Genomic DNA, 461,373 nt, shown 5'->3' on the forward strand with positions numbered 1-461,373 from the left:
TAAAGACAGTGCAAACAGGGAAGAGAGAGTCAGTGTTATTGTTCTGATTGATTTCATACGCACTTCCTTTCAATGATGTTTCATTCATTAATAGCAAAGTGCTGAAAATAAAGCGTGATTGGGCTCTCAGCCTCTATTGCTGTTTGATGAAGCTTTTGTGAAATGTGCATGATGCCGCAAAAATCTCCCGTCCAGAGCTCTGCTCAGGGCTTATAGATCTTCTCAAAGGATTTTTGGGGCGCGGCAAAGGCGTACTGATTGACATGATCGATCACGCTGATTTTATGATCAGCATGTTGCTTTTGGCTGAATGTCAGTAAACGCGAGATCGCGTTGTGGCGCTTTGAGCCCGGTTTTTGCTGCTCAAGATACTGATTCAGAAAATCAATCTGGACTGCGCTGTCATTAAAATAACCGAGAGAATCCTGCAGCGCTTTCAACTGCTTGATGTGCTCTTTCATGATTTTACGTGGAAATAACGGCGCAAAGTACTCCAGAAGATAGCGGAGCTTTTTGCAGGCAATTCTGAGCTCGTGAATGTGTTCGTCCGGATTCGCATAACCGATGGACTGACAGACACGCTGTGTTTTGTTGAAGTGTTTCCAGATACTTTTTTTGGCCAGGTGCAGGCAGGGTTTTTTACCTGCATCCGTCGGCTCAGTCTGCAGTTCATCAAGCAGACCAATAATCTGCGCACACTGCTGCTGATAATCGGCAGACTTCAGCCAGTCTTTGATTTGCTTCAGCTGGGCTATCCGCCTGTCCTGTAAGTCGTTAAAGAACAGGATCAGGCCCTGATGGTACTGATGATCCAGGGCATCGAAATAAGGTTCCATGTGACCTAAATACACATCCAGATCCCGCAGTTCATTGGTTTTCTGCATGAAGGTTTTCAGGGTGTTTTGGAGCATCTGCTTTTGCTGTGGCAGGAAAATGGCACTGAGCAAGCTGAGCAGGGCACGACAGCGCCGGAGTGACACGCGGTACTGGTGCAGGAACTCTGTGTCGTCGTCGCGGATCAGGCCTGTCTCGTGGCGTCGGGCATGCTGAAACTCGCTTTTGAGAAAGTGATAAGTGGGCAAGTAAATTGCGCTGTCTTTTTTCAGGGCCACGGACGCTTTTTTCCGCTGCGGTAAACGCAGTTTATCCCTTTTATTGACGCTCATTCCGATGACCTCCTCCATAACCATAGTCAGGGGCTGAATATCTTTCGATCTTGCCAGAGTCACACGAGCGCCGGTTTTGATTGTCCGGGCAGAGCGTGTGTTTCTTCTGCTGCCTGCTTCTGAGCAGTACTCCAGCGCATACGCCTATGTAAAGCTTTCTACACTATTTTTCAATTTTATGAAATGGCTTGATTTCATGGTGTCTCAGGTTCTTACGCTGTTCTCATTGCCTGTCATGAATTCGTCTCTCAGCCTGCATGAATGGCTGGCAAGCAGGCTTTACAAACTATTTTTACATCACGTTAACCTTAGTTTTACAACTGGCTTCTCAACCCCTCGCTGTGGTGCTAATTCTATAGGTAAGAAATCGCTGAACAGGCGTCAGCTAAGTAACCAATATGTGAGGATATACGGATGAGTGAAATGATGAAAAATCCTATGGGCACGGACGGCTTCGAGTTTGTTGAGTATACCGCGCCGACGCCAGAGGGGATTGCCAATCTGAAAAACCTGTTCCGGCTGATGGGCTTTGCTGAAATTGCCAAGCATAAACATAAATCAGTCTGGCTGTACCGTCAGGGTGACATCAACTTTATCGTGAACGGCGAACAACACTCTCAGGCAGCTGGTTTTGCCGGTGTGCACGGAGCAAGCGTGAACGCGATGGCGTTTCGTGTGAAAGATTCGACCCATGCGCTGGAACATGCAGTGAAAAACGGCGCGACAGCCTGTCCTGCTCAGGCCGGCCCGATGGAGCTGAACATTCCGGCTGTATACGGGATTGGTGAATCGCTGATCTACCTGGTTGATCGCTATGGCGAGCACGATATCTATGAGATCGATTTCGACTATTACCCGGATTATCAGGAGCGCCTGGCCAGTCAGGATGCTGGTTTACATACCCTGGATCACCTGACGCACAACGTGAAGCAAGGGAACATGGATCTGTGGGCGGGCTTTTATGAGCGCATTGCCAATTTCCGCGAAATTCGCCACTTTGACATCAAAGGGAAAGTGACCGGTCTGCTGTCTCGCGCCATGACCGCGCCATGCGGCAAAATCCGTATTCCAATCAATGAATCCAGTGACGACAAGTCACAGATTGCAGAATATCTGGATCAATACAATGGTGAAGGCATTCAGCATATCGCGTTGAGCACGGACAATATTTTCGAGACAGTGTCACGTCTGAAGAAGAACGGTCTGGCCTTCATGGATACCCCGGATACTTATTATGAAGGGGTAAACAAGCGTATTCCGGGTCATCAGGAAGATCTGGCGAAGCTTCAGGATCTGAAAATCCTGATTGATGGGGATGAAACCGGCATTTTGCTGCAGATCTTTACTGATACTGTCATTGGTCCTGTGTTCTTTGAAATTATTCAGCGTAAAGGTAATGAAGGCTTTGGTGAAGGTAACTTCCAGGCGCTGTTTGAGTCGATTGAACTGGATCAGATTCGCCGTGGTGTGATTCAGGTGCCGGATAACGCTTAACCGTCTCCGTTTACTGACTAAATTAAGAATATGAGTAAGCCCGCACGGCCAGGTGCGGGCTTTTTTGTTTGTCTGAAAACAGGTACCGGCATCCAACTTGGCGTTTCTCTGCTTCACTTACAGGAGTCGGATTCAGTTTTTTATCATCACCGGGAGCATCAGGAGAAGGGGATATGATGCGTTTGCTGACTCTGTTGCCTTTCCTGCTGGTGGCAGCCTGTACATCCTTGCCCGAGCCAATCCCGGACGCCATTCCGGCCCAGCAGCAAATCTACACCCAATCGCAGGCCGGTTGTGTGGATCTGCTCACCGACTTTAAGCGCACGGTGCAGCAACAGGGCGTGCAGGATGCGCAATTGGCATGGGATCCGAGATTTCCCCACCTGGCTTTCGACCGCTTCAGTCTGTCCTGGTTATTTGAGCTGACGGGCCGCGACAGCAAGCGCCAATGGCTGGACTATGTGTCACACCAGGCCGCTGTACAGCGGCAGGCGGAATATCAGAACCTGCCGGATAACTCAGCTTATGCGTTCAACCAGCTCGAACAGTGCGCGGCGCAATTGGTTAGTCAAAGTCTGTATCAGCCTGCGCTTTGGTCTGTTTTAATCGCGGAGCCGCCTCAGCCAGTGTCTGGTTATTCGAGCTGGCAACGGGTACTGGGTTTGTATCCGCTCACACAGCACCTTGCCAGACCTTCAGTCGACAAAGAAAAACGGCGCTTGATCAGCCATTTTATTCAGCCGGTCGAGGGGGATGCGATCCGGTACGCACCTGATGACAAGTCATCCCTGAATCGTTCACAGATACAGGCCTGGTTTCGCCAGGCAAGGGCGCGTTCAGCACTGTCATGGCCTCAGCTAAGCGCAGGGCAACAGCAGCGTCTGCTGAACCATTATGCGCCGGTGATTCAGGTCGAAACCCGCTCGCGGGATGACTTTCCCGGTCAGGTGAAATATGTCACGGCCAGTCAGCCTGCGGTCGTTTCCCGGAAACCGACTCTGTATACCCATGTCAGCTATACCCGCTTTTATGGTCAGACCCTGATGCAACTGAACTACAGCCTGTGGTTTGCTAACCGGACTGCGCGCTCCGGATTCGACCCTTATGCAGGCCGGTTTGATGGCGTACTGATCCGGCTGACACTGGATGCTGACGGCCAGCCATATATTCTGGACAGTATTCACCATTGTGGCTGTTATCACATGGTGTTCGCCCTGTCACCGACACTGCGATTTGCAGCAACGGACAACAAGGAGGAGTGGCCGGTTACCCTGCAAGTCTATGCCGGGCAACAGACAGATAAGCTGGGGGTCACCTTATCCGCTGGCGAGCATATGGTGAAAGACGTGCAATGGCTGCGGCATGATGTTCGCACGCGTTCACTGACTGTACTGCCTTACGAGCAGTTACGCAGCCTGCCTGCCGCCCCAAGTCAGAATAAAAGCCTGTTCAACCCACAGGGCATGTTACCGGCCAGTGTGCGGGCAGAGCGGTTTTATCTCTGGCCGCTCGGGGTGAAATCGCCGGGGACACAACGCCAGCTGGGCCATCATGCGACTGCGTTCATTGGCAAGCGTCACTTTGATGAAGCTTTTCTCTTTGAAACCTTTTTTAAGCGACCTGAGGAGAGGGCAGGAAGGCAGCAGAGGGATGGTCTGTGATCAACTCACAGCAAGCGAGCGCCTGGGCGCCCGCTGTGTCAATTGATTCTTTGTGGATAGCCTTCGGAGTATCGGCTTGTCAGGCTGTTTGGGATAATTAGCCCTGCAGTTCCCCAGCAGTGTCCGCCTGAGTCTGCAACCCGTGCCACTGGAAATGGTGGTTCGGTTTCTTACTGACCAGGCCTTCACCCATCATCCGGTGGAACACGGCATCGACTTCATCCGCTGAGAGTTTCAGCGCCCGAATAATGGCCCGCTTTGAGCAACTGACCGAATCAGAGGCCAGGGCTTGAACCACACGATCGTAGGGCGACAGAGGCGCCGCTTCTTCGGCACCAGCAGACTGAGATTCACGGGCAGCGTCAATGGCCAGTGTGGCGATGCTGGCGGTGTCCGTATCGTCGCTTTCCGGGTTATTTTCAGGTTTTGGCGGGTTGGAACCTGCGGCAGATTTCCTGACGGTCGTGTCGGAGACGTAAATCGCATGGCGCTGGTTAAATTGCTGACGAAAACGCAGCTCTTCACCAATCAGTCCGACAAAAAAAGCGGCAAAGAAATCCAGCAGAACCGAGAGGAAAATCACCAGCCCAAGTTGCGCGGCCTCGTTACTGACATTCAGGGTCTTGGCCAGACCGTCAATCAAACCCAGCACTGAGCCCTGGCTGACCACAGGCAGGTTGTCCCGCTCCATCGCCAGTGCTTGCTGCTGCTCACGCAGCTTGCTGTTCTCTCGCTGAATCCGGGTGACGCCGGTGGCGATACGCTCCATTTTGATGTACTTCTGCGCCGCTTCGTTATTCAGTTCGATCTGCTTTTCAATCGCGTCAATCTGCATGTTATAGGCGTTGATTTTGCTTTGCTGTACAGTGACATGGCTCTGGGCCTGATTGGTCGCACTTTGAATCCCGCCAACCGAACCGCCGATGGAGATCGCCGCCAGCACCGAGTAAAACGCAAACGCGCAGGCAGCGCCTGTGTAGCTGCGTCTGGCACGGCGTTCGCCAAATTCATACCAGGCGAAAAATTTACCCAGCTCGAAAATAACCGCCAGGCCGCCGAAGAGGATCTGCATCACCGGATTATCGTCGATAGACAAAAACAGCAGCAGTGAAAAAATGATGGAAGCCAGAATGGAAGCACTGGTAAAGCTGTATACCGTCCACATGGCGAACCGGCCTTTTGGAAAGCGAACAGTGCCTGGTCCGGGTAAAGCGTTGTCTGAAACCATAATCGTGTTTTATTGCCGGCAGGGCGTACAGCCCAGAAATAGAGTGATGAATGAGCGCGCTAGGATACCGGAAAATCCGGGGCACGCGGCATGAAAAAGGGCGCGATGCGTGTCTTGAGCCGGAAATTTGCACAGCGTTGTCATAACTGGTGAAAGCTTGTCCATCTCTGCGCTCAGGGCTTCACTGCCGCGTTGTTTAAAAAGTGATCGTGCTTCGGAAATGGCGCTGCGCAAGGCCTGAACCTCACTTTGTCGCTAAATGTTCACCTGATCTTGCCGCATAAGATTGATGCCAGAGTGGCGCTTCACTTTGGTGTGTATGACAAGAATGGCTATCAAGCCATCGGTTAAGACAAAGGAATACAAATAGTGACTCTTCCGAAATTCACCTATCACCCTGATCCGCTGGCGACTGGTGCTGTAGTGAAAAGCATGAAAGTGTGCGATTGCTGTGGCGAGGCGCGTGGTTATCTGTATAGCGGTAGTATTTATTCCCAGCGCGATGTCGAATGGCTGTGCCCCTGGTGCATCGCCGATGGCTCGGCAGCCAGAGAATTCAAAGCCTCTTATTCTGATGATTTTCCGCTGGACGGCGCTGGTCTGAAGCGGGAAGTCATTGCTGAGGTTTGCCAGCGTACGCCTGGCTATCAGTCCTGGCGTCAGGAAGTCTGGCTTGATCATTGTGGCGATGCCTGCGAATTCCATGGTTTTGCCGAACATGATGAGTTGAAAGCCTTAAGCGGACAGGCGTTACAGGCATTTCTGAGCCGTCATATGCTCAAAGCGAATTTATGGCAGGACATCCTGGATAACTACGAAAAAGGCGGCAACCCGGCAGTGTATAAATTCAGATGCCGGCATTGCGGTGACATTCTCTACGGCATGGATTTTCTTTGATTGTGAACACGGTGTTCTGATCAGCCCCGTAAAACTTTCTTGTTCTCCTTTGTATGGGGGAGGGGATTGTAGTGCTTCAGCAAACTCAGCACGATTCCTCCCCCTTTTCAAGGGGGAGGCCAGGAGGGGGTTACCGGGGGCACAATCTCCAAGCCTGTGCACGCTGCACGAACCCCACCCTGACCCTCCCCTTGACAAGGGGAGGGAACAGATCAGTCGCGGTAACCGGTGTGATCAGAGAAGCGTCATTGTCTACTTCTCATTTCTGTGGTTCGATGTTGTTGTTATGTTGCAAAACGGTTAGATTAAATGCTCTAACACAACATACTTGCCTTTGGGAGCCAACATGGACGCAATTCTTCAACACTACCCTGTCGTCACAGAAATTCCGGTGGCCTGGGGGGAGATGGACGCCCTGAATCACGTGAACAATGTGGTTTATTTTCGTTACTTCGAAACCGCCCGTCTGGATTACTTCAAAGAAGCAGCGCTGATGGACGATATCAAAGATACCGGCATCGGCCCGGTACTGAGCGAGACCAGCGCCCGTTACCGTCTGCCTGTCACGTATCCTGATACTTTGCTGGTCGGTTCCCGCGTCACCAAAATGGAAGATGATCGTTTCACCATGGAATACGAAATTTTCAGTCAGAAAATGGGCGCCATCACAACCCGTGGCACCGCTCAGGTTGTGATGTTTGATTTCAAAAACAACAGCAAAGCTAAAATTTCTCCTCAGCTCCGCGAAACCATCGAAGCGATAGAAGCACGCAAGGAATTACCCGCTAACGCTTGATTTGAGTAATGACATTGAATGAAAAAGAAAGACGCCTGATTCCGCTTCTATAATCAGAAGAAGGGCGAATAAGGAGTCTTTCATGTTTATTGCCACAGAGCACAAGATCACGGATCTGGACACGTTTTCGCAAAAAGCCGGCCCGGCGCTGGGGCAACCCCCTGCGGGCATGCGTTTACAAACAGCACTACTGGATAAAGACGAGCATTGCTGTCGCTGTATCTGGGAGGCGGATTCGGTAGAAAGTGTACAGAATTATCTTGAACCTGAGCTCGGCTCGGCATGCGTGACTGCGTATTACCTGCTCGATCCATATTCGGCCATCGGCTGAAAAGCCTGTCCGCCGCCGCAACTCAATAAGCTGCAAGCAGGAAAGTCCCCGAATCACCTTCTGAACACCGTGTTTGTCTCTGCGATTTGTTGATTCTCTTGCTACACCTTACTCCCCTGACCACGATATAGATCACCTTTTTGGTGCCTCTTACTGATAGTTCTGACGATCCCAATCACAGTTCATCTTTTCGCCTGCTGCAAAGAAATGAAACTTGATTAGAATTCGTCGAAACGTTTCGATGGCTTTTCCCAATTATAAAAAAGCCGGGAAACCGAAATGCCTCACTGCCTGTGTTGCGACAGATAAACCGATATTTTAACGACGTTAGAAGATTTTCCTGGCTCTTTCATGACGTGAAGCCAGTGATTGCCAAGTCAAGGTGTTGAAGAATGAAAAAAAGTACCCTACTGCACGCCGAGTTGTCCTATCTGGTTGCGACTTTGGGACATACCGATGAAGTGACCATCTGTGACGCAGGGCTTCCGCTGCCGCAACCGGTTCAGCGGATCGATCTGGCACTGACCCATGGTGTGCCTGGTTTTATCGAAACCGTTCGTACCTTCTTGTCTGAGTCGCAAATTGAAGGTGTGGTGATGGCGGAAGAATTCCGACAGGTCAGTCCTGCACTGCATCAGGCCATGATTGAAACGCTGCATGAAGAGCAAATGCGCAGTGGCCGTGAAATCACCGTGTCTTATCTGTCGCACGAGGCCTTTAAGGCACGCACGCATCAAAGCCGGGCCGTGGTCCGGACCGGGGAATGTACTCCGTATGCGAACGTGATTTTTCAGGCCGGTGTGGTGTTCTGACCACTGCAATCATTGAGGACGGCGTATGACGCAAGCCATTTTACAGCTCAGTGACATTGAAAAAGCCTTTCCGGGCGTGAAGGCACTGGATAAAGCCAGCCTGAATGTCTATCCGGGACGGGTGATGGCACTGATGGGAGAAAACGGTGCCGGAAAATCGACCCTGATGAAAGTCCTGACCGGGATCTACAGCAAAGACGCGGGTAGCATTCACTATCAGGGGCAGACTGCGGCGTTCAAAGGGCCGCGGGATTCCCAGCAGGCGGGGATCAGTATTATCCATCAGGAACTGAATCTGATCCCTGAACTGACGATTGCCGAGAATATCTTTCTCGGTCGTGAATTCACCGGTCCGCTGGGCCGCATTCAGTGGGGCCGGATGTACGCTGAGGCCGATCGGCTGCTGGCCCGGCTGAATGTGAAACACAGCTCGAAAACCTTACTGGGTGATCTGAGTCTGGGCGAGCAACAAATGGTCGAAATCGCTAAGGCGCTGTCGTTCGAGTCGAAAGTCATCATTATGGATGAGCCGACCGACGCGTTGACGGATACCGAAACCGCCTCGCTGTTCACGGTGATCCATGAACTGCGCGCGCAAGGCTGCGGCATTGTGTATATCTCGCACCGCCTGAAAGAAATCTTCGAAATCTGTGACGACATTACCGTCCTGCGGGACGGCAAATTCATTGGGGAATGCCGGGTGGCCGACACCAATGAAGACGGCCTGATTGAAATGATGGTCGGTCGAAAACTGGAAGAGCAGTATCCGCGCATTGCGGTCCAGCATGGCGAAACCTGCCTTGAGGTCATGGGCCTGACCGGCTCCGGCGTTCACGAGGTGAGTTTTACCCTCAAACGCGGGGAGATTCTGGGCATTTCTGGTCTGATGGGCGCAGGCCGGACAGAACTGATGAAGGTGATTTATGGTGCCTTGCCAAGCGAGCGGGGCGTGATCAACCTGAACGGCAAAACCATCAATCCGGTCAGCCCACAGGACGGACTGGCCAATGGTATCGCGTATATTTCGGAAGATCGCAAAGGCGATGGCCTGGTGCTGGGCTTGTCGGTGAAAGAAAACATGTCCCTGTGCGCGCTGGCACAACTGAGCAAAGGCGTTCAGATCCAGCATGGCGATGAAGCCATCGCTGTGGAGGATTTTATCCGCCTGTTCAACATTAAAACGCCGGGTCGGGATCAGATCATCGGCAATCTGTCGGGCGGGAATCAACAGAAAGTGGCGATTGCCAAAGGTCTGATGACCCGGCCAAAAGTCCTGATTCTGGATGAGCCGACACGAGGCGTCGATGTTGGCGCTAAAAAAGAAATCTATCAGCTGATCAATCAATTCAAAGCCGAAGGCATGAGCATCATTCTGGTGTCTTCCGAAATGCCGGAAGTTCTTGGCATGAGTGACCGGATTCTGGTGATGCATGAAGGCCGGATCAGCGGCGAATTTGATGCAAAAGATGCCGATCAGGAAAAACTGCTGGCCTGTGCTGTCGGCAAAATGATTAACGGGGAAGCCGCATGAGTACCAAAACCTTGAGTCAACCGACCGAAACCCGCGAGAAAAAGTGGTTCAGTAAAGCCTGGCTGATTGAGCAGAAATCGCTGATTGCTCTGCTGTTACTGATTGCTGTGGTGTCCTTTCTGAATCCGAACTTTTTCACCGCAGATAATATTCTCAATATTCTGCGCCAGACCTCGGTGAACGCCATTATCGCGGTGGGCATGACGCTGGTCATTCTGACGGCGGGGATCGACCTGAGCGTCGGCTCGGTCCTGGCGTTATGCGGCGCGTTTGCCGCCAGCCTGATTGCGATGGAAGTACCGGTATTGATTGCCGTGCCGACAGCGTTGCTCGCCGGGGCTGCATTGGGTGCTGTCAGCGGGATCATCATTGCCAAGGGCAAAGTGCAGGCGTTTATTGCCACTCTGGTCACCATGACGCTGCTGCGTGGTGTCACCATGGTGTACACCGACGGTCGTCCGATTTCGACTGGCTTCACCGATACCGCGGATGCTTTTGCCTGGTTTGGCACCGGCTATGCACTGGGAATTCCGGTGCCGGTCTGGCTGATGGTGGTGGTGTTTGCAGCGGCCTGGTATCTGCTCAATCACACCCGTTTTGGCCGCTATGTGTATGCGCTCGGCGGGAATGAGTCGGCGACCCGTTTGTCCGGTATCAATGTGGATCGGGTGAAGATCGGTGTGTACGCGATCTGTGGTCTGCTGGCCGCACTGGCGGGCATCATTGTCACCTCGCGTCTGTCTTCGGCACAGCCGACGGCGGGCATGGGCTACGAACTGGACGCCATTGCCGCTGTGGTGCTGGGCGGCACCAGCCTGATGGGCGGGAAGGGCCGGATTATGGGTACTCTGATTGGTGCGTTGATCATCGGCTTTTTGAATAACGCCCTGAACCTGCTCGATGTGTCTTCTTACTACCAGATGATTGCCAAAGCAGTTGTGATTTTGCTGGCTGTGCTGGTGGACAATAAAAACAAGTAAATCCAGAGGATTTACGAACAACAAGAGAGCCGGGTGACGTGTACCGGTTCCCCCTACACAAAGGATCATGATGATGAAAAAACTGGCAACGTTAATCTCTGCTGCACTGCTGACCTCCACCGTTTCTGTGTCTGCACAGGCGCAGGACACACTGGCGATTGTGGTCTCCACGCTGAACAATCCTTTCTTCGTGACCATGAAAGACGGTGCGGAATCCAAAGCAAAAGAGCTGGGTTACGACCTGATCGTACTGGATTCGCAAAATGACCCGAGTAAAGAGCTGTCGAATGTGGAAGATCTGACAGTTCGCGGTGTGAAGGCGATTCTGATCAACCCGACGGATTCGGATGCCGTATCAAATGCGATTCGCATGGCAAATCGCTCTGATATTCCGGTTCTGACCTTGGACCGGGGTGCCAGCCGGGGTGAGGTGATCAGTCATATTGCGTCTGATAACGTTGCCGGTGGTGAAATGGCAGGCAAGTACATCATGGAAAAAGTCGGTGAGCAGGCCAAAGTCATTCAGCTGGAAGGCATTGCCGGCACTTCGGCGGCCCGCGAGCGGGGCGAAGGCTTTATGAAAGCGGTGAAGGGCAGTCAGATGGATCTGCTGGCCAGCCAGCCTGCTGATTTCGACCGCACCAAAGGTCTGAACGTGATGGAAAATCTGCTGGCGGCAAACCCGGATGTACAGGCTGTGTTTGCGCAGAATGATGAAATGGCTCTGGGTGCGCTGCGCGCCGTTCAGGCGTCTGGCAAGCAAGTCATGATTGTCGGATTTGACGGCACAGACGACGGCATTGCTGCGGTGAACCGCGGTAAGCTGGCGGCGACGATTGCACAGCAGCCGGATCAAATCGGTGCGCTGGGCGTGGAAACCGCGGTGAAAGTGCTGAAAGGTGAGTCGGTGGAAAAATACATACCTGTACCGCTGAAAGTGGTTGCGAAGCAGTAAACATTAGGAATATACCCTCCCCTTGGCAAGGGGAGGGTTAGGGTGGGGTTCGTGAAATGTGCACAGATTTGGATTGTGTGCCCGAGTAACCCCCTCCTAGCCTCCCCCTTGAAAAGGGGGAGGGACAGTACAGCGTTTGCTGCACGCACTGAATATTCCCTCCTCTTGGTAAGGGGAGGGGCGGTACAAGAGTTTTAGTGGATTAATGTTCGGCCAGGATAATGCTATGAATAAATTAGTGGTTTTAGGCAGTGTGAATGCGGACCATGTTCTTCGCGTACCTGCTTTTCCCCGTCCGGGTGAAACGCTGCATGGTCGCGATTATCAGGTGATTCCCGGTGGAAAAGGCGCCAATCAGGCGGTTGCGGCAGCGCGGCTGAACGCAGATATCGGCTTTATTGCTTGTGTGGGCGATGATGCATTCGGTATTCATATCCGGGAAAGCTTTAAGCACGATGGGATCAATACCTCTGGCGTCAAGATGCAGCCGAATTGCCCGACCGGTATTGCGATGATTCAGGTGGCAGACAGTGGTGAAAATACGATCTGTCTGTCACCGGAAGCCAATGCGCAGCTGACAGCAGAGCGCATAGAACCTGATTTGGAAAATATTCGTCAGGCGCGTTTTCTGCTGATGCAACTGGAAACACCGCTTGAGGGCATTGAACGGGCAGCGAGTGAAGCAAAAGCCCATCAAACCAATGTCATTTTAAATCCCGCTCCTGCCCGGGAAATACCCGACAGCCTGCTGGCATGTGTAGATGTGATCACCCCGAATGAGACAGAAGCAGAAGTGCTGACCGGAGTGACGGTAACGGATAATTCGTCTGCTCAGCTTGCGGCGGACGAATTGCACCGCAAGGGCATCGAAATCGTGCTGATTACGCTGGGTGCAAAAGGTGTCTGGCTGAGCCAGAATGGACGGGGTCAGCTCATTCCCGGGTACAGAGTCGATGCCGTGGATACCACGGCGGCAGGTGATACCTTTAACGGCGCGCTGGTGACTGGTTTACTGGAAGAAATGTCTTTAGAATCAGCCATTCGGTTTGCACATGCCGCTGCTGCTATCTCCGTCACCCGCTTTGGTGCCCAGACGTCTATTCCAACGCGTGCTGAAGTGGATGCGTTTCTGGCGGAGCGTTTCGCCATCATTGATTAATCACACAGGAAAAATACATGGCCACGATGAAAGATATTGCAAGACTGGCAGGCGTGTCGACTTCAACTGTGAGCCATGTAATCAACAAATCGCGTTTTGTCAGCGACGAAATCGCAGAGCGCGTTAACCGGGCAGCGAAAGAACTGAACTATGCGCCTTCTGCGCTGGCCCGCAGTCTCAAAGTCAATCGCACCCAGACCATCGGCATGCTGGTCACAACCTCTACCAACCCATTTTTCGGTGAAGTGGTCAAAGGGGTGGAACGCAGCTGTTATCAGAAAGGGTATAACCTGATTCTGTGTAACACCGAAGGGGACAGTGAGCGCATGAAAGCATCCATTGATACACTGCTGCAAAAGCGCGTTGATGGGCTCCTGTTGATGTGTTCGACACTGGAAGGTGAGCAGATAGACGTTTTCGAACGCTATCCAGATATTCCTGTGGTGGTGATGGACTGGGGCCCAATGTCCTTTGCCAGTGATAAAATTCAGGACAATTCTTACCAGGGCGGTTATCTGGCCGCCCGATATCTGATTGATTGCGGTCACCATGAGATTGGCTGTATTACCGGCCCTTTGATGAAACATCAGGCGCAGATCCGTTATGAAGGCTTTAAGCGAGCACTGAATGAAGCCGGACTGGCGTTTCATCGTGATTGGATTGTGGAGTCTGATTTTGAATCTGAAGGCGGTTACCAGGCTTTCAACAAAATTTTTGCCAGCGGCTCGTTACCCAGTGCCATTTTTGCGTGTAACGATATGATGGCGATGGGGATCATTAATGCCGCGCATGAAAAAGGGATTCGGATCCCGGAGGATCTCTCCCTCATCGGGTACGATGATATCCATATCGCAAAATTTATGACCCCATCACTGACCACCATTCATCAGCCGAAATACCGCTTAGGGCAGGCGGCTGTCGAGACTTTGCTCAAACGCATCAATAAAGAGATCACCGAGCCACAAGTAGTACAGCTGGAACCGACACTGGTGGTACGAAAAAGTGTACGGCGCGTCGGAAACTGACGGCATCTGCAATATGCTCAGGATGAATCAGGCTGAATGATAATATCAGCCCGATGATATTTACGATTTTGCTGCTGTGTGTTTCTGTGCCTGATAGTGGCGCGGCAGTGACAAAATCTCTTGGATAAAGATCAGATAAAACACTGGCATCATCAGGAGCATGACAAAGATATAGCTGCACTGAAAGCGAAATGGCATCGGTCGTTTTTTTCCCTGATCGAAGAGGGTTAAACCGGACACAAAAAAGAAACCGATGGCATACAGTGTTGCCGCCATGCCAAGGACCAGATAAGCCGAAAAGAACAGAGAGAGCAAGCTTTCCATTTATCACCCCATTTCAGTGGATTATTTTGATTAAATTTCAATTAACCAGAGCGTTATTGGAAACTTTATAAAAAATAAAGAACAATGAACGAGAAACACTGAGAACAATGAATGATATGCAACTTGATTTCTATTTGGTTTAGATATTTTTGCGGCTCACTTCAAAAATTCCTCTGTTGTTCCCGTCTATTGAGCGAAAAACAGAGGCCAGAAACGAAATCCGACAGGCAAACAGCGTCTATCCTTTTGCTTTTTGAGAATTTTTAATTGGAAATGCGGTGAACGGCTTCATCTCTTTCAGTACAAACATACTCTGCATTTCTTTAATGCCTGGTAAACGCCGTATGGTTGACATCGCGAAGTCGGCATAGGAATCGAGATCGCGGGAAACAACCTGAATCAGAAAGTCGGCATCACCGCCTATGCTGTAACAGGCAACAACATCTTCCAGTGCGGTCACTTCTTCCTCAAACTTTCTGGCTTCCGATTCGCTGTGACTGTCAATGGCCACCCGAACGAATACCATCACGCCTAAGCCAATCTTCCTCCGGTCCAGAACAGCCCTGTACCCCTGAATGATGTCATCCTCTTCCAGCTTACGGACTTTACGCCAGCAGGGAGAAGACGACAGGCCGATTTTATCTGCCAGTGCCTGATTGGTGATACGTGCATCATCTTGCAAAAGGCTCAGGATCTTAATATCTGTCTGATTCAGCATTGATTTGGTCAATTTTTTTCTCTCAAGGTGCCTATTAAGCAAGACTCTACCTTTTTTAGCTTGAATGTGAAGCGATATAGGTAACACATTTCTGATTATAAAATGCATACTATTTCACACTGTGTGATTGATCGACCTGACAGAGAGGCGGTTTACTGGCGTCGTGAGTCACACAGTTTTCTGCAGGCATCTGCTGATCTTTGAAACGGTATCAATAGAAAGATAATTGATTGAAAGGAATATTTTCATGTTAGAGACAACGCAAATCCTGGCATATATGTCAGCACTGATGCTGGCGGCAGCGATCCCTGGCCCCGGCATGACAGCCTTGGTTGCGCACAGTGTACGTGGCGGTGCGGTGACCGGATTTACCATGCTCAGCGGGTTAATTCTGGGGGATTTAATTTATCTGTCTTTTGCCGTGTTTGGCCTTGCTGTTGTTGCCCATAGTTACGGCGGCTTGTTCACTGCAGTCAGTTGGTGTGCCTCTCTGTATCTGGCGTGGTTATCCTGGCAATTCTGGAATCATAATCCGGAAGCCATCAACATCGATCAACAGACGAATAAGCGTGAATTGACGGCAGCCTGGCTATCCGGTTTAACGATTACTCTGGGGAATCCGAAAACCATCGCTTTTTATCTGGCCATTCTGCCGCTCGTGATCACCCTGGATGCTGTGTCTTTCCAAACCTGGGGACTGCTTTTAGTGCCGCTGACTGTATTGGTTCTCGTCTTTGTCGGCGCGGTATTTATTGTTGGTGCGCTGAAAATCCGGCGTTTTCTCGCCAGCGCTCAGGCACAGACCTGGCTGTTTAAGGGGGCGGGAGTCATTATGTTTTTGGCCGCTGTCAGTATGACGGCACGCATGGTCTGAAGCACAGCCCTGCTATATGTCAGGTAAACTCTGGGTCAGGTAAAACTGGGCCAGGTAAGCACTGGCTTTGAGAAAAGCAGGAAAACGGGTCACGCATAAAAAAAGACCTCATCAATTTGATGAGGTCTTTTTGATCAGGCTAAGGTTTCAGCCAGTCTGATTATTTACCCGCAATACTCAATCCGCTGAAACGAATTTTGGGTGCGAAGAAATCACGCTCGTAGTCATTTTCAAGCTGATTACCGACCGCATCAATCGCTTTGATCATCTGGTAAAAGTTACCGGCGACTGTGATGCCACGGACTGGCTGGATGCGCTTGCCGTCACGACACAGAAAGCCACTGGCGCCGAAAGAAAAGTCGCCGCTGATGGCATCTGCGCCTGAGTGTACACCTTGCAATTCAACCAGTTCCAGATATTCACCTGCAGTGACTTCGGCGTCATTGCTCCGGCCTTCGGCAATCACCAAGTGGCGTGAAGAAACACCCAGTCCCCCTTTGGCTGAACGGGCAGCATTGGCGGTATTGGCGATATTGAAGTAGCTGGCGGTATGGCTGTTATGCAGCAGGCTCTGCAACTGACCTTCACCGATCAGTATGGTGTCCTGCGTGGCAAAACCTTCGCTGTCGAAGGCTTTGATGGCAGAGCCGCCTTTGACATAGGCCAGATCACTGACCGTCAGCAGCGAACTGGCGACTTGCTGATGCAAAGCGTCGCGCCACGGGTTAATGCCTTTCATGGCTGACTGACCGGACAGGCACATGCCAAAGGCGCCAAACAGGCTGCTCAGTTCACTCAGATTGAAGATAACTGCATACTTGCCAGTCGCGACAGGGCCGCCGTCCAGCAGTGCCAGCGCCGTGTCGACGCCGTGATTGATGCAATAGTTCGGGTCAAGCTCGGCAAAGCGGCGTCCGGATGACATGCCACCATGCATGGCTTGTTTGCCATCCTTATCAATCAGTGCATAGGTGTAACAGTAAGTGGAACGTTCCTGATGCTGGCAGAATGCACCATGTGTATTGGCCAGCATGCTCAGGCTGTCGGATTCACCAAAGCCATTGTAAGGCGCACTTTTAGCCCCTTTTTCAATCACGCCTTTTTCCAGCGCCAGCGACAGTGCGATCTTCTGCTCGATATCGACATCGTCTTGCTGATAAATCTCAGGTGAATCCGTGGTTAAGCGGCTGTTTTTGGCCTGGATACGCTGATGGGCATCTGCTTTGGTGAACTGCGCGCTTTGCAGTGCCTGCTCAACCATGAGCTTCAGGCTGTCAGGATGCAGGGATTCCGAGTAGCTGGTAGCGACTTTGTCATCTTTGACAACGCGGACGCCAATCACCTGACCGGACGTGACTTTGTATTCATCCAGTTCGCCGTTGTTGGCTTTCAGTGACAGGTTATGGCTGCTGCTGGCAAGGACATCGGCTTGGGCACCGGCTGAGGTTGCCAGTTCCAGGACCTGTTCCATGGCGTGTTGCAGGGTATGTTGATCCGCCATTAGTTACCTCCCACCAGAATATTGTCTACTTTTAATGCCGGCTGGCCGACTGTCGTTGGAACTGAGCCGCTGACTGAGCCGCACATTCCGGCTGCCAGTTCGAAATCCTGTCCGACCATACTGATTTCTTTCAGTACCTTCGGCCCGGTACTGATCAGGGTGGCGGATTTCAGCGGACGGGTAATTTTGCCGTTTTCGATCAAATAGGCTTCCTGCACCGCGAAGTTGAACTCGCCCGTACCTGGCTGCACAGAGCCGCCGCCCATTTTCTTGGCGAAAATGCCTTTTTCGACGCTGGCGATCATCGCATCCAGGCTGCTGTCACCCGGTTCGATGAAGGTGTTGCGCATGCGGGAGGTCGGCGCGAACTTGTAGGATTCACGGCGTCCGGAGCCAGTCGGTGCAAAACCGGTTTTCTTTGCACCCATCTGATCGACCATAAAGCTGGTGAGTCTGCCGTCTTTGATCAACTGGGTACGTTGGGTTGGCATGCCTTCATCGTCAATATTGATAGAACCCCATTCATTTGCCATGGTGCCGTCATCTACGGCGCTGACTGCAGGGTTGGCAATCATTTCGCCCATCTGGTCATGGAAGACTGAGGCTTTTTTGGCTACCGAAGTCGTTTCAAGGAGGTGTCCGCAAGCTTCGTGGAAAATTACGCCGCCAAAGCCGTTCCCGATGATCACTGGCATTTCGCCTGACGGGCAGTTATCGGCCGTCAGCTTGATCATTGCCTGTTTCGCCACTTGCTGGCCCAGCGATGTGGGATCGATGCGGGTGTTAAATTCCCAGCCGGTCAGTGCCCCCGGTGCTTCAAAGCCGGTCGATTGCTCGCTGCCGTCTTGCGCGACAGCAGTCGCAGCAATGCGGGTGTAATGTCGGGTGTCACCGGTGTGCAGGCCATTGGAGTTAAAAATTTCCACCTGCTGCTGACGTTGCAGAATACGGCCAATGAACTGGGCGATTTTATCGTTTTCGGCGCGGGCCGCTTTGTCGGTGGCACGCAGGAAGGCGATTTTAGCTTCCAGATTGGCGTCTTGCGACAGAGGCTGACGAACAGGGTGTCTGTCGGTCAGCTGGCTGAAATTCAGTGCGGATGCCTGCACGATTTGATCGCGGTTATCTTTGGCAGCCAGCAGACTGGTCACACGTTTCAGTTCTTCTTCTTCTGTGCTGTTGGTGTAACCGTACAGCACTTTGTGGCCGAAGAAGAGACGGATGCCGATGCCAAAATCGATCCCGCCGTTGATTTTATCGACATCACCGGCATTGAACTCGACAGAGCCTGACTGATGGTGCTCGACGAACAGCTCGGCAAAATCGGCGCCGAGAAACAGTGCATGGTCGATGACGGCTTTCGCCGTTGAGGGGTTTAGCATAATTGCTCCTTGCGTAAATTCAGGTGGCAAGTTGATCCCAAAGCATTGATAAATAATAGTCGGTATCAGGCTTTTTTTGTTAAAGAGACCAGAATCTCTTCTAACTCATCCCAAGGCAGTATGTCTTTATCAATGACTTCAATGCGGGACTCAAACCCTTCCAGAGTGAGTTCATTCACTGAGACTACCCGATTGACCACATTAAACGCAAAACATCCGCGCTCGGTGTTGACCACGGCTTTCACCCGCTGGGCATTGAGGTTCGTAAACAGAGTAAACAGCTGGGAAAAATCAAACTGCAGATCGGTTGCAAAGAACCAGCCGCAACTGTGGTAGCCCTGGCCATGGTTTTCTTTGCGGATAAATGTTTCACCGGGAGCCAGCTCTAATCCCGGCAATGGTGCGGCCTCGTCGTCATGATGATGGTGATGACTGTGCGCGGCTTGACGTGCAATGCGAGGCTGTTCCAGCAGCGACAAGTCAAGCTGCCCTTGTTCCACCTGAGTGATCATTTGTTTGGCAGGCTCGCACTCGCTGGCGTATTGCTCAAACATCAGTAAATCGTAATCGCTACAGGCATCAATTTTATTGGCAACCAGCACATCGGCCAGCGCGATCTGATCCTGAAAATTCTGGTTGTCGGTATACAGGCTGTCTGAAAACTGACGCGGATCGACCAGGGTGATCGTCGCTTTCAGATCGATGTATTTGGCATAGCTGTCAGAGGTCAGTTTATTGATGATCTCCTTCGGGTGACCCAGACCTGTGGGCTCCAGCAGCAGGCGATCCGGCTTTTGGGCCAGCAGGGCATTGATACCCACCGACATCGGCAGTCCGGCAACACAGCACATACAGCCGCCCGGCACTTCTTTGACGATGGCGCCTTGCTGGTCGAGCATGGCGCCGTCGACACCTACGTTACCAAACTCATTGATCAGGATGGCCCACTTCTCATCGGCGGGTTTGCGCGCCAGCAGCGACAGTATCGCGGTTGTTTTACCGGCACCCAGAAAGCCGGTGATGATATTGGTCGGGATAGGTTTGCTGATAGTCATTGAGAATCCGTTTTACCGCATCACTAAGTTAGGGGTCATCATACTGTATGGCAGGCCGTGAATTGAAGGAAACTGTGTGGGTTTCTTCGGCCTTGGGTCAATCCTGTCTGCTGAGTGAAGCAAAAATGGCCGGTCTGTCAGTGTGTTTGTGTGCCGGTCATCCCGGGTGAAATCCTTTTGCTACCTTTGGAATTTGCGGCATATGCTTAATCAATAATGATGATAGAACAGCCGGTGGCAAATTCAGTTGCCCCGGCTGCGGTATTCAGTCGCACCCGTGTCAGGAGTGGCCCATGAATGGCGAGCTGTTTGAATCCCTGCCGATTACTCTGATCTTTGTCGGCATTGCTTTGCTGATGTTGCTGTTCTGCGAAATTGGCTTTCAGTTTGGCCGTCATGCTTTTGCCCGAAAAGATAGAGACGTTCCCGGTCCGCTTGGATCCATGGTGGGCGGGTTGCTGGGGATGCTGGCGTTCGTGCTCGCGTTTACGTTTTCCATTGCCTCTTCTCAGCACGAAGTTCGACGAGGTAATGTGCTTGAGGAAGCCAATGTGATCGGCACCGCTTATCTGCGGGCGGATCTGTTGGATAAATCCTCTGAACGTATCGTGAAAGAATTACTCAAATCTTATGTCGATATCCGACTCGACGCGGCCAACGGCGGTGATATCAATGAAGCATTGAGAGAATCACTCGTCATCCATCGCCTGCTTTGGGATGCAGTTTCAACGGCTGCCATTGCCCATCCAAGTCCACTGACATCGCTGATGGTTCAGGCGACCAATGACCTGATCGATATGCATGAAAAAAGGGTGACAGGAGCATTACGGAGCCGGATTCCTGCCAGCATCTGGGTAGCCCTGGCAGCCATTACAGCACTCGCCATGATTGCGCTGGGCACGCAAGTGGGTTACTCCGGTAAGCGACGGCTGATTGCAGTGATCCCGCTCCTGCTTGCGTTTGCGGTGCTGGTGACGCTGGTGGTTGATCTCAACCGGCCGCAAAGCGGGTTAATTAAGGTAAGTCAGCAGTCGATGGTTGATCTGCGCAACGGCATGGATGGGGACAAGCCCGGCAATTAATGTCTGGTTCTGTCCTCGAAAGGTGGCTGGAGTGGTGATTGTTTTTGCTCTTGGTGGCTGAGCGTGCAGATATGAAATCGCGTTGGTATGTCGCGCTTTTTTTGGCGAAAGTCTCACCATTTTCGGATGCGCGCCAGATACCCTTTGCTGGCACAAATGTATGGTCCGGGCCGATTTTAGACGCTACCGGCACCGACAACCTGAAAATTCGTCCTGAATTTTTCCCTGGTTTGGGGGATTACTGAAATTAAAAATTCAATATCTGGTATGAACGAGACAGAGATTGTCTGTTTCAGTGAAACCACTCACTGAATATATTCTATTTTATGCATATGATGTGCGACATGAGCAGTCAGACAGCGGCGTGAAACGTATAATCCTTGTCTCTGATGCAAAGCCGCGTGTGCTGGCTGTGTGATACAAAGAAAAGAATAGGGAGTTGTTCGTATGGAAAGGGACGTAGTTCAGGAAATTTTTGCTGTTGAGGAAAAACTGAAGGCTTCAATGCTCAGCTCAGATACTGGTGCATTAACTGATTTGCTCTCCGATAGTCTGGTATTTATTAATCATTTTGGCCAACGGGTATCAAAACAAGATGATATTGCCTTGCACCGTTCTGGTCTGTTAACCATTGATTCTATCGAACTGTGTGATCTGCAGGTGGTGCCGCAAGGAAATATCGCTTTGGTTCATGTAAACGCAGACATTCAAGGGAAATATGATGGCGCTGTAGCCAATGGTGTTTTTGCTTTCTCTCGCGTTTGGCTGAAGCAAAACAACCAGTGGCAGCTCATTTCAGCGCAATCGACTATTATCTCGTAACAGATAAAGATTAGAGTCGTGTAGTTGGCACTTTATCTGGTGTTGAACAAGTCCGAAGCAGTATTGGTTAAATGGTAAGAGGGAAGAGATATGGAGATTTCTCTTATAAAGCAGGAGCATGCAGAAAGTTTTCATCGTTGCTTAGATATTGTTGCCAAAGAAAAGCGATACCTTGCTCAGACTGAAGCTTTATCATTAGAAACAATTCAAGGGTTTGTGAAACAAAGTGTTGAGTCAGATGCAATTCAATTTGTGGCACTTGATGGTGATAAGGTCATTGGTTGGTCTGATATATTTTCGCATTGGGCGCCGACATTAAGGCATCGCGGTAATTTAGGGATGGGCGTTCATCCTGATTTTCGGGGGCAAGGTGTGGGAGAGAAATTATTAATTACTTGTATTGAAAAAGCGAAGTTGAAAGGAATAACTCGCATAGAGCTAGAAACCAGAGCCGACAATTTAGCTTCACTTGGCTTGTATAAAAAACATGGATTTGTTCAAGAAGCAATCAAGAAAAATGCAATGAAATTCGATGAACAGTATTTCGACTCCATTCAAATGGCATTAATACTGACTTAGACCCACATCATATCGACCTTAGGGTACTACATCTGATGTGCTAGAGATGCGATGGGTGTTCATCGAAATACGGTGAATAATTTGATTAACAGTTGTGCTGTGACAGTATCAGTGGTAATTCAGCTAGGAGCGACGTTGGTGCATTTACCAGATTTTTGCTTAATATTCAGCAGGCTTAACGAGTGTGTGACAACGCCTGATGAGGTGAAGGCCATGTCATTCGTTAGCCGTTAATCGAAATATATGAAAAGGAAGTCGAAAATGAAAATTGCTTTAGTAACGGGAGGAACAAAGGGAATTGGACTTCAGACCGTTAGGCGTCTGGTAAAGTCAGAGTATAAGGTGATCACATGTTCTCGCTCACAAGACACCTGGGCAACTGTACTCGAGATATTTCCTGAACTGAGCGTTGTGGATTATCAACAATCAGATATATCCGTTGAATCCGATCTTGAAAATTTGTTCTGTCATATCAGTGCTAAGTACGGTTCACTGGATGTTGCAGTGAATAATGCATCACCCGCTCTTTCCTCAAGAGGAAATTTCCATGAAGTTGATACCTCATTGTTAAGAGAAACGCTGACGGTGGATTTCTGGTCGCAGGCTTTGTGTTTAAAGCACGAAATCAGTCTGATGAATACGGGCGCTTCTATTGTCAATATCAGCTCAGTAAATGGCTTGAGGCCAACGCCGAATGCTTCAATGTTCAGTGCAGCCAAACATGCCCTAGAAGGACTGACACGGTCATTGGCCTTGGAAAATGTAAGCTCAGGCATTCGTATTAATGCCGTTGCTCCCGGTGTGACTTGGACGCCTCGTTGGGAGGAGCGGCAGATTGATGTCCCCAATATCCGAGCAGATGTGTCCAACGTTGTGCCGATTCAGCGTTTTGCCAATACTGACGAAATCGTCAATGCTATTGAATTTTTATTATCTGAGAAAGCCAGCTACATTGTGGGGCATACGCTGGTCGTAGATGGTGGGCTATCGTTGGTATAGGTGGATAACAGATAATGATAAGTGTCGCGCGGACGATTGTTTTTATCCGGCTTTACGAGAGTTGGCAAAGCAGATGAGATGGTGTTGTCATTCTTTAGGCGAAATGGTGATGAATGCGTAATCTTCAGTATGTGTCTCTTGATGAAATAGAATCAGACAAGTTCATTCCCATACTCAATAAAGCGAGTACCAGAAAGCACCTCATGACTCATGATGCGTTTGATTCTGATCTTGCAGAAAAGTGGATTCGCGACAAGCTCGACATTGATGCTCTTGAAGGGTGTATCGTGAGAGCCATCACCGTCGATGACGAATTAGTCGGTTGGTGTGGAATACAATTATCAGAGCTTGGGTATGAGATAGCCATAGTCGTTGATGACCGCAGTTGGGGCATTGGGAAAAGGGTTTTTAGATCGCTAATCTCATGGGCTCATGATTTTGGCCATGAAGTCGTTTATATCCACTTACTGCACACACGCCCTGAATATGAGTTCTTACGTAAATTATCTCAAAGCGTGTTCCCAACGGAGATGTTAGGCGATAGGTTCACAACTTATGAGCTCAACGTCGCTGATTGTCTGGGCAGGTAAGGATGTAGTGGCCAAATTTAATGGACCACTACACAAACAAGGCCAAAGTGGTTAAGTTTCAATCAATACGCCAAGCGTGCGCGCTTGGTCCAACGTTATCTGATTAGAAATCAAATTGTGCAGTGCGGCTTCGGAAATTTGCAGGACTTTTGCACTATCGGCCGGTGGGGGCACATGAACTTCAATTGAATGATTTGTCTCATGAATGCGTGACCACAACTGGCGATCTACCACGTATACATAAGAGCCGGACGGTAGTTCCGGGTATGTTTTCACCATCAGATTCAACCACCAACTGGCTCTTCTTAGCCCAGCTTGCCCATCAATGGTTTCCAGAGGTTTCATCGACTGAGAGCGAATGGCTAACTGAGTCGCAATGGATACATCTAACGCTCCGGGATAGCTTTCGCTAAATGGGTTGGTAAACAACCCATCATAAGAGCAAGCCCAACTTGTTGGGCTTGCGAACGCGATAACACCAGAAGCAATGCAGGTAATGACATGCTTCAACATAGTTGCTCCCTAAGGTGTTACGATATTGAACCAGAAGTTGAAGTTATCCAGCATAGCAACAAAGTCCTTCAACACATTCGGATCACCATCTAACTTGATCGTTCCGTCAGCTATCGCCTTCTCTAAGGTGATATTACCGAGTTGTACATCGTCTAACACGGCTTTGGTCAGCTCCAAAGACACATCAGGTTTTTCGGCGAGCTTTTTCGTATGATTGAGCACAGAGTTTTCAACATACAATGTGTATTTCTCGTCGAGATCGGTGAAGTTAAGGTTCATGGCAAATGCTTTGCCGGCTGCTTTTTCCGGTAGAATTCGAACCGCCAGGTAGTCAAATAGCATCTCTGGTGGCATGTTTTTAATAATGTCAGGAGAAGCGGTAGTTGTACCACCGGCACTCGGGGTTCCGTTTCTTAACTCATAAGCACCTTGCAGATAGACAGAGCGCCAGGGGCCAGATTCTGCCTGATAACCCATTTGTTCGTAAGCATCGGCGAGCAGTGCTTTACCGCTTTCGCTTTCCGGGTTCGCGAATACAACATGTTTCAGCACTTCTGCAACCCAGCGGTAGTTCCCTTTATCAAAATCAGCTTGCGCTTTCTTGATAGCCTCTTGTTCGCCACCCATATACTCGACGTATTTCACTGCTGCGTCAGCTGGCGGCAGGTTGTTCAGGTCTGACGGATTACCATTGTACCAACCCATATAACGCTGATAGACCGCTCGGCTGTTGTGGCGCAACGTGCCGTAATAGCCTCTGGAACTCCAGCTTTTCCCAATCTCATCCGGGAACTCAATCATCTCTGAAATTTCTGAGCCTATGTAGCCCTGGTTCATCAGGCGGACAGTTTGGTCGTGGGTGTATTTATACATGTCACGCTGTTTTTTAAAGTACTGAACGATGTCTTTTTGACCCCACATGGGCCAGTGGTGACTTTGGAATTTCACTTCGACATCATCGCCCCACATATCAATGGTTTCTTGCAAGTAGCTTGACCATTTCAGTGCATCGCGAACCTGTGCGCCGCGAAGGGTGAGAATGTTGTGCATTGTGTTGGTGGTATTTTCGGCCATCCAAAGTGCTTTCTTATCCGGGAACCAGATATTCATTTCAGTTGGGGCCTCTGTACCTGGCGTGTACTGGAAAACCATTTTCACGCCATCAATCGTACGTTCTTCCCCGGTTTCCTTAATGATGTCTGTCGGTTTGATCATGGTTGCAACGCCTGTTGAAGTCGTTTGCCCCAAGCCGCCGTTTACACCACCTTTCTCATTTCTTGGAAGAAGTGCGCCATACATATACACCGCTCTTCGTCCCATTGCGTTCCCTGCAATGACGTTTTCAGACACAGCATGTTCGGTGAACCCAAGCGAAGCAACAATCGGAACTTTGCCCGAGGTTACGTCTTTCTCATCAACAATCCCTCGTACACCACCGAAATGGTCAATGTGGCTGTGGCTGTAGAAAACGCCGGTGACAGGTCTCTCGCCGAGTTCTTTGTTAATGAAATCAAGCGCCGCTTTCGCTGTTTCTTGAGAGATAAGCGGGTCAAATACGATCCAGCCCGTATCCCCTTTAATAAAGGTGATATTTGATAAGTCGTATCCGCGGACCTGATAAATACCATCGGTCACTTCAAACAGCCCGTTAATCATATTGAGTTGTGCGTTACGCCATAAACTTGGATTTACAGTATCAGGAGATGGTTTGTCTAAGCCGATATATTTTTTATAGGCCTCGAGATCCCAAACCACATCGCCCTTCTCATTTTTGATGGTGACGACATCTTGTTTGGCAATAAATCCTTTTTGGGCATTTTCAAAATCTTTTTTGTCGCTAAATGGCAAGTCTTCTTTGACCTGGTTGTTCATATCTATTGTTGCTTTGGTTGCATCTTTGGGATCTGCTGCGTTAGCACTCAGTGCAACCAGCATAGCCAACCCCAACACTCCGAACTGTCTCATACAATTTCTCCTGAAATGAAATCTGTTTAAGATTAGGTCAAAAACTTCAGAGTGTAAATATGATTAAAAAATGAATAAGTTACATCTGATGAGCTGAATAAGATGTGATTGTCAATGTGTTCTTTGTGGGGCTGCTCACTGTCATCGAAAACATAAAGTGAAGATTATTGATAACAAAAGATAGCTTGCAGACGATGAATTTTTAGTGAGATCTTACTTTCAACCATAAAACAAGTGGGGTTAATCGATGACAGCTGACGAAAAATATTTGCGTAAAAGCGAGGGCATGAAATCAGCGCATGTTATTAACGCTTCATTTAGTGCTTAAACCAATACATTTTATCCAAACTATTTGAAAATAGAATGTCAGCTTTGCTGATTTGATATATGACGAATCATTAAATTTTTATTAATTTTGCAGCGCCAGTCAGGTGTAAATCATCCACATATTAATTAATGGACCTGAATGAACATGAATCCTATCGCTGTTTATCAGGCAATCTGTTCTTTAAACGGTGCTGTGTTCAATTGTATGACGCCGCCTAAGCAGTTTCAGCGTTGTGAAAGGTTGTTTTCACTTAAACCCACCGCCAAGCTTTCCACTAAGAACTCCACCAGCAGGCGCACTTTCGGAGACAGCCGGACGCTGGATGGAAATAACGCCCAGATGCCTTCTTTGTCATCGCGGTATTGGGCCAGCACTTCAATCAGCTCGCCGGATTCCAGATCCTGCTGAATGTAATAATCGGGCAGTTGGATGAGGCCCAGTCCCCGTTTGGCGGCATCACGCAGGGCAAAACCACTGTTGCATTTGAGCCGGCCTGAGATACGAATCGATCTGTTTTGCTGATTGTCTTTGAACCGCCAGACATCCACGGAGCCGACCAGGCATTGATGTTTACTCAGTTCAGACAAAGTGTGCGGCTCGCCGTATTGCGCCAGATAGGCCCGGCTGGCACAGACATATGATTGCCGGGTCGACAGCCTGCGGGCCAGCAGGGTGGAATCTTCCAGCCGGCCTAAGCGTATGGCCAGATCAATGCCGGATTCAATGAGGTCGAGTTTTTGGTTGGTCAGCATCAACTCGATGTCGACGTGCGGGTAGTGTTCTAAAAACTGATTGATCAGAGGGGCAAGGTGCATCTCGCCGTAGGTGACGGGGGCGGTAACGCGCACCAATCCTTTTGGGGTGGTTTGCATCTGCGTGACGGCGAGTTCCGCCTGTTCCAGTCCGTCGACCAGATGTTTGCATTGCTGGAAATACAGCATGCCGGCTTCCGTCAGCGTGACTTTCCGTGTGGTGCGGTTGAGTAGTTTGACGGCGAGCCTGTCTTCCAGCGCTGCGACGCGGCGGCTGACCTGAGCCACCGAGGTGGACAGTTTTTTCGCCGCCAGCGTGAAGCTGCTCGATTCTGCTACGGCGACGAATTCACTGACGCCTTCCCAGTTTGCCATGGTGTGTTCCGTGTTTGATTCCGAAGTGCTGATTATTACACAGTCGTAAAAATGATTTGCCGGAATCGGTAATTATTTCTGAGATGTTCAGGGATATACTGAATGAAAGCTGTGTATCTCATTCAACAATAAGGAAGATTTCATGACGCTGGCACTGAAACCCGGTCAAACCTCAATCAAATCGAAAGCGGCTGTCGCCTGGGCTGCGGGTGAACCGCTGAAAATGGAAGAAGTCGATGTTCAGCTGCCGAAAGCCGGTGAAGTGCTGGTTCGCATTGTGGCGACGGGGGTTTGTCACACGGATGCCTTTACGTTATCAGGCGATGATCCGGAAGGGATTTTCCCAGCGATTTTGGGCCACGAAGGCGGTGGCATTGTTGAAATGGTGGGTGAAGGCGTGACCAGCGTGGCCGTGGGGGATCATGTGATCCCGCTTTACACTGCTGAGTGCGGTGAGTGTAAATTCTGTACCTCGGGCAAAACCAACCTGTGTCAGGCCGTGCGTGAAACGCAGGGCAAAGGCCTGATGCCGGACGGCACAACGCGTTTCTCGATCAATGGGGAGCCGATTTATCACTATATGGGCTGCTCCACGTTCTCGGAGTACACAGTGCTGCCAGAAATTTCTCTGGCGAAAGTGAACAAAGCGGCACCGCTGGAAGAAGTCTGCCTGCTGGGTTGTGGCGTCACAACAGGCATGGGGGCTGTGCTGAATACCGCGAAAGTGAAAGCCGGTGATACGGTCGCGATTTTTGGTCTGGGCGGCATTGGCTTATCGGCCATTATCGGTGCGCGCATGGCAGGTGCCAGTCGTATCATTGGCATTGATATCAACGAAAGCAAGTTTGCACTGGCACAACAACTGGGTGCGACGGATGTCATCAACCCGCAGCATTTCGACAAGCCGATTCAGGAAGTGATTGTCGAAATGACCGACGGCGGTGTGGATTTCTCGTTCGAGTGTATCGGCAATGTGAATGTGATGCGTTCGGCGCTGGAATGTTGCCATAAGGGCTGGGGTGAGTCGGTGATCATTGGTGTGGCCGGTGCCGGTCAGGAAATTACTACGCGTCCGTTCCAGTTGGTGACTGGCCGGGTCTGGCGTGGTTCTGCCTTTGGTGGTGTGAAAGGCCGTTCTCAGTTGCCGGGCATTGTTGAGCAGTATCTGGCGGGTGAATTTGGTCTGCAGGAGTTTATCACCCATACCATGGGTCTGGATGAAATCAACGAAGCGTTTGCGCTGATGCATGAAGGCAAGAGCATTCGCAGTGTTGTCCATATGGATAAGTAAGCTAACCCCAAACCAATCAAGCATGAACCATACAGCCACAGGCTGTGTGGTTCGATTTCAAAGGATGAAGTGATGACTTCTGAATCCCAAAATCTGCAGCATGTCAGCCAGAACAAAACCTTTGGTGGCTGGCTGAAACAATATACGCATGCGTCAGAAACGCTGAACTGCACCATGCGATTTTCCATTTTCCTGCCTTCCGTGGCCACAGCGGAGCATCCGGTGCCTGCGGTGTACTGGCTGTCGGGTCTGACCTGTACGGATGAAAATTTCTCGCAAAAAGCCGGTGCTTTTCGTGTGGCTGAGTCGCTGGGGATCGCCCTGATCATGCCGGACACCAGCCCGCGTGGCGATGATGTAGCTGATGACGACAATTACGATCTGGGGCAGGGCGCAGGCTTTTATCTGAACGCGACCAAGCCGCCCTGGAACACGCATTACCGGATGTATGATTACGTGGTTCAGGAACTGCCGGGCCTGATTGAATCCCATTTCCCGGTGTCTGATGTGAAGTCGATTGCCGGACACAGTATGGGCGGACATGGCGCTCTGACGATTGGGCTGAAGCATCCGGAGCAGTATCGTTCCATTTCTGCGTTCAGTCCGATTACGCATCCGATGATGTGCCCGTGGGGACAAAAAGCCTTCTCGGCCTATCTGGGGAATGACAAAGAAACGTGGCGTCAGTACGATGCCTGCGAATTGCTGAAGCAGGGCAAAGCCGCATTGCCAATGCTGGTGGATCAGGGTGACGCCGATAACTTCCTGAATGAGCAACTTAAACCTGAGCTGCTCAAGGCCGCTGCCGAGCAGCATGATTCGCCGCTCGAACTGCGCATGCAGTCCGGTTACGACCACAGCTATTACTTTATCGCCAGTTTCATTGACGATCACCTGCACTTCCATGCCGGGTATTTGCTGACAGATCGGCACTGAATTCTCACAAGATCTGATAACGCGAGCCACTGCAGGGTACGTTTTGTCTACCCTGCCGTGGCGGTTTGCTATGCCTCGACTTGCTGACAAGGTAGTATTGCCCAAACGCTGTTGATACAGGCAGCGAACTTTCATAAATCAGGATGTAACTGAATGGAAAAAGTGGCCATATTTGTGGATGTGCAAAACGTGTATTACACATCCAGGCAGCAGTATCAGCGAAACTTTGACTACAACGCCTTCTGGGCCAAAGTGACCAAAGACAGAGAAGTGGTGGCTGCCTTTGCCTATGCGATTGACCGTGGTGATCGTAAGCAGCAGGAATTTCAGAACATCCTGCGCGCCATTGGTTTTGAGGTGAAACTGAAGCCTTTTATTCAGCGTGCAGATGGCTCAGCAAAGGGCGATTGGGACGTTGGCATCACGATTGATGCGCTGGAACACTCAGTTGAAGCCGATGTGGTGGTGCTGGTTTCCGGCGATGGTGATTTTGATTTGCTGCTGAACAAGTTGCGAGTCGATAAAGGCAAACAGGTGGAACTGTATGGTGTGCCTGACCTGACCGCAGCATCGCTGGTGAACGAAGCCAGCACTTATTTTCCTATCAACAACGATTTGCTGTTGTAACTCAGTGCCTGGGAAGGGCAGTCAGGTCATTTTCGAAAGATTCGACATCAACCTGATGTTGTTGCTACATCAATTGGATGTATACTGAGTGTGTCATGCGTTTTACAGGAGTTCAGGATGTCACACTCATTCATCACTGATGTGGGTCTGCAAAATAACATTTTTGATGATCAGTATCTGTTGCTTGAAACCATCACTGCGGGTGTGGCTGGCAAAGTCGTGGAGTCTGTCGTGAAAACCTTGCCGACGCAACGCGCAATCATCTGCAGTGCATTAGGGACGACCAGCGGTAATCTTCATCGTTTGTATAAACGCAAAGCGCTGGACAAGCATCAGTCTGAAGAAATGCTGGATATTCTGAGTGTTTTCAATGCAGCATTTTCGTTGTACGAAGACAGGGAATTGGCACAGGAACTGTTAAATACCCCTTTGCCAGCGCTGAACAATAAAAAGCCCTCTGAATTGCTGGATACCTTCACCGGGCGCAGGATGGTGAAAGAAACCCTGAATAAAATGGCCTGGGGCGAGTTTTCCTAAATGCTGCTTTACCGCATTACGCCAGAGCAGTACCTTGAAAATTATCAGGGGTTGGGGGCCAGTTATCAGGATGGGGCAAGATGGAACCATAAAGGCCTTCCTGTGCTGTATTTTTCACTGTCGCCTTCAGTTGCCATGCTGGAAATGGCGAATTATTTTCCGCTGCCCAAGTTAATCCCCAAAGATTACGTGTTGGGCATTTACGAGCTGCCTGATGAGCTGGCAGAGCGACTCGATACCGCATTACTGCCGTCAGACTGGAATGTTTATCCTCATCCTGCTTCAACACGCCATATTGGTTCGCAATGGCTGGCAGATAAAACCCATACCGGGTTGATTGTCCCCAGCGCGGCAACACCGAATGGACTGGAGTCGATCATCGTGCTGAATCCGCTTCATGATGGCATTGTCCATCTCAGGCTGGTGGATAAAACCGCTCAGCTATTTAATGCGCGAGCGTTTCCGGGCAACTGATCTTGTGTGCCAGAACTATCCCGTTAAAAACACACACGCCCCTGAACGGGGCGTGTGTCGTATTGGCCGTCAGATCGGGCTCAGGAGAGCAACTCCGGACGATTTTTGTACTGTTCCAGCGCCTCCGGGTTGGCCAGTGCGCCGACGTTTTTCACCGGCTGCTGGTGCACCACATTCCGCACCGCCAGCTCAACCAGTTTGCCGGATTTGGTGCGCGGAATATCGGTGACAGACAGAATCACCGCAGGAACATGGCGCGGCGAGCAATGTTCTTTGATACGCTGGCGAATCCGGGCCTGCAGCGTGTCGTCGAGTTGCTGCCCCTCGGCAAGCTGAACAAAGAGCACCACGCGCACGTCATTCAGCCAGTTTTGACCGATCACAATCGAATCGATGATCTCGCCCATCGGATTGACCTGACGATAGATCTCCGCTGTCCCGATGCGTACGCCGCCCGGGTTGAGCACGGCATCGGAGCGGCCAAAGAAGACTAATCCGCCGTGACGGGTCAGCTGAACAAAATCACCGTGATGCCAGGTGTTGGGATACACCTCCCAGTATGCACTGTGATAGCGCTTACCACCTTCATCGTTCCAGAATCCAACGGGTTGGTGCGGAAAGCTGTTACAGCAAACCAGCTCGCCCTGAGCGTCAATCACAGGTTTACCATTGTCATCATAAACCTGCACATCCATGCCTAACGCGCGCCCCTGGCATTCGCCACGGTACACAGGGCTGAGGGGGTTACCGATGGCAAAGCAGCCACAAATGTCGGTGCCGCCGGAGATCGATGCCAGTTGCACATCAGATTTCACAGACTGATACACATAGTCGAACTGTTCCGGTGCCAGCACAGAGCCGGTAGAACACAGGGTTCGCAGGCTGGCTAAGCGATGAGTCTGGTTGGGCTGATAGCCTTTTTTCTCAAGCGCCTCAAGATACTTGGCTGACGTGCCAAATAAAGTCACGTTTTCCTGCGCGGCCATATCCCACAACACATTCCCGTCCGGATAGAATGGCGAGCCTTCGTAAAGAATCAGCGTCGCACCTGCCGCCAGCCCGCTGGCCATCCAGTTCCACATCATCCAGCCGCAGGTGGTGAAGTAGAACAGGCGATCCCCTTTGTTGACGTTGCTGTGCAGCATGTGTTCTTTCAGATGATTGAGCAACATGCCGCCGACACTGTGAACAATACACTTGGGTTTCCCTGTGGTGCCGGAAGAATAGAGAATGTAGAGCGGATGATTGAACTCAACGGGCTCAAATTGAATGACTGATGGCTGATACGCGGACAACGCATCATCCCAATACTGGCAGCGCTCAGACAACGGTCCAGCAGTGGGTGGTGTCATACCGGCAAATGGGATCAGCACGACTTTTTCGACGCTGTGCAGTTCTGTCAGCATGGCATTAACTTTCTCAATGCAGCTGTGACTTTTGCCGTTATAGAAATACCCATCGGCCGCGAACAGGAGTTTCGGGCACGTCTGGCCAAAGCGTTCTACCACACTGTCTACGCCAAAGTCCGGCGAGGTCGACGTCCAGATCGCGCCAATTGTGCTGGTGGCGAGCATGGCAATGATCGTCTGAGGCAAATTCGGCAGATAGCCGGCGACAACATCCCCTTGTGAGATGCCTTGCTGACGCAGATACTGGCTGAGTTGAGAAACCTGATCGTATAAGTTCTGCCAGCTCAGTTGCTGGCGTCGCTCTGCCTGTCCTTCGCAATGAAACACAATGGCCGCTGCTTCCGGTGCCTGTTTGGCGTAGGCCAGTAAATTTTCAGCAAAGTTCAGACGGGCATCCGGGAACCAGCGGGTGTCTTTGGCCGGCTCCGCACTGCCGGGAGGGCAGTCTGTCACTCTGCTGCCTTTATCGCCGATCACGCCGCAGAAATCCCACAGTCGGTCCCAGAACTGTTCACTGTGCGTGACAGACCAATGGTGAAGCTGCTGATAGTCGTGAAACAGGGTGTCTTCCTGCTCGCTCAGATCCACCATGAACTGGTACAGCAAGCTGTCATGAATACTGTCTTTGGTCGGCTGCCAGAGAATGGGGGCTTGATCTTCTTCCAGAGGATGGTCTTGCATGCTCATCGTTATCGTCCTTATCGTGATGGCTTACGTCTGGCGTCTTCACTTTCGCCTTTCTACTTTTATTGTGGCGTATTATCCGGGTGAGCCTGTGCGAAAGACGCCAGTTTCTGGCAGGCTGCATCAATTTTGACCAGTGTCGGGTAGGGGGACAAATCAAGCTCAAACCGGCGCGCATTATAAAGCTGAGGCACCAGACAAATATCGGCCAGCGAGGGCGTGTCGCCGCAGCAGAAGGTGCTTGGCTGATTCGCCTGCCTTGCCGCCACTCTGGCTTCCAGTGCAGCCAAGCCCTGCTGCAGCCAATGATGATACCAGGTGAGCTTATCTTCCTGGCTCACTCCCAGCTCTTGCGTTAAATAGTTGAGAATACGCAAGTTGTTCACCGGGTGAATATCACATGCAATGCTCAGAGCCAGTTCGCGGCATTGTGCTTTTTGCCAGGGGTCAGAAGGCAGCAATGCGGTTTCGGGATAGCAGTCATCCAGATATTCGATGATGGCGAGTGACTGGCTCAGATATCCCTGCTCGGTTTCCAGGGTCGGAACCAGCTGTGATGGATTGATGGCCTGATAAGCCGGTGATTGTTGCGCTTTATCCACCAGAGATACCGGGTGACTGGTATAGCTCAACCCTTTCAGGTTGAGCGCAATACGCACCCGGTAGGCGGCGGATGAGCGGAAATAGTCATAGAGCGTCATCCGGCCTCCTTGTTAGTCTGGCTTGTGGTGGTTCAGATCGGCAGGATCGTACTGGTGCTGGTATTTCACCACTGTCTGTTCAATCGCGCCAAAGATGGAGTCGCCATTGTCGTCAAACATTTCAATTCTGACTTTGTCGCCAAACTTCATGAAAGGCGTGACGGCTTGACCCTGATCGATGATTTCCAGCATGCGGCGTTCAGCCAGACAGCAGGAGCCGCTGGAACGATCTACGTTTGAGACCGTGCCGGATCCGATAATGGTGCCCGCGCAGATATGACGGGATTTCGCCACATGCTGGACCAGTTCGGCGAAGTTGAACGTCATATCGACACCGGCATTGGGCTCACCGAACAACTTATCATTGAGATGTACAGTCAGGCGCTGATGGACTTTGTAATCATGCCAGCTGTCGCCCAGCTCGTCCGGAGTGACGGCCACAGGTGAAAACGCAGAAGCCGGCTTGGACTGAAAGAAACCAAAGCCTTTGCTCAGTTCGGCGGGGATCAGATTGCGCAGCGAGACATCATTGACCAGCATCAGCAATTTGATATGGCCGTGGACTTCTTCGGTGCGTGTGCCCATTGGGACATCATTGGTGATCACCGCAATTTCACCTTCAAAATCGATTCCCCAGCTTTCATCGGCCATTTCAATGTCCTGGCGCGGGCCGAGAAAACCATCGGACATGCCCTGATACATCAGGGGATCAGTCCAGAAGCTTTCCGGCATTTCAGCACCGCGTGCCTTGCGAACCAGTTCGACATGGTTGACGTAGGCACTGCCGTCTGCCCATTGAAAAGCCCGCGGCAGCGGAGAGGCGCAGTGTGCCGGGTTAAACGGGAACACATCTTGCGCAATACCGTCGTTGAGGTTGCGATACAGGTGTTGCAGATCCGCCTCGACCTGATCCCAGTTATCCAAAGCAAACTGCAGTGTCGGTGCGATGTCGTGTGCATGTACGGCTTGAGTGAGATCACGTGAAACGATAATCAGTTGTCCGTCACGGCCTTGGTCTAAAGAAGCTAATTTCACGTTTTACTCCTTACTTTACAATGTAAATCTAATGCTTGTTTTTTCGCCGGTGGATCACTTACGATTGATCCAGGAATATACATAGTCTTTGTTTTCAACGCCTTCCGGCAGATCCGCGACTTCCAGCGGATATCGGGTGTCGATCATCACCGCGACTTCATCGGTTTCTTTCTTCGGCTGCGACTGGCTGGCCGCCAGCGCTTTCGGGTGCGGACCATGTGAGAAGCCGCAAGGGTGGTGCGTGATCATGCCGGCTTCAATATTGTCACGGCTGAAGAAGTTGCCTTTGTGGTAGAACAGCACTTCATCGTAGTCATCGTTGTTGTGATAAAACGGCACTTTGAGCGCGCCCGGATCAGACTCGATCGGGCGAGGGACGAAAGTACAGATGACGAAACCATGTGCAACGAATGTGGTATGGGCTGACGGCGGCAAGTGATAGCGATGGCTCATCAGCGGGCGAATATCACGCCAGTTCAGTTTGAAGACGGTCAGGTTCCCTTTCCAGCCCTGCGCATCAAGCGGGTTGTACGGGTAGGTGATGGTATTCATCTGATCGCGGGCTTTCAGTTTGACCTGCCAGCGCTGATCATTATTTTGCTGAGCCAGAAAGGCGTCGTCGATACGGGCGTATTCCAGCACTGCCGGGTCATACACAGCATGCTGGCCTGCCAGACCGCGATCCGGCATCTGATAACCACTGTTGGTGGCTTCAATCAGTAACATCGACACCGGCTCTTCGACCTCAATGCGCCAGCTGGTCGCACGGGGAATGGTGATGTAGTCGCCTTCGGTGAAGGCCAGGTGGCCATAATCACAATACAGCTGACCGCTGCCCTGATGAATGAAAAGTACTTCATCGCCATCACCATTGCGAACCAGATGGTTCATGCTTTGAGTGGTATTCCAGACTCTGAGTTTCAGCTGGTTGTTGTACAGCACTAATGATGCATCCCAGGGCGATTCACCAGGCTGCTCAAGACGGGTGGTATCGATGGCGCGGGGGCGCAAGGGGCCGTCCCATTCCACCCAGCCCGTCGGCGGATTGCTGTGATACATGTGGCTTGCAGGGCCAAAGAAGCCTTCTTTACCGCATTCGCGTTCATACGTACCTTCCGGCAAGTCACAGTGGGCCTGACGTGAGGCTTTACCTTCGATAATCGGAAATTGAAACCAGTGACGCATCTTTGGGTCCTCATTGACGATGACAGCCTGCGTTTGTCAGCAGCGACAAACCCACTGTCTCTATCCTTGTGTGCCAGACGCCCGGTTCACTCTGATGGTTGTGTCCCGGCTGATCTGGCTTAACATCGTGTTAACCTTCTGCTTTAACTCTGGTTGAGAGCGAGTTAACAAGCAACCCCTTTACCAATATTCACTTTTGCAAAGTGTGCGGTTTTTTTTACATAACTGTATGTTCTTATTGATGGTCTAAGTCAGTGCTCTGCTTCGTTTTTTCAATCTGGTCTGACAGATGCTCAGCAATGCGGGGTATGTAAAATTATTGTTACACCGAAGCCATTGTGCGATTCCACTCAGATGGTTCCATTGCGATCCCTAAAACGCCTACCCTTAAACGAGAAGGGACAGCTCCAGACTTATCTGTTGTTTATTCGCAGCTCAGCCATGCATGAGCCGGAGAAACAGACCGTTGAGCTGATGATTGCCAAGGTAAGGCAGAGAGACATAGAAGGTTGTTTTATGGGCAAAGCGACAAAGTATGTATCGAAACAGCCGGATGAAAACGGCTTTATTCACTGGTCTGACGATGAGCACCAGATCTGGCATGATCTGGTGACAAGACAGCTTGGCTGCATTCAAGGCCGGGCCTGTGATGAATATATTCAAGGGCTGGAACTGTTGAATCTGCCTGTCGATCGCGTACCGCAACTGGCTGAAGTGAATCAGGTGCTGATGAAAAGTACAGGCTGGCAGTGTGTTGAAGTGCCGGCGCTGATTAATTTCGACCGTTTCTTTAAACTGCTGGCCAATAAACAGTTTCCGGTGGCGACATTCCTGCGCAGCCGGGAAGAATTCGATTACCTGCAGGAACCTGATTTTTTCCATGAAGTGTTTGGCCACTGTGCCATGCTGACCCATCCGGCTTTTGCAGAATTTACCCATACCTATGGCCGTTTAGGCTTCGCTGCGTCCAAGGAGGAGCGGGTTTATCTTGCGCGTTTGTACTGGTTTACCGTTGAGTTTGGCCTGATTCGCCAGCACGGTGAGCGCCGGATTTACGGTGGCGGTATTCTGTCTTCTCCGGGTGAAACTGAATATGCCATGACCAGCGACAAACCGGTTTACAAAGCATTTGATCCGGTTGATGTGTTACGCACCCCTTATCGGATTGACATCATGCAGCCGATTTATTTTGAGATTGATGGTATACAGCAACTGTTTGAGCTGGCCCATCAAGACATCATGAGTATGGTGCATCAGGCCCAGTCTTTGGGTCTGCATGCACCTTTGTACCCACCGAAGAACAAGGAGCAAGTTGGGGAATATGTCTGATTTAACTGAATTGAAGTGTGAAGCCTGTCAAATTGACGCCCCTATGGTCACAGACCATGAAATGGTTGAGCTGACAAAAGCCATCCCAGAGTGGGAGGTGCTCAATGTTGAGGGAATCAAGCAGCTGGAAAGGGCGTATAAGTTTAAGAATTTTAAGCTGGCCTGGGCATTTGCCAATCAGGTGGCAGAGATGGCTGAAGAAGAATTTCATCATCCGACCATTACGCTTGAGTGGGGTAAAGTGACAGTCAACTGGTGGAGCCATTCAATTAAAGGGCTTCATAAAAACGACTTTATCTGTGCCGCCAAAACAGATCGCCTGTTTGAAAATTAAACACATTGATTGATTCTAAAAAACACGTCTGTTGGCAAAGAACACATATTAAGCGCTGGTTTACCGGCGCTTTTTTTGTTCACTGTTCCTGAAGAGACGGTTTTACTGTGTCAGCATTATTGACACTGACGTGGTGCTCAATCTTTGTCTGAGGCAGTCAGTGTCGCCATTTCTCTTGATCCCCTGATCGGGAGATTCATGGTGGCAGCCTTGCTGTCTCTCTCATCTTCTTTTCCGGTCAGCGTTTTGCATTTCGCCTTGCAAAATGCGATGCAAGTCACAAAAGTTTACACCACCTAGGCTGCACTGCCGTGTCCTCACGCAGTAGTGACCCGGCACTCTATTTGCATGACAAAGATCACATTCTTGTCGTGATTTTGAGGTTTGACAGGAAGTGGACGACCTGCAAAGCAATGTGGCGTATCACGGATCGGGTTGATCCGGACAATAACGAAATGGGGGCGGCGCTATGTATGACGCAGAGATGAAGCTGAACCATCAGATTGTACAGTTTCTGGAGTATAAGCTTCAGACACTTCATGAAAATATCCGCGAAAATATTACTGAACCGCCGGAACTGTATACGGCGATGCTAGCGGTGCTCACGCAATATATGGCGGGACTGAAATCGATCACCTGCTTGCTCAATCATGGTTTTGTGCCGCAAACGCGGGGAATTTTTCAAACCCTGGGTGAAGACTATGAAGATATCATCTTTCTCAGTCTGCCGGCCCTGCATGGCACCATGACCCATCTGCATCATGCCTATCTCAAACGTGTGGCTGGCGAAGAAGACTACGGCTATTACAGTCCGGTGTCGCGATGCGAGATCAGAAACCAGATCCGGGAAGCCAATGGCATCAACCATAATGTTTTTCAGCTTTACCCGAAACGCCAGGCCCTTCAGGTTCTGCGTCCGTTAGGTGACAAACCTTGCTCAGCTAATCTGGCTATCGCGTTACATCGTCACTTTGCTTATAAAGCGGTGTTACTGACAGTATTAACCGCGAAAGTGGCAGATGAACAAGAGGTGATGCGTGAGTGCCTGAATTACCGGGCTCATCTCGAGATGGTGGATCCAGAGGCCGTGGTGATGCCACAACCTAAATCTCAGCCGCGTCCGCAGACTGCGCCAGCGCCTATCGCGAATGATATATCTTATGCAGCAATAAGATAACTGTCACAGTCGCTGTGCTGTACCCAAACATAAGGTAAGTGTGATAACGTCATGTGATGTAAGAAGCCATTGCGAATGCAATGGCTTTATCAGTTAGATGGACGAATGACAGGCATTGGGAACAGCATGGCAGATAAAAAAGCATTAGATACCAAAATCATCACCGCCGGCCGCTCGAAAAAGTGGACTCAGCAACTCGTGAACCCCCCGGTCAGCCGCGCCTCCACCATAGTGTTTGATTCCGTCGAAGAGATGAAACACGCGACCGCCAACAGGGCAAACAAAGCGCTTTTTTATGGCCGCCGCGGCACCAATACGCACTTTGCTTTTCAGGATGCCATGGTTGAGCTGGAAGGCGGGGTGGGTTGCGCGTTATACCCTTGCGGCACAGCTGCGATTTCTAATGCCATTCTGTCATTTGTCAAAACCGGCGATCATATTCTGATGGTGGACGGCGCTTATGAGCCAACCCGGGATTTTTGCGACAAGGTACTCGCAAAAATGGGGGTCGAAACAACTTATTATGACCCTATGATTGGTGAAGAAATCCGGGACTTAATCCGCCCGAATACCACGGTCTTGTTTTTGGAATCGCCTTGCTCTATCACCATGGAAGTGCAGGACGTTCCCACGCTGGCACGCATTGCACATGAAAGCGATATTGTTGTCATGCTGGATAATACCTGGGCTTCTCCGATCAATTTTCAGCCGTTTGAACATGGGGTTGATATTTCTATTCAGGCCGCGACCAAGTATATCGTCGGGCACTCGGATGTCATGTTAGGCACGGCAACGGCCAATGAACGTTGCTGGGATCAGTTACGCGAACACAGCTATCTGATGGGACAGTGTACGTCCCCTGATGACGTGTATCTGGCGATGCGGGGGCTGCGTACTTTAGGCGTGCGTCTGCGCCAGCATCAGGAGAACAGTCTGAAAGTGGCCCGCTGGCTGGCTGAGCGACCCGAAGTGGATCATGTCCGCCATCCGGCACTGCCGAGCTGCGAAGGGCACGAGTTTTATCTCCGGGATTTTAAAGGCTGCAACGGCTTGTTCTCCGTGGTCCTGAACCGGGGCAACACGGAAGCACTGACAGCGTTGCTTGATGGCATGGAACATTTCAGCATGGGGTATTCCTGGGGAGGCTTCGAAAGCCTGATTCTGGCCAGTGAAGATGTGAATAAACTACGTACTGCGAAGAAGAAACACTTTGCGGGTCCAATTTTACGGCTTCATATCGGGTTAGAAGATTGTGACGATCTGATTCGGGATCTGGAAAAAGGATTCGAAAGGCTGAATGCCGTACTGACGGCGGAGTAAGCTGACCGGTTTTCATGATGACAGGCCACTTGAAGTGGCCTTTTCTGTTTCTGGCTATTGATAAATACGAACACATTTTTAGGTAAGTTTCTGAAATAGGCTAGAATTTAGTCATATGACCTGTTTGGGTCACTTGTGGCTGAACGACAAGGAGAAAGGCCATGAAAAAATTATCTCTACTATTGTTAGGGGCATGGGTATTGGCGGGTTGCACCAGCATGGATTCAGAATACGGCGTAGGTGAGTACACACTCTTTCCTAAGGCTTATGTGAATGACGAACCTTACGACAGCATTTATCATTTTGGATATAACCAGGGCTGTGAAAGTGCCTTAAGCCTCAAAGGTGTTGTTGATACTGAATATATGAAAGATATTGCGCTGAATAATTCAGATACCCGTTTTAATGAAGGCTGGGATGACGGTAAAACGGCTTGTGATAGTGGACAGCGTCGACTCATGCAAAGCAGCCAGATCCTGGCAGGTGAACCGAAAGTCACGACAGAAAATAGCTACTAATTTATGGGGTGGGGAAATAACTGAAATCGTTCAGTGTTTCCAATCTCAGGCAGTAAAACAATGAATTATATTCATTGTTTTTGTTGTTAATTGTTAGTAATAAACTTATTACCTAAGTTTTTTGTCTGAGTAAAATATATATCTTACTGTTTGGTTAGATATGTGATAAAAAAACAGACCTTTCGGTCTGTTTTAGAACGCATCGGGAATGTGGATAAGAAATAAACCTAGCCCAAGTTCTTCTTTTTGTTTTTCCACAATCCTGGTGCGTTTATGCCGCTAAGGATTTACCCATTGAATGGACTTGTCCTTGGTGGAACAGCACCGGTACAACGATGTGTACTTCAGTCAGAATTAAGTAACTGCTGTGTTCTGCTGGTGTCTGCAGTTCTACAACCACTTGTAAATTCTGATCGATTGCTTTCTGAAGTGCTTTCGTTGTCGATGTTTTTCCTTTATCGGCAAATGGACTAAATTTTCCATTCCGGGCATACACCCAAATGGTGAAAGAGTGTTCGTCTCTTTCAAGTTGCTCGATGAAATCAACGATGTGTTTCATTTCCAGTCCTTATTGTCGAGCCAATATATGAATATTGACGCGACTATTATGAAATACCCACAATGAAATTCAAATTCTTTGATGGGATTTCTTTGATATTGTGACTTAAGCGATATTTTTGTGAAATTTTAGTGCGTTATTTTGGCATGGGTATAGAAACCAATATGTACAGTGTTTCTTATTAAGTGTTTTTTAAACATATCTTGCTAAGAAATATCGTTTTTTTTGATTCAGTAATCAAACCATAACATTGATTAAAGCGTGCGATGTTTGGATGAAAAATGGTTATATTTTAAGTGTTGTTTTGAACACATGTTTATTTATATTTCTAAAAGGTATATTTGATGGCCGAAGAACCGAAAGTATGTGCATGGGCGATGCATCAGCCTCTGGAACGTGAATACCATGATACTGAGTGGGGGCAAGTCGTCACCGATGATACTGTCTTGTTTGAATTTATCACGCTGGAAGGTGCACAGGCCGGATTAAGCTGGTACACCATACTGAAACGTCGTGAGGCATATCGGCAAGCCTTTGCTGGTTATGATTTGAAGCAACTGGCAGAGTGGGGTGATCAAGAAGCGGAAACGATCCTGACCGGGTTTGACATTATCAGGCACAGAGGCAAGGTCAATTCCGTTTTTTCTAACGCGAGAGCTGCGTTGGCGTTACAGCAAGAGTTTGGCAGTTTGTCGGCTGCATTGTGGCAGTTTGTGGGCGGTGTACCGATCAATCATCGCTGGGAGAGTATGGATCAGGTGCCTGCGAGTAGCGAGGCGTCAAAAGCTATGAGCAAGTTTCTCAAAAAGCGAGGCTTTAAGTTTGTCGGTGAAACCATTTGTTATGCCTTAATGCAGGCAGTCGGCATGGTGAATGATCATCTGGTCGACTGCTATTGTTATGAACGCGCCGTCATGAGCCAGGGGGCTGTAAAGGGCGGAACTGACAATGAAAAATCAATTGAAGGATAAGAGAGTGAGCAGCAGAAATGAGTATGCCTGAAGCATCAGACCAAGACAGCGTGAAGGGAAAAACCATTCGCACCGTGACCCTGGTCGGTGCAATTCTGAATGTTTTTCTGGCGGTTGTGAAAATCGGAGTCGGTAAGGTTGCGGGCAGTCAGGCATTAGTGGCGGACGGTGTTCACAGCTTTTCAGATTTGATCACAGATGCCGTCATTTTGTTCGGCTCCCGTTACTGGATGGCGCCTGCGGACAGTAATCATCCTTATGGTCATGGCAAATTTGAAACGCTGGCAAATGTTTTCATCGGCTTGATGCTGGCTCTGGTTGGGATAGGGATGGGCTGGGATTCGATAGAAACGCTCAGCGACACTGCGCCGCCGGCCCCGGGAATGCTGGCATTTTATGCTGCTGTTGCTGCGATTGTGATGAAAGAACTCCTGTACCGCTGGACAATGCAAAAAGCAAAACACATTCAAAGCGGGGCGTTAAGAGCCAATGCCTGGCACCATCGCAGTGATGCGCTCAGCTCTGTTCCTGTTGCCGTTGCTGTGATCGCCAATGCCATTTTTCCTTCCCTGAAATATCTGGACCAAATTGCGGCATTACTGGTGACCGGGATGATCCTGAAGGCCGCCTTTGAGATTATCTGGCCTGCTTTGAAAGAGCTGACTGATGCCCGGGGCAGTGAGGAGGTCGAAAAGCGCTTGGTTCAACTGGCAGAAGAAGACGGAGATATACGGGAAATTCATGCCATCCGCAGCCGCCAGACAGGGGGGAGCTTATTACTGGATTGCCATATTCTGGTGGATCCGGAGATGACGATTGAGCATGCCCATGGGATCAGTGAGCGCTTCAAGACGACGATTATCACACAGATGGATAATGTGATTGATGTGGTGATCCATATCGAGCCTTATACTTGTGAGGAAAGACTCGTGAATCCGTGCTCACTGGAGGAACGGCTTCACCAGCAAAAGAATAAGCCAAACCGCTAAGGACGCAGCTTGTTCAGCAGTTTGGTACTTTTTTATCTTTCCGTCTCATTTGTGATTCTCTTTTATTGAGGTGATCTCACTAGGCTTAAAAAGAAAACACCGAATCTATGTGTCATCTAACCGACTGTATATTTGGCTTTTTTTGAACCTTCACGGCTGGCCGGTTTCCGACTGGCTCATGAGAAACCGGGGGATATATGCCGCTGATTCGTATCAAATCTTTACCCTTCGCAGGTGATGTTGAAGTCAATGTTGCTTTAAGTATTTTATCCCAGGCCATTGCAGACGCCACTCAGATTCCCCAGCAACACATCATGATTGTGTGGGAATACATACCCGCCGGCCATTTCGTGCACGGCGGGCAACTGGCAAACCAGCAGCCATCAAACTCACACCCCGTTCTTGTTGATATGGTTGCGCCTAATTTCAACACTGAAGCACAAATTGCAGCCATGCTGGAGCTGATAGCAACCAGTCTGTCACGAACTTTACCTGTCGCGCAGAACAACATTTTTATCAACTACACGCCGGCTTACAGTGACGGTGTGTATGACGATGGCCATGTGGTGGAATGGGAAAGTTAGCGACACCTGTGTCGTCACTGAGCGGTCAGTACCTGTCTGGCAAAAGATTTTTTTGTAAGACCGTGGAACGCAGGTAATTCATGTGTAGAATGGGCCGATTTTTATGAAAGCGAGTCGATCATGCTACATGTGATTTCTGCGTTGCCGCCTATGCTGGCCTTATTTATGGCGATCGTCTGTGAGGTGATCGCGACTTCTATGCTGCCTAAAACGCAGCAATTTACTCAGCTTGTGCCGACCCTGATTGTATTAACCGGGTATGGTGCTGCATTCTTTTTGCTTTCCGTGACGGTAAAAGTTGTGCCAATTGGCGTCGCCTATGCCATTTGGTGCGGGGCAGGGATCGTTCTGGTCGCCCTGATCAGTTGGTTGTGGTACGGCCAAAAGCTGGATCTGTTTGCTCTGCTGGGGATTGCAATGATCCTGGCCGGCACGCTCATTATCAATGTCTTTTCCAAATCCTTAGCACACTGACCGGCCGCTCTGGCGTAGCATTTGCACCTTGGATAGCCGCCACCTTGGTGATGATTCGGGCGGATAAACCTGATCGGCCACACAAAATCAAAAGAAAGAATAAGAAAAATATCGCACTTTTCACCAGTGAAAAGTGCGTAATTATGTATTCAGTATGCAGTCATCTGAGCGGGTTTATTCTGGCTTCATCTGGATGAATTGCAGTTGAAGCTTGTTCTGCTTCAGACAGTCTATGCTTTTAAAATAATGAACGGCAGCCCGTGTGTTTTTGTATCAGCGTGGCGTATCGCGTGCGTGAAAACGGCTGTCGCCTGAGGGGAACAGGTCAGAGAAGGGAGGTTGAAACAGGCGAAAGACTGTACACCCGATTTTGTCTGAATGTGTTTCCTTTCCGCCAGATAACAAGCAACCAGAGATTCGTTTGCGGGTTCGCCGCAAAGCGGCTATCAGCGGGAGTCAGTGCAACGTGAAATCGCACCAGGGTGCGATGAATAGCCATGCTGCAAATTGGTGATAATATCTAATTTATAACATTTGGTTAGACATTTATCTGGATCTTGTTGCTAATGTAAAAGCTTTGTTATCTTTAGCCCGAGATAAACTGAGATGGAAAGTCTATGAAAGCACGTGAAGCGAATTTTGACGGATTGGTAGGGCCTACGCACAACTACAGTGGTCTGTCGTATGGTAATGTTGCGTCTGCTAAGAATCAGGCGGCACCATCTAATCCGAAACAAGCAGCCAAGCAAGGCCTGGACAAAATGAAGGCCCTGGCCGACATGGGAATGTTGCAGGGTGTGCTGGCACCGCAAGAGCGTCCAGACGTCCACACTCTGCGCCGTCTGGGTTTCACAGGCAGCGACAAATCTATTATTGAACAGGCTGCGAAACAAGCACCGAAAGTGCTGGCCGCATGTTGTTCTGCCTCCAGTATGTGGACCGCGAATGCCGCGACTGTGTCGCCCTCGGCTGATACTGCTGACGGCAAGATCCATTTTACACCGGCAAACCTGACCAACAAATTTCACCGTTCTATTGAACATGAAGTGACTGGCCGTATTTTGCGCAGCACCTTTGCCGATCCTGAATACTTTTCTCACCACTCTGCACTGCCAGCGGTAGAGCACTTTGGCGATGAAGGTGCGGCGAACCACACCCGTTTCTGCAACGAGTACGGCGAGCAAGGTGTTGAATTTTTTGTCTTCGGTCGCTATGCCTTTGATACTCGCCACCCGGCACCGAAAGTGTTCCCGGCCCGCCATACGTTTGAAGCGTGCGAAGCGGTTGCCCGTTTGCATCAGCTGGATCCGGCAAAAGTCGTGATAGCGCAGCAAAATCCGGATGTGATTGATCAGGGCGTTTTCCACAACGATGTCATCGCGGTGGGTAATAAAAATATCCTGTTCTGCCACCAGCAGGCGTTTTTGGATCAGCAGGGCACTTACCGTTCTCTGAAAGAGAAAATGGGCGAAGGCTTCAACATTATTGAAGTTCCTACCAGTGCTGTGTCTGTTGACGACGCTGTCACCAGCTACCTGTTTAACTCACAGCTGATCGAAACCCCGAACGGTGAAACGCTGTTGGTTCTGCCAGAAGAATGTCGCAAAAACGAGAATGTGTGGCGTTACGTTGAACAACTGATGGCTGACAAGCGCGGTATTGATCAGGTGAAAGTGTTTGACCTGAAACAAAGCATGGCCAACGGCGGTGGTCCGGCGTGTTTGCGTTTGCGTGTCGTGCTGAATGAACAAGAAGTGCGTGCCGTGAACCCTTCAACCTTGATGAATGATGGCTTATATGGCCGCCTGAATCAGTGGGTTGATAAGCACTATCGTGATCAGATGGTTGAAGCCGATCTGGCAGATCCTCAGTTACTGGATGAATCCCGTGCTGCCCTGGATGAACTGACTCAGATTCTGGCTCTGGGGTCGGTATACCCGTTCCAGCGCTAAGCGCCAGCAAAAGCGATTTCTCCAAGCAAAGCGGTATGCCATCAAGGCTGCCGCTTTTTTCTTTTTTATCATTCATTTGAATCTGCCCCCATCCGCTGTGTATCCCTCTATACTTGTCAGACAGAGTGAAACCATTCCGACGATCAGCCTGGTCATTTTTCGCTATAACGATGTGCCTTTTGATGTCGGGACGGTATGAAATTCGCGCAATCACGCACAGGATGAGCACTTAAAATGCGAATAACTATCATTTGTGATATTTTGTTTTCAGACCCTGCTATTTAGGAAGACAGAGAATGAAAGAGTTGATAACACGCTGGTTAGAAAGAGATCCCGATCCTGCCACCCGGGATGAGCTACAGAACCTGATTGATGCCGGTAATGAGCAGGAACTGACCGAGCGATTCTCTGGTCGCCTCGCGTTTGGTACCGCGGGTTTAAGGGGCATCGTGGGGGCAGGCCCTAACCGGATGAACAGGCTGGTAATTCAGGAAACCGCGACCGGTCTGGGACAGTATTTACAGCAAACCGTGCCGCAGGCGAAATCACAAGGCGTCGTGATTGGGTATGATGGCCGGCCAGATTCAAAAACCTTTGCCCATGATGCTGCTTCTGTTTTAACAGCGCAGGGCATCAAGGTTTACCTGACAGTGACGGTCGCGCCCACCCCGTTGGTGGCTTATGGTGTCACAGCCTTAAAGGCCGCTGCGGGTATTGTGGTTACAGCCAGCCACAACCCACCGGCCTATAACGGGTTTAAAGTGTACTGGAGCAATGGGGCACAGATCATTCCCCCTCATGATAAAGGGATTGCTGCAGCCATTGACCAAGCGGCGATTGAACCGCTTGAACTGATGGATCTCAATGAAGCCGGGAACCAGGGGTTACTGGTTTGGCTGGATGATGAGTTTTATAACGATTACAGAGAATCCATTAGACAAAGTGCCTTACTGCAAAATTATGCCAAACCCGATCCGATCAGCATTGCTTACACTGCGATGCATGGTGTGGGTGCACAAATGGCAGAGACTCTTCTGGCCGACGCCGGATTTACCAAAGTGTACAGTGTCGCCGCGCAGCGAGAACCGGACGGAACCTTCCCCACGGTGAATTTTCCGAACCCTGAAGAGCCGGGCGCCATGGATCTGGTGATTGCGGAAGCGGAGAAACACCAGGCGATCCTGGCATGCGCGAACGACCCGGATGCCGACCGTTTTGCGGTGGCGGTTCGCACCCCTGAAGGGCAGTATAAAATGCTGACCGGCGATCAGGTCGGTGTCTTGCTGGGGCATTATTTGCTGACCAGAGCGAACCCTGGAACCAGCCTTGTCGGTACCACGATTGTCTCTTCCAGCCTGTTGCAAAAAGTAGCGTCGCGCGTCGGTGCGGATTACTACCAGACACTGACCGGTTTTAAATGGCTGACGAATATCGCGATGGAGAAACAGCGTGAAGACAGTTGTTTCCTGTTTGCGTATGAAGAAGCGCTCGGTTATACCGTGGGCAACATGGTATGGGATAAAGATGGTTTATCGGCCATGCTGGCGTTTGCGCAAATGACGGCTGAGCTGGCTTCGCAAGGTCGTACTGTGTGGGATCAGCTGGAAGCGATTTATCGCGAGCACGGTCTGTATCTTAATTCACAGGTCAGTATTGCTCTGTCACCAAACTCGCCGCCAATTGGTGACGCTCTGCGTCAACAACCGCCGGAAGAAATTGCCGGGCGTAATGTTGTGCGGATTGATGATCTGAAATCTTCGACACGCTACAAGGCGGATGGCTCCGTTGAGACGATCGATTTGCCGGCCAGTGATGTGCTGATTTATTTCCTGGAAGACGATTCCCGGGTGGTCGTGCGCCCTTCAGGCACAGAGCCTAAGCTGAAATGCTACTACGAGGTGGTTGAGGTCATTGATCAGGTCGACACCCTGGAACATGCCTATCAGCGTGCGCAGAGCAGCATGGATGAACTGGTACAGCGTCATCAGAACAGTCTGACAGGTCTGACCGACAGGTCATAACTGGTGGTTGCCTGAACAGAAGAACGCCAGCTTTGCCGCTGGCGTTTGTTTATTGATATCTGCGGGCACGGTCAGGTGCAACGTTGCTTGCTGCTGACGCCAAGGGTTGGCCTGGCAGGTTATGAATCTGACGCGTGACCGCTCAGGCTGGCATAACGGTGCAGCAGCTCCGTCAGCGACGTAATCCAGCCGAAGGTATCTGACGGCGCGTTCTTCAGCAGTTTTTCAACTTCCTGACAATGCTGTTCAAGCGTGACAACTTCTTCCATCTGGAAAGCCATGGCATAAAAATGCCAGAGCAGTAGCCGTGTCATTCTTTCGGTATTTTGTTTCGCCTGCTCCGAGCCGGAAAAGGCGGAAGAGACTTCTCCTAAGGCTATTGCCGACATTCTGAGCATGGCATCAAATTGCGCAGCACGCAGGCGATCAGCCGTCTGGGTTTCCTCTGGCTCAAAGGTAAACAATTCTTCCATGACGTCTTCAGGCACCATACGGCTGAGGATACGCTGGCTGAACTCTTCCAATTCGTGGCGGGGCATAGTGAGCAGACAGTTAAATGTGTAATCCCGTTGCATTGCTCTCTTTCTCCGGTAAGGCTGCAATTTCGAATGGCCCGTATTTTGCGTGATGATGTGAAGAAATACTACCGCTGTCATTCGGTTACAGCGCTGAAACCCTTTACAGACGCGGTCTGGCGCCATTTAGTTGACACAGGATTGACAAAAAATGAGCAAAATTTAGCTATCTTGCATGCCACAAAGTAATCTAATTATGCTGAATGTGCATATTCAGCTGCGAACGAAGATGAAGGTCATGACAGAGTCTGAACAACAATCTGCCCATACTTCAGCCCGATATCTACCGGGTAAGAATTCTGATGGGGGCGAGCCGCCACGTCGTAGTAAGTGGAAAATTCTGCTTGTCCTTATTGTATTCAGTGGTCTGGCGGCCCTGGGGGGACTGGGCTGGACGCTGAATAATCAGATAGCGGAAAAATTTGCCGGCCAGCTCTGGCAGTTACCCTCTGTGGTCTATGCCCGGGAACTGGTGCTGGAACCTGGAGCACAGGTGCGCTACGAGGATTTGGTGAAGGAACTGAAAGCCCTGAACTACCGTAAGGTCAGCAAACCGACGCGGGTGGGGGAATACAGTACCAGTCGTTTGAAAGTGGAATTTATTCGTCGCCCTTTCCAGTCACGCAGTGGTCCGCAGCAAGCACGTCATGTGATTGCGGAATTTAATTACGGTTCGGTGAAGCGTGTTGTCGATGCGAATACGCACCGGGAATACGGTATTTTTTCTGTTGAGCCGCAAATGCTCGGTATGCTGGAAACGGACTCCAATGAGTTGCGTCTGTACAAGCCGAAGTCAGAGCTGCCTTCAACCCTGATTGATGCACTGCTCGCAACAGAAGACCGTGATTTTTATACCCATGACGGTGTGTCTGTGATTGCCATCGGACGCGCGTTTCTGGCAAACATGAAAGCGGGACGGACGGTTCAGGGCGGCAGTACCCTGACACAGCAGTTGGCGAAAAACCTGTTTTTATCCAGTGAGCGCAGCCTGTGGCGGAAGTTTAAAGAAGCTTACATGGCGTTGATCATTGATTACCGCTATAACAAAGACGAAATTCTTGATGCGTACTTAAATCAGGTTTATCTGGCGCAAAGTGGCTCGGATGCGGTGCACGGATTTGCGCTTGGATCGCGTTTCTATTTCGGTCTGCCATTGTCTGAGCTGCGTATTGATCAACAGGCGCTCCTGGTCGGTATGGTGAAAGGGCCGTCTTACTATAACCCCTGGCGTTATCCGGAGCGTGCGAAAGAACGCCGGGATCTGGTGCTCAGCCTGCTGCGTGACACTCAGAAGATTGATGATGAGACGTACAAGAAAGCCATCAAACAAGATTTGGATTTACAGCCTAAAGGCCATGTCGCAAGCCGACAGCCTGCTTTCTTCAGTTTGTTGAAGCAAGAGCTGAACAAACGCGTCAGCCAGGGTTATCAGCCTGGTCTGGGTTTGCGTGTTTATACCACGCTGGATCCGATTTCTCAGGCCAGTGCCGAGAGCGTGGTACGCGAAAAAATGGTGGCGCTCAAAAAGCAGCACGGCAAACAGCTTGAAACCGCAGTGGTGGTTGCCGATCGCCAGACCGGTGAAATCCGCGCCATGGTCGGTGGCAGCCGTCCGGAGTTTGATGGATTCAACCGCGCGCTTGATGCCCGACGTCAGATAGGCTCTGTCGTGAAACCAGCGGTTTATTTGTCGGCACTGGCACGGCCGGAGCGCTTCAGCCTGGCCAGCAATCTGGATGACAAACCGCTGACGCTGACTGATGAAAAAGGAAAAACCTGGTCGCCACGCAATTATGATCGCCAGTTTCGCGGTGAAGTGCCTTTGGTTCAGGCCCTGGCACGTTCATACAACATCCCGACAGTGAATCTGGGGATGTCAGTCGGCTTGGATAATGTGGTAGATACCTTAGTGGATCTCGGCGTTGATCGTGGTCAGATCCCTCAGGTGCCGGCCATTTTGCTGGGTGCTTTTACGCTGTCGCCGTATGAAGTGACGCAAATGTACCAGACCATTGCCAATGAAGGTCGCCGCAGCGAACTCACGGCTTTGAGTGCGGTGACCGATCGCGATGGTGAGATGATTTATCAGGCACTGCCGACGGCGAAACAAGTGGTCTCTAAACAGTCGGCCTGGCTGACCATGTATGCCATGCAGAAAGTGGTCTCTGAAGGCACAGCCCGTTATCTGGACTCTATCCTGCCGTCATTGAAGCTGGCCGGAAAAACCGGTACGTCTGATGAAGGCCGCGATTCCTGGTATGTCGGCGTTGATGGTCGTGAAGTTGTGACTGTGTGGATGGGCCGGGATGACAATAAAAATGTCAAGCTGACCGGATCGTCAGGTCCGCTGCGTCTGTATGCGGATTATATACAGCGTCGCGATCCTGAACCGGTCAAGTTGCAGGAACCTGAGAAGATTACGGATGTGGCCTACCAGGTGAACCAGCAAGGTGGCCTGACGCAGGCTTGTATCGGCCAGGTGCAATTGCCTGTCTGGGATAAAGACGGCCGTCAGTCTCAGGGCTGTGAAAATAAAGTCTCTACCATTATTCGTTCGATCTTTAATTGGTAGCAGTAACTGAAAATTGTCAGCGGGTCGGTTACAATGCCGACCCGTTTTTTTATCTCAAGAGTAACGTTTTATGCGGCTTCTTAAGCGTACGGTTCACCCTGATATCTCTGACTTCAGTGGTTCGGTGTTTTACCGCGAAGCAGCCAGGGCAATTATTCTCGATGGCGACAAGATTCTGATGCTGTACACCGCAAGGTATCACGACTACACCTTACCCGGTGGCGGTATTGATGAAGGGGAAGAGATTGAAGCCGGGCTGATCCGTGAGCTTCAGGAGGAAACCGGCGCCCGTCATATCCGTGACATTGTCCCTTTTGGCCTTTATGAAGAGTATCGGCCCTGGTACAAACCGGACTTTGATATCATGCATATGAAATCATTCTGCTTCACCTGCCGTATCGACAGTCAGTTAGGCGACACGCAACTGGAAAGCTATGAAATCCAAAATGGTATGAAGCCGGTCTGGATCAATATCCATGAGGCGATTGCGCACAACCAGGAAACGATCGCTAAAAGTGAGAAAAAAGGGCTGTCTGTTGAGCGCGAGCTGTTTTTACTTCAATGTATCCGTGATGAGCTGCTGACGGTAACTAAGGCAGTGTGACTTCGGTGTTGTACTACAAGCAACTCATTGATTCGATTTAACAACACAGAAAGTGAATTCGCTCGATAAATGGCAACTTCACAGTTATTTTACACGCCAAACAGACAGAAACTGCCTATGATTATATCCATGTCATCGTATTTCTGGAGATAGTTATGGCTTTATCAGTTCGCAACATGGTTTTTGTCGCTCTGGCGGTGTTTCCTCTCTGCGCATCAGCAGCCTGGAAACTGGATAACAGCCAATCGCAACTGCGATTTTTATCCGTAAAAAATAACAGTGTGATTGAGCAGCATTCATTTAAAGAATTTGAAGGCTCTATCACGGATCAGGGTAAGGTGCAGGTGATGCTGGATTTATCCAGTGTGGACACACAAATCCCAATTCGTGATGAACGTATGAAATCGATGCTGTTCAACGTGGCTGATTTTCCTAAAGCGATGCTGGAAGGCGAGGTCGATGTAACCGGGCTGTCGGATCTGAAACCGGGAGAAACACTGACGCAGCAAGTCTCCCTGAAGCTCAACCTTCATGGGGCGATTAATCCGGTTAATGCGGACTTACGGATTACACGCCTGGTTGACGACACACTGATGGTCAGCAGCCAGAGCCCGATTGTCATTGATGCGAAAGCTTTCGGCTTAGAAAAGGGAATTACCGCGCTGCAGGAAGTCGCGAATTTGAATGGCATACTGCCAAGTGTTCCTGTCTTTGTGAATCTGGCATTCGTACCTGAGTCATAATAACCCGCTGAATTTTTTGACCTTGACGGTCACGCTCATTATGCTCTTGCCATATTCACAGTGAATACAGGGAGTGGTTATGAAGAGCGTGACAGTCAATGGCAAACCAGTTCAGCCGGGTAAAGTGATTTGTATCGGCCGAAATTATGTCGCCCATATTGAAGAGTTAGGGAATGAAATACCCGAGGAAATGGTTATTTTCATGAAACCTAACACGGCGATTGGGACTGAATTACACGCCACCCACGGTGGTGAAGTGCTGCATTATGAAGCCGAAATCGCGTATCTCTATCATGGTGGCCGGTTCAGCGCGGCAGCGCTGGGATTGGATCTCACCAAGCGTGATCTGCAGTCTAAACTGAAAGACAAAGGTTTACCGTGGGAACGCAGTAAGGTGTTCGAAGGCGCCGCCCTGTTCAGTGAATTCGTTGCGTTGCCTGATTCTGACGCCCCGCTTGGCTTGTCGCTACACATTGATGGCACCCTGATTCAGAAAGGGGATACGAGCCTTATGCTTTACTCACCGGCAGTTATCCTGGCTGAAGTGCAGAAAGTCATACCGCTTGAAGATGGCGATGTGGTGATGACCGGGACGCCCAAAGGGGTGGGTCAGGTTCAAGCCGGGCAAGAATTTATGGGGGCATTAAGCTGTCGTGAGCAAGCGTTGGTCAGCGTATGCTGGAAAGCAGCAGACTGACACCGGGTTCAGCAAGATAAGTGAGTACGAAGCGGTACATATCCATGTTTGATAAACGTGATTTGGTCAGGCTGGCCAATATGAAAATGCCTTTCGGCAAATACAGTGGTCGGGTACTCATTGATTTACCAGAACCCTATTTGCTGTGGTTTGCGAAGCAGGGTTTTCCGGACGGGGAACTTGGCCGGTTGCTGGCACTAACACTTGAGATGAAAATTGAAGGGTTAGAAGAGGTGATCAGGCCATTAAAAGGGTTCAGCCTCGATGCTCAGGCCTGAGCAACATCAGAAATGAACAGGGAGCCAGACGGCTCCCTGTTGTTTTACTTACTTAAAAAGGCATAACCGGCTACAAACGCATTTTCCTGAAACTGGCGCAGTCCTGTGCCGCGGAAATCCACAGACAGCGGGTTTCTTTTCAGTTTCTCTTTGATGTCGGCGTTGCTGATAAAAGTGACATCCAGATCGGCAATCAACTGGATAGCCGTTTCCATCTTGAAGCTTTCAGCACTTCCCGCGTGCTTTCCGCGTGTTTCACGCGTTTTGATGACAACGTGCTCCACCTGGTAATCCTCGATCAGCTTTTGAAAGCTTTTCTGGAATTGGCGCATCTGTTGGTTGTCGAAGGCATCGCTCAGCACCAGTTTCTGCGATCGGCAGTCAGGAATTGAAAACATCCCTTGTTTCAGTGACAGCAGACAAAGGTTCGCTTCTTTCCCTTTCAGCTCAACGGCAAAAATTTTCATGGTATATCCCGAATAGTGACGATGGCGGCTATTGTAAGCCAAGATAAGACTGACTGTCAGTGATAATCACTGCCGGGTGGCGTTTTTTGCAGGGCTATTCTGCGTCGTTCCAGGGGGCTATGTGAGACAGGTGAAGAGGTTTAACATTTTTTAAACAATCTTTTCTGCTTCAGTCTAAATGTGCTTATACTTTTCATATCAAGCTGTTGACTGTGATTCAGGGATTTAAGATGAGATTCAGACTTACCCCCCCTTTGGTGTTTTTAATGACCCTGGCTGCAATGTACTTGCTGGCTCAGTATCTTCCGTTATGGCAGTTTAGTTTTCCTGGCCAGATTGTATTTGAGTGGGTGTTCAGTTTATTGGCTGTGGGTTTTGGGTTGGCCGGTATCATGGCATTTGCCCGCGCGAAAACAGCAATCAATCCACGCAAGACAACGCGGCTGGTCACTTCTGGAGTGTACCGGATATCAAGAAATCCCATTTATCTGGGGTTGTTGCTATTACTGGTGGCGGTTTTTCTGAACCTGTCAGCCATTTCCAGTCTGATCATGATTCCGGTATTTGCGATTTACATGAATTATGTACAGATTGCGGCAGAGGAAAGAGTTCTGAAGCACGCATTTGGCCAGCAATATCAAGAGTATTGTCAGCACGTCAGGCGATGGTGCTGAAAGACATCCGGAGACAAAACAGGGAGCCATGTGCTCCCTGTTTTGGTTTGGATCATGAACAATCGGCCACGGAATGCTTCGGCTTGAGCGGCTGTCCGGCAAAGCGGATGCCGCGCCAGCCATATTTCATGAATGTGCGGATGTTCATATGATCGGTGCCATCAGGATGATTCAGCACAGCATCAAAATAGTGATGCCCAAAACAGGCAAGGGTTTCCTGTTCAGAGAGTTTGTGCTGCTGGGCAAAGGCGAAGATACGGCATGAGCCTTCATTGCTGCCTGCTTCGTTGGCCAGTGTTTCATTGCCCAGACCATTGCTGAACGCCGTCGGCCTGTAATCGTAGTGCTGGTCAATGACACTCAGGACGTTGTCGAAAACAACGCTGGTGGGTGATTCCTTAATGGTTTTGAGCAGCGTATCCATGCTGTTCTCCTGCTTCAGTGATATTGGGGAAAACGAGGGAAGCCCCCGTAGCAGCTTTGCATATCCGGCATCATGCGCCGGAGATGCGAAAGCGATGAGTGAATTCAGGCTTAGTGCTGTCTTACTTAACGCTTACCTGATTTTTTAGATTGCTGTCTTAGCGCATCGTCCAGCTCGTCCGGGTACAGGATGATGCCTTCCTGATCCAGGTTCGGAAATACGACAATCGCCAGTTCGTCGTCTTCCAGTCCGGGTGTCCAGCGGCTGTGCCATTTATTGATTGAAATTGATTCAGGCTTGCATTCCGCCCAGTCTCCGGTTGCCCAGGCTTGGGCGAATTCCTGATTTGGCCAGATTGGCACACAGTCTTCATCCTCGCTGTTTAACATGACACAGCCGTGTTCATCAGTCAGAATCCAGATCTGCCCCTGACTGGTCACTTCTTTCAGCAGGTATTGACATCTTTTTTCCGCATCGTACTGCAAAATTGTGTCAATTTGTTCGGTGGATAAAGGGGTGGTGGACATAGTTGGATCCTGTTTTCGGATGTTGATGATGATGATTTGTTGACTTGGCGGCGCTATTGGCAGCATTGGGAAAAACGGCACGATAGCTCGTCCGGAATCAACTGCTCTAAGCATAGTGGAAAGCGGGATGGGAAGAAAGGGGGGAAGGCCAGGCGAAAAAAATGCCAGCAGTGGCTGGCATTTGTGGTGAAAAGCCTGAGTTATTTCAGGGTATAAGGGATGCGGACGGTCAATTGGAAGTCAGGGGCATCAGCCGTTAACCCTGCTGCCGCCCCCACGTTGATGGTGGTTTCTCTGTTCACGGCATAGTTGGCACCGAAAGAGATGGTATCCAGTTGCAGTAATTTCGCATCGTCAGGATATCCGCCGTTCACTTTCGATTTCAGGATGGTCTTGTGGTTCAGGCCGATGCTGAAAGAAAATTTGGGGTTCACCGCAAAGCCCATGCCTGCGCCCAGTGAAATGGTATCCCCCAAATCGATGGTGTTTATTTGTGTACTTGGAGCCTGGTCAGTCGCAGGAATCTGTATGCTGACATCATCTTTAATGTTCCAGATGTAGCTGGCATTCAGAAACAGCACGGCGGGGTCCAGCGGCATGATCATGGTCACGCCCGGCTCTATGCTTGGAAAGCCTGAGCCTGTCGGCAACTCTTTAAAATCATTGGTGCTATCAATCGGTACCTCATAAGGTGAGCTCCCTGTGGTACTTTTGAAGCGCAGGCTGCCTATCCAGTAAGGGGCTTCGAGCATATTGAACTGGTATTTAAATGCGGCTTCGATATCACCCAGGTCGTTCCCTTCGACTGTCTTGGTGGTGGGGCTGTTAGACGGGCCATTGATATCCCGCTCGGAGATGGAATCGTTCCGGTAAACCCAGGGAATCCTGGCTTCGACTTCTAACCGGTTGGTGATCCCGTAACGTCCGGTAAGACCAAAGGTCATGGTGGTTCTGTCAATATCACTGGCCCGGATCAGGCCAACAATGAGGGATGGCAGTACGGTATAACCGACCACCGAAACGGTATTGGACGAGTTCTGGGTATAGGTTAAGGAAGAATCCAGCACGAAAGACCCTTTCGGTGTCAATACCCCTGGTCTTTCCAGAATGTCGGTCACTGTCTGAACCTGACGCGACTTTTGTTGGGTTGTTGTAGATTCCTCTGCAGCAACCGTGGTTGAAAAGATCGCTATCAGCGCTAAAAGGCTGTGTGTGTTAAACTTTCTCACGATATCCTCACTTTGTTTGCAAAGGTCACCCCAAAAAATGGCAGTCAGTTGCACTGACTTGTCATAAGAATAGTCAAGCATTTGATAAAAAGTGATCAATAAAAGGTTATTTTTGTCTTACTTCTGCATCCTGATAAAAACAGTATTAATCTCAATACAATTATTAGTAATGAGAATGCTGAATCCATTCTTAGAAATAAGGACGTTCAGCCAAGGTAAATAAAGGAATACGTGTGGTTTTTATTGCCATCGTTTTTATTAAAAATAATACAAACTAAAAAGTGGCGAAAACTAGTATTAAGTTATCTCTCGTGGCAGCACGGGGGAGCAATAAAATAAAAACTCAACATATTTGGAGTCTTAATCATGCGTAAATCTAATCTCGCGCTGTTAGTAGCAGTAGTAGTTGCATCTCCTCTGGCCTTGGCCTACCCACAAGCACCAAGCTACGGCGGTGGTGGTTACGGTGGTCATAATGGTGGTTATGATAATGATTCATCCATTGTTGATTCATATAATGATGATGCAACATTGGAAGCTACGCTGACTTATGACAGCGATAAAACCATTACCGACAGCTTTAATGAAGATAATGATCATCTGATCATGAAAGACATCAACAACGATAAAAGCTTTAAGTACACAGATAACAGTGACAATAGTAAGAAGTTCCACTTCGAAAGTAACTATAAGCACACTGAAACCTGGAAAATCGATGTTGATGAAAACTTCTACATGGCGAAATCTGACCTGAAAGGTGAAGTCATTGCGAATGACGTCACATACGGCGGTGCTTGCTGTGATGATAAAGACTGGGGTCATGGTGGTGGCTACGGTAGCCGTGGTTATGGCAATGGTGGCAACAATGGTGGCGGCGATGCCGGTTCACTGACTGTGACCCACATCAATGACATGACAGGTGCCTTTGCCGGTGCATCAGGTATCAGCCTGGCAGGTCAAAACGCAGGTAACAACTCGCTGGTTCAACAAAGTGCTAGCACTAACGCTGTACTTCTGGGCCAATAACACATTAGCTGAGAGGTGTCAGAGGCAACTCTCAGGAGGACGTCATGAGATATTTAACGCTGACCGTAGCTGTACTGTTGTCTTGGGGTGCAGTTGCTGATGAGTTGGATATTCTAACAACTTCCGATACGTTGAGTGATAGTTCAATGTATGAGACTCGGGGTGGGCAGTACGAGCTCAACATTGACTACATGCAAGCCGATTCGGATATGTACGGTGATGTCGTAGGTAATGGCGCGTATGGCAATACAACTGGTAATAACGTGATTGATGGCGGAGCCTTCAGCGGATCATCAGGGGTATTCAACGTTGTCCAAAACACCGGTAATAATGTGTTAATTCAAAATGCGACCGTGGTTAACCTGACATTGAAGTAACACTGTTAGTGTATCTAAGCCGGATGATTTCATCCGGGAATAAAACTAAATGTTAAATTACTAGTAATTGATATTTGGTTTCGCAGGGCTAACATCATTGCTTCAACATCTATAACATTTACCCAGCATGAGATTTATTTAAATCTCATGCGTTATGGGGAACATAATTGGAGTAACATCATGCGTAAATCAAACGTGTTGTTATTAGCAGCGATTATTGCATCGCCCATGGCGTTTGCAAATGGCTATCCAGATGCAGATAATATCGAAGGCAGCTTCAATGATACTGTGGATAAAACATTGACTGTTGATGTCAGCAAATCAAAAGAAATCGATTATTCATTTAATGAAGATAACGATTTTCTTTACATGAAGGACATCGGTAACGATAAATCCAAAACCATTAAAGATAACAGCGATAATTCCTGGGTTGTGAAGAAAGTGTCTGATGTGGAAATCGACAAAACTTTCAAAAAGTCATACAGCATGGATAAAGTACTCGCTGATTCTGAAATCGATGGTGAAGTGATTAAAAACGAAGTGACCTATGGTGGCGCTTGCTGCGACGGTAAAGCCGGAACTGTTGAAGTGGAACACTTTAACACCATGGCCAACTCGTTTGGCGATGCGTCTGGTATCAGCATTGCTGGTCAGAACGTGGGTAATAACTCTATGATTCAGCAATCTACCAGCACCAATGCGACTCTGTCTGGTTCTGCCGGCGGATTCTAATCAATGTGGGCCGTCGAAAGGCGGCCCTTTCATTGTTTTTATCTATGGTGCCTTTTCATACTCAGAGGCTCCCCGATAGATAAAAATGATTTCCTGCCTGACGACATTAAGAACAGCGTCGGGTTAAAAACTGAAAAAGGGTGTGGTGATGAAAATAAAACTGGCAACCCTGGCACTGGCAGGATTCATGGTCAGCACAACCGTCAGTGCGCTGGATTATTTCCCAAGCCGAGGCGCATACAACGTCAAAGTGCAAAGTTACCAGGAGAAACTCTTTGGTGATGTGATGCGCCAGCAGTACGACTTTAGTTGTGGTTCTGCGGCGGTGGCTTCACTGATGACGTATCATTACGGCATTGAGACCAGTGAAAATACGGTATTCAAATCGATGTTTGAGAAGGGAGATCCTGAAAAAATTGAGAAACAGGGATTTTCCATGTTCGATATGAAGAACTATATGCAGTCTGTTGGCCTGGATGCGAATGGCTACCGTCTGCCCCTGGAGAAGTTTAAAACCCTTGGGGTTCCCGCCATTACCATTGTTAATTTCGATGGCTACATGCACTTTGTCGTCATTAAGGGGATCAACAGCGAACAAATTATATTGGGCGATCCGTCACGTGGCACCATGGTGATGAAGCTCAGTGAATTTAAACCTTATTATCGCGGCTCGGTATTGCTGGTCAAAAACAAAGTCAAAGAAGGGCGCGAAAGTTTTATCACTCAGGAAAACTACAGTGTGTACAATCCTTCACCAGTGTCTGATGCTGTTGCAAGGGACTCGCTGTCAACGTTCAGTATTACATTGCCGGGTACAAACGATTACTAAAAGGCAGAGGCTAGTATGAACAAGCTATCTTACTATGTTGTTGCAGCCACCCTGAGCGGTGCTGCAGTCATGGCCAATACTTCCGCAAGTGCTTTCACCAAGCCCTCGAGTTTGCTGACACTCAATGACTCGGGCATGATTGCCATGACACAGTCGGAGATGTCTGCTATCCGAGGGGGCTTCTCGGCGGAAGGTTCGCTGATCAGTATCGGGCTGAGCATTATCACCGCCCTCAATGGCGAAGAGATTCTGCGCTCACACATTGCCAACTTCACGATTAGTAATGGGGTGCTCTCAACCACGGCAGGATCAGCCTATTCAAGCGGTGAGATGCTTACGTTGAAACAGGTGGGGGATAACAACTCGTTCGAGCGGCCCAGTTTATTACCCAACAGCATTATGCAGGTGGTACAAAACAGCCTGGATGGCAGCTCAATTCGTATTGAGAGAAACATAGACATTGATGCTGATATTAATGGCTATATCCAGCAGAGTGTCCTGAAAAGCCGACTCGAGAATGCGATTTTGCATACAGGATATTGATAGCATTTCCTTGTTATTTATCGTATCAGTATCAAGGTACAGCAGGCTGCTGTACCTTTTTTGTATGCAGCTTTGTCCAGCCAGGGATACGATCGTAAAAAGTTCCAGAAATACTTCGATTCTTAAACTGCTGAAAACTGACTGATTATGTTGTGAACACTTGCTTCTTGAGACAATTCTTACTATTGATACCACACGGATCAGAGCTTTCTTGCCTATATTTTCAAATGAACATCAATAATAAATGTGCATTGAAATTGAAGGTGACTTCTGATGGTAGCTCAATGTCAAAATAAAGCACTAAATGGCAGACTAGTGGCAATAGGATGTAACTACGAGCCTTGGATAGCGCTTCTCGAACAGTCAGGTTGGAAAACCCAGTGCTGTTATGACTTAAGAACGGTTGATTCAATCCTGGAAGAATTCAGCCCATGTATCTGTATTGTTGATTTAAGCAATAATGATTTTAGCTTAAACAGCATCTCTTTGAGGGCAAATAAAACCAAACAAGTGAGATGGATTGCACTGATCAAAAAAGAGCAATTGAAAACAGATGCCATATGTCAGTTTATCAATAACTTTTGTGTCGACTATTTTACTGTCCCTGTACCGGGCAGCCACCTGCTGGATACTGTTGGTCATCAGTTAGGCATGCTGGATATTGAATCCAGTTCCTGGCATGAGATCACCACTCAGCATGAAATGGGTTTGTTTGGTGAGTCAAAAACAATCAAACAATTACGTGACATGGTTCGTCGTGTGGCGTTAACGGAAGTGAACGTGTTTCTTACCGGGGAGAATGGCACGGGTAAAGAGCTGATAGCCAAATCGATTCATAATCTGTCCAAACGTAAACATGCCCCCTTTGTAACAATTAACTGCGGGGCGCTCAGCAAAGATGATGAAAAGCTGAACTTCCTGAGGCATGTATCCAGGTTGGATGAGGAAGGGGCAGGTTTTAACGGCACCATCATGCTGGACAATGTGGAAGAGTTGACTAAAGAATTTCAGGAATTGCTCCTGTCCTTTATTCAGGCACCCGGCAGTGATTCACTGGACGGCGATTCAGCATGCGATGTTCGTATTATTGCGGCAACCAGCGCTGATCTGGACGCTTTGGTGGCGAAAGGGGAATTCAGCAAAGAATTGTTCTATCGTCTGAATGTTTTCCACATCAAAGTCCCCACTTTGCGTGAGCGTGGTTCTGATATTTTCTTGTTAGCAGAAACTTTTCTGCAGAAGTTCGCCAAGGAATACAGCACGATGGCATCGAGTTTCTCGGAAGACTCCAAGCAACTCTTGCTGCGCTACAGTTGGCCAGGCAATGTCCGGGAGCTGATTAATCAGGTCAAACGGGCAGCATTGCTGGCGGAGGGGAACGAGGTAAGGGCTGAGCATTTTGATTTGCCCAGCAAGGCAAATTTCAAGCAAAGCCTGCGAAATATTAAGGATGAAGCAGAAAAAGACGTGTTGGTGGCGGTACTGGAAACGCATCGGGGTCAGGTTGCTTCGGCGGCCAAAGATCTGGGTGTGTCCCGTGCCACCATGTACCGGCTGCTGAACAAGCACAATATTGTGCCTGATGTACGCCACTACAACTCGCCGTTTATGCGTGAGTAATCCTTAAGCTGGACGTACAACACCCCGCACCCAGGTGCGGGGTGTTTGTTTTTACAGACTTGAATCGGATGAGATTGTTTAGTGAGACAACAGAATGATTTCGTTGTGCTCATCTGAATCTGTATTGGTGTAGACACACTCAGGCTGGTCAACCATAAGCTCATCCATGGTTGGCACAACGAGTGTTGCCAGGTTGATACTGTCCATTTGTGTTCCTTACTGCTTATCGTTTACTACTAAACATGGTTTCTGCCGCTGTCTGCCAGAAACACTAGGTGTTTGAGATGACATTACCATGACAACGGCGCGATGTGCAGAGTCGTTTGTTTATCATTGACACCTGTTCACAAATAAGCCGCTCTTGTTTACCCCGCTTCAGGACCGCCCTTCGGCTGCAACTGTATTTTCAGTATCAGCGGGCAGTGATCCGACAGCGTCAGGCGACGGACATCTTCGCGGGAAAACGGGTACTGGGAAACGTTTCCCTGTCTGAGGGTATTGGCAATATCAGCAGACGCCACGAAGTGGTCGATCAGGGCGGTATATCGCCGGTATTCTGGCTGAGCTCCTGAGCGGTTCAGGCGAACATAGCATGAGGCGTTCACGTCTTTTGTCAGCAGATGGACAGAATGGCGATCTGAAGAAGAAGCGCTCAGGGAGCGATACAGCCAGTCACCGCTGTCGGCCATGCGGTGATTAAAATCGCCGCTGATCAAAAACGATTCATTCGCCGCCAGACGTTGTTCGATCCATTTTTTCAGGACGCCAGCCTGATAGCTCAGGACACGGCAGGAGGCAGATTGCCTGCTGATTTTACTGGTATAGCAGCCGGACTTTAAATGCACACTGAGCAGGTGGATTGGCGGGCCTGAGGGAGGATGAACAATCACATAGGCGCCGTAGCGAAGGCGACCTTTTCTGGCTTGCTCGCCTGACTTGGGTGCGGTGCGGATATTGAGACTGGCGATATCCTGCGGGTCGCTGACGGTGAGGGAGTTCCGGATAGCAAAACCAGTGTACTGATTACCGTCTCTGAAACTTTCGCCGGTTTTGGTGTGGCGATCGGAAAGATACAGCGAATACTGATCTTTGGGCAAAATATGCCGGACGGCTTCCTGACTGTCTGCTTCCTGAAAGGCAATAATGTCCGGCGATACCCGGTGAATCACGTCAGCAAAGTAGGCATAGTCGGCATCGGTACGCTTCACCCGCGTCGTGCCAAACCATTCCAGATTCCAGCTCATGATGGTGAGCGATGACTGCTGTGGCTGTTCGCGGGTAAGAAAGGACAGGGTATCTGATGCCTGACTGAAAAAACTGCAACAGAGGATCAGGAAAAGCATCATCCTGAACCTTGTTATCACTCTGTGTACCCCTGCCGCCATCCGACGCGCTCCTGCACTGAAATGAAACACTTCTCAAAGTGTAACCGACAATCCAGCATTCCTGATTCAGATCAAAGCAAAGCTGCGGCATCTGTCGCTTAATGCACCACATATAGTGTTTTTCGATAATAAAAAATCGCTTATTTTGTGTTTGTGGGGTGTGTGGTGACAGTGAACAAGGACAGCGACAACAGGCTGGAAGCGATGTTGCAGGATATTCGCGGACTGATGGGGCAAACCCATGCCGAACTGCTGAATGAAAACGCGAACAAAGACAGCAGAGTGATTCCCACCCAGCGGGATTTATTAGCCGGAATCGTGGCCAGGCATTATGCCCGCCAATTTCTGCTGCCTCAGGATATTGCCGAGGCGCACGACAGCGGCGATCTGCACTTTCATGATCTGGATTATGCGCCATTTTTTCCGATGTTTAACTGCATGCTGATCGATCTGGAGACCATGCTGAGCCAGGGCTTCAAAATGGGGAATGCCGATATTGCCACGCCCCGGTCAATTTCAACGGCGACAGCGGTGACAGCCCAGATTATTGCTCAGGTTGCCAGCCATATTTATGGCGGTACCACGGTCAATCGTATTGATGAAGTGCTGGCACCTTATGTCACCAGCAGTTATCAAAAACATCTGGCGGTGGCACGGGAATGGGAGATCCCCGATGCCAGAGCGTATGCCAGACAGAGAACTGAAAAAGAATGCTTTGATGCTTTTCAGTCACTGGAATATGAAGTGAATACCCTGCATACCGCCAATGGGCAGACGCCTTTTGTTACGTTTGGTTTTGGTCTTGGCACGTCCTGGGAATCGCGCCTGATCCAGGAATCGATCCTGAAAAACCGCATTGCCGGCCTGGGAAAAAACAGAAAAACTGCTGTGTTTCCCAAACTGGTGTTTGCCATTCAAGCAGGCATCAATCATCAACCGTCTGACAGTAATTATGATATCAAGCAGCTTGCGCTGCTGTGCGCGTCAAAACGTATGTATCCCGATATTCTGAATGTCGAACAGGTTGAAGCGGTGACGGGCTCGTTCAAAACGCCCATGGGTTGCCGCAGTTTTCTGGACCGCTTTGAAACCGATGGCAAGCTGGTACATGAAGGGCGCTGTAATCTGGGGGTGGTCAGTCTGAATCTGCCGCGTATTGCGCTGGAAGCTGGGGGGCAGGAAGCGGTTTTCTATCAGTTACTGGCAGCACGTTTACAGCTCGCCAGAGCAGCACTGGCGTACCGGATATCATCGTTAAACGGCGTGAAAGCCAAAGTGGCCCCCATTTTGTACATGGAAGGGGCCTGCGGCGTCCGGCTTGGCCCTGAAGACGAAGTCAGCGATTTGTTCCGCCACGGCCGGGCATCGGTTTCCCTGGGCTATATTGGCTTACATGAAACCATCAATGCCCTGTATGGCAGTGATGTGCATATTTTTGACTGCCAGAAACGGCAGGAAAAAGCACTGGCCATCGTTCGTTTTCTGCGACAAGCCGTGGACAGCTGGAAGCAGGAAACCGGTTACGGATACAGTCTCTATTCCACGCCCAGTGAAAACCTGTGCAGCCGTTTTTGCGCGCTGGACAGAAAGCAGTTTGGTGAGGTGAAAGGGGTGACGGATAAAGGGTATTACACCAACAGTTTTCATCTGGATGTCGAAAAGAAAGTCACCCCATACGACAAAATCGATTTTGAAATGGCGTACCCCGCAGTGTCCAGCGGGGGATTCATCTGCTACGGCGAATACCCGAATCTGCAGCATAATCTGGAAGCACTTGAGAACGTGTGGGATTACAGCTATGCCCGGGTGCCGTACTACGGGACAAATACCCCGATTGATGAATGCTACGATTGTGGCTTCACCGGGGAATTTCGATGTACCAGCAAGGGGTTTACCTGCCCGGCATGCGGGAACGGAGAGCCTGCCAGAGTGTCTGTGACTCGACGAGTTTGCGGCTATCTTGGCAGCCCGGATGCCCGGCCTTTCAATGCCGGCAAGCAGGAAGAAGTCCGTCGTCGTGTCAAACATCTGTAACAGGCGGGAGCGGGTGTGAACTATCATCAATACTATCACTGCGATGTGGTCAACGGGCCTGGGACGCGCTGTACTTTGTTTGTCTCAGGCTGTGAGCATCAGTGCCGGGGCTGCTATAACCAATCGACCTGGCCGGTCACAAGTGGCAAGCCTTTTGATCAGCTCATGGAAGATACCATCATTGCTGATTTGCAGGACACGCGTATCCCGCGCCGGGGGTTGTCCCTGTCCGGGGGCGATCCGCTCCATCCGGCCAATCTGGACAGCATTCGTCAATTAGTCAGACGGGTCAGACACGAATGCCCGGATAAGGATATCTGGCTGTGGACCGGGTATCGGTTGGAGACATTGACCGCGGCTCAAAAACGGGTGACGGCTGATATCGATGTGATGATTGATGGCCCCTTTGTTCAGTCGCTCCATCAGGCGTCACTGCGCTGGCGGGGCAGCAGTAACCAGCGGATACTGTGCCAAAGTGAGCCGTCAGGTACATGGATCGAAATGAACAATGATCAACAGTGATGAGATTAACCCATTCAATTTTCATGGGTTTTATTGATAATTGCTAAAGTTATCCACTGTTTCTGTGCATAACTGTGGGAAAACGCGGTGCATGAATGGCAAGCAGGTGGATAAATGTCTGCTGAAAACACTGGCCCGTGCTGGGCTTGGCGGGGAATTTTCGCTACACTTCGCCCCCCGATTCAAACCAAGAACAATCTGAGTCCTGCTATGTCACGAACCATTATTTACACTTATCAAGATCAGGAAAAGCACATCAGTTTTTCCTACAGCCAGTTTCGCTCCATTCATGAGGCGGTTGCCGCTGCAGAAGGAATTGATTTAACGGCATACCTGAAAATGGAACAGCAGGTCGAAGCTGTGTCCAGCGGCGAGAAGGCGGTGAGAGACTTTCGTGACAGCCACTTTCGTAAGCTGGGGTTTGGCAAAATAACGCTGGCACCCAAACAGCATCGTGGCATTGGTGAAAAATAATTTATCTTTTTGCTGTACGCAGTTGCAGTAAGCGATAAATCCACCAAGCGGCCAGAGCGGCCAGCAGATGCTTGATGCTGTGGCCGCTGATCCACTCTCCAGTCAGCAGATAGATGTGTGTATCCTGCAGTTCGGCCAATTTGGCAAACCCATAGGTCACCAGCGCGGCCAGATAGTATCGGCCTCCCGGACGCCTTTCTTTGCAAAGCATCAGAATCAGCGGCAAATGCACAATGGGCAGCAACTGAACCAGCACATAGGCGCTCAAATCAGCCGGGCCTTCCTGATAGGTCGTCATCAGATACCAGTACATCACAGCCAGCAGCCCGAACACATTCAAGGGAAAGAGTAATTTCTGTCCTAACCTTGGCGAAAGATACTCGCTTAACACAATGCAGTACAAGTTGATGAAAGCCAGGCTGATGGGGATGCGATCGAGCATCAATCCAAATGGATCGGGTGAGAGATGATAAAACGCAGAGCCAAGGCTGGTGGCGAGCAGCGCCTGAAAAAACAGAAAATACGCGCTGGATATTTCAGGTTCAATCACCTGAGTGGCCTGTTTGGCCGGAATCTGACTGAGGAGCCTGATGCCCAGAAACCCGACCAGGGCAAAAGGCAGATTGGTGATAACGTTGATAAAGTTATTGACCCCGAAGTACGGGCGGGTATCGGCATAATCGTAAAAATTGGCGGGCTGGATGATTGGAGACCAGTACAGGACGACAAGAATGAGCAAGAGGGCCGACCCGATCAGTAACCCCGCTTTTCGTTGTTCCGGCCCGGTTATCACAGTCAAAGGCGGCTACTTTTTCATCGCGATCAGCGTATGAATGTGCCACTGGCGTTTTTCGCCGGTCAGCCGCGAAGAAACTTCATGGCGTTGCTGCCAGGACACCACGTAGAACTGGCTGAACAGCCTTTCCAGTTCTGGCTTGCTGTGGGTCATGACCTTGTCCGAGAAATCAGAGTCGTCATCATTCATGCCGAGAAAATGACCACAGAAGATCCCTCCCGGATTGAGACACTGCACGATTTTTTGCCACACACCGTAAAAATCGGTCCGCGGGCAGAAGAACAAAGACGCACTGGCATTCACCAGATGGGCTTTGGGAAAACGGTATTCGCTGAAGGAGCAGTGCTGCAAATCCAGCAGCGGGTTTGAGGCTGCCAGCGGATGAGTGGATAACTGCCTCAGGCTTTCGAGATTACTGTCAAAGGCATATACACGATAATGCTGCTCTAACAGATAGAAAGTATCTCTGCCATGGCCGCACCCACAGTCAACCGCCACTTTCCCTCGGAGTCGCTCACCCAGCAACTGATGCGCCTCAACCAGGTGTGTACGGGGCGCTTGCAGTGCCGATGGAAAAAGATAGGTTTGCCAGTCTATGGTGGCCATGTATACCTCGATAATGCTCACTTCGTGGTCATTTCAAGTATAAGCCGGGCGTGCTGGCGCTCACGTTCATTTGTTAGACACAGCAGCAATCTTTGTGAATTGGTTTCTGGTGGCGTTCAAACCAGGTTTGCCATGATCCCGTCAGGCGGACAGCGGTAAAACCCGTTTCGCCATATCAGGAATTTGATCTTACAATGCGCACAAACTTTGCTACTATTTGCGCCATCAAGCCCGCGAATCAGCGCGCCCCCAATCAAGAGAGAAATCAACATGACGAAATTAACTGCAGACGTACAGGCGAATGCTGACTTGTTCTTCACTGAGTCGAAAGAGACCCATGTGGTGTACGGCCTGTGTAATGAAGAAGGGGATTGGCTGTCGGTTGACTCAAGTGAGTTTGAAGAGTCGGAAGTCATGCCGTTCTGGTCCACTGAAGCGGATGCCAAATTTCACTGTGTAGAAGAATGGGCTGAATTTCAGCCAGCGCAATTGCCGTTAGATGTGTTTGTGCAGGACTGGATGATTACGCTTTCTGAAGAAGGGGTACTGGTTGGCCTGAACTGGAACCAGGAGCTGGAAGGGGCTGAGATGGAGCCGCAGGAAGTGGCGAAACAGTATCTGTAATAGCTTTCGAAGAATCAGTAAAAACCGCCTGCTGGCGGTTTTTTTACGCTTCATTTTTATCAAAGCAGGCAATGATGAAGACAGAACACTATCAGGCCGGGTTGGCCCGGCTCAATGAACTGGACCCGAATGCAGCGCAGCATCTGAAAGAAACCTTTCAGGCCATTTGCCCCGAGCTGGCCGATTTGATTATCAGCTTTCCCTTTGGTGAGGTGCTTTCCCGGGAGGGGCTGGATTTTCAGACCCGCGAGCTGGCGACCATTTCAGCGTTAACCGCCATGGGCAACTGTCAGCCACAGCTGGCCAGCCATATCAAAGGCGCACTCCATATTGGCTGCCAGCCTCAGCAGATTGTCGAAGTGATCCTGCAGATGGCCGTTTATGCCGGCTTTCCGGCTGCAATCAATGGTATGACCATCGCAAAGCGTGTGTTTCAGGAGTCGGGAATCATAGACACAGATTCGGATGACTGAACCGGCCTGTTCGCGCTCTCTGCCAGAGGCCACCCGGTAAGACGCTGTTTTTAAAGATAATGAAACCGAAGCGTCATGTGTATTGCCCCCAGTTGTAACATTGTGCGTTCAGTATGTGTGCCCGTTCATGCATAAAACTGATAATACACATAATTGGGGAAGTCTGATGAGCAAGGCAACATTCGATCCAACATGTTACAACAAGAGTGGCAATGAAACGTTTCAACAGGTGCTGGATAAGCACCTTTCCCGCCGTACTGCACTGAAAAGCACTCTCGGCCTGGGCGCACTGACTGCATTGAGCACCTTTGGTCTGGCCGGGTGTGGCAGCGACAGTGACTCTGGCAAAGCCAATGGCGGTTCGGGGACAAATCCGGAAGTGGCAAACCGGAGCACAGCCGTACTGAATTTTGAGTCCATTCCCGGCTCCTTACTCGATGCCGTCGCTGTCCCGGCAGGCTACTCTGCCCAGGTGCTTGTCCCCTGGGGGACGCCGCTGAATGCGAAAGCCAGTGCCTGGGATAACGCGGGCAATAACTCGGCGGAAGATCAGGCCAATGCAATGGGGATGAACCATGACGGCATGCATTTTTTCCCGCTCAATGACGCCGCAGACGATGGCTTACTGTGCATTAATCATGAGTATATCGAGCCGGATGCGCTTCATCCAAGCGGCCCGACAACAGACGCTGGTACCAATCTGCGTACCAGTGCCGAGGAAATCCGCAAAGAGATCAACGCCCACGGCGTCAGCGTGGTGCGTGTAAAACTCACCGGTAATCAGTGGGCGATTGTCGATAATGATCCGCTGAACCGACGCTTTACGGCAGCCACTGTGATGGATATGGCCGGCCCGCTGGCATACACCTCTTATCTTGAAACCCGCTTTTCTCCCGATGGCAGCCAGACCCGCGGCACACTGAACAACTGTGGTAACGGCTACACGCCCTGGGGCACCTATCTGACCTGCGAAGAAAACTGGCCGGGTTATTTTGTCAATAAAGGCACCAAGACCGAAGAGCAAAACCGTATTGGTGTCTCAGGCTCGGGCACGCGATACGGCTGGGATGATCTGGCCGGTGATGCGGATGAACGGCTGGATGAATTTACCCGGTTTGATGTGACACCAACCGCCGCAAGTGCCGCAGCCGATTATCGCAACGAAGCCAATGGCTTTGGCTATATCGTTGAAATTGATCCGTACAATGCCAATGCGCGTGCGGTCAAACGTACTGCTCTGGGGCGTTTTCGTCATGAAGGCTGTGCGTTCGGCAAGCTGGAAGCAGGCAAGCCAATTGTTTTCTATTCGGGTCATGATTCTAAATTCGAATACATCTATAAATTCGTGTCCGACGCGGTATGGGACCCGGCAGATGCCAATCCGTCAAACCGCCGCGCTGTCGGCGATAAGTATATGGATCATGGCACCTTGTATGTGGCAAAGTTTTCAGAAGACGGCGCCGGGACCTGGTTACCCCTGACCATGAACAGCCCAACCACAGGTGGAGGTGTGCTGGGTGATACCTTTGATTCATTAGCCGCTATTTTGCTCAATACCGCCGGAGCGGCTGATCTCGTGGGTGCGACGCCCATGGACAGACCCGAATGGACCACAGTCGACCCGTTTACAGGCACTGTGTATCTGACGCTGACCAACAATTCGAGCCGCACTGAGGCCAATGTCGCGAACCCGCGTCTGAAAAACTACTTTGGCCATATTATCCGCTGGGATGAAGGCAGTGATGCGACTTCGTTCAGCTGGGATATTTTCCTGTTTGGTTCGCCAGCCAGTGCAGATGCCGACACCAATCTTTCTGGTCTGACTGAGCTGAATATGTTTGCCAGCCCGGATGGCCTGGCATTTGATGAACGCGGAATCTTGTGGGTACAGACAGACAATGGTGCGGCGGATGTCACCAGCTATACCAATGATCAGATGCTGGCGATTGTGCCTTCAGCCATGGTGGACGAGCAGGGGCAGCAGCAAGCGGTGAACGGCGCGAATCAAACCCAGCTGAAGCGCTTCTTTGTCGGCCCTAACGGCTGTGAAGTGACGGGCTTTGCGATCAGCCCTGATTATAAGTCTGTCTTTATTAACATTCAGCATCCGGAAAACTGGCCGTACTCCGACAATGCGGCAGAGCAGACACCCGCTGGTCAGACGGTTCGCCCGCGTGCCGCCACCGTGGTGATTCGCCGTCATGATGGCGGAGAGATTGGCGTTTGATGTCAGTGGTCTCTTAACCCTTGGTCAACCCGCAGTCAGGCTGCGGGTTTTTCGTTATAAGTACCTTTGTTCTCAGCCCTTCTATGTCATTTCTTCGCGACTTTCCCTGACGAACATTCCATTAAAACTCACCCTGATGCATAATCGATCGATGATTTTTAACGGATGTTTTGAAGCATCGTTCAGATTGGCCGGTTTGACCGTCAGGATTGATCGCGAATGAGAAATGCAAGTGTGCAGGTTTTCCTGCTGGCTGTTCTGTGTGCGGCATCTGTTGCTGTTCAGGCTGCGCCAGCACAGTCACCGGGATGTGTCATTCTGTTGCATGGTCTTGCCAGAACAGCAAATGCCATGGATAGCATGGCAACGGCACTAGCCCAGGCAGGGTATCGGACGGTGAATATGGATTACCCGTCAACAACGGCGAGTATTGAATCCCTTGCCGCATCCGTCATTCCGCAAGCGCTGTCTCAGTGCCAGCACATTGAACCGGTTCATTTTGTAACACACTCAATGGGCGGCATCTTAGTCCGGCAGTATCTGTCGGCAAATCACATTGCAGGTCTCGGCAGGGTCGTAATGCTCGCGCCGCCCAACAAAGGCAGTGAGATCGTGGATGCGATGCATGATTTTTTTCTGTTTGAGTGGATTTACGGTCCGGCAGGACAACAGCTGGGCACGGATAAGGCCAGTGTGCCCAACAGGCTCGGGCCGGTCCAGTTTGAGCTGGGCGTCATTGCCGGCAATTACAGTATTAATGTGTTGACCTCCTGGCTGCTGCCTTTGCCACATGACGGGAAAGTGTCAGTGGCCAGTACTCAGGTCGAGGGCATGCAATCGCACCTTGTGTTGCCGGTCAGCCATACCTTTATCATGAACAATGACGAGGTGATCGCGCAGACAATGAGGTTTTTACGTCAGGGCCACTTTAACAGTCATGATTAGCAGATTCAGGGATCGTCCTATGTTTGTACTTCCTACCCCACGGCTCACCTTAACGGATTTCCAGCTGGCAGATACAGACGCTTATCTGGCGATGGCGCAAGATGAAAAGTACCAGCGTTTTTACAGTGAACAAGATAGTTCTGAGCAGACCATGCGCGATCTGGTCACGCTGTTTGTTGAACAGTCCAGAGAACTTCCCCGAACGAAGTATCAGTTAGCGATCCGTCTGGCGCCAAGGGCGGACCCCGTGTCTCCGTTGATCGGTACTGCGGGATTACGCATCGATGACAAGGGTGATGCATCGGTTGGTTGTGGTTTACTGCGTGCCTGTCATGGGCAGGGCATTGCTGAAGAAGCAATGATAGGGCTCGTTAACTTTGGTTTTGAAGAGTTAGGCATTCACCGGGTTTACGCTGAAACACTGGCAGCCAATAAAGCGGCGATCGCACTTTGCCGTCGCCTTGGTATGATCGAAGCCCAGCGGCTGCATGCCCACCGTTACTTTAAAGGGCGTTGGTGGGATGCTGTCACCATGGAGATGGATCTCAGTCGCTGGAAAAGAACGGGATTGTCTTTTGCGGCCCCCGGATGTGGAATGAACCTCACCTGAGCGGATTATGTCTGGTGAGTCAGTATGTTCAGGCTGATGTTCAGTGTGCCTGAGAGAGGTTGTCATGAAAAAATTGATGCAAGTTGCAGTCGCACTGGTCATCCTGCTGGCTGTTTTTTGGGCGGGTATGCAATTTGAACGTTTTCGCTATGAAGACGTGTGTCTGGACATGGGCGGCGGCAGAAACCCGGGAGACTTCCCGATCTGCGTGATACAGATCCCATGATGAAGCTTGAATGCATACAGGGTGTAACAAGGTTAAATAGTATTTAGGAGTTAACATGGATGTGATTGAAATTCAGGATGTGTCACCCATGAAAGCGGCACTCACTCAGTTGTTGCAGAACTGTGTCGATGATGGTGCTTCAATCGGTTTTTTACCCCCGTTAAGTAATGCCGATGCCGAGGCATACTGGCTTGGGGTCGCGAATGACTTAGGCGACGGGCGTAAATTGTTTGTGGCCTGTGAGGGCGACTCTGTGATTGGCACCGTGCAGCTTGCCTTAACGTCCAAAGCGAATGGATGCCACAGAGCGGAAGTGGAGAAGTTGATGGTCAACACGGCTGCCCGTGGCAAAGGGGTCGGTAAGGCATTGATGGCAAAGGCTGAAGCAAGCTGTCGGCAGTTGAAGCGCAGCCTGATTGTACTGGATACCCGGGAAGGGGATGTTGCATCGTCTCTTTACCGTCAGTTGGGCTATATCGAGGCTGGACGGATCCCTGACTTTGCCCTGAGCGCTTCAGGCCGGTTTGATGCAACGATATTCTTTTATAAGCAGTTAACCTTCTGACATCTGGTGCGCTGCCAGGCCGCACAGAGCCACAGGCGACCCGATTCAGAAATCTGCTTTCCCACGGACACAGGGGTGACTGATGAAGCGCCTGAAGATATCCACACCCCAGATCAGCGCGATGAAACGAGTAGCAAATGGCATTCAGCTAAGACAAGATGATATATTTTGAATCATGAATGAGAAGTTGTTAAATCGCAGGAACGGTCACTATGCTAGCACCAGAGAAACCCAGAAACGAAGTTGAGCGTTTGCAATGCTTGCGTTCCTTATCTTTGCTGGATACAGATCGGGAAGAGAGATTCGACCGGATAACGCGTCTCGCCAGGCGATTGTTCAATGTGCCAGTCGCCACCGTCACGCTGGTTGATGATGACAGGCAGTGGTTTAAATCCTGTTGCGGCGCCGACCTGACGGAAACCAGCCGGGAAGTGTCATTTTGCGGGCACGCAATTCTTGATGATGGCCCTTTCATTGTCTCTGATGCCTCCCAGGACAAACGTTTTCATGATAATCCTTTGGTCTGCGGGCCTCCTCATATCCGCTTTTATGCGGGTGTGCCTTTGGTTTACGACAATAAATACAAGCTGGGTACCTTGTGTATCTTCGATCATCAGCCCCATTCGATGGACAATGACGAAGTGAGGGATCTGGTGGATCTGGCCAAAATGGCCGAGCAGGAGTTGTCTGCCCTGCACGATGCAACCATTGATGAATTGACTCAGATCTCTAACCGTCGTGGTTTCATCAAACTCGCGACCAAGAGTCTGGAGAACAGCCATCTCCATGGCACCCCTTTCTCACTGGCATTTTTCGACCTGAATAAGTTCAAAGAAATCAATGACAAACTCGGTCATCAGGCTGGTGATGATGCGCTGAAGGACTTTGCTTTTCTGATCAGTCAGAGCTTTCGCTACTCTGATTTATTTGCCCGAGTCGGCGGGGATGAGTTTGTCGTCTTGTATTCAGGGGTCACGGAGCAAGAAGCTCAGACCATGATTCAACGTTTTCAGAAAACGGTGGATGAATTCAACGTGCAGCAAAAGCGCCCGTATCAGTTATCTTTCAGTGCTGGTGTCTACACTTTGCCCGCAGGGAAAATGATGAACCTGGACGAAATTCTGGCAAAAGCCGATTCCAGAATGTATCTCAGTAAGATGCAATCCTGAATATAAAAACAAACCCCGGCTTTTCAGGCCGGGGTTTGATGTTTCTGACACAATTATTTTTTCAATGTTTTCGGTGCAGCACTGCGATTACGAATCGCTTTTTGTAACCGCATCCGGCGCTCTGCCGCAGATTGATCCGGGTTGTTCGTCCGGCCTTTACGATCGCGATAAGAAGCTTTGGTGTTCAGCTTCTCAATGAGTGCATCACGTTTCGCGGGTTCATAACCTTCCAGAATCACCCGGCGAATGCGCTGTTTGATGAGTTTTTCCACTTGCAGCAAAGTCAGTTCTTCTTCACGGCTGACAAAAGAAATTGCGTGACCTTGCTGTCCGGCACGACCGGTACGGCCAATGCGGTGGACATAGTCTTCGGCAAGGAACGGCATGTCATAGTTCACCACATGCGGTAAACCTTGAATATCCAGTCCGCGAGCTGCCACTTCCGTGGCCACCATGACGCGAGCTTTGCCTGTCGTAAATTCTTCCAGCGCACGGCGGCGTGCACTTTGTGCTTTATCACCATGGCAAAGTACGGCTTTGATTCCGTCGAGTTTCAGCTCAGTGACCAGCGTATTGGCCGTTTCTTTGTAATTGACAAACACCAGTACCTGCTGCCAGTTCTTTTTGCCGATCAGCTCAGAAAGCAGTTCACGTTTGCGTTCCTCGTCAACCGGATAAACCACATGCGCCACGGTTTCTGCCGTCGAGTTTTCAGGCGTGACTGAAATACGCTTGGGTTTGTTTGTAATGTCGCCAGCCAGTTTGTTCATCATGCTGGAGAAGGTCGCAGAAAACAGCATGGTTTGCGGATGGCCCTGAATACCGCTCATAATCGTGCGGATATCCCCAATGAAACCCATATCTAACATACGGTCTGCTTCATCAAACACCAGAAATTCCAGGTTTGCTAACGACAGGTTGCCGAGGTCCAGATGCTCAATTAAACGGCCCGGCGTGGCAACCAGAATGTCAACGCCACTTTCCAGTTGTTTTTCCTGGCTCGACATTTTCTTGCCGCCAAAAACAGCCGCCACACGTAATTCCAGATACTGGCTGTAATCTGAAATATTGCGTGCGATTTGCTCTGCCAGTTCACGTGTCGGCGCAAGGATCAGTGCGCGAGTGGTAAAACTTTTTCTGGCTTTCGGGGTATCTGCAATTTTCTGGATAATCGGCAGTGAAAATGCAGCTGTTTTGCCCGTACCTGTCTGGGCATTTGCCACAATGTCCTCACCACGACGGGCAGCAGGGATCGCTTTTTGCTGAATAGGGGTCATCTTTTCATAACCACATTCGTCCAAAGCGCGAACAATTTCCGGAGCAAAATTTTGTGAAGCAAATGACATGTTACATTCCTACAGACGGTATACCGAACGAAACGCTAAGCTGAGGATTCCGTTTGGTATGACTGACCAAAACCACGGATTATAGAGCAATAATCATAGCCTGTGGCAGATGATTTGAGCTTTAGCCGAAAAATTACGCAATAAAGACGAATATCCGGCCAGAAACAACCCGGGCTGAGCCCGGCTTGTGTCAGGAAAGAGAGGAGAGCAGCAGTGGCGGGTTGTCCGTAATCATGATATCGACGCCCCACTGGTAAAATCGGGTCACCAATTCCGGTTTATTCATGGTCCAGATATGAAGATCCAACCCGGCCTGCTTAATACGACCTGCCAGTGTTTCGTCCAGTAACCGATAGTCCATGTGGACACTGAAGAGTTCAAGTTGCTTTGATAATGCCATCAGATCGTCCGGTACGCTGTCGCAGATCAAGCCCCGGCGGATATGCGGCATCATCTTCTGGCAACAGGTGACAGCGTTCACGGAAAAACTGGACAATATCAGCGATTCCGCAGGGAAACCATTGGCCGCAATGGTGTCGGCAACCTTGCTGACCAGTAACCCGGTTTCTGACTCATCGTGAACTTTGATTTCCAGATTCAGGTTGAGTTGATATGTCCGGCAGGCTGTCAGGGCTTCGTCCAGCGTCAGGATGCGCTCGTTGGCAAAGTTGGCGCTGAACCAGCTGCCGGCATCAAGCGCTTTTAATTCAGCCAGATTCAGTTCACGGACATAACCACGGCCGTTGGTGCAACGATTCACTTTTTTGTCATGAAACATGACGGGGATAAAATCAGCACAAAGTTGAGTGTCCATTTCAACCCACTGAATCTGATGTTTTGCGGCTTCCTGTAAGCCTGCCAGGGTATTTTCAGGAGCCAGGGCAGCGGCTCCGCGATGTCCGGAAATCATAGGTAATCAGTACCATCAAGAAAAAAGAGACAGGTAAAGGCTGTATCTGTGAGTATGTCTCAGGATTATAACAGTTCAATGACGGTAATCGTCCAGGCGTTAATCAGCGCTCCGCGGTGGCCGCCCCGACATAACTACCGAGCTTGATGAAATAATGTTTATTGCAATGGCTGCACTGGAATTTATGGCTATTTCTGTGCAGTATTTTATCGAACATGGTTCGACGAATACGCTGAGGAACACTCTTATTTTTGCAATGCGGACACATAATCGTTCTTGTTCTATGAAATTATGGGCGTATTGTATGCGACAAAGTGATGAGTTCAGTGATTCAGATCACAAATCACTATTGCATATGCGGCAGGGTGTTATGCGTAAGTTGAATACTGGCGGCGTGTCATTCTGATCGGTGTAGCCACGCTGTGCTGGCGCAATAAACATGTGTCTGGTGAAGAACATGAAAGCTGGATATGAGTGTGTTACCATTCGCCGACTTTTAACCGTGTCGCTGGCGGTGCTTCCTTGATTGACAGGGGATGCAGCGACTTTCCGCTTCGCACGATGACGATAGATTGATGAGGAATTGAGTATGAAACTGACTGTGCTGGATCAGGCATTGTTTGACCACTTGTATCGTGACATTAGAGAGTTTCGTACGACGTTTGATCTGGACATTGACAATCCATCAACACTCAATGAGCAAATGGATCAGTTACATACCTCGCTGGCCGTAGAAGAACTGACAGAGCTGGCGGAAGCCGATTCGCTGGTTGAGCAGGCCGATGCTATTGTCGATACTGTCTATGTTCTGATGGGGCGCCTGGTACATTTAGGTCACAGTCAGGTCCAGGACAACCTGGGGATCAGCTATATGATTGACCTGTTGCTGCAAATTGCCGAACGACTGAATATCGATTTTGTACCCTGCTGGGATGAAGTACATGCCAGTAATATGAGCAAGGTGTGTCGTAATGAGCAGGAATTCTCGGAAACACAGGCGTTTTATGCCAAGCAGGGCGTAGAGATTACAGGGAACCAGAAAGGCGATTACATCATCGCTAAATGTGCCAAAGATGTAGCGTTGGAAGATAAAGTCATACGCAAAGGAAAAGTCCTGAAATCTGTGTATTATCGTCCTGCCGATCTGGTGACACTGGTAACTAACTAATTTCTGAGTTTCATCAGCGTTTGATCCCTGCCCCATAGGCAGGGATTTTTCCGACTATTTTCATTCATTGTCTACGAACTGACGTACCACCCCTTTACACTTTTCTTTTTTCTTGACGAATTGCTGATTATGCCGCGAACTCATGCCACTGAATCCCCCCATACAGGTTCGCTGTCGCGACAGCTGTTTACGATGACCTGGCCGATGATGTTTGGTGTCCTGTCGTTGATGAGCTTTCAACTGGTCGACAGTGCCTTCATCGGACAGTTAGGTGTGTTGCCACTGGCTGCACAAGGTTTCACGCTACCGATACAAATGATCATCATTGGCCTTCAGGTTGGGCTGGGAATTGCCACAACAGCGGTGATCTCTCGGGTGCTGGGCAGTGGCGATGGTCAGCGAGCCAAGCAGTTAGGTGGTCTGGTTGTGCTGACCGGGGCGCTGATTGTCTTCGCCGTCGGAATTGTCATCTGGCTATTACGGGGACCAATTCTCTCCGTGCTGAGCGCTCCGGACAATGTCCGGCCACTCATTGATGCTTACTGGCCTTACTGGTTGTGCAGCGCCTGGCTGGGTGCCATGGTTTATTTTGCCTACAGCTTGTGCCGAGCTAACGGCAATACTGTGCTGCCCGGTATCATGATGGTGGTGACCAGCGTCCTGAATATGGTGCTGGACCCGCTCTTTATTTTCACGTTGGACCTGGGGCTCGTCGGCGCTGCAATGGCGACCATCGTTGCATTTGCAATCGGTATGCTGGTGATGTTTCCGGTTGTGATTAAACGTCACTGGATGTCGCTGAACTGGCAAGGTTTGCAGGTCATGACATCCATTAAAGAACTCCTGAACATCATGGCGCCTGCCATGCTCAGCCAGCTGATGCCGCCGCTGGCTTCCATGCTGGCAACAAAACTGGTTGCAGGCTTCGGCGCTGCTGCCGTCGCTGCCTGGGCGTTAGGATCCAGGCTGGAATTTTTCTCTATTGTGGTGGTACTGGCGCTCACGATGTCTATGCCGCCCATGGTGGGCCGCTGTCTGGGCCGTAAGGACATGGTATCCATCACCGCACTGATACGGTTGGCCGTGAAATTTATCATGGTCTGGCAGTTTGCGATCGCCGCGATTTTGCTGGTGTTGTCGGTCTGGCTGCCGTCCGTACTCAGTAGCGACTCATCCGTCAGCCAGCTGCTTTCTGTACATCTTCGCTGGGTGCCTGTCAGTCTTGGCCCGCTTGGGGTGTGCATGCTGATGGTCTCGGTGAGTAACGCCCTGGGGATGCCGATGCGGGCTTTGGTGATTTCCTGTTTAAGGCTGTTCGCCTGCTTCCTGCCATTGATCTGGCTGGGCGCGCATTTGGGCGGAATAAAGGGCCTGTTTATCGGGGCGATGTTTGGTAATCTTGCCGCCGGACTGATGGCCTGGCTGTGTTTCCAGCAGGGCATGCAGAAAGTGGTCGCGAAATTCACACCTGCGACTATGGCAGAGCAGAATTAACTTGGAGCAACAATGAACGGTATTTCCCCGCAGGAACGGCATCGATTTAAGAGCATCAGTTATCAGGATATCGGGCAGGGACCGGTGATCCTTCTGGGTCATGCTTACCTGTGGGACAGCACAATGTGGCAGCATCAGATTGCTGTGCTCAGTCAGCATTTTCGTTGTATCGTGCCAGATTTCTGGGGACACGGGGAATCTGAAGCCGCGCCGTCCGCCAGCGCGACGCTGGCTGACTATGCCAGTTTGATCAATGAATTACTTGAGCACCTTGGTATCGAGCAAATGGGTGTTGCAGGTCACTCACTGGGCGGAAGCTGGGCGATCGAACTGGGGGTGCTTGCCCCGGCCAAAGTGAAGTCGCTGGCGCTGCTGGACAGTTTTGCCGGCCTGGAGCCTGAAGTGGTGAACCTGAAATATCAGGCGCTGTTACGGGAGGCAGAATCCGCTCAGTGTTTCAGCCAGACTTTTATTGATTTCTTTACGCCGTTACAGTTCGGTCTGAATACAGCGCAGCGCCGGCCTGAACTGGTCGCGCAGTTTCGTGCCTGCTTAGCGCAATATCAGGGCGATGCGGTCAGTGCGCTGGCTCAGGCCGGGCGTATGTGGTTTGGTCGCCGTGATAGTTTTGAGGATGCCGAAAACTTTGCACTCCCTTGTCTGCTGCTTGTCGGCGCGCAAGACAGAATTCGCTCTGTGCTGGAATCGCACCTGATGCTGGATGGTGTCACCGGAAGCCGCCTTGAGCTGATTGCAGAAGCAGGCCATTTAACCCCCCTGGAACAACCGGAAGAGGTCACAGGCCATTTACTGCCATTTTTCCGGCACACCATGGAATGACGTGAGAGTAATTGAGGGAATAAGATGCTAGGGATAGTGATCAGACTTTTTCCGCTGTGGGCTGTGCTGCTCTCAGCTTATGCTTATGTTCAGCCGGATTTTTTTGTGGCGTTGAAAACCGCGATTGTGCCGTTGCTGACCTTTGTGATGTTAACCATGGGACTGACATTGAAAACGACGGATTTTCTGGCAGTCGTCCAGAACAAACGTGCGGTGAGTGTTGGTGTCCTGCTGCAGTTTACCGTCATGCCGCTGGTGGCTATTGTGCTGAGCCTGGCATTGGGGTTTAACCCTGAGCAAACCGTCGGTATGGTGCTGGTGGGCAGCGTCGCCGGTGGGACTGCATCCAATGTGATTTGCTATCTCGCCAAAGGGGATGTTGCGCTGTCTATTACTATGACGGCCATGTCGACCTTGCTGGGTGTGTTTCTGACCCCACTGCTCACCGGCTCTCTGGCGGGACTGAGCGTCGAAGTTCCGATGATGGCGATGCTCGCCAGTCTGGTAAAAATCGTGCTGTTACCTGTGCTGGGCGGGGTGGTGATCAATCATTTTGCAGCGGGTTTCACGCGCCGGCTGGTTCCCGTCCTGCCTTTGTTGTCTGTGGTTGCCATTGTCATGATTATTGCGATTGTGGTGGCGCTCAACGCTGAAAGCCTGACGCAAATCGGGCCTGTGATTGCGCTGGCGGTGATTCTTCATAATGGGATTGGTCTGGCCGCCGGATATTATTCCTGCCGTCTGTTGGGATTCAACGAGACGGTCTGCCGTACGATTGCCATTGAGGTTGGTTTACAAAATTCCGGTCTGGCAACGGCGCTGGCGATGAAATTCTTCTCCCCGGTGGCGGCGATACCCGGCACGCTGTTTTCAATCTGGCATAACATTTCAGGCTCAATGCTGGCGGCGTACTGGTCTAAAAAAGCCCCGGCTCAACGTGTGGATCCGCTCGCAAGCTGAGCCACAGGGAATCGTAAAAAGCAGTCAGTGGGTATCACTGGCTGCTTTTTTCATGACACCACCTTTCTGACTCAATCTGATACAACGCCATACGATGAGTGACGGTGTCACTGATATTCAATGAGAGTAAAGACATGCAACCAACTGTTCGTGCCCTGATGGTTCAGGGAACCACCTCCGATGCAGGGAAAAGCGTATTGGTCGCCGGATTGTGCCGGGTACTGGCCAGAAAAGGTATTCTGGTCGCGCCATTCAAACCGCAAAACATGGCCCTGAACAGTGCTGTCACTGCTGATGGCGGTGAGATTGGCCGTGCTCAGGCCGTTCAGGCCTTCGCTTGCGGCATTGAGCCAACGGTAGATATGAATCCGGTGCTGCTGAAACCGAACACGGACACGGCCGCCCAGGTAATTGTGCAGGGTAAGGCTGTTGAGGACATGGATGCGATTGGCTTTCAGGGTTACAAACAATTTGTGTTGCCCTCGATTTTGCAATCTTTCGCCCGCCTGCAGGAACGCTATGACACCGTGGTGATTGAAGGGGCAGGCAGTCCGGCTGAAGTAAACCTGCGCGAGAACGATGTTGCCAATATGGGCTTTGCTGAACCTGCTGATGTGCCTGTCATTATTGTGGCCGACATCGATCGCGGCGGCGTGTTTGCGCATCTGTACGGCACGCTTGCGCTCTTGTCTGAGTCAGAGCAGGCCAGAGTCAAAGGTTTTGTGATTAACCGCTTTCGCGGCGATATCACCTTGTTGCAATCCGGGCTTGACTGGCTGGAGCAGAAAACAGGCAAGCCTGTGCTGGGTGTATTGCCTTATCTGCATGGCCTGATGCTGGAAGCCGAAGATGCGATTTCTGTTCAGCAGGTGGCAAAAGTGGAAAAGCCCTTGCAGGTTGTGGTGCCTGTGTTCACGCGAATCAGTAATCACACCGATTTTGATGCCCTGCGGATGCACCCGCAGGTGAATGTTCACTTGATTGGTAAAGGGGAACCATTGCCGGCCGCGGATCTGATCATTTTGCCCGGCAGTAAAAGTGTGCGCAGTGATTTAGCCTATCTGCGTGAGCAGGGCTGGGATCAGCAGATTGCCCGCCATTTACGCCTTGGTGGCAAGGTCATGGGAATTTGCGGCGGTTACCAGATGCTGGGTGAGTGGGTGTCGGACCCGCACGGCCTGGAAGGAGAACCGGGTCAGAGCCGCGGCTTAGGTTACTTGCCTGTTTCAACCATGCTGGCGCCCGAAAAGCAGCTGAAACGCTCTCAGGGCACATTACGTTTGCCTGGGATGCCCTCGGTTGAGGTCAGCGGTTATGAAATTCACGCCGGGGTGACATCGGGCGTGTCGCCGGACTCAGCACCGGTTCATTTGCACACAGACAGCGGAAATCTTGCCGACGGTGCAATTGGTGTCGATGATCAGGTGTTCGGCACTTACTTACACGGTGTGTTTGATAAACCTTCAGCCTGCAGCGCAATTCTGAACTGGGCCGGGTTGGCGGACTGTCAGACACCAGATATGGATCAAATCAAAGCGGACAACATCGAACGTCTGGCGGATGAAATTGAACAGCATCTCAATTTGGCTGCGCTTTGGCCTGAATGGAAGCATTTGTTTCAAAAGGTATAATTTTTCTTTTGAAATGCAATCTGCTGCATGACAACGGAAAGACAGAGTATTTGCAGGGGATTCAGGAAAAATGCCCGAAAATATCGTCTCACAGGTCTGTGCGGGCGAATAGCATGAAAATCAGGCTGAAAGTGTCAGAATACCGTTTGTCATTCATTTTCAATTAGCGTTTGCACATGCAGGATGAAGGCGATAAGTTAAATGCCTGTTGGAGTAGATGATCGGCCTGATACTGACCATATCAGGCCATGATATGTAATTGGAAGTAAGCAGTATGCATAAAACAGACGACGTAAGAATTAAAGAAATTAAAGAATTATTGCCACCAGTTGCCGTGCTGGAGAAGTTTCCGGCCACTGAAAACGCATCGGAAACTGTGTATGAAGCGCGTAAAGCCATTCATAACATTTTAAATGATGAAGACGATCGCTTGCTGGTCGTGGTTGGTCCTTGTTCCATTCATGATCCCAAAGCGGCAATTGAGTACGGCGCACGCCTGAAAACATTGCGTGACGAACTGAAAGATCGTCTGGAAATTGTGATGCGTGTTTATTTTGAAAAACCGCGTACCACAGTGGGCTGGAAAGGTTTGATCAACGACCCGTATATGGATGACAGCTTCCAGCTCAATGACGGTTTGCGCATGGGTCGTAAACTGCTGCTGGATCTGACCGATATGGGCATGCCGACAGCTGGTGAATTCCTGGATATGATCACGCCGCAGTACATGGGCGATCTCATCAGTTGGGGTGCAATCGGTGCACGTACGACTGAATCTCAGGTTCACCGTGAGCTGGCCTCAGGTTTGTCTTGTCCGGTTGGATTTAAAAACGGTACCGACGGCAATATCAAAATTGCGACCGATGCGATCGGTTCCGCCAGTGCGCCACACCATTTCCTTTCGGTGACCAAGTTCGGCCACTCAGCGATAGTATCGACAGCGGGCAATGAAGACTGCCATATCATTCTGCGTGGCGGTAAAGAGCCAAATTACAGCGCTGAACATGTAAATGTTGTGGTTGAACAACTGGCAAATGCCGGTCATCGCCAGAAAGTGATGATCGACTTCAGCCACGCCAACAGCCTGAAGCAATACAAGCGCCAGATTCTGGTTGCTGAAGATGTGGGTCAGCAAATTGCCAGCGGGAACAAAGCGATCTTCGGGGTGATGATTGAAAGTCACCTGGTTGAAGGTCGTCAGGATATTGTTGATGGCAAAGTGGCCACGTACGGCCAGAGCATCACGGATGCCTGTATTGGCTGGGAAGACACTGAAAGCGTGTTGCGTGAGCTGGCAGAGAAAGTCGAGCAGCGTCGTCAGAAGTCATGATCTAATATCGGCGCTGGCACTCAGTGCCAGTCATCATTGAAAAAGCGAGAGTCTGACCGGGCTCTCGCTTTTTTTGTATTCAGGGATGGCGTTTGAGGTGAGATCAGCCGCCCTGACCGGGCGGGTATTGTGTAAACATTTCACTGACCTGTTCCTGGATAAAACTGTCTCTGGCCGTCGGGGTCATATTTTCTGTCAACTGACGACGGGACACAGAACGCCAGATGACTTTATTGGTTTTGTTATCAATGAGTTCAACGATCAGCTTGCCATAAGTGTATTCACGGAATCTGACCGGGGCTGAATAGGCAATACTGCTGTAACCGTATCCCACACCGAATCCGACTGAGGTACCGTAGGAATCAAAGTCTGTCATTTCACGGATATACGGGTTTACTGTGATATCAGCCTTTGAGTCTGTTTCTTGTACCGGCTGTAAGCCTTTGTATCTTAATTCCCGTTTGATGGTGTCTTCCAGCCGCGCTTTATCAAGACTGACAATTGACGATTTTCCGGGTTCAGCAAACTGGAAGGTTTTGTACTGGCCAAAGTCGACGCTGGCATTGTAGTCAGTGGCTACTTTGGCGCTGCACCCGCTCAGCAGAATCACAACACTGGGGATTAGTATCAGTAAAGCTCTCATGCCATTTACCCTCGCTAGCGGATTGGATCCCGGTTGCTTTGAGTATAGCGTTTTGCCGGCTTCTATAATCTATACATCTGAGCGTGACATTTTTCATCCGGGAATAAGAATGAAAGTCGCAGGTGGTTGTTTTGCTGTGCTAATTATCTTCGTTGCTGCGGGTAGTCGTCTGTTAGCGGAAAATCCTGCGACAGAGGGCATTGAGACAGACATGATCAGTCTGACGGTTCATTTTATCGACCAGAGCAGAACAAGCCAGGCCAAATCAGATCAGGCAGAGCGTTCTGATAAGACAGAGATACCCGGTCTTCTTTTTCATCCGGCTGACGGTTATCTGGCGTATGAGCGACTCTGGTGCTTGTCCGAAGATTTTTCAGTTGAAGACTACCAAAGGCGCATTGAGGCGTTTTGTCATCGCCAGAAGGGCCGGATGGCAGGGGAATGGTGCCAAGCGGTCGATGGGAACGAGCCACTCTTCAGTGCTTCGATGGCCCTGACAGGACAAAGCTGCTCATCGGCTGGTGAAATGGCAGCTGTCCATGTTTATCAGCCGCTGACCAGCCCGGATGCTGCCGGCTGGCAGCGATTTGCTGAAGTGATGGGCTATCAGGTGATAAATAAATAGCGCCTGTGTGGCATCGGGCAGAGTTTCATCATTTGCCAGCTGATTTTATCCATCAGTCAGGTACACTGATCTGGACTGACCAGATAATAAACAAGGATGTCACATGTCAAACTGGCAACGGCTTTTGGTAACAGAAGAAGCGGGGATCGTTACCGTCTCGTTAAACCGGCCCGATAAACTGAATGCGCTGGATATCCAATTATTTAAAGAGCTGGATAGCGTCAGCCAGTCTTTGCGTAAGCGAAAAGATATTCGCGCCATCATTCTGACCGGTGAGGGCAGTAACTTCAGCAGCGGCCTGGATGTGAAAAGTGTGGCGACCTCACCGGGCAAGGTCTTGGGCGTGCTGAAGAAATGGATGCCGGGCAATGCCAATCTCGCCCAGCGGGTATCGCGCAACTGGCGCCGAATTCCCGTGCCAGTGATTGCAGCGATAGAAGGGCGTTGTTATGGCGGTGGCATGCAGATCGTGCTGGGTGCCGATTTTCGTTTTGCCACCCCGGAATCTGAATTGTCAATCATGGAAATCCGCTGGGGTCTGGTGCCAGATATGGCGGGCTTACTGTCATTACGCGAGTTGGTGGCAAAAGATGTGGCGATGAAGCTCACGATGACCGGCGAAATCATATCCGGCTCTCGTGCGCAGCAACTGGGCCTGGTCACGGAAATTCATGATCATCCGCGCCAGGCCGCGCAAGTGCTGGCTCAGCAGCTTTGTCAGGCGTCGCCGGATGCGATTGCTGCCATCAAATCCACCACAACCCGAAGCTGGTCACGCAGCGAACGCTATTTGCTGGCCAGAGAAACCATCAGCCAGCTGAGATTGATTCTGGGAAAGAATTTTCACATCGCCGGATACAGACAGCGCAATAAAGCGGATAAACCCTATCGGCAACGCCAGTCATTTTGGTAATAAATCCATGGGTTTATCGGTTCATCAGGCTTATACTTCCTAAAGACCCTTCTGAAGGAGAGCCTGTTGGACCAAAGTGACAAAGACGCTATCTATTTTATTGGTGCTGTCGTGGTGGTGTGTTTTGCCGTACAGCTTGTCAATGTCGTGTTGAATGGCTATCTGTTGGATTATGGCTTACTACCCAGGCACCTGAACCATGCGATAGGCCTGTTCGCCTATCCGTTTATCCATGGCTCGTGGGCACACCTATTCAGTAATATGGTGTCATTCTCTGCCCTAGCTTATCTGGTGTCCCGTTCAGGTGTGGCCAGACTGATTTCTGTTTTTATGATCAGTTGGGCGGTCAGCGGGGTCGGTGTGTGGTTATTTGGCCGCATGCATTACCATATTGGTTTGAGCGGAATTGTCTACGGGCTCTGGGCGTACCTGCTGGTGTATGCGGTGCTCAGACGTAGTTTGAAGTCGATGGCTATCGCTTTGATTGTGATGTTTTTTTACGGCCCGATGCTGACGGGGATCATTCCCGCGCATAGTTGGATCAGTTACGAGAGCCACTTATCCGGTGCGCTGGCCGGCGTGATGGCTGGCTATGTGTTTGCACGACGGGATAAAGCCAAAGCCGTAGCGAATGTTGAACAATAAGAGGACGACGCATGTTAATTACCTTTCACTCCCAAGCCAGTGCCAATATCACCATGTTTGGTGATGTGGCAAAACAACTGATTCATATGATGGGATATTGCGAAAATATTCCCGGTATTATTGATGTCGATGACGTGCCGCAAGCTTTGCTGAATCTGCAAACTCAGCTGGCGGAAGCGGAGAAACGAGATGTTGCTCAGCAAGCTGAAGCAGAGGCAGAAGAGGATCCCTGGGAAGAGAAAGAACCACAGATCAGCATGACGACAAGAGCCCGGCCACTGATCGAGATGCTGGAATCTGCCATCGCGGATGAAGTTGTGGTGATGTGGGAATCAGACAGCTGATTCACTCGACCAGATGAAGTGGTGCGAAAGGATCGTCGTCCGGATCGTTGCGCCAGAGATACTCTGCGTCAATGGCAACCTTACGTGCCGCTTCTTCTCCCATCAAAAAGGCGATAAGACCAAGCGTCATATCCAACCCTGCGGCCGTGCCGGATGAGGTGAAGGTATTACCATCCTGAACCCATCTGGCGACAGGCTGCCATTTCACCTTGGGATTGAGTTCACTGACCCAGTGATATTGGTGTTTGCTAGTGGTTGCGGCTTTGTGATCCAGCAGTCCGGCCTGAGCCAGCAGCGCCGATCCGGTACAGACGGCACAGCGAATTCTGGCTTTTCGGCCCTGGCGACTGATCCATTGCATCAGCTGAGGGTGAGTTAAACTGGTTTTGACCCCTTTGCCGCCCGGCACCAGTAACAGATCGCAGAACAGATCGTCCTCAAAGTCGGCCTCGGTCATTAGGCTAACACCCTGCTCACTGAGCACGGCTGAGGTGTTATCCGATACCAGCGTGACTGTGATGTCTTCTTCAAGTGCGTTCAGCAGGGTCAGCGGGCCGCTGACATCCAGCAGGCAAAATTCCGGAAACAGGGGGATCACAATACTGATGCCACGATGTTTGTCTGGGGCGAGGGCTTCTGTCATGCTGTCACACTTTAATTATTCCACCTAACGTAAAGCATAGTTGTTTCACTGATTATCCAAAGAAATCCTGCCACGCCGGATGTAAGATTTTTTTACGGTTAGGCATCGCAGAAGCAAAGGCACAATGCAAATGACGGTCAGACTCTCCATTCGAAGCTACTCCCTGGTCATGCGTGCACATCATCATGTCTATCACCAGTTAGTCATTCCCCTACATGGCAGCATCACCCTGACATTACCGGACTTTTCCGGAAAGGTCGGGCCTGGGCAATGTGTGGTGATTGGCGCTGAGAGGATGCATGAATTTAAAGCGGATGAGAAATGCCGATTTCTGGTCGCTGACCTGGATCATTTGCCGGAGAGTATGCGATTGCTCGCCCAGCCGGTGTTTGCAACTTCGCCTGAACTGGTTGCCTATTGCCACTTTCTTGAGCTTCAACTGACACAGTCGACCCGGCCGGATTTGATCGCGTCAATGTCAGCGCTGTTTTATCAGTTATTGCAAAGTCAGATCGTGCCTGTGTGTCGTGATGGCCGAATCAGAGAAGCCGTACGTTTTCTGAACGAAGACATTAGCCGAACACCGTCCCTTCGCGAACTGGCGGCCTTGTCCTGTCTCAGCCTCAGTCAGTTTAAGCTGCTGTTCAAGCAGCATATGGGGATGACAGCGGGGCAGTACTTGCTCACCCAGCGCATGATAAAAGCCAAGGCCCTGCTGGCGCATTCAGATCTGCCCGTCTCTTTGATTGCCGAGCGTGTCGGTTTTACAGATGTGTCAGCATTCAGCCGTCGTTTTTCTTCTTATTGGGAGGAGACTCCCCGACAGATCCGCCGGCGATGAGCGTCCGGCTTCTGGCAATAGTAAACCGGCTTTTGAGCAAAAATGTCTGAACTTTTCTGCGGTACATTCAATTCTCTCTTTTATCGGCGAAACAGGAAAAAGAATGGATATTTGCTGGCAGGATTTTGAAAAAGTGGATCTCCGGGTCGGGCAAATCATTGCCGTCGAAGCTTTTCCGGAAGCAAGGCGACCGGCCTTTAAGCTCTGGCTGGATTTTGGTGAGGAGATAGGTCAGCGCAAAAGCAGTGCACAAATTACCGACTTGTATGATGCCACAACACTGGTGGGTAAAAAGGTGATGGCAGTGGTCAACTTTCCGGCCAAGCAGATCGGTCCCTTTATGTCGGAATGTCTGGTGACCGGATTCTACCGGGAGGATGGTTCTGTCGTGCTGGCGGTACCGGATCAGGATATTCCTGTGGGTGCCCGGCTGGGTTAGGCAGGCCATACCACGACTGTATGTCCTGCCACATGGCTCAGGTTGACTGTGGGTGGATTTTCCCCAGATAGAGGTAAGTGTCGTAGTCGAAGGTCAGCTGTCCGTCGACCTGATGTGTCTTGAACAATTCGGTCAGCGCCTCTGTGAGCGCATGGTAAGCAGCCGTGCCTTGTGGCGGACAATAAGAGGCTGAGCGTACCCGGCCGATGAGGCCGTCTAAGTCGAAATATTGCCGGTAGGTAAAGTGCAGCTTTTGCATTTGGCCATCGGCAAAGAAATGGCTGAGATCGCCGTCGGTCAGATTCATGTGATTGACTCGGGTATAGTCCGTGCCGTATTGGGTCAGCAGATCATCATACGGTTGCTGAATCGGACTGGAGCGTTTGCGCTGATTCCAGATTAATGCGAGATGGGCGTCGGGTCTGGCTATGCGCTGAAACTCGGCACGGGTTTGCGGATTGCAAAACCAATGGAAAGACTGGGCGGCGGTGATCAAATCAACCGACGCATCAGCTAAACCTGTGCGTTCCGCAGGTGCCGCAAAGCTGGTATAGCCAGAGTAACCGATGAGTTGGTGATCAGCGGCTTGCCGCATGGCGTCATTGGGTTCAATGGCATTCACCTGTAACCCTTTCTCGAGCAGCAATTTTGTCAGAATGCCGGTCCCTGCTCCGATGTCGGCAATTTGTGACTGGCGATTGAGCTGGGTTTGAGACACTAACGTGTCGATCAGAGCCTGCGGGTAGCCGGGGCGATATTTCAGATAGTCATCGACCCGGTCTGAAAAGCGTTCTGTATTTCCTGTCATAGCAGATGTTTCCTTACACTGAATTGAACGATGAACCCGTTATTGAATCAGGTGCAGCCAGTGTGCCGGCGTTTCGAACAGATACGTGGGATGCTCAGTTTCCAGCTCCTCTCTTGAGCCATAGCCCCAAAGTACACCGGCAGACAGCAGGCCATTTTGGTGGGCTGCTGTCAGATCAACCGCTCGGTCGCCAATCATGAGTGAATGCGGGCTGATCATGAGCCGCTGCCGCAAGTCCTGCAGCTGTTGCCATTTTTCAATCCCGACATCGCCACCATTGATAAATTCGAACAGGCCGTCCAGACCAAACAGCGTCAGAATTTGTTCGGCGAAGTGAGCCGGTTTTGATGTGCAGATGCCCATCCGTATTTTCTGGTTGTGCAGGGCAAGCAGAGTGTCTTTCACGCCGTCATAAAGCCTGTTTTCAGCATATCCGATGTCGGCGTATCGCTCACGGTAGCGGGCCACCAGATCGGCGATGAACTGTGGGTCATCATTGCCGGTAAGCGCAATAAAGGTTTTGTCCAGTGGCGGACCAATGTATCGGGTGATCTCTTCCTCGGGTAATTCAGGTAGTCCGAAATGGGCGAGGGCGTGATTGAATGATCGAACAATCCCTTCTTTGGGATCACTGAGGGTGCCGTCCAGGTCAAAAATCAAAATGTCATGTTTCATGCGAGTCCCTTCCTTTGCAAAAGCTGTTTTACGGTGTGGGCATTCCCAAAAAGACAGTCAGACTGAACAGTATCCAGTCATTGATGATATGGGCACCGGTCGATACCCAGATACTTTTGGTCTTGAGGTAAGCTAGGGAAAGCACAAGCCGGGCCGTTCCGATCACCAGCAGGCATTGTAAGAGGTTCCAGCCATAGGTGGGTAAATGCGCCAGACCAAACATCACAGCGGTAATCACCCATGCCAGAATCATCGAGCGTGTTCTTGATAAATGGTAGTGGGAATAGAAAATATACATCAGCGCCAGAAAAGGCAGGATAGTGAACACTTCTTCGCCAAATAGCTGCGGCAAGGTTTTTAGATAAAACAGCACTCTTTCAGCGTTCGTCATCTCAGACAATTGTGCCATGGCCTGATTCGGATTGGCGCCAAAAAGTTTGATGACCAGTACGCCGATCAAGACGCTGACTACCACATTCAACAGACCAATACCGAGCATCCATTTGAGGTGATTGAGTGTTATCGGGCGAAAGATTTCACGCCATCGGTTGGGCGCTATCCGGGCAAGGTACAACAGGGGAATGGCAAAAAACAGGATGGCAGGAATGAATTGTCCTGCTGGTGTAGCAAACAGCGGGAGCGGCGTAATCAAAACCGCAAATCCGGCAAAGAACAATATGATAAGGAGCAGCCATTGGCGAGGGCTGAAGGCAACGGGTTTGTCGTTATAAAAAGGAAAATCGTCAACGTGTGAGTCATTTTTATCTGGATTCATTGTTGTATTCACCCAATTTTTGCATCTGATTGTATATGATCAATGCGTGCTGGTCAGCATTCATGAACTTGCGTAACATGGACAACAGAACAGATGGATAAGGAATTTATCATGCCCCAATTAGACTGTGTTGAAGTCAACCCTAAGGTCAAACCCACAGCTTCCGTCATCTGGCTGCACGGGCTGGGATCCAATGGCCATGATTTCGAAGCCATTCTCCCTGAATTAAAGTTACCTGCTAACTTTCCCGTCCGCTTCATTTTTCCTCATTCGCCATCGATGCCAGTGACCATCAATGGGGGGATGGTCATGCCAGCCTGGTACGATATTCTTGAAATGGGGATTGGCAGAAAACTGGATAAAGAGCAGTTGCTGGAATCGGCTGAGAAAGTTGCCGATCTGATTGACCGGGAACGGGGTCGGGGCATTGCGAGTGATCGGATCATTCTGGCCGGCTTCTCTCAGGGCGGCGCGGTAGCTTATCAGGCCGCGTTAACTTATCCCCACCGATTGGCCGGTTTACTGGCGCTGTCTACTTATTTTCCGACCTCGAAAAGCATTGATGTCGCGTCTGCGAATCGCGAACTGCCGATTGAAGTGATGCATGGCAGTTATGACCCTGTGGTGCTGCCAGCCATGGGGAAAGCCGCTGTCGAGGATTTACAGGAACTGGGCTTTCACCCTCAGTGGCGGGTTTATCCCATGGAACACCAGGTGTGCATGCAGCAAGTGAAAGATATTGCCGACTGGCTGAAGCACACCTTACATAGTGATCGCTAACCCTGCGCACTTGTCCGGCTTGTGATTGCTCTGACGGAGCCGGGATTATTTCCCGGCAATTTTACGGGCAAGCAGCCCTTGTAGTTGGTAGATATTGGTTTTGCTGCCAAATTCCATCCCGATAGGATCGTGCTGACCTGAAATCCAGATTTTTAACTCTGCGTCTAAGTCAAAATTACCCGTCGATTCCACCAAAAACATGGTCATCGATTTATAAGGGATTGAACGATATTCCACTTTTCGTCCCGTCATTCCTTGCTTGTCTATCAGTAATAAACGGCAATCAGTCAGAATCAGCATATCTCGTATCAGTTTGTAGGCCAGCTCAATCTTTTCATCAGGCCCAAGAATGATCTGAAGCTCTTCCGTTGCTTCTGAAATTGTCATTTCCCCGGCATTACCCAGTAATTTATCCAATAGGCCCATGGTGTTTTCCTTTTTATCAATAACTTAGTTAATATTCTGCTTTGTGTGACGCTGATTAAACCATACGCATCAAAGCAGAAATATACCAGCTCGGCACATTGACAGAACAGAGGTGACTTGTATATTTATACAGTGTTTTGCTTGGTTATGGATTGGAGAGTGGGAATGCAAAAGGAAAATTTGTCTGGCCACTGGCTGGCTTATGTCGAAGTGAAGGGACCATACGGTGAAAATTATGATCCGGCATTAGGGACTTTGTTTGGCTGGGCGGCACAGCAAGGGCTACAGGGCGGGCAGTGTATTTTCGTCTACCTTGATGATGTGGAAAGCACGCCACCGCAAGAATGCCGTACCCGTGTCGGTCTCACCGTGCCGGAAAGTACTCAGGTGGAAGGGGCTGTCGCACTGACCCATTTACCGGGGGGTGAGTACGCCACGTTACGGAAACAGGTCACGGATAAGGCGCAATATGGGATGTACTGGCAACAATTGCATCAAGAGATAGCCGCAGATAATCAGATGCAGTTTGACTGTGAACGGCCGTGTTTCGAGCTCTATCACAGTGTGGATCAAGACAACGACATTTGTGATACCAGCTTCTGCATTCCGGTGAAGTAGTCATTTACCCTGATATTGCAGCCACCAACCCCGGTGAAATGCCGGGGCTGATCGCCGGATATTGATTGCCAGAGTCAGTGTTTGTTGACATCCATGTATTCCAGAATCTCAGATAATTGCCGGTTGCGTTCAGCCGTGAGTATGCCCAGCCAGTCCTGAACGGTCAGGTTAGGATTCAGCGATGCCAGCATCATTGCGGTTTGATCTCTGTACACCAGCCAGGCTCTTTGTACGCTTTCAACATCCTGCGCCGTGACTTCCAGGCTGAAGTCTTCAATTGGGCCGATTTTCAGGCGCTGAATCAGGTTGTCATACGTCTGACTCAATGTAGAGTCGGCTTCATCTAATGCTGGAATATCTTCCGGCTGGCTGCCTGCCAGTGCATCCAGAATTTGCGACAGGTATCTGTCATTTTGATTCGCCACAGATTCAATACGAAAGGCCGTACTGCTGCTGCCACCGTGAAGCTCTTCGTGCATCGCTCTGTGCTCAAAGAAGTCTTCTGCCATTCTGACCGCATTTTTGACGACTTGCTGCTGTGACACTGAAAGCTGCTGGATCGCTGAATCTTGTCGCTGCTTTCTCTCTATTTGTTGCTCACCGGCAAAGCGATTGGCACAGAATGCTGAGCCAACGCCACTTGTGATGTACTGGCACAGGTCAAATGTAAATGGCTGCTGATTCTGCCAATGATCGAACGCATCCTGCACGGCATACTTCTCTTCTGCAGGTGCGAAGCCACCTTCGCAGATGAGCTGCAGTGTCAGCTGATTTTTTTCTGTCAGAGGATAAGTGGAACCAGCCGATACGGTTTCTGCAATTTCCCACACTTGATAGAGGGTGTTATCCGCCTGAGCCAGCAAATACGCCTCTCTGTCTTCCGGTGTTAAGCTGGCTGGCTGAAGATGACCCACTTGTGAGCACATTTGCTCAGTACTGAGTTCTGGGTGACTGCCAGCCAAGGCAGAAAAAGGGTAAATAACGGAAAGCGTCATGAGAGACAGGGCTGAAGCCTGAATGAAAGGGATGCCTTTGATGGTGTGTCCTGACATGGTTAAGGTGCGATGGAACGTAAGAATGGCGATAAGATCGCAGGTTGTTCGTGAAAGAACAAGGGGGGAAATCAAAAATAAGCAGGAAAATTGCACCGTCCTGGCCTGATGCGATTCGGGTCAAAGAAAAAAGTCGCAGCAGGCCAGAAACAAGCCGGATTGCTATCTGGTTTGCGTCAGTAATTGTTCGATACTTTGCGTCAGCTTCGGATCGTCTGGCTTAGTGGTACTGGCAAATACGGTGAAGACCTTGCCATTGCGATCGACCAGATATTTGTAGAAGTTCCATTTGGGCGTGATGCCTGAATCTTCGGTCAACTGCCGAAATACAGGGTTGGCGTCACTGCCACGCACAGCGCTGCGATTCATCATGGGAAATGTCACGCCGTAATCCAGATAGCAGACTTTTGCCGTATTTTCTTCATTGCCTCTGTCCTGGAAGAAGTCATTGGACGGGAAACCGATCACGGCAAACCCTTGGTCTTTGTATGTCTGGTACAAAGTTTCAAGCCCTTCGTACTGCGGGGTGAAACCGCACTGACTTGCGGTATTCACGACCAGCAGCACCTGACCTTGAAATTGCTGACATAGATCCACCGAATCAGTACTGTTCAGTTTCGTGAACTGGTGATTTAACAGCGGCGGACATTGCGTTTCAGCGGCTTGCACAGTGGTGAGTGTTGCTGATGCAGAGGCAATAACCGCGGCTAAAATCAGGTGTTTCGTCATTGAGCGGAGCATAAGTGAATCCTGTCGAGAGAATCAGCAACAGCCGAGAGGCCATTGAACGCTGTATGTTGATAAATTCTAACGTCTTATCGCAGCATTGCGAGACATTCATCAGGTTTATTTGGCATCTGTGGAGAATTAACGCATCTAGCCTTGCAATCCGCCAGACAAGCGTTAACGTGTGGCTGTTATTGATAGATACCTTATTTGTGGAAGGGCATATGACAATTCAAAGAAACAACCTGTGGCATCGTTTGGTGGCTGCTTTTCAGTCCGTGATGGACTTTCAGCAGAGAATCTGGGTTGTTCATGTGCGCGAAAGCCGTTTTCAGGATGAATCATTCATTGTCAGTGAAGATAGCTTTACAACGCCGCTGCAGTGGATGAGCAAGAAAGGTTACAGTGAAGAGATGCTGAGTAAGGTAGAGCTGATGAAGCGCTCTCAGGTGCTTGAATTTACAGTCGGCGATTGCCAGCATCGTTTAATGCGAGTGAAATGATTCGTTCCCTCTGTCTTCTGGTGCAGACAAGAACAAACACCGTTTCAATCAGTCCGTCTTCTTTAACCCCCTGAGAAATAAGTCAAACCTATCCTTTATCAAACATTTCCACTTTCGGAAGTGCGCATTTTTATGCGTTTTTTGTCTGTTTTGTTATAAAAAAGTTATGATTTGGATCAAATTTATTACATCAAGATGATAAAAAAATGCTCGTAGTCGCAAATACTAGATGCTGTGCAACTGAACTAGCGGTTGTGCTGAATGTAAGTATTCTATTGATAAAGAAGAAGAATGACTATGAAGACACTTTCGACCTACCTCACCTTTGCATCACTCCTTGCGGCCGGTTCTGCTCAGGCGACGATGAGCGATTACAAACTCGTCCTGGTTCATGGTTTCCAGCCAGGCCAGCTGCAATCGAAACCCGACAGTGAGCAGGTGAATCTGGACGGGGCCTCGTACTGGCAAGACTATTGGCAATCCCGTGCTGATGCCCGGATTGACTGGCCCTCTCAGGAACGGATTACCGGCAAAATCGCGACAGATTATGTCTGGCCAAAACTGAAAGCATTTTCTGAGCAAGGCCTCTGTCAGCCGGGCTGTGTATTTGTGACTCATTCCACTGGCGATCTGGTCACACGGTATCTGATTGATAATCAGGCGAACTGGCTGGAAAATGCCGGTCTGGAACCGCTCAATATTGTGGCGACTTTTGACTTTGCGGGCGCCGGAGGCGGGTCTGAACTCGGTGACATCGCGGTGAATGTGGCTGAGGGGGGCGGTACCTGGAACAGCATGCTCAAATATGCAGTCTCTTTGTGGCTGGGAGAAACCCCCAGCAGCAATAATACCGGGGTACTGAATGATCTTCGCGTTGCCAATGCACGTCAACTGGCTGCCTTGCCGGACAGCCGCGTCCCCCGAATTCGCTTTACCGGCGACAGCAGTGACTATCTGGGGGTCACGTCAGGTTATCTGCCCGGCAATGATGACGGGGTCGTGGCCAGCCATTCCTCTTGCGGTGCCAGTCAAGCCGGGGACTTTAGCAGTTGTTCTGTGAATGTGGCTTACAACGGTAAGCTGGCATCCCAGTCCCGGGGTGTCAGCCAGTTTATGCCTTATCACTACCCCTTATTGATGGGGGAAGGGTATAGCCACAGCGGTCTGATCAACAATCAGCATGAAGGGCAAGTCACAACGGCTGCGGAGCAGGTCAGTCTGCTGGATGGAAAAGTCGTCCGTGTACAGTCTACCGATGAGTGGTACTGGCTGAATGGCGCCTATTACCGTTATGTCGATGGATCAGACACCCTGACGATGTCTGAAATTGTGCACTCTTTCTTATGATTGCGTTATGGCTTTGGCTCAGGCCAAAGCCATGTTCAGCAGGTTCGCTATGAAAAAGAAAAAGATGATCACGGCTGTGTTGTTCGGCACAGCGGTCGTGCTGCTTGCCATCTATCATGTTTGGCCAACGCAGCACCCGCATACAGCATCTGACCCGGTTGCCGCCAGACAGGCGCCCGCAGTCAAGACTCAGGTCGTTCCGATGACGACCCAGCCAGAATTCGTGAAACCCGATCCACTGACTCAGAACATCAATGAAGCAGTCGCTGAGCAGAAAGAGATCTCGCTGCCTGTCGATCTGGCAGAGCAGTTTAGCTTGATTTCAAGGGCATACGCCGCTGAGCTGGCTTATCCGTCTTACGCCAGGCCGCTGTCGGCTCAGGATACCCAGTGGCTGGAGCCGAACCGCTATGTGGCGGTGCAGGCGCCCGTCATGGATGGTCATCATACGGCATCGTTATCTCTTGATTCCTTCCGGCATTTTTATCCGGATCCCGTGAGCCTGACAGTGCAGAGCCGTTTGCCGGTCGAGTCAATCTCTGTAGCGCTGATTGATGTCAATACCCATCAAACGCTGGCTGCTGAGCAATCGCCGGGCAATCAGATTGTCTTTGCGCCTGGTGAGAGCTGGCCGTCAGAGATACGTGCCAAAGCAACCATTCACTTCGCAACCGGCTCGGACATACTCACCGCCGATTTTCGCTATTACGTACCGGTCGCTGAAGTTGTTTCAGTCGCAAAACCGGTGCCTGAAGGTGCTGATATGAACATTCCGGTCACTTTGTCGGTCAAGCGGGAGGGGATATACCGTGTCAGAGCCAACCTGTATACACAAAGCGGCAAGCCTGTCGCTGTACTGACGGCCAGACAAAAGCTTTCCGCAGGTGAGCAGACGGTGACACTGAAAGCGCACCACAGTGTCCTGTCCGGTCGGGATGACTATGAACTGAGAACTTTTCAGATCGAAAAAATGTCGGGCTTTCCCGGTGAAGAAACGGAATATGGCATCAGCCCAAAACCGTTCTGGCCCTTAGGCACCTTAGAGGTATCACTGTTAAGTGATGAGCCATATATCCCCACGGCAGAGGAGCAGCAACGCATGCAGTTTTTGCGGTCCGCCGCCTCAGACTGAGGCGGGTGGAATGTCAGAGAGAATCCAGTCAAACAACAAGGACAGGGAAGTATTCGGGGTCACGTTCGGACGCACCAGATAGTAGCGCTTCCCCGAAGGGACACTGTGAGGACTGGGCATGATTAACCGGCCTGTATCCAAGTCCTGCCGGGCCAGTTCCACATCGCCAACCGCAATGCCGAACCCCTGAATCGCGGCACTCACCGTCAGATCCAGAGTCGCGAACCGCTGGTTCTGGATCGCGTGCTGGCCGGCATAGCCCATGTGCGTCAGCCACAGCCGCCAATCGGTATGCTGTGGGGTGGCATGGAGCCAGGTGTACTGGCTGAGCTGCTCCGGCGACACAGGCAACTGGTCTTGCTGAAAGAGCGCAGGCGAGCACATGGGGGATAAGTATTCATCAAACAGGCGAAAAGCTTTCACTTCTTTATGAGGCGGCTGATCGTCATAACAAATGGCGGCATCGAAAGGCTCAGTCGTGAAGTTCACACTGTGCATGATGGCTGAAGTGAGCTCCACATCAATGTCAGGGTGGGCCTGCTGAAATGACATCAGTTTCGGCAGCAACCAGGAAGTAATACAGCTGGGCGCTTTGAGCTTGATTTGCTGTTTTTCATTCGAGACCTGATCAACGGCTTTTTGCAGTTGGGTCATGACATGCTGCACCATAGGTAAAAATGCATGCCCTTTACTGGTCAGCGTCAGTCCGCGGGCATGGCGCTGAAACAGTCTGACTTTCAATTGTTCTTCCAATGCCAGAATCTGCCGGCTGACGGCCCCCTGAGTGACATTCAGGTGCTTGGCGGCCGTCGTAAAGTTTAAGTACTCAGCAGTGATCAGAAAAGCCTGGAGTTCTCGGGTCGATGGTAGGCGCATCAGTCAATCAAACCTCTTAAGCTATGCGTTTTACTCATGGCTAGTATGCCGACTTTTCGATTCTTATTTCAAATTTATTTGTTTAATTTATGTAAATGGAAAATATAAAAACTCTCAGGTTGAATGTTTAATCGTAAATCTGGGCTTAATTCTGTTATTCATGCATTGCGAAGAGGTGTGTTGTGACGTCGCTAGCTACGAAATTAGTTCCAGAGGTAGTAAAAAACCTCATACCCTATCAGTCTGCTCGCCGCATCGGCGGGAAAGGACATATCTGGCTGAACGCCAACGAGCTGGAACAAAGTGAGCGTTACGGCGAATCAGAGAGTTACAATCGTTATCCTGATTTTCTTCCGCACGTGATTGAAAAAGCCTATCTGGAATACAGCAAAGATGCCGTGGGTGGCGAAGCGCTGCAATGCGAATCGCTGGCGGTACGGGGTGCCGATGAGGGCATTGATTTATTGATTCGGACGTTTTGCCAGCCAGGTCATGATCAAATCATTGTCTGCCCGCCGACCTATGCGATGTATGAGTTCTGTGCCGATTCAATTGCAGTGAACACGGTGAAAGTGCCATTGGCAGAAGATTTCAGTCTGAATGTGGCAGCGATCACCCCCCATCTGAAAGACAGCAAAGTTCTGTTTTTGTGTTCACCGAACAACCCGACAGGTAACGTGATCCCTCATGAGCAAATCGTCGCTTTGCTTGAGGCAAGTAAAGATTCCACCCTGGTGGTGGTTGATGAAGCCTATATTGAGTTTGCCCCGCACACCAGTGTGGTTAATCTGATTGCTGAATATCCGCATCTGATTGTGATTCGCACCCTGTCCAAAGCCTTTGGTCTTGCTTCCATTCGGGTCGGATTTTTACTGGCTGACAAGAGCGTGATGGATTATGTTGCACGTTTGATTCCGCCTTACCCGATCGCGGATCCGAGTGCGCTGGTCGCTAAAAAAGCGCTCCAGCAAGAAGGGCTGGCCGCCATGCGACGCCAGACAGATGAGCTGGTGTCGATTCGTAACTGGTTTGCTGAGGAAGTAGCCGGGCTGACTTTTGTCGAGAAAGTCTATCCGTCTTCCACCAATTTTGTGCTGGTGAAGTTCGGCACCGACGATTGTCTCTACCAGTATCTGCTGCAAAAAGGCATCGTCACCCGGAATCAGGCTCATGATCCGCGCTTGGCCCGCTGTGTCCGTATTTCTATCGGAACCCGAGCCAGCATGCAAGAAACACTGGATGCGCTTAAAGCCTATCCATTCAATTAAAGAATAAACACGACAGTGTAAGAGGGGACAACCATGAAAAAGCAACTCGGCCTGGGCCTGATCCTGGCAACAGCAATGATGGCGAATGTACAGGCAGCGGACAAACCGGTACGTTTAGCTTCCGATTTCACTTACCCGCCATTTAACTACAAAGATGCAGATGGCACCCCGAAAGGGTTTGATATTGAAATCGCCGATGCACTGTGTCAGGAAGCCAAACTGGACTGCGTGTGGGTCACGCAGAGCTGGGACGGCCTGATCCCCTCGCTGTTAGCCCGTAAATCGGATGCCATCATGGCTTCCATGCGTATCACAGAAGAACGCAAGCAACGGGTGTTGTTTACCGACAAGTACTATCAGACTCCGGCCCGTTTTGTGGCCCGTAACGATGCAGAAATCAGCATCGATAAATCCGGCCTTGAAGGGAAAAAAATCGGTGTTCAGCTAGGCACGATTCATGACCGTTATGTCACCGACATGTATGGCGATGTGGCAAAAATTCAGCGCTATACCGGTCAGGATGAAGTATATCTGGATCTGTCCACCGGCCGTCTTGACGCCGCATTTGGTAACTCTGATCAGCTCGCGCTGGCTTTCCTGGACAAAGAGCAGGGCAAGGATTTCGAGTTTGTTGGTGAAGCGGTTACAGACAAAGCCTACATTGGTGAAGGCACTGCGCTGGCCCTGCGTAAAACAGATAAAGCACTGGCCGAGAAATTCAACAAGGCGATTCAGACCATCCGTGAAAATGGCACGTATGACCGGATTGCCGGGAAGTACTTTAAGTTTGATATTTACGGTGAGTAAGGGGTTCCGTTTACTCTCTGAAAAATCCGAAGCGGTTGCTTCGGATTTTTTTTGCGCTGGGGTTGGGTTGGGTTGGGTGAGTTTGTCGCGCTTTAAATCAGTGGCAACAATGAGCCTTGAGCTCCGCGCGCCAGGTACTCTTTGTTAGCCCAAAGCGTACCCAGAAATGCTTTTTTATTCTTTGGTGTGGTCCGGGCCGGTTGTAGGCGCTCCCGGCGCCGACAACCTAAAAATTCGTCCTGAATTTTTCCCTGATTTTGTACCATCACTGTACATTACCAAGTCGTCATTACCGCGTCAGGTGGGAATCCATGCGGCGAGTGCGTTTTTGGTTGCTGGGTGGGTTTGTCGCGCATTGGGTTTTGTGACTTATTTGACATTGTCTGATGCGCGCCAGGTACTCTTTGTCAGCCCAAAGAGTACCCAGAAATGCTTTTTTATTCTTTGGTGTGGTCCGGGCCGGTTGTAGGCGCTCCCGGCGCCAACAACCTAAAAATTCGTCCTGAATTTTTCCCTGATTTTGTACCATCACTATACGTTACCAAGTCGTCGTTACCGTGACAGGCGGGAATCCATGCGGCGAGTGCGATTCTATGGCTTCTTTGTGCTGGGTAAGTGACGGATTTCACTTTTCTTACAAGCTTATGCGTCACTGATTTTTTCGGTAAGTCATGACATAGGAGAAAATCAAATAATATCAATTGGGTCGTATCAGATGATTGCGTAAGATATACGACAGGGTTATGTGACAAGTTGTCATATATAAAATGTTATGTGGTTCACCAATAGTGATACAACTCAGAATACAATAATAAAAATAAGTATATGCTTATTTTTTTCAACAGGGACAGGTAGTTGGCGTATGGGAAATGTTATTTCGACACTTTTTAGTTGGGCATTTATGAGTTTGTGGCTTCTATTGCCACTGGGTTGGGTCTACTGGCTTTGGGTAGCAGTAAAAATTGGCGGTTTTGCGATGTTTGCATTGGCGTTGTTTCCGGTTACTTCACCAATAGCAGCGATTCTGGGCGGTTGGTCATTTTTATTCGGGTTGCCTGATTGGGTTGTTAGTGTCTTCATATCGTAGTATCAGACAGCATCACATAACAAGCAACTATGGCGTCTATCATTAAAATCATGTTGATTTTGCATCCCATAAGACGCCATCGCGCAACATAGAATTTAGGATGATAACCATCTTTCTGACGTATGTAATGATGGCTACTTTTTTCGGTTTTCCTTCAGCCAGAAGTCGTTGATAGGCTCCTCTAAAAACAGGGTTACACAGCATGGCGGAGATCCTAGCCATAAACAAACGGTCCTGACCTGAGCTCGGCCGATTTGATCCGGACGAAGCGCGTTGATGGACGGGTGGCAGCTGTACAAATAGCGACGGCATCATTGAGATCGTTTTGGCCCCATCATGAAAGGTGCCACAGGCTTCCATCCCGATAATGGCTGGCGGCATATTGGCAAATATCGAGAGAACTTTTGAGCGTGATATTGTTTTGTGAATCAATATCTTGCCTTTGTGATCTTCACCGCAGATACTGAAGCTATGTTTGGCTAAATCAATACCATAGACAAATTGTGACATGGTGGCCTCCGGTAATTTCGTAGACTGACTTACCAAGTGTGGCAACCCCTGATGATGAGGGGGAGTCCATGTCATTCGTATAGCTCTGGTCAGATCCGCACTCCCAAAGGTTAATCACTACGTTAATCACGTATAGTTTGCTATCCATACGTTAATTGCGTACACTTTGTTTATGAAAAGTGTATTTGTTGAATCAACCATATTTGAAAAGTACCGAAGTGACTATCTCAGCGACGAGGAGTTTCGACTGTTCCAAGCTGAACTTATGTCGAACCCGAAGCAAGGGGATGTCATTCAAGGCACAGGTGGTTTGCGGAAAATTCGAGTTGCAAGTAAAGGTAAGGGAAAGGGAAAGCGTGGTGGCTCACGTGTTATCTATTACTTCCTCGACGAAAAGCGACGTTTCTACTTGCTGACTATTTACGGCAAAAATGAGATGTCAGACTTAACCGTAGATCAAAAGAAACAGTTAAAGGCTTTTATGGAGGCGTGGCGCAATGAGCAATCGTGACCTATTTGCAGAATTAAGTTCAGCTCTTGTTGAAGCGAAAGAGCATTCAGAGGGTAAAGTGACTCTGAAAACTCACCAATTTAATGACATCAGCGAGTTAAATATCTCGCCTGAAGAAATTGTCAGTATTCGTGAGCAGTTTAATATGTCTCGCGGTGTGTTTGCTCGTTTGCTACATACATCATCACGAACATTAGAGAACTGGGAGCAGGGGCGTAGCACGCCAAATGGGCAAGCTGTTACGCTTCTAAAGTTGGTACAACGTCACCCAGAAACTCTGTCGCACATAGCAGAGCTATAACAAGAGACTATGGCGTCAATAACTAATTCTTGGCGCTGTTTTCATCCCACATGAGAGCGTCAGATTATGCAAGGTTTGGGACTGTTGCTCTACATTCAGTCAGTTTATTGGCATGGATGCCATGACCCTGATGACCCGACGTGGTTGCGGTCCCTCGTTGATTAGAAGGCATCGAAAGTGCCCACCGCATTATCAGGTTTTCACACAAAAGGTCTGAACCTTAAATCATCATTGGCGTATGACCGATCTTAGCTAGTTCTCGGGCCCGGTAATGGGAGGCACCACAGGCTTCCATCCCGATAATGGCTGGTGGGATATTCGTAAATGTCTAGAGAACTTTTGAACGCGTTATTGTTTTGTGGATCAATACCTTGCCTTGGTGATCCTTGCCTTGGATACTGAAGCTATATTTGGCTAAATCAATGCCATAAATAGAATGTGACTTGGTGGCCTCCGGTAGTTACAAGATAAGACGTACAAAGTGTGGCAAAACCTGATGAGGGGGAGTCCATGTCATTCGTTATGTATATATGGAGATTATGGTGCAAGATTTTGAATATCCAAGAGTTACTGAATTAGATCTCTTGGTGGCAGAGCTAATGTTCCCTATTTTGGTCGAGGTCGCTCCAACAGGTGATACTTTGGGTTATAAGCAGTTATCCGACTTGATAAAAGCACGTAATCCTAATGTGGACGCTATCAATACCCTACATCATCGTCATATTGGACGCAGGCTCGGTACTATTTGGTCATTTACAAAAGGACAAGGCTGTCCCCATATTGGTTCTATCGTAGTGAGTCAGTCAGACGGTGAATGCGGGCGAGGAATAGCATCTATCGTAACTGACTTAGAGCTTGAGAGAGATAAAGTTAAGCAGTTTGACTGGTCAACAGTTGAGTTTGGTTTTAATTCTTATATTGCCAAAGCTAAGGTTCATAAAAAGGAACTAGAAACTTCTCGAAAAAAACTTAGCTACGATGAAGCTAAAACTCGATTTTTTGAGTATTGGAAGTCGATAAAAGATGAAGTACCTCTAACTTCCACTCAAGCTCAGAGTATAAGAAATGCAATGATCCAGCATGTCTGTAATGGTTTTTTTCCTGAAGAAGCTTTATCAATTGAACTTCGTCAATTATCTGGTGATAACCTTCCTGAAAGTTCCTTTGTGTATCTTGGTGAATACATTAATTCTGTCACAAGACAATCAATTTTCGACCAAATAAAAATAGGCTATACAACGAATGTTGAGAAGAGGGCATTCGCTTTGGGTGGTGGGGTAAACGGCCCACTAGAATTCTCTATTATAAAGTTTTGGGAATTTTCTGGCGTATCAGCATATGCGATTGAACAAGAACTTCATCTTTACCTCAAAGATATGAGGATGAAAGGTGAATTCTTTCACAATGAAGGAAATTTAGCATTTGAATTAGTCGAAGAATATGTCGCTAAAAACCATTCAGCATCATTGAAAAATGGTTTAGTTGATCAATGTAAAATATGAAAACAACAAACAACTATGGCGTTAATCATTAAATTAGGGCCGTTTTTTCTTCCTATTGAATGCCATCTCGAATCATCGCATTGAGGATGACAGTCATCTTTCTTACGCCAACTATATGGCTGGCATCATGGTCATATACAAAACTGTCCCTACCTGAGCTCGGCCGCTTTGTATTTACCAGGGACTTTTATAACGTCCACTTTCCCGATTTATAGGTGCTACATCGACTAACGCGGCGGCTTATTTTATTCACAACCCCAGGGAAAAATTCAGGACGAATTTTTAGGCTGTCGGCGCCGGGAGCGCCTACAACCGGCCCGGCCCACAGCAAAGAACAAAAAGGGGCTTTCTGGTTACTCTTTGCACCCACAAAGAGTAACTGGCGCGCATCAGCCAATGTTAAGTGAACCACCAAACTCAAGCGCGACATACTTACTCAGCCTTAGAAATCGTACTAGCGTATGGATTCCCGCTTGTCGCGGAAGTGAAGTGTAACCCTCCCCGAAAAACATGTCGCTAGTAATTAGAGCTTTTCCGTTTACACTGAAATAAACGGAGAACGCATGATGAAAAAATCACGCTACACAGAAACACAGATCGTGAAGATCCTGAAGGAAGTGGAGGCTGGCCGTAAGGTCAACGAAGTCTGTCGTGAATACGGTATCTCTGACGCTACCTATTACAACTGGAAATCGAAATATGGTGGTATGGAAGCGTCCGATGTGAAGCGGCTGAAAGAGCTTGAAGATGAAAATCGCCGACTCAAGCAGATGTTCGCTGACCTCAGCCTTGAGCATCGTATTGTGAAAGATATTCTGGAAAAAAAGCTGTAAAGCCAGCGGTTAAACGCGAACTCGTGGAGTATGTTCGTCAGCAATTTCGGGTCAGTCTCAGAATGGCCTGCCGCGCAGTTGGCATCAGTGATTCTGTCTATCGATATCAACCAGACCCTCATCGAGATGATGAGGTCATCGCCAAGTTGCAAGAAGCCGTAGAGCGATATCCTGCTTATGGTTTTGGCAAGTTATTTAAAGTTCTCAGACGCTGGGGATATCCATGGAACCACAAGCGCGTTTACCGTGTTTACTGCTCACTCAAGCTCAATATGAGGCGCAAAGGAAAAAAGCGGTTACCGAAACGGGAGCCAGTCCCGCTGGCACGTCCTGACGGGGTGAACTGCTGTTGGTCGATTGATTTTATGAGTGACGCTCTGGCTTGCGGCAGACGTTTTCGTACGTTTAATGTTGTCGATGATTTTAACCGCGAAGTGTTAGCCATCGAAGTGGACTTAAATTTACCAGCCCCAAGAGTCATCCGGGTTTTGGAGCGTATCACAGCGTGGCGCGGGATGCCCGGCAAACTCAGGATGGATAATGGTCCAGAATTTATCTCCACAGCGTTAGCCGAATGGGCCGAAGAAAATCGAGTTGAACTTGAATTTATTCGACCAGGAAAACCCACTGAGAACTCATATATTGAGCGCTTTAATCGAACCTATCGCACAGAACTTCTCGATATGTACGTTTTTAAAACGCTGAGTGAAGTTCGAGAGTTAACCGAACAATGGATGAAGGAATATAACGATGAACGCCCTCATGATGCCCTGGATGATCTGACCCCGTGGGAATACTTAGCAAGGTACGAAAGCAGGAAAAACTCTAATTTAGGCTGCCATTAAAGTAGGGAGGGTTACAGAAGGATAAATTTTCCCAGTTCCCCAAAGCCAAAACCTTTCCCCCAACCGTCTATGCTTATAACTTAAGGACAAGAAAACAGACAGCTTTTTTCAGAGTGTGTAGACTGGCATGCATGGGACGTCTGACTGTCAGGAGGAGAGATGAAGGTCTTAGTTGCGGGGGGAAATTCGGTGCTCGGGCGTCATGTGGTCCGGCACCTGATCGATCACGGTTATCAGGTATTTGCGCTCAGTCAGCACCCTGAGCAGGATAACCCGCTGGCCATCCCGCTTGCGCTGCAGGATGAATACATGGCCGGAAAGTTTGATGCCGTGATTTGCTGTGCCAGACCTGTCATGGCACCTTATGCGCAGGAAAAGCAGCCACCGGATTTCTCTGAACTGATGGAGAGCCTTGAACGTTTTGCAAAACCGGATGCGACAAAGCTGTATACATCGGGTATCGAAGTGTTTGGGTGCGCCGATGAATGTTCACCTGTTGAACTCAAGTTTGAGCCCCTGTCGGCGGCTGAAAAAGATGTGCCTGTGCTGCAAGAAGCCATCAAACTGGGCTGGACGCCGGTGTTTGTGCCGACGCTGGTATACGGTGGACAGGAGTGTCCGATCCATACCTCACTGAACCGTCGTGAAAGCCTTCGCATTCCTGTTTTGATCCCGTCTTCCGGTCTGTATTATGCCGCCCATCTGGATGATCTGGCCGCTTTCCACGTGACCTTAATAGAGCAGGATACACTGGCGCCGTTTTATTTTCTGGCTGAGGAAAAACGCTACAGCCCTGAAGTTCTGGCGGACATGCTGGTGAAATACGGTTGGGCAGAGGGCGTAAAATGCCTGTCGTTACCGAGTTTTCTCAAACAATACGGCGAAGAGGTGCTGGAGGTAGAAACCATGACTGTGAATGTGCCGATCAGCCCGGATTTCGAGCCGGTCAACCGCCTGTCAACCTACCTGTCACAGACGCGGATCACGCCTGCTCATGACCACCCGTAATGTTTGTTTGACCGGCACACTGAGCGATGCCAATGAGAGGTGAACACATAGACTTTTAGTGGTCTGAGATCAGTGCAACCTGAGGTACGTGCTATTGTTCCATTTGTTACTTATTGAATTGACTTGATTTATTTTTCTGCTGTCGTAGTGTGTGGGCTTTATCTGTCGCGGTTAAGAGAGGCCCCATGCGTTATCCTTCCCCACTGGTTCCCGGTTGTACGATCGCTGTCACAGCATTATCGGCAGGTGTCCCTGATACGTTTCATGCACGCCTCGATTTAGTGATTCAGGGCTTGCGTGACAGAGGGTTTAAAGTGCTGGAAGGGCATTGCTTGCGGGAAAGTGCCGACCATGTCAGCGCGCCTGCGGCTGTACGTGCCAAAGAGCTGATGGCGTTTTTGCTCGATGATCGCGTTGATGCCATTTTGCCGCCCTGGGGAGGTGAACTGGCGATGGAACTGCTGCCATTGCTCGATCTGGACATCCTGCGCCACGCCAAACCGAAATGGCTGGTTGGCTTTTCCGATATCAGTACTATCTCGTCTGTCTTAACGGCTCGCTGCGGTTGGGCCAGCCTGCATTGTGCTAATCTGATGCAGCTGCACCCTGATGTAACGGATCCGCTCAATCGTGCGATTTTTTCTTTGCTCAGCCTGCCTGCCAGTGAATCTCTGACGCTCCAGCAATCGTCTTGCTATGAGGTAGCATCGGCTAATTATGCCAAAGAACCTGAAGCATCTTTCACTTTCACTCAGCCTACACAATGGACGGTACTACCGGTCAATGATGCGGCAAAGTCGGTCGCTTTCTCTGGCCGCCTGATCGGTGGCTGCCTGGATACGATTGGTTTGCTATCGGGTACCGAATACCTGAATCTGCCGCAGATGAAAGCGCAGTATGCTCAGGATGGCCTGATTCTGTTTCTGGAAAACGCCGAGCTCTCGCCAACTGCGATGGCCCGCATGTTGATGACCATGAAGTTCAATGGGGTGTTTGATGCTGTAAACGGAGTGATATTCGGCCGGGATGGTTCGCCGCTGAGTCACGGCAAATCACTGTCACATGCACAGGTCATTGAGCAAGTACTGGGCGATCTTTCAGTACCTGTCATCCTGAACGCTGACATCGGACATCTGGCACCGAATATGCCAATCATGAATGGCGCTGTTGCAGACGTGCAAATGACGAATGGCAAGGCTTGGGTGCAGCAGACATTGAGATAAGACACAAGAGCGGCAAGTGCCTGATACTTCGCGGCTAGCCATAGCGTCTATACTCTCAGGAACGAAATGACAGCTAACAGGTAAGCCTTGATGCTATGAGAGAAGACAACATGGCCGTGCTGTATCACCATGTCCGCACGGCTTTATCCGACGAACAGTGCCGTGCCCGGTATCTTGAAGAAAAAGCGGCCCGTCTGCTTGGATTGCATTCTGCTGTCATCGCAGGGTTTACCGTTCTGGTGTTGATTGCTTCGTCTTTGTTTGTCCCGCCTCAGCATGCTATCGCCTGGCTGGCATTGATTGCTGTGACTTTGACCTATCTGGGTTTGATGTCTGCCTGGAGTTTTCTGTTTCGCCTGCTCAGGCCAGCCGATGTCTATGGTGTGCATTTACCCAACAACTGGCTGGAAGATATGAAGCAAAAAGGCGCAAATGACAACCTTCACCTGGCCGTGGTGCGCTGTTACGAAACCTGGCAACTGTTACAACAGAGTAATCAGCATAAAAACGCGCTGCTGACGAAGGCCTATCATGAAATTGTGTTCTCAGCCTGGTTAATTGCGATCTCTTTACTGCTTTTACTGGCGGCCAATTATCTGGTTGCTGATGTTTAAGCCATGGTTTTTGCCTGCAACCGGGTTGTTTTGCTGAAATTTTCGCTTAACGCAGAAAAAGTTAGTGGTAAAGTATCTGCCTGACTGAAGGCAATGATTGCCGAGTATTGTGAGCATCAGGAGGGATGATGCAGTTTGTTCATTGTACCTATGAAAAACATGGCGAAGCCATTCTGGCGATTTTCAACGATGCCATTCTGAATACCACCGCACTTTACGAATACCAGCCCCGTACGATGGACATCATGCAAACCTGGTTTGCCACCAAAACGGCCAATCAGTTTCCTGTGATTGGGATTGAAAATGATGCCGGCGAGCTGATGGGGTTTGCCAGTTACGGCACGTTTCGCGCCTGGGCTGCGTTTAAATATTCTGTCGAACACTCTGTGTACATTCATCCGCAGCATCAGGGGAAAGGCCTGGGGCGCAAGCTGATGGAGGCGCTGATTGAGGCGGCCCGTGAGCAGAATTACCATGTGCTGGTGGGGGGCATCGATTCAACAAACACCGGCAGTATTGCCTTGCATAAAAAGCTGGGATTTGAATATTCCGGCACGATCAAGCAGGCGGCCTATAAATTTGAACGCTGGTTGGATCTGGATTTCTACCAGCTGATACTGGATACGCCAGCACAGCCTGTGTCTGGCTAATCGAAGACAAAAGGACATTGGATGTTATTTAATAGCCCGCTCAGCCTCGAAAAAGCACATCGCCTGATCGAGATACTGAATCTTCATACGGACAGTCATGTGATTGATATTGGCTGTGGGGAGGGGGAGTTTTTACTTCGTCTTGCCAGCGCGACAGGCGCACATTGTCTGGGACTGGATATTTCTGAGGACTGCATTGCTGCAGCCAATGCGAAAGCAGAGGCGATGGGATTGGCTGACAGGGTGACATTTGAAGTCGCTGACGCCAACGTGTACCCGATAGCGACTCAATATGATGTGGCGATCTGTATGGGATCGACCCATGCGTTTGGTGAAGGCGATGCGGGGTATCCGGCAGCATTGACTCAAATGCAGCAATGGCTGAAACCTCAGGGGCAGCTGCTGATCGGTGAAGGCTATTGGAAGCAGCCACCGGCTCAGGCATATCTGGACTTTATCGGCGAGCCGATTGGTATCTATTACGATCACCAGGGCAACATGTCGGTCGCCGAGTCTCACGGCCTGGCCACTGTGTATGCGGCCACCAGTAATCAGGATGAGTGGGATCATTTTGAAGGTTGCTTTCGCCTGAAAGCAGAGCGGGCAGTATTAGCGAATCCTGAGGATGACAAAGCGCGTCAAAAGCGGGATGCGGTTCGTGAGTGGAACAGTTTCTATCACCAGTATGGCCGCGACACTATGGGGTTTGGTTTCTATTTGTTCATCAAGGACAAGGGTTCATCCGGATCGGCAGCTTAACTTGCCATGATGGTCAAGTGCTGATTCAGGTCAGAAACAAAGGAGAGAGGGATGACAGCGGCAGGATCACATGCTCTGGTGGTTGAAGGTGGCGCGATGCGCGGTATTTTTGCCGCCGGGGTGCTGGATGGCTTCCTTGAGCAAGACTACCGGCCATTTGATTTCTGCATCGGTGTCTCGGCCGGTTCCACCAATCTTGCGGCCTGGCTGGCAAATCAGCATGGCCGGAATTATAAAGTGATCACGGATTATTCCTGCCGCCCTGAATTTATCAGTTTGCGTAAATTCGTGCGTGGCGGGCACTGGCTGGATCTCGACTGGTTGTGGCAGATCACCATCAATGAAATCCGTTTGGATCTGGATGCTTTCGCCGCACAACCCATGCCTTTGTACGTGGTCACGACCCGAGTCTCTAGCGGAGAGGCGGTTTATACTCAAGCCACAGCAGGTAATCTGGAACAATTGCTGAAAGCCTCTTGCTCTGTGCCGGTTGCCTACCGGGATTATCCGCTGCTCAATGGCGATGCCATGACGGACGGCGGGGTAGCCGATTCCATTCCTGTCATCAAGGCCTATGACATGGGAGCCCGGGAAATCACGGTGATTTTGTCACGTCCTCTGGGCTACCGGAAAAAAACCAGCAAAGCGAGTTGGTTCCTCCGCCGCATGCTGGCAGATACCCCTGAATTGGCGCGGGTGATGATGCAGCGCGCCGACAATTACAATCAAGCCATTGCGTTTATCGAGAACCCGCCGCAAGACTGCCGTATTCATGTGATCGCACCGCCGGCAGAATTTGATGTCGGCCGCATGACCACAGACAAAAAACGGTTAGATACCGGCTATCAGATGGGCCTGGCGGCGGCACTCGCCGGGCGATAAGCCTGTTCAGATCAAACACTCAATCACGACAGGGACAGTATGATTTTTCACAATTTTGCACCGGCAACATTAGCGCAACAGTTTCAGCTTTCTCCCCAGGCGGCAGACTGCCTGTCGGCTTATTTGGTGACGTTACCAGAAGCTGAAATACCGAGCATTTCTGGTGTCAGCGCAGATTATTTCTGTGCTGACAAAGAAAACGCAGACATTTGCGCCGAACTGGTACGAAAAGGGGAAAAGCAAGCCAGCTGTAGTATGAAGTACTGGTATCAGACTGGTGGCAAGGAAGGACCAGAGCCGATGCCGCAGGTCGGCCATTTACAGGTGGTCACGGATTGGGCGGGCGTCCCGGTTGCGATCACGCAAATGACCCGGGTGACAGAAGCCCGGTTCAGCGATGTGACAGCTGAGTTTGCGGCCGCTGAAGGCGAGGGTGATAAATCGCTGCGCTGGTGGCGTAATGCCCACTGGCAGTTTTTCAGTGCTGAGTGCGAAGAGCTGGGTATTGAGATGAGCGAGGACACTGTGCTGGTCCTGGAACATTTTCGAACTGTATGGGCGAAACCTGCCTGATTTCTGTAATGAACTGCCGTAAGTTGCGCTGACATCAAGCCTGATATCAGGGGTTTACTTTTTTGCTCTGCTATCTTTATCACAGCGGCCGGCATCAGTGGCCGCCCTTATCGTCGGCCAATCTCAAAGGGTGTTTCTGATACGCGAATGAGATTGTCTGGCAAGTCAGGTGATTTGACTTCACGGCAGGGCATGCATGAAAACACACTGGTTAAATCGTTGGGAAGCGGTCAGGAGCAGTTTCTGGTTCGTCCCTGCCATGATGGTGATCATCGCCATCGGTCTGGCCCGGATTGTCGTGACCCTGGATCATCAGCTGGTGCATTTTTCTCTGACGTTGCCTGATGTCGGTTTCACGGGAGGCGCAGAGGGAGCACGCAGCGTGCTGTCGACGATTGCGGGCTCTATGGTAACGGTAGCCGGGGTGGCTTTTTCAATCACCATCGTGGCATTGACGCTGGCTTCGTCTCAGTTTGGCCCCCGCTTGCTGCGAAATTTTATGCGCGATCCCGGCAATCAGTATGTGCTTGGCACCTTCATAGCGACGTTTATCTATTGCCTGCTTGTCTTAAGCAGTGTGACCCATGCCAATGGCAATGAGTTCGTTCCCCGCATTGCGGTCAATCTGGCCTTGTTACTGGCCATGTTGAATGTCGCAGTTCTGATTTATTTCATTCACCATGTGGCTACCTCGATTCAGGCGGATAATGTCGTAAATAGCGTGTATGAGGAGCTGAATCAGTACATTGAACAATTTTTTCCAGATGAGCTTGGTGAATCTGAACCAGAACCCTTTCAGACTGATCGCAATCTAACCAGGATGTTTCATCATGTGGTCACGGCAGACAGTGAAGGTTACCTGCAAGCCCTAGACAGACAATGTTTATGTCAGCTCGCGCAGCAGTTTGATTGCCGGATTGAGCTGGGTTACCGGGCCGGGGAGTTTATCGTCAAAGATGGTTCAATCGCGGTTGTGCACTCTGATACTGAGCCGGAAGAAGATCTGGATACGCAGCTTCGCGATTGTATGATTGTGGGTAAATTGCGCACTCCGGAACAAGACCCCGAATTTGCAGTTTATCAATTGGTTGAAGTAGCCGTCAGAGCATTGTCGCCGGGTATCAATGACCCCTTTACAGCCATGACCTGCGTCGACAGACTCAGTGCAATACTTTGCTCACTGACAGGCCGGTCATTTCATTCTGCACGCTGGTTTGACGATGAGGGACAGTTGCGGCTGGAAGAACCGCCTCTGACGTTTACCGGGATACTCAATGCCGCCTTTGATCAGATTCGTCAACATGGCAAATCGGATACGGCGGTGACTATCCGGCTGCTTGAAAGCCTTAGCCGGATTGCCAGTCATTGCAGAACGAGTGAGCAGCAGCATGCTGTTCGTCGCCAGGCTGATATGATCCTGCGATCCAGTCATGATAGTCTGAATGAAGCACAGGATCTGGCTGATGTTGAACAGCGGTATCAGGCGATTCTTGATGAAATACGACAGTGCTGACTGATGTTATTTCAATGCCGATTCATTCGCCAACAGCCATTTTCGCAGTAAACCTGCCAGCTGTGCCTGTTCGTCTTTATCCAATGCCGTCAGCATCTGATGTTCATTTGCGACATGGGCCGTGACGGCTTTATCAACCAGTGCTTGCCCTTCATCTGTTAGCCATACCTTACAGCTGCGCCTGTCATCGTCACTCGGCTGACGATAGATCAATCCTCTGTCGGTCAGCTTATCCAGTCTGGCTGTCATCGCACCAGAAGACAGCATCACGGTGTGATAAAGCTGGGTGGGTGTAAGGGGTTCGCCGGCTCTGCGCAGCGAGGCCAGGATATCAAACTCGACCTGGCTCAGTCCGTAGCTTTTGAAAACAACATTGATGCTGTCTGTCATGATTCGTTGGGCACGATACATGCGGCCAATGATCCCCATCGGGGAGCAATCCAAATCTGGCCGGTGTTCCTGCCATTGAATCAATAGTTTATCGACATGATCTTGCATAGGGTCCAGCCTGTCCGTTCTTCATGAAGCCAATATAAGGCGATTAACTTTTTAAAAAAGATACTTGATTAAAAGACAAATAGCCACTAATTTATCTTTAACAAAAGATATTTTGATTGAAGATTCTTAAAGGGAAGTGAAATGAATTACCTGCTCGCGTTAATCGTCCCCATGCTGTGGGGCAGTACTTATGCTGCCGTCAGCTTGTTTCTGCAAGATATGTCACCTTACTGGGTGGCTGTGTGGCGGGCTTTACCTGCCGGACTGGTATTGCTTCTGATACGACCTAAGCTGCCACCGCTGAGCTGGAGCCGCATGACCTTGCTGAGCTTTTGCAATATTGCCGCTTTCTTTGTCTTGCTTTTTATCGCGGCTTATCGCCTGCCTGGCTCTGTCGCCGGCACTCTGGGGGCGACTATGCCGTTGCAGATGATGCTGCTACAGTGGCTGGGGGAAGGTAAAAAACCGGATCCGCGTTCTGTGGTGCTCGCCGTCCTGGGCTTAATCGGGGTGGGTTTACTGCTGAACCCGTCTGCAGATTTGGATCCGATTGGTACTCTGGCTGCTCTGGCTGGCACAGCACTGGTCTCTCAGTCTGCTCTCTGGATGAAACGCTGGCCGGTGAACGATGCACTGAGTTTTGCGGCCTGGCAACTCGTGCTGGGCGGCATCATGCTGATCCCCTTCGCATGGTTTGTCGCTGGTGCTCCGGTCGCCTTGTCTGTGGATGCTATACCCGGCCTGCTGTGGTTGGTATTGCTCAATACCGCATTTGGTTACTGGGCCTGGGTTCGCTCGGTGAAAAAACTGGGGCCGAATATGATGTCGATGTTTTCTTTCGTGAATCCTGTGACGGCGGTCTTACTGGGGATCGGACTGGTTGGCGAAAGTCTGGGGATGTTGCAGTGGGCAGGGATTGGCTTAATTTTGGTGGCCTTACTCTTCATGAGGAAACCCTCAAAGCCAGATCAGGCTGAGGCGACAACCGCCCATTGTCAGCAAGGCGATTCAGGCCCACAGTCTCTTTCCGCCCGAGAGGCACAACGCTGAGCGAATCAGTAACGTTAGAAATCGATTGGTGAAGCAGCGGCAGAGGTCGCTGCTTTCAGTTCAGCCCCAGCCGTTTGCGGTATTCTGCTTCAGTGGCGTAATCGTGCGAGTCAGCCCGATCCAGAAATACGATACCGTTTAAGTGGTCTAATTCATGCTGAAAGATCCGCGCGATGAAGCCAGATAACTCACAGCGGATTTTTTGTCCGTCAAACTGCTCGTAACCGACGCTGATTTTGGTGGATCTTGGTACCAGCGCACGTATGCCCGGGATACTCAGACAGCCTTCCCAGTCTTTTTCTTTCTCTTCGCTCATCCAGTAAATCTCAGGGTTGAGCATCAGCGTTGGCGCCATGGCCGGCGCGTGCGGATAACGGGCGTTTGGAGAAGAAGCGACAATAAAAGCACGCAGCGACTCACTGACCTGTGGTGCAGCAATTCCCACACCCTGGTGGTTGAGCATCAGAGATTCTAAGTCGGCAAAAAAGGTCGCGTATTCTTTCCATTGTTCGGTCGACAGCGCTTTGGCCTGCTGACGTAAGATTGGATTGCCTAACTGCGCGATGATCATCCTTGTTCTCCCTGAGTCGTCTATGGATGGGTTATATACCTCAACAACTTGATGATGCAGCCAGCACTGCTGCAACTTCAAGCAGGACAGGTATAGCGTTATCGGGTGTTTACTGCAAGCGTTCACTTTTTGATATTCCGGAATGACACTTTCAGACCGTGGCTAAGCAACTATGCTTATATCTGCAACCCATTTATTCACCATTTATGGGCACACCTGTAATTCACACACTTTAAGGGAGTATGAGATGGACAGAAAAGCATTTGTAGAAAAGCTCAGCGCACAGATGAAAGAGATCAATGCCGAAATCGACAAGCTGGAAGCAAAAGCACAGCACTCCAGTGCTGAGCTGAAAGAAAAATATCGCTATGAAATCCAGCAACTGAAAACCAGAAAAGCGGAGGCGGATAAAAAACTGGAGGAAGTGAAGCATGCCAGTGAAGCTGCGTGGGGGGAATTGCGCCAGGGCGCGGAAGAAGCGTTTGATTCAATGAAAAAAGCCTTCAGGGCAGCCAGAGATAAATATAAATAATTTGCCCGACTGGCATCGGGCAAATACGTTTACCGACTGACTTTTTTCAGCGCAACGGCATTCATGCAGTATCTTAGTCCGCTGGGTGCCGGGCCATCAGGAAAGACATGACCCAGATGGGCATCGCAGACAGCACAAACCGTTTCTATCCGCTGCATACCGTGCGAGGTGTCCATCAGGTAATTGATCGCATTGATCTCGACCGGTTGTGTGAAGGATGGCCAGCCTGAACCTGAGTCAAACTTTTCCCCGGCGTCAAACAGCATGTTGCCGCAACAGACGCAGGCGTACTCTCCCGGCTCGAACAATTCGCACATTTCAGACATAAACGGTCTTTCGGTGCCTTTCTGGCGCGTAATGTAATATTCATCGTCAGTCAGTTGCTGGCGCCATTCTTCTTCGCTCTTTTCAACTCGGCGGGGTGGCTTGATATCGCCTTTGGCCGCGTGTTCAATGACTTTTTCCCAGGTGAGCATGTCGTTCTCCAACGAATCAAGTATGGTGTTATAGATAGGGGCACAGGCCAAAAATTTCAAGAAAAGCGGCCATCAAAGGGAGCGCCCCGGAAAAACACAGTAATTAACCCCATTCTAAATGTGTGTTTTATATCTCCAGACTTGGCTATAATGCCGCGCTGATTCACTTTTGTATGCTGCCCACAGGTGCAATCGTAGTAAAAACCGTGAATGACGGAATTTTTAGCCAACCGGTATCTGCCTGTGAACTGGCTCGCTGGATATACTGCGCGAACACGGAGCAGAACCGGCAGAGGCTACCCGTTTGATGTATAAAAACAATGCTCTGGATTTACGATCCAGTCCGCACTGAGGAAAAACGATGACCCAATATGTAGTTTGTGCACTGTACAAGTTTGTTGCACTGGAAGATTTTGAAGCCCTTCGTGAGCCATTACAGAACCTGATGGAAGAAAATCAGGTACGCGGTACGTTACTGCTTGCGAAAGAAGGCATTAACGGCACAGTCGCCGGCAAGCGCGACAGTATTGACGCGTTGCTGGCCTGGTTTAAAGCCGATTCCCGCTTAACAGACATCGTGTACAAAGAGTCATTCGACGATCATCAGCCGTTCAACCGCTCTAAGGTGAAGCTGAAGAAAGAAATTGTGACTATGGGAGTCGAAGGGATTGATCCTCGCCATGTCGTCGGCACCTATGTGAAGCCAAAAGACTGGAACCAGCTGATTGCTGATCCTGAGGTTTTCGTCGTTGATACCCGCAATGATTATGAAATTGAAGTGGGTACTTTCAAGCACGCCGTGAATCCGAAAACAGAGACTTTCCGCGAGTTTCCGGATTATGTCAAAGAGAACCTGGACCCGGCGAAACACAAGAAAGTGGCGATGTTCTGTACCGGCGGTATCCGCTGCGAAAAATCTACTGCTTACCTGAAAGAGCAGGGCTTTGATGAGGTGTATCACCTCGAAGGCGGCATTCTGAAATATCTGGAAGAAGTGCCTGCCGAAGAGAGCCTGTGGGAAGGTGAGTGCTATGTCTTCGACGGCCGTGTGACTGTGAATCACCAGCTGGAAAAAGGCTCTTATGACATGTGTAACGCTTGCCGTTTGCCGATTACCGAGCAGGACATGCAGAGCGTACAGTTTGAAAAAGGTGTCAGCTGTCCGAAATGTTTTGATAAACATACGGACGAGCAGAAAGCCCGTTTCCGCGAGCGTGAGAAGCAGGTTCAACTGGCTGCACAACGCGGTGAACAGCACGTTGGTGGTGACGCTAAAAGTATTATCGAAGCCCGTCGGCAAGAAAAGCTGACCCGCAAGAAACAGCAACGCGAACAAGGTTAATCCCGTTCACAAGCATCAGATCCCCGGGCAGCCTTGTCCGGGGAAAGCTGGCTCGATTCAAACCCACAAAGCTTTCTTTCGACGCTATCTCAGTTACGACAATATCCCCCCCGAAAATTGGCCGCTATCTTCTGCGTGTGCAACATTTGATTACATAAATTGAGCCGGTAAATCGGCCTGAAACCGCCGCCGGTGAAACCATTTCCTGCCGGAAGGAGTCCAATAACCAAAGTCGAATGGATCAAGCAGGAGGCACTGGATGGAAACTGTCGGTCTGGGCGGAAGCTGCCATTGGTGTACTGAAGCTGTATTTCGGTCATTAAAAGGCGTTGTCGAGGTTGATCAGGGCTGGCTTTCAGCTCAGGAACACCAAGCCTTGTCTGAAGGGATTTTACTGCGGTTTGATCCCGCCAGGATTGATCTCTTCACCCTGATTCAAATCCACCTTTATACCCACAGTTGTACATCAAACCATGCTTTGCGGCACAGATATCGCTCGGCTGTCTATGCGTTCAGTCCTGACCAGCAACGTGCTGCGCAGGTTTGTCTCAAAGCCCTTCAACCTGAATTCGAACAGCCTATTTTAACGCAGGCTTTGCGTTTTGATGCGTTTGAGCCATCACGGCATGAAATTCAGGATTATTTTTACAGCAACCCGCACAAACCCTTTTGTCAGATGCGTATCAGCCCGAAGCTCAGCATTTTACTGAATCAGTTCAGTGATCAGCTTGATGATCACAAACGGCATGTGCTGGAGCAGTTGCCCGTAGAGAGCAAAGGTCGCGATATCCAGTGACAGCATAAACGGAGCAACACACGCAAAGAGCCGATGTAGTTTTTTGAGCTGCACGGCATGAAGAGGTTTTTTCATCTCATTATTGATGAAATTAATGCTTGACCTCAAGTTAACCTGAGGTTTTATCGTGGCGTTATCTCATTGAATGTTACGGAGTCATCTCATGAAAAATCTCATCGATCAGTATTTGCAGAGTCTGGGAGTGAACGAATCGAAAATCAGCCTGGCCTGGCTGCAATCGCTGTTAACAGCCCATCTGGCACGTTATCCGTTTTCCAGTGCGAATGTCATTCTGAAGCACGATTTAAGTCTGGAACCTGAAGCTTTATTAAAGCGCCTGGTCGAGCAACGCCGTGGCGGTTATTGTTTTGAGCACAACAAGGTCGTCTTTCTGGTGTTGAAACAGCTCGGTTTTGATGTCCGCCCTCTGATTGGCCGTGTGATGCTGAACGGTAACCCGGACAATGGCCGTTCGCACCGTTTAACCTTACTCACTTTGCAGGATAAGCAGTACCTGATTGATGCCGGATTCGGCGTTATGAATCCAAGACAGATCATTGCTCTGGATACCAACCAGCCTCAACCTGATGTCAGATACCAGTACAGTGTGGAGTCAGACAACCGGGGCGGTATGATGGTGATGGCAACAAACCGTGATGAGGCAGTGACTTTGTATCGGTTTGATTTTGCTGAATATGTGGAATCGGACTGTAACATCGGTCATTTTTATAGCCATCAGGCACCGGAGGCGGCCTTTGTGAATCATCTGGTGGTCTCCCGGATTCTTGACAATCGGCGTTACCTGGTACGGAACCTGACCTACTTTGAATATGATGATCAGGCAGGTCAGGAAAGAGCTGTCGACATCAGCGACGCCACCATGTTGTATCAACTTCTGACCACGCAATTCAATTTACAATTAACTGAACAGGATGCTGCAACTTTGTTTTCACATCAGAAGGCGAAACTAAGTCAGCAGCAGAAGTAACGGCAGTTGCAAGTCGCAGGGGAGGCAGGACATCACATAACGCTGGCACATCGCTATCATATGTTTAGAATGGTCAGTTAGATATTCTATGTACGGCCTCAGTCAGGAGAAAAGTGTGGGCGCTATTTTGTATTACGTTCATGATCCCATGTGTAGCTGGTGCTGGGGTTATCGTCCCGCTTTTGAGCGACTTCAATCCCGGTTACCGGCTGATGTGGAAATTCGCTGTGTATTGGGCGGTCTGGCGCCCGACAGCGATCAGCCCATGCCCGAAGAGATGCAGCAGATGTTACAGCTGACCTGGCGACGGATCGCCAGCCAGTTAGGCACAGCATTTAATCATGATTTCTGGGCGCAGTGCCAGCCACGGCGGTCGACCTATCCTGCCTGCCGGGCGGTCATTGCAGCCAGGATACAGGGGCAGGAAAATGAAATGACAGAGGCGATTCAGCAGGCGTACTATCTGCGGGCCATGAATCCTTCTGATGTTGAGACGCACGTAAAGCTGGCCGCCGAACTGGGTTTGGACGTTACACGGTTTATGCAGGATATCACCAGTGCAGAGGTTGACGCATTACTTCAGGAAGACATAGCGCACACGTCAGCACTGGGTGTGTCTGGTTTTCCTTCACTGGTTCTGGAAGTGGAAGGTCAGCGCTGGCCGATTGCCGTTGCTTACCAGAATGAACTGACCACGCTCAATGATATCCACGATAAGCTCAAATGGGCTAAAGCCAAGTCGGTGATGAAAGGGTGGTTTGTGAAAAAAAGCGGATAGGATGATCAATCCTACGATGGCAGCGCAGGCTGCCGTCGCGGGTCATTGTATTAAAACGAATAGGCCAGGCCGATGCTGTACAGGCTCTGCGTTTCTTCATAAAAATCAATATTTGACGTCTGGTTATCAAACCCGGCCCGGGCAACAGCACTGGCATTTCTCCAGTTAAACGGTGCCAGATAGATCAAGGTTGCGGAAAACCCGTATTGGTTGTCTTCTCGGGTCCGGTTAAAAATGGGATGTGTGTCTTCATAGTCAATCCATGCCGTACTGGCACCCAGCATGACAACGTAGCGATTGATCTGCTGGCGGGCTGTCAGTTCAACACCATAGCGATTGTTCGCTGTTGCACTACCTTCAGCGTTGTCATCAAGATAGTGAATTTTCCACTCAATACCAAAGTGGCGGTTTAACCCCAGTTTTTGACTGAGTTCGGCATAGAGAAGATCACCTTCACGCACAAGGGCATTCTGTGCTGTTGCGCTATAGGTAGAGCCGCTGCGCTCATCGTCGATTTTGCGTTTACCTGCGGCCAGTTCCAGCGACACATTGGTTCCGGCGATGCGGTGATAGTCCAGCACGGCACCCCGGATAGAACGTTTGGTTTCTTGTCTTTGTGTACCCGTCAGAAAGGGATCGTCCCAGACTTCGTTGTCAAAAAAGCCGGGAATCACACCAATGCCCAGGCTGGATCCATCGCTCAAATACTGAGTCAGCCCGGCCTGCATATAAAAACTGCTTGCCATGCCACCCAGTGCCGATTTGAAATACAGCGCAGTATTTGGGGTCACACCCAGCTGCAAATCCCACATGGGCACGGGCAAAGTTTTTTCTTCGTCCGTGCCGGGTTCGTCCAGCGAACTGAGTACGGATGATTGCTCGGTACTCAGGTGAGAGTCGTTCTTAAACCAGCCCAGGTTAATACTGACATTACCTGACAGGCCGGGCTTGACAGCACTCTGAGCTGAAACGGAAAATGCAGACAGTGTCCCCAAAATGAGCACTGTCTGTCGAAACGTTCGTAGCATGGCCACTTCCTGTGAAAAGCATGGGTTAATGTTTCTTTTTGTTACGTTTTTTGGTCTTCATTTTATAAAGATCCAAACGTCGATGCTTTAGGTTAGTGACAGAGCCTTCGTTGTGCAATAGTTTTAGTTTCGATAAGTCGACATCAGCGAAAATAATCATTTCGGTATTGGCATTGGCTTCCGTAATGATGGCATCATGCGGAAAATACACGTCAGACGGGGAAAACACCGCAGACTGGGCATATTGGATATCGACATTATCGACCCGGGGCAAGTTACCCACGCTGCCACCCAGCGCCACATAACATTCGTTTTCAATGGCTCGCGCCTGGCCGCATATCCGTACCCGCAGATAGCCGTTTTTGGTATCCGTCCAGAAAGGAACGAACAGAATCTGCACACCCTGATCAGCTAACAGCCGGCCCAGTTCAGGAAACTCCACATCGTAGCAAATCAGAATACCAATCCGACCGGCATCCGTTTCAAAGACTTTGACTTTATCACCACCGTCTATCACCCAGTCTCTGACTTCGTGCGGGGTAATGTGAATTTTATACTGTTCGTCAATATCGCCGTCTCTGTGCAGCAGGTATGACACGTTATACAGCTTGTCACCTTTCAGGTAGGGCATACTGCCGGCAATGATGTTGATGTTATACGTGACAGCCAGCTGAGAGAAACGGTGGCGGATTTCCTCCGTAAACTGGCTGAGATAGCGAATGGCCTCAACCGAATCTTTGTCTCTGGCTAACCCCATCAGCGGCGCATTGAAAAATTCTGGGAACAATGCAAAGTCGGACTGATATTTGGAGAGCGAAGACACAAAAAACTCGGCCTGGTTCATCAGGTCGTCGACCGACACGACCCGACGCATGTGCCACTGCACAATACCCAGCCTGATCAGTGTCTTTTCGGTTTGATGGATGGAGATATCTTCTTCGTAGAAAATATTGTCCCATTCAAGCAGCGTGGCATAGCCTTTGGATTTGGCATCTTCCGGCAGGTAGCGGTTCATCAGACGCTTGACGTCGAAGTCATTCGACAGTTGAAATGAAAGGATCGGATCGTGAATTTCGCGGCGTTTAACTTTGGCAATATACTCAGACACGTGCATTTCATCCGCGTATTTGTGGTAGCCCGGAATTCGTCCGCCGGCAAGAATGGCTTTCAGGTTATTGGCCCGGCAAAGTTCTTTACGGGCTTCGTATAGGCGGCGCCCTAAGCGAAGCCCGCGATAATCCGGGTGGACGAACACATCCAGTCCGTACAGTGCATCCCCATCCGGGTTGTGGCAGGCCACATTGTTGGCATCGACGATATCCAGATAGGTGTGGTTCAGCGAATAGCGGTTGTAGCTGACTTTAATGGTCAGCGCCGCAGCGATGATTTTTCCCTTGTCTTCTATACAGATTTGTCCGTCGGGAAAATGTTTGACCAAACCCTGAATCGTGGACTTTGGCCAGGCACCCCCCACATCAGGAAAGACCAGATCTTCCAATGCAGCAAGTTGCTTAAAGTCGGAAGGCTCAATGGTGCGCAGATTTAATAAAGTGCTGTTGTTCTCATCCATAACTTATTGTTTTTCATTGTTGAAACCAGTGCTATAAAGTATGGAACATCCGTTAGGATTCGCCAGTGAACCGTATCCTGACAGTGAGTGAACACAATTTTATTCCGGTTAGGCCATACTTTAGGTCTGATTCTTCATTCATATCACTGCGCTTGGAGGAAATATGAAAGTGAATGTTTTACGTCGCTATGTTTCAGTGTGTGCCCTTGTGGTGTCCATCGGCCTGCTGCCTGGCATGGTCAGTGCGGCCCATCATGAAAAAGAAGACGCTGCCACATCGGCTGAACAGGTGAATCAAGAAACGCAGGATTTGCTGGAGTCACTGAAAAACTACTCCGTGGAGCAAAAAGACGAAGCCATGAAGGCAACGAAAGAAGGCATCGACAGCCTGGATAAACATATTGAACAATTGCAAACCCAGATCGAAAAGGACTGGGACAATATGGATCAGGCTGCCCGCGAGAAATCCAGAGAAAGCCTCAAATCGATGCAGGAACAGCGAGTGAAACTGGCTGAATGGTACGGCAGCATGAAAAGCAGCTCAGCTGATGCCTGGGATCATGTCAAAGAAGGCTTTTCCGGTGCTTATGACAGCCTGAGTGATGCATGGCAAAAAGCCAGCGAAGAATTTTCGAAAGAAGAACCAGATACCAAAGAATAAAGACGAGCGCTGCGCCTCTTTTCAGAGGCGCACTTGTTTCTGCCATCGACAGCACGTTTTCTGCAGTGATCAGCCATGGACATGGCCAGTCTGGGTTGAAAGCTTGTGATTGATATGAGAAAGTGTGTCCGTTGTGGTCATCGGCGAGTTTTCACCGATTGAACCCGCTTCGTATAACCCCACTGATAGGGTGTGGGGGTCTCTACCAGAATCCGTAAAATTCTGATTACGAAGAGTGAAGCCGATTAATCGCTTTTCTCTTTGTGATGGTCTGAATTACCCGTTCTCCTTTGCTGCAGAAAAGCTGTTAATCATCCCAGTCAACGTATTGAGAATCTGATTAAGAGCACCTGATGACATCCTTTATTACTGGTTTACCCAAGGTCGAATTACACCTGCATATTGAAGGCTCGCTGGAACCTGAGCTGATGTTTGCCCTGGCTGAAAGAAACAAGATCGCGATTCCGTTTCATTCCCCTGATGAAGTGCGAGCTGCCTATCAATTCCATAACCTGCAATCATTTCTGGATATTTATTATCAGGGCGCGAACGTACTGATTCACGAGCAGGACTTTTACGATTTAACCTGGGCCTACCTGTTGCGCTGTAAAGCTGATCATGTGGTACACACAGAGATCTTCTTTGATCCGCAAACTCACACCGAGCGTGGGATTGCCTTTGAGACTGTGGTGAATGGAATACATCGCGCACTGAAGCAGGGCAGGGAAACGCTGGGGATTTCCAGCCAGCTGATCATGTGTTTTCTGCGCCATCTCGATCAGGAGTCGGCGTTTGTCACGCTCAATCAGGCGCTGGCGCATAAAGATAAAATCGTAGGTGTGGGGCTGGATTCCTCGGAGCTGGGCAATCCGCCGGAAAAATTCAAAGCCGTCTTTCAGCAAGCGCTGGCGGAAGGTTTTCTGACCGTGGCCCACGCTGGCGAGGAAGGGCCGTCGGAAAATATCACTCATACTCTGGATCTGCTGGGGGCGATGCGGGTGGATCACGGCGTCCGTTGTGTTGAAGATCCTGCGCTGGTTGAGCGTTTAGTGCAGGCACAGGTGCCTTTAACTGTGTGCCCGCTGTCGAATTTAAAGCTCAAAGTGTTTGAGGAGATGAAAGACCACAATATTGTCGAGCTGTTACGTAAAGGTCTGTGTGTCACCATCAATTCTGACGATCCGGCGTATTTCGGTGGCTATATGACTGCGAATTTCCAGGCGGTGGCCGATGCACATCCCATGACGCAGGAAGAGATCGCCCAGTTTACCCTCAATGCAATTCAGGCCAGTTTCATCAGTGTTGAAGAAAAGCAACGTCTGACGAGAATGACACAGGATTACCTGGCAAGCGCAAAGCTAACGGACAGTAACAATAGGTAATACAAGGGTTGCCAAGCAGCTCCCTGCACTGTGAATACAGCGGGAGGGAGCCGCTTTTCAATCAGCGGACTAACTCGCCGGATAACCAGTCTAATATTGCTCGCAGTTTCTCATCACTCAGGTTGAGCAGGTTGTCGCCAACATACCATTCCAGGAACGACTGATCTGCCAGTGCCGCTTGTTGCGGATTGCCCAGCCAGATCTGCTGCTCTGTTGCCAGCTTGTCGCGAATGGCAATGGCCTGTTCGGCGCTGACTGGCAGATACAGGTGCAGCATATTGGCTTGCGGTGCGGCCGGGTTTGGCGTGAACAGCGGGTAGTCTTCTAAGATGCGGTAGAGCTGCTGAGTGCGTTCAAACAAGGCCGGCATCAGTGCCAGTCGCTGGTCGAACTGCATCGCCGCGGAAACTGCATACGGTGTGCGATGATAGACATTGCCACCCTGGCGTTGCATCCAGAGGCGAGCCTTTTCAATGAATGCGCTATCGCCCAGCAGCATCGAGCCGCCCAATCCGCCAATGCCTTTGTATAAAGAGACATAAGCTGTATCGAACCCGTTTGCAATTTCGCTGTACTCGCGGCCATACCAGGCTTTGGCTTCCCACAATCGGGCGCCGTCCATGTGCAGATGAATCCCCTGCTCACGACAATGGGCTTTGATTGCGTTTAAGTCTTCCCATTCAGGCAACTGCCCGCCAATTTCGCGCATCGGCAATTCATAGAGTACGGCAGCAATCTCATCCGGCCATGCTTGCAGATCGGCCATAGACCAGGTTTGATACGGGTTACCGACAGGCAGAACGGTAAAGCGTTGCTGCAGCAGATAGCCCTGTGCTTCATGCAGATAAATATGACTGGAAGGATGCATGGCCACAACAGGGTTTTTGCGTGCCATACAGGCCAGTTGCAGCGCAGTCGGTTGGGTCATCGTCCCGGAGATCACGAACAGGCCTGCTTCGTAGCCCAGCAGATCGGCGACTTTGGCTTCAAACTCCTGCAGATCATTGCCCTGACCGTAAATATCATGGTTGATCTGATTGTCCTGACACCAGTCTGCCATTTGCCGGAAGATGTCGGCCGGCGACATTTCACGGTTGCCGGGGACAGACAAAGTGCATTGAGAGCGTAATTCCGTGCTCATAAAAATCCTTGAATTAAGTCACTTCATTTTAATTTGTCATCAGGAGTTTATGTTGGTCAATTTCAGTGCGCAACCAATTTCAGCGCGAGTTACGATAGTGCTCCGGTCTGGAGGGCTTGTTTGCCTGTTTAGTATTCAAAACGGGAAAACTCGGTTTCAATTGATGCATACAGCTCTGATATCCAAGCCGGGGATGTCTCCGGTACCGGGCGGATCGGGTTTTTGCGCGGATCATGGGGGGCAATCACCACTTCGACATTGTTTTTGCCGATCTTACCGACCAGCGTAAATAATTCTTCGACTGCGCTGTCGCCGATAGCCAGGCAACCAATGGAGTCGGCTTTACCATGAATGAAAATATTGGATCCCGGTGATTGCCGGCCTTCAAGCGCGGCGTATTTCAGATCGAAGTCGTTGGGATAATTCAGTTTCATCGACAAATGGAAACGACTGTTCGGATTAAGACCGATAATTTTGTAGATGCCCTCCGGTACCTGGCGGTCGCCTTCTTTGAGTTTTGGTCCCGCTTTACCGCTCGCAGCCGTGACAGGGTAACTGTATACAAAATGCCGCTCACCTTTTTGATTAAATGCCCACAGCTCGAGCGCTTTTTCTTCTTTCAGGCCAAGCAGGGCAATTTTTGCCGGCGGATAGCTGACATTTGCCTGGCGAAATCTGTATTTCAGACGCATTTCAGACAACTGGCCATAAGTGGCCAGCACGTCATCAACAGTGCGCTTCCCCAGTGTAGAGGGGGCGACGGTTGTAGAAATGGACTGTCCATGAGCATGATTGAACATCAGCAAAGATCCAACAGCAAAGATGGCTGAAACAGTGAAAGTGCGCATAAATCCCCAACGTCATCATGAGTCCATAAACGAAAAATCTTGATTAGGTTATCAGCAGGTGGCTGCCAATGTGTCAGGTCACAACGGCTGGAAAGTAAAATCCTCAATCACGCCATTGATGTCTGCATTCAACTCATAATCAAGATGCATATTCCCTTTTTGCTCATAGAAGCTGATTCGGTAACCCTTGTCGTCGTGACTATTCGCCACACGGTAATTACTGGTGACTCGGGTATTGATTGCATCGCCCCGGACAATGCCATTCACGGCCGGGGACGTCGCAACAATGTAAGTCAGCTGGTTTTCTTCTAAGCTATTGAATTTTATATATGAATAGGTTTTCTTTTTGACCAGTTGCCCATTTTCCAGAATATTGCCGTTGCGCTCTGAAAAATAATAGCCGTTCAGGTTAACTGTAGACTCAAACCCGATCTCGGGATCCGGCTGGCCTATAGATGCACAGCCTGATAACGATGAGAGAAGAATGATTGATAGTGCCTTTTTCATACTCACCTTGATTCTTATAATGATGAAAAGGGGTTAGCAACCCCAACCAATGACAGTATCTAATGGCGTCAGAACACTGGGCGTCATTAACTGGTGATTGCAAAATGACAGCAAAGCAGAAGCTATAAACGGCGTATTGGTATCAGGACAAAGACACGACGGACAAGAGACAGTGAAATAGCGGGCAAATGGCCGTCAGCAGCAGGGTTGGATTACTTTTCACAGCACAGGGAGTTGCCCTCAGATTCTTTGTGAGTATTGAGATTAAAGCAGCGTATCTTTCGCACAATAAATACTGCTCATGCCCGGCGCACTGTAGCAACTCAGTTCATCTTGCAATATGGCTGCAGGAAGAGCGAATCCGGTTTGGCCATTGACTTTAACCGTGCTTTGATTGGCGTTGATATGATGGGAGATCTCGGAGCCGTTACTGAGTGTCCAATAGGTATCAAAATCACTGGTATTGGCACAGACCGAGATGGAGCAACTGACCGGCGTTGTCTCACCTTGCTCAAACACAATGCATTGCGCCTGCATTTCACCACAACCAGCGTTCGCTGATGCCGAAACGATGAGGCAACACAGCAGAGTGAGGGATAAATGGGTTAAGCTTTTCATTGTTCACCTTACGTCTCTTACGATATGAGTCTGTTATTGTGCGAGCTACTAAGGCGACCAAAATGATGCAGCGATGCAGGATTTTTTGACGGATACGAAATGCAGGCGACCCGGGGGCTGAAGACAGGTGCGGTAGACATCTGTCTTCAGCATACAAGTTTACAGAATGCGGGCGCAACCGCGAAAAATCACGGTTGGCAATTGCGATGTGCCACATCGCAGCGAATGACAGATTGCTCCTGGATTAAACCGGCTAAGTGCTTTCGGCTTTCCAGATAATGCGGTGTCAGTTTGTGCGCCGCCAGTGCTTCTTCGCCGGTGTAGATTTCATAGAGGTAAAAACTGTGGTCATCTTCCTGAGCTGACAATACGTCGAACACCAGACAGCCTTCTTCATTTGCAACCGACGCTCTGGCATTTTCCTTCATGATGGCGAGGTACTGATCCCTAAACCCTGGTTTCACTGAATTTTTCACAATAATACAAAACATAAAGTGCACATCCTGTTTGTCGGTTTGGATAACAATTGGTTCTTCATTTGAACTTTCATCCGTACATTGTATACAATGATGTAAATAATTGCACACGGAGTGGCTGAATATGATTGAGAGACCAGCACTATTGAACGGATTGCGACATTTAGCGTTAGCTGTCTATCCCTTTGAAGAGTGTATCCGTTTTTATACAGAGATACTGGGGATGGAAGTGCTCAGAAAAGCGAGCGATAACCTGATTTACCTGAGCTGCGGTAACGACAATTTGTCGCTGAGCCGGGCATATGAACCCCAGGAGAATCACAATCAGTCGCTTGACCATTTTGGTTTTATTGTCGACAGCAAAGACGATCTGGAAGCCTGGTTCGAGTTCCTTCAAGCCAAAGGTGTACCGCTATTAGATACGCCGCATGATCACAGTGATGGTGCACGCAGCTTTCATTGCACGGATCCGGCCGGCAATGTGGTTCAGCCGATTTATCACCCTGCGGTTTCAGGCCAGCGATTGCGCTAGAAACGGAATAAACCCAACGTAACCGGTGAGGCGACGTTGGGTACAGTTTTATTTCTGACTCAGTAAATAATCCAGAATTTCAACGACTTGAATCGGGGTTGTGGCCCATGCCTTTGCGCTGGCATCTACTTCTTTGAGCGGGTGGACAATCTCTTCGCTGTGCAGCGTGATGTAGGGTTTGTCGAGTGCGGCACAGTATCCGGCATCAAAGGCGGCATTCCACTGCTTGTATTGATCACCAAAACGGATAACAGCCATGTCGCATTGCTTGATCAGTTTCTGTATGCGGATGGCATTGACCTTGGCTGATTTATGATCACGCCAGAAATGGTTTGATTCCGCTCCTAAGCCATCTCCGGCGGCGTCGCTGCTGTCATGATCTGTGACAGCGGAAGTAAACACGATATTGAGATCTTTCGCCTCACAGCCTTTAATGATTTGTTCCCGCCAGTCGGTGTGAATTTCACCAGAAAGATAGACATTCCAGGTCATTGCTTACTCCTTTGTGCCTGTCTCAGCCACTGAGGTATACGCAGGACAGAGACAAAAAATGAATGGTTTTCCATGACATTGTACACAAAGTTAATCTTTATTGCACACCGATAGGGCGATGGGTATCAGAAGTAGCTTGGAGAGGTGCACAGAGTGATGTCTGTCGACCGGTTGATGAACATGCAATGGCTTTCGCGGCTGACTCGCTCAAAACCGAGTTGTTCATAAAATGCGGTGTCGATATCGCTATGAAGAAACACTGTTGTTGTCGCTGTGGTGGAAAAAAGATGACGGAGCATGCCAAGAATCAGCCGACTGGCACAGCCTTGACGGCGATAAGCAGGGGACGTTGCTATCGATCCTATACCAGCTTGTCCGTCTTCAAGGCCAAACTGATGACGATACAGGATGAGTGACGCAACGGGCATGCCTTTGTCTTCCAGCACATACCATTCTCCTTTGGCGTATTTCCGGCTGCTTTGACAAGCAGCAAGATACTCCGCCTGGGGCATTTTACCGCCCCAGGCATCAAAGCCCATCATATACAGTGCGTCCATTTCGGACTCAGTGGCTTGTCTGAATTGCATTCGTTGTTGTTCTGTTCAGTGGTGATGTGGCATATCTGAGATCAGCGAAAGCAAAACTCAGCCCAACGACTCAGGCCTGCAGTGACCGAACCAAAATAGTCTCCCGCCACGATCGGCACACCCGGCAGGCGTTGTTCAATTAACTGGCGCAGCATGGGGGAGCGGGCACTGCCACCTGTCATAAAGATAACGTCCGGCGCGCATTCAGCCTGAGACAAGGCTTCATTGATCAGAGCGCTGATTTTCTCTGCGCTGCTGCTGACCGCTGCAGCCAGTTCCTGATTTGTACAGCTGACTGGCAGTGTTTCCTGCCCGATGCGGATCTCAGTGCTGGCGCTGGCTGCATCAGATAACGCAATTTTCAGCAGCTCTGCTTCACGCACCAGCTGATGGCCTAAGGTATGGTGATAGACCTGCAGCAGTCTTTGCAACAAAGCAGGCTCTGCGGAATCCCGCACGAGTTGCTGCAGCACGGCTAAGTTCGCGCTGGCGTAAAAATCACTTTGCGCGGCCACATTGTTGATCGCCACCGGGTTCCAGAACTGGCTGATTGGCGCTGCCAACCCACGCTGGTTGGTGCTGTGTTTGCCAAACAGGGGCATGATACGTTCGAAGGCGAGGGCGATATCCAGATCGTTTCCGCCAACCCGGCTGCCGCTGTGGGCCAGTAATCCTTCCGTTCTGTCTGCTTTATTGAGCCAGCCAGGTCCCATTTGCAGAACAGAGCAGTCGGTGGTACCACCACCAATATCGACCACCAGAACGGTTTTGTCTTCTTGCAGCTGACTTTCGTATTCCAGCCCGGCAGCCACAGGTTCAAACTGAAATTCGATTGCTTTGAAGCCCGCGCGCATTGCCGCCCGGCGCAGAATCGTTTCGGCCTGCTGGTTCGCTTTCGTTCCGCCTGTACCCTGAAAGTTGACAGGGCGCCCGATCACAGCATGGGTGATGGCCTCACCGCACTGGCTTTCACTCCGGTGTTTAATGTTTGCCATCATGGCACAGACCAGATCTTCAAACAGGCTCAGCTGGATGTCCTGTAGACCGGAAGCACCCAGAAAAGATTTGGGTGATTTGACGTAATACACTTCATCGGGATCATTGAGGTAGGTTTCCAGTGCCTGCTGACCAAACTGTAGGGCGTGCGCATCAACAATGATGTCATCGTCTTTGTTGGCGGAGATTGAGCGGCGGAGTAACTGCTCACCAATTTTATCAGCGGGTTTGATGTCGTAGTGACGAAACAGCGCCTCGCTGACGGCCTCGCGGGTCGGTGCCGCAAGGGCTGACGGGATGAAAAAGCTGTCGCCTTCAAGGGGAAGCAACTTTGGTTGACCATTCTCCATCATCGCCACTGCGCAGTTGGCTGTGCCGTAGTCGAAACCTATGTACATACTTCCTCCTGACCACTAAAAAGCCGACCAGTGTACGAAAATTTCGGCCTAAGACAAGAAAAGGAAGCGCCGATCGCAAGAATGCCTGCTGCGTTTCGCAAAATGGCTTCTAGCGATAAAGTTTGCGGAAGAATTTTGATGTGAGTGTGTAGTCGTAGCGAAGCTGAATTAACGAATAAATTAATGTAGAACCGGCCACAGTTCCCCAGGGATAGAAGAAAAAGAGGATGCAGCCAAACAGCATCGTGGCTTTTTCAGCCCAGGGATGACGGATGAGCAGCCCGTATCCGGCTGTGAGGTGAAGCACGATCATCAGTACAGCCAGCAGCACCATAGAGAAATTGTTGGTTTCGATGTTCATGATGCCGTCGATGGCGGCCTGGAATCCTGAAACGATCCCCCAGATCAGCCAGATAATCGCGTAAAGGGCATGAAAACCAATCGCCAGTCTGAATTTGAGTGAGTATTTTGAATGCAGAGAATCCTGAGGCTGTGCCTGATCACCCTCAGTACATTTTTTACACATTTCTACCGGAGTACCGTCAGGTTTATCCAGCGTTCGAACACCGCATTGTACGCAGTACATTATTGACGCACCACTTGCCTGTTTATCACTTCGCATTTTAATGCGATAGCCATAGTTACTAATTTACAGATGTAAAGCTTCATGAGTTCACGACATTTCCAGTAAATATAATTTCATATAATGCCGTGTTCTTTAACATTTGAATGTCAGTTTTTCGCTTTGTATGTGAATGAAATGATGAAAATGCTGTGGGAGTCTCATTTTGATGAATTAAATGCACTGTTACATAAGGTTATGAAATTTAAGGCTTATGTAAATTAGTGTTGTCTAATAAAATTGCATGCAAGCAACAGCAGTACAATGCTCGCGCTGTTTTATGTCAAAAAAAGTATGGCAATGCATTGCCGTTATTTTCGTGCACAAAATATCGTCAGCGCAGTCTTGTTACTTTGCGGGAACACTGTTTATTCAGGCCACTTGTTTTTCAAATCAATTAATGCTGACTGACAACGATGAAAGGCATCAACAAGTGCCGGATCGAAGTGAGTGCCACTTTGTTCACGAATATAGTCAGCAGCATCTTCAACGCTCCAGGCCGGCTTGTAAGGGCGCTGGCTTGTCAGCGCATCAAAGACATCGGCAATGGCGGTGATACGTGCCTCGATGGGAATTTCCTCTGCCTGCAAACCGTAGGGATAACCTGTCCCATCCCACTTTTCATGGTGATAGACGGCGATATTTTTGGCCATCTGCATGAGTTCTGAACTGTCATTCCCAAGAATTTCAGCTCCGATCAAAGTATGGCGCTGCATCACTTGCCACTCTTCACTCGACAACGCGCCTTTCTTTTGCAGAATCTGGTCCGGGATACCAATTTTGCCGATATCATGCATGGGCGCTGCATGAAGCAGGGTTTCCGACCATGCCGGGCTGAAGCCTGCGGCTAATGCTATCGCGTGCGCATAATGACTCATGCGAATCACGTGATGACCTGTTTCGTTATCTTTGTACTCAGTTGCTCGGCTCAGTTTCTGAACGACGGAAAGCCGGGTGGATTTCAGCTCATCGATTTTGACCAGCGACAGGTGATTCTTCACCCGGGCCCGAACGACTGACGGGCTGACGGGCTTAGTGATGAAATCGACGGCACCTAATTCAAAGCCTTGTGCTTCATCTTTGGTGTCGGACAGCGCGGTTACAAAGATCACCGGAATGTGTTTGGTGTCTGCTGCCGCAGAAAGCTGCTCAATCACCTCATAGCCGGACAGGCCGGGCATCATGATATCCAGCAGGATCAGGTCGGGTTTTTCTGTGCTGGCAAGGGCAAGGGCTCGGCTGCCATCTCTGGCAAAAAGCAGCCGGTAATCCGAGGCCAGAATGTTTTTCAGCACCTGCAAATTGGCAGGTTCATCATCCACAACCAGAAGGGTTTTACGTTCATCCATGTTATGCCTCTACGGTTTGCTGGCTGACGAGAAAGTGATTCAGCAGCGTGGCTGCACGATCCAACTCAAAGTCGCTCATGGCAGATTCCACTTCCATAGCCAGTTCTGCGGGAAGCTGGGGTTTTACGGCCGAAAAAGCACAATCCGGCATCTCTCCCTGTTCCAGTTGCTGAATAATTTTGTTGATATCGTCATGGTTGAGCGCGGTTGCTGTGTGCTGTTCCGGCGCTGCAGAAAAATCCTCGACCGAAGTGAGCAACAGCGTTATGGCATTAAACATTTCACGGTATTGGGTAAACAGCGGCACGGTATTCTCATCACGTTGTAGTGCTTGTTCCAGTTTTTTCATGCAATGGTGAATAGCGGGCATACACAGGTTGCCCGTGACCCCTTTCAGACGGTGTACATGTGAGAGCGCTTTGGTCTGGCTGCCACTGAGCAAACGAGCCATAAAATCCGGGTGATGCTGAGGCTGGCTGATGAATTTCTGTATGGCGAGGAGCTGAGATTGTTCATCGCCCCAGAGCAGGCGTCCTTTCTCCAAGTCTATCAGCGTATCCTGATTGTCATTCTGTTTCTCAGAATGTAGCGGGGCCTGAGTAATAATGCCTTTCAGATAAGCAATTTCAGCTTTCAGCGCAAAAATATCAATCGGTTTGACGGCAAATCCATTCATGCCTGCGGCCAGTGCGTTACGCCTGTCTTTTTCCAGGACACTTGCCGTTAAAGCGATAATCGGCACTTCTTTTAATTGATGTTCTTTTTCGTATGCCCGGATGACTTTACTGGCTTCAAGGCCATTCAGTTCCGGCATCTGAACATCCATAAGAACGATATCTATATGCCTGGATTTGAATTTTTCTACGGCTTCAGTTCCGGTTCTGGCCGTGATTAACTGATGGTTATCCCTTTTTAATAAGCCTGTCATCAGCTCCAGATTCTGCTCGACATCGTCTGCCACCAGTATCGTCATCGGTGGTATATGGACATTTTCTGTTGTGCTTTCATCAATCTGAGCAGCTTGGCCTGCCAGAAGCGGCAGATCAACACGGAAGGTTGAGCCCTTGCCCAACTGGCTGTAGACCGTAATTTTTCCGTCCATCAGTTCAACCAGCTGTTTAGCGATCGTCGTCCCCAGTCCTGTGCCGCCAAAACGGCGGGACATGGTGCTGTCTGCCTGGGAGAAAGGCGCAAAAATGCTGTCCAGTCTGTCGGGTGCGATGCCAATCCCTGTGTCTTCTACCAGAATGGTGATCCCTTTGGTGCGGCTGGAACTGATGTCCAGTCTGACATACCCACGTTCGGTAAATTTTACCGCGTTGCTCAGTAAGTTCAGGATGATTTGCTGTACGCGAAGCGGATCACCCTGGAAAGTTTCACTGAGCTGCGGGTCGTAGCGCATTGTCAGTTCTATGCCTTTCTTGTTGGCCAGCAGCGATTGCGTGGCGATCAATTGTTCGCAGATTTGCCGAAGCGAGAAGTGGCGTGATTCAAGTTGCGTGGTGCCACTTTCCAGCTTGGCAGAGTCCAGTACATCATTGAGCAGATTCAGCAGGGTTTTCGCCGAGTTGCGAATAATGCCGAGATGCCGCTGCTGCTCCGTGCTCATTTTGCCGTCCAGCATGAGTTCTGAAAACCCGATAATGGCGTTCATCGGCGTTCGTAATTCATGGCTCATATTGGCCAGAAAAGTACTTTTGGCCTGGGCCGCAATTTCCGCTTCTTCTTTAGAACGGCGTAAATCCGCTTCCATTTGTTTTTGCTGGCTGATGTCTGTGATCACACCGACAAAGGTGCTGACGCCATTGAGTTTGGACTCGCCAATCGACAAACGAATGGGTTTCATCAGGCCATTTTTGTGTAACGCAGTCACTTCGCGGCCAATGCCAATGATGCGTGCCGTTCCGGTTTTGCGGTAATTTTCCAGATAGGAATCGTGCGCACTTTGATAGGGTTCAGGCATCAGCATACTGATGTTTCTGCCAATCACTTCACTTTCGTGATAGCCCAAAATGCGTTCAGCGGAGGCATTAAATGACAGGATAATGCCGCGGTGAGATATTTTGATAATGCCGTCAACGGCGGTATCAATCGTCGCTTTGAGCTCAGATGCGGTTTCTTCACTGCGCAGGAGTAATGAGCGGTAGCGGGTCAGGGCGTTAATCGCAGCAATGATCAGGCTCAGAGAGACGGTCACAATGGAAATTGTAATGGCCAGTAAGTAATGGCGCTGGCTGCCGGGAATAAATGCCGGATCAGGCTGGCCGACAAAACGGGTGGCTTCCATGGCGGTATAGTGCATGCCTGCAATGGCCAGGCCCATGACAACACTGGCAATCAGCTGGATCTGATAACCGGGCATTGACCTGTGCTTACGCAGGCCAAAACTGATCCATAAGGCCAGTGTGGCTAACGAGGCTGCAACTAGAATGGAAAGGCAAAATAGGACGGGATCATATTTGAGCGCCGGACCCAGTACCATTGCCGCCATGCCGATGTAGTGCATTGAGCCAATGCCCAGTCCGACGGTCACGCCACACAGCACCAGTCGCGCATGACTGATGGTTTGTTTGGTCAGTAAATGGAGTGTCACCCACGAAGCCAGAAAACTCGGTATGGCGGAAAGCAGGGTTATGCTGATGTCGTAATCCACTGTGGTACACAGTTCGAATGCCAGCATACCGATGAAATGCATGGCCCAGACACCTACGCCCAATGAGGCGGCACCTGTCAGGATATGAAGACGTCGCAATACGCGGCTATGGCTCAGTTTAGCCGACTCGGCTAAAGACAGCGCCAGTAAAGAAGCACCCACAGAGATAATTAAAGAAATGGCAATCAGTGAAAAGTCGTATTCACCAGAAACCAGAAGGCTTGGGTCTGTGCTGTCGGAGATAAAAAAACGCGAAAAGAGATCTGCAATCATGATTCATCAAAGACCAGTTATTCGCCATCAGAGACGAGTTAACCAGTTCGGGTAAATGTGTGTTGTATTTTTATGTCTTGGGCGCTCACATTATCCTGTCGGTCAGGAAGAGTAAACCATTCGTGGGTTAGTAAGTGCTAATAATCAACACAATATCAATAAATAGTCATTGCAATATGAGTTTGAGTTCTTATTTAAATCAGACAAATTTGTACAAGATTGAGATAGAGTTTTGGCGTAAAGTAACGGCTTTCATCGTTTGGATAGTAGTAAGGCAATGAAAGAAAAAGAAATATCAAAAGAAGCATCTGTTGTTTTACTGACTGGCAAGGAGAAAAGACAGCAGTTTAAACAAGGTGCAATTGCTGTGATGCCTTTATGTGTGGCCGTGATTCCCTGGGGGTTACTTGCAGGTTCCTTTGCGATTGATGCCGGGCTGGACGTGTTTCAGAGTGTGGCGATGTCAGCGATTGTATTCGCCGGGGCGGCGCAACTGGTCGCAACCGGGCTACTGAAAGCCGGGGTCGGTCTTGTGACTATCTTGCTGACCACCTTTTTCATTACCTCAAGACACTTGTTGTACAGCATCACGATGCGAAACGTGATCAGCCCGCTTCCGCTTCGCTGGCGGCTGGGGTTGGGCTTTCTTCTGACCGATGAGCTGTTTGCCTTGTGTGGCAACCAGTCTCCCCAGCGTTTTCAACCCTGGTATGCACTGGGCGCAGGACTCTGGTTTTACATCAGCTGGAACATCGCCACATTAGCTGGGATTTTCGCGGGAAAATTTATCCCGAACCTGGACAGTCTGGGCCTGGATTTTGCCATTGCCGCCACTTTTATCGCGATTGTGATGCCCGGTATTCAGCGCTGGCCCGTGTTAATCGCCGTTGTGATTGCAATGGTGATGTCGGTTTTTATGGCCGCTCTGGAAATCGAAGGCGGGCTAATGATTGCCAGTTTAGCTGCAATGGCTGGGGGATATATATCTGAACGATTGATTGGAAATAAAACAATTTATTGTCATGAAAATGTAAGAAATGGTGGTAAATAAGATGATTTGGCTCACTATAATTGCAATGACCTTAATTATTTTCGCAAGCCGATATCTATTTTTAGAACCCCGTTTGCCTATAAAACTGAACGCTCAAACTCAGCGTTTTTTAAGTTATTCAAGCCCGGCTGTATTAACAGCTATTTGGGCGCCTATAGTTTTTTTGCCTGAGAAAAATACTATAAGTATCACGTTTAGCAACCCTTATTTAATTGGGGCTGTTATAGCAATATTAATCGCTTTGAAAACAAAGAATGTTTTATTAACGGCTGTGATCAGCATGTTGGTGTTTTTTTGCGTATCATTTTTTATAAAATGAGAATTTGTTGTTTATATTATTGATTTGAATGGTTTTCTCTTTTTTGAGAAATGTGGCTTTATAAACTTAAGTTATAGTTGGTTAATCAAGCTTTATTGCTCTCAGAGCTGCCTTATTTTATTGGGTGGCTGACTTGTGCGTGGAAAAAAAAGAAGAGGTTAACCATGGCCATGCAAATACAAAAAGGCAGACAAGCTGCTCATGTCTGTGCATCTCTAAAACCGGTGAAAATAATCGGAACATCTGTTCTGGTTATCTCGGTGTTGCTTTCATTTAACTCGCAAGCGAAGAATAAAAATGAGAATGACTACGATTTACAACCCGTAGAAGAATTAGGAAAACGATTATTCTTTGAAAATATTTCCGATCCCAACCGAATGTCCTGTGCGACTTGTCACGCGCCAAACACGGGCGGTACGTACAATGTCTCTGGTGTGAATTTACATCAGGTGGCAGTGACTGGTGCCAGACCACATTTAAGGCCGCAAGACTTAGCTGATGGGCAGGAAAAAACGACGGTTAAAAATGCCGGCGGTCTGAAGCCGCCGACGAATCAATATGTTAGCTTTCTACATGACGGAGAAGCAAAAGGTCTGAAAAAACTCCAGCTGTCAGGTCAGGGGCCGTGTGTTTTTTTCCCCTGCGGAGGCGCATTCTGGAATGGTCGTGCGAATGGAGACATTGTCGAAAATACCAATTTAGTTTTTGATGCTGGCGATGCCAGCTGGCATAAAAAAGCACTTTATTCTAAGTATCTTGGTCCTCTTGCCGATCAGGCCTTTGCCAGCCCATTTTTGAACCCTGTCGAGCAAAACCATAAGAGCAAAGAAGATGTGTGCCTCCAGGTAGAGTCGACTAAATGGGGTAAAGAATTGTATTACCAGTCATGGGGTGTGAGTTTATCTTGTCAGTCTGAAGATGAATCGGCCACGGCTTTTGCACGCTTTGCTGTTGCTTTGGCGGCATGGCAAATGTCTGAAGACAATAACCGGTTTAATTCAAAACGTGATAGCGCAATAGCTGAAGATGCGAAGCATGAAGATCCGGTGGAATTTCCGTTAGCAGGTTTCACCGACCTCGAAAATGAAGGGCATGACCTGTTTTACGGTCAGGCTGGGTGTTTCATTTGCCATAACAGCAATGGTGCCAATGGAACGCACCCACTGGAGCGGTATACTGATGACAGCTATCACGCGATTGGCGTACCAAGAAACTATGAATTACCGGGTTCTCCATTACCGGATATCGGATTACATCCAACGCTGATCAATTTGGGTTTAAATCCAAATGCCAGTTTACCATTCCCCCCTTTCAATATTCAGAATGCCTTTATTGGTGCCCACAAAACACCAACACTGCGCAATGTGGATCTACGTCCGGGTAAAGGGTTTACCAAAGCGTATGCTCACAATGGCTGGTTCAAGAGTCTGGAAAGTATTGTGCACTTTTACAATACCTCAGATGTTGATGGTCAGACTGCGGCAGATTTTGGTGTGATACGTTGCCCTGCGGGTATCGTGACTGAAAAAGATGCACTGGCCAATAATTGCTGGCCTGCACCTGAAGTGCCCGATGCGCCGCTATTGACCATTGGCGGCGTAACAGGTGATCTGGGATTAAATGCTCATGAAGAAGCGGCGCTCGTTGCATATCTGAAAACACTCACTGACACCACGACAGTGGAAGCACCTAAACCCTACAAAAGTTCCAGCAACGCATCGAAAAATGGCAAGTAATTAATCGACCGATAAAAAGAAAAGCGAGATGATTATCTCGCTTTTTTTCTTCTTTATTTTGCCTTATTTTCTGGGCCCAACCGGCACCATGATGTGTTCATAAGGGGTGCCTTTCCACATCACATATGGCCCACCATTGTTGGGGTCGGTCGGAAGCGAGTCGAGTAAGGTTTTATCTGGTGTGATAATCATTAAATGTGGTCCTTCAACCACCCATTGATTATCTGCAGTTTCACCTTCCGCATAGGGGTCAGTATTACTGGCGCCGCCATCGCCAGCCAACATGTAAGATATCCCTATGGTCTTCGTCTCAACGGGTTCTTTCTTCATCCAGGCCTGTGCCCATGCCATCCACGGACCATCCATGCACATCGGGGCGGTCCCTTCGAGTTGAGGCGGGGTTGGAAAGCAGGTGTAAGCACTGGAGCCTTCTTGTAAGACATTGTTATCCCAGTCCATTACAGTAACTTTATCTCTGAGTGTAGGAGGAGCGGCACTCAAAGCATCCTCCAGCATGGCTTGTTTGTCATCGGCACTGACGATAGCAGGAATCCCTGCTGTCACAAGCAATGCCAGCGACAGATATCTGGCAAGTTTCATACCGTTATCCTTAGTCGAATGACGGTGCTGAGCAGGTTACGAGTAAAGTATAGTCGCGCTGAAACAGGATAATCATTGTGTATTCGATTGCGGTACAGATCATGCTGATGGCTGAGATTACGGTGTAAGTGCTATCCCGGCGATGCCAGTCAAGGCCACACGAACGGTTTGGCCCTGACTGGTGTGATTGCTCTGGATTGCCGTAACGTTACAGCGGTCCTCCCTGATTGAACAAATCGCCTGAGTTTGCCCAGCATTGACTGAAGGGTAAACCGGACGCTCCGACAGCCGGCAGGGTAATCAGAATGTCATCGGCGCGATTATCATTGTTGCTGTCCTGATCGAGATGGCCATTGGAAACCGTTAAGCTCGGGTGGTCGAATGGTGCTTGTGCACAGCGTACCCGCTCATCGGTTAAGGTTTTCAGGAAAGCCACTAAATCGGCTTGTTCCTGAGAGCTTAAACCCAGCGGCCCGATGTCCGGATCCAGATTGGAGCCATTACCGCCAAAACCAGAGTTATTGTCTGACTCAGTGCCTCTGCGGTTTCCTCCCCGGTTGTAGAATTCGACAACCTGCTCCAGCGTCGCGGCACCGCCACTGTGGAAATACGGTGCTGTTAACGCAATGTTCCGCAACCCGGGCGTTTTAAAGGCACCGTCGACAGCATCACGTTCCAGACCGGCGATGACCCGATCTCTTAGCGCATTGGTTTGCTGCGCGGAGTCGCAAGGGAGATCAGGAAGTACAGGAACCTCAAAGGTGCAGGGATCAACGTCAAAGGGATCGGGCGCATTATTACCGAGTAAAATATCAAAATACTGGCGGGTAAAAGACAGCGGGTTACCCCAGGGGTCAACAGCACCGACACCCAGATCCTCTTTGGTTGGCCTCACGCCAATGTTGTAGAAGCCGTTATCGTAGAGTGCAACCTGGTTGTCGCCCATGATCATTCGCTCGACAAGACCTTCTTCCTGATTCTCCGCTTGCAGGTGAATAGCGGCAGAAGTGAACTCTGGGCCTTTGTGACAGTTGACGCATTTCCCTTTATCAATGAATACCATCAGCCCTTGTTTTTCCTGTTCAGACAGCGCATTTTCATCTGGTTCAATGGCCGGTGAGCAAGAAGGTTCATGGCATCCTCTGAAACGGTCAAACGCTGTATCATCGGAAATGAGCTCCGCTTCGTAGAGCATGATGGCAATGCCCCAGAACAGAGAAAAGTTGATCTCGGTTTGGGTATAGCCCTGACTGTCACTCACCAGTACCGGTTCGCTGCCGCTGTTATCAATGACAAAGTTGCCCCGGGCTGCCCAGTATTGCGGCTCGAAAGCCATTCGAATCAACTGAGCGTAGCTGGCTCGCAAACCTTTGCCGCTGGGATGAACCAGATCAGACAGGTGGCTGTCATTGCTAGCGACATCCTGCTGTGCCAGTGGTTTCAGGCTCACAAGGCGTCGACCAAGATCGGCAAACTGTCTGCCAGCACAAGACATTTCAAAGTCGCTTAATGCAGGCCCGACAGCCTGAGATGCCAGACTGGCGTTGTTGAGATCGATCCGGACAAGTTCAGGGGTACGACCGTTCAGGACCATCACCCTCGCTTGCTCATTACGACGTCCGAACGGGTCAGTGCCGTTAAAGATATTATTGGCGCGACCATCCCAAAAGTTTCTGAAGTTAAAGACAGCATTGATGACCGTTGGGGTGTTCCTCGGCTCGACTTTTCGCGTCGCCAGGTTGGACTGAGTATGGAAAATGTTGCCTTCCGGGTCACCGCAATACTCATTCAGATCCCTGGGAATCACAGTGCCGAATGAACCATCAAAGGTGCCTGGTGATGTGGCGGAGTCATTGGTGGAGTACACAATGGCTGAATTGCGATCATCCTTATCAACCAGTTGGTGAAATGGAAAATCATCCGGGGTGAGCGTAATATTGGCCCGGGCGACTTGGTTACTTGCAGTGAAGCCCTCAGTCCCTGCCGGACCGGGGGGGACGCTGCCACCAAACTCAGTATCAGGGGCGGGATTGCGGTTGGCATCGACTCGCAGCAGGCCAGGAGTAAGAATATTGGTGATCCTGCCATCAGCCCCCGCCTTGAAGTGGCAACTGGCACAGGCTTGTCCGTCACTGCCGACCTGTTGATCCCAAAATAAGGCTTTGCCAAGTTTTATGGCAATGTTTTTGTCTCTGACAATGCCGGTTAAATCAGGTAGAGGTGCCTGAAGATTCGTGAGTGCTTCAGGAATCAAACTTTCTATTGGTTCTGGTTCTTCGGCCGGTATTTCAGATTGTGCAAAAAATACAGCCCCTAAGCTAAAACATGCAATAGTGCAACCGATCGCACCAAAGCGCATTGCTTTATTATTTTGTCCCATTATTATTCCCTCGCATTAATAAACGACAATCAATGCTTACTTCAGAGATTTTATTATTGGTTAATGTTAAATAAACCTATGAATTAATTTTAAGACGTCTTCTTAGCGACACACCTGCTCCAAATAAAAGAGTCGTGAACAGAAGCAGAGAGCCGGGTTCCGGAACTTGATACGTACCATCAAAATATAAGTCGGTGTAATAATGATCGGTTAAATGCAGTCCAGGACCATTGTCTTTCAGGGTATAGGTAAAGGATAGAATAGAACCATGTGAGAACTCGCTGATGTTGAATCCTAACGCGAGTCCATGTGAAAAGAACGCTTGAGTCACAGAGTTATTGAGGGCTAGGCCATAGTAGAAAAAATTTCCGGCAAGATCATAGCTGTCATTGATTTCCCAACTGTCGGCACTGTTTCCGGCATTATAGGCATAATCGTCATCGCCGTAAAAATCAATGACTGCATCGAGTACACCAACAATCTGTATATCGGTGAAGCTACTGCCTGTGTTATTTTTGATGTTCCACTGTAATGTGCCGTAATTATCACCATCAAGCGCTGATGTGAAAGAGGTAACAAAGTTATAGGGAACGTCACTATAGCCAATGCCGTAATTGTCAAGCGGTGTGTCTACATAAACATCTGTATTGTTGGGTGAAAAAAAGCTGGAAAACGCAAAGATGTCGACCAGACCTGCCTGTGAGGCTGATGATAACAAGAGCCCAGAGACATATAAGCCAGTGCGAACAGTTCGAAACTTAGATGACATTTTCATGATATACCCCTGCTTGATTAGTATTTAATTATCTCCCGTCCAATTAATGCTAAATTCATGCCGCTTATGTTTCGTGGGTTAAGATATTGATTATGTTCTTATTTTATTAGTTATCTTGATGGTTTTTCTTGTGGTGTAATTTTTTCTGACAGTTATTCAGAAGCAGTATCTGCAACTTTGTTATAGCAAGTTATTACTGTGTTTTCTTAATTCTTACCATGAATATCAATGGATTGGTGGGTTTGTGTGGGGTTTTTATACGGAGTGATGAATGAAAAGCCAGGGAGCATTGGTACGGCCTGGATCTTTTATATTTTTGGGTTGATGTAATTTATATTGACTGTATCTATGGCTGATGTTTTCAATGTTATTTTTTGATTGTTATAAAAACGCCGTTGATAATAATTGCCATTATTATTCTTGTTGCGCTGCTTATTCTGTGAATATTTGACTGGCAGTTGAATATTATGATTCTGGATGTTTTGAATTTCATGTCATCGGTGTACTGTTTATGATTCATTGCTGCATGGCTCGTTTGTCAGCAGCACGGACAAGAGCAGCTAATTCCGCTGTAACAAGCCATGTCAGAGGCCGATAATCAGTTGTTCAGTGACAAAAAGACTCTGAAAACGAATGCTTATCGCGACTGGACTCACTATATTGAGTGAAGTATCCGCATATTCAAGACGTATTCTGAACGATAACTGCACAAGGCATGGCGATGACAGACAGACAAAACCGGTTTCTTGAAGGCCCCATTAACAAAGTACTTATCTCGTTAGCGGTTCCCATTATTCTGACCAATATTCTTCAGTCGGCCTATCAGCTGACAGATGCTTTTTGGGTGGGACGCTTGGGCGCATCTGAAGTAGCTGCGGTGTCTGTCAGCATGCCCGTGACTTTTCTGGTGATTGCGTTAGGTTCGGGTTTAGCTATGGCGGGCGCAACGCTATCGGCACAATACATGGGGGCAGGACGCCGGGACAAAGTGAACCATGTCGCGGCCCAAACCATGCTGATGGTCGCGGTCACCTCGGCTGTGCTGGGGTTCACCGGTTATCTGCTGTCACCCTATTTCCTGACTTTACTGGGTGTGAGCGAGAAGGTGTATGACGATGCACTCAAGTTCATGCACGTGTCGTTTATCGGGGTGATTTTCGTTTTTTTATTTGCCATGTTTCAGTCTCTGATGCGGGGGATCGGGCAGATCAAGATCCCACTGATGATTGTCTTCGGCACTGTGATCCTCAACTTTTTTCTCGACCCTTTGTTTATTTTCGGCCTTGGCAGTTTTGAAGGACTGGGGGTCATGGGCGCAGCACTGGCGACACTGGTCACCCAATCCATCGCTGCAATACTGGGCCTGACGGTGTTCATGCGGGGCAGACATGGCATTCAGCTCGAATGGCACAACTTCAAACCCGATTTTGCCTATATCAAAAGGGCGTTTTTTCTGGGGGTGCCTGGCTCGGTAGAGCTGTCTGCCCGGGCTTTGGGAATGATCATTCTGTCGTTTCTGGTCGCGAGTTTCGGGACAGTGACCATTGCCTCTTATGGCGTGGGTTCCAACCTGCTGCAGTTTGTCATGATTCCGGCCATGGGACTGTCGATGGCGGTATCGACCTTGGTGGGGCAAAACATAGGCGCGAACCAGATTGAGCGGGCTGAAAAAATCACCTTGCTGGGAACGCTGTGGGGCTTTCTCGGTCTGACGGTGATCGGCATCGTTTTCTATGTGTTCGCGCCTCATCTGATCGCTGTGTTTATCCCGGATGATCCTGAGGTGATCCAAGAAGGTGCCCACTTTTTACGGACGATGTGCCTGACGTGGGGCGGTATTGGGGTCCAGCTTTGCGTCGTCTCCGCGTTTCGGGCGTCGGGCAATATGCAGAATGCCATGATGGTGGCACTGGTGTCACAATGGATGGTGCAATTTCCGCTGGCGTATGTGTTGTCAAAACACACGGCGTTGCAGGACAACGGGATCTGGTGGTCTTTTGCCGTGACCAATGTGGTGGTCGCCATTTTTGCGTTTTGCTGGTTTAAGCGCGGGACCTGGAAAAAGACCCGCCTGACTGAAGAAGAGCAACAAATTGTGCATATCACGGATGAAGCCTTGATCGAAAAAGGCAATCAGTAGCCCAGCAGCGTGCTGTTACTCGCGTACTGTTACTCGATAGAACGTTGCTGTTTAAACTGCTGCGGGGTCAGTTTGAAGGCCAGCCGAAATGCTTCAATGAAAGCCGAAACAGACTGGTAACCGACTTCATGGGCTGCATCCTGCACCGGTAAACCCTGCTCAAGCAGCGTCATTGCCGTCATAAGCCGCAGGCGCTGCCGCCATTGCGGAAAGGTCAGCTGTATTTCTTTCTGAAACACCCGGGACAATGTCCGTTCAGTTGCACCGGTCTGCCGGGCCCATTGCGCCAGTGTTTTTGTGCTGCCGGGATCACTCAGCAGCGCATCGACGATAGGCGCAAGCCGGCGGTCTTGCGGCATGGGCAACTCCAGTGAACTGTCTTTTTCGGCGTTTAACTCATCTTCCAGCACAGCCAGCAAGCGTAAGATGCCGGGTGGCTGCACTTGATCGCGCAAAACGGATTGCCTGAGTTTCAGGATCAGTTCGCGGAAAAACGGCGTCACTTCAATCGGCTGGCTGGAAGTCGGTAAGCGGATTAGGAACTCAGGGTTCAGGTATACGGCGATAAAGGTGGTGTCCTGCAACGCCCTGGACTCGTGCCGGGTGTGTGCCGGGATAAACAATGCTCTGTGGTGCGGGATATAGAACTGATGGGTACCCGTACTGCACCTCAATAATCCTCTGGATGGAAAGATTATCTGATGCCACGGGTGTTGATGCGCTTCGTCGTGAAAGCCTTTAGGCATCATCAGGGTATTGATCAGAAGGGGTTGCCAGGCATAACTCGCAATCAGCGCATTGCCGTCAGGTGTTGCATATGTCTTTTTATCGATATTTTTTGTCATACTATCGCTACCTGACTAGAACGTTTGGCGCATAGTATGGGTTGTGTCATCGAAACTCAAATACAAAAATGCGAAGGAAAAGCCATGAAAGTACATTTTGTGATGCATGAAGCGTTTGAAGGACCAGGTGCTTTATTACAGTGGATCGATCAGCGTAACTACTCGACATCCTATTCGCGTGTTTATCTGGGCGAGGTATTGCCAGAGCGCGGCGATGATATGGATCTGCTGATTGTACTGGGTGGCCCGCAAAGTCCGGCAACTACCAGGGAAGCGTGTCCGCACTTTGATGCCGCAGCGGAAATAGCACTGATCAAAAAAGCGGTTGCGAGTAGAACACCCGTGGTTGGATTTTGCCTGGGAGCACAGCTTCTTGGCGAAGCGTTAGGTGCGCCATTCAGTCAGAGTCTGGAACCGGAAGTGGGTTGTTTTCCTATCGTTCTCAATAAGCATGCAAGGCTGGATCGCAAGTTTGAAGGGTTTCCACCTGAGCTGATTGTCGGTCACTGGCACAATGACATGCCAGGCCTGACGCCCGACTGCCAGGTGCTGGCAACCAGCCTGGGCTGTCCGCGTCAGATTGTGCGTTACACCCCATTTGCTTATGGTTTCCAGTGCCATCCCGAGTTTACCCGCGACTCGGTGGAAGGCCTCATCAGGCATTCTGGCGACGATCTCAACAATCACGAGAATAAGCCATTTATCCAGACAGCGGATCAACTTCGCCAAGCCGATTACAGTGAAATGAACCGCGCCTTATTCAGTTTCCTGGATGCGCTGGTGGCTGAATCTCAGTACAGATGAACTTGATTCCGTTTCAGTGAGCATCTGCCTGAGCCAGACGACAAACTGCTGAACTGCGGCAGTTTGTCTGTGCCGGTCAGGGATGACAGCGTAGTATTCAAGTCCTGATTGTTGTAATGATGCCAGGGCAGGGTGCGGGATCAGCCACTTTTCTCTCAGGGGCTGCTGAATCAGTAATGTGCTGACAAATGCGGCGCCCTGACTTGCTAATGCAGCCTGTACCGTATGGGTTTCCTGGTCAAAATATCTGAGCTTTACAGACGCAGCTGCAGGAGAGGGTAAACTGTTGAGTAACGGCTCAACACTGGGTAAATCGGTATTTTGCCATCGGGTAGTGTAGATAATGGCGTTTTCTGCTGATTGGGTTTGCTCACAGTAAGACGCAGAAGCGACACAGCATAATGTTTCCCTGTACAGCAAAACAGATTGCGGATCTGAGGCCGGGCAATGGCCATAACGGATCGCCACATCAAATCGTCTGTCGTGTTCGATGTTTTCTTTACTTTCACTGGTTTTCAGAACGACATCCAGAGCAGGATGCTGTTGCCGAAAGTCTTCCAGCCTGGGCACCAGCCACAAACTGGCAAAGGCAGACGTTGTGCTGACGGTAATCGTGCTGGCCTGTCGACGAATGCTGTCCACCCCGGATTGCAGTTGTTTTAATGCCTGATGGGTGACAGCCAGTAAAGCTTCTCCTTCCTGAGTTAATGCCACTGAGCGGGTTTTTCGCTCAAACAGCAAGGTTCCCATCTGTGCTTCCAGTTGCCGAATCTGATGAGAGATGGCGGTTGGCGTCACATAAAGCTCTGCTGCTGCCGCTTTAAAGCTTCTCAGACGAGCGGCAGCCTCGAATGCGCGAAAGCTATTGAGTGAAGGTAAACGGGCGAACATTGAACATTTCCACAGATGAGTTATTTTCAGCTATTGGCAAGTATATCCCTTTTGTCAGCACTGTCACTTCGACCGACAATATCTTCTGACCACATACGACTTTAGACCAGAAGGATACGCCGGATGACCATTTTACATCTCGATGCCAGTGTACGCAGAACAGACAACCTTGTTCCGAGCCATAATTCAATTTCAAAACAAATCGCAGCTTCTTTTATGGATGTATGGCTGACAAATGCACCACAAGCCACTGTCATCCATAGGGATATTGGTATTAACCCACCTGGGTTTATTAGCCAGGACTGGATTGCCGCGGCTTTTACGCCGGAGCCGAATCGGACCGCCGCTCAAAGGGAAACGCTCGCATTGTCAGATGAATTAATTAAGGAAGTGATAGCAGCAGATACCATACTGATCTCGACGCCCATGTACAATTATGGCCTGCCTGCTGCGCTGAAAGCCTGGTTTGACCAAGTGATACGCATCAATAAAACTTTTTCATTTGATCTGGAACGGGGCGATTTTCCTCTGTCGCCGACTTTAGCCGGGAAAACACTGGTGCTCATTACCTCAACCGGTGAATTTGGTTTTGAAGCCGGCGGCGTCCGCGAAGCGATGAACCACCTCGGCCCGCATATCCGTGTGATGAGTCGCTATTTGGGGGTGGAGCAGACGCATGAAATCAGTGCCGGCTATCAGGAATTTGGTGATAGCCGCCATCAGGCATCGCTGAAAGCGGCCTATGCCGAGGCTGCAAAACTGGCGCGGTCACTGGCACAGCGGGAGCCAGAGCATTCGCTGAGCATGGCGACAGATATCTGAACACTCAATCGGTGATATTTTGCTGATGCGATAATCAGGTGGCTTAGAAAATCAGACTTTGTGATCAGTTACTTTTCTTACACGCTCCGCAAAGAGGCAAAGTGCATTATTGCTGTCTCAGAATGTACTCCAGTGCGCCGATAATGGCGGCCACCTGGGCGTTGTTGCATTCGCTTGGCGTGACGAGCGGGCTGTCCGGGTACACTTCCGTGGTGGAGCTGTACTGACAGTCTGACAGACCGGCACACAGGCCGAGTTTTTTCAGTGGATAATCGATCACGCCTTCCTGAGATACCGGAGAGCCGATGATCTTGCCTTCGTCATCGGGCGGTGCGATATGGGTGACCTTACGCACTTCATCGATGATGGCTTTCTGGAAAGCATCATGCGGGTTGTCGGTGTCGCCCACCACATAGAAACCGTCAGGAATACTGCCGGGTTTGTACTCAACACCATCCCGCGCTGCTAGCGCCGGGCGGAATTCGGTTTCGTCAGTGTCGGTGGTTTCATGCAGATCGATGTGCGCCAGAATGTCTACATCCTGATCTTTAACCATCTTCATCAGTGCTGCTGATTCTTCGGCCGGGCTGTTGTCGTAAAAAGAACGGTTTGGATCAATCGCATTCGGGTTCCAGCGGTTAATCGTCTCGTAACCCCAGGGGCTGACACAAGGGGCCACCAGAATATTGAAATACTGGCTGTAGTGCTGTGCTTTTTCATCGACAAACTGCAGGGCACCATGAACACCGCTGGTTTCATAGCCGTGCACGCCACCTGTGACCAGAATGGTCGGCTTTTGCGCATTCCAGGGGCGGGATTTGATGACGAACAGCGGGTACTTTTCTGTGTCATACGACAGAGCACCATACTGAGAGACATCAAAGCGATCTTTCAGTGCGTCGATTTTCGTGACCACTTCGTCCAGATAGGAGCGCTTGATGGTGAGCTGAGCCAACCATTCTGCTTTTTCTTTCATGGTCCATTTCTGACCCGGAGTGCCAATCGGGTAGGTACGCTTACTGCTCATAGCTGTCCTTAATTTATTTTTTATGTTCAGGCGTCAGAAGCTTACTCCTCCTGAAGCGCGCGTTCAATCATCTGGCTGCGGAAGATATTTTTCATTGAGAACAACAGCTAAACCATTCCTCCGGTACTTTGCAGCAGTCAGTATTGACATAAATATAGCTGGAACCCCAGTGCATTGCCGTACCGGAGAGAAGAGTCATCGCAGGAAAGTGAACAGGGTGGGCTGGCGTGAAAAAAAGCCCCTGCAAGTCAGGGGCAAACGTACACATGCATTTCCCAAAAAACATGGAGGACTCCACTTTAGCCTGAACGGCAAAAGGCGGCTTGATGCAGATCAATCGAAGTCGCTTATCTGCATTTTGTGCCATTTTGGTTCAGATCATTCTCGTTGAACCGTGTCAGAGTATTCATTGATCAGGGCGACCCATTTTCTGAAGGAGACATGGTGACAGACGCAAATATGGTTTAGTCTGGGCGATGTTTGCAGTTCAAGTGTTTAATAAACATACTGTTAAGTTCAATCAGACCCATGAGGCAACAGCGTTATGATCACATTGCATCACCTGAATAAATCACGATCCAAGCGGATTATCTGGTTGCTGGAAGAGCTGGGAGTGGACTATCAGATTGTCCCTTACCAACGCGACAGCGCAACATTTCTTGCGCCGCCAGAGCTGAAAGCGGTGCATCCACTGGGTAAGTCTCCGGTGATTGAGGATGATGGATTGATCGTCACTGAATCCGGGGCGATTACCGAGTACCTGATTGACAAATATGGCGAGGGGAAACTGGCACCTGAGCGTGGCACTTCAGATTATGTGGCTTATCTGCAATGGATTCATTTTGCCGAAAGCTCGGCCATTCTTCCTTTGTTATTGAAGATGTTTGTTGATAAAGACGGCTGTGAAACCAACTTCCTTGCCGGTTATGCCGAAGGGGAAATTGCCAAAGTCATGGCGTATGTCGATCAGTCGCTGGCCGGCAAGCGGTATCTGGTGGGGGACTCACTGACAGGGGCAGATATCATGATGTCGTTCATTGTCGAAATTCTGCATACCAGCGGCGCACTCGCGCATTTTCCTCACATTGCAGCCTATGCGCAGCAGTTAGTGACCCATCAGGCGTATCTGAAATCGAACGAGATCGAAGCCGCCCATGGCTAGCGCCGGCTGACAAACTTCGCTCCCCTGAATCAATACAGGGGAGCGCAGTGTTGTTCAATCAGTCGAAGTGTTTTTCTGATCCATATTTGCTGCCCGGCGAACGGCGGCCACGCCCAGCCCGATGAGCAGAAAGGGGATAGCCGCTGCGGTTGCTTCTGCCCAGGCAGAATAAGCGACATCTTTCATCAAAACAAAATGACCTAACACGACCAGGAAGATGCAGAGAATGGCGATGTATATGAATTTGACTTCGTCTTTAACCTTCGTCGTTCTTTCCATGTGGTGACCCTTTCACTAGCGAGAGTCACTATTTCACCACAGTCCTGGTTTTTCCTGTTGATACAGTTGATGCACTATTTTACCGAACAGTCATTTTGCTGATTACTGCTGTCACTCAGGCATGCTTTTGCCAGTTGACCAAGGGTGGATAGCGCAATCAGGTTTTCCTCATTCATCTCGTACGAATAGTTGAGCCTGATATGCCTGAGATCGTCTTGCCGGCTGTTGAATAGCGTCCCGGGAGCCACTGCAATGCGCTTCTCCAGGGCTTGCTCATAAAAGGCGTGACTATCGAATGGAGCCGGAAACGTCAGCCACAGGAAGTAGCCACCCGCGGGATCGGTTACCGTCGTACTGTCCGGAAAATAGCGCCGTATGGCGTGTATCATCGCGCTTTTTCTGTCTTGCAACGTACTGCGCAATTTTCGTAAATGGTTGTCATACCCGCCATGCAGCAGGTAATGGCTGATCCCGAGCTGGACAGGCACACTGCTGGATATAGTCGATAAAAATTGCTGCTTTTGAATGGCTTTACTGTGTTTGCCTGCCACAACCCAACCAATTCGGAATCCGGGTGACAGACATTTGGAGAATGAACCGCACAGCAACACCTGATCCTGCTGATCATAAACTTTGGCTGGCACTGGTTTTTTCGCTGAAAAATACAGCTCTGCGTACACATCATCTTCCACCAGAAACACCTGATGCTGGCGCAGCATGTCTAGCAGCGCCTGTTTGCGCGCTTGGCTGAGTGTGTAACCAAGCGGGTGCTGGACATTGGTCATCAGCCAGCAGGCTTTGATCGGATAAGTCGATAATTTTTCAGCAAGGTCGTTCAGATCCAGTCCGCCGTCAGCACTGGCTTTGATTTCTACCGGGATCAACTTCAAACGCTCTATGGCCTGAAGCGCCCCGTAAAATGTGGTCGATTCAACCGCAACATAATCCCCGGGCTGAGTGGCAAACTGTAAGCTGAGATTCAGTGCATCCAGGCCGCCTGAGGTGATTACGATGTCATCCGGTCCAACGTGCAGTCCTTGCTGGACGTATCTTTGCGCAATGATCCGGCGCAAATCATGGTTGCCGGGCGGCAAGTGCGTTAATGCGCTTCTGTTGTCCATCTTACGCGAGGCACTGGACAGGCTGCGGACCAGTTCTTGCTGCGGAAACAGGCTTGAGTCGGGAAACGCCGAGCTGAACGGCACGATGTCGCTGTCTTTGGTACGCTGAAAAACATCAAACAGTAAATCATTGATCCTGACCGGCGCCTGAGTGGATTGCGGCGGTACAGTCGTCAGCGCCTGAATGTTAGGGGCGACAAAATACCCGGACTGCGGCTTAGCAATCAGCCATCCTTCACTTTCCAGCAACTGATACGCCTGTAACACAGTCGCCGTGCCATAGCCGGTTTGCTGACTGCTTGCCCGTACCGACGGGATTTTTTCTCCGGATCGCCAAATCTGCTGGCGGATTTGTTGCCTGAGATTATGAGCAAGTGATTGATATTTATTCATTTGGTTCGCTGCGCCGAGTCGAAGTTCAGAACATATCATGCCAAAACGGCAAAGCAAGCCAGTTTGTCGCTTCCTGAGCTCAGACATATTGCTCAGTGTGAGGCCGGCAACAAAAAATCCGGACAATGAAGCTGGCGACATGACAAAGGCTAAGATCAATATTTCATTGTCAACAAACTGATAGATAAGTGTCATCCATATTCAGGCTCTCTGTCATACAGAGCAATTAGCATTTTTAATCGAACACTGGACTAGTCCAGAAAATGCCATGGAATAGAGAAAAATAAGGATGAAACATGTCGATAAAAAGCAGGAACATGGCCGGTATTATGGCTGTTTTGCTGACAAGCACTTTGTTAGCGGGCTGTAATGAAGGCACCGAAACGGTTCAGGATGATAAAAGCAGTGATGGTGGTGTAGGCCAGATCGGCAAGGAAGTGGTGATTCCGCCGCCGGCCGCATTGGCACAGGTCTCGTTTTCGATCTTCCCGTATCTGCAGCAACCTGCCGCAAACAGTATGGCTGTGTTGTTTGAAACGGAAGACACGGCGCCAACGGTTTGGGTCAGGCCGGCAGAGACACAAGGTGAATTTACTTTGGTTGAGCCTGTTGCCGTGGACAATACGCATTTATATAGCGCGGCAATTGACGGGCTAAGTGCAGATACGCGCTATGAGTATTACGTGGTGAGTAGCGATGACAGCCCGTCGGGCGTGTCGGCTGTTTCTGAGCGTTATGTGTTCAAAACCTATCCATCGGCCGGGACAGCACCAGCCCCGTTTAATGTCGTAGCCATTAGTGACACACAAAATAACAGTACGCTGGGCGCACTGAACGACCTCATTACCAAAGGCATTATTCCAACGGTATGTCACAGCCAGCCGGAGCAATGTGCATCAGAGATTGCTGCGATTACGATTTCCGGCGACATCGTCAACAGCGGCGACAGCATGTTGCAGTGGCGGCGTGACTTTTTTGATCAGATGAAAACCATCACCCCTTATGTTCCGCTGGTGGCGGTTCCCGGAAATCATGATTTTTATGGTAATCCTGAGCTGACCAATTATCGCCATTTCTTCCAGCAACCTGAAAATGGCTCGGCGGGGTATGAAGAACAGTGGTACTCGCTGGATTACGGTAATCTACGTTTGGTCGGGTTGAACAGCTATCCGATCTCCAAAAACCACGGTAAGTTTAACGCGGAGATTCTTGGCATACAGCGTCAGTGGCTGCGTGAGTTGTTGATCAACACCCAAGCAGACAATAACGTCGACTATGTCCTGAGTATGTTTCATCACCCGTGTCTGTCTGAACTCTGGCTCTCGGGCGAGAGTATCGGTAGTTGCGAGATGGTCGCGGAAATGGAAGATTTTTCCCGATCAAGCGGCAAGATAACAGGCCATTTGTTTGGCCATACCCATGCTTATTCTCGCGGACAATCTATGGATGCCCGGCACCTTTGGCTCAATGCCGCAACTGCAGCGGGCTATCGTGAAAAAATCAACGATGATAACTACTACCAGAACGATACCCGCGATTATGACACCTTCGCCATCAGTCAAAGTGAGTTCGGGTTCAACCTGCTGACGTTCAATCAGCAGAGTTCACCTTCTATGCAACTGACTCGATACACTGCCACGGTGGCTTCTAAAGGCGGCGGTTTTGCCAGTCTGGAAGATACCTTCACTGTGTCCGATCCCCTGACCATGAAGGCCACTTCGGCAGCACCAGAGGCGCCACAAGTTCTGGCCGGTAACGGCAGTCATGCCTTCAATCAACTGAATCTGGCGATCAGCCATCCCGACCCTGGCTCGATTTATGAAGTGCAGTGGCAACTGAGCAAAGCTAGTCAGTTTGATTCTGAGGTGTTTGATATCTGGGGCAATCAAACCCGGGCGCACAACATCTGGCCGATGCAGGATGGCAGCATTCAGGGGATGCCGACAGATACGCAGGCGGGCGTTGATCTGACAACAATCAATCTGGCTGATTTCTCCGGCCAGCTCAAAATGGGCAATGATGAAACCTATAAATGGCAAAAACGATCGTCAGAACACTCCCATGATTCGTATCGTGACCCGTTCAACGGCAGCTCGGCGCCAGTCCTGACGTTATTCCCGGGAGAGACCTGGTACTGGCGTGCAAGAGTGCGTAATGACAATCTGGGCTGGTCTGACTGGAGTGACACGGCGACATTATCCATCGATGCCGGAACGACAACCGCGTTAGCGCTAAATAATGGCGGTGCCGAAGCGCAGGATCTTTCAGGCTGGACTGTCGAGCAGGGTTACTGGCGAGTGTTGCAGGACATCGACAACATAACGGCGGCAGAAGGGGATTATTATTTCAGCGCCCGCCCGAATGATTCCGCTGCGGGCAACGCGCCCTATGATGATTTGAGTCAGACGTTGGATGTGAGTGCGTTCAGCAGTGTGATTGATCAGTCGTCAGCATTTGTTCGGCTCAGTTTCAACAGCAATGGCTGGGGCGACGGCGATCATGCCGTCATGACGCTACAACCATTGGATAATCACGGAAATGCCCTGGGTCAGCCGACTGTGGTGAAAACAGAAAGTAAAAAGCAACAGTGGCTGAGCAATACATCGACGCTGTTATTACCCGTGGCAACCCGGGAGATGAAACTGACACTGCGCGCAGTGAAAAAAGCAGGCAGCATGGCTGATGTGCATATTGATCATGTGCAGCTTTCACTGACGACGCCTTAACGTATTTCGGAAACTCGGATAACACAAAACGGTATCTTATTGATGCCGTTTTGATTCATAGCTGCGCAGATATTGTCACTTGGCAGCCATTAGCTGATAAATGTTGATTTCATTTTCTGTTTGAACAGGATATGTTGAAAAGCCATTGTTTCAGTATGACGTTGGCGGTCTATCATTCCCCAAACATACTTTTTGAGCTTTTTACATCGTCGGGTTTTATTTATTCAGGTGAAAATAAAATGATTGAAGTGATCTCAATATTCATAGCTTCGTGCCTGCTGCTGGTTTGTCTGATCCATGTGTACTGGGCTTTTGGCGGTAGAAAAGGCATTGGGAATGCCATTCCGATCGAGCACGGCCAACACGCTTTTACACCGGGCGCCGGTATTACTTTGCTCGTGGCGTTCGGGTTGTTTTTATTATCATTCTTGTCATTAATTCTGGCGGAGATTGTTTATTTTCCCGGCTGGTTAGACAGTTATGCTTATATTATCGGCTTTGTTGTCTCGGCTATTTTCTTTTTACGCGCACTTGGCGATTTCAGATTGGTTGGATTTAGTAAGAAAGTAAAAGGCAGCACATTTGCGACATGGGATAGCTGGGTATATTCGCCCTTGTGTTTGTTGCTGGGCGCAGGATATCTCTATTTGTCCCTGATGCAGTAATCTCATGCTGAATCATGTATCTCATTTCAATCTTCAGTTGCTTGGTGAGGCCATTTATTGATTCGCTGACGTTGACATCAGTAACCTGGCTCCCAATAAACCCATCAGAGTGCCAGCGACACGGCAAAATCCTTTTCTGGCTTTGAGATACAAGTGTTGGGCGCGTGTCGTGGAAAGCAGCAAGGCAACTGTGGCATACCAGCCAAAGTTTGTCATGAAAACACCCAGGCTTAAAAAGATTGGTGTGAGTGAGGGCACCTCGACGGGCAGTAAAGCTGCAAATACACTGCTGAAAACCATGGCCGTTTTAGGATTACTGAGCTGAGTGGTTAAACCAAAGAAAAAGGATGAATACACACTTTTCGTTTTAACCGCCATTATGGATTGAACGCTTGATTGATCCCCTTGCTTCCAGATACGCAGCGCCAACACGCACAGATATAAACCACCCAGTAGTTTAAAGGTCAGATACAGCTCAGGCACTGTTTTGAATAGTGCCACTAAGCCAAATGACGCAAGTAAGGCAAAAATAAGAGCGCCAGTTCCCATTCCCAGTGCGACAAAAAACGCCTGTCTTCTGGAATCAGACATAGCCGTTTGAGCTACGAGCAGAAATGAGGGACCAGGCACCATGGCACCCAGTGTCAGCAAGCCCAGCATGGGCAAAAGGAAATCATACGATTGCATTTTCTCTCCCGGTTATCGGTATAAACTGAATTTTCCGGTGAAGGACTTCAGGGTCTCTATGTCACCGAACAGGCAGATCCCCAGATATTCTAATTCACGCTCCGGGGTTTCCTTTGTCCATACTTGCTGGGCAATCGATCCGCCTTCAGTCATGGTGTGCGTGAAATCGGTAAAGGCAATCTTGTGCTTGATAGCTTCTTCCCTGACTTTGCGAATTTTGTTCGAGTTATCTGCTTTCAGTACAATAAACGGATAGTGAGACAAACTCGGATGGCAGTTGCCATCAGCATCATAATAATCAATGTATTCAGTCCCTTGCTGATCCACCAGATGAGAGAGTCCGGCACTCAGGTGGCCCAGTACATTTAGTGTTCGGCCTGTATCCATTTTTTTACTTAATACTGCAATAAAGCGCTTTTGATCTTCGTCTGGCAAGCTCATTGATGTGTTTCCTTATTCTTTCAATATTTCTCAGAAACGTAACGTTTAGGCTGTTTTTCTGTTTCACATAGGCAAAACAATATGCATCTCTGCTGATGAAGCGTCAATCCAATCACAAACAATTGTTGTAAGCGCAGGAAAATGCTGTGCAGTCTCAGGAAGATGCAGAACTTAATCTCTCTGCAGGATTTATTTTTTTGCACGTGATATTGAAGCCGCAGATATGTAATTGCAGGGCACGCATCAAGTGCCCTGTTTTACTTGTGTGGCGCTAGTGGTCATGTTGTCTGTGCTGGGTATCTTCACCGGCTGTGATAAACAGCATACGTGCCGAGTGTTCTATTTTTGCCGTGTGCCATACGCCTTTGGGGACAAACACGTATGAGCCAGGGGACTCCAACCTGACTTCCTGTATCCCTTCCGGCATTACCAGTTGAAATGTCGCTGATCCGGAGAGCAGGATGACAATTTCATCGCCTTTGGGATGTACTTCGCTGCTTGGCCAGTCAGACGTAAAATCGTGCAGGCTGACCAGAAATTCATGATGAAAATCACCAAGCTCGCCTGCCATTAAGCGAGGCCAGAACGTGTCATTCATCTCAAGAAGCTCAATACTCGCGTCGTTTCTCAGCCGAATTGCGCTGCCGGCGAGGTGTTGCGGCTGCTTTCGCGTCATGTTGAATCCTTTCTCGTTGCATGGGTATCAAAACGGTGGGAACACATGCAAAAAGATAGCAGATATCAACGATTAGTCCTGAGATGCGTCCTGAAAGTCATCAGGCTTCAAGCTGATACGCCAGCGCATCTTCAGGTGTGAAATTGCTTTTAAACGTGAAAGCAAACGGACTGTCTCCCTGACGCCTCAGGTACTCAAGACGCGCTTTGGCTTCCGCGATGGTCGGGATATGATCATCTTCCACCCACCACAGCACATATGTATCTTCTGCCGGACGATGAAACCACTCCGCTTTACGACGCATGATGTCGCGGTGATGGGTCCGGAACATAAAGTTTTTCAGCGAATCCACCGACTCCCAGACAGACATGTTGACAATGATATTCGGGTCATCGAAAGCCTGGATGCTGGTTGCGTCGCCGGATTCATCCTGAAGCCGCCATATAAAACCTTCGCTGCTTTCTGCAATGGCATTTACTGATGCCAGATTATCGACAAAATCTTTGATCTCAGGTGCATCCATGGGGTATTTCGCAAGGGCAATGTTCAGTTGTGCGAGTTTCATGTTTCTTCCTTGATGTTGTCAGCCAAGACAGGGCTTGTTTTAGTGTTGTTCGTCATTGAATCACATCAACAGTGTGTTGAATCGTGATGGGCCAGGTATTCTCAGACAATACCGGGGTAAAAACGGTTCCAGCCGAGCAGCAGACAAGCTGCAAAACCGACCCATATCAGAGTTGCTAAACTCAGAGTCCAGAATAGCGTAAACCGATAGCTAAAGTAGTACACGGCTATCAGATAAGCGGCATAGGGAATTAAAGAGTACAGACTGAACAGAGCGGTTACTCTCAAATCCGACATGGTTCGCTCTGTGCCAATAATATAGTGGGCAATTAAGGCAAAAGTTGGAAATAAGGGCACTAAACCTGCAATGAAAAAGCTTTTACTCTTGGACAGTATCGCAATCAGCAGTACAGCTAGCGCCCCCAGCAGACACTTAAGAAACAGAGATACCATTGAAATCAATCCATCAAAAAAATGAGATTATAAGCTTTAGCAATAAAAATACTGTGAACAGTATTTTGTATTCATCACTTGAGTAAAAAAGCTCTCACTGAGACTTGAAGCTGATCAACCAGACTATATAGATATTTTTATTACATTATTAACTATGCTTTTTAATCGATATAAAGTGATGTCTCGTTACTCATCGTCATGGAAGGACAAAGACTTTATTGTTATTGACCACCTGTTACTGAAAGTAGATTGCATATTTGATATCGATTACATTGTTTAATTTTCATACATCACGTTGTTTTTACTGTGTTTTTTATTTCAGTTTAATGGGTTGCTGTACCTCCTAATATAGCGATTTACTGATATGTTATTTGTCTTTTTTTATACGGGATATTTAATTGAATAAATAAAGAGAGGTATAAAAACAAGTCATTGACTTTTTATTAAATGCATTGATATAACGGCGTTGCATATGAGTGAGGTATTTATTCGCTACATATGATTTTGCATTGATGCAAACCAGCATATCTCTAAGAAGGTCTCAATGAAAAAACAAATAACGCCTTTATTAATATTATTACCTTTTGGTCATATAGCGTCCGCTGCTGCACTGGAAACCAGTGCATTTTATCCGGAGGAAGTTGAAATTCATTACAATCTCGGTCCTGAAATCTGTAAAGCCGATTTCCGGCCAGTGACGCGTTCAGAAGCATTGCGCTTCCGAGATGCGATCATGAACAAAATCGGAAAGTGGTCTTATGTGACTTTAGCCGATGGCTGGGTCATTATGGGGCCTGGTTACATGGGTGAAATTAAACAGGGAACCGCCAGCCATACCGCTTGTTATCCTCTGAACGCAGACACAAACATTTTATCTTTCCCTGCTATTTCTATTGATGAAGGCTCTAAAGAGCGAGTTGAATGGACATTGCTCAATGATCAGGACGGTTTTATAAAACCTGCCGCGTATCTGGCTCACCATATGGGTTATGCCTGGGTGGGTGGCCCGAAAGGAAGCCAGGTTGGCGATGACATGAAGGTCTGGTGGGACAGCCATGAAAGCGCCTGGAAGATTCGGGGGAATGACGGTCCGTGTGACGGATACCGCTGCCAGGATATGACAACCATCTCGGCGAAAAACTTTGCATACACCATGGATCCGGCTTCATTTAAAATCGACGGATCGATTGTGAATTCAAATAGTCAGCTGGTGAATACGATCACCTCGACGGCGATTAATAAAACCAGCATTCAGCAGCAATACGTGATTGATATCAGTTACAACACGTCCACCAGCTGGTCGCAAAGTAATGATTACAGCTTCAGTGAAAGTATTGCGGTTTCCAGTACGTTCAAAAGCCCTGAAGTGACAGGCGGCGTTGAGAAATCAATCTCTGTGACTTTTGGTGCCACTCAGGCATGGGGAAGCACCAGCGGCGGTGAAGAAAGTAACCGAGTGACGATTCAGGCAAGACCGGTTGTGCCGGCCAATAGCGCACTGAAAGTACTGTTGAACGTGTACCGGGCTGATATCTCTTATCCTTACGTCTTTGACGCGGATGTATCCTATGAGCTGGGTTTTGATGGTTTCATGCGCTGGTCGGGCAACGGCTTGCTGTGGCACCCGGAAGACAGACCCGATTTTACGACCAGTTTTGCGATTGGCCGTTTCGCCGACAATGAAAAGAGTCTGGAATTTCAGTGGGATCACCGTGATATTACGGGCATGAACAAAACCTGGGACTGGAACTGGATCGCACAGACAGCGGGCTCTTATGACACCCGCTATTGGTTAGGCAAAGTGCTGGCGCCAAAGAAAGCACGTGTTAAAGGCCAGTTTTACGCAGAAGATCAGTTTACTGGCGAGCTGTATTTTGAAGAGATTGCTCTTCCTCAGGGTGACTCAAATACCGCCACAATGGAAAAGAGCATTCAGGATCAACTTGAAGATGCTGGCCTGAAGGATGTTCAGGTCTCGGTCCGGAAAACCAATGCCGGGGTGTAACGCTTTGTAACGACCAGAAAAAAACCGGAAATCCAGACGGGGTTTCCGGTTTTTTCGGATCGCAAGTCTCTGTCATTCAGATTAAAACAGGCTGGCAGTCAGGCCAAATCGTTAGTAGATTGAGCCAATCTGTTTCACGGCAAAATAGGGCTGGTTCTCTATCACAGTGACCTGGATTTGGGTGATGCTGCCATTGCGAATCGTTAAATTTGAATACCATTGCGGGTTTTCCCAGTCGAGGCCAAGCACATCCGCAACAATGGCGCGGATCACGCCGCCGTGCGTCACGATTAATACATCGTTTCGCAGTTCGTTGACGATCCTGCTCCAACAGCCGGTTACCCGCTTGCAGAAGCTTTCCAGCGATTCGGCATCAGGTAAACCTGAGCTGGCCGGGTTGTGCCAGAATTGCTCAAGTAACTGCCACACTTGACTCCCGCTGGTGATTGTCTCAAACGGTGTGCCATCTAACTGACCAAAGTGCATTTCTTGTAATGCCGGCTCGCACACCAGAGGGTGTTCACCTGCCAGTAATTCAGCCAGTGATAAGCAGCGACGCAAAGGCGAACTGATCACGGTTTGATAGCCGATATCAGCGTGGGTCAGAGAATCACTGATAGCCTGATTGGTTGCGGGACACACGCCGATATCCGTTGAGCCGTACAAAGCGGGTGCGCCATTCACTTTCCCGTGGCGGATGAATGTGACGGTAAAGGTTTTCACCGGGCGCTCCCTTTTAACTGGAGCGGTAAGCCGGCTGCAACCAGCGTGACTTCATCGGCAATGGCGGCGAACTGCTGATTCATGCGGCCGGCGTTGTCGACAAAATAGCGGCTCACTTCACCGAGCGGTACCACCCCCATGCCGACTTCGTTCGAGACAAAGATCAACCGGGCCTGACTGTTTTTTGCCGCCTGCACCAGCTCGGTAATGTGTGCTTCCAGCGCCTCATTGCTGCATGCCTCGCCCAGTGAAAAAATCACGTTATTCAGCCAGAGGGTTAAACACTCGATCAACACCACATCGTTCGCGGTAAACTGAGTGAGCAGGCTGGCCAGCTCCAACGCACATTCATGCTCAGACCAGTCAGCCCCACGTTGTTGCTGATGGTGTTTGATCCGCAGACGCATTTCATCATCAAAAGGCGTGGCTGTGGCGACATAATGCAGTCTTTTGCCCTGTGTTGCTTTCCCTTTGGCTTGCTGCTCGGCAAAACGTGATTTGCCGGATCGTGCACCGCCGAGTATCAGGCTCATTGTCGCTTGAATCGTCATTTTATCCCCATTGGTTGTAAACTGAGGCGATAAGGATCAGGTAAATCAACAGTTCCATGAGCTGTTGCGCGGCGCCCAGACAGTCACCGGTAAACCCGCCAAGCCGTGCATTCAGCCAGGCCTTGAAACCTGTGCGAAACACAACCGCCGCCACGATCAGCAACAGTGTCAGTTCAGGTGTTAGTGTCAGACAGACGAGAACACCGGTCGCCACTAAAAAGAGTAACTCAGGCAAAGTCTGGGCACTGGCCAGAGGTTTGCTTTTGCTCGTATTTGTGTCGCTGACATAGTGCATGTCGAAAATCAGTGAGGCTGCCACGGTTCGGCTGAGTGTGTAGGCGACAATCAGGACAGCGGTCAGTTCAGTGTGCATTGCCAGATAGCTGAGCATGATAAATTTACCCAGCAAGGCCATGATCAGGGTGGCGGCACCGTAAGTGCCGATCCGACTGTCTTTCATAATAACCAGACGGCGCTCTGTCGTCATGCCCCCGCCAATGCCGTCGGCCATGTCGGTCAGACCATCCTCATGAAAAGCCCCCGTCAGCAGCAGGCTGAACACCATAGTGATAAAGACGGCTAACTGTGGTGGTAACCAGGCTGCTGACAGACTGTAAACCATAGCGCACAAGGCCCCCAGTACCAGCCCAACCAGTGCAAAGTATCGCCCGGCCCGATTCATCCGTTCGTCGGAATAGGGCGTAGATGCCGGAATGGGCAGGCGACTGAAAAACGACACCGCCAGACAGAATAACTGGTACTGATAACGAAGGTTGAACATTTACACCGTGACTCCGGCATCGGCGAAGCTGGCCATGTGATTGTAAAATTCTGCGCTGGCGCGAAGCAGGGGATAGGCCAGTGCGGCACCTGTGCCTTCACCCAGCCGCAAGCCTAAATCCAGCATCGGTTGGGCTTCGAGCAGAGCTAACACTTTTTGGTGTCCCTGTTCTTCAGAACGGTGCGCAAAAATCATCACATCCCGTGCTTCCGGCTTGAGCAATGTCGCAATATAAGCGGCGATCGAAACGATAAAGCCATCCACCAGAATCGGCACGCGTTGGTCACTGGCGGCCAGAAAGGCGCCGACCATCTGAACGATTTCAAAACCACCCAGCTCAGCGAGTGCCCGGAGTGGACCCGGTTCACCGCTTTCATTGTATCTGGCGACACCCTGACGAATCAGACTGATTTTGTTACCCAGTTGAGCATCGCTGATCCCTGTACCTTTACCCACGCAGTAGGCTGCATCCGTGGTACTAAGTGCTGATAGCAAAGCAGAAGAACTGCTGGTATTGGCAATGCCCATTTCACCAAACATCAGTACATTACAGCCTGCGGCGATGGTTTGCTTGGCAATTGAACCGCCCAGTTCCAGTCCCTCAGCAACTTGCTGCTGGCTCATGGCGGCTTTGTGGGCAAGATTGTGGGTCCCGGCGCCCAGACGCTGGACGATGTAATCAGGATGATCGGTTTCAACCGGCTTCAGTATGCCGCAATCAATCACTTTGAGATTGATGTTGTTCATGCGGCAAAACTGATTAATCGCCGCACCGCCGGCAAGAAAATTAAGCACCATTTGCTGGGTTACTTCGCTGGGGGCAATACTGACCCCTTCTTTGGCTATGCCATGATCACCGGCAAACAGCAGCATGGTGGGCTGAGTCAAGGCAATGTGGGTAACGGCTTCTTTCTGTCCCTGACTTTGTATTAAAGCAAGCTGGTGGGCTGTGGTTTCGAGTTGTCCCAACGCGCCCAGAGGCTTGGTTTTGTTATCGATACGTTCCTGAATGACTGCTGAGTGGCGAGTGTCTAACATGATTTTTAACGCTCCGGTTCAGTGTTTTCCATAATCAATGTATTGCAGTTTACTCGCCAGTGGGTTCACTATCCAGTGAAAGCAAAGTGTTTGATATTGTGGCTTCAAAATGACAGGAACAGGGCGTGGAATCTGCAGGAGGGCTCAAACTTTTTTTCGGGCCGGGCTTCGCCTGAAAGAAGATATGGCGGTTTTACCAGTGATGAAATTCACAGGCCAGAGAATACCCGGCCTGTGATTGATTCCCTTACGCCTCCAGTTGGGCCTTCAGCTTCGCCAGCATGAGCTGGGCGGTCTGCAGTGCGCCTTCTACCCAGCCCTGACTGTGGGAGTATGCTTCGCCACAGATATAGAGGTGCGTATTTGCTAATGGCTGGACGATGTTCTGTGCCACATCATCACTTTGTACACCAATATTCCAGCTGTTCCAGCCGCCGCCATAAGGATCATCACCCCAGTCGCGAAATGCCGCCTGAAGCGGCAGTGTTTGAGCCGCATCGGCGCCAGACACATCATGCATCAGGTTCACCTGACGGGTGACTTCAGCCATCATCGCCGCAGGAGCCTGATGCGCTTCCCATTGCGGATCAACCTGTTGCTGTTTCAACAGGCGTCCGGTAAACGCCTTATGGTCAGGTAAAGGCAAGACTTCCAGCTGTTGTTTCCATGCCAGGCCACGTTTTTGTCTGTAGCCATCCCAGAACCCCACATTGACACCGTCATCATAGCTAGCCATCAGGATTGCCGGGCCTTGTAACGCAGGCTGTCCGTCGTCGGTTGGCCAGTAATAAGTTTGCCGGACGGGCATGTCAGTCACGCTGCGTCCTGCTTCAATGCCGGATTGTTCAACCCACCAGGGAGACGCATAAGTGGTAAATAATTTAAACAGCGGCCTTGGCGTGACACTGCCGGTTAAGGTTTTCACTTCCGGTTGCTGTAATACAGGACAATTCTGTTCCAGCAAGTCGATGGAACGTCTGGGCATCGCAAGTACAACATGCGTGGCGGTACACTGGATATCATTGTACGCCGTGATCGCTAATTCACTGGTGAAATGAAGGTTAAATACACCGTTCACCTGTTCAAAGCCATTCAGTTTGTGGCCGAGCAACAATTCGCCACCAATCGCCTGAAGTTCTCTGGCCAGCGTTAATGGCACAGACTGAAAGCCTTGTTTAAACCCGAGGTATTCGACACCATCACCGAAGTCGGTCAGAAACCAGGGGATGGCATCGGCGGCATTCCAGTTCGACAAGGTCGAATTATAGCCACCGCCATCACGGCAGTAGCTGTAGTCTTCGCTGCTCATGACCACTTGCAGCACATTCCAAAAGCCCTGTTCGTAAAGCATTTTGCCATTGAATTCCGCATTCATTGCCATTTCACGGCGCTGTTGTTCAGTGAGATCAATGGCGGTAATGCCGGGAACGATTTTTTCAAAGGCTTCAATCACTAAAGCACCGGGTGTTTTGCCGAAAGCATCTGGGCTGTAGTTGTAGGGCACAGCGTGTGGATTATCCTGATAATCACTGAGACGGAGCCGTACATCGCGTAAATAGGCGATATTGGCTGGCGTATCGACCGGAAATGGGTAGGTTTCTATCGGATCTGGCAGTGAAGTAAACTGATTGATCTCATCCAGTAATGCGTGGATGAGCGGTTGTCGTTTGGCATCCAGAATACGCATGCCGCCCAGTTCTGTAACCATATTACTGACATCCGGCGCTTTCACTGACAATAAACGGCCGCCGACGCGATCGCTGCCTTCAAAAACAGCAATGCGCTTACCGGGGAACGTCTTTTTTAACTGCCAGGCGCTGTAAACGCCCGAGACACCAGCGCCAATAATGGCAACATCATAATGTTCACTCATATTACTTTTCCTTGTCGACAGAATAGGGCGATCAAGCCAATGTGTTGACATGATCCGGGTTGATTTCATCCAGAAGATCCCTGTGGAAATAATTCAGAGGCGGACGTCGATATCTGGGGGACGTTTTGAGCGCACCGCCGGTTTGTTGCACTGCGGCTGGATCACGTTCAGTCCGGATGTCCAGCACATAGGGTTTGTTTTCATTCAGCACGTAGTGAATCGCTTGCTGTAAAGCGGCATTCAGCTCAGTGGATTTTTCTATCACCTGCCCCTGAATGTCTGCACCCATTGCATTGGCAATCTGGTGGAAATTGAGCTGAGGATGTTGCAACGACAGATAATCAACGTCGTAATTATGGTAACTGGTTGGATCGGCAGGATCCGGTTCAACCTGTTTTCTCTTTGGTTCCCAGCCATAAGAGCCAATCACCTCTTCGAGGCCATTTTGCAAGGTATGGTATTCCCGGTTGTTGGTGATGATATACAACACGGCGAGCTGATATTTGGCGGCACTCCACCATACTTGCGGGTAAAACAGGGACGAACCATCGCCAACCGCATTAATGACCAGCCTGGGCGTGACACCCTGAATTGCGGTAGGCTGGATTTTAATTCCCAGCGAAGCGGGCATTGACCAGCCGAGTGAACCGCCGGAAACACAGTAGTAGCTTACGGGTTTGCTCATTTCCTGATTGAGCGGCATCAGATACTGAAAGCTTGGGCTGTCAGATACGGCTTCATGGACATAGACAAACTCGTTTGCCAGTCCTTGTTGCGTAATGGCCTGAGATAAATAGTGCGGGATCAGTGCCGGATTAATGGTGCCTGAAGTGTCTTGCTGAGCCTGATGTAAATAGGCATCCCAGTCCTGACGGCGCTGTTCACTGAGCTTGCTGAGTAACAGGTTGCGGGCGTCCCTTTCACGCTGCATGTCACCGGAAACAGGCAATTCAGCCATGACTTGGTTCAGTTTTTCCAGGCTTGCCCTAATCCCACCCAGCACGGCATGGCTGCCATAGTAGTTTTTACCGATGTCCCAGGTGTTATTCGAGAGATATAAAATGTCTACGGATGCCGGAATGAGTGGCCCATCGGCGTAGTTAAAGACAGTGACCTGAGCCTGATTGCTGTAGCCCACCAGAAAGGCCACATCATGTTGCTGATAGATGGCTTGCAGCATGGCCTGGTTACCGGGTAACTCTCCTTGCCAGTGATCATCATCGTTCGGAAAGTTTGCCAGACTACTGAAGGTTTGCAGCGCCACAGGGGCACCGACAGTTTGCGCTAATACTTGCAACTGTTCTGTCGCATTGTCGTACCCGACACCATCACCGGCAATGATGATCGGGTTTTTGGCCTGTGAAAATCGTTCAGCTAAGCGTCTGATTTCATCCGGGTCACCGGCAAAATTGGTGGGAATACGAGTGATCCCCGGCAGCTTTTCAGGCAGGCTCGGCAAGGGTTTTGCCATCATGAATTCCCAGGGAATAGAAATAAACACAGGGCCACAAGCCGGGGCTTTGGCTTCTTTGAAAGCTCTTTGTAGCACCAGCGGGAATTCGTAAGGAGTGCGCAGTTCGTGCGACCACTTACAATACTGACTAGCTAACTCTTTGATATTGGAAGAAAGCAGTGGCTCTTGAGTGACCAGTTCGTTTTGTTGCTGGCAGCAAAGAATGACCAGCGGCGTATGAGAGCGATAAGCGTTGAACAGGTTGCCGATACCGTGTGCGATACCCGGGGTGATGTGAACCACCAGAACACCGGGTTCTCCTGTCATGCGTGCAGCACCCATTGCAGCACCCATCGCAATGTTTTCGTGTAAACATTCGACATACTCGACATTATTTTCGGCATAAGAGGTGCCGTCGATAATGGGAATTTCATTGGTACCCGGAACGCCAAAAATTTGGCGGATTTTGAGTTGGTTGAGCGCGTCATATAAATAATCGCGCATGACGCGAGGAGGCATGTCAGACATGATTTATCCTTGTTGATAGAGGGTACAACACTCTCCCTGTTGATATGGTGTAAACAAAAAGTTAATTTTTTGTATTTCGACATTAGTTCAGCGGATATTGATGTTCAAATTTATTTATTGAGAGTTAGAACAAGCGCTGAAAAAAATTATGGGATACGTTGATTTTTAATTTATTATCTTACTTATCAATATATGTAATTGATTTAAACTGGTTAAATTAAAATGGAGCTTAGTAATAAATTTGATATTCATGAATTTTGAGGCTGTCCGGTGCGCTACGGGTATTTAGATGGTGTTGTATTTAAGCGATGTAATGTGAGTAAGTTGATGTTTTTATTGTTTTAAGTGGTTTGTGAGCTGATATGGAGAATGACATTGTCCATCAATTCGTCAGAGAAATGCTCTGTTTGTTCCCTTTCTGAGCCGCTTTGATAACGAGTAGTGATAAGGCGGGAGAATGTATTTCGACTTTTTTAAGTGGTGATTTTTCTGTTTGGTGATGTGCTTATTTCTCTCTGAGGTGAATCGGTTATCAAGCAATACGATATTTACCGATTATTGAATTTAAGTGAATAATGGTTGCAAGGTGATGACTATTTTTTAGTTCTGTATCTGTTGTTTTTCTCGTGTAGGTGATTGAGGATTCATGATATTTTTATTCATAACTTTATAGGGAACAGATAAATTGAAGTGAGATAGTCATGGTCGCATCAATTCTGCTGGCAGGAATGATTCAGAGTATTGTCCTCGGCGTTTATTTAGCCATGAAAAGCAAAGTGCAGCCTGTGTTTTGGTTGCTGGCGGGTATCCATGTTTGCTTTGCGCTGGATCTTTCGCTCACCCTTGCCTGGTATCAGAACTGGCTGTCATCCCGTTTGAATATGATGTGGCCGCTGCTCTATCCGGTGTTGTTTTTCCTGTTTATTCGTCTGTGTTTAACCCAAAAACCGCTCTCGCGCCGGGATACGGTTCATTTGCTACCGCTGACTGCACTGAGCGTGTTATGTGTGGACTTGCTTGTCGCGCCAGGTGAGACAGGGATCACGGCGAGGCACCAGCTGTCTGGCATGCTGCTGATTGTGTTCTACCTGGGCTATTGCCTGGCCAGTATCCGGCTTGTGTGGCGCTATCAGTCACGGCAACCACTGTTTCAGGCGCAGTTATCCAACGCAAATTTGCTGGTGTTGTGGGGGATATGCGCCAGTCTGATCTTGGCCATGGTCATGGTGATACCACAGGCTATTTTGGATACACATTTCCCTTTGCCGTATCTGACGGTGTCTTTGCTTTTGTTTGTCATGACCTGTTGTCTGCTGATCCAACCGACGCTGATGAATTTTGAAGTGATGGCTGAATTGCCTGATGAGGCAGCGGATAACCAACCGGATGATGTGATGGCGGCCCTGAGTCAAACGGTTCTGAAGCTGATGGATGACAAGCAATACTATCTGAAGCCGGAGATAAACTTGTCGACACTGGCCGGGGAAATGGGTGTAAAACCCTATTTGCTGACACAGGTGTTGAATCAGACATTGGGAATCAAGTTTTATGATCTGGTCAACCAGCGACGAATCACACATGTTTGTGCACTGATGGAAAAACGCCCTTCAAGTGCAGTCCTGGAACTGGCATTTGAATCTGGCTTTAACTCAAAATCCACATTTAACGCGGCATTTAAAAAATACCAGCAGTGTACGCCATCGCAGTACAGGGCTCGGCTGAAAGGTGCGAATTAGCCAATTCGGACGTCTGATTCCCGTATCCGGACGCTTTATTCTCCGATCTTCTTATTCTGGAGGTCCAGAAAAAGGAGAAAACCATGATGTTCAAACAACTTTGCAACATAGCCTTGATCACGATGTTAGCAGGGCTGACCGGCTGTGATTCAGACGACAATGACAGTAAAAAAACGGTGTATACCCATGTTTACCCATCGCCAAGTGGTCCTTATCGGGTCGGGGTGACCAGCTTTGATATCTTGGATGCCGGACCAGACAGCATGAGCCCAATCCCAAATCAAACGCGTCGCCTGCCTGTGAAAGTGTATTACCCAACGAAACAAAAAAACGGCACCTATCAACCTTACTTCGATCAATGGGGTCATCAGGTCGGCTACCTAGAGCGTGTCCGGCCAAAAAACGTGCCTGTTCACCCCAATCAATTTGATCTGGACAAGCTCACATCCTGGTCGCAAGCGCATGTAGCGATTGCAAAGGCAACCTCAGGAAGGGGCTGGCCGATACTTTTCTATTCTCATGGCGCGCATTTATTCGAGGTTGATAACACAGAGCTTTTGGAAGATTTAGCCAGTCGCGGTTATGTTGTGGTGTCTATCAATCATCCCTACATTTCGGGCGTCGCCAGTTTTCAGGATGGCAGTTCGGTGGGCACTTATTTGCCCTCTGATGCGAAAGACGTGGGAACGGATAAAGGTTTTGCGTATTTTAATCAGGTTGTCGCACCGCAAATCACACATGACGTCACCGCTGTTTATCAGTGGTTGTCCGGACATTCGGAACGGTTTGATGATCAGCTGGATGAAAGCCGTATCGGAACTTTGGGTTACAGTCTGGGCGGATCGGCGGCCATGAATAGCTGCGCCGAAATGCCGGACTGTGTGGCCAGTATCAACATGGATGGTTTGCTGTTGGGCAATGTTCGTACGCAGCCACTCAACAAACCCTTATTATTGTTGCAAACACCCAAGCAAGTGCTTGCTCAGGCGTTTGAAGACAATGGTCATGAGACATACCTGCTGACTGTTGCCAATACGAATCACCGGGATTTTATGGATCAGAACCGTTGGGTGGTTGGCTATCGATCTGGAATTGAAGGCGATCGGATACACGCGATTGTGAAACAAAGTGTGGGAACTTTCTTTGACCACTATCTGAATAACACTCAGATCGAATGGCCGGAGTCTGATGCCGTCACGATTCAAGTGAAATAAGCACGAAAGTCAGTGCGCTATAAAAATACCTCAGAAACCGCTCATGTTGGCGGTTTCTGAGGGAATTCACTTCCGGTCGTGCGCTTGAAAAGCCATCAAAGAGCATCTATTCAGTGCAGACAGAACTGGCATTGAGCGAAATTTTACATGTGTTGTGCTGAGGTTGATGCCAGTAACGATTGTCAAAAGCAGCGTTGCAGCCGGCATCTTCCATCAATGCCACATCACCGTCGCACAATAACATTACGGCATGATCACCCTGAATGTCTAAAATCATCTGATATTCGCTGAGTTTAGCCAGCTTGTCAGGCGCGGAAGACATGGCGTTTGCGATGATTTGTTCATCCGCCAGATTGTTTATCTCGCCAAACTTAATCTCACCGTCTACGGCTTGTGCGACATCTTTTAAAATTGACGCCAGGTCGTACATGGTTTCATCAGAATACTCGGCCTGAGCGGAGCATGACGTTAAAAGAATGAATAACGAGAGTTTGATTAACAGTTTCATCGTGTTTCCCATGCGGTTAATACACCGTCTTCACAAAAGCCAGTATCAAGATTCCAGTTCTTAAAGAAGTCTGTGGCACCATTTTCAAAAACTGCCTCAGCAGTTTTCTCCCAAAATATCTGGATGGTTGATACGGCCCGGTCAAAGATCTCGTCATAGTGTTGAATGCCATGCGGCGTTTGCAATCCTTCGACGAACTCACTGTTTACTTCCTCAGGCAGCGGGTAAGTCAGACCCTGAGCAGAGGCAACGTGTCGCGCCCAGGCGAACAGTTTGTGAGATTCTTCAGCGTGATTTACCACGGTTTGAAATCCGTGATGCCAGCGGTTAATGTCTGGTGGACATTCCTCGGCATAGTGGGGATAAACCGCAACCAGCGCTGTCTGCCAGACATCATAAATGATGAGATCGATGGAATCGTCATTGTGCTCATCCACACAGCTGCCAATATTTTCTTTGACCCGGTCAGCGAGACCGATATTTCCTAAATTCATAACCTTATGCCAAATATAGGTATCCTGATGCATTTCGCAGATCCGGTGATCTTTGGCGTTTTCAGTGTAGGGGCCGACTTTCAGCTCAACAACCGGATGGATGGTGATATCTGCAGCGACATGTGCCACAAAACCACACAGCCACGCGAATGCTTTTTTCTGGTTGTGGTCATCCAGTTGTTTGATGAGATCGATCAGGGTCGCAATCAATTTACCCACTTCGTTGTAGTGCATCTCATCCGCCCATTTATTTTGAGCATGATTCCCGATCGCTAGGTAGGGGTAATCTGGGCTGACGCAACCAAATTCTAAAAACGCTTGGTATTGAGACAGCGTTTTCTTCACGTGTTGCGGGACGTTCAGTTTTGCGAGCGCAGTATTCGCAGACGCTTTATTCACTGCTGATATATGAGCAAATGCACCAGGCATAGTCTTCTCCATTCATATGGCTGAACAGATTGTAGACGGAGTGAATGAATAATTATGCGATCTATTTCATACAATGACAGTATGATTGTGACGCGAACAACGTCAGTCAATGCATTTGCTTAATACCACATCGATGACACCGCGAATTCAGACTTTTAAATGAACACTGCTGCTTATTTTGTTTTTGTCTATCACCAGGTTTACGTATATTGTGCGTCAACTAACCCGTTTGCTGCTTTTATCAGTGATGTGAGACGTTTTTCAATTGCAACAGTGATTTGCCGTGATCAAGCAAGGTGACTGAAGTGAGTTTCTCAGGCGTAAAACAAGGAGAGAAGAGAAAGTGTTGGGCATTGAAAATTTATGGCTGTTTGTTGTCTCCGGCTTGTTACTGAATATGATTCCCGGCCCTGACTCGTTGCTGATTGCAGGGCGAGCCGCAACGAAGGGATTTAAAGCAGGCTCAGCGGCCGCGCTTGGGATAGGGACGGGAACTATGATTCACATTGTCGCCGCGGCATTGGGTTTATCCGCCGTGCTGGCTTCTTCTGCGACTGCATTTACTGTGATCAAAATACTGGGTGGGGCCTACCTCATTTACATGGCAATCAGTATGCTCAGAAGCAGCAGTGCTGACGGTAACACTGAGCTAATGCGAAAACCAAAGGCATCGTTAAAGCGGATATACTATCAGGGTTTCATCACCAACTTGTTTAACCCTAAAATCGCGGTTTTCTTTCTGGCATTTATGCCGCAGTTCATCTCTGCATCCAGCGAAAATAAGGCATTGGCATTTATTGTGCTGGGACTGATTTTTAACGTGAACGGCATGTTGTGGTGCCATTTGATCGCTTGGATGTCGGCGTCGCTCAGCCATAGATTGTCCGTGGGTATAGCGACCAAGAAATGGTTATCCCGGCTTACGGCGAGCCTGTTTGGGATGTTCGGGATCCGGTTGTTGCTCACTTCACAAAGCTAACCGGTAGGAAGCAGAGCAGCATGAATCATTGCTGTGTGGGGAATCAACAAAAAAGCGAGGCTCATGGCCTCGCTTTGTTTTACGCCGCTATCAGGGCTAATTAATCCTCGATATAGTTCTCAATCCCCGGGCAAGAACAGACCAGGTTGCGGTCACCGAAGACGTTATCGACACGGTTGACAGTTGGCCAGTACTTGGCGCCTTTGCTGTGCGCGGATGGGTAGCAAGCCAGCTCGCGGCTGTAAGCATGCGTCCATTCGGCATCCATCAGGTCAACCTGAGTATGTGGTGCATTGACCAATGGGTTGTCTTCCAGCGTCCACTCGCCAGACTGAACGCGGGCGATTTCCTGACGGATGGCAATCATGGCATCGCAGAAACGATCCAGCTCAGTCAGATCTTCCGACTCGGTCGGTTCAATCATCAGGGTGCCGGCGACCGGGAACGACATGGTCGGCGCGTGGAAACCATAGTCCATCAAGCGCTTGGCGACGTCTTCTTCCGAGATACCAGAGGCTTCTTTCAGCGGACGGATGTCGATAATACACTCGTGCGCAATACGGCCGTGAGTGCCGCGGTACAGCACAGGGTAGTGGTCACGCAGACGTTCCATCACATAGTTGGCATTCAGAATCGCCAGTTTTGTGGCTTGTGTCAGTCCTTCCGATCCCATCATCGCGATGTAAGCGTAAGAAATCGGCAGAATTGAGGCTGAACCCAGCTCAGCTGCAGAGACAGCATACTGTGAGCCTTCGGTTGCATTGACAGACTCAACGTGGCCAGGCAGGAAAGGTGCCAGATGCGATTTCACGCCGATTGGCCCCATACCCGGACCGCCGCCACCGTGTGGAATACAGAAGGTCTTGTGCAGGTTCAGGTGTGACACGTCTGAACCGATGAAGCCAGGGTTGGTCAGGCCAACCTGTGCGTTCATGTTTGCACCATCCAGGTAAACCTGACCGCCAGCAGCGTGAACTAAATCGCACACTTCACGCACCGCTTCTTCGTAAACGCCGTGCGTCGACGGGTAGGTGATCATGATGCACGACAGGTTATCACGGTGCTTTTCAATCTTCGCTTTCAGATCTTCAACATCGATGTTGCCGTTGGCATCACAGCCAACCACCACAACTTTCATCGACACCATGGCAGCAGAAGCCGGGTTTGTGCCGTGGGCAGAGCTTGGGATCAGACACACGTTGCGGTGGCTGTCACCATTGGCTGCGTGGTAGCGCTGAATCGCAATCAGACCGGCGTATTCACCCTGTGCGCCAGAGTTAGGCTGCAGTGAGAAAGCATCATAGCCGGTGATTTCACACAGCATTTCAGACAGCTTGCTTGCCAGTTCCTGATAACCCTGAGTTTGATCGGCTGGTGCAAACGGATGCAAGCCGCCGAATTCAGGCCAGGTTACCGGGATCATTTCTGCTGCGGCATTCAGCTTCATGGTGCAGCTGCCCAGCGGAATCATACCGTGGGTCAGGGAATAATCTTTGTTTTCCAGTTTCTTCATGTAACGCATCATTTGCGTTTCACTGTGGTACTGGTTGAACACAGGGTGAGTCAGAAACTCACTGGTGCGGCGACAGCTTTGCGGAATCGCGGCAAATTCGTCAGCGGCAATATCGTCTGTGAAAGCCGTGGCTTTCAGCGCCTGACCGGTGAAGATCTCCAGCAGTTCTTCGACGTCAGCCACTTTGGTGGTTTCATCCAGGCTCACACCCAGTTTGTCGCTGTATTTGCGCAGGTTGATACCGGCAGCCAGGGCTTTCTTGTAAATCGCGTCGGTTTGCTTGCCTGTGTTGATGGTCACAGTATCGAAGAAGGTATCATTCACCAGTTCCAGACCCGCGTTACGCAGACCTGCAGCCAGAATGGCGGTCAGGTGGTGAACGCGACGACCGATTTTACGCAGGCCTTCCGGACCGTGGTACAGCGCATAGAAGGCCGCCATATTGGCCAGCAGTGCCTGAGCGGTACAGATGTTGGAGGTCGCTTTTTCGCGGCGGATATGCTGCTCACGCGTTTGCATCGCCATACGCAGCGCCTGGTTGCCTTTGGCGTCTTTTGATACACCAATCACACGGCCTGGCATGGTCCGTTTGTGTGCATCTTTGGTTGCCATGAAGCCGGCATGCGGGCCACCAAATCCCATTGGGACACCGAAGCGTTGTGCACTGCCGATGACCACGTCCGCACCCATTTCGCCCGGCGCTTTCAGAATCGTTAGTGCCAGCAGATCAGAAGCAACCGCAACCAGTGTTTTCTTGGCGTGTGCTTTTTCAATGATGTCAGTCAGGTTGGCAATCGCACCTGTTGTGCCCGGGTATTGAACCAGCGCACCGAATACCTCGTGGTTGTCCAGCTCTTCAGCTTTGCCACGGATGATCTCAATGCCAATGTATTCTGCACGGGTCACGACCACGTCGATGGTTTGCGGGTGCAGGTCGGTTGAGATGAAGAAGGCTTTGCTTTTGCTCTTGCTGGCGCGCTGACACAGGGTCATGGCTTCTGCGGCTGCAGTGGCTTCATCCAGCAGGGAGGCATTCGCCAGTTCCATACCGGTCAGATCCATGATCATCTGCTGGTAGTTCAGCAGCGATTCCAGACGGCCCTGAGAGATTTCTGGCTGATACGGTGTATAAGCCGTGTACCAGCCCGGATTTTCCAGCACGTTACGCAGAATCACGTTCGGCGTTAAGGTGTTGTAGTAACCCTGACCGATGAAACTGCGGTTGATGACGTTCTTACGGGCAACCGTCTTCAGTGCAGACAGCATGTCTGCTTCGCTTTGTGGCTGGTCCAGCTTCATCGCTTCTTTCAGTCGGATGGAAGCTGGTACAGTTTCTTCAATCAACTTGTCAATGCTGTCGGCGCCAATGGTCTGCAGCATTTTCGCCTGCTGTGCGTCATTTGGGCCGTTGTGACGGGCAGCAAAAGCTTTGTCGTCACTGAGTGCATGTAAAAGGTTCATGTCGGTCATGGTTCTTTCCTGAACAGTTACTACACATTGCCAGTCAATGTCTGGGCAATGGCGAGAATTCTCTTGGGTGGAAAAACGGCTTTCAAGTTGAAAGCCGCGATGTACCATTACTCTTCGATGGTCGCCTGATATTGGTCAGCATCGATCAGTTTGCTCAGTTCTTCAACGTCAGCAATCTTGATTTTAGCAATCCAGCCGCCTTCGAACGGTGCTTCGTTGATCAGTTCCGGGCTGTCGCTCAGTTCTTCGTTGATTTCAACGATTTCACCGGTGACAGGGGCATAGATATCAGAGGCTGCTTTTACAGATTCAACCAGAGAGAAAGACTCACCGGCTTCTGTGCTGTCGCCAACTTCTGGCAGGTCTACGAAAACCACGTCGCCCAGCAGGCCCTGAGCGTGATCCGTGATACCCATAGTGATCGTACCGTCGCCGTTATCGCGGACCCACTCGTGGCTTTCAGTAAACTTTAAGTTGCTCATGTAAATCTCCTCGCGCAATGTTTCTGCATCTTTGTTATTTATGAGGGCAGGCGAGTATTGAAAGCTGCCTGCCGACCATTTTCTGTCACATTAAAATGAATTTACTGGTACAGCGGGAAGCGGCTGCACAGTTTCTGTACCTGCTGCTTCACGCGTTGTTCTGTTTCGCTGTTGTCGTCCGGATTGGCAACAAGGCCATCGAGCACATCGCCGATCCACTCACCAATCTGTTTGAATTCGGCTTCGCCAAAGCCACGGCTGGTACCCGCCGGTGTACCCAGACGAATACCTGATGTCACCATCGGTTTTTCAGGATCAAACGGGATGCCGTTTTTATTACAGGTGATACCGGCACGTTCCAGCGCTTCTTCCACCTGATTGCCTTTCAGGCCTTTCGGACGCAGGTCGACCAGCATCAGATGGGTGTCTGTACCACCGGTGACAATGTCACAACCGCGTGCCTGTAGTGTTTCTGCCAGCACCTTGGCGTTATTGATCACATTTTTGATGTACAGCTTGAATTCGGGTTCTAGAGCTTCACCCAGGGCAACGGCTTTACCGGCAATAACATGCATCAGTGGGCCGCCTTGCAGGCCTGGGAACACGGCAGAATTGATCTTTTTATTGATGTCTTCATGATTGGTCAGAATCATACCGCCGCGAGGACCACGCAGGGTTTTGTGCGTTGTTGTGGTGACAACATGCGCGTGCGGCAGCGGTGACGGATGCTCACCGGCTGCAATCAACCCTGCAATATGCGCCATATCGACCATCAGATAGGCACCGACTTCATCAGCAATCGCACGGAATTTCTCGAAGTCCACCTGACGCGGAATCGCAGAACCACCGGCAATGATCATTTTGGGTTTGTGCTCAAGTGCCAGCTCGCGAACCTGATCATAATCAATGTCGCAGCTGCCCTGACGTACACCGTACTGAACGGCGTTGAACCATTTGCCCGACAGGGCAGGGCGTGCACCGTGCGTCAGGTGGCCGCCGGCATCCAAAGACATGCCCAGAATCGTATCGCCCGGTTGCAGCAGTGCCAGCATCACGGCGCCGTTCGCCTGTGCGCCAGAATGCGGTTGAACGTTGACGTATTCACACTGGAAAAGCTGTCTGGCGCGCGCAATGGCAATACGCTCAACTTCATCAACATGCTCACAGCCACCGTAGTAACGACGTCCTGCGTAACCTTCGGCGTATTTGTTGGTCAGACAGGTGCCCTGCGCTTGCATGACGGCTTTGGAGACGATGTTCTCAGAGGCAATCAGCTCAATTTGCTGATTCTGGCGGTTCAGCTCTGCGGCAATACCGGCATTCACTGCGCCATCAACCTCGGCAAGGTTGGTTGAGAAGAACATTTCCAAGTCGTGGTTTTGGTATGAAGCTTTCATTTCACGTTATCCTCAATTCGCGCTCTGAACCGGTTCGTGCTGTACGCTATAACGGTACGCAGAGCGGTATATGTCGTTATGTCTCGTTGTTATCGCTTCCCTGGCTTAAGCGAAGCACAGAAGTGCATTTGCCTAACAAGTGCGTTACATACGTTTCTATTGATAACGGATCAAACCAGAATTTCCAATAGTGGATTATCGTTCACTTTAGTGGCCGCAATCTTACGCAAACGTTTGCTTCTTGTCATGTAAATTTCTATGATAGGGACCAAATTTTCGGTAATTATGTGGCGGAAATGTGTGTTGGCTCTAATTCTTATTAGTCGCTGATACCAGTGATAGCGCACTTTTGTGGCCGATTGTGCTGCTTTTTGCGCTGTAACCCTGACATTCGCAACCGTGTAAAACAGGGTTGTCTTGCCCTGTAAAAATCGTCAGGATTCAGAGCGTGTTTCCTATTGGAAACTTTATTTCAAATATGTTGTGTGGGTCATGGTTTTGCCTTTACCTGGCTTTCCACTTGTTAACAGCTTGTGTAAGAATGATTGAAAGACGTGCCTCGGAGGGCAAAATGAGTAGTGATGAACAACAGGTGGATCCGTACCCATCACTGACTGTCGCCAGGGAACGGGAGTCAGAGAATATTGAGCCGTTGCAGTTAGGCAAGCGGCTGAAAGAAATACGTATGGCTCATGGCCTGACACTGGAAGAGGCCAGCAAGCGTACCGGATTGGCGCGCTCAACCCTATCTAAAATCGAGAATGAACAAATATCGCCGACTTTCCAGGCGATGCAGAAACTGGCCACCGGATTACAGATCGATATTCCGCAACTGTTTGCGCCGCCCAAGCAGTTGGTTGCTACCGGCCGCAGAGATATTACGCGACAAGGTGAAGGTAAGCCGCATCCTACGACGACCTATGAGCATGAATTGCTGGCGACCCAGCTGCGCAACAAGAAGATGATGCCCTTTAAGTCGCGGGTTCGTGCCCGTCATTTTGACGATTATTCAGACTGGATACGACATGACGGCGAAGAGTTTTTACTTGTGCTGTCCGGGAAAATTACCTTTTTTTCGGAGTTCTATGAACCGGTACGCCTGAGTGAAGGCGATTCAGTGTATTACGATGCCACCATGGGACACATGCTGGTGTCAGTCAGCGATGAAGACGCGCTGATTCTTTGGGTGACGGCGTCATAACTGCCGCGCTAGCACGGTACCAGCACGGAAACAGACACAGATGACAGAGGGGGAAACACTGCCTCTGTCGCACTTTGAGAACGGCTAGGTTGAGGGATGGGAAACTTTATCTACTATTGGAAACAAGAGATACAGTTTATCTACCTGCTAGCAACATCTACACAGTGACAGGTTCAGTCAATCTGCCACAGAAATTGATGCAACAGCCGCTGTGCGGTGAATGGAGTAAATATCAATGTCTCAGGATCTTCTTGTTACACCTTTGCATGCCCTTCACATTGAGATGGGTGCCAAAATGGTTCCGTTCGCGGGTTACGATATGCCAGTGCAATATGCGCTGGGTGTGCGTAAAGAGCATATCCATTGCCGTGAATCTGCCGGTTTGTTCGATGTTTCCCACATGGGCCAACTGCGTCTGCACGGTGAAAACGCCGCGAAAACCCTGGAGGCACTGGTTCCTGTCGACATCATCGATCTGCCGGAAGGCAAGCAGCGCTATGCGTTCTTTACCAACGAAAACGGTGGCATTTTAGACGACCTGATGGTGACAAACTTTGGTGATCACTTGTTTGTTGTGGTCAATGCGGCGTGTAAAGAGCAAGACATTGCGCACATCCAGGCGCACCTTCCTGCTGATGTGACACTGGAAATTATCGACGACCGTGCATTGCTTGCCCTGCAAGGCCCGAAAGCCGCTGAGGTGCTGGCACGCCTGAATCCTGCCGTCAGCGATATGCTGTTTATGGACGCCACGAAGCTGGATCTGCTGGGCGCGGAATGTTATGTCAGCCGCTCGGGTTATACCGGTGAAGACGGCTACGAAATTTCCGTACCGTCAAGTCAAGCAGAAGAACTGGCGCGTACCTTGCTGGCCTACGGCGAAGTGGAGTGGATTGGTCTGGGTGCACGGGATTCGCTGCGCCTTGAGTGTGGTCTGTGTCTGTATGGTCATGACATTGATACTACGACTACGCCGGTAGAAGCCAGCCTGCTATGGGGTATCAGTAAGTCCCGTCGCGCGGATGGTGAACGTGCGGGTGGCTTCCCGGGCGCCGAGCTGATTCTGAATCAGATTGAGACCAAAGATGTTGCACGTAAACGTGTGGGTCTGATTGGTCAGTCAAAAGCGCCGGTTCGTGAAGGCAGCAAGCTGTTTGATGCGGATGATAACGAAATCGGTATCGTGACCAGCGGCACCTTTGGCCCAACCAAAGAAGCCCCGGTCGCTATGGCGTATGTCAAAACTGAATTTGCCACGATTGGTACTGAGATTTTCGCCGAAGTTCGCGGCAAGAAACTGCCAATGACAGTCGAGAAAATGCCGTTCGTACCACAGCGTTATTACCGTGGTTAATGGCTGTTGTCAGCAGTGAAGTCTGTTGATAAACATGAAAAAGGAGCGCATTGCGCTCCTTTTTCATTTCGTAAACACCTGCAGGGGGAACTGAGGATGTTTCGTGTTCACTTTTAGCAGTCAGTCATTTTGTAGGCTGAGGCAAACAATAGGCTGAAACCTTCCTGCGAAATTTCTTGTGGTGTCAGCTCAGCTGCTTCTAAACGACGATAACATTCATTCAGGGCAGCGATCACACGTTCCTGCTCTTGCTTGTTCAATATTTCAGCGTTCATTCTTTTCTCTCTTTCTTTTTTTTGTTTTGAGTGATGTCCCGCTGGTTGTATTGGGTCAGCGGGACACGGGCCGAAAACGCTGTGGGTGTACTTTGTTACTGGATGGGGTACAAAGTTCGTGACAGCTTTTCTGGATAATCAGACCTTTCAACTGCGTCTCTATTTTCAGAATAATCAACCTGCAGCGTGATATTGTCAGGAAAAGGTAAAACCTAAAGCCGGTGGGGCGACTTTAGGTAACACATTAATAACGTGTATTTAAATCGTGCAACTTATTCAAAAATGCCTGAATCTGAGTTTCGTTGTTGTGGTGAAAATCTGCGGTTGTCTGGTTAATGACGGTGTCTGGATCTTCATTCAGGGTATGGAAGTGGTAAGTGTTGTGAAAGTTAACATCAACACTGACAACACCGTCTGACAGACTGACGCTATACCCGTCGTAACTCTCTGTACAGGTAATGTCGTCGAGCTGTTTGCCGTTTTCGACCGGTGTTCCCAGAGTTTTGATTTTTTCATAGGCTGTGAGTAAGGCACGAACATCAACGCTGTTTTTCATGATGGCCTCCCGTTGGATATACCCCCATGGTTTAAATTTAGGTGCTGAGTCAACCCTTGCAAGCTTTATTGGTGTTTGATTAATCCAGATCAATTCAGGTTGTAACAATTTCATTACATAGTGCTGTTCATCTGGATAAACACTGGTGTGACTATTTCTGAGCTGGGGTAGTGACCTTGGATAAGGTGCATGATAATTTGAGGAAAGTCGCAATAACAAAACGGAATTTCACAGATGTTCAAGCAGCTTACTGAAGCACAACCCGACCCGATTTTATCCCTGACACAAATGTTCCGCGATGATACCCGTTCTGAGAAGATGGATTTGGGTATTGGTGTTTACCGCAACAGCCATGGCGAAACGCCAATCATGCAGGCGGTATTTCAGGCTGAGCAGCGTCTGCTGGAAACGCAAAAAACCAAAGCCTATGTGGGGTTAGCGGGTGATGAAGTCTTCAATCAGGCCATGATGGATTTACTCATTAAGGACACATCAGCGTATGGCCGTGCCGCTGCGGTACAAACCCCGGGCGCCAGTGGTGCGCTGCGTATGCTGGCCGACCTGATGTACCTGGCACAGCCAGACACGACCGTGTGGATTTCGAATCCCAGCTATGTCAATCACAAGCCTGTCATGGAAGCGGCTGGCCTGAAAGTGAAGTTCTATCCTTATTTCGATACCGCCACCAAACAGGTGAACAGTGAAGCGATGCTTGCAGAGCTGGCGAAAGCCGGCCCGAAAGATGTGGTACTGCTGCATGGTTGCTGCCATAACCCGACAGGCGCGGACATCTCATTCGATGACTGGAAAGCCATCACTGCGCTGGCGAATAAAAATGGTTTCCTGCCATTTGTTGATATCGCTTATCAGGGATTTGGTGACGGCCTGGAGCAAGATGCTGCCGGTTTACGTCATCTGGCTGACAATGTGGAAGAAATGATTGTTGCCACCTCTTGCTCCAAGAATTTTGGTTTGTATCGCGAGCGGACGGGCGCTGCGATTGTTATCAGCGATTCCCTGAAAGAAGCACAGAAATCAAAAGGCAGAATCCTTCAGTTGGCACGTGCGTCTTATACGATGCCGCCGGATCACGGTGCGGCGCTGGTGGCGACTGTCCTCAATGATGCGTCTCTGACCGCCACCTGGAAAAGCGAACTGACGGAAATGAACCAGCGTTTGCGACGCCTGCGCGCCGGTTTAACTCAGGCAGTGCGTGACAATGGCTCCGACGCGTTTGATTTCATTGAAAAGCACAAAGGGATGTTTTCCGTCACAGGTCTGAGCCAGGAGCAAATCATTCAGTTACGGAATGAGTTCGGCATTTATGCGGTGGGTGACGGCCGGATTAACATTGCAGGTTTGCAGGAGCAGAAGCTGGATTATCTGGCCAAAGCCTTGCTGAGTGTCAGTCGCTGATCGGCGAGTCACACTTCACCCAGACAGAAGGAGCACTCAGGTGCTCCTTTTTCTTGGCGTTTTCATCGATTTTTTATTGGTCCGGGAACACAAACTCAGCCTGCACAGGGTAATGATCAGACAGATCGTTGTAATAGCCATTATGCCAATACTCGCCTTCTGGTAATGGCCATTTGCCTTTCAGGTAATGCCAGTACCATTGCTCATCGGCTTGCAGTTTCACTACTTTCATCGCTGCTGGTACTGAGGGTTGCAGGTAGTCCTGGTGCCAGAGCACATAATCCAGGGTATCGTTGTAGTTGAGTGAATAACCGTCTCTGTACGCACCTGATTTGGTGATCCAGTTGTATTTGGCCGAGAAGCTGCCGATGCTTGGATCGGGGAAGAACAGCTGGCTTTGTGTCGTTGCCAGCATGTCTGCAACCTGATCCTGGCGGCTCCACTCCACATTCAGATCGCCTGCAATAATCACGGGCTCTGAGGCCGGTATCGCTTGCGCTGTTATGAAGTTTTGCATTTCAGTCAGTTGCGCCATGCGCACCGGGTGCTCTTTGTCCGGGTTGTCAGTACTGGATTGCAGGTGTGTCCCAAGCAGGTGAAAGTGCTGGCCATTTTTGTCAATTTCGACGTAGGCAAAACCTTTGTTGGCATAATAATCCCAGGTGCTACTGTCGCTGGCGTAATAAACATGCGCTTTCTGGCTCACAATGGGGTAGCGGGACAAAATAGAGACCCCGCCACGCACAACCACAACAGAGTTGGAACAATCACCGGTGAATGCATCCCATCCCCGGCCGCTGCAATCTAAACCCACAACCGGGGTTTGATATGGATACAGAGACGCCAGTTCACTTAGCATGACTTCGGAGTCTGGATTGAAGGCTTCATTGATGATCAGTACATCGGGTATGTGTTCCAGAGCAGAAATTGCAGCGGGTATCCGCTGGGCGCGATTGGCCTGATCCCAATCGCCGAAAGAGAGTAACAGCGTGTTGTACGCCATGACGTTTAATGTTTCTGCCTGAGTGAAGGATGACAACAATAACAAAGTTGTCCCTATCGTTTTTTTCATTGAATGTGTCCTTGTTGATTAATGAAAGAGCATCGTGCTCGCGATGAAATGATAGGTTTGCTTATGTTAAGAAGTTGTTTCTTTCAGATGAAAATTACAGCTAACTAGCAGAAAAATAAGAATAATTGAGGAATAACTCGAAGAAATGAAATTTATCTAGCAGAAATTACCGGGTTGAGTTCGGGCTGGGAGCAGGTGTCGGGGCAGAAAAATAGTCAAGGCGCGGTGGATCAGTCTGTACCGGCAGAAAAAGTACAGACTGATGGACTCAGCCTAACCACAACTTTTCAGATTTCTCAGACGCTTGCTGAATGAGCCAGTTTGTCATTGCAGCAACAAGCTCATCATGATTTGGCAGCGCAAGCGCACCAATATCGCTGACTAAGGTCTCGTTCGGATTGTCCGGATCGGTAAACAGCATGCCGCAGGCAGCAGGCTTTCCTTGATAGAAACCCACAAACAGTTGGGCCGGGCAGTCGGTCTCCAGCATGATCTGTGTCAGAAACTCGATGACAGCTTCAGATTCTTCACCTTGCCATTGGCTGGCATGAACCAGAGAAAACCGAATCGTGAGCGGGTGGCAATCGACAGGGTAGACACTTAACAAATCTGAAGGTGAATCGAAATCAGAAGCCTGAACCGGATTGACAGCCCGTTCATTCTGCGTGGCATGATAGAGGGCGAGGCCTTGTTTACTGAGTGCTGTGGGAAATTCAGCATCGGTAATATGGCTGGCCATCCAGGCATTTTTTTGTGCGGGCAACTGTGTGATTTGAGAATGCATATCTTCGATTTCTGCTGAATTCAGCCTCAACGATACATGAAATGGGCAAAAGAAGGTATGTTAAATTTTTACTCCTCTGTTGCTGCTCAGTGATTCAGGGATCAGTGTTTGTCAAAGTAGTCCTTATTTCTGATGTATTTGTGCATATAGTGGTAGGTGATAGGGCGCAATACCCAACTCACCAGTGATTTGTACAGCCTGACCGGTGTCGAGATGTTGTCGTAGATTTTCTCGTTGTGCAGCCAGAGCATTTTGCCGACATGCCAGTGCATCAAAGGGATGGCTGGCAGAAAGGTGACAATGTCCAGATCGCAGCAGATCCGGTAGGTGCAGTGATGGTAACTGTAGGCTTGTCTGAAACTCCAGAAACCGGCCGCCGGCTGACCGAAAGTGACCACCCGTTTGATAGCGTCTGGAAACTCGTTACCCAGCCTTTCCACGGTCAGCACTGCCATGGCACCCCCCGAGGAATGGCCGGTAAAAGAAATGCGTTTACCGTTTTGAATTAAGGGTAACAGGGTTGAGCGAATCTGCTGATAGAGCGACTCATCCTGGAAATGCTGTGCATCAGCGGCCTGCAGATAATCAATTTCTTGTGAAGCAGACATGGAGGGGAACGCCTCTGCGTAGCGATTCGAGCCTAATTTACTCTTCTGCTCCAGAAGAAAGTGATAACCCCAGTGGACTCGATAAGGCTTCTGTCTTCCCGGCAGTTTTTGGGGGAAACATGCAAAATTAAGCAGCCAGTCCCACAGATTCTGAGAGCCTTTGAACACCACGATGGCTTCATTCTGCTCTCCCCAGAGTACCCGGATAATGGTTCGTCCCCATCGGTCGGTAATATCCCGCCGGCCAGTCGGAGCAAAGCCATACTGGGTATGGTCGAAGTCTGCCGGATAAGCTTGCCGGCATAAAATAGCGTAGCGTTCGTACTGATAACGTTTCAGTTTTTTCATACAGTCGCAAATGGGCGCTTTTGAGTGTGATGTGACCTCTGAGGCTAGCGGGTGAACATCGCAAATTCATGACAAAATGCCAGCGATCGTTTGATGTGGCACTTCTCTCAAGTTTCTCTGAACACGCATTTATTCCATGTTCAAAGCATAGTGCTGCTTGTTTTTTGTTCTTTATGCTGTCATTTTGAGTGGGTAAACTATGCGCATCTGGCATTGTGCGCACAGTGTGCCATGTTGTTTAGGGCATATCCCGAAAGGGAATCACAAGGACAATTGCTAAATTGAAGCCAACTTTAGGAGAATGACTCATGGAAAATGGTTTACATAAGGCTTTGCAACAACAATGGTCTTCACCGGTGTTTGACCCTAGCCTGTACTTTTCTCACGTTGAAACCTGGATGCAGGTTCATCGGGCCTGGGAAACCATTGCAGCGAAGCAGTTCACCCGCGCAACACACGATAGTTATGGCAATACCCTCAAGCAGATTGAACAAGCCGATAAGGTATTGAACGAAAAAGTGCAGCAAACCAAAGAGCAAGGACTGGTGTTTCCGTTCGATATGATGCAGTTAGCCAGTGAGAATATGCTCTCAGGCTGGCTGGCGATGACGGGTCAGGAAAGCGCCGCTGCAGACAATTCACAACAAGTGGCTGAGCTGGAAGAAGCATTAGCACAGATGACAGCCGAGTGTGATAAAGCTCAGAAAGCCAAGCAAACGGCGCAGCGTAACCAGCGTAAAGTGAAAACGGATCTTGACGCCAGCACGGCGAAGGTGGCATCGCTGAATGAAGCACTGCGCGCGGCAAAAGCTGAGTTGGCAGAAGCAAACAAGCTGGCTAAAAAGGAGCAGGCAGCGTTGCTGGCAGATCAAAAAACACTGCAGAGTGAGAATGATGCGCTGAAAAAGCAGCTGAAAGCATTGCAATCTCAGCAGGTATCGTCTGCCAAAACATTACAAACTAAAGCATCAGACGCGTCCTGATAAACAGGTTAACCGAATGCCGTGTACATCAAGCGCCGAAAGGCGCTTTTTTGATCATGCGGGAAAAGGCAACCGGACAAACACTCAGGCACTGAAGATCGGGGGAGGTCTTCTTTTGCCCGGTTGCCATAAAATGAAACCGGTATGCTTGCCAGCCAAGTGATTCATTCTTTGTAAGAATCACGAGCAGGCGCTGAACGCTGCGGTTTCATGAAACAACAATGTAGATTAAAATAGGGAAACAAAAAATTGAAAATCCTATTTTTAAAGGTTCCCCTTTTCTATGAGTGGCCAGCGTCTGAAAACGCAATTCCAGCGTCTTTATCACCATTTTTCCGGTCAGGACAGCGATACCAATTTGCAGGACATTTCTGATGTCCTGTTCTGCACGCGTCGCAATGTGCGCATGGTCATCAATAAGATGGTCGAGAAAGGATGGATCGACTGGGAGCCGGCGATCGGACGCGGTAAACAATCGCGGCTAGTCTTTCACAGTACGGATACCGAACTGCAGTACAATCACGCCCGCAAGCTGGTTGCTGATGGCAAGCTGGAACCCGCTCTGGAAGCGCTGGGTCACGACGCCAATAAGCTTGCTCAGCTCATACAGGAACAGTTGGGACTAACCACGCAAAAAGGACGTCAGATCGTCCGCGTCCCGTATTACCGAGCGTTTACTAATCTCAACCCGCTTCGTCCGCTCCGGCGTTCTGAGCAACATCTGGTACGGCAGATTTTTAACGGGCTGGCACGGGTTAATGAGGAAAAAGAGGAAGTCGAAGGGGATCTGGCCCATCACTGGGAAGCCTTTTCAGCCCGCCACTGGCGGTTTTATCTTCGCCCGGCCGTGCGGTTTCACGACGGCAGTCTGCTGGACAGCCAGGATGTCGTAAAAAGTCTTGAGCGCCTGCAAGGCCACCAGTTATTCAGCCATCTCAGCCATATTTCGTCACCTTTTCCGAATACTATTGATATCCGTCTGAGTCAGGATGACTACCGTTTGCCTGATTTGCTGGCCAACATCATGGCGATGATTCAGCCTGCTGAGCTGGACAGCGACAGGGAAGCGGATTTGTTTCCTGTGGGCACCGGGCCTTATAAAGTGACGCAAAATGACAGGCAGCGATTGACGCTGGAAGCGTTTGATCACTATTTTGGCTTTCGTGCACTGATCGATGTCGTTGAGATCTGGATATTAACCGGTGTCACTGCCTGCTATCTGCAACCGGGCACTGATAAGGTTGTTGAAAAGATTAAGGATGTGAATGATCAACTGACATTGGATGAAGGCTGCAGTTATCTGCTGTTAAACCGGGTGAATGGCCTTGCCAGCGATCCCGAGTGGCTGGCTTATTTTCAGAGCCGGTTTGGGCCAATGCAGTTGCTTTCAAGAATGGATCCGGCCGAAATAGGCGATATCCGTTTGATCAATGCCTATGGACTGTTACCTGGCTGGACCGATCTCAATCCGCAACCGGTAAAAGCGGCCGCACCGGCTAAGCGGATGGTGACGCTAGCGTTTCCGCAACATCACCCGGTTTACCATGAACTGGCCCGGGCAATCGACAGTGTACTTGCTGAGGATGGTCTGAGGCTGAAAGTGATGGAGTTGAGTAACACAGATGTGTTGATGGGCAAGCACGCGGATAAAATTGATATTTGGCTCAATGGCATGAGTCTGAGTAATCACAGGGATGATGCATTTCTGGCCTGGCTTTACAGTTTCGAGCATATTTCACGGGCCATGCCATCCAATGAGTTTGACGCGCTGAATCACAGTGTTGCGGTATGGCGTTCTGACCGTGGCCGGACCTGCCCCAGCCATGAAATAGGGGCGAGTCTGGTGAAATCAGGACAAGTGATCCCTTTATTCCATGCCTGGTTGGGTGTGTACAGTGCTGGTCCGGTACAAGGCATGGCGCCGAACTCTATGGGATGGTTTGATTTTAAATCCGTCTGGCTCAAACCGGGTCTGGAATAGACCCGGTCGCTTTGTTGTTTATTGCGTGGTTTCGGTGATGGCTTTGTCGGTTCTCGGATCCCAGTCCTGATCACTGAACCAGCGCCCAATCGGCCGCCAGACGGTATCGATCATCGACTTGTACCAGGGAGCCTTACCGGATGCTTCCGCTGCAACAATAGGCTGAACGGTCAGTAATTGCTGGTCGAGGTACCACTCGACTTTCCCAACCTGCTGGCCTTTGGCGACCGGGGCTTCCAGATTGGTGTCATAAAAGACTTTATGCTCGAGATTTTTTCGCTGACGACGCGGTACGGTGATCACGCCACCATCGGACACCTCAACCTGAACGTTTGACGGCGAGCCATACCAGACTTTGGCCTTTTTCAGTGTTTTGCTGTCAAAGTCGGGTTTAAAATCCTGATAAAACCGAAAGCCCCAGGTGAGTAACTTTTTACTTTCGTTCCTGCGGGCATTGACGTTTTCTGTTCCCAAAACCACGGCGATCAGCCGGAAATCATCCTGGGATGCCGAAGAGACCAGACTGTAGCCAGCATCTTTGGTATATCCGGTTTTCACACCATCCGCATTGAGACTGGTGTCCCAGAGAAGCGGGTTACGGTTGCCTTGTTTAATCTTGTTGAAAGTAAAGGATTTGATTTTGAACAGCTCATACATTTCAGGTAAATCCTGAATAAAAGCCCGTGTCAGCAGCGCCATGTCATAAGCGGTTGTCGCTTGCTGATCGCTATCCAGGCCATGCGGATTCGTAAAATAGGTATTATTCATGCCTATTTTTTCAGCCTGGCGGTTCATCATTTCGATAAATGCGGAAGTATGGCCGGCCACATGCTCGGCCAGCGCGACGGTGGCATCGTTGCCGGAAGAAATGATCACACCATGATTGAGATCGTCCACTGTGACTTCATCACCTACGTTGATAAACATCACGGATGAGCCCGGAAATTTTTGACTCCAGGCATTTTCGCTGATCACCACTTTGTCATCATTGTGAATATGGCCGGCTTTCAGCTCAGTTCCGACCACGTAACTTGTCATAATTTTAACCAGGCTGGCGGGGGCATGTGTTTTGTGCTCGTTGCTGCCTGCAATCACTTGCCCAGACTGATAACTCATTAAAACCCATGCATCAGCGGCGACTTCCGGCGGGCTGGGCATGAGTGCATCTTCTGCCAAAACGGGGGAAACCAATGTAAGGTACAGCCCGGTTGTACAGCATAACAACGCGGGTCTAAACAGTGTTTTTGTCATAGTCCAGTGCCCCTATTCAGATGACGCCGAGAGATACCTTTCAAAATACAGAGCCGCTTGTTCTGTGCTCTGATAACACGTGACTGTGCTGGGTCATTTGTATCCATCGTCACGAGTGATGGTAATGTCTGCCTTTCCAGTGATTGCTCGTCCTTAAAGAAAATCTGACCATCATTAGATTCTGATGAGTTCTCCTTCCAGCTTAGTAAAAACTTTGTTTCTGAGGATATTTTTTACCGGATGTCTCAGTGGTTTGGCTTGTTGTACAGTCAACGAGTTCCTTTCATGTTTATTTCATCTTCTGTTGTTATTTTGACTTAGTTATCAAAAAAGTGGCAAGGCATTCATAAATTTGTTCTAAAACCGAGATTTGTGTGCAACTTTATTTTATTAACAGATCATTAACAAAGACAACGGGATGACAAATGAAACGAGCACTAACGCTGCTGGGACTTTTAACATTCGGGGTACAGGGCGAGGCTGTCGCTCAGCTTAGTAACGGCGATTTTGAAAGCTGGAATAGTGGCAGTCCGGTGCACTGGACAATCCTTGATTCAGGGATCAGTGTCAGTGAAACCATCAGTCCGGTTTATTCGGGAAGCAGTGCGGCGGCAATCATGGTCAATACTGACACGCAAAGTTCAACAGATTTTCGTCAGATTGTCAGTGTGACCCGTGGTGAAACATATGACTTCAGTGTCTGGATTTACCACACAGAGGGAAATGTGGCTGCGCGCTTGTATGTTGATGGTTATCTGGATTATTCCATCCCGGCAAATACCGGTCAGTGGCAGCAACTCAGGTATAGCTATACAGCCGGGAGTACCACCAATATTGAAGTCGGACTACGTTTCTATGACCAACCGGGGTTTGATGGTTCAGAAGTGGTTTATGTGGATCGGTTTGAACCTGGCGAGGACGGCACTTCAGGCGGAGCTGGTGAAGGAGGCGGGCTGAGCGATCTGTCGAGTTACTATCAGACGGCTGAAGGCTTGACCGGATATACACTGAAAACAGCACTGTACAATATCATCAAGGATCATAGCGCCCAGAGCTATAGCGATCTGTGGACGTTTTACAACGCGCATGAACGGGATGAAAGCTATGAAGATGACGGTTCTATTCTGGACATTTATTCAGAGAACCCATCGGGAACCGATAGTTATACCTTCACGCCTGGAAATGATCAGTGTGGTTCCTATAGTGGTGAGGGGGATTGTTACAACCGTGAGCATTCTTTCCCCCGTAGCTGGTTTGGCGGGGCGGTTGCACCGATGAATACCGATGTACACCATGTGTTCCCGACCGATGGTTATGTGAATGGCAGACGAAGCAGCTACCCATACGGTGAAGTTGGCAGCGCGACTTATACTTCCGAGAATGGTTCAAAGCTGGGTTCAGCAGCGTCCGGACTGAGTTATTCTGGTATTGTGTTTGAACCGGTCGATGCCTTTAAAGGCGATATTGCCCGGGCGTATTTCTATATGGCGACCCGCTACCAAAACGGGATTTCAGGCTGGGAGTCGAATGATACACACGGCGACGCAGTGTTGAACGGAACCAGTGATCAGGTGTTTGAGGATTGGTTCCTGACCATGTTGCTGCAATGGCACCAGGAGGATCCGGTCAGTCAGAAAGAGCAGGATCGCAACGAAGACGCCTACAACTTCCAGGGCAATCGTAACCCGTTTGTTGATTATCCGGAATTTGTGACAGAAATATGGGGTCAATAAGCATCCGACACTCAGGGACCCGTTTGGGTCCCTTTCTTTTTCTCATTGGATGAGTGTCTCAGCGAAAAGTGAAGCACTACAAATTTTTGTAGTCATTTCATCGCATTATTGCAGTCCTGAACCACAATATAAAAAATGCAACAGTGTATTGTTTGTTGAGTGTGTTGTCTCATGGAGTAGAGAATGCGTAAAAAAGTGTCTTACTTTGTCCTTCTTCTGATCTTGCTCGGATGTCCCTTTTTAGCCTTTGCCAGTACGGAAAGCATGGGTTTGGATCTGACCCGGACGACCATTGGCTATATCGCCATTCTGATCTTTGTGGTGGCTTATGGTTTGGTGATGGCAGAAGAGTATCTGCAGCTTCGCAAGTCAAAACCTATGCTGCTGGCAGCAGGTATCATCTGGATCATGATTGGTTTTGCTTACAAAGAGCAGGGCGCGATCGAGACAGCACATATGGCGCTGGAGCATAACTTACTGGAATACGCCGAGCTGATGCTGTTCCTGCTGGTGGCAATGACGTACATCAGCGCCATGGAAGAGCGGCGATTGTTTGATGCGCTTCAAGGCTGGATGGTCAGTAAAGGATTTAACTTCCGATCGCTGTTCTGGCTGACGGGGTTTCTGGCCTTTTTTATCTCCCCGGTGGCCGACAACCTGACCACAGCGTTACTCATGTGTGCTGTCGTGATGAAAGTGGGCGGGGAGAATACCCGTTTTATCAATCTTGCCTGTATCAATATCGTAGTCGCTGCCAATGCGGGCGGTGCGTTCAGTCCGTTTGGTGATATCACAACACTGATGGTCTGGCAGGCCGGATTGGTCCGGTTCACCCAGTTTTTTGAGCTCTTTGTTCCCGCCCTGGTGAATTATCTGGTGCCTGCGTTGATCATGTCTTTCTTTGTTCCCCGCACTAAACCTGAAACGATCAGCGAGTATGTGGAATTGAAACGGGGCGCGCGGCGTATTGTGCTCCTGTTTTTGCTGACCATACTGACAGCGGTGGCCTTCCATGCGTATCTGCACTTCCCGCCGGTGATGGGGATGATGATGGGGCTGGCTTATCTCTCTTTATTTGGTTTCTTTCTGCAAAAAACCTTGCCGCGTTCACTGGAGAAAAAACGAGCAATTGCCATGGCCAATAATGACAGCGCGGCGCTGGAGCGTCTTGGCTCTGTGGTGCCCTTTGATGTGTTCAGACGAATATCGATGGCGGAGTGGGATACCTTGTTGTTTTTCTATGGCGTGGTGATGTGTGTCGGCGGGTTAAGCTTGCTGGGCTATCTGAGTGTGGCCTCAAATCTGATGTACACACAATGGGATCCTATGTGGGCCAATATCACCGTCGGTGTTCTTTCTGCAGTCATTGATAATATTCCTGTTATGTTTGCTGTGCTGACGATGAACCCGGATATGTCGATTGGTAACTGGTTGCTGGTGACATTAACCGCCGGAGTTGGCGGCAGTTTGCTGTCGATTGGCTCTGCTGCCGGAGTCGCTCTGATGGGGGCGGCTCATGGCAAATATACTTTTTTCGGTCACCTCAAGTGGGCACCGGTTATTGCACTGGGGTATGCATTAAGTATTGCGGTACATCTGGTATTAAATACGGCTGAGTTTGGTTAGATCAAACAGGGCACTGACCGATACGGCGACGATCTGATTAAGAAGATTTGCCTGCCACCAGTAACACTTTGGTGGCAGGCTGAGGTTTACAGTGCGGATTTCAGCTCTGCAATTAAGCGATCAATATCATCACGGCTGACATCTAAATGGGTAACCAAACGCATTGGGTTTCCCTGACTCAGGAGAATCCCTTTCTCTTTCAGCGTTGAAAGCAATTGCGCCTGATTAATTCCATTGTCCACTTTAGCGAACAAAATATTGGTTTGTACCAATTCGGGCTTAGTGCTGAATCCCGGTACAGTGGTCAGTTGCTCGGCTAAATAACGGGCATTATCATGGTCTACTTTCAGCCGGGCTGTATTTTCCTGCAGTGCGATTTTACCCGCTGCGGCCAGAATACCGGCCTGGCGCATGCCGCCACCCAGCACTTTGCGCCAGCGTCTGGCTTTTTTAATGAACGCTTGATTGCCAAGTAACAGCGAGCCCACAGGTGCGCCCAGCCCTTTCGACAGGCAAATCGTGAACGAATCGAAGTATTTGACGATTTCGGTGATATCCACATCCAGCGCTGCCATCGCGTTGTAAACCCGGGCACCATCTAAGTGCAGCGAGAGGCCGTGTTGATCCACAAAAGTTCTGGCTTCTGCCAGATAAGACAGCGGAAGCACCTTGCCGTTAATCGTATTTTCCAGACTGAGCAACCTGGTACGTGCGAAGTGACTGTCGTCCGGCTTAATGGCAGCCGCCAGCTTATCAAAAGGCAGTGTGCCGTCAGGCAGATTCTCAATTGGCTGCGGCTGAATTGAGCCCAGCACAGCCGCGCCGCCACCTTCAAACTTGTAGTTGTGCGCCTGCTGTCCGCACAGGTATTCATCACCACGTTCGCAGTGTGCCATCAGCCCGAGCAAGTTGGCCTGTGTGCCGGAACTACAAAAAAGCGCGGCTTCAAAGCCATGTCGTTCTGCAGCCCATTGTTCCAGCTCATTGACTGTGGGGTCGTCGCCGTAAACATCGTCCCCAACGGCCGCATTCGCCATGGCCTGACGCATGGCAGGAGAAGGCTGAGTGACGGTATCAGAGCGAAAATCAATATAACGGACACTAGAGGGGGGAGCGTATTGGCTTTCTGTCATAGTAGAAATTCCATGTATTAGATGAAGATGGCTGTCGCCGCCGTGACGAAGAGATTCAATATAGCATGAAAAGTCGATGGGTCAGTGGGTAGCCGACATCAATGAGCCTATCTCTACCATTCGAGTTGCCTTATGTTCTGAATCAGGCGTCAAAAACGTTTATCAATGATTTAAGGTGCAACATGAAATGCTGCATTCGTCGCCTGGGAAACGATTACCAGGGATATGGCCGTTGAGTCACGAATTTTCGCATGGATTGTGGGGGAGTACATTCAGGCTCTGCTGATGACGGTTCAAACAGCATCCAATGACGTCGGTGGGCCAGCCCCATATCTTTTCCTTTGCTCATCACAAAACAACTGACTTTTGCAGAATCCGGGATTAGCACATACCGATCCGGCGCTTCATGTAACCAGGCCCAGGCTCGTCGCTCCTGTTCGGCTATCGGAGCAAGATAGCTGAAGTGAGTCACGGTTTGTGATGAAAACAGGATATGCTGCTCTTTGAAATTGACCAAGCCTAGCTCAGAATCATGACCGACACTGTGGGCAATCTCCGCCATGATCGCCTTTGGCGTGCGGTTTGGGTCCAGTAAATGATATCCCCAACTGGCAAAAATAAGCCAGGTGATTGCGAGTAACCCTCCCATGGTCAGATAAGCGTTGTGAGTTCGCCGGTACCAGAGTGTCGCCAGCCATATTCCACCTGTGATGCAAAGCATGACACCGGCTTGTAAAGTCTGTTCTTCAAGCTCGCGAACGGCTTTTTCCAGCCCAGCGATACCTGCAATACCGCCAAAAAACAATACAACGCCAATCAGAGTAAGCACTGTCATGATTAGCCAATGGAGCCATCGTTTGTTGTCCAGAAGGTCAACCGCCGGGCTCAGTGCGAGCGCCAGCATAGGTAATGCCGGCAGGACGTAGACACCGCGTTTTCCTGGGCTAATGCTAAAGAATACAACCACCAGAACGACCCAGCTCAGGAGCACCCAAACAACGGGGTATCGTTTCCAGGAATCGCGTAAGGGCTTCCAGAATGCAATAACCATAAAGGGGAGTGGAAACCAGAATACCGGGATCACCGACGAAATAAAATAATGCCAGGGTTGCAGATGCCCAAGCGAATTGGCATAGCGCTCTGCTGTCTGCCTGAACAAAATATTATCCCGGTAAGCCTGAAATTGCGGGTCATCATTGACACCGGTCAGGATAAGGAGAGGGATTAACCAGGCTGCAATGACGGCTAGCATGACTAAGGGCCCAAACCAGGCTCGCTTAGAAAAAGCCTTTGGAAGGGCGTGACGCTGCGGGAAAAAATAGACGGCCATCGGAATAAACATGAGTATGGGTAAAAAACCGACCCCCTTTGTAATAACACCCAGCCCCATCATTGCCCAGGCCAGATGATACAAGCGCCAGTTCGGTGATAGGAAAAAGTGACGAATCAGGCAATAGCAGGAAACGGTAATCCAGCAGGCCACCATGGCGTCGATTTGGGCATTTTTTGCCTGGATCAAAAACTGCGGTGCCAATAACAGCAGGAAAAGAGCGGTTCTTGCGGTTTTGATATCCCACAGCCTGCGAGCTAAATCCCAAACCAGCACCAGAGTCAACAGGCCACAAAAAGCGTTTGGCAGCAGAAAAGAGATTTTCAGATTGCCTGTCATCCAGTAAAAAAAAGCGATACTCCAAAAGAAGACGGGTGGTTTGTCCGGGTATAGCTCGCCGCCTCGCATTGGAAAGAACCACTGTCCGGTCGCGACCATTTCCCGGGCAACTTCGGCAAAACGTGGCTCATCGGCTGGCCAGGGCGCCCGCCAGCCAATTCCCCAGAAGAGCAGGATAATAGCGATTGAAAATAGCAGGATGCTCAGTTTATCCCATGGATATCTTGATTCACTGATCGTATGGGTTTGAACCTGGCTTGATGGCATGTGTCGCGTCCCTGGTCGATTTTTCCCGGTTGAAGTACAGATAGATCCCTAAAGCACTGGATAGTGTAAAAAGTAAAATACTGATGGTCATCTGATGATGGTCTGACAGACGAACGCCTGAGCCTGCCATCGCAAATACAGCGGTTTGAGGCAAAAAGCCTAGAAGAGAACCGATGACGAAAGCGCTTGTTTTCAGCTTGCAAGCCCCGGAAAACAAGTTGGTGAAAAGGTTGCTGCCGACAGGGAGCAAACGAATAATGAGAATTTTCTTGGCTGGGTCATGAAGCAAGGATTTCTCGAACAGACGCAGATACTTTGTAAAGCGCTGCTCAAGTAATAGGCCGATGATATGCCTTGCCAGCAGGAAGCAGCCCATAGATCCAGCCAGCGTCACCAGTAAAGCGATCACGATGCCAAGTGGTCCACCAAATAAAAAACCAAACAAGAATGCAATGGCCTGACGCGGCCCGCCAGCACCAATGAAAACAATTGCCGATACATAAAGCGACAGCCACTTCAACGGACCCGCATGGTCCAGCCAGTGGGCGATGAGATGATGATCGGTAAATGATGGCATCCAGTCATTGCGAATCAGCAGATAAAGAGCCAATAGGCAGGTTAAGATGATTGTCGCTTTGACATACAGCTTATTCATGTGTTGCCCGTTGGCTGATGTTTTCTATTTGTGGGTTTTTACAGCGGCGACTGAGCCATAACACGCCACACATATCAATGAAGCCGACCCAGGCACGGTTAAGCGCATTGTATTTTGATACACCTCCCCAGCGGCCTCTGTGATTGACTGGCACCACATCAATCTGTCCATCTAAGCGGCGGATCAGAGCAGGTAAAAAACGGTGCATATGGTCGAAATATGGCAAAGCAAGGTAAGTGCGACGAGGAATGAGTTTCAGGCCGCAGCCCGTATCTTTGACGCCATCTTTGAGTACAGCCTGGCGAATGGCGTTTGCAAATCTGGACTGAAATCGCTTCCATTCAGTGTCTTGTCGGTTTTTCCGGTAGCCTGCAATACAGAAATGCGGATTGTCCTGCTTGGCCGCTGCGTCCATTAACGCCGGAATATCGGCTGGGTCATTTTGCCCGTCGCCGTCCAGCGTGACTATCCACTCTCCTTTGGCCTGATGGACCGCGGTCAATAAAGCCGTACTTTGTCCAACAGCATGCTGGTGACGAACCACGGTTAGCGCCACATCGGGGTGGTTTTGTCCCCATTCATCGCATACAGCATAGGTATGATCAGTGCTGCCATCATCAACAACGATAATCTCGAACTGGCAGTGATCGCTCAGCACTGATTGAATTTCACTCAGCAACATTGGAAGATTCATTGATTCATCTTTGGCGGGGATTACTGCAGAAACAAGCGGGTAGGTCACCACACACATCACTCCATGAAATTTAACAATTTCAGCTCTCCGACCCGGTATGTTGCGAGCCAGCAGAGATGCACCTAAAGCAGAACGTCACTCATAATATCAGTCTGATTTGACCGTTTTATTATCCCTTTTACGCATTGAGTATCATTTGATATAGCATATAAATCAAATGGATGGGAAAAATGTATTTCGATGATTTGTGTTTCATCGCAATTTAGAATCATTGATAAAACTACAAATAAGAATGGTTTGCTTTTGGAGGTGTCAGGGATTCATTCGAGCATCAAACTTCACGATTATATTTTGAATATAAGGTGATAGTCTCAAAAATGTATCAACCATCGGCGAAAGCAACGACTTCACTCATATGAAGAAACGATGACAGTCGATCATCGAAATGTGTACAGCAACAAGATGGCGGATGTACCGCTGAGCATTATTTTGAATAAGTAACTGATGCCTGATAACAAAGTATTGAGTGAGCAGAGAATGACTTAAAATAAGAAGCATATTCAGCCAATTATTGTGATTGATACAATTTGTTCAAATTTGGGCTGTATAAGAAAAAAACATTACTTTTCCTGAAGTTAGGGTGGTGCTTGCTCGGGGAAAATTTACTCGCGTAGCAGAATCTTTGACTACACTTTTAGTTGCGAGTCAACTGAGTGGAGGAAAGGAGGATGTTAGCTGAACACCGGCAGTACCTGTTACCAGGCGGTAAAGGATACCATTTGGATGTGAAAGTTATACCGACTGGTTTTCTTGAAGTTGAAATCATGGAAGAACACGATAAGTTTTTGGCCGAGTTTGAAGAACTTTCGTTTCAGTCAAATGGCAAAAAAACTGAGTTAGTTTGTCGAGATCATGTCGGTGGTGAATGTGTACGCTGGCAAGTGGATTTAGCGAACGATGATGCCCGGGAGCTCGCTAAACTGATCGAACTTGCTGAGGATGAGTTTGAGTTGCTAATGCGTGATCTATGACGAATTATCAGCATCGAATTCTGCGAAATAAACCCTGCTTCGGCAGGGTTTTTCGTCTGTTTGCTCTGGTCAACGCAATCGGTTGGGCAATCGTTTCGTTTCATCAACACTCTGTTTCTGTCAGGCTTTGGCTTGCGGGTTGTTCCGGCGGTATTGAAGGTCTAAAATCCTTGCCACAAGATGCGATTAACGCATCAATCTACGCCCTACCGTATAAAGAAGAACATCATGAAATTAGAAGCGATTGACTTTACTGCTGATGACGCACAAGCGCGTTTCGTTGAATCACTGCGCGAAACCGGCTTTGGCGTCCTGAAAAACCATCCTTTGCAGCAGGAGCTGGTCAGCTCCATCTATGATAACTGGCAAGCATTTTTTGATTCCGAAGAAAAATACGCTTTTCGTTTCAATACCAACATGCAAGATGGCTTTTTCCCGCCAGACGTTTCTGAAACGGCGAAAGGCCATAATCAGAAAGATATCAAAGAGTTTTTTCACTATTACCCATGGGGTCAGTGCCCTGACGCGCTGAAAGATCAATTGCAGGATTATTATGCCCAGGCTAATGCGCTGGCATCGACCTTGCTGTCCTGGGTAGAAAAGCACTCACCGGCCGAGGTATCAGCCCTGTATTCGCAGTCTTTATCGAGCATGATTGAAAACAGTGACAAAACCTTGCTCCGCGTTTTGCATTATCCGCCTCTGAAGGGTGAGGAAGGGCTGGGCGCTATCCGCGCCGGTGCGCATGAAGATATTAATCTGCTGACAGTACTGCCAGCTGCCAATGAGCCAGGATTGCAGGTAAAAGCCAAAACAGGTGAGTGGCTGGATGTACCGTGTGAGTTCGGAAACCTGATCATAAACATTGGCGACATGCTGCAGGAAGCGTCTGGCGGTTACTTCCCGTCAACGACTCACCGTGTGATTAACCCTGAAGGGGCAGATAAAACGAAATCGCGTATTTCTCTGCCACTTTTCTTGCACCCGAAGCCAGAGGTTGTTCTGTCAGAGCGTCATACCGCTGACAGCTACCTGATGGAGCGCCTGAAAGAGCTGGGCCTGATTTAATCATTCGATCATCCTAATCAAGAAACGCCAGCTCAGTGAGCTGGCGTTTTTGTCTGGCATATCAAGGCTGAATCGAATCTTTGATCAGCCAGCTTTCATTACATGGATGTAGGGGCATGGATGTTGGAGTAGTAGGCGGTCATCACCGCGTAGCGATGCAAAGTTGTATTTGTGTGTAGTCGTTTGAGTGGATGGTGAAGTTGAGTAACACCCTGGCTGAGTTCGAACTGAGTCTGCAGTTGCCCGCTCAGAGATAATTCACTGGGCAGTAATTTGATGCCGTCCTGCAGGTAACCCTGAATATTTTCCGGCATCTGGCCAAGCCACCAGGAAGGAAGTTGTTTACTGGCTTTGCTCCGGTCAAACCAATGGTCAGACAATAGCAGTAAGTGGTGATCCCCGCTGGGATTCAGTTGCTTTAAGGTCAGGCCGATAGCCTGAAAAAGAGAAGAGCGACGCGCCAGATTAGCGCTTTGAAGGCGGTGCGCAATCACCCACAGGGTTGCTTCACTGGTCCGTATCCGAAATACAGGCGGCATCATCACATCATCGCATTCCACCTGTTCAAGTGTGGCGGCTATCCCTTCCTTTTCCAGCGTCGCCAAAACTCTCCGACACATGAGTCTGCCTAAATGACGATCGCGCATCCCCCGGTTATGCACCGTAGGATAATGTTGTGTACACAGCTGTAAACAGTCAGCCTGAAATTGTTCGATGCTGACAGCAACTAACTCACTGATCAAAATCAGCTTAACCTCACGTGATCGGACGAGACATTGATAATGGATATACCGCTCTATGATATTGCCAGAGCGCAGAGCAGAAAAGGGTTATGTGCCTGAATAATCTGAACCTGTATCAAACTTATGCGTTTAGTTTGAAATGAACTCTGTTTTTAGTCAATGCATGGCTTGAAGGATGGCGATGTGAGGGAAAGCGATTGATCCCTGTGTCGAATCAGCCCGGGATGTTTTGATAATAGACCGAGCTAAGACGACAGAACCGGTTGCCATGTAACGGCCAGAATCAAATTATCAGGAGATGAAGCCCTGTGTTATCTCTCTTCAGAGGGAGTCTGCTGATGAAATTTGGGTATCCAACGCTTGAAGGTCTTCTTCCGGAAACTCAGTAACATTATGGCGCCGGCGATATAAAGCAGCGGCTCAACAACACCGGATTTTACCGACCAAAAGTAATGCACTGGCGCCAGTAGCACGGCCAGATACACCCAATAGTGAAGTTGTTGCCAGCGCTTGCCTAACCGGCGCTGCATGCTTTGCGTTGAGGTCATGGCAAGTGCCAACAGAATTAACCAGCAGACAGCACCCACGGTCAGGTAAGGCCGTTCGGCAATTTCGCTTGCCAGCAATGCCCAGTCCAGATTCAGATCAAGCAGGACATACACCAGCAGGTGCAGAACCGCCCAGAAGAAACTGTAAAGTCCCAGTAACCGTCGGACTTTGACCAGACTCCCTTGTTTCCACCATTGGGCCAGCGGAGAGATCAGCAGTGTGATGAACAAGGTATTCAAGGCGGCTTTGCCGGTGAAGTGGCTGAGTCCCTGAACCGGATCGGCCCCGAGCTGGCCTTTGAACGTCTGGAAGATCAGTAACACAAAGAAAAACAAAGACACCAGATGGATCACCACTTTCAGGGCGGTGATCTGACGCGGGCTGATACGGTATTTTTTCTGGCGTGCTGTTGAAACTGATGTCATCAATAAAACTTCCTCAAATCCATTCCTTGATAAAGCCCCGCGACTTCAGAGGCATAACCATTGAAAGGCAGAGTTGGCTGACGACGGCTGCTGAACAAATTGCCTTCGCCGATAAAGCGCTCACTGGCCTGGCTCCATCTTGGGTGATCCACTTGCGGATTTACGTTGGCGTAAAAACCGTATTCTTGAGGCGCAAGCAGATTCCAGGTGGTGGGTGGTTGTTTATCCGTCAGTGTAATTTTGACGATAGATTTGATGCTTTTGAAACCGTATTTCCAGGGGACAACCAATCGGAGCGGCGCACCGTTTTGCGGTGCCAGCGTTTTCCCGTATAAGCCGACAGCAATCAGAGTTAAAGGATGCATCGCTTCGTCCAGGCGCAGGCCTTCGACATACGGGTAATCAATCCCGCCGCCCAGCCGGCGTGAGGCTTGTCCCGGCATCTGTTTCGGGTCATACAATGTCTCGAAAGCGACATATTTTGCGTGACTGGTTGGCTGTGCATACCTCAGCAGTGAGGCTAGCGGGAAGCCGATCCAAGGCACGTTCATCGACCAGGCTTCAACACAACGCAGCCGGTAAATGCGCTCTTCAATTGGAAAGCGTTTAAATATGTCGTCATAATCGAGCGTGAAAGGGCGGGTAATCATGCCGCTGACATCCACTTTCCATGGATCGGTCACAAAATTCGCTGCCCGGCGAGCAGGATCAGACTTGTCGGTCCCAAATTCATAAAAATTATTATATTTCAGAATTTTGTCTTCAGGTGTCAAAGACAGGTCCGGGTGAAAACGTGTGGAATCTGGGGCTTTGAGTGCCCGTCGGCGATCCGGTATTTTTTCTTCATCACTAAAAACGTCAAAGATATTGGCCTGGGCTTGCGTGGCGAGTGGCAGTGTTGCCAGGGTAATCCCGAGCTTTTTGAGAATGTCGCGGCGTTGGTGATAAACCGACTCCGGCGTGACATCACTTTCCTTCAGTTGCCAGGACGGGGTTGATCGAATACGCATGTGCATCCCTATGTGCGGTATAAATTCACTGATGCTACAAAAGACCTGTATCAATCAGAAAAATTTCATTCGCACGGATGTTCATCGTCAGAAAGCCTGATGACGCGGCTTGCGATAACCGCCGTCTGTTATTGCGTGATATGGCCAGTTTTGACTAAAAGCAGACAGCCATCTCGGGTTGCAGGCTGGTGAGCGCTGCCCGGTGGCGTGCGAAGCCAGAAACCTTCGCTATATTCTCCCCATTCATCATAAAAGCTGCCGGCAAGGATATAAATTTCAAGGCCGCCTGCGTAACTTTGTGGCGGCAGCGTCGAACCCGCGTGCCACTGCATGATGACTGTGCGATCTGAGCCGTAACCATGTAGCGGGAGCACTGATTGTCCGGGGTAATGACCGGGCTGCCATCTGGCGTTATGGGTATCAATCCTGAGCGGTTCTCTGTCGCCTTCCGGAAACATGTTCAGTTTGACATATAGTGTGCAGCCGCTGTCGCTGGCAGGCGCATGACGGGTGTTTGCCGGGTTCCGGATATAGGTGCCGGCCGGGTAGTGGCCAAACTCATCCTGAAAGATGCCGCTGACGACAAAGATTTCTTCGCCGTTTGGATGGTAATGGGTTGAAAAGTGCGTGTTGGGTTCATAGCGGACAATGCTGGTGACTTCCCCCGTCTCTTTTGCCTCCCGCTCCAGTGGAATACGCCATACGCCGGTTGCCGGGGATGCCTGCCAGTGTTGTGCCTGGGTGTTGATCACCACACGTTGCTCTCTGTTCATGTTAATCGGCTCAAAGGGAGCCTCAGCGGTGGAACTCATGGCTTTGTCTCCATGCGTAAGCTTTCAGCTGCTTCCTAAAGTGTAGTTAATCCACTGCTGCCGGAAAGTCTGCAGCGTGTATCTTGTATCGTGACGTGACAGCTGATGGTGGCTGGTATCTCTTCTGGATGCATATTTCTGCCTCCAAGATGTCAAGCTGTGATGTAAAGCAGTAAATCTCTGACTTTTACGATTGACCTGAGCTGGATGCTTGCTATTCTAGCGAACACTTGTACGCCGAAAGACAGAGAATGACATGTCACATCCCAAGCCGCCAATCATCTGGCTCAATTTGATGATCTTTACCCTTACTTTTTCCATCGCTGCGATTGGTGCACCTCTTTATGCTTACTTTGTCGGGTTCGACTGGCAGCAAGGGCTGATGCTGCTGGCAGCTTTCAGCTACTGTGGGTTGTCGATTACCGCGGGCTATCACCGTCTTTGGTCGCATAAAGCGTATGAAGCAAATGCTGCCGTGCGTTTTATCTATGCGATTGGTGGTGCATTCGCGCTGCAAAACAGCGTTTTGCACTGGTCCTCTGATCACCGGATTCACCACCGCCATGTGGATAATAACGATGTTGATCCGTATTCCGCCAAGCGTGGTTTCTTCTATAGTCACATCGGCTGGATGCTGCGTGAATATCAGGCACACCGCTATACGGATTACTCAAACTGCCGCGATTTACAAAAAGATAAGATTGTCATGTGGCAGCACAAGTATTACGTCCCCCTGGCTGTGGCGACAAATTTTGGCATTCCGCTGTTGTTTGGCCTGATACACGGAGATGTCTGGGGAGCCTTGCTGTTATTCGGAGTTGTTCGTCTGGTGCTCAGTCACCACACGACCTTCTTTATCAACTCTCTGGCCCATATCTGGGGTTCGCAACCTTATACGGATAAAAATACGGCACGGGATAATGGGTTTCTGGCTTTCCTGACTTTTGGTGAGGGCTATCATAATTACCATCACATCTTTGAAAATGACTACCGGAACGGCATTCGCTGGTGGCAGTTTGATCCAACAAAGTGGCTAATCAAATGTCTGTCCTGGTTCGGTCTTGCCAGTAACCTGCGTACTTGCCCGGAAGATAAAATTGAAAAGGCGAGGGCGACCATGATGCTGAAACGTATTCAGACGCGTCTGAGTGCCGGACCGGATAGCCGGGTTGTGTTGCAAAAAGTGGAAGCCGAGTATGACGTGCTGATTCAGAAAATTTCAGAATACTACGCGACCCGAAAACAGTTACTTGAGGTGAAAAGACAGGCGCTTCGCGACCAGTATGACAACCTGGATATTGTGAAGCAATATCAGGAAATCAAAGCCCGGCTGGAACAACAGCGCCGCGACTGGAAACTCCTGACAGCTCAATATGCCTGAGCCTGGAAAGCGTAAACAGAAAAGCGGGCAATGCCCGCTTTTTTTGCACATATAATTCTACACAAGTCCCATCGTTTACAGCCTATCGCCACTTTATTGACGTAAACCTGACCTGCTATTCGCTGGAGCTCGGTACACTGACTGTCAAATTCAGAAAGTGATCCATGCTACGTTTTGTGTCATATATAAGAAAATCGCAGTCACTTACTGAGTAAAGATCAAACTTTGCCATAATAATTAAGGTTCTGTTGCCCATTTTTTTGGGTGGAATATCAACTGACTCTCAGTTGTTTATGTCAACAGACTTCATCGATCTGGAGGCTCTCGTGTATCGCTCATTACTTTGTACTCTGATTGGCCTGGCTTCAATGGGTGCGAATGCTATTGAATATCAACTTCCTACCAACGGCAGTAAGCTCGTTGGCAATGTGGAGTATTATCAGGTTCCTGAGAATGAAAAAGAGAGTATCGCTGACATAGCGAACCACTTTGACGTGGGCTTTTTAGCTGTGATGGAAGCAAATAAAGGGGTTGATCCTTTCTTGCCTGAACCGGGAACTATGCTGACTATCCCAACCAGACTCATTCTGCCTGATGTTCCGCATGAAGGGATTGTGATCAACCTGGCTGAGTTGCGTTTGTACTATTTCCCGCCAGATAAGGATTCTGTGTATGTGTTTCCTATCGGCATTGGCCGGATCGGCCGCGAAACACCTGTGATGACCACGTCAATCAGCCAGAAAATCGTGGGTCCAACCTGGACGCCAACGGCGAACATCCGCAAAGAGTACCGTGAAGAACGCGGTATTGAACTGCCTGCAGTCATTCCGGCAGGTCCGGATAACCCCTTGGGTGAGTATGCGATGCGACTTGCTCACAGCCGGGGTGAATACCTGATCCACGGTACAAACAAAGACTTCGGAATTGGGATGCGTGTCAGCTCGGGTTGTATCCGCATGAACCCTTGGGATATTGAGTGGTTGTTCCCCCAGATACCGAAAGGCACCAAAGTGCGGGTGATCAATCAACCGTTAAAAGAAACACGTGAGCCGGATGGCAGTTTGTATGTTGAAGTGCATCAGCCATTGTCAAAATCAGAGGCCGAAGCGGGCCAGGCGAAAGCTGTGAAGCCAAGTCGTGCGCTTGTGAATGCGGTTGAAAGTGATAAACAAGCGATTACGCGCTTGTCTCAGGCTTTACAATCGCAAGAAGGCGTACCAATCGCGATTGATTAATAACAGATGTCACACGGGCTGTTAGGGCAGCCTGTGTGATATCTGTCTTCATGATCCTGTTTTCCTGAAGTCAGAATTCAGACATAAAAAAAGAGTGGAGCTGATAGCTCCACTCTTTTTGTCGTTTTTATTACTTACGATACGAACTAGCCATGTTGTCAATACGCTGGTTAGCACGCATTGCTTCCTGGTAAGCAGCATCTGCAGAAGCACGAGCGTCGTTAACGGCGCCGGCCATCTGATCTTGCTGACTTTGCAGTGCACCTACTTGGTCAGAAAGCATGTCTACTTTATTGGTTAGTTGTTGCATCTGATCTACTTCATCTGAGCTTGAACAGCCAATCAAAGTTGCACTCAGAATGATACCAGTAAGGATAGATAATGAACGGTTCATTTTTCTTTCTTCTCCTTTGTTTTTGCCACTACAGACCGAGTGTAAAAATTTATCAGTCGGCAGAATTAGTATGGCATATGTTATTCAAATTGCTCATCCAAGAAGCTTTTTTCCCAAAAAAAATTCTCTCAAAGACGAGAAAAAGCCCGTGAACGACAGCAAGAATGCGGCCTTTCGCCGTTTGAGTCAATGCACGCTATGTGAATGATATGTCAAATCTTCTTACTTAATTCTCAATCAAGAGACGTTCATTCCTGTCAATAGCGTCTACCAGGATATTGGGATTCAGCGTGTGAGGCACTTTTTCCAGCAAGGTGCCGTCGGGTTTTAGCAGATAAAAATACGAGCTGTGATCGACGGAATATTCTAATGCTGAATCTTCCTGTTTGGTTTTCATAAAGAGGACGCCATACTTCTTCGCCAGTAATTGGGTTTGCTCCATCGTCCCCGTCATACCCGTAATATTCTGATGGAAGTATTGCGCGTATTGCGCACTTTTTTCAGGGGTGTCCCTTTCTGGATCTAAAGTAATAAACACAGGCCAAACTTTATTTAACGTATCCGGCGTGATGGCTTTCAAAGCAGCACCCAAAATAGCCAGAGACGTTGGGCAGACATCCGGACAATGCGTGAAACCGAAGTAGACAACACGCAGTCGGTTATCACTGGTATTGAACAAGTCGACTGACGCTTTACCGCTCTCAAGCTGACCGCTTGATTGCTCAGCTTCTGCAACACTGACGTCATGACGGTCTACAAAGTAACGGGTAGCGAGGCCAGCGATCAAGGCTACGGCCAGAATTATCCATTGAATTTTCACTGTGTCATCCTTAAGGAAACGTAGAGAGGTGTGTGGGAATCGGAATCTGAGGTGACTTTGCCTTGCCAGGTCATGGCATCCTGTGTACAGAAAGGCAGCATGAGATCACCAGAAAAGCTGTCATCCGGTTGCCGGATTAATTGTAGCTGGTATTGCCCCATCATCATTTCATGGCCTTCCAGGGTGAGCAGAAGGGTATCTGTCTCTTGCGGCATTTGAGGCCAGCGAATTGTTATGGTTGTTGGTTGCAACGGATGGACAACATTGTCACTCAGCATGATGCTGGCATTGTTCTGGTTACAGCTTGTCCGGCTGAGTTCGCAGGCTTGCGCGCTGTCATAAATCGTTTCTGAATGAAAGAATGCTGGCAGCCACTCTACGGCCGCAAAGCCCAGACTGAACATCAGGATGAGCTTTATCGGCATTGTCCAATACGTGGAGAGAAGCTTGTCGGACATAGATTTCTCGTGTAGGTACTCTGGGTATTCAATTAATTGCGATATGCTACCACGCTTTTTGTGGTGATAGCAGCTGATGCAAAAAAAGGCCGCCAGTGGCAGCCTTATCAGGGAGTTAACGGTCAGTCCGCTGCAAATTTTTCCAGTCCCCATACGAGGACGATGCCCAGAAGCATGGCAATCACGGCATAGCTAAGAAGCGCTGGCTGGCCGGTAACCTGTTCAAAGCTGAATGGTGACAGGTTTTGTTCCAACAAAGGAACCTGTTCACCGCTGGAGTTGGTGCGCCAACTGATGGTTTCTTTCCAGGGCCATACTTTATTCAGGGTGCCGAGCATCAGGCCTGTCAGAAAGGTCAGCGTCAGATCACGATAATGTCTGAGCAGCCACGACAGAATATGAGAAAAGCACAGCAGGCCGATCACACAACCCGTTGCAAACAGCCCCAGTGTTCCCAGTTGCAGCGATTTAGCCGCTGCCAGAATCGGGCCATACATGCCCAGCAGCAGTAAAATAAAGCTGCCGGAGATCCCGGGCAAAATCATCGCACAAATCGCAATGGAGCCTGCAAGCACAATGTTGATACTGGTTGGTGCCATGTCAATCGGGTGAAGAACCGTAATACCGTACGCAAACGCTGCACCGGCAAGAATGCACAGAACCCGTGATACCCCCCAGTGCTGAACCTGTTTAAACATATGAATGGCAGAAATCAGGATCAAGCCAAAAAAGAAAGACCAGAGCGGAATCGGGTGCGTATGCAGCATCCAGGTGATCACCCGAGCCAGTGTCAGAATACTGGTCAGGATACCGGTGAGGAGGACAATCAGGAAACCTGCGTTAATGTGGGTGAGCACTGCGCGGATCCCCTGTTGGCGCCACAGAGTGATCAGACTGGGGTTAATGCGTCTGATGCTTTCCAGTAATGTATCGTAAATACCGGTGATAAAAGCGATTGTGCCACCGGAAACGCCGGGAACGACATCTGCCGCGCCCATCGCCAATCCCTTAAGAAATGTAAAAACGTTGCTCATTTGATTCAGGCATAGTTGTTATGAAAGTGAAGGCATTATACCGACTTAGTGTCAAAACGGTATGAGCACTTTGTTGAGTTCAGCCGGAAAATGTAACGGCAGATGAGCCTGCTGTAAGCCTGTCGCTGTCAGCAATTGGTTAATTGTCTCAAAATTCGATCATAAGCTGCTGCTAATTTGCTTAACTCTAAAGTATGGGCCTGTGCGGTTCATGCTTGAATAAAGGTGGGCAAGATGAAATGGAACAGTGTGATGTTATCAGCGCTGGTGGTTTCTGGAGTATTCGTCGCAAGTGTTCAGTCGGAAGGATTACTGATGTCTTATGACGAATATATGGAGCGGTGCACCGAAACATATGGCACCGACAGGACAACCATCAGTGTCTGCGAGAACCAGTATCTGACGATGTATGCCAAAGACGAAGAGGTGACAGCCCAGGCTGAGACACAGTTGCCGGGTACCGAGCCCTCTTCAGATTCTTCAGAGCCTCAATCCTCTGTACCTGAGACTGATACCGAGCAACCGGAATAAACTCAGGTATTTGTTGCCGTTCTCAGTGGCAGAGTTACGGCGACAGTGACACCCAGACAATCATGGCGGTTTCTGATTGCGATCTGCCCTGCGTGATAATCCACGATCAACCGCGAAATATACAGGCCAAGCCCGAGATGGGGTTTGTCCTGATGTGCCTGGCTGCGAACAGACACCATGGAATGCAACAGCTGGTCTGCCATATCATCCGGTAAAAGTGGCCCCTGATTGCTGACAGTCAGCGTCGCATGTTTGTCAGTTTGTGACAGTGTGACTTCTATCTGGCTGTTCGGGTGGCTGAATTCAACGGCGTTAGCGATCAGTTTGTCCAGTAACTGAGCCAGAAAGTCGGGGGCACCGGTAATTCTGACCGGGCTTTTTGGCACCTGCACCTGAAAGTGCTGGTCTGTGAAGGCGAACTGATAACCTTGCATACAGCCGCTGATCAATTCATTGAGCGTAAATTCTTCCATGTCTGCCCCTTGCAGACTTTGTTCAATTCGGGTGGCTTCTGTCATGCTGGATAAAATGGTGCTCAGCCGACGAATACCTTCCTGTGCCCGCTCGATATAACGCTGTTCCTCAGGATTGAGGGTGGACATAGAAAGGTTATCCAGTGAAGAGCGCACGACAGCAACGGGTGTACGCAGTTCATGTGACAGGCGCGAAGACAGGTTTTCCAGGTAATGATTATATTGTCCGAGCCTGCTGACCATGTTTGCCAGGCTGCGGGATAAATCACCGACTTCATCTTTTGACGTAGACGCAGTGATCGCTTCTCGAATTCGCCCCTGTGCATCAATGGACTGCTCTGCCTGATCACGTAACCGGCGGATACGGCCTGAGAGGCTTGAGGCAAAGAGGAAAAGAATAATGGCAGCGATGATGATAATCGCCAGTAGCACGTTAAAGAGTTGTTCCAGAGCCCGGTTCTTCAGGGTTTGAACGCCCTGGGTGGATTCTTCAGCGACCACGGCCCCCATCACTTTGTCGTTGAGCCAGATGGGGTAGGCGGCAGACAAAATCATAGCTTTACCATCGGTGGAGGCTCGCCAGTGAGCGTAACCGCGTCCCTGCAAGGCTTGATCGACATTCACGCCTGTAATGAGGGCGGGATTGGCGGGTTTGTCTTGAAACGGAACAGGCTCAGACAAGAGAAAGGTGGAGTACAACGGGCGCAGCAGATGTTGATCCAGCCATGAACCTAATCCATGGTCTTCTTCATCATAGCGAACAGAGGTTGCCCAAACCCCGTCAGAATGCTGAATATCGCCGGATTGCGCTAAAACCCGCTGATGACGATCCAATACCCAGATGCGTGAACTGCTGTGTCCCATGCCTTTGACGATACGCTCGATCTCAGGCGAGGGGAGCAGTACGGTGCCCAAATCAGAGGCTGTATTGGCGTTGGCTGTGCCGATGATGGTTTCGACATCGCGGTGGGTATCATGGTTGACATCATAAACAGAAACGGACAAGCGCTGACCCAGCAGGGATACAGGCATGCTGATTTCCAGCGAGTAGCCATCCTGCCTGGGTTGCCATTGCGCTGTCATCAGGTTGGTGGGGGAAAACAGGTTTGGCTCGTCCAGTTCATCCGTGATGATCCAGGCTGATGTCTGGCCACCTTCTTCCAGTGCAATCAGGTAGCGCTGGAACTCACCCTGCGGTGTTGTTAATGCCAGTATCAGGTGGTCGTTCCGGTCGACCTGGTGGCTGTTTGAGCGGCGCAAAACCGTATGCTGGTCCTTCACTTTCATGGCGGCATAAAATTGTTGCTGGTGTCGCCCGGTAATCAGATAGAAATCGGTTTGTCCTTGCTGGTAAGGGCGCTGGCTGAATCTGACATACTGACGCCCGTAGTAATGCATCTTGGCATCAAGATCCTCCGGCCAGTCGGTGAGGTGGCCGTCAATGGTGATTGAGCCAGGCAAGTCGTAGACGTACAGATCGCGGCCGTGCTGAACGCTGGGCAGAAAACTGGCTTGCTGGCTGAACAGCGCCGGCCGCTCGTTCAGCGCGGTGGCGATGGCTCTGGCTGTGCCAATCAAGGTTTGCTCTTGTCCCTGACGAAGCAGTTTTTCAATCTCGAGGACAAATCGATATCCGAACCAGGGCAGGGTGAGCAGCAGGCTGGCGATGATCACAATCTTCACGCGAAGGCCTGCATTGAGTCGTGCGATCAGGCGCCCCATCGGTACCCCATTCCGTAGACGGTGTGAATATGATCAAAGCCGGCATCATGCTGGGCAAATTTTTTGCGTATCCGTTTGATATGGGAAGTAATGGTACTGTCATCGACAACGACATGGGCATCTTCCATCAAATCCTGACGACTTCTGACATGGCCAGGACGTTTTGCCAGCGCGTATACCATCCAGAATTCAGTCACCGTTAAATCAATGTGCTGATCTTGCCAGAAGATTTGCATTTTGTTCTGGTCAATGGTCAAAGCGCCCCTGTGCAGCAGGGTCTCTTCGGTGGCGGGGGCCGACATCAGTTCGCTGCGCCGGAATAACGCAGCAATCCTGGCCATTAAATGGGGCAGGCTGATGTCTTTGGTGAGATAGTCATCCGCCCCCATGCGCAACCCGCAAACCGTATCAAAGTCGCTGTCACGGGCAGTCAGAAAAATAATGGGAACAGTGGGAGACAGTGCGCGTAAAGACTGACAAAGTGCGAATCCGCCATCGATCTCATGACCTAAACCGATATCTATGATGGCCAGATCGGGCAGTTTGATATCGAATGCCTGCTGCGCCTGCTGGCGGTCAGCATAGCCCTGCACTTTGTAACCGTGCTTTTTCAGCACATCCATGTAGTTTTCACGAATCGCCGCTTCGTCTTCAACAATGGCTATCTGTTTCATTGATTGCTTCATCATTCACTCTGGAGATGACTGACTATACCTGAACTGGCAGGCTAAAAAAGTGCAAATCAGCCTTCAACGTCAATTGCCATAATCTTGCCACATTTGATCAGCACATTGCCTTTTTCTCTCCCTCTTATTGCCTGAACACTTTGTTTTAATTCTCTCATCGGCAAACGAGAGCCGCATTCACGGCCTCAGATGCTCTTTCGGATCACACAGAAATGATGAGGAAAATCAGATGAACGACATGATGAAAAAACAAGCGCTTTCCCTTTTGGTCGCCACAGCCATTCTGGGCGCCAGCACTCAGGTCCATGCAGGTCAGCAGAGCACTGCAAACGCTGAGCCAGTTGCTCAGCAAGAGCAATGGATTGGTATGGGGTCCGGTGCCGCGGTTGGTGGCCTGGTGGGGGGGCCGATTGGCGCCGTGATTGGTGCTATGGTCGGCGGGATTGTGGGCACGGCTGTCGGTCAGGAAGACTATATCGCCACTCAGACAGCACGTTTGAGTGAGCAGCAACAAACCATTATCGCCCTGAACGAACGTAACGCTGAACTGGAGCCGGTACTGGACAGCTACCAGAGTATGCAACAGGAAATGGCCAGTCTGCGCGACACACAGCAAAAGCATGATATGGCGCTGGCGATGAATGTGCACTTCCGAACAGGTTCTGCGGTGATTGAACCCCATTTTCAGGCACAGCTGGATGAAATAGCAGAGCTGATGAAGCAATCGCCGGAAATTAACTGGGAATTATCAGGCTATGCGGATCGTCGTGGCGGGGCGGAACGTAACCAGGCGCTTTCTGAAGAGCGTGCTACTGCCGTCAGGGATTATCTGGAATCACGGGGAGCCAACCCATTGCAAATTGTCACCATTGCTTATGGTGAAGAAGAGCCGCTCAAAATGGATGAGAGCTGGGAATATGACTTTTTTGACCGTCGCGTCACCCTGCGCAGCCAGCAGGGACCGGTACAGACAGCACAGTCGCACTAAGGGGGAAATATGGAATCTACGGCCCAGTTTACGCTCAGCAGCTGTTTAATACCGATAGCGGTTCTGGTGATGTTTACGATGCAGTTAGCGATGAAAAGTGACGAGAGCACATTTTCAGTCAGTCATCAGATTGAGGCGAAGGGATTCAATGATGGTATCTGGCAAGATATGGGTAGTGTTGCACCGAATCAGTAATCTGGCTGAGGATCAGGGGAGCCGGTTTGGACTGGCCCCTGATACCTGGCCCGGGGCACTGCTGAAGCTGACATTACTGCATCTGAGTTTAGTGTACTGCTGAACAGACAACGCGTTTTTTTCATTGTTGTCTGCCCAACATTCTTGTTGTCGCCAAACCTTGTGAGTAAGCCCGTGACCAATTACACGGGCTGCTTTAAGGTTTCTCTCAGCCTGTCCTGAACCACTTCAACCAAGAGATCCGGCTGGAATTTAGATATGAAACGGTTACAACCGACTTTATCGACCATCGCCTGGTTAAAGCTCCCGCTGAGTGAGGTGTTCAGGGCGATGAAGAGATCTTTCATCCGTGGATCATTGCGAATTTCGTGAGTCAGGCGATAACCATCCATTTCCGGCATTTCAGCATCGGTGAACATCATCAGGATCTCCTGATTCACGTCTTTTCCTTCATCACACCAGCCTTTGAGGATATCCAGTGCTTTTTGCCCATTGATGGCTTCAATGATCTCCAGGCCCAGTTGAGCCAGTGTATCTCTGATTTGTGCTCTCGCGGTTGAAGAGTCGTCAACAATCAGAATCTTTCGGCCATGAAACTGGCTGACTAAATGCTGATCGAGGATGTCGTCTGAGATGTCCGTGTTGTATGACACAATCTGAGCCAGTACTTTTTCGACATCGACGATGCTGACCAGTCGCTCAACTCCGTCTTTTTCGATTCTTGTTATCGCGGTGAGATAGTTATTTTTTCCGACCTGACTGGGCGGCGGCTGAATGTCCTGCCAGGTCATATTGGCAATGTTCATGACTTGTCCGACGAGAAAACCCTGAACACTTCGATTGTATTCTGTAATGATGAGGTTGGTTTCGCTGTGTTCTTCAGTGGCTCTGACCCCAATTGCTTTGCGTAAATCAATGATTGGAATCGATTGTCCACGAATGTTGGCAACACCACAGACACTGGCATGACTACCGGGCAGCGAATGCAGGTGAGGCTGTTTGACGATTTCACGCACCTTGAACACGTTAATCGCAAATAACTGAGCAGAATGAAGCCGGAATATCAGCAATTCAAGGCGGTTCTCTCCAACAAGCTGTGTACGAAGATCAACTGCATCAAGAATAGTTGTCATAAAATGCCCGTAAATGTGGTTTTTGTCCTGAATTTCAGCAAATTATAGAGAGAGCAAGCCAATATTCCTAACGAAGCTTACAAAGGTAAGAGCAACATCCCAGTTTGATCGTGAATCTGTCGAAATGCGTAGAATGAGATCAGGAGTCCTGTGGGTTGTCCTGTTCGTCACGAAGCCGTTCAAAGACTTGTCACACTTTCCACTTTGTTGGCCTTTAAAGTGGAAATTCAGGATTAGATGCTGTTCTCAATGAGAGATGCAGCGTTAGCGTATTGATCTTTCATGATATCAGCACTCAAATCCTGCATTTTATTTTTCAATTATGCACTTTGCAGTGATATCCTGCTGCAGACATATTTTTTAACTATTTTGTAACCTTTCGCCGGAAAGTGTTTTCTGTTAAGTATTTATAATGTTTCAGAATGTAAATGGCTGAAATTGAAACATTTTAATAACAATGCTGAGAAGCATGATCACTATTAAAGCGCTTTAAAACCTGAAACAATATCTGCAAAAGGGCGATCCGGTTCCATGATTGGCGTCCGCTGTCGTTCACGTCTGTTTTTGGGTGAGGTTCTTATGAAGTTCTTGATCATTCTCGCTGTATCGGTTGCTGCCGGTGTTTTCTCAGGGGAACATCTTCATTCATTTATGGCCGGTTTTGGCATTGCCTCACTGGCGGTAGGGACCGCCTACTGGCTGGCATTTCGGGCGACACGTTACCCTCAATTGGCATTCATGCTGCTGCTGACCGGGTTAATGGCTAAAATGGGTGTCACTGTCGCAGGGGTGATGTGGGGTCTGGAAAACCAGGTGATTAACTCACCTCTGGTGTTTGCTCTGTCGTACCTCTTCTTCTCTATTGTGGCCACTTATGGCTACTTCAAGCTGCGTGAATTTCAAATGACCCGGCTTGAAACGGCCAAATTCGCCAACGCGTAATGCTGAAAGGGCCATAGACAAGTGGCCCTTTGTCGTTTTCTGCACAGCTAGATTAAACACAGCCACATTAAATGTGATGCCGTAGTCCCATCTGTACCGCACCTTGAACTTGCAAATCTGCAGTCAGTAATGCCAGATTCGCTTTATACCCGGCTCGGACCCTGCCATAAGACGCATCCAGTCCCAGAGCCTTGGCCGGATACAGGCTTGCCATCCGGAGCGCTTCTTCTTTACTGACACCCACATGTTCAATCAGGTTATGGACACCCTGAATCATGGTGATGGCGGCGCCGGCAATCGTACCATCTGCATAATGGCATTTACCGTCAGTGACATAGGCCTTGGTGCCTGCCATATCGTATTCTTTGAGATCAGTACCGGCAGGCGTAACAGCGTCCGTAACCATAAACAGTTTCTCCCCCAGAAGCTGATGGGCGATTCTGATGGAGGCGTAATTCACATGTATTCCGTCAACGATAATGCCAGCGTAGGGTTTATGGTCAAAAATATAGCCGACAGCACCTGGTTCACGAGAATCGAGCGGGCTCATCGCATTAAACAAATGTGTGGCCATACGGATGCCTTGTTTGGCTGTATAGTCGCGATAGCGGCCATTGGTGTGACCCATAGAGACGATGATGTTCGCGTCTGTCAGCTTGTTCATCACTGACTGATCACAAAACTCAGGTGCCAGGGTGATGACTTTGATGCAAGCGGCGTGGCTGATGAGATAGTCAGCCGTTTCGTCATCAAGACCCCGGATGCAATTTTCCTGATGGGCCCCTTTCTTCTGAGGGTTGATGAAAGGGCCCTCTAAATGCAGTCCCAGCACTCCTTCCGATTCCGGGCTATCAATGCTTTCAATTAACTCAATAACTTTGTTGAGTGGTTCGGCTTCGCTGGTGATAAAAGTGGGCAGGTATTGGGTGGTACCATGGCGAAGGTTGGTGGCGTTCATGGTATCGAGCGTGGATTTGGCAATGTCTGTGTTGAGCAACACGCCACCACAACCGTTCAACTGAATGTCGATAAAACCCGCGGTAGCCAGTAACCCAGTCCCGTCCAGACATTCAGTCGGGAGCAATTGCCCGGACTGAGCCTGCGACATAGGCATGACAGCAGCGATCGTATCTCTGTCGATGAAAATGGCTTGATCTTCAACAATCGTGCTGCCATCAAACACGCTGATATGGGTTATGGCGTACATGGGCCGGACTCCGGTAATGCTGAGGAGGAGAATAACCTATGGCTATCTTATTTTTTTTATGAAAATAAGATAGCCTGCATTGAATCCGGGATCAATTTATCAGTGACATTAATGTTAACTTTGTAACTGAATTATTTGATGAGGTTTAATATTTGCCTGAAGCTTTCGCCTTCAGCAACGCCTTGTAATTCAAAAAGTACCATTTCTGTGCACGAGACAGAGGCGCCCGCCTGTTGCATGCGATTCAGGGCGACTGTTTTGTTCGCGGCATTGCGGGAAGAGACAGCATCAGAAATGACTTCGACATGGTAGCCTTTCCGCAGTAAATCCATAGCGGTTTGATAGACACAGATGTGCGCTTCTATGCCAACCAGCAGCACGTTCTTGCAACCTGTGGAAACTAAAGCATCCATAAATGCGATTGACTGGCAGCCGCTGAAACAATTTTTGGCGATGGGGGCCTGATTGGTCAGGTGATCCGCAATCTGAGGAATCGTGGGCCCAAGCTTATCAGGTAGCTGCTCTAACCAGATGATAGGTAATTCAAGAGCTTTTGCTCCTTGCGTCATGACTGACAGGTTCTGATAGAGAGTCTCGCTGTCTGACATCAGGCTGGCGAGTTTTCCCTGAACATCAACGATCACCAGCGCGGTTTTATTGCGATCCAGCATAGGAATATCCTTATCTTAAATTCACCGGTATGTGCTTTTATATGAAAAGTTTAGCGGTGATTGCCCTGTGTTTGTAGGACAGAACATGGTTTTATCTGACCATAAAGTCAAGCCAGTTTGGCATTTTACGTGCCTCATCAGCTAAAATTGTTGGGTAAAACGGGCTGAAGCGAAAAGCCTTGTAACTTGTTTCATCTTTACATTATGGGTAAATGACGGAACAATGACCCGATATTGAAACGTACCTGAAAAACCATGACTGAAAAAAAATCGAATCCACTTACTGATCTCATTTTCAATGTCATCGTGCCGTCTGTGGTACTGATGAAGTTGAGCGGCCAGGAGCAACTGGGCCCGGTCAACGCATTAATCGTGGCACTTGCTTTCCCGGTTGTGCTGGGTGGCTATGAGCTGATCAAACACAAAAAATTCAACTTTATATCTTTACTGGGCTTTGTCAGTGTACTGCTGACCGGTGGAATAGGTTTACTTGAGCTTGATAATCAATGGCTTGCAATTAAAGAAGCCTTGATACCAGGTTTGATCGGGCTGGTTGTTTTCGTCTCGACTTTCACTAAGTATCCTGTTGTCACCAAAATGATTTTCAACGATGCCGTACTGAATCTCTCACTGATTAAAGAAAAACTGACCCAAAACGGCAAACAAACCGAATTTAACAGATGTCTGGCGCAGTCTAATTATCTGTTTGCCAGTACGTTTGTGTTTTCCTCAATTATGAATTACGTACTTGCGACGACCATAGTGACCAGCCCGGCAGGCACAGAAGCCTTCAATGAAGAGCTGGGTGAAATGACGTTGTTGAGTTACCCGATGATTGCGATTCCGTCCATGCTGATGATGTTCGGTATCTTTTATTATGTCTGGCGTTCTATCCGGCGTATGACCAATCTTGAAGCGAACCAGATTTTCAAGATGCAGTAATACACAAAAGGGCTGACCACTGGGTAAGCCCTTTTTAGATCTGCGTATTACAATGTGGATGACGCTCTTGGACGAAGATACCGGGCAAAGCGGGGGATCTGGTTATGGGTCAACCCGTTATAGCGAATGGTGATGATACTGCCGATTTCAGGCGGGATGGCGCGTTCTGCATCTGAAAAACCCGTCCCGATTTTAAAGGGTGGCACCCCATCCATTTTGACCCAAAGCGCCCCCATGACCCCCTGATATTTCCCTTTTCCGGGTTCATAGCCCACAACAACAGCTTCCGCATCTTCGAAGCGTTTTATTTTCACCAGGCTGTCGGACCGGCCTGCGACATAGGGCTGCGAAGCAAGGTGCAACATGATCCCTTCGCCGCCATCGGCTTCTATCTCTGACAGCCAGGTTTTGACCATCGCGATTGATGACAGTTTACGCTGCGCGATGATCTGAATGTAGGGGTGGTTTAGTTGATTGATCAGTGTTGTCATATGGTGCCGGCGCTCATCAAAGGTGCCGGGATGTGCGGGGGCATCAAAGATCATGAACCGGATTTTTTGCCATTGCTCAGAATTCGGCGATGAATCCAGCACTGTTCGCGAGACCAGATGAAATGCGTCTCTTCCAGCCCATAACTCGCCCTCTAAGGCTTCATCAGGCCAATTTTCCGTGAACCACGCTGGCGCATTGATTTTGTGCCCGGTTCGGGTTTGCAGTTGTTGACCATTCCAATGGGCACGAATGCCGTCCAACTTCTCGCTGATCCAGTAATCGGTGATTGTTGTGCCCATAGGGAGCAGAAAGGAATCATCTTGCCAGGCCGCTGAAGTGGCTCTCATGGTAACCGTTTCTTTGGCATAACTGATTGGGCTCAGCATTAAGGTGATGATCATCGCCAGCTCAGATTGCTTCATGTCTATTTTCCTCCGGGGTGACAAGAGTGAATGTCACCGGACACTGTCATATCCGGATATAATTCCGAGGGGGAAAGTAGGAGAGTGCGGCAGGAATGTGATTCGGATTCGCTAATTTTCTATCAGTATCATAGACTTTGCGAATGAAACCACACTGAGGCTTGATATAGCTCTGACATCGATCCGCTATCGGTGTGGTAGTTTATCTCTGTGTATCCTGAAGTGTTTGGTTATTGAGACATTATTTCGGAGATACTGAATCGTTTATTGGTACTTAATCAGGTTTGAAACTGGGTTGTTTGTTAGGTAGGAGAAAGGGATGGAGTTGATGTCGAACTGGAAAGTGACTCTGGTTGCCGGTGTGATCGCAGGAATGCTACTGGCATCGGCAATAGGGCACATTCAGCATCAGCCTACGGTTGCGGAAATGGACACGTTGCGTGAGACAAACACTGAGCAGGCAGAGCAGATTAAAAGCCTGAGCTCGCGTTTAGAAACGATGGCATCCATGGAAACCCAAAAAGCAATTGAATTTAAAGAGTTACAGCAACAACTTGAGCAGAAAACGCTGGAGTTATCTTCAGTACGTGAAGAGCATGCCAAGCAAATGGCGGCACTGAAGCAACAGAAAAAGCAGCTGGTTGTGACCAAAAAACAGCTAGACACCAAGGTTGAGACGCTGACTGAAGCAACCCAAAAACAACAAACGGTACTGTCTAACTCTAAAGTTTTATATCAGCAGCAGCTGGGGTTACAAAAACAACTCAGCCAGGTCGAGGCCGATATCAAACAAGCGCGGCGTGTGGCCGAAGAGTTCAAAAAACCATGCGACGAGTTTAAATCCGGCAAAAGCTGGAACTGGGTTTCCCAGGCTGATTGTGATCGCTATGAGGCAAAATTAGCAAAAGTAGCGGAAGCTGAAGTGGAGCGAACGGCGCTTCAGAATGAACTTGATGAACTGAATGAGAAAATCAATGTTGCATTACCAAAAGATGAGTGATGCTGATGACAGACCACAAGGGTAAATCAGGTCCACCGGACATGCTGGATCTGTATTCAGACATACCGAATCACCTGCCGGAAGAGTTGTTTCAAACGCTCATTCATACGCCGGATGTGCGTATTGAGCGAATTATTTCCCGCGGCCATCAGACACCGCCTGGCGAGTGGTACGATCAAGATGAAGATGAATGGGTGATGGTTGTTCAGGGTGCCGGTGAACTGACCTTTGATGATGGTCGCTCGCCGGTTCGTTTACATGCAGGCCAAAGCATCTATCTTCCTGCACATTGTCGCCACCGGGTCAGCTGGACTGAGCCCGATAGGAATACGATTTGGCTGGCTGTATTTTTTCCGCCTGCCAGTCATGACTGATTCATTCTGCCGGTGGCAATGCTGAACCGGTATCAAGAAGATACCGGTCTAACGCTTCAGTTTGTGGCTGACTTTCAGCGCTAAGTCACATTCTGCTTAGCCCACAGGCAAAGCTAAAGCCACAGGAAACTGACGTGCTTTTGCCAGTGACTCGGCTTTACGGGTGATAGTTCCTGAATCAAGTTGCTGCGTTACGGGAAAGCGTGCTTCCAGAGGCAGTGTCAGGCCACCTTGTTCAGCGGAGATCAATCCGTCGTCTACCAGCTTTTGAATGATGAGATCTGCAGCGGTCAGTGCCGAGGATGCTTTGACGATTTCAGTGCGGGCATAGTGATAGCCGTCGAAAGACACATCAGCAGTGCGAAGGGATGGATTTTCGCCTGGGATCTGTTGCGCGCCAAAAAGTGGCGGACCGCCGACACGAGCTGTTTTATATGCCGGCAGATGCTTGGCGATGTGTGCGATGGCTCTTTTTGTCCGTTGTTCAATATCACTGGGCTGCCAGCCGTTTCTCAACATGTTTTTGTAGACCGGGTGTAAATCCGGCTGAGCACTTTGTTCATTGCTGCTGACCAGACCACCCTTGAAGAGGGTAATGTCTTCTGTCATACCGTGTAGCTGAAAGTAGCCGTCTGGGTAGGGGGTCAACTGAGCCATTCCCTGCGGCGTGCCTCGCTGTCCGTGAAAAATAATTTCAGGCCACTCGGCTTTGCTGTCATCCCATCGGGTGACGTAGGCGGCTTTGAATTCGACCATACGTTTTCGCTTGTAGTGCGCCATATCATCGACAGTGCCGGTTCGGTAACCACAGGCATTGATCAGATAGTCCACGTCCACTGTTTGACTGCCCATGTCACCATTGTCACTCTCTGAACAACGGTAAGTAATTTGCCATTTACGGGTCTGACTGTCCTGCTCAATATGGGTGACTTTAGTGTGTGTTCTGACCTGGCTGTTGGGAAGCGCATCCAGACCCAGCGTAACAGTGGCTGCCAGGCGAAATACGCTAACACCGTATTCCTGAACAAGGACGATGGGGAATTTGAAATGATCAAGATCGAGGTGTTTGGCAACCGGCACCATCCAGTCATCCGGTGCTGTTGCCTGATCAGGCATCTCGCGTTGGGCCAGTCTTTCCATATCGTCGCGATAGTAGAGACGGAAATATTCATCCGGATTGCCTAGTACCGCATTTGCTGGATCAGCCTGAACTAATTCTTTGTAGTGTTGCTCCAGCAGAGCCAGTCGGGGAAGCAGTAAATCAGGATGACCGGGATCTTGCTGCGGAACAGCAATCACAGTAGGGCGAATATTCGCGCTGTGTTTATAGACTCTCAGCGTATCAACAGACTGTTTCAGCAGCTTAAGGCATTGCTCATCTGAAATGTCACGATACAAATTGCCACCAGCGTGTAAATGGCAGATAGGAGGACCGTTGACCAGGCCTGGCCCCTCTTCAAAAAGATTGACAGAAAAACCTTGCTCCGCCAGTCGCAGTGCAATAGTAGAACCTGCCATACCCCCGCCAATAACCCCAATTTTCAGATGGTTAAAGGGTCTGTTTGTACCATTTTCAGTCGTCATCAGCGGTTCGTTCAACATTTTTGTAATCAGTTCTCATGGCTGACATTTTACTTGCCTGGCGCCTCGTTTGAAACACTGAACATGCACAAACATATTGATTGTTCAATTTTCTGTCAGCTTGAATTTACAATGTAAAGATTCTGCGCCTGAATGCAGAGTCCGGGCTTGTTGATGCTGCGTAACATGGGCATAAGCCGCGATTGAAGCCTTGCTGCTCTGCCTGCAGCGAGTGGTATTTTTTTGACTTGGATGCCTGAGAAAAGCTCATTGTTTAACGCTGTGCATAGTTTGCGCTTGAGTGTGAAGGCAATTGGATGTCTTAATAAAGATATCGCCGCGCTATAACCTGCTTATTACCTTGCTAAAATTACCATTTCTGTCTAAACCCTTAGAGGTAGTGGTGAACTCATAACAAGGAAAATTTTATGATTCGAATAATCAAAATTGTACCGTTGGCGATTTTTTTGTCTGGTTCGGTTATCGCCGCAACAGAGAATCCGTGGTATTTCGGTGCCCGGGTGGGTGGCACTCATTTCAATAATTTTGATGGTGCGATTGATGGCCAGAAAAGTGACTACGGGCAAGATGACTGGGGTGGGGGTGTTTTTCTGGGTTACCAGTTCTCTCCGATGGTTGGTTTAGAAGGTGGTTACACTTACCTTGGCGAAGCAGATTATGATTTAGGAAGTGGTGGCTTTGAGGCCTATGGTTTGGATTTAGTTGCCAAACTGACATGGCCCGTCACAGATGTTGTTGACCTGTATGCCAAAGCGGGCGGCTTTTTCTTTAACGTTGATAATACTGTAAACGGTAAAGATGATAGTGGTACCTCCGGCACTGCAGGGGTTGGGGCTGAGTTTTACATGAACCCTAATGTATCAACGCGACTTGAGTATCAGTATTACAATCAGGTCGGTCGAAGTGAGCCAGGTAAAACTGACATTCATTTTTATGGGTTGAGCCTGGTATATCACTGGGGAGCACCAGCGGCCGCGGCTGTTGTTGAAGAGGCAGAGCCGTTACCAGAGCCAGCACCGCTACCCGCTTCGATGATCCAGCCCATTCGCGTGGCATTACCCTTCAATTTTGACAGTAGTAAGTTAACGCAAGTTGATTTTGACCGGTTGAAACCCATTGCGGATCGCCTGGTGAATTATCCTGACAGTAAACTTCAGGTAATTGGACACACAGATGCGTCGGGGTCGCCGGCTTATAATCAGAAACTGTCTGAAGAGCGTGCAGCAGCAGTGGCTGGTTATCTGGCGGGTTACTTCAGTATTGGTATGGACAGAATTGAGATCAAAGGCTTTGGTGAGCGTGATCCAATTGCAACCAATAATACGGAAGAAGGACGCGCTAAAAACCGTCGCGTAGAAGCTTATATGCCGGGAATGACGACTAACAGTCAGTAGTTTCAGCACTTTTACCTTTTACTCAGCAAAGCCTCCTTGATTGGAGGCTTTTTCTGCTAATAACATCAATAATGGCATGTCGAGATTATCAGCCGGGCGTTTTACAGTTGGGGGATGTTGCGGTTGAAACGGGCAAACGGCCGATTTCACGGCGTAAATCATCAATGCGCGATGCATGGGAAGGGTGGGTCGACAGAATTTCAGGGGGTTGCCCGCCGCCGCTGGCTTTGTTCATGTTTTGCCAAAGCGCCACACTCTGATTCGGATCGAAACCGGCTTGTGACATCATTCGCAGCCCAATGATATCGGACTCCGATTCCTGCGCACGACCATAAGGCATCAGAATGCCGTACTGTACACCAAGCCCGAGTCCGGCCATGGCCATTTCCTGATACTCAGTGCCACCGAGAGCGACGCTGGAGATTTGTAAACCCAGGTTGGCTAACTGAGTACGGGACAAGCGCTCGTTGCTGTGTTTGGCCAGCACATGACCAATTTCATGGCCGATAACCGTGGCCAGCTGATCCTGATTCTGTGCAACTTTCAGCAGGCCGGTATAGACACCGATTTTTCCGCCGGGCAGCGCGAAGGCATTGACCTGATCACTGTCGAAGACAACCACTTCCCAGCTTGGCGCTTCTGGCTGACGTCCAAGCGATGCAGTTAAAGCACGCGTGACACACTGAACATAGGCGTTAACCTGAGGATCAGTATTGATCTTTTCCTTTGTTTTCATCTCTTCAAAGGACTGAGCGCCCAGTTGCGACATATCCTGTTCAGAGAACAGCAGTACCTGCTGCCGGCCAGTGGGTGAATTACTGCAAGCAGCCAGCAGTAATGCACTTGCCAGCAAACTGGTAACGGGTAAATGGCGAAATGCTATCATAGTTCTCACTCCTTGCTTTTTAGTATATGCCATGTTGTACATCGCTTATCAGCCATTTATAGAGATGGTATGCTGGCGCTTCATAGCTTGTTATAAGGAATCGCAATGTCGATCTGGCGAAAGAAATTTGATCTGAACGACTTAAATCAAACCTCCGTGAACACCCTGGTTCAACACCTCGGTATTGAATACAGTGCCTTTGATGACAATAGTTTGACGGCAATAATGCCAGTAGATTCAAGAACTCACCAGCCTTTTGGTATGTTGCATGGTGGCGCATCGGTCGTTCTGGCTGAAACGCTGGGATCAATTGCTGCCAATATGTGTGTCAGTGCGGATAAGTATTGTGTGGGTCTTGATATCAATGCAAACCATATACGCGTTGTGCGTACTGGTTTTGTGAAAGGGACAGCCAGCCCTGTGCATATCGGAGCCACGACGCAAGTCTGGCAAATTTCTGTCACCGATGAGCGGGACAATCTTGTATGTACAAGCCGGTTAACAATGGCAGTACTGAAACATAAAAAGAAGGACGAAGCATGATTCTGACATTTAGCCAGGGTAGGATTGTCGCGAATCAGCATGAGTTGGTTATTCGTCTTGACGGAGCGGGGAAAGTGAATTTGCAGGCAAGGGCGGATGATATTCGCTTGTTAAGACAGCCAAATATGATTACTGCCACCGGGAGTGGTGTGCAATGGTCAATCCATTTGGATGATGACGCACAACTTGAAGCGATGTCGGACTGTATGGGCATTGCAATTGATTCTCATCATAATTAGAGGATCTTTCCTGACAGAATAGAAAATACACTGACCGTTTTTGAGGGATATATCGCGAACTTGAGCGGAATGGCTTTTATATCCGATCATTTTTCTACAGAATTGAATCGAAACTTTTGTTTTTTGATTGATTTAAAAGCTTGCAGATTAGCTATTTATTGATGTAGCTATAAGAAAGGATATCTATGCAAGAGCCTCAACTTAACAGAATTGCGGTGAACGCATTTCGTACTCTGTTTAGCGGTTGTCCTGATTTTTGTAATCTACAATCCACTTTTTATGGCTGGGTTGCATTTCTTGCTTCAGAGAAGCGGCGAGTTGTGATTAAGTTTTGTCGCCAGCCGGGCCGGCTAAGTCAGGAAATTAATTCTGTTAATCGATTAAGATCAATGATCGACTGTAAAGTGCCTGAAATATTATTTTTTGGTTGTGAAGAAGGGCATGAATTCATCGTGATGGAATGGATTGATGGTGTTCCTGCGCATGAATTACCCAATGAACCTTATGCCCTGGAAGTATTTTCTGAGCACTTTACAGAACTACTCATTAATATGCACAATCAGCCCCATCATAATGGGTTTGAAATTTCAGAGAATAAGTACGATTCTCAAATTACAACAGCCTTTGAAACATGGATGAATCCTGTTTTACGATTTGTGCTGGACAAAAAATCTCCATTCTCAACAGCGGTGAAAAATCATTTCGAAAATCTTTGGGATGAGCGTCAGTTAGTATTGGCCCCCCTGAATGAAACAGCCTCTTTTGTTCATGATGACTGTCATTTAGCGAATGTGCTTTTTGATGCCAAAACGTTTAAAGTGGCGGCGATTCTTGATCCAGCTGATGCGGGTATAAAACACAGAGAGTTTGATATTTTTCATTTAAATGATATTCGCCCTGAGCTGGATCTTATTGCGCGTTATGTCGCAAAATTTCCTCTGGCCGAAGGGTATGAAATACGTCGCTGGTATTTAAGCCTTTGGGATGATGCAAAGCATGCGTCAAACATTGGCTGGTATGATGAACAAAGCTTTATCTATAAACTTGAGAAATATCATCACGCATCAAAAAGGTCTGGCAGGATGTTTTGAGAGATGCCGCTAAATTGTTTACAATATGCGCGTATTTTCGACCTTGAATGGCAGCCGTATGAAAAAAACGCTCTTTTTGTTTGTGATAACACTTTTGTCGGGTTGTGTTTCTTCTCCTTCGACTCAGTCTCCAGCTCAGAATGCGGACAGGGGTCAAGCTGAGACCCCCCAGGTGTCAGTACCTGAGACTGAGGGACCATCAGAATCAGCCCGGGTAGCTCCCTCGTCCCCGACTGTTGCCACGCCCACGGAAACTAAACCCAAGCTTGCCAAAGTGCCTGCGGTTAAGCCTCAGCCCAAGAAAGTAAAAACCCGAGATGGAAAGTTGATTCTTGGTCAGCACGAATGGGTATGGTTCAGTCCGGCAAAACAATATGTCAAAGTACAGATTAACCAGGCACAAAAATCATCGACGCTGGGTGTGACAGCACTGGTTCCGTTTGAGCGTGATGGTAATGAATGGGTGAAATTTAAGGCGCGGGGTATGGATTTCGAACTCCCTGTGATCCGATGGGCAGGTAAAGAGGACACTAAGTCCGCCGTTGTTCAGGTAAGAACGGTTCTGGGCGATCTGAACGCCTTAACCGACTTTGCTCTGGTGAAAGGTGATGCGGTTGTATTGGGTGAAAATTTCACGAAAGATGTCGCGATTGTCGATTCAACCCGAGAGTTTGTGCAGCCTAAAAGAAGTAATTGATAGACGACCATCGCAAAATGTCATCCTGATGTACTGAGCCAGGCAGGGAAAACTGCCTGGCTTGTTCTTCTTGTGCTTAAGCGGGACGGGTCTCTACCGAGACTTCGTAGCTGGTGAATTTTCGCACATTGATCACACCCGTGTCGAAGATCAGGTATTGGCCTTTCATGCCAAGCAGTATCCCTTCAACAACAGATTCTTTGTCGAAATTATGGGATTGTATTTTCTTTGGATACGCACTCACAGGGTAGGTAATCTCGACCAGGTCTGATTCAAGACGTTCAATGGAATCCGCACCAAAATGCAGCAACAAATCCTGTAACTTTTCCTCAATCGCTGGCAGCAGCTTTTCTGCTTCTTTGGCTAAATCGATCGACTCTGCATCTCCCTTCAACATTGCCCGCCAGTTGGTTTTATCGGCAATAAATTCAGCTAACGCAACCTCAACGAGCCCGGAAAGATGACGGTTCTTTACTTTGAGTATCGGTAAAGCCTGTGTGGCACCCTGATCAATCCAGCGTGTCGGAATTTGGGTATGGCGGGTGATTCCGACTTTAAGGCCGGACGTGTTGGACAGGTACACATAGTGAGGCACCATACAGTGTGTGTCACCCCATTCAGGCTCCCGGCATGTGCCTTGTGCATAGTGACAGGTTTCCGGTTTCATGACACACATGTCACAACGGGCCAGTTTTTTCATACACGGAAAGCAATGCCCTTGTGAATAGCTCTTTTTTGTTTTTCTTCCGCAGGCATCGCAGAAAATATTGCCACTGAAAGTGAGCTGCAGGTGATGGCCAATCAGCGGGTTCAGATCAAGCGTTTGCTCTCCAACCAGCAGTTGATAACTGACGACATCGCCAAGTGATGAACGCATTTTACTTAATGTACCTTGCATGATAGTTCTCTGCTTACATTGCTTAAGATGGGATCTTTGCCCCTGTCGTACGAGTGTACCACTTCAGTCTTCAACAAGAAAAAACGGCCCGTGTGAATTGGGCCGGTTGCGTTTTTTATCAACAATTCGGCACTTCACATGGGCCGGTTCAGTAACTGTATGGAATTAGCGGTTTTCCAGGCGGTTGTAGTCCAGCAAGCCGCTTTCAATCGGCCTGTTCTGGCGATAGATTTGATTTAACTTATCGCTGAATGGCCAGAAATCAGGATTGGTTCGCCGAACGGCAACGTGATCCAGCAGTGCCCGGTAGTCCTCCTCACTGTAAATTCGCTTGGCTTGCGAAACAACATCCTGCAAGTCGGCTTCTCTGATATGCCAGAAAGCGCTTGGGTAACTGCCCAGCAAACCGTTGACCAGTGTCAGATTATCGTTAGACGGTAATCGATTTTTCTCTTCATCAAACAGGCTGGAGATGTTCTTATGAGCGCTGTTACGGACCAGAGTAAGTAACTGTGGTGGTACATTTGTGTCTGTTGGCTCAATCATGATAAAGGTCAATTCAGGAAACAGCGTGGCCTGACGGCCTTGTATCCGGGCTAAAGCATGTAACTGACTGATGCTCTCTTTATTGAGTTGCACATTGTCCAGTGCGTAACGGGTGTGATTCTGGTCAACACCTTTGAGCTTGGACTGCAGCATGCCCAGTAGTTCGGCTTTGGGGTTTGACGTTTTATACTCAATGCCGGACGGTTGTGAGAAGTCGTTGATATCCCCTTCAAGGTAATGCAACAGGCTTTGGTTTGCATCCTGATACCAGTTGGCCAGTTCACTACGGCGTGTCGCTGGAGGCAGGAGCGACAGGAAGTTTGACTCACCTTCCATCCGCAGAAAGTCCATATACATCCGCGTGAGTAACTGGTGACCAAAGTTGCCGTACACATCGAAACCCGCAACCAGCAGGTAGTGGATACGTTCAATTAATGAATAGTCCAGCACCCAGGCGGTTTTGGGTTGCTCACCGACCAAACCTTTTACGACGGTTGCACTGTCAAAATGGCGGAAAATTGTGAGAGCGGCGTTGTCGTTGGTGCCATCGCCATCCCAGATTAAGTCGGTCGTCAGATGCTGGCCGTTTTTGAAAGCATCATTGAGGTAGGCATTTTTTGCTCTCAGGAAGCGTCCCTGTTGCTTGGAATAGGTCACCCAGTTATGTAGTGGCAGAGTGGTGCTGTTTTTTTCTGCCGGCAAGCGAAGATTATCGGCCTGAGTGGCGTAAAAAGCCGCCACTTGCGGGGAATCTGCGATATCCGGATCGACGAAGACAACCCAGAATCTGTCATTGATGACATTCAATGCCAGTTGCCCCCGGCAGACAGGCCCTTTGATGAACCCCATAATCGTGTGCTGGGCGTTATCAATCATATAACGGTAACGGGCACCCACCGGAAGTTGCTCAAAGGCGAGCAAAGGATTAGCTGCAAGTTCTGGGGTATAGCCGGGCAGTGCACTGACTGTATAGCCAGGCTCAATGAAGTGGGCTTTCAGTCGAGCCATGCGTTCGCCGGTCAGGGCAAAGGGCATATGGGTTTTATCGACAATGGTTTCCCGAACCGGCAGGATCCGGTAGTAAACCCGTTGAACGCCCGGATCATCAAAGGGGCGACGGGTGGCAATGATATCTACCGGTTTGCCTGGTGCTGTACGCGAACGGACAATCCTGAAGAATGCGGTCTGATCTGATGCTGGCTCAGCATCGGGAAAATAAAGGTGCGATACAAACCAGTGTTCAAACAGATAACGAGCGGTCAGCTGATGTTTGAAGTCGTCTCCATTGAGAAAACGTTCCCATTCTGCTATCTGAGGTTTAACGGCTTGAGGGATCTCAGATTGCGATGTCATCGGTGCACCGGCGGCAACCCAGTCCATCAAAATCTGATTTTCATGATCTGGCAGCTGCGGTAAGCCATACGGCATGCCCCACAAAGGGTAACTTTGTTCATAAGCTGACATTTCCTCAATGGTCGGACATTGCTCATTTCTGTCGAGGGAGAAATCCCAGTTGCCAGACAGTACCTTCTCATCAGGCAGAGGATGATTTTGTTTCAGCATGAGCATTCTTGAGATCACACTGAGCTGGGTATTGGCTTCTGAACTTTGGACTCTTTCGTTGAGTACCGGGGAGAATCCTTTTTTGCGCCACTCTTCAGTGCTGTGGGCATCCACAAACATGCGTGTGGTATTGGCGGCGACCAGCCGCGTGCCCTGATAGACTTTTTCTTTGTTTGACCCTCGGTCGATGCCTTCCGCAGAGGACATTTTTAACTGGCAGGGCGCATCGTAACAGGCATGACAAACAACACAGCGATTCTCAACCAAAGGTTTGACTTCGTTCAGGTAGCGTTGAGCCAGACTTGTCTCCGCAGGCAGGATTCTTGTCTGAGGGGCAGGTTTGCCGTACATCTGGTCGAGATTAAACCCCGCGTATGTTGCACAACCGGAGACAATCAAGACCAGGAAAAGTAACACCGGACGTCGGGTCAGTTTGGGAAAATGAACAGTCATATGAGATAGATATCTGCCATAAAAGCAATAAGTATAAGCAATGAGGCGGTTATCTCAAGAAATCATAAACATTGTTCGATTGCGAAGCGCGTTGAGGGGGAGTCAGCTTTGCACTTTTGGCGGGAAGAAGAAATAAGGCAGGGAGCAAGACGCTCCCCGGATATTACTGACTGAAGATAGCCTGGAACTCTTTCTTCATTGGCGGATGACGACGCGCCTGCTTCAATTGCTTGCACAGGTCTTTCACACAATTGCGCAGCACTTTATCAAGCAGCACGGCTTTGTACTCGCTTTGCTCTTCATCACTCATGTGATCAGGCAACTGTGTCTCTTGCATTTCGGTCAAAAAGTCAACACCGGCATAGCTTTGGCTTAATGCAACAAGTGCATGAAATTGTTCAAAGTTGTCCAGAACATTTTGCGCGCTGCCTGGCAGCTCATCCCACGCTTCACGTGATGTCGTCTCTGAAACTTTATACACATTGATCAGCATGTTGAGCAGCTCGTCAGGTACTTTCTCGAATTCAACAACCTGACGCAGTTCGGGCGAACAATCATCCAGTGTGTATTCTGCGTTTTCAACCTGATCCAGGTCTTGTTTTTCAATCTCAGACATACAAATTCCTAAGCATGTAAAAAGTAAAGGAAGCGAATCCTAATGACATGGCACCAAAAGTCAATATAGATGACTTTTTCCTGTTGGATACAGAGATACTGATTGAGGTATTGACAATGTGATATTTAGACCAAAACCGGCAAGTTGAGAGGCGGAGATAAATTGAGATGTTGTGACCGGTATTAAGGAATGAACAATCACCGAACAAACTCTGTGTGCTATAAATGGATTAAGTCAATGCTAAATAAATTCAATAGGATAACTTGATGGATGCCATGCGGATATTGCTGGTGGATGATGTTCAGGTCGAGCGCCTGCAATTAGCAATGCGATTGCAGCGGCTTGGGCATAGTGTTGAAGCTGTTGGCTCGGGGGCTGAAGCGATTTCGCGTTATCCTGCGTTTGAACCTGATCTGGTTTTGATGGATATCAGCATGCCGGATATGGATGGTGTCGAGGTGGTCAGACAACTTCGCGTCCAGCATTCGGAATGGGTGCCGATCATTTTTCTGAGTGGTCATGAAGAACCTGAAATGATTGCCAAAGCCATTGATATGGGGGGAGACGATTATCTGGTGAAGCCCGTCGATAAAACAGTTCTGGTCTCGAAACTTAAAGCGATGCAACGGATTGCGAATATGCGCCATCAGTTGAAAACGGCTTCTGAGCAACTCCGGCAGGCAAATGAAAAACTGTCTGAACAAGTGAATGAAGACGGGCTGACGAAGATCGCGAACCGCCGGTATCTGGATCAGAAACTGGCAGAGTTTATTGCGCTGAATGGCAGGAATAATCAAGCACTGACTATGATTATGATCGATGTCGATCACTTTAAATCCTATAACGATCATTACGGCCATTTAGAAGGCGACCGCTGTCTGCAGCTTGTTGCGAAAGAGCTGAAAGATAACTTTAGCCGGGCAGGAGAACTGGTTGCGCGCTATGGCGGTGAAGAATTTGTTGTTTTATTGAGTCATTGTGGACAGGCACGGGCCGTGCGGGAATGTGAACGGCTGAAAAAATGCATTGAAAGCCTGGAAATCCCCCATCAGCATTCCGCAACCGCAAAGATAATCACTGTTAGTCAGGGGATGGTTTGCTGGACGCCAACCGGGTTGGAGTCGCCTGAAAACATGTATCAAATCGTTGATAAGGTGCTTTATCAGGCAAAAGAGCAGGGCCGTAACTGTTACATTGCCGCTGAGTTTACCTGATGACCGAGTGGCAAACGAACTAGCGCGGGTCATCATCTGACCTGATGCGACTTTTCCGCTTGTCGGAATCTTTGACCATGCTAATCTCTCTTCACATCATGCCTGTTGGCATCGTTGCCAGATATTGATAAGAAGAAAGGATAACAAAGTATGGATATGTCTCTTACCCACATTGAAGCTCGAGTGATTGGCTGTCTGCTGGAAAAAGAAGTCACGACTCCGGATCAGTATCCATTAACCCTGAATGCGCTGACGACTGCCTGTAACCAAAAAAGTAACCGTGATCCTGTGATGTCGCTTGATGAGGCAACTGTCATGGATACGCTTGAGAGCCTGAAAGCAAAGCGCCTTATTCAGGAAATTACCGGCTTTGGCAGCCGGGTGGCGAAATATCAGCACCGCTTTTGTAACACTGAATTCAGCACACTGCAGTTCTCTGAACAGGAGAAAGGGATACTTTGTGTGCTGCTGTTAAGAGGCCCGCAAACGGCAGGAGAAATTCGTACCCGCACGAATCGCCTGTGTCATTTTGCAGATGTCAAAGAAGCGGAAAATGTACTCACTGCAATGGCTGAAGGCGGTAAAGGGCCATTTGTCGTCAGGTTACCCCGTGAAGCTGGGAAACGTGATAGCCGATACATGCACCTGTTTAGTGGTGATGATTTTGCGGGGGTCTATTCTGATGGAGCAGACAGCGTTAATCATGTGTCAGACAGTTCATACAGTGATGCCGTGGAAGACCGGCTGGCGTTACTGGAAAGTGAAGTTGTTGCGTTGAGAGACGAAGTCACAGCACTGAAAGATAAAATCAGAGAGTTATGTGAATAAGCGTGATCCTGCACCAATCTGGTCTGTCTATTTAATACGTACACGCTGTAATCGCCTATATTGTGGGGTAACGACGGATGTATTCCGTCGTTTATCTGAACACCAATCCGGTAAGAAAGGGGCGCGCTTCCTGAAAGGAAAAGGCCCTCTGGCACTTGCCTGGAGCACACAGGTTGGGGATAAACGCAATGCGATGCAGCTTGAATATAAAATAAAGCAACTGCCTAAATCGACGAAAGAGGCGCTGGCTGCCGAACATATCGCCATTGCTGAGTTATTCCCCGACTACTTTGTTGGTTCGCTCTGATTGAAGGGGCGCTCCGAGATTATTGTACTTGTGTAGAAGTAGGGGATTCTCGTGAAATCATCATGGATGTGTCATCGGTTGCTGGGCATCAGCCTGATAGCAGCAAGCATTGCCGTACCTGCCCAGGCGGCAGGTATCACCGCTCATCCTGTGCCTGGTCAGCCATTGAGTGAAAATGCACAGCGTTTGATTAATTTATACACGACTTATCTGTTAAAAGACGCTGTGTTGCAGGCATGCACACGAAGTGTTGAACCCACTCGAATACAAGTAAATCATCAGTACATCGAATATTCCCGTCTCGCCTTAGAATATATCCAGGCCGGGCGACAAGTGGTGAAGCAGCAACTCCCTAAAGTCGATTTGATTGCCTGGCAGTCGAAACTGGCAAATTCGCAAGAATATTATGTAAATGGGTTTAGTGAATTCTCGGATGAACGTGTAACATTGGAATGTCAACAGGTTGCAAATGCTCTGGAAGCGATGAATCAACGTTTTGCCGCTTTGCGATACTGAATATTCCGTTTTATTTTTTACTGAGAAATCCATCTATGGCTCTGAAAGCCACCATTTACAAAGCACATATCAATGTCGCCGATCTTGACCGAGGTCGTTATCTGGACGGTTCACATACGCTGGCCTGTCATCCTTCAGAAACCTTGCAACGTTTAATGCTGCGCTTACTGGCATGGGGGTTACATGCTGATGAGGCGTTGGTTTTTACCAAAGGCTTATGTGACACCGATGAACCCGATCTCTGGATAAAAAACCTGCATGGTGGCATTGAGTGCTGGCTGGAGCTCGGCTTACCTGATGAAAAAAGACTTCGCCGTGCCTCGCAGAAAGCTGAGCAGGTTGTGATTTATGCGTATGGCGATCATGCTGCTCCGGTCTGGTGGCAGTCGATGAAATCCAAAGCGGCCCAATTAAAGAATGTGTCCGTGGTTTTTATTGAAGATGCTGTGCTCGAATGCCTTGAAGGGATGGTAGAGCGAAGCATGCAGCTCCAGTTGACCATTGAAGGGGAGCACTGCTGGCTGTCGAGCGAAAAAGCCAATTGCACAATCGTGCCGCAATGGTGGCAGCGCGGGGAATGACCTGTTGATGGATAATAATGAGTGGCAATCAGCCACTCATTCTTTGGCATGTGATCAAAGACGATCTTATTCTTCAGGATCATGCTTCTCAGGCAAGTCAGCACGCGCGACTACTCTGTATGACAAGAACACAAAGGCCAATGTGCATAAGAGTAATTACGGACGCACAGAAGGTCGCTGGTTGACCGTTTCAAACCAAGCTTGTAGATGCGGCAAACCAGTATCCAGGTGTATATCTAAATTTTTCATGAAGTTACACATCACATACGCGCTAATATCAGCCACGGTAAACCGCTCACCGGCAACAAATGTCGATTCAAATAGCCGCTTATCCAGTGTCGGCAGAAATTCGATTAACCGCTGACGAGAAACCTCTCCCCAAGATTCCACACAGGTTTCTCTGTCTTTATAGACACCGGTCAAATTTCTGAAAGCTTGCATAGCAACGAATAAACCTTTGAATTCAATAATTCTTTGCCACATTTCTATTTGCGCTTTTTCTAACGGTGTTTGTCCGAATAAGGAATGTTCACTGGGATAACTCTCATCAAAATACCGGCAAATGGCGATCGATTCGCAAATCGTCGTGCCGTCATTGAGTTCAAGAACAGGTATCAGGCTATTTTGACTCTTTGCCTGAAAGGCGTCTGATAAGTTTTCACCCCCGCGAATATCCACTGAGACCCGTTCAACGTCAATTCCCATTTCTGCAAGGAAAATACTGACACGGCGAGCACTTGGAGATTGAGCTAGTTCATAGATTTTCATGGTTTTCTCTTTAACGGAATGTTCAGTTAGAATAAAATCTAAGTGATTGAAGTGCATTACGTCAAGCGTGGCGGTACAAAAAGAGCACCCCGAGAGATAAGAATATGGCTAGGACCAAAAATTTTGATAGAGAAGAAAAGCTGATCCAGGCGATGGAGCTTTTCTGGCAGAAAGGGTATGCCGATACTTCCGTCTCAGATCTGGTTGAGTGTCTGGGAATTAACCGGTTCAGTCTGTATAACACTTATACAGATAAAGCCACGTTATTCAGCGAAGCTTTAGAATATTACCTGAAGAAAGTGTCGTTTCCTCCGTTGCATAATTTGCTCCATGACAAAGCAGGTTATGAGGACATTGTGGCTTATCTGAAGCGCTTTGCGTCACTGCAGCGCGAGCAGACATGTGGTTGCTTTATGCAAAACGCCTTATTGGAACGTGCACACTGTGATGAGGCTGTACTGGCGACAGGCGGCGTTTTGTTCAACGCACTTGCTGAACGGTTTCAGACCGCCATTCAAAATGCTCAGGAGCAGGGTGAATGGAACATGAGCACAGATGCGGAGCATTTCAGTCACTTTCTGGTTATGCAAATGCAGGGTATCCGGGTACTGGGTAAAGCCCGCCAGTATGAACTGGTTGATAACGGTGTTGGGGTACTGCTGAGTCTCTTGGCAATGCAGAATCAGGCGGGCGCTAAATATCACTAGCCTGCATAGACGTTATCTTCCGGGTATTTCAGTTGGGTTGTTGTCGGTCTTGCAAGCAGATATGCCAGCGTAAGCGGACCGATACGGCCTGTAATCATCACAACCACCATGATGACTTTTCCTGGCTCAGACAGGGATGCGCTCAGTCCTGCACTGAGTCCTGCGGTGGAAAAAGCTGACAGGGTTTCAAACATCACCCGATCAAACGAAGCTTTTTCAGTCAGCATTAACAAAAACATGGCAAGCATCAGAATTAAGCCACTGACAACAATAATCGCCAGGCATTTGAGCACTGTACTCCAGGCAATTGTTCGTTTAAACAGCACAACATTGTTCTGCTGACGTAAAAAGGTGATTGTCGCCAGTACAGCCACGACGAAAGTAGAGACTTTGATCCCCCCGCCGGTTGATGTCGAACCAGCACCTATCAACATCAACGCCATCATGACCAAAAGAGCAGGTTGTGAAAACTGTGAGATGTCCACTGAGTTAAACCCGGCCGTTCTGGCCGTTGCTGACTGAAAGAATGCATTTATCCACTGCAAGCCGGTTGGTAACTGGCCAAGTGTGGCGGCATTGTTTCTTTCGAGCAGCCAGAACAGTAAGGTACCGGACAGAAGCAGCGTTGGCGTGGCAACCAGCATCAATTTAGAATGTAAACGCAGTCTGTGGTGCCGTGTTTTTGACCATTTAAATAAGTCGGCCACCACAGTGAAACCCAGACCGCCGCAGATAAACAACAGCGAGATAGTCATCAGAAGCAGGGGATCGTCCTGATACCTTGTCAAGCTGTCAGAAAACAGTGAAAACCCCGCATTATTAAAAGCAGAAATGGCATGAAATACGGCAGTAAACAGCCCCTCGGTCACACCAAATTCAGGCACCCAACGGATAGCCAGGATCATAGTTCCGATTGTTTCTACAATGAACGTAAACAGTATGATGAGAATGACCAGACGACGAATGTTAATTGAGTTCTCTTGCCCTAAAGCGCCTTTCGTGACAGCTTGCTGTTTCAGGCTGAGTCGAGCCCCGAACATGTAAAGCAACACTGCCGACAAGGTCATCTGTCCCAGTCCGCCAATCTGCATCAGAATCATCAGCAGTACTTTTCCGCTATGTGTGAAATGGGTACCGGTATCGACAACGCCTAACCCGGTGACACTGATTGCTGAAGTTGCGGTAAATAACGCATCAATAAAACTTAACCCTGTCAGAGAAAACAGGGGTAATGTCAGCAATACCGAGGCGGGCAACAGGATGGAAAGAAAGCTGACAATGATGATTTTAGGCTCAGACCATTGCGATTGTTTATGCGGTGTTTTGAGATGAAAGATACCGCCTTTACCGATAAAACCTTTCATATGCGTTTTAACAATACGCTGAGTTCTGATTCCGGCCCAGCGATGATCAGAATATCGCCGATTTCCATGCGGGTGTCTTTATCAGGATGTGGTCTGAGTTCAGGTCCTCGTTTTAAGGCTAAAAGGTGAGTGTGCTGGCCCTGACAGCAAGGATGAGCAGAAAGTGGGTTGCCCATCATCGTTGTCAACACCACAACTTCGGCAATCGCCAGGCCACTACCCAGTTCGAGATAATGAAAAATACGTGTATCCAGCATGATACGGGCAATGCGCTGCCCCATCTCTGTTTCCGGCATCACAACACGATCGGCACCAATTTTGTGCAGAATTTTAGCGTGGTATCTGTCTTTGGCCTTCACCCAAACCTGTTTTACTCCTGATTCTTTTAAAATCAGTGTGGTCAGAATACTGGCGTTGACGTTATCGCCGATAGCCACCATCGCGATATCGTAATCATCCAGTTTGAGTTCTGAAACCGTATCTTCCACGGAGCAATCGGCGACTATGGCTTGCGTGACATGATCTGCGGCTTTACGTACCAGATCTTCATTTATGTCGATAGCCAGAACTTCGGCGCCATGCTGATTCAGTTCATGACAAAGTGCCATTCCAAACCGTCCCAAGCCAATGACGGCGACTTGCTTACTTTCAGCTGCCATGCTGTTGTCCTGTAAATAATGTGTTCACTGACACAAAGCATGCATAAAAGATAGGCCAGAAATGTCTATCTGGCCGTCTTATAAGCTGAATTTAAAAGAAAAATTGTCCAGAAACTGAATATTCTTCACATGAACCGATGAAAGAGGGAATGAACCTCGTCCCCTCCGAAGAACGCATTAAGCGGCGTCCAGACCTTGCTGCCAGAACGCAATTTCCATGCGGGTGGCCGTTCGGAAAATGTTGATGAGCTGCTGGCCCCGTGGACTTACCAGTGACACAGGCTCTAGCAATTCGTCCAGATGTTGGATACTGGTTTGCACATCGTGCTGGAAGCTGTCGCCGCCATAGAGCTGAATCCAGCTGGCGTAAGGGTTGCCTTGAATACGGGTGTCAGGCGCTTTTATCAGCCTTTCGCCAATCATGGCATAGCCGATCGCGCATGGCGCCAGCGCAGTAAATAAGTCTGTCAGATCGCCCGCCATGCCCGTGTCTAAAACATAACGGGTATAGGCGACGGTTCCGACATCTTCTGCCTCTGCTTCCATGTCCGATTCTGTCAGCCCCCATTGTTGGCAATAGGTGACATGGTGGTGCATTTCACTGCCAATCAGTGCCTGTAGGCTGGGCAGCGGACGTCGCATTTCTTCCAGTGTCGTTGCTTTATAAATGGCCAGTGCATAGGCACGGGCATAATGTTTCAGAAACAGGAAATCCTGTTTCAAGTAATGAAGATAGGCAGTTGAAGGTAATGATCCTTGTGCCAGTTGTGCGACGAAGTGATGGTGTGTATACGCTTGCCAGTCGTCCTGGCAGGCATCAATTAAATCTTGATGTTTCATGGGTTATTTCATCCCGGTTAAAGTGGCATTCATGCAGCAATTAAAAGGCAGGCACAAAGTCTTTTGCTTCAGGCGCATTATCGATAATTTTGTGCTGATACATAAACTTAGAGAACTGATTGTAGCGTTCCTGATCCACGGCAGCAGGGCGGAGAGCAAAACGAGGTAAAGTATCGCGCCAGGCCAGTTTGTTTAACTCGTTATTCAATGTATCGGGAGAATAAGAGACAAAGGTTTGCCAGGCTTTATCCGGGTGGTTCACGAGATACTGTGTGGCTTTCTCAATGGCGAGGTTGAATTTTTTCAGATCGTCAGCGTTGTACTGGTTTTTATTGGCGACAACGACCAGCTCGTCGTAAGGAGGCACGCCATGTTCTTCCGGGAAGAAAGATTTTGCTTTATACCCTTCCAGCGCCAGTTGGTTCGATTCGAAATTGCGTAATCCACCCCAGATGGCGTCAACTTTCCCGGAGGCGAGTGACGAGGAGAGCGCCCATCCGACATTGACAATCTTAACGTCTGTGAAGTCGACACCTGCTGTTTTGAGCATGGTGCCGACGGTTGCCTCTTCATTGCCGGCAATTGCGATACCAATCGTTTTTCCTTTTAAATCTGCCATGGTCTTGATCTTGTTATTATCCAGTACCATCAAGGTATTGAGCGGTGTTGCAATGAGCGTCGACGCCCTGATGAGCGGCAGCCCTGCTGCCACATCAATGGTCAGACTGGTTTGGTAAGAGATCGCCAGATCCACTTTTCCCGCTGCAACCAGTTTGGCTGGCATGGAAGGGTCGGCAGGCTCCTGAATCTTGATGTTTAAGCCCTGCTCTTCGAACAATCCGTTTTTCTGCGCAATAATGATCGGGCCGTGATTCGGGTTAACAAACCAGTCCAGCATTAAGGTCATGTCTTTGGCCTGAGCCTGACTGGCCACACTTGTAATGGCAAGGGCGATGGCACTTCGGGCCGGTAAGTAAGTCATCTGTTATTTTCCTTATGTATGATGAATTTTATTGGGACTGGCCATTCTCTGGCAGCCAGGGGATAGCACGTTTAAGCAGGTAATCTGTCGCAAAATACAGCGAGACAGAGAGTCCTGCTAAAATCAGCAAAGCGGCAAACATTTCATCGATCATCATGCGGGCGTTGGCCTGCAGCATCAGGTAGCCGAGTCCTTCGCTGGCGCCAACCCATTCTCCGACAACAGCGCCAATCGGTGCGACGACCACGGCAACCCGTATTCCTGAGGCCAGGGCGGGCAGGGCCGCCGGCAGCCGGATATGCCACAACATTTGCCATGTGGTGGCATTCATTGTTTTCGCGAGATCTAAATAGCCCTGCGGGGTGTGTCGCAAACCGTCATAGCAGCAGGTTGTCACCGGAAAGAAGATGATAATGGCCGCCATGACGACTTTTGATGCAATGCCATAGCCCAGCCAGAGCATCAGAATCGGGGCAATGGCAAAAACAGGAATAGCCTGGCTGGCGATGAGCAAAGGGAGCAACCAGCGTTTCACCGGATTAAAAAGCAACATCATCAGCGCGCAGACCAGACCAATGCCAAGCCCGAAGGCCAACCCCAGGACAATTTCGCTGATAGTGACAGCCGCATGGCTGAGTAAGACATCATGGCGCTGAATTAATTTGCGGAATACGGCGAGCGGCGCCGGCAGAATAAAGCCGGGAAGCTGAAACAGGCTGACAATACCCTGCCAGAAACCGATCAGAACCGCCGAACTGAGCGCAAGTCGACTCAGAGAATGATGAAAAAGTGGCCGAAAATTCATCGGTGTCAACACACGTTTGTCTGCCAGTGCTTTAAACATTGCGCTCACCCTGGCTGGAAAGTTGCTCGATAATGGCTTGTTGTTTGACGGCCAGTTCAGCGTTGATGGCTCTCGGCGGTGCACCTTCGGGAATGGGCAAATGCTTTAATCGTCCTGGTCTCCCTTGCATTAAAAACAGGTGGTGACCCAGCCTTAATGCTTCCTGAGGATCATGGGTGATCAGCAGAACGGTGCGCTGAGCCAGCAACTCAGTGGCGAGATCCTGGAGCTTATATCTTGTCACGGCGTCCAGAGCGGAAAACGGTTCATCCATTAACACCAGCGGTTTGTCCTGAATTAAGGTGCGAACAAGCGCAACGCGCTGTCGCATTCCCCCTGATAATTGCGATGGACGGGCGTGCAATTTTTCACCTAATCCAACTCGATGGAGGAGCTGGATTGCACGCTCCTGCACGGCTGCACTGGCCTTACCCTGTTTCAGTCTGAAGCTGAAGCAGACGTTGTCCAGAACATTTAACCAGGGTAGCAGCAGATCTTGCTGCGCCATATAGGCGACACGGCCACTGATACTTTGGTTATCAGAAGCAGACAGTTCGCCGCTCCATGCCACATCTTTGGGTAACAGATCGGCGAGCAGGCGCAGCAAAGTGGTTTTACCGCAGCCACTCTGACCCAGAATGCAATGCCATTGCCCGGGCTGGAGCGTTAAATCCAACTGGCTGAATAAAGGGATCTTTTGACCTGAAAAGGCCAAGCTCAGCTGCTTTATATGAATACCGGGTTTGTTCAATTCAGTTTCAGGCGGCAATAATGGATAACTTACCGGGGGAGTGAATGTGCTCATCCCTGATCCCTCAACGAGTGAAGTGCATAGAAGTGATGAACGGGTCCGTGTCCCTGACCAATGCTGAGCAGATCTGCATGGCACAGGGCTTCGGTCAGATATGTTTTGCCTTGATTGACAGCGTCGGCGAGGCTAAAGCCTTGTGCCAGGTAGGAGGCAATAGCAGCGGATAAAGTGCACCCTGTACCGTGAGTATTACGAGTTACTACACGCTCGGCTGAAATGGTGACGGTGTCACTTTTTGTAATCAGGTAATCCGTGCTGAATGCGTCATGTTCCCAATGACCGCCTTTGAGCAACACAGCATTGTTGCTGATGGCTCTGAGTTGCTCAATCAGCATTTCTTGATCAAGACACTTGAGGGCTGGTGGATCGATATGCCGGCCGGCGGAGCCTGTGAGTGTCACGGCCTCGGGAAGGTTCGGGGTTATCAGGTTGGCTAAAGGAATGAGTTCATTTTTCAGCGTACTGATAGCGTCTTCTTCGAGTAAAAGATCCCCGCTGGTGGCCACCATCACAGGGTCCAGCACGATAAATTCAGGCTGGTACTGGCGAAGCTTTTTTGCGACGGCCTGGATGATACCGGCATCACTCAGCATCCCGATTTTGACGGCCCGGATGTCGAGATCACTGAAAACGGCATCCAATTGCTGTTCAACAAACGCAGGGCTGACAGGAAAGATGCCGGAGACACCCAGTGTATTTTGCGCCGTCAGTGCAGTGATGACGGAACAGGCATAGCCACCTGTTGCTGAAATCGCTTTAATGTCTGCCTGAATGCCCGCACCGCCGCCGCTGTCTGAACCGGCAATGGTCAGCGTAATCGGAGTACGTGCAGGATTATTTAACGGAGAAGGTTTGGCTATTGTGGGCGTGTTCATCGGCATCCCTTGCTATCAAAATCATCGTTTGATTACGCAGGGGTGACGAACAGTCGCCGGGTTACACTTCGTGAGCATCCTGGTCAGGATGAGAAGGTGACGGGCAATGCTGCTAGTTCCCTACGCCAGTATTAACTGGATCAGGTTCAACGGGTCCCACTCTGTGGTCTCAGCCTTACGGCTCCCCGACTAACGTATTTCTTCATCTGATGCGATGTGCTGAAACTAACATTTAAGCACTTTTTCGCGCCGGTCATTCTAACCTTGTTGTTTCTCAGAAAGCAAAAGAATTACACCAAATTGGTGACAGGTGAGTTTAATGAGGTAAAACCAGCTAAGCTTTCGTTGTCGATCATGTCTTTTGAAATCAGCCATTAAGGAGCCGCCACAGTGAAAAAGCACCATCAAATAAATTATGTTGAATTTCCCGCAGCCCAACTATCTAAGACAAAGGCGTTTTTTGAGCGCGTTTTTGGCTGGTCATTCATCGATTATGGTGATGAATACACTGCATTTTCAGAGCAGGGGCTGGATGGCGGATTTTATGCTGCGCCATTGTTTTCTCAGGTTGAAAAAGGGTCTGCACTGATTGTGATTTACAGTGACAATCTGGAAGCCACTGAACAGGCCGTGATCGCGGCAGGTGGGGTGATTGTGAAGCCGATTTTTTCTTTTCCTGGCGGCAGACGCTTTCACTTCACTGAGCCAAGTGGTAATGAACTGGCAGTATGGTCTGAATAAGCTCAGGGTCAGAACATCAGGGTTGAAATGAAACAGAGCTCCCGAAGGAGCTCTGTGAGTCGGTGATATCACTTAGTTAACTGTTGCTACCCGGCTGGCTCGCAGACCGGAAACAGTTCTCAGCTGAACACCTGCCGCAACCGCGGGTGGGTTGAGATGGTCGTACGACTGCCAGCTCGCGCCTTGATCGGTTGAGTACTCAATCGTCAGACCCGGGAACGTCGAATTGGCTTGAAGGACACCATTCTCAATCACACCGCCGGGAACTGGCAGGTTAAACGCGATACCCGCTTGCTCCAGTTTCGGCAGTACTTTCTGACCCAGCAGGTTGGCGAACTGGTTGTAATCTGTGTTACGTCCGGTTTCATCCAAAGCAATGCCAGCGTTGTCATTGGCTTCCCAAGTAGCCGTGTGCCAGGCACGTTCAGCCAGGCCTAACACGCGAGGGAAGACCATCCCTTCAAACTGGTCTTCGGTACGGACAGTTTCGGCCCAGAGCGATCCCTGAAGACCCAGAACATTCTCAGGCTTGAGCAGCTTTTTCACACCTGCTGAAGCAACCACTTCGGCTTTGGTGATCGGTGCACCGGCGCGAGTGAAGTCAGCATTGGCGAAGACATCATCTGGCATGAAACCAAAGGTTTTACGGGTGTCGGTAAAGCGTGGTGCCCAGTAGTAGCCACGCTCGTTTGGATCGGGCTCATATGGGTGGTCAAAGTACAGGTGGGTCGCATGGTTATAGACGACTTTATAGTCGTTATTGGCCAGATTGTAGGCACGATCTGCGACACCCCATTCCCAGATATTCTGCCATGCGTTCCCCCAGAGCTGGCTGTTTGCCATTTGTGAGCGAGGGTAAACCTGACCATCGTGCATCAGTCCGTCTTCCCAGCCTGCCATATCCAGACCATAGTTGGCTGTGATCACAGAAATACGTTCAACAAAGTAACGGCTCAGATCCGAGACGCTGTTCACACCATCAGTATTGTTGGCAATGAAATCCTGACAGGCAGGCGAGTTAATCCACGCACCAGCAATTTCGTCACCCCCGAAGTGGAAGGTTTTGAGGGGCTGAACGCCCTGATGCAGGCTGACAAGGCCGCTCACGACGGCATCAACAAAGTTATAGGTTGATTCCATACACACGTTGATGGCGTTGTCTGTGAACATCTGAACCGACAGATACTGAGTGGTATCGTTAAAATCGGTCAGCAGATATTTGTTCGCTTCTGCCATGTTTCCTTGTGCCGCGTAATGGTCATAGCGAGCTTCCATCGCTTTGATCGCCGCGTGTGCATGTCCTGGGATATCGATCTCTGGCACGACTTCGATGTTCAGTGCAGCGGCATGGCTCAGAATTTCCTGATAGTCTGCCGCTGTGTAATAACCATTGGATTCAGGTGAACCCTCAGGGCCAGCCCCCAGGAAAGGTAACAGACAGGTTTTTTCTTCAGGATCATGACAGCGTGTTGCACCAACATCTGTCAGCTCAGGCAAACCGGCAATTTCTATACGCCAGCCTTCATCATCAGCCAGGCGCAAGTGCAGTTTGTTCAGTTTAAATGCGGCCATTTGGTCGAGTAGCTGAAGAATCGAATCTTTGGTACGGAAGTTACGGACTGCATCGACGGAGAAGCCACGGTATGCAAAACGAGGGGCATCAGCAATCTGTACTGCGGGAACTTTATTGCCGTCAATTAATTGCAACAATGACTGGGAGGCATAAAGTGCACCTGCAGGATCTGCAGCACCGATGGTGATGACCTCACTGGCGGCGTCAACGTTTAGGTTATATGCCTCTTCCCATTTTTGGACGCCATTGATGTTGACCTGGCCCCAGCCCATATTGATACGTTTTTGTGTCGTGGGTGACCAGGGCGCAGCGGTGATACCCAGTTGGTTGGCCAGGAACATGGCCTGATCTTCATAACCGTTGCCGTAAACGATGACCCAGGTTGAATCCAGCGTGACATCACCAGTACCAAGCGTCATTTCGGCTGGCGTAGGAATCACGCCATTGGCATTGCTGATGACATTGAGATCAGCATTACGCTGGTATCTGTCTTGCGCGGTAAAAGGATCGTAAAAATCGGTTATGGCAGCACTTCCATAACGTTTCCATTGTTGTGGCGTTGAAAAATCCGCTACGAAAGGAAGTTCTTCTGATGGCTTGGTCGGGACCAGGCCATTCACGCGGTTACTGGTACTGGTGATCAGCGATGTGATGGTCTGGCCCTGATCTTCAGACACGAAATACCAGTTTGGCATTACGTCAGTTTTTGCGACCTGCCAGTTTGCTGCGTCAAACTCAATGGCAAGCGATTGTCCCGGAGCCAGAGGTACAAAGTTTGCGGTAGGCTCGAGTTTAAACATATCCCCGTTAACATGGCTGATTTTCACCTGGTCGGTTAAGACACTTTCAACCATGCGAATATGGCTGAAGTAAATTGACCAACCTGTCGCGGGTAATGTTTTACTGCTTTGGTTTGTGAAATCAATCTTCGCGCGGAAAGTGACCCAGTCATCCTGAGTGTTATCCAAAACGGTGTAAGTCACATCCAACCCCTGACCTAGCTGGTCCAGGTCTGCAGCAGGAATAGCCATCGCAGGTGCAGCAAATACAGCTGACAATGCAAGTGCTAATACTGACGTTTTTATCATCTTAGGTTCCTTTTTTTGATGAGCGAAATAAACATTTCTAGCCTAACTACAAGAGCTGATTGATGAAAATAGCAACAGCAAAAAATTCAAAAAAAGATAGTAAAACTGGCAGCTGTGCCTAATAAAGCATACTTGCTGTACATAAAATCAACAGATGTTCGTGATGGAGATTTAATTTTAAGCGGGGTGGGAGATGATGCCTGGTTTCGCAGGGCATTTCTGGCAACTGTGGTGTCAGCGTGAATCGTGCTTACTACGCGTTATAAAATATTGAGCACTGATAACCAGGTGCTGAAGGACTGCTTCAGCAGATGAATTATTCTGAGGTAGAACGTGTATTGAAATTCGGGGAAATCATACTGATTCTTGCTGATGAACGGTGATTTTAACGCAAAGTGTCATGAACAGCACACAGATTTCAACAAAGACGGCCACCATGTTGGGTATAAAAGCGGCGACTTACACATAAAATGTAAATCCATTCAGTAAACAAATCAGTTGCTTTGCAAAAATGGCAGCCAGCTATCAGTTTCACGATTAGAAGTGGATTTCCGCTCACTGGTAGAAGATACTCACCCGGCAATAACCTGATACGACAAAGGATAATAATATGACAAGAGCAGCAGTAATTTTATGCTCATTACTGGCCCTGGCTGGCTGTGATGAAGAGACGCTTGAAAATTTGATTGATCACAAGGTCGAAGTTTTTTCTATTGATGGAGCCCAAATTGAAGGGGCAGCACCTGCATTAGAGAATGGGTACTATAGCTGGGATGTACTTAAATCAAACCTTAATATACCGGTGAACGCACCAGATGGTGATCTCATTGATCTCAGTAACTATGGTGGAGAGGAAACTGGTTGCGCCAAGATTGAAGTTCCTGCATCAGGTCTGTGTTTTAAGGAGGGGGACGCCGACAGTTGTGTGCCGGAGCAAGTTAAGATGATAGGGTTGAAGACCTATACAATTGATTTAGATTATGTGTCAGATGCTATAGATGTAGGTTTCTATCCTGTTGAGGTGGAAACTCTATCAAAGTTCGGATTCAGTACGGCGTTTACGATTGAAGACACTGATTGCACAAATTTACAATAAGTAATATCGAAGTGGAATGATTTGGCCAGGAATTTTCCTGGCTTTTTAATTCAATTTTTTAGCAGTAAATTGTGGTTGAATGAGTAAAGCGAGGGATAACCATGTCGTTATCCACAAAAGCTGTGTATAACTCTGTGGGAAATGGCCGAACCCCAGAAGCCGTATCGTCTTGGCCAATGTCAAGCATTCAATGTTGGATTTTTGTGGTATTTTTTTGTCCTGAACATGAGCAATGTTACACAAATAAACCCTTGTATTTAAAGGGAATAGTCATTTTTAGCGGAAGACGGTTGTAAGTAAGGGTCAGCTTTCTGGCCCGGATGGCGACTGCAATTTTAATAGCTGAGAATGGCTGGCGTTAAAGGTGACTGTATTGAATTGCTTTCCGGAAAACTCAGGGTGCAGCTCGTAGAAAAAGTTGCGATCCCTTTCTAGCGCATAACTGTGTGTCAGATAACCTTTCCCATTGGGATAATCTGTGTTCCACAGTGAACTTCGGGAAACTTTACTACTGGCAATAAACTCGCCCAGATAAGTAATTTCTCCTGGCTTGACAGAAAAACTTAAATCCAGCTGTTTATCGGTTTGTGTATGGACAGTTTTTCGACCGTCCGTACCTGTAAACGTGATCGTATGAAGCAGATAGTTCCCCGATGGCAGTGGCACAGTAAATAAAGAACTTACAGCGGTGGTGCTGCGGAAGTCAGTGGAGTCGTTCGTATTTGAAATTGTGAAATTTTGCTCTGACTCAGCTCGACTGAAATACAGTGTTGTTTTTAAGTTTTCACCGGTAGACGGCCAAATCGTTGATGCGCCAATGCTACCGACTAAAAAACCGGTATCCGGCAATTCAGCCGATTGTAAGCTTTCAGGAATAGAGACAAGAACGCCCTTGCTACATCCGGCCAGAGACAAACCGATCAGACTGTAAACCAAAGGTTTCATGCTTAATTCCTTCCAATGAATCGTTAACATTTGATAACTATACGAAAAACAGTTTATTGCGCAGATGCAGACACACTAAGCAATAAAGCACATTTATGCCACACAACGCACAAAATCTCATGGGTTAACGTTAAAATCTTGGGGATATCATAAAACTTTGAGCATTAGCTCAAAGTTTTACTGAATATTCTCTGAAGAGACAAAGGTGGCACGGTGCAGTAACCGACTCACCTGCTACGCTATTTGACAGCAATCACATTTTTGAACTTGCTTGCTTTCGTAAACAGGTAGTCAAGATCTGGTGGAAAGTCCTTATTCGCCTTTGCATGGTGCATCATATCGAAAACGGTAAATTCTGTGAGTATCGCAAACTGATAGGATGTGAAATCGCCATTCGCCTGTAATGTCGGATCGTAATACTGATCACCTGAGCGAATGATCGCATGATCAACGATCGGATCTTCGCAGCGAAACCCTAACACGTACCGCTCTCCCTTGCGGTAAATGACATTCATGTAAGAGTTATAGAAACATTCATTTTCCTGAGTCGTGCAAGTTTCTAATAACTCTGGAGTCATCGCTGAAACCGTCACAATTCTGATCCCTTCCGGGCGGAAGCCTAAGTCAGACAGCTGTTGTTGAATCGATTCAATGGAGAGATTGGACACTTTACTTTCCGAGTAACTGATAATCCTGCGCATTATATCGTTCCAGTTTCTTCAGGTCACTGTCTACCATCCGGATTGTTCTGAATGCGTGATTTGGCCTGATCTGCGCCGTGCTGTTGTGGCAGAGGCGGAAGCAAAATTTCCGGATTTTATAGTTTAAATGAGATTTGTTTTCAACTAAGATGTGTGACCAGTCACTCAGCTTAATGAGTCATTGAATAGTGATGGGAAGTTGGCTCAATAGCTTGCTTTTGAACAGGATGCTTAAGGTAACGGCTCCAAGATGAACATGATGAAATCCAGTCTGACCGTGATTGCACTCGGTCTGAGCATAAATGCAGGCGCCAATACACTTGAAGTGGCCCGCAATATTGAGAGCAAAATCAATCAGTCTGCCCAACAAAGCCAGAACAAGATTGATAAAAGTGCAGATGCAACGCTTTCAATGAAGGCTGACATTGAAGCTCTGCAGGAAGAAGTGAAAAACCTGATCGTCTATCGGGATCATCTGGCTCGTCTGGTTGAGAGCCAGGAATCAGAAAAAAGCAGTCTGAGCGAGCAGATTTCAGGCATCAAAGAAACCCGCCAGGGTGTGGTGCCATTGATGTACAAAATGATCGATGGTCTGAAATCTGTGGTAGAAGATGACAAACCGATCAAACGAGAGCAAAGGTTAGCGCGGATTGCAAAGCTGGAGTTCATGATGGCTCAGGCCGATATCAGCGACGCTGAGAAGTATCGTCGTATTCTCGAGGCTTACCAGATTGAAATGGACTACGGTACTAAGCTGGGTGTCTATCAGGGCAAATTGGCCCTGAGTGACGCGGAAAATATTGAAGCCGATCTGCTGTATCTCGGCCGTGTGGCCTTCGTGGCACGTAGCCTTGATGGCCAGCGCTACTGGGCATGGAATGACGGCACACATCAATGGCAATCATTGGAATCTCAGGCTGGGACTGAGCTGGATAAAGCATTTGCTATGGCATCGAAACAAATCGCCCCGGGTCTGATCTCTCTTCCTGTTTCTGTAAATCTGGAGGCGAACTGAGATGAAACTGAAAACGTTAGCACTCGCACTGACGCTTGTCTCGGTGTCGACTTCTGTACTGGCTGTTGATGGCCTGGTAGAAAAGACCCGGCAGGCACAAAAATCAGAACAAGTTCACAATCAAGCCCGTGAAGCCGGGTTTAAGCAGACAGAAGCAGAGATACGTGCTCAAAAAGATGCGCTGCTGGCTCAGCGTGAATCACTGAATACTGAGATTGATCAACTAAGCAGCTCTTTCAGCGAAAACGAACAATCACTGGCTCAACTGGAAGAAGAGCTAAGACTTGAATCCGGAAGTCTGGGTGAGCTGTTTGGCGTGGTACGCCAGACGGCAAAAGACTTGCAGGCGGAGCTGGAAACATCGGTCACCGGTGCTGATCGTCATCAGTATGCTGCTGTTGTAGACAATATCGTTGATGCGAAGGCATTGCCTTCACTGAAACAGCTGAATGGGTTGTGGCAAGGTATGCTTGAGCAGATCACGGCCAGCTCGGAAGTGCGTAAAGTGTCTGTCTCTTATATCAACGGAGAAGGGTATCAATCCACTGTGGATGCGTACCGCCTTGGCAGTATTGGCTTGATTGGTGAGCAGGGCTATCTGGCCTGGAATGGGATTCGCCAGGTGGCGACGCCGTATTTGAAGCAACCAGAGAACGGCCCGGTAGCCAGCCAGATTGCCTCGTTGAAACAAGCAGGTTTGCAAATGGCTGTCGTTGACCCATCTCGCGGTAAAATGCTGGAGCAGTTGGCGCATACACCCTCTTTGGCAGAACGCCTGTCCCAAGGCGGTGTCGTAGGTAAAATTATTCTTGGATTGCTGGCGATTGGCGGCATCATTGCTTTGTATCGCGGTTGTAAGTTGCTCTGGATTCGCCAGCAAATCAATGCCCAACTGAAGCAACCAGAAAAACCAGGCAACAACCCGCTGGGCCGTGTTCTGAATGTGTACGACACCGATCAAAAGCGTTCTGTTGAAGCCTTGGAACTCCGGTTGCTGGAAACCATTGTTGATGAACAGCAGGGGCTGGAACGTGGTTTATCTATGTTGAAACTGCTGGCCGCGCTGGCACCAATGCTGGGCCTGCTGGGAACTGTAACCGGCATGATTGAAACCTTCCAGGTCATTACTCAGTTTGGTAATGGTGATCCGAAAGTAATGGCGGGCGGGATCTCCATGGCATTGGTGACAACCGTATTGGGTTTGATATCAGCAATGCCTTTGCTGCTTGCACATAATCTGTTGAGTGCGCAGGCAGATGCGATCCGCAGTATTCTTGAGAAGCAGGGGATCAGCTTGGTCGCTGCTGAAGCAGAAAAGACAGGAAGCACGGCGTAATGGATCTGGCACTGTTCAGTAACGATTTTGCCGCAACCTGGTGGATCTCCCTGCAGCAGTTCATGCAACAGGGAGGACAAATACTCTGGTGGCTGGCCGGTGTTGTGTTGGTCTCCTGGTTGCTGGTTACAGAGCGTTTGTTGTATCTGGCGTTTACCTATCCCAAGCAAAAACAGCAGTGGCTGGCTCTGTGGTATGCCAGAGACGATCAGACCTCCTGGTATGCGCATGCCATACGCGCCGGTTGGCTCAGTGAAGCCCATCTTGCTTTATCTCAGAATCTTAATGTGATTAAAGTCCTGGTAGCGATATGCCCAATGTTAGGACTGCTGGGAACCGTGACCGGGATGATCTCCGTCTTTGATGTCATGGCCAATCAAGGCAGCAGCCAGCCGAAACTGATGGCTTCGGGGATCTCACTTGCGACCTTGCCAACGATGGCGGGGATGGTTGCTGCACTGGCTGGCATGTTTATTCATGCCCGTCTTGCAAAAGCATGCAAGATGCGTGAGCAAAAATTAGAAAAATTGATGAGGAGTCAACGATGAGGTTAAGTCGCCCTTCTGTCGCTCGGGAAGAAGCTCAGATTGACCTGACTTCGATGCTGGATATCGTGTTTATCATGTTGATTTTTTTCATCGTGACCAGCTCTTTTGTTCGTGAGTCCGGTGTTGAAGTGAATCGTCCGCAAGCCAGTAATGTGGTCAGCCAGAAAGATGCGGGTATTTTTGTTGCGATCACTTCGGCAAATGACGTGTATATCGATAAGCGTGTTGTTGATGTTGAACGCGTACAGGCAACACTGGAAACCTTGTTGCTAGACCAGCCAGATGCGTCTTTGGTGATTCAGGCTGACGAGCACGCATACAGTGGTACTGTGGTCAAAGTGATGGATGCGGCAAAAGGCGCCGGAGTCAAAAATATCGCCTTGGCGGCGGAGAAACGCTGATGTTCAGGCTTCTATTGGCCGCACCGTTAGCGCTTCTGATTACGGGTGGCTTGTTTACATTTATGGCCTGGATGGTTGATGACGGAAATCGCCAACTGCCGGAAGCAAAAGAATCGCTGGCGTTTAATATGGTGATGGTTGAGCAGGAACGTGAAGCCCAGCGCAGACAACGGACAGTGCCGGAAAAACCGGAAACACCTGAGCCGCCACCACAGGCTATGCCGAAAAGCGCTCAGGCAAGTGCTGTGACACCTTTGGTATCGCCAACCATGCCTTCCATCGCCATGGATGCTTCAGTGAAAGGTCTGGCTATCAGTTTACCGACCGTTTCAGATGTCGGAAGGGATCAGCAGGCCATGCCGCTGTATCGCGTCGAGCCTAAATACCCAGCCCGGGCCCTCAAAAGAAACATTGAAGGTTATGTGGTGTTGTCATTTACGATTGATCCGCAGGGCAGGCCAACCGATATCAAGATAGTTGAGGCAGAGCCAAATCGTGTCTTTGACCGTGAAGCCATCCGCGCTTTAAAGAATTGGAAATACCAACCAAAGATAGAAGGCGGTCAAGCGCTATCCCAGTATGGTCAGCAAGTAAAAGTGGAATTTAATCTGAGTAAGTGATGAAAAAATTAGCTTTTATCATAGCGTTCTTATTTGCGCCTGTTGTGCTGTCAGCCCAACTGTCTCAGTACACAGCGGGCAAAGTCCAGCAGGCACAGAAACTGCAACTGGAAGATAAGGTGAGCGCTGCCATTGTTTTGCTCAGGGAGATGGATATTTCCCGTGCGTACGATCAAGCGTTTGTTAACCGTATGCTGGGTGTGTATTACTGGCAGGACGGCAAACCGGCTTTATCGATTCAGCGGTTAACGCAATCGATTGAGAGTGGTTTGCTTGATGACGAGTATCTGAGATCCACACAACGTATGCTGGCTGATATATTGCTATCTCAGGCGCAATATCAAAAAGCTCTTCACTATTACTATCCACTCAGTCAATCGATTCCTGCGACTGAAAAAGCTGATGAGCTCTGGCTGAGAATTGCCCAGGCCAATTATCAGCTTGAAGAGTGGCGATCGGTACTGTCAGCGATTCAGCAGTATGAGCGTGTTCATCAACAAAAAGAAGTGCAGCCTTTATCATTAAAGCTGGGGGCTCAGCTACAGCTGCAGCAGTATCAGTCAGCGCTTCCAACCTTAAGCAGTCTTATTACGCTGGAACCGCAGAAAGTCGTTTGGTGGCGGCAGCTGGCAGGCATTGAAATGCGGCTGGAGAGAAGAAAACAGGCGATTGAAACGTTAGCGCTGGCAAAGCGTCAGGGTGTTGCCTTATCTCAGCAGGATCTGAAAACGCTTGGGCAGCTATACGCCCAAGAGGGAATGCCAGAGAAAGCCGCTCGGATTTTTGCATCACTGGACAACAGCGACAGTCATCTTGACTTATTGATCTCCCGGGCGACTTACTGGCAAATGGCAAAAGAGTGGGATAAAGCCATAGAAACGTGGCGAAAAGCCGTTCAATTAGATACTCAGTATCGCTGGCAGCTTTCGACGCTTCTACTTCAGGAAGGACATTATCAGCTTGCGCTGAATGAACTGGATAAACTTCAGATAAAAGGTAAGCAAGCGGAAATTGAGCTGGCCAAAGTGCGTGCCTATTACAAATTAGAAAATCTTGAACTGGCCATTGTACATGCCAAGAAAGCGGATAATTTAGAATCGACAAAGGCTTCACAAAGTTGGATTAAGTATCTGAATCAATTGCGTGATATGGAAAGTTAAGTTCAAGATATGAAAGCAGAGATAAAAACGGCGCATGGCGTCGTTTTTTGCTAATATGCACCTGCAATTCAATCCAGCTCAAATGAATCCACTTGCCTGTTTATATAAAGGCGATAAAGTGGTTCCGCAATCATTAATCTGTCTCTAATGTATTTTAACTGAACAGGAAGATGCTGAATTTTCTGAAATATGTATTGTTGAGTAATCTGCTGGCAGCAGGGGCTGTCTGGGTCGGGCATAAATACGTTGAACAGCCGTTTAGTATCAGCGGTGATGTTCTGTTTTATATGTTTGCATTGCAATGGCTACTTGCTGGTATGGTCTGGAATGGCGGTAAAGAGAGCCAGTCATTTGATGATGATAGGCCTGAGATAAAAGCGGTATCTATGTTGTCGGATCATGAGATAGAAGCAGACAGGCAGAACGAAATGAAAGCCAACTACCGTTTTGGTTTCATTTTCTTTTTATCGGGCTTATTTCCTTTATTTGCCTGTGTTTTATAATCGGTATTTCATTGAGAAGCTACCCGCTTCACGGCGGGCAGCTATAGCACTGGCGGATAATTTATGCGGAATAGGGTAAATAACCGGTAAAGCCACAGATTTTCCAGCCTGCATCCGTGTGTTTCAGGTAGTAAAGCGACTGCCATAACAGTTCATCGGCCCCGCCATCTGCACGTTGGATGCTGCCACAGAATTGTTTACGGGCAATTGCACGTCCGTTCTCAATGCTAATGTCATTCAAGGTCGTGGCAGCATGAACCGCCGGCTCTAACGGTTCGCTGTACACGGTTTCTTGCGCGACCTTTGCCTGACGCAGCCACTCTTCTTGGTAGTCTGCCAGGGAGGAAAAAGCAAAAGTCCATGCTGCCGGGTTATCTGACTTGTTTGCATTGATGGCATAAAATTCGTCTACCACAAAGTCCTCAGCGACCTGTGACCAGTCTGCCTCGCAGTAAGCTTTAATATCACGCGCGACAAGCATATCCCAGATTGCTGCACGATCATTATCCGTTCCGGTAAATGGGTTGGTTTTTATCATATTGGCTCTCCCTGAATATCAATCCCAATCGGGTATACCACTCAGATCTGAATGGTGAATGAAACGACGGACATCAAACTTGAAATGAACCCTAAATTAAACTGGCACAGTTTAAGGTTGGGATCTTGAACAATAAAAAGCGCCTGATACTCAGGGAATATACGAAAAAGGCATGGGGATGAAAGAAACAGGTATCTTTCGCAGGTCGATTATGTCACAGCTGAGTGGCTGCATGGAAAACGACAATGATGCGCTAAACCGCTCAAACAGAGTGAAAGTCTGAGCGGTAGGGCACTGAGATATCGGTCAGAAATACAGCCGAACGACTGATTCTGCGACACAACCAGGACGACGGCATCCTTCAATTTCTACGGAAATTTCCTGTACAATTTCCAGGCCACGTTTTATTGGCGTGACAGACTGAATCTTAGTGCGGGCTCGCACACGGCTGCCTTCTTTAACCGGATACGGGAAACGAACCTGATTTAAACCGTAATTCACCGTCATTTTTGCAGTCGGGAATTTCTGGTTGTCAGGATCGACGCTATCGGTCAGCACAGAAAGTAGCGAGAGCGTCAGAAATCCGTGTGCAATTGTTGTCTTAAAGGGGGATTCAAGCTCAGCACGTTCTGGATCTGTGTGAATCCACTGATGATCATCAGTGACATCAGCAAATCGATTAATGCGCTCTTGATCGACAGTCAGCCAACTGCCAACGTGAATCTCTTCTCCCAGCGATGCGAGTAGCTCTTCCATCAGCTTAGCGGCTTCTGGATGAATCTCGATTGCTGCTGTTTTTGGTACAGATTCGCCGTTTGAGGCAATATTTTCTGCTTTCACCCAACCTGTAACATGGGCTTTGTTCAGAAATTCAATCCAATAGTCGCGAATTGACGGCGACAGCCAGTCTTTCAGCTCAAATGGGTGCTTGGCCAAAATTTCACTTTTCTGTTTGAGAAAGTCGACCACTTTCATGCTTACCAACCTTTATCGTTTTTTCTTCGTATGATTGAGGCGGCATATTGAATCTCGGCTTCGCAGCAGCAGGATTAAAATGTGCCCTTGATCTCAAATAACTCATCGGATGAGTTCTCATTATTATAAATCAAATTGATGTCGTCACTGTAAAGTGTGCGTCAAATCATACTTTTGCCTTGTAATGTGATCTTGATCACTATGTTTAGCGTGAGGATTCGCCACTGGCTATTGCTGGCTTCAGGTCGTTGGTTCGGATTCATAGGCTTGTGAGGCTCAATGTGACTGACAACAAACATCTGTTTTTCATCTATGTGATTATAGATTGTCGCAGGAAAAAGAAGTGAATAGTGTGCGATTGATACCTGTTTTGACTTTCTTAGATTATACCTACCCTATGACCTGCTTGTGCAGGGGACAGGGTGTCAGGTGGGGTTGTGTGCTGTCGGACCTGGTTGTGGTGTTGTGTGTTCATTTTAAGCATTCGGGGCGCATTAGCAGCCCCGGGTGATGAAATTGTTTTTGCGCTGGATAAATTTGTGAATCAGGCTGTGACGAGCTCAATCCCTGGCGCATCATTAGCTGTGTTAGTGAATGGTGAGATTCGTTTATTACGCGGTTACGGTGTCACTAAGGTGGGTGGTGATCAAAAGATCGATTCTGCCACCGTGTTTCCTCTGGCATCGATTTCTAAAACTTTTGCTTCAGCGGCAACAGCTCTGCTCGTTGATCGCGGCCTGATTGAATGGGATACGCACGTTGTGCCGTACCTTGAAAATGTTAAATTCAGTGATCCGGATTTAGGTAAAGTTGTTACATTGCGAAATGTCTTGTCGCATACGACTGGCCTGGTACCTCAGGCCTATTCCGACTTACTTGAAAATGATGTGAGCTATCAGCGAATTCTTTCAATCCTCAACAGAGTCAAATTTGTTTGTGAGCCCGGTGAATGCTACGGGTATCAGAATATTGTCTATAACCTGAGCGCTGACATGATTTCACTGGCATCGGGTATGGAATACAGCCAGTTTGTGACAGAGCATATTTTTATTCCGCTTCATATGCACAATGCAACGTTTGGCTTAAAGCGTTTTCTGGAGGCTGAAGACAGAGTTGTTCCCCATGTCAGAACCAAGTCAGGCTATGCAGCTGTTAAACCTGCGCCTTACTATTATGGTGTGCCAGCCGCGGCTGGCGTTAATGCCAGCGCACAGGATCTTGCACAGTGGATGCTGGCTCAGTTTGGTCAATATCCAGAGGTACTGAGCGCTGATAACCTCACACTTCTGCATAAGCCGTTCATTCGGGCGAATCAGTATCGATATCGGGCAAAGCTGAATAATGTGTATTACGGGCTTGGGTGGCGAACATTTGATTATCAAGGCGTGCCTGGATTTGTTCATCACGGTGGCTGGGTGAAGGGGATAAGAACAGAGATGGTTTTTAATCCGGCGACTCAGACTGGGATGGTTTTCCTGACCAATTGCGAAACCGATGTGGCGAGAGAAATCGTATTAGAATTTCTGGATTTGTATAAACGCTATATTGACCCTGGTATTTCCGGATCTGAAGTAGCAACATCAAGAAATTAAAGCGCTTTTTTTGAAATCTGAAGTCTAAAATTTATCTTGGTAATCTCTTGTATTTTTAAATGTCAGGCGTACACTTCGTTTGAAATTTGCCGGTAATCACTGACGAACTAAGGAGCATAACATGGCAAAGAAAAAGTGCTGTCAGCACACAGAGCAGGCCACATCGACTGGCTTTGAAACCGATCATGGTCGCGGAACAATCATGGACAATGCGCTGAAAGCCGTCGTCACCAGTAAAGTTTTCCGTAGCCGAGTTGAAAAAGCCCGAAAAGGCAAAGGCAGTTTTCAGCGTAAAGCAAAACACGGAGGACGAGAGTCCTGGCCAATCGCTGCTTAATGTAAGCATGATTGCCCAGGACTCTTTTTCAGGTGGAATATTTTTTGACTTCATGGTCAGGAAATGATTGTCAGGCATAGTTATCCGATTTACTCTGTCTGTCTTGTTCATTAGAAGGGAATCTGGGAATGAAAAAGCTTTGGTTTGGTTTATTTGCTCTGTGCCTGCTGAATATGTCGCAGGCTGTTGCACAGGAAAAGGTGTTGGTTTTTGCTGCGTCTTCGCTCACCAATGCGCTGAGTGAATTGGCAGAAAGTTATGAAGATGCCAGTGGCGATGATATTGTGCTTTCGTTTGCATCTTCTTCAACCCTTGCCCGCCAGTTGGCTCAGGGCGCACCCGCGGATTTGTACCTGTCAGCAAATACCAAGTGGATGGATTATGCAGCAGAGCAGCAAGTAATCAATTCTGAGTCACGCAAAGATTTACTGCACAATCGGTTAGTTCTGGTGACACATCAGTCTGAATCGGTGGATTCAGTCGCGCTAGATAGCTCGTGGAATATCAGCAAAGCATTAATGGGTAGCCGACTCGCCGTTGGCGACCCGAATCATGTACCGGCTGGCATTTATGCACAAGAGGCCCTGACATCATTGGGACTTTGGCAACAAGCCGAACCTTTACTGGCGAGAGCGAACAATGTTCGAGCGGCGCTCTTACTGGTGGAAAGGCAGGAAGCAAAGTTTGGTATTGTTTATCAGACAGATGCTCAGGTGGCGAAAAACGTCAAAGTTGTTGCCCACTTTCCAGAGCAAAGCCATCAGCCAATTACCTATCCGGTTGCATTAACCCAGCAGACACCATCGAAATCGGCGCAGGGATTTTATGACTACCTACAGACGTCTGATGCGGCTGAGGTGTTTCAGCGTTACGGTTTTTCAGTCAATGAACCAAGGGGAAGTGTGTCATTCTGAGTCATCCCATGGATACCTTTACCTTAACCGACTATGAAGTCACTGCACTACAACTGAGTTTGAAAGTTGCATTCACTGCAGTGATTGTCAGTCTGCCGGCAGGCATTGGTTGTGCCTGGCTATTGGCGAGAGGGCAATTTTGGGGAAAATCCCTGTTGGATGGTTTGGTGCATTTGCCTTTAGTACTTCCTCCGGTTGTGATCGGTTACCTGCTGCTCGTCATGATGGGACGACAGGGTGTGATTGGCGCTTATCTGTACGATTGGTTTGGCATCACGTTTGGGTTTAGCTGGCGTGGCGCCGTTCTGGCTGTCGCTGTGGTTGCTTTTCCATTAATGGTAAGAGCAATACGGCTTGCACTGGAAAATGTCGATCCCAAATTAGAGCAGGCGGCACGCACGCTCGGGGCTAGCCCTGTCAAAGTCTTTCTGACCATCACTCTGCCATTGATGTTGCCGGGCATACTGACCGGCACTGTCCTTGCCTTTGCGCGGGCACTGGGTGAATTTGGTGCCACCATCACTTTTGTCTCGAATATACCCGGCGAAACGCAAACGATCCCTCTGGCCATGTTTTCCTTCATTGAAACACCGGGAGCGGAAGCAGAAGCCGCCCGCCTGTGCGTGATCGCCATTATGATTGCTCTGTTGTCATTAGTGATCGCAGAGTGGCTGGCCCGTGCAGCACGAAAAAGAGTGGGTCACTGATGCTAGCGCTGAATTTTGTCAAGCAACTTGGACAAACCCGACTGGATGTTGACTTGTGCTTACCTGCGTCGGGCATTATTGCTATTTTTGGCCGCTCTGGCGCGGGTAAAACCTCTTTTATCAATATCGTCAGTGGCCTGAGTAAACCCGATGAAGGCCATATTGCATTTGGCGAGCACGTGCTTTGTGATACTTGGCAGGGGATTCATTTACCACCGGAAAAGCGCCGGATTGGCTATGTTTTTCAGGATGCCCGATTGTTTCCGCACTATACCGTGAAAGGAAATCTGCTTTATGGTAACCACGGAAAGCCTGACCCGGAACTGTTCAGTGAAGTCGTTCAACTGCTGGATATATCGCATTTATTGACTCGTTATCCTGCCAGTTTATCTGGCGGTGAGAAGCAGCGTGTTGCCATTGGCCGCGCGTTACTGAGTAAGCCCGATATGTTGCTGATGGATGAGCCCTTAGCCTCGCTGGATTTACCGCGAAAACAAGAGTTGATGCCTTATCTGGAATCGTTAGCGAAAAGTGTCAGCATTCCTGTACTTTATGTCAGCCACAGCCTGGATGAGATACTTCGCCTGGCAGATCATATGGTGGTGCTGGATCAGGGCAAGGTGATTGGGAATGGCGCACTGACAGATGTATGGGCCTCCTCTGTGATGCGTCCCTGGCTCAGCGCCAGAGAACAAAGCTCAGTGTTGCAGCTAAAAGTCACCGAACATCATCCTTCCTATCCGTTGACCCAGCTTTGTATCGGACCCGATCTGCCGCTGTGGGTCAGCCGAGTGCGCCGGCCTGCCGGGGATATGGTCAGGGTGAGAATTCACGCCAATGACATTTCCGTTACCAGAATCAAACCCGTGCAGACCAGCATACGTAATGTGTTGCCTGTCACCGTCGAAGGCATAGAGCCACATCAATACCACGCTGATATCGTGGTGATTCGTTTAGCGATTGGCACCTCAATACTGACGGCGAACATCACGCCCTGGGCGGCAGATGAGCTGAACCTTCAGGTTGGCGATAAGCTGTATGCGCAGATCAAAGGCGTCAGTCTCAGCCAGCAGGATCTGGCCTGAGTCGCCAACTGCTTGGTGTTCTAATCATCGTCTCATTTTCCCTGTGAATATCTTGCTTGCACCAATTTGCTGCGTGCGTTTTTTGTCAGAATCGAACAAAAAATAATCACCTTGTGTTGTGTGTATTTTGAACAATGTACGGGTGGTTTATCTGCTTGTTTCATGAAGATTAAGTTCGGCAGTGTGCTTAAAAACTGGCATATTTTTGTGTCAAATGATTGTCAGAATGTGCATTTTTTAAACGCCAACTATTGCTAGCAGATGTTCGCAGTCAGTATATTCCTCTCCCGTTGTTGGCTGATTTTATCTTTGCATCTGTAAAGATTACTTATTGCAGAGACTTATCCCTGGCTACTGATTGTTTTGGCCTCTGCGTTATAAATCAGGATCTTATTATTATTAAGTGGATGTACCCATGCGAATTATTTCAGTTTTGATTCTATCTGTGTTTGCTCTTGTCGGATGTGGCGGTTCGGACGGCGGTTCAGGTAACAACTCGACTTCTCATAATGGTTCTACAGTCTCAAATGGCGGTTCTTCAGAGCGACCAACCACTGAAGATGGCGGTCAGACGACAGGTGGATCTACCGGCTCAGGCTCAAACACCGGCAGCTCCAACACAGGCGGCTCAGATCAAACAGGCACTGGCTCAGATACAGGCAGCTCAGATCAATCCTTGGCTGATGAAATGTTGACAGCGGTGAATGCTGCGCGTGCCCAGGGTCAGACTTGTGGTAGCACTTGGATGCCAGCCGTCGGCCCCCTGACATGGGATGCCACGTTAGAGCACACGGCCTACCTGCATTCCAGTGATATGGCCAACTATGACTATTTCAGCCATACAGGCCTGGATAAATCATCGCCTAGCCAGCGTGTGACCGAACAGGGATACAACTGGAAAACTGTGGGTGAGAATATTGCGGCAGGTCAGAAGACGGTATCTGCGGTGATGCAGGGCTGGCTGAAAAGTGAAGGGCATTGCAAAAACATCATGAACGGCAGTTTCACCCAGATGGGCGCTGCGTCTGATACGAACTCAGGCAGTACCTACGGTATTTACTGGACTCAGGTGTTCGCTTCACCAAAGTAAATAGCAAAGAGTAAAGCCAAACTTGCCTGGACATTACCGGGCAAAGTTTGGCTATTTTCGTTGATGCTATTGATGCTATTGATGCTATTGATGCTATTGATGCTATTGATGCCATTGCTGGTAAGCCGCAATACAGCGGATCTGAGGAAGTTTATCTTTCAGCACATTATCAAAGCCGCTTTGCTTATAATTTCTGAGCTCAACATTGTATTTAGCTGTGGCTAGATCATAGTTGTTGGAATGGAGTATAGAACCGGCACAGGTTTTTTTATACTGATCCCAGTCACTGTAATACTTCACATAAAATGTCTGGATCCAAGCGCCTCCGGAATTATCCTCACCACCAGTTATTTTCTTATTGATGATACGCTCGGCATAATATTCCCAAGTACCATCGTCAAAAATTGTAAACTGAGCTGGATTATCGTATTCCAGATTTTCACGGAAATAGGCCACATTGGTAAATTGAAAGACCGGATTTTTGGTGTTGGGCTTTTTATCGGTTCTTGCCGGCAAATAAATGTCCATCGTCTTATCGATGGGCGAGGCTGTAGGGGCTTGCGTGCTGGTTTCATCGTCACCTGAACTGCAACCTTGCAGTAATATCAGGCCCAGAACAGTAAAGGATGTGATGAAAATACTGCGATTGTAAGACATGAAAATTCTCCTACGATGGTTATGCATCTGCATAAATCTCAACGTATGCAATGTCATCTTTGAGAATATCGGTAACGTCTCGTTTGTGACGTATCAACACTGAGACGCCAAGGACTTCTTCTGGACTCAACAAAGAAGTGTGTGACTTTACAGTAAGCTGGCCAGAACGGTGGCTGAGTCCATTTCGCAATAAACCCTCCTTTATTTTATACCCTGCCAGAATGACAGTGAGTAACGGCAAACCCAGTCGGGGTCATCAAGGGGTAAGTCATGGCCGGCACTTGGGTGTATGTGTATGGGGCATTGCCAGTACTGGGCAAGCGTACGGCTGCAAGAAACATCGACCAGCTCGTCATGCTGCGAAGCAAGCAGTAATACGGGTTTATCCGGAACATCTTTATATCTGAAGCTCAAAGCCGCATTCAGTTGCCTGAGCAGATTACTCCTTTGGATAGGACATTCTTTGCGCCATCGAATCCATGTTTTCAGTGTGTCAGGATCTTCGGGGTACATGTTTGAGGTCATACGAAGAATGTATTTTTCCTGCTCTTCGGGTTTGCTCATCATCAATCTGATGATATTGGGGTACTGCCGCCACCGTAATCGCTTATAAAAGGGGGATTGTTTGCCATCACTGGTATTGAGCAGCACCAGTGATTTTACTTCCTCCGGGTACAATCTTGCCCACTCAAGCGCAATCATCCCTCCCATAGAAATCGCCAGCAGATCATAGGTGCCGGCTTCTATTTTATTTTCCGTTTCGAGTTCCCGGGCGTGTAAAAAATGTAACTGCTGATGGAGGTCATCAACCATGGCACTGATGGTGGAGGGGGACGTCTCAAGAAACCGCTGACCGTTACCGGCCAGATCCAACGCGATCACTTTACGGAAAGGAAAGTGTGATCTTAATTGTTGGGTGAAATTGCCCCAGTGCCTTTGCTCGCGAAGTAAGCCTCGCAAAAGGATAATAGGTCGTTGGCAGTGAGTCATGAGCAGTTATCCTGATGGTTTGATGAATACCAGAGCAACATAGCCTGGTGCCAGTCCGCAATATCTTCGTTGTGGCTGAACCAGTTGGTATAAGCTTCGGTCGCATTTATCAGAAAGTCTAACAGAACGAGGTGTTTGCGGAGTGTCCGTTGCACTCTGTGCTTTTTCATCGGATGAAATAATCCCAGAGGATGCCAGAGTTGCAATGGGTTTTTTCTCACCCACAACCAGGAGCCCATTTCCAGCGTGAGCGGCAACAGGGGACTTCCCTGATTTTCCGCTTCGTCATATAAGTAGTCCCACAAGTCACCGTGGCAGGTGTAATGTTTTGTCTGCGGTTCGAATACATAGTTCTGATGAGGGTATGCCTGAAAAAACATGTCGCGGATCCGATACAGGTTGCCGAGTCGCGAGACAGGCTGCAGGGTACTTTTGGCGTAAGGGAACCAGATCCTGTCTCTGAGCCCAAAACCTGAATGGCAATCCAGCGCGATGGTGAACGGGCTTTGCCGGGTTTGTTTGAGTACCTGATCAACCAGCAACTGCGCCTCTGCTTCCATCGGACGCCCTGCCGGACCGCGATACCAGGGCAGGCGGGGACTGATTCTGTGACCCCCCACAAGCCACGCGGTTCGCTCTGTACTTTCGACCGGGGCATTGCGCATCAGATCCACATGTCTGGCATTCGAGCGGCGTTGCAAGGCCATGCCCACAGGATTAAGCAACGGGATCGCCACGATTTGCATTTTTTCGAGGGTGCGTTTCAGGTTATTGTCCCAGGCAAGACGACGGCACAGGCTGGTCAGCAGAGAGAGTAAAACCTGAGTCCCGATGCGTTCAAGGCCATGCACGCCGCCAACCAGAAACAGACAGGGCAAACCTGGCCTGGGGTTGCCCAAGCGGCACTCATAAATGGGGAGATGCTGATCATGGAAAGGTAACCGGATCAACTCGCTGGCCTGAAGGCTCATGCGGTTTTGAATTGCCGCTTCACTTTTGATCAGTGCTTCAAGTTGTATCAGTTCAGGCAAACGCTCAGCTATAGTCACATTGAATCCCTGTTTTCATCATCACTATACCTGCCCCACTTGAAGCTGCAGCGGTGTTGGCTACATTCATTCACTGGAACGCCAGCCCGGCCCAATCACATAGTTCAGCTATGTTCATGGGGATTCATTCACTTGCCGCCTACCTGCATCATCAAGTAGTTTAGGTATACACTTATCATGGTTCATAGTGGCGTGAAAAGCTGACAGCTTTATTGCAACTGAGCGCGTTAATGTTCTAGGCCAGTGCCCAGCGAAAAGCCTGAGAAAAGAGATGCTTGCCGTTCGCAGGGATCACTTGCCCATGGGCGAACAGAATTCTGTCAAATGGCCAGGTCAGAATTTCCTGTAAGGACTGACGTAACCGGGTTTTGTTGTGGAAGCTGTGACGCCAGTAGAGGGGCATCGCAGGGTGGAAATAGCAGCCATTGGCGAATGCCAGGGCCACGGTTGCCGGGTTGTGACTGTTCCGCAGCCAGGCCATGGCGTCGCCAAGAATCAGGGTTTGCGAGTCGGGATCGCAAAACACCACTTCTTCAACCTTATCGCTGCCTCTTAACAGCGTCTGCAATAATTGTCCTCGCCAGAGTGCTGGCGTTTCAGCACCCAGTGCATCATCAAATACCAGATCCGTGCGCTTGAATTGAAGCCCTGGCGGGGCATAAAAGGTTGCCTGGGAATAGGCCAGCCACCACTCCGATAGAAAGAGATGATGGTTCAGATTAGGCGTCACTATCGCAGCAACCCGACCGAGTTTGGCTAACTGAAGCTGGATCGCTGTGGTGAGCTGAACCGGTGAATGGATCAGAAGGTTATCGTTTTTAAGCCGTATCACCGTCATGCGACAGCCAACAGGTACGCCAAATCGTTTCCACGGCATATCCTGATACCAGATTCGATCTTTACTCCATTCGATCATCGCTTTATTCCTGAAAGCATCACCTGTATTTTCGGCGGAGTGTATCAGAGAAAAGTCTGCTTATATATAGAGTGAACAGCAGATAAGTTACACCGTAGTTAAAGACATGAATTGCATAACAGGCTGAATATAAAAAGTAATTATTTCGCCAGGAGTTGGTTGATTTCGCCATGCTCTGAGTTTAGCTTTTGTTTATCTTATTGAATTATAATGGGAATGTATTTTTGGTATGTAACTTGCTAAATGCGTGTACCAACGATGAATCAGGTATATTGAACATGAATAAATTTATTCAATACAGACAGGATAATTATTCCGTTTTTTATCAGAGTTAACATATTCAGAACAATACAGTTAAAACACTGAAGCTCTGCTTTTTATCTTCTACGCACATCAGTAGAATTCAGTTTGATTTATTCGTTGCTTTTTCATGTGCAATCTCACAGTCGCAATTTTATGTGATTACTCAATAACAAAATGAATCGCGCGAAATTGCATTAGACTTGAGTTGTAGCGATTGGTGACGTTTCGTCATAAAAAAGGAGAATATGATGAAAGGACTACACACCGTGTTACGGTGGTTGGCGGCTAGGCCTTATATTTATGCCATTGGTATTACGGTCTTAATTATTGGCTGGATGCTGTCTGGCACTCAGTCTCAGACTGACAGCGCCGCGAATCAGACATCCGGTCATGAAAACGGTGTGTCTGTTCAGGCTCAGAATCAGGATAAGGCGCCGGTACCTAAAGTCAGAATCACCACTTTTGAAGCCGAACCCGTTTTTCGGAGTCTGACGCTCTACGGTAAAACAGAGCCCAGCCGGCAGGCGACCGTTAAAGCTGAAGTCGCTGGCCGGGTGGTTGATGTGATAGCGCAGCGTGGCTCGTTGGTGAAAGAAGGGCAGATCATTGCCCGTCTTGCTCAGGATGACTGGCCGGAGCAATTAAAACGGGCGAAAGCGGTACTCAAACAACGGCAGATTGAATACGACGGAGCAAAACAACTCAATGAAAAAGGGTTTCAGGGCCGTGTTCTGTTAGCGCAAACCGAAGCCGAGCTCGTCGATGCAAAGGCAACCATAGCGACCTTGACGCTGAAGCTGGAAAAAACCACGATCCGGGCACCGCTGAGCGGTATTCTAAATGATCGGATGGTGGAAGTGGGGGATTATGTGCAGGAGGGCGATCCGGTCGGCACGATTGCGGATATCGATCCGCTGATCGTCAGAGCGGATGTCACTGAAACGGATATTCAGCATATTCGTTTGGGCCAGGAAGCAGAAGCCAGATTGGTTGGCGATCACTCCGCCACAGGCAAGGTACGTTATCTTTCTAAAGTGGCGAATGAAACCACCAATACATTTCGTATTGAGGTGGCTTTCGACAATGAAGCATTGCAATTACTGGCGGGGACGAGTGCAGAGCTGATCGTCCCGATCGAAAAAACGGAAGCGATTAAAGTGACACCTGCCGTTCTGGCACTCGATGAAGCCGGTAATCTTGGCGTCAAAACCGTCGAGCAAGATCATGTGGTCTTTACCCCGGTGCGCGTCGTGAAAAGTGATGGTGACGGGACCTGGCTGGGTGGATTTTCAGGCATGGTGGATGTCATCACCGTTGGCCAGGGTTTTGTACGCCCGGGCGAGCGTGTTGAAGCAATCAGGATGGAGAACTGAGCATGCTTGGGATGATAGATGCCGCTTTGCATCGTACCCGCACCGTTGTCCTTATTTTGCTGCTTCTTTTGGTTGCCGGGTATATGAGTTACCAGAGTATTCCCAAAGAAGCAGAGCCGGATATTACGATTCCCTTTATTTACGTCTCGATATCTCATAGCGGTATTTCACCGGAAGATGCTGAACGCTTGTTGTTGCGTCCGATGGAAAAGGAGTTGCGGGGTATCGATGGTGTGAAAGAAATGACCTCAACTGCCAGTGAAGGTCATGGCTCGGTATTGCTGGAGTTCGTCGCCGGGGCTGACACCAACAGCGCATTAGCGGATGTCCGCGAGAAAGTGAGTCTGGCAAAGGCGAAATTGCCGGACGGCACAGACGAGCCGACGGTGAATGAAGTCACCATGGCTTCTGAAAACCCGGCCATCACAGTCATGTTGTCGGGCACAGCGCCAGAGAGGGCGCTGATTACTATCGCCCGCGATCTGAAAGATAAGCTTGAAAGCATGCGGGAAGTGCTGGAAGTCGATATCGGTGGTGATCGGGAAGACATGATTGAGATCCTGGTCGATCCGCTGTTGATGGAAAGCTACGATCTGGACCAGCAGGATATTTATAACCTGATCGCCCGTAATAACCGGCTTGTGGCAGCAGGTACGCTTGACAGCGGACAGGGACGCTTTCCGATCAAGCTGCCATCAGTCTTTGACAACATCAAAGATGTGATGGAAATGCCGGTCAAAGTATCCGGCGATAAAGTGATTACTTTTGGGGATGTGGCAACCGTTCGCCGGACGTTTCAGGATGCAGAGTCCTATGCCCGTGTGAACGGCAAACCTGCCGTATCGCTGGAAGTCAAAAAGCGGCCGGGCGAGAACATCATTCAGACCGTCGAAGGCGTCAAGGCCCTGATTGAAAGTGAGCGCGAATTCTGGCCGCCAACTATTACGGTGGATTACACCGGCGATCAGTCAAAACATGTCAAAACCATGTTGAATGATCTGCAAAACAATGTGCTGTCTGCCATTTTACTGGTGGTTATTGTCATTATCGCCATTCTTGGTGCACGAACGGCATTGCTGGTGGGTATTGCTATCCCCGGCTCATTCCTGACCGGGATTCTGGCATTGGCTGTGCTGGGTTATACGGTCAACATGGTCGTGCTCTTTGCCCTGATCATGGCTGTTGGCATGCTGGTAGACGGCGCCATCGTGGTCACTGAATACGCCGACCGTGAAATGAGTGAAGGCACGCCGCGCTATGAAGCCTATAAAAAGGCCTCGAAGCGTATGGCATGGCCGATCATTGCTTCCACCGCAACAACGCTAGCCGCTTTTGGCCCGTTACTCTTCTGGCCGGGAATCATGGGCGAGTTCATGAAATTTCTGCCATTGACTCTGATCATGACCTTAGTTGCCTCTTTGGCGATGGCATTGATTTTTGTGCCGACATTAGGGGGCTTGTTTGGTAAGCCGCGCCCCATCTCTGCTGAAAAACGTCAGCAGCTGATCGAAGCTGAAGAAGGGGATATTGAGCACCTGCCAGGTTTCACCGGTCATTATGTCCGGGTACTTAAAGCGGCAGTCAAGCGGCCATGGCGGGTATTATTCGGCGCGTTGGCGTTCTCGTTTGCGGTTATTCTACTTTACGGTAAAGCCGGCAATGGAACGGAATTCTTTCCTGAGGTAGAACCTGAAGGGTTTAATATAGTCATTCGGTCTCAGGGCGATCTCTCTATTGAAGAAAAAGATCGCCTGATCCAAGAGGTGGAACGCCAGATCGTGAACTTACCAGAGGTAGAAACCCTGTATGCGCGCTCGGGTGGCGATGACCAGATTGGTATGCTCCGGGTTAACCTGATTGACTGGCAGGACAGACGTCCGGCGGCGGAAACGATCGAAGAGATTAAGCAGCGCACGGGCGGGCTTGCCGGACTGGAAATTGAAGTGCGACAAGATCAGGCTGGCCCTCCGACAGGTGATAAAGATATCAACCTGCAAATCAGCTCGCGTTTTCCTGAGCTGCTCAAAGACACTGTTGCGAAAGTCCGCAAAGAGCTGGAATCCAACCCTGCCTTTACCAACATTGATGATACCGGACCTAAACCGGGTATCGAATGGCAGATCAAAGTGGATCGGGCCGATGCCGCGCGGTTTGGCGCAGATGCCACTTTGGTGGGTAATAATGTTCAGTTTGTCACAACAGGGTTAACGCTCGGCGAATACCGAGCTGATGACGTTGATGATGAAATGGATATTCGTGTGCGCTTTCCGGAACAGTACCGGCATATTACCCGCCTGGAAGAGCTTCGCCTGAAAACGGCGCAGGGGCAAATTCCGCTCAGTAATTTCAGTACCCTTGAGGCTGCCAATAAACTGGATACCATCAAGAAAGTGGATGGACGGCAGGCGCTGTCTGTGACGGCTGACATGGCGCCCGGATACAACTTAAGTAAAGTTATTCCCGAAGTCATGGCGCGGCTACCCGAGTTGGGGCTGGATCCCAGGGTGCAGATTACGCTCAGAGGGGAGAATGAAGAGCAGGAAAAAGCCTCGGCTTTCCTGAGTAAAGCCTTCCTGATTGCGATGGCCGTGATGGCGATTATTCTGGTGACGCAGTTTAACTCTTTCTACCAGGCTTTTCTGATTCTGACTGCTGTGTTGTTCTCAACAGTTGGCGTACTGCTTGGGATGCTGGTGTTTAACCAGCCGTTCGGCATAGTGATGTCCGGGATAGGTATTATCTCGCTGGCCGGGATTGTGGTGAATAACAATATTGTTCTGATTGATACTTATAACGTTCTCAGAAACCAGGGTATGGAGGCGATTGAAGCGATTCTTCGCACCGGTGCCCAGCGTTTGCGTCCTGTCTTGATGACAACGGTCACCACCATTTTAGGTTTGATGCCTATGGTCCTGATGGTGAATGTGGATCTGATCCAGCGCAAAGTGGAGTTCGGCGCGCCGTCGACGCAAATGTGGGCACAGCTTGCCACTGCGGTGGCGGGAGGATTGGCCTTTGCAACAGTTTTGACGCTGGTCATCACCCCTTGCATGCTGGCGCTGGGCGTTCATCGCCAGCAGCGTAGGAAAGACAAAGCAAACAGCAATAACTCACCGCATTTCATTGATGATGCAATGATAGATGACGATGAAGAAGTGAAATCGCTGGAAAAAGTCAGTTAACGATCCGGCTTGTTCTGTACTGATCGGATTTGCTCATCTGTGAATCATAAAAAGAACCGCCACCTTGTTAAGGGTGGCGGTTTTTCTTGGGCTAGGGTGTTGCATTGTTATCAGGCGTGCATGGTTATCAGGCGATAACCAGGAAGAACACAGCGGTTGCAACAATACCAATCAGTGCATAAGGGATCTGAGTCAGTGCGTGCTGCATAGCGGTACAGCCACTGCCTTGTGCAGAAAGCACCGTTGAGTCACTGAAGAAGCATGAGTGACTGCCGGCTGCAGACGCTGACAGCAGGGCACCGATGGTGATAGAGACCGGTACACCCAAATGCGCACCCAGCGGGAATACAATCGGCATGGCGACTGCAAACAGTCCCCAGGATGATGCGGTCGCAAAGACCAGGGCTGCCATCACAAGGAAGATGATTGCAGGGAACATTTGTGCCGACAGGTAAGGCGATACGGTTTCGATCACATACGTTGTCAGGCCCAACTGGTCATTGACGTTTTTCAGCATGAAACCGGCGATAACGGTTGCCAGAGGTAGCATCATGATTTTGATACCGTCATAGACAGCCTCAAACATGGTGTTCACCGGCATCAAGCGTTGTACGCCATACAGGAACATGGTGAAAATCATGGCAACGAAGACACCAGCCAGCAAATCAATATCGAAATACCAGCTTGCGGCAACCAGCACTATCATAGGCAAGGCAAAGTTCAGCACGCCAATGGTTGAGTTAGGATGCGCTTTCACATCTTCACCCAGCGCAATGTCAACGCCACCGTCAGGTTGCACCTGGCCATTCTGTGCCCGTTTTTCTGCGGCCTTCATCGCGCCCAAATCAGGGATCTTTCCAGTCGCCACCAGGAATACAACCAGCAGTGTTACCCAGCCGTATGCCATGTAAGGAATCGCCTCCATATAGGCCGTGATCCCTTTGCCGGCTTCGGCAATGTCGTTATCTTCCAGCAGTGAGCTGAAGAAAATCGCCCAGGTGGAAATTGGCAGCAGGATACAAACCGGTGCGGCAGTGGAGTCGACCAGATAAGCCAGTTTCTCACGGGAGATTTTGTAGCTGTCTGTAATGCGCTTCATCGATGATGAAATCGCAATCGCATTCAGGTAGTCATCAATGAAGACCAGAATACCCAAAACGAAGGTCAGCACCATTGACTGGCGTTTGCTTTTGACTTTAGTGACCAAAGCTTCACTGAAACTCAGGATACTGCCGCCTTTTTCCAGCATGGTAATCAAACCACCCATTAAGCCACAGACCAGAATCAGCCAGGCAATGGTTTCATCCATCATGACTGTCATCGACATATCGACGACATTACCGACGATTTGCTGAGGATCGATCATGATCAGACCCGCGATTGCTCCACTGAACAGAGCCTCTACGGTGCGGTGAGTCAGTAACGCCACGGCCAGAACAAAAAGGGTTGGTAATAAACTGTACCAGCCATAAGGCGTTCCGGTCTCATGGGTGTTACCAATCATGGCAAAAGTGCCGATGATGCCAGCAATGGCCAGAATAGCCGACATGCTCTTCGCATTTGGCTTCTGCGGCGCATCTAATGCAGGTGTTTTCACTGTCATACAAGAATTCCTTTCCTATCTTTCAGTTACGCTGAATGAAGCATCCACTCAATTTCCAGTGGTGTGACGGCTTTTTCAAAGTCCGCCAGTTCACGTTGCTTGCATGCTAGATAAAGCGAGATAAATGATTGCGGTAGGTACATCGACATTAGCTCGCTTGATGCAAGCTTTATTAGTGCGTCCGGCATGCGAAGAGGTAACTCTACCGCATTGTCTGCCAGTTGTGGTGGGCATTGCTCAAAAGTAAAACGTTCGCTGGCAAGCAAGCCAGCCAAGAGTACTGAAGCAAGCACATACGGGTTGACGTCTGCTCCAGCGATACGATGTTCAATACGGCGGTTGTGGCTGTCACTCATTGGTATTCTGAGTGCAACCCCGCGGTGGTTTTCTCCCCAGTTGGCATGTGTGGGTGTGTACATAGAGGCCGAGAAACGGCGGTATGAATTCACGTTCGGGCAAAGCAGTGCCATGGAATCCGGCATCATGGCCAGCATGGCGGCCAGTGTCTGATAATAAAACGGGCTGGCTTCGCCTTCCTGATCGGAAAACAGGTTCCTGCCGTCTTTATCGACCACACTCAGATGCATGTGTTTGCCGTTACCGGCTTCGTCAGCATAGGGCTTGGCCATGAAAGTCACATCGAAATCATGGGCCTGAGCGACCTGACGAATCAACCGCTTCGCTAGAATGACCTGATCACAGGCATTAACGACATCTTGCTGGTGGTTAAAGTTAATCTCGAACTGACCCGGTGCCGATTCCGACAGTGCGCCTGAAGTATTCAATCCCTGAGCAACCGCAGCGTCATTGAGATCTCGTAAAAACGCGGAATAATCATCCAGGTTTTCTACGTTGTATACGTCAGAACGGTATTCTCTGTCATGGTGGATTGGGTTAAGAGGTGGCTGGATTGCCCCATGTGTACCGCGATTTTTATCCAGCAGATAAAACTCAAGCTCAATCGCAACAACCGGGAACTGTTCGCGTTGGTGAAGCTGCTCAAGCAAGTTCACCAGAACAGAGCGTATACAAAGATCCGTTGGCCGGGTTCCTGATTCATCCATCATTGTCAGCATGACTTGGCCGACTTCAGGATTAAAGGTGGTGGTCAGTGTGCCTGGTACCGGGTAACAGATATGGTCTGGTTCACCCAGTGCCTCGCCGAGTCCCGCTTCCTCAACCACATTCCCTTCAATGCTTAGCGAGATAGTCGAGAGAGGCAAGTAAACACCTTTCTCAATTTTTTCAACCGCTTCGACTGGAATACGTTTGCCTCTAGGGGTGGCGTTGATGTCGGTAAAGAGCAAATCAACAAACCTGATCTCTGGCCACTTTTGTTTAAAATTTTTAACTTCTTCTTTAAATCCGTTCATTCACGAAACACCTCGTGTGGATACATCCTGTAACTTATATTTAACAGATGAACGAGAAATGGCAATAATTGTGTTTAAAATGTTCGAAATATCGAACGTTGATCAAATTTTAGTAACAATTTTGTAAATTGCAGGTTGATTTCCCTTAGTGCTCTAAGCTAGGTTTGTTCAATAAATCGAACACTGATGGCAGGAGAGACCATGATGAACTCAACAAAAGCTGGACCGGTAATTGGCGTTGTATGCTGCAAAAAATCACTGGAAGGCTATGGCATTCAAAGTGTTAATGAGTTCTATCTTCATGCGATTAAGCAGTTCGGTGCCAACCCAGTACTGTTTCCGGCGGGTTCTACTGCTGAAGAAATCAAGCAACTGATTGGCTTAGTCGACGGTGTACTGCTGACCGGCAGCCACTCAAACGTTGCACCGGCGCGTTACGGTGCAGAGCATGACGAACCAAAGAAAGATGAAGGCCGGGATGCCTTGTCATTTGCACTGATAGACACCTGTATCAAAGAGAACGTGCCTATCCTTGGTATCTGCCGCGGATTTCAAGAGATGAATGTAGCGCTTGGCGGATCACTGCACCCGAAAGTGCATGAAGTTGAAGGCTTTAACGACCACAGGGAAAGCCCGCTCAATGACATGGTCATCAAGTATTCACCGGCTCATCCGGTAAATATTTCTGACAACGGCACCTTCGCTGAGTGGTTGGCACCGCTGGATAACATTGAAGTGAACTCTCTGCACGGCCAGGGGGTTAATCAATTGGCGCCGAGTCTTACCGTGGAAGCGGTTGCACCGGATGGTTTGATTGAAGCCTTTAGTTTACAAGCGCATCCATTCTTCATCGGTGTGCAGTGGCACCCAGAATGGCAAGCGACTGAAAACCATTTTTCACGAATTTTGTTTGATCAGTTTATGATATCGGCTTCAAAACGAAGGAGCCTCTATGATGGAAACTGACTCAATTGGTAAAAAAATCGCACAGCTAAGAAAAGAATACAAATTGTCTCAGCGTGAACTGGCAGAAAAAGCCGATATCACCCACAGCGCTATCTCGTCAATTGAGAACAGCAAGGTGAGCCCGTCCGTCAGTTCATTACATAAGATAGTGAAAGTGTTTGATATGTCCTTGTCTGAATTTTTTACACAAGATCAGGCATTTGATGAGCGTCCGGTGGTGATTAAGCCTGATCAGCTCATTGAAATGGGCAACGAGCAAGTTTCAATGAAATTGGTCTGCGACGGCCGCAAAGACAGACAAATGGGCTTTTTGATTGAGGTCTACCAGCCTCATTCGAGCACAGGACTGATCAGCATCAAACACGAAGGTGAGGAAAGCGGCACGGTACTCGAAGGTGAAATAGAACTGGCGCTGGGTGACAAAACTTATGTCATCGGCGAAGGGGAAAGTTACCTGTTTGATACCAGTATTCCTCACAAGTTTACCAACAGAACGGACAAACTTTGCCGGATTGTCAGCGCACATACCCCGGCAAGTTTCTAACGTCCCAACCCCGAAAGGAAGGCGTATGAACACTCAACAGCAATGGATCGCACTTAAGCAGCGGATAGACATCGAAGCCAGAGCATTCATCCATGGTGAATACCAGGATGCCCAAAGCGGCCAAACTTTTGCCGTAATCAACCCGGCGACAGATGAGCATCTTGTTGATGTTGCCCGCTGTGATGGAAAGGATGCAGCAATTGCTGTTGAGATGGCCAGAAGTGCCTTTAACCGCGGAGACTGGCAAAACCAGAGTCCGGCAAAACGGAAAGCCGTATTACTGGCGTTCGCTGACCTGATCGATCAGGAGCGCGAAACCCTGGCCTTGCTGGAAACCCTGGATACAGGGAAACCGATCAGTCACAGTTACAGTACTGATATTCCAGGCGCTGCCGCGGCCATTCGCTGGTACGCAGAAGCTGTTGACAAAACTTACGGCGAAGTAGCGCCTACGGAAGTCAATGTCCATGCCTATATCACGCATCAGCCTATTGGTGTTGTGGCGGCTATTGTGCCCTGGAACTTTCCACTCTGGCTGGCGTGCTGGAAATTAGGACCTGCGCTAGCGGCCGGAAACAGCGTGATACTCAAGCCATCAGAAAAATCACCGTTAACCGCCATTCATCTTGGCAAACTGGCCAAACAAGCCGGCATTCCGGACGGTGTATTCCAGGTATTGCCGGGATTCGGGCATGAAGTGGGCGATGCTTTAGCGCGCCACGAAGATGTGGACTGTATTACGTTCACCGGTTCCACCAGAGTTGCGCGCCAGCTGATGATTTGTTCCGGCGAATCCAACATGAAACGTGTCTGGGCCGAAGCGGGCGGAAAAAATGCCAACATCGTGTTCGCCGATTACAAGAATCTGGACAAAGCCGCGGCGGAAACCGCATCGGGCTGCTTCTATAACCAGGGTGAAGTCTGTGTCGCAGCAACGCGCTTGCTGGTGCACGAAAGCATTAAAGATGCGTTTGTTGCCAAAGTGATCGCAGCATCACACGCCTTTACTCCGAAAGATCCGCTCGATCCGGCTTCGTCGATGGGCGCACTGATCGATCAGGAGCACAAAGCCAAAGTGCTGGACTATGTCGCCAAAGGCCAAGCGGCCGGTGCCAAAGTGCTGTGTGGCGGTGATGTTGCAGGACAAGGCGCTTTTGTTGCCCCAGTGGTGCTGGATGATGTCAGTAATGACATGGCGGTTGCCCGTGAAGAAATTTTTGGTCCTGTGTTGTGTGTGATCCCGTTCAGCACAGAAGAAGAAGCGATTGCGATCGCCAACGATTCCCCCTACGGACTGGGTGCCGCGCTATGGACGTCCGATCTGGACCGTGCACACCGGGTTGCCCGTCAGCTTCAGGCGGGTTCGGTCTGGATTAATAACTACAACGAAGGTGACATGACAGTTCCGTTTGGCGGCTTTAAACAAAGCGGCAATGGTCGGGATAAATCACTGCATGCCCTGGAGAAGTTCACAGAGGTGAAAACCACTTGGCTTCGTCTTGAGTCGTACTAAAAGGAGTTTACTGTGATTAATCATACCGGTTCTTTCTACGCCGCGACGGCGAACTATACGCGAGAGTTTCCAACGCTCACTGACAATATCGAATGTGATGTGTGTATCGTGGGTGCGGGTTTCAGTGGTTTGTCTTCTGCGCTGCACCTGGCGAAAAAAGGCTTTAAAGTGGTGGTCCTCGAAAGTGCCAAAGTAGGCTTTGGTGCGACGGGCCGTAACGGCGGCCAAATTGTCAACAGCTATAGCCGCGATGTCGATGTCATCGAGAAACGTTACGACAAAAAGACCTCAGATGCGCTGTGCAGCATGATTTTTGAAGGCGGCGATATCATTCGCGACCTGATTGAAGAATTTAACATTGACTGTGATCACCGCCAGGGCGGTTTGTTCACCGCGGTAAACAAAAAGCAGTTTGAAGGACTGAAACACCATAAAGCCAACTGGGAACGTTACGGCAACAAGGAACTGACGCTGCTCGACAAAGCCGAGCTGCAAACTATGGTCGGTACTGACGTCTACGAAGGCGGTTTGCTGGATATGCGTGGTGGCCATATTCATTCGCTCAATCTGGCGCTGGGTGAAGCCGAAGCCATTATTCAGATGGGCGGACAGATTTTTGAACAGTCAGCCGTTACCCGAATCGAAAAAGGTGCCAAACCTGTTGCCCATACGGGCCAGGGCTCAGTCAAAGCGCAATATCTGGTACTGGCCGGCAATGCTTATCTGGGTGGTCTGGCGCCAAATATCAGCAATAAAGCCATTCCATGTGGCACACAGGTGGTGACTACCGAGCAACTGTCGGAAGCCCTGTGTGACGAGTTGCTGCCGCAGCGTTACTGCGTAGAAGACTGCAATTACCTGCTGGATTACTTCCGCATTACCGGCGACAACCGCATGCTGTTTGGCGGCGGCGTGGTGTACGGCGCCCGTGATCCGGCTAACGTAGAGAAACTGATCCGTCCGAAGATGGAAAAAGTCTTCCCTCAGTTAAAAGGCGTGAAACTTGACTTTGCCTGGACCGGTAACTTCCTGCTGACCTATTCACGGATGCCGCAATTTGGCAGTTTTGCTGACAACATTTACTACCTGCAAGGATACAGCGGCCATGGCATTACCTGTACGCATCTTGCCGGCAAGCTGCTGGCCGAAGCGTTAACCGGACATGCTGAGCGTTTTGATGCATTTGCGTCTCTGCGTCACTACGCCTTCCCGGGCGGGCGCCATTTCCAGGTGCCGTTTACGGCGCTTGGGGCCGCTTACTACAACTTACGCGACAAGCTCGCTATCTAAGGATTGGAAAAGGAAGAGAACAATGTCAAAGACAGTGACTTTTGCTTCAGTGCAGCTTTCGATGTCGTGGGATATCGATCATAACCTGAAAAAGATCAGCCAGGCGGTAAAAGAAGCCGCCGACAATGGCGCGAACGTTGTGGTGCTGCAGGAACTCTTTGCCGCTCCTTACTTCTGCAAAGAACAGGTCGCCAGGTATTTCGATCTGGCAGAAGAAACCGATAACAGCCCGTTAATTGATCACATGAGCCAGCTGGCGCGTGAATTCAATGTGGTCATCCCGGTGAGTTATTTTGAGCGTTCTGGCAACAGCTTCTTTAACTCTCTGGTGATGATCGATGCTGACGGCACCGTGATGGACAATTACCGTAAATCACACATTCCTGATGGTCCGGGTTACAGCGAGAAATTCTACTTCAGCCCTGGTGATACCGGCTTCAAAGTCTGGGAAACCCGGTTTGGTAAGTTTGGCGTGGGCATCTGCTGGGATCAGTGGTTCCCGGAGCTGGCACGCTGTCTGGCGCTGGCGGGCGCAGAAGCGATTTTCTATCCGACCGCCATTGGCTCTGAGCCGCAGGATCCGACGCTGGATTCCCGTGATCACTGGCAGCGCACCATGCAGGGACACGCTGCAGCCAATCTTGTGCCTGTCATTGCCGCCAACCGCACCGGTGTCGAAACCGATGATGGCATTGAAACCACCTTCTATGGTTCGTCATTTATTACCGATCATACCGGCAAGAAACTGGCCGAAGCGGGGCGTGATGAAGAAACCATCATTTATGCCACCATTGATCTGGAAGCGACAGCCAAAGCGCGCTACAGCTGGGGATTGTTCCGTGACCGACGTCCTGATCTGTACACACGTATCAATTCCCTGACGGGCAAGTAATACACTCGGAATTTAGAAAGGAAGACTGCCATGGAACGACAGGGCACCCCTTCAGAACACGGCTATTATTTCCCTGCGGAGTTTGCGCCGCAGGAACAGGTTTGGCTGGCATGGCCGGAGCGGCCTGATAACTGGCGTGAGTCTGCGAAGCCAGCGCAGCACGCTTTTACTCAGGTTGCGACGGCCATCAGCCAACATACCAAGGTCTGTGTGGCAGTCAGCCCCAATCAGTACCTGACGGCAGCACTGATGTTGCCGGAAGACATCGAGATCGTTGAAATGCCGCTCAATGATGCGTGGATGAGAGACATCGGCCCGACTGTTGTGGTGAACGCTCAAGGTGATCGTCGTGGCATCAGCTGGCAGTTCAATGCATGGGGCGGGGCAGTCGATGGTCTGTACGCGCCCTGGAATGACGACGATCAGGTGGCTGCGGCGATCTGCGACCACTTAGGGCTGGATTACTATCGTGCACCTTTCGTGCTGGAAGGGGGCGCGATTCACACTGACGGTGAAGGCACCCTGTACACCACAGAAGAATGTTTGCTGTCTGCCGGACGGAATCCGCATCTCAGCAAAACAGAGATCGAAGCGTGTCTGGCCGATTATCTGTCAATCAACAAGGTGATCTGGCTGCCGGATGGCTTGTTTAACGACGAGACCAATGGCCATGTCGATAATCTGTTGCACGTGATCGCACCGGGCGAAGTGGTCTTGAGCTGGTGTGACGATCCTGAGGATCCTCAGTATGCGATCTCTCGCCGGGCGCTTGATGTACTGGAGAGCAGTACTGATGCCAAAGGACGTCGTATCCGGGTACACAAGTTGCCGATTCCGGGTCCGCTATATTTAACACAGGAGGAAGCGGCGGGCATTGAGCCTTCAGGCGGCATGAAACGCGAAGCCGGTGAACGCTTGGGCGGCTCCTACGCCAACTTCCTGATGTGTAACAAAAAGGTGTTTTTGCCCTTGCTGGACTCAGCCTGTGATCAGCAAGCCATGGATATTCTGCAAGCGGCTTTGCCGGATTACCAGATTATCGGCATTCCGACCCGTGAAGTGCTGCTGGGCGGTGGCAATATCCATTGCATTACCCAGCAAATCCCCGGCGCACTTGCCAGTAAACAGGGCTGAAGGCCTGGTCAAATGAAAAGGTTTTATTATGCAGCAAATTAAGAATCGTACTCTGCTCGCCTTTGTTTGCGAGCCATCCGACACCTCACTGGCGGTGACCAATCCGGCTGATGGTGAAGTGCTGTGCCATATTCCGACTCAGACTGAAGCGGAAATTAACTCTGCGATTGAACGTGCAAACACCGCGCAAAAGCGTTGGGCGAAAACCAGCGCGAAAGAGCGTGCTGGGATCCTGCGTCGCTGGTTTGATCTGATTATGCAGAACCAGGACGATCTGGGCCGTCTGATGACCCTGGAACAAGGCAAGCCGCTGGCGGAAGCCAAAGGCGAAGTGGCCTATGGTGCCAGCTTTATCGAGTGGTTTTCAGAAGAGGCCAAACGCACCTATGGTGATTCGATTCCTGGCCCGACGACAGATAAACGCATCGTCACGATCAAGCAACCCATTGGTGTGGCCTGTGCGATTACGCCCTGGAATTTCCCGATTGCGATGATCACCCGTAAAGCGGCCCCCGCGCTGGCGGCAGGTTGTACCTTTATTTGTAAACCTGCCAATCAGACGCCCTTGTCTGCTTATGCGGTGGCTGAATTAGGTTATCAGGCCGGTATTCCGCGTGACGCGCTTCAACTGGTGGTGAATGCCTCGTCCAGTATGGTCGGCAAGGTATTCACCGGCAGTCCGCTGATTCGTAAGTTGTCCTTTACCGGTTCCACCGGTGTCGGACGTCTGCTGATGGCGCAATGTGCCGACAGCATTAAACGAACGTCGATGGAGCTGGGCGGCAATGCACCATTCATTGTGTTTGACGATGCCGATATTGATCTGGCGGTCAAAGGTGCGGTGGCTTCTAAATTCCGCAATGCCGGTCAAACCTGCGTGTGTGCCAACCGCTTTTACGTCCAGAACGGGGTTTACGATGCATTCGTTGCCAAATTCAAAGCTGAAGTTGAAAAGCTCAAAGTGGGCAACGGACTGAATGAAGGCGTGACGATCGGCCCTGTGATTGATGCATCGGCCAAAGAGAAGATCATGCACTTAACAGATCACACGGTTGCTCAGGGTGCCAAACTGGTCACGGGCGGACAGCAACTCGATGGTTTGTTTGTGCAGCCGACCATTCTGGCAGATGTCACGCATGACATGGATATCGTGCAGGAAGAAATTTTTGGTCCGATCGCGCCGGTAATTCGTTTCAGCACGGATGATGAGCTGATCGACATGGCAAACGACACCATTTATGGCCTCGCTTCTTACTTCTACAGCCAGAACATCAACCGGATCTGGAAAGTGGCTGAAGCACTGGAATACGGCATGGTGGGGATCAACGAAGGCATGATTTCAACCGAAGTTGCTCCGTTTGGTGGAGTGAAACAATCCGGTATCGGGCGTGAAGGTGCCAAGCAAGGCATCGACGAATACATGGACATTAAATACCTCTGTTTTGGCGGCATTCAAGCATAAGGAAGGGAAGTGATGAGCAATCAAGCATGGCAAGCACGTAAGCAACAAGTGATCGCACAAGGAATGGGCAACCTGAATCCGCTGTACGTAGAAACTGCAAAGAATGCCGAAATCTGGGATATCGAAGGCAATCGTTATATTGATTTTGGCTCAGGGATTGCGGTGAATAATACCGGCCATTCGCACCCGCGTATTGTCGAAGCGGTGAAAGCGCAGCTGGATAATTTTTCCCATACCTGTGCCATGGTTACGCCATACACCTCTTTTGTGGAACTGGCGGAGCAACTGACAGAACGCGCCCCTGGCAATACAGCGAAAAAAGCCGTCTTTCTGACCACAGGCGCAGAAGCGGTCGAAAACGCCATCAAAGTGGCCCGTGCGCACACCAAACGAAGTGGTGTGATTGCATTTAAAGGCGGTTTCCACGGCCGGACCAATATGACCATGGGTCTGACCGGCAAAGTTGCCCCTTATAAAGCCGGTTTCGGCCCCTTCCCGGGGGAGATTTATCATGTGCCTTACCCGAATGCGTTCCACGGCATCAGTATTGAAGACAGCCTGCAGGCGATTGACGATCTGTTCGCCTGTGATATCGAACCATCGCGTGTGGCTGCCATTATTTTTGAACCTGTGCAGGGTGAAGGCGGTTTTTATCAGGCGCCGCCGGCGTTTGCTCAAGCGCTGCGTGAGCTGTGTGACAAACACGGTATTCTGCTGATTGCCGATGAAATCCAAACCGGTTTCGCTCGTACCGGCAAAATGTTTGCTACTGAATATCTGGGTATTGAACCAGACATGATGACCATGGCAAAAGGGATTGCCGGTGGTTTCCCTATCTCTGCGCTTGTGGGTAAAGCCGAGATCATGGATGCTGCAGGGCCAGGTGGCTTAGGCGGCACCTATGCCGGTTCGCCTCTGGGATGCGCTGCAGGTCTGGAAGTGCTGAAAATCATTGATGAAGAGCAGTTGTGTGAGAAAGCGCTGAAAATCGGCGAAGTCATGACCAGCCATTTCCGCTCGCTGCAATCTGATTTCCCTGTGATCGGCGAGGTACGAAATCTGGGCGCGATGATTGCCGTCGAGTTCGTTGATCCGCAAACTGGGGCACCCATGGCTGATCTGACCAAATCCCTGGTGGCTCTGGCACGGGAAGAAGGTGTGATTCTGCTGTCTTGTGGCGTAAAAGGAAACGTGATCCGCTTCCTGCCGGCGCTGACGATTGAAGATGAGATCCTTGCCGAAGGCATTGAAAAAGTGAAAAAAGCACTGGCGGCATTGGTGTAAATTCACATCTCTGGATTTGAGTTAGTAAAAAGGGCATACCTGAGTATGCCCTTATTTTTTAAATTAAATCTGCCGTGTTCCATTGTTTCTTTGATGATTCAGACCCGCTGCTGAATCTGTCAAACGTTGGTCACCAATACACCAATGGCGTTTTGTTCGTGATAAATCGAGTGGTGAGCCGGGTCATTGGCATAGTCCTGAAGGGCATGCCTTGCCGTTGCGCTATATCCGATCGCGACGACCCATCTTGAACCGGGGTTCGGCGCCGGATAATGTACGATTTTATTCATGTCCTGCTGAGCCGAGACAAGGAGGGCAGCACCTGCGTTCGTTGCACTTTCAACTTTCAGTTCAATCGCATACCTCCCATCATTATCCTGAGCCAGTGCATCTAAGCGCCAGTTTCCATTGGGCGGCGGATAAGGCACTTCACGAGTGGCTTGTATGCCAGCCTGACGGAAAAGAAGAATCAGTTCGACTTGCATCCATATTTCCCAGGCAGCACCGGTTGTAATGGCTTCTGTGATTCGCGCTGAATCATTGAGAATCATATAAGCTAAATTTTGGTTATTCATGATTTACCTTCCTGATAATTGAATGGAAAGCGGTTCACTCAGACTTATTGGTCCAGTGTGATGAACACGCACAGGGTAAGGTTATGCTTTCTCTTAAAAGCCGCCTTTTATCGGCTCACAGAAAACTTTCTCAGAATCATTGATTAAAAAGGGGAGTAAGAGCAGCTCCCCAGAATGGGCTGAAAGGGGTGTCAGCGGTGAATAAAAAACAGGCATACCTGAGTATGCCTGATGAAAAGCGTGTGTTGCGTCTGAACAAGCGTGATTTATTTAAACTCTGCTTTGCGCATCCGGTTCAGGACTGCCATCACATCGACAACACGCGGCTTGGCTAAATCACCATAGTTCGGCATGCTACGGAACCATTCTTCCTGCAGCATCTTGCGGAAGGCAGTCACAGGTTGCTTTTCCCAGCCTTTGATTTGCGCGAGCTGACACCACAGCCAGCCGATAGTATGTAGCTGGCTGGCATCGGCAATTTGCTCTAAGGCCTGCAGATCGACAAACTCACGGCCAAAACGCAGACTTTGTTTGTTCTTGACCTGAATACGAAACTTGCCTTCTTCCAGCTGCGCCTGAAGTCCGGAGCGGTTCAGCTGACGAACACGCGGCTGTTCAATGGTATCACTGCCTTCCGGCTGGCGCTGTGTCGGGTGCGATTGCACGATGATTTTGGCTTTCGCAGTGACATCAACCGCTTCATAGTTGTGCATCTGGATTACAGTATCAGCAACATCCAGATAGTCACCGGAACCGCCCATTACCAGCATGACAGACACATTCAGGTGATTGCGCAGCAAAGCAATGCGATCCACAAGAGGCGTGATCGGCTCATCTTCTTTCGCAATCAGCGCCTGCATGCGCTCGTCACGGATCATAAAGTTCGAAGCGGACGTATCTTCATCAATCAACAGGGTTTGAGCACCAGCCTCCAGCGATTCCTGCAACCAGGCTGCCTGCGAGGTCGAACCTGAGGCATTTTGCGTGCTAAAGCAGGTAGTATCTTTACCCATAGGCAGGTTATTGATGTAGGGCGACAAATCGACGCTGTGAACGCAGCGGCCATCTTCGGCACGAATTTTACTGGCGGTCTCATCGGCAACCACATATTCGCGGCCATCCCCCGGGACATGATCATACACAGCATTCTCGACTGCATTCAGCAGGGTCGATTTGCCGTGAAAGCCGCCACCGACAATCATGGTAATGCCGGTGGGGATGCCCATACCGCGTAGTTTGCCGGCATGAGGTGCATCTAGTTCAACAGCCAGGCTGTCCGGACTGATGAAGGGCACTGCGTCAGGCATCGGCTGTTCGCTGTTACCGGCAAGGCGTGGCAGTACGCTGTGATCGGCTACGAAGGCAATCAGGTTTTTCTCTTTGAGTTGCGCGCGCAGTGCTACCTGATCTTCAACGGTTTCACAATGGCGACGCAGATCGTCCATCGGCAGTTCACGTGCAATCGTCGCACGACGAATAATTTTCGGCAGCGTAAAGGTCAGCAGGTTGAGTGTTTTCTTGGCAATGATGGTGCGGCCATCTGCAGGGAGATCAACTCGGAAACGTAGTTCAATGGCATCGTCATCGAAAACGACAGCAGTGCGATCCAATACCGCCTGTCCCGGACGATCGATCTGAATCTCATTCACTTCTTTGGCCAGATCGGCAAACTGACGGGCGATAAAATCACGTGCCGCACGCTGATAATCTGCCGACTGCTCTTTCAGCCAGGCCAGATCCGTGAGTGACCACTGGCGCCGGGCGCGAACACGGGTTGCGGGCGCGAACGGATCCGACTGAGGGATATCGATAAAGAAATCGTAATCAACAAAGTTGTACTGACCCCGCAGGCTGGAATAGCTGCGGTAATTACGACGGTCAATTTTTTTGAGTCTGGCTTCTAGTAAGTCCATGGTCACTCGATATCACTGGCAATAAACATTGGGGGCAGGAGTGTACACCAAAGCACAGTTATGTGCATGTTATTCGGTGATCCAGCTCCCGCTTATCAGGCATTCCAACCTTAGTCTAATTGTTCACGTACCGGGTTTTCGTCACTGTGATGAGAAAAGAGACTTTCCACGCGATACAAGGAGTCAGTATGTTGGAAATGGCATCAAAATCGGCCGAATGGCTATTGCTGCTCAGCGGCGTGATCCTCATCTTGACCAGCATGGTGCAATACGGACGCCGCACCCGCAACTGGGGTGGGGTGATGACGATGTTCTACAAGCGCGTCAGTATGACAACGGTAGAATTTAAGTTTTACCGTGCCGGGGTGGCCGCTGTCATTCTGGCGATCATCCTCAGAATGGTGAATCTGGTTTTCTGGCCATAATCGTGGTGGCGCTGAGCGCGCAGGTATAAAGCGAAAACTTGCCAGATGATGTGATTTGTCGCACACTTGCCGCCCATCAAGACTCAGACAAAATAAGGCGGGTATTATGGCCTCTACCGCAGCAGCATTGCACATTCTGGTAAAACACAAAGAACAAGCTGACGATATTTTGCAGCAACTGAAGAAAGGCGCCAAGTTCCAGACGCTGGCAAAGAAATACTCGACTTGTCCATCCGGTAAGCGCGGCGGCGATCTCGGTGAGTTTCGCAAAGGCATGATGGTACCGGCATTCGATAAAGCCGTATTCACCGGCAAAGTGCTTGAGCCGATCGGTCCGGTGAAGACCAAGTTTGGGTATCACATTATTAAGGTGCTGTATCGTACTTGAGTTTTTATGGCCTCTTTTGAGGGAGTTTGTTTGTCGCGCTTGAGTCTGAAGCATCCCTTCGCATTGTACTCAGCGCGCCAGGTACTCTTTTCCAGCAAAAAGAGTACCCAGAAATGCCTTTTTGTTCTCTGGTGTGGTCCGGTCGGTTGTAGGCGCTCCCGACGCCGATAACCTAAAAATTCGTCCTGAATTTTTCCCTGATTTTGTACCATCAATATATATCACCAAGTCGTCATTCCCGCGACAGGCGGGAATCCACAAAGCGAGTGCGTTTTTGGTGGCTGGGTGAGTATGTCGCGCATTGGGTTCTGTGGTTTATTTGACATGGGTTGATGCGCGCCAGGTACTCTTTTAAGGCAAAAAGAGTACCCAGAAATGCCTTTTTATTCTTTGGTGTGGTCCGGTCGGTTGTAGGCGCTCCCGGCGCCGACAACCTAAAAATTCGTCCTGAATTTTTCCCTTGGGGAGAGGCAAGCCTCAAACTTTTCATTTCTGCTTTATAGCACACGCCAAATTCTATTAAAATTAAATATAATTCAATGGCTTACTGTAATTTCCGCGCAGGCGGAAATCCATGCAGTGTGTGCAATTCTATAGTTTCTCTTTATTGGGTAAGTGAGCGATGTCGTTTTTCTCACAAGCGTATATGTCGTTGATTTTTGCGGTAAGTCATGAAATAGAAAAAATCAAATAATATCAATTGGGTAGCATCAGGCGATTGAGTAAGATATACGACATGATGTCGTGTATATTACTGATAGATCTATCTGGTTGAGCGCACTTGGTTCAATATAATCAATCACTTAAGTTATTCCTGATTGAAAGAGTTATATGACAGAGTTATACGACATGGTGTCGTTGAATAAAATGTTATACGCTGGAGTACGGAAGTGGAAGAATTTCAGTTAATTATTAGAGATTGCAACGTGTTAACGGTTGACGCTGAGTTCATGCGATCTCCGCGTAATATTGCTGCAATAGCTCTCTTTGATCTTTGTCATGAACATGCAGAGTCAATTGATATCTTATGTGACTTAGGCAGACATTCCTCTTCTGCTGCTTTATATCGTTCATGTGTGGAAGCGTATATACGTGGTAGCTGGGTATTGAATTGCGCAAGTGATGAAGAAGTCTCAAACACATTAAATAGTAACAAGAAGGGTAAGTCGTTAAGTACTCTGGTCGATGAGTTGATTATGGATTCTCAAGACTATAGCTTTTTAACTCGTTATGCCAAAAGTTCACTTAAAAATATACTAGATAGTTTGTCACATGGTAAAAGTACTCAAATCGCCTACCGGTTTGACGGAGAAACTATTGGGTTTAAAAATGACCCAGAGGTTATAGAGTTACTTGTGCGTGAAGCATGCCTATTTACTCTTCTATCTCATGCTGCAATAGCTCAGATCGCGCAAGACGAAGCTATGGGGAAAAAAGTCACGGAACTCCTTGAGCGCATGCATAAATGCGTATAACAAACTGCTTAAGCCGGACTTGGACCTCACCCGCTTTAACGGACACACCTCGATAACGTAGAGAGGTGAGCCATGCCAGCTTACAAAACGGGAAAGCGAACCCAGCAGTACAGCAACGACTTCAAGATAAAAGCTGTTCTCTGGAGCCATGAAGAACACCGGAGTGTGAAGGAAGTTGCGGAAGCACTGGACATCCATCCCTTCATGTTGTCTCGTTGGCGCAAAGAGTATCGAGAAGGAAAATTCGGCATGACAAAACACCGTAAGACCCCGGCGCCCGAAGGCAAGCTGCAAGAGCAGGATGAGCTGAAGCGTCTGAAACGGCGGGTCGCTGAGCTTGAGATGGAGAACGATATCTTAAAAAAGTGGCACCGTTTCCAGGCGGAGGAACGGCGCAAAAGTACCGATTCATAAAGCATCATCAGGCATCGCTGCCGGTCAGGCAGCTTTGTGCCAGGCTCCAGGTTTCGCGCAGCGGTTACTACGATTGGCTCAAGCGGCAGCCAAGCCAGCGGCGGCAACAGGATGACGCACTATTGCTTGATATCCATCGTATTCACGCGGCTTCAAAGTCACGTTACGGCAGTCCGAAAGTACACCGGGCTCTACGTCAGGAAGGCATTCGCGTTGGGGTTAAGCGCGTGGCACGACTGATGCGGGAAGCCGGACTCAAGGCCAGAGTGGAGTGTGTTTATCGACGCATGCACAAACGCCGGGCAGAGCTGAAAGTACTGCCCAACTACCGGTTGGAGGAAAGCAAACCGACGGGACCCAATCAGCAGTGGTCAAGTGACGTCACCTATATCCGCCTGGGCCGCCGGCATGTCTTTCTGGCGGTGATAGTCGACTTGTGGTCACGTAAAATCGTGGGTTGGGCACTAGATGACAAACTCAATGCGCGATTGTCGACCACGGCCTTGTCCCGGGCGCTGAAGCAGCGAAAACCACGACCGGGATTACTGCTGCATACCGACCGGGGCATAGAGTTCCGCGCCTTGATGATGCAGCGCTGGCTGACTCATTATGGCATTCGTCACAGCATGAACCGGCCAGGTAAGTGTACCGATAATGCGGAAGTGGAGTCGTTCTTCAAGACGCTAAAGGCTGAGCTGATCCATGCCAGCAACTTCGGTTCACTCGAATCGTTGAGGAAACAGGTGGATTACTACATCCGGTATTTTTACAACAGGGTGCGGCTGCACAGTAGCCTCGATTATGTATCTCCGATACAGTACGAGAAAGCCGCTTAACAACAATGTGTGTCCGTTTTATCGGGTGAACATCAACTGCCAACGCTCGGCGGTTTTACTTCTGGTTGGGTTTGGTGTTTACGGTGGTTTGTTTGAGTTTTGTGGCATGTTGGCAGCCACTTAGCAGCGCGTTAGCAATCAGGAGAAATAATGAGCATCAATATCAGAAAAGCAGAAATCAGTGATGCGAAGTCAATCAGTGAATTGATTTTACCTTTAACAGCAAAATATGTTTGCCCAACTTGTGATGCGTCTGTCCACGATATTTTGCTCGATTCAATGTCAGAGGAAAGCATCGGCAAATATCTATCCACAAATTATGACTATGTTGTCGCAGTAACAACGAACAATGAAGTGGTCGGTGTGGCTGGGATTCGAGACAACTCACACTTGTACCATCTATTCGTAGACGATAATTTTCAAGGTAAAGGACTTTCCCGAAAATTGTGGGAAACAATTAAAAAAAGAAGCAGTAAAAAACGGGAATAGAGGTGCCTTTACTGTTAACTCTGCGGTAAATGCGGAAAACGTTTATTTGCGTTTCGGTTTTAAACGCACAGAAGGAATCAGAAACCGTCATGGAATGGTTGATATTCCAATGATGTTTGAGTCTGATTGCTAACAAACGCCGTAAGAGGGACTGTCAACGCGTGGCGTTTCCAGTCCCATTGAGCCGCGGTGGTGATGGTTGTTGTGTTTGAGTTTAGCGGTATGCGTTGCCAGCCCCTTAGGCGGGCTACATGGACTCCCCCGGTTGTCAACAACAGCGTCAGGTTCTATAAGGTTTGGGACTGCCGCTTTACATTCGGTCTGTTGATTGGCATTGATGCCATGACCCTGATGACCCTGCTCGGTTGAGGTTCCTCATTCGTTAGAAGGCATCAAACGTGCCCGCCGCATTATCAGGTTTTCCCGCAAAAGGTCTGAACCTTATATCATCATTGGCTGTTGCAATGATCCGGTGAAGCAATTGATTCCGCTGTACAAAAACATGCTCAATTTTATATCAGTTGATACTCAGTCTCGTTTCTCAATAACGACCAAATGATTCGGGCGTTATTGGCTGCGAGCGCGACAATCGCCCGTTTGAACCCTCGACGCTCGACCAGACTTTTGCACCACAAGCTGAGTCGGTCAGTTTTATCGCCGAGACTGGCGATAACAGCACGTGCACCATGAACCAAGAGTGTCCGCAGATATCGGTCGCCTTTTTTGGTAATTCGTCCGAGCCTTGGCTTACCACCGGTTGAATACTGGCTGGGAACCAACCCGAGCCAGGCGGCGAAATCCCGTCCTTTATCGAATTGCTCACCTTTGCCGATACTGGCGATGACGGCTGTCGCTGTAATGGGTCCAATGCCTGCCACCTTCATGATTTTCTTTGCTTGGCGGCTGCGAGAAACCAGCATATCGAAGCATTGTTCTTGGTCTGCAATACGTTGATTCAGAATGAGCAAGTGCCCGAAACAGTCTGAAATGATCGCTCTGGCGAGATCAGGGAGTGGGTTGTCACCATCTTCAAGCGCTTCGGGGATAGCGGTTTGTAATGCGTGGCGTCCTTTCGGCGCGATAATGCCGAACTCAGCCAGCATGGCGCGAATTTGATTCAGTAATGCCGTTCGTTCATGGACCCAATGATCACGCGCACGATGCAGGAGCAAAATCGCTTGCTGGTCGGCCGATTTGATCCGGACGAAGCGTGTTGAAGGACGGATGACAGCTGTGCAAATGGCAAAGGCGTCATTGAGATCATTTTTGGCACCGGTTCTGAAAGGTGCCACATACTTCGACGCCATGATCTTTGGCGTATGGCCGAGCTTCGCCAGTTCTCGGGCCCAGTAATGAGAGGCACCGCAGGCTTCCATACCGATAATTGCGGGTGGGATATTAGCAAACGTCTCAAGGACTTTTGACCGCGTTATTGTTTTGTGGATCAACACCTTGCCTTGATGATCTTCACCGTGGATACTGAAGCTATGTTTGGCTAAATCAATGCCATAAATAGAATGTGACATGGTGGCCTCCGGTAGTTGCAAGATAAGACTTACCAAGTGTGGCAAAGCCTGATGAGGGGGAGTCCATGTCATTCGTTATGTGGCAAAGAGGAAATATGGAAATTTCATTACTAGCGGATTGTCCGTCTGAAGCACCAAAAATAGCTAAGTGGTATTACGATGAGTGGGCGAGAATGGCTCCGAATGTAACCGAAGAAATGGTGCTCGAAAAGGTCATCGAAAAGTCAGTAAACCGAAACCAAATCCCCTTGTCATTTGTTGCTCATATTGACAGTGAACTCGCTGGTGTTTTAGAGCTCAAAGTTCGTGAAAACAAAAATTATCCAGAGTACGAAAACTGGGTTGGTGGTGTATACACAAATCCAAAGTATAGGGGTAAGGGTATCGCCAGCAAGTTACTTGAATCAGCAAAAGAAAAAGCAATCGATATTGGTGTTAAAAAGCTCTATCTGCAATGTGAAAGTTTTAATGTTTCCCTGTACTTAAATCATGGTTTTAGCGTTTTACACCAAGCGCAGCATCATGACATAGAAACAACTATTATGGTGTGGGAAGCTGCCACATAACAAACGCCTCAAGAGAGACTGTCAACGCTTAGCGTTTCCAGTCCCATTGAGCCGCGGTGGTTATAGTTGTAGTGTTTGGGGTTAGTGGTTGTGTGTTGTCAGCCCCTTAGGCGGGCGTTATAGCGCAAGGTAAAAATGAAACCTATCGTTGATTTAATTAGAAAAGATCCTATTCGACTTGAAGCACTGGAATGTGTTTATCAGCTTGAATTGCCTGAATGCTATATAGCCGCAGGTTTTGTACGAAACCTTGTTTGGGATTTCTTACATCACAAAGTAAAGCTGACGCCATTAAATGACATTGATGTCATTTTTTTCGATGCCAATTGTTTAGATTCAGATTATGAAAAATCACTTGAACTCAAGTTGTTGGAGCAAATGCCCCAGCTCAATTGGCAAGTAAAAAATCAAGCCAAGATGTACTTACAAAATGGCGACAACCCTTACCAAAGCACATTGGATGCCATGAGCTATTGGCCTGAAAAAGAAACGGCGGTGGCTGTAAGAAAAGTCGAGCACGACGATTACGAATGTATATCAGCCTTCGGTTTTGAGAGTTTATTTCAAGGTCTCATCTCACATAATCCTAGGCGGGCATATGAGACCTTCGAAAATCGAGTAAAGTCAAAAGGTTGGTTGGCTATGTGGCCTAACTTGAGAATTGCGCCATAACAAACGCCTCAAGAGTGACTGTCAACGCATGTCGTTTCCACACCCATTGAGCCGCGGTAGTTATGGCTGTTGTGTTTGAGTTTAGTGGTAGATCGTTGCCAGCCGCTTTAGGCTGGCGTTATAAGCACGTGCAATTGTAACCCTCCCTACTTTAATGGCAGCCTAAATTAGAGTTTTTCCTGCTTTCGTACCTTGCTAAGTATTCCCACGGGGTCAGATCATCAAGGGCATCATGAGGGCGTTCATCGTTATATTCCTTCATCCATTGTTCGGTTAACTCTCGAACTTCACTCAGCGTTTTAAAAACGTACATATCGAGAAGTTCTGTGCGATAGGTTCGATTAAAGCGCTCAATATATGAGTTCTCAGTGGGTTTTCCTGGTCGAATAAATTCAAGTTCAACTCGATTTTCTTCGGCCCATTCGGCTAACGCTGTGGAGATAAATTCTGGACCATTATCCATCCTGAGTTTGCCGGGCATCCCGCGCCACGCTGTGATACGCTCCAAAACCCGGATGACTCTTGGGGCTGGTAAATTTAAGTCCACTTCGATGGCTAACACTTCGCGGTTAAAATCATCGACAACATTAAACGTACGAAAACGTCTGCCGCAAGCCAGAGCGTCACTCATAAAATCAATCGACCAACAGCCGTTCACCCCGTCAGGACGTGCCAGCGTGACTGGCTCCCGTTTCGGTAACCGCTTTTTTCCTTTGCGTCTCATATTGAGCTTGAGTGAGCAGTAAACACGGTAAACGCGCTTGTGGTTCCATGGATATCCCCAGCGTCTGAGAACTTTAAATAACTTGCCAAAACCATAAGCAGGATATCGCTCTACGGCTTCTTGCAACTTGGCGATGACCTCATCATCTCGATGAGGGTCTGGTTGATATCGATAGACAGAATCACTGATGCCAACTGCGCGGCAGGCCATTCTGAGACTGACCCGAAATTGCTGACGAACATACTCCACGAGTTCGCGTTTAACCGCTGGCTTTACAGCTTTTTTTCCAGAATATCTTTCACAATACGATGCTCAAGGCTGAGGTCAGCGAACATCTGCTTGAGTCGGCGATTTTCATCTTCAAGCTCTTTCAGCCGCTTCACATCGGACGCTTCCATACCACCATATTTCGATTTCCAGTTGTAATAGGTAGCGTCAGAGATACCGTATTCACGACAGACTTCGTTGACCTTACGGCCAGCCTCCACTTCCTTCAGGATCTTCACGATCTGTGTTTCTGTGTAGCGTGATTTTTTCATCATGCGTTCTCCGTTTATTTCAGTGTAAACGGAAAAGCTCTAATTACTAGCGACATGTTTTTCGGGGAGGGTTACACCATCATGGACAATTTACATATTCTTGGTATCGATCTAGGCAGACATACTTTTCACTGTATCGGACATGACAAGCATGGGCATGAGGTGTGTCGTAAGAAATTCAATCGGGCTCAACTGCTTTTATGGCTCTCTAATTTACCGCAGACAACTGTGGCATTTGAGTCTTGCGGCGGCGCGCATTGGTTAGCCCGAAAATGTGAAAGTTACGGGCACGAAGCAAAACTCATCCCACCTCAATATGTAAAGCCTTATGTGAAATCAAATAAAAACGATTTCATTGATGCGGCGGCGATTGCTGAAGCTGCATCCCGTCCATCAATGCGCTTTGCTGCCGTGAAGTCAGAAAACGCCCAGATCATCAGTACCATAAATCGAGCAAGAGAGGCGTATATCAAAGAACGTACGGCGACCATGCTCAGAATTGGTGGAATTCTTGTTGAATTCGGACTCAGTCTTCCCAACGGTCATTCAACGATGAAAAAGTTATTTCAATGGATTGCAGAGCAAAATCAATCACTGCCTCAAGCTTTACTCTTGGAGTTAAAAGAACTTCACGAGCACTACCTGTACCTCACTGAGCACGTTCAGAAGCAAGAACAGAAATTAATCCAAATGACCTCTGATAATGAAATCGGTGAATTGCTTATGACTATCCCTGGTGTTGCTCATATCACAGCGAGCTCATGCTTGGCTGAGATTGCCTCTCCGGGAAATTTCAAGTGTGGCCGTGATATGGCAGCATGGATAGGATTGGTTCCGAGACAGTACTCTACAGGTGGGAAAACCACATTATTAGGGATAAGCAAGCGGGGTAATAAAAAACTCAGAACATTATTTATTCATTGCGCCCGTGCTGTCTTATCTAAGCCAGAAACAACGGGAAAATGCTTCGAACCCTGGCTCAGTAATCTGAGGGCAAGCAAACCTTTTAATGTCGTTGTTGTCGCACTGGCTAACAAGTTAGTGCGGATCGCCTGGGCTGTGATGAATTCACACCGAGCGTTCAACGCCAACAACCTTGCTTGCTAATAAACTCATTCACCCATTTTGCAATGACAATGATGACGATAACGGTACATCGGCCAGATAGATAACCTGATGGCACAAATAGCACTGAGATGCTTGTACTCTTTTAAGGATTATCTGGCGCAGATATCATCGTGGAGCTGGAATGCGAGAGAGCTTCCAAGAGAGACTCCGAATACATTAGCGCAAACCACTCCCGTTAAAATTGTAGTTGCAAAAACGGGGCGGACCATACATTGTGCCAGCAAAGAGTAACTGGCGCGCATCCTGCGGTGCTGAGAAAAACACCGAACTCAAGCGCGACATGCAATCCGCAAGAATTGATGTCCTTTTAAAGTGGTTCGTGGATTAACACCTTGCTTTGGTGATCTTCACCGTGGATACTGAAATTATGATTAGGCTAAATCAATGCCATAGACAAAATGTGACATGGTGGCCTCCGATAATTTCGTAGTCAGACTTACCAAGCGTGGCAGAGCCTGATGAGGGGGAGTCCATGTCATTCGTTATATGTTTTTAGCATTGGAGAAATTGTGGAAATTTTGATTGAGCAGGAAATAGCCTTACATCAATACGAAACTAGGCAAAATCTTGATGAAGTAACAAGGTTACTTCATCCGAGTTTCAAAGAGGTTGGTCGTTCTGGACGTACTTTTGGCTATGCATCTATCGTAGAAATGATGCAAAGTGAAGAGCCTTCACGTGGTTATATTCACTCACAGGAATACGATTGTATTCAGCTGGAGCCTTACGTTCAGTTACTTTTGTATAAATCTGCTTGGGTATCTGAAACGGGCGAGATCGGAGCTTTTTCTAAGCGCTCTTCTATCTGGGTGTTCACTGGGAAAAATTGGCAAATGAAATACCACCAAGGAACGCCATGCCCAGAATTTGAACTTGTGTAATCTTGATTTGGACAAAAGATAATTTGCTGGCCGAGTTATCCGCAACGCAGGGTATTTCGTTAAGCATCCTGTGAACATGAGCGACGAAGAATACATCGTGAAAAACGCAAGCGTGCCGTAGATGTTGCAAGCGCAATCCTTAATGGTTCTATTCATTACATTGACGGTGCAATTGAGTTGTCTGCTTTGCGGTTTGAGGTGTGGAAGTAGAAATAGACGTCTAACAAGCGAATGCGCCGGCGTGTTGAAGCGTGAGATTTGCGGAATATCGGTAAGGAGATAAAAATTGAGCAATATGTTAGAGGAAGGGAAAGAGATCTTGTCACAGCAATCTTTCAGTTTGCTTTTGGGGGCAAGGCTGGAAGTTTTTGAGGCAGGCACTGCTGAATTGAGCCTTAAGATGAGAGATGATCTCAAGCAAAACAATGGATTTGCGCATGGTGGTGTCGTTAGCTATTTAGCTGATAACTGTATAACCTTTGCCGGAGCATCAGTACTGGGAAGCTGTGTCACTTCAGAATATAAAGTGAACTATGTCAGGCCAGCCATCGGAGAGAGATTGGTTGCCCGGTCGACAGTATTATACTCAGGAAAGCGTCAAGCTACCTGTGAGTGCAAGGTATATGCGAAAACAGATAACGAAGAAAAACTGGTTGCGGTTTCTCTTGGAACAATCAACAAGATTGATGCATGTAAATTTAACCAAGCCAAACACAGCGACGCCTTTTCGTTGCACGACAAAGCCGCACGTGATGGCGGCTGATAGCTCACGTCAGATGACAGGGGAGATAAAAATGTTAAATGTCCATCCTTTCGTAATTGCAAAAATTACTCCTAAGACAGAATATTTTGAACAAGCTAAAGGTGAATTATTGGGAATGCTTGAGGCCACAAGAAATGAGGTGGGGTGTATCCAATTCGAATTGCATGAATCAGATTGTGGCAGATATATTTATCTTTATGAAGAATGGAAGAACAAAGCTGCATTGGAAAATCATCATCAAGAACAACATACTCAATCGGTCGCTCAAAAATTCGAGAACTGGCTGGCGGCTCCAACGGAAGTGGCGTTCATGACTAAGTTAGCATAATGAACTTAAGCATGATTCTTAACATTGAATTGATAGGTTCGCCTCTGTTATTGAAAATTCGAAGAAACCCTGTTTGGGATGTATTTAAACAGAAGCATTGAGTCGTTGGAGCCAAAGTGACATTGAAGGCATTTCTGGTTACGCTTTGTGCCAGCAAAGAGTAACTGGCGCGCATCCTGCGGTGCTGAGAAAAACACCGAACTCAAGCGCGACATACAATCCGCAAGAATTGATGTCCTTTTAAAGTGGTTCGTGATCAACAACTTGCTTTGGTGATCTTCACCTTGGATACTGACACTATGTTTGGCTAAATCAATGCCATAGACAAATTGTGACATAGTGGCCTCCGGTCATTTCGTAGTCAGACTTATCAAGTGTGGCAGAGCCTGATGAGGGGAAGTTTGTGTTATTTTTATGTGTAAGAGGTATGGATGAAAGGTTTTAAGTTGGTGTTGTTATTTTTATTGCCTGTTATTATCGTAGGTAAAGAATATCTCCCTAGCTTTATGGAAAATCAGCAATTAGAAGACTTAAAAGAACAGTTTCAGAGTCTTTTATTTGATCAAGATAGCAAAGTAAAAGTTACTTCAATAAGAATGGAAGATAACGTTATAGCGCTAAAGGTTAATGTTTTAAATGTGGAGCTAAACGAAAAAAATAAGGAATCTATCTCCCGAAACTCGAGGGAATTACTGCCTGGTAAAATATGCAATAGTGCAGGGTTGAGTGAATGGTTAGCGAATGGTAAGTGGATTTCAATTGATGTCACAGCTAACGGAACCAAGGCTGTAACTAATGTTAGAGTTACTTACGAAAATTGCACATAACAGACGGCTCAAGAGTTACTGTGACTTGAACCCGATGAAGCGTGAAAATCGCTACACAAATTGCAGCGATGACATGAAGATCATTGATTGCCTCCACTCTATTTTAGTTTTAGGAAAGACGAGCCAGTATTAGAAATTTCACAGATGATGCGAAGTAATCGGTTCAGTATGAATCTCCATTCTTTGTTAGTGCTATTCGCCGCATTGTTCTGTGAAGGACTCTCTGTTTATCATTTTATGGACTTAAAAGCATGGCGTGAATTGTTTATTGTAATTGTATCCACTCAGGGACAACTCTCCGTTTTTCCCTTCTTATAGACTAAAAGGCAAAACAATATGAATAATTTCAATCGCTTTCAAGGCAAGGTCGCTTTCATTCAGGGGGGTAGCAGAGGCATTGGCGCTGCAATTGTTGAGAGGTTGGCATTAGAAGGAGCATCGGTTGCTTTCACTTATGTTTCGTCTGACAGCAAAGCAAAAGCACTTGCCGATCATCTGATATCGAAAGGTGGAAAGGTTATCGCAATTAAAGCCGATAGCACTAAACCCGAAGACGTCAGAAACGCAATCGAACAAACTATCCATCAGTTTGATCAGCTGGATATCCTCATAAACAATTCCGGCGTTTTGGTCTGGGACAATATCGAAAACTTAACCATGGATGATTGGGAGAAGACGGTGAATACTAATGTAAGAAGTATATTTGTTGCCAGCCAGGAAGCCGCTAAGTTGATGAATAAAAATGGTAGAATTATCAATATCAGCAGCACAAATGCTCAGCGAATTCCATTTGTTGGGGGAGCTCTATATGGTATGAGTAAAGCGGCTCTCACCGGTTTAGTGAAAGCACTTTCTCGAGACTTAGGCCACAGAGGAATTACGGTAAATAATATTCTGCCAGGTCCTGTAGATACAGACTTGAATCCGGATAATGGTGATACGTCTGAATCGATGAAAGCGATCGTAGCTTTGGGACGTTATGGACAAGCAGTAGAAATTGCACACTTGGTTGCATTTATTGCCAGTGACGAAGCAAGCTATATTACGGGTGCAGACTTAATGATAGATGGTGGCTTTTCTGCTTAATCACGTTATTTTCCAAAACTCGGAATGCTGAGAACTCCCAGGGAAAAATTCAGGACGAATTTTCAGGTTGTCGGCGTCGGGAGCGCCTACAACCGGCCCGGATAACACCAAAGAATTAGGTTACGCTTTGTGTCGGCAAAGCGTAATTGGCGCATATAGCACGATGTTGAAACAGGTGCCGGACTCAAGCGCGACATACCAATAACGTTTTTGAAATTGCACTCGCGAACAACGTTATCAAATCACACCAAACCGAAAGGGCAATCACTCCTACATCCCGTAATAGGTCGACAGATACACAAGGATGGCTTCGCGATCGTCAGGCGCCAGCTCATCCATCCCTTGTTCCTCAACCATCCATGTTAATAACTCATCCCACCTTTCTTTGCTGAGTCCTTGTTGCGTAACGAGGTGAAGAGAGTGGCAGGCGGAACAGGCGGACGCCACCAGCGCCATGTTTTCTCCCGGTGCCAGAATACCTTCACCGGGCGATTTTACCGGATCGCCAGCCGACTCAGTGATCCAATCCGGCGGCGTCGGGTTTTTAGTTGCCAGCCAGGCAATGATGGCAGCACGTGCCCCCGGGTCTTTTACGCCGGGAAAAACCATCTTGGTGCCGGGTGCAAACTCAGAAGGGGAGGCCAAAAACGCATCAAGTTTTGCGGCATCCCACTGTCCCTGATGCTGCTTGAGCGCCTCGCTGTATTGGAAGCCTTCAGCACTGGCGATATTGCGTTCGGCTAAACCCCAGAGTGGCGGCCCGATGGCCGTCACTCCGTTCGGTTCGACCTGATGGCAGGCTTTGCAGACCAAGGCTTGTTGTTCGCCTGCGGCAATCAGGGTTTCATCGGCAGAAAGCGGCAGGCTGCTAAACAGAAGCAGAGAAAATGAGAGCGGGATAACCCGCTCGATGAAGCTTGCCCGATTCATGTGGTTATCCGTTCACGACCAAAGCAACCCGGTGGAAGGTGTTGTTCAGGTAACCTTTGGGATTCCACGCAATGGCAAAAGGTTGGCTGATGCCTTGATCGTCTGTGGCTTTGGCCCAGATTTCATAGTAGCCGTGCTGCGGAAATTTCACCTTGGTGGTGAAGGTTTGCCAAGCGCCTTCATTGGCCGGGGCGGCAAGATCAGCATCCTTCCAGGTTGCGCCAAAGTCGATGGAAACCTGTACTTTCTCTATCTTGCGATCGCCTGACCATGCATGTCCCCGGACTGATACTTCACTGCCAGACACTGTGGTGTTGGTTTGTGGCGAAGTAATCAGAGATTTCACCGGCATTCGTTCAATGATCTCAAAATCTTTTTCGTCCACTTTTTCACCCGGTGCAACAGGGCGGTTGGGCACACGGTACGAGGTGCCTGTCATTTTAGGGCCATCGTGGATTTGCTCTCTGATCTGAATCCGTGTCAGCCATTTTTGCGAGCAGGAACCGGGCCAGCCGGGGACAACCAGCCGTAATGGGGCGCCATTCATCGGATGCAGTGCTTCGCCGTTTTGTGCAAAAGCAATCAGGTTTTCGCTGCCCATTGCTTTGGCGATGGGGACGCCCCTGGAAATGGGGATTTTTCCTTCTTTGCCGGACAGATCTTTATCTGCGCCGTAATGCGCGGTGTAAACGGCATTGTCTTTCACCCCTGCGGCCCTCAATACATCAGCGAGTCGCACCCCTGTCCAGGCTGAACAACCCACGGCGCCGTATGTCCATTGATTCCCTGTGGCTTTGGGTTCGAAGAATGCGCGGCCATTCCCGCCGCATTCAAGCACGAGTTGCTGCTCTATAACCTCAAAATTTTTCTTCAGATCAGCAATGGTGAGCGTCATCGGATTGTCGACCAGACCATCAATCGTTAATTTCCAGGCGTCCGGGTTCACATCCGTCGGCGGGATACCATTGTTGCGGATAAAATGCCGCGCGGTGGGAGTGATGTCGTCATTGAGCAGGTGAGGCGGGGTTTCTGCGTTCATCGGCCTGTCGTTCAGAACCGTTAAGCCATCTTTTCCTTCAATCACCACATCATCTAAGCCTTCTGCGAAAGCGGCGGGGATCAAGCCGGCGGGCATGTTCCGATGAAAAGGAATCGCACCGCCAAGCACTGCTGCCATGGTCGCTAAGCCTGCGCCTTTCAAAAATCCGCGTCTGTCCGGAAAGCTGACCCGGCCAAAAACCTTGTTGTCTGCTGAATCCGGATTTTTCTCGTAGCACTCGAAGATACCTCGAGATGGATTTTTCTTGTCTTTAGCCATGATTCGCACCTTAATCGAGTCAATTGTCGGGTGCCTCGGGTTCACAATACGCTCTGATTACCGACACATGCCGGCCGGAATGGTGGCAGAGGCACTTTCAGGGCGGAGATTCGAGCACTGAATCGCACATTGCGTGCTCATTGTGCTCATCGGTTGCAGCTATGTTGTTGAGTGTAGTTTGCAACGATACTTCTCTCAAACCCGCTTTCTTTGTGTGGAAAATGGTCCCCGGACTTGATTCAAAGCAAAGCCAGGATGGGCGAATAGAGCTGGGGCCACGCATTAAAAGCAACTATATTTTGAGGGATAGTTCACTTGTCCTCTTATCGGTTCAAAAATCATTTCGGGATGTGATTCTTCTAACTCGTTATTTTTTAAGGATGATCCAATTTCAGAATATGAGGAGAACCCTGATGAGTAAGCAATATGTTCGACTGGATAAAGACAATGCTGCCGTGCTCTTGGTTGATCACCAAACCGGGCTTTTATCTCTGGTCAGGGATATTGATCCGGACAAATTTAAAAACAATGTGCTGGCATTGGCCGATATGGCACTGTATTTCAAGTTGCCCACCATATTGACCACCAGCTTTGAGCAAGGGCCAAACGGCCCCCTGGTGCCTGAGTTGAAAGAGATGTTTCCTGATGCGCCCTACATTGCCAGACCCGGACAAATCAATGCCTGGGACAATGCTGACTTTGTTCAGGCCATTGAATCAACCGGTAAAAAGCAACTCATTGTTGCCGGTGTGGTGACGGAAGTCTGTGTTGCATTTCCGGTATTATCAGCAATAGAAGCGGGCTATGAGGTGTTTGTGATTGCCGATGCTTCCGGTACCTTTAATGCCATGACCCGTGATGCAGCCTGGGACAGAATGTCAGCTGCAGGTGCGCAGATGATGACCTGGTTTGGCGCGGCTTGCGAGTTACACCGGGACTGGCGAAATGATATCGAAGGCTTGGGGACACTCTTTTCAAACCATATCCCTGATTACCGAAATTTGATGAACAGTTATTTTACGCTTCAAGAGCAAAAATAAAGCAAGACAGTGATAGCGTGCTGAAAGGCGGCTATCACTGTGCCCGCTAATTTGGGGGGAGCAGCCATTGTTCAAAACCCGATAAACCGCTCAGGTTAGATGATTCGCTATGTGTCCTGTATGACGCTATCTGAAATGACTCTGAAAGAGGAGTGCGCAACATACAAATCAAAGTAAAAATTTCATTAATAATCTATTGATTCTCATTTATGTGATTTTTTTCGTAGAGATAGCTTTTCATTAATTTTTCGTATCTTTCCCGTCCCTTATGGTTAATACCTTTGATGATGAGAGATCGACAGGTATCAGGATCATAGGCGATCTCAGCGATTGAAATATATTCTCCGGGTTTTGCCCGATAGGTGCTTAAAAACTCACAGTACCCATCTGAATTGATTTTTCCTTGTCGTATGTAACGAGACTCTTCCTCAAAACTTTCTGGATAATTGTAATTTACAACGTTAGGCCCTTCTAATTTCACTTCATCCTCATGTTTCGAATAAGCTAAAAATGGCAAGCAAAAACAAATACAGAAGACCCATAAAGCATTAAAATTGATTAAATTTTTCATTCGAGGCCTCTGTGAGATATTAATGATTTGGTGTCATTCAATGTATCTGTTGAACGACACCTCTGCCCGGATCTTAGACCAAACAGATCAGAATGCTTTGCTCAAGACCTGAATGCTGTCCCACCAGTTGAAAGCTATTCACCGTTTCTCTTCACAGTGCTTGCCTGCAAGATGATGATGCGTTATTCATATGCTTCTTCATCTATTTGGTCGTTGGAAGGACTCAGTATGGCACTTTCTCTATGGTTCACCTTTTTTGTCGCCTGTATTGTATTTAGTGTCGCACCCGGCGCAGGGACTGTGGCTTCGATCAGTAACTCTCTGAATGTTGGTTTTAAAACTGCAGTGAAAGGGATTGTGGGTTTACAGTTGGCGCTGATTTCTCACTTGCTGATCGTGTCATTTGGGCTCGGGGCGTTACTGGCATCTTCTGCGACGGCGTTTACTGCGATTAAATACCTGGGTGCGGCATATTTGATTTATGTGGGTGTCAGCAAAATCTTAGCTGCCAAGAAATCGAAAATCGGGACTGATGCGGGGGATGTGAATCCCAAAGCGTTGATTCGGCAATGTTATATCGTCAATATCATGAACCCGAAGTCGATCATTTTTCTGGCAGCTTTCTTACCTCAGTTCATTGATCCACAACAGGCAATGATTGGGCAGTATCTGATCCTGGGAACGACTGTAGTTCTTGTCGATACTTGCGTGATGTTGGGTTACACCATCATGGCCAGTGTCGCAAAGCCTTACCTGACCAGCCCATCAACCATGAAAGCGATGAATCGGGTTTTTGGCTCTTTGTTTGTTTCAATGGGTGTTTTATTAGCACGCGCTGAGCAGTAGTTATTGATTTATCAACAAATAGTCAAGCCTATTCACACCTTTTTCTGATACGAAAACTGGCAAATCCCGGTCTCTCTGCAAATACTCATGAAAGCAGTATTGCAGAGAGATTCTGCGTGCGTTTCACGACAAGAGGTTTTGCCATGGCAAATCTGATTTATTATTTAAACATGACCTTGAACGGCCACTACTATCATGAAGATGCTGATGTGGATCAGGAGCATCATGAATACGCCCTTGAATTACTGCATGGTTCTGAAGCATTAATTCTTGGGCGTCACACGTATGATCTTTTTGCGGCTTTCTGGCCTGAAGCAGCAACGAGGAAAGATTTACCCAAATTTATGCAGTATCTGGCGATGGAATTACAGTCTATTCCCAAGCGTGTGGTGACAACGCGGCCACTTGAGCTTCCCTGGCAAAATACCGAGGCCCTGAAAGGGCCGGACACTGAAAATACCCGGCAATTCTTGTCTGGAATACATGGTAATGTTGTCCTGTTTGGCAGTCCTGCTTTGGCTGCCTCACTGGCCGATGCAAATTTGATCAATGAATATCAGTTTTTACTGGAGCCTTTTATCAGCACTCAGGGAAAGCAAGCATTTGACGATGCCAACGTATGGCAGAGATTAATGTTGCTGGATGCCAGAAGACTGAATCGGGATGTCATGCTGCTGAGGTACGCACCGGGACCATAAACCAGTTGGTTTGGGATTGTTTTCACTGGCATTCTCAGGCAGTGTTATGGATTCTCAGGTGTTTATATTCTAGGGTCAACCGTGGTACGCAGTCATCAATTTACCCTTGCCGGGTGCGGCGCAATTTGTCTTTTCAGCAGTGTGGTTGCCTTGATTCGGAATGTGACCGAGCAGCTTGGCCCTGTGGGTGGTGCTGCCATGATTTACAGCGTCAGTGCTTTCATTCTGATGCTGACGGTTGGCTTGCCGAAACTGTCTTCTTTTTCCCGCAAATACCTTTTGATTGGCGGCCTGCTGTTTGTCAGCTATGAAATGTGTCTGGCGTTGTCGCTGGGGATGGCCAATGATCGGTTGCAAGCGGTTGAAATGGGGTTGATCAACTACCTCTGGCCCTGTCTGACGGTCCTGATTGCCGTGCTCTTCTCACGCCGGTCAGTCAGTTGGCTGCTTTACCCGAGTCTATTGTTGTCTTTTTTCGGCGTTGCTTGGACGGTGGCCGGTGATAGCGGATTGTCATGGTCCGGGATTCTTGAAAATGTGCAGAGTAACCCGCTCAGCTACACACTGGCGCTGAGCGGGGCGTTGATCTGGGCTGTTTACTGCAACGTCACCCGGGTGATGGCGGATGGGATAAATGCCATTACCTGGTTCTTCTCTGCCACTGCCGTCGCGCTCTGGTTGAAATACCTGTTTGTGAATGAACCTCCGATGGCGTTTGATCTTCCGGTGATCCGGGATCTGCTGCTGGCTGGTCTTGCCATGGGCGGCGGTTATGCACTGTGGAATCTCGGTATTCTGCGCGGCAATATGGTGTTGTTAGCCACGCTCTCTTACTTTGTTCCTGTGTTTTCAACCTTTTTATCTGCGCAGCTGTTGGGGCTGACGTTAACCGCGACTTTCTGGCAGGGGGTGGTGATGGTGACGATTGCCTCTGTGCTTTGCTGGTGGATCACTCGCGAAAAAACGGAGTCGGTTCCGGTACAGGAAGAGCAAGTCTGATCCCCTGAAACCCGCAGTGTTGCGGGTTTTTTATACGCCTGTGCTTGCCTTCAAATCACCAGCCTTTATTTCCATTGAAGACGATCACGATTCTTTCAATGGCATATCAAATGCATTGAATATCAAAGTAAGATGCATGCGAATCATCTCAAAGAGTGAACTGGCTCAGGTGATTTGGAATGACTGCAAATTCATTGTTGAGAGAAAGGAATATTGATGTATCAAGTTATTGAGCAAGTGGTTGGCCCTGATGATTTTTTACGTTTACGCGACATCTCAGGATTATCCCCCCGTTCTTATGAAGCGGCCGTGAAAGGCTTGCCAAACAGCCTTTATGGTATCCATATTCTTTATGACGGTATCCCTGTTGCCATGGGGAGAGTGGTGGGTGATGGCGCGATTAATTTTGACATTGTGGATGTCGCTGTTGATCCCGACCATCAGGGAAAAGGGCTCGGTCGTCAAATCATGGCACATATCATGACCTATCTCGACAAGGCTGCTTTTCCCCGCTCTTATGTATCGCTGATGGCTGACGTGCCAGAGCTGTATGAAAAGTTTGGCTTTCAACTGTCCCGGCCAAATTCGGAAGGGATGTACTGGGTGAAAAAGTAACCGCCAATATTCGTGACGTTTCGCGAACCTGACATACCGCGAAGGAGAGGTGAAGATGATTTCTTGCCAGGAATATGACTATATCGAAATTGCCTGCTTGTATCAGCTGCCGGTCAGGCTGACCCTGAAAAATGGCCAACTCGTGGAAGGACATGCGAAAGATACCGTCCGAAACAGTGACAGACAGGAGTGCCTGTCATTACAAACCAGCCTTGGGTTGCAAATTGTTGTGCTGGATGAACTGGCAAGCATGGAAGCAACACAGCCCAATGCGTATTTCGATGTGGTTGAATTTTAATGTCGTTATAACTGATTGAAAAACAGAGGTTGTCGGCTTAGTGTCGGGTCCATGTCGTGGCCTGTCGGGTGTCAGGTTCAGTAGGATTGGAAGTGAAACAGCAAAAGGGAATTGAATGATGATCATTCGGAAACTCAGGTTACAACGTGGCTGGTCTCAGGAACAATTGGCACAATTGAGTGGCATCAGTGTCCGGACCATTCAGCGAATTGAGCGCGGTGGGAATGCCAGCTTGGAGACCCTGAAGTCCTTTGCGGCTGTTTTCGACATCGATATCACTGAACTGAAACAGGAGCCAGGCATGGACAAGGAAAACGCTGTGAGCACGGAAGAAGAACGTGCGCTCGCTTATGTGCGCGATATCAAGGCATTTTATTCACATCTGATCACTTACTGTCTGGTGATCGGCTTATTGTTTGTCATCAACTTCGTCACAAATCCATCTTATATTTGGGCCTGGTGGCCAGCAATGGGGTGGGGGATCGGGGTCGCCATTCAGGCTGCAAGTACATATGAGTGGTTTAATTTTTTCAGCACGGACTGGGAGAAGAAACAGGTTGAGAAGCGTCTGGGCAGAAAGCTCTGAGGCGCGATGAACATTCACAATTGCAAGCCGGGAGTTCCCGGCTTGTTTTTTGCGGTCATTGGCTCTTTGGAATGAGGTGACAATGTTTCTCAGAAAAGCCATAGTTAACTGAAGAAGAGAAAGTCCACTTGAGGCGGAGGATGAGTCAGTCAATGAATGAACAGGATGCCAAAGAGAAACTGGAAAGCTCGTCTAAGAAAGTCACGGATAAAGACATTGAGCGAGTCCTGGAAAAAGAACAGGACATTGAAGAAAAAGTGCAGAAAAGTGGCTCGCTGCGTCAGTACTTCAATGTCGTGAAATCTATGTATGGACTGGTGAAGGCATACTGGAAAGGAGAGTATCGGGAGATCCCCTGGTTTACCATCGCTGCCATCGTCACGGCGCTGCTTTATGTGTTTAATCCGTTGGATGTTCTGCCGGATGTGATCCCCTTTCTGGGGCTGACGGATGATGCACTGATTCTGGCCGTCTGCCTCAAGCTCGTCCAACAGGATCTGGATGATTTTGAACTCTGGCGCGCCAGAGGTGGCTCGGCGGATACAGAACAGCCAGACGCAAAAACCGAATAATTTCTCTTTTATTTCAAAGCCTAAAGCTGCCTGTGAATACCAGGCGGCTTTTTTTTTGGCTCTGAAACAGCGATATTTACAAAGTTATACATTTTATTTTCTTGTACAACTTACAGTGCTTAGCTAACATTCTTGTACAAGATAATTTTTTGTACAGGTGTGAAATGAGTATCCCGGTAGGTATCAGTGCATGTGTACTTGGTGAGAAAGTGCGCTTCGACGGCGGCCACAAGCGAAACCGCTTTGTGACGGATGAACTGGCAAAGTTTGTCCAGTTCCGCCCGGTTTGTCCGGAAATGGCGATCGGTTTGCCTGTTCCACGCCCAACGATACGGCTGGTGCAGCAGGATAATGGTGAGCGTCTAGTCGACAGCAAAGGCGGTGAGCTTGATTTCACCGACAAGATGAAATCATTTGCTGATCAACACATCAGTGCCATCCAGTCATTGTGTGGATTTGTCGTATGCGCGAAATCACCCACCTGTGGCATGGAAAGGGTGAAGCTGTATATCCCGAATGGAAATACGGTGCCGGGCGGCACAGTGGGTGTGTTTACCAAACAACTGATGGCGGCGATGCCCTGGCTACCTGTTGAAGAGGACGGGCGGCTGCAAGATCCTGTGTTACGTGAAAATTTCGTCTTTCGTATTTATGCCTTGCACGATTTTTACCAAAACGTAGGCAACAGCCTGACGCTGGATGCATTTGTTAAATTTCACTCACGCTATAAGTTCGTCTTAATGGCGCACAGCCCGACAGCATACAGAGAGATGGGCCGCTTGGTGGCCGGTATCAAAGACTGGGATTTGGCGGAGTTTTTCGTTGAATACCGTCAGCAGTTCATGCATGCCCTGAGCAAACATGCTCGCCGGAGTAACAACACCAATGTGCTGATGCATTTGCAAGGTTATTTCAAACGTAACCTGACCCGCGAACAAAAGCAGGAGCTATTGGACCTGATTGAAAGCTACCGTTTGGGTCATCAACCCATTCTGGTTCCTCTGGCATTGATAAAACATTACTTAAAAGAATACCCGGATCCGTATCTGCAGTTACAGACGTTTCTGAATCCGTATCCGGAGGAGTTGAAATTACGTTATGGCCTCTGAAGTTAAGTTATTCGCTATTCGAGAAGTGTCTGAAATGACGGGGGTCAATCCTGTCACACTGCGTGCATGGCAACGCCGTTACGGGCTGATCAAGCCACAGCGCACAGACAAAGGACACCGTTTATACACACAGGATGACATTGAAAAGATCCGTTTAATTCTGTCCTGGCTGGAAAAAGGGGTCGCGATCAGCAAGGTCAGGCCTTTACTCGAAGGCAAGGTGAGTGATGACGCCAGTCAGGAAAATGACAGTGAGGGGATGACACAGATACTAAGCGCCTTAACAGATTGCCGGCGCGGAAAACTCGAACAGCAATTAAGTCAGTTGATGAAAGAATACCCGCTGCCCGTGTTTATCGAAAAAGTGGTTGCGCCTGTGGACTTACAGGTCAATGACACAGCCAACCCGCTGCGTGCGATTCAGCAGGCACTATGGCAATCCACTCTGATAGAGCTATGTGCCAGCCTGGTTGCTAAAACCCGCAAACGGAGTGGAAGAAAAGCCATGCTGCTGAGTTTTGAACCGGCACAGGACGGCATTACGCATCACATCTGGCTTGGCGCCTTGTCGCTGAGTAATGAGGGTTACAGTGTCACCTTGCTGGATAACTTGCCGTTTAACAGCAAGTTACACGGCCTTGAAGCGGCGGTCTCTCAGCAGGGGATTGAATCTGTGGTTGTGATTGGAGAAAGCAAGCTGCCCCTGGCGATTTTGAAGCAGCTTGCGCGTCTTGACAGCGAGCTTGAGTGTCCGGTCTCGCTCAGGGGCAGTATTGCCGCGATTCATGCTGACTGGATCAAGCAGCGTAAAGGAGCCGAAAGTCATGGCCGCAACGAATAACAGCAACCGATGCCTGGTGTGGTTTCGGGCAGATTTGAGAACGGTCGATAACACGGCCCTGATTCAGGCATGCCAAAACTATTCATCCGTGCTGGCAGTGTTCATTGTAACGCCGGAGCAATGGGCGGCTCACGATACAGCGCCCATTCAGATCGATTTCATTCGCCGTCGCTTAGCTGTGCTCAGGTCTCAACTGGCTGAGCTGAATATTCCGCTGCGCATCGAGTCCGTCGCAGACTTTAACGCTGTGCCCGACTATCTGGTAACACTGGCACACGACTGGCAGGCCGGTCACGTGTTCTGTAACAAACAGTATGAATGGAATGAGCGACAGCGGGACTTGGCTGCCGGCCATGCCCTGGCCGAGGCGGGGATCAAATTCAGTGTACTTGAAGATACCTGTGTGCTTGCGGCCGGCACAATTCTGACCCGTCAGGGTGAACCTTTCCGGGTCTTTACACCATTTCGCCGCGAATGGCTGCGTCAGTTCCAGCAAAGCCCGGCGCTGGCGCAAACTGCGCCGCAGCCTCTGACCCGCAGTGATTGTGATCCCCGTTTTGGCTCAGAGACAGAATCCAATCCCGGTCAGTCATGGTTGGGCTATCCGCTGGCAGACAGCAGCCTCTGGCCTGTTGAAGAAGACACGATTCGCGATGCGCTGATGCGATTTTGTATCGAGCATGTTGCTGACTACGGTGAACAGCGGGATTTTCCGGCTGTGGAAGGTACCAGTAAGTTATCACCGTATCTGGCCATTGGAGCTTTATCCGCCCGTCAATGTGTTTCCGCGATCCTGCATGAGCATCCGCAGGCGCTTGAGAAGCAGGATGCCGGCCCTTTTGTCTGGCTCAATGAAATTATCTGGCGTGAGTTTTACCGCCATCTGATTGATGCCTATCCGAAAGTCAGCCGGGCGCAGCCATTTATCGACTGGACTAAGCAGGTGGCCTGGCATTCCGACAAAGCAGCACTGGCACGATGGCAACAGGGAGAAACCGGTTTTCCTATCGTTGATGCTGCGATGCGGCAACTGAAAGCTACCGGCTGGATGCATAACAGACTGCGGATGATTACCGCCAGCTTCTTAACGAAGGATTTGCTGATCCACTGGCAGGCGGGTGAGCAGTGGTTTATGTCTCATCTGATCGACGGGGATTTGGCGTCGAATAATGGGGGCTGGCAATGGGCGGCATCTACCGGCACCGATGCTCAGCCTTATTTCCGGGTGTTTAATCCGACCACGCAGGGAAAAAAGTTTGATCCAAATGGTGAGTTCATCCGTACATGGGTAAAAGAACTCGATCGCGTGCCTGACAAATATATCCACAATCCCCATGAATGGTCAGGTGCAGCCAGTCTTGCGTACCCCCCACCGATGGTGGATCACAAGTTGGCGAGATTACACGCCATTGAGGCATTTAAACAGGCAAAAGCCGCAGCAGAAGCGGGTTAATTCGACACAGGAAGGAAGCCACATCATGAAAGAGCAGGACCGCGAGCAGGAATCACGGACTGAGGCACCTGATACGACAGGTGTACAGTTGCCGGTGATGGACAGATTTATCCGTGTGTACAGTGATCTGGGGAAAGACAACCTTGCCAGTCTTGAATCCCTCTATCATCCGGATGTGGTGTTTGAAGACCCTGCTCATCTGGTGGAGGGCTGGCCAGCACTGGAAGCTTATTTCAGACGCCTGTTTACGAATGTCACCCAGTGTACCTTCACCATTGAAGAGAGTATGGGGGATACGCATCAGGGGTATGTGGTGTGGACCATGACATTTGCGCATCCGAAATTATCAAAAGGCGAGCCTCGCACTGTCAAAGGGTGCTCGCATCTGAGTTTTCAGGACAACCGTGTGATTCAACACAGGGACTATTTCGATCTGGGCGAAATGCTGTACGAAGCAATCCCGGTTCTCGGTCGTGTGGTGAAAATGATTAAGGCAGGTTTGTGATGATGTCGACAGTACTGATTACAGGCGCCAGCTCTGGTATTGGCGCTCAGCTGGCTAAAGATTACGCCGCAGAAGGCTGGCAGGTCATTGCATGCGGACGCTCGCTGGAGAAGCTGCAGCAACTGGCGGATACCAGCGAAAAAATCAGGCCGCTTGCGTTTGATGTGACTGACTTTCAGGCGACAAAGGATGCTTTGGGCGATGCCTCTGTACGGCCAAATCTGATCATATTGAATGCAGGCACCTGCGAATATATCGAGCAGGGCAAAGTGGATGTCGCGCTGTTCAGGCGCGTCTTCGATGTCAATTTCTTCGGCGTACTCAATTGCATCGAGGCTTTGCAGCCAATCTTTACGGAAACGACTCATCTCGCCATTGTCGGGTCAACGGCCAGCTATGTGCCCTTACCCCGGGCCGAGGCCTACGGTGCCTCAAAAGCTGCCCTGAGTTATCTGGTCAACACGCTGAAAATGGATCTTTCCCGTGACGGTGTCACTTTAACCTTGGTGTCACCCGGGTTTGTCAAAACCCCATTGACCGACAAAAACGATTTTGCGATGCCAATGCGGGTTACTGCGGACTATGCGTCCAAGAAAATCCGCAAAGGGATCGCCAAGCGTCAATCCGAAGTGCACTTCCCGCCGCTGTTCAGCGGGTATCTCAAATTACTGTCGCTGTTCCCAATGCCGTTACAGCTGGCAATCGTAAAAAAAATGACAGGGAAAACAAAATGAAAATTGCGATTATCGGTACTGGCATAGCAGGACTGACCTGCGCCTGGAAACTGCACGAGCAGCATGACATCACTGTGTTTGAGGCCAATGAATATATCGGCGGTCATACCGCTACGGTGGATATTGAAACTGCCAGCGGCCGTTATGCCATTGATACCGGTTTTATTGTCTTTAACAACAGAACCTACCCGCAGTTCGAAGCCTTGCTCAAAGAAATAGGCATTGGCCGCCAGCCGACTGAGATGAGCTTCAGTGTGCAGAACGATGCGATCGGGCTGGAATACAACGGTCATGATGCGCTGTCGATGTTTGCCCAGCGCCGTAACTTCTTTCGTCCTGACTTTTACCGCTTTATCCGTGACATTCTGAGATTCAACAAGCTGGCAAGGGAAGCGGATCTGGAAGCACTGGCATCAATGACGCTAGGGGAGTTTCTTTCATCTCATAAGTTCAGTGAATATTTCTGTCAGAACTACATCTTGCCTATGGGGGCTGCTATCTGGTCATCGACTTTGTCAGATATGCGGGCGTTTCCGTTGCCTTTCTTCGTGCGCTTTTTCCGCCACCATGGCTTGCTCGAAGTCACCAATCGTCCGCAATGGTATGTGGTGCCGGGCGGTTCGAGAGAATACGTCCGCAGCCTGACCCGTGACTTTGCTGACAGGATTCACCTGAATGAACCGGTCCTGAGCGTACAGCGTTCAGGCCCGAAGGCAGAAATCACGACCGCGCGCAGACAACAGTATTTTGATCAGGTGATTTTTGCCTGCCACAGCGATCAGGCGCTTCGCATGCTGGTGGATCCGACGGTCAATGAAACTCAGGTCTTAGGTGCAATTCCTTACCAGCAAAATGAGGTAGTGTTACACACTGATCGCAACATGCTGCCCAAAGCCAAGCGTGCCTGGGCGGCCTGGAATTACCACCTGCCGGATCATGCCAGTCGTGAGCGGCAACTGGCCAGCGTGACTTACAACATGAACATTCTGCAGGGGATCGACTCACCGGAGACCTTTTGCGTCACGCTCAACCGCACTGACGATATCGATCCGCAAACGATCCTCCGCCGTTTCAGCTACGCGCATCCTGTGTTTAATACCCAGTCCATCGCCGCACAGGGGCAGCGTGCCTTGATCAACGGCAAGCAAGGGTGCTGGTTCTGTGGCGCTTACTGGTACAACGGGTTTCACGAAGACGGTGTGCGCAGTGCGCTGGATGTTGTGAATGCCATTGAGGGAATCGACAGCGACAAGCGCCAGACGAGATTGGAATTAGTCTCATGACACGGCCTAGTTTACAGAGCGGCCTGTGTGTCGGGCAGGTCAGGCACCGTCGCTATACCCCGGTGAAGCACGCGTTCAGCTATCCCATGTTTATGCCTTTGATTGATCTTGATGAAGTGGCATTACTGGCTGAACAGGTCGTTGGATTTGGCTGTCGCTGGTATCACCCTGCGAGGTGGCGGCGTCAGGATTATCTGAGGGCTGAAGGAGAGGGCCCGTTAAAACTCAGGGTGCAGGACAAGTTGTTTGAACTGACCGGTGAGCGGCTCACTGGCAAAGTGAAGCAACTGTGTCAGTTACGCTATTTCGGGCTCTATTTCAGCCCGCTGAATCTTTATTACTGTTTCGATGAACAGGGTGAGTGGCGCTGGCTGTTGGCGGAAGTGAGCAATACCCCGTGGAACCAGCGTCATTACTATGCTGTGCCAGCTGTGTCGGATTGGCATGAAAAGCCGTGGTTACAGGGCAAGGCTTTTCACGTGTCACCCTTCAATCCGATGGCTCAGCACTATCTGTGGCGGCTGAAGCCGCCTGTTGCTCAAGTTTTTGTGCATCTGGACATTAGGGGCAACGACACAGGTAATACCGTGATGGATGCCACGATGGCACTGCGTAAACAGGCTTTCACCACTCAGGTGCTCTGGCGTTTGTTACGCCAGACACCGGTTCAGACACTCAAGGTGGTCGCCGGCATTTACTGGCAGGCGATGAAGCTGTGGTGGAAAAAAGTGCCGTTTTACGGATATCCGAAAAGTAACCATTTTCAATCAGAGGCAGCCAAAGGCTTCACCTCTGACAAGCCATTAAAAAGAAAACAACCGGAACGCTGAGGTAGACGATGTCGAACACAGAAACGAAAAGCAGCTATAGCACTCAAGCTGAAAAAGGCACCATGGCGCGCCGTCTGGTCTTTGCTTTGCTGGCACAATTGCGCCATGCCGGCCTGACACTGGTGGACAGCCAGGGTGAAACGCATCGCTTCGGGGATGAAACGTCGGATTGTCAGGCACATGTTCTGGTCAGAGAGCCCGGACTTTACCAGCGCCTGCTACAGGGCGGCAGTATTGCGGCTGGTGAGGCTTACATGGATGGCTGGTGGGATTCTCCCGACATCACAGCTGTCGTTCAGGTACTGGCAAGAAATTTAGCCATGCTGGATAAGCTGGAATCGAAAACCAGCTGGATGACACGTCTGGCACAAAGCTGGCAGCATTTTACCCGTCGCAACAATAAAGCCGGTTCAAAACAAAACATACTGGCGCATTATGACTTGGGCAATGACTTTTACCGGACGTTTCTTGATCCGCAGATGCTGTATTCCTGCGGGATCTATCACGATCCTTCAGAATCATTAGCACAGGCACAGTTCAACAAAATGGATCGCTTGTGCCGGCAACTGGATTTACAACCGGATGATCATCTGCTGGAAATTGGTACGGGTTGGGGGGCGTTGGCGATTCACGCTGCCAGACAGTACGGATGCCGGGTGACCACGACAACCATTTCTGATGCGCAATACGAATACGCCAAATCACGTGTTGAGCAGGAAGGCTTGTCCGATCGGATTACCTTACTGCGTAAGGATTACCGCGACTTGACCGGACAATACGACAAGCTGGTTTCTGTCGAAATGGTCGAGGCAGTCGGTAAACGCTATCTGGCGACTTACATCAAACAATGTCAGTCGCTGTTAAAAGAAGGCGGCCTGCTGGCAATACAGGCAATCACTATCGCGGATCAGCGTTTTGAGAGCTACAGCAAGGGCGTTGATTTTATTCAGAAACATATTTTTCCGGGGGGCTTCCTGCCGTCTGTGACGCTCCTCGCGCAAAGCCTGACGCAATACAGCGATTTTGTTATCCGGGATCTGAAAGATATCGGGCTGGATTATGCTCGCACACTGGCCGACTGGCACCGTCTGTTCAATGCCAGTGCCGATCAGCTCAGCAAACAGGGATTTGATCCACGTTTCATTCGTATGTGGCGCTATTACCTGTGTTATTGCGAAGGTGGATTCAAAGAAAAAACGATCAGTACAGTGCAGCTGATAGCCAGCAGACCAAAGTGGCACTAACGAAACGGTTTACATGCAACGAGGGTAAAGCCCAATGAAAACGTCCTGCGAGACCTCAGTTTTATCGACCAAGGCACTGGTTGCCGGCGGTTTGTTGTTTAACGGTTTCTGGTTGCTGGCGGTGTTGGGACAAAACGACTGGATCGGGCTGCTCGCCGCCATGTTGCTCATCGTGTGGTGGCGATATCCGGCTGCAGTGAGAAAGGTGCTGGTTATCGCCCTGGCGGGCTGCGTGATGGATAGTGCATTGACTTTCACGGGGATTTACCGGTTTGAAAGCAGCTTTCTGCCGGTCTGGCTGATTTTGCTGTGGTTTGGTTTTGCCACTTTTGTCTGGTTCCTGCGTCATAACCTGGCTGGTTATCCGGCCGTGCTGGTGTTGCTGGCAGGCAGTGTCGGTGGTGCCGGCAGTTACCTGGCAGGAAAGCAGCTGGGTGCTGTGTCCTGGCCAGCTGGCGATACACTGACCTTTTTGATCGTCGCAGTGTGCTGGCTGGCTTTTTCAGGACTTCTTTTGCTGTGGATACGTTCCATGACCAAAAAGGAGGTGTGAGATGCGTTTGCTCGCGATTTTTACCCTTTTATTGCTAGCGGTCTCGCCCGGGTTACTGGCCAGCGGTGCCTGGCAAAGTTGGCCGGTTGTCGGAGAGGCCACTTTAAAATGGGGGCCCTGGGTTATTTACGACTCTCAGCTTCGGACACCATCAGGGCAATACAACGCAACGATGGCCAATTCGGTTGCGCTGGTGATCAAATATCAGCGTGATATCGATAAAGAAGATTTACTGGAGGCAACGGATGATCAATGGCAGAAACAGGGCGTTCCGACGGCCAAACGCCAGCAATGGCTGATGGTGCTCGATACGATCTGGCCGAGTGTGCGTAAGGGCGATCGGCTGATATTTGTCGTTCACGCAAATGGAGGCACATTTTTCCGGGATAACACTGTGATAGGCGAAGTCCGGGACAGGGAAATGGCTGACGCCTTCCTGGGGATTTGGTTATCACCGGGGACCCAATATCCCGAGCTGAGAAAACGGCTCATTGGGCGGGTATGACACGACGGGAGAAACAGGATGAGACATATGTACCCCACCAGATGGGTGAACTGGCTGAAAGTGACAGGCCTGATCGCTGTGCTGTTCATCAGCGGATGCTCTGCATCCGTTGATGATCACAAATACCATCGCCCTGAACTGGATGTGTTCAGTTACTTCACAGGTAATGTCACAGCCTGGGGCATGCTTCAGGACAGTTCAGGCAAGCAGACACGTCGTTTTTCCGTTGATATTATCGGAACCGTTCAGGGGAATACACTGACACTCAAAGAAGACTTTGTGTTCGATGATGGTGAAAAACAGCAACGGATCTGGACCATTCAGCGCCAGCCTAACGGCACTTATACGGGAACGGCGGGCGATGTCATTGGCGAAGCCATCGGGAATGTGTCAGGCAATGCGTTGAACTGGCAGTACACGTTGCGGGTTCCTGTCGGAGAGACCACTTATGACATCGCTTTTGATGACTGGATGTTCCTTCATGACGATACCCGTATGTTTAACATTGCCAGAATGAGCAAATGGGGCGTTCACGTTGGCACTGTGACGCTGTTCTTTGAAAAAGACGAATAGGTGACAATGTCACTGATTGTGTTGTGCTCTGGCTCAGGTAGTTGAAGCGCGAGCCAGAGCAACCATGCGTTTGAGCAGCCAGCGCAGCAAGGTTGGAATATGATCAATTTCCTCGCTGTCTGTAAATTCCACCATGGCCAGGGCGACATCAGGTTTTGCATGATGCTTGAGCGCTTTTTGTATGATTTTCTTAGGGGGCGCCGGGTGGTCGTCTGATACCCTTGCCAGCTTACGAAACAGCGGCTCATAACCGTGGTTAAACAGGAAGTGTTCAATATCGAGATCCGGTAAGATAGTGAGTCTGTGTTTATCCGACTCACTACCAAGCATATGACGCACCGTTTCTGCATATTTCTTCCCTGCAGAATCGCCATCTGTGACGACATGCCATTCTATTCCCATCAGTTTTGCGATTTTGATAATTGGCCTCAGACCACTTTGCGCAAATTCAATCACTTGCACACCTTCCGAGGCAAAGTTATACCCACACCGATAAGCAAACTCATTTAACAGCCAGACTTCTGTTTCTCCTTCCACCAGCAGCCAGGCCCGGGCATAAAGTGCACCAGGACGATGCAAGCGCACATGAAAGCCGACTCTGCGCAGTTCATCCCGGCTCAGCGTGTGGCTGTCCAGGCTGTAGACCCGGGTTTTATCCGGTTCTCTGTTGAGCTTTTTGATACTGTTCAAAGGGACAACGGATGCCAGTTCAGGGCTGTTGGTGGTCAGTATTTTCTGCATAGGCATGTTGACGACAAAAGCCCAGGCCTGATGCAGAATGATAGGGTGCAGCCGGCCTTCCGGGTCTTCCAGGATCATGATAGGGCGCGATATCCGCTTGAGTTCTACCGGCCCCCTGGCGCGGATGTAGGCGTTGATCAGTCCCATCAATACCAGTTTGTTTTGTTTGGTCATTTCCGGGCGAGACAGCATCTCCAGCGGATTCGGGGAGTAATGGATGCGCTCTGGAAAAAACCGTTGTTCGCTGCGGGGGGCTTTGTGGTGTGGTGTAAAAGCAAAGTAGTGATCGACCAGCGTCCGCAATGCCCGGATACTACTTTTGATTTCATCGCTGCTGACATGGCCGGGACGAGTCAGCAGGCGACGACAGGTGTTATCCAGCCGTCGCTCTATCCGGGCATTGATGAGATTTCGTTGTTCCAGATCGAACTCTTCTTGCTGTGCTGTGTCAAGCCGCAACTGCCTCGCGTCACGGATCCGCACGATGGGGTGTAAGACCATCAGCTGCCTGGCTAGTTTATGACTGTCCGGACAGTCGATGATATTGCCACCGGAATCCAGAAAGTGTCGTTCAGTGATCACTTTATCGTCTTCACGTTCGCTGGTGATCTGATAGTAAAACTGTTTCCCGTCTTTCCCGTTCCTGACCCACACGGGTTTGAAAGAACGGTAACGTCGGGCTTTGTGCTCGCCCGGATAATCTTCAACCCAGTTCAGAACAATGTGAATCTGAGACACCTGGGTATGTCCCAGTGAATAGTCAACATGGAAATCAGAAAAATGAAAGTTATGGAATTTGGCGTCGGGTGAGAGCGCGATGCTGAGGGCATCCAGCAGGGAAGATTTCCCCCAGGTGTTTTCACCGATGAGTACCGTCAGTTCATTCAGTGTCAGAGACAAGCGTTTGATCCCTCTGAAACCTGCAATTTCAATTCTGCTTAAATGCATTCTTCACCTGCCAACTGTGCTTTTCTTACTGTAAGCCTATAGCATTACGAGATGGTGTGTTCATGTATATGCTCACAAAATTGGCAGAAGCTGTTGATTTCCATCATGATTGAAATTCTGTCCGGTTGGCTGCTTGTGATGAACGAATGGGCTTGTTATAGTCCGGAGCAAACAGAAACCTGAGCAATGGCTCAGGATTATCAAACACCTAGCGGAAATAGAACGCTCACATTTCAGGAGTTGGCTGATGGCAAAAATTATTCATACCATGGTGCGGGTCCATGATCTGGATAAGTCCCTGGCTTTTTATAAACAGGCACTGGATTTAGACGTAGCACACCGCCTGGATTTTGATGACTTCAGCCTGGTCTATTTGCGGAATGACGAAAATGATATGGAACTGGAGCTGACCTGGAATCAAGGTGCTGAGCCCTATACGCACGGCAGCGGCTACGGCCATATTGCAGTGGCTGTGGATGACCTGGATGCAGAACATGAAAAGCTGCATGCGCTGGGTTATGAGCCACTGGCCATAAAAGAGTTTTCTCGGGAAGGCCAGTTACTGGCCCGCTTCTTTTTTGTGTTAGACCCGGATGGGTACAAAATTGAAGTCCTGCAGCGACACGGACACTATCAGTAACATTCTGAACTTATCAGTGTACGAAAGGCAGCATGACCGCTGCCTTTTCTGATCTCTGGTCGCATGTTTATGGTGATATTTTTGTGACAGATGAGATATTCATCCCTCGATACCAGGCTTTCCTGTATGATGAGATACATAATGTGATAAGAATCATATCTGGTTGAAATATTTCACGGAGAACAGTTAGCCTTTATGACCCGACACGCACAAGCCCGAATCACCATTGCCCATATCAACGATACGCACTCTCACTTTGAACCCTCTGCCATCAGACTGACATTGCCGGAAGATGTGTTAATGCACAGCCTGTCTGTTGACGGCAAGGCCCATGAGACGACTGTGTATGCCAGTTGTGGCGGATTCGCTCGTGTTTCGACGGCGGTCAAAGAGGCCAGAAAGCAAGCGTATATCAATGGCCGCGAGTTTATGTTTGTGCATGCCGGTGACTGTTTTCAGGGCACCTTGTACTTTTCTCTGTTCAAAGGTCAGGCGAACGCCCGATTGCTCAATGCCATTGGTGTAGAAGCAATGGCACTCGGTAATCATGAGCTGGATATGGGCAACGCGCTGGTGGCTGATTTTCTGGATCAGGTCGATTTTCCAATGCTGGCCGGGAACTGGGATTTAAGTCAGGAAGATCAAACCAAACGTAACCCGCTGCAACCCAAATCAAACCTGCTGGCTTATCAGCATGAAACTGGCTGTGCACGTTATTTGCTGAAAGATGTGCAAGGCGAGCCTGTGGCGCTCTTTGGGCTGACCATTGAAAACATGGATAAAATTGCGAATCCGGACCCGGATACCTCGTTCCGGTCGGTGGTTGATGTCGCTGAAAAGACCATTGATGAGTTACACCGTCACGGCGTGAACAAAATTATACTGCTCAGTCATCTTGGCTATGAACGAGATCTTGAGCTGGCTGAAAAAGTGGCTGGCCTGGGGCTGATCATTGGCGGGCATACCCATACCATGCAAGGGGACTTCACCAATGTTGGGTATGGGAAAAAAGACCAGTATGCCGTCAACGTGAACGGTACTTGTGTCGTGCAGGCAGGCTGTAACGCACTGGCTCTGGGGCAGGTTTCGATCGATTTTGCCGCTGATGGCAGTGTTGAACAGGTGTCAGGCGGTAATCAATTGCTGCTTGGTCGTCAGTTTACTCTGGATGCGACACGCAATGAGCATTTGGATCCGGATTGCCACGAAGTGGTAAAACACTATCTTCAGCAGCAGCCTAATATCAACATGTGCGCAAAAGATCCGGTGGTCGAGCATATTCTGAACCTGGATTATCGTCCGGCAGTGCGTGAGCGCCAGACCAATCAAGTGGCAGAGGTGACTGAATCTCTCCGGCATGTCCGAGTGCCAGACAGCCATGGTGCCAGTGCCATTGCCCCGCTGGTGGTGGAAAGTTTTGTCCATCATGGCAGACAGATGGGCTTTGAGGTCGATTTTGGCATTCACAATGCTGGTGGTGTCAGAACTTCGCTGAATCCAGGGCCAATCAGTTCGGCAGATATTGCCGGGCGTTTGTTGCCTTTTGCCATTGGGCTGATGGTTTATCAAGTCAGAGGCGCCAAAGTACGTGAGGCGCTGGAAGGTGCAATCGATAACGCTGTTGATAACGGCGTTGAAGGCACGGGAACCGGTAGCTTCCCTTATACGGCCCATTTGCGTTTTACCTATCGCTGCTGTTTGCCGAAAGGTCAGCGGATCGAAAAGCTCACATATTTTAAAGAGGGCAACTGGTTGCCTCTGGAAGATGATGCTGTGTATACCTCAGTCTCATCCGGTTATACGGCAACGGGCAAAGAAGGTTACCAGGCACTGCTGGACTGCGAAATGGCGCCTTTGTCACTCGATTGTACAATGGCTGAAGCGTTTGAAAATTATGCGCGTTATCAGCAAAAGCTCTGTGCACCGAGAGAAGATCTGATCACTTATATTCCGTGTGAATGTGACCATGCCGATCACTAGCATGGCGCAGCATAAAGTGCAGTATTCTTTGTGATTATTGATATCAGGCCTGGCGATGTGTCAGGCCTTTTTATTTGCCTGATTTCCAATTTAATGATGTTGCGTCCCCGGTCGATTGATAACCCATAGGGTCATCAAGCTGGGGGGAGGTATGAATCGGGATTGGTTGGATGCAATTTTAATCGGTGTGTGGATCGTGGCCTGGAGTGCCCTGACATACTGGGTACCCGTAACTGGGATCTGATTCAGCAAGAAAAAGAGGTATTCAGCAGAATACCTCCTGGTTGTGAGCCTTGCTTAAGGTTATCAGCAACGCTTAAGCGAATGCTGCCTCGGAAATCATATTCCCTTCATCTGTCTGCTTTGACAAATGCGCTAATCGGTAAGCTGCAAGATCTTCTATGGTTAAAACTGGCATCCCGTGGCGTTCACCAAACGCAATCACTTCAGGTAAACGAGCCATGGTGCCATCTGGATTGGTCAGTTCACAAAGCACACCGAACGGCTTTCTGCCTGCTAAGCGCATCAGATCCACGGTAGCTTCGGTATGCCCCCGGCGAGCCAGTACGCCCTGAGAGTTCGCTTTGAGCGGAAAAACATGGCCTGGTCTGTGTAAGTCTTCGGGTGTTGCATCATCAGCAATCGCAGCTTTGATTGTGGTGACACGATCAGCGGCAGAAACGCCGGTTGAGACGCCTTTGGCCGCTTCAATCGTTACCGTAAAACCGGTCCGGTTTGCACTGGTATTGTTGTCGACCATCATAGGTAACTCGAGTTGATCAACGCGCTCCTCGGTTAAACACAGGCAGACAATGCCTGAGCACTCGCGAATCATCAGCGCCATTTGCTCTGTGGTGAGCGTATCGGCCGCAAAGATGATATCACCTTCGTTTTCACGATCTTCGTCATCAACAACCAATACACCACGGCCTTCACGAATAGCGCGGATGCCAGCTTCAACGCGCTCGAAAGCGGTACCAAAAGGGGAAAGCAGAGACTGATTCATGGTATTTACTCCATTATTAACATTAACGTACCAGAATCAGGGCGTAAAAAAGCAGCGTTTCAGATGAACTGAAATAGCTTTACAGACAGGTGTGAACAGGCAAACCAAAGGCTCGCTGAACATCATGTAAAAGCAAGAAATGAATCCGCTGATTCTCTTCCATCCGGACTATAACCGTCGGCTCTGGACTCGCTGTATTCATTAGAGAACACAGTTTCACCAGATCTGCTGACCTTTATCCACACAGAGTGTGATCATGATAAAGCGCTCGCGGGCTTCTGTCGGCACAGGCTTGACTTGAGTGGCCTGTGACGGTCAGTTACCGCCGGTGGGGAATTTCACCCCGCCCTGAGAATTCCTGCTGATAATAATGAAATCAATGAGCAAAGAGCAAGACAAGCATCACGTTAAAGAGTATTTATCTGTTCAAGCAGCACAACTGCTTATTTTTCGCTCATCATTTTAATTCACATGGGACGTTTGTGTTGGGTTCTTGCTGCTAAGTCGCTGGCTGAGCCATTTTACGACTAAGGGCATGGCATAGATTGGAAGCTGAAGCGCACCCACAAGAATGAGGTAGTCCGGCCCTAATGATGCTCCGGCAACTGTATAGGTCAGCAAGACATTCCGATTGGCGGAAGTGATCCCCGCAAGAAGGCCATTCTGAACATTTTTCCGCATGAAGAGAACAAAGCCGGTCGCAAAGAAAAGCAGGCATATTGCGATGCCGTAACCAAAGTAAAGTAGTCCTTGCTGCCATGACTGATCGACAAATGCACGAAAATCAGCCACCAGGCCCAGCGGAAATGCCGGAACCAGCAGAATTGTCACTTGCGCAATTTTACTGTGTGTACGCTGAAGCATGTGAGAAGGCACATAACGATGACACAGCGCGGATAGCAACATAGGACCAAAAATAAAAATAACCAGCCGCTGAGAATACGTGATCAGATCAAGACTGAAGCTGTCATGTCGGAAAAGAATCAGATTGATACAGAGAACAACGGGCATCAGCAGCGTGGTGGCAATTGTCATCGCCATGGCGGTCATGACATCCAGCCCAACTGAGCGTGCTATGGCCGGAGTGGCAAACAATGAACCGGTTGCCGCAACTGCTGAAATGGCCAGAATCAATGATGATGAAGCACCCAAAACAGAGGCAATGAAGGTTGAGAGCATTGACAGCAATGCAGCATGATAAAAGGCGTAGACCCAGATTTTCGGCTGAAATAAAAGGCTGATTAAAGCGTTTTGTTTTATCCCAATCAAAGTAAATAACATCAAAAAGAAAAGAATGTAAGGCAAATAAGGGAAAACTGCAGTGGAAATTGCTGGAAAACTAAATCCAACCAGAGCTGCAAGTAATAAAAGTATTGATGAGTGTCTCGCAAGCAGGGATAACATCTTACGTCCTGTGTGATTGTTAATTAGTTGTGATTTATGGTGGTCATTGGATCGGGTAACACGTTATTTAAGCAGTCATTGATACCATTTCGTGACAGATTATTCATCTCTTCAGCGTATATATTTTTCACTGTCGATCAGATTGAAACCTTTACTTAACAGATTATTTTTTCTTATGGGTTGTAGCAGAAAATGTCATTTTCAGTTCAAAAATCAAGCGGTTACTATTTGGCCCGTAGAAAGACATCTAACCCAATCATTAATGAGGCAATCATGGCACAGGCAATGCACTTCGACACCATTACTAACCAGGACGTTATGGAGAAGAAAGCCTATTCGCTGAACATCAAAGGATTGATTGCACACGCACTGGATATTTTGTTACCGCGTCAGCAGGTATCTGCTAAGACATATCAGGTCTCTCATCTGCCAGTCCACCTGCAGAAAGATATTGGCTTGATCCGTTAAGTCTGTTACCAGCAAGACAACCGAAGCGCCGGCCAGAATGCCGGCGTTTTTTTATGTTATTTTTTCTTATGTAAATCTGGTTTGAATGCAGGGTGAAAAACACTGAGTTAGAACATTTTCATCATAATTATCAGTTTTTAATCTGTTTGGGTTTATTTTACATAAGCATATGGCATGATAGTGTCATTAAATATCGGAAAGGAGTGCTTTCGTGGGTTTCTGGTCAAAGCTCTTTGGAAGAGAAACGGCAGATTCGAAAACGCTTGAAGTGACACCTGAGGAATATAAAGGGTATCTCATTTACCCTGAACCTATTGCCGAAGGTGGGCAGTTTCGGATTGCTGGCAGGATTTGCAAAGAATATGAAGGTGAGTTGAAAACACATACCTTTATTCGGTCTGATTTGCTGGCAAGTAAAGCAGATGCAACTGCATTTATGGTGAATAAAGCCAAGATGTTCATTGATCAGACTGGCGATGCCATGTTTCGGTAAATTGAGTGCTTTGTCTGTGGGAGTAAAGACACTGCGCTCGAATAAATGTTTAGAGGTCGGTACTTTTTATCAGGGAACCGGGCCCCGGTGAATGCGAATTCTATTTGCTCGCATCACTGGAGGGAAACCCTGAATGTTGTTGGGAGAAAACGGCAAATGTGGATTGTGTGATTCATGTCTTATCAGTCTGTTCTGATAGGTAAAATGTTCATGCAGATCCTTGTTTTGCCTTAAATTGTTGGTGTCATTAACTTCCTGTAAGTCAATAACATCCGTTGTTTAATCTCAAGTAAAGAGTGTTGTATTAGTTTCAATCTCAGCCGTTGCGTTACTGAGAGTTTGAGACTAAATGTGTACATTTTTGCTACTGTTCAGGGAATAACGATGCAGATAGGTGTGCCTAAAGAAATACTCGCGAATGAAACGCGAGTGGCTGCGACGCCGAAAACGGTCGAGCAGTTATTAAAAATGGGGTTCAGTGTCGCGGTTGAGCATGACGCTGGTATTCACGCAAGTTTTGATGACGCTGCTTTTGAAGCCGCAGGCGCCAGTGTTGTGTCGACGGAAGAAGTGTGGCAGTCCGATCTGATATTTAAGGTGAATGCCCCCAGTGATGATGAGATTGATCTCCTGAAAGAGGGAGCCAGCTTGGTCAGCTTTATCTGGCCGGCGCAGAATCCAGAACTGCTCAAGAAACTGTCCAGTAAAAATATCAATGTTATGGCCATGGATTCGGTGCCGCGTATTTCACGCGCACAAGCCTTGGATGCATTGAGTTCTATGGCAAACATTGCCGGTTATCGTGCCGTCGTTGAAGCTGCCCATGAATTCGGCCGTTTCTTTACCGGGCAGATCACGGCAGCAGGTAAAGTACCGCCAGCGAAAGTGCTGGTTGCCGGCGCCGGGGTTGCCGGATTAGCCGCGATTGGTGCTGCGGGCAGCCTGGGTGCCATTGTTCGCGCCTTCGATGTACGTCCTGAAGTGAAAGAACAAGTGCAGTCTATGGGTGCTGAGTTTCTTGAAGTTGATTTCAAGGAAGACACCAGCACGGGTGATGGCTACGCGAAAGAAATGTCAGACGAATTTAACAAGGCTGCTGAGCGTTTGTACGCAGAGCAGGCGAAAGACGTTGACATCATTATCACGACTGCACTGATTCCCGGCCGTCCTGCGCCTCGCCTGATTACGCAGGAAATGGTGGATTCCATGAAGCCCGGCAGCGTTATTGTCGACCTTGCTGCGGCCAATGGCGGAAACTGTGCTTATACCGAAGCCGATAAAGTGATCACGACGCCTAACGGTGTAAAAATTATCGGTTACACCGATATGGTCAGCCGTCTGCCCAACCAGTCGTCCCAGCTTTACGCGACCAACCTGGTCAATTTGATGAAGTTGTTGTGTAAAGAAAAAGACGGCAAGATCAATATCAACTTTGATGATGAAGTGCTGCGCGGTTTAACCGTGGTGAAAGAAGGTGAGCTCACCTGGCCGGCACCACCCATTAAAGTATCTGCTGCACCACAGCAAGAAAAAGCGGCTGCAGCACCTGTCACCAAACCAGTCAAAGCGCCCATGTCGCCAGTCAGAAAGTATGGCTTGATGGCTGCGGGGGCACTATTGTTTGGCTGGGTGGCGAATTATGCACCTGCTGAATTCCTTTCACATTTTACGGTTTTTGTTCTGGCGTGCGTGGTGGGTTACTACGTCGTATGGAACGTGACGCATGCATTGCATACCCCACTGATGTCAGTCACCAATGCCATATCCGGTATCATCATTGTCGGTGCTTTATTGCAGATAGGCCAGGGAGTTGGCGTTGTGTCTTTCTTTGCCTTTATTGCTGTTTTGATTGCAAGTATCAATATCTTTGGTGGCTTTACCGTCACGAAGCGGATGCTTGAAATGTTCCGTAAAGATAAGTAAGGGAGTCGTTATCAATGTCTGCAGGAATTGTTCAAGCGGCTTACATTATCGCTGCTGTTCTATTTATTATGTCGTTGGCCGGACTCTCAAAACAGGAATCCGCAAAGTCAGGTAACTACTTCGGCATGGCGGGAATGGCCATCGCACTGATTGCCACTATTTTTGGCCCTGAATCAGAAGGAACCGGATGGATTATTCTGGCCATGATTGTGGGTGGTGCGATTGGTATTTACTATGCCAAGAAAGTTGAAATGACTCAGATGCCAGAGCTGGTTGCGATTCTGCACAGTTTTGTGGGTATGGCGGCTGTTCTGGTTGGTTTCAATACATTCCTTGACCATGGCGAACCACTGACAGGGGCAATGTTAACCATACATCTGGTTGAAATTTTCATTGGTGTCTTTATCGGTGCTGTGACCTTTACGGGCTCTGTGGTGGCATTTGGTAAATTACGCGGCACCATGTCATCGAAGCCTTTGATGCTGCCTCATCGCCATAAATTGAATCTGCTTGCTGTAGTGGTTTCACTGGTTTTACTGACCGTATTTGTGGATCCTGATCCGTCGATCTTTCCGCTGATTGTCGTGACCATCATCGCTTTAGCATTCGGTTATCATTTGGTTGCATCGATTGGTGGTGCGGATATGCCAGTTGTTGTGTCTATGCTGAACTCCTATTCAGGATGGGCCGCCGCAGCGGCGGGCTTTATGCTGGCCAATGATTTATTGATTGTAACCGGTGCTTTGGTTGGCTCATCCGGTGCGATCCTGTCTTACATCATGTGTAAGGCAATGAACCGTTCATTTGTCAGTGTTATTGCCGGTGGTTTTGGTACTGATGGCTCTGTTTCTACCGGTGATGAAGAAGTGGGCGAGTACCACGAATCCTCTGCGGAAGAAGTTGCAGAAATGCTGAAAGATGCCCGTTCAGTAATCATCACGCCAGGATACGGTATGGCGGTTGCGCAAGCGCAGTATCCGGTACATGAAATCACTGAAAAACTCCGAGCAAAAGGGGTTGAGGTCCGATTTGGGATTCACCCGGTTGCGGGTCGTTTGCCTGGCCACATGAACGTTCTGCTGGCTGAAGCAAGAGTGCCGTATGATATTGTCCTGGAAATGGACGAGATCAATGAAGATTTTTCAGAGACAGACGTGGTTTTGGTGATCGGAGCCAACGATACGGTGAACCCGGCTGCGATGGAAGATCCGGGCAGTCCGATTGCAGGTATGCCTGTTCTGGAAGTGTGGAATGCGAAGCACGTCATCGTCTTTAAGCGTTCAATGAATACTGGTTATGCAGGTGTTCAGAACCCGCTCTTCTTCAAAGAGAACACCCAGATGCTGTTTGGCGATGCCAAAGAAAGTGTTGAGAACATTGCACGTTTTCTGTAAGTGATTCAGCTCACCTTGAATGTAACGCCGCTCACTGAGCGGCGTTTTTCTTGCTCATTTTCTTTTTTTGAGGGCTGATGCGAACGTTTCAACAGAAAACCGAATGAATAGTCTGTAATCTGGTGTCTTCCCGAGCGCTTCTGATGGCGAGAATGGTTAATCCTTTTATAGTTATCTGATCTAATGACAATTTTCTGACAATACTGAACCGGTGAATGTTAAACTTCCGCGCTATGAAAAAGTATGTGCTAATTATTTCTATTCTGTTTACATGCTCCGCTACAGCGGAGACGGAAAGCTTGCCTGATCGCATGTCGGCGGCTCGTGCTGAATTGCTTTCCAGTAAACCTCTGGCTACATACGATTTTCGTCAGTTACAAAGTCGTTACCCGACACCTTTGTTACTGCCATCCAGCTTGTTGCCGCAATCTGCCAAGTATCCGTTATCGGCGCTGCGGCATCTTTATCAAAATGCGGAAACTTGTAAGGGCCCCTGGCCGGTCAGTCCTTTGGTAACACATCCTGTTGTTTTTACTCGTGCTATGTGTAACAGCGTTGTGTTACCAAGAGGCTGGTTTGTTCGTTCCGGTTATATTCATCCAGGTGGTGGCAGCTATGCTGCACGTTACCTGGAAAAGTTTCCTAACCGTAAAAAAGAGCTGGAGAGCTACTTACACATTCAGGAACGTGATTTAGCTGCGACAGGCACTGTGCTTGGGCGATTACAGCGGATGAGCAGTGAAGAAATCCGCGTGTTCATTGCCGGTGCGGAAGCCTTTATATCCAATGGTGAACTTTGGATCCGGAACGGGAATGAATATCATGTTTATGATCAGCCGACATGGGCTCTGGCAATGGCCAAGCATGATTTGCACTTTACGCGTTTGGTTGCCACTGACTTTTGCTTAGTGAAAAGTGGTAATATCTGCTGGCAGGAAGAAGATAAATCGTATCTGACGACATATTTGCTTGCAGGATTGCTGGTCGTCAATATTGGCTTACTCATGGGCTGGGTGATGTATCGCTGGCGGATTCGCCGACGTGCCATGCAGGAACGCATGCTGGTCCTGCAAATTTTAACGCACGAACTGCGTACACCAATCGCAAGTTTGAGTATGACGGTGGAAGGCTTTCGTCGCCACTTTGATGCTTTGCCTGAAACCCTATATGATGAGTTCAGACGATTAACAGAAGATTCACGCCGCTTAAGGCAGCTGGCTGAAGCTAGTAAGGATTACCTGCAGGCGAATCATCAGGAATTGAGTGTTCAGCACCTGGAGTCCTTTAATGAGTGGATTGAATTTATTGCAGAACCTTATGATGTGACCTTGTCACTTGCTGAAGACCGAAGTGTGAAGGTCAACATGTACTGGCTTGGAACCTGTATTGATAACTTGCTGTCCAATGCTCACAAATATGGCCAGGCCCCGATTGAATTAACATCATCGTTCAAAGATGGAAAATTGATTGTCATAGTAAAAGACCAGGGAAGTTTAGGTAGTAAGGATTGGGCCCGCCTGAGAAAACCTTTTGTGAGTGAGAAGGGTTTAGGGTTGGGACTGACAATCGTTGAATCGATGATCCGTCGAATGGGTGGGCGGATGAAATTAATAGGTCCGCCAACCACTTTTATTTTGGAGATACCGTGTGAATCAAACTCTGCTACTGGTTGAAGATGACCGCAACCTTGCTGATGGTTTGCTCGAATGTTTGAAAGAAGCAGGCTATGAGTGCCTGTATGCTGACTGTGCAACCAATGTTGAATCTTTGTGGGCGCAAGCCGATCTGGTTGTTCTTGACCGCCAGTTACCTGAAGGAGACTCGCTGACTTATCTCGAAGGTTGGCTAAAGCTGAAATCGGTACCTGTTATTCTGCTTACAGCAATGGTGTCCGTGAATGATAAAGTGATTGGGCTGGACTCAGGCGCGAAAGACTATCTGACCAAACCCTTTGCTGAAGAGGAACTGTTGGCTCGTATTCGTGTTCACTTAAGAAATGGCGAATCAGATACGCAAAATGCGAACCTTATTTCCATTGGTGAAACGCTGATCAATCTGGAAAGCCGTGAAGTGAAGCAAAAAGGGGAGTCCGTTACACTGACTCGCACTGAATTTGAACTGCTTGTTTTCCTTGCAAAACATTCAGGCAGGGTGTTTACCCGAGATGAATTGCTAGATCAGGTGTGGGGATATAACCATTACCCAACAACCCGTACGGTTGATACTCATATCCTGCAACTGCGCCAAAAGTTGCCAGGGATAGAGATTGAAACGTTGCGTGGTGTTGGTTACCGGATGAAAGCACCACAAGAATGAAGTCGCTGTGGGTTACTCCTGTCTTTGGGATCATGACATGTCTGTTGATGATCCCTCAGGCATCGGCTAAATGGTTTGTGGGTAAGGATCTCTATACGGTTGCGCATCAGCGTTTGCTGGAAGGGAACACGGCAGCCAGTTTTGAGACTATGGTTCAGGCCTGGCAGCAACTCCCTTCAGAAGAGCAGCAGGCAAACCTGAATGATTTACTGGAGCTTGCCATTACGGAAGACTGTGGTTTCAGTTTGAAACAGCGCAGCCTTCCTGAATGGCTGTCTAAAGTGGCGGTCCGTCGTGAAGTGATCCAGAACCTGAATCAGGTATTGCTCAGGTTGTCGGTGACCGGTATTACTCAGGCTAAACAGCTTGAGATAACCTTTTCCCGTTGGCCTGATGATCAATTTAGCATGCCGGCCGCTTCAATTTCTGAGAATGGGCAGTTTGTTTCAGAATCCCGTCGTTTAGATGAGCCTTTAGCTGCCGGTCTTTACCAGTTGAAGATATCGGCAGGTAAGGAACGCAGCTGGAACACCTGGATTATCCTGACCAAGCCGGACCCGAAACAAAAAATTGGCTGGAAAGACAGTAAAAACTGGCGTATAGAGCGAGAAGTTTTACCCAACTCAACCTGCCCATCACCGGTACTGTCGATGAATTTGTTTGATTTGAATGATACGACCTGGACCCCGATCTGGAGTCAGGACGTTGATGGAAAGCTCCCTACAAGTCTACCGGTTATTGATGTGCCTGATGGCCGCTATTGGCTGAGTGTCGGATTGGTTGAAAGCCGATGGCAGGGAGATGTTTCGATTCTGGATATTCAAAGAATAACCCGGCCTGTTGATTACCCTGATTTCTGATGCTGTCAGCAGTGCAGGGAATCCTGATGTATTCCTGAATCAAGGTGTAAGTTTTCCCCCAATAACCAAGACCTGAGTGTCTTGGTTTATTGTTTTACATCAACATTTATCTTTGATACTCGTCTATGATGTCTTTTTTACTGCCAGTAGTGAAAAGCACATGCAAATTGTTGATAAAGCTTCCGCGCTGAAGACTCCGCCTTTTCTACGTTTGGCGTTTCGCCCATTTTTCCTCGCCGCAGCGCTGTTCTCCGTTATCGCCATGTTAATCTGGGCTGGGTTTTGGTCTGGCTTTGTACTGTTCCCTTTGTACGGAAACCCCGTGTGGTGGCACAGTCATGAAATGCTGTTTGGGTTTACCGGTGCGGTGATTGTTGGGTTTCTGCTGACGGCAGTACAAAACTGGACGGGTATACCTGGTATCAGTGGCTGGAAACTGGGCCTGGTATTTGCGGTATGGTTGATAGCAAGAGCCGCGCTGCTCGTGATGACACCTCATCTTGCCTGGCTGATACTTGATCAACTTTGGCTGTTGATGGCCCTGGTGTTTCTGGCGATACCAATCGTTCGGAATCGACAGTGGCGGAACGTATTTTTTCTGCCCGTGCTGCTTCTGTTGCTGTTTTTGAATGCGCGCATGCATGGCATTGTTCTGGGCTGGAGTTATATTCCGCTGCGCACTGTGGCATTGCAGACAAGCTTGTTAATTGCTGTGCTGATGACCGTCATGGGCGGCCGTGTGATTCCATTTTTCACGGCGCGGGGCACACAAACGGAGCCTATTACACGCTTGCCCTGGTGTGAACATTTAGCATTATGGCCCATGTGGGCTGTTTTCCTGTCATTGCTGCTTATCTCACCGGATTGGCCCTCAATGTGGTTTGGCGGACTCTGTTTGTTTGCTGCACTGGCACAAATTCCGCGTGTGGTGCGTTGGCGAACAGTCAGCACGTTCAGAATTCCACTGTTGTGGATGCTCCATTTCGCCTATTACGCTATTGTTTTGGGTATGTTTTTGTTCGGCGTCAGTCAGATTTACCCGCAGCATGTACCGTACAGTATTGCACTGCATGTATTCACCGTTGGTGGCGTGGGCGGCATGATACTGGCAATGATAGTCAGAGTCTCTTTGGGCCATACCGGCAGGACATTACAGACGGGGAAAATGGTTCTGGTTGCTTTTGTCTCTTTGGTCATAGCTTGGTTGGTCAGAACGTTACTGATTGTTGTACTTCCTGAGTTAACCCAGTACGGCTATATACTCTCAGCATGCCTCTGGGCTGTGGCTTTTGGGATATTTTGTGTTGTGTTCTGGCCGGTACTCACTCAGGCTCGGGTTGACGGGCATCCGGGCTAGGGGTTGAATTCTCAATGACAGGCTGTCAAAGAGTCGCTAGAATGGCCTCCCTTTGAAATGTGTACAGGATTCGTTATGTTTGGTGATTCGTCAATTTCTTTAACTCACGAAGAACAACAAGAAGCGGCAGAGCGAATTCATGCGCTGATGGCACAAGGCATCAGTAGTGGAGAAGCGATAAAACTTGTGGCTGAGCAGATCCGCCAAAACAAAAGCGCGGAAGAGAGCAGCAAGTAACAATTACAGACATAGAACAGAAAGGGCTTTGCATCGTGCAAAGCCCTTTTGCTTTACTGGTGACGGTTCGCTTAATCTTGATCGTAGATAGTCGGGATTGGCTGTCGCTTATGCTGAGTGGCTTTATAAATACCGATCAGCTTTTCCTTCACGGAATCACTGACTGCTTTGCCTTCAAGAAAATCATCGATTTCATCGTAAGTCAGCTGCAGTGCCTCTTCGTCTGTCTTTTGAGGTGTCAGGCATTCAAGATCCGCAGTTGGTACTTTGTGCACAAGCTCTTGAGGTGCACCCAGGAAATCAGCAAGCTGTCGTACCTGACGTTTACTCAGACCAAACAATGGGGCCAGGTCGCAAGCGCCGTCGCCCCACTTGGTATAAAAGCCGGTAATGTTTTCAGCTGAATGGTCGGTCCCCAAAACAAGCCCTCCGACCAAACCGGCGATTTCATATTGTGCCACCATGCGGGTACGAGCTTTCACATTTCCCTTAACGAAATCGACTTTACCCTCATCCTGCGGAATCAGGCCGGTTCCGCTCAGTGCATCCAGTGTGGCTGAATGAGTACCATCGACGCCAGGTTTCACATTCACCGACACTGAATGCGTAGGGCGGATGAATTGCAATGCTAACTGGGCTTCATCTTCATCCTGTTGCTGGCCATAGGGTAAACGGACCGCAATGAACTGATAGTCTTCAGATGCTGACTCTGCGTTCAGACCGTCTACTGCTAATTGAGCCAACCGGCCACAGGTAGTGGAGTCGACTCCACCACTGATACCCAGTACTAAAGCTTTGCAATACGCTTGTTTTAGCTTGTTTTGAATAAAAGCAACGCGACGCTGAACTTCAAACTCAGCGTCTATTACTGGGAGTACCTGCATTTCTGCACGGATAAGCTGTTCCATGACATGAATCCTCTGTGCTTTGACCAATTTCTGGACACTCAATACCGAATACTGGTTAAAGCAGTAAAATGTATTAAACCTTTGACGAAATCATGCGATAACTCTTACGTTGGATCAATGCTGATTGGGAAAGAAATTGGTATTTTTATTTTGTTCAGAGGGGAAAGAGGCAGCAAGCGTATGACAAAAAAGATCGCAGTATTTGGCAGTGCATTTAATCCCCCCAGTTTGGGACATAAATCTGTGCTGGAACGGCTATCCCATTTTGATCAGGTTTTACTGGTTCCCAGTTATTCCCATGCCTGGAGAAAAGTCATGCTTAATTATGACTCTCGTTGCATGATGGTTGCTGCTTTTATCGCGGATTTAAATCTTCCGCATTTATCTCTTTGTCGGATTGAGGAAGCAATCTCACAAAATGATAAACCAGTAACGACTTATGATGTCATGTGCTCTCTACAAAATGAACACCCAAATGCAGAGCTGACTTTTGTGATTGGTCCTGATAATTTTTTAAATTTTTCAAAGTTTTATCGCGCTGAAGATATTTTAAGTCATTGGCAGCTTCTGAGTTGCCCAGAAACGGTTCCCATTCGGAGTACTGACATTCGTGATAATATTGTCAAAAACAGGCCAATTTCACATTTAACCACCCCGGGTGTCGCTAGAATATTAAAGTCAGAGCATTTTTATGTCGCTAATGGTGGTTAAAAATAAACCAGTCAGTTTTTCTGTCGCCTATCAGTCTAAAGTTGGTTAATTTTATTAAGGGTGTTTCGTGAATCGGGTTCTTCGAAAATTACAGGTTGCTCTTTTGCAGATCGGGCTGTTGTGTTTTTCGTATTCTGCATTCGCTTTACCTTGTCACTTCTATAGTCAGAAGCAGCTTAAAAGTTTGTCGGAAGACGACAGAGGGGCTTACCTGCTGACCTGTTTCCAACCTCTGACGGTGGGAAAAGGGGGGGCTTATTCCACTCAGGCTCTGCCGCCAGTCGAAGACAGTATGCGCTGGGATGAAGCTGAAAAATATCATGACAAAGACACATCTTTCTGGGATGACTGGCAGACGAAGTCCAGTGGTCCAATGCTGAAAGATAACTCGTCGTCCGCTTTTTATGGCTTGGGTTTATGGCTTCCCAAGAAATATGAAAGTTTGGACATTATGACGTTGCAAGATGCCAAAGAATGGGTCATGAAACACGGTGTCATGATGAGTTTTGGCCTTGGTTCAGACGATGGTCAGTCGACCAAGTACCGGATTGATTACATGTGGCACGAAGATGAGCAGGATGGCGTCATGCTGCAGGTCGATATTCCACTGAAATAACAGTCGTTCTAATACTCGCCCGACGCTCTGTAACCCGCTACCTGTAAAGGTAGCTGGGTGTTATTTGTGAGGTTAAGCCGAAGTATCAGAATTGATAGTCTGCGAGAGTTTGGCCAAGTGCTTGTAAATGGTCTAATTGGCACTCAAGTTCACTGGCTATTTGTGATGCATTTCTTCCTGAACGGGATAGCCTGATGGCTTCACGAACGATCAGGCAGGCCTCAAGCTCATGTACACTCATCCCCAGAACAGCCTCTACTGCTGATAGGTGTTCATCAGCTGCTGGCGATTGTCTATCGAGCAGCTTTTTCAGTACAGACTGTTGTTTGGCTGAGAGTGCAGGACAGAGCTGTTGCGTTGTCGGTGAAAACTTCGCCGCTTGATCAACAATGACTGCGAGTATCCGTCCTGTAGGACTATGATTGGTTTGAGACTGCTCTTTCGTTTGGCTCAGCTCGTGCAGCAAAGCATTCAGAAGAGGGGTAAGCGTTACAAAGCCTGCTTGCTGACATAGCGGTTGCTGAAGGCGGGCAGAGAAATGAATCATGTGATAATGGCAACCCGGTAATACGGTTAAAGCATGAAGGCACTCAAAAGGTACCCAAAATCCGTGACCTGTGGTTAATACGAACTCATGTTTACCCAGTCGAAGCAGGGCGACACCTGTATTGACAGTAATCAGGTACGCGGTAACATTTTTTCTGCGCGAGCCTACGGCAAGCAGGGACTGTTCAACCTTTGTATATTCAATTGCCTGGTTCATGTTGTTCCTCTGAGTCAAAGCCCGCACATAGTGTTCGGTTTTACCGCTGGGGTCAAGGCGCGCTGAGTTGGCTTAGGGATGAATGATGTTGATTGGTCAGACCTCCAACCATTAAACTGTTTGGGGTCGATCATTGGGTAATCCACCAAATCTGCGTAGAATGGCGCGGTTTTTAAATTAGATGAAGCAACATAGTGCAAACAGATAACGATATTTATAAAGAGATACGCCCCTACAACGACGATGAAGTCAGTGGGGCGATTCAACGTTTAATCAATGATGACGAATTCATCAATGCCATCCTGAACTACCGGTTTGCACAGTTATCGGGTGTGTTTGGCTGGCTGCTGCGTCCATTGATAAAACGTTTTCTTGTCCGTAAATGGTCAAGTGTTAAGACGGTAGAAGACGTTCAGCTGCAAGTGGCGAAATATATGGCCGCGACCATTGAACACTCTTGTGACGGTGTCACGCACTCTGGTTTAGACAAGCTGGACCCGAATCAAGCGTATCTGTTTATCTCGAATCACAGAGATATCGCCATGGATCCGGCTATGGTGAACTGGTGCCTTTATCACAATAACCTGAATACCGTCCGTATCGCGATTGGTGATAACCTTCTCAAGAAGCCTTGTGCGACCGAGCTGATGCGTTTAAACAAAAGCTTTATTGTGAAACGTTCGGTGAAAGCGCCACGTGAAATGATGAAAGCACTGGGCTTGCTGTCAGATTATATTGCCAACTCCATCGAGACAGGTCACTCGATCTGGATCGCTCAGAAAGAAGGCCGGGCGAAAGACGGAAACGACAAGACGGATCCGGCTTTGCTGAAAATGTTTTATATGGAAGGGCGTAAGCGAAAGCAGTCTTTTGCGGAGTTTATGACTCAGCTCAATATTGTGCCTGTGGCCATTTCTTACGAGAATGATCCCTGCGATTTAGCGAAGGCGAACGAACTGAATGCCAAGCAAACAACGGGTAGTTATGAGAAAAGCGAGTTTGAGGATATCGAAAGCATTGTACAGGGTATCGTCGGAGAAAAGCGACGAGTCCATGTGAGCTTTGGTGATGTGATTGATCAACCGTTTGACACTCCAGAGCAACTGGCTGAAGAAATTGACCGCCAGATTACGGATATTTATCACTTATTCCCCGCAAATTACATTGCTGCTGGCATTCAAGACGATTCTGTCACTGAGAGTGAAGAAGCGAAGTTTAATCGCAAGCTGGCGTCTCAACCGGCAGGCGTGGCCGAAATCATCAGAAAAATGTACGCTTTTCCTGCATTGAAAAAACAGGGATAAACCGGCATCTTTTCTTATCTGGGGCTGTGGCTCAGAACTTTCCGTCCTCATCTGAGGCATTTAATGTTCTGACCACAGTTTCGGGCGAAATCACTTCAACCCGGCTGTTCGACCCGGATGTTGCAGGGTCGCCATTACCCTGAGCAACCACCTGAATACGCTCTTCTTCGATACCAAAAACAGAGGCAATATAAATAGCCACACTGAACGCTCGTTCATACGATAACGCCATATTATCTTCTTCATTATCACTCTCTGAACTGTGACCAATAATGATGACGTTACTGTCAGGGTGCTGACGAAGTCTGACCGCGATGGGATCAATTTTCAGCTGCTCGCTCTGTGAAATCTCAAAGCTTCCTTCGTTAAAAAAGACAGTTTCACTCACTTCAGGTATTTCTGTCAGAATTGCCTTTGGTGGCGGGGGTGGTTCAGCAACCTCTTCAACCGTTGCCGGCGCGCTGGTGACCGCCGGAGAGGGTTCTGCTTCTTCCTGAGTGGCGCAGCCAGCCATGAGCAATAAGCCTGACAAAAGTATAATGTGTAGATACTTTTCCCGAATATAAGCTGAAATCGTTAACATGGCCGCTCACCTGTAAGAACTACCTATAGGTGTAGAACAGTAAGCGAGGTTCCTCAACTGCACTTCTAAGACGTGGTCGCTCAGTCAGGGCTGCCGAGGCTGGAAAGGGTGGTTCGTCATCCATTCCGCCATAAAATCGATAAAGGCTCTTACTTTGGGGGCCAGGTATTTATGGCGGGGATAGACAGCGTACATTGGCAAGGCGAGTTCTGCCCGCCAATCCGCCAATACATGAGTCAGATGTTGATTGTCCAGCTCATCGTGGATCAGGTAGGTCGCCAGGTAAGCGATACCGGCTCCTGCTTTTGTGGCTTCCAAAACGGCCGGGGCGTTATTGATTCGATAACTACCTGTGACCCGGACTGATTCTTTTACGCCATCTTTTGAAAAGTCCCACTGAACATACTTTCGCTCCCGGCTTTCATAGGTGATGCAATTATGTTTACGTAAATCAGCGGGGGTTTTAGGGGCACCATGTGTAGCGATATAGTCAGGAGAAGCGACAACGATGAATTCACAATCGACCAGTTTTTTCGCAACCATGCCTTCAGGCGGGTGTTCGTGAATGGCGAGCCAGCAATCAAAGCCTTCTTCCAAAAGGTTCGGGCGATGGTCAAAAAGGCTGATTTCCAGTTCAAGCTCAGGGTGAGCCCGCTGAAAAGCGACCATTGCTGGGGTGATATTCGTGTTTCCAAAGGACTGCGCGACCCCTATTCGAAGTACACCTTTGATCTCATTTCTGTATCCGGCAACCATGGCTTCAGCTTCTTTTACCGTATCCAGCAATTGCTGACCAAATTCGGCGTATTGCAAGCCAATATCTGTGAGGGCAACAGTCCGTGTGCTGCGTTGAACTAATTGACAACCCAGGCGTTCTTCAAGGAAGCGAATTTGCTTGCTGACCTGTGATTTAGAAATGCCAAGGCGCTCAGCGGCACGTGTGAAGTTCTGTTCGTGGCTGACAGTGGCCAGGATCACCATTTGTTGCAAATTTTCTAACATCAAGGATTTACCTGTAATACTTCATACATAAATAAGAGATAAAATCGTCATATTCAGTCTCACTGTTTGCTAGTGTAAACAATCACAATTTGATCCGGTAGTTATGATCCAAGATTCATTGAAAAGAAGATTCATGTCTTCGCTCGCTCCAGTATTGCAGGTTTTCTGGTCGTTTCTTATTTTGGGGTTAGGCAGCTTTGGCGGTCCTGTTGCGCATATTGGCTATTTCCAGCGATCATTTGTGCAGAGAAAACAGTGGCTTTCAGACTCAGAGTTTTCTCAGGCTACGGCGTTATGCCAGTTCTTACCAGGGCCGGCAAGCAGCCAGTTAGGCATGTTTATTGGCTATCGTAAGGCCGGGTACATTGGCGCATTGGCTGCATTTATTGGCTTTACTTTTCCCTCAGCAGCTTTGTTGACCGTGCTTGCCATTCTGGAAAACCGTGACGTCCAGCCTGACTGGGTCTATCAGATTATTCAGGCTGCCAAACTGCTCGCCGTTGTGGTTGTGGCAGATGCTTTATTTAGCATGATTAAGAAAAATCTGATCGATGGACTGACCGTTTGCATTGCTGCAATGACTGCAATCAGTGTCTTTTTTACTTATGGCTTAATCGGCCAGTTGTTACCCATTTTGCTGGCTGCAGCCTTGGGAGTTATCCTGTCCTTCACACAGCAAGAGCCATCAGATAATACAGAACGTCCATCCTCTCTGGGAAAACCAAATGTGGTGATTCTTAGCGTCTTCCTGGTGCTTTTATTCGGCCTGCCATACTTGGCGGCTCTCTCTAAAGAATGGGCTGTGTTCAACAACTTTTATCAGGCGGGGAGTTTTGTTTTCGGAGGAGGGCACGTCGTTCTTCCCTTACTGGAACCTTTAGTTCAGCAATGGGTAGATGCGAACACATTTCTGAGTGCTTATGCCTCTGCACAGCTTGTTCCAGGGCCAATGTTTACCATGGCGAGCTATCTGGGTGCGGCATCCTTACCTGAAACGGCAATTTGGGGAAGCCTGCTGGCAACGCTGGCGATTTTCTTACCCGGCAGTTTGCTTCTTTTTGCTTTTTTGCCTGCGTGGCAATCATTGCTGCAACATCCGCGTTTACGTCTTGCGGTTAAGACAATCACAGCTTCCGTTGTTGGGTTGTTGGCGGCTGCCTGGGTCGATCCGGTGATCACATCTTCCATCACTCGCGGGTGGGATGTTTTGATCCTCGTTGTGGGGTTCGTGTTACTGAAAAGGCAAGTACCTGTGTGGTGTCTGGCGATGATATTGATTGGTTATAGCTTTGTTATTTAAGCTTTCCGCGAAATCAGTTTTTTGCCGTCATCAACTAGCGCACTATAACTTATTTATTGAAAGCAAAATTAAAGCACTGATACAAGTTTGATTGCACAGTGCTTTAATCGTCTTAAGTAAGCTAATCAGATTTGGATCACCAAGGCATGGTTCTTGATTTTAAGCTCTGGTCTGGCTGTTTTCAGAAGCGATTGTTTAAAGTCGTCTTCCTGGAGTTTGTAGACAGGTATCTTCAAAAGGTACTGTCCCACGATTTCAATTAATGGTGAAAGCACCTGGCTGCTGGCAAAAGGACCAAGTGTATTCGGGGTAATATCCAGAGATTCTACTTTCAGGTTATTCAGGTAAACAGCCCCTTCGCTTTTATCATAATAGGGGATAGCACTGAAGTTGACATTGATAGCGACCTTTTGCTGAGGCTGGCCTTTAATGCTGATATCTGCTTTAGATTTTGCTTCGAGATTTATACGATCTGAAGCCGAGCGACCAATGCCGACTTTGATGTCGTTGAACAGGACATGAGCCTGAACAAATCCGCCAAAACCCACTTTTTGCTCAACACGTGCCTGTTTATCAAGGTAATTCTGTACCTCTTGTTCCGTAATGCTATAGCTGGCACAGGAAGTCAGAAAAACGACTGAAGCGAGGAAACACAGTTTTCTGAATATCATGATCTCTTTACACTGCTCACTGAATGGGATAACCCAAATTATGGGTAAAATACGAATCTCTGCCAAGCAATTTGACAGTAAGGATTTTTGCTGTACCAGCAAGGGGAGATGTCAGAGCTTTGTCAAATGCCGTGAAAAAAACTAAAGCCTGGCACATTACCAGGCTTTAGCAGAGTAGAACCAGTTAGTTACGCTGTTTCAGAAAACAGCACTTCCAGGCTGTAATTTTCACGCTGAAGTGCATTTTTCAACTTATTGAGCGAGCTTACCTGCAGTTGACGAATACGTTCACGGGTCAGGCCCACTTCCTCTGCGACTTCCTGCAGTGTTTGTGCTTCGTAGCCAAGTAACCCAAAACGGCGACATAATATTTCTCTGTCCCGTTCATTCAGACTTTTCAGCATCGTGAGAGCTAATGCATGAATGTCAGATTGATCCATCGACGCATCCGGGGCTGTGATGTTGGTATCAGCAATAAATGCCGCGATGGAGTTTGAGTTGCTGTCGTCCGACAAAGACTGATCGATAGAAACCACAGGAGTGTCGTAGGACAATACTTCCGATATTTCATCAACAGACTTTTGCATTTTCTCAGCAACCTGCTCGTGAGTTGGCTCCTGATTACTGTTTTTCATCAGCTGCTTGTGCGTACGAAGTATCGTATTGATTTCCTTCGATACATGAACAGGCAACCGGATGGTTCTGGCCTGATTATGGATCGCACGTTCTATGGTTTGTTTTATCCACCATGTCGCGTATGTCGAAAAACGAAATCCACGTTCTGGATCAAACTTTTCGACCGCAGTGATTAAACCAATATTGCCCTCATCAATTAAGTCGCTAAGCTGCATCGTGCTGCCACGATACTTTTTAGCGATACTGACAACTAAACGCAAATTACTCTCAATCATGACAGATTTTGCGTGTGGGTCACCAGCAAGACTTTTACGACTGTATTGAACTTCTTCTTCTTTACTGAGTAATGATTTATGCGAGATTTCCTGCAAATACAAATGAATAACATCAGTATCAAAGCTACTTACTTCCTGTGTATTGACATCCATATCTGGTCCCCTCTACAAGGTTTGAGCAAGCTAACTAATTTTTCGTGTTTTTATTGCAGTACCAGAAAACACTAACACACAGATGTTACACAATCTATTCACAGGAAACACAAAGTTGCCATAAAGGTATACTTATTTGTTATTAGTGAATTGGAATTTCACGCCTTTAGTTCTTAAAAGGAATAATTAATATAAGTATCAATATTCAGGCCCTTTGTTGTTTGCAGCATGAGATACAAGATTCTTGATTTTTTATGAAATTTGATGCTTTATACGCTTTCATGCTCAGTGTGTTTTTAGTGGTTAATCTGACAAAATTACACGCGATTCACCTTTATTTTTTTATGGTTTTCATGGCAGCAAATTGAATGCTCATCACTTGAGGTAAAGATAAAAATGGAATTTCAGACACTTTTACTTTTTGCTCTTGCTTCAATCAGCCTTAACCTGGTACCAGGTCCAGATGTCATTTATATTGTGTCTAACGCAATGCGTGGGAAGATGCAATTAGGCATTCAAGCGGCTCTGGGGTTGGGAATAGGGTATTTGGTGCACACGATGGCAGCTGTGCTTGGGCTTTCAACGATTATACTCAGCTCTGCTTTTTTATTTAGCGTCATCAAATATTTAGGGGCAGCATACTTACTCTACTTGGGTATCTCGTCAATAAGAAACAGCATTCGCGGGAAGAGCCAGCTGACAGCTTCAGCACCTGTAAAGTCAACGTCCAATGTGTTTATGCAAGGTGTGATTGTCAGTGTCCTGAATCCTAAAGTTGCCTTGTTTTTTCTGTCCTTTCTGCCTCAGTTTATTGATGTCAATGCTGGCCAGGTTACCACGCAACTTTTAATTCTTGGCTTATTATTCAGTGTGTTAGCGACGTGTATCAATTTGCTTTATGCCATGTTAGGTAGCTTTGTTTTTGGTAATCCTAAAATGTCTGGTTACGCGAAAGCGATTGAAGGTGTCTCGGGCGGTTTGCTGGTTGCACTCAGTGCCAAAGTGGCACTGACGCAGCGTTAAAGAGTTCTGAACAAGAAGGTGGACAGATGTTGGTCAAAGAGTTCTGTGTGGTGCTGACGACTTTTTCAGATGACGAGGTGGGTGAAGCGATCATCCATTCTTTGCTGAACAAACATCTGGCTGCCTGTATTCAGGTGCAGAGTATCGACAGTTATTATCACTGGAAAGGCAAAGTCCAGGCCGATAAAGAAAAGTTAGTTGTCATTAAAACAACGCACGACAAGTATTCAGCTATCGAAGCCGATATTCTGGCGAATCATAACTATGAAACGCCGGAAATCATCTGTCTGCCAATTGTTGCCGGCTATCCGGACTATCTCGAATGGGTACGGGCAGAAACGCACGCTTAAACTGGTCAAGCTCACATCCCATTATAGTTGGGCCCGCTGCCACCTTCGGGTGGGGTCCATACGATATTCTGGGACGGATCTTTTATATCGCATGTTTTGCAATGAATGCAGTTCCCGGCATTGATCTGAAATCGTTTCTGGCCACCACTTTCCACAACTTCATAGACACCTGCCGGACAATATCGCTGGCTCGGCTCAGCATACTTATCCAGATGCACTTTTATGGGTAACTCTTTGTCTTGCAGGATTAAGTGGCAGGGCTGGTTTTCATCATGTTTCACCGTTGATAAAAAAACAGAGGAAGCCCTGTCAAAACTGAGTTTTCCATCCGGTTTAGGGTAGGACAACGGTTCGACCCTGTTGGTTGTATCCAGGGTTTGATAGTCCGGCGTATCATCCCGAAACGAGAACAGGCTTCGCTTCAGAACATTGAATTCTAATGTTGCGATAGCTCCGCCAAGGAATGTTCCTAAACGATGAACCTGAGAAGTGAAGTGACGAGCCTCAAATAACTCCTCTTTAAGCCACGAGTTGTCGAACAGTGCGTGATAATCGGGTGAGGTGTGCGAACGATGAGCGGCTAACTCCGAAAACACAGCCTCAGCCGCGAGCATGCCAGATTTCATTGCGGTATGAGAGCCTTTAATTTTTACACTGTTGAGTGTTCCTGCATCACACCCGATGAGTAATCCGCCCGGAAAACTTTGCTCCGGCAGGGCATGCAGCCCGCCTTTTGTAATTGCACGTGCTCCGTAAGAAAGTCGTTCCCCGCCATCCAGCATTGAGGCGAAAACCGGATGGTGTTTCATTTGCTGAAATTCATCAAAAGGGCTGAGATAAGGGTGCTGATAATTCAGATCCACCACAAGCCCGACAGACACAAGGTTCTCGCCAAGGTGGTACATAAAGCCCCCACCTGAGGTGTGAGTCTGGTTCAGTGGCCAGCCTGCAGTATGAACAACCAGCCCCTTCTGGTGTTGCTCTGTTGGAATTTCCCACAATTCTTTCAAACCAATGGCGTAATGTTGGGGGGGGTTATCTTTATCCAGCTCAAAGCGTTCGATGACGGCTTTTCCTAAATGTCCGCGCGAGCCTTCAGCAATCAGTGTATATTTTGCTTCAAGTATGATGCCTGGTTGAAATCCAGGTTTTTCATTGCCTTGCTTGTCACGTCCCATATCTGTCGTCATGACGCCAGCCACTGCGCCAGAGTTGTTAAAAAATAACTCGGCTGCAGCAAATCCCGGAAAAATAGAGACACCCAGTGCTTCAGCCTGTTGAGCCAACCAGCGGCATAATTCGCCCAGACTAATGATGAAATTCCCTTCATTGTGAAGGGGGGAAGGGACAAACGTTGAAGGGATGCAGAGCTGATTGTATTGATTGGATAACCAATAAACCTTATCGTCCTGAACCTGAGTATTCAGCGGTGCCCCGAGGATTTGCCAGTCCGGAAAGAGTTCATTTAATGATCTGGGTTCAAACAGGGCGCCGGAGACAATGTGTGAGCCAACTTCCGCCCCTTTTTCGATCACACAAACGGATAAGTCCTTCTCGCTTTTTTTCGCCAGTTGCATCAGACGACATGCCGCTGACAACCCCGCAGGCCCGGCTCCGACAATGACCACATCAAACGCCATGCTTTCTCTTTCCATGCCCCATGTCCCTTTTACTCAGACTATGAGTAACTTTAGTCCAGTTGACGTAAACGTAAACCCGAACCACACTCAATGCAAAAGGCATCGCTCGGTTTGTCAATGCCCGACTGGGTACTTGTCAATCAGTCATCTTGTCGTGCTTCTTCATTAACATATTGATTTGCAAGGAGGCGCTAGTGAAGATATTAGTCGCAATCAAAAGGGTCATAGACCCGTATGTGAAGATTCGTGTTCAATCCGACGGTTCAGGCGTCGAGCAGCATAATGTAAAAATGGCCATCAATCCTTTTTGCGAAATTGCCATCGAAGAAGCGGTTCGTATGAAAGAAGCCGGCCTGGCCAGTGACGTGGTTGTCGTTAGCGTGGGCGACACGAGTTGCCAGGAGCAACTCCGAACTGCGTTGGCACTTGGTGCAGACAGAGCAGTTCACATTGATGCGGATGCACAAACTGAACCGCTGAATATTGCACGCATTCTGCATGCCCTTGTAAAAAGTGAATCACCTGATCTGGTGATTATGGGCAAGCAATCAATTGATTCTGATAACAATCAAGTCGCTCAAATGTTGTCTGCCATATCTGGTTTTCCTCAGGGAACTTTTGCTTCAAAGATTGAAGTCGATAACGGTTTTATCAAGGTTACCCGAGAAGTTGATGGTGGTCTGGAAACGGTCAGGCTGCGGCTGCCTGCAGTCGTCAGTACAGATCTCCGGTTAAATGAGCCAAGATATGCCTCATTGCCCAATATCATGAAAGCAAAACAAAAACCGCTGGATGTTATTAGTTTAGATAGCCTTGGCGTGACGTTGTCACAAAATCAGGAAATACTGTCAGTCTCATCACCGCCTGTTCGCCAGGGGGGCACAAAAGTTGGTTCGGTCTCTGAATTGATTGATAAATTAAAGCATGAAGCCAAGGTGATCTCATGAGTGTACTTATCATTGCAGAACACGACAATCACACGCTGTCTCCTGAGACATCTAAGGTGATCACTGCGAGCCAGTCACTGGAAAGTGATTGTCAGGTTTTGATCGCTGGTCATCAATGCCGGGCTGTGGCAGAGCAGGTCGCTGGTATTGCGGGGGTAAGCCAAGTCCTGCTGGCTGACCATCCGGTCTACACGCATTGGTTAGCTGAAAACATCTCAGAACTGATCACCGAGGTAGCAGCTGATTATTCTCATTTACTCATGGCAGCAACGACAACCGGAAAAAATGTTTTACCGCGTGTAGCCGGTCTTCTGGGGGTTGGATTACTGGCCGATGTTATCAGCATTGAGTCTGCTGATACGGTCGTCCGGCCGATATATGCCGGGAATGCACTGGCTAAAGTGAAGTCACTTGATAGTAAAAAGCTGATGACTGTGCGGACTTCAGCATTTGCCCCTTCAGCAACAAGCGGGGGATCTGCCCTCATTGTCGAACTAGAAAAAGTGATTGAATCACCGAACTCCGAATACGTGTCCAGTGAAATGACACAAAGTAGCCGACCAGAATTGCCGGCTGCCCGCGTTGTAGTCTCCGGTGGCCGGGGTCTTGGAGATAAAGCACATTTTGCAATGTTAGAAGAGTTGGCGGATAAACTTGGTGGCGCAGTGGGGGCTTCCAGAGCCGCGGTCGATGCGGGTTTTGTATCAAACGATCTGCAAGTAGGTCAGACTGGTAAAATTGTTGCACCAGAGCTGTATATTGCGGTTGGCATTTCAGGCGCAATACAGCATTTAGCTGGGATGAAAGATGCAAAGGTGATTGTTGCAATCAATAAAGATCCTGATGCCCCAATTTTTGATGTGGCAGACTATGGACTCGTTGGTGATTTGTTCGAGATTCTACCTGAGCTCATCGAAAAACTTTAACAGGGGAAAGTAGAAGTGCGCCCAGACAGTCTGAGCGCATTTTTTATCGCATACGGAAAACGTCAGTTTGTTTATCGCTTTGCACTTCCGCAAAACTGCGAACAAACGGACCTTGTGCCAAAATGCGAGGCGACAAAGTTTGAATACGCTGCTTGGCTTCTTGCTTGGTAGCAAAATCGCCATAAATGACAGCGTACCAGCTCTTACCTAAACTGTGTTTCCAGTTCACCCAAATGGGATCTTGTCCTGGGATTTCCCGCAGATAGCCGCGAATATCTCGTTCCTCACTCAGGGCCAGTACCTGAATCGTGTAACGATTAGGGTCCAGATGGCCATAGGCTTCTTCTGTGGTCATTTTTCCGACACATTGCCCCGTGTGGTACTGCGGATCAGGCTGCAAAGCACAGCCACTGAGCACAGCCAGCGCTAAAATCATGATGATTCTTCGCATTTTCATTCTCCAATTCCAATCCCTGTCACCAACAGGCGGCCAGTTTAGCAATAAGATAAACTGACGATCGGATAAATCCCTAAATTAGCGTTGAGTTTGTTGTTTTTTAAAGCAATCTTGACAGAGATCTACAAATCTGTATCGCGATGCTTGCGATGACGCCAGACTAACACAGCACTGTATATAAAAACAGTTCTCATTGGTGGAGCCTTGCCAGAAAGCGAAGCGTTATTTATTTTCGCCCAATATTTCAATGTGCTATCGACACTCTGAATTTTTTCATCGCCATATCACGTGTTTTCTCTGTTCAGTACCTCCATTAATACTTATACTGTTTTTATATACAGTATTTATTGAGAGGTAGCTATGGCTGTATTACCTTTGTTTATTGAATCTGTTCGGTGCGGATTTCCCTCACCCGCTGAAGGACATGAAGAATCACTGGAACTGATGGATTATCTCATTCGTCATCCCAATGCCACTTTTGTACTGAAAGCGTCTGGCGATTCTATGACGGGGGCTGGCATCTATGATGGTGACTTACTGGTTGTCGACCGTGCTGAAGCCGTACTGCCAGGCCGAATTGTAATTGCTCGCATTTTCGATGAATTCACATGCAAGCGCCTTATCCGGCATCACAATAACTGGTGGTTAAAAGCGGAAAACCCGGCGATGAAACCATTTCCCATGCCAGAGGACTCGGAAATATTTGGCGTGGTGACACGCAATATTCATAACTTGCTGGAGCGTTCATGACTCAAACCGTATCTGGACATACGAATCAGATTTGGGCACTGGTTGACGTTCAAAGTTTTTATACTGCCTGCGAGCAATTATTTGACCCCAAGTTAGCAAACAAACCTGTTGTTGTGCTTTCAAACAACGACGGCTGTTGCGTTGCGATCAATACGCAAGCTAAGGCGATAGGGATAAAGCGCGGGGCAGTGTGGTACAAAATTGAACGAGAAGCGAAACGCGCGGGTGTCGAGGTACGCAGTTCAAATTACACCCTGTACGCTGATATGAGCCAGCGCTTTATTGACGAGCTGAGGCAATTCTCTCCTCAGGTTGAGCAGTATTCCATTGATGAAGCCTTCATTCGCTTAGATGGTTTGGCCACAGAAACCCTGACAAGCTATGGCAAAAGTATTGTCGACACAATCTATCAGAGGCTTGGTTTATCTGTTCGTGTTGGAATTGGCGCTTCACCGACACTGGCGAAACTTGCAAGCAACGGAGCAAAACGCTACGAAAACAGAGTACATGGCGTGCTTCATATCCAAACAGAGCGGCAAAGGCAGTGGTTACTGGAAAGAACCGATGTTCAGGAGGTTTGGGGCATTGGAACGCGATTGGCCACCCGGCTAAAAACCAGCGGCATCGCAACTGCGTGGCAATTGGCTAATCAGGAAATTGCACTCATGCGTCAACTCTGGAATGTAGGCCTGACTCGCACAGTCTTGGAGCTTCAAGGCGTCAGCTGTATTGATCCAGGAGATATTGAAGAAACCAAAAAACAGATACTTTCGACCCGGAGCTTTGGTGTCGGTATTACCGATCAGCAAGAATTACAGTCTGCACTAGCTTTCCACTGTCATCGTGCAGGTGAAAAATTACGCAAACAGGGGAGTCAAGCATCCTCTGTTGGTGTTTATATTCGAACAAATCGCTATAAACAGTTACCTCAACACAATAAAAGCAGTATGGAATCCTTGATTTGTCCAACTCAGGATACTCAAAAGCTGATCATTTCCGCACAAGCACAACTGGCCAAAATGTACCGTCCCGGCTATTCATACCAAAAGATTGGTGTCATGCTGAACGAACTGAGTCCTGTGAGCCAGAACAAACTTCAGCTAGATATGTTTAGCAAGGATGCACTGGAAGAAAGTAAGCGTCGTGATCTCATGCTCATATCAGACAGGCTCAATACGCGTTATAAAAATGGGCTGAAACCAGCATCCGTTATCGCAACCAGTAATTGGCACATGCGCCAAGCATTTCGCTCAAATCGATGGACCACAAGGCTGGATGAACTCCCAGTGGCTAGCTGCTAAAGGCCGTCACATTGGACAAAGTCGTCTACATTAATAGGGTTACGTTTTGACAATTGATTCGGAGCAAAAAAAATGATGAAGCCGTTCCTTTATATTGCCTTAGCGTTGATACCAGTTTCGGCTGCTATTGCAGAAATCACTGTGTCAGGTGAGAACATTGAAATCAACAAAGACTGCATTCGTATCGACAGTGACAACGTCAGTGTGCGCTCGGACGATTGTGATGACAAAAACAAAGTCAATAAAAACAACGATAACCGTAGTGTCCAGGGTAATGACAATCCAGGGAAAGGACATGATAAAGATAAGAAGAAAGATAAGGGAAAGTAAGCCACGGGTAGTTGCACAGCCTGATTTATTGGTAAGCATTTTCTAACCAGATCTCACAGCTTAGTGCGCATAACATAGATTATGTTAAATTGAGTGTTTGGGAGATATAAGAACTGACGCATTAACGTTCTTCTACTCCCTTCTCTATGGCGATCTGACTGACGAAAGCATGCCATTTAACCATAACGCTGATTTACCATAAAATAGGTAATTCACACTTGTCTTTAAGCTCTGCTGCAAATGTCAGTTTGCCTGGTGCTTCAATGCAACGTGGAATTACCTAATATGTTGAAAAGCTGGAACCTTCGGCAAATATCCTGAAAAATTAAGGCCATTTCGCCATATACATACTTTAATCACCATCTCCGGTAGCCTGGCATTCCTTTGCCAGCTTCAAAATCCCGGCGAGAATTATTGGCAACGGTTAGCCACTTAGCCACCGGCTAATTTCACCGTGTGTCCTTTTTTCTCCAGTGTGGTTTTGATCAGATCGCGTTTATCACCCTGAATCTCGATGGTTCCATCTTTTACAGAGCCTCCGCAGCCGCAGACTTTTTTCAACTCGGCGGCCAATAGCTTCAGCTCAGCATCGGTAACATCCAGCCCGGTAACAATACAGACGCCCTTTCCTTTACGTCCTTTGGTCTGGCGTTGAATTCGAACCACGCCGTCACCTTTTGGACGCTCTGAGACTGTTTTCTCTTCTTTAATTCTGCCTGTATCTGTTGAATAAACTAATCGGCTGTTATCACTCATGAAATCGACCCCAATTACTGCTTGAAAGTGTGACCTGGCCTTCAGGTTGAATATAGAGGCTTGCGGCCAGACTAAGTCCGAATATTATCAATAAATAGGCCTCTAACGGAAATGCATATGATTCATAACGTAGTTTTTGACTTTGGTGCTGTGCTGTTTGATTGGAACCCGCACAAAATCGTCTCTACTTTCACTCAGTCTACATACGAACAGGACATACTGCTCACACATGTGCTTCAGCACTCTGACTGGTTGGCTTTGGATCGCGGTACGATGCTGATGGCTGAAGTCATCCCTAAATTTGCTGCTCGTACCGGTTTTCCGGAAGCAAGGATGGAAGATTTCATCGATCACATTCAAAACAGTCTGACAGTGATCGAAGCGTCGAAAAATCTGCTTGAAGACTTATTAGAGCAGGATTTCAAACTGTACTACCTCACAAATATGAGCAGTGCATTTTTCGATACACTGAATGACAAGCATGATTTCATCTCATTATTTCATGGTGGTCTGGTGTCTGCCAAAGAGTTATTAATGAAGCCAGAACCTGAAATATTCCAATCACTTATGATAAAGTATGGCCTTAGTCCGGAAGATACGTATTTTATCGATGACAATGAAGACAATGTGCTTACGGCCCGAAAGCTGGGTATAACGGCGATTCGTTTTTCATCAACACCAGCTTGTTATCAACAGATTCGCTCAGCATTGAGACTTAAGGTGGATTAGCTGAACCTATGCTTACCACAGTAAACCTTTAACTTTGAGCTGAAAAAACATGCGTAACTTATGTTTATAGTCATCACCTTTACTCTTGGCACTTTCTTGGAGGTTCCGTGAAAAAAGCATTGATTCCGTTAATGTTCGTTGTATTTGCATTGCACAGCCCTTCTTCTTTGGCTGACAGCCGACCTCTCGAAAAAAAATCCATTGTAGGGCAAGTTGAAACGATTAATGTCCAGGATCTGAAACTTGAATATAAAGCCCGAATTGATACTGGCGCGAACACGTCATCTATCAATGCTTATGATATCCGTATCTTAGGTGATAAAAGTGAGGATATGCGTGAGAATCTGGGCAATATGGTGGAATTTAAGACCGAAAATGAGAAAGGTGAAACAACAACGCACAAAGCAAAAATTGTTAAAGTCAGTAAAATCCGTAATGCTCAGGGTGTTGAGCGCCGTTACGCAGTAAAAATGGATTTAAGCTGGAACGGTGAACATAAAGAAGTCACCGTAAATCTGCGAAATCGGAGTAAGTTGGAATACAAGTTGCTGCTTGGCAGAAACTGGCTGATGGGCGACTATCTGGTTGATGTGGAAAAGTCGGACGAAGAAGACTAGCCTTCTGTTCTGATTAACCATTGCGTGAATGTGATATGCTGCCTCACAAACAAGGCAGCATTGTTTATTGTAATTACCACCACATAACAAGTTATAGTGCATTAAATGAAAAAAATTTATCCCATCTCTGATGAAAATGATAAGCAAAAGAGCATGAAAGCCTTCACACATCCCATAGAGAGTATCGATATCTGGGAAGTGCTGACGCAAAAACAGTATTCATCGAACACATTACTTGCCTTCAAAAATGACTGGAATAGCTTTCTTCAATATTGCCTGGACAATCACGCAACCCCATTACCTGCAACGGTGAAAACGGTGCATCATTTTATTGAAACCATGGCCAAGAAACGAAAGTTAGCCAGCCTAAAACGTTACATTGTCACAATTGGTCTGGTTCACCGGTGCCATGCCCTCCCCGATCCTTGTCGGCATACAGAAGTCCGACTGGTACTAAATAAGTACTGTGTAGAAAAGAAAGACGACTATAAAAATGCGAACGCCTTCAGGGACGACCACTTGCAGCAATTGGTTGATGTTTTTTCTGTCTCTGCCAAGCCCAAAGATATTCGTGATTTGGCGATATGGTCTGTGATGTTTGAAGCCATGCTCAAACGAAGTGAACTGGCAGCACTGACGATTGAAAATATCTCGATTGACTCGTCCGGGCTCATTAGCCTGCACATCCAGGAACACACGATTGCATTAAGTTCAATGGCATCACGCAGTATGCAGCGTTGGCTGACGGTGGGTATGATTGAATCAGGTGTCGTTTTCCGCAGAATCGATCGTCATGGCAACATTGGCGAGCAGCCGCTTGACCATTCATCCATCTATCGGGTGTTTCGCCGTGCAGGCGAAGAACTCGGACTCAGCCAGGACTATATTTTTTCCGGTCAATCGCCCAGAGTGGGCGCCGCGAAAGATTTATCCGATGCAGGTGTATCTATCCCGGATATACAATCCCAAGGCAGATGGAAGAGCCCGGCTATGCCGGCACAGTATGCGGGCCATAAAGACAAACACGATACGGAAATTGCGAAGTACGTTAAGAAAAAGGACTGGGAAAAGTAAGAGTGGATTTAACCGCCCGGTCCCGATGCCCACTGGGGTTGAACGACGGCATGAACAGGTTCAGTAATTCTTTCAAACAAGCCTTCCAACGGGGTCAGAATACCAAAGTACCCTGCCTGATTCGCTTCAACCCATTCCTTAAGGTTTATGCCTTCCCAACAAATTTCGTATCCGGCATTGAGAGCCAGAATTTCGAAGAAAATTCGCTGAACGCGACCATTTCCTTCCCTGAATGGGTGGATGACGTTCAGTTCACAATAATAATGGGCGATACGGCGGATAAAATGATCAAAGTCCAAACCACAAAGATAGGACTCGTCAGCCAGTGAAGCAAACAGGCGTGTCGCCTCTCTTTCAATATTTCTGGCGTGACAAAAGCGGCTCTGGCCTTTGGTGATATCAACACGGCGTATATCGCCAGCCCAGGCATATAAATCCTGAAATAAAGTGAAATGTATTTGCCTTAGGTAGTCCAAATCAAACCGGTCAAACTCAGGGACAAAATGCTCAGCCCGCACCCGGGTAAAGTCCCGCTCCGCCAGAGCGAGTTCATCTTCATCATTGATATTCAGTAAGTTGATAAGGACAGCAGAACCGGGATAGCAATCAGGGTCCTGCTGAACGCCATATTTATCTCGCATAGTGCTTCTTTAACCGGGCAATTTGTTCATGCTCAGGCACAGGAGGTTCATCTGGCGTTTCTCTGCCTGGCGCCCCATCGAATTCAAAGCCTTCAAGCTTCAGACTGGCTCTGTAATTCTTGTTCTGCATTGCCTTAAAACGTGCCATTTTCTGTTTAGTCGTCAGCATAGCGTTCTTCATCGTCTCATCGTCAGTATTACAGCCAATGAAAAAAACGCCAGTCAGGCTGGCGTTTTGAAACCGGAAAATCATTGGCTGGATTGAGGCACCGCGCTTTTGATGGCTTGCTCAAGATAATCTGTAAAATGATGACCATGATGAGCCAGCATCTGAGGAAACATGGATATTGGCGTCATACCAGGAAACGTATTGATTTCATTCAGAAGAATTTCACCATCTTCACTCAGGAAGAAATCGATTCGGGAGAGATCTTTCAATTTCATATGCACAAACGCTTTTCTGGCATAACTGCGAATGGCTTCAACCTGCTCTTCAGTGATATTTGAAGCTTCTACGGTTGTCGTCGAGTGGCTGTCTGTGCTGTATTTTTCTTCGTACGTGTAAAATTTGCCGTCCGGGCAAGTCACTTCACCAGGCTTGGTCACAATTAACTCATTGCCATACTGATAGGCAGCCACTTCTAACTCTCTTGGTTTGATGGCTTTTTCAACCAGAACCTGATCTGAAAAAGTGAACGCCTTGTTCAGTGATTCAATCAGGCTGTCCTGATCCGTAGCTTTATAGCAACCCACAGATGACCCCTGACAAGCGGCTTTGACAAAAACACTGCCCCAACGTGTTAATGCGTCTTTGGCTATGCGGACAGACTCTTCATCCTGCTCGCTCAAAAAGACGTAAGGGGTATTCGGAATACCCAGGGCATCAAACCACAATTTGGTGGTGATCTTGTTGAAACAATTCGTGCTGGCCTGAGGACCACAACCAAAATAAGGGACAGCCGCGATTTCCAGTAAAGATTGCAAATCACCTGTTTCACCGGGGTAACCATGAACACACGGAATGACATAGTCAACCGGAAGTTTTTCGCCTGATTCGCACTGAATACTGCGATCCAGGTTCAACTGCCACTTCTGACCATCACCATCAAACCAGCCGTTTTTCTGCATTTCGAGACGGATGTAGCGAATGCCGTCAATCGCCTGGAGGTTTTTCTCTATGAAATTGGCAGAAACCAAAGACACTTCATGTTCCGCGCTGCCACCGCCACAAAGTAGTAAAACGTGAATTGGATTCATCTTGATCCCTTGTAAAACCTGACCTGTCGTTCATGACAGGCCGAAATTTGTTTGTACCGCCGGATTCCTCTGTACAAGTGAAGATATAAGCAAATATCTCCGGCAGCCTCAAGGCATCAACTATTGCATCTTATCTATCAGGCATCAAGCGATTGACCTGATTCCCTGCAGTGAAAGCGGTCAAGGATGCAAAAAATAAGCTCTTCCAGGGAAGAGCTTATCGGAGTGTGATTAGTTTAGCTTGGTGAGCTTCGGCTCTGGTGATTGATGAATCTTAGCCAGACTGCGGACAAAGGGGCCGAAAGATTGGATCTCCGCAGGCAAATCTTTGATGGCAGCCTGTGCTTCCTGGGCAGTATTAAAATGCCCATAAAGCAAAGTGTACCAAGGCTTTTCGTGGAAGGTTTTCTGATTCACCCACACGGGTTGCTGCCCCGGTAACTTAGCAATGTAGGAAGCAAAACCACCGTTTTTACTGACACCCAGTACCTGAACAGTAAAACCTGTGGCAGGTTCTGTCGAATATTCATAGCTGACTTTTGCAGTTTGCGGCTTACTCGCCTGCTGAGTTACGGCAGCAGAGGCCGCCACAGGTGTAGATTCTGTCATAGTCGCTACTGTTTTTTCCTCAGAGACTGCAGGTACATCAACGGGGGCAATCTCTTGATCAAGGGGGACGACTTCATCTGTAATGGCTATATCCACAGGGCTCAGCGGTGGAATCGGCTCATTGATCTGCTCAATGGCCATGGGTTCAGTTGTTGAACCCTGTTCTACGGCCATGGCCGCTTTTTCCTGCTCATCCAATGTCGGTACCACTGTCCCATTCATTGTCTGACGTTCATTATCTAGCGCACAGCCTGCTAAAGCTGATGTAATCGCAACCATTAAGGCAATTTTTTTCATTATCATCGTGCCCGATCAAATTTGTCTTTAAAAGATTCTGCACCCCGACCTGATGCCAATCAAGCTTGCATCATTCTGTAAGCGATAGAATTGGCGTTGTGTCACAGGTTCAAAGTAATATCAATAATAGATTGATTTTTTATGTAAATTCCAGTTTTTAATAAAAATGTACAATATAAAAATACAGAGAATGAAGCACAGCGCCTTCTTCTTTTCGAACAATGTCGAATGGGTTCCATTACACTCACAAGCAGTGGATGTAAAACAGCCCGATCATGAAACAAAGCGATGAGAAGACCATTGTCTGTCGTTGAGTGTAATTGTTTGCGAAATACTGAGAGAACATGCCATGAAAGGACTCGAGTCACTACTGAAGCCACGTTCTGTCGCCATTATTGGCGCATCGGATAATCCCAAGCGTGCCGGTTATGTTGTCATTAAAAACCTGCTGTCTGGCAATTTTCATGGACCCATCATGCCTGTCACCCCCAAATACGATGCCGTTGCGGGAGTGTTAGCCTACCCAGACATTGATAGCCTGCCTCGCGTACCTGATCTGGCCGTGCTGTGCACCAATAGTGCCCGAAATGTTGGCATTATCGATCAATTAGGCCGTAAAGGTGTCAAACTAGCCATCGTGCTCGCTGCAGGAATGAACAGAGAGCCAGATAGTGACGGTGTCACAGAAGACATGCGCATGCATGAAACCGCCAGACAATACGGGATGCGCCTCATCGGGCCAAACAGTATGGGAATGATCTTACCCTGGCACAATCTCAATGCATCTTTCTCTCCGGTTTCGGCCAACAAAGGCAATATTGCCTTCATCTCACAGTCTGCAGCTGTGTGTACCACAATTCTGGACTGGGCTAAAAACAAGAATATTGGCTTCTCAACCTTTATCTCGCTGGGTGATACCTGCGACATCGGTTTTGCAGAACTGCTGGACACATTGAGCCGTGACAGCAAAACACAGGCTATCTTGCTGTACATAGACTCAATCCGCGATGCGCGTCGCTTCATGTCCGCGGCACGGGCTGCGGCGCGAACCCGGCGCATACTAGTACTGAAAAGTGGCCGGACAAAAATTGGCAGTGCCGCTGCGCATCTTCACACAGGGGGAGAAATCGGCCTGGATGCTGTCTATGATGCCGCGATCAAACGATCGGGGATGCTGCGGGTGCACAACACCCATGATTTGTTTGCCGCAGTGGAAACACTGGCTCATGCTGTGCCCTTGCGCGGTGAACGATTAGCCATTTTAACCAATGGTGGCGGCCCTGCGATTATGGCCGTTGATGCACTGAGTGAACGAGGCGGGAAACTTGCCACACTCAGCCCGGAAACTGTCGAGAAGCTTTCCGCTGTATTACCGGCCAGCTGGTCTCAGTCCAACCCGATTGATATCGTCGGGGACGCCGATATCGCCCGTTATGAAGCGGCAACCAGGATTCTGATAGACAGTGATGATTTCGATGCCCTCCTGATCATGCACTCGCCCTCTGCCATTGCACCGAGCAAAGAAACAGCCGAGCACATGGTGAAAGTACTTCAGCAGCACCCCCGTACCGCACATTTCAACATCCTCAGTAATTGGGCCGGAGAGAACCAGGCCTTGAAAGCCAGGCAGGTTTTCACCCAGTCCGGTTTTCCTGCTTACCGGACGCCGGAAAGTGCTGTCACCGCCTTCATGCACCTGGTCGAATACCGGCGCAATCAGAAACAACTGATGGAGACTCCGTCCTCTTTCGGTGAGACCCAGAGCAACCCAGGGTTGGTGCATCAATTATTGGATCAGTTACTCGATCAGAAAATCTATCATCTGGAAACACATGAAGTACGCCCTGTACTGGAAAGCTATGGTTTTCATACCCTGCCGACCTGGATTGCCTCAGATCCCGCAGAAGCCGCCCATATTGCCGAGCAAATTGGCTATCCGGTTGCCGTTAAGTTGCGGTCTCCTGATATCCGTCATAAATCTGAAGTCCATGGTGTCATGCTGCATCTGCGAACGGCAGCAGAGGTTGCCAATGCCTCTCAGGCGATTCTGGACCGGGTTTCTTACAATTACCCAAAAGCCCGTATCGACGGTTTGCTGGTTCAGCGCATGGCCAACCGCTCTGGTGCACAGGAGCTACGCATTGCCGTTCACACCGATCCCGTGTTCGGACCTGTCATTCTCATTGGTGATGAAGCTGCAGAGTGGGATATCCATCGAGATGCCGCCGTTGCGATTCCGCCGCTGAATATGGCGCTGGCGCGATATCTTGTCATCAACGCCCTGAAGACAGGCAAAATAAAACAGCGCAGCTTGCCGGATCGACTGGATATTCCGGCCCTCTGTAAACTGCTGGTCAAACTTTCGCAACTGATCATTGATTGCCCGGAAATTATTGAACTGGATATCCATCCCTTACTGGCAGCAGGTGAAGACATGACGGTGATCGATGCATCCATGACCATTCACCCTTTTACTGGCGATACACAACAAAGGCTAGCGATTCGGCCGTATCCAAAAGAGCTGGAAATTTTCACTTCGCTGAAAGACGGTTCACCGATTTTACTTCGTCCGATTCGCCCTGAGGATGAGCCCGGCCATAAAGACTTCATCGCCCGGGTTTCGCATGATGACTTGTACAGCCGCTTTTTCTCCGAAGTCGGTGAATTCAATCACGAAGCCCTGGCGAATCTCACTCAGATTGATTACGACCGTGAAATGGCCTTTATTGCGGTGACACTAGATCCTGACTCACATACTGAAACAGAAATTATTGGTGTCAGTCGCGCGGTGTCTGATCCCGGTAATGAAGAAGCTGAATTTGCAGTGCTGGTCCGCTCTGATCTCAAAGGGCAAGGACTGGGGAGCATCTTGCTTAACACCATAATTCAATATTGTCGGCAGCGGGGGTTACAACGGTTAACCGGAATCACCATGCCCAACAATCAGGGAATGTTGTCACTCGCCAGAAAAAGCGGCTTTCAGGTAGAGATACATTTTGAAGATAAAACTGCAGAACTTCTGTTGGCATTACAAGATGACAGCCAGCCCGCCCAAGGTTAACCAATCTCCACAAGCGTGGCAGGGGGCTAGCGGTGACAATAAAAAGGCTGACCATCAACCAAAGGTCAGCCTGCTTTTTCATGGCTTACTGAGTTAACGCGCTACTCAAAACGTCGACACAAACGAGCATCAGTTCAGGTGCTTTTTCCATAACTGCTCAAGTTGTTTGATCGCCCAGGTTTTTGCCTTACCCATACGGCTGCGATTCCAGGCCAGGACCAGTTCAAATTCCCTGACAGGGTTATCCCCGACCATGGCCAGCTTCCCTGTTGCTAAATCATCCTGAATGAAAAAACTGGGAATTGTCGCAACACCAAGGCCGGCACGTAAGGCATTCAACTTATCATTCATGCTGGACACTGTGAGTAACGGTTGCTCTTCAAGAATATTGTGAGTGATCGGCGGCAGATTCCGTGCGGTATCTGCAACCGCAATCCCTCGGTATTGCTGGCGAATCACGGGATCGAGCGGATTCTTATGTTGATGAATCGGGTGATCCGGATGGGCAACCCAGACAATATCCATTTTGCCAAGTGGCTGAATTTTCACTTCCGGCGGCGCGACACTGGGCGGCGGTGCAATCAGAATATCGGCTCTGTCCTGCGCAAGTGCTTCCCAGCATCCGGCCAGAATTTCTTCACGAAATTTCAGGCGGGTTTTACTTTTCTTCGCCAGTGCATCAATCAGCGGAAACATCAGATCGAGCTTAATCAAGCCATCATAGGCAATGGTCAGATCTAACTCCCAGCCGTGCGCCAGCGCTGTTGCATCAGAGACCATTTCATCCGCCGCGGATAATAATAATCGCCCCCGGTCCAGTAACAACCGGCCAGCTTTGGTAAACGCAGCTTTATGACCGGAGCGGTCGAAAATCACCAGATCCAGATCCTGTTCCAGTTTCTGAACCTGGTAACTCAGGGAAGATGGCGCTCGGCCGAGCTCTTCCGAGGCTGCGGCAAAACTGCCGCGACGCTCAATCGCATCTAAAACCATCAATGCTTCAAAGGATAATAACCGGTTCAATTTCAATCCCTGTGCCAATACAGCCATTTATTATGAGGCTGTTTTAACACATTCACCTGAAAATGCCTATCTGTGCATACCGTGCAATGCATCAGGTTCAAACGGTTAACGGCACCTCAGAAAGCCGTTCCCGACGGCGGCGATTTCTGAACACCAGGCCTAAAGCGGCCAATGAATACAAAACAGCCAGCCCCCAAAGCTGAAACCACCAGGCACTGATCTGACTAAAACTCGCTCCCATCTGATTTAACCGCAGAAATCCGTTAATCGCTGGTGTCGAAGGCACCCATTGTGCCAGCCAGTAAACCGGGGCTGGTAGTGCGGAAACGGGCCATACGAAACCAGCCGAGAAAACCAAAGGCAGTGAGCTGAGCAGAACGATTATTGTCGCCAGTTCCTTTCGGGGGATCAGCTCACCAAGGACGATGCCTAACGCTGTGACTGAAATCAGAAAAGGCAGTGTCAACATCAGCATATCGCCGATTGAAGCCTGACGACTGATACCATAATCCTCAAAACTCAGCCCAAAGTAATAAGCAGTCAGCGGCAGATAGATCACGGTAAACAAACAGATACGTGTAAAAATCATTCGCCAGGGAGAGCAGGTATGCCAATAACCCGGCCCTGCGGATCGGTGCATTTCATTCTGCGCCGCGCCCACTAATGCAGAGCCAATCAGCAGTGTCTGATGGAGTATCAGTACGAATACGGCCGGGACAACGTAATTGATGTAGCCCATGGTCGGGTTAAATACTGGCCGCATATTGAGTTTGAGCGATGTGTACTGCTGCGAAGCTAATGACAGGTTATCACCTTCCATCACCATACGGGCCACTTTTGCTTCTGCGCTGAGCGTCCCCGTTGCGGTTGCCAGCCCTTCCACCACAGTCCCGTAAACCAGAAACAGCGCCGCATCGCCGGCGAAAGAGACTGTCGGGCTGGTGCCAAGCAGGAGATCCCGGTAAAAGTGCTCCGGGATTACGAGCATCCCTTTCACTTCTTGTGTTTGAATCCAATGTTTTGCTTCTTCAATACTGGCGGCTGTTTTCGTCACAGCCACCTGAGGTGTCGCATCGACCATGCGGATCAGCGCCCGGCTCACCGCACTGTTGTCCAGATTGACAACCGCAATCTGCTGCTCGCGCGGAAGCTGGTTTGAATAAGGCAGTGGGTAAATAAGCGAGTACATCAAGACGCCGCCAAACACGGTGAATATAATCGCAGGGTTCGTGAACACGGCTTTCAATTCACTCAGAAACAATTGACGCCAGCTCATATCCCGCCCTCCGGTTGGCGCTTACGCCAGACAAGCATTTTCAGTATTCCTAACCCCATGGCCAGCAGAAATACCGCAAGCGCCATCATCTGAGGCATCGCTTGCTGTAAGCCCGTGCCATAGTTCACCTGCTGGACCTGAATTTCAATGTAATGACTAACAGGCAACAGCGCCCGCCAGCCGGTCGCAATCGCTGGCATGTCAGTCGCAGGAAAGGTGATTCCCATAAAAGCAAACGCCGGTGCTGAAAATCCGGCCACGAAACTCATTGCGCGCGTGACATCCATCGCCAGGAAAAAGAACAGCACGGCCACACTCTGACAAGCAATGACCATCAAACACTGCGCCACCAGTAAAATGCTCCAGCTACCGTGCATTGGCCAGCCCAGCAGTGAGTACATGCCCCACAGAAACAACACACCCTGCAGAATAAAAACCGCCGCATAAGGTATCAGCTTGCTGACTAACTGCTGAACCGGGTGTTGTCCCAGCCAGGTCAGCAAACCCTGCCGCCGCTGCTCTGCCGCTAGCGCCATCACAGTTGTGGCAATGATGAATATCTGCCACATCGCGGGAATCGCTGCCGAGACCAGAAACTGCCCATAGTGCGAGTTACTGTTAAATAACGGGGTGATCTGATTTCGCACAGGCAAGGCCTGCCCAAGCGCCTGTTGCGGAACGGGTGTACCAGACACCATATTGCTGATCGTATCGATACTGGCAGCATAGGTCGTCTGCGCTGACACGAAAGCGCTGTTGATCAGCTTGGCAATCAAAATAAACTGGGCGTTATAGAAGACTGTCACAGACGGAGCGCGCCCGAGCAACGTGTCTTTTTCCAGAGAATCAGGAATCACCACCAACGCATAAATTTCTCCGTTGCGCATTAATGCGGTGCCCTCTTCGACCTCGCTGAACTGCCGGGCAACCGACAAGGTCGGGCTGGCATCGTAGTATCGGATCAATCCGCGCGACAGGCGGCTGTGATCCAGATCGACCACACCGACGGGAAGATCGCGGGCGATCCCTTGTGAGAATATCCACCACATCAGGACAAACAGACTTAAAGGCAAAAAGAACAGCATCGCTTTCAGCCAGGGTTCCTGACGGATAAGCTGCCACTCTCGCTGCATTGCGTTGAACCACATCTCAGCGCTCTACCAACACACTCATACCGACACGCAATCCGTCAACGGGCTGCAGCGGACGTGCTTCGACTTCAAAAGTGCGCATATCGAACCCTTGCTGGGTGTCTGTTGCCCGCCATGTTGCAAAATCTCCCATGACCGCAACATGCGTGACCGTAAACGGGATGGTTTGATCCCCCAATGCCGGCACCTTCGCTTCAAATTGAGTGCCCTTGGCAAAATCGGCCAGCCTGTCTTCCCGGACATGAAATACCGCCCACGCATCATCCATATCGATGATGCTGACCACCGGAAAGCCTTGTGGTGCTAATTCGCCACCATGAAGCAGGATCTGGCTGACTTCGCCATCATGCCAGCTGGAGATCTTCGTATCCGCCGCATAGGCTTCAACTTCTGCGACCGCCCCGGCAGCCATTCGCTCTTTTTCCTGTGCAGCGCGTTTGGTTTCTTCCCGCGCCCCTTCTTTGGCCATTTCAAACATCTGATAAGCAGCTTGCTCTGTATAGCGGGCCGCTTGCCACTGGGTATAAGCCTCATCCCTTTTCTGCTCGGCGACAACGCCGTCACGATAAAGATTGTTGATACGGCGATAAGTTTTTTCAGCAAGGGCCGATGCTGCTTTGGCTTTTTGCCACTGATCGCTGGCGGCCGAAATTTCCTGAGCACGTGCGCCATTTTGTGCTTCATCCGCAAGAGCCCCAGCGGCCTGCTGACTGGCTTTCGCCTGCTCGAGCTTGGCATCAATTTCAGGACTCAGTAAGGTAAAGATCAATTGCCCTTCAGAAACTTTATCCCCTTTGCGCACCAGGACCTGATCAATTCGGCCGGCCACTTTCGAAGAGATATTGTATTGCTGAGCTTCAATCTGTCCCTGCAAGCGCTCAACATTCGGCTGATAGGCATGCCAGAATCGGTATCCCAGCCAAGTGGCCAGCGCAGCAGCCGGTAATACCACGGCAAGCGTTTTGAACTTACTCATTTCAGTTAACCTTAAGTCCTTTATCATTTTCATATTGGTCGAAGGTATTGATATCACCACTAACCGCCAGTAATCGCGACAATGCTGTGACGTAGTGATAAGCCGCTGCGAAGCGCTGGGTTTTGACACTCGCCAGATATAATTCAGCATCGACGACATCCAGAGATGTCGACAGACCCTGACTAAAGGCTTTCTCACGCAACACCACACTTTCCTTGGCCAAGGTAATACTGGAGGCCAGTCCGTCATATTCTTCCAGTGCCTGAGAAGCTTCCCGGTATGTTTTTTCAACCAGCACGCTCAAGTCCTGCTCTGCCTGTGCGCGCAGATAATTCACCTGTGTCATTGCACTGTGGGCCGCTTTGACTTTGTCTGAACGGCCTGAAGAGTCGAGTAGCGGAATACTGACACCCACGCCTACCGCCCAGTCTGGCGTTGTTTTCGCTGCCAGCGTGTCTTCTTCATAAAGGTTGTAATTCCCGTACAGAAAAACTTCCGGGTAGTATTTGCCTTTTTCTGCATCTAACACGCCGTTCGCCTGCGTTTTTTTTGCATCAAGAATATGAAGACCGGGGTAGTCACTAAGGGTTTTATCAATAAAGGTGGTCATTGCCGGTAGTCCTTCATTGACGAACAAGGACGTTGAAGGCAATGCAGGCGTTTGTAATTTCAGCAAGCGTGTCAGAGCAACTTGTGCAATTTCCAGATCGCGCTGGGCTTTCAGGCGCTCAACGCGGGCTTTATCAAAAGACGACTGGGCCTGTAAACGCTCAACTTTGGCTATCTGTCCTTGCGATTCTAACTTCAGGGCATTTTTATAATGCTTTTCCAGTCCGCGTTCCGCCTCCTGACGTGTGTCCAGCACTTGCTGCGCGAGCACCACACCAAAATAATAGGTCGACAGATCTTCAAATTTGGCATGCTCTTTCATCTCAAGCATGTATCTGGCTTCCTGAGTTTTCCCTTTCGCGATGTCCTGTGCCGCCATCACTCTTCCCCCGAGAAATACAGGCCAGATCGCGCGCACTGAACTGGTCAGAATATCTCTGTCGGTCAGTTGTGAGGTGAACATTTTGTCGAACTGCCCCGGAGTCATCCCCATGAGCTGGGCCAGGCCACCTAAACTGTTTGCCTGGCTTCGCCCGGCCGGGGTACTCGCAATCAAATCAGAAGGCGCAATCTCAATAGGACCGTCCAGGTAGGTATAGTTGGCAGACACCGTCACTCTGGGTAAAGACAGTGCTTTCGATGCCTCTTGCAGGTATTCGGCCTTTTCGACATTGCTTTTTTCTGCCGCCAGTTCATCGTTATTGTTTCGGACAATTTGCCAAGCATCGTCAAAACTGACCGTCGCTGCTTTCACCGGGAAACACACGATATTGATCAGCAGCGCCAGGGTGATGGGGTTAGCCAGAGTCGGCCTTACATTCATCGTATATCCTTAATGACCTCGGAATGACTGCTCATGTTAGAGCAAATACTCTACTTTGCAAGATTCAATGAAACAATTATTTACATCTAGATCACAAGATATTGTTTTATAAGCATAACAAAAGAAAAAGCCCTCGGTTGAGGGCTTTGATACTTGATTCCAAGAATGTGGGTTACATCAACCATTTCCACCAGATAAAGATGGCCAGAAAACCGTAAAGATAAGTTAAACCCGCCCATGACAGCAATTTCATTGATTTCGACAGTTTCAACTCTTCAGGCAATGATGCCGTGGACACCAGGCGATAATTCAAATAAGCAAAGACAGGTGTCGTCATAAAGGCCAGGATCATGGCAAAGTCCATCATGGGCATCAGCGCTGAAGTGAAGAACAAAATGATCGCCATCGCAAACACACTGACAACAATCATCCACCCATTAATATAGCTGTTTTGCTCCAGTGGTTTTTTCTGAATAACCAGCTGTGCTTCGGCAAGCGCACGAGAATAACCATCGATAACGGTAATCGTACTGCCAAAAATACAGAAGAAAGCGATCACGGCGATCAGGTAACGAGACCACTCCCCGATGGTAGACGCATACATGCTCACTAACTGATGAGAGAAGCCGATTCCTGACGCTTTCAGTTCAGTCCCCGTGCCATACAGCACCAAAGCACCCAGTGAAAGAAACACAACCGCCAGAATTGCCGTACCAATGTAGCCAACATTGAAGTCAAACAATGCCGAGCGCGTTGTCACTGTTTGCTCTTTACGCTGACTCTTCAGCCAGAGAGAGGTCAGGCATGAAATTTCAATTGGCGCCGGCATCCAGCCCATCATTACGACAATGAACCCGAAAGATGCCAACGTCCAGGCAGAAGGGCCCTGGTATTCTGCAGGCGCGGCACTGCCATTGCCTGCGGCTATGACAACCGCAGAAATAGTGGCGATCACCAGCACCGACATAATCACTTTCGACAGCCCATCCAGCGCTTTATAGTGACCAGCCATCAATATGGCCAGACATGCAACAAGCACAATGGCAGAGAGAACCGGCAGGGGTAAATTGCCCGGCATGAAATAGCCCAGCAGGCTGGCACTGAACAATAGCAGCGCTGCTGTATTCACAATACCGGATAACAGATTCAGCCCTGAGAAGACCCACAGATAGCCACGCCCTAATTCGTCGTAGCCTTCGACCAGGCTTTTGCCTGTGCCCATGGTGTATTGGATACCGGCTCTGAAAAATGGATATTTAAAAAGGTTGACCAGCAAAATAATTGCAGCCAGTTGCCAGCCGTATATGGCCCCGGCTTTCGTTGATGCAACCAGGTGTGATCCACCAACCGCCGCCGAGGCCATCATAATTCCCGGCCCTAACGATTTGATTAATTGCTTGATGCCACTGCCCTGTCTGGATTGCGGCGGGATAGATACTGTGTCTGACATTCAAATACGTCCTGTATAGTTTTTTATAGTAATGAGCTTCTTTGTCTCAGGTTTAAAAACGTTGTGCAATCCCCTACCTGGCGTGGATTTAGTGATAAACGCTGAAAAACTGACATCCAAAGCATATGCCACTCACTACTCGTTATATTTGCATCAGTAAATTTTATGAACCTTGATAAAAAAACGATAAAAAAAAACATTGATTGCCAGCACGGTATCGCAGCAGCGGATAAAAACGTGGCGCAAAGCCGCTATAAAACGATGATTTCACCAAAAATTCCGCACTCCAACCGGACAGGGCTTATGCTTGTTAAGAAAGCACCATCAGTTTTTCATACTCGCTTGAGCCTTTATGCCTACAGCTAAACACAATGACAGTGCGCAAGCTCCCTCTTCTTCAAGTGTTCCGCGCCGGATTCGCCGGGGCCTGTTATGGGTCTTTATCGTCGCTAGCTGCGCATTAGCCTCACTCGCCGTAGGTGTGACTTTCTGGTTAGCCGGTGAAGGGATCCAATTAGGGTCTGTCTCTGGCATCAGTTTGTCGAAGCAAGGCATCTCCGTTAAAAAACTGAGTCTGAATATCAAAGACAATGAATTTGTGCTGAATAACGTTTTGCTGTTACACCGCTATGCCGGGGAACAACAGCCGACTCTCAAGGATGCCCCTCAGGAGGCTTCTGCTGCCGGCTGGAGAGTTGAAGCCGACAGGCTGGCAGTAGCTATTCCGCCGGCACTTAGAAAGACTTTACTTGAAAATGGTTTCATCGCTGACAGTGTTACTTTCGACAAGGTCAAACTGATAACTCAGGGTGCACTGACCGAAGGACAGTTCGTGATTACCGCCGATCTTGCGAATGCGATCCTGGCGACACCTTCATCGAAGACGACCTATCCGCAGTCTTTACATAACATCAGTATTGGTGTGTCCACTACCCCGAAACTGCAGCTCAGTGGGACGATCGGGCGCGGTGAGATTCAGCCACCTTTGGCAGCCTTGATGACAAAGAGTTACCCCGTCACATTCAATGGGCTTTCTTTTGCATTACCGGCCCAGGAGGAATCACTTCCCCTGTCGCTCACCATTGAGCACATCGCACTGGCAAACACATTGTCAGAACAATCTGACCCGAATGGGATACAGCAACTCTCTCTGGCTGTCGATTTATTATCACCACAGCACTCGCTCGCGCTGAGTATCAACACATTTCGCTGGGATCCCACGGCTTTCTTGTCTCAGGAACAGTCTTCAGCATCGGTGAATTTTCCCCATTTGGGACACATCACCAGCCTGCTGTTTCAGGCACCGGTCCAACAGATTGAAATCACCTCCATGGCAATCACTGATTATTTGTCACAGGCCAGTCTTGTTTTCCAGCGAAATACAAAACACACCCGGTTTGAGTTAAAGGGGACAGTGATTTCAGCGCAGCAGACTTTGTTACCGCTAGACAGCTACTTTCAGGCTGATGAAAATCAGCAAGCGGTATTTTCGGTAAAGCTCACTGATGCCGAACAGACAAGTGCTTCTGCCAGTGACTTAGTCACCTGTCATGCCCGCTGGCAATTTACGTCAGATCTGCCGCAGTCTCTCAACTGTAAAAGTGACAACGTCACCAAAGTACTCGATTATTTTGCGATTCAATCCATCTCCCTGCCCGACCCAAATCAGCAACAAGCCAGCATTCAGCTCAACCGGGTGGAACCACAACCGCTTCAGACGGAAATTGACCGGCCCGGATCGATGTCTGTGGCCGCCCCACAGTCAGCCACATGGGACTATGCCATTGAGATAATTTCGCCCAGCCGCATTCAATTCCGCTTACCCCGTTCACATCAGCGCAGCGGGCTAAACCTGGATGGTCCCGTCACCTTAAAACAAGACGGCCGCTGGACAGGGTTATTGTCGTTTGACCGGCAACAGGCGCAGATGAAGTTATCTTCCCCGGAAGACTTAGACATTGAGACAGAAAACCCGGCGCTTCAAGGGCGCTTCAGTATCCACACCTTTTCTTGCGCTCTGCCTTTAGTCGCAACGGTTCAGCACACAGCAGCAGCCCGGCCTCAATGCTCCGGCACCAGTACGATCACAGGAATCGCTCCCCTGATTGAACTTTCTTCCCTGACAATCAGTGAAATGCAGCTGAAACAGCAGATAGCGCTACAAAGCTCTGGCCACGTACTCAAACTGCATCTGAGGGAAACTCAGCTCCTCGCAAAAACGATCGTCTTACCCGATGTGTCAGATCACAAGCAAAGTACCTTACGTCAGGTACGCGTCGATATCCCCGATATCAGGCTTCAGCTGGACAATCTCTTTTCATCATCACCGGCGAATACACCGGAAATATGGCTGCATCATGCCGGAAAAAAACCTGCCACACTGGAGGCTGCCTTCAGCAGTTTGCGCACCATGAACGCAGGTTCTGAGCCGGGGAAACAACAAGCCTCCCTTCCCGCCCAGCAATTTGACGGTCATGTCGCGATCACTCTGGACCAGTTCGAGGCAGATAACCATGCTCAGACATGGTCGCTTTCCAGCGATTATTCAACACGACTGGCGCTCAACCTGAATAACCAGACGCTGCCTGTTATCCGCAATCAGGGAAAAATGACACTCAACGCCGATGCGCTTGCCATTACAGGTTTGTTCAGTAGCGCGCAAAGTCAGCCATGGCTAGATATTTCATTCACTCAGGAATGGAAAAGTCGTACCAGCCGTATTCAGATAAGACAAAAACCCATTGTTTTCTCGGCAAAACAGAGTCTTAAAAAGCATTATCTGGCACCACTGGCTGTCAGCGCTGATCTGCATTATGGCAGCGTGAGTGCCCGGGCCGATCTGAAATATAAAAATGATCTCTGGTCCGGAACGCTGGATATTTTCACAACACATTTAAGCGGGCATATCAAAGACACCCACTTTGCCGATCTGAATGTGTCATTCACCAGTTTACTCACCAACAACACGATACGAAGCCGCCAACCACTAACTGTTCATGCTGGCTGGCTACACTTCGGCACCCTGTTTCAGGACATCATAGCCAGCCTTGATTTCGATACAGGCAAGTCTCACTATATGCTGCATAAAGCAAACGCCAATCTGCTTGGTGGCCAGATCAGTACCCGTAATGTGGTCAGTGACTCTTTGACCAATATTGACGTGATTCCCTTGCGCATACAGCGTCTCAATCTTAAGAAATTACTGGATTTATTTAACCCGAAAGATGTCGAGTTAACCGGAACGCTGGATGGCGTTTTGCCGGTGCGCATTGTAGATAAAAATCCCGTGATTGAAAAAGGTGCTTTATTTTCAAGAAGTCCGGGGGGATTTCTGAAATACAAAGAAGGGGCAAATATCAACGAAAACGTCAGGAGCGGAGGCGAAAACAGCCTCAAAGTGATCACCCGGATTCTCAGAAATTATAAATACGACTCTCTTGCGGTTGATATAGACTATTCCAAAGAGGGTCAATTAAATGCTAGTGCCAGGTTCAAAGGCCGGAATCCGGATTTTCAGAACGGAAGACCGGTCAATATTAATCTGAACCTCGAAGACGATATCCCAGCACTGATCAAAACGCTCAATACGATCAATGCGTCTCAATTTGAGCGGATTTTTGTGAAGCAACTTGGTCTTGAAAATTAGACTTTTGCGCTGAATTTATTGCAAATGACTTGAAAAGGTCGACGCCCATGGATATTCAGTTTAAGTATTACTGTATGACAGGCTGTTTCGCAGTGATACTCTTAATGACTAGTGGTTTGTCCGGATGCACACCGACTGTTCAGGTTGCGGCATCAGACAAGCCGATAGAGGTCAATCTGAACGTGAAGATTGAACATGAAATCAGGATTAGAGTGGATAAGGAAATCGATGATCTCTTCAGTGACGATGATGTCTTCTGACAAGGCGGAGCGCCTGTTATGAAACGCATACTGACTTATCTGGCCATATTTCTGTTTTGTACATCTGCATTTGCAATTGATTTACAACAGGCGAAAGCACAAGGCTTAGTGGGTGAAGCCAACAATGGTTATCTTGCTGCTCTGGCACCCTCACCCTCTGCGGAAGTACGTCAACTCATTCAAACTGTGAACAGCGAGCGAAAAGAAAGCTACCAGCGTATCGCCGTATCAAACGGACTTACGTTAACAGAAGTGAGCCGCCTCGCTTACAAAAAAGCGATAGAAAAAACCGAAAGCGGCCATTTTTATCAGAGCCCAAGCGGATTGTGGGTTAAGAAGTGACCTCGCGTTTAGTGCGCCATTCCGCCACCATCGATAGATAACACACCTGGATGACAGAAATTTTCAGTCATATTCACTCCCAAGACGCGGTATACTTCAGCTCTCATTTTCTGTGTGCTGTAGAAAGATGCTGTTCCAACCTGCCTTACTGAAACAACAGTTGACGCGTTATCCCCTTTTCTGGCTCGGTGCGTGTATTTGCCTGATGCCATTCATCAACTCCCCTGTGGCGCTGATTCTGGGTTTCTCATTTGCCACCTTAGGACTTGTCCCAGCAGATATTCCGGTCGCTGCTATCACAAAGAAATTGCTGTCAATGGCAATCATCGGTCTGGGTTTCGGTATTCAGCTTGATGTTGCCATTGCGGCAAGCAAGGCCGGTTTAGGGCTTATTGTGGCTTCCATTGTCGTGACTCTTGCCATGGGATGGTTACTGACCCGATGGCTGAAGTTAGACAGCAAAACCGGCCATCTGATTGCATCCGGCACCGCCATTTGCGGCGGCAGTGCTATCGCCGCTGTGTCGCCGGCAATCGGCGCAAACAGCCATCAGACCTCGCTGGCACTGGCCACTGTGTTTATCCTGAACTCAGCGGCCCTCTTCTTATTTCCCTCGGTTGGCCATCTGCTGGATATGACACAACACGAGTTTGGTGTCTGGGCTGCGATTGCCATTCATGACACTTCTTCTGTTGTGGGTGCTGCAGGGGCTTATGGCGACGAAGCATTAAAAACAGCCACCACGCTCAAATTAGCCAGAGCGCTATGGATTATTCCGCTCGCGTTTCTCAGTGCGCTAATGTTCAGAGGCAAAGAGAAAAAACTCGCCGTGCCAATGTTCATCGTCTTCTATTGTATGGCCATGCTGACGGCACATTGGCTGCCCCAATTTTCTGAGCTGTATCAGGGGATTTTCGCGCTTTCGAAACGCGTGCTGGTGGTGTGCTTATTTATGATTGGGGCAGGAATTACGGTTCAGAAACTGCGTGCAGCCGGGTTTAAACCGCTGTTGCTGGGTGTGTTGCTGTGGTTGGTCATTGGCCTGAGTTCATTGCTTGCTATTTTGCTTGGAGCGGCCTGAATTGCTTAGTCGGTATCCCATTGCGGTGCCGGCTCTTGGTCGCTACTGTGCCTTTTACCAGACCAGGCTCTTGTGGCAACCTGATAAAAAAGCAACGAAAAAGCCAACAGACTCAGCAAAGCGCTCCAGCCGCCCGTTGTCACCGTTGCCCCTAATGTCAGCAGCAAGACCAGTGCTACCGATTTCTTTGTTTTATCCATCTGAGTGATTACTGCTTTTTATCTTTCCTGAAGCTCATTATTGTTTAAGCACCACTGCCGATAAAAATACCGAATCACACTAAGAAAGCAGGTTTCGTTATAACCATAAGTAGTTAAAGCACTGTTTTTATACCGCCAGTTATTATCAACCAGATGCATGCAACCCCGGTACTTTGGTCTAGGCTAACAATACACCTCTGTAATCCTCTGTAAGCACAGGAGATCATCCGTATGCGTCGATTTGAAAACTTGCTCTTTATCAGTGATGGTGTGCAGGATGAATTGGATGGATTGAAACAGGCCATCAGCCTGTCACAAGCTCACCACAGCACCCTGACTGTGTTGATTATTTATCCTGAATTGCCTGATTCGCTGGGAAATTATCAGGGGAATTGGGAACAAGCTCTGATTGAAAACACCAAACTACAGATTGCACAGGCAAAATCCGCCTTGTCATTCTCCGAACAATCTGTGATGCCAATCATTCTGGCACAAAGCAGCAAAAAGCCCTCGACCTTAATTATTCAGCATGTCATCAGAGACAACTATGACATGGTGATCAAATCTGCCAGTTTCAATCAGAATGAGGCTGGATTGAAAGCGATTGATATGGAATTACTCAGGCAGTGCCCCTGCCCGGTCTGGCTGTGCCGTCCCATTACCCATGCGCAGAGAAAAGTTCATGTCGCAGTAGCGATTGATGCCGAAAACAATAGCAGGGAAGAAACGGATCTGGATCTGATGCTGCTCCAGCTATCCCGCTCGCTGGCGGACGATTGCGACGGCAGTCTGAACATCATTTCCTGCTGGGATTTCCCATACGAAGAAATTACCGGCAACCCGTTTATTCATGTCCCAGAGCAGGAGCTTCAGCTGTCCATCAAGGAAGCGGAACAAAAAAACATAGATGGGCTGAAAAAACTGATCACCCTATCTGGCATTAGCGGGCCGGTAAAAGAATTCCATCCCAAAGGCCTTCCGCAAACTTGCATCCCCGACATCATTGAAAGCGAAGGCATTGAGTTGTTGATTATGGGAACAGTTGCCCGATCGGGCATACCCGGATTTATTATGGGAAATACTGCTGAGGATATTATCCAGAATACGAAATGCTCGATTCTGGCGCTCAAGCCCAAAGGTTTTGTATCGGATGTAAAAGCTTATTAGCGTAAGTATTACCGTTGTCGATAATGATGAAAACGTCACAACAAAAAACGGGCTGCCACTTGGCAGCCCGCATCTCACTGAAACCTATAGGGCATATTTTACTGTGCGTTCATCGCATCCAGCTTCGCACCTACCGGGCCGGAGAAGTTGTAACCGTCATGCTTATCCCAGTTAATTGACCAGGTCATGACCCCAGCATAATTACTGTAATTAAACGCAGGAACCACAGTCTGACAATGGGTACCCAAGGTCAGACAGTCCAGCGCATCCAGAATATTCTGAGTCGGCGCCTGACCTGAGTTGGCAGAGCTGGGGCCGGATGGCAGACCAATGGCAACCTGATCATCACGCAGTGGCGCAAATTGCTCGCCATTGGCTAAAGTGAATCCCTCGATCAGCATTTTGGACTGTGCCACCATCATATCGACAGATCCTTCCGGTGCTGCACCTGGCAGATATGGGTTTGGCAAACCACCATTGTTGTATAACTGCACATGCAGCAGATCCAAGGTATCACGCAGTGCATCAATCAGTGGAATGTAAGCGCCCCAGATACCGGAATACGCCACCATACCGCCCTGCACATACGGATGTTCAGGAGCCATCGTCAGGTACATATCCCCGCCCATATTGGCTTCAATCTGCTTCAGCGCGCGAGGCAGACGCGCCTGAATCTGAGAACCATGAACCAGGTTGGAGCCGCTTTCAAGGTCAATATCCAGTCCATCAAATCCCCATTCGTTGATCAACGCAGTCAGACTACTGACAAAATGCTGTTCGTCCGAATCCGTATTGAGGGTAATGGTGCCTTCAGCGCCGCCAAGGGATAAAACAAATTTCTTACCCTGAGCCTGCAGCGCCGCCATGTCCTGCTTGAACTTCTGAGGATCCAGTGCCGGACAGCTGCTGTGCATATCACCACTGTACAGGTTGAAATGAACTGTCCCCGTGCTGTTGCGATCGTTCTCTGCAAAGGCAATATCGATGATATCCCATGCATCGGACATCTCACTGAGGTTCATCGGACAACCCGCGCCATTGACAAAGTTATGCCAGTAACCAATCAGCTTATGGGTTTTGGCTGACTGCTGAAGCACCTTAACGGTCGAGGCAGCAGACGTGACTGTCAGTCCGGTTGCATCTGTAGCCCTCGCAGAGACGGTGTAATTCCCCACAGCGCCTGGCGTCCAGTTTGTGCTGTATGGCGAGCTGGTATCTGTCGCAACGACTGCACCATTGACCAGGAACGCCACACTACTCACCGTGCTGTTCAGTGATGCCGCATCTGCAGACACAACAACAGATTTACCTAGCCCCACAGCTGTGCCGGATGACGGCGATGTCAGCGTCACGACCAAAGGTTCGTCACTGACATTGACCAGAACACCCGCGCTGCCCTGATTGTCTTCATTATCTGTTGCGACAGCCGACAAGCTGACTGAACCGTTTCCTGTCGCTGTCCATGTAACACTATAGGGTGCTGACGTATCGATGCCTAAACTCTGCCCAGCGGCAAAGAATTCCACTTGCGACACCGAACCATCAGCATCAGTTGCATCGACAGATAGCGTGACAACGTCACCGTTCAGAACGGTCGCATTATCGGCCGGAGAGCTAAAGGTGACTGTCGGCACAACTGCACAGATCCCCTGTGCTGTCCAGGCATCGGTCCAATAAAGTCCGGTTCCCGGTTCGTAGGCCCAGGCCGAGTCTGACGAACACCAGCCAGCCACATCACAGCTATATTTATAATTTGCACTTTGAACCAGATCCCCAACCTGATAACTGGTGCCAGCCTGATAGACAGGTACGCCAGCACAGCCGCCGCCAGTGGCCCCAGAAACAGCAACCGTAACGACTGAGCTCCAGGTCACCGCACCATCATCGTCTGTGGCTTTTGATTTAAATGCGTGGCTGCCCGCAGTGGCAGACCAGGCCGATTCGAAGGGCGAGGAACTTGCCGTCCCTACCAGTTGGTCATCCACATAAAATTCAACAGAAGCCACTGTACCATCCTGATCCGTGGCATCGGCACTGAGCGTGACAAGATCACCTTCCTTGATTTGTGAAACGGTCGTCGGATTCGTCAGTGCCACGCTAGGAGGTTGGTTGTTACCTTCAGCCACCACACTGATAGTCACGGAATCGGTTCGGCTCGCACCCTTATCATCGGTTGCCACAACACTGACTGTATGGTTCCCTTCAACCGTATTCCAAGGCACAGAATACGGTGCGGTATCATCCATACCCACGGTATTGCCGTCCACTTTGAAAGTAACATCAACCACCTGACCATCACTGTCACTCGCATTGGCAGTCAAAGCGATGGCTTCATTCACACCAAACTGGGCATTATTTAACGGTGACGTCAAAGACACAGTCGGACGCTGGTTCCCGTCAGGTGCATCGCACACTCCCAGCAGAGACCATTCTTCGTAAGGATCAGAATATTGCACAGGATCTTTCCCCTGACTCCACCAGTTCGCCTGGTAGGCATTATCCAGATGCTGGACTTGTGTCCCGCCGCTGTAAGGCGCACCACTTTCCCAGACCGGCAAAGTGGTACAGTCAATTGCATAAGCCGATACCGGGCTGGCCAGTACCAGTGCAATTGCCGTATGAATGAGGTTTTTTTGCATTGTTAACGTCCTTATTCTCTTAAATGAAGATTTTCCCAAAGAGTTAGTTGCTTAGTTCAGATAGAAAATTATCCAGACCAATCATGGACGACTTTTTAAGCAATGATAAATAAGACAAGAGGGAATTGAGTACAACCCTCAGCGAACTCTCATTTTAAGATCTGTACATACAGTTCGAACGCAAAAAGACCGAAGAAAGATCACTTTTAGCAGGGAAGAAAACAAGGGGAATAATAAGGGGGCTGAGCGCCCCCCTTTCTTTTTGCTGCCGGTGAAATAATCAGCCAGCGACAGTACTAAATAAAAATAAGTTGTAGGCGACAATGGCAATCAGTAACAACAAACCTTCAAAGCGGTTGATGCGACCCGGACCACGGAAGCCCATGCACATCACAACCAGGGCAACGGTCAGGCCCATCATGACAGTCCAGTCGCGGGCAAACACTTCAACGCCAATACCGCTGATCGGTGAAATCACACCCGCAATACCAATGACTGCCAGTATGTTAAACATATTGGAACCGACAACATTACCAATCGCGATATCGTGTTCACCTTTACGTGCCGCTGCCACAGAAGCAGCCAATTCAGGTAATGATGTTCCCAGGGCCACAATCGTCAGACCAATGATCAAATCGCTGACACCAAGCGACTGAGCAATGGTGACCGCCCCCCAAACCAGAATTCGGGAACTCACGACCAAGAGCACCAAACCAATCAACAGCCACATCATGGCATTCTTTAAGGGCATCGCATGTTCTTTGAGTTCGCTTTCTGTTTCTGCTTCCAGCGCATCGCCTTTCCCTTTCAATGCAGAATAAATCGACCAGCCAATCAAGCCAAAAAAACCAATCAGCAAGACAATCGCTTCAACGCGAGTCAACTCACCGTCCCAGAGCAGAATACCTGCGAGGATACCGATGAGTATCAGCAGCGGAAGCTCTTTTCTGATGATATTTGACTGAACGGCAATCGGGGCAATGATTGCCGTAATCCCAAGAATCAGACCGATATTGACAATATTAGAACCCAGTGCATTCCCGAGCGCCAGATCCGGTTTACCATCAATTGATGCCATGGCAGAGACCACCATTTCAGGTGCCGAAGTACCAAAGCCCACAATAATCATACCGATTAATAATGGCGGCATACCGAAATGGCCGGCACTGGCAGCAGCACCGTCGACAAATTTATCTGCACTCCAGACTAAAAGAGCAAACCCCAGCAATAAGGCTAATGATGCGGTGATCATGTATGTACATCCCAATGTTTAACAAAAAGTAACGTTCAAAAATGAGTAAAAAAACAGGTTGTACGAACGTTTTCACGAACACGGGATTTAAGCGCGCCAAGAATAATGGGTTTACAGATTTTATGGTAGCAAAATTATCACAGGATACTGATAAATCTCACTGTCTGATTCACCGCCTATCCTTGGCTGAAATATGCGGTGAATCCAGAAAAAGAAACGCTCTGATAATTCCTGAAACACACTGTGTTCTCAGCACACGAATGGCATAACCATGAACCGGTACTGACAGTGTAATCAGAGATAAACGAACAACCGCAATGTGGAGGACAACTCGTCACTTTGCCACTGCTGATAGGTGACTTCAGTGCGTAATCCCAGTTGCTGACTGAGTGCCCAGTGCCAGCTCGCCGTTGATTCCGTCCGCCAACGCATCGCATCCCACTGGTAAAGCCCTTGCGCCGACACAGCCAGTTTGTGCGCTTCACTCGCCTGCCAGACCAGTCCGGACTCCATCCCCAAGCCCAGAGACAGATTCTCACCCTGCGCATCAAAATAGTTCAGCTCCGAAGACATGAGCGCATAAAAGTGCATCCGGTTCGCATCCCCCCAGGATTTACCGTATCCGCCCTGCATGAAATATCTGCCTGTCAGGTCAACCGTACCGGGCTGCTGGTCATAGCCGGCACGAATATTCCAGGAGAGTGAATCAAAGACCCGATAATCAGGCGCCAGTGACATGGCATCAATCAGATAAAGCTGGTTCAGATCCACATCGCCATCCTGGTCAACCCCTAGTTGCAGGTCGAAAAAGCTGATCTGTGCCCCCGGAATGTAACCGCCTGCATTATCCAATAGATCATGATAAGCCACGCGCCATTCCAGTAACGCCTGATCGGCGTTGTGATTGCTGTAGCGGTAACCCAGTCCAAGCCGGCTTGAATTATGACCTTCATCGGGCGACATGGCAGGCCTTACGGGGTCAGAGAATGGCGATGGGGTATCCAGCCGACTTCTGGCAATCAGCAGTTTCTGTAACTGAGGTGCAATCTCTTCCCGGGCTAACGCCTGATCATAAAATTCAAAGTTGAGCCACTCATAAGCCATTTCCAGAATGGCGGCTCTTTCACTCAGTGAGCCTTCAGTCGGATACTGGCCCGACATGGCTGCCCGTGCTGATAAGAGCTGCTGATCATCCAACTGCTCAGCGTAATGCATTAAACGTGTACCAAAAGAAGCCCGATATTTAGGAGCGTCGAGCAGTCCTTTTTCTCTGAGCACTTTGACCGTGTCTGACGGAATCGCCTGAAAATCAAAACCAGAAGTCAGATCCAACCCTTCCCTGCCCGCTTCAAGCAGTGCCAGCAGCTGATAGGAGCAATTCTCGTCAATGAAATAATAGTCAAACTCAACACCATTCATTTCCCAGAGATGGCGCAGGACCTGCTGCACTTCTTCTTCATCCAGGTTTAAGGCATATTCCCAAATATCTCTTGATTCTAAATCATTGTATTCACGAACTTTTCGGTAGTAAGGCATGACACTGAAGGTGCCGGGATAACTCCCGAACAACCCTTTCGTCGCGTACAAAAATGCATTGTCATTGCTCGCTGGCGTGGCGGCAAAATTGATGGCAAAGGCCACTAATTCGCGGTGTCGGTTCTGATCTTTTGCATCAACACGCAGTAAGGTATGCCCGAACATAGACGATGGGCTGTTCATAAATGCGGTCGGGAAAACCAGTGTCAGCCCTTTGGGGTTCAGTGCTTGCTTCCACAGCTCTTGCTCAGGACAAACGGGAGTTGGCCAATCTGTATGTAATTTTTGCTTTAACCAATGAAATCGAGCCGGATAACGGCAGCTTAAACGCTGATCATTCAGTGAGCTATCGGGCTGTTTTGCTTCGCTGTCAAAGCCTTCAACGGTTGCCTTCAACTCGGCCAGTGGATCATCTTTTCCCTGCGGACTGAGAAAGAAAGCAGGCGAATCGACCAGGCTGTGAAACGACCCTGTCAGGCCGGGCTGATAATGCCCCAATGTATGCCAATAATCTGAGGTGGAAAGGTGCACCAGATCTTGCTGGGTGTACGCAAAAGCTGTGCTGCTGAAAACGCTGAGAGGGAGCAGTGATAACCAGAACTTCATGACAACATCGATGGGATCAAATAGGTTCAGTCAAGCGCGTTGAATGAACAAAGCACCAGATTAGAAAAAGATACAGCGCCCATTGGCGCTGTATCTGAGCAGTTCACGCCTGAAATCAATTACAGTGCGTAAGCTGCCAGTGTGTTCTGATCAGCAACCATAGTGTTCAGGTTCGCCAGAACATCTGCAGAAGTGACGTTCTCAGAAGCGAAGATAGACGCATAGTTATGACGAGCAGTCGCGTTAAATTCAGCTTTAGCTTCATCGCTCATGCCCCAGACGTCAGTCAGGGTTGCCAGCGTTTCACCTTCACCGCGTGCGATATCACGAGCCAGGTTGTCCATGTTACCGTCGATAAACATCGCCAGTTTTTCTTTAGAAGTGATCACGCCGTTGCCGTCACAGCCCAGTGTGCCGAAGGTGATACCGAAAGTCTGGTTACCAGAAGTACCGTTCGTTGTCGCACCCAGTACTTTAAACACTTTGCCTTCTTGACCGGCAAACACCATAGAACCCAGACCACAACCGATATCCTGATCAGCCATTGCTTGAGAGAATGGCATCATGCCCGCGAAAACTGCCGCTGCAATTACTTTTTTCATTGTTATTCCTTAGACTTAATTAACACAAAATGCTTGCATCACTCTTATGCGTCCAAAATCATAACAACTTAAAGCGACATTTCAATTTATACAGGGCAAAAACTTATTTCTTTACAATTTCTTAGCTCAAGACCTGATTTTTATTCATATTCATCCTTTTGATTGAGTTAAAAACAACCAATCCAGACGAAATCACTCAACCGAATCACGGCGATCTGAACCTCACTCATGATGCGTATTCGCGATACTTTTGACTTTATCGACTAAATCAATTGGCAAGGGGAATACAATGGTTGATGTTCGATCATTGGCAATTTCAGTTAATGTCTGCAGGTAACGAAGTTGAATGGCATTAGGCGCTTTATTTAGCACTTCTGCTGCCTCCATCAATTTTTTAGATGCTTCCAGCTCACCCGTGGCATGAATCACTTTTGCACGACGTGAACGCTCAGCCTCAGCCTGGCGAGCTAATGCACGCACCATACTGTCATCCAGATCGACATGTTTGATTTCAACATTTGCTATCTTAATGCCCCAGTTGTCAGTGTGCATATCAAGAATGCCCTGCAAATCTTTATTCAGTTCATCTCTTGCTGACAGCAATTCGTCCAACTCATGCTGGCCAAGCACTGAACGCAATGTTGTTTGGGACAATTGACTGGTTGCTTCAAGATAATTTTCGACATTGATGATTGCCATTTTGGGATCAATCACCCGAAAATAAACCACGGCATTGACCTTAACCGACACATTATCTTTGGTGATCAGATCCTGTGTTGGCACATCCAGCACTATGGTTCTCAGATCGACCCGAACCATTTGTTGAATGATCGGGATAATGATGATCAAACCAGGCCCTTTTACTTCATAAAAGCGCCCCAACAGAAAGACAACAGCACGCTCATACTCACGCAATACTCTGAACATGCTGATGATCAGCGCGAGTACCAGCACAATGACAGTTGCCAGGGTATAGGTAATCATGGTTTATTCCTTCTCTTTGGCCGCAACATGTAAACACAAGCCATCGACTTGCTTCACAACAATTTCCTGACCAACCCGGAGCGGCGTGTCGCACCGGGCTTGCCAGATCTCACCCTCGACCAGCACCCGCCCCTCACCGGGGAAACCACTGACCACTTTACCGTGATCACCCAGGAGCATTTCTACCCCAGTTGAAACAGGCTTACGGCGGGTTTTGAGCAACAAAGTCAGAACGACAAAGGTAAACAGTGCTGAGGTAGCCGTCAGACCCACAATCAAAGGAACGGCAATTTGATACCCGGGTTCTTCGGTATCCATCAGCATGACAGAACCAATCACGAAGGAGACGATACCGCCCAGACCCAATATGCCAAAACTGGGGCTAAAGGCCTCTGCCACCATCAAAATGATCCCCAGAATGATCAACCCCAGCCCCGCATAGCTCACGGGCAGAAGTTGTAATGAATACATGGCCAGAATCAGACAAATACCACCGAGCACCCCTGGCAAGCCGACACCCGGGTTGTAAAACTCTAGCAGCAAGCCATAGATGCCAATCAGCATAAGTATGTAGGCCACGTTCGGATTGGTAATGACAGCCAGAAACTTAAACCGCCAGTCCTGTTGGCGCTCTACGTACGCGACATTCTCAAGCGATAATGTCTGCTTTACCCCGTTAATCAGCACGGTTCGCCCATTGATCTGGTTCACCAGATCATCGAGATCGGTTGCCATAAAGTCGATGACATTTTCTTTGAGTGCCCCTTCGGCATCCAAACTGGCCGCTTCCCGCACCGCTTTTTCTGCCCAGACTTCATTTCTGCCATGCAGTTTAGCCAGGCTGGTGATGTAAGCCGCCGCATCATTAATGACTTTCTTTTCCATCGCCGTTTCGGCTTTGACTTCATCCCCTGACTGCGTGCCTTCTGCGGGTTGCTTCGCCGCGTCATCCTTTCCTGCCGGTTCCTGATCGTCAGAGTCATCAAACGGATTATCTTTTTTGCCGCCTGGTGAGCCACCTGTTAGAGAAACAGGAGTAGCAGCGCCAAGATTTGTACCCGGTGCCATCGCAGCAATATGGCTGGCATACAGAATATATGTCCCAGCGCTCGCTGCTCTGGCCCCTGAAGGGCCAACCCAGGTGGCCACGGCAACCGGCGATGTGGTGATAGCGCGGATGATTTCCCGCATTGAGGTGTCTAACCCACCCGGCGTGTCCATTTTCAGCACGATCAGTGCAGCCTGATCGTCGTGGGCCTGGTTGATTTCACGTGACACGAAATCGCTGACCGCAGGTCCGATCCCACCTTTGATATCAATTAACCATACATCGGATGCCTGAGAACACATCGGCCAAAGTACAGCAAGCCAGAATGTCAGAATGGAAAACAGCTTCATGGCGCGTGCTCCCAGTAGGTGTACCAGACTGAACCAGAGAGAAAAACCTGAACGCTTAAGCGTTGGTTTTCCACCACCTTAAGCATAGCGCACAGAATTCAGTGCAGGATTGATCGCAGTGCAGGGCCATCAAACCCTGTCACTGCGGTTGGTCAGTCAGGATGTGCGGCGAGAGAAAAGACGGCCAAGTGCTGAAGGATGGTGAGACCAGTGTGTATCAAACATATCCATTAATGCCGGGTTGCCGTAGCGCGACAGGCAAACGGCATGGAAACGGTTCTTATGCTCCTTCAGTTTTGCGACCCGCTCCTGCATCTCCGGCGATTGTGACGGCGCAATGAAATCTGAGAGCACAATGAGATCTGCATTCTTATATTTATCGCCGCTCATCAGCATCAGGGACTGATCCAGTACCGGCGTTAAATCGGTACCGCCGTGAAATGAATAAGACAGGAAATTTAACACTTCACTTAAACCATCCTGACGGGTCAGTTCATAGGTGATGTGCTGGGTAGAGAACAACATGACGTAGCAGTCTCTGTCATCAGCCAGTGCAATCTGCATTAAGCCATAGGCCAGGGCTTTCGCACACTGCTCAGGGTAGCCGGACATTGAGCCGGAAGCATCAATGCATACAATAAACGGTCCTTTGTCCTGCTCAACCTGCTTACTCTGTTTCTTATAGGCTTTCACTTTACGCAGTTTACGCTGAGCACCCTGCATTCTGTAATTCATCAAACGTTTATCAACCAGATGCTTGTAGAACACCACTTCCAGCTCTGGGTAGGCAAGAAACATGGCTTCATTAGGCAGTAAACGCGCCAGGTCATCGCTGGGATGCACACCTACAATATCATCAGTGACGTTGTCACTCTTTTCTTCGACCATTCTCAGCTCTTCCGTCTGCACCCTGGCCTGACTCGGATCATCGACCTCACTGGCCATTCGGCCTAGCTTGTCTGCAATCTCCTGAATTTCATTATTTTTCTGAAGAAACTTTGCGATCGATTTCAAACGCTCTACATCCGTTTTGGTCAGTTTAGCTTTTGCCATGTCCCAAAGACGGCCAGCACGTTTTTCATCGCCGGATTCATCGACCTTCTCCATTTGCTGCATGGTTTCGATGCGCTGGTACAGGTCTTTCATCAAAGCTTCTTTGTGATGCTCTAACTCAGATTCCTGCGCTTTCTTCAGTGCCACTTGCAAATGTTCATACCATTGATGACAAAAGTAACTGTGAAACATCGGGTTATGTTTCTTCTGATCATGATCGAGCAATCGGCGCGCTTTAAAATAGAAACCGGACGTCGCTTCAAGCTCATTCACAACCTGCTCTGCATTATCCATAAACGTATCGGCAGACCACTCACGAACCTTCTGATACAGGGCCAGTTCCTGACTGAACCGCTCGGCCACATCCACTTTTGCAATGCGGTGTTGTACATAGCTGCGCCATTTTCCAACCTGATGCTTCATCGACGACTTAATGCCCGGGCTGGCGTCTGCCGCCATCATCAGCTGTGGCCGGGTCATCAGCTCGTTCACTGCATTTTCAATGATGCCCGACTCGGTCAGCATCAAAGCCAGGTTAATCCCTTCGGTAACTGGCATAGCCCTCTCCTGTTATGCGAAGTACTCGGTCAGGCGGGTTAAACGCATCGCGCTTTTATCCAAATGACGCTGGATTATCTCTATTTCATCACTCGCAGTAGCCAGACTCTGCTCGATCAGTACCGGAAATTCAGGATCAACAAAATTATGCGGTAATGCCCCATGAAAACGACTGCGTGCCAGCTTTAACAAGTGAGCCGCTTCGTTGATCGCATCCGTTGCTTGCTCCACTTTTTCCTGCCAGCCAACCAACTGTTCCTGACTGACACCGTAATCTCCGGCCATACCGACCAGTACGTTGCGGTTCGCAATATCTTTGATCACCAAGCGATCGGTCGCGTCAATTTCAAAGTGTAAGCGGCATAAATGCGTATTCTTATTCACAAAGCCATAGATATCGCATTGTCCGGCTTTGATCTTTTTCTCAAACTCATCGCCATCAACATACACCCAGCGGCTATCGCCGGTTTCCTGTTCGGAAACAGAAGGATTATGCTGCAGCATGACCAGCTTGATCATGCGCGGATTATGATTAACCGTGTACCGCTTAGCGCCGGAAAAATCGTATTTGTACCTTTCCTTGCCCATCAAGGTGTCATGGCCGAATGTCACACAAAGCTTGCTGGCAACCGCCTGATGGACTTCCTCTATCTGGTGCTGCGCCGTATCAGCCTGCTGCGTCGCGGCTTGCTGACCGAAGACCTGATTGACAGAGAATTCACGTAAAACCTCCCGGATTTCCTGCCTGGATTCCGGGCTGTGCCACAAACATTCTTGCAGCAACAGTAAATCCAGCGGATTAATACTGTCGCGACCATTGAAAAAAGCACTGGCTTTCAGCAGTCTGACTGACTTTTTCCAGCGCCGGTCTGAGATGTAAAGCTCGCTGCTGCCCGATTCCACCTTCTCTTCAATCGTGGATTTCAGTTGGTAGATAGTCTCGAAAGTCGCTTCATCAAGATGGATATGATCGATCAATGCCTGCCATTGCTGATATTCTTCTTCTTTAATTTTCAGCTCAGCAGGTAAACTCGCCATCTCTGGACCTTCACCCAGCAACATGGCTTTGAAATTTTGTTTTTCCTGGATCCGATTGACGAAAACCCGAACCAGCATACGGTCGTATAAGGCTTCCAAGCCGCTGTCTTCATCCGGTAATTCGTTGGATGCAGTAATCAATAAACGCATGGGGACCTTCAGCGTTTCCTGACCATTTTTAAACGTCCGCTCGTTGACGACCGTGAGTAATGTATTGAGGATCGCGGGACCCGCTTTCCAGATCTCATCCAGAAAAACGACCTCCGCTGTCGGTAAGTAGCCATCAACCAGACGAACATATTTACCGTGGTCTTTCAGCTCCTGAATCGACAGAGGGCCAAACACCTCTTCCGGGGTTGAAAACCGCGTCATCAGATAATCAAAAAAGCGGCTGCCATCAAAAGCTTCTATCAATCGTTTAGCAATCAGGCTCTTTGCAATTCCGGGAGGACCAAGCAAAAAGACACTCTCCCCAGACAGTGCCGCCAGCAAACAGAGCCGAATGGTGTGCTCTCTTTCATAGACCCCGTTTGACAGGGCCTGAATCAGTTTCTCTACCCGCTCAGCAAGCAGCGCTTTATTGGGTAAACTATTGGCCGCCATTGATAACATATTTGTCATTTCCTCGAGGCAAAAGGGTCTGATGTAGCCATGAAATGGGTGAACCTGAAAAATCTCATTCTAGCCACAGAATAGCTGTAAAAAACACATTGTTACAAGCTTGTTAATATACACAATTTGTTACAAACAGGGTATATCAAACTGAGTAGGCAACCAACAGAGATCAATCATTGATTGCATTTTTGATGCACGCCGGATGAGCACAAAATCACAGAATGTAATGGATTGCGATACATGCACTGGTATGCGGGCTATGTCTCCAATTGATGCGAGTTAGCGCTACCTCAAGATCAATCATCATGATAATATTTTGGTCAATTATGAAGAAGATCTCTCAATTGCCTGTCGGGCTGACAATTATTGTATGTTTTGGGGTGTTGTTAACGACCTTTATCCCCATGCAAGGCAACCTGGATGCAGTAACGTCAAGCCTGACGCTTGTGCTGATTATCCTGCTGGTTCGCGAAGTCGCCAGTAAAGAAATGAAGTTTTTATTACTTCTGTCTGCCTGTACCTACGGGATTGGTGTCATTGCAGATCTTCTTGATGATATTCCGGAACTTGCAAATCATTGGTTGTTGATACGGACCGATGATGTTTTCAGCAATATCGGTGTGTTTTTACTGTGTTTCTGCTTCATTAAACTCTTACATCAACGCCGTGAGTTAATACAAAAACTAAAGCAACAAGTTTCGAAATCCCGAGAGCTGGAACTGGAACTCAGCCGCCAGGCGTTGCAGGACGATCTGACCCGCTTGCAAAACAGACGCTCGCTTTTCAGGCGATTTGACCACATGGCAATTCATCTGAATCGCGGCATTATGGCTTACATTGATATCGATAATTTCAAGCAGGTTAACGACCGTCTTGGCCACCGCCAGGGAGATTTGGTACTCATTGAAATAGCCAATATTCTTTTCAGGCATTCACCAACCGGCAGTCAGATCTATCGCATCGGCGGTGATGAATTCGTCGTGCTTCTTCCCAGTGAAGACCAGTCTCAAAGCCAGGAATGGCTTGATCAGCTCTATGAGCAAACCCAGGATCTCAGAGAAACATTCAAACTGGGCATCAGTGTAGGTCTTGTCCCCTTTCATCCGGGTAATCTCAGTGATCCGGATTTACTGCTCGCGAAAGCAGATAACGCCATGTATCAGGAAAAAGAACAAAAAAGCCGCGTCGAGTAACCGCAATTCGGATTCACAATTCTGTCATATCCCCGTCATACCATACTGGCTACCTTGTCGTTCAAATTTGGAGAGACGCAATGTTGCTTCGCCTGGCTTCTTTACTGGCCGTTATCACCCTATTACCCATTCAGGCTCATGCTAAAACCATTACCGTATCCGGTTCCACATCCGTCAGTCATATCCTTGAGGTGTTAGCTGAACAGTATGAGCAGCAACATGCCGAAACCTCCATTGCAGTGCAAGGCACAGGTTCGGCAGCCGGCATTTCGGCCGTTAAACAAGAAGCTTCCGAGCTCGGAATGAGCTCACGGTTTTTAAAAGAAGAAGAAATACGCCCGGATTTATCAACCACATTAATTGCGCATGATGGCATTGCACTGGTCGTGAACAAAAGTAACCCGATTAATACCCTGAACAAAGAGCAGGTGATGGGGATTTATCAGGGTAAAATTACCAACTGGAAACAACTTGGAGGAGAGGACCTCCCGATTGCCGTTGTCAGCAGAGAGAACGCATCAGGTTCACGATTTTCTTTTGAAGATTTTATGGGGCTGACACGGACGATTGGTGATAAAAGCGTCTCTGATATCAATGTAAAAGCCCTGGTCGTGAACACAAATGGCATGGTCAAAAGCCTGATTTCCAGAAATAAGCACGCTATTGGCTATTTGTCGCTCGGCTCTGTGGATGATTCGGTGAAACCACTGGCTTTCGAAGGTGTCACGCCCAACCTGGAGAATCTGGAGTCCGGACAGTATCAAATCTCCCGCCCGTTCATCATGCTTTACAAGAGCAAAAAGCTCACATCGGACGGTCGTGATTTCCTCAACTATCTGTTGTCTGAAAACAGCCAGAAGTTGCTGCATGATCGCGGTTATATTCCCGTTGTACACTAAACCTGCCACACATTTGGCTTACCTGAGGATCAGGTAAGCCAAAATCAGATCAGGACACAACCGGATATTTCAAACCCGCGCCCCACTCTGTCCAGGAGCCATCATAAACCGTCAGGTTTTCTCGTCCTGCCACATCAGCCGCAAGGGCCAAAATGCAAGCCGTGACCCCGGATCCACAACTGAAAATCAGCTGCTGATCGTGCTCAGAAATAGCATCAAAGCGTTGCTTCAGTATGGATTGCGACACCAGTTTACTGTCTTTGACCAACTGACCAAACGGAAGACTTTTGGCATTCGGCATATGGCCACTGCGTATGCCTTCTCTCGGCTCTGGCTGCTGCGCATAAAAACGCGCCGCCGGGCGGGCATCCAGTACAACCACCTGAGGATCCGCTAATTTATTCAGCAGAGTCGGTGCGTCGATCACCCATTCCGATCTGAACCGGGCAGAAAATTGCCCTTTCTCTGCCACTTCGGTTACGGATCCCGATTCTAACGAGCCACCGACCGCTTTCCAGGCAGGTAATCCGCCATCCAACACCGCAACCCTGTCATGCCCCATCACTTTAAACATCCACCATGCACGCGGTGATGAAAACAGTCCGTGCGAATCGTAAACAATGATCGTGTCATCATTGCTAATGCCTAAGCCAGATACCTGGCTGGCAAACTGCTCTGCACCGGGCAACATATGCGGTAGACTGGAATCCTTATCGCATATCTCTTTATCGAAGTCGAAAAACACGGCGCCCGGAATGCGTTCATTCTCCCACTCGGTTCTGGCATCGCGGCCACTGCCCGGCATGAACCAGCTCGCGTCCAGTATCACGATATTTTGCGCATCAGCATGTTCCAGCAGCCAGTCAGCACTGACAACAGACGATGGTAATGAATTCTCTGCCATACCCTAATCACCTATCCCTATGAATTTCAGCTGTTTGTCGTAAATCCGGTCATTGATTCATCACAGCCACTCAAGTTTTCAATCATACATTCTGATAGTGATAGCAGGGAATACGACCAGACTAAATCTTTTTCTCAGTAATCCAGCGACTTGCCACATCAAACAAAAACAGGCTTTGCTTGAATCCAGCGGTTCATCAGGTTAATGTCCCTGAACCCGGTACCAGCACTTTATGATTTTGCAAGGACGCGAATATGGACTACTTTCCTGTCTTCACCCAATTACACAATAAACCTGTCCTGGTCATCGGGGGCGGAGAAGTTGCCTGCCGTAAAGTCGATCTGTTATTACGAGCCGGCGCGGCAATCACACTCATCTCGCCACGTCTGCATCCTGCGCTGCAAAAACTGGCCAGTCAGCAAAAACTGCGCTGGTTAGCTGAGTCTTATCAGCCGGGCAGTTTGGGGGGCTATTATCAGGTATGGACGACCACAGACGATCGCGAGCTGAACAAACGTATCTTTCAGGATGCCCAGCAGAAGAAAATTTGGGTCAATGCCGTCGATGATCCGGCCCATTGCGATTTTATTACCCCATCAATGATCGATCGTTCCCCCATCCAGGTCGCCATATCCAGTGGCGGCGCTTCACCGGTACTCGTGCGTTACCTCAGAGAAAAACTCGAAACCCAGCTCGCACAAAATTTGTCTCTGCTGGCAGATTTCGCGGGCAGACAAAGAAATCGCCTGAAACAACATTTTGATACGGTCGATAAAAGAAGGCACTTCTGGGAACAGTTCTTCCGCCTGCCTCAGGTTGAAAGTGCTCAGTCTGACGACGTCCTCGAGGCAGCCTTTGTTCAGCTGCTGGCTCAGGCGAATTCAGCAAAAGGAACCGTGTGTGTGATTGAAACCGGCACCGATGTTGAGATGCTGACATTGAAAGCGTTACGACTGATGCAGCAGGCTGAGATGGTGCTTTACACCGATGAAGCAAGTCAGGCGGGTTTCATTGATCTGTGCCGCAGAGATGCTGATCGCGAAGCCTGCAGTGAGGAGAATCTGTTGCATACAGCGGAGGCCCTGCTCAATCAGGCCGTTCGCGTCTGTATTCTGGTCAGAAAAGGACGGACATCCGCATCACTGTCTGCTTTTTGCCGGCAGCATGATGGTGAGGTCCTCCCTTCACTGTAACCGTTTATTTTGCAGAGGCAGCCGGTGTAAGTTCAGACTTCAATGCTGCCTTCTGCGCACGTTTTTCAGTTTGCGCCTTCAGCCACAAACCGGATGTTTTCATGGCATAACCAAATACGACGCCAAGCATCAACGAAGGAATCACCAGTTGCCAGTGACCTGCCGCCGCAAATGTCGCACAACAACCGATAAATGTCCCCGGAATAAAACTGAGCCACGTGCGCTTTGCCTGCACACACATCAAAAATGAAACCATACCGGTTGCGATATAACCGAACAGCTCTGCACCCGCCCAGGCTGAACCGTGAATGATCAGCATCGCCCAGGCGACACCACTCAGATTGGTCGCCATGCTGATACCCACGCCCTTCAACCCTTCCTGAGGCGACGCAAAATAAGTGGTACAACCCAGAAATCCGGCCCAGCTTAACAGGCCAAAGGAAACAGCCACCCAGCCCCACAGACCAGATAACAGACCGGTTGTTATAGCGATTGCAATTAAAGCTGACATGTTAAGACCTCTGAAAACGAGAACGTGATATTGCCTGTGCGATGAATACAGAAGTCTAATCACTCTACCCGCCCAATAAATTGACACACATCACACATACAATGAAATTAATGAAACGCAATATTTTATACAGTGAACAATGCCACAACAATCAGCTGATCGACGCCTGATTTAATCAGAAAAAATGCAGTTTTGACTCTGATCAGCTTGTGATAACTTAATGCTTTCTAATACCAATGTTTCTTCAGAGATGCAGTCAACACGGAGTGCCACCATGGGGCCTTTAATGCTAGATGTGTCAGGTTTCGAACTTGATGCCGAAGAGCGTGAAATTCTTCAACACCCCACAGTAGGCGGAGTCATTTTTTTCGCCCGCAACTACCATGACAGAGAGCAGTTGTTTGCTCTGACGCAAGCCATTCGTCTGGCCGCAAAACGTCCTTTAATCATCGCAGTCGATCAGGAAGGCGGACGAGTTCAGCGCTTCCGTGACGGTTTCACTTTATTGCCTCCAGCCCGGGCATTTGCAACAGCCGACAATGGGCTCAACCTTGCCCGGCAAGGCGGCTGGTTGATGGCCGCTGAATTACTGGCTATGGATATCGACCTCAGCCTGGCACCTGTTCTGGATATCGGCTTTGACTGTAAAGCGATTGGCGATCGCGCGTTTTCAGACCAACCCGAAGAGATCATTCAGTATGCAAGTGAGTTTATCCGCGGCATGAAAGAGGCAGGCATGGCTGCGACAGGGAAACATTTCCCGGGACACGGCGGCGTCATTGCCGATTCACACCATGAAACCCCTGTTGACGAGCGCAATACGATTACCGATCGCGATATGTCAGTCTTTAAAGCCCTTGTTGAGAAACAACTGCTGGATGCCATGATGCCGGCCCATGTGATTTATCCTGCCTACGATGATAAACCCGCCAGCGGCTCTGACTATTGGCTGAAAAACGTGCTTCGACAGCAACTGAACTTCAACGGGGTTGTCTTCTCAGATGATCTCAACATGAAAGGCGCTGATGTACTGGGCTCTTACGGTGATCGTGCGGTTGCTTCTTTGCAGGCAGGCTGCGATATGGTGATGTTATGTAATAACCGCAGTGGCGCGATTGAGGCACTGGAAGCATTGCCGCAAACGCAGACTCCCGTGCTGAATACTTTACTCAAAAAGCCATTTGCAAAGTATGCAGAGATGATAAGAACAGCAGAATGGAAGCAACGCTCCGAAGCCATTCGCCGGCTTCAGCAAACATGGCAGGAAAAAACGCACTAGTTTGCTGCCTGAAGCCTCATACAGTTTGCTCAACACAAACGCCCGGAATACCGGGCGTTGTTCTTTTTGCAGGACATGACGCTGAGTTAAAACTTGTGTTCCACCCCGACGGTCAGGCCATAAAGGCTGTTATCCTCATAGACAGTGCCGGAAATGTCTTTACCGTCTTTCACAATTTTGTACTGAGCAGCCCCAAACAGCGAGGTGTTGCCAAAGGAATACTTGCCTCCGACCTGAACACCCTTTGCCCCGTTTCCTGGTGCCAGTGGATTCAGATTTCCCTCACCAGCACCTTCGGCATAATTCAGCTCAATACCGCCACCGAAAGCTGGTGTAAACTGACGGGCCAGACCCAACGCATAGGTGACACTGTCGCGATCAAAGGTGACGACTTCACCACGCACCTGTGTTTTGATGACATGTTCACTCCATCTGCGCCAGTGGGCAGAAAAGGTCATTAAGGTGTTCTCAGCCACCCCGGTCTGGAAGTCAAAATCAATGGTTTCAGGCAGCTCAATTTCCGAATGACTTGATACCGAGCTTGCCTTACCCCCTGTTTTATTCACGATTAAGGCGCCAGATTCGGTCGTATCAAATGAATGCTCAACTGCTGACTGGTATGCAACGGTGGCGCGTAACGCTATTTTGGGGATATGGTAAGACGCACCCACTGTATAACCAAAGCCGATATCCTCTCCCAGATCCAAATCTAAACCACCAAAGCCACCATTCATGTTGGTGTTAAATTTCGCTTTAATTTCAGTCTGGTTGATGGTGGGGCCAGCAAAAGCTGAAAAAGAGGGGGCAAATTGGTATTTACCTGTTAAAGCCACGGTGCGGGTTTTCACATCAGCGCTGGAACCTTGCCAGAAACCACCTGTATGCTGAGTATCAATATTGTTTGAAAGATAATACTGGGCATTTCCAGAAAACTTATCTGTAAAAAAGTAATTCGCCGCACCCTGAACATAGTGCGTATCATTGAAGATATCTCCTGTATCTCCAAAGGTAGGGTGGCTCCCCTGAATGTCGTAATTAAAGTAGGAATACGACACCGCCACCTTATCATCAGGGCTGTACAAATTACTGTAGCTATAGCGTCCAAACTCATAGGCTGCTCCATGAGAGTAAAAGCTCGTTGCTGACAAAATTGCGGCGAGTAATGATTGATACTTCAGCTTCATTGTTCGAATACCTCTACATGTGAACCCGCACTCACCACAGTGTGATAACGAGGGGCAAACTCCCCCCCTATTGCTAACCGTTTGCCTTGCACTTAATGCAGTCATGAGCAAATACGGCTAACAACACCCCCCTGTGACCTATTTGTGATGAGACGAGACTTCCGTTGTCGTTTTATTTCGAAGTTCTCAACAACATTGTTAACACTTCGTTATTATTTTGTTTCGAAAAGAGGTTAACTGAATCAAAGCTGAACGTCCACACTAAATAGGTCATACGTCCGATTAATTTAAAGAAGTGCTGACTGATCACAGAAACACCCTGCTAAGATGTGACGATGGTTCAGACTATATAGATTGATGAGGCCAGTAAAAATGCGTAACTCAGAAAACAAACCACGACAAAAACGCCGCTGTGCGGTCACACACTGCGGCTGTTGTAGGTCAAGCTACGAAAAAGAAATGGGATGGAGAAAATAATTCCAACAAAAAGTGAGGGTTATTCAGTAGCAATAAGTGTCGACAATAATCGCTTCAGCGTTTTAGAAACAATCTCCTGATTGAAGTTTTGATCCCCACTGACCAAAGCAAATTCAAACTCTCTGAAGGTAAAGATGACCAGATTGGCATCAATTTCAGGATGTGGACTGCCTATCAGTTCCGCCGTCTTTTCGATCAAACGCATCACTTGCAACTTATACTCACTGACACGTTTAACCAGCATCTCTGACTGCCCCAGTGCAAACAGAAAATGGCATCGAATTGTCAGCTGCTTTCTGCGCGTCTCATCTGTCAGCTCGGTCGAAATGTACTGTGTTAACAGTTCGGTTAGCTGTACAACACAGGCTTCCCGATCTTCAGTCGATCCCTTTGCCAGATAATCTCTGAGTATCGTATCCACTTGCTCCTGAATCCATTGAATCTGTTTCACTTCCCGTCTGGCAAACTCTTCAAATGCACACAGAATCAAATGATCCATGCTTTCGAAGTAATAACTGGTCAGTGATAACCGAACCTGAGCTGCACTGGCAATATTCCGATGTGACAAGCTGTTCAGGCCTGTGGTCGCAATCAGTTCCAACGTGGCTTCAATGATTTTTTGTCGGGTAAGCTCTCCCTTTGTCGTTTTTCGAGAACTAGCTGCCATCTCGACTTATCCTTGATGTTTATGAAAAGTAAAAGTTTGCATTCATGGCAATGATATCGAAAACCTCTCACTACATAAACTCCAGCGTTTCACTTTTGGTCGGCATGCCCATAGTTACCCGCCTGGAGCTACTTTCTGACAGGATACAGGTGCTAAACAGGCGAATTTACATACAGTTCAACGCCTGTTTTTCACCCGATGATGCATAAAAAAATCCCCGAGCTTGGCTCAGGGATCGATGTATATGCAGGCGCTGTCTACCGCCATGTGTTTCTGCGTCTCTACGCTGGCTTACAGTGATTTACTGGAGTAGTTAATGTTCTTGCAGGTTTTCTTTTCTTTTAGTACGACCACAATCCCGCCAACAATAAACGCCATAACCAGTAGTGTCTCGAACATAACTTTCCCCAAATTCAGATAATCACTGCAGTCTCAAACGACTCGCCAAGAAAAAATACACAGAGCGGCTAAAACCTACAGAAAAGTAGTGCTTCCGTCTCCGGTTTGGCAGTTATCTGTTCAGTCAACATATCCGAAAGGGACTCAGCATCAATAGCATACTGAGAAAAAGGTTCAAATCCGGCTTTCCAACTGAAAGTTTCCTAAAACATCCCGGCGACTAATTTTTAGCCACGCGTATTTTGCGCTTTATTTGCACAAAGTGCCAGCAAAATTTGCCTTACGATTCTTTAAGCTGGAGATAAGTTTTACTAATAAAAAATGCGGCCTAAACAGGCCGCATCTCATTTATCTCTCTGTCTGATACGTTATAGCCAGCGTTTCTGGCCGGTAAATGTGACAGACAGCCATGTATCACCCAGTTCGCCTTTCAATTTATCCCACAGTAATTGACGAATCTTATCCTGACGTTTAGTCGTCCAGTATTTATCGTCTTTCACAAGGATGTTGATTTCCAGATCGTACTGACGGCCTGTTTTAGCAAAGTGGTGGGTATAGTCATCGAAGTTGTACTGTTTAGACAAATCTTCAATCACACTATCAACCCGGTTCTGCACCTGGTCATGTGGCGCGACTAACAGCACCTCACGCAAGTTACGGCGTAGTACCTTAATCGGCAGAACCGACGCAGCAATCGCCATTGCAGACACCAAAATTGGATCGACATAAGCATTCCAATGCGAATAGCCTATTTTATCGAACACCATGACCAGCATAAAACCAACTAAAATTGCGGCACTCAAGATGCCATCGACCAACCATTCCTGCGAGTCGACCCGAACAAGTTCCGAGTCTACCTTACGGGCAATGTGAGTTTCCGTGAAATAGATGCCAAAACAACTGATAGTAGACAGCACTGCGTATACCATTGCATGTTCCAGCACAACTTCATGGCCACCGTTGACAATGGTTTGCACACCACTCACGAGTGCAAACAAACAGGTTACCAAGATGAGCAAGCCATTGACGACATTGATCAAAGGTTCGATGTGGGCGTAACCAAACTGGAAGTGGTTATCGTCCGGTCTTGAGACCAGGTAGGCGGTATACAGACTCAGGCCTGTCATACCCATACTCAGAAAAGAGAACATACCGTCGAGCAGAATCGCACTAGATCCCACATACAGCCCATAACCTATACCCATAGTGGCAAGCAGGACCGTACCGGCGAGAGACATTTTCAGTGCCAGACGTTCCTTACTAATTTTACGGCTGATAGCCATAAATTCCTCCTCATATACCCATAGTGTTGATATTCATGTCAGCTCTAATGTTTGACCTTGACCAGTCAATCATTCAAGCATGACGGTTTCATGAAACTGCGAAACTCGCTTTGGTAGCATGCACTTATTCAAGCGCATCTTCAAGCCATTGCAAAAACGCAGGTTTTCGTAATGCGGTGTTCAAGCTCGCCTGTTGGCGCCCTTTCCTGAAAGCCAGAACAGTCGGAACACCTCTGACTCTGTATCGTTTTGCCAAATCCGGATGCTGATTTACATTCACTCTGACAAAACGGTATTGTTTTTTCTGCTTTGCAACTTGCTCAACCACGGGCTTAAATGCCTGACATGGCGCACAATTATTCCCCCAAAACGTCACGATCACAGGTTTGGGACTTTGAATCAGCATAGCAAAGTTCTTACTATCTGCTTCAACCGGGCTGCCATCCAATACGGCTTTGGAGCAATGTACACAAGAGACAGTATTAGATAATGAAGTGCTCTGCAGAGACACAGCCTTGTGACAATGCGGGCAGTTCACAGTAAAACTTGGCATGATTTCCCTGTTTCCGGGCCTGTACTTTGTTGTTCAGACAGACCGTCAGAATTAAAATTTTCGCCAGTATACCACAACTTATAAAAAACCAGGATATGGGGAGGTGCCAGCCTCTTTCACTCAACACAATGTCACAGAGAAGGACAAGTTGCTGCCTGTCCCATCCCGTTAAAAGTCAGTGCGCTGCAACTGCAGCCGCTCAATATCACTAAAAAATGAAATGATCTTGGCCCGACTGACACTGTAGATGAACTTTGTCCCATCGCACATTTCGGAATCAGCGATTTTTATCTGGGGTGATTTCAACTGCATGAATTCACAGGCGGCCTGCTCTTCACACGCAAGATCCCGCTCCTCATTCAGCGTTTTCCAATAATCAGCAAAATGATTGAGTGCTGTATCCAGTTGCTGGTAATTCTCCGAACTGAGCTCAGGACGAAGCACTTTCAATTCCTTTTTTCGTTCCGTCAGGAATGTGTTGAAGTTCTCAGCGTAGCTGTCTATCGCGGAATGACTGTAACAGGCCTGCTGGACATATCTCTCCTGCTGGGCATAGACATTATCGCTGCCCCGTTGCGAAGAACAGGCAGATGCCGCAAAGCAGGCAATAAAGACCACAAAAGACAACTTCATTTCACACACTTCCCGTTCCTGAATCCGGGCCGCATCAGCCTTTCTCGGCCCTTCAATATATAGAAAAGTATGTGTGAAATGCGCTGTTCAACACGTGTTAAGACCGCGATTTCTTAACACTGAGGCATCTTGTTCTTTCTTGAGAAACCGACGCCTGTGAAAACTACGTCTGTGGAACCTAGGCCTTAGGAACTCAGGACTCAACCTGAGTGGCAAGCTGAACGCTGTCCCCCAACTGAATATCTCCCTCAGACAGCACACGGCAGCATACACCACCACGCCATTCTGGTCTGAGTGCCTGAGTCATGCCCTGAAATTGCTCATCCATTCGGGGGCAGGGATCCGTCTCTCGTGTAATCTGAAGCTGTAAACTCCCAATAGAGATCACATCACCGACATTACGCTCGGAAAAGCGCATTCCTTCCACCAGCAGATTGGCTCGGCGGATGGTCCAGGGCAATGTCTCCCCCACTTCATCACATGCATCTTGCCAGGAATCAAGGGACAGGACCGTCACCTGCCGCTTGCCAGGTTTACCACGAAAGTCACCTTCGACACCGTTTTCACAGGTTACATTAACTTGATTTAATTCTTCCATAACAGCACGTGACGCTTTACGTCTGGCGATTCCAATTAACTTCATCCAAACATCTCCCTGGCGCTCATCAGAATACAGCATTAAACACTGGAAAATCTCATGCTGTACCGAATTCTTTACTTAGTTGGCAATGTGTAACCAACGCACTTTTTAACACTTTGATTACAATTAGAAGTGTTCGCCACTTCGTGTATGTAACGCATCTACTATACCCAAAAAAATCAGGTTGCATCGAAACTTATTGCAGCGCTAAAGATGGATGGGATAGCCGGGGTTAGCAATACACAATTCACAACTGTGACTTTTCTGCCCTCATGGTTTCGGGCAGTGACAAAAGGAGCTTGATATGAATGTTCAAGCCACAAGTATGCACCGCTACTTAGATTATCAGGGACAACTGCTCTCGCCGCTTCCGGCATGGGCGGATATCCCGACGCTGCAAGGCTTTTACAGGGACATGGTACTGACCAGAGTTTACGACAACAAAGCTGTCGCACTTCAGCGTACAGGTAAACTCGGGACCTACCCGTCTCATTTAGGATCAGAGGCCATAGGTATCGCTGTTGGCCGGGCACTCCGGCAAGACGATGTCTTTGTGCCTTACTACCGCGATATGCCTGCCATGTGGGCACGCGGAATAGCCATGGAGAAAAATCTCCAGTATTGGGGTGGCGATGAGCGAGGCAGTGATTTTGCATTTAACGACCAGCCCTGCCGTGATCTTCCCTTTTGTGTGCCAATTGCCACGCAATGTACCCATGCTGTCGGCGTTGCTGCCGCACTGAAAATCCAGGGGGGCCATCATGCTGCGCTGGTCACCTGTGGTGATGGCGCGACATCAAAAGGAGATTTCTTAGAATCCATTAACTGTGCCGGCGCCTGGAATATCCCTTTGGTCTTTGTCATTAACAATAACCAATGGGCGATCTCTGTGCCCCGCAAATTACAATGCGGCGCCGAGTTTCTGTCCGATAAGGCCAAAGGAGCCGGCATACCCGGCATCACAGTCGACGGTAATGACATCATCGCCATGTACGACATCATTATGAAAAGTTTGGATCGAGCGCGGAAAGGCAAAGGCGCCACCCTGATCGAAGCCGTCAGCTATCGTTTGGGTGATCACACAACCGCTGATGATGCCAGCCGTTACCGAAGCGAAGATGAGCTGCAGCAAGCCTGGCAATATGAACCCGTCAAACGCCTGAAGGCTTTCCTTGTCGCGCAGGATGCCTGGTCTGAGAATGATGAAAAACAGTGGCTGGCTCACTGTCGTCAGGTCGTGGAAGATGCAGTCGAACGCTATCTGGCGATTCCTCCTCAGCCCCCTGAGTCCGCCTTCGATTATCTTTATGAACAACCCACGGATGACATCCATCCCCAACGGGATGCCATTATCAATAAAGCAATGCGCATGCAGGGAGGCCGCCATGGCTGAGATGACCATGCTGGAAGCCGTCAACCTCGCGCTACATCATGAAATGGCCAAGGATCCGAATGTGGTCATACTGGGTGAAGATGTGGGCGATAACGGCGGCGTATTTCGTGCCACTGTCGGCCTGAAGAAAGAGTTCGGTTTAAAGCGTGTGATTGATACACCATTAGCTGAGTCTCTGATTGGCGGCGTTACCATAGGCATGGCAAGCCAGGGGCTACGTCCGGTTGCTGAGTTCCAGTTTCAGGGTTTTGTCTTTCCGGCACTAGAACACCTGATCTGCCATGCGGCCCGCTGGCGTAACCGTACCCGCGGCCGGCTCACCTGCCCTGCCGTTTTCCGAGCGCCGTTCGGCGGCGGGATCCATGCCCCGGAGCACCACTCCGAAAGTGTAGAAGCCATTTTTGCCCATACCGCGGGTTTGAAAGTGGTTATCCCTTCCTCGCCAAAACGTGCCTATGGCCTGCTGCTCGCGGCGATCCGCAGCAATGACCCTGTGATGTTCTTCGAACCCAAGCGTATCTACCGGACAGTAAAATCCGATGTTATCGATAACGGTGAAGCGCTTCCGCTCGATACCTGTTTCACATTGCGTAAAGGGCGAGATTTAACATTAGTTACCTGGGGAGCCTGCGTTGTCGAAAGCCTGGAAGCAGTGAACGAACTCTCAAAAATGGGCATTGAAGCCGAAGTCATCGATCTGGCATCGATAAAACCTATCGACATCAACACCATTATTGCTTCGCTGGAAAAAACAGGCCGCTTGCTGGTGGTGCATGAAGCCAGTAAGACCTGCGGTGTCGGTGCCGAACTGCTAGCACAAGTGTCTGAGAAAGCATTGTGCCTGTTAAAAGCGCCACCGATTCGGGTAACAGGTATGGATACCGTCATGCCTTATTACCGCAATGAAGCATATTTCATGATTCAAAAAGACGACATTGTCATTGCGGCCAAACAACTTGTGGAGGGATGGAAATGAAAACATTCTCCTTGCCGGATCTGGGCGAAGGACTCGCCGAATCAGAAATTATTGAATGGCATGTCAGTGTCGGTGATACCGTGGAAGTCGACCAGGTCGTGCTGACCGTTGAAACAGCAAAAGCCACCGTTGAAGTCCCTGCGCCTTACAGTGGCACCATTGTCAGTCGGCACGGTAATGAAGGTGATGTCATCTCCATTGGTAGCTTGCTGCTGGAGATCGACGAAACAAATTCAACCGATGCCAATACCAAAGAAACCAGTCAGCCAGAAAAGTCCCACCGGGCCGATGCCGCCACAGTGGTCGGCAACGTCTCCAATCACGCACAGAGCGTCAGTGCTGATGAGTTTTGGGTTGGCAGTCAGGTAAAACCGTCCTCTGAACATATCAGCGCCTTACCAGCCGCCCGGCTTTTGGCTCAGAAACTGGGGGTAAACCTCAGGCAGATCAACGGAAGCGGACCCAATGGCGTGATTGTCGAAGCCGATGTATACCGGGCCTGCGATCAGCAACTGCCCGGCACTGAAGTGCTAAAAGGCGCTCGCCGGACGATGGTCGGCAGCATGACAGAAGCCCATCAGCAAGTCGCCGCTGTGACCATCACTGAAGAAGCATTGCTGGACAAGTGGCCGAAAGACGAAGACATCACCACCCGGATTATTCAGGCCATCGTTTCTGCCTGTGAACAGGAATCAGCGTTGAATGCCTGGTTTGATGCCGAAACCATGACGCGCTGCGTCCACCAAAAAGTTAATATCGGTATCGCGGTCGACAGCCCTCACGGCCTGTATGTCCCGGTACTCAGAGATGCAGGCAGCCTGAATCCGAAAGCCATCCGACGCTGGATCGACGAAACCGCAGAAGGGATCAGAGCCAGAAAAATTGGCCGTGAAGAGTTTCAGCATGCCACCATCACACTGTCTAACTTCGGTGCGATTGCCGGTATTTATGCCACGCCTGTCGTCACACCGCCTCAGGTTGCCATCGTGGGCGCAGGCCGGCTCATTGATAAACTCGTGATGAAGGACAATAAGCCGCTGTCTGTGAAAGCCATGCCGCTGTCTGTCACCTTTGATCACAGGGCCTGCACCGGAGGGGAAGCAGCCCGGTTTGTCAGGGCCCTTGTTCAGCACCTGTCAAAACCGCATGGTTAACACATAAAAAGTTAACGCATAAAAAAACAGGCCAGTGCAAAGCTGGCCTGTTTTCATCTGTCTCGATTTTCGTTATTCGTCCGCTGACGGATCTGCAGGTTTTCTCTTCTTCGGCATAAAGACGTTGTCCCCAACCGCCATATTATCGTAGAAACGTTTATCCAGTTTCTTCTTCGGTTTAGACGCCGTTTTGGCTTTATCCTGCTGAGGCTTCGCCTTGGTATTCTTCTTCGGTTGATACGTTTTCTTCGGTGCAGGTTTCAGCCCTTTAAACTTACCTTCCAGTCCTTCCAGAGCGGTGAAACTGATTTGTTTCTGCAGGAAAGCTTCCACATTCTTAAAGCTTTTCCAGTCTTTCGGCCCCACCAGCGACACCGCATCGCCTTTATTACCAGCGCGGCCTGTACGACCAATCCGGTGAACATACTCTTCAGCATGCTTGGGCATGTCAAAGTTAATCACATGTGAGACTTTACTGATATCCAAACCCCGTGACGCAATATCCGTCGTGACCAGAATCTTGTGAACATTCCGCTCAAACTGGCTCATGATGTTATTACGCTGGGTTTGATTCAGGTTACCACTTAAGGCCACCGCTTTGAGTTTCCGCTCATTGAGCAACTCAGTCAGGCGGTTTGTGTCTTCTCGTGTCGCGGTAAAAATAATGACCTGGTCATAATTTTCCTGCTCCAGCAAACGGTCCAAAATAGCCTGTTTATGATCCAGGTGATCACACAAGATAAAACGCTGCTCGATATCACCATGATCCTGCGCCGCATGTCCAACGGCAATACGCTTAGGGTCATTGAGCATTTCAGATGCGATATCAATCACTTCCGGATCGTCTAACGTAGCAGAGAACATCAGCGTCTGACGGCGTCTGTGATCAGCGGCCTGGTGTATTTTGCGCAACTCCGGCGCAAAGCCCAGATCCAGCATACGATCCGCTTCATCCATGATCAGCATTTCCAGACCGTTCAGGTGCGTGCTGCGGTGCTCCAGATGGTCCGCTAAACGGCCAGGTGTTGCCACCACAAACATGGGGTCATTGCGTAGCGCTTTGACCTGATCATTGAAGTTTTCGCCCCCGACAATCAGCGTGCTGTCATAAGGTGTACCAGCATTCAGGGTGCGTAATTGTGCATAAACCTGCTTAGCCAGCTCACGGGTCGGCGTCAGAATAACCACGCGCGGATCACGCTTAGTAAAGGGTTTACCACGGTACATGCGCTGCATGGCCGGCAGCAAAAATGCCAGAGTTTTACCGGAACCGGTTTTCGAGGAAGCCAGCAAATCTTTTCCAGCAATCGCAACAGGAATGGCTTGCTGCTGGATTTCTGTCGCCTGCGAGAAGGCCATATGACTCAATTTTTTCAGCAGTCGCTGATCAAGACCAAGATCTTTAAAGTGCAAAGTATTGCTCCGGTAAAACGCTCTAAAATAAGACGATTTCCTGCTGATTGCCCGTGATCTGGCTCACAGCCGGAAGAAAATTTAGCGGCGGATTATACCATAGTTCTCTTGATTCACCACGACAAGATAACAAGACAGTGCACCACACGCTGCGATCACCGCTGCTTTGTCCAATCCTAATCAAAGGCTGGTCAGTCTGAAACAAAATGGCCTCAGCGGTTACTGAGGCCATTTTCGTCTGGTGATTATTGCGCTGTTAATGTTTCATCATCACGCGCCAATCACGCCACCGTCTTCACGGGTAATCATCATGATGGTCGAGCGCGGTTTGGTGTTCCCACCGTAAGGGAAATGCGATGGTGCACCTTCTTCGCCCGGGTGCTGAACACCCACAAACATCGTTTTGTGATCCGGTGAGAATGTCAGCCCGGTAATTTCACACGCGACCGGTCCAGTCAGAAACCGGCGCACTTCGCCTGTCATGGGATCGCCACACAGCATCTGGTTATTGCCCTGCCCGGCAAAATCCCCTTTGTTCGAATAGTTGCCATCCGTCTGAATCCACAAACGACCTGCGCTATCGAACCCAATACCATCCGGGCTGTTGAACATATTGCCGGTGTTGATGTTGTCGCTGCCAGCGTACAAGTCACCATGATGGACACTCGGGTTGCCCGCTATCAGATACAGATCCCAGACAAAGCCTTCACTGGTGTGGTCGCCATTCAATGGCATCCAGCGCACAATCTGACCGTAGTGATTTTTCGCCCGCGGATTCGGCCCACCCACTGGCTGACCTTCTTTCCCACGGTTCTTGTTATTCGTCAATGTACAGAATACATGCTTGTTGTCCGGATGTACGGCGACCCATTCAGGGCGATCCATCGTGGTGGCGCCGACCTGAGTGGCAGCACGACGGGCAAAAATCAGCACTTCGGCCTGATCGTTAAAGCCATTATCCGGTGTTAACCCATGCTTGCCGAACGTCAGTTCAATCCACCGTCCCTGACCTTTCAACTGATCGTCATTCATATCGAACCGGGCAACATAAAGTGTACCTTCTTCGAGCAACTTGCGATTCGCTGCATCGTTGCCATGCTGATAACGGTGCTTAGAAACGAACTTGTACAGGTGCTCGCCGCGCTCATCATCCCCCAGGTACACCACAGCATGGCCGTCTTGATTCAGTGTCAGCGCCGCATTTTCATGTTTAAAGCGGCCTAATGCCGTGCGCTTCATTGGCGTTGACTGCGGATCATTTGGATCGATCTCGACGATCCAGCCAAAACGGTTGGCTTCATTCGGGTTTTTCAGCACATCAAAACGTTCATCATGCTGATGCCATTTGTAGTCGCTGGCTGATGCAGAAATGCCATAACGGGCCTGATCTGCGTTTACTTCACCTTTTTCATCACTGCCGAAGAAATCATCAAAGTTTTCTTCACAGGTCAGATAAGTGCCCCAGGGCGTTTGACCGTTTGCACAGTTATTGAACGTACCTAATGGCTTGGTTCCTGCCGGATCAGCTTTGGTCTTCATCAGTTCGTGACCCGCAGCCGGCCCTGTAAGCATCATCGGGGTATTGGCTGTAATACGGCGATTTCGTTTGCCGCTTTTATCGATCACCCACTGTCCATTTTTGCGCACGACTTCCACGATAGTCACGCCGACAGCCGCCTGTGCCTTACGCACATCATCAGCCGTCATGTTGTTGCCTTTATGATCGAACAAGTACTCGTAGTTGGTGTATTCATTATTGATAGCCAGAACACCGCGGTCTTCACTGATAGCAAAAAAGCTCATACCATCCGTGTTATCACCAAACTGACGCTCTTGTGCCCGTGAATCCTGTTTTCCGCTTTGGTCAAATTCAGGTGCACCAGGAAAGATCGGATCGCCCCATGACATCAGCGGGGTTGCCTTATAGCCTTTTGGTACCACTACTGTGTCAGCGGTAGAAACGGGCACAGGTTCAAAATTCAACAGCGAGGATGTAGGTGAAGCAGCCACGGCTTTGGCTACCGGGTTTAATGCCAGAAATGCCCCGGCACCAGCGGCAGCGGTTCCAGTCAGAAAATGACGGCGCGATAATCTCGCCTCAATCATTTTTGTTAGTTGCGAGTCCTGCTCATCACGCTTCCACATCGTATGCTCCTTATTATTCTTCGCATATCCAAATAGATTTAACGAGCGGAGCATATGCACTAAATCTTACAAACACATGAAAGTTATATGTCTTAACGATGAAAAGGCATTGAAAAGTAGCGAGTTAGCGTATCACGCCTGCATAAAAAAACGGCTCATGAAGAGCCGTTTTTACATTGGACTGAATCCGATCAGTGACTGTCCGGATATCCTTGCGGGTTTTGAGACTGCCAGCGCCAGGTATCAAGCGTCATTTGATCCACAGTACGGGAAGCTGTCCAGTGCAGTTCTTTCTTTGCTTTACTTGGATCTGCCCAGCATTCTGCAATATCACCGGGGCGTCGCGGCGCGATCTGATACGGCACCGCTTTCTCTGAGGCTTTTGCAAAGGCTTCAACCATCTGTAAAACACTCAGACCATTGCCCGTACCCAGATTGTAAATATGCAGGCCGGCTTCTTTGCCTTTGTGCGTCAGTGCAGCGACATGACCATCTGCCAGATCGACCACATGGATATAATCACGCACACCTGTACCATCCACTGTTGGGTAATCATCGCCAAATACAGAAAGGAATTCCCGACGGCCCACAGCGACCTGAGCAATAAACGGCATCAGATTATTGGGGATGCCTTGCGGGTCTTCACCCATTTCCCCTGACTCATGCGCCCCAACCGGATTGAAATAACGCAGCAGTGTGATGCTCATTTCAGGATGAGCATGCTGGATATCCGTCAGGCACTCTTCGACCATCAGCTTACTGCGGCCATAAGGATTGGTTGCACTGGTCGGGAAAGATTCCAGAATCGGCACGCTTGCCGGATCGCCATACACTGTCGCCGAAGAGCTGAAAATAATGCTGTTCACACCGGCTTTACGCATTGCTTCAACCAGTACCAGTGTGCCGTGAACATTGTTGTCATAGTATTCCAGCGGCTTTGCAACCGATTCACCGACGGCTTTCAAGCCTGCAAAGTGAATCACTGATTCAACATCATTCTCACGAAAGACTTTATCCAGAAAAGCACGATCACGAATATCACCTTCAAAAAACGCTGGTCTGACACCGGTCAGTTTTTCAATTCGCTCCAGCACGGTCTTCTTACTGTTGTACAGGTTATCGACAATGATCGGAGTCATTCCCGCTTCTATCATTTGTACGCAGGTATGACTGCCTATATACCCCATACCGCCTGTGACCAGAACGCGCATACAATCTCCTTGTTTTTTGCTTCTTCATTTTGCTGCAGATGCTGAGTATATCAGAGAATCTTACACCGTCATCAGACGCATTCCCTGTGGCGCTTTCAATGAGCTGCCAAACAGATATTTTCTTTTGAATCAATCTCAGGCGATGCATGTTCACAGCGATAAACACTCTTATCCGTGTTCAGTGTTACACTGGCTGACACATTCAGTTATCCAAACATATAGAGGCAATATGACATCACAGACCCTGTGCCAGTGGAAAGGCTTTTCCGTAGAACAAGGCACACACCAATTGCCGGATGGACGCGACATCACTTTTACCACAGTCCGCCATCCGGGCGCTGTGGTGATTGTGCCGGTCACGGCGCACGGGGAACTGGTTCTGTTACGCCAATACCGCCCTGCAATCGGACGCTGGATTCTGGAATTCCCGGCAGGCACTCTGGAAAAAGGAGAAGATATCGCCTGTTGTGCGAAACGGGAACTGGCCGAAGAAACACAGCTCGCCGCCAGTGATTGGCAGGCATTGGGGGAACTTCTGCCGGTCCCTGGCTTTTGTGATGAAGTGCAGCATGTCTTTCTGGCCAAAAACCTTTCTCCAGCCCAAGGTGAACTTGATTCAGATGAAATTCTCGAAGTCGTTACGCTGACAGTGAACACTTTTCTTGAAAAGGTGAGCCGGAATGAGATTCAGGATGCTAAAACACTGGCCGTGTTTCTGAAATTACAGGTTATGGGGCTCATCTGACGACAATCAGTCATTGTCGTATTCCAGACCCCCGGCTTTATATTGCTCACTTTCACTGTTAGCTATATAGCGAACAAATGTAACCATCGACATTATGTTCGCTATATAGATAACTTTTACGTAATCAACTACACTGTTTGCTATATAGCGAACAGGATTTCAAAATGGCCAACCGAGAGAGCATAGGTAAAGCAATCGCTACGGCGAGAAAAGCCAGAGGCGCGACACAGAAAGCCATGGCAGAACAGACCGGCATTAACAAAACCACCCTGTCAGAAATTGAAAACGGCCGCTTTACCGGCTCTCTGGACATTTTCGAGCGCTACCTGGATGCCGTTGGCTTGCAATTGCAGGTATCACCGAAGCAACATCAGTTACCTGACTGGGATGATATTGACACACTGTTTGACGAGGATTGAGCATGACCCTGGATCACCTGCCCGCCAAAATAGAAAAGATAACTGTGTGTCTGGATGAAGATGAATTAGGTGTGTTAACACACGGTTCTGTTCACCATTATCAGCCAATACAAACTCGGCGCCATGTCTCCCTCACCATGACAAAATCCAACCTGGATGGCTATGCCTCCGGCGCACTACACCCTATTTTTGCGCAGAATCTGCCTGAGGGCTTCAATCGCCGGTTCATTGCTGAAAAACTGGCAAGATATGCCCGGGTCAACGACATGTACCTGCTCGCCCTGCAGGGTGAACACAGCATCGGTATGCTCAGTTACCGAAGTGAATTGCAACTTCCCGAGGCGGATTCGGTATCCCTGACTGACATTCTGACTTATCAGGGCAGCACGCCTTTATTCCCGCAACTGCTCGAGAAATATTATCTGCGCAATGCGCTGGCCGGTGTGCAGCCTAAAGTCAGTATTCCCAAAACCGACCGAACAGTAGAACAAAAAGATCTGATTGTTAAATCCTTCGATACCGAGTTTCCGTTGCTGACGGTCAACGAATATGTCTGTATGGAAGCAGCACGCTATTGCGGATTAGAACCGCCAGCCACCTATCTGTCTGACAATATGGAAACCTTTATTGTCGAACGTTTTGATAAACCAGAGGGCCAGTTACTGGGATATGAAGATTTCACGACCTTGTTGAAAAAGCCCAACAACCCGGATGCCAAATATACCGGCAGCTACGAAACGCTACTCAAAGCAACCCACCTGTACACCAATAGTTTGGCTGAGGTGGAAAAAATGTATCGATACATTGTTTTCAACTGCCTGATCGGCAACGGTGATGCACATCTGAAGAACTTCGCATTGCAATACACACAAGACATGAAACACATCTTTGTTTCCCCGCCTTTTGATATCACTCATACCCTGATTTACGACACCATTGACAATAAAATGGCACTGAAGATGGCGAACAGCAAAGTCTTCCCAGATAAGCACCATCTGTTAAAGCTGGCTGAGTCCACCAGTTTCAGGATTCGGCAGGCTGATAAGATCATTGAAAAACTGGCACACGACATCAAAGACTATATCAATCGCTCCGATGAAATCCGGTTAATGGAAGGGCTGAAAGCCTCCATCGACAAGTCAGTTTCTGGGGCCATGGTGTCCAGCTATAGCGCAAAGTCGTACCGGCACGACAAAAAACGTAAGTTTGAATAATTCGCCTGAAACAGCAATATATTTCCTCAAGCAGATTTAAACAGGACATTACCCTATTCATTTCACAAGTCAAAATGTTAAATCAATGTTCTGTTCGCATGTATATCAGAGAAGATTAGCGGGCCTACGAACTATAGACTGCAGCAATGGCACCTTTGTCATAAGCGTTCACAAAAAAAATACCAATCGCAATAGTGATCAACTTTCAGAGCAATGTCAGCAGCATCATAGTGCATCATACAAAGCTGTAAGTGATTGTCTCAAAGGCAGTATCGATATCATTCCCTAAAGTTACTGATGTGAAAGCAATAAAATGGCTAACACAGATAACGTCAGAGCGTTACTTCACAGTACGCCAACATAAGAATAAATTAATAAAGGAATATCGATATGAATATAACAAACTGTAAAAAAAATACTTTGCATTGGCCTGGGTTCTGAGTGAAAAAACAAATTACGCCATAGAACTGCAAGAGAAGTTACTCAATACGGACATACTTTTCATACAAAAAAGCATAAATAATATTTCACAGCTACAATTCAGAGACACGCCAAATTTAATTATTATTGATGCCATCAACAATGATTTTGAGCGCATAACGCTCGCAAAAAATGCGTTATCATTTCGGTTTATTCTGCAACAGACAACACCTCCAGCATTCATTGCAATCATTAACAGTGAATTTGAGCGAAAAAAGCAGTTATTTGATATTGGTATTACTGATTACATCAGCTGTCCATTCATCAGTAAAGAGATAGACTATCGAATAAAACACATACTGCATACAGACAAAAACACAAAAAACACACCGATAAAGAATGTTCCCTTCACTGAGAGAAGAGACATCGGTACGATCAGGCATTCCATGGATTCACAGCTCATACTAATTGAAAAGTGCATCACACACCTCAATGACGCGATATCTGAAGATATCAAGTTAGAGACACTCTGTCGGGTACTTGGTACAAACAGAAACAAACTGAACCAGGTGTTTAAAGATCATTTAGGCATGACTGTCTTCGAGTGGTTGCGAAAACAAAGGATGCATAAAGCAGCAGAGTTGCTCGAAACATCATCACTCAACATTGTACAAATCGCAGAAAAAGTGGGATATATGGATTCGAATAACTTCTCAACTGCATTTAAGCGAATCTACCATCACTGTCCGAGTCAGTTTAGAAAGAATTTTAAATCCTCAATTCAGGATTAAAGCACCACAGAAATCACCATAAACCATGAGTCGCTCAAAGATTCAGGTGATTTTATCAAAGGAAAAGAGGCTAACATTGCCTAACATTAAATTGTTCTGAGAAAGTCATTTTCAACGTCTAAGAACAAGATAGGAAAATTCACTACAACGTCAAAAGGAACTTTATCATGGCAATTAACGTACAACAAACAGGCCCCATCAATAATTTATTCCCTGGCTCACCCAATGTGTTTAACAACAATCAGAAAGAAGCGGTTTACAATGTCATCGGACAACTGACCTATGCAGATATTTACCGTAATAATGCAGGCACCATTGTCCAAAACCAAATTATGCGTCTGGACATGCAGGGCACCTTTATGCAAGGTAACTATCGTTTTCATAATCTTCAGGTTCAGGTCAATGGCGTGAATGGCAATAGCACTGTTGCTCACGTCAATGTATCTGAAGAAACAATGACGAACGATCAACCCAATCAGCAAGGGGTATTAAGGAAAGTGCAATCAGCACTGAATCAAAGCTTTGATCATGCCGACAGCTATCAGGTGACGGGTACAGCGCCATAGCCCATCCGTCTCCTGCCACAAGTAAAGAGCCCATTCAATGGGCTTTTTTATTGAAAGAACAAAGTCCATCACATTAAAAAACGAACACCAAGATATCAAAAAGAAAATAAGGTATGAAACAAAGGTTTCCAGTAAAAAATAGTATTACCTTTAACGTGTGCCTGAAAACTCAAGCACCTTAACCAACGAATACAAACGTCAGTTAATCGATGAGGAAAATAATATGTCACAGTCACAAATCAACTTAAACTTCATTAACCGCTCTAATGATGTCAACAACAGCGAAGTGGTTATTTTCCAGAAAAATGTCGCCGAGAGTTTTGACGAAATCGCCATTGCCTGGCGTGTTATCCAAAACTGCGGGCGTAATGATAACCATCCTTTCGTTTATCCTTTGAAATTTGAAGTCTGCGCAAGTGACTCCTTTGGGAACTATACCCCCCAAATGACAGCTTACGATGGTCAGGCTTATGAAATGGTCAAAGATACTTCCGGTGATGTCCTGCGGCTTGCCAGTTCACCCGCCGTATCTCAACAAGAAGTCGAAGTGCGTAATAACCTGAGCAGTGGTTCGATCAATGCCAATATCTATCGTGACGGAAAGCTGCTGGCTGCTAAAACCAATGTTTCTCCGGGTCAGAAAGGGGTTTTCCAATTCCATCCAAGCATTTTCGTCGGGGTTGTTTCCCAGGTGATCGAAGGGGAAGTGATGAATTCTGCGATTATCCAGCAAGTGAACACTGAAATTAACCTGTTCGGCATTCAAAGTGCCGATCTTGTGATGACCGGTGGTGGTTCAGGGCCAACAGCTTCACCATTTGAATTCCATCTGGAAAACATCAACAAATAAGCATCATTAACCCAGGTGTTACAGCTGTGACTGTAACACCTGCTTCAATTCCTTTTTTCTGCGAAGAGGCATGATCATGACAGACATTCAAACAACCTCAGCTTCTCACACTTGGCAATCTGGCGACTGGAAAGATAAACCCAATAGTCAAGCACCATATAATGGCATCCAGATCACCGGTATTCCGCAATATAGTGATAACGGCACGTTTATCTCAGCAGCCATCACCATTACAGATTACACGAATAATCCGGCAGGTATCAGCAGTCATATTCAGGCATTAACGACCGAACAAGGACAAACAGACATTCCTGCACCTGAAGCGCCGGTCGGTTCCGCTGAGCCTGAGGCTGACAAAAGCAGTGAAACATCAACTTCAGCGCCTGAGAGTACGCCAGATAACAGCGAGGCAACAACTGTCGCCACATCAGAACAAACCAGCACTGAGCCGGATAACAATCAGGATACACAATCTGATTCAAATGGTGAGAGTAATAACGCCTTTACCGCCAAAGGATGGGTGGCACTGGAAAGTAATACCATGGACATTTTTCTTCGGGTTCATTTTATGTACGGTCTCGATCCAGTTCAAAAAGAAGAACTCGGCTACATTATGGGCTTCAGTACTTTATTGAAAAGTAATGACTGATACGTTCGCCGTCCAGCGAAGGAGGAAGTATGCAAACGGATATTTGCTTTCGAAATTTATCACTGAACACTCATTTACCGAGTGTCACCATCTTTCAGAGAAATCATCTGAATGAAGAAGCAAGGTCCATCGCATGGAAAGTCATACCACACTGCCAGTACAGATGGCGTCATCCTTTCAGTATCGAAAGGAAATACAGTTACCGGCTCTGTGATGATCAGGGGAATTACAGTATTGTCAGAGATTTATTTCCGGAGAAACTTCCCCATCACGACGAACAGGGCCTGCTCATTACTCAGGACACCAACATTATTTGTGTGAGGAAAACCATCAATAATAAGTATACAGGCATTCAGTTACTGAAAAACAATCGCATCATTGCGGGTCACCCTTTAAGCACTCACTGCCACACGTCGTTTCGGCTGACAGACGAGTTTTATATCGCGGCAGATCTGCGGACATCACAAGGAAAGCGCATACACCCTATCAATATAAACATGAGTCTGGCAAGGTTTGATATTTACAACAAAACCCGCATCGACATTACGATGACGGGCGGACAACCGGGGGCTGAGTCCAGCCCCCTGACGTTTCAGATTGTATCTGTTTAAGAGACTATATCCACACCCGATTTGGCAAGGTACGACGCCATTTCTTCCGGTGGCACCATGCCACCGCCCGTTGCCCAGACAAGATGAGTGGCATTGCGCATTTTCTGCTGATCCAGCCGCATTCGAACGGCATAGTCATGCGCTCGGCTGACATGCACGGGACCGGGCATACCCGCCAAAGCAGACGGCTCAAGCTCAATGCCCTCACTGTGCGCTAACTGTCCCAGTAAACGGTACATGTGCGCATCCGACAGCGTGAAATACCCGTCCAGCATTCTTTCCATCGCCCGCCCCACAAAGCCTGACGCCCTACCCACAGCAAGACCGTCGGCGGCCGTTAAGTTATCCAGGCCAATATCCTGGACAGAGATTGCATCGTGCAATCCTGTATGCACGCCCAGCAACATACAGGGCGAATGGGTCGGTTCCGCAAAAATACAGTGGACGTGATCGCCAAACGCCATTTTTAATCCGAAGGCAACACCACCCGGCCCGCCCCCGACGCCACATGGCAGGTAAACAAACAGCGGGTGCTTATCGTCAACAGTAATTCCCTGCGCTTCAAATTGCTTTTTCAGACGCTCTCCGGCCACAGAATAGCCAAGAAACAAAGTCCGGGAGTTTTCATCATCAATAAAAAAGCAGCGCGGATCTTTCTCTGCTTCTTTGCGCCCTTTTTCGACCGCAACGCCATAATCCTGCTCATACTCCACCACATTCACGCCATGTTCTCTGAGTTTTTGCTTTTTCCACGCTCTGGCATCGGCTGACATGTGAACCGATACAGAAAAACCCAGCTTGGCACTCATGATGCCGATCGACATCCCCAGATTGCCTGTCGAACCTACCGCTATACTGTACTGACGGAAAAAGTCCCTGAAAGTATCCGAATACAATTGACTGTAATCATCAGATACAGATAACAGTCCGGCTTCTGTCGCCAGCTTTTCAGCATGCGCCAGCACTTCATAAATACCGCCCCGCGCTTTAATCGAACCGGAAATCGGCAGATGACTGTCTTTTTTCAGCATCAAACGACCCGCAATCTCAGTGCCATAATGCGCTTCAAGGCACTGCTTCATCGCTGGGATATCAACCAGCTCAGACTCAATGAAACCGTGTGTCTTTGCCGTTTCAGGAAATGCCAGGGCCAGAAAAGGCGCAAATCTCGCTAGTCTGTCACTGGCATCCTGAATGTCCTGAACATCCAAACCGACGTAAGGTAAGGCTTCACTGACACAGGTCACAGCCGGGTTAAACCAGCACACTTCCTCCAAAGCGATCAATTGATTGAGTAATGGATGATCAACCTTAAGCTTTTCCACATCAATGAGAGTCATGGCAGGTTCCTTCAATGTTGCCGACGATTGTTAACTGGCAGAGAAACCCCGATTCTATGCGGTGTCAAAGTGTCTGAAAAGATGTCGAGACAGAAATCAAAAAAACAGCGCCAAAAAAGCCACCTTTCTGGTGGCTCACTTACTATAGTGTCTCTTCAAGTGGCATGAGGCGCCATAACGTAGCGACACTACTGTCAGCAATAGTGACCAGATAATTGGTGTCGCCAACAATTAAAGTAAATAGAATAAATTGATAGTCATCGCGATCGAAAGTTGCATCTGAACATCCTGTCACAGATGCAGCATCATCTCGGTAATAATGTTTTTTCTGGTACACAGTTCCTGAAATCGTACAGCCACCATTAATCGTAAAGTTGCCCGCTACATCAATAGAAAATGTATCGCCCGTCTCTGAATTCGTATAAGTACCATCAAGGGTTTCAAGAGATAGACTGCCACTGTTTCGATCGAGACTGTATGACGTAAGTTGATCGTTAATAACGCCCATAAAAGAAACTGACTGCCGATAGAAGGTCAGCGTGACACTGTCTTCCATGTTCATGGAATACGCCGAGCTTGAAAGGTAGGAAATACCTGTTGCCGTCATCCTGGTACCACTTATCGTATGCGATGTATTCATCACAACAGCGCTGTCATCAGTATCCAGCAACACAAAACCACCATCTTCAGTGTCTTCATCAACCATCATGACAACATTATTATCAACGTCGACATAAATGCCATCAATATCAATAGACGTTGTGGTATCTGAATCACTGTGACTCGTGTCATTATTGCTCGTTGTGTTGCTATTATTCATCAGATTATCTTGGTTTATCACTGGCCCAGTGCTATCACCGCCACAAGCGGTCAACATTAAAGACAGTAATACCATGCTTAACATTTTTGTTTGCTTCATAGCATCCCTTTTAAATATCTATTGATATAACCATTAATTTTTCCCATGGTTTATATGCGAACATTTTCAATAAAAAATTAACTCAGGGAGTTCACACCTTATCTATTTAAACAAAACACATTTTAACTATGAATAAAAATACATTTATTCATCCGTATAAAAAATATTCATCAAAGCAATGAAATAAATCAAGAGTCATTATGAATAAGACTAAAAATGTGTTTCGCTTCTGCAACGCATCGTCTGAAATGATTCTGCCGATCGATAACAACAACTACTCAACAAGCACTGATTAGCAGTATCAGCGATACCGCATAAACTCAGACAGCCCAGACGCCACAAAAATAACACATAGATCACAATTTATTAACATTTATGCACACAAGCGCAAAGTAAACACTATGATTCCAACTCATCGGAGGTCTAACAAGGAGAGTTACATTGAAACAATTCATCAGTTTCTTCATCTGTTGTATCGCAGCCTTTACCTGTCAGGCTGGGAGCAGTACTACCGGTGTAGCAGGAAAAGGCTATACCGAGACCCAATATCCCATCGTCCTGGTTCATGGACTGTTTGGTTTTGATTCTCTGGCAGGGATCGATTACTTCTACGGTATCCCACATGCACTGAATAAAGACGGCGCGACTGTTTATGTTGCTCAGGTTTCTGCCACCAACAGCACTGAATTACGCGGTGAGCAGCTATTGGCACAAGTAGAAGACGTTTTGGCCATCAGCGGCGCAGAAAAAGTGAACCTGATCGGACACAGCCACGGTGGGCCTACTGCACGTTACGTGGCTTCAGTAGCACCTGAACTGGTGGCGTCCGTGACCAGTATCGGCGGTGTGAACAAAGGATCGCGCATTGCAGATATTGTCCGGGGCACAGTACCGGAAGGCTCACTGCCGGAAGGTATTGCCGTTGAACTGGCACAGGGACTGGTCACCTTGATCAATCTGTTGTCCGGCGGCAGTGAATTACCACAAGACCCGCTTGCCTCACTAGCCGCGCTCACCACTGAAGGTTCATTGGCATTTAATCAGAAGTACCCGGAAGGCATCCCCACCACCCGATGCGGTGAAGGAGATTATGTCGCCGACAATGGCGTGTATTACTTCTCGTGGAGTGGGACGAGCAATTTCACCAATGCGCTGGACCCGACCGATGCGGCAATGACAGTACTGGGTCTGGCGTTTGACGAGCCGAATGATGGGCTGGTCGGACGTTGCAGTTCACACCTGGGCAAAGTGATACGTGATGATTATCAAATGAATCATCTTGATGAAATCAATGGCTTGCTGGGCATTACGCATTTGTTCGAAACCGCACCAACCACACTTTACCGCCAGCATGCGAACCGTTTACAACAACAAGGCTTATAAATCATGAAAAAGACCGTACTGTCACTCATTGGTGTAGTCGCAGCGGCAAGTGCGGTCTGTTTCTACGACCCAACGATCTCCGATGCACCCGCTATACAAGTGCCTTCCCAGCAAGACACCAAGGTAGACACTTATTCATCTCGCGATACGTTTGATTATTTTCTGTCAGGACTTGGAGAAGCAGATCTTGAAACCCTCAAGGCACATTTCAACACTTACAATGCCGGTCAGCCGAATGCTTATCAGCTGGACAACGACTTGTTTGAGCGATTCATTCAATATCGGATGGCACTGAGCAATATTAACCCCGATACCCGGTATCCATTACATACGGAAAGCCTGCAGCGATTGAACGATCAGGTGATGCAAACCCAGTCTGCCTTTTTCAGTGCCGAAGAACAACAAAAGCTGTTTGGTGAAGAAAATATGCAGCGGCAACTCGCCTTGCGGCAACTTGAATTAAAAGATCACATGATCAATCAGGACGATTACGACGCTGCCTGGGAACAGGAAATCAATACCCTTCCCCCAGTCATGCAGCAGAGCTACCGAAATGCAGCAATTTTGTCTCAGCTTCAAGCCACAAACGGATTAGACGAACAGGAGAAGTATCTGAGACAACAAGCATTAGTGGGGGCAGAAGCTGCTGACAGGCTGGTAACTTTGCGTCAAGCACGTGCAGATTTTGAAATAAAGCTGGCGCACTATTTTCAGCAGCGAGATGTGATTTTAACGGATAACAACCTGGCAAAAGAACAAGCGCAGCAGGCGTTACATGAACTCAGGCAGACCTCATTTTCCGCAAGCCAGATCCGACGTGTCCAGGCTCTGGAATCGATTCGGGATAATCAGCTCGTTGCTCAAAGTCAGTAAACAGAATATGCCCCGGCTATCCGGCCAGGGCAAACTAGCATTAGAACATCAGTCTTTTTTGGGACGTTTGTTTTTCGGAACGTAGTTCAGCACAGTGACAGGGACAGGTTTTTTCGGTGCGAAACCTTCGACTTCCCGACGCTCAATCAAATGCCCGAGACGACTTTCAATCATGCACAGGTTTTTGAAGTTATCTTTTGACACAAAAGAGATTGCTTCACCGGCCGCATCTGCACGTCCGGTTCGACCAATTCGGTGGACGTACTCATCTGCCGGGAAAGGCAAATCGTAATTGACCACACGTGGCAATTCTTCAATATCGATCCCACGGGCACCAACGCCAGTCGCGATCAGATATTTAATCTTGCCTGCTTTAAAATCGGCCAGTAACTGTGCTCGTATCGCCTGACTACGCCCGCTGTGAAACGCTTCGGCTTCAATACCGCGCTTTTCAAGCTGAGAGGCCAGCTTCGCTGCACCATGTTTGGTTTCAATAAAGATCAGCGCCTGATCCCACTGGTTTTCCAGAATCAGATGACTTAAGAGCGCAGATTTCTTGTCTTTATCGACCGTCACCAACCATTGCGTAATATTCGCTTTTGATGCCTGATTCGCCGCGATACTGATTTCGTACGGATTCTCGACGACGGATTTTGCCAGATCCCGCACCTTGTTCGACAAAGTGGCAGAAAACAGCAGAAACTGAATATTTTCCGGCAGACGATCCAGGATTTTATTGATGGCTTCGATGAAGCCCATATCCAGCATGCGATCGGCTTCATCCAGCACCACCATCTCGATCTCTTCGAAATATACAGCACGCTGACCATACATATCGATCAAACGGCCCGGCGTTGCCACCAGCACATCCACGCCATCGATCAGCCGTTGCTTTTGCTGCTGCTCATCGACACCGCCATACATCGCCAGCGACGTCAAACCCAGGTGCTTACCATAATGGGTGACTTTTTCTTCCACCTGCATCGCCAGCTCACGGGTTGGCACCAGAATAAGGGCACGAACGCGCTTTTTACGCTGGGTCTGACCTTGACTCAGTCTTTCCAGTATTGGCAACACAAAACTGGCTGTTTTACCTGTACCTGTCTGGGCGGCAGCAATCAGATTCTGCCCTTCCAGTATCACAGGGATGGCTTTCGCCTGAATCGTTGTCGGTTTTGTGTAACCCAGCTCGGCCACTGCTTTATTCAGTGGTGCACTAAGTCCGAGAGTAGAAAATGGCATGTATCGCCCCTGGTTGATCTGAACGCGGTAAAAGTAGAGCAGCCCCTACATCAAGCGCGGGAGTTTACCACGGAGTCTGCTGACCAGTGAGAAGAATTATCTCCCGATTTCCCTCCCTGAATATTGAGAGGGAAGCCGAGGCTAAATCAAACCCTTTAAACAACGTCTGTGCCCGCTTCATCTTCCGGCACAATATCGGTTTCCTGCAGCGCATCTTTCAGCCAGGCTTTGACCGGCGCTGACTGCAGCACTTTGTCCATATAGAGCTTGCTGAGATCGGACACTTCAATGCCATATGTTCTGAAACGAAGCACGACAGGTGCATACATACAATCGGCAATACTCCACTCACCAAAAAGCCAGCCGCCATTGTCGCTATATTTCAGCATCTGCTCGCGCCAGATCTGATCAATCCGTGCGACATCATGCTGCGCCGCTTCAGACAACTCAATGTGCCGTCGGGCACGGCAGTTCATGGGCATTTCATTGCGCAGTGCCGTAAAGCCAGAATGCATTTCACAACTGATTGCCCGAGCCTTTGCCCGCTCGACCTTATCCTGCGGCCAGGCACGTCCCTGACAGTAAGCTTCGTTGATGTACTCACAGATCGCCAGCGAATCCCAAACCGTGACATCACCATCGATTAACACAGGGACTTTCGCGGCCGGCGAGTAAACCTCCAGCGTGCGGTAAAAATTGTCACTAAACAGCGTGAGCTTGTTTTCATGGAACGGTATACCATTCTGAACCAGCATCAGCCAGCCACGAAAAGACCAGCTTGAATAGTTTTTATTGCCGATAATCAATTGCATCTTTTGTCCTCATACTGGGTCGTCTTGAACGTTTCAGTACACCTTACGCCTTTGCTGCTATGCTGACTAACGCATAATTTTGATATCTCCTATCAGGATTCAGAATGGATATTCATCACTTTTCCTGAAGTCATCCAATACGCCCACTCAGAACTCATATGCCGGGATCACTCCGTCTTATTTTTCACACGTTTTACTGACCGGCATTTAATATTTTTGCGACTCGCCCTGCAATTGATAAATCGCCTGTAAAAAGAGTGAAAATGACAGGCCAAAACGGCATTCAGACTGAGATTAAATCATTCACATCAATAAGTTAGCTCTGTACAATCGCTCAACATCCTCTCTTCAATCAACACACTATGTCGCTCAATCACAATAAATCCAAACGGTTTGTTAAAGCGGGTTATCAACCACTGGAAGATTATAGCCCGCCGAATAAGTCATCAGTCACTGCATCCAGTCATACCCGGCAACCTGTCGCTGAGTACGTATGTAACCTTCTGATTTATTGTTCTTTGGATGAACTCGGCAGCTTGCAGACAGGCTGCTGGACGCTGAAACGTACCGCCACAGAAAATGCGGTGACAACCTGGCAAAAATCACCGGGAAAGAACGGGCACAGCCTGCTGACCGCATCTTGTGCAGAGCAGGAGGAAAAGCAACTTCTGCATGAGGTTTTCCAGCAGGCGGGATTCGCATCCTCTTATCGTATTCAGCCTCAGCCAACAAATACCGGCCATATCAACGCAGAGTTTGTGCCGGTGAAGTTAGCCGTGCAGTTGGAAAAATGGCTCGGCTGGCCCACCCTTGGCTACTTTTATTATTTTTGCGACAACAAGCTGACCAGAGAATGTAAGCTGACCGGTGAAGACAGATGGAGCTTTCAGTTCACCCGTTCTGACGCCACCACACTGACCGACGAGTTATTGTCTGACCATCACTACAGCAGCCTGCTGCTGCCTTATCAAATCGAAGGACAGCCCGTTTCAGGTCAGTACATTCTGTTTCGCAAACAAAAGCTCTCTGGCGACGAGTTTGCCCGTCTCTCACCAACCTGGCTGGAAGCGCATGCTGTGGCGCTGGATATGCAGAGTATTGTTGCCAGCCGCACACAGGCACTGCTTGAGCGCAGCACTCAGGACACCGCACCGCCAGAAAATACCGCAGCGAAAACACATCACACCGTCAAAATGCAGCCAGATACAAGGCAGCGTGAAAGCTGGTCGGAGATTGCAGAACAATACGGTCTGACGGCCCGGCAGTTACTGGATCTGAACCCGCAGTACAGTGAGGATCCCCTGAAACTCCAAATCGGCGATTCCCTGCAAATCACCGAGCTGAACAGGGACACACAACCCAAACAACCTGATAGTCCCTCCCCACTCACCGGCATTGAAACCGGTAAAGGGTATCCGTTCGGCAATGTCTGGGGCACCTATACCCAGCGTTATATGATGCCGAATCTGCTGCATATTCAGGAAAACAGTCAGATTCTCGCCCAAACCCCGGTTGTCAATACCACGCAGATAAAACAGCGCATCCTGCGAATCGGCGTCTTCTTCGACGGCACCGGCCAGAACAAAGACAATGACTTGTACAAAGAGACCTATGGCAATAAATCCCGTTCGAATATTGGGCGGTTATTCGAGGCTTATCCTGATGTAAAGGAAGAATCATATGCTATCTATGTATCGGGAGTTGGTACTGTTGATGGTGCCCATCAAGATCCTGGTGAGATTGATGATGGCGATGATGAAAAAACCTTTGGCCAAGCACTGGGTGTCTTTGATACAACAGGCGCCTTCGCCAAATGGCAAAACTTGCTCAAACAGCTCGCTAACATTATTAAGAAGTTAGATACAGAAGGCTCTTATGATGCAATAACCCATATTGAATTTGATGTCTTCGGCTTCAGTCGTGGTGCGGCTTTAGCCCGCCATTTTGTCAATGCTGCCTTAAAGGGTCTTCCCGATTACACACGCAGACGTCGAGGGAAAGATTCTCTCGGTATCACCCCCAACCTGTTAGGAACAGAAGACCCTCACTGGTTTAACAGTGAGCAAGGCTATGAACTGGATACCTCACGGCAAGTCAGTGTCCGATTTGTCGGACTGTTCGACACGGTCGGTTCATTTTACTGGCCCGGCAATGCCGATGAAGGCAACTTCCAACTTGTACTACAGCCTGATTGTGCGCAAAGCGTTGTGCAGTTGTGCGCACATCACGAATTTCGCGTGAACTTTCCATTAACGACACTGAAAACCAAGGGTACACTGCCAGACAACTTTTATGAGGAAGTCTTCCCTGGTGCACACTCGGATGTCGGTGGTGGCTATTCCGCCATTGAACAGTACAATAAAAAAGGCCTGGACGAACGATATGAATTCCCCATGCTCACGACTTACAACAGAGAATGGATCAAATCAGAATCACTGGTCGGTAAAGTAATTCATACCAGTGACGGAGTGAGAACGGTTCCGGATAACCCAGACAGTAAATTGATTCCATACCTAGAGTTCTTCATAGCTGAGAGAGAGCCAGGTTGGATACAGCACTGCCAGGAATCGTATGGGCAATATGGTGCGATCAAACGAGATAAAGCCATGTTGCATTATTACCGCCTGCAACCGGTCAACAACGCACTATCCGGTCTAACTCAGGAACGCATGAAACAACAGGCGGAAAGCATCGGGATAAAATGGATTGCATCCGCTTACGAGCAACCCAAAGACTTTGTCACAGACGACGATATTCAGCAACTTTGGCAGAAACTAGCCGTTCTTCCGGTGGGGAGCATCTCACAAGAGCACTGGCAAGCCAACGTAGAAAAACACGGTCACAAATGGATCCATCGCCCACATGACGCACTCATTAACCCTGGTTACTTTGAGGTTTATGAGTGGCTTGTGAATAAACCTAATCGAAACGATGACGATAAAATAGTAAGGGAAATATTCGAAAATGCTTAAATGGTTAACCATATTATTGGGTTCGTGCATAGCTCTCTCTGCATGTTCATTCTCCCCTTTTACTGAAAATTTTGCAGAGATTGGAAATGCAGGAAGTACCACTGGTCCGCATATTATTAAACGGATGACTGTGACCGATACAAATGGCGGCCGGACAAATTTTGCTTATGGTGCAGTTAGTAGTTACCCAGGTAAAAGTGCAGACATTGGAGCAATTGGTATACCCAACTTCATTCAAGGGTATTGGTCTAAAGGCTGGGATAGCTATGAAAAGTACTACCATATTACGGCCTCAATCGACAGTAAACTGGCAGAAAAGAAAATCAGCACATTAAGAGACTATTACAAAAATCACGGGGATTCTCTGGCAGCTATGGAACTTACTGTTGATGGCCCGCGTGTTCGTCTCATTTATACATTGAGTTGTTATACAAAATTTGATGACTGCACCCCCAGAAAGAACGCCGATCCTAACGGTTGGGTCGTCCGCTCACCCGATAACACCACAGAAGTTGTCGTTCTCTTCGACGGCACGGGTGAAGCTTCCGATACGCCTTTTCCTGGCTCTCCTTACGATAAATGAATAACAAACTTTTTATCATACCCCTGATATACAGCCTGTTTGTAGGCTGTTCCAACAAACCAGCATCTATTGCTTCGATTGGAACTGCAGGAAGCACAACCGGTTATCACAGCATCAAATTGATGTATATAGAAGATACACAAGATGGAGGAGCCAGTTTTGCTCATGGTGCAGTAAGTAGCTATTCGGGAGCTAGTGCTGATATCGGCAGTATTGGAATTCCTAAGCACATTGACGGCTACTGGGCCAAATATCATGCTGACGAAGATGAATTGATTGCTTTTTATCGTATCTCTACACTCATTGACAGCAATCTGGCAAAGCAAAAAATTGAAACACTGCGTAATTACTGCAAAAACCATAGAACATTGAACACAAGGATTAGAGTTGTCGTAGACAGTGAAAGAGTGCGTGTTTTATATTCGATGAATTGTTATTCATATCGTATGGATTGCACCCCCAGAAATAACGCCGATCCTAACGGTTGGGTCGTCCGCTCACCGGATAACACCACCGAAGTTGTTGTACTCTTCGACGGCACGGGTGAAGCCTCCGATACGCCGTTTCCTGGTTCGCCATACGATAAATGAATAACAAGCCCTTTATCCTCTTCATGTTTTGCAGCCTGTTAACAGGCTGCTCAATGGCCTCAACTCCTATAGCCTCGATTGGCATAGCAGGCAGCACTACCGGTTACCACAGTATTAGAGTCATGAATGTAAAAGATACAACAGGTGCAAATGCAGGCTTTGGCTATGGTGCAGTAAGCAGTTACAGCGGAAAAAGTGCAGATATTGGTGCTATCGGCACGCCTGCTAAAATCACAGGGTTTTGGGCTAAATACAATATAGAAGGCGATAAATTTACAGCGTTTTACAATATAAGCAAACAAATAGACAGCAAGCTTGCAGGGCTAAAAATTAATGCTCTTCGAGAGTATTACAAGAGCTTTAAAACAGCAAACACTGCAATGCAGTTAATTGTAGACGGCCCTCGCGTTCGCCTTCTATACACAATGAATTGCTTTTCAAAGCTGGATGATTGCACCCCCAGAAATAACGCCGACCCTAATGGTTGGGTCGTCCGCTCACCTGATAACACCACCGAAGTTGTTGTACTCTTCGACGGCGCGGGTGAATCTTCCGATACGCCATTTCCTGGCTCGCCCTATGATAAATAAAACAGGCCTGACGACGTCTTCCACTGAAAGAATAGAGAAAACCCCTTAAACCTTGTTTCACTGGGCCTTTGCCTGTCCAAAAGACATTCATTCTCTGCACCTCACCTGACACAAACACAGGCTGCCTCGATAGCTGCCTGTGTTTATTGCTGGGTTTGGCTTCGTGACATTTTGGCCGCACTCGCTGTATGCTTGCCTGACTCTTTCATGTCAATGGATTTCGTCAGGGACGCTTATGGATATTGATGCGCTGCGCAGCTTTCTCGCTTTTATTGATACCGGAAGTTTCACCCGGGCTGCAAAACAGACTTTCAGAACCCAGTCTGCCATCAGTATGCAGATGAAAAAACTGGAGCAGGAATTAGAGAAGTGCCTGTTTCAACGTGAAGGCCGTCAATTGGTGTTAACGCACGAAGGGCAACAGTTAGCCAGTTATGCCCGGCGGCTGTTAAGTCTTCATGACGAGGCCGTAACCAGCCTGAAATCAAACGCTGACACCCAACCTTTGCTGATCGGTTGTCCGGACGATTATGCAGAAACCTTGCTGCCGCACCTTGTTTTCCTGATTCGCGAGCAACTTGGCCCGGTTCAGATACACATCACCTGTGCGTCCAGCGTGCGTTTAAGACAATTGATGGATAAAGGCGAATTAGATGCCGCCATGCTGACGCGGCATCCGGATTCGGAAGAAGGCCACTTTCTGATGCACGATCAGGGCGTCTGGTATGGCACAGCACAAGTCGATTTGCTTCAGCGTCGTCCACTGCCAATTGCACTTTTTCAGGCAGACTGTAAATTCCATGCCGCAGCGCTGGATGGCTTGATGAAACAGGAAATCAGCTTCGATCTGATCAGTTGCAGCAGCAGTGCGACAGCACAACGCGGCATGGTGCGGGCCGGGCTGGCCATCGGGGCCATGGCACGCAGCAGTATGGCGCCGGATTTACAAGTTTTGAATGCGGATTGGCTGCCGCCATTACCGAATATTGATATCGTGCTGGCGCTGGCTTCCCGGTCGCAGTCCCGGCTGACCGCTCAGCAGGCTAAATTAATCAGCCATGCGTTTCAGCGCAATCCACCCGAGATTCCATGTGAGTCACAGCCGATGGCAAAACCACGCGGCATCACACTCATGAAAACTGCAATCAAATGTGAATAGCACTCGCCTGCCGCTTTATTTTGTGGCATTGTCCCGCGACAGAAAACTGCGATACACATGACCTGAAGATAATAAGACGATGCCCGAAAATCAGCCCAAATGGATGTCCATCCTGACGAAAATCACTGTTTACCTGTCGCTGCTGATGTTGGTCATTGGTGGCGGACTCGCCTTGTACGCGATCGTGTATGGCCCCTAGTTTATCGGCAATATTTTACGAGCCAGTCATTCACGGGCCATTACGGCCCGTGTTATCTGGAATCTCCATCAAATGAACAAGCGGTAACTACATTCTCATACCGCCATCCACTTCCAGTACCCGTCCGGTGAAATAGTCATTTTCCAGAATGAATTTCACCGCATGCGCAATTTCTTTGGCCTGACCTACACGCTTTAGCGGGATCATGTTCTCAAGCCTTTCTATCGCTTCCGGCGGCATTTGATCCGCCATTGCCGTTTTGACCACACCCGGTGCGATTGCCGCAGCGCGAATCCCATAGCGTCCCAGCTCTTTTGCCCAGCAAACAGCCATAGTGGCGACTGCGGCTTTAGAAGCAGCATAGTTGCTCTGACCAAAATTTCCGGCTCTGGCAACACTGGAAATGTTAATAATCACCCCAGGACGCTGGGTCTGGATCATGCGGGCAGCGGCCTCCCGCCCACAGAGAAACGTCCCTGTGCTGTTCACTGTCATCACGGCATTGAACTGCTCAAGCGACATTTTTGTTAATGCGCCATCTTTCACTTTAACCAGCAAGCCATCACGCAGAATACCGGCATTGTTCACCAAACCATCCAGCTGACCAAAATCGTCGATGATCTGATCAAATACCCGTTCGACCTGGTTTTCCTGTGTCACATCCGCTTCATAGGTCAGCGCTTTACTGCTTAGCATCTGGCATTGCGTTCGTGTCTGCGCGAGACCTTCCTGATTCAGATCGATCAAGGCCAAATCAGCGCCGGCCTGAGCCAGTGTCACAGCCATCATCTGCCCTAAACCCTGGCCAGCACCGGTGATTGCAATCACAGCATTTCGTAGATCCATACTGCTCTCCTTTCACTCTAATGTTGTTTGACTTCACCGTGATAAAACTCGAACAGACTGGAAAAATCGCGCTGCTCATTGCCATTCGCATTGTGGAAAGCATACAGATTACGCGCCAGTGCGCCCATGGGCACAGCCGTCTGACTTTGCAATGCTGCATCCATCCCTAATCCCAAATCTTTGAGCATCAGTTTACTCATAAACCCAGGCTGATACCCTTTACTGGCAGGCGCATTCTCCATCACGCCGGGGCAAGGATTGTAAAGCTCCAGTACCCAGTTCCGGCCAGAGCTTTGCAGCATGATGTCTGACAAGACTTTAGGATCCAGTCCGTTTTCCATGCCCAGATTAATCGCTTCACAGGCACCGGCCATTTGGACCGCCAGCATCAGGTTATTACAAATTTTCGCCATCTGCCCGGCACCGGCAGGTCCCGCATGAAAGATGTTTTTACCCACATGCTTCAGAACCATTTCCGCGCGATGAAATGCTGCATCGGTGCCACCGACGATGAAAGTCAGCGTACCGGCTTCTGCACCGGCAACACCGCCAGAGACAGGCGCATCGACAAACGCCAGCTGATGCTGCAAAGCATGGCTGGCGACTTCTTTTGCCGTTGCAGGATCAATGGTGGAAGAGTCAATCAGAAAAGTGCCGGATGAAACCAGATTGAGCAGGCCGGCTTCAGGCTGTCCTTTTGGCCCCAGATAGACATCATGGACATGCTGACCTGCCGGCAGCATGGTGATCACGGTATCGGCCCCCGTTACCGCCGCTTTCAAAGAGGACGCCACCGTAGCGCCCTCTTTTTCGAGCTTGCGGGCCGCTTCAGCATTGATATCGTAAACATTGACCTGAAAACCCGCTTTGAGTAAATTCCTCGCCATCGGGCTGCCCATGTTGCCTAGTCCAATAAATGCAATTGCTGCCATAACACACTCCTGTTCAGACGCTCTCAGCCCGGATCTATGTGTAGGGAATAGCTACTATTCTTTGCCTAAATCACGCAGCGGATGATCATCTTCACTCCACATGGGTGCAAAAAGGTCATCAATCACGCTGCTGTCCACTGCCGAGACCGTGGGAAAAATCCATTTCGGTTCGCCGCACTTATCAATCAGACGTGCCCGGACACCTTCCTGAAACTCGCCCAGCATGCCGCAGCGAACAGACAAGCCCAGCTCAAGCCGGAAACAGTCAGCCAGTGAAAGGGCTTTGTAGCTCGTCATTTGCCGGTAGCAAATATGCGCGGTGACAGGGCTGCCCTGTTTCAGGGTTGATTTCGCAGTTTCCAGCCAGGTGCCTAAACCATCAATCGACTGAATTTGCTGACAGATTTCACTCAGATCTCGCCCAACGCTGGCCGCCTGGATTTGAGGGAAATAAGGGATCATCTGGCTCGGCGGCCATGCAGATTTTGCCGATTCCGCCAATTGACTCAGGCAGTTTGTGACTGCCTTGCCTGAGTCGCCAACCTGCTGCCAGTCAATGGCCTGCAAACCGGAAAGCACCGCCTGTTTGTGTTCAGCCAGTAAAATATAATCGGCCATTTTCAGATCGAGCGCATCACTGGCATTCACACGTGCACCAGTCAGCCCCAGAAACAGTCCAATCCCGGCAGGTAGCTGATTCAGAAACCAGGTACCACCAACATCTGGGTACAAGCCAATCGTGATTTCAGGCATGGCCAGTATGCTGGTCGGGGTCACGACCCGGTGACTCGCCCCCATATACAGCCCGATACCACCGCCCATCACAATACCTTCACCCCATACGATCAGCGGCTTTTTGTACTGATGGATCTGATAATCGCAACGATACTCAACACTGAAATACTCAGTCAGAAACGCTTCAGGCGACGCGCCACTCTCACCGGCCTGCTTGTGGGATTCCGCTTCAAGCATGGCATGGTACATCGCGCGCACGTCCCCCCCCGCGCAAAAGGCTTTGCTGTGTTCGCTGTGAAGAAAAACACACGCGATATTACTGTCACTTTCCCAGTCCGCCAGTTGAGTGCTTAATTGCTTGAGCATAGGCAGGGTCAGCGCATTCAATGCTGCGGGATTATCCAGTGCCGCAACACCAATGCGGGAGCCGTCAGTACATTCCAGCTCGTTAAATGTCATTGTTCCTGTCATGATCTCTCCATTCATGATCTTTTCATGCTGCGTGCCCCCCATGACCATTGTGGCGAACACGACATCCAGTATTTCTGTTTTATTCGTTTTTCCAGACTGGTGCGCGTTTCTCCAGAAATGCATTCACCCCTTCTTGTTGATCGGCAGTATCAAACAGGCGGACAAAACGCTCCCTTTCCTGAATAAGCCCCTGATGTAATGGCGCAAATCTTGCCTGCTGTATCAAAGCTTTACAAGCAGTAACCGCTGTCGGGGACTGGTTCGCGACTTCCGCCGCCAGTTTCATTGCGGTTTCCAGCCCTTGTCCTGAAGCCACCACTTCTTCAACCAGACGAATGTCCAGTGCCTGCGAGGCGCTCACCCGTTCTCCACACAGAATCATGCGTTTTGCCCAGCCTTCCCCCACCAGCCAGGCCAGATTTTGTGTGCCACCAGCGCATGGAAGCAAGCCGACACTGGCTTCCGGCAGTGCCATCACCGCATGGGCCTCAGCAATACGGATGTCACAGGCTAACGCCACTTCCAGACCTCCGCCCATGGCATAACCGTTGATTGCTGCAATTGAGACTCCCCGGTAAGATGACAAGGTTTCAAAGGCCTCACCGAAGCAGTACGCCATGTCAGCCGCCACGCCTTTATCGCCGCTGGCGAAGAGTTTGAGATCGGCACCGGCAGAAAAGAATTTCTCCCCTTTTCCGGTCAGTACCAAAGCATAAATGGATTTGTCTGTATTCAGTGCTTCGACCAGAGATTTCAACTGATGAAGACTGTCTGCCGTCCAGGTGTTGGCTGGCGGATGATTCATGGTCAGTACCGCGACATGACCATCAATCATCACCTCAATCGGACCGCCTGTTTGTGTCAGTGGATGCATCTTTCCGCCCTCATATTCTTCATTTCCATGGATATAAGTCGCCTGAGTACGAAGCACATCATTCAAAGCAGTGCAGTATCATCGTTTAGTAACCGACGCGCGATGATCAAGCGCATGATTTCATTGGTTCCTTCCAATATCTGATGGACACGCACATCGCGGAAATGGCGTTCAATCGGATATTCCTGAATGTAGCCATAACCACCGTAGAGCTGCAGTGCCTGGTTACAGACAGCAAATCCCACATCAGTCGCAAACCGTTTTGCCATCGCGCAATAGGCCGTGGCTTCCGGATCCCCACTGTCCAGTTTACTGGCGGCATATCGCACCAGTTGACGGGCCGCCACCAGCTCAGTCGCCATATCAGCCAGTTTGAATTGCAGGGCCTGAAACTGAGCGAGCGGTTTACCGAACTGTTTGCGCTCTGTCATGTACTGCCGGGCCAGATTCAGCGCCTGTTGCGCGGTACCCACAGAACAGGTGGCAATGTTGATCCGGCCACCATCCAGGCCTTTCATGGCAAACCGAAACCCCTGACCTTCTTCCCCTAAGAGGTAATCAGCCGGAATCCGGACTTTATCGAATGTCACCGCGCGTGTTGGCTGGCTGTGCCAGCCCAGTTTTGGCTCTTTACGGCCGTAGCTGATACCCTCAGCATCGGCCGGCACGATGAACGCCGAAATGCCGTCAGGCCCGGCTTCTCCGGTCCGGGCCATCACAATCAGCAAGTCCGTCTCTCCGGCTCCGGAAATAAAAGCTTTTGCACCTGAGATTTCATAGTGATCCCCTAAACGCACCGCTTTTGTCGTCAGCGATGCCGCATCAGAACCGGCATTGGCTTCAGTCAGGCAATAGGATCCGAGCCATTCTCCGGTGATCAATTTCGGACAGCATTCCGCTCTTGCCTGATCGGTTGCAAAACTGGCGACCATCCAGCTCACCATATTGTGAATGGTCATAAATGCTGTGGTTGAAGTACAGCCCATGGCTAATTGTTCGAAAATGACAGAGGCGTCAAGACGGCTGAGTCCCATGCCCCCATGTTCTACCGGTGTATACAGGCTGAGAAAGCCCATTTCTCCGGCATTGCGTAACACATCTTTGGGAAACGTAGACGTTTCGTCCCAGCTGGCTGCCATGGGCAGTAATTGCTCCCTGGCAAACTGACGGGCAGCATCTTCAAAGGCACGTTGATCTTCATTGAGTTCAAAATCCATTGCTCACTCCGGCACAGGTTGTCATCAATGATCCATATTAATGGTCAGGTTAGGCCCTTTCGGGATGTCGTCATCAAACCAGCGCGCTGTCACCGTTTTGGTCTCTGTGTAAAAACGGACGGCCTGTTTGCCATAAGCATGTAAGTCACCATAGAAACTGCCACGCCAGCCTGTGAACGAGAAAAATGGCAATGGCACAGGAATCGGCACATTGATACCTACCTGACCGACCTGGATCTCATGCTGAAACTTGCGCGCTGCCGCGCCGTTGGCGGTGAAAATTGACGTGCCGTTTCCGTAAGGGTTGTTGTTGATAAGCGCAATGGCTTCTTCAAGCGAACCCGCTTCGACACAGACCAGCACAGGACCAAAAATCTCCTCGCGGTAAATGCTCATCTCAGGCGTAACGCCGCTGAATAAGGTCGGCCCAACCCAGTTCCCGTTCGGGTAATCTTTCACCGTGCATTCACTGCCATCCAGTTCACACACCGCCCCTTGCGCTTTCCCTTCCTGAATCAGTCGCAGTACCCGTGTTTTGGCTTCCGCGCTAATTAGCGGGCCGTATGCGGCATCTTCCTCATCCCAGCCGCCGGGCTTCATGGCTGCCATGGCTTCTTTCAGTTCGGGTATCCAGGCTTTTGCGCCGTCAACAAACACGGCAACCGAAATTGCCATACACCGTTGACCGGCCGCCCCGACGGATGCCCCCACCAGATTGTTGATCACCTGTTCTTTGTTCGCATCCGGCATGACAACCAGATGGTTCTTCGCACCCGCAAACGCCTGAACCCGTTTCAGATTATGGGTGCCTGTCTGATAGATATAGCGGGCGACCGGCACAGAGCCGACAAAAGACACAGTGCGGATATCCGGATGTTCCAGCAGATGATCAACCTGGGCTTTGCGGCCATGGACGACCTGAAGTACACCGGGAGGCGCACCGGCTTGTTCGAACAATTCTGCCAGCCGGACAGAGGTCAGAGGCACCTGATCGGAAGGTTTCAGCACGAAGGTATTCCCGGCCGCGATAGCCAGCGGAAACATCCACAACGGGATCATGGCCGGGAAATTGAACGGCGTAATACCGCTGCAAACACCCAATGGCTGGATCAGAGAGTAAGTGTCGATGTTCGTGGCGACGTTTTCAGTGGTTTCCCCCATCATCAGGCTGGCAATGTTGGCAGCCTGTTCAACCACTTCAATGCCGCGCCAGACATCCCCTTTTGCGTCGGCCAGAATTTTGCCGGTTTCACTGGAGAGCAAACAGGCCAATTCATCATGGTGTGCTTTGAGCAGTTGCTGGTAACTCAGCATCAGTCTGGCCCGTTCAGGCACAGGGACCGTCTTCCATTTCTCAAAGGTGGCTTTGGCACTGGCGATGGCTTGATCGATCTCGGATGTCAGTGCGCAAGGCAGATGGGCGATCACTTCATTGGTCGCGGGGTTGGTCACATCGACCCATTCATCGGACTGCGACTGGCAAAATTTTCCTTCAATAAACAGAGGTACTTTCTCAATCATTGTCACGTCCTCTCAGCTGTCTTTCCATTGTTGGCGTTACTGCTGCCAGGTACGAATATTATAGAGCTGGTAATTCGATAGCGATCGCAGTGGCTTCCCCGCCACCGATACATAGCGAGGCAACGCCTTTGCTGACGGCGCCGTCTTCCTGCTGTTTACGACGCAGGGCATGGATCAGGCTGACGATGATACGGGCACCACTGGCCCCTATCGGATGGCCAAGCGCGCAGGCCCCGCCATGAATATTGACCTTGTCGGCGTTTAAATGCAGTTCACGCACCGCAATTTGCGTCACGACCGCAAACGCTTCATTGATTTCCCACAGATCCACGTCATCAACTGACCAGTTCAGGTGATCCAGTAACTGACGGATAGCGTTGACCGGTGCCAGGGTAAATTCAGACGGCAGACGGGCATGGGTTGTCTGACCGCGAATGATCGCGATGGGCGATAAACCATGGTGACGGGCAGTTTCACTATCCATCATCAGCAACGCGGCTGCACCATCGGCAATGGCGCTGGAATTGGCGGCTGTCACTGTGCCGTCTTTAGCAAATACCGGTTTCAGCTGCGGGATCTTGGCCGGATCCACTTCATTAGGATGCTCATCCGTCTTCACCAGACGCTCCCCCCGACGATCAGCCACTACGACGGGACAGGTTTCCTGATCGAACCAGCCATGCTCTATCGCCAGCCTCGCTCGCTCGACTGACATCGCAGCCCAGTCATCCATGTCTTCCCGGCTGAATTGAAGCTCATCCGCAATCTGCTGGGCATACACGCCCATCAGTTCACCCTCGTAAGCATCCTGCAATCCATCCAGGAAAATGTGGTCTTCCGTTGTCTGGTGCCCGAGGCGAAAACCGCCCCTGGCCTGCCGGAGAAGATACGGTGCGTTGGTCATGCTTTCCATGCCACCGGCCACTGCAGTGTGAATACTGCCGGCACGGATCATATCTGCAGCCAGCATCACGGTTTTCATTCCGGATCCGCACACTTTATTCACCGTCACGCAGCCGGTCGAAATAGGTAAGCCGGCATTCAATGCCGCCTGACGGGCCGGTGCCTGGCCACAGCCGGCTGGCAGTACACAACCCATCAGTACTTCGTCAATGTTCAGTCCATCGGGCTGTTCGGGGGCGAGTTCATCGGCGAAAATTCCAATACTTTCCAGGGCGCCTTTGATCGCATACGCCCCCAGTGTCGTTGCTGATAAAGAAGAAAACTGCCCCTGAAAACTGCCCAGCGGGGTTCGCTTGGCCGACACGATCCAGACTTCCTTTTCAGGCTGCTGAGACTCGCCGCGTTGGGATGCGGCTGTCTTGGTGGTGGTTTCCATGACCCGGCTCCACTTTTCTTGACGTTTACGTAAGCATAGCACTAACATTTACGTAAACGTTAAGAAACAAAACAACAACAATGTCACTTCTATTTGGTTGATAGGCGTACAGAATTGTTGCCATGATGCCGGCCAGGCCAGCGTTCTGACACCACTCTGTGACCGTCGGTTATTCAGTCCCGCTTCATCCGTAACGAGAGGACAGCAGCGTGGTGGACACCTTTAAGATCAGTGAACTTGCCAAAGAATTTGGTATCACCACCCGCAGTATTCGTTTTTACGAAGATGTGGGACTGCTCCAGCCAGACAGGGAAGGTGCGATTCGCATTTATCAGCGGCGGGACAAAACGCGGCTGAAATTAATTTTGCGGGGAAAACGACTGGGGTTTTCGCTGGCCGAAATCCGCGAACTGTTTGACTTGTACGACACCAACCAGAGTGACGGTCAATTGCGGCAAATGATCGCCATGATCGACGAAAAACAGCACAAACTTCAACGCCAGTTAAATGACATCAAAGTTGTGATGGAAGAGCTCAATGCCGCAAAAAGCAGATGCAAGCTGGCACTGAACGGTAAAACGAAAGAAAAATAACCCGTTGGCAAACTGCCAACTGAGCATGACAACATTTTGTTGAGAATACAGCCGTTTCTCAGGACCAGTCCGTTCACCGGACTAAGGGAGATCCGATGAAAGACCTGTTTACCCCACTCAACTTTGGCCTCGGCGAAACGCTGAATATGTTACGCGATCACGTCAACCACTTTGCCGCCGATGCCATCGCCCCCATTGCTGAACAAATTGACAAAGACAATCAGTTCCCATCGCACTTATGGACGGCGCTGGGTGAGATGGGTCTGTTGGGAGTGACTGTCAGTGAAGAATTTGGCGGAGCCGGCATGGGCTATCTGGCGCATGTGGTCGCCATGGAGGAAATCAGCCGGGCTTCTGCCTCAGTCGGGCTGAGTTACGGTGCGCACTCCAACCTGTGCGTGAATCAGATTTTCCGCAATGGTACCCAGGCCCAGAAAGAAAAATACCTGCCTGGTCTCATCAGTGGTGAGCAGGTCGGCGCGCTGGCGATGAGTGAAGCCAATGCGGGTTCCGATGTGGTCAGCATGCAGCTCAGGGCAGACAAAAAAGACGATCGCTACATTCTGAACGGCAACAAAATGTGGATCACCAATGGACCGGATGCCCATACCTTTGTCGTGTACGCCAAAACCGCTCCTCAGGCAGGATCGAAAGGCATCAGTGCCTTTATCATTGAACGCGATTTCCCTGGCTTCACCCGTGCCCAGAAACTCGACAAATTAGGCATGCGCGGCTCCAACACCTGTGAGCTGGTGTTTACCGACTGCGAAGTGCCGGCTGAAAACCTGTTAGGACCAGAGAATAAAGGCGTCGAAGTACTGATGAGCGGACTGGACTATGAACGTGTGGTTCTGGCAGCCGGTCCGCTGGGGATCATGCGCGCCTGTCTGGATGTGTGCCTGCCCTATATTCACGACAGAAAACAGTTCGGAAAGTCCATAGGGGAATTTCAGTTGGTACAAGCCAAAATCGCGGATATGTATACGCGCATGAACGCGGCCCGTGCCTATGTTTACACGGTTGCTGCGGCTTGTGATCGCGGTGAAACCACTCGTCAGGATGCCGCGGGCGTCATTCTTTACTGCGCAGAACTGGCCACCCAGATGGCACTGGATGCGATACAACTGCTGGGCGGAAATGGCTATATCAACGAATTTCCAACCGGGCGTCTGCTGCGGGATGCCAAGTTATACGAAATTGGTGCAGGAACATCGGAAATCCGCCGCATGCTGATCGGCCGGGAGTTATTTGAGCAAAGCCGCTAAACGGAATTGTTCCACGGGATCAACAGCACACATCTTACAGGGACAGGCATCATGGCAATCTTAGACAGTCATATCCAGACACATGACTCACAGTTCCGGCATAACCAGCAGGCCATGGCTGAGCTGGTCGATGAGCTTCACACTCGCCTCGCATTTCAGGTGCAGGGCGGTGGCCAGAAAGCACAGGACAGGCAAAGAAAAAAAGGCAAACTCCCCGTCAGAGAGCGGATCGACAATTTGCTTGATTCAGGCAGCCCCTTTCTTGAAATCGGCCAGTTTGCGGCCTGGGAAGTCTATAACGAGGCCATCCCCTGCGCGGGAGTTGTGGCCGGTATTGGCCGCGTGTCCGGCACAGATGTCATGATCATCGCCAACGATCCGAGCGTCAAAGGGGGCACTTATTACCCGCTGACCGTGAAAAAGCATTTGCGGGCACAGGAAATTGCCGAACGCTGTCACCTGCCCTGCCTGTACCTGGTCGATTCCGGCGGCGCGAACCTGCCCCATCAGGCTGAGGTTTTTCCGGACAAAGATCATTTCGGACGGATCTTTTTCAATCAGGCCAGAATGTCAGCCAAGGGGATCCCACAGATTGCCATCGTCCTTGGCTTATGTACCGCAGGCGGTGCTTATGTGCCCGCCATGGCCGATGTCGCCATTATGGTGAAAAACCAAGGCACCATTTTTCTGGCAGGTCCGCCCCTGGTCAAAGCAGCCACCGGTGAAGATGTCAGCGCGGAAGAATTGGGAGGCGCCGATGTGCACTGTAAAACATCCGGCGTTGCTGATTATTACGCCGATGATGAGCGCCACGCCCTGGCTTTAGCCAGACAGGCGATCGCCAGTTGTCACCGTGCTGCATCACTGGCTGAACAGCCAACCTCAGTGCTGCCTCCCCGATACCCTGCCAGCGAGCTCTACGGCATTGCCGGCACCGATCTGCGCAAACAAATTGATGTCCGAGAAGTCATCGCCCGGCTGGTTGACGGGTCTGATTTTGATGAATTCAAAGCCCTGTACGGCGAAACGCTGGTCTGCGGTTTTGCCCGTTTACACGGCTACCCCATCGGTATTGTTGCCAACAACGGCATTCTGTTTTCCGAGTCTGCGCAAAAAGGGGCGCACTTCATTCAGCTATGCAGCCAGCGCAACATCCCACTGTTATTTCTGCAAAACATCACTGGATTTATGGTCGGGAAAAAATATGAAGCAGAAGGGATCGCCAAGCATGGTGCCAAGATGGTGATGGCGGTGGCCTGTGCCAATGTGCCGAAATTCACTGTCATTATCGGCGGCTCTTATGGTGCAGGTAACTACGGTATGTGTGGCCGTGCTTACGATCCCACCATGATCTGGATGTGGCCAAACGCCCGGATATCCGTGATGGGCGGTGATCAGGCGGCCGGTGTACTGGCACAGGTCACGCGGGACAGCAAAGCGCGTCATGGCGAAACCTGGTCAGCCGAAGAGGAAGAAGCTTTCAAAGCCCCGATTAAAGCACGCTATGAGCGAGAGGGATCGCCGTATTTTGCCAGTGCCCGACTGTGGGATGACGGGATTATCGATCCCGCGCAAACCCGGGACGTACTCGGTATTGCTTTACAAGCGGTAGCCAATGCGCCTGTAGAAAATACGCAATTTGGCATATTCCGGATGTAACCGCCGACAACTGTGAGGAGGGAATATGACCTCTAAAATTACCCCGGTGTTTCAGTACAGCGATACCGCAGAAATTCTCCATGCGACAGCCAGTGACCCTGTGCTCTGCACCATCAGCCGTCAGGGAGTTGCCACACTCACACTGAACCGTCCGGATAAAGCGAACGCCTTTGATGATCAGCTGATTGCGGCAATTCGGCATTATCTGCAGCAATTGGCAAGCCGTGCTGAGGTATCCGCACTCGTGTTACGGGCGGAAGGCAAACATTTCTCGGCCGGTGCTGATTTGCGCTGGATGAAAGCCATGGCACGGAAAAAACGCCATGACAACCTGAATGACGCGCAGGCGCTGGCCTGGTTGATGAATGAGCTGGACACCTTTCCTCACCCCACCATAGCTGTGGTGCAGGGGTCGGCTTTTGGTGGTGCGCTGGGTCTGATCTGCTGTTGCGATATTGCCCTGGGCAGCCAGGATGCGCGCTTTTCTCTCAGCGAAGTCAAACTCGGACTGATTCCTGCAACCATTGCCCCGTACGTCTGCCGTACCATTGGCCAGCGTCAGGCCAGACGATTGATGCTCACCGCTGAAACTGTGGATGCTGACACAGCGCGTCAGTTGGGCATCCTTCATGAAATCTGCGATTCAAATGATAAGAATACCGCCGATTCTGCAAGCTTATTCGATGAGATGCTGCAACAGACCCTTGATCGCTTGTTGGCGAACAGCCCGGCGGCGATGGCTCAGGTCAAAACCCTGTGCAAGCTGTGTGAACAGCGGCCGATCGATACGGATCTGATTCGGCAAACCAGTGAAATGATCGCCGATATCCGGGTTTCCCCTCAGGGACAGGAAGGACTGAACGCATTTTTTGACAAGCGTCATCCATCCTGGGTGACAAACAATACGGCTGGGCAAGGAGACCACAATGAGTAAACCAGAGGACTTGCAACCCGTTTCTGAACATCCTGCTCTTGCCCCTCAACACACAAGGATACGCGACATGGGCAATTCACTGACACCTATCCGTCGCTTGCTGATTGCCAATCGGGGAGAAATTGCCTGTCGGGTGATTCACTCTGCCCAGCTCATGGGTATCACCACAATTGCGGTGTATTCTGATGCCGATCGCCATGCCAGGCATGTCCGCATGGCGGACGAAGCGCTGTATATCGGCCCGTCCCCTGCTCTGGATTCTTATTTGGCTATCGATAAGCTGATCAATGCTGCGAAAAACAGCAAAGCTGACGCTGTGCATCCCGGTTACGGTTTTTTGTCTGAAAATGTGGCGTTTGCCAGCGCCTGCCAGCAACACAGCATTATCTTTGTCGGACCGGGTCCGGATGCCATGGCGGCGATGAGCTCAAAATCCGATGCCAAGGCCATCATGGAAACAGCAGGTGTTCCCCTGCTGCCCGGCTACCATGGCGAAGATGACAGCCTGACTAATTTAACCGCCGAAGCGAGCCGCATTGGTTTTCCTGTCATCCTGAAACCAGCGCTGGGTGGCGGTGGGAAAGGCATGAAAATTGTGTATCAGCAGAGCGAACTTGCCGAGGCTGTGCTATCGGCAAAGCGGGAAGCAAAATCCGCTTTTGGAGATGACCACTTACTGTTAGAGAAATACCTGACTGAGCCCCGTCATATCGAAGTCCAGATTTTTGCTGATCAGCACGGCCACTGTGTTTATCTCTCGGATCGGGACTGTTCTGTTCAGCGACGCCACCAGAAAATTATCGAAGAAGCACCAGCGCCCGGCCTCAGCGACGCACTTCGCCAGCAAATGGGCGAAGCGGCGGTTCAGGCCGCACAGGCCATCGACTATGTCGGTGCCGGGACGGTCGAATTTCTGTATGACGCCCGGCAGCACACCTACTTCTTCATGGAAATGAACACCCGGTTGCAGGTCGAGCATCCGGTGACTGAAATGATCACAGGTCAGGATTTGGTGCAATGGCAGATTCGGGTTGCCGAAGGCAAACCCTTACCGCTGACCCAGTCTGAGATCCGACATCAGGGACATGCCGTAGAAGCCAGGCTTTATGCCGAAGATACACAGCACGGCTTTCTTCCCGCCTCTGGCCTGATTCACTTTCTCAGTGAGCCGAATTCCGGGGCATTTTCTGTGGGTGCGACGCACACAAACCGCGTACGCATCGACAGCGGCATCACACAAGGTGACACCGTCACAACATATTACGATCCGATGCTGGCGAAAGTGATTGCGTGGGGTGAAGACAGAACTTCTGCGCTCCATCAATTGCAATCTGTCTTGTCGCGTTATCAACTCGGCGGAGTTGCCACCAATATCAGTTATCTGCAGCGAATTCTGGCTCACCCGTCTTTTATTCAGGGTGAACTGTCCACGCATTTTATCGAACAGCATCAAGACGTCCTGCAGGCACAGGTTGACAGCACTATCGACGTACAGACATCAGATGGCGCAGGTTATCAGTTACCCCGTCACTTAGTGCTCAGCGCAGCCAGTCTGTGTCTGCTGCAGAACGCAACAGATCACCAGACCGGCTGGCGGCTCAACCAACCGGCACAGCACCTGATCACTTTGTATGATGCTGAAATGGCTGCAAACACTTTTCGTTTCATCACTGACAATGACGATCGTAACCAGCTATGCCTTACCCAGTGTTCAGTCGGTTCTTCGCTGCATGCAAGGCATGACGAACAGGTGCTATCCCCGCTGCTCTTGCGCTTGCTGGCAGCAGACTCGGTTCAGCAGGTTACGGACGTGACCCTTGAAGTTGATGGAAAACACGAGCAGATTCGTCTTGTCTTCGATCATGCGGCACAAACTGTCTTGTCATTTACCGAACAGGAGCAATACGCTTATCAGCTCCGTCCAATTTTCGGCGCACATGAGTCCGGCGCCAAAGACAGTCCTACCGCGCCTTTAAATGGCATCGTAGCAGAAGTACTGTGCCAGCCGGGCGACAAGGTAGAAAAAGATCAGGGCCTGATTGTGATTGAAGCCATGAAAATGGAATACACAGTCCGCGCTCCCCATCAGGGCCAGGTACTCGCCGTGTTAGCAGGCGCAGGGGATCAGGTACAACATGGTCAGGAGCTGGTGCAAATCAGTCCAGCGACCGATGCAGTCGATTGAAACCAGAGTGTGTAAACAATGACAACTTTTTTTCCTGCCACCAGCGATCTGCCGAGTCGGGTGAAAATCGTCGAGGTCGGCCCGAGAGACGGTCTTCAGAATGAAGCCAATGTCAGCCTCAGCGATAAAGTTCAGCTCATTGATATGCTGTCCGCCACAGGGCTGACACATATTGAATCCGGTGCTTTCGTTTCACCCAAATGGGTGCCGCAGATGGCCGACTCAAGCGAGGTACTTCGGAGCATTCACAGAAAACCTGGGATTGTCTACTCTGCCCTGACACCCAATGCCAAAGGCGTTGATCTCGCCATTGCAGCCGGCGCTGATGAAATTGCGATTTTTGCCGCCGCGTCGGAAAGCTTCAGCCAGAAGAACATCAACTGCAGTATTGCCGAAAGCCTGGTTCGTTTCGAGCCTGTATTACTGAAAGCCAAAGCACACCAGCTCCGCGTTCGCGGTTATCTTTCCTGCGTCACGGATTGCCCTTACGAAGGACAGACGGCACCGGCGCAAGTTGCCAGTGTTGCCAAACTGCTGTATCAGATGGGCTGTGATGAAGTGTCACTGGGCGATACGGTTGGTAAAGCCACGCCGCTACGGTTTGCCCGTATGCTGGACGCCTGCCTTTCTCATATTCCAGTGGATGCGCTGGCAGTCCATTGCCACAACACCTGGGGTCAGGCACTGGCAAATATTTATCAGTCACTGCTGATGGGGATCTCGACTGTGGATGCCAGCGTCGCGGGTCTCGGCGGGTGCCCGTATGCGCCGGGCGCAAGCGGTAATGTGGCGACCGAAGATGTGGTGTACCTATGCGAACAATCCGGGATTTCAACGGGCGTTGATCTTATGAAGCTGGCTCAGGCGGGCGAGTTCATTTGCAGGCAATTGGGTAAACCCCCGGCTTCCAATGCCGCATTGGCACTATTATTCGCAAGCAAAGCGTAGCAGGCAAAGCGGGTATTAATCCCTCCTGACGGGTTAAAAATATGGCCAACCCAATGGCTGGCCATATTTTTTACTCCGGTGAGGCAAGTCAGTCAGAGCGTAAATATCGCTGCTCTGCTTCCAGCTCATTCACCACTCGCCATACCTTCTGCTCACGTCGTTGCTTTGTATCCGATGACATAGTCAATCCGGCACCTTTCAGCGAATCTTCAGGCCCGACATACTGATCGATATGCTCATTAAACAGAGTCCGAAACTCTTCCATCGTCGGCATGCAATAGTGTTCGTTTTCGTAGACTTCGAAAATATGTTCTACTTTTAGTGAGATATCACGTTTGATTCCATCAAAATCTGACATATCCATCTTACACCTCACCACCAATTCCAATAACCCATACAGACTTGTACAGATTTTCTAATCCAGATTAGTGTAGCCCAGTTCTGTGACAATAAAGTTGCCGTTTGAAGGACAAAATAGTCGCAAATCATTCCTATTTGCGATAACTCACCGCGGCAAAAGCGTTTTCCCCCCAACCTGACTGAACGCCTGTTGAGCAATTTCATTTGTTACTTACAAAAATCCGATCATCTTCGAATTTTTAATTCTCAATATTAAATGGCTTCGTCCTGCGCCTGATGGCTATACTCAAATGGCTTGAGTTTCAATTTGTTAGCATTCGGTTTCGAGGGCTTACATGAGATGTCTGCTACTTTTCAGGACCATACTGATACCGGCCATCTGGCTTGCATTGCCTGTGGTGTGTCTGGCCGATGACCCGCCAGAGACAGATCCCCGGCTGCTTTACGAAGAGGGACCGGAAGACATCATCTTTTCAGACTGGCTGGAAGACACCCAAACCTCCCTGTCTGAAACCATTATCGACATGAGCTCAAATATCGACCATTTTCTCAGTCTCGAAGACGATGAAGAGCCAATGATCAATGAAAGTTACCTGCGAATTCGTATTCAACCGAACTACTCACACAGGGAATACTTTGAATTTGACTCAAGTGTCTCTTTGCGTATGGATCTGCCTCACACAGAAAAAAACTGGAAGCTGATCTTTGAAACCGACCCGGAAGATTTCGAAAGCCTGGAAGACAAAGAACGCGGACTGGTAGAAACCACCCGTACCGGCAACCGCGGTGCTATTGGCGGCGTCCGGCTTGAAAGCCGTCAGGTTGGTGAATGGTATGCCGATTTTGATGTCGGTCTGAAACTCCGTTTGCCGTTGGATCCTTTTACCCGGGCACATTTCCGACGTGTGGACAAACTCGGTGCAGGTTGGACGGCTCTGTTACAACAGGAAGTTTTTTATTTCCACAGCCGAGGCCCCGGCAGCGTCACGTCTGCTGACTTCTATTACGCTGTCGATCCCACAGAACTGACCATTCTCAGAGCCGGAACAAGTGCACAATTTCTGGATGATGACAATAACTGGCAGTTCGTGAATCTTGCCGAGATTTATGACAGAGTCAGCAGCCGTAATCTGTTCACTTACACCATAGGTGTCAGCGCAAACAGCCGGCCCGATCTCGCGGTTGAAAACGCCTGGGTCGCCTTTAGCTGGCAACGCCGGCTCCATAAAAACTGGCTGTATATGAAGCTCACCCCCACCATCAACTTTCAGGAAGAATTCGACTATAAAGCCAACCCTGGCCTTCTGGCCGAAATAGAGCTGTATTTCACCAAAAACCGGCAGTTTAATCAGCTTTACCGCAGCATTCCACGCCCCTGATGTTACGACAGGGTAAACCACTCAAAGCCAGTGTGTAACAAATCGGTTCCAGAACGAATAGTTAAGGCGAAGTCCCCTCTGGGTTGTTACAATGCCGGCCATGATGCCTGCAAGCACGGTTCGATATATCACATGAACACAGCTGACTTTCATGGCAGACCGTGCTAACCCCTCATTCTTCGTGGTTAGTCAGATTCACCACCGATTACAGGACACATAACTTGAGCCATGCCGACATTGCTTCGACCTCGTCGAACGATAACCCGTTGCTATTTTCAGCGCTGCCATTAAAGACTGAACTGCTGGAAAACCTAGCCACCATTGGTTTTACTGAAATGACGCCGATTCAGGCACAAAGCCTGCCATCCATCCTCAACGGCAACGATGTCATCGGCCAGGGCAAGACTGGTTCAGGTAAAACCGCCACTTTTGGACTGGGTTTACTCAACAAACTGGATGTAAAACGGTTTCGTATTCAGTCGCTTGTACTGTGCCCGACCCGCGAACTGGCCGATCAGGTCGCGCAGGACATCCGGACGCTGGCTCGCGGAATTCACAACATCAAAGTGCTGACCCTGTGTGGCGGTGTGCCTATGGGCCGGCAAATCGGCTCTCTGGAACACGGTGCCCATATTATCGTTGGTACGCCTGGTCGCGTGCTCGATCACTTAGAGCGTGGCCGTTTAAGCCTGAGCAATCTGAATATGCTGGTGCTGGATGAAGCCGATCGCATGCTGGAAATGGGTTTCCAGCCCGCATTGGACGCCATCATTGAACAGGCCCCGCAACAGCGGCAGACCCTGCTGTTCAGTGCCACGTTTCCAAAGCAGATCCAGTCTGTTGCGGAACAAATCCTTCACAAACCTGTGACGGTGAAAGTCGCCTCGACGCATGAAAAAAGCACCATTGCCCAGTCCTTTTACCGTTTGGAAGACAACCAAGCGCGCATGCAGGCATTGCGACTGCTGCTGCTGGACAAGCAACCGGAAAGCGCCGTGGTGTTCTGTAATACCAAGCGCGAAACCCAGCAGGTTGCCGATGAATTAGCCAATTACGGCTTCAGTGTGTTAGCGCTGCACGGCGATCTGGAACAAAGAGACAGAGATCAGACGCTACTGCAATTTGCCAATAAGAGTGCCTGTATTCTGGTGGCCACAGATGTAGCAGCCCGCGGACTGGATATTGATGCATTAGACGCCGTCTTCAACTACCACATGGCCCACGATACCGAGGTGTACATTCACCGTATCGGTCGAACAGGCCGTGCTGGCAGCCAGGGGAACGCGTACACCTTCTATGGCGAAAAAGATGGCTACAAGATGGCGTTGCTGTCTGATCATTTTGAACGCGAGATCACCAGCGATCCGCTGCCTCCAGTGACGTTACTGAATAACAGACCGGCAGTACCTGCCATGGTCACCCTTCAGATTGATGGCGGCAAGAAGCAAAAACTGCGTCCTGGTGACATTCTGGGTGCACTCACAAGCAATAACGGCATTGAAGGTTCGCAAGTCGGAAAAATTCACATTACCGATTTTCGCGCTTATGTAGCTGTTGACAGAAAAGTCATGAAAAAAGCGCTTGCTAAGATCACCAGTGATAAAATCAAAAGCCGCTCTTACCGGGCCAGAGCTTTACGCTAATGACGGATTAATAGCTGTTGGCTGTTGAATGAGCCCTCAGACCATAGCGTATGAAAAACGGACCGTCATTCACTGTGACGGTCCGTTTTTTTCAGCACCGATTCGTTGAGCGATCAGTGCCCGGTTACGAAAGCAAGTACCGGTCCTGTTCCTGTTTCGTAAATCAGTTTCACCGTCATCAATAAGGTGACCGTGATAAAGATTGGCCGCACCACTCTGTCGCCGTTGCGAATCACGACTTTGCTACCCAACACAGACCCCAGCACCTGGGCGACGCCCATGATCAGCCCAATCTGATAATTCACACTGCTGATTGAGATAAAGAAAATCAGCGACACCAGATTGCCCATCAGATTTAATGGTTTCGTGGCAATACTGGCCTGCTTGATCGTGTATCCCAGCAAGATGGCAAATGCGATCATCCAGATCGCCCCTGTGCCCGGCCCGAAAAAGCCATTATAGAAGCCAATGATCAGCCCCATAGACAACATGAAGGTCCGGGACGAGACCTTCGCCTGCTGCGCCACAACATTCTTCAGACGCTTAGACAAAATGGAATAAACAGTAATAGCAACCATCAGAACAGGCAGCAGCGCCCTCAGAATGTCCGCCGGGAACAAGCTGACGGCAAACGAACCCGCCGTTGCCCCAATTGCCGTTGCTATCATGCCAAGCAACAGGCCGGCGAGGTTCACTTCTTTGTGCCATAAGTAGGTCACAAAGGATGTCAGTTCACCAATCACTGCCTGTAAGCGATTCGTCCCCAACGCCGTCAGCGGTGGCACACCCGCCAGCAAGAGACTCGGCACCGTAATTAAACCACCGCCACCAGCAATAGCATCGACAATTCCGGCAATGAATGCCGCACAGAACAGCATCAGTAACACGCTGTCTGAAGGAGCAAAGGCCAGGGATTCCAACATAGTTTTTCCTTACTTTTTTAACGACTTTATTCATCAACGCCATGCACAGCGCTCCAGCCGTTTTTGAGCGCCGTGCATGTCTGTTGTTTAACGCATTTTCGAACGAACAATGAGACGGTGCATCACACGTAACTGGCCGTAATAGTCGTTCACGGCATGATGCTGAAGGCCACGGTTATCCCACAAGACAATGGTGTCGTTTTCCCACCGCACTCTTGCAGTGAACTCATCGCGGGTGATATGGCTATAGAGATAATCAAGAATTGGTGCGCTTTCCTCAACAGACATCGATGTAAAGCGGCTGGTGTGCTCAGCGTTCACGTAGATCCCAGGGATCCCTGATTCTTCATGTCGCTTGGCAGAAAAATGTGAAGCACTAAAGAAGGTGTTCGCCATGGCGATATCTGTAAAATTCACCAGATGCGGTGCTTTTGTCCCCGCTTCCTGAATTTTATTTGAAATGAATTCCGCTTTTTCAGACAGCAAAAACTTCTGCATCCCTTCCGACAAAGCGGCAAACGCTTTCTGGGAATCTGAAAATACGGTATCTCCCCCGACTTCCGGGGTCTGCTTCGCCGCCAGCAAAGTGAAATCGGGAGGGCACTCCAGATAAGTGGAGTCGACATGCCACACACCACTGAATACATTTGTGTGCTCAGGTTCTTTGCGGATTTCGACAATTTCAGGAAAGCCTTCAATGCCGCTGGAAAACGGATAGCGCTGTACTTCGCCAAGCCGTTTCGCAATCTGCATCAGTTGCTGAGGTGATGTGTCCTGCTTGCGGAAAATGAGTAGCTTGTGCCGAATCAAAGTCGAGTACAGTTCATCAAATTGCTCAGAGATCAAAGTAGCGAGTTGTTTGTTGGTAAACTCCAGGCCAAAGCTTGGAGCCAGGGGCTTCTCTTCACTAGCCAATGAAGCCATTGTTACGTCAAGACGAGTCATTGTAATCATTCCACTCTTAATCAGTTAGAAGGAGCGGACATAGTTGTAACCTTGTTGCATGTTAAGTTAAATTAATCTTTATTTATTCCCATATTAAGATTGAGATTAATGATAAATTCTCAGGATATTGAATTTTTCAGTGTGATTGCAGACAGCCATTCTCTGGCGGCTGCCGCCAGAAAGCTTAATGTGACACCACCCAGTGTCACCCAGCGTCTGCAGGCATTAGAGCGCAAAATGTCCGTCACTTTGGTCGACAGAAATCTGAGAACCACCAAACTGACGCAGGAAGGAAAAAAACTGGCCCGGGAAGGCAGAGAGATCCTGCTGGCGCTTGAAGCCCTTCAGAATGACCTCTTATCGAACCAGTCCATGATCGAAGGCAAACTGAATGTTCTTGCACCGCTGGGATTTGGCACAACTCATATTGCGCCACTGATTGCCAGGTTTCAGCATCAGTACCCAAATCTGGTGATTGATTTAACGCTCACCGATAAGCCCAGCTGGTCTCACCCGATCAAACCGGATGTGATGATCTATATCGGCCAGTTAAAAGATTCATCACTGCGCTGCATTCACCTGGTTGAAAACAAACGCTACCTGCTTGCATCGCCTGATTATCTTGCTTCCGCAGCATCACTGAAAACACCGGAAGATCTTCATCAACACTCATGTATCGCCCTGAAAGAAAATGATGAAGATGTCACCATGTGGAAATTTAACCTGCCGTCGAAACAAATGATCAGCATCCGAATCGAGCCGAAATTGTCCTGCAATGTCGGACAGGTCGCTAAACAGTGGGCACTGGATGGTTACGGTATTATTCAGCGTTCTGAATGGGATGTCAGTAAAGAAATCGATCGTGGTCTGCTTATCCCGGTGCTGACAGACTATCAGCTCCCTAAAGCCAATATCGTGGCCTTGGTGTCAGCAGAGAAAAGTAAGCGATCCCGTAAACTCAGCCTGTTTCTTGATTATCTGAGCAATCATTTGCCACAGCGCTGGTAACGTAAAACGATATGAATAAAGATGCCTCGCCTGGTGTAAGCGCGTATACCTCATGGCGCTAAAGACTGTTTGCAAAGCCGCAGTCCGGCCTTTATTTAAACGGAATGATCACCCCCATGCTGTATAAAGTCGGGTTCATGTCATTCAGCCCGACCAGCGTACTCGCTTCAGCGTAACCAATCCATTTGTCGTTAAAAGCACCTGATACGCCAGCATGAAACCGACCGTAAAATTGATCGTTGGACTGAGTAATCACAGGCAAGTCACTGCTGGAGTACATGGATTTAAACTGACTGATGATACGATCTGAATGGTATTGGTAGTCATAATGCAGGTAGCTTTTCACATAGGGCTGGAAAAGCCCTAAGCTGGTACGGAAGGGCTTGGAAATGGTCGCGCCGGTAATAAAGGTGGTCCCTTCCAGTTTATTGACATCATCAACCTGTGAAATTACATAGTTTGAATTGCCTTTCGACAGTCTCTCGTTATATCTGTCCCTGTCTGACAAGGTGTATTGTACTGAACTTTCCAACGCAATTTTGGCATAAGGGTAATCAATCACATAACCACCGCCCAGCATAAAAACCCACACGTCAGAATCGGCATCATCCATACTGCTGACCACGGGATCAGTATACATGTTCACCTGACGGCTCATATCTGTGTCGATCAGTGCATAACTGGCAGTAAAATCTAGGAACCACTCGTTTTCGAAGTAACTGAAATAACCCGATGCGACCAGACCGTCAATATCGTTACCGCCTTCATTTTCATAATCAGACGATTGGTAAGAAGGCATGCCCAGCGCTAAACCAAACAGGTAATTATTATTCAATAGATAGTCGCCACCCATGGTCAGTGAATAACTGTTATTCGCTGGTGCGGTGCGATCAAACGGGGACGATTTGAAATGAAACTGTGGCTGTGTGCGATCGACACGCATATAGGTACCCAAGCCACTCTGCGAATTTTCGGCATACGTCGAATTGGTGTAATCGCCGCTAATAAAAGAAGAACTGAAGGTGCGAAGACGACTGTCTTCCCGGACACTGCTGGTTCGTGAGCTGATATCACCGGGGTATAAAGCAAAAGCTGAAGCATTCAGACTGGCGGCTGGGTGAAGGGATTCTTTCTTACTGGGTTTGTCGACCCTGACATCGCTGGCCATTGACGATAAAGAGTCAATCACCTCATCGGATACCGAACTGACGAAGCTGAATTTCCCACTGTCTGCCCATGTGAATGATGGTAAGATGACTGCCAGCACAACGACAGACAACCCGACACCGCGACACTGATGTGCGCTCTTCATACAGCCCCCTAAACTACACGCTTTTTGATATCCGTACGCCTTTATTAGACGTATCTAATGCATCGTCTCAAGTGCTTTCCTCTTGAGTATAGGGAGGTGAAATTTTGAGCAGTGTCGCAAAAATAACACTGCGATTTTTTTGCGATTCGAAGTATTACGCCTCAGTATGTAATGAATACAAAACCCTTGAGCAACTCGTTGAAGTCTGGCTATTTACTTTTCTGACACTGGACCTGATGCACAGCACCAAACTTTTTTCTTTTTTTATGGACATGCCGGGAGGTAGACATGAAATCCCTGATAGCCCCCTTGTTTATCGCCTCCCTGGCAGCTTTTCCTGTACAGGCAGATGATCTGGAACAGGCCGCAAAAGATGTCTGTGGCTGCCTCGCCCAACCCTATGCAGAACTCGAGAAAGCCTTACAGGCCATGAAAACAGACAAGGGCAATGACCTTTCCAGTCTGATGAGTTCCAAAGGTGAGCTCACCAAAATGATGGAAGCCACACAAAGCTGCATGGAAGATCTCAGGAAACAGTATCCAGAGATCGACGCTGATAAAGCGTTACAAAAACAGGTGATGGAAAAGACCCGGCAGTATTGCCCTAACCCGTTAGAAACGTTGGATCTGAAAGCGCCGGCGGGTTGAGGATCATTTTCGCTGAGATAAATACGCTTTGTCTGTCATTCCCATGACGATAAGAAGTGAGCACAACAATGAGTGTAATTTCAGTAGTGTTGTCGGTTTGACGCGCTTGAGTCCGGTGCTTTTCTCAACTGTGTACGACGCGCGCCAGTGACTCTTTGCTGGCACAAAGCGTAACCAGAAATGCCTTTTGTTCTTTGATGTTGGCCGGGACGGTTGTAGGCGCTCCCGGCGCCGACAACCTGAAAATTCGTCCTGAATTTTCCCCTGGGGTTGTGAATTGCTTCAATGTGGCGCAGGCGATAAACAAGTGATTTCAGGTAAGACGGAAAGTTTGTCGCGCTTGAGTTTGGCGCTTCTCTCTACTGTGTAATACGCGCGCCAGTTACTCTTTGCTGGCACAAAGCGTAACCAGAAATGCCTTTGGTTCTTTGGTGCTGTCCGGGGCGGTTGTAGGCGCTCCCGGCGCCGACAACCTGAAAATTCGTCCTGAATTTTCCCCTCGTTTTTTCAGAAATTTAAGTTTCTAACTCGTTGCTGGTCAAACACAATTCAAATTCTTGTGTCAAATCTCTCACATTCAATTAAAAACTGAATCTTTGAATGTTTATTAATGTGCGGGCCAAAATGACACAAAGATGAACACCAAAATCAAATTGGCTTCTGAACGAGATGAGAACAAACCTCAAGGATAAATTCAGCCCTTTCTCGAACTGAAAGCTTTGGAACTTCAATCAGTTCATAACCGAACTTTTTGTACGCGTTCACCATTTCATGATAGGTCGCGACCGCTTCATTAAAATCTTGTTTACGCTCGATGTCATTTTCATAGATTGTTTCCCAAGGTGGGAAAATAAACACATTTTTGTGATAAATCAGCTCGCGACAACTTCTTAACAAGAGCTCTGAAACGGTTATTTGTTCAAGCTGACTATAACCATATGAATCGATGATACTCCGGTCAAAGAAGGTCAAAACTGAATCATCATGTACTTTGTAGTTGTTCAGTTCTTCAAGAACCATGGCATCACGAAATGCCACTTTATCTTTCCAGGGTAAAGCAACCCCATTCCGCTCAATTTGTGTTTGAATGACCTTACGGCCAGCTTCTTTAGCGCTTGGGTATCCCAATTGCTCTAAAAAATTGATCACTGAGGTTTTTCCTGAGCCAGGGCCACCCGTAAAAACGACACGATTATTCAAAAAAACCTCCCAAAACGGCTAGCGAATGACATGGACTACCTTCTCACGAGTTTCTGGCTTGAATATGTCTGATTTCAGGCTCACCGATGGCCCCGATTTAGCCAACCATAGCTCAAGAATCCACGGAGAAGATAACCAAAGCCAGATGTTGATTCACAGACAATCATCCGTCCTAAACCCTTAAAGATACTTCCCAGTTTCACACCCAATATTACTTTCTTAATAAGAAGCGGCGTAAGTCTCTTTCTACTCGCATGACAAACAAGATATACACTTTTTCAGCCTCATACTTGTAGAAAATACGGCAGGGATTAATCACGATTTCACGGTAATTTAAATAATCCAGTTCAGGCGGTACACGTCCTGATTCCGGGAAGGTTTCCAGGCGTTCAACTTTTGCAAAAATGGTTTGAACCAGTTCTTTGGCAGCGACAGTATTTTCAAGGGCTATATATTCAGCAATCTCGTTAAGATCAGATAACGCTGGTTCCGTCCAGATTATTTCAGCCATTTTGACATTCTGTCCTTCGCTCCATCATGACTCACACTCTTACCGTCCGCTAATGCGCGCTCTCCTCGAGCGATCCCTTCAAGGATTGCTAAACGATTTTGCATAAATTCATAATCATCAACATCAACGAGATAAGCTGACGGCTTACCGTGCTCAGTAATCAGCACTGGCTCTTTTGTTTCATGAAGATCAGCAAGGATCTTCGTCGCTTGGCGCTTCAGTGATGTAACCAGTTCAACTTTCATTCAAGCCACTCCATGAAAAGGCAAAAGTGATACTATTCTATCACTTGGAGTATAGCAAGTTTGATACAGACGAATGAATGGTATGAATGCCCTCTGCAGTCTCAGCCATAATCAGATAATTCTGATTCAGAATTTTGAGGAATCCGTCATCCCACAATCTATTTAAAATCATGATTTTTATGTTATTTAAATGAATCATGTCTGGAAAGCGTCACATTTTCACAGTCGTTCGAAGCCGTTGTAATCAGGACTCTGCAAAGTCGCTCAACGCATTGCCTTCAAAGCGGTAATACTCTTTTTCCTGGACCAATCTGGCCCCGATAGAGACGTAGAATTTTCCTGCTGCCGGATTCGTACGTTCTGCCGTCCAATCCAGACGCTGACAATCATGACTCACAGCAATTGAAGCCAAGTGTCTCATCAACGTCAAACCAACACCTTTACCCCGCGCTGAAGCAGAAACATACAGGTCTTTCATATACATCTGGCCAGAGAGTTTTGGGGCGGGAAACATCATCGCATAGGTCGCGAATCCAACAACCTTATCGTTATCAAAGGCCGCAACCACTTTCACACCAGAGTGCTCTGAAAACACTTGCTGACATAAGTAGTTAACCAATTCGCTCTCCGTTGCTGCTTTATCTCCAAAGTAATACTTCTCAAGCTCAATAAAAATTTAGAGGAGATCAAGACAACTCTCCTTACTCACTTGCTTTATGTAGTGGTTTAATAAACCCGGACACCATTTAAGGTGGTAAAGTAGCCACCAAAGAAAGAGGTGTTCAATGACCAAAAAACGACGCTCATTTAGTCCTGAGTTCAAGCGTGAAACTGCAAGTTTGGTACTCGACCAGAATTATTCAATACCTGAAGCATGTCGCTCCGTTGGCGTCGGAGAGACGGCACTTAGACGTTGGGTTGAGCAACTCAGAGCTGAGCGCGGAGGCCAAACACCAACATCGAAAGCACTCACGTCAGAACAACAAAAAATTCAGGAGCTTGAGGCACGAATCAATCGCTTAGAGCGGGAAAAAGCGATTCTAAAAAAGGCCACAGCTCTCTTAATGTCGGACGAACTCGAACGTACGCGCTGATAGACCAGTTGAGGGAACATGAATCGGTTCACTTGGTCTGTTCAGTATTCGACATTTCTTCATCCAGTTATTACGAGTACAAACAACGACAACAACGCATTGATGTTGAACGCATGGAACTTCGTAGCGAAGTCAATCGACTCTTTACACTCAGCCGAGGTGCTGCCGGTAGTCGTACAATCACCTGGATGATGCGTGAACGCCGTTATTCCATCGGTCGTTTCAAAGTCAGAGCGCTGATGAAAGAAGCGCAGCTTATCAGTAAGCAGCCAGGTCCACATGCTTACAGGAATGCGACCGTTGAGCGGCTGGATATTCCGAACCGTCTCAACCGAGAATTTCATGTGTGTGGCCCTAATCAGGCTTGGTGTGGTGATATCACTTACATCTGGGCTGGTAATCGGTGGTGCTATCTGGCTGCTGTGATTGACCTGTTCCGTCGTCGTGTTGTCGGTTGGGCGATATCAGATAAACCAGATGCTTCATTGGCCGCAAAGGCTCTGACCATGGCCTATGAGCAAAGAGGCCGGCCACAAGGTGTACTGTTTCATTCAGATCAAGGCTGTCAGTACACCAGTCGTCTGTTTCGCCAGCATCTATGGCGTTATCGCATGACTCAAAGCATGAGTCGTCGTGGTAATTGCTGGGATAACGCACCGATGGAGCGGTTGTTTAGAAGTCTGAAATCGGAGTGGATACCAGCAACAGGCTATCCATCGTTCACAGACGCAACTAAAGATATCAGTCGTTATCTGATGGGCTATTACAACAGGGAAAGGCCACACAGCTACAATGATGGTATTCCGCCTGCAAAGGCAGAAAATCAACCTAATTTACTGTCCGGAATTAGTTGACCACTACATTAATATCACAAATATTCCTTATCTGTGATGCCCTGAGAATACGGCGGGCATCTTTAGCGCCTTTTAACGAATGAGAACGCAGTCTTCCCTTGCATAACCTGCCGCTGTTGTTATCAATCGAAGGAGCCAGGGCGAGAGCATGAACAGATCAAGATCACATAATAGATTCAACTTAGGCTATTCAAAGACAGTAAACACAGTCATATCAGCTCTGAACAAACCGAATAGTGTGATCTACATTCCTTCGTGATCTAGCCCTGTCGAAGGAGCCCATGCAGCCTGATTTGTTTCATTGCTGGCGGCTAAACAACAGGTTGGCTCCAGATACTTCGAGAAAAGCAGCGCATGCTCTGTTAAAACACTTAGCCATTTTCGGTTTTGTAAACCATTGCCTTTAATATATTCCTAATATGACATAAATAGGCTGCCCCTAATATTTTTATTACCAGAAATAGAGTCTCGGATGCGTACAGCACAACAGCTAAACCTGAAGCAGCTAATGCAATCATCACCGAAAATGCTGCAATTCGACCAAGGCCAGCTATGAAATCAGATTTGAAATCCGTAGCATCCAGCATTATTCATAAACTATAGGTTATTTGGTCCCGGAGTCATGTTAAGTGCAAAACACGCAGGTATAAAGAATAACAACTTCCAGATTTCCACACTATTTCCTCCATGAAAGCTAACGTCTTGGTTTTGAGGCAATCCGGAGAGCTAGAGAAGCGCACAGCCACTTGCTCATTAATATTAGAACATAGCTTTAATACGCCGCGATAAAAAGTCTGTGCATAGATTCTCGTAAATTGAATTACAGATTTCTCTGAGGAACTCTTTCTCATCCATTCCGTCAACACCTGCAGACTCAACCATAAGATCCCAAAGCCTCTTTCCTTTCCTATCAACTTTCCCTCTTTGGTAAATACTGACGATTTCATCGAGCGATCTTTTTCTAAAGAAGCGGTCATTAATTTCTCGAAATAATCTTGGATCGACCTCGTCAACCAAGTGCTTATGGAGGTATTTTTCCAAGCTTGGTATTGGCAAAAAGGTGACATTGATTCTTGATAAATTTTCATCATCCTGTTTTGCTTTATCGAACTGCTCCTCAATGTCGCCATCCAAAACTGAAATAATCTTAGCTGCTTTGCTGGCGAGATTAGATTCGATTATTTCTTGGTGGAGCCGAACAGTATTTCTCCAATCTCCACATGGAAGAATATGATATAGCTTCCCACCGTACAGCCTTTCAGAGATAATCACTTTATCTACGACAAACTTTGCAAGCTCGTCCTCACAAAGAATCAAAAAATCATAACTATCTTGGTTGTATAGAAATCTAGTAGCATACGCAGGGTAACACGGGTTTATAACTTCAATGCTTCTGTCTGGCAAATTTTGAAGATAATATATGTTGTCCGGCTTTATGCCGCGAAGAAGCTCTGTAGAGTGAGTAGAGAAATAAACTGCAAGATTATACTCTTTTGCTATAGATCTCAGAAAAATAAGAAGCCGGTTAATTGCTACTGGATGCAAGGCAAGCTCAACCTCGTCGATTAATATAAAGGATCTATTTTTCGTTCCTTTTCTCTTTTGTTGAAATATTTTATTATTCAGAAAGTGCAATAGACTAAGAAGAAGATTTTCCCCAGTACTTAGCCAATACTGACTTAATCGTCGGTCGGGATACTCCATAAAATACGGCACTGTTTCGAAGCCAAGTTGAGAAGCGACTCCCCTATTCTTTACTTTTTTTATTGTTGGGTAGACATTGTTTCTACCATGTAAAATCTCATTAAAATTTTCATTTATAAATTCATCAGCATCAACTAAGTGTTCATCTCGAACAGTGTCCGAAAGCTTTAAAGACTCTAATGTCGAATCCGAAAATCTTGTTCCATGTATAATACTACCTTCTATAAAGCCATCTATTTTTATTTCTTTTGACGGTTTACCTTTTATCTGCCATCTAGATCCGTTCTTCTCCCAGTGGTCTTCTTTTCCAGAATAATAATAGTCTATTTTAGAGTCGTGGCCACAATTACCAAATAAATCAGATAAAAGTGCAGGGCGAAATGGAATTGCCAAAAGCGCCATTATAGTACTCTTACCAACTCCGTTTGTGCCCGCTATAGCGTATAGCCCCTGCTCTATAGGGATATCTAAACTAAATCTTTTGATACTTTTAATATTTTCTATTTCAATCTTTAAATCTGGCACATTTTATCCTTAATATGAAGTATGTGGCAATAATTAACGCCGCCATCAACTGCTTAAGTCTGGCGTTTTTGTGCGCTACGCCAAAAGCATGACAGATTGCGTAGTCAGTTTTCATGGACTTGTTAACTACTTAACTTGTTGAACCATATTTAGTTCGTATTATATCGACTCGATTTTTTAATTCATTTAATTTAATCTCAAATTTACTATGATCGTTTTCATTATTCTGCTCATAAGTAATCAATTCAATATTATATTGGCTCTTAATAGTATCCTTAATTCTTGCTGCGTATGATTTTGACCCAACCATCGCATAGCTAGGGTTTGTAGTGTTCGTTTCAATATTGTTATTTTCAAGGATTAAATTAATATCAGGATCTTCAATACCACAACCAATAAAAAGGACTGTATTTAGTTTGTATAATGACGAAGTGATCTCAAAAAACGAACGGTATCTCTTACGTAAATTGAAATAGTCTGAACGGCTAAGTATTGTATCGGCAGCATGCTTAGCACAGCCATGCATTTTAATTAGTATTGTGCTCGGAGACCTTACTGAGTCCAGTAACCCATCACGAGTATGTTCATATTGAGTAAATGAGTTGTGTCCGGAATTTTCTATTAGAGCTCCTTCTACTAACGTATCGTAATTTGTAGTCAAAAAAATCCTTGGTGAAATATCGACCAAATCCTTATGCGCATTAGAAGGAACAAAATTTTTCTCAATAAATATTTCACGTATTTTTGCATTATATTCAGCAGAATTCCCTTTGGTGCGAATTACTTCTGCTGCATCTAGATATCTTTTCTGGGAAATAAATTCATCAACTAAGTCTTTATCTTCATTATTACTTAGAGTTGAGTCTTTTAATGTATTCAGTAAAGCCTCCCAACTAGGAGGTCTATTACCATTTTCATCTACTGACTGGCAGGACATTCCAGAACCAAGGTGAATAATACAACGCTTCTCTACAATTTCCCTAACAAGAGAATCAGGCCACATTGATAACATCCCCAAGGTTATGCATTACACGATCAGAAATCACATCGAACGCTTTAATGTAGTTCTTTGCTTGAGTATATTGTGACCCTGCCATTCCATCAGCTGAATTCAATGTTGCAATAGGGGCTCCAACAAATTGTGACAAAGCTAATATCCCAAACATATGAGGAATTTCCCCCAGATTTAATTCAGCATGAGAATTAATTTCTGGCTTTTTAAATATGCTTAAATTCTCATCAATTTCAGGCTCGAAATTGTCTATAATTCGTTGGTATGATTGAGTTGTTCTGACTGTACCATCCGCATGTTTACGAGATATATAAGATTGAAGAGTGTATCCTAAAAACCCACTATCGATACTTACTTTCGGCTTTAGATCTGACTTAATTATATCCCAAATATGAGATTTTTCACTCTTAAAATTCTCATATTTAGAATTATAGTAAGGCACCCATTTTTCAAACCATTGTTTTATATTTTTTATTGCTACCAAGCTGAATATATCGCAACTCATAGGTGAGATAAAAAAGTCTGAAGCGAGCAAGGCAGTTCTATTAATTGCACCTAGGCTAGGGCTTAAGTCTATAAATACGTAATCGTAATTTTCTTTGTGTGTTTCTAAAATTGTATTTATCCAATTTGATATCCTCATCCCGCTTACACTATCAGGGTCAGAAAGTTCATTCCATTTTTTACTAAGAATATCTTCATACGACGCTAAAAATGGATTCCCTGCAATGATAGAAGCTTGGAATCTTTCACAAAACATTGGAGTAACATCGGTGTTAATCGTACTTTCACCAACTTCATAATTATCAAATGCATCAACTATAGTTTGGTGTGGCTTTTCAAGACCACGATCATAATATGGAGCTATTACCTCACTGGCCAATTCATCCCCCAACATATAATGGGTTATATTGGCTTGTGGATCTAAATCTAATACCAAGACTCTTTTGTGATGTTTCATGGCAAAGTGTGTCGCCAAATTTGCACAAAAAGTGGTTTTACCTACACCACCTTTGTTGTTAAATATTGCAATGGTCTTCATTTTTCATTCCCCCTTAAAAGGCAGTTAGCGCCCGCACTTTCGACTGGTTTGTAACGCAGCAGAAAATCAATCTGACAACATGCGTTTTTTTATGTCATTCACTTTCTAATTCTTGTGCATGAGTATCAATTTTTTCAGCCAACTTACGACAATTTTTAATTAACTCCCTAATACTTTCTACCGATACGGTGACAGATTTTCCTTCCTTATCATAACCAGCTCGATGTACACAATCGTGTCTAACTTTAACGGCTCTAAAGAGCCATGATATATCCCCAAAATCATACGAAAGCACTTCCGCGTACATTGGTTTTACCTTGCGCATATCATGGAAGATAATTCCTTGTAAATATGTGGCAACAGTTGACTTAATGTTACTATGCTGAGCGTAAATCTCGTTTACTGTAAACTTGTGATTCCCAAACTCAGGATCTGTTTCGATCAGTTTTCTCGTTAATTTGTCGGAGTTTGTGACACGATGAATGAATGTAGTTGACAGAAAGTGCTCTAGCGTGGAAACAACATGAGCGTGCAACATCACCAACAAGCTAAATTGAGCGCTTTGCGTAGTTTCTATTTGAAGCATTGCGGGGATCTCAGCCAACTGTTTATTAAACATTTCCAGTTGTTCTGAATTAACTAATTCCCACTCAAGTTCATCTTCCTCAGGATCTTCCAAATCCCACTGAGACAAACTCACATATGAGCCTGAAGTAAGGCCATCGATTTTCGCCATGATAGACTGATCATTATCATCGTCGAACCGAACAACATAACCATAAAGCAATCCATCATTGCTGTAATCACCATCAATGTCGTAAGCGATTTGCTCTAATTCATCTTCGGTAATTCCGAGGAGGTTAGCCAAACGACAATTCTTTTGTACTTCAATTCGATCAAACCAGTATTCTTTAGCACTGCCCATTTTGGTGACTCCCAACCGGGACATAACATTTTGTTATACGACATCATGTCGCATAACTCCTCCAACCAAAACCAATTCAGCGTGTAACCCTCCCCGAAAAACATGTCGCTAGTAATTAGAGCTTTTCCGTTTACACTGAAATAAACGGAGAACGCATGATGAAAAAATCACGCTACACAGAAACACAGATCGTGAAGATCCTGAAGGAAGTGGAGGCTGGCCGTAAGGTCAACGAAGTCTGTCGTGAATACGGTATCTCTGACGCTACCTATTACAACTGGAAATCGAAATATGGTGGTATGGAAGCGTCCGATGTGAAGCGGCTGAAAGAGCTTGAAGATGAAAATCGCCGACTCAAGCAGATGTTCGCTGACCTCAGCCTTGAGCATCGTATTGTGAAAGATATTCTGGAAAAAAAGCTGTAAAGCCAGCGGTTAAACGCGAACTCGTGGAGTATGTTCGTCAGCAATTTCGGGTCAGTCTCAGAATGGCCTGCCGCGCAGTTGGCATCAGTGATTCTGTCTATCGATATCAACCAGACCCTCATCGAGATGATGAGGTCATCGCCAAGTTGCAAGAAGCCGTAGAGCGATATCCTGCTTATGGTTTTGGCAAGTTATTTAAAGTTCTCAGACGCTGGGGATATCCATGGAACCACAAGCGCGTTTACCGTGTTTACTGCTCACTCAAGCTCAATATGAGGCGCAAAGGAAAAAAGCGGTTACCGAAACGGGAGCCAGTCCCGCTGGCACGTCCTGACGGGGTGAACTGCTGTTGGTCGATTGATTTTATGAGTGACGCTCTGGCTTGCGGCAGACGTTTTCGTACGTTTAATGTTGTCGATGATTTTAACCGCGAAGTGTTAGCCATCGAAGTGGACTTAAATTTACCAGCCCCAAGAGTCATCCGGGTTTTGGAGCGTATCACAGCGTGGCGCGGGATGCCCGGCAAACTCAGGATGGATAATGGTCCAGAATTTATCTCCACAGCGTTAGCCGAATGGGCCGAAGAAAATCGAGTTGAACTTGAATTTATTCGACCAGGAAAACCCACTGAGAACTCATATATTGAGCGCTTTAATCGAACCTATCGCACAGAACTTCTCGATATGTACGTTTTTAAAACGCTGAGTGAAGTTCGAGAGTTAACCGAACAATGGATGAAGGAATATAACGATGAACGCCCTCATGATGCCCTGGATGATCTGACCCCGTGGGAATACTTAGCAAGGTACGAAAGCAGGAAAAACTCTAATTTAGGCTGCCATTAAAGTAGGGAGGGTTACAAGCGTATGATTATTTTGCATTATTCAAGCTTAACCATATAAACTAATCAGTAAGTTATACGACACCATCTCAAGTATAATACTCAAACTTCTTATGCCACCCAATTGATATTAATTGCTTTTTTTGTATTTCATGACTTACCACAAAAATCAGCGCGTATGGGCTTGTGATTAAGAGACATCAGTCACTTAATCAGTAAAAAGAAACCGTAGCCATGGAGCATGCTCACTTAACCTCAGAAATCGCACTCGCTGTATGGGTTTCCGCCTGCGCGACAATGACAGAGGTAGGTAATAATGTATGCCTGAAAACATACTCCACAACAACAACCACAATATTCAAGAAACCCGCTCCCCCAGGGAAAAATTCAGGACGAATTTTTAGGTTGTCGGCGCCGGGAGCGCCTACAACCGACCCGGACCACACCAAAGAACAAAAAGGGGTTTCTGGGTACTCTTTGCCCCAACAAAGAGTACCTGGCGCGCATCACACCATGTCAAAAGAACCACCAGACTCAAGCGCGACATACCTCCGCTGCACCAGAATCCACAGCTACAACACCCCAAAAATCCGAAACAAACCCGATCCCCCAGGGAAAAATTCAGGACGAATTTTTAGGTTGTCGGCGCCGGGAGCGCCTACAACCGACCCGGACCACACCAGAGAACAAAAAGGGGCTTTCTGGGTACTCTTTGCCCCAACAAAAAGTACCTGGCGCGCATCACACCATGTCAAAAGAACCACCAGACTCAAGCGCGACATACCTCAGCCGTACCAAAATCCACAACAACACCCAAAAAAAATCCAAGAAACCCACTCCCCCAGGGAAAAATTCAGGACGAATTTTTAGGTTGTCGGCGCCGGGAGCGCCTACAACCGCCCCGGACCACACCAAAGAAAAAAAGGCATTTCTGGACACGCTTTGTCCCCACAAAGAGTGTCTGGCGCGCATTGCACCATGCTAAAAGAACCACCAGACTCAAGCGCGACATACCTCCACTGCACCAGAATCCCAGCCGCTGCCCCGAACCAAAAATTGTTATCCAACCACACTACTGCCATAATCCCCCCACTCGCGAGTTCCACACTCTAGCCTTAAAGCAATACATAAGTAGATCAAACACAATGACAACACAGTCAACGGTCATTATTGGACTGTACAACCCCAAAAGCCCGACGAATGTGGGCGCAGTGATGCGTGCCGCAGGCTGCTATGACGCAACCCAAGTGCGTTATAACGGTAACCGCTATAACCGCGCGGCAAAATTTCACACCGATACCCATAACAGCCATGAGCGCATTGATTTGGTCGAGATGGACGATCTCACCGCCGGGCTAGCGGACGGCGTAGAAATCGTTTGTGTTGAATTGGTGGTGGGCGCGACGGCACTGCCTCGCTTTACCCATCCTGAAAACGCTGTGTATGTGTTTGGCCCGGAGGACAGTTCACTGCCACAAGAGGTTGTCGATAAAGCCGATCATGTTGTGTATGTCCCCACCAATGGCTGCATGAATCTGGCAGCGACCGTCAATGTGGTCTTGTATGACAGATTAGCCAAAACACTGGGTGCGATTGATGACCATCAGCAAGTGGTCGCGAACCGGGACAACAAAAACAAGCTAGCCGTCAAAGGCTGCGTTTGACGTAAAAAAGGGCCATCAAATGGCCCTTTCTGTTTCATCGCAACCGTCAGCTCTGTGCCATTCGGGTTGCTGTACTCTCTGAAAAACGCATCGCTCGGTTTAACCCGGCATAAATTGCCAGAACAAAGTCGACAGCGGTGGCAGGTCGATCACCATCACTTCACTGCCTGACGCCTCATCCCAAACGGTGTTCACCGTTTGTTCTACCGGCATCCCACTCCCCCAGTACTGAGGGTCATCACTGTTGAGCATTAACCGGTACTGACCTGATTGCGGCACCGGAATAGGGTAACTTTGCCGGGGCACTGGGGTGAAGTTACTGACCACCAGCAACTTGTCGCCATTGCGGGCGAAACGCTCATGCGCGATCACACTGCGGGACGCATCATTTTGCACACACCAGGCAAAGCCTGCCGCATCACAGTCCAGTTCATACAGAGCCGGAGTCGATTGATACAGGAGATTTAACGCCCGCACTAAACGCTGGACCCCAATGTGACGGCCATATTGCAGGTAATGCCACTCCAGCACGCCATCGTGATTCCACTCCGCACTCTGAGCGATTTCTGCGCCCATAAAGTTCAGCTTTTTGCCCGGCTGACCGTACATATAGGCCATATAGGCGCGCAGATTGGCCGTTTGCTGCCATTCATCACCCGGCATTTTATTGAGCAGCGAACCTTTACCATAAACGACTTCGTCGTGTGACAGCGAGAGCACGTAATTCTCACTAAATGCGTATACCAAGGGAAACGTCAGCGTATCGTGATGGTGCTGTCGGTGAATCGGATCCTGGCGGATATAGCTCAGACTATCGTGCATCCAGCCCATGTTCCATTTGAAGCCAAACCCCAGTCCGCCCTCATAGGTTGGCCGTGAGACGCCGGGAAAACTTGTCGACTCTTCCGCAATCGTCATGGCATTGGGATACAAGCGGTACACTTCTTCATTCATCCAGCGCAACAAACTGGCTGCGTCATGATTGATATTGCCGCCCTCAGCATTGGGTATCCACTCGCCGGGTTGGCGTGAGTAATCCAGATACAGCATGGATGCCACGGCATCGACCCGCAGGCCGTCGATGTGGAAATGCTCAAACCAGTAAAGAGCATTGGCCACCAGAAAACGGCGCACATGCTCACGGCCGTAATCGTAGATATAGCTTTGCCAGTCCTGATGCCAGCCACGGCGCGGATCCGGGTCGTGAAACAAGGCGGTCCCGTCAAAAAAGGCCAGTCCGTGATCGTCAGCCGGGAAATGTGCCGGCACCCAGTCCAGAATCACGCCTAACCCGGCCTGATGGCACTGGTCGATGAAAAACTTGAAATCATCCGGCGAGCCGTAGCGGCTTGTCGGAGCAAACAGTCCCACCGGCTGATAGCCCCAGGAGCCATAGAAAGGATGTTCCGCCACCGGCATCAGTTCAACATGGGTGTATCCCATGTCCGTCAGATAAGGGATCAGCTCAGCCGCCAGCTGCCGGTAGCTCAGGCTTTCACCGGATGCCTGCCGTCGCCACGAGCCCAGATGCAACTCGTAAATCGAAAGCGGCTGTTCGTGTTTGGCTGTCACCTGCCGCTGCTGCCAGTGTGCATCCTGCCAGCGATAGCCGCTGTGGTCATACACTTTGGATGCAAACGACGGATACTGCTCG

461 protein-coding genes, 5 pseudogenes and 3 riboswitches (2 of these 469 running past the window's edge) are annotated in these 461,373 nt (G+C 48.9%); of the genes and pseudogenes, 267 read left to right on the forward strand and 199 right to left on the reverse strand.

Annotated elements, in window-relative coordinates:
- Both LN341_RS18635 and LN341_RS18640 read right to left on the reverse strand, forming a co-directional pair.
- A protein-coding gene (locus LN341_RS18635; protein ID WP_234205135.1) for a hypothetical protein crosses the window boundary here: on the reverse strand, positions 1-57 show its 5' end (the start). 282 nt of this gene lie to the left of the window's left edge; only the first 57 of its 339 coding nucleotides appear in the window; it begins with the start codon at positions 55-57; its stop codon lies off the left edge, out of view.
- 146 nt (positions 58-203) lie between these two features.
- Positions 204-1,166: a CHAD domain-containing protein gene (locus LN341_RS18640; RefSeq protein WP_046219982.1), complete on the reverse strand. Its 963-nt coding sequence runs from the start codon at positions 1,164-1,166 to the stop codon at positions 204-206.
- 414 nt (positions 1,167-1,580) lie between these two features.
- On the opposite strand from LN341_RS18640, the gene hppD reads away from it, so the two are divergent.
- Positions 1,581-2,660, forward strand: coding sequence for a 4-hydroxyphenylpyruvate dioxygenase (gene hppD / locus LN341_RS18645; protein WP_046219981.1), 1,080 nt, complete (start codon positions 1,581-1,583; stop codon positions 2,658-2,660).
- A 173-nt stretch (positions 2,661-2,833) separates the two neighbouring features.
- Positions 2,834-4,321, forward strand: coding sequence for a hypothetical protein (locus LN341_RS18650; RefSeq protein ID WP_234205137.1), 1,488 nt, complete (start codon positions 2,834-2,836; stop codon positions 4,319-4,321).
- Between the two features lie 97 nt (positions 4,322-4,418).
- Here LN341_RS18650 and LN341_RS18655 read toward each other — a convergent pair whose 3' ends face one another.
- Positions 4,419-5,486 (reverse strand): bZIP transcription factor, encoded by a 1,068-nt coding sequence (locus LN341_RS18655; protein WP_234206657.1) that lies wholly within the window; start codon positions 5,484-5,486, stop codon positions 4,419-4,421.
- A gap of 432 nt (positions 5,487-5,918) precedes the next feature.
- On the opposite strand from LN341_RS18655, the gene LN341_RS18660 reads away from it, so the two are divergent.
- The 9 genes from LN341_RS18660 to LN341_RS18700 all read left to right on the forward strand — a co-directional run bounded on the left by LN341_RS18660 (position 5,919) and on the right by LN341_RS18700 (position 14,035).
- Complete coding sequence (locus LN341_RS18660; protein WP_234205139.1) at positions 5,919-6,446, forward strand: CbrC family protein; 528 nt, start codon at positions 5,919-5,921, stop codon at positions 6,444-6,446.
- 346 nt (positions 6,447-6,792) lie between these two features.
- Positions 6,793-7,242: a thioesterase family protein gene (locus tag LN341_RS18665; RefSeq protein WP_046219977.1), complete on the forward strand. Its 450-nt coding sequence runs from the start codon at positions 6,793-6,795 to the stop codon at positions 7,240-7,242.
- 82 nt (positions 7,243-7,324) lie between these two features.
- A complete protein-coding gene (locus tag LN341_RS18670; RefSeq protein WP_234205141.1) occupies positions 7,325-7,573 on the forward strand; it encodes a hypothetical protein in 249 nt (82 codons plus the stop codon).
- 392 nt (positions 7,574-7,965) lie between these two features.
- A complete protein-coding gene (gene rbsD, locus LN341_RS18675; protein ID WP_234205142.1) occupies positions 7,966-8,385 on the forward strand; it encodes a D-ribose pyranase in 420 nt (139 codons plus the stop codon).
- 25 nt (positions 8,386-8,410) lie between these two features.
- Complete coding sequence (gene rbsA / locus LN341_RS18680) at positions 8,411-9,916, forward strand: ribose ABC transporter ATP-binding protein RbsA (RefSeq protein ID WP_234205145.1); 1,506 nt, start codon at positions 8,411-8,413, stop codon at positions 9,914-9,916.
- Positions 9,913-10,896: a ribose ABC transporter permease gene (rbsC, locus tag LN341_RS18685; protein ID WP_046219973.1), complete on the forward strand. Its 984-nt coding sequence runs from the start codon at positions 9,913-9,915 to the stop codon at positions 10,894-10,896. The genes rbsA and rbsC overlap by 4 nt, the downstream gene beginning before the upstream one ends.
- A gap of 73 nt (positions 10,897-10,969) precedes the next feature.
- Entirely contained in the window at positions 10,970-11,851 is an 882-nt protein-coding gene (gene rbsB, locus LN341_RS18690) for a ribose ABC transporter substrate-binding protein RbsB (protein ID WP_234206659.1), read from the forward strand.
- A 226-nt stretch (positions 11,852-12,077) separates the two neighbouring features.
- A complete protein-coding gene (rbsK, locus tag LN341_RS18695) occupies positions 12,078-13,010 on the forward strand; it encodes a ribokinase (RefSeq protein WP_234205146.1) in 933 nt (310 codons plus the stop codon).
- A 17-nt stretch (positions 13,011-13,027) separates the two neighbouring features.
- Entirely contained in the window at positions 13,028-14,035 is a 1,008-nt protein-coding gene (locus LN341_RS18700; RefSeq protein ID WP_046219970.1) for a substrate-binding domain-containing protein, read from the forward strand.
- Positions 14,036-14,095: 60 nt separating this feature from the next.
- Here the strand turns inward: LN341_RS18700 and LN341_RS18705 are convergent, their stop codons facing one another.
- Complete coding sequence (locus LN341_RS18705) at positions 14,096-14,359, reverse strand: hypothetical protein (RefSeq protein ID WP_234205148.1); 264 nt, start codon at positions 14,357-14,359, stop codon at positions 14,096-14,098.
- A 238-nt stretch (positions 14,360-14,597) separates the two neighbouring features.
- Positions 14,598-15,089, reverse strand: coding sequence for an Lrp/AsnC family transcriptional regulator (locus LN341_RS18710; RefSeq protein WP_234205150.1), 492 nt, complete (start codon positions 15,087-15,089; stop codon positions 14,598-14,600).
- Between the two features lie 235 nt (positions 15,090-15,324).
- On the opposite strand from LN341_RS18710, the gene LN341_RS18715 reads away from it, so the two are divergent.
- Positions 15,325-15,951 carry a LysE family translocator gene (locus tag LN341_RS18715; RefSeq protein WP_234205152.1) on the forward strand — a complete coding sequence of 209 codons (627 nt, stop codon included), beginning with the start codon at positions 15,325-15,327 and terminating at the stop codon, positions 15,949-15,951.
- Between the two features lie 160 nt (positions 15,952-16,111).
- On the opposite strand, the gene LN341_RS18720 is transcribed toward LN341_RS18715, so the two are convergent.
- The 3 genes from LN341_RS18720 to LN341_RS18730 all read right to left on the reverse strand — a co-directional run bounded on the left by LN341_RS18720 (position 16,112) and on the right by LN341_RS18730 (position 19,889).
- On the reverse strand, positions 16,112-17,452 hold the full coding sequence (locus LN341_RS18720) for a TldD/PmbA family protein (protein WP_234205154.1): 1,341 nt from the start codon (positions 17,450-17,452) through the stop codon (positions 16,112-16,114).
- Positions 17,452-18,834, reverse strand: a complete 1,383-nt coding sequence (locus LN341_RS18725; RefSeq protein ID WP_046219965.1) for a TldD/PmbA family protein — start codon at positions 18,832-18,834, stop codon at positions 17,452-17,454. Before LN341_RS18725 ends, LN341_RS18720 begins: the two co-directional genes overlap by 1 nt.
- A 65-nt stretch (positions 18,835-18,899) precedes the next feature.
- Positions 18,900-19,889 (reverse strand): GTP-binding protein, encoded by a 990-nt coding sequence (locus LN341_RS18730; protein WP_120512298.1) that lies wholly within the window; start codon positions 19,887-19,889, stop codon positions 18,900-18,902.
- Between the two features lie 293 nt (positions 19,890-20,182).
- Here LN341_RS18730 and LN341_RS18735 point away from each other — a divergent pair, with 293 nt between their 5' ends.
- From LN341_RS18735 to LN341_RS18760, 6 genes are all read left to right on the forward strand, one after another.
- Complete coding sequence (locus LN341_RS18735; RefSeq protein ID WP_234205156.1) at positions 20,183-20,971, forward strand: hypothetical protein; 789 nt, start codon at positions 20,183-20,185, stop codon at positions 20,969-20,971.
- Between the two features lie 38 nt (positions 20,972-21,009).
- A complete protein-coding gene (locus LN341_RS18740) occupies positions 21,010-21,216 on the forward strand; it encodes a hypothetical protein (protein WP_046219962.1) in 207 nt (68 codons plus the stop codon).
- A gap of 202 nt (positions 21,217-21,418) precedes the next feature.
- Positions 21,419-21,793 (forward strand): nuclear transport factor 2 family protein, encoded by a 375-nt coding sequence (locus tag LN341_RS18745; protein WP_234205158.1) that lies wholly within the window; start codon positions 21,419-21,421, stop codon positions 21,791-21,793.
- 90 nt (positions 21,794-21,883) lie between these two features.
- Positions 21,884-22,372 (forward strand): GNAT family N-acetyltransferase, encoded by a 489-nt coding sequence (locus tag LN341_RS18750; RefSeq protein ID WP_234205160.1) that lies wholly within the window; start codon positions 21,884-21,886, stop codon positions 22,370-22,372.
- Between the two features lie 261 nt (positions 22,373-22,633).
- Positions 22,634-23,371 carry an SDR family NAD(P)-dependent oxidoreductase gene (locus tag LN341_RS18755; RefSeq protein WP_234205162.1) on the forward strand — a complete coding sequence of 246 codons (738 nt, stop codon included), beginning with the start codon at positions 22,634-22,636 and terminating at the stop codon, positions 23,369-23,371.
- A 113-nt stretch (positions 23,372-23,484) separates the two neighbouring features.
- Positions 23,485-23,961 (forward strand): GNAT family N-acetyltransferase, encoded by a 477-nt coding sequence (locus tag LN341_RS18760; protein ID WP_234205164.1) that lies wholly within the window; start codon positions 23,485-23,487, stop codon positions 23,959-23,961.
- Positions 23,962-24,012: 51 nt separating this feature from the next.
- Here LN341_RS18760 and LN341_RS18765 read toward each other — a convergent pair whose 3' ends face one another.
- The 3 genes from LN341_RS18765 to LN341_RS18775 all read right to left on the reverse strand — a co-directional run bounded on the left by LN341_RS18765 (position 24,013) and on the right by LN341_RS18775 (position 27,894).
- Entirely contained in the window at positions 24,013-24,474 is a 462-nt protein-coding gene (locus LN341_RS18765) for a hypothetical protein (protein WP_234205166.1), read from the reverse strand.
- Between the two features lie 9 nt (positions 24,475-24,483).
- Positions 24,484-26,409, reverse strand: a complete 1,926-nt coding sequence (locus LN341_RS18770; protein WP_370643809.1) for an alkyl/aryl-sulfatase — start codon at positions 26,407-26,409, stop codon at positions 24,484-24,486.
- A gap of 582 nt (positions 26,410-26,991) precedes the next feature.
- Complete coding sequence (locus LN341_RS18775; RefSeq protein ID WP_234205170.1) at positions 26,992-27,894, reverse strand: LysR family transcriptional regulator; 903 nt, start codon at positions 27,892-27,894, stop codon at positions 26,992-26,994.
- 142 nt (positions 27,895-28,036) lie between these two features.
- Between LN341_RS18775 and LN341_RS18780 the strand changes: the two genes are divergently transcribed.
- From LN341_RS18780 to LN341_RS18800, 5 genes are all read left to right on the forward strand, one after another.
- Positions 28,037-29,185, forward strand: coding sequence for an S-(hydroxymethyl)glutathione dehydrogenase/class III alcohol dehydrogenase (locus tag LN341_RS18780; protein WP_234205171.1), 1,149 nt, complete (start codon positions 28,037-28,039; stop codon positions 29,183-29,185).
- A 72-nt stretch (positions 29,186-29,257) separates the two neighbouring features.
- Positions 29,258-30,121 (forward strand): S-formylglutathione hydrolase, encoded by an 864-nt coding sequence (fghA, locus tag LN341_RS18785; RefSeq protein WP_234205174.1) that lies wholly within the window; start codon positions 29,258-29,260, stop codon positions 30,119-30,121.
- Between the two features lie 153 nt (positions 30,122-30,274).
- Positions 30,275-30,748 (forward strand): NYN domain-containing protein, encoded by a 474-nt coding sequence (locus tag LN341_RS18790; protein WP_046219953.1) that lies wholly within the window; start codon positions 30,275-30,277, stop codon positions 30,746-30,748.
- A gap of 117 nt (positions 30,749-30,865) precedes the next feature.
- The gene (locus tag LN341_RS18795) at positions 30,866-31,285 is read left to right on the forward strand and encodes an antitoxin Xre/MbcA/ParS toxin-binding domain-containing protein (RefSeq protein WP_052729922.1); all 420 of its coding nucleotides are present in this window, start codon (positions 30,866-30,868) and stop codon (positions 31,283-31,285) included.
- On the forward strand, positions 31,286-31,759 hold the full coding sequence (locus LN341_RS18800; protein ID WP_234205177.1) for an RES family NAD+ phosphorylase: 474 nt from the start codon (positions 31,286-31,288) through the stop codon (positions 31,757-31,759).
- Positions 31,760-31,839: 80 nt separating this feature from the next.
- On the opposite strand, the gene LN341_RS18805 is transcribed toward LN341_RS18800, so the two are convergent.
- From LN341_RS18805 to LN341_RS18820, 4 genes are read right to left on the reverse strand one after another with little or no spacing between them, the layout of a single operon-like run.
- The gene (locus LN341_RS18805; RefSeq protein WP_234205179.1) at positions 31,840-33,855 is read right to left on the reverse strand and encodes an acetoacetate--CoA ligase; all 2,016 of its coding nucleotides are present in this window, start codon (positions 33,853-33,855) and stop codon (positions 31,840-31,842) included.
- Positions 33,856-33,914: 59 nt separating this feature from the next.
- Entirely contained in the window at positions 33,915-34,553 is a 639-nt protein-coding gene (maiA, locus tag LN341_RS18810) for a maleylacetoacetate isomerase (RefSeq protein ID WP_234205181.1), read from the reverse strand.
- A 12-nt stretch (positions 34,554-34,565) separates the two neighbouring features.
- Entirely contained in the window at positions 34,566-35,588 is a 1,023-nt protein-coding gene (locus LN341_RS18815; protein ID WP_046219950.1) for a fumarylacetoacetate hydrolase family protein, read from the reverse strand.
- 54 nt (positions 35,589-35,642) lie between these two features.
- Positions 35,643-36,773 carry a homogentisate 1,2-dioxygenase gene (locus LN341_RS18820; RefSeq protein WP_046219949.1) on the reverse strand — a complete coding sequence of 377 codons (1,131 nt, stop codon included), beginning with the start codon at positions 36,771-36,773 and terminating at the stop codon, positions 35,643-35,645.
- A gap of 516 nt (positions 36,774-37,289) precedes the next feature.
- Between LN341_RS18820 and phhA the strand changes: the two genes are divergently transcribed.
- From phhA to LN341_RS18845, 5 genes are all read left to right on the forward strand, one after another.
- The gene (phhA, locus tag LN341_RS18825; RefSeq protein WP_234206661.1) at positions 37,290-38,102 is read left to right on the forward strand and encodes a phenylalanine 4-monooxygenase; all 813 of its coding nucleotides are present in this window, start codon (positions 37,290-37,292) and stop codon (positions 38,100-38,102) included.
- Positions 38,095-38,436, forward strand: a complete 342-nt coding sequence (locus LN341_RS18830; protein ID WP_027254207.1) for a 4a-hydroxytetrahydrobiopterin dehydratase — start codon at positions 38,095-38,097, stop codon at positions 38,434-38,436. The genes phhA and LN341_RS18830 overlap by 8 nt, the downstream gene beginning before the upstream one ends.
- 469 nt (positions 38,437-38,905) lie before the next feature.
- Positions 38,906-39,613 (forward strand): hypothetical protein, encoded by a 708-nt coding sequence (locus LN341_RS18835; protein WP_046219948.1) that lies wholly within the window; start codon positions 38,906-38,908, stop codon positions 39,611-39,613.
- 126 nt (positions 39,614-39,739) lie between these two features.
- Positions 39,740-40,933, forward strand: coding sequence for a cystathionine beta-lyase (locus LN341_RS18840; RefSeq protein WP_046220098.1), 1,194 nt, complete (start codon positions 39,740-39,742; stop codon positions 40,931-40,933).
- A gap of 161 nt (positions 40,934-41,094) precedes the next feature.
- The gene (locus LN341_RS18845) at positions 41,095-41,451 is read left to right on the forward strand and encodes a hypothetical protein (protein ID WP_046219947.1); all 357 of its coding nucleotides are present in this window, start codon (positions 41,095-41,097) and stop codon (positions 41,449-41,451) included.
- A 271-nt stretch (positions 41,452-41,722) separates the two neighbouring features.
- Here LN341_RS18845 and LN341_RS18850 read toward each other — a convergent pair whose 3' ends face one another.
- A complete protein-coding gene (locus LN341_RS18850) occupies positions 41,723-42,010 on the reverse strand; it encodes a hypothetical protein (protein ID WP_046219946.1) in 288 nt (95 codons plus the stop codon).
- A gap of 344 nt (positions 42,011-42,354) precedes the next feature.
- Between LN341_RS18850 and LN341_RS18855 the strand changes: the two genes are divergently transcribed.
- The 6 genes from LN341_RS18855 to LN341_RS18880 all read left to right on the forward strand — a co-directional run bounded on the left by LN341_RS18855 (position 42,355) and on the right by LN341_RS18880 (position 49,001).
- The gene (locus LN341_RS18855; protein WP_234205183.1) at positions 42,355-42,981 is read left to right on the forward strand and encodes a DNA-3-methyladenine glycosylase I; all 627 of its coding nucleotides are present in this window, start codon (positions 42,355-42,357) and stop codon (positions 42,979-42,981) included.
- 23 nt (positions 42,982-43,004) lie between these two features.
- Entirely contained in the window at positions 43,005-43,970 is a 966-nt protein-coding gene (locus LN341_RS18860; protein ID WP_234205185.1) for a cation diffusion facilitator family transporter, read from the forward strand.
- Between the two features lie 197 nt (positions 43,971-44,167).
- Entirely contained in the window at positions 44,168-44,554 is a 387-nt protein-coding gene (locus tag LN341_RS18865) for a hypothetical protein (RefSeq protein ID WP_046219943.1), read from the forward strand.
- A gap of 141 nt (positions 44,555-44,695) precedes the next feature.
- A complete protein-coding gene (locus LN341_RS18870; RefSeq protein WP_370643812.1) occupies positions 44,696-45,028 on the forward strand; it encodes a multidrug efflux SMR transporter in 333 nt (110 codons plus the stop codon).
- A gap of 617 nt (positions 45,029-45,645) precedes the next feature.
- Complete coding sequence (gene astB, locus LN341_RS18875; RefSeq protein ID WP_046219942.1) at positions 45,646-46,980, forward strand: N-succinylarginine dihydrolase; 1,335 nt, start codon at positions 45,646-45,648, stop codon at positions 46,978-46,980.
- Positions 46,981-47,276: 296 nt separating this feature from the next.
- Positions 47,277-49,001, forward strand: a complete 1,725-nt coding sequence (locus tag LN341_RS18880) for a phospho-sugar mutase (RefSeq protein WP_234205187.1) — start codon at positions 47,277-47,279, stop codon at positions 48,999-49,001.
- A 119-nt stretch (positions 49,002-49,120) separates the two neighbouring features.
- Here LN341_RS18880 and LN341_RS18885 read toward each other — a convergent pair whose 3' ends face one another.
- Entirely contained in the window at positions 49,121-49,576 is a 456-nt protein-coding gene (locus LN341_RS18885; protein ID WP_234205189.1) for an exoribonuclease R, read from the reverse strand.
- Between the two features lie 238 nt (positions 49,577-49,814).
- On the opposite strand from LN341_RS18885, the gene mrcB reads away from it, so the two are divergent.
- The 5 genes from mrcB to LN341_RS18910 all read left to right on the forward strand — a co-directional run bounded on the left by mrcB (position 49,815) and on the right by LN341_RS18910 (position 54,470).
- Positions 49,815-52,148 carry a penicillin-binding protein 1B gene (gene mrcB, locus LN341_RS18890; RefSeq protein ID WP_234205190.1) on the forward strand — a complete coding sequence of 778 codons (2,334 nt, stop codon included), beginning with the start codon at positions 49,815-49,817 and terminating at the stop codon, positions 52,146-52,148.
- Between the two features lie 70 nt (positions 52,149-52,218).
- Positions 52,219-52,752 (forward strand): NUDIX hydrolase, encoded by a 534-nt coding sequence (locus LN341_RS18895; RefSeq protein ID WP_046219938.1) that lies wholly within the window; start codon positions 52,219-52,221, stop codon positions 52,750-52,752.
- Between the two features lie 155 nt (positions 52,753-52,907).
- Positions 52,908-53,495: a YceI family protein gene (locus LN341_RS18900; protein ID WP_234205192.1), complete on the forward strand. Its 588-nt coding sequence runs from the start codon at positions 52,908-52,910 to the stop codon at positions 53,493-53,495.
- Positions 53,496-53,574: 79 nt separating this feature from the next.
- A complete protein-coding gene (locus LN341_RS18905) occupies positions 53,575-54,192 on the forward strand; it encodes a fumarylacetoacetate hydrolase family protein (RefSeq protein ID WP_046219936.1) in 618 nt (205 codons plus the stop codon).
- Positions 54,193-54,236: 44 nt separating this feature from the next.
- Positions 54,237-54,470, forward strand: a complete 234-nt coding sequence (locus LN341_RS18910) for a DUF3820 family protein (RefSeq protein ID WP_046219935.1) — start codon at positions 54,237-54,239, stop codon at positions 54,468-54,470.
- A 44-nt stretch (positions 54,471-54,514) separates the two neighbouring features.
- Here LN341_RS18910 and LN341_RS18915 read toward each other — a convergent pair whose 3' ends face one another.
- Positions 54,515-54,937, reverse strand: a complete 423-nt coding sequence (locus LN341_RS18915; protein WP_046219934.1) for a DUF3010 family protein — start codon at positions 54,935-54,937, stop codon at positions 54,515-54,517.
- A 230-nt stretch (positions 54,938-55,167) separates the two neighbouring features.
- Here LN341_RS18915 and LN341_RS18920 point away from each other — a divergent pair, with 230 nt between their 5' ends.
- Positions 55,168-55,611, forward strand: a complete 444-nt coding sequence (locus LN341_RS18920; RefSeq protein ID WP_234205193.1) for an isoprenylcysteine carboxylmethyltransferase family protein — start codon at positions 55,168-55,170, stop codon at positions 55,609-55,611.
- 52 nt (positions 55,612-55,663) lie between these two features.
- Here the strand turns inward: LN341_RS18920 and LN341_RS18925 are convergent, their stop codons facing one another.
- The 3 genes from LN341_RS18925 to LN341_RS18935 all read right to left on the reverse strand — a co-directional run bounded on the left by LN341_RS18925 (position 55,664) and on the right by LN341_RS18935 (position 57,791).
- Positions 55,664-56,035: a HopJ type III effector protein gene (locus tag LN341_RS18925; protein WP_046219932.1), complete on the reverse strand. Its 372-nt coding sequence runs from the start codon at positions 56,033-56,035 to the stop codon at positions 55,664-55,666.
- 125 nt (positions 56,036-56,160) lie between these two features.
- On the reverse strand, positions 56,161-56,562 hold the full coding sequence (locus LN341_RS18930; RefSeq protein ID WP_046219931.1) for a DUF2750 domain-containing protein: 402 nt from the start codon (positions 56,560-56,562) through the stop codon (positions 56,161-56,163).
- Positions 56,563-56,762: 200 nt separating this feature from the next.
- On the reverse strand, positions 56,763-57,791 hold the full coding sequence (locus LN341_RS18935; protein ID WP_052729932.1) for a transporter: 1,029 nt from the start codon (positions 57,789-57,791) through the stop codon (positions 56,763-56,765).
- 366 nt (positions 57,792-58,157) lie between these two features.
- On the opposite strand from LN341_RS18935, the gene LN341_RS18940 reads away from it, so the two are divergent.
- The 6 genes from LN341_RS18940 to LN341_RS18965 all read left to right on the forward strand — a co-directional run bounded on the left by LN341_RS18940 (position 58,158) and on the right by LN341_RS18965 (position 62,918).
- Positions 58,158-58,817 carry a hypothetical protein gene (locus LN341_RS18940; protein ID WP_234205195.1) on the forward strand — a complete coding sequence of 220 codons (660 nt, stop codon included), beginning with the start codon at positions 58,158-58,160 and terminating at the stop codon, positions 58,815-58,817.
- A 44-nt stretch (positions 58,818-58,861) separates the two neighbouring features.
- Positions 58,862-59,194, forward strand: a complete 333-nt coding sequence (locus tag LN341_RS18945) for a hypothetical protein (protein ID WP_046219929.1) — start codon at positions 58,862-58,864, stop codon at positions 59,192-59,194.
- Positions 59,195-59,374: 180 nt separating this feature from the next.
- The gene (locus LN341_RS18950) at positions 59,375-59,926 is read left to right on the forward strand and encodes a hypothetical protein (protein WP_234205197.1); all 552 of its coding nucleotides are present in this window, start codon (positions 59,375-59,377) and stop codon (positions 59,924-59,926) included.
- A gap of 148 nt (positions 59,927-60,074) precedes the next feature.
- Positions 60,075-60,755: a C39 family peptidase gene (locus tag LN341_RS18955; protein WP_200896178.1), complete on the forward strand. Its 681-nt coding sequence runs from the start codon at positions 60,075-60,077 to the stop codon at positions 60,753-60,755.
- Between the two features lie 15 nt (positions 60,756-60,770).
- Positions 60,771-61,298, forward strand: a complete 528-nt coding sequence (locus LN341_RS18960) for a hypothetical protein (protein ID WP_046219927.1) — start codon at positions 60,771-60,773, stop codon at positions 61,296-61,298.
- A gap of 273 nt (positions 61,299-61,571) precedes the next feature.
- A complete protein-coding gene (locus LN341_RS18965) occupies positions 61,572-62,918 on the forward strand; it encodes a VpsR-related response regulator (RefSeq protein WP_046219926.1) in 1,347 nt (448 codons plus the stop codon).
- A 78-nt stretch (positions 62,919-62,996) separates the two neighbouring features.
- On the opposite strand, the gene LN341_RS21815 is transcribed toward LN341_RS18965, so the two are convergent.
- Together LN341_RS21815 and LN341_RS18970 are read right to left on the reverse strand one after the other, a co-directional pair.
- Positions 62,997-63,125, reverse strand: coding sequence for a hypothetical protein (locus tag LN341_RS21815; RefSeq protein WP_255558089.1), 129 nt, complete (start codon positions 63,123-63,125; stop codon positions 62,997-62,999).
- A gap of 158 nt (positions 63,126-63,283) precedes the next feature.
- Positions 63,284-64,264, reverse strand: coding sequence for an endonuclease/exonuclease/phosphatase family protein (locus LN341_RS18970; protein ID WP_234205198.1), 981 nt, complete (start codon positions 64,262-64,264; stop codon positions 63,284-63,286).
- A 249-nt stretch (positions 64,265-64,513) separates the two neighbouring features.
- Here LN341_RS18970 and nrdD point away from each other — a divergent pair.
- From nrdD to LN341_RS18985, 3 genes and pseudogenes are all read left to right on the forward strand, one after another.
- Positions 64,514-66,337: pseudogene (gene nrdD, locus LN341_RS18975) on the forward strand (anaerobic ribonucleoside-triphosphate reductase); the annotation flags it as partial.
- Positions 66,338-66,352: 15 nt separating this feature from the next.
- Entirely contained in the window at positions 66,353-66,859 is a 507-nt protein-coding gene (gene nrdG / locus LN341_RS18980; protein WP_234205200.1) for an anaerobic ribonucleoside-triphosphate reductase-activating protein, read from the forward strand.
- 210 nt (positions 66,860-67,069) lie between these two features.
- Positions 67,070-67,333 carry a DUF2960 domain-containing protein gene (locus LN341_RS18985; protein ID WP_046220092.1) on the forward strand — a complete coding sequence of 88 codons (264 nt, stop codon included), beginning with the start codon at positions 67,070-67,072 and terminating at the stop codon, positions 67,331-67,333.
- A 1-nt stretch (position 67,334) separates the two neighbouring features.
- Here the strand turns inward: LN341_RS18985 and LN341_RS18990 are convergent, their stop codons facing one another.
- The gene (locus tag LN341_RS18990; protein ID WP_234206662.1) at positions 67,335-68,126 is read right to left on the reverse strand and encodes a ceramidase; all 792 of its coding nucleotides are present in this window, start codon (positions 68,124-68,126) and stop codon (positions 67,335-67,337) included.
- A 12-nt stretch (positions 68,127-68,138) separates the two neighbouring features.
- Entirely contained in the window at positions 68,139-68,756 is a 618-nt protein-coding gene (locus LN341_RS18995; RefSeq protein ID WP_234205202.1) for a class I SAM-dependent methyltransferase, read from the reverse strand.
- 249 nt (positions 68,757-69,005) lie between these two features.
- On the opposite strand from LN341_RS18995, the gene LN341_RS19000 reads away from it, so the two are divergent.
- The 8 genes from LN341_RS19000 to LN341_RS19035 all read left to right on the forward strand — a co-directional run bounded on the left by LN341_RS19000 (position 69,006) and on the right by LN341_RS19035 (position 75,574).
- Positions 69,006-69,359 carry a DUF2750 domain-containing protein gene (locus LN341_RS19000; RefSeq protein WP_046219923.1) on the forward strand — a complete coding sequence of 118 codons (354 nt, stop codon included), beginning with the start codon at positions 69,006-69,008 and terminating at the stop codon, positions 69,357-69,359.
- 74 nt (positions 69,360-69,433) lie between these two features.
- Complete coding sequence (locus tag LN341_RS19005; RefSeq protein ID WP_234206663.1) at positions 69,434-69,832, forward strand: carboxymuconolactone decarboxylase family protein; 399 nt, start codon at positions 69,434-69,436, stop codon at positions 69,830-69,832.
- 166 nt (positions 69,833-69,998) lie between these two features.
- Complete coding sequence (locus LN341_RS19010) at positions 69,999-72,059, forward strand: PhoX family phosphatase (RefSeq protein ID WP_234205203.1); 2,061 nt, start codon at positions 69,999-70,001, stop codon at positions 72,057-72,059.
- 219 nt (positions 72,060-72,278) lie between these two features.
- Positions 72,279-73,004, forward strand: a complete 726-nt coding sequence (locus LN341_RS19015) for a triacylglycerol lipase (protein WP_234205205.1) — start codon at positions 72,279-72,281, stop codon at positions 73,002-73,004.
- Positions 73,005-73,023: 19 nt separating this feature from the next.
- Positions 73,024-73,614: a GNAT family N-acetyltransferase gene (locus LN341_RS19020; protein WP_234205206.1), complete on the forward strand. Its 591-nt coding sequence runs from the start codon at positions 73,024-73,026 to the stop codon at positions 73,612-73,614.
- Between the two features lie 64 nt (positions 73,615-73,678).
- A complete protein-coding gene (locus LN341_RS19025; RefSeq protein WP_162836564.1) occupies positions 73,679-73,840 on the forward strand; it encodes a hypothetical protein in 162 nt (53 codons plus the stop codon).
- A 55-nt stretch (positions 73,841-73,895) separates the two neighbouring features.
- Complete coding sequence (locus LN341_RS19030) at positions 73,896-74,405, forward strand: GNAT family N-acetyltransferase (protein ID WP_046219920.1); 510 nt, start codon at positions 73,896-73,898, stop codon at positions 74,403-74,405.
- 212 nt (positions 74,406-74,617) lie between these two features.
- On the forward strand, positions 74,618-75,574 hold the full coding sequence (locus LN341_RS19035) for a sensor domain-containing diguanylate cyclase (RefSeq protein WP_234205208.1): 957 nt from the start codon (positions 74,618-74,620) through the stop codon (positions 75,572-75,574).
- Positions 75,575-75,627: 53 nt separating this feature from the next.
- Here LN341_RS19035 and LN341_RS19040 read toward each other — a convergent pair whose 3' ends face one another.
- Both LN341_RS19040 and LN341_RS19045 read right to left on the reverse strand, forming a co-directional pair.
- The gene (locus LN341_RS19040) at positions 75,628-76,920 is read right to left on the reverse strand and encodes a DEAD/DEAH box helicase (RefSeq protein ID WP_234205210.1); all 1,293 of its coding nucleotides are present in this window, start codon (positions 76,918-76,920) and stop codon (positions 75,628-75,630) included.
- Positions 76,921-77,110: 190 nt separating this feature from the next.
- Positions 77,111-77,830 carry a glycerophosphodiester phosphodiesterase family protein gene (locus tag LN341_RS19045; RefSeq protein WP_046219917.1) on the reverse strand — a complete coding sequence of 240 codons (720 nt, stop codon included), beginning with the start codon at positions 77,828-77,830 and terminating at the stop codon, positions 77,111-77,113.
- 589 nt (positions 77,831-78,419) lie between these two features.
- Here LN341_RS19045 and LN341_RS19050 point away from each other — a divergent pair.
- The 6 genes from LN341_RS19050 to aroG all read left to right on the forward strand — a co-directional run bounded on the left by LN341_RS19050 (position 78,420) and on the right by aroG (position 85,253).
- A complete protein-coding gene (locus LN341_RS19050) occupies positions 78,420-78,998 on the forward strand; it encodes a nucleoside triphosphate pyrophosphohydrolase family protein (RefSeq protein ID WP_046219916.1) in 579 nt (192 codons plus the stop codon).
- A gap of 129 nt (positions 78,999-79,127) precedes the next feature.
- Positions 79,128-80,492: an MATE family efflux transporter gene (locus LN341_RS19055; protein WP_046219915.1), complete on the forward strand. Its 1,365-nt coding sequence runs from the start codon at positions 79,128-79,130 to the stop codon at positions 80,490-80,492.
- Positions 80,493-80,504: 12 nt separating this feature from the next.
- The gene (locus LN341_RS19060; RefSeq protein WP_234205212.1) at positions 80,505-81,332 is read left to right on the forward strand and encodes an alpha/beta fold hydrolase; all 828 of its coding nucleotides are present in this window, start codon (positions 80,505-80,507) and stop codon (positions 81,330-81,332) included.
- A 24-nt stretch (positions 81,333-81,356) separates the two neighbouring features.
- A complete protein-coding gene (locus tag LN341_RS19065) occupies positions 81,357-82,292 on the forward strand; it encodes a bile acid:sodium symporter family protein (protein ID WP_046219913.1) in 936 nt (311 codons plus the stop codon).
- 134 nt (positions 82,293-82,426) lie between these two features.
- Positions 82,427-83,923, forward strand: a complete 1,497-nt coding sequence (locus tag LN341_RS19070; protein ID WP_234205213.1) for a cobyric acid synthase — start codon at positions 82,427-82,429, stop codon at positions 83,921-83,923.
- 274 nt (positions 83,924-84,197) lie between these two features.
- Positions 84,198-85,253, forward strand: coding sequence for a 3-deoxy-7-phosphoheptulonate synthase AroG (aroG, locus tag LN341_RS19075; protein ID WP_234205215.1), 1,056 nt, complete (start codon positions 84,198-84,200; stop codon positions 85,251-85,253).
- A 103-nt stretch (positions 85,254-85,356) separates the two neighbouring features.
- Here aroG and LN341_RS19080 read toward each other — a convergent pair whose 3' ends face one another.
- Complete coding sequence (locus LN341_RS19080) at positions 85,357-85,896, reverse strand: DUF4136 domain-containing protein (RefSeq protein ID WP_046219910.1); 540 nt, start codon at positions 85,894-85,896, stop codon at positions 85,357-85,359.
- Between the two features lie 109 nt (positions 85,897-86,005).
- Between LN341_RS19080 and LN341_RS19085 the strand changes: the two genes are divergently transcribed.
- From LN341_RS19085 to LN341_RS19100, 4 genes are all read left to right on the forward strand, one after another.
- Positions 86,006-86,521, forward strand: a complete 516-nt coding sequence (locus tag LN341_RS19085; RefSeq protein ID WP_234205217.1) for a hypothetical protein — start codon at positions 86,006-86,008, stop codon at positions 86,519-86,521.
- Between the two features lie 103 nt (positions 86,522-86,624).
- On the forward strand, positions 86,625-87,434 hold the full coding sequence (locus LN341_RS19090) for a crotonase/enoyl-CoA hydratase family protein (RefSeq protein WP_234205218.1): 810 nt from the start codon (positions 86,625-86,627) through the stop codon (positions 87,432-87,434).
- A 66-nt stretch (positions 87,435-87,500) separates the two neighbouring features.
- Entirely contained in the window at positions 87,501-88,079 is a 579-nt protein-coding gene (locus LN341_RS19095; RefSeq protein WP_046219907.1) for a rhomboid family intramembrane serine protease, read from the forward strand.
- 11 nt (positions 88,080-88,090) lie between these two features.
- Complete coding sequence (locus LN341_RS19100; protein ID WP_234205220.1) at positions 88,091-88,423, forward strand: DUF1840 domain-containing protein; 333 nt, start codon at positions 88,091-88,093, stop codon at positions 88,421-88,423.
- A 1-nt stretch (position 88,424) separates the two neighbouring features.
- Here the strand turns inward: LN341_RS19100 and LN341_RS19105 are convergent, their stop codons facing one another.
- On the reverse strand, positions 88,425-89,066 hold the full coding sequence (locus tag LN341_RS19105) for a DJ-1/PfpI family protein (protein ID WP_046219905.1): 642 nt from the start codon (positions 89,064-89,066) through the stop codon (positions 88,425-88,427).
- A 130-nt stretch (positions 89,067-89,196) separates the two neighbouring features.
- On the opposite strand from LN341_RS19105, the gene LN341_RS19110 reads away from it, so the two are divergent.
- Together LN341_RS19110 and LN341_RS19115 are read left to right on the forward strand one after the other, a co-directional pair.
- Entirely contained in the window at positions 89,197-89,907 is a 711-nt protein-coding gene (locus LN341_RS19110) for an AraC family transcriptional regulator (RefSeq protein ID WP_234205222.1), read from the forward strand.
- 103 nt (positions 89,908-90,010) lie between these two features.
- A complete protein-coding gene (locus LN341_RS19115; RefSeq protein ID WP_046219904.1) occupies positions 90,011-90,346 on the forward strand; it encodes a tRNA-binding protein in 336 nt (111 codons plus the stop codon).
- 37 nt (positions 90,347-90,383) lie between these two features.
- Here the strand turns inward: LN341_RS19115 and LN341_RS19120 are convergent, their stop codons facing one another.
- From LN341_RS19120 to LN341_RS19130, 3 genes are read right to left on the reverse strand one after another with little or no spacing between them, the layout of a single operon-like run.
- Entirely contained in the window at positions 90,384-91,154 is a 771-nt protein-coding gene (locus LN341_RS19120) for a class I SAM-dependent methyltransferase (RefSeq protein WP_046219903.1), read from the reverse strand.
- 39 nt (positions 91,155-91,193) lie between these two features.
- Positions 91,194-91,829, reverse strand: a complete 636-nt coding sequence (locus LN341_RS19125; protein WP_234205223.1) for an HAD hydrolase-like protein — start codon at positions 91,827-91,829, stop codon at positions 91,194-91,196.
- A 28-nt stretch (positions 91,830-91,857) separates the two neighbouring features.
- On the reverse strand, positions 91,858-92,604 hold the full coding sequence (locus LN341_RS19130) for a CPBP family intramembrane glutamic endopeptidase (protein ID WP_234205225.1): 747 nt from the start codon (positions 92,602-92,604) through the stop codon (positions 91,858-91,860).
- Positions 92,605-92,715: 111 nt separating this feature from the next.
- On the opposite strand from LN341_RS19130, the gene LN341_RS19135 reads away from it, so the two are divergent.
- Entirely contained in the window at positions 92,716-93,384 is a 669-nt protein-coding gene (locus LN341_RS19135) for an alpha/beta hydrolase (protein WP_234205227.1), read from the forward strand.
- Positions 93,385-93,429: 45 nt separating this feature from the next.
- Here LN341_RS19135 and LN341_RS19140 read toward each other — a convergent pair whose 3' ends face one another.
- Complete coding sequence (locus LN341_RS19140) at positions 93,430-93,810, reverse strand: PH domain-containing protein (RefSeq protein ID WP_046219900.1); 381 nt, start codon at positions 93,808-93,810, stop codon at positions 93,430-93,432.
- A gap of 165 nt (positions 93,811-93,975) precedes the next feature.
- Between LN341_RS19140 and LN341_RS19145 the strand changes: the two genes are divergently transcribed.
- Positions 93,976-94,428 (forward strand): GyrI-like domain-containing protein, encoded by a 453-nt coding sequence (locus LN341_RS19145; protein ID WP_052729918.1) that lies wholly within the window; start codon positions 93,976-93,978, stop codon positions 94,426-94,428.
- A gap of 74 nt (positions 94,429-94,502) precedes the next feature.
- On the opposite strand, the gene LN341_RS19150 is transcribed toward LN341_RS19145, so the two are convergent.
- Complete coding sequence (locus tag LN341_RS19150; protein WP_144409016.1) at positions 94,503-95,480, reverse strand: hypothetical protein; 978 nt, start codon at positions 95,478-95,480, stop codon at positions 94,503-94,505.
- Positions 95,481-95,642: 162 nt separating this feature from the next.
- Positions 95,643-96,221, reverse strand: a complete 579-nt coding sequence (locus tag LN341_RS19155) for a glutathione peroxidase (RefSeq protein WP_234205229.1) — start codon at positions 96,219-96,221, stop codon at positions 95,643-95,645.
- A gap of 209 nt (positions 96,222-96,430) precedes the next feature.
- On the opposite strand from LN341_RS19155, the gene LN341_RS19160 reads away from it, so the two are divergent.
- The 3 genes from LN341_RS19160 (at position 96,431) to LN341_RS19170 (ending at position 99,188) form a co-directional block, all read left to right on the forward strand.
- The gene (locus LN341_RS19160) at positions 96,431-96,709 is read left to right on the forward strand and encodes a hypothetical protein (protein WP_046220085.1); all 279 of its coding nucleotides are present in this window, start codon (positions 96,431-96,433) and stop codon (positions 96,707-96,709) included.
- Between the two features lie 297 nt (positions 96,710-97,006).
- The gene (locus LN341_RS19165; protein WP_234206664.1) at positions 97,007-98,056 is read left to right on the forward strand and encodes a hypothetical protein; all 1,050 of its coding nucleotides are present in this window, start codon (positions 97,007-97,009) and stop codon (positions 98,054-98,056) included.
- 49 nt (positions 98,057-98,105) lie between these two features.
- On the forward strand, positions 98,106-99,188 hold the full coding sequence (locus tag LN341_RS19170) for a hypothetical protein (protein WP_234205231.1): 1,083 nt from the start codon (positions 98,106-98,108) through the stop codon (positions 99,186-99,188).
- On the opposite strand, the gene LN341_RS19175 is transcribed toward LN341_RS19170, so the two are convergent.
- Positions 99,180-100,064 (reverse strand): LysR substrate-binding domain-containing protein, encoded by an 885-nt coding sequence (locus tag LN341_RS19175; RefSeq protein WP_234205233.1) that lies wholly within the window; start codon positions 100,062-100,064, stop codon positions 99,180-99,182. The two genes, LN341_RS19170 and LN341_RS19175, sit on opposite strands and share 9 nt — an antisense overlap.
- Positions 100,065-100,246: 182 nt before the next feature.
- Between LN341_RS19175 and hisC the strand changes: the two genes are divergently transcribed.
- The 3 genes from hisC (at position 100,247) to LN341_RS19190 (ending at position 103,226) form a co-directional block, all read left to right on the forward strand.
- Complete coding sequence (gene hisC / locus LN341_RS19180) at positions 100,247-101,332, forward strand: histidinol-phosphate transaminase (protein ID WP_234205236.1); 1,086 nt, start codon at positions 100,247-100,249, stop codon at positions 101,330-101,332.
- A 75-nt stretch (positions 101,333-101,407) separates the two neighbouring features.
- A complete protein-coding gene (locus LN341_RS19185; RefSeq protein ID WP_370643814.1) occupies positions 101,408-102,139 on the forward strand; it encodes an ABC transporter substrate-binding protein in 732 nt (243 codons plus the stop codon).
- 862 nt (positions 102,140-103,001) lie between these two features.
- Entirely contained in the window at positions 103,002-103,226 is a 225-nt protein-coding gene (locus tag LN341_RS19190; protein ID WP_234205238.1) for a maltose ABC transporter permease, read from the forward strand.
- 48 nt (positions 103,227-103,274) lie between these two features.
- On the opposite strand, the pseudogene LN341_RS19195 reads toward LN341_RS19190, so the two are convergent.
- A pseudogene (locus LN341_RS19195) lies at positions 103,275-103,492 on the reverse strand (IS110 family transposase); the annotation flags it as partial.
- A gap of 416 nt (positions 103,493-103,908) precedes the next feature.
- Between LN341_RS19195 and LN341_RS19205 the strand changes: the two are divergent.
- The 12 genes from LN341_RS19205 to LN341_RS19260 all read left to right on the forward strand — a co-directional run bounded on the left by LN341_RS19205 (position 103,909) and on the right by LN341_RS19260 (position 114,950).
- The gene (locus LN341_RS19205) at positions 103,909-104,247 is read left to right on the forward strand and encodes a type II toxin-antitoxin system RelE/ParE family toxin (protein ID WP_234205241.1); all 339 of its coding nucleotides are present in this window, start codon (positions 103,909-103,911) and stop codon (positions 104,245-104,247) included.
- On the forward strand, positions 104,234-104,548 hold the full coding sequence (locus tag LN341_RS19210; RefSeq protein ID WP_234205242.1) for a DNA-binding transcriptional regulator: 315 nt from the start codon (positions 104,234-104,236) through the stop codon (positions 104,546-104,548). Before LN341_RS19205 ends, LN341_RS19210 begins: the two co-directional genes overlap by 14 nt.
- A 539-nt stretch (positions 104,549-105,087) precedes the next feature.
- Complete coding sequence (locus LN341_RS19215) at positions 105,088-106,050, forward strand: GIY-YIG nuclease family protein (protein ID WP_234205245.1); 963 nt, start codon at positions 105,088-105,090, stop codon at positions 106,048-106,050.
- Positions 106,051-106,616: 566 nt separating this feature from the next.
- Positions 106,617-107,728 (forward strand): IS3 family transposase gene (locus LN341_RS19220; protein ID WP_234205030.1). Its coding sequence is split into 2 segments (ribosomal slippage): positions 106,617-106,869 and positions 106,869-107,728, totalling 1,113 coding nucleotides; the frame shifts between segments, so codons are not numbered across the junction.
- A gap of 159 nt (positions 107,729-107,887) precedes the next feature.
- Positions 107,888-108,736, forward strand: coding sequence for an NAD(P)-dependent oxidoreductase (locus LN341_RS19225; protein WP_234205247.1), 849 nt, complete (start codon positions 107,888-107,890; stop codon positions 108,734-108,736).
- Between the two features lie 185 nt (positions 108,737-108,921).
- Positions 108,922-109,959 carry a S66 peptidase family protein gene (locus LN341_RS19230; protein ID WP_234205249.1) on the forward strand — a complete coding sequence of 346 codons (1,038 nt, stop codon included), beginning with the start codon at positions 108,922-108,924 and terminating at the stop codon, positions 109,957-109,959.
- Positions 109,960-110,054: 95 nt separating this feature from the next.
- Complete coding sequence (locus tag LN341_RS19235) at positions 110,055-110,573, forward strand: hypothetical protein (RefSeq protein ID WP_234205251.1); 519 nt, start codon at positions 110,055-110,057, stop codon at positions 110,571-110,573.
- Positions 110,574-110,698: 125 nt separating this feature from the next.
- Positions 110,699-111,223, forward strand: a complete 525-nt coding sequence (locus tag LN341_RS19240; protein WP_234205253.1) for a GNAT family N-acetyltransferase — start codon at positions 110,699-110,701, stop codon at positions 111,221-111,223.
- 21 nt (positions 111,224-111,244) lie between these two features.
- The gene (locus tag LN341_RS19245; protein ID WP_234205255.1) at positions 111,245-111,982 is read left to right on the forward strand and encodes a cyclopropane-fatty-acyl-phospholipid synthase family protein; all 738 of its coding nucleotides are present in this window, start codon (positions 111,245-111,247) and stop codon (positions 111,980-111,982) included.
- A 51-nt stretch (positions 111,983-112,033) separates the two neighbouring features.
- Positions 112,034-112,864: a patatin family protein gene (locus tag LN341_RS19250; protein ID WP_234205257.1), complete on the forward strand. Its 831-nt coding sequence runs from the start codon at positions 112,034-112,036 to the stop codon at positions 112,862-112,864.
- Between the two features lie 39 nt (positions 112,865-112,903).
- A complete protein-coding gene (locus LN341_RS19255) occupies positions 112,904-113,437 on the forward strand; it encodes an ASCH domain-containing protein (RefSeq protein ID WP_234205259.1) in 534 nt (177 codons plus the stop codon).
- Positions 113,438-113,633: 196 nt separating this feature from the next.
- The gene (locus tag LN341_RS19260; RefSeq protein ID WP_234205261.1) at positions 113,634-114,950 is read left to right on the forward strand and encodes a DUF2254 domain-containing protein; all 1,317 of its coding nucleotides are present in this window, start codon (positions 113,634-113,636) and stop codon (positions 114,948-114,950) included.
- A gap of 6 nt (positions 114,951-114,956) precedes the next feature.
- On the opposite strand, the gene LN341_RS19265 is transcribed toward LN341_RS19260, so the two are convergent.
- Entirely contained in the window at positions 114,957-115,448 is a 492-nt protein-coding gene (locus LN341_RS19265; RefSeq protein ID WP_234205262.1) for a MarR family winged helix-turn-helix transcriptional regulator, read from the reverse strand.
- 141 nt (positions 115,449-115,589) lie between these two features.
- On the opposite strand from LN341_RS19265, the gene LN341_RS19270 reads away from it, so the two are divergent.
- A complete protein-coding gene (locus LN341_RS19270; RefSeq protein WP_234205264.1) occupies positions 115,590-116,498 on the forward strand; it encodes a DMT family transporter in 909 nt (302 codons plus the stop codon).
- 55 nt (positions 116,499-116,553) lie between these two features.
- Here LN341_RS19270 and def read toward each other — a convergent pair whose 3' ends face one another.
- On the reverse strand, positions 116,554-117,069 hold the full coding sequence (gene def, locus LN341_RS19275) for a peptide deformylase (protein WP_046221077.1): 516 nt from the start codon (positions 117,067-117,069) through the stop codon (positions 116,554-116,556).
- A 247-nt stretch (positions 117,070-117,316) separates the two neighbouring features.
- Between def and LN341_RS19280 the strand changes: the two genes are divergently transcribed.
- Positions 117,317-117,601 (forward strand): hypothetical protein, encoded by a 285-nt coding sequence (locus LN341_RS19280; protein ID WP_234205266.1) that lies wholly within the window; start codon positions 117,317-117,319, stop codon positions 117,599-117,601.
- A gap of 29 nt (positions 117,602-117,630) precedes the next feature.
- Here LN341_RS19280 and msrB read toward each other — a convergent pair whose 3' ends face one another.
- Positions 117,631-118,077: a peptide-methionine (R)-S-oxide reductase MsrB gene (gene msrB / locus LN341_RS19285; protein WP_046221079.1), complete on the reverse strand. Its 447-nt coding sequence runs from the start codon at positions 118,075-118,077 to the stop codon at positions 117,631-117,633.
- A 361-nt stretch (positions 118,078-118,438) separates the two neighbouring features.
- On the opposite strand from msrB, the gene LN341_RS19290 reads away from it, so the two are divergent.
- The 4 genes from LN341_RS19290 to LN341_RS19305 all read left to right on the forward strand — a co-directional run bounded on the left by LN341_RS19290 (position 118,439) and on the right by LN341_RS19305 (position 121,981).
- Positions 118,439-119,419: a rhodanese-related sulfurtransferase gene (locus tag LN341_RS19290; protein ID WP_046221080.1), complete on the forward strand. Its 981-nt coding sequence runs from the start codon at positions 118,439-118,441 to the stop codon at positions 119,417-119,419.
- A gap of 259 nt (positions 119,420-119,678) precedes the next feature.
- On the forward strand, positions 119,679-120,215 hold the full coding sequence (locus LN341_RS19295; RefSeq protein WP_046221081.1) for a peptide-methionine (S)-S-oxide reductase: 537 nt from the start codon (positions 119,679-119,681) through the stop codon (positions 120,213-120,215).
- A 163-nt stretch (positions 120,216-120,378) separates the two neighbouring features.
- Positions 120,379-121,203, forward strand: a complete 825-nt coding sequence (locus LN341_RS19300; protein ID WP_234205268.1) for an arylamine N-acetyltransferase — start codon at positions 120,379-120,381, stop codon at positions 121,201-121,203.
- A 115-nt stretch (positions 121,204-121,318) separates the two neighbouring features.
- Positions 121,319-121,981 carry a DsbA family protein gene (locus tag LN341_RS19305; protein WP_370643815.1) on the forward strand — a complete coding sequence of 221 codons (663 nt, stop codon included), beginning with the start codon at positions 121,319-121,321 and terminating at the stop codon, positions 121,979-121,981.
- A gap of 50 nt (positions 121,982-122,031) precedes the next feature.
- On the opposite strand, the gene LN341_RS19310 is transcribed toward LN341_RS19305, so the two are convergent.
- The gene (locus LN341_RS19310; protein ID WP_234205272.1) at positions 122,032-123,009 is read right to left on the reverse strand and encodes a DUF2860 family protein; all 978 of its coding nucleotides are present in this window, start codon (positions 123,007-123,009) and stop codon (positions 122,032-122,034) included.
- Positions 123,010-123,034: 25 nt separating this feature from the next.
- Complete coding sequence (locus LN341_RS19315) at positions 123,035-124,579, reverse strand: bifunctional GNAT family N-acetyltransferase/carbon-nitrogen hydrolase family protein (protein WP_046221084.1); 1,545 nt, start codon at positions 124,577-124,579, stop codon at positions 123,035-123,037.
- A gap of 163 nt (positions 124,580-124,742) precedes the next feature.
- Here LN341_RS19315 and LN341_RS19320 point away from each other — a divergent pair, with 163 nt between their 5' ends.
- Together LN341_RS19320 and LN341_RS19325 are read left to right on the forward strand one after the other, a co-directional pair.
- Positions 124,743-125,240, forward strand: a complete 498-nt coding sequence (locus LN341_RS19320) for a hypothetical protein (protein WP_234205274.1) — start codon at positions 124,743-124,745, stop codon at positions 125,238-125,240.
- A 149-nt stretch (positions 125,241-125,389) separates the two neighbouring features.
- Positions 125,390-125,489, forward strand: a riboswitch (purine riboswitch).
- A 104-nt stretch (positions 125,490-125,593) separates the two neighbouring features.
- Entirely contained in the window at positions 125,594-126,622 is a 1,029-nt protein-coding gene (locus tag LN341_RS19325; protein ID WP_234205275.1) for an adenosine deaminase, read from the forward strand.
- Between the two features lie 61 nt (positions 126,623-126,683).
- Here the strand turns inward: LN341_RS19325 and LN341_RS19330 are convergent, their stop codons facing one another.
- The 5 genes from LN341_RS19330 to LN341_RS19350 all read right to left on the reverse strand — a co-directional run bounded on the left by LN341_RS19330 (position 126,684) and on the right by LN341_RS19350 (position 130,227).
- Positions 126,684-127,763 (reverse strand): low specificity L-threonine aldolase, encoded by a 1,080-nt coding sequence (locus LN341_RS19330; RefSeq protein ID WP_234205277.1) that lies wholly within the window; start codon positions 127,761-127,763, stop codon positions 126,684-126,686.
- 128 nt (positions 127,764-127,891) lie between these two features.
- On the reverse strand, positions 127,892-128,611 hold the full coding sequence (locus LN341_RS19335; protein ID WP_234205279.1) for a murein L,D-transpeptidase family protein: 720 nt from the start codon (positions 128,609-128,611) through the stop codon (positions 127,892-127,894).
- A 78-nt stretch (positions 128,612-128,689) separates the two neighbouring features.
- Positions 128,690-129,118, reverse strand: a complete 429-nt coding sequence (locus LN341_RS19340) for a hypothetical protein (protein WP_234205281.1) — start codon at positions 129,116-129,118, stop codon at positions 128,690-128,692.
- A gap of 264 nt (positions 129,119-129,382) precedes the next feature.
- Entirely contained in the window at positions 129,383-129,736 is a 354-nt protein-coding gene (locus LN341_RS19345; RefSeq protein WP_234205283.1) for a hypothetical protein, read from the reverse strand.
- Positions 129,737-129,924: 188 nt separating this feature from the next.
- On the reverse strand, positions 129,925-130,227 hold the full coding sequence (locus tag LN341_RS19350; protein WP_255783127.1) for a putative quinol monooxygenase: 303 nt from the start codon (positions 130,225-130,227) through the stop codon (positions 129,925-129,927).
- A 109-nt stretch (positions 130,228-130,336) separates the two neighbouring features.
- On the opposite strand from LN341_RS19350, the gene LN341_RS19355 reads away from it, so the two are divergent.
- On the forward strand, positions 130,337-130,744 hold the full coding sequence (locus LN341_RS19355; RefSeq protein ID WP_304622702.1) for a VOC family protein: 408 nt from the start codon (positions 130,337-130,339) through the stop codon (positions 130,742-130,744).
- Between the two features lie 48 nt (positions 130,745-130,792).
- On the opposite strand, the gene LN341_RS19360 is transcribed toward LN341_RS19355, so the two are convergent.
- From LN341_RS19360 to LN341_RS19385, 6 genes are all read right to left on the reverse strand, one after another.
- Positions 130,793-131,236, reverse strand: a complete 444-nt coding sequence (locus tag LN341_RS19360; protein ID WP_234205287.1) for a YtoQ family protein — start codon at positions 131,234-131,236, stop codon at positions 130,793-130,795.
- 125 nt (positions 131,237-131,361) lie between these two features.
- Positions 131,362-131,823 carry a GNAT family N-acetyltransferase gene (locus LN341_RS19365; protein WP_046221096.1) on the reverse strand — a complete coding sequence of 154 codons (462 nt, stop codon included), beginning with the start codon at positions 131,821-131,823 and terminating at the stop codon, positions 131,362-131,364.
- 41 nt (positions 131,824-131,864) lie between these two features.
- A complete protein-coding gene (gene yegD, locus LN341_RS19370; RefSeq protein WP_234205288.1) occupies positions 131,865-133,217 on the reverse strand; it encodes a molecular chaperone in 1,353 nt (450 codons plus the stop codon).
- Between the two features lie 109 nt (positions 133,218-133,326).
- A complete protein-coding gene (locus LN341_RS19375) occupies positions 133,327-133,803 on the reverse strand; it encodes a hypothetical protein (protein ID WP_144409060.1) in 477 nt (158 codons plus the stop codon).
- A 404-nt stretch (positions 133,804-134,207) separates the two neighbouring features.
- Positions 134,208-135,188: an HD-GYP domain-containing protein gene (locus tag LN341_RS19380; protein WP_234205290.1), complete on the reverse strand. Its 981-nt coding sequence runs from the start codon at positions 135,186-135,188 to the stop codon at positions 134,208-134,210.
- Position 135,189: 1 nt separating this feature from the next.
- The gene (locus tag LN341_RS19385) at positions 135,190-138,114 is read right to left on the reverse strand and encodes an MHYT domain-containing protein (RefSeq protein WP_234205292.1); all 2,925 of its coding nucleotides are present in this window, start codon (positions 138,112-138,114) and stop codon (positions 135,190-135,192) included.
- Between the two features lie 277 nt (positions 138,115-138,391).
- Between LN341_RS19385 and LN341_RS19390 the strand changes: the two genes are divergently transcribed.
- The 3 genes from LN341_RS19390 to LN341_RS19400 all read left to right on the forward strand — a co-directional run bounded on the left by LN341_RS19390 (position 138,392) and on the right by LN341_RS19400 (position 141,220).
- Complete coding sequence (locus LN341_RS19390) at positions 138,392-139,165, forward strand: AzlC family ABC transporter permease (protein ID WP_234205294.1); 774 nt, start codon at positions 138,392-138,394, stop codon at positions 139,163-139,165.
- 1 nt (position 139,166) lies between these two features.
- Positions 139,167-139,484: an AzlD domain-containing protein gene (locus LN341_RS19395; protein ID WP_234205296.1), complete on the forward strand. Its 318-nt coding sequence runs from the start codon at positions 139,167-139,169 to the stop codon at positions 139,482-139,484.
- A 164-nt stretch (positions 139,485-139,648) separates the two neighbouring features.
- Entirely contained in the window at positions 139,649-141,220 is a 1,572-nt protein-coding gene (locus LN341_RS19400; protein WP_234205298.1) for a cytochrome-c peroxidase, read from the forward strand.
- Between the two features lie 63 nt (positions 141,221-141,283).
- Here the strand turns inward: LN341_RS19400 and LN341_RS19405 are convergent, their stop codons facing one another.
- The 3 genes from LN341_RS19405 to LN341_RS19415 form a co-directional block, all read right to left on the reverse strand.
- Positions 141,284-141,820: a hypothetical protein gene (locus tag LN341_RS19405; protein WP_046221103.1), complete on the reverse strand. Its 537-nt coding sequence runs from the start codon at positions 141,818-141,820 to the stop codon at positions 141,284-141,286.
- Between the two features lie 208 nt (positions 141,821-142,028).
- A complete protein-coding gene (locus LN341_RS19410; RefSeq protein WP_234205300.1) occupies positions 142,029-144,200 on the reverse strand; it encodes a cytochrome-c peroxidase in 2,172 nt (723 codons plus the stop codon).
- A 76-nt stretch (positions 144,201-144,276) separates the two neighbouring features.
- Entirely contained in the window at positions 144,277-144,975 is a 699-nt protein-coding gene (locus LN341_RS19415) for a PEP-CTERM sorting domain-containing protein (protein ID WP_234205303.1), read from the reverse strand.
- A 721-nt stretch (positions 144,976-145,696) separates the two neighbouring features.
- Here LN341_RS19415 and LN341_RS19420 point away from each other — a divergent pair.
- Positions 145,697-147,115: an MATE family efflux transporter gene (locus LN341_RS19420; RefSeq protein ID WP_234205305.1), complete on the forward strand. Its 1,419-nt coding sequence runs from the start codon at positions 145,697-145,699 to the stop codon at positions 147,113-147,115.
- Positions 147,116-147,144: 29 nt separating this feature from the next.
- Here the strand turns inward: LN341_RS19420 and LN341_RS19425 are convergent, their stop codons facing one another.
- A complete protein-coding gene (locus LN341_RS19425) occupies positions 147,145-147,960 on the reverse strand; it encodes a helix-turn-helix transcriptional regulator (RefSeq protein WP_046221105.1) in 816 nt (271 codons plus the stop codon).
- A gap of 84 nt (positions 147,961-148,044) precedes the next feature.
- Between LN341_RS19425 and LN341_RS19430 the strand changes: the two genes are divergently transcribed.
- Positions 148,045-148,764 (forward strand): gamma-glutamyl-gamma-aminobutyrate hydrolase family protein, encoded by a 720-nt coding sequence (locus LN341_RS19430; protein WP_234205307.1) that lies wholly within the window; start codon positions 148,045-148,047, stop codon positions 148,762-148,764.
- On the opposite strand, the gene LN341_RS19435 is transcribed toward LN341_RS19430, so the two are convergent.
- Positions 148,717-149,655, reverse strand: coding sequence for a LysR substrate-binding domain-containing protein (locus tag LN341_RS19435; RefSeq protein ID WP_234205308.1), 939 nt, complete (start codon positions 149,653-149,655; stop codon positions 148,717-148,719). The genes LN341_RS19430 and LN341_RS19435 overlap by 48 nt on opposite strands.
- A 123-nt stretch (positions 149,656-149,778) precedes the next feature.
- Between LN341_RS19435 and LN341_RS19440 the strand changes: the two genes are divergently transcribed.
- Positions 149,779-150,477, forward strand: coding sequence for an FMN-dependent NADH-azoreductase (locus tag LN341_RS19440; RefSeq protein ID WP_046221107.1), 699 nt, complete (start codon positions 149,779-149,781; stop codon positions 150,475-150,477).
- A gap of 106 nt (positions 150,478-150,583) precedes the next feature.
- Here the strand turns inward: LN341_RS19440 and LN341_RS19445 are convergent, their stop codons facing one another.
- Positions 150,584-151,504 carry a M14 family metallocarboxypeptidase gene (locus LN341_RS19445; protein WP_234205309.1) on the reverse strand — a complete coding sequence of 307 codons (921 nt, stop codon included), beginning with the start codon at positions 151,502-151,504 and terminating at the stop codon, positions 150,584-150,586.
- 544 nt (positions 151,505-152,048) lie between these two features.
- Here LN341_RS19445 and LN341_RS19450 point away from each other — a divergent pair.
- Positions 152,049-152,666, forward strand: coding sequence for a glutathione S-transferase family protein (locus LN341_RS19450; RefSeq protein WP_046221109.1), 618 nt, complete (start codon positions 152,049-152,051; stop codon positions 152,664-152,666).
- A gap of 54 nt (positions 152,667-152,720) precedes the next feature.
- On the opposite strand, the gene LN341_RS19455 is transcribed toward LN341_RS19450, so the two are convergent.
- Together LN341_RS19455 and LN341_RS19460 are read right to left on the reverse strand one after the other, a co-directional pair.
- On the reverse strand, positions 152,721-152,945 hold the full coding sequence (locus LN341_RS19455) for a hypothetical protein (RefSeq protein ID WP_046221110.1): 225 nt from the start codon (positions 152,943-152,945) through the stop codon (positions 152,721-152,723).
- Positions 152,946-153,019: 74 nt separating this feature from the next.
- Positions 153,020-154,459, reverse strand: coding sequence for a PLP-dependent aminotransferase family protein (locus LN341_RS19460; protein ID WP_234205311.1), 1,440 nt, complete (start codon positions 154,457-154,459; stop codon positions 153,020-153,022).
- A gap of 296 nt (positions 154,460-154,755) precedes the next feature.
- Here LN341_RS19460 and LN341_RS19465 point away from each other — a divergent pair, with 296 nt between their 5' ends.
- Together LN341_RS19465 and LN341_RS19470 are read left to right on the forward strand one after the other, a co-directional pair.
- A complete protein-coding gene (locus LN341_RS19465) occupies positions 154,756-157,185 on the forward strand; it encodes a metallophosphoesterase family protein (RefSeq protein ID WP_234205313.1) in 2,430 nt (809 codons plus the stop codon).
- 239 nt (positions 157,186-157,424) lie between these two features.
- Complete coding sequence (locus LN341_RS19470; RefSeq protein WP_234205316.1) at positions 157,425-157,850, forward strand: DUF3995 domain-containing protein; 426 nt, start codon at positions 157,425-157,427, stop codon at positions 157,848-157,850.
- A gap of 54 nt (positions 157,851-157,904) precedes the next feature.
- Here the strand turns inward: LN341_RS19470 and LN341_RS19475 are convergent, their stop codons facing one another.
- The 5 genes from LN341_RS19475 to LN341_RS19495 all read right to left on the reverse strand — a co-directional run bounded on the left by LN341_RS19475 (position 157,905) and on the right by LN341_RS19495 (position 160,671).
- On the reverse strand, positions 157,905-158,537 hold the full coding sequence (locus LN341_RS19475; protein WP_046221114.1) for a LysE family translocator: 633 nt from the start codon (positions 158,535-158,537) through the stop codon (positions 157,905-157,907).
- A 12-nt stretch (positions 158,538-158,549) separates the two neighbouring features.
- Complete coding sequence (locus tag LN341_RS19480) at positions 158,550-158,978, reverse strand: DUF2000 domain-containing protein (RefSeq protein ID WP_234205319.1); 429 nt, start codon at positions 158,976-158,978, stop codon at positions 158,550-158,552.
- 271 nt (positions 158,979-159,249) lie between these two features.
- Complete coding sequence (locus LN341_RS19485) at positions 159,250-159,654, reverse strand: cupin domain-containing protein (protein WP_234205321.1); 405 nt, start codon at positions 159,652-159,654, stop codon at positions 159,250-159,252.
- A 100-nt stretch (positions 159,655-159,754) separates the two neighbouring features.
- Positions 159,755-160,219, reverse strand: coding sequence for a DUF3291 domain-containing protein (locus LN341_RS19490; protein WP_234205322.1), 465 nt, complete (start codon positions 160,217-160,219; stop codon positions 159,755-159,757).
- A 101-nt stretch (positions 160,220-160,320) separates the two neighbouring features.
- A complete protein-coding gene (locus LN341_RS19495) occupies positions 160,321-160,671 on the reverse strand; it encodes a GlpM family protein (protein ID WP_046221117.1) in 351 nt (116 codons plus the stop codon).
- A 544-nt stretch (positions 160,672-161,215) separates the two neighbouring features.
- Between LN341_RS19495 and LN341_RS19500 the strand changes: the two genes are divergently transcribed.
- Positions 161,216-162,676: an aerolysin family beta-barrel pore-forming toxin gene (locus LN341_RS19500; protein WP_046221118.1), complete on the forward strand. Its 1,461-nt coding sequence runs from the start codon at positions 161,216-161,218 to the stop codon at positions 162,674-162,676.
- A gap of 111 nt (positions 162,677-162,787) precedes the next feature.
- Here LN341_RS19500 and LN341_RS19505 read toward each other — a convergent pair whose 3' ends face one another.
- From LN341_RS19505 to LN341_RS19530, 6 genes are all read right to left on the reverse strand, one after another.
- Positions 162,788-163,399 (reverse strand): histidine phosphatase family protein, encoded by a 612-nt coding sequence (locus tag LN341_RS19505; RefSeq protein WP_046221119.1) that lies wholly within the window; start codon positions 163,397-163,399, stop codon positions 162,788-162,790.
- Entirely contained in the window at positions 163,396-163,950 is a 555-nt protein-coding gene (gene cobU, locus LN341_RS19510; protein ID WP_234205325.1) for a bifunctional adenosylcobinamide kinase/adenosylcobinamide-phosphate guanylyltransferase, read from the reverse strand. Before cobU ends, LN341_RS19505 begins: the two co-directional genes overlap by 4 nt.
- Position 163,951: 1 nt before the next feature.
- Positions 163,952-164,731, reverse strand: coding sequence for an adenosylcobinamide-GDP ribazoletransferase (locus LN341_RS19515; protein WP_234205327.1), 780 nt, complete (start codon positions 164,729-164,731; stop codon positions 163,952-163,954).
- A complete protein-coding gene (gene cobT, locus LN341_RS19520) occupies positions 164,732-165,769 on the reverse strand; it encodes a nicotinate-nucleotide--dimethylbenzimidazole phosphoribosyltransferase (RefSeq protein WP_234205329.1) in 1,038 nt (345 codons plus the stop codon).
- A 247-nt stretch (positions 165,770-166,016) separates the two neighbouring features.
- Positions 166,017-167,642 carry an FAD-dependent oxidoreductase gene (locus LN341_RS19525; protein ID WP_234205332.1) on the reverse strand — a complete coding sequence of 542 codons (1,626 nt, stop codon included), beginning with the start codon at positions 167,640-167,642 and terminating at the stop codon, positions 166,017-166,019.
- Positions 167,643-167,673: 31 nt separating this feature from the next.
- Positions 167,674-169,623, reverse strand: coding sequence for a thiamine pyrophosphate-binding protein (locus LN341_RS19530; RefSeq protein WP_046221123.1), 1,950 nt, complete (start codon positions 169,621-169,623; stop codon positions 167,674-167,676).
- Positions 169,624-170,324: 701 nt separating this feature from the next.
- Here LN341_RS19530 and LN341_RS19535 point away from each other — a divergent pair.
- Both LN341_RS19535 and LN341_RS19540 read left to right on the forward strand, forming a co-directional pair.
- The gene (locus LN341_RS19535; protein WP_234205333.1) at positions 170,325-171,359 is read left to right on the forward strand and encodes a helix-turn-helix transcriptional regulator; all 1,035 of its coding nucleotides are present in this window, start codon (positions 170,325-170,327) and stop codon (positions 171,357-171,359) included.
- 83 nt (positions 171,360-171,442) lie between these two features.
- The gene (locus tag LN341_RS19540) at positions 171,443-172,573 is read left to right on the forward strand and encodes a hypothetical protein (RefSeq protein WP_234205335.1); all 1,131 of its coding nucleotides are present in this window, start codon (positions 171,443-171,445) and stop codon (positions 172,571-172,573) included.
- 106 nt (positions 172,574-172,679) lie between these two features.
- Here the strand turns inward: LN341_RS19540 and LN341_RS19545 are convergent, their stop codons facing one another.
- Positions 172,680-173,081, reverse strand: a complete 402-nt coding sequence (locus tag LN341_RS19545) for a hypothetical protein (protein ID WP_046221126.1) — start codon at positions 173,079-173,081, stop codon at positions 172,680-172,682.
- Positions 173,078-174,004, reverse strand: a complete 927-nt coding sequence (locus LN341_RS19550; RefSeq protein ID WP_234205338.1) for a zinc dependent phospholipase C family protein — start codon at positions 174,002-174,004, stop codon at positions 173,078-173,080. Before LN341_RS19550 ends, LN341_RS19545 begins: the two co-directional genes overlap by 4 nt.
- A gap of 343 nt (positions 174,005-174,347) precedes the next feature.
- Between LN341_RS19550 and LN341_RS19555 the strand changes: the two genes are divergently transcribed.
- The gene (locus LN341_RS19555; protein WP_234205340.1) at positions 174,348-174,983 is read left to right on the forward strand and encodes a LysE family translocator; all 636 of its coding nucleotides are present in this window, start codon (positions 174,348-174,350) and stop codon (positions 174,981-174,983) included.
- A 100-nt stretch (positions 174,984-175,083) separates the two neighbouring features.
- Here the strand turns inward: LN341_RS19555 and gcvP are convergent, their stop codons facing one another.
- The 3 genes from gcvP to LN341_RS19570 all read right to left on the reverse strand — a co-directional run bounded on the left by gcvP (position 175,084) and on the right by LN341_RS19570 (position 179,845).
- Positions 175,084-177,966, reverse strand: coding sequence for an aminomethyl-transferring glycine dehydrogenase (gene gcvP, locus LN341_RS19560; protein WP_234205341.1), 2,883 nt, complete (start codon positions 177,964-177,966; stop codon positions 175,084-175,086).
- Between the two features lie 107 nt (positions 177,967-178,073).
- Positions 178,074-178,448 (reverse strand): glycine cleavage system protein GcvH, encoded by a 375-nt coding sequence (gcvH, locus tag LN341_RS19565; RefSeq protein WP_046221130.1) that lies wholly within the window; start codon positions 178,446-178,448, stop codon positions 178,074-178,076.
- 101 nt (positions 178,449-178,549) lie between these two features.
- Positions 178,550-179,845, reverse strand: coding sequence for a serine hydroxymethyltransferase (locus LN341_RS19570; RefSeq protein WP_046221131.1), 1,296 nt, complete (start codon positions 179,843-179,845; stop codon positions 178,550-178,552).
- Positions 179,846-180,416: 571 nt separating this feature from the next.
- Between LN341_RS19570 and LN341_RS19575 the strand changes: the two genes are divergently transcribed.
- Together LN341_RS19575 and gcvT are read left to right on the forward strand one after the other, a co-directional pair.
- On the forward strand, positions 180,417-181,046 hold the full coding sequence (locus LN341_RS19575; protein ID WP_027251068.1) for a helix-turn-helix domain-containing protein: 630 nt from the start codon (positions 180,417-180,419) through the stop codon (positions 181,044-181,046).
- Positions 181,047-181,281: 235 nt separating this feature from the next.
- Positions 181,282-182,400, forward strand: coding sequence for a glycine cleavage system aminomethyltransferase GcvT (gcvT, locus tag LN341_RS19580; protein ID WP_234205343.1), 1,119 nt, complete (start codon positions 181,282-181,284; stop codon positions 182,398-182,400).
- Between the two features lie 113 nt (positions 182,401-182,513).
- On the opposite strand, the gene LN341_RS19585 is transcribed toward gcvT, so the two are convergent.
- Together LN341_RS19585 and LN341_RS19590 are read right to left on the reverse strand one after the other, a co-directional pair.
- Entirely contained in the window at positions 182,514-182,675 is a 162-nt protein-coding gene (locus LN341_RS19585; RefSeq protein WP_162836567.1) for a hypothetical protein, read from the reverse strand.
- A gap of 244 nt (positions 182,676-182,919) precedes the next feature.
- Positions 182,920-183,231, reverse strand: coding sequence for a DUF3081 family protein (locus LN341_RS19590; protein WP_046221134.1), 312 nt, complete (start codon positions 183,229-183,231; stop codon positions 182,920-182,922).
- Between the two features lie 234 nt (positions 183,232-183,465).
- Here LN341_RS19590 and LN341_RS19595 point away from each other — a divergent pair, with 234 nt between their 5' ends.
- Positions 183,466-184,647, forward strand: coding sequence for an amino acid aminotransferase (locus tag LN341_RS19595; RefSeq protein ID WP_234205345.1), 1,182 nt, complete (start codon positions 183,466-183,468; stop codon positions 184,645-184,647).
- 73 nt (positions 184,648-184,720) lie between these two features.
- Here the strand turns inward: LN341_RS19595 and LN341_RS19600 are convergent, their stop codons facing one another.
- The 3 genes from LN341_RS19600 to LN341_RS19610 form a co-directional block, all read right to left on the reverse strand.
- Complete coding sequence (locus tag LN341_RS19600) at positions 184,721-185,719, reverse strand: sphingomyelin phosphodiesterase (RefSeq protein ID WP_234205347.1); 999 nt, start codon at positions 185,717-185,719, stop codon at positions 184,721-184,723.
- Positions 185,720-185,987: 268 nt separating this feature from the next.
- Positions 185,988-186,503 carry a hypothetical protein gene (locus tag LN341_RS19605; RefSeq protein WP_234205349.1) on the reverse strand — a complete coding sequence of 172 codons (516 nt, stop codon included), beginning with the start codon at positions 186,501-186,503 and terminating at the stop codon, positions 185,988-185,990.
- Between the two features lie 101 nt (positions 186,504-186,604).
- Entirely contained in the window at positions 186,605-187,459 is an 855-nt protein-coding gene (locus tag LN341_RS19610) for a lipase (protein WP_234205351.1), read from the reverse strand.
- Positions 187,460-187,767: 308 nt separating this feature from the next.
- Here LN341_RS19610 and LN341_RS19615 point away from each other — a divergent pair, with 308 nt between their 5' ends.
- Both LN341_RS19615 and sgrR read left to right on the forward strand, forming a co-directional pair.
- Positions 187,768-188,442: a hypothetical protein gene (locus LN341_RS19615; RefSeq protein ID WP_234205353.1), complete on the forward strand. Its 675-nt coding sequence runs from the start codon at positions 187,768-187,770 to the stop codon at positions 188,440-188,442.
- A gap of 283 nt (positions 188,443-188,725) precedes the next feature.
- Entirely contained in the window at positions 188,726-190,423 is a 1,698-nt protein-coding gene (sgrR, locus tag LN341_RS19620) for an HTH-type transcriptional regulator SgrR (RefSeq protein WP_234205354.1), read from the forward strand.
- A gap of 18 nt (positions 190,424-190,441) precedes the next feature.
- On the opposite strand, the gene LN341_RS19625 is transcribed toward sgrR, so the two are convergent.
- Positions 190,442-191,674 carry a serine hydrolase gene (locus LN341_RS19625; RefSeq protein WP_370643757.1) on the reverse strand — a complete coding sequence of 411 codons (1,233 nt, stop codon included), beginning with the start codon at positions 191,672-191,674 and terminating at the stop codon, positions 190,442-190,444.
- A 425-nt stretch (positions 191,675-192,099) separates the two neighbouring features.
- Between LN341_RS19625 and LN341_RS19630 the strand changes: the two genes are divergently transcribed.
- Both LN341_RS19630 and nhaD read left to right on the forward strand, forming a co-directional pair.
- The gene (locus LN341_RS19630; RefSeq protein ID WP_234205358.1) at positions 192,100-193,407 is read left to right on the forward strand and encodes an endonuclease; all 1,308 of its coding nucleotides are present in this window, start codon (positions 192,100-192,102) and stop codon (positions 193,405-193,407) included.
- Between the two features lie 183 nt (positions 193,408-193,590).
- On the forward strand, positions 193,591-195,033 hold the full coding sequence (nhaD, locus tag LN341_RS19635) for a sodium:proton antiporter NhaD (protein WP_234205360.1): 1,443 nt from the start codon (positions 193,591-193,593) through the stop codon (positions 195,031-195,033).
- An 86-nt stretch (positions 195,034-195,119) separates the two neighbouring features.
- Here nhaD and ltaE read toward each other — a convergent pair whose 3' ends face one another.
- From ltaE to LN341_RS19655, 4 genes are all read right to left on the reverse strand, one after another.
- On the reverse strand, positions 195,120-196,124 hold the full coding sequence (gene ltaE / locus LN341_RS19640; protein ID WP_234206595.1) for a low-specificity L-threonine aldolase: 1,005 nt from the start codon (positions 196,122-196,124) through the stop codon (positions 195,120-195,122).
- Between the two features lie 256 nt (positions 196,125-196,380).
- Positions 196,381-198,102 (reverse strand): glycosyltransferase family 39 protein, encoded by a 1,722-nt coding sequence (locus tag LN341_RS19645; protein ID WP_046221144.1) that lies wholly within the window; start codon positions 198,100-198,102, stop codon positions 196,381-196,383.
- A complete protein-coding gene (locus LN341_RS19650; RefSeq protein WP_234205361.1) occupies positions 198,065-198,757 on the reverse strand; it encodes a TVP38/TMEM64 family protein in 693 nt (230 codons plus the stop codon). The genes LN341_RS19645 and LN341_RS19650 overlap by 38 nt, the downstream gene beginning before the upstream one ends.
- A complete protein-coding gene (locus LN341_RS19655; protein ID WP_255783134.1) occupies positions 198,750-199,508 on the reverse strand; it encodes a glycosyltransferase family 2 protein in 759 nt (252 codons plus the stop codon). The genes LN341_RS19650 and LN341_RS19655 overlap by 8 nt, the downstream gene beginning before the upstream one ends.
- A 671-nt stretch (positions 199,509-200,179) precedes the next feature.
- Here LN341_RS19655 and LN341_RS19660 point away from each other — a divergent pair.
- The 3 genes from LN341_RS19660 to LN341_RS19670 are packed head-to-tail and all read left to right on the forward strand — an operon-like array spanning position 200,180 to position 201,550.
- On the forward strand, positions 200,180-200,482 hold the full coding sequence (locus LN341_RS19660) for a hypothetical protein (RefSeq protein ID WP_046221147.1): 303 nt from the start codon (positions 200,180-200,182) through the stop codon (positions 200,480-200,482).
- The gene (locus LN341_RS19665; RefSeq protein ID WP_144409063.1) at positions 200,479-200,730 is read left to right on the forward strand and encodes a hypothetical protein; all 252 of its coding nucleotides are present in this window, start codon (positions 200,479-200,481) and stop codon (positions 200,728-200,730) included. Before LN341_RS19660 ends, LN341_RS19665 begins: the two co-directional genes overlap by 4 nt.
- A complete protein-coding gene (locus LN341_RS19670; protein WP_234205365.1) occupies positions 200,711-201,550 on the forward strand; it encodes an isopenicillin N synthase family oxygenase in 840 nt (279 codons plus the stop codon). The genes LN341_RS19665 and LN341_RS19670 overlap by 20 nt, the downstream gene beginning before the upstream one ends.
- 98 nt (positions 201,551-201,648) lie before the next feature.
- On the opposite strand, the gene LN341_RS19675 is transcribed toward LN341_RS19670, so the two are convergent.
- The 4 genes from LN341_RS19675 to LN341_RS19690 form a co-directional block, all read right to left on the reverse strand.
- Positions 201,649-202,170 carry a hypothetical protein gene (locus tag LN341_RS19675; RefSeq protein WP_052730014.1) on the reverse strand — a complete coding sequence of 174 codons (522 nt, stop codon included), beginning with the start codon at positions 202,168-202,170 and terminating at the stop codon, positions 201,649-201,651.
- Between the two features lie 434 nt (positions 202,171-202,604).
- Positions 202,605-203,267, reverse strand: a complete 663-nt coding sequence (msrQ, locus tag LN341_RS19680; protein WP_234205366.1) for a protein-methionine-sulfoxide reductase heme-binding subunit MsrQ — start codon at positions 203,265-203,267, stop codon at positions 202,605-202,607.
- A complete protein-coding gene (gene msrP, locus LN341_RS19685; RefSeq protein ID WP_234205368.1) occupies positions 203,267-204,277 on the reverse strand; it encodes a protein-methionine-sulfoxide reductase catalytic subunit MsrP in 1,011 nt (336 codons plus the stop codon). The genes msrQ and msrP overlap by 1 nt, the downstream gene beginning before the upstream one ends.
- Before the next feature lie 128 nt (positions 204,278-204,405).
- A complete protein-coding gene (locus LN341_RS19690) occupies positions 204,406-205,089 on the reverse strand; it encodes a cupin domain-containing protein (protein WP_234205370.1) in 684 nt (227 codons plus the stop codon).
- A 256-nt stretch (positions 205,090-205,345) separates the two neighbouring features.
- Here LN341_RS19690 and LN341_RS19695 point away from each other — a divergent pair, with 256 nt between their 5' ends.
- Positions 205,346-206,470, forward strand: a complete 1,125-nt coding sequence (locus tag LN341_RS19695) for a fatty acid desaturase (protein WP_234205372.1) — start codon at positions 205,346-205,348, stop codon at positions 206,468-206,470.
- Positions 206,471-206,796: 326 nt separating this feature from the next.
- Positions 206,797-207,705 carry a L,D-transpeptidase family protein gene (locus tag LN341_RS19700; protein WP_234205374.1) on the forward strand — a complete coding sequence of 303 codons (909 nt, stop codon included), beginning with the start codon at positions 206,797-206,799 and terminating at the stop codon, positions 207,703-207,705.
- A 130-nt stretch (positions 207,706-207,835) separates the two neighbouring features.
- Here the strand turns inward: LN341_RS19700 and LN341_RS19705 are convergent, their stop codons facing one another.
- From LN341_RS19705 to LN341_RS19720, 4 genes are all read right to left on the reverse strand, one after another.
- Positions 207,836-208,099, reverse strand: coding sequence for an Lpp/OprI family alanine-zipper lipoprotein (locus tag LN341_RS19705; protein ID WP_027251090.1), 264 nt, complete (start codon positions 208,097-208,099; stop codon positions 207,836-207,838).
- A gap of 226 nt (positions 208,100-208,325) precedes the next feature.
- A complete protein-coding gene (locus tag LN341_RS19710) occupies positions 208,326-208,919 on the reverse strand; it encodes an SCO family protein (protein ID WP_046221154.1) in 594 nt (197 codons plus the stop codon).
- Positions 208,916-209,377, reverse strand: a complete 462-nt coding sequence (locus LN341_RS19715) for a hypothetical protein (protein ID WP_144409065.1) — start codon at positions 209,375-209,377, stop codon at positions 208,916-208,918. The genes LN341_RS19710 and LN341_RS19715 overlap by 4 nt, the downstream gene beginning before the upstream one ends.
- Before the next feature lie 122 nt (positions 209,378-209,499).
- Positions 209,500-210,411, reverse strand: coding sequence for a DUF368 domain-containing protein (locus LN341_RS19720; protein ID WP_046221155.1), 912 nt, complete (start codon positions 210,409-210,411; stop codon positions 209,500-209,502).
- 234 nt (positions 210,412-210,645) lie between these two features.
- Here LN341_RS19720 and LN341_RS19725 point away from each other — a divergent pair, with 234 nt between their 5' ends.
- Complete coding sequence (locus LN341_RS19725; protein WP_234205376.1) at positions 210,646-210,942, forward strand: hypothetical protein; 297 nt, start codon at positions 210,646-210,648, stop codon at positions 210,940-210,942.
- A gap of 2 nt (positions 210,943-210,944) precedes the next feature.
- Here LN341_RS19725 and pdsS read toward each other — a convergent pair whose 3' ends face one another.
- Together pdsS and pdsR are read right to left on the reverse strand one after the other, a co-directional pair.
- Complete coding sequence (gene pdsS / locus LN341_RS19730; RefSeq protein ID WP_234205377.1) at positions 210,945-213,137, reverse strand: proteobacterial dedicated sortase system histidine kinase; 2,193 nt, start codon at positions 213,135-213,137, stop codon at positions 210,945-210,947.
- Positions 213,125-213,811 carry a proteobacterial dedicated sortase system response regulator gene (pdsR, locus tag LN341_RS19735; protein WP_046221158.1) on the reverse strand — a complete coding sequence of 229 codons (687 nt, stop codon included), beginning with the start codon at positions 213,809-213,811 and terminating at the stop codon, positions 213,125-213,127. The genes pdsS and pdsR overlap by 13 nt, the downstream gene beginning before the upstream one ends.
- A gap of 241 nt (positions 213,812-214,052) precedes the next feature.
- On the opposite strand from pdsR, the gene pdsO reads away from it, so the two are divergent.
- Together pdsO and LN341_RS19745 are read left to right on the forward strand one after the other, a co-directional pair.
- Positions 214,053-214,811: a sortase-associated OmpA-like protein PdsO gene (gene pdsO / locus LN341_RS19740; protein ID WP_234205379.1), complete on the forward strand. Its 759-nt coding sequence runs from the start codon at positions 214,053-214,055 to the stop codon at positions 214,809-214,811.
- Between the two features lie 9 nt (positions 214,812-214,820).
- Positions 214,821-215,006, forward strand: a complete 186-nt coding sequence (locus LN341_RS19745) for a hypothetical protein (RefSeq protein ID WP_234205380.1) — start codon at positions 214,821-214,823, stop codon at positions 215,004-215,006.
- Between the two features lie 182 nt (positions 215,007-215,188).
- Here LN341_RS19745 and LN341_RS19750 read toward each other — a convergent pair whose 3' ends face one another.
- The gene (locus LN341_RS19750; RefSeq protein ID WP_046221160.1) at positions 215,189-216,139 is read right to left on the reverse strand and encodes a chemotaxis protein CheV; all 951 of its coding nucleotides are present in this window, start codon (positions 216,137-216,139) and stop codon (positions 215,189-215,191) included.
- A gap of 579 nt (positions 216,140-216,718) precedes the next feature.
- Here LN341_RS19750 and LN341_RS19755 point away from each other — a divergent pair.
- Positions 216,719-217,081, forward strand: a complete 363-nt coding sequence (locus tag LN341_RS19755) for a hypothetical protein (RefSeq protein ID WP_046221209.1) — start codon at positions 216,719-216,721, stop codon at positions 217,079-217,081.
- 67 nt (positions 217,082-217,148) lie between these two features.
- Here LN341_RS19755 and nagA read toward each other — a convergent pair whose 3' ends face one another.
- Positions 217,149-218,288, reverse strand: a complete 1,140-nt coding sequence (nagA, locus tag LN341_RS19760; protein ID WP_234205382.1) for an N-acetylglucosamine-6-phosphate deacetylase — start codon at positions 218,286-218,288, stop codon at positions 217,149-217,151.
- Positions 218,289-218,419: 131 nt separating this feature from the next.
- Positions 218,420-218,959 (reverse strand): hydrolase, encoded by a 540-nt coding sequence (locus LN341_RS19765; RefSeq protein ID WP_046221162.1) that lies wholly within the window; start codon positions 218,957-218,959, stop codon positions 218,420-218,422.
- A gap of 255 nt (positions 218,960-219,214) precedes the next feature.
- On the opposite strand from LN341_RS19765, the gene LN341_RS19770 reads away from it, so the two are divergent.
- Positions 219,215-219,901 (forward strand): VC0807 family protein, encoded by a 687-nt coding sequence (locus LN341_RS19770; RefSeq protein WP_234205384.1) that lies wholly within the window; start codon positions 219,215-219,217, stop codon positions 219,899-219,901.
- A gap of 47 nt (positions 219,902-219,948) precedes the next feature.
- Here the strand turns inward: LN341_RS19770 and LN341_RS19775 are convergent, their stop codons facing one another.
- A complete protein-coding gene (locus tag LN341_RS19775) occupies positions 219,949-220,815 on the reverse strand; it encodes a DNA ligase (protein ID WP_046221164.1) in 867 nt (288 codons plus the stop codon).
- A 319-nt stretch (positions 220,816-221,134) separates the two neighbouring features.
- Between LN341_RS19775 and LN341_RS19780 the strand changes: the two genes are divergently transcribed.
- Together LN341_RS19780 and LN341_RS19785 are read left to right on the forward strand one after the other, a co-directional pair.
- Positions 221,135-221,815 (forward strand): chromosome segregation ATPase, encoded by a 681-nt coding sequence (locus tag LN341_RS19780; protein ID WP_234205386.1) that lies wholly within the window; start codon positions 221,135-221,137, stop codon positions 221,813-221,815.
- A gap of 44 nt (positions 221,816-221,859) precedes the next feature.
- The gene (locus LN341_RS19785; RefSeq protein ID WP_234206597.1) at positions 221,860-222,189 is read left to right on the forward strand and encodes a cupin domain-containing protein; all 330 of its coding nucleotides are present in this window, start codon (positions 221,860-221,862) and stop codon (positions 222,187-222,189) included.
- 96 nt (positions 222,190-222,285) lie between these two features.
- Here the strand turns inward: LN341_RS19785 and LN341_RS19790 are convergent, their stop codons facing one another.
- On the reverse strand, positions 222,286-223,791 hold the full coding sequence (locus tag LN341_RS19790) for an FAD-dependent oxidoreductase (RefSeq protein WP_370643759.1): 1,506 nt from the start codon (positions 223,789-223,791) through the stop codon (positions 222,286-222,288).
- 407 nt (positions 223,792-224,198) lie between these two features.
- Here LN341_RS19790 and LN341_RS19795 point away from each other — a divergent pair, with 407 nt between their 5' ends.
- Entirely contained in the window at positions 224,199-225,185 is a 987-nt protein-coding gene (locus LN341_RS19795; RefSeq protein WP_234205389.1) for an OmpA family protein, read from the forward strand.
- Between the two features lie 88 nt (positions 225,186-225,273).
- Here the strand turns inward: LN341_RS19795 and LN341_RS19800 are convergent, their stop codons facing one another.
- The gene (locus LN341_RS19800) at positions 225,274-226,071 is read right to left on the reverse strand and encodes a M48 family metallopeptidase (protein ID WP_234205391.1); all 798 of its coding nucleotides are present in this window, start codon (positions 226,069-226,071) and stop codon (positions 225,274-225,276) included.
- Positions 226,072-226,176: 105 nt separating this feature from the next.
- Here LN341_RS19800 and LN341_RS19805 point away from each other — a divergent pair, with 105 nt between their 5' ends.
- The 4 genes from LN341_RS19805 to LN341_RS19820 all read left to right on the forward strand — a co-directional run bounded on the left by LN341_RS19805 (position 226,177) and on the right by LN341_RS19820 (position 228,641).
- Entirely contained in the window at positions 226,177-226,614 is a 438-nt protein-coding gene (locus LN341_RS19805) for a hotdog fold thioesterase (RefSeq protein WP_234205393.1), read from the forward strand.
- Positions 226,611-226,853, forward strand: coding sequence for a DUF3389 domain-containing protein (locus tag LN341_RS19810; RefSeq protein ID WP_046221169.1), 243 nt, complete (start codon positions 226,611-226,613; stop codon positions 226,851-226,853). Before LN341_RS19805 ends, LN341_RS19810 begins: the two co-directional genes overlap by 4 nt.
- Positions 226,854-227,038: 185 nt before the next feature.
- Positions 227,039-227,944, forward strand: coding sequence for a phosphotransferase (locus LN341_RS19815; protein ID WP_234205394.1), 906 nt, complete (start codon positions 227,039-227,041; stop codon positions 227,942-227,944).
- A 274-nt stretch (positions 227,945-228,218) separates the two neighbouring features.
- Positions 228,219-228,641, forward strand: coding sequence for a RimK/LysX family protein (locus LN341_RS19820; protein WP_234205397.1), 423 nt, complete (start codon positions 228,219-228,221; stop codon positions 228,639-228,641).
- A gap of 76 nt (positions 228,642-228,717) precedes the next feature.
- Here the strand turns inward: LN341_RS19820 and LN341_RS19825 are convergent, their stop codons facing one another.
- The 3 genes from LN341_RS19825 to LN341_RS19835 all read right to left on the reverse strand — a co-directional run bounded on the left by LN341_RS19825 (position 228,718) and on the right by LN341_RS19835 (position 232,717).
- On the reverse strand, positions 228,718-229,539 hold the full coding sequence (locus tag LN341_RS19825; RefSeq protein ID WP_234205398.1) for a DUF2797 domain-containing protein: 822 nt from the start codon (positions 229,537-229,539) through the stop codon (positions 228,718-228,720).
- 165 nt (positions 229,540-229,704) lie between these two features.
- Positions 229,705-232,101: a fatty acid cis/trans isomerase gene (locus LN341_RS19830; RefSeq protein ID WP_234205400.1), complete on the reverse strand. Its 2,397-nt coding sequence runs from the start codon at positions 232,099-232,101 to the stop codon at positions 229,705-229,707.
- Positions 232,102-232,264: 163 nt separating this feature from the next.
- A complete protein-coding gene (locus tag LN341_RS19835) occupies positions 232,265-232,717 on the reverse strand; it encodes a DUF3069 domain-containing protein (protein WP_046221173.1) in 453 nt (150 codons plus the stop codon).
- Between the two features lie 266 nt (positions 232,718-232,983).
- Here LN341_RS19835 and LN341_RS19840 point away from each other — a divergent pair, with 266 nt between their 5' ends.
- The 5 genes from LN341_RS19840 (at position 232,984) to LN341_RS19860 (ending at position 236,163) form a co-directional block, all read left to right on the forward strand.
- Positions 232,984-233,931: a diguanylate cyclase domain-containing protein gene (locus LN341_RS19840; protein WP_234205403.1), complete on the forward strand. Its 948-nt coding sequence runs from the start codon at positions 232,984-232,986 to the stop codon at positions 233,929-233,931.
- A 150-nt stretch (positions 233,932-234,081) separates the two neighbouring features.
- Positions 234,082-234,759 (forward strand): YceH family protein, encoded by a 678-nt coding sequence (locus LN341_RS19845; RefSeq protein ID WP_046221175.1) that lies wholly within the window; start codon positions 234,082-234,084, stop codon positions 234,757-234,759.
- Entirely contained in the window at positions 234,752-235,066 is a 315-nt protein-coding gene (locus tag LN341_RS19850; RefSeq protein ID WP_200896207.1) for a GIY-YIG nuclease family protein, read from the forward strand. Before LN341_RS19845 ends, LN341_RS19850 begins: the two co-directional genes overlap by 8 nt.
- Before the next feature lie 51 nt (positions 235,067-235,117).
- Positions 235,118-235,582, forward strand: a complete 465-nt coding sequence (locus LN341_RS19855) for a hypothetical protein (RefSeq protein WP_144409066.1) — start codon at positions 235,118-235,120, stop codon at positions 235,580-235,582.
- Positions 235,583-235,617: 35 nt separating this feature from the next.
- The gene (locus LN341_RS19860) at positions 235,618-236,163 is read left to right on the forward strand and encodes a YaeQ family protein (protein ID WP_046221178.1); all 546 of its coding nucleotides are present in this window, start codon (positions 235,618-235,620) and stop codon (positions 236,161-236,163) included.
- 156 nt (positions 236,164-236,319) lie between these two features.
- Here the strand turns inward: LN341_RS19860 and LN341_RS19865 are convergent, their stop codons facing one another.
- The gene (locus tag LN341_RS19865; protein WP_234205405.1) at positions 236,320-236,931 is read right to left on the reverse strand and encodes a glutathione S-transferase; all 612 of its coding nucleotides are present in this window, start codon (positions 236,929-236,931) and stop codon (positions 236,320-236,322) included.
- Between the two features lie 104 nt (positions 236,932-237,035).
- Here LN341_RS19865 and LN341_RS19870 point away from each other — a divergent pair, with 104 nt between their 5' ends.
- Positions 237,036-237,638 carry a TetR/AcrR family transcriptional regulator gene (locus LN341_RS19870; RefSeq protein ID WP_046221179.1) on the forward strand — a complete coding sequence of 201 codons (603 nt, stop codon included), beginning with the start codon at positions 237,036-237,038 and terminating at the stop codon, positions 237,636-237,638.
- Here the strand turns inward: LN341_RS19870 and LN341_RS19875 are convergent.
- The 7 genes and pseudogenes from LN341_RS19875 to thiD form a co-directional block, all read right to left on the reverse strand.
- Entirely contained in the window at positions 237,635-239,002 is a 1,368-nt protein-coding gene (locus tag LN341_RS19875; RefSeq protein ID WP_234205407.1) for a TrkH family potassium uptake protein, read from the reverse strand. The genes LN341_RS19870 and LN341_RS19875 overlap by 4 nt on opposite strands.
- On the reverse strand, positions 238,999-239,661 hold the full coding sequence (locus LN341_RS19880; RefSeq protein WP_046221181.1) for a TrkA family potassium uptake protein: 663 nt from the start codon (positions 239,659-239,661) through the stop codon (positions 238,999-239,001). Before LN341_RS19880 ends, LN341_RS19875 begins: the two co-directional genes overlap by 4 nt.
- Positions 239,662-239,838: 177 nt before the next feature.
- A complete protein-coding gene (gene tenA / locus LN341_RS19885; RefSeq protein WP_046221182.1) occupies positions 239,839-240,501 on the reverse strand; it encodes a thiaminase II in 663 nt (220 codons plus the stop codon).
- Positions 240,502-240,541: 40 nt separating this feature from the next.
- Positions 240,542-241,483 carry an ABC transporter substrate-binding protein gene (locus tag LN341_RS19890; protein WP_234205409.1) on the reverse strand — a complete coding sequence of 314 codons (942 nt, stop codon included), beginning with the start codon at positions 241,481-241,483 and terminating at the stop codon, positions 240,542-240,544.
- Between the two features lie 28 nt (positions 241,484-241,511).
- Positions 241,512-242,252 (reverse strand): annotated as a pseudogene (locus LN341_RS19895) (ABC transporter permease); the annotation flags it as partial.
- A gap of 67 nt (positions 242,253-242,319) precedes the next feature.
- Positions 242,320-243,132, reverse strand: coding sequence for an ABC transporter ATP-binding protein (locus LN341_RS19900; protein WP_234205411.1), 813 nt, complete (start codon positions 243,130-243,132; stop codon positions 242,320-242,322).
- Entirely contained in the window at positions 243,129-244,013 is an 885-nt protein-coding gene (thiD, locus tag LN341_RS19905) for a bifunctional hydroxymethylpyrimidine kinase/phosphomethylpyrimidine kinase (protein ID WP_234205413.1), read from the reverse strand. Before thiD ends, LN341_RS19900 begins: the two co-directional genes overlap by 4 nt.
- Before the next feature lie 100 nt (positions 244,014-244,113).
- Positions 244,114-244,211: riboswitch (TPP riboswitch) on the reverse strand.
- A 192-nt stretch (positions 244,212-244,403) separates the two neighbouring features.
- Here thiD and LN341_RS19910 point away from each other — a divergent pair.
- Positions 244,404-244,754, forward strand: coding sequence for a VOC family protein (locus tag LN341_RS19910; RefSeq protein ID WP_046221185.1), 351 nt, complete (start codon positions 244,404-244,406; stop codon positions 244,752-244,754).
- A gap of 72 nt (positions 244,755-244,826) precedes the next feature.
- Here the strand turns inward: LN341_RS19910 and LN341_RS19915 are convergent, their stop codons facing one another.
- A complete protein-coding gene (locus LN341_RS19915; RefSeq protein WP_234205415.1) occupies positions 244,827-247,415 on the reverse strand; it encodes a family 20 glycosylhydrolase in 2,589 nt (862 codons plus the stop codon).
- 610 nt (positions 247,416-248,025) lie between these two features.
- Between LN341_RS19915 and LN341_RS19920 the strand changes: the two genes are divergently transcribed.
- Complete coding sequence (locus LN341_RS19920) at positions 248,026-248,511, forward strand: hypothetical protein (protein ID WP_234205417.1); 486 nt, start codon at positions 248,026-248,028, stop codon at positions 248,509-248,511.
- 303 nt (positions 248,512-248,814) lie between these two features.
- On the opposite strand, the gene LN341_RS19925 is transcribed toward LN341_RS19920, so the two are convergent.
- Both LN341_RS19925 and LN341_RS19930 read right to left on the reverse strand, forming a co-directional pair.
- Positions 248,815-249,456, reverse strand: coding sequence for a hypothetical protein (locus LN341_RS19925; protein WP_234205418.1), 642 nt, complete (start codon positions 249,454-249,456; stop codon positions 248,815-248,817).
- Positions 249,457-249,695: 239 nt separating this feature from the next.
- On the reverse strand, positions 249,696-250,157 hold the full coding sequence (locus tag LN341_RS19930; protein WP_234205420.1) for a hypothetical protein: 462 nt from the start codon (positions 250,155-250,157) through the stop codon (positions 249,696-249,698).
- 250 nt (positions 250,158-250,407) lie between these two features.
- On the opposite strand from LN341_RS19930, the gene LN341_RS19935 reads away from it, so the two are divergent.
- The 7 genes from LN341_RS19935 (at position 250,408) to LN341_RS19965 (ending at position 255,740) form a co-directional block, all read left to right on the forward strand.
- A complete protein-coding gene (locus LN341_RS19935; protein WP_234205422.1) occupies positions 250,408-251,172 on the forward strand; it encodes a DUF3450 domain-containing protein in 765 nt (254 codons plus the stop codon).
- 1 nt (position 251,173) lies between these two features.
- On the forward strand, positions 251,174-252,508 hold the full coding sequence (locus LN341_RS19940; protein WP_234205424.1) for a MotA/TolQ/ExbB proton channel family protein: 1,335 nt from the start codon (positions 251,174-251,176) through the stop codon (positions 252,506-252,508).
- Positions 252,508-253,056, forward strand: a complete 549-nt coding sequence (locus LN341_RS19945; protein ID WP_234205426.1) for a MotA/TolQ/ExbB proton channel family protein — start codon at positions 252,508-252,510, stop codon at positions 253,054-253,056. Before LN341_RS19940 ends, LN341_RS19945 begins: the two co-directional genes overlap by 1 nt.
- The gene (locus LN341_RS19950; RefSeq protein WP_027251132.1) at positions 253,053-253,457 is read left to right on the forward strand and encodes a biopolymer transporter ExbD; all 405 of its coding nucleotides are present in this window, start codon (positions 253,053-253,055) and stop codon (positions 253,455-253,457) included. The genes LN341_RS19945 and LN341_RS19950 overlap by 4 nt, the downstream gene beginning before the upstream one ends.
- Positions 253,457-254,077 carry an energy transducer TonB gene (locus LN341_RS19955; protein ID WP_046221190.1) on the forward strand — a complete coding sequence of 207 codons (621 nt, stop codon included), beginning with the start codon at positions 253,457-253,459 and terminating at the stop codon, positions 254,075-254,077. The genes LN341_RS19950 and LN341_RS19955 overlap by 1 nt, the downstream gene beginning before the upstream one ends.
- Positions 254,077-255,237 (forward strand): lipopolysaccharide assembly protein LapB, encoded by a 1,161-nt coding sequence (locus tag LN341_RS19960; protein ID WP_234205428.1) that lies wholly within the window; start codon positions 254,077-254,079, stop codon positions 255,235-255,237. The genes LN341_RS19955 and LN341_RS19960 overlap by 1 nt, the downstream gene beginning before the upstream one ends.
- A 197-nt stretch (positions 255,238-255,434) precedes the next feature.
- Positions 255,435-255,740 carry a hypothetical protein gene (locus LN341_RS19965; RefSeq protein ID WP_234205430.1) on the forward strand — a complete coding sequence of 102 codons (306 nt, stop codon included), beginning with the start codon at positions 255,435-255,437 and terminating at the stop codon, positions 255,738-255,740.
- A gap of 61 nt (positions 255,741-255,801) precedes the next feature.
- Here the strand turns inward: LN341_RS19965 and LN341_RS19970 are convergent, their stop codons facing one another.
- Both LN341_RS19970 and LN341_RS19975 read right to left on the reverse strand, forming a co-directional pair.
- Positions 255,802-256,278, reverse strand: coding sequence for a hypothetical protein (locus tag LN341_RS19970; protein WP_234205433.1), 477 nt, complete (start codon positions 256,276-256,278; stop codon positions 255,802-255,804).
- Between the two features lie 306 nt (positions 256,279-256,584).
- The gene (locus LN341_RS19975) at positions 256,585-257,253 is read right to left on the reverse strand and encodes a MaoC family dehydratase (protein ID WP_046220793.1); all 669 of its coding nucleotides are present in this window, start codon (positions 257,251-257,253) and stop codon (positions 256,585-256,587) included.
- Positions 257,254-257,720: 467 nt separating this feature from the next.
- On the opposite strand from LN341_RS19975, the gene LN341_RS19980 reads away from it, so the two are divergent.
- The 6 genes from LN341_RS19980 to LN341_RS20005 all read left to right on the forward strand — a co-directional run bounded on the left by LN341_RS19980 (position 257,721) and on the right by LN341_RS20005 (position 262,978).
- Positions 257,721-258,845, forward strand: coding sequence for a serine hydrolase (locus LN341_RS19980; protein WP_234205435.1), 1,125 nt, complete (start codon positions 257,721-257,723; stop codon positions 258,843-258,845).
- Between the two features lie 121 nt (positions 258,846-258,966).
- On the forward strand, positions 258,967-259,182 hold the full coding sequence (locus LN341_RS19985) for an alternative ribosome-rescue factor A (protein WP_046220794.1): 216 nt from the start codon (positions 258,967-258,969) through the stop codon (positions 259,180-259,182).
- A gap of 128 nt (positions 259,183-259,310) precedes the next feature.
- Positions 259,311-260,096: a molybdate ABC transporter substrate-binding protein gene (gene modA / locus LN341_RS19990; protein ID WP_046220795.1), complete on the forward strand. Its 786-nt coding sequence runs from the start codon at positions 259,311-259,313 to the stop codon at positions 260,094-260,096.
- Between the two features lie 8 nt (positions 260,097-260,104).
- Positions 260,105-260,803 carry a molybdate ABC transporter permease subunit gene (gene modB / locus LN341_RS19995; protein WP_234205436.1) on the forward strand — a complete coding sequence of 233 codons (699 nt, stop codon included), beginning with the start codon at positions 260,105-260,107 and terminating at the stop codon, positions 260,801-260,803.
- A complete protein-coding gene (gene modC, locus LN341_RS20000) occupies positions 260,803-261,888 on the forward strand; it encodes a molybdenum ABC transporter ATP-binding protein ModC (protein ID WP_370643760.1) in 1,086 nt (361 codons plus the stop codon). The genes modB and modC overlap by 1 nt, the downstream gene beginning before the upstream one ends.
- Before the next feature lie 415 nt (positions 261,889-262,303).
- Positions 262,304-262,978, forward strand: a complete 675-nt coding sequence (locus tag LN341_RS20005) for a CAP domain-containing protein (protein WP_234205439.1) — start codon at positions 262,304-262,306, stop codon at positions 262,976-262,978.
- A gap of 102 nt (positions 262,979-263,080) precedes the next feature.
- Here LN341_RS20005 and LN341_RS20010 read toward each other — a convergent pair whose 3' ends face one another.
- From LN341_RS20010 to LN341_RS20025, 4 genes are all read right to left on the reverse strand, one after another.
- Entirely contained in the window at positions 263,081-263,635 is a 555-nt protein-coding gene (locus tag LN341_RS20010) for a hypothetical protein (RefSeq protein ID WP_120512073.1), read from the reverse strand.
- Between the two features lie 201 nt (positions 263,636-263,836).
- Entirely contained in the window at positions 263,837-264,625 is a 789-nt protein-coding gene (locus LN341_RS20015; RefSeq protein WP_234205441.1) for an alpha/beta fold hydrolase, read from the reverse strand.
- Positions 264,622-265,674: a M14 family zinc carboxypeptidase gene (locus LN341_RS20020; protein WP_234205443.1), complete on the reverse strand. Its 1,053-nt coding sequence runs from the start codon at positions 265,672-265,674 to the stop codon at positions 264,622-264,624. Before LN341_RS20020 ends, LN341_RS20015 begins: the two co-directional genes overlap by 4 nt.
- Positions 265,675-265,909: 235 nt before the next feature.
- Complete coding sequence (locus LN341_RS20025) at positions 265,910-266,590, reverse strand: DUF4336 domain-containing protein (protein WP_234205445.1); 681 nt, start codon at positions 266,588-266,590, stop codon at positions 265,910-265,912.
- Between the two features lie 548 nt (positions 266,591-267,138).
- On the opposite strand from LN341_RS20025, the gene LN341_RS20030 reads away from it, so the two are divergent.
- Together LN341_RS20030 and LN341_RS20035 are read left to right on the forward strand one after the other, a co-directional pair.
- Positions 267,139-268,266: an efflux RND transporter periplasmic adaptor subunit gene (locus LN341_RS20030; protein ID WP_234205446.1), complete on the forward strand. Its 1,128-nt coding sequence runs from the start codon at positions 267,139-267,141 to the stop codon at positions 268,264-268,266.
- 2 nt (positions 268,267-268,268) lie between these two features.
- Entirely contained in the window at positions 268,269-271,448 is a 3,180-nt protein-coding gene (locus tag LN341_RS20035) for an efflux RND transporter permease subunit (RefSeq protein WP_234205448.1), read from the forward strand.
- 127 nt (positions 271,449-271,575) lie between these two features.
- Here the strand turns inward: LN341_RS20035 and LN341_RS20040 are convergent, their stop codons facing one another.
- Positions 271,576-273,051 carry a Na+/H+ antiporter NhaC family protein gene (locus tag LN341_RS20040; RefSeq protein WP_120512068.1) on the reverse strand — a complete coding sequence of 492 codons (1,476 nt, stop codon included), beginning with the start codon at positions 273,049-273,051 and terminating at the stop codon, positions 271,576-271,578.
- 26 nt (positions 273,052-273,077) lie between these two features.
- A complete protein-coding gene (locus LN341_RS20045) occupies positions 273,078-274,424 on the reverse strand; it encodes a glutamine synthetase family protein (RefSeq protein ID WP_234205450.1) in 1,347 nt (448 codons plus the stop codon).
- A gap of 201 nt (positions 274,425-274,625) precedes the next feature.
- Between LN341_RS20045 and LN341_RS20050 the strand changes: the two genes are divergently transcribed.
- From LN341_RS20050 to gabT, 8 genes are read left to right on the forward strand one after another with little or no spacing between them, the layout of a single operon-like run.
- Positions 274,626-275,390 carry a gamma-glutamyl-gamma-aminobutyrate hydrolase family protein gene (locus LN341_RS20050; protein WP_234205452.1) on the forward strand — a complete coding sequence of 255 codons (765 nt, stop codon included), beginning with the start codon at positions 274,626-274,628 and terminating at the stop codon, positions 275,388-275,390.
- Positions 275,380-275,934 carry an HTH-type transcriptional regulator PuuR gene (puuR, locus tag LN341_RS20055; protein ID WP_027251152.1) on the forward strand — a complete coding sequence of 185 codons (555 nt, stop codon included), beginning with the start codon at positions 275,380-275,382 and terminating at the stop codon, positions 275,932-275,934. The genes LN341_RS20050 and puuR overlap by 11 nt, the downstream gene beginning before the upstream one ends.
- A 25-nt stretch (positions 275,935-275,959) precedes the next feature.
- Complete coding sequence (locus LN341_RS20060) at positions 275,960-277,447, forward strand: aldehyde dehydrogenase (protein WP_234205454.1); 1,488 nt, start codon at positions 275,960-275,962, stop codon at positions 277,445-277,447.
- Positions 277,448-277,459: 12 nt separating this feature from the next.
- A complete protein-coding gene (locus LN341_RS20065; protein ID WP_234205455.1) occupies positions 277,460-278,737 on the forward strand; it encodes an FAD-binding oxidoreductase in 1,278 nt (425 codons plus the stop codon).
- A gap of 22 nt (positions 278,738-278,759) precedes the next feature.
- Positions 278,760-279,629: an N-carbamoylputrescine amidase gene (gene aguB, locus LN341_RS20070; protein WP_046220810.1), complete on the forward strand. Its 870-nt coding sequence runs from the start codon at positions 278,760-278,762 to the stop codon at positions 279,627-279,629.
- Positions 279,630-279,659: 30 nt separating this feature from the next.
- Entirely contained in the window at positions 279,660-280,763 is a 1,104-nt protein-coding gene (aguA, locus tag LN341_RS20075) for an agmatine deiminase (RefSeq protein WP_234205457.1), read from the forward strand.
- A gap of 28 nt (positions 280,764-280,791) precedes the next feature.
- On the forward strand, positions 280,792-282,225 hold the full coding sequence (locus LN341_RS20080; protein WP_234205459.1) for an NAD-dependent succinate-semialdehyde dehydrogenase: 1,434 nt from the start codon (positions 280,792-280,794) through the stop codon (positions 282,223-282,225).
- A gap of 12 nt (positions 282,226-282,237) precedes the next feature.
- A complete protein-coding gene (gene gabT, locus LN341_RS20085; RefSeq protein ID WP_234205460.1) occupies positions 282,238-283,509 on the forward strand; it encodes a 4-aminobutyrate--2-oxoglutarate transaminase in 1,272 nt (423 codons plus the stop codon).
- A gap of 119 nt (positions 283,510-283,628) precedes the next feature.
- Here gabT and LN341_RS20090 read toward each other — a convergent pair whose 3' ends face one another.
- Positions 283,629-284,084, reverse strand: coding sequence for a hypothetical protein (locus LN341_RS20090; protein WP_046220814.1), 456 nt, complete (start codon positions 284,082-284,084; stop codon positions 283,629-283,631).
- Between the two features lie 266 nt (positions 284,085-284,350).
- Positions 284,351-285,997: an ABC-ATPase domain-containing protein gene (locus LN341_RS20095; RefSeq protein WP_234205462.1), complete on the reverse strand. Its 1,647-nt coding sequence runs from the start codon at positions 285,995-285,997 to the stop codon at positions 284,351-284,353.
- 188 nt (positions 285,998-286,185) lie between these two features.
- Here LN341_RS20095 and LN341_RS20100 point away from each other — a divergent pair, with 188 nt between their 5' ends.
- The 7 genes from LN341_RS20100 (at position 286,186) to LN341_RS21825 (ending at position 290,157) form a co-directional block, all read left to right on the forward strand.
- A complete protein-coding gene (locus LN341_RS20100) occupies positions 286,186-286,422 on the forward strand; it encodes a hypothetical protein (protein ID WP_234205463.1) in 237 nt (78 codons plus the stop codon).
- Between the two features lie 106 nt (positions 286,423-286,528).
- Positions 286,529-286,810, forward strand: coding sequence for a peptidylprolyl isomerase PpiC (gene ppiC, locus LN341_RS20105; protein WP_234205465.1), 282 nt, complete (start codon positions 286,529-286,531; stop codon positions 286,808-286,810).
- Positions 286,811-287,700: 890 nt separating this feature from the next.
- Positions 287,701-288,285 carry a DUF5677 domain-containing protein gene (locus tag LN341_RS20110; protein ID WP_234205468.1) on the forward strand — a complete coding sequence of 195 codons (585 nt, stop codon included), beginning with the start codon at positions 287,701-287,703 and terminating at the stop codon, positions 288,283-288,285.
- A 72-nt stretch (positions 288,286-288,357) separates the two neighbouring features.
- Positions 288,358-288,699: a transposase gene (locus LN341_RS20115; protein ID WP_234205471.1), complete on the forward strand. Its 342-nt coding sequence runs from the start codon at positions 288,358-288,360 to the stop codon at positions 288,697-288,699.
- Positions 288,651-289,535 (forward strand): IS3 family transposase, encoded by an 885-nt coding sequence (locus LN341_RS20120; protein ID WP_234205473.1) that lies wholly within the window; start codon positions 288,651-288,653, stop codon positions 289,533-289,535. The genes LN341_RS20115 and LN341_RS20120 overlap by 49 nt, the downstream gene beginning before the upstream one ends.
- A 150-nt stretch (positions 289,536-289,685) precedes the next feature.
- Positions 289,686-290,024, forward strand: a complete 339-nt coding sequence (locus LN341_RS21820; protein WP_255783136.1) for a GNAT family N-acetyltransferase — start codon at positions 289,686-289,688, stop codon at positions 290,022-290,024.
- A complete protein-coding gene (locus LN341_RS21825) occupies positions 289,951-290,157 on the forward strand; it encodes a GNAT family N-acetyltransferase (RefSeq protein WP_255783153.1) in 207 nt (68 codons plus the stop codon). The genes LN341_RS21820 and LN341_RS21825 overlap by 74 nt, the downstream gene beginning before the upstream one ends.
- A 379-nt stretch (positions 290,158-290,536) precedes the next feature.
- Here the strand turns inward: LN341_RS21825 and LN341_RS20130 are convergent, their stop codons facing one another.
- Positions 290,537-291,550 carry an IS110 family transposase gene (locus LN341_RS20130; protein ID WP_234205475.1) on the reverse strand — a complete coding sequence of 338 codons (1,014 nt, stop codon included), beginning with the start codon at positions 291,548-291,550 and terminating at the stop codon, positions 290,537-290,539.
- A 95-nt stretch (positions 291,551-291,645) separates the two neighbouring features.
- Between LN341_RS20130 and LN341_RS20135 the strand changes: the two genes are divergently transcribed.
- Together LN341_RS20135 and LN341_RS20140 are read left to right on the forward strand one after the other, a co-directional pair.
- Entirely contained in the window at positions 291,646-292,116 is a 471-nt protein-coding gene (locus LN341_RS20135; protein ID WP_234205476.1) for a GNAT family N-acetyltransferase, read from the forward strand.
- Positions 292,117-292,251: 135 nt separating this feature from the next.
- Positions 292,252-292,788, forward strand: a complete 537-nt coding sequence (locus tag LN341_RS20140; protein WP_234205478.1) for a nucleotidyltransferase family protein — start codon at positions 292,252-292,254, stop codon at positions 292,786-292,788.
- Between the two features lie 151 nt (positions 292,789-292,939).
- Here the strand turns inward: LN341_RS20140 and LN341_RS20145 are convergent.
- A protein-coding gene (locus tag LN341_RS20145; RefSeq protein WP_234206602.1) for an IS3 family transposase occupies positions 292,940-294,051 on the reverse strand; the annotation gives its coding sequence in 2 pieces (ribosomal slippage) (positions 292,940-293,799 and positions 293,799-294,051; 1,113 coding nt in all).
- 81 nt (positions 294,052-294,132) lie between these two features.
- Here LN341_RS20145 and LN341_RS20150 point away from each other — a divergent pair.
- The 6 genes from LN341_RS20150 to LN341_RS20175 all read left to right on the forward strand — a co-directional run bounded on the left by LN341_RS20150 (position 294,133) and on the right by LN341_RS20175 (position 299,064).
- On the forward strand, positions 294,133-295,158 hold the full coding sequence (locus LN341_RS20150) for an IS110 family transposase (protein WP_234205480.1): 1,026 nt from the start codon (positions 294,133-294,135) through the stop codon (positions 295,156-295,158).
- Between the two features lie 530 nt (positions 295,159-295,688).
- Positions 295,689-296,060 carry a DUF4440 domain-containing protein gene (locus LN341_RS20155; RefSeq protein ID WP_234205482.1) on the forward strand — a complete coding sequence of 124 codons (372 nt, stop codon included), beginning with the start codon at positions 295,689-295,691 and terminating at the stop codon, positions 296,058-296,060.
- Positions 296,061-296,355: 295 nt separating this feature from the next.
- Positions 296,356-296,823, forward strand: a complete 468-nt coding sequence (locus tag LN341_RS20160) for a PaaI family thioesterase (RefSeq protein ID WP_234206604.1) — start codon at positions 296,356-296,358, stop codon at positions 296,821-296,823.
- A gap of 31 nt (positions 296,824-296,854) precedes the next feature.
- Positions 296,855-297,151, forward strand: coding sequence for a putative quinol monooxygenase (locus LN341_RS20165; protein ID WP_234205483.1), 297 nt, complete (start codon positions 296,855-296,857; stop codon positions 297,149-297,151).
- Between the two features lie 431 nt (positions 297,152-297,582).
- Entirely contained in the window at positions 297,583-297,978 is a 396-nt protein-coding gene (locus LN341_RS20170; protein WP_234205485.1) for a hypothetical protein, read from the forward strand.
- A gap of 336 nt (positions 297,979-298,314) precedes the next feature.
- Positions 298,315-299,064: a 3-oxoacyl-ACP reductase family protein gene (locus tag LN341_RS20175; protein WP_234205487.1), complete on the forward strand. Its 750-nt coding sequence runs from the start codon at positions 298,315-298,317 to the stop codon at positions 299,062-299,064.
- Between the two features lie 270 nt (positions 299,065-299,334).
- Here the strand turns inward: LN341_RS20175 and LN341_RS20180 are convergent, their stop codons facing one another.
- Complete coding sequence (locus tag LN341_RS20180) at positions 299,335-299,994, reverse strand: c-type cytochrome (RefSeq protein WP_234205489.1); 660 nt, start codon at positions 299,992-299,994, stop codon at positions 299,335-299,337.
- Positions 299,995-299,998: 4 nt separating this feature from the next.
- Positions 299,999-301,312: a molybdopterin-dependent oxidoreductase gene (locus LN341_RS20185; protein ID WP_234205491.1), complete on the reverse strand. Its 1,314-nt coding sequence runs from the start codon at positions 301,310-301,312 to the stop codon at positions 299,999-300,001.
- Between the two features lie 413 nt (positions 301,313-301,725).
- Between LN341_RS20185 and ycaC the strand changes: the two genes are divergently transcribed.
- A complete protein-coding gene (gene ycaC / locus LN341_RS20190) occupies positions 301,726-302,352 on the forward strand; it encodes an isochorismate family cysteine hydrolase YcaC (RefSeq protein ID WP_234205493.1) in 627 nt (208 codons plus the stop codon).
- Positions 302,353-302,545: 193 nt separating this feature from the next.
- Here ycaC and LN341_RS20195 read toward each other — a convergent pair whose 3' ends face one another.
- On the reverse strand, positions 302,546-302,923 hold the full coding sequence (locus LN341_RS20195; protein WP_234205495.1) for a hypothetical protein: 378 nt from the start codon (positions 302,921-302,923) through the stop codon (positions 302,546-302,548).
- Between the two features lie 228 nt (positions 302,924-303,151).
- Between LN341_RS20195 and rhtB the strand changes: the two genes are divergently transcribed.
- From rhtB to LN341_RS20285, 18 genes are all read left to right on the forward strand, one after another.
- A complete protein-coding gene (gene rhtB, locus LN341_RS20200; protein ID WP_046220829.1) occupies positions 303,152-303,769 on the forward strand; it encodes a homoserine/homoserine lactone efflux protein in 618 nt (205 codons plus the stop codon).
- 143 nt (positions 303,770-303,912) lie between these two features.
- The gene (locus LN341_RS20205) at positions 303,913-304,467 is read left to right on the forward strand and encodes a dihydrofolate reductase family protein (protein WP_046220830.1); all 555 of its coding nucleotides are present in this window, start codon (positions 303,913-303,915) and stop codon (positions 304,465-304,467) included.
- Positions 304,468-304,548: 81 nt separating this feature from the next.
- Positions 304,549-305,466, forward strand: a complete 918-nt coding sequence (gene yddG / locus LN341_RS20210) for an aromatic amino acid DMT transporter YddG (RefSeq protein ID WP_234205497.1) — start codon at positions 304,549-304,551, stop codon at positions 305,464-305,466.
- A 216-nt stretch (positions 305,467-305,682) separates the two neighbouring features.
- Positions 305,683-306,081: a GNAT family N-acetyltransferase gene (locus LN341_RS20215; protein ID WP_046220833.1), complete on the forward strand. Its 399-nt coding sequence runs from the start codon at positions 305,683-305,685 to the stop codon at positions 306,079-306,081.
- Positions 306,082-306,136: 55 nt separating this feature from the next.
- Positions 306,137-306,379: a Rho-binding antiterminator gene (locus LN341_RS20220; protein ID WP_046220834.1), complete on the forward strand. Its 243-nt coding sequence runs from the start codon at positions 306,137-306,139 to the stop codon at positions 306,377-306,379.
- A 118-nt stretch (positions 306,380-306,497) separates the two neighbouring features.
- A complete protein-coding gene (locus tag LN341_RS20225; protein ID WP_046220926.1) occupies positions 306,498-306,965 on the forward strand; it encodes a 2TM domain-containing protein in 468 nt (155 codons plus the stop codon).
- Between the two features lie 140 nt (positions 306,966-307,105).
- Positions 307,106-307,537, forward strand: coding sequence for a YkvA family protein (locus tag LN341_RS20230; protein ID WP_046220835.1), 432 nt, complete (start codon positions 307,106-307,108; stop codon positions 307,535-307,537).
- A gap of 164 nt (positions 307,538-307,701) precedes the next feature.
- On the forward strand, positions 307,702-308,646 hold the full coding sequence (locus tag LN341_RS20235) for a 2-thiouracil desulfurase family protein (RefSeq protein WP_046220836.1): 945 nt from the start codon (positions 307,702-307,704) through the stop codon (positions 308,644-308,646).
- Positions 308,636-309,487, forward strand: a complete 852-nt coding sequence (locus tag LN341_RS20240; RefSeq protein WP_234205499.1) for a MerR family transcriptional regulator — start codon at positions 308,636-308,638, stop codon at positions 309,485-309,487. The genes LN341_RS20235 and LN341_RS20240 overlap by 11 nt, the downstream gene beginning before the upstream one ends.
- The gene (gene phrB, locus LN341_RS20245) at positions 309,471-310,940 is read left to right on the forward strand and encodes a deoxyribodipyrimidine photo-lyase (protein WP_234205501.1); all 1,470 of its coding nucleotides are present in this window, start codon (positions 309,471-309,473) and stop codon (positions 310,938-310,940) included. The genes LN341_RS20240 and phrB overlap by 17 nt, the downstream gene beginning before the upstream one ends.
- 97 nt (positions 310,941-311,037) lie before the next feature.
- Positions 311,038-311,445 (forward strand): nuclear transport factor 2 family protein, encoded by a 408-nt coding sequence (locus LN341_RS20250; RefSeq protein ID WP_052729988.1) that lies wholly within the window; start codon positions 311,038-311,040, stop codon positions 311,443-311,445.
- 2 nt (positions 311,446-311,447) lie between these two features.
- A complete protein-coding gene (locus tag LN341_RS20255) occupies positions 311,448-312,179 on the forward strand; it encodes an SDR family NAD(P)-dependent oxidoreductase (protein ID WP_046220929.1) in 732 nt (243 codons plus the stop codon).
- A complete protein-coding gene (locus LN341_RS20260) occupies positions 312,176-313,462 on the forward strand; it encodes an NAD(P)/FAD-dependent oxidoreductase (protein WP_234205503.1) in 1,287 nt (428 codons plus the stop codon). The genes LN341_RS20255 and LN341_RS20260 overlap by 4 nt, the downstream gene beginning before the upstream one ends.
- Positions 313,459-314,292: a DUF1365 domain-containing protein gene (locus LN341_RS20265; RefSeq protein ID WP_234205505.1), complete on the forward strand. Its 834-nt coding sequence runs from the start codon at positions 313,459-313,461 to the stop codon at positions 314,290-314,292. Before LN341_RS20260 ends, LN341_RS20265 begins: the two co-directional genes overlap by 4 nt.
- An 8-nt stretch (positions 314,293-314,300) precedes the next feature.
- On the forward strand, positions 314,301-315,536 hold the full coding sequence (locus tag LN341_RS20270; protein ID WP_234205507.1) for a cyclopropane-fatty-acyl-phospholipid synthase family protein: 1,236 nt from the start codon (positions 314,301-314,303) through the stop codon (positions 315,534-315,536).
- Between the two features lie 34 nt (positions 315,537-315,570).
- Complete coding sequence (locus tag LN341_RS20275) at positions 315,571-316,089, forward strand: DUF2878 domain-containing protein (RefSeq protein ID WP_046220841.1); 519 nt, start codon at positions 315,571-315,573, stop codon at positions 316,087-316,089.
- A 1-nt stretch (position 316,090) separates the two neighbouring features.
- Entirely contained in the window at positions 316,091-316,594 is a 504-nt protein-coding gene (locus tag LN341_RS20280; protein WP_234205508.1) for a chalcone isomerase family protein, read from the forward strand.
- 27 nt (positions 316,595-316,621) lie between these two features.
- Positions 316,622-317,167, forward strand: a complete 546-nt coding sequence (locus tag LN341_RS20285; protein WP_234205510.1) for a DUF3833 domain-containing protein — start codon at positions 316,622-316,624, stop codon at positions 317,165-317,167.
- A gap of 33 nt (positions 317,168-317,200) precedes the next feature.
- Here the strand turns inward: LN341_RS20285 and LN341_RS20290 are convergent, their stop codons facing one another.
- Entirely contained in the window at positions 317,201-318,856 is a 1,656-nt protein-coding gene (locus LN341_RS20290; RefSeq protein WP_046220843.1) for a DUF2813 domain-containing protein, read from the reverse strand.
- 247 nt (positions 318,857-319,103) lie between these two features.
- On the opposite strand from LN341_RS20290, the gene LN341_RS20295 reads away from it, so the two are divergent.
- Complete coding sequence (locus LN341_RS20295; RefSeq protein WP_046220844.1) at positions 319,104-319,496, forward strand: VOC family protein; 393 nt, start codon at positions 319,104-319,106, stop codon at positions 319,494-319,496.
- Between the two features lie 195 nt (positions 319,497-319,691).
- On the forward strand, positions 319,692-321,476 hold the full coding sequence (locus LN341_RS20300) for a bifunctional UDP-sugar hydrolase/5'-nucleotidase (protein WP_234205512.1): 1,785 nt from the start codon (positions 319,692-319,694) through the stop codon (positions 321,474-321,476).
- A 316-nt stretch (positions 321,477-321,792) separates the two neighbouring features.
- On the opposite strand, the gene ribB is transcribed toward LN341_RS20300, so the two are convergent.
- Entirely contained in the window at positions 321,793-322,482 is a 690-nt protein-coding gene (gene ribB, locus LN341_RS20305) for a 3,4-dihydroxy-2-butanone-4-phosphate synthase (protein ID WP_234205514.1), read from the reverse strand.
- A 147-nt stretch (positions 322,483-322,629) separates the two neighbouring features.
- Positions 322,630-322,842: riboswitch (FMN riboswitch) on the reverse strand.
- 102 nt (positions 322,843-322,944) lie between these two features.
- Entirely contained in the window at positions 322,945-323,886 is a 942-nt protein-coding gene (locus LN341_RS20310; protein ID WP_234205516.1) for a hypothetical protein, read from the reverse strand.
- Positions 323,887-324,159: 273 nt separating this feature from the next.
- Between LN341_RS20310 and LN341_RS20315 the strand changes: the two genes are divergently transcribed.
- The 9 genes from LN341_RS20315 (at position 324,160) to LN341_RS20355 (ending at position 332,934) form a co-directional block, all read left to right on the forward strand.
- Complete coding sequence (locus LN341_RS20315; protein ID WP_046220847.1) at positions 324,160-324,354, forward strand: hypothetical protein; 195 nt, start codon at positions 324,160-324,162, stop codon at positions 324,352-324,354.
- 211 nt (positions 324,355-324,565) lie between these two features.
- Positions 324,566-324,847 carry an HlyU family transcriptional regulator gene (locus LN341_RS20320; protein WP_046220848.1) on the forward strand — a complete coding sequence of 94 codons (282 nt, stop codon included), beginning with the start codon at positions 324,566-324,568 and terminating at the stop codon, positions 324,845-324,847.
- A gap of 384 nt (positions 324,848-325,231) precedes the next feature.
- Positions 325,232-326,770, forward strand: a complete 1,539-nt coding sequence (pntA, locus tag LN341_RS20325) for a Re/Si-specific NAD(P)(+) transhydrogenase subunit alpha (protein WP_234205518.1) — start codon at positions 325,232-325,234, stop codon at positions 326,768-326,770.
- Positions 326,771-326,784: 14 nt separating this feature from the next.
- On the forward strand, positions 326,785-328,164 hold the full coding sequence (gene pntB, locus LN341_RS20330) for a Re/Si-specific NAD(P)(+) transhydrogenase subunit beta (protein WP_046220850.1): 1,380 nt from the start codon (positions 326,785-326,787) through the stop codon (positions 328,162-328,164).
- 233 nt (positions 328,165-328,397) lie between these two features.
- Positions 328,398-329,837: a sensor histidine kinase VxrA gene (gene vxrA, locus LN341_RS20335; protein ID WP_046220932.1), complete on the forward strand. Its 1,440-nt coding sequence runs from the start codon at positions 328,398-328,400 to the stop codon at positions 329,835-329,837.
- A complete protein-coding gene (locus LN341_RS20340; protein ID WP_046220851.1) occupies positions 329,812-330,480 on the forward strand; it encodes a response regulator transcription factor in 669 nt (222 codons plus the stop codon). Before vxrA ends, LN341_RS20340 begins: the two co-directional genes overlap by 26 nt.
- Positions 330,477-331,340, forward strand: coding sequence for a DUF2861 family protein (locus tag LN341_RS20345; protein ID WP_234205519.1), 864 nt, complete (start codon positions 330,477-330,479; stop codon positions 331,338-331,340). Before LN341_RS20340 ends, LN341_RS20345 begins: the two co-directional genes overlap by 4 nt.
- Positions 331,341-331,500: 160 nt before the next feature.
- On the forward strand, positions 331,501-332,697 hold the full coding sequence (locus LN341_RS20350) for an NnrS family protein (RefSeq protein WP_234205521.1): 1,197 nt from the start codon (positions 331,501-331,503) through the stop codon (positions 332,695-332,697).
- A 75-nt stretch (positions 332,698-332,772) separates the two neighbouring features.
- A complete protein-coding gene (locus tag LN341_RS20355; protein WP_082095755.1) occupies positions 332,773-332,934 on the forward strand; it encodes a YoaH family protein in 162 nt (53 codons plus the stop codon).
- Between the two features lie 71 nt (positions 332,935-333,005).
- On the opposite strand, the gene nadE is transcribed toward LN341_RS20355, so the two are convergent.
- Complete coding sequence (nadE, locus tag LN341_RS20360; RefSeq protein ID WP_234205525.1) at positions 333,006-333,842, reverse strand: ammonia-dependent NAD(+) synthetase; 837 nt, start codon at positions 333,840-333,842, stop codon at positions 333,006-333,008.
- 180 nt (positions 333,843-334,022) lie between these two features.
- On the opposite strand from nadE, the gene LN341_RS20365 reads away from it, so the two are divergent.
- Together LN341_RS20365 and LN341_RS20370 are read left to right on the forward strand one after the other, a co-directional pair.
- Entirely contained in the window at positions 334,023-334,553 is a 531-nt protein-coding gene (locus LN341_RS20365) for a nicotinate-nicotinamide nucleotide adenylyltransferase (RefSeq protein ID WP_046220935.1), read from the forward strand.
- A gap of 67 nt (positions 334,554-334,620) precedes the next feature.
- Entirely contained in the window at positions 334,621-335,169 is a 549-nt protein-coding gene (locus LN341_RS20370; protein WP_234205527.1) for a hypothetical protein, read from the forward strand.
- An 85-nt stretch (positions 335,170-335,254) separates the two neighbouring features.
- Here LN341_RS20370 and LN341_RS20375 read toward each other — a convergent pair whose 3' ends face one another.
- Complete coding sequence (locus LN341_RS20375) at positions 335,255-335,932, reverse strand: AraC family ligand binding domain-containing protein (RefSeq protein ID WP_234205530.1); 678 nt, start codon at positions 335,930-335,932, stop codon at positions 335,255-335,257.
- 194 nt (positions 335,933-336,126) lie between these two features.
- On the opposite strand from LN341_RS20375, the gene LN341_RS20380 reads away from it, so the two are divergent.
- Positions 336,127-337,236 carry a 1-acyl-sn-glycerol-3-phosphate acyltransferase gene (locus LN341_RS20380; protein WP_234205531.1) on the forward strand — a complete coding sequence of 370 codons (1,110 nt, stop codon included), beginning with the start codon at positions 336,127-336,129 and terminating at the stop codon, positions 337,234-337,236.
- 31 nt (positions 337,237-337,267) lie between these two features.
- Here LN341_RS20380 and LN341_RS20385 read toward each other — a convergent pair whose 3' ends face one another.
- Entirely contained in the window at positions 337,268-337,819 is a 552-nt protein-coding gene (locus LN341_RS20385; protein ID WP_082095756.1) for an OmpA family protein, read from the reverse strand.
- 84 nt (positions 337,820-337,903) lie between these two features.
- Positions 337,904-338,821 (reverse strand): LysR family transcriptional regulator, encoded by a 918-nt coding sequence (locus tag LN341_RS20390; RefSeq protein ID WP_234205533.1) that lies wholly within the window; start codon positions 338,819-338,821, stop codon positions 337,904-337,906.
- Positions 338,822-338,954: 133 nt separating this feature from the next.
- Here LN341_RS20390 and chrA point away from each other — a divergent pair, with 133 nt between their 5' ends.
- On the forward strand, positions 338,955-340,121 hold the full coding sequence (chrA, locus tag LN341_RS20395; protein ID WP_234205535.1) for a chromate efflux transporter: 1,167 nt from the start codon (positions 338,955-338,957) through the stop codon (positions 340,119-340,121).
- A 125-nt stretch (positions 340,122-340,246) separates the two neighbouring features.
- Here the strand turns inward: chrA and LN341_RS20400 are convergent, their stop codons facing one another.
- Entirely contained in the window at positions 340,247-340,792 is a 546-nt protein-coding gene (locus LN341_RS20400) for a DUF1439 domain-containing protein (protein WP_046220858.1), read from the reverse strand.
- A 188-nt stretch (positions 340,793-340,980) separates the two neighbouring features.
- A complete protein-coding gene (gene rpoS / locus LN341_RS20405) occupies positions 340,981-341,856 on the reverse strand; it encodes an RNA polymerase sigma factor RpoS (protein ID WP_052729984.1) in 876 nt (291 codons plus the stop codon).
- Between the two features lie 396 nt (positions 341,857-342,252).
- Here rpoS and LN341_RS20410 point away from each other — a divergent pair, with 396 nt between their 5' ends.
- Positions 342,253-342,879, forward strand: a complete 627-nt coding sequence (locus LN341_RS20410) for a LysE family translocator (protein WP_046220859.1) — start codon at positions 342,253-342,255, stop codon at positions 342,877-342,879.
- A 26-nt stretch (positions 342,880-342,905) separates the two neighbouring features.
- Positions 342,906-343,229, forward strand: a complete 324-nt coding sequence (gene cutA, locus LN341_RS20415) for a divalent-cation tolerance protein CutA (RefSeq protein WP_046220860.1) — start codon at positions 342,906-342,908, stop codon at positions 343,227-343,229.
- An 11-nt stretch (positions 343,230-343,240) separates the two neighbouring features.
- Here the strand turns inward: cutA and LN341_RS20420 are convergent, their stop codons facing one another.
- Entirely contained in the window at positions 343,241-344,884 is a 1,644-nt protein-coding gene (locus LN341_RS20420; RefSeq protein WP_234205537.1) for an electron transfer flavoprotein-ubiquinone oxidoreductase, read from the reverse strand.
- A gap of 179 nt (positions 344,885-345,063) precedes the next feature.
- On the opposite strand from LN341_RS20420, the gene LN341_RS20425 reads away from it, so the two are divergent.
- Entirely contained in the window at positions 345,064-345,816 is a 753-nt protein-coding gene (locus LN341_RS20425; RefSeq protein ID WP_234205539.1) for an electron transfer flavoprotein subunit beta/FixA family protein, read from the forward strand.
- Positions 345,813-346,742 (forward strand): electron transfer flavoprotein subunit alpha/FixB family protein, encoded by a 930-nt coding sequence (locus tag LN341_RS20430; RefSeq protein ID WP_234205542.1) that lies wholly within the window; start codon positions 345,813-345,815, stop codon positions 346,740-346,742. The genes LN341_RS20425 and LN341_RS20430 overlap by 4 nt, the downstream gene beginning before the upstream one ends.
- 43 nt (positions 346,743-346,785) lie before the next feature.
- On the opposite strand, the gene LN341_RS20435 is transcribed toward LN341_RS20430, so the two are convergent.
- Positions 346,786-347,193 (reverse strand): SPOR domain-containing protein, encoded by a 408-nt coding sequence (locus tag LN341_RS20435; RefSeq protein WP_046220939.1) that lies wholly within the window; start codon positions 347,191-347,193, stop codon positions 346,786-346,788.
- A 366-nt stretch (positions 347,194-347,559) separates the two neighbouring features.
- Here LN341_RS20435 and LN341_RS20440 point away from each other — a divergent pair, with 366 nt between their 5' ends.
- From LN341_RS20440 to LN341_RS20450, 3 genes are all read left to right on the forward strand, one after another.
- The gene (locus tag LN341_RS20440) at positions 347,560-347,949 is read left to right on the forward strand and encodes a LexA family transcriptional regulator (protein WP_046220864.1); all 390 of its coding nucleotides are present in this window, start codon (positions 347,560-347,562) and stop codon (positions 347,947-347,949) included.
- Positions 347,946-349,250 carry a Y-family DNA polymerase gene (locus tag LN341_RS20445; RefSeq protein ID WP_234205544.1) on the forward strand — a complete coding sequence of 435 codons (1,305 nt, stop codon included), beginning with the start codon at positions 347,946-347,948 and terminating at the stop codon, positions 349,248-349,250. The genes LN341_RS20440 and LN341_RS20445 overlap by 4 nt, the downstream gene beginning before the upstream one ends.
- 72 nt (positions 349,251-349,322) lie before the next feature.
- Entirely contained in the window at positions 349,323-349,580 is a 258-nt protein-coding gene (locus LN341_RS20450) for a CG2 omega domain protein (RefSeq protein ID WP_234205546.1), read from the forward strand.
- Positions 349,581-350,012: 432 nt separating this feature from the next.
- Here LN341_RS20450 and yciH read toward each other — a convergent pair whose 3' ends face one another.
- The gene (yciH, locus tag LN341_RS20455) at positions 350,013-350,336 is read right to left on the reverse strand and encodes a stress response translation initiation inhibitor YciH (RefSeq protein ID WP_046220866.1); all 324 of its coding nucleotides are present in this window, start codon (positions 350,334-350,336) and stop codon (positions 350,013-350,015) included.
- A gap of 117 nt (positions 350,337-350,453) precedes the next feature.
- On the opposite strand from yciH, the gene LN341_RS20460 reads away from it, so the two are divergent.
- From LN341_RS20460 to LN341_RS20470, 3 genes are all read left to right on the forward strand, one after another.
- Positions 350,454-351,065, forward strand: coding sequence for an HAD family phosphatase (locus LN341_RS20460; RefSeq protein WP_046220867.1), 612 nt, complete (start codon positions 350,454-350,456; stop codon positions 351,063-351,065).
- A 107-nt stretch (positions 351,066-351,172) separates the two neighbouring features.
- The gene (locus LN341_RS20465; protein ID WP_046220868.1) at positions 351,173-351,682 is read left to right on the forward strand and encodes a RimK/LysX family protein; all 510 of its coding nucleotides are present in this window, start codon (positions 351,173-351,175) and stop codon (positions 351,680-351,682) included.
- A 105-nt stretch (positions 351,683-351,787) separates the two neighbouring features.
- The gene (locus LN341_RS20470; RefSeq protein WP_234205548.1) at positions 351,788-352,756 is read left to right on the forward strand and encodes a tyrosine-type recombinase/integrase; all 969 of its coding nucleotides are present in this window, start codon (positions 351,788-351,790) and stop codon (positions 352,754-352,756) included.
- 8 nt (positions 352,757-352,764) lie between these two features.
- Here LN341_RS20470 and LN341_RS20475 read toward each other — a convergent pair whose 3' ends face one another.
- The 4 genes from LN341_RS20475 to LN341_RS20490 all read right to left on the reverse strand — a co-directional run bounded on the left by LN341_RS20475 (position 352,765) and on the right by LN341_RS20490 (position 355,560).
- Positions 352,765-353,397 carry a putative adenosine monophosphate-protein transferase Fic gene (locus tag LN341_RS20475; protein ID WP_234205549.1) on the reverse strand — a complete coding sequence of 211 codons (633 nt, stop codon included), beginning with the start codon at positions 353,395-353,397 and terminating at the stop codon, positions 352,765-352,767.
- Entirely contained in the window at positions 353,387-353,578 is a 192-nt protein-coding gene (locus LN341_RS20480) for a YhfG family protein (protein ID WP_234205552.1), read from the reverse strand. Before LN341_RS20480 ends, LN341_RS20475 begins: the two co-directional genes overlap by 11 nt.
- 68 nt (positions 353,579-353,646) lie before the next feature.
- On the reverse strand, positions 353,647-354,654 hold the full coding sequence (locus LN341_RS20485) for a D-alanine--D-alanine ligase (protein ID WP_046220872.1): 1,008 nt from the start codon (positions 354,652-354,654) through the stop codon (positions 353,647-353,649).
- 231 nt (positions 354,655-354,885) lie between these two features.
- Entirely contained in the window at positions 354,886-355,560 is a 675-nt protein-coding gene (locus LN341_RS20490) for an SPOR domain-containing protein (protein ID WP_234205553.1), read from the reverse strand.
- Positions 355,561-355,909: 349 nt separating this feature from the next.
- Between LN341_RS20490 and LN341_RS20495 the strand changes: the two genes are divergently transcribed.
- Positions 355,910-358,621 carry a bifunctional acetate--CoA ligase family protein/GNAT family N-acetyltransferase gene (locus LN341_RS20495; RefSeq protein WP_234205555.1) on the forward strand — a complete coding sequence of 904 codons (2,712 nt, stop codon included), beginning with the start codon at positions 355,910-355,912 and terminating at the stop codon, positions 358,619-358,621.
- A gap of 129 nt (positions 358,622-358,750) precedes the next feature.
- Here LN341_RS20495 and LN341_RS20500 read toward each other — a convergent pair whose 3' ends face one another.
- The 6 genes from LN341_RS20500 to LN341_RS20525 form a co-directional block, all read right to left on the reverse strand.
- On the reverse strand, positions 358,751-359,644 hold the full coding sequence (locus LN341_RS20500) for a LysR family transcriptional regulator (protein ID WP_304622703.1): 894 nt from the start codon (positions 359,642-359,644) through the stop codon (positions 358,751-358,753).
- 97 nt (positions 359,645-359,741) lie between these two features.
- Positions 359,742-360,920 carry an ABC transporter permease gene (locus LN341_RS20505; RefSeq protein ID WP_234205558.1) on the reverse strand — a complete coding sequence of 393 codons (1,179 nt, stop codon included), beginning with the start codon at positions 360,918-360,920 and terminating at the stop codon, positions 359,742-359,744.
- On the reverse strand, positions 360,917-362,068 hold the full coding sequence (locus LN341_RS20510) for an ABC transporter permease (protein ID WP_234205561.1): 1,152 nt from the start codon (positions 362,066-362,068) through the stop codon (positions 360,917-360,919). Before LN341_RS20510 ends, LN341_RS20505 begins: the two co-directional genes overlap by 4 nt.
- A 1-nt stretch (position 362,069) precedes the next feature.
- Positions 362,070-363,047: an HlyD family secretion protein gene (locus LN341_RS20515; RefSeq protein WP_046220877.1), complete on the reverse strand. Its 978-nt coding sequence runs from the start codon at positions 363,045-363,047 to the stop codon at positions 362,070-362,072.
- A gap of 1 nt (position 363,048) precedes the next feature.
- The gene (locus tag LN341_RS20520) at positions 363,049-364,479 is read right to left on the reverse strand and encodes a TolC family protein (protein WP_234205563.1); all 1,431 of its coding nucleotides are present in this window, start codon (positions 364,477-364,479) and stop codon (positions 363,049-363,051) included.
- Between the two features lie 172 nt (positions 364,480-364,651).
- Positions 364,652-365,929 carry an NRAMP family divalent metal transporter gene (locus LN341_RS20525; protein WP_234205566.1) on the reverse strand — a complete coding sequence of 426 codons (1,278 nt, stop codon included), beginning with the start codon at positions 365,927-365,929 and terminating at the stop codon, positions 364,652-364,654.
- Positions 365,930-366,094: 165 nt separating this feature from the next.
- Here LN341_RS20525 and LN341_RS20530 point away from each other — a divergent pair, with 165 nt between their 5' ends.
- From LN341_RS20530 to LN341_RS20550, 5 genes are all read left to right on the forward strand, one after another.
- Positions 366,095-366,295, forward strand: a complete 201-nt coding sequence (locus LN341_RS20530; protein ID WP_234205567.1) for a hypothetical protein — start codon at positions 366,095-366,097, stop codon at positions 366,293-366,295.
- Positions 366,282-369,575 (forward strand): YdbH domain-containing protein, encoded by a 3,294-nt coding sequence (locus tag LN341_RS20535; RefSeq protein ID WP_234205569.1) that lies wholly within the window; start codon positions 366,282-366,284, stop codon positions 369,573-369,575. The genes LN341_RS20530 and LN341_RS20535 overlap by 14 nt, the downstream gene beginning before the upstream one ends.
- Before the next feature lie 104 nt (positions 369,576-369,679).
- Positions 369,680-369,835: a YnbE family lipoprotein gene (locus tag LN341_RS20540; protein ID WP_234206608.1), complete on the forward strand. Its 156-nt coding sequence runs from the start codon at positions 369,680-369,682 to the stop codon at positions 369,833-369,835.
- Between the two features lie 18 nt (positions 369,836-369,853).
- A complete protein-coding gene (locus tag LN341_RS20545; RefSeq protein ID WP_234205571.1) occupies positions 369,854-370,177 on the forward strand; it encodes a YdbL family protein in 324 nt (107 codons plus the stop codon).
- A 127-nt stretch (positions 370,178-370,304) separates the two neighbouring features.
- On the forward strand, positions 370,305-371,258 hold the full coding sequence (locus LN341_RS20550) for a YeiH family protein (RefSeq protein WP_234205572.1): 954 nt from the start codon (positions 370,305-370,307) through the stop codon (positions 371,256-371,258).
- Positions 371,259-371,263: 5 nt separating this feature from the next.
- On the opposite strand, the gene LN341_RS20555 is transcribed toward LN341_RS20550, so the two are convergent.
- Complete coding sequence (locus LN341_RS20555) at positions 371,264-371,458, reverse strand: hypothetical protein (protein WP_046220885.1); 195 nt, start codon at positions 371,456-371,458, stop codon at positions 371,264-371,266.
- Between the two features lie 231 nt (positions 371,459-371,689).
- Between LN341_RS20555 and LN341_RS20560 the strand changes: the two genes are divergently transcribed.
- Positions 371,690-372,625, forward strand: coding sequence for a universal stress protein (locus LN341_RS20560; RefSeq protein WP_234205574.1), 936 nt, complete (start codon positions 371,690-371,692; stop codon positions 372,623-372,625).
- A 98-nt stretch (positions 372,626-372,723) separates the two neighbouring features.
- Here the strand turns inward: LN341_RS20560 and LN341_RS20565 are convergent, their stop codons facing one another.
- From LN341_RS20565 to LN341_RS20600, 8 genes are all read right to left on the reverse strand, one after another.
- Positions 372,724-375,264, reverse strand: coding sequence for an Ig-like domain-containing protein (locus LN341_RS20565; protein ID WP_234205576.1), 2,541 nt, complete (start codon positions 375,262-375,264; stop codon positions 372,724-372,726).
- 280 nt (positions 375,265-375,544) lie between these two features.
- Positions 375,545-376,516 carry a calcium/sodium antiporter gene (locus tag LN341_RS20570; protein ID WP_046220888.1) on the reverse strand — a complete coding sequence of 324 codons (972 nt, stop codon included), beginning with the start codon at positions 376,514-376,516 and terminating at the stop codon, positions 375,545-375,547.
- A 294-nt stretch (positions 376,517-376,810) separates the two neighbouring features.
- A complete protein-coding gene (locus LN341_RS20575; RefSeq protein ID WP_234205578.1) occupies positions 376,811-378,658 on the reverse strand; it encodes a DUF4105 domain-containing protein in 1,848 nt (615 codons plus the stop codon).
- Positions 378,659-378,777: 119 nt separating this feature from the next.
- Positions 378,778-379,260 carry a DUF3015 family protein gene (locus LN341_RS20580; RefSeq protein WP_046220890.1) on the reverse strand — a complete coding sequence of 161 codons (483 nt, stop codon included), beginning with the start codon at positions 379,258-379,260 and terminating at the stop codon, positions 378,778-378,780.
- Positions 379,261-379,482: 222 nt separating this feature from the next.
- On the reverse strand, positions 379,483-380,244 hold the full coding sequence (locus LN341_RS20585; RefSeq protein ID WP_234205581.1) for a slipin family protein: 762 nt from the start codon (positions 380,242-380,244) through the stop codon (positions 379,483-379,485).
- A gap of 3 nt (positions 380,245-380,247) precedes the next feature.
- Positions 380,248-381,642, reverse strand: a complete 1,395-nt coding sequence (locus tag LN341_RS20590; protein WP_234205583.1) for a nodulation protein NfeD — start codon at positions 381,640-381,642, stop codon at positions 380,248-380,250.
- A gap of 156 nt (positions 381,643-381,798) precedes the next feature.
- Positions 381,799-383,253, reverse strand: coding sequence for an ATPase RavA stimulator ViaA (gene viaA, locus LN341_RS20595; RefSeq protein ID WP_234205585.1), 1,455 nt, complete (start codon positions 383,251-383,253; stop codon positions 381,799-381,801).
- 12 nt (positions 383,254-383,265) lie between these two features.
- Positions 383,266-384,903: an ATPase RavA domain-containing protein gene (locus LN341_RS20600; RefSeq protein WP_234205588.1), complete on the reverse strand. Its 1,638-nt coding sequence runs from the start codon at positions 384,901-384,903 to the stop codon at positions 383,266-383,268.
- 329 nt (positions 384,904-385,232) lie between these two features.
- Between LN341_RS20600 and LN341_RS20605 the strand changes: the two genes are divergently transcribed.
- Together LN341_RS20605 and LN341_RS20610 are read left to right on the forward strand one after the other, a co-directional pair.
- Positions 385,233-386,099, forward strand: a complete 867-nt coding sequence (locus LN341_RS20605) for a GGDEF domain-containing protein (protein ID WP_046220895.1) — start codon at positions 385,233-385,235, stop codon at positions 386,097-386,099.
- Between the two features lie 80 nt (positions 386,100-386,179).
- Positions 386,180-386,998: a phosphate ABC transporter substrate-binding protein gene (locus tag LN341_RS20610; protein WP_234205591.1), complete on the forward strand. Its 819-nt coding sequence runs from the start codon at positions 386,180-386,182 to the stop codon at positions 386,996-386,998.
- Between the two features lie 49 nt (positions 386,999-387,047).
- On the opposite strand, the gene sseA is transcribed toward LN341_RS20610, so the two are convergent.
- Positions 387,048-387,902: a 3-mercaptopyruvate sulfurtransferase gene (gene sseA / locus LN341_RS20615; protein ID WP_234205593.1), complete on the reverse strand. Its 855-nt coding sequence runs from the start codon at positions 387,900-387,902 to the stop codon at positions 387,048-387,050.
- Positions 387,903-388,156: 254 nt separating this feature from the next.
- Here sseA and LN341_RS20620 point away from each other — a divergent pair, with 254 nt between their 5' ends.
- Positions 388,157-389,095 carry a bifunctional precorrin-2 dehydrogenase/sirohydrochlorin ferrochelatase gene (locus tag LN341_RS20620; RefSeq protein ID WP_234205596.1) on the forward strand — a complete coding sequence of 313 codons (939 nt, stop codon included), beginning with the start codon at positions 388,157-388,159 and terminating at the stop codon, positions 389,093-389,095.
- A 4-nt stretch (positions 389,096-389,099) separates the two neighbouring features.
- On the opposite strand, the gene LN341_RS20625 is transcribed toward LN341_RS20620, so the two are convergent.
- Positions 389,100-389,606: a DUF1097 domain-containing protein gene (locus LN341_RS20625; RefSeq protein WP_046220899.1), complete on the reverse strand. Its 507-nt coding sequence runs from the start codon at positions 389,604-389,606 to the stop codon at positions 389,100-389,102.
- A 274-nt stretch (positions 389,607-389,880) separates the two neighbouring features.
- Between LN341_RS20625 and nagZ the strand changes: the two genes are divergently transcribed.
- A complete protein-coding gene (gene nagZ, locus LN341_RS20630) occupies positions 389,881-390,885 on the forward strand; it encodes a beta-N-acetylhexosaminidase (RefSeq protein WP_234205598.1) in 1,005 nt (334 codons plus the stop codon).
- Positions 390,886-390,971: 86 nt separating this feature from the next.
- On the opposite strand, the gene LN341_RS20635 is transcribed toward nagZ, so the two are convergent.
- The 6 genes from LN341_RS20635 to LN341_RS20660 all read right to left on the reverse strand — a co-directional run bounded on the left by LN341_RS20635 (position 390,972) and on the right by LN341_RS20660 (position 396,724).
- Positions 390,972-392,069, reverse strand: coding sequence for an OmpP1/FadL family transporter (locus LN341_RS20635; RefSeq protein ID WP_234205600.1), 1,098 nt, complete (start codon positions 392,067-392,069; stop codon positions 390,972-390,974).
- 496 nt (positions 392,070-392,565) lie between these two features.
- Positions 392,566-393,213: a TetR/AcrR family transcriptional regulator gene (locus LN341_RS20640; RefSeq protein WP_046220902.1), complete on the reverse strand. Its 648-nt coding sequence runs from the start codon at positions 393,211-393,213 to the stop codon at positions 392,566-392,568.
- A gap of 767 nt (positions 393,214-393,980) precedes the next feature.
- Positions 393,981-394,895, reverse strand: coding sequence for a cation diffusion facilitator family transporter (locus tag LN341_RS20645; RefSeq protein WP_027251358.1), 915 nt, complete (start codon positions 394,893-394,895; stop codon positions 393,981-393,983).
- 124 nt (positions 394,896-395,019) lie between these two features.
- On the reverse strand, positions 395,020-395,343 hold the full coding sequence (locus LN341_RS20650) for a co-chaperone YbbN (protein WP_234205603.1): 324 nt from the start codon (positions 395,341-395,343) through the stop codon (positions 395,020-395,022).
- Positions 395,344-395,616: 273 nt separating this feature from the next.
- Complete coding sequence (locus LN341_RS20655; protein WP_234205606.1) at positions 395,617-396,081, reverse strand: hypothetical protein; 465 nt, start codon at positions 396,079-396,081, stop codon at positions 395,617-395,619.
- Between the two features lie 193 nt (positions 396,082-396,274).
- Positions 396,275-396,724, reverse strand: a complete 450-nt coding sequence (locus tag LN341_RS20660; protein ID WP_046220942.1) for an MOSC domain-containing protein — start codon at positions 396,722-396,724, stop codon at positions 396,275-396,277.
- 301 nt (positions 396,725-397,025) lie between these two features.
- Between LN341_RS20660 and pdhA the strand changes: the two genes are divergently transcribed.
- Genes pdhA through LN341_RS20675 form a run of 3 tightly spaced genes read left to right on the forward strand, consistent with a single transcriptional unit; the run spans position 397,026 to position 400,244 of the window.
- Positions 397,026-398,114, forward strand: a complete 1,089-nt coding sequence (gene pdhA, locus LN341_RS20665) for a pyruvate dehydrogenase (acetyl-transferring) E1 component subunit alpha (protein ID WP_046220905.1) — start codon at positions 397,026-397,028, stop codon at positions 398,112-398,114.
- Positions 398,107-399,090 carry an alpha-ketoacid dehydrogenase subunit beta gene (locus LN341_RS20670; protein WP_234205607.1) on the forward strand — a complete coding sequence of 328 codons (984 nt, stop codon included), beginning with the start codon at positions 398,107-398,109 and terminating at the stop codon, positions 399,088-399,090. The genes pdhA and LN341_RS20670 overlap by 8 nt, the downstream gene beginning before the upstream one ends.
- A complete protein-coding gene (locus tag LN341_RS20675; RefSeq protein ID WP_234205609.1) occupies positions 399,087-400,244 on the forward strand; it encodes a dihydrolipoamide acetyltransferase family protein in 1,158 nt (385 codons plus the stop codon). Before LN341_RS20670 ends, LN341_RS20675 begins: the two co-directional genes overlap by 4 nt.
- A 72-nt stretch (positions 400,245-400,316) precedes the next feature.
- Here LN341_RS20675 and LN341_RS20680 read toward each other — a convergent pair whose 3' ends face one another.
- From LN341_RS20680 to galE, 3 genes are all read right to left on the reverse strand, one after another.
- A complete protein-coding gene (locus LN341_RS20680) occupies positions 400,317-401,657 on the reverse strand; it encodes a DEAD/DEAH box helicase (RefSeq protein ID WP_234205611.1) in 1,341 nt (446 codons plus the stop codon).
- A gap of 270 nt (positions 401,658-401,927) precedes the next feature.
- Positions 401,928-403,802 carry a PhoX family phosphatase gene (locus tag LN341_RS20685; protein WP_234205613.1) on the reverse strand — a complete coding sequence of 625 codons (1,875 nt, stop codon included), beginning with the start codon at positions 403,800-403,802 and terminating at the stop codon, positions 401,928-401,930.
- A gap of 191 nt (positions 403,803-403,993) precedes the next feature.
- A complete protein-coding gene (gene galE, locus LN341_RS20690) occupies positions 403,994-405,013 on the reverse strand; it encodes a UDP-glucose 4-epimerase GalE (RefSeq protein WP_234205615.1) in 1,020 nt (339 codons plus the stop codon).
- A gap of 229 nt (positions 405,014-405,242) precedes the next feature.
- On the opposite strand from galE, the gene LN341_RS20695 reads away from it, so the two are divergent.
- The 8 genes from LN341_RS20695 to LN341_RS20730 all read left to right on the forward strand — a co-directional run bounded on the left by LN341_RS20695 (position 405,243) and on the right by LN341_RS20730 (position 411,278).
- A complete protein-coding gene (locus LN341_RS20695; RefSeq protein ID WP_234205617.1) occupies positions 405,243-405,758 on the forward strand; it encodes an NUDIX hydrolase in 516 nt (171 codons plus the stop codon).
- A gap of 164 nt (positions 405,759-405,922) precedes the next feature.
- Entirely contained in the window at positions 405,923-406,177 is a 255-nt protein-coding gene (locus LN341_RS20700) for a helix-turn-helix domain-containing protein (RefSeq protein WP_046220912.1), read from the forward strand.
- A 2-nt stretch (positions 406,178-406,179) separates the two neighbouring features.
- Complete coding sequence (locus LN341_RS20705) at positions 406,180-407,391, forward strand: type II toxin-antitoxin system HipA family toxin (protein ID WP_234205619.1); 1,212 nt, start codon at positions 406,180-406,182, stop codon at positions 407,389-407,391.
- A 425-nt stretch (positions 407,392-407,816) separates the two neighbouring features.
- Positions 407,817-408,602 carry a helix-turn-helix transcriptional regulator gene (locus LN341_RS20710; protein WP_234205621.1) on the forward strand — a complete coding sequence of 262 codons (786 nt, stop codon included), beginning with the start codon at positions 407,817-407,819 and terminating at the stop codon, positions 408,600-408,602.
- 167 nt (positions 408,603-408,769) lie between these two features.
- Positions 408,770-409,168 carry a hypothetical protein gene (locus LN341_RS20715; RefSeq protein WP_046220915.1) on the forward strand — a complete coding sequence of 133 codons (399 nt, stop codon included), beginning with the start codon at positions 408,770-408,772 and terminating at the stop codon, positions 409,166-409,168.
- Positions 409,169-409,391: 223 nt separating this feature from the next.
- On the forward strand, positions 409,392-410,018 hold the full coding sequence (locus LN341_RS20720) for a hypothetical protein (RefSeq protein WP_046220916.1): 627 nt from the start codon (positions 409,392-409,394) through the stop codon (positions 410,016-410,018).
- A gap of 76 nt (positions 410,019-410,094) precedes the next feature.
- On the forward strand, positions 410,095-410,667 hold the full coding sequence (locus tag LN341_RS20725; protein ID WP_234205623.1) for a hypothetical protein: 573 nt from the start codon (positions 410,095-410,097) through the stop codon (positions 410,665-410,667).
- Between the two features lie 29 nt (positions 410,668-410,696).
- A complete protein-coding gene (locus LN341_RS20730; protein WP_234205625.1) occupies positions 410,697-411,278 on the forward strand; it encodes a hypothetical protein in 582 nt (193 codons plus the stop codon).
- Here LN341_RS20730 and LN341_RS20735 read toward each other — a convergent pair.
- Together LN341_RS20735 and LN341_RS20740 are read right to left on the reverse strand one after the other, a co-directional pair.
- A complete protein-coding gene (locus tag LN341_RS20735; protein ID WP_234205627.1) occupies positions 411,275-412,618 on the reverse strand; it encodes a D-serine ammonia-lyase in 1,344 nt (447 codons plus the stop codon). The genes LN341_RS20730 and LN341_RS20735 overlap by 4 nt on opposite strands.
- A gap of 142 nt (positions 412,619-412,760) precedes the next feature.
- Positions 412,761-413,537, reverse strand: coding sequence for a hypothetical protein (locus tag LN341_RS20740; protein ID WP_046220920.1), 777 nt, complete (start codon positions 413,535-413,537; stop codon positions 412,761-412,763).
- A 474-nt stretch (positions 413,538-414,011) separates the two neighbouring features.
- Between LN341_RS20740 and LN341_RS20745 the strand changes: the two genes are divergently transcribed.
- Both LN341_RS20745 and LN341_RS20750 read left to right on the forward strand, forming a co-directional pair.
- Entirely contained in the window at positions 414,012-414,920 is a 909-nt protein-coding gene (locus LN341_RS20745) for a triacylglycerol lipase (RefSeq protein ID WP_234206610.1), read from the forward strand.
- 3 nt (positions 414,921-414,923) lie between these two features.
- Positions 414,924-415,793, forward strand: a complete 870-nt coding sequence (locus tag LN341_RS20750) for a lipase secretion chaperone (RefSeq protein ID WP_052729986.1) — start codon at positions 414,924-414,926, stop codon at positions 415,791-415,793.
- Between the two features lie 48 nt (positions 415,794-415,841).
- Here the strand turns inward: LN341_RS20750 and LN341_RS20755 are convergent, their stop codons facing one another.
- Complete coding sequence (locus tag LN341_RS20755) at positions 415,842-417,035, reverse strand: DEAD/DEAH box helicase (protein ID WP_046220922.1); 1,194 nt, start codon at positions 417,033-417,035, stop codon at positions 415,842-415,844.
- Positions 417,036-417,190: 155 nt separating this feature from the next.
- Positions 417,191-417,847 carry a glutathione S-transferase family protein gene (locus tag LN341_RS20760; RefSeq protein ID WP_046220923.1) on the reverse strand — a complete coding sequence of 219 codons (657 nt, stop codon included), beginning with the start codon at positions 417,845-417,847 and terminating at the stop codon, positions 417,191-417,193.
- Between the two features lie 362 nt (positions 417,848-418,209).
- Between LN341_RS20760 and LN341_RS20765 the strand changes: the two genes are divergently transcribed.
- From LN341_RS20765 to LN341_RS20785, 5 genes are all read left to right on the forward strand, one after another.
- The gene (locus tag LN341_RS20765) at positions 418,210-420,819 is read left to right on the forward strand and encodes a phospholipase effector Tle1 domain-containing protein (RefSeq protein WP_234205629.1); all 2,610 of its coding nucleotides are present in this window, start codon (positions 418,210-418,212) and stop codon (positions 420,817-420,819) included.
- Positions 420,812-421,402: a hypothetical protein gene (locus tag LN341_RS20770; RefSeq protein WP_234205631.1), complete on the forward strand. Its 591-nt coding sequence runs from the start codon at positions 420,812-420,814 to the stop codon at positions 421,400-421,402. The genes LN341_RS20765 and LN341_RS20770 overlap by 8 nt, the downstream gene beginning before the upstream one ends.
- Entirely contained in the window at positions 421,399-421,992 is a 594-nt protein-coding gene (locus tag LN341_RS20775) for a hypothetical protein (protein WP_234205633.1), read from the forward strand. The genes LN341_RS20770 and LN341_RS20775 overlap by 4 nt, the downstream gene beginning before the upstream one ends.
- Before the next feature lie 122 nt (positions 421,993-422,114).
- A complete protein-coding gene (locus LN341_RS20780) occupies positions 422,115-422,582 on the forward strand; it encodes a hypothetical protein (RefSeq protein WP_234205635.1) in 468 nt (155 codons plus the stop codon).
- A gap of 235 nt (positions 422,583-422,817) precedes the next feature.
- Positions 422,818-423,741: a LysR family transcriptional regulator gene (locus LN341_RS20785; protein WP_234205637.1), complete on the forward strand. Its 924-nt coding sequence runs from the start codon at positions 422,818-422,820 to the stop codon at positions 423,739-423,741.
- Between the two features lie 286 nt (positions 423,742-424,027).
- On the opposite strand, the gene LN341_RS20790 is transcribed toward LN341_RS20785, so the two are convergent.
- The 7 genes from LN341_RS20790 to LN341_RS20820 form a co-directional block, all read right to left on the reverse strand.
- Positions 424,028-424,786, reverse strand: coding sequence for an SDR family oxidoreductase (locus LN341_RS20790; protein ID WP_046221356.1), 759 nt, complete (start codon positions 424,784-424,786; stop codon positions 424,028-424,030).
- Between the two features lie 17 nt (positions 424,787-424,803).
- Positions 424,804-425,718 carry a 3-hydroxyisobutyrate dehydrogenase gene (mmsB, locus tag LN341_RS20795; RefSeq protein WP_234205638.1) on the reverse strand — a complete coding sequence of 305 codons (915 nt, stop codon included), beginning with the start codon at positions 425,716-425,718 and terminating at the stop codon, positions 424,804-424,806.
- 54 nt (positions 425,719-425,772) lie between these two features.
- Positions 425,773-426,924 (reverse strand): enoyl-CoA hydratase/isomerase family protein, encoded by a 1,152-nt coding sequence (locus LN341_RS20800; protein WP_046221458.1) that lies wholly within the window; start codon positions 426,922-426,924, stop codon positions 425,773-425,775.
- A 79-nt stretch (positions 426,925-427,003) separates the two neighbouring features.
- A complete protein-coding gene (locus tag LN341_RS20805) occupies positions 427,004-427,798 on the reverse strand; it encodes an enoyl-CoA hydratase (protein WP_234205640.1) in 795 nt (264 codons plus the stop codon).
- 62 nt (positions 427,799-427,860) lie between these two features.
- Positions 427,861-429,015: an acyl-CoA dehydrogenase family protein gene (locus LN341_RS20810; RefSeq protein ID WP_234205642.1), complete on the reverse strand. Its 1,155-nt coding sequence runs from the start codon at positions 429,013-429,015 to the stop codon at positions 427,861-427,863.
- A 24-nt stretch (positions 429,016-429,039) separates the two neighbouring features.
- The gene (locus LN341_RS20815; RefSeq protein WP_234205644.1) at positions 429,040-430,536 is read right to left on the reverse strand and encodes a CoA-acylating methylmalonate-semialdehyde dehydrogenase; all 1,497 of its coding nucleotides are present in this window, start codon (positions 430,534-430,536) and stop codon (positions 429,040-429,042) included.
- Positions 430,537-430,594: 58 nt separating this feature from the next.
- On the reverse strand, positions 430,595-431,875 hold the full coding sequence (locus tag LN341_RS20820; protein ID WP_234205646.1) for an acetyl-CoA C-acyltransferase: 1,281 nt from the start codon (positions 431,873-431,875) through the stop codon (positions 430,595-430,597).
- 212 nt (positions 431,876-432,087) lie between these two features.
- Between LN341_RS20820 and LN341_RS20825 the strand changes: the two genes are divergently transcribed.
- The 6 genes from LN341_RS20825 (at position 432,088) to LN341_RS20850 (ending at position 439,459) form a co-directional block, all read left to right on the forward strand.
- Positions 432,088-432,468, forward strand: coding sequence for a MerR family DNA-binding transcriptional regulator (locus LN341_RS20825; protein ID WP_046221459.1), 381 nt, complete (start codon positions 432,088-432,090; stop codon positions 432,466-432,468).
- A gap of 95 nt (positions 432,469-432,563) precedes the next feature.
- Positions 432,564-433,733, forward strand: coding sequence for an isovaleryl-CoA dehydrogenase (locus tag LN341_RS20830; protein ID WP_046221362.1), 1,170 nt, complete (start codon positions 432,564-432,566; stop codon positions 433,731-433,733).
- Between the two features lie 51 nt (positions 433,734-433,784).
- Positions 433,785-435,392, forward strand: coding sequence for a carboxyl transferase domain-containing protein (locus LN341_RS20835; RefSeq protein ID WP_234205648.1), 1,608 nt, complete (start codon positions 433,785-433,787; stop codon positions 435,390-435,392).
- 25 nt (positions 435,393-435,417) lie between these two features.
- Positions 435,418-436,326 carry an enoyl-CoA hydratase-related protein gene (locus LN341_RS20840; protein WP_234205650.1) on the forward strand — a complete coding sequence of 303 codons (909 nt, stop codon included), beginning with the start codon at positions 435,418-435,420 and terminating at the stop codon, positions 436,324-436,326.
- The gene (locus LN341_RS20845; RefSeq protein ID WP_304622704.1) at positions 436,319-438,511 is read left to right on the forward strand and encodes a biotin carboxylase N-terminal domain-containing protein; all 2,193 of its coding nucleotides are present in this window, start codon (positions 436,319-436,321) and stop codon (positions 438,509-438,511) included. Before LN341_RS20840 ends, LN341_RS20845 begins: the two co-directional genes overlap by 8 nt.
- A gap of 18 nt (positions 438,512-438,529) precedes the next feature.
- Positions 438,530-439,459 carry a hydroxymethylglutaryl-CoA lyase gene (locus tag LN341_RS20850; RefSeq protein ID WP_234205651.1) on the forward strand — a complete coding sequence of 310 codons (930 nt, stop codon included), beginning with the start codon at positions 438,530-438,532 and terminating at the stop codon, positions 439,457-439,459.
- 88 nt (positions 439,460-439,547) lie between these two features.
- Here the strand turns inward: LN341_RS20850 and LN341_RS20855 are convergent, their stop codons facing one another.
- Positions 439,548-439,823, reverse strand: a complete 276-nt coding sequence (locus LN341_RS20855; protein WP_046221367.1) for a hypothetical protein — start codon at positions 439,821-439,823, stop codon at positions 439,548-439,550.
- 331 nt (positions 439,824-440,154) lie between these two features.
- Between LN341_RS20855 and LN341_RS20860 the strand changes: the two genes are divergently transcribed.
- Entirely contained in the window at positions 440,155-441,198 is a 1,044-nt protein-coding gene (locus LN341_RS20860) for a hypothetical protein (RefSeq protein WP_234205653.1), read from the forward strand.
- Between the two features lie 266 nt (positions 441,199-441,464).
- The gene (dbpA, locus tag LN341_RS20865) at positions 441,465-442,841 is read left to right on the forward strand and encodes an ATP-dependent RNA helicase DbpA (protein ID WP_144409082.1); all 1,377 of its coding nucleotides are present in this window, start codon (positions 441,465-441,467) and stop codon (positions 442,839-442,841) included.
- 113 nt (positions 442,842-442,954) lie between these two features.
- Here dbpA and LN341_RS20870 read toward each other — a convergent pair whose 3' ends face one another.
- Together LN341_RS20870 and LN341_RS20875 are read right to left on the reverse strand one after the other, a co-directional pair.
- Positions 442,955-443,764 (reverse strand): TSUP family transporter, encoded by an 810-nt coding sequence (locus LN341_RS20870; protein WP_046221368.1) that lies wholly within the window; start codon positions 443,762-443,764, stop codon positions 442,955-442,957.
- Between the two features lie 87 nt (positions 443,765-443,851).
- Positions 443,852-444,688, reverse strand: a complete 837-nt coding sequence (locus tag LN341_RS20875; protein ID WP_234205656.1) for a TauD/TfdA family dioxygenase — start codon at positions 444,686-444,688, stop codon at positions 443,852-443,854.
- 129 nt (positions 444,689-444,817) lie between these two features.
- Here LN341_RS20875 and LN341_RS20880 point away from each other — a divergent pair, with 129 nt between their 5' ends.
- A complete protein-coding gene (locus tag LN341_RS20880) occupies positions 444,818-445,717 on the forward strand; it encodes a LysR family transcriptional regulator (RefSeq protein WP_234205658.1) in 900 nt (299 codons plus the stop codon).
- Positions 445,718-445,808: 91 nt separating this feature from the next.
- On the opposite strand, the gene LN341_RS20885 is transcribed toward LN341_RS20880, so the two are convergent.
- Positions 445,809-447,029: an autotransporter outer membrane beta-barrel domain-containing protein gene (locus tag LN341_RS20885; RefSeq protein ID WP_234205659.1), complete on the reverse strand. Its 1,221-nt coding sequence runs from the start codon at positions 447,027-447,029 to the stop codon at positions 445,809-445,811.
- A 288-nt stretch (positions 447,030-447,317) separates the two neighbouring features.
- Here LN341_RS20885 and LN341_RS20890 point away from each other — a divergent pair, with 288 nt between their 5' ends.
- Positions 447,318-447,677, forward strand: a complete 360-nt coding sequence (locus tag LN341_RS20890) for a hypothetical protein (protein WP_234205661.1) — start codon at positions 447,318-447,320, stop codon at positions 447,675-447,677.
- 648 nt (positions 447,678-448,325) lie between these two features.
- On the opposite strand, the gene LN341_RS20895 is transcribed toward LN341_RS20890, so the two are convergent.
- The 4 genes from LN341_RS20895 to LN341_RS20910 form a co-directional block, all read right to left on the reverse strand.
- The gene (locus tag LN341_RS20895) at positions 448,326-448,877 is read right to left on the reverse strand and encodes an AAA family ATPase (protein WP_046221372.1); all 552 of its coding nucleotides are present in this window, start codon (positions 448,875-448,877) and stop codon (positions 448,326-448,328) included.
- 211 nt (positions 448,878-449,088) lie between these two features.
- Complete coding sequence (locus LN341_RS20900) at positions 449,089-449,388, reverse strand: type II toxin-antitoxin system RelE/ParE family toxin (RefSeq protein ID WP_234205663.1); 300 nt, start codon at positions 449,386-449,388, stop codon at positions 449,089-449,091.
- Positions 449,376-449,633 carry a type II toxin-antitoxin system Phd/YefM family antitoxin gene (locus LN341_RS20905; protein ID WP_234205665.1) on the reverse strand — a complete coding sequence of 86 codons (258 nt, stop codon included), beginning with the start codon at positions 449,631-449,633 and terminating at the stop codon, positions 449,376-449,378. The genes LN341_RS20900 and LN341_RS20905 overlap by 13 nt, the downstream gene beginning before the upstream one ends.
- A gap of 244 nt (positions 449,634-449,877) precedes the next feature.
- On the reverse strand, positions 449,878-450,309 hold the full coding sequence (locus LN341_RS20910) for a GNAT family N-acetyltransferase (RefSeq protein ID WP_234206614.1): 432 nt from the start codon (positions 450,307-450,309) through the stop codon (positions 449,878-449,880).
- A 109-nt stretch (positions 450,310-450,418) separates the two neighbouring features.
- Here LN341_RS20910 and LN341_RS20915 point away from each other — a divergent pair.
- Positions 450,419-451,581, forward strand: a protein-coding gene (locus LN341_RS20915) for an IS3 family transposase (protein ID WP_234205667.1) whose coding sequence is annotated in 2 segments (ribosomal slippage) — positions 450,419-450,674 and positions 450,674-451,581 — 1,164 coding nt in all. Because the reading frame shifts where the segments join, the coding sequence is not laid out codon by codon here.
- Positions 451,582-451,879: 298 nt separating this feature from the next.
- Here the strand turns inward: LN341_RS20915 and LN341_RS20920 are convergent.
- The 5 genes and pseudogenes from LN341_RS20920 to LN341_RS20940 all read right to left on the reverse strand — a co-directional run bounded on the left by LN341_RS20920 (position 451,880) and on the right by LN341_RS20940 (position 456,789).
- Positions 451,880-452,175, reverse strand: a pseudogene (locus LN341_RS20920) (hypothetical protein).
- Between the two features lie 165 nt (positions 452,176-452,340).
- Positions 452,341-453,810 (reverse strand): AAA family ATPase, encoded by a 1,470-nt coding sequence (locus tag LN341_RS20925; RefSeq protein WP_234205669.1) that lies wholly within the window; start codon positions 453,808-453,810, stop codon positions 452,341-452,343.
- A 130-nt stretch (positions 453,811-453,940) separates the two neighbouring features.
- The gene (locus tag LN341_RS20930) at positions 453,941-454,813 is read right to left on the reverse strand and encodes an SIR2 family protein (RefSeq protein WP_234205671.1); all 873 of its coding nucleotides are present in this window, start codon (positions 454,811-454,813) and stop codon (positions 453,941-453,943) included.
- The gene (locus tag LN341_RS20935; protein ID WP_234205673.1) at positions 454,803-455,864 is read right to left on the reverse strand and encodes a ParA family protein; all 1,062 of its coding nucleotides are present in this window, start codon (positions 455,862-455,864) and stop codon (positions 454,803-454,805) included. Before LN341_RS20935 ends, LN341_RS20930 begins: the two co-directional genes overlap by 11 nt.
- A gap of 94 nt (positions 455,865-455,958) precedes the next feature.
- Positions 455,959-456,789, reverse strand: a complete 831-nt coding sequence (locus LN341_RS20940; protein WP_234205676.1) for a hypothetical protein — start codon at positions 456,787-456,789, stop codon at positions 455,959-455,961.
- Positions 456,790-456,947: 158 nt separating this feature from the next.
- On the opposite strand from LN341_RS20940, the gene LN341_RS20945 reads away from it, so the two are divergent.
- Together LN341_RS20945 and LN341_RS20950 are read left to right on the forward strand one after the other, a co-directional pair.
- A protein-coding gene (locus LN341_RS20945; protein WP_234205030.1) for an IS3 family transposase occupies positions 456,948-458,059 on the forward strand; the annotation gives its coding sequence in 2 pieces (ribosomal slippage) (positions 456,948-457,200 and positions 457,200-458,059; 1,113 coding nt in all).
- A 1,141-nt stretch (positions 458,060-459,200) separates the two neighbouring features.
- The gene (locus LN341_RS20950; protein WP_046221385.1) at positions 459,201-459,719 is read left to right on the forward strand and encodes an RNA methyltransferase; all 519 of its coding nucleotides are present in this window, start codon (positions 459,201-459,203) and stop codon (positions 459,717-459,719) included.
- A gap of 99 nt (positions 459,720-459,818) precedes the next feature.
- Here the strand turns inward: LN341_RS20950 and glgB are convergent.
- Positions 459,819-461,373: pseudogene (glgB, locus tag LN341_RS20955) on the reverse strand (1,4-alpha-glucan branching protein GlgB) (its annotated part continues 302 nt past the right edge of the window); the annotation flags it as partial.

Origin of the sequence: Photobacterium sp. TLY01, from assembly GCF_021432065.1 — a bacterium.
GTDB classification, from domain to species: Bacteria; Pseudomonadota; Gammaproteobacteria; order Enterobacterales; family Vibrionaceae; genus Photobacterium; species Photobacterium halotolerans_A.

Bases quoted from the DNA above. Each gene is read 5' to 3' on its own strand.
- LN341_RS19745 (WP_234205380.1), top strand. From the start codon at position 214,821: ATGGAATCTACGGCCCAGTTTACGCTCAGCAGCTGTTTAATACCGATA.
- LN341_RS20350 (WP_234205521.1), top strand. From the start codon at position 331,501: ATGCAAATTGTTGATAAAGCTTCCGCGCTGAAGACTCCGCCTTTTCTA.
- LN341_RS19395 (WP_234205296.1), top strand. From the start codon at position 139,167: ATGATTTGGCTCACTATAATTGCAATGACCTTAATTATTTTCGCAAGC.
- LN341_RS18940 (WP_234205195.1), top strand. From the start codon at position 58,158: ATGCGTAAATCTAATCTCGCGCTGTTAGTAGCAGTAGTAGTTGCATCT.
- LN341_RS18965 (WP_046219926.1), top strand. From the start codon at position 61,572: ATGGTAGCTCAATGTCAAAATAAAGCACTAAATGGCAGACTAGTGGCA.
- LN341_RS19150 (WP_144409016.1), bottom strand. From the start codon at position 95,480: ATGTCAGGACACACCATCAAAGGCATCCCTTTCATTCAGGCTTCAGCC.
- LN341_RS19360 (WP_234205287.1), bottom strand. From the start codon at position 131,236: ATGACCTGGAATGTCTATCTTTCTGGTGAAATTCACACCGACTGGCGG.
- LN341_RS18915 (WP_046219934.1), bottom strand. From the start codon at position 54,937: ATGAAAATTTTTGCCGTTGAGCTGAAAGGGAAAGAAGCGAACCTTTGT.
- LN341_RS20495 (WP_234205555.1), top strand. From the start codon at position 355,910: ATGAAAGGACTCGAGTCACTACTGAAGCCACGTTCTGTCGCCATTATT.
- LN341_RS20845 (WP_304622704.1), top strand. From the start codon at position 436,319: ATGAGTAAACCAGAGGACTTGCAACCCGTTTCTGAACATCCTGCTCTT.
- LN341_RS19775 (WP_046221164.1), bottom strand. From the start codon at position 220,815: ATGAAGCAATCTGAGCTGGCGATGATCATCACCTTAATGCTGAGCCCA.
- LN341_RS19615 (WP_234205353.1), top strand. From the start codon at position 187,768: ATGGAAAATGGTTTACATAAGGCTTTGCAACAACAATGGTCTTCACCG.
- LN341_RS20170 (WP_234205485.1), top strand. From the start codon at position 297,583: ATGAAAGGTTTTAAGTTGGTGTTGTTATTTTTATTGCCTGTTATTATC.
- LN341_RS19365 (WP_046221096.1), bottom strand. From the start codon at position 131,823: ATGCAATTCAGACAAGCCACTGAGTCCGAAATGGACGCACTGTATATG.
- LN341_RS19530 (WP_046221123.1), bottom strand. From the start codon at position 169,623: ATGTCTGACATGCCTCCTCGCGTCATGCGCGATTATTTATATGACGCG.
- LN341_RS18730 (WP_120512298.1), bottom strand. From the start codon at position 19,889: ATGACTATCAGCAAACCTATCCCGACCAATATCATCACCGGCTTTCTG.
- LN341_RS20275 (WP_046220841.1), top strand. From the start codon at position 315,571: ATGAAAACGTCCTGCGAGACCTCAGTTTTATCGACCAAGGCACTGGTT.
- modC (WP_370643760.1), top strand. From the start codon at position 260,803: ATGCTAGCGCTGAATTTTGTCAAGCAACTTGGACAAACCCGACTGGAT.
- LN341_RS20015 (WP_234205441.1), bottom strand. From the start codon at position 264,625: ATGACTCACTGCCAACGACCTATTATCCTTTTGCGAGGCTTACTTCGC.
- LN341_RS21815 (WP_255558089.1), bottom strand. From the start codon at position 63,125: ATGGACAGTATCAACCTGGCAACACTCGTTGTGCCAACCATGGATGAG.
- LN341_RS19840 (WP_234205403.1), top strand. From the start codon at position 232,984: ATGGATGCCATGCGGATATTGCTGGTGGATGATGTTCAGGTCGAGCGC.
- LN341_RS20420 (WP_234205537.1), bottom strand. From the start codon at position 344,884: ATGGAAAGAGAAAGCATGGCGTTTGATGTGGTCATTGTCGGAGCCGGG.
- maiA (WP_234205181.1), bottom strand. From the start codon at position 34,553: ATGACGCTCTATGACTATTTCCGCTCATCCGCCGCCTACCGGGTGCGT.
- LN341_RS20290 (WP_046220843.1), bottom strand. From the start codon at position 318,856: ATGCATTTAAGCAGAATTGAAATTGCAGGTTTCAGAGGGATCAAACGC.
- LN341_RS20835 (WP_234205648.1), top strand. From the start codon at position 433,785: ATGGCAATCTTAGACAGTCATATCCAGACACATGACTCACAGTTCCGG.
- rpoS (WP_052729984.1), bottom strand. From the start codon at position 341,856: ATGGATGTCAATACACAGGAAGTAAGTAGCTTTGATACTGATGTTATT.
- LN341_RS18865 (WP_046219943.1), top strand. From the start codon at position 44,168: ATGCCGCTGATTCGTATCAAATCTTTACCCTTCGCAGGTGATGTTGAA.
- LN341_RS19625 (WP_370643757.1), bottom strand. From the start codon at position 191,674: ATGACAAAAACACTGTTTAGACCCGCGTTGTTATGCTGTACAACCGGG.
- LN341_RS20750 (WP_052729986.1), top strand. From the start codon at position 414,924: ATGAAAAAGACCGTACTGTCACTCATTGGTGTAGTCGCAGCGGCAAGT.
- LN341_RS19120 (WP_046219903.1), bottom strand. From the start codon at position 91,154: ATGACAGGAAATACAGAACGCTTTTCAGACCGGGTCGATGACTATCTG.
- LN341_RS19645 (WP_046221144.1), bottom strand. From the start codon at position 198,102: ATGCCATCAAGCCAGGTTCAAACCCATACGATCAGTGAATCAAGATAT.
- LN341_RS19695 (WP_234205372.1), top strand. From the start codon at position 205,346: ATGTCACATCCCAAGCCGCCAATCATCTGGCTCAATTTGATGATCTTT.
- LN341_RS19550 (WP_234205338.1), bottom strand. From the start codon at position 174,004: ATGCCTGGTGCATTTGCTCATATATCAGCAGTGAATAAAGCGTCTGCG.
- LN341_RS19175 (WP_234205233.1), bottom strand. From the start codon at position 100,064: ATGCGCCTACCATCGACCCGAGAACTCCAGGCTTTTCTGATCACTGCT.
- LN341_RS20880 (WP_234205658.1), top strand. From the start codon at position 444,818: ATGATAAATTCTCAGGATATTGAATTTTTCAGTGTGATTGCAGACAGC.
- LN341_RS20175 (WP_234205487.1), top strand. From the start codon at position 298,315: ATGAATAATTTCAATCGCTTTCAAGGCAAGGTCGCTTTCATTCAGGGG.
- LN341_RS20550 (WP_234205572.1), top strand. From the start codon at position 370,305: ATGCTGTTCCAACCTGCCTTACTGAAACAACAGTTGACGCGTTATCCC.
- LN341_RS20705 (WP_234205619.1), top strand. From the start codon at position 406,180: ATGACCCTGGATCACCTGCCCGCCAAAATAGAAAAGATAACTGTGTGT.
- LN341_RS19610 (WP_234205351.1), bottom strand. From the start codon at position 187,459: ATGAAAAAACTGAAACGTTATCAGTACGAACGCTACGCTATTTTATGC.
- LN341_RS18735 (WP_234205156.1), top strand. From the start codon at position 20,183: ATGAATGGCGAGCTGTTTGAATCCCTGCCGATTACTCTGATCTTTGTC.
- modB (WP_234205436.1), top strand. From the start codon at position 260,105: ATGGATACCTTTACCTTAACCGACTATGAAGTCACTGCACTACAACTG.
- LN341_RS20135 (WP_234205476.1), top strand. From the start codon at position 291,646: ATGGAAATTTCATTACTAGCGGATTGTCCGTCTGAAGCACCAAAAATA.
- viaA (WP_234205585.1), bottom strand. From the start codon at position 383,253: ATGCCAGTTACCGAAGGGATTAACCTGGCTTTGATGCTGACCGAGTCG.
- LN341_RS18920 (WP_234205193.1), top strand. From the start codon at position 55,168: ATGAGATTCAGACTTACCCCCCCTTTGGTGTTTTTAATGACCCTGGCT.
- LN341_RS19115 (WP_046219904.1), top strand. From the start codon at position 90,011: ATGGATATTTGCTGGCAGGATTTTGAAAAAGTGGATCTCCGGGTCGGG.
- LN341_RS18640 (WP_046219982.1), bottom strand. From the start codon at position 1,166: ATGAGCGTCAATAAAAGGGATAAACTGCGTTTACCGCAGCGGAAAAAA.
- LN341_RS18765 (WP_234205166.1), bottom strand. From the start codon at position 24,474: ATGTTGAAGCATGTCATTACCTGCATTGCTTCTGGTGTTATCGCGTTC.
- LN341_RS20445 (WP_234205544.1), top strand. From the start codon at position 347,946: ATGACTCAAACCGTATCTGGACATACGAATCAGATTTGGGCACTGGTT.
- LN341_RS20610 (WP_234205591.1), top strand. From the start codon at position 386,180: ATGTTGCTTCGCCTGGCTTCTTTACTGGCCGTTATCACCCTATTACCC.
- LN341_RS20735 (WP_234205627.1), bottom strand. From the start codon at position 412,618: ATGACTCTCATTGATGTGGAAAAGCTTAAGGTTGATCATCCATTACTC.
- LN341_RS19420 (WP_234205305.1), top strand. From the start codon at position 145,697: ATGACAGACAGACAAAACCGGTTTCTTGAAGGCCCCATTAACAAAGTA.
- LN341_RS19425 (WP_046221105.1), bottom strand. From the start codon at position 147,960: ATGACAAAAAATATCGATAAAAAGACATATGCAACACCTGACGGCAAT.
- LN341_RS19145 (WP_052729918.1), top strand. From the start codon at position 93,976: ATGCAAAAGGAAAATTTGTCTGGCCACTGGCTGGCTTATGTCGAAGTG.
- LN341_RS18985 (WP_046220092.1), top strand. From the start codon at position 67,070: ATGTCACGAACCATTATTTACACTTATCAAGATCAGGAAAAGCACATC.
- LN341_RS19535 (WP_234205333.1), top strand. From the start codon at position 170,325: ATGGTCGCATCAATTCTGCTGGCAGGAATGATTCAGAGTATTGTCCTC.
- LN341_RS20310 (WP_234205516.1), bottom strand. From the start codon at position 323,886: ATGTTATCCCTGCTTGCGAGACACTCATCAATACTTTTATTACTTGCA.
- LN341_RS19595 (WP_234205345.1), top strand. From the start codon at position 183,466: ATGTTCAAGCAGCTTACTGAAGCACAACCCGACCCGATTTTATCCCTG.
- LN341_RS20220 (WP_046220834.1), top strand. From the start codon at position 306,137: ATGATTTCTTGCCAGGAATATGACTATATCGAAATTGCCTGCTTGTAT.
- yciH (WP_046220866.1), bottom strand. From the start codon at position 350,336: ATGAGTGATAACAGCCGATTAGTTTATTCAACAGATACAGGCAGAATT.
- LN341_RS19525 (WP_234205332.1), bottom strand. From the start codon at position 167,642: ATGAGTGAACATTATGATGTTGCCATTATTGGCGCTGGTGTCTCGGGC.
- rbsB (WP_234206659.1), top strand. From the start codon at position 10,970: ATGAAAAAACTGGCAACGTTAATCTCTGCTGCACTGCTGACCTCCACC.
- LN341_RS20815 (WP_234205644.1), bottom strand. From the start codon at position 430,536: ATGATTGAGAAAGTACCTCTGTTTATTGAAGGAAAATTTTGCCAGTCG.
- LN341_RS19110 (WP_234205222.1), top strand. From the start codon at position 89,197: ATGACGGTCAGACTCTCCATTCGAAGCTACTCCCTGGTCATGCGTGCA.
- LN341_RS19485 (WP_234205321.1), bottom strand. From the start codon at position 159,654: ATGACGCGAAAGCAGCCGCAACACCTCGCCGGCAGCGCAATTCGGCTG.
- LN341_RS19320 (WP_234205274.1), top strand. From the start codon at position 124,743: ATGAAAGTGAATGTTTTACGTCGCTATGTTTCAGTGTGTGCCCTTGTG.
- LN341_RS19295 (WP_046221081.1), top strand. From the start codon at position 119,679: ATGGAAACTGTCGGTCTGGGCGGAAGCTGCCATTGGTGTACTGAAGCT.
- LN341_RS20375 (WP_234205530.1), bottom strand. From the start codon at position 335,932: ATGAACCAGGCAATTGAATATACAAAGGTTGAACAGTCCCTGCTTGCC.
- LN341_RS20025 (WP_234205445.1), bottom strand. From the start codon at position 266,590: ATGATCGAATGGAGTAAAGATCGAATCTGGTATCAGGATATGCCGTGG.
- LN341_RS20250 (WP_052729988.1), top strand. From the start codon at position 311,038: ATGGACAGATTTATCCGTGTGTACAGTGATCTGGGGAAAGACAACCTT.
- LN341_RS19185 (WP_370643814.1), top strand. From the start codon at position 101,408: ATGATGGCGAATGTACAGGCAGCGGACAAACCGGTACGTTTAGCTTCC.
- LN341_RS18900 (WP_234205192.1), top strand. From the start codon at position 52,908: ATGGCTTTATCAGTTCGCAACATGGTTTTTGTCGCTCTGGCGGTGTTT.
- LN341_RS20390 (WP_234205533.1), bottom strand. From the start codon at position 338,821: ATGTTAGAAAATTTGCAACAAATGGTGATCCTGGCCACTGTCAGCCAC.
- LN341_RS20315 (WP_046220847.1), top strand. From the start codon at position 324,160: ATGGCACAGGCAATGCACTTCGACACCATTACTAACCAGGACGTTATG.
- rbsA (WP_234205145.1), top strand. From the start codon at position 8,411: ATGACGCAAGCCATTTTACAGCTCAGTGACATTGAAAAAGCCTTTCCG.
- LN341_RS18970 (WP_234205198.1), bottom strand. From the start codon at position 64,264: ATGATGCTTTTCCTGATCCTCTGTTGCAGTTTTTTCAGTCAGGCATCA.
- yegD (WP_234205288.1), bottom strand. From the start codon at position 133,217: ATGTACATAGGTTTCGACTACGGCACAGCCAACTGCGCAGTGGCGATG.
- LN341_RS20740 (WP_046220920.1), bottom strand. From the start codon at position 413,537: ATGAAGCAAACAAAAATGTTAAGCATGGTATTACTGTCTTTAATGTTG.
- LN341_RS20675 (WP_234205609.1), top strand. From the start codon at position 399,087: ATGAAAACATTCTCCTTGCCGGATCTGGGCGAAGGACTCGCCGAATCA.
- LN341_RS20620 (WP_234205596.1), top strand. From the start codon at position 388,157: ATGGACTACTTTCCTGTCTTCACCCAATTACACAATAAACCTGTCCTG.
- LN341_RS19435 (WP_234205308.1), bottom strand. From the start codon at position 149,655: ATGTTCGCCCGTTTACCTTCACTCAATAGCTTTCGCGCATTCGAGGCT.
- LN341_RS20080 (WP_234205459.1), top strand. From the start codon at position 280,792: ATGCAGCAAATTAAGAATCGTACTCTGCTCGCCTTTGTTTGCGAGCCA.
- LN341_RS19040 (WP_234205210.1), bottom strand. From the start codon at position 76,920: ATGTCATTTGCTTCACAAAATTTTGCTCCGGAAATTGTTCGCGCTTTG.
- LN341_RS19845 (WP_046221175.1), top strand. From the start codon at position 234,082: ATGGATATGTCTCTTACCCACATTGAAGCTCGAGTGATTGGCTGTCTG.
- LN341_RS19135 (WP_234205227.1), top strand. From the start codon at position 92,716: ATGCCCCAATTAGACTGTGTTGAAGTCAACCCTAAGGTCAAACCCACA.
- LN341_RS18850 (WP_046219946.1), bottom strand. From the start codon at position 42,010: ATGAAACACATCGTTGATTTCATCGAGCAACTTGAAAGAGACGAACAC.
- LN341_RS20355 (WP_082095755.1), top strand. From the start codon at position 332,773: ATGTTTGGTGATTCGTCAATTTCTTTAACTCACGAAGAACAACAAGAA.
- pdhA (WP_046220905.1), top strand. From the start codon at position 397,026: ATGAATGTTCAAGCCACAAGTATGCACCGCTACTTAGATTATCAGGGA.
- LN341_RS19325 (WP_234205275.1), top strand. From the start codon at position 125,594: ATGACATCCTTTATTACTGGTTTACCCAAGGTCGAATTACACCTGCAT.
- LN341_RS19000 (WP_046219923.1), top strand. From the start codon at position 69,006: ATGACGAAATTAACTGCAGACGTACAGGCGAATGCTGACTTGTTCTTC.
- pdsS (WP_234205377.1), bottom strand. From the start codon at position 213,137: ATGGGGCGCCTGATCGCACGACTCAATGCAGGCCTTCGCGTGAAGATT.
- LN341_RS20625 (WP_046220899.1), bottom strand. From the start codon at position 389,606: ATGTCAGCTTTAATTGCAATCGCTATAACAACCGGTCTGTTATCTGGT.
- LN341_RS20905 (WP_234205665.1), bottom strand. From the start codon at position 449,633: ATGAAAGTTGAACTGGTTACATCACTGAAGCGCCAAGCGACGAAGATC.
- LN341_RS20535 (WP_234205569.1), top strand. From the start codon at position 366,282: ATGCCTACAGCTAAACACAATGACAGTGCGCAAGCTCCCTCTTCTTCA.
- LN341_RS18855 (WP_234205183.1), top strand. From the start codon at position 42,355: ATGGCCGAAGAACCGAAAGTATGTGCATGGGCGATGCATCAGCCTCTG.
- LN341_RS20440 (WP_046220864.1), top strand. From the start codon at position 347,560: ATGGCTGTATTACCTTTGTTTATTGAATCTGTTCGGTGCGGATTTCCC.
- LN341_RS20430 (WP_234205542.1), top strand. From the start codon at position 345,813: ATGAGTGTACTTATCATTGCAGAACACGACAATCACACGCTGTCTCCT.
- LN341_RS20820 (WP_234205646.1), bottom strand. From the start codon at position 431,875: ATGGAAACCACCACCAAGACAGCCGCATCCCAACGCGGCGAGTCTCAG.
- LN341_RS20475 (WP_234205549.1), bottom strand. From the start codon at position 353,397: ATGCGAGATAAATATGGCGTTCAGCAGGACCCTGATTGCTATCCCGGT.
- LN341_RS19970 (WP_234205433.1), bottom strand. From the start codon at position 256,278: ATGATAAAAACCAACCCATTTACCGGAACGGATAATGATCGTGCAGCA.
- LN341_RS19880 (WP_046221181.1), bottom strand. From the start codon at position 239,661: ATGGCAGCTGAAAGTAAGCAAGTCGCCGTCATTGGCTTGGGACGGTTT.
- LN341_RS18910 (WP_046219935.1), top strand. From the start codon at position 54,237: ATGTTTGATAAACGTGATTTGGTCAGGCTGGCCAATATGAAAATGCCT.
- cutA (WP_046220860.1), top strand. From the start codon at position 342,906: ATGTTGGTCAAAGAGTTCTGTGTGGTGCTGACGACTTTTTCAGATGAC.
- LN341_RS20655 (WP_234205606.1), bottom strand. From the start codon at position 396,081: ATGAAGTTGTCTTTTGTGGTCTTTATTGCCTGCTTTGCGGCATCTGCC.
- LN341_RS19255 (WP_234205259.1), top strand. From the start codon at position 112,904: ATGATTTTTCACAATTTTGCACCGGCAACATTAGCGCAACAGTTTCAG.
- LN341_RS18950 (WP_234205197.1), top strand. From the start codon at position 59,375: ATGCGTAAATCAAACGTGTTGTTATTAGCAGCGATTATTGCATCGCCC.
- LN341_RS19490 (WP_234205322.1), bottom strand. From the start codon at position 160,219: ATGAAACTCGCACAACTGAACATTGCCCTTGCGAAATACCCCATGGAT.
- LN341_RS20855 (WP_046221367.1), bottom strand. From the start codon at position 439,823: ATGGATATGTCAGATTTTGATGGAATCAAACGTGATATCTCACTAAAA.
- LN341_RS19310 (WP_234205272.1), bottom strand. From the start codon at position 123,009: ATGCTACGAACGTTTCGACAGACAGTGCTCATTTTGGGGACACTGTCT.
- LN341_RS18780 (WP_234205171.1), top strand. From the start codon at position 28,037: ATGACGCTGGCACTGAAACCCGGTCAAACCTCAATCAAATCGAAAGCG.
- LN341_RS19925 (WP_234205418.1), bottom strand. From the start codon at position 249,456: ATGAAACCTTTGGTTTACAGTCTGATCGGTTTGTCTCTGGCCGGATGT.
- def (WP_046221077.1), bottom strand. From the start codon at position 117,069: ATGATCATCGCGCAGTTAGGCAATCCAATCTTACGTCAGCAGGCCAAA.
- LN341_RS19430 (WP_234205307.1), top strand. From the start codon at position 148,045: ATGAAAGTACATTTTGTGATGCATGAAGCGTTTGAAGGACCAGGTGCT.
- LN341_RS19515 (WP_234205327.1), bottom strand. From the start codon at position 164,731: ATGTTCAACCTTCGTTATCAGTACCAGTTATTCTGTCTGGCGGTGTCG.
- LN341_RS19070 (WP_234205213.1), top strand. From the start codon at position 82,427: ATGCAACCAACTGTTCGTGCCCTGATGGTTCAGGGAACCACCTCCGAT.
- msrQ (WP_234205366.1), bottom strand. From the start codon at position 203,267: ATGACATCAGTTTCAACAGCACGCCAGAAAAAATACCGTATCAGCCCG.
- LN341_RS18715 (WP_234205152.1), top strand. From the start codon at position 15,325: ATGTTAGAGACAACGCAAATCCTGGCATATATGTCAGCACTGATGCTG.
- sgrR (WP_234205354.1), top strand. From the start codon at position 188,726: ATGAGTGGCCAGCGTCTGAAAACGCAATTCCAGCGTCTTTATCACCAT.
- galE (WP_234205615.1), bottom strand. From the start codon at position 405,013: ATGCGCGTTCTGGTCACAGGCGGTATGGGGTATATAGGCAGTCATACC.
- LN341_RS18885 (WP_234205189.1), bottom strand. From the start codon at position 49,576: ATGCAACGGGATTACACATTTAACTGTCTGCTCACTATGCCCCGCCAC.
- LN341_RS20950 (WP_046221385.1), top strand. From the start codon at position 459,201: ATGACAACACAGTCAACGGTCATTATTGGACTGTACAACCCCAAAAGC.
- ppiC (WP_234205465.1), top strand. From the start codon at position 286,529: ATGGCCTCTACCGCAGCAGCATTGCACATTCTGGTAAAACACAAAGAA.
- LN341_RS18840 (WP_046220098.1), top strand. From the start codon at position 39,740: ATGGCAGATAAAAAAGCATTAGATACCAAAATCATCACCGCCGGCCGC.
- LN341_RS20050 (WP_234205452.1), top strand. From the start codon at position 274,626: ATGATGAACTCAACAAAAGCTGGACCGGTAATTGGCGTTGTATGCTGC.
- LN341_RS20660 (WP_046220942.1), bottom strand. From the start codon at position 396,724: ATGAAGTTAATTGGAATCGCCAGACGTAAAGCGTCACGTGCTGTTATG.
- LN341_RS20695 (WP_234205617.1), top strand. From the start codon at position 405,243: ATGACATCACAGACCCTGTGCCAGTGGAAAGGCTTTTCCGTAGAACAA.
- LN341_RS20645 (WP_027251358.1), bottom strand. From the start codon at position 394,895: ATGGCTATCAGCCGTAAAATTAGTAAGGAACGTCTGGCACTGAAAATG.
- LN341_RS20935 (WP_234205673.1), bottom strand. From the start codon at position 455,864: ATGAAGACCATTGCAATATTTAACAACAAAGGTGGTGTAGGTAAAACC.
- cobT (WP_234205329.1), bottom strand. From the start codon at position 165,769: ATGTTAGACACTCGCCACTCAGCAGTCATTCAGGAACGTATCGATAAC.
- LN341_RS18720 (WP_234205154.1), bottom strand. From the start codon at position 17,452: ATGGCGGATCAACATACCCTGCAACACGCCATGGAACAGGTCCTGGAA.
- LN341_RS20685 (WP_234205613.1), bottom strand. From the start codon at position 403,802: ATGTGGAAGCGTGATGAGCAGGACTCGCAACTAACAAAAATGATTGAG.
- pntA (WP_234205518.1), top strand. From the start codon at position 325,232: ATGCAGATAGGTGTGCCTAAAGAAATACTCGCGAATGAAACGCGAGTG.
- LN341_RS18670 (WP_234205141.1), top strand. From the start codon at position 7,325: ATGTTTATTGCCACAGAGCACAAGATCACGGATCTGGACACGTTTTCG.
- LN341_RS19350 (WP_255783127.1), bottom strand. From the start codon at position 130,227: ATGTTTTGTATTATTGTGAAAAATTCAGTGAAACCAGGGTTTAGGGAT.
- LN341_RS20010 (WP_120512073.1), bottom strand. From the start codon at position 263,635: ATGTCTTACAATCGCAGTATTTTCATCACATCCTTTACTGTTCTGGGC.
- ycaC (WP_234205493.1), top strand. From the start codon at position 301,726: ATGAGTAAGCAATATGTTCGACTGGATAAAGACAATGCTGCCGTGCTC.
- LN341_RS19265 (WP_234205262.1), bottom strand. From the start codon at position 115,448: ATGCAAGATCATGTCGATAAACTATTGATTCAATGGCAGGAACACCGG.
- LN341_RS20005 (WP_234205439.1), top strand. From the start codon at position 262,304: ATGCGAATTATTTCAGTTTTGATTCTATCTGTGTTTGCTCTTGTCGGA.
- LN341_RS20215 (WP_046220833.1), top strand. From the start codon at position 305,683: ATGTATCAAGTTATTGAGCAAGTGGTTGGCCCTGATGATTTTTTACGT.
- pdsR (WP_046221158.1), bottom strand. From the start codon at position 213,811: ATGAAACAGATAGCCATTGTTGAAGACGAAGCGGCGATTCGTGAAAAC.
- LN341_RS20755 (WP_046220922.1), bottom strand. From the start codon at position 417,035: ATGCCATTTTCTACTCTCGGACTTAGTGCACCACTGAATAAAGCAGTG.
- LN341_RS19290 (WP_046221080.1), top strand. From the start codon at position 118,439: ATGACCCAATATGTAGTTTGTGCACTGTACAAGTTTGTTGCACTGGAA.
- LN341_RS19465 (WP_234205313.1), top strand. From the start codon at position 154,756: ATGTCGATAAAAAGCAGGAACATGGCCGGTATTATGGCTGTTTTGCTG.
- LN341_RS20225 (WP_046220926.1), top strand. From the start codon at position 306,498: ATGATCATTCGGAAACTCAGGTTACAACGTGGCTGGTCTCAGGAACAA.
- LN341_RS20640 (WP_046220902.1), bottom strand. From the start codon at position 393,213: ATGGCAGCTAGTTCTCGAAAAACGACAAAGGGAGAGCTTACCCGACAA.
- LN341_RS20875 (WP_234205656.1), bottom strand. From the start codon at position 444,688: ATGGCTTCATTGGCTAGTGAAGAGAAGCCCCTGGCTCCAAGCTTTGGC.
- LN341_RS20515 (WP_046220877.1), bottom strand. From the start codon at position 363,047: ATGAGTAAGTTCAAAACGCTTGCCGTGGTATTACCGGCTGCTGCGCTG.
- msrP (WP_234205368.1), bottom strand. From the start codon at position 204,277: ATGCGTATTCGATCAACCCCGTCCTGGCAACTGAAGGAAAGTGATGTC.
- LN341_RS19675 (WP_052730014.1), bottom strand. From the start codon at position 202,170: ATGTGTCGGAGAGTTTTGGCGACGCTGGAAAAGGAAGGGATAGCCGCC.
- LN341_RS19240 (WP_234205253.1), top strand. From the start codon at position 110,699: ATGATGCAGTTTGTTCATTGTACCTATGAAAAACATGGCGAAGCCATT.
- LN341_RS19400 (WP_234205298.1), top strand. From the start codon at position 139,649: ATGGCCATGCAAATACAAAAAGGCAGACAAGCTGCTCATGTCTGTGCA.
- LN341_RS19225 (WP_234205247.1), top strand. From the start codon at position 107,888: ATGAAGGTCTTAGTTGCGGGGGGAAATTCGGTGCTCGGGCGTCATGTG.
- LN341_RS19545 (WP_046221126.1), bottom strand. From the start codon at position 173,081: ATGAAACTGTTAATCAAACTCTCGTTATTCATTCTTTTAACGTCATGC.
- LN341_RS19955 (WP_046221190.1), top strand. From the start codon at position 253,457: ATGTTCAGGCTTCTATTGGCCGCACCGTTAGCGCTTCTGATTACGGGT.
- puuR (WP_027251152.1), top strand. From the start codon at position 275,380: ATGGAAACTGACTCAATTGGTAAAAAAATCGCACAGCTAAGAAAAGAA.
- LN341_RS19015 (WP_234205205.1), top strand. From the start codon at position 72,279: ATGAGAAATGCAAGTGTGCAGGTTTTCCTGCTGGCTGTTCTGTGTGCG.
- rhtB (WP_046220829.1), top strand. From the start codon at position 303,152: ATGGCACTTTCTCTATGGTTCACCTTTTTTGTCGCCTGTATTGTATTT.
- LN341_RS19805 (WP_234205393.1), top strand. From the start codon at position 226,177: ATGTCGATCTGGCGAAAGAAATTTGATCTGAACGACTTAAATCAAACC.
- LN341_RS19960 (WP_234205428.1), top strand. From the start codon at position 254,077: ATGAAAAAATTAGCTTTTATCATAGCGTTCTTATTTGCGCCTGTTGTG.
- LN341_RS19935 (WP_234205422.1), top strand. From the start codon at position 250,408: ATGAACATGATGAAATCCAGTCTGACCGTGATTGCACTCGGTCTGAGC.
- LN341_RS20850 (WP_234205651.1), top strand. From the start codon at position 438,530: ATGACAACTTTTTTTCCTGCCACCAGCGATCTGCCGAGTCGGGTGAAA.
- LN341_RS20555 (WP_046220885.1), bottom strand. From the start codon at position 371,458: ATGGATAAAACAAAGAAATCGGTAGCACTGGTCTTGCTGCTGACATTA.
- rbsC (WP_046219973.1), top strand. From the start codon at position 9,913: ATGAGTACCAAAACCTTGAGTCAACCGACCGAAACCCGCGAGAAAAAG.
- LN341_RS18960 (WP_046219927.1), top strand. From the start codon at position 60,771: ATGAACAAGCTATCTTACTATGTTGTTGCAGCCACCCTGAGCGGTGCT.
- LN341_RS18650 (WP_234205137.1), top strand. From the start codon at position 2,834: ATGATGCGTTTGCTGACTCTGTTGCCTTTCCTGCTGGTGGCAGCCTGT.
- LN341_RS20195 (WP_234205495.1), bottom strand. From the start codon at position 302,923: ATGAAAAATTTAATCAATTTTAATGCTTTATGGGTCTTCTGTATTTGT.
- LN341_RS19725 (WP_234205376.1), top strand. From the start codon at position 210,646: ATGAAATGGAACAGTGTGATGTTATCAGCGCTGGTGGTTTCTGGAGTA.
- ribB (WP_234205514.1), bottom strand. From the start codon at position 322,482: ATGAATCAGTCTCTGCTTTCCCCTTTTGGTACCGCTTTCGAGCGCGTT.
- LN341_RS19170 (WP_234205231.1), top strand. From the start codon at position 98,106: ATGAAAAAGAAAAAGATGATCACGGCTGTGTTGTTCGGCACAGCGGTC.
- LN341_RS19765 (WP_046221162.1), bottom strand. From the start codon at position 218,959: ATGCTGGATCGCAATAAAACCGCGCTGGTGATCGTTGATGTTCAGGGA.
- LN341_RS20840 (WP_234205650.1), top strand. From the start codon at position 435,418: ATGACCTCTAAAATTACCCCGGTGTTTCAGTACAGCGATACCGCAGAA.
- LN341_RS19865 (WP_234205405.1), bottom strand. From the start codon at position 236,931: ATGAAAATCTATGAACTAGCTCAATCTCCAAGTGCTCGCCGTGTCAGT.
- LN341_RS19985 (WP_046220794.1), top strand. From the start codon at position 258,967: ATGGCAAAGAAAAAGTGCTGTCAGCACACAGAGCAGGCCACATCGACT.
- LN341_RS20260 (WP_234205503.1), top strand. From the start codon at position 312,176: ATGAAAATTGCGATTATCGGTACTGGCATAGCAGGACTGACCTGCGCC.
- LN341_RS20270 (WP_234205507.1), top strand. From the start codon at position 314,301: ATGTCGAACACAGAAACGAAAAGCAGCTATAGCACTCAAGCTGAAAAA.
- LN341_RS19450 (WP_046221109.1), top strand. From the start codon at position 152,049: ATGATCACATTGCATCACCTGAATAAATCACGATCCAAGCGGATTATC.
- LN341_RS20150 (WP_234205480.1), top strand. From the start codon at position 294,133: ATGGACAATTTACATATTCTTGGTATCGATCTAGGCAGACATACTTTT.
- LN341_RS19800 (WP_234205391.1), bottom strand. From the start codon at position 226,071: ATGATAGCATTTCGCCATTTACCCGTTACCAGTTTGCTGGCAAGTGCA.
- LN341_RS20730 (WP_234205625.1), top strand. From the start codon at position 410,697: ATGCAAACGGATATTTGCTTTCGAAATTTATCACTGAACACTCATTTA.
- LN341_RS20830 (WP_046221362.1), top strand. From the start codon at position 432,564: ATGAAAGACCTGTTTACCCCACTCAACTTTGGCCTCGGCGAAACGCTG.
- LN341_RS20485 (WP_046220872.1), bottom strand. From the start codon at position 354,654: ATGAATCCAATTCACGTTTTACTACTTTGTGGCGGTGGCAGCGCGGAA.
- rbsD (WP_234205142.1), top strand. From the start codon at position 7,966: ATGAAAAAAAGTACCCTACTGCACGCCGAGTTGTCCTATCTGGTTGCG.
- phrB (WP_234205501.1), top strand. From the start codon at position 309,471: ATGGCCGCAACGAATAACAGCAACCGATGCCTGGTGTGGTTTCGGGCA.
- LN341_RS19660 (WP_046221147.1), top strand. From the start codon at position 200,180: ATGTTAGCTGAACACCGGCAGTACCTGTTACCAGGCGGTAAAGGATAC.
- LN341_RS19410 (WP_234205300.1), bottom strand. From the start codon at position 144,200: ATGGGACAAAATAATAAAGCAATGCGCTTTGGTGCGATCGGTTGCACT.
- LN341_RS19470 (WP_234205316.1), top strand. From the start codon at position 157,425: ATGATTGAAGTGATCTCAATATTCATAGCTTCGTGCCTGCTGCTGGTT.
- LN341_RS18925 (WP_046219932.1), bottom strand. From the start codon at position 56,035: ATGGATACGCTGCTCAAAACCATTAAGGAATCACCCACCAGCGTTGTT.
- LN341_RS20600 (WP_234205588.1), bottom strand. From the start codon at position 384,903: ATGTTATCAATGGCGGCCAATAGTTTACCCAATAAAGCGCTGCTTGCT.
- LN341_RS20900 (WP_234205663.1), bottom strand. From the start codon at position 449,388: ATGGCTGAAATAATCTGGACGGAACCAGCGTTATCTGATCTTAACGAG.
- LN341_RS19600 (WP_234205347.1), bottom strand. From the start codon at position 185,719: ATGAAAAAAACGATAGGGACAACTTTGTTATTGTTGTCATCCTTCACT.
- LN341_RS19930 (WP_234205420.1), bottom strand. From the start codon at position 250,157: ATGCGCAGGATTATCAGTTACTCGGAAAGTAAAGTGTCCAATCTCTCC.
- nadE (WP_234205525.1), bottom strand. From the start codon at position 333,842: ATGGAACAGCTTATCCGTGCAGAAATGCAGGTACTCCCAGTAATAGAC.
- LN341_RS20450 (WP_234205546.1), top strand. From the start codon at position 349,323: ATGATGAAGCCGTTCCTTTATATTGCCTTAGCGTTGATACCAGTTTCG.
- LN341_RS19670 (WP_234205365.1), top strand. From the start codon at position 200,711: ATGAAATTAGAAGCGATTGACTTTACTGCTGATGACGCACAAGCGCGT.
- LN341_RS19260 (WP_234205261.1), top strand. From the start codon at position 113,634: ATGAAAACACACTGGTTAAATCGTTGGGAAGCGGTCAGGAGCAGTTTC.
- LN341_RS19665 (WP_144409063.1), top strand. From the start codon at position 200,479: ATGACGAATTATCAGCATCGAATTCTGCGAAATAAACCCTGCTTCGGC.
- tenA (WP_046221182.1), bottom strand. From the start codon at position 240,501: ATGAAACATCAAGATTTAATTGATGCCTGCCAGGACGACTGGCAAGCG.
- LN341_RS19080 (WP_046219910.1), bottom strand. From the start codon at position 85,896: ATGAGAGCTTTACTGATACTAATCCCCAGTGTTGTGATTCTGCTGAGC.
- LN341_RS20530 (WP_234205567.1), top strand. From the start codon at position 366,095: ATGAACCTTGATAAAAAAACGATAAAAAAAAACATTGATTGCCAGCAC.
- LN341_RS19455 (WP_046221110.1), bottom strand. From the start codon at position 152,945: ATGGAAAGAACGACGAAGGTTAAAGACGAAGTCAAATTCATATACATC.
- LN341_RS20185 (WP_234205491.1), bottom strand. From the start codon at position 301,312: ATGGCTAAAGACAAGAAAAATCCATCTCGAGGTATCTTCGAGTGCTAC.
- LN341_RS20760 (WP_046220923.1), bottom strand. From the start codon at position 417,847: ATGCAATTGATTATCGGCAATAAAAACTATTCAAGCTGGTCTTTTCGT.
- LN341_RS19335 (WP_234205279.1), bottom strand. From the start codon at position 128,611: ATGCGCACTTTCACTGTTTCAGCCATCTTTGCTGTTGGATCTTTGCTG.
- LN341_RS19160 (WP_046220085.1), top strand. From the start codon at position 96,431: ATGACAATTCAAAGAAACAACCTGTGGCATCGTTTGGTGGCTGCTTTT.
- LN341_RS19495 (WP_046221117.1), bottom strand. From the start codon at position 160,671: ATGGTATCTCTGTTTCTTAAGTGTCTGCTGGGGGCGCTAGCTGTACTG.
- LN341_RS18705 (WP_234205148.1), bottom strand. From the start codon at position 14,359: ATGGAAAGCTTGCTCTCTCTGTTCTTTTCGGCTTATCTGGTCCTTGGC.
- LN341_RS20545 (WP_234205571.1), top strand. From the start codon at position 369,854: ATGAAACGCATACTGACTTATCTGGCCATATTTCTGTTTTGTACATCT.
- LN341_RS19920 (WP_234205417.1), top strand. From the start codon at position 248,026: ATGACAAGAGCAGCAGTAATTTTATGCTCATTACTGGCCCTGGCTGGC.
- aguA (WP_234205457.1), top strand. From the start codon at position 279,660: ATGGAACGACAGGGCACCCCTTCAGAACACGGCTATTATTTCCCTGCG.
- sseA (WP_234205593.1), bottom strand. From the start codon at position 387,902: ATGGCAGAGAATTCATTACCATCGTCTGTTGTCAGTGCTGACTGGCTG.
- LN341_RS18880 (WP_234205187.1), top strand. From the start codon at position 47,277: ATGAAAGAGTTGATAACACGCTGGTTAGAAAGAGATCCCGATCCTGCC.
- LN341_RS19005 (WP_234206663.1), top strand. From the start codon at position 69,434: ATGAAGACAGAACACTATCAGGCCGGGTTGGCCCGGCTCAATGAACTG.
- LN341_RS20565 (WP_234205576.1), bottom strand. From the start codon at position 375,264: ATGCAAAAAAACCTCATTCATACGGCAATTGCACTGGTACTGGCCAGC.
- LN341_RS20285 (WP_234205510.1), top strand. From the start codon at position 316,622: ATGTACCCCACCAGATGGGTGAACTGGCTGAAAGTGACAGGCCTGATC.
- LN341_RS20345 (WP_234205519.1), top strand. From the start codon at position 330,477: ATGAAGTCGCTGTGGGTTACTCCTGTCTTTGGGATCATGACATGTCTG.
- LN341_RS20715 (WP_046220915.1), top strand. From the start codon at position 408,770: ATGGCAATTAACGTACAACAAACAGGCCCCATCAATAATTTATTCCCT.
- LN341_RS20590 (WP_234205583.1), bottom strand. From the start codon at position 381,642: ATGAAGCTGTTTTCCATTCTGACATTCTGGCTTGCTGTACTTTGGCCG.
- LN341_RS19020 (WP_234205206.1), top strand. From the start codon at position 73,024: ATGTTTGTACTTCCTACCCCACGGCTCACCTTAACGGATTTCCAGCTG.
- LN341_RS20030 (WP_234205446.1), top strand. From the start codon at position 267,139: ATGATGAAAGGACTACACACCGTGTTACGGTGGTTGGCGGCTAGGCCT.
- LN341_RS20725 (WP_234205623.1), top strand. From the start codon at position 410,095: ATGACAGACATTCAAACAACCTCAGCTTCTCACACTTGGCAATCTGGC.
- LN341_RS19355 (WP_304622702.1), top strand. From the start codon at position 130,337: ATGATTGAGAGACCAGCACTATTGAACGGATTGCGACATTTAGCGTTA.
- LN341_RS19130 (WP_234205225.1), bottom strand. From the start codon at position 92,604: ATGAATCCAGATAAAAATGACTCACACGTTGACGATTTTCCTTTTTAT.
- LN341_RS19825 (WP_234205398.1), bottom strand. From the start codon at position 229,539: ATGCAAGGTACATTAAGTAAAATGCGTTCATCACTTGGCGATGTCGTC.
- hppD (WP_046219981.1), top strand. From the start codon at position 1,581: ATGAGTGAAATGATGAAAAATCCTATGGGCACGGACGGCTTCGAGTTT.
- nagA (WP_234205382.1), bottom strand. From the start codon at position 218,288: ATGTACGCCATAACCCATATCAGCGTGTTTGATGGCAGCACGATTGTT.
- LN341_RS19205 (WP_234205241.1), top strand. From the start codon at position 103,909: ATGAAAAGTGTATTTGTTGAATCAACCATATTTGAAAAGTACCGAAGT.
- LN341_RS19795 (WP_234205389.1), top strand. From the start codon at position 224,199: ATGATTCGAATAATCAAAATTGTACCGTTGGCGATTTTTTTGTCTGGT.
- LN341_RS20520 (WP_234205563.1), bottom strand. From the start codon at position 364,479: ATGAATGTAAGGCCGACTCTGGCTAACCCCATCACCCTGGCGCTGCTG.
- LN341_RS20090 (WP_046220814.1), bottom strand. From the start codon at position 284,084: ATGAATAACCAAAATTTAGCTTATATGATTCTCAATGATTCAGCGCGA.
- LN341_RS20770 (WP_234205631.1), top strand. From the start codon at position 420,812: ATGCTTAAATGGTTAACCATATTATTGGGTTCGTGCATAGCTCTCTCT.
- LN341_RS18930 (WP_046219931.1), bottom strand. From the start codon at position 56,562: ATGTCCACCACCCCTTTATCCACCGAACAAATTGACACAATTTTGCAG.
- LN341_RS19270 (WP_234205264.1), top strand. From the start codon at position 115,590: ATGAATTACCTGCTCGCGTTAATCGTCCCCATGCTGTGGGGCAGTACT.
- LN341_RS20605 (WP_046220895.1), top strand. From the start codon at position 385,233: ATGAAGAAGATCTCTCAATTGCCTGTCGGGCTGACAATTATTGTATGT.
- LN341_RS20045 (WP_234205450.1), bottom strand. From the start codon at position 274,424: ATGAACGGATTTAAAGAAGAAGTTAAAAATTTTAAACAAAAGTGGCCA.
- LN341_RS19165 (WP_234206664.1), top strand. From the start codon at position 97,007: ATGAAGACACTTTCGACCTACCTCACCTTTGCATCACTCCTTGCGGCC.
- LN341_RS20160 (WP_234206604.1), top strand. From the start codon at position 296,356: ATGTTAGAGGAAGGGAAAGAGATCTTGTCACAGCAATCTTTCAGTTTG.
- LN341_RS19055 (WP_046219915.1), top strand. From the start codon at position 79,128: ATGCCGCGAACTCATGCCACTGAATCCCCCCATACAGGTTCGCTGTCG.
- LN341_RS18795 (WP_052729922.1), top strand. From the start codon at position 30,866: ATGTCACACTCATTCATCACTGATGTGGGTCTGCAAAATAACATTTTT.
- LN341_RS19630 (WP_234205358.1), top strand. From the start codon at position 192,100: ATGAAACGAGCACTAACGCTGCTGGGACTTTTAACATTCGGGGTACAG.
- mmsB (WP_234205638.1), bottom strand. From the start codon at position 425,718: ATGGCAGCAATTGCATTTATTGGACTAGGCAACATGGGCAGCCCGATG.
- LN341_RS18835 (WP_046219948.1), top strand. From the start codon at position 38,906: ATGTATGACGCAGAGATGAAGCTGAACCATCAGATTGTACAGTTTCTG.
- LN341_RS20300 (WP_234205512.1), top strand. From the start codon at position 319,692: ATGACCCGACACGCACAAGCCCGAATCACCATTGCCCATATCAACGAT.
- LN341_RS18805 (WP_234205179.1), bottom strand. From the start codon at position 33,855: ATGAGCATGCAAGACCATCCTCTGGAAGAAGATCAAGCCCCCATTCTC.
- LN341_RS19860 (WP_046221178.1), top strand. From the start codon at position 235,618: ATGGCTCTGAAAGCCACCATTTACAAAGCACATATCAATGTCGCCGAT.
- LN341_RS19475 (WP_046221114.1), bottom strand. From the start codon at position 158,537: ATGCAATCGTATGATTTCCTTTTGCCCATGCTGGGCTTGCTGACACTG.
- LN341_RS20580 (WP_046220890.1), bottom strand. From the start codon at position 379,260: ATGAAAAAAGTAATTGCAGCGGCAGTTTTCGCGGGCATGATGCCATTC.
- LN341_RS19590 (WP_046221134.1), bottom strand. From the start codon at position 183,231: ATGAAAAACAGCGTTGATGTTCGTGCCTTACTCACAGCCTATGAAAAA.
- LN341_RS18665 (WP_046219977.1), top strand. From the start codon at position 6,793: ATGGACGCAATTCTTCAACACTACCCTGTCGTCACAGAAATTCCGGTG.
- LN341_RS19230 (WP_234205249.1), top strand. From the start codon at position 108,922: ATGCGTTATCCTTCCCCACTGGTTCCCGGTTGTACGATCGCTGTCACA.
- LN341_RS20490 (WP_234205553.1), bottom strand. From the start codon at position 355,560: ATGAAAAAAATTGCCTTAATGGTTGCGATTACATCAGCTTTAGCAGGC.
- LN341_RS19875 (WP_234205407.1), bottom strand. From the start codon at position 239,002: ATGAAAGGTTTTATCGGTAAAGGCGGTATCTTTCATCTCAAAACACCG.
- LN341_RS19065 (WP_046219913.1), top strand. From the start codon at position 81,357: ATGCTAGGGATAGTGATCAGACTTTTTCCGCTGTGGGCTGTGCTGCTC.
- LN341_RS19440 (WP_046221107.1), top strand. From the start codon at position 149,779: ATGACCATTTTACATCTCGATGCCAGTGTACGCAGAACAGACAACCTT.
- LN341_RS20940 (WP_234205676.1), bottom strand. From the start codon at position 456,789: ATGGGCAGTGCTAAAGAATACTGGTTTGATCGAATTGAAGTACAAAAG.
- LN341_RS19445 (WP_234205309.1), bottom strand. From the start codon at position 151,504: ATGAGCAGTAAGCGTACCTACCCGATTGGCACTCCGGGTCAGAAATGG.
- aguB (WP_046220810.1), top strand. From the start codon at position 278,760: ATGTCAAAGACAGTGACTTTTGCTTCAGTGCAGCTTTCGATGTCGTGG.
- astB (WP_046219942.1), top strand. From the start codon at position 45,646: ATGAAAGCACGTGAAGCGAATTTTGACGGATTGGTAGGGCCTACGCAC.
- LN341_RS20765 (WP_234205629.1), top strand. From the start codon at position 418,210: ATGTCGCTCAATCACAATAAATCCAAACGGTTTGTTAAAGCGGGTTAT.
- LN341_RS20165 (WP_234205483.1), top strand. From the start codon at position 296,855: ATGTTAAATGTCCATCCTTTCGTAATTGCAAAAATTACTCCTAAGACA.
- LN341_RS19755 (WP_046221209.1), top strand. From the start codon at position 216,719: ATGAAGTTCTTGATCATTCTCGCTGTATCGGTTGCTGCCGGTGTTTTC.
- LN341_RS18790 (WP_046219953.1), top strand. From the start codon at position 30,275: ATGGAAAAAGTGGCCATATTTGTGGATGTGCAAAACGTGTATTACACA.
- LN341_RS19830 (WP_234205400.1), bottom strand. From the start codon at position 232,101: ATGACTGTTCATTTTCCCAAACTGACCCGACGTCCGGTGTTACTTTTC.
- LN341_RS19300 (WP_234205268.1), top strand. From the start codon at position 120,379: ATGAAAAATCTCATCGATCAGTATTTGCAGAGTCTGGGAGTGAACGAA.
- LN341_RS20040 (WP_120512068.1), bottom strand. From the start codon at position 273,051: ATGACAGTGAAAACACCTGCATTAGATGCGCCGCAGAAGCCAAATGCG.
- LN341_RS18725 (WP_046219965.1), bottom strand. From the start codon at position 18,834: ATGCTAAACCCCTCAACGGCGAAAGCCGTCATCGACCATGCACTGTTT.
- LN341_RS19210 (WP_234205242.1), top strand. From the start codon at position 104,234: ATGAGCAATCGTGACCTATTTGCAGAATTAAGTTCAGCTCTTGTTGAA.
- gcvP (WP_234205341.1), bottom strand. From the start codon at position 177,966: ATGACCGACATGAACCTTTTACATGCACTCAGTGACGACAAAGCTTTT.
- LN341_RS19155 (WP_234205229.1), bottom strand. From the start codon at position 96,221: ATGCTCCGCTCAATGACGAAACACCTGATTTTAGCCGCGGTTATTGCC.
- vxrA (WP_046220932.1), top strand. From the start codon at position 328,398: ATGAAAAAGTATGTGCTAATTATTTCTATTCTGTTTACATGCTCCGCT.
- LN341_RS20810 (WP_234205642.1), bottom strand. From the start codon at position 429,015: ATGGATTTTGAACTCAATGAAGATCAACGTGCCTTTGAAGATGCTGCC.
- LN341_RS19605 (WP_234205349.1), bottom strand. From the start codon at position 186,503: ATGCATTCTCAAATCACACAGTTGCCCGCACAAAAAAATGCCTGGATG.
- LN341_RS19705 (WP_027251090.1), bottom strand. From the start codon at position 208,099: ATGAACCGTTCATTATCTATCCTTACTGGTATCATTCTGAGTGCAACT.
- msrB (WP_046221079.1), bottom strand. From the start codon at position 118,077: ATGCTCACCTGGGAAAAAGTCATTGAACACGCGGCCAAAGGCGATATC.
- LN341_RS20130 (WP_234205475.1), bottom strand. From the start codon at position 291,550: ATGTCACATTCTATTTATGGCATTGATTTAGCCAAACATAGCTTCAGT.
- LN341_RS19085 (WP_234205217.1), top strand. From the start codon at position 86,006: ATGAAAGTCGCAGGTGGTTGTTTTGCTGTGCTAATTATCTTCGTTGCT.
- LN341_RS19940 (WP_234205424.1), top strand. From the start codon at position 251,174: ATGAAACTGAAAACGTTAGCACTCGCACTGACGCTTGTCTCGGTGTCG.
- LN341_RS19690 (WP_234205370.1), bottom strand. From the start codon at position 205,089: ATGAGTTCCACCGCTGAGGCTCCCTTTGAGCCGATTAACATGAACAGA.
- LN341_RS19540 (WP_234205335.1), top strand. From the start codon at position 171,443: ATGATGTTCAAACAACTTTGCAACATAGCCTTGATCACGATGTTAGCA.
- LN341_RS18750 (WP_234205160.1), top strand. From the start codon at position 21,884: ATGGAGATTTCTCTTATAAAGCAGGAGCATGCAGAAAGTTTTCATCGT.
- LN341_RS20890 (WP_234205661.1), top strand. From the start codon at position 447,318: ATGAAATCCCTGATAGCCCCCTTGTTTATCGCCTCCCTGGCAGCTTTT.
- mrcB (WP_234205190.1), top strand. From the start codon at position 49,815: ATGACAGAGTCTGAACAACAATCTGCCCATACTTCAGCCCGATATCTA.
- LN341_RS20570 (WP_046220888.1), bottom strand. From the start codon at position 376,516: ATGATCACCGCATCATTAGCCTTATTGCTGGGGTTTGCTCTTTTAGTC.
- LN341_RS18945 (WP_046219929.1), top strand. From the start codon at position 58,862: ATGAGATATTTAACGCTGACCGTAGCTGTACTGTTGTCTTGGGGTGCA.
- cobU (WP_234205325.1), bottom strand. From the start codon at position 163,950: ATGACGATTCAAGCGACAATGAGCCTGATACTCGGCGGTGCACGATCC.
- LN341_RS20505 (WP_234205558.1), bottom strand. From the start codon at position 360,920: ATGAGCTGGCGTCAATTGTTTCTGAGTGAATTGAAAGCCGTGTTCACG.
- LN341_RS19030 (WP_046219920.1), top strand. From the start codon at position 73,896: ATGGATGTGATTGAAATTCAGGATGTGTCACCCATGAAAGCGGCACTC.
- LN341_RS20785 (WP_234205637.1), top strand. From the start codon at position 422,818: ATGGATATTGATGCGCTGCGCAGCTTTCTCGCTTTTATTGATACCGGA.
- LN341_RS20230 (WP_046220835.1), top strand. From the start codon at position 307,106: ATGAGTCAGTCAATGAATGAACAGGATGCCAAAGAGAAACTGGAAAGC.
- LN341_RS18755 (WP_234205162.1), top strand. From the start codon at position 22,634: ATGAAAATTGCTTTAGTAACGGGAGGAACAAAGGGAATTGGACTTCAG.
- LN341_RS19945 (WP_234205426.1), top strand. From the start codon at position 252,508: ATGGATCTGGCACTGTTCAGTAACGATTTTGCCGCAACCTGGTGGATC.
- LN341_RS20100 (WP_234205463.1), top strand. From the start codon at position 286,186: ATGTTGGAAATGGCATCAAAATCGGCCGAATGGCTATTGCTGCTCAGC.
- LN341_RS20540 (WP_234206608.1), top strand. From the start codon at position 369,680: ATGACTAGTGGTTTGTCCGGATGCACACCGACTGTTCAGGTTGCGGCA.
- LN341_RS20885 (WP_234205659.1), bottom strand. From the start codon at position 447,029: ATGAAGAGCGCACATCAGTGTCGCGGTGTCGGGTTGTCTGTCGTTGTG.
- thiD (WP_234205413.1), bottom strand. From the start codon at position 244,013: ATGAACACGCCCACAATAGCCAAACCTTCTCCGTTAAATAATCCTGCA.
- LN341_RS20560 (WP_234205574.1), top strand. From the start codon at position 371,690: ATGCGTCGATTTGAAAACTTGCTCTTTATCAGTGATGGTGTGCAGGAT.
- LN341_RS18800 (WP_234205177.1), top strand. From the start codon at position 31,286: ATGCTGCTTTACCGCATTACGCCAGAGCAGTACCTTGAAAATTATCAG.
- LN341_RS19790 (WP_370643759.1), bottom strand. From the start codon at position 223,791: ATGTTGAACGAACCGCTGATGACGACTGAAAATGGTACAAACAGACCC.
- LN341_RS20700 (WP_046220912.1), top strand. From the start codon at position 405,923: ATGGCCAACCGAGAGAGCATAGGTAAAGCAATCGCTACGGCGAGAAAA.
- LN341_RS19235 (WP_234205251.1), top strand. From the start codon at position 110,055: ATGAGAGAAGACAACATGGCCGTGCTGTATCACCATGTCCGCACGGCT.
- nagZ (WP_234205598.1), top strand. From the start codon at position 389,881: ATGGGGCCTTTAATGCTAGATGTGTCAGGTTTCGAACTTGATGCCGAA.
- modA (WP_046220795.1), top strand. From the start codon at position 259,311: ATGAAAAAGCTTTGGTTTGGTTTATTTGCTCTGTGCCTGCTGAATATG.
- LN341_RS20060 (WP_234205454.1), top strand. From the start codon at position 275,960: ATGAACACTCAACAGCAATGGATCGCACTTAAGCAGCGGATAGACATC.
- LN341_RS19655 (WP_255783134.1), bottom strand. From the start codon at position 199,508: ATGTGTGTGGTGACCTACCCGCTTGTTTCTGCAGTAATCCCCGCCAAA.
- LN341_RS20860 (WP_234205653.1), top strand. From the start codon at position 440,155: ATGAGATGTCTGCTACTTTTCAGGACCATACTGATACCGGCCATCTGG.
- LN341_RS19330 (WP_234205277.1), bottom strand. From the start codon at position 127,763: ATGAGCACGGAATTACGCTCTCAATGCACTTTGTCTGTCCCCGGCAAC.
- gabT (WP_234205460.1), top strand. From the start codon at position 282,238: ATGAGCAATCAAGCATGGCAAGCACGTAAGCAACAAGTGATCGCACAA.
- LN341_RS19315 (WP_046221084.1), bottom strand. From the start codon at position 124,579: ATGGATGAGAACAACAGCACTTTATTAAATCTGCGCACCATTGAGCCT.
- LN341_RS19100 (WP_234205220.1), top strand. From the start codon at position 88,091: ATGTTAATTACCTTTCACTCCCAAGCCAGTGCCAATATCACCATGTTT.
- LN341_RS19405 (WP_046221103.1), bottom strand. From the start codon at position 141,820: ATGAAACTTGCCAGATATCTGTCGCTGGCATTGCTTGTGACAGCAGGG.
- LN341_RS19035 (WP_234205208.1), top strand. From the start codon at position 74,618: ATGCTAGCACCAGAGAAACCCAGAAACGAAGTTGAGCGTTTGCAATGC.
- LN341_RS20255 (WP_046220929.1), top strand. From the start codon at position 311,448: ATGTCGACAGTACTGATTACAGGCGCCAGCTCTGGTATTGGCGCTCAG.
- LN341_RS20265 (WP_234205505.1), top strand. From the start codon at position 313,459: ATGACACGGCCTAGTTTACAGAGCGGCCTGTGTGTCGGGCAGGTCAGG.
- LN341_RS18775 (WP_234205170.1), bottom strand. From the start codon at position 27,894: ATGGCAAACTGGGAAGGCGTCAGTGAATTCGTCGCCGTAGCAGAATCG.
- LN341_RS20095 (WP_234205462.1), bottom strand. From the start codon at position 285,997: ATGGACTTACTAGAAGCCAGACTCAAAAAAATTGACCGTCGTAATTAC.
- LN341_RS19415 (WP_234205303.1), bottom strand. From the start codon at position 144,975: ATGAAAATGTCATCTAAGTTTCGAACTGTTCGCACTGGCTTATATGTC.
- LN341_RS19345 (WP_234205283.1), bottom strand. From the start codon at position 129,736: ATGAAAAGCTTAACCCATTTATCCCTCACTCTGCTGTGTTGCCTCATC.
- LN341_RS20385 (WP_082095756.1), bottom strand. From the start codon at position 337,819: ATGTTAACGATTTCAGCTTATATTCGGGAAAAGTATCTACACATTATA.
- LN341_RS20280 (WP_234205508.1), top strand. From the start codon at position 316,091: ATGCGTTTGCTCGCGATTTTTACCCTTTTATTGCTAGCGGTCTCGCCC.
- LN341_RS20235 (WP_046220836.1), top strand. From the start codon at position 307,702: ATGAGTATCCCGGTAGGTATCAGTGCATGTGTACTTGGTGAGAAAGTG.
- LN341_RS20930 (WP_234205671.1), bottom strand. From the start codon at position 454,813: ATGTGGCCTGATTCTCTTGTTAGGGAAATTGTAGAGAAGCGTTGTATT.
- LN341_RS20870 (WP_046221368.1), bottom strand. From the start codon at position 443,764: ATGTTGGAATCCCTGGCCTTTGCTCCTTCAGACAGCGTGTTACTGATG.
- LN341_RS20470 (WP_234205548.1), top strand. From the start codon at position 351,788: ATGAAAAAAATTTATCCCATCTCTGATGAAAATGATAAGCAAAAGAGC.
- LN341_RS18760 (WP_234205164.1), top strand. From the start codon at position 23,485: ATGCGTAATCTTCAGTATGTGTCTCTTGATGAAATAGAATCAGACAAG.
- gcvH (WP_046221130.1), bottom strand. From the start codon at position 178,448: ATGAGCAACTTAAAGTTTACTGAAAGCCACGAGTGGGTCCGCGATAAC.
- LN341_RS20140 (WP_234205478.1), top strand. From the start codon at position 292,252: ATGAAACCTATCGTTGATTTAATTAGAAAAGATCCTATTCGACTTGAA.
- chrA (WP_234205535.1), top strand. From the start codon at position 338,955: ATGTCTTCGCTCGCTCCAGTATTGCAGGTTTTCTGGTCGTTTCTTATT.
- LN341_RS19105 (WP_046219905.1), bottom strand. From the start codon at position 89,066: ATGACAGAAGCCCTCGCCCCAGACAAACATCGTGGCATCAGTATTGTG.
- LN341_RS20435 (WP_046220939.1), bottom strand. From the start codon at position 347,193: ATGCGAAGAATCATCATGATTTTAGCGCTGGCTGTGCTCAGTGGCTGT.
- LN341_RS19090 (WP_234205218.1), top strand. From the start codon at position 86,625: ATGTCAAACTGGCAACGGCTTTTGGTAACAGAAGAAGCGGGGATCGTT.
- LN341_RS20205 (WP_046220830.1), top strand. From the start codon at position 303,913: ATGGCAAATCTGATTTATTATTTAAACATGACCTTGAACGGCCACTAC.
- LN341_RS19190 (WP_234205238.1), top strand. From the start codon at position 103,002: ATGGGAAATGTTATTTCGACACTTTTTAGTTGGGCATTTATGAGTTTG.
- LN341_RS20775 (WP_234205633.1), top strand. From the start codon at position 421,399: ATGAATAACAAACTTTTTATCATACCCCTGATATACAGCCTGTTTGTA.
- LN341_RS18830 (WP_027254207.1), top strand. From the start codon at position 38,095: ATGTCTGATTTAACTGAATTGAAGTGTGAAGCCTGTCAAATTGACGCC.
- gcvT (WP_234205343.1), top strand. From the start codon at position 181,282: ATGTCTCAGGATCTTCTTGTTACACCTTTGCATGCCCTTCACATTGAG.
- LN341_RS18700 (WP_046219970.1), top strand. From the start codon at position 13,028: ATGGCCACGATGAAAGATATTGCAAGACTGGCAGGCGTGTCGACTTCA.
- LN341_RS20115 (WP_234205471.1), top strand. From the start codon at position 288,358: ATGCCAGCTTACAAAACGGGAAAGCGAACCCAGCAGTACAGCAACGAC.
- LN341_RS19245 (WP_234205255.1), top strand. From the start codon at position 111,245: ATGTTATTTAATAGCCCGCTCAGCCTCGAAAAAGCACATCGCCTGATC.
- LN341_RS19380 (WP_234205290.1), bottom strand. From the start codon at position 135,188: ATGGATGAACGTAAAACCCTTCTGGTTGTGGATGATGAACCTGCCAAT.
- LN341_RS19060 (WP_234205212.1), top strand. From the start codon at position 80,505: ATGAACGGTATTTCCCCGCAGGAACGGCATCGATTTAAGAGCATCAGT.
- LN341_RS19340 (WP_234205281.1), bottom strand. From the start codon at position 129,118: ATGAAAAAGGCACTATCAATCATTCTTCTCTCATCGTTATCAGGCTGT.
- LN341_RS20805 (WP_234205640.1), bottom strand. From the start codon at position 427,798: ATGCATCCACTGACACAAACAGGCGGTCCGATTGAGGTGATGATTGAT.
- LN341_RS19835 (WP_046221173.1), bottom strand. From the start codon at position 232,717: ATGTCTGAGATTGAAAAACAAGACCTGGATCAGGTTGAAAACGCAGAA.
- LN341_RS20800 (WP_046221458.1), bottom strand. From the start codon at position 426,924: ATGACAGGAACAATGACATTTAACGAGCTGGAATGTACTGACGGCTCC.
- LN341_RS20790 (WP_046221356.1), bottom strand. From the start codon at position 424,786: ATGGATCTACGAAATGCTGTGATTGCAATCACCGGTGCTGGCCAGGGT.
- LN341_RS20180 (WP_234205489.1), bottom strand. From the start codon at position 299,994: ATGAATCGGGCAAGCTTCATCGAGCGGGTTATCCCGCTCTCATTTTCT.
- LN341_RS19815 (WP_234205394.1), top strand. From the start codon at position 227,039: ATGCAAGAGCCTCAACTTAACAGAATTGCGGTGAACGCATTTCGTACT.
- LN341_RS19280 (WP_234205266.1), top strand. From the start codon at position 117,317: ATGGACAGAAAAGCATTTGTAGAAAAGCTCAGCGCACAGATGAAAGAG.
- pntB (WP_046220850.1), top strand. From the start codon at position 326,785: ATGTCTGCAGGAATTGTTCAAGCGGCTTACATTATCGCTGCTGTTCTA.
- LN341_RS19715 (WP_144409065.1), bottom strand. From the start codon at position 209,377: ATGTCCGACAAGCTTCTCTCCACGTATTGGACAATGCCGATAAAGCTC.
- LN341_RS19460 (WP_234205311.1), bottom strand. From the start codon at position 154,459: ATGAATAAATATCAATCACTTGCTCATAATCTCAGGCAACAAATCCGC.
- rbsK (WP_234205146.1), top strand. From the start codon at position 12,078: ATGAATAAATTAGTGGTTTTAGGCAGTGTGAATGCGGACCATGTTCTT.
- LN341_RS18895 (WP_046219938.1), top strand. From the start codon at position 52,219: ATGCGGCTTCTTAAGCGTACGGTTCACCCTGATATCTCTGACTTCAGT.
- LN341_RS20510 (WP_234205561.1), bottom strand. From the start codon at position 362,068: ATGTGGTTCAACGCAATGCAGCGAGAGTGGCAGCTTATCCGTCAGGAA.
- LN341_RS19750 (WP_046221160.1), bottom strand. From the start codon at position 216,139: ATGACAACTATTCTTGATGCAGTTGATCTTCGTACACAGCTTGTTGGA.
- LN341_RS19125 (WP_234205223.1), bottom strand. From the start codon at position 91,829: ATGAAACATGACATTTTGATTTTTGACCTGGACGGCACCCTCAGTGAT.
- LN341_RS19770 (WP_234205384.1), top strand. From the start codon at position 219,215: ATGACTGAAAAAAAATCGAATCCACTTACTGATCTCATTTTCAATGTC.
- phhA (WP_234206661.1), top strand. From the start codon at position 37,290: ATGGGCAAAGCGACAAAGTATGTATCGAAACAGCCGGATGAAAACGGC.
- LN341_RS20480 (WP_234205552.1), bottom strand. From the start codon at position 353,578: ATGAAGAACGCTATGCTGACGACTAAACAGAAAATGGCACGTTTTAAG.
- LN341_RS19890 (WP_234205409.1), bottom strand. From the start codon at position 241,483: ATGACTTACTTACCGGCCCGAAGTGCCATCGCCCTTGCCATTACAAGT.
- LN341_RS20295 (WP_046220844.1), top strand. From the start codon at position 319,104: ATGGCAAAAATTATTCATACCATGGTGCGGGTCCATGATCTGGATAAG.
- fghA (WP_234205174.1), top strand. From the start codon at position 29,258: ATGACTTCTGAATCCCAAAATCTGCAGCATGTCAGCCAGAACAAAACC.
- LN341_RS18770 (WP_370643809.1), bottom strand. From the start codon at position 26,409: ATGCTGGTTGCACTGAGTGCTAACGCAGCAGATCCCAAAGATGCAACC.
- LN341_RS19480 (WP_234205319.1), bottom strand. From the start codon at position 158,978: ATGAGCTTGCCAGACGAAGATCAAAAGCGCTTTATTGCAGTATTAAGT.
- LN341_RS19010 (WP_234205203.1), top strand. From the start codon at position 69,999: ATGAGCAAGGCAACATTCGATCCAACATGTTACAACAAGAGTGGCAAT.
- LN341_RS20585 (WP_234205581.1), bottom strand. From the start codon at position 380,244: ATGATTACCTATACCCTGGCAACTGTCATTGTGCTGGTACTCGCGCTG.
- LN341_RS18955 (WP_200896178.1), top strand. From the start codon at position 60,075: ATGAAAATAAAACTGGCAACCCTGGCACTGGCAGGATTCATGGTCAGC.
- aroG (WP_234205215.1), top strand. From the start codon at position 84,198: ATGCATAAAACAGACGACGTAAGAATTAAAGAAATTAAAGAATTATTG.
- LN341_RS19390 (WP_234205294.1), top strand. From the start codon at position 138,392: ATGAAAGAAAAAGAAATATCAAAAGAAGCATCTGTTGTTTTACTGACT.
- LN341_RS19215 (WP_234205245.1), top strand. From the start codon at position 105,088: ATGGTGCAAGATTTTGAATATCCAAGAGTTACTGAATTAGATCTCTTG.
- nhaD (WP_234205360.1), top strand. From the start codon at position 193,591: ATGCGTAAAAAAGTGTCTTACTTTGTCCTTCTTCTGATCTTGCTCGGA.
- LN341_RS18860 (WP_234205185.1), top strand. From the start codon at position 43,005: ATGCCTGAAGCATCAGACCAAGACAGCGTGAAGGGAAAAACCATTCGC.
- LN341_RS20575 (WP_234205578.1), bottom strand. From the start codon at position 378,658: ATGAAGTTCTGGTTATCACTGCTCCCTCTCAGCGTTTTCAGCAGCACA.
- LN341_RS19570 (WP_046221131.1), bottom strand. From the start codon at position 179,845: ATGAAAGCTTCATACCAAAACCACGACTTGGAAATGTTCTTCTCAACC.
- LN341_RS21820 (WP_255783136.1), top strand. From the start codon at position 289,686: ATGAGCATCAATATCAGAAAAGCAGAAATCAGTGATGCGAAGTCAATC.
- LN341_RS19045 (WP_046219917.1), bottom strand. From the start codon at position 77,830: ATGATTTCCGGACATCGCGGAGCCGCTGCCCTGGCTCCTGAAAATACC.
- LN341_RS19585 (WP_162836567.1), bottom strand. From the start codon at position 182,675: ATGAACGCTGAAATATTGAACAAGCAAGAGCAGGAACGTGTGATCGCT.
- LN341_RS18905 (WP_046219936.1), top strand. From the start codon at position 53,575: ATGAAGAGCGTGACAGTCAATGGCAAACCAGTTCAGCCGGGTAAAGTG.
- pdsO (WP_234205379.1), top strand. From the start codon at position 214,053: ATGAACGACATGATGAAAAAACAAGCGCTTTCCCTTTTGGTCGCCACA.
- LN341_RS20780 (WP_234205635.1), top strand. From the start codon at position 422,115: ATGAATGTAAAAGATACAACAGGTGCAAATGCAGGCTTTGGCTATGGT.
- LN341_RS20460 (WP_046220867.1), top strand. From the start codon at position 350,454: ATGATTCATAACGTAGTTTTTGACTTTGGTGCTGTGCTGTTTGATTGG.
- LN341_RS19500 (WP_046221118.1), top strand. From the start codon at position 161,216: ATGAAAAAACAAATAACGCCTTTATTAATATTATTACCTTTTGGTCAT.
- LN341_RS19870 (WP_046221179.1), top strand. From the start codon at position 237,036: ATGGCTAGGACCAAAAATTTTGATAGAGAAGAAAAGCTGATCCAGGCG.
- LN341_RS19140 (WP_046219900.1), bottom strand. From the start codon at position 93,810: ATGGGCCTATTGGATAAATTACTGGGTAATGCCGGGGAAATGACAATT.
- LN341_RS19915 (WP_234205415.1), bottom strand. From the start codon at position 247,415: ATGATAAAAACGTCAGTATTAGCACTTGCATTGTCAGCTGTATTTGCT.
- LN341_RS19025 (WP_162836564.1), top strand. From the start codon at position 73,679: ATGAAAAAATTGATGCAAGTTGCAGTCGCACTGGTCATCCTGCTGGCT.
- LN341_RS20720 (WP_046220916.1), top strand. From the start codon at position 409,392: ATGTCACAGTCACAAATCAACTTAAACTTCATTAACCGCTCTAATGAT.
- LN341_RS20035 (WP_234205448.1), top strand. From the start codon at position 268,269: ATGCTTGGGATGATAGATGCCGCTTTGCATCGTACCCGCACCGTTGTC.
- LN341_RS20410 (WP_046220859.1), top strand. From the start codon at position 342,253: ATGGAATTTCAGACACTTTTACTTTTTGCTCTTGCTTCAATCAGCCTT.
- LN341_RS19250 (WP_234205257.1), top strand. From the start codon at position 112,034: ATGACAGCGGCAGGATCACATGCTCTGGTGGTTGAAGGTGGCGCGATG.
- LN341_RS19650 (WP_234205361.1), bottom strand. From the start codon at position 198,757: ATGAATAAGCTGTATGTCAAAGCGACAATCATCTTAACCTGCCTATTG.
- LN341_RS18655 (WP_234206657.1), bottom strand. From the start codon at position 5,486: ATGTGGACGGTATACAGCTTTACCAGTGCTTCCATTCTGGCTTCCATC.
- LN341_RS18845 (WP_046219947.1), top strand. From the start codon at position 41,095: ATGAAAAAATTATCTCTACTATTGTTAGGGGCATGGGTATTGGCGGGT.
- LN341_RS20240 (WP_234205499.1), top strand. From the start codon at position 308,636: ATGGCCTCTGAAGTTAAGTTATTCGCTATTCGAGAAGTGTCTGAAATG.
- LN341_RS18745 (WP_234205158.1), top strand. From the start codon at position 21,419: ATGGAAAGGGACGTAGTTCAGGAAATTTTTGCTGTTGAGGAAAAACTG.
- LN341_RS19950 (WP_027251132.1), top strand. From the start codon at position 253,053: ATGAGGTTAAGTCGCCCTTCTGTCGCTCGGGAAGAAGCTCAGATTGAC.
- LN341_RS19050 (WP_046219916.1), top strand. From the start codon at position 78,420: ATGAAACTGACTGTGCTGGATCAGGCATTGTTTGACCACTTGTATCGT.
- LN341_RS19375 (WP_144409060.1), bottom strand. From the start codon at position 133,803: ATGTACTGCGTACAATGCGGTGTTCGAACGCTGGATAAACCTGACGGT.
- LN341_RS19975 (WP_046220793.1), bottom strand. From the start codon at position 257,253: ATGAAAGTGGTCGACTTTCTCAAACAGAAAAGTGAAATTTTGGCCAAG.
- LN341_RS20670 (WP_234205607.1), top strand. From the start codon at position 398,107: ATGGCTGAGATGACCATGCTGGAAGCCGTCAACCTCGCGCTACATCAT.
- LN341_RS19780 (WP_234205386.1), top strand. From the start codon at position 221,135: ATGGAGTTGATGTCGAACTGGAAAGTGACTCTGGTTGCCGGTGTGATC.
- LN341_RS18820 (WP_046219949.1), bottom strand. From the start codon at position 36,773: ATGCGTCACTGGTTTCAATTTCCGATTATCGAAGGTAAAGCCTCACGT.
- LN341_RS19900 (WP_234205411.1), bottom strand. From the start codon at position 243,132: ATGAGCACATTCACTCCCCCGGTAAGTTATCCATTATTGCCGCCTGAA.
- LN341_RS19385 (WP_234205292.1), bottom strand. From the start codon at position 138,114: ATGATTGCAGATCTCTTTTCGCGTTTTTTTATCTCCGACAGCACAGAC.
- LN341_RS19810 (WP_046221169.1), top strand. From the start codon at position 226,611: ATGATTCTGACATTTAGCCAGGGTAGGATTGTCGCGAATCAGCATGAG.
- LN341_RS20400 (WP_046220858.1), bottom strand. From the start codon at position 340,792: ATGATATTCAGAAAACTGTGTTTCCTCGCTTCAGTCGTTTTTCTGACT.
- LN341_RS20525 (WP_234205566.1), bottom strand. From the start codon at position 365,929: ATGTCAGACACAGTATCTATCCCGCCGCAATCCAGACAGGGCAGTGGC.
- LN341_RS20365 (WP_046220935.1), top strand. From the start codon at position 334,023: ATGACAAAAAAGATCGCAGTATTTGGCAGTGCATTTAATCCCCCCAGT.
- LN341_RS20635 (WP_234205600.1), bottom strand. From the start codon at position 392,069: ATGAAGCTGAAGTATCAATCATTACTCGCCGCAATTTTGTCAGCAACG.
- LN341_RS19575 (WP_027251068.1), top strand. From the start codon at position 180,417: ATGAGTAGTGATGAACAACAGGTGGATCCGTACCCATCACTGACTGTC.
- LN341_RS19720 (WP_046221155.1), bottom strand. From the start codon at position 210,411: ATGAGCAACGTTTTTACATTTCTTAAGGGATTGGCGATGGGCGCGGCA.